This window comes from Neoaquamicrobium sediminum (assembly GCF_013240295.1).
Classification (GTDB): domain Bacteria; phylum Pseudomonadota; class Alphaproteobacteria; order Rhizobiales; family Rhizobiaceae; genus Aerobium; species Aerobium sediminum.
Map to the genome: position 1 here is coordinate 791,489 of NZ_JABETK010000002.1, position 455,631 is coordinate 1,247,119.

Annotated in this window: 396 protein-coding genes, 8 tRNA genes, 56 pseudogenes, 4 riboswitches and 1 other annotated feature (2 of these 465 only partly in view); of the genes and pseudogenes, 227 read left to right on the forward strand and 233 right to left on the reverse strand. The window is 63.8% G+C overall.

Annotated features, from left to right (window positions below):
* On the forward strand, positions 1–275 hold the 3' end of the coding sequence (locus tag HK436_RS15755) for a DNA-3-methyladenine glycosylase I (RefSeq protein WP_173191270.1). Its footprint begins 439 nt before the window's first position; 275 of the gene's 714 nt are visible here — the last part of the coding sequence; its start codon lies beyond the left edge, outside the window; it ends in the stop codon at positions 273–275.
* Between the two features lie 51 nt (positions 276–326).
* Positions 327–2,006 (forward strand): NAD+ synthase, encoded by a 1,680-nt coding sequence (locus HK436_RS15760; protein ID WP_173191272.1) that lies wholly within the window; start codon positions 327–329, stop codon positions 2,004–2,006.
* Between the two features lie 22 nt (positions 2,007–2,028).
* Here the strand turns inward: HK436_RS15760 and HK436_RS15765 are convergent, their stop codons facing one another.
* From HK436_RS15765 to HK436_RS15775, 3 genes are read right to left on the reverse strand one after another with little or no spacing between them, the layout of a single operon-like run.
* Positions 2,029–2,652 (reverse strand): ATP-dependent Clp protease proteolytic subunit, encoded by a 624-nt coding sequence (locus HK436_RS15765; RefSeq protein ID WP_173191274.1) that lies wholly within the window; start codon positions 2,650–2,652, stop codon positions 2,029–2,031.
* A 45-nt stretch (positions 2,653–2,697) separates the two neighbouring features.
* Entirely contained in the window at positions 2,698–3,072 is a 375-nt protein-coding gene (locus tag HK436_RS15770; RefSeq protein ID WP_173191277.1) for an SRPBCC family protein, read from the reverse strand.
* Positions 3,069–3,398 (reverse strand): ArsR/SmtB family transcription factor, encoded by a 330-nt coding sequence (locus HK436_RS15775; protein WP_312860615.1) that lies wholly within the window; start codon positions 3,396–3,398, stop codon positions 3,069–3,071. The genes HK436_RS15770 and HK436_RS15775 overlap by 4 nt, the downstream gene beginning before the upstream one ends.
* A 152-nt stretch (positions 3,399–3,550) precedes the next feature.
* On the opposite strand from HK436_RS15775, the gene HK436_RS15780 reads away from it, so the two are divergent.
* The 3 genes and pseudogenes from HK436_RS15780 (at position 3,551) to gltX (HK436_RS15790) (ending at position 8,364) form a co-directional block, all read left to right on the forward strand.
* The gene (locus HK436_RS15780) at positions 3,551–4,774 is read left to right on the forward strand and encodes an MFS transporter (RefSeq protein WP_173191281.1); all 1,224 of its coding nucleotides are present in this window, start codon (positions 3,551–3,553) and stop codon (positions 4,772–4,774) included.
* 433 nt (positions 4,775–5,207) lie between these two features.
* A pseudogene (locus HK436_RS15785) lies at positions 5,208–6,907 on the forward strand (ABC transporter ATP-binding protein).
* A gap of 84 nt (positions 6,908–6,991) precedes the next feature.
* A pseudogene (gene gltX, locus HK436_RS15790) lies at positions 6,992–8,364 on the forward strand (glutamate--tRNA ligase).
* On the opposite strand, the gene HK436_RS15795 reads toward gltX (HK436_RS15790), so the two are convergent.
* The 5 genes from HK436_RS15795 to HK436_RS15815 are packed head-to-tail and all read right to left on the reverse strand — an operon-like array spanning position 8,282 to position 13,433.
* The gene (locus tag HK436_RS15795) at positions 8,282–8,932 is read right to left on the reverse strand and encodes a DUF2865 domain-containing protein (RefSeq protein WP_173191283.1); all 651 of its coding nucleotides are present in this window, start codon (positions 8,930–8,932) and stop codon (positions 8,282–8,284) included. The pseudogene gltX (HK436_RS15790) and the gene HK436_RS15795 sit on opposite strands and share 83 nt — an antisense overlap.
* Positions 8,933–8,957: 25 nt before the next feature.
* Positions 8,958–9,395, reverse strand: coding sequence for a hypothetical protein (locus HK436_RS15800; RefSeq protein ID WP_173191285.1), 438 nt, complete (start codon positions 9,393–9,395; stop codon positions 8,958–8,960).
* 36 nt (positions 9,396–9,431) lie between these two features.
* A complete protein-coding gene (locus HK436_RS15805) occupies positions 9,432–11,744 on the reverse strand; it encodes an NADP-dependent malic enzyme (RefSeq protein ID WP_173191287.1) in 2,313 nt (770 codons plus the stop codon).
* Between the two features lie 27 nt (positions 11,745–11,771).
* Positions 11,772–12,614 carry a fumarylacetoacetate hydrolase family protein gene (locus HK436_RS15810; RefSeq protein WP_173191289.1) on the reverse strand — a complete coding sequence of 281 codons (843 nt, stop codon included), beginning with the start codon at positions 12,612–12,614 and terminating at the stop codon, positions 11,772–11,774.
* Between the two features lie 39 nt (positions 12,615–12,653).
* A complete protein-coding gene (locus tag HK436_RS15815; RefSeq protein WP_173191291.1) occupies positions 12,654–13,433 on the reverse strand; it encodes an SDR family oxidoreductase in 780 nt (259 codons plus the stop codon).
* 232 nt (positions 13,434–13,665) lie between these two features.
* On the opposite strand from HK436_RS15815, the gene HK436_RS15820 reads away from it, so the two are divergent.
* On the forward strand, positions 13,666–13,860 hold the full coding sequence (locus HK436_RS15820) for a hypothetical protein (RefSeq protein ID WP_173191293.1): 195 nt from the start codon (positions 13,666–13,668) through the stop codon (positions 13,858–13,860).
* Between the two features lie 159 nt (positions 13,861–14,019).
* Positions 14,020–15,122: pseudogene (locus HK436_RS15825) on the forward strand (MFS transporter).
* On the opposite strand, the gene dgcA reads toward HK436_RS15825, so the two are convergent.
* A complete protein-coding gene (gene dgcA / locus HK436_RS15830) occupies positions 15,111–16,094 on the reverse strand; it encodes an N-acetyl-D-Glu racemase DgcA (protein ID WP_173191295.1) in 984 nt (327 codons plus the stop codon). The pseudogene HK436_RS15825 and the gene dgcA overlap by 12 nt on opposite strands.
* 78 nt (positions 16,095–16,172) lie before the next feature.
* On the opposite strand from dgcA, the pseudogene HK436_RS15835 reads away from it, so the two are divergent.
* From HK436_RS15835 to HK436_RS33040, 5 genes and pseudogenes are all read left to right on the forward strand, one after another.
* A pseudogene (locus HK436_RS15835) lies at positions 16,173–17,359 on the forward strand (ABC transporter permease).
* 20 nt (positions 17,360–17,379) lie between these two features.
* Positions 17,380–18,204, forward strand: coding sequence for an ABC transporter ATP-binding protein (locus HK436_RS15840; protein WP_173193521.1), 825 nt, complete (start codon positions 17,380–17,382; stop codon positions 18,202–18,204).
* 10 nt (positions 18,205–18,214) lie between these two features.
* Positions 18,215–19,591 (forward strand): MlaD family protein, encoded by a 1,377-nt coding sequence (locus tag HK436_RS15845; protein ID WP_173191297.1) that lies wholly within the window; start codon positions 18,215–18,217, stop codon positions 19,589–19,591.
* Positions 19,592–19,669: 78 nt separating this feature from the next.
* Positions 19,670–20,110 (forward strand): ABC-type transport auxiliary lipoprotein family protein, encoded by a 441-nt coding sequence (locus HK436_RS15850; protein WP_312860617.1) that lies wholly within the window; start codon positions 19,670–19,672, stop codon positions 20,108–20,110.
* Complete coding sequence (locus HK436_RS33040) at positions 20,065–20,271, forward strand: ABC-type transport auxiliary lipoprotein family protein (protein ID WP_312860680.1); 207 nt, start codon at positions 20,065–20,067, stop codon at positions 20,269–20,271. The genes HK436_RS15850 and HK436_RS33040 overlap by 46 nt, the downstream gene beginning before the upstream one ends.
* 28 nt (positions 20,272–20,299) lie before the next feature.
* On the opposite strand, the gene HK436_RS15855 is transcribed toward HK436_RS33040, so the two are convergent.
* From HK436_RS15855 to HK436_RS15865, 3 genes are all read right to left on the reverse strand, one after another.
* Complete coding sequence (locus HK436_RS15855) at positions 20,300–21,358, reverse strand: D-alanine--D-alanine ligase family protein (protein WP_173191299.1); 1,059 nt, start codon at positions 21,356–21,358, stop codon at positions 20,300–20,302.
* A 134-nt stretch (positions 21,359–21,492) separates the two neighbouring features.
* Complete coding sequence (locus HK436_RS15860; RefSeq protein WP_173191301.1) at positions 21,493–21,825, reverse strand: hypothetical protein; 333 nt, start codon at positions 21,823–21,825, stop codon at positions 21,493–21,495.
* A gap of 154 nt (positions 21,826–21,979) precedes the next feature.
* Positions 21,980–27,493 (reverse strand): apolipoprotein A-IV repeat region-like domain-containing protein, encoded by a 5,514-nt coding sequence (locus HK436_RS15865; RefSeq protein WP_173191303.1) that lies wholly within the window; start codon positions 27,491–27,493, stop codon positions 21,980–21,982.
* Positions 27,494–27,791: 298 nt separating this feature from the next.
* On the opposite strand from HK436_RS15865, the gene HK436_RS31465 reads away from it, so the two are divergent.
* Together HK436_RS31465 and HK436_RS15875 are read left to right on the forward strand one after the other, a co-directional pair.
* The gene (locus tag HK436_RS31465) at positions 27,792–28,160 is read left to right on the forward strand and encodes an Hpt domain-containing protein (RefSeq protein WP_312860618.1); all 369 of its coding nucleotides are present in this window, start codon (positions 27,792–27,794) and stop codon (positions 28,158–28,160) included.
* 102 nt (positions 28,161–28,262) lie between these two features.
* Positions 28,263–28,583 carry a 2Fe-2S iron-sulfur cluster-binding protein gene (locus HK436_RS15875; RefSeq protein ID WP_173191305.1) on the forward strand — a complete coding sequence of 107 codons (321 nt, stop codon included), beginning with the start codon at positions 28,263–28,265 and terminating at the stop codon, positions 28,581–28,583.
* 13 nt (positions 28,584–28,596) lie between these two features.
* Here the strand turns inward: HK436_RS15875 and HK436_RS15880 are convergent, their stop codons facing one another.
* Positions 28,597–29,214, reverse strand: coding sequence for a DUF922 domain-containing Zn-dependent protease (locus HK436_RS15880; protein ID WP_173191306.1), 618 nt, complete (start codon positions 29,212–29,214; stop codon positions 28,597–28,599).
* Between the two features lie 187 nt (positions 29,215–29,401).
* Here HK436_RS15880 and folP point away from each other — a divergent pair.
* From folP to folK, 3 genes and pseudogenes are all read left to right on the forward strand, one after another.
* Positions 29,402–30,263 (forward strand): annotated as a pseudogene (gene folP, locus HK436_RS15885) (dihydropteroate synthase).
* 18 nt (positions 30,264–30,281) lie between these two features.
* On the forward strand, positions 30,282–30,647 hold the full coding sequence (gene folB / locus HK436_RS15890) for a dihydroneopterin aldolase (RefSeq protein ID WP_173191308.1): 366 nt from the start codon (positions 30,282–30,284) through the stop codon (positions 30,645–30,647).
* Between the two features lie 20 nt (positions 30,648–30,667).
* Complete coding sequence (gene folK / locus HK436_RS15895) at positions 30,668–31,195, forward strand: 2-amino-4-hydroxy-6-hydroxymethyldihydropteridine diphosphokinase (protein ID WP_312860681.1); 528 nt, start codon at positions 30,668–30,670, stop codon at positions 31,193–31,195.
* Positions 31,196–31,213: 18 nt separating this feature from the next.
* Here the strand turns inward: folK and HK436_RS15900 are convergent, their stop codons facing one another.
* The 5 genes and pseudogenes from HK436_RS15900 to HK436_RS15920 form a co-directional block, all read right to left on the reverse strand.
* On the reverse strand, positions 31,214–33,067 hold the full coding sequence (locus HK436_RS15900; RefSeq protein ID WP_173191312.1) for a monovalent cation:proton antiporter-2 (CPA2) family protein: 1,854 nt from the start codon (positions 33,065–33,067) through the stop codon (positions 31,214–31,216).
* A 127-nt stretch (positions 33,068–33,194) separates the two neighbouring features.
* Positions 33,195–33,737 (reverse strand): hypothetical protein, encoded by a 543-nt coding sequence (locus HK436_RS15905; RefSeq protein ID WP_173191314.1) that lies wholly within the window; start codon positions 33,735–33,737, stop codon positions 33,195–33,197.
* A gap of 118 nt (positions 33,738–33,855) precedes the next feature.
* Positions 33,856–34,928 (reverse strand): annotated as a pseudogene (locus HK436_RS15910) (YcjF family protein).
* Positions 34,925–36,385 (reverse strand): YcjX family GTP-binding protein, encoded by a 1,461-nt coding sequence (locus HK436_RS15915; protein ID WP_173191316.1) that lies wholly within the window; start codon positions 36,383–36,385, stop codon positions 34,925–34,927. The pseudogene HK436_RS15910 and the gene HK436_RS15915 overlap by 4 nt, the downstream one beginning before the upstream one ends.
* Before the next feature lie 98 nt (positions 36,386–36,483).
* A complete protein-coding gene (locus tag HK436_RS15920; RefSeq protein WP_173191318.1) occupies positions 36,484–36,987 on the reverse strand; it encodes a SixA phosphatase family protein in 504 nt (167 codons plus the stop codon).
* Positions 36,988–37,259: 272 nt separating this feature from the next.
* Here HK436_RS15920 and dksA point away from each other — a divergent pair, with 272 nt between their 5' ends.
* Positions 37,260–37,676, forward strand: a complete 417-nt coding sequence (dksA, locus tag HK436_RS15925) for an RNA polymerase-binding protein DksA (RefSeq protein ID WP_173191326.1) — start codon at positions 37,260–37,262, stop codon at positions 37,674–37,676.
* 88 nt (positions 37,677–37,764) lie between these two features.
* Here dksA and HK436_RS15930 read toward each other — a convergent pair whose 3' ends face one another.
* The gene (locus HK436_RS15930) at positions 37,765–38,553 is read right to left on the reverse strand and encodes a flagellar biosynthetic protein FliO (protein ID WP_173191328.1); all 789 of its coding nucleotides are present in this window, start codon (positions 38,551–38,553) and stop codon (positions 37,765–37,767) included.
* A 247-nt stretch (positions 38,554–38,800) separates the two neighbouring features.
* On the opposite strand from HK436_RS15930, the gene cckA reads away from it, so the two are divergent.
* The 3 genes from cckA (at position 38,801) to HK436_RS15945 (ending at position 42,824) form a co-directional block, all read left to right on the forward strand.
* On the forward strand, positions 38,801–41,392 hold the full coding sequence (cckA, locus tag HK436_RS15935) for a cell cycle histidine kinase CckA (RefSeq protein ID WP_173191330.1): 2,592 nt from the start codon (positions 38,801–38,803) through the stop codon (positions 41,390–41,392).
* Positions 41,393–41,442: 50 nt separating this feature from the next.
* Entirely contained in the window at positions 41,443–41,832 is a 390-nt protein-coding gene (locus tag HK436_RS15940) for a hypothetical protein (protein ID WP_173191332.1), read from the forward strand.
* A 218-nt stretch (positions 41,833–42,050) separates the two neighbouring features.
* Entirely contained in the window at positions 42,051–42,824 is a 774-nt protein-coding gene (locus tag HK436_RS15945; RefSeq protein WP_244649195.1) for a L,D-transpeptidase, read from the forward strand.
* 42 nt (positions 42,825–42,866) lie between these two features.
* Here HK436_RS15945 and HK436_RS15950 read toward each other — a convergent pair.
* Positions 42,867–44,168: pseudogene (locus HK436_RS15950) on the reverse strand (DNA polymerase IV); the annotation flags it as partial.
* Between the two features lie 79 nt (positions 44,169–44,247).
* Between HK436_RS15950 and HK436_RS15955 the strand changes: the two are divergent.
* Positions 44,248–44,850 carry a GNAT family N-acetyltransferase gene (locus tag HK436_RS15955; RefSeq protein ID WP_173191334.1) on the forward strand — a complete coding sequence of 201 codons (603 nt, stop codon included), beginning with the start codon at positions 44,248–44,250 and terminating at the stop codon, positions 44,848–44,850.
* Between the two features lie 23 nt (positions 44,851–44,873).
* Here the strand turns inward: HK436_RS15955 and HK436_RS15960 are convergent, their stop codons facing one another.
* Both HK436_RS15960 and HK436_RS15965 read right to left on the reverse strand, forming a co-directional pair.
* Positions 44,874–45,530, reverse strand: coding sequence for a hypothetical protein (locus tag HK436_RS15960; protein ID WP_173191336.1), 657 nt, complete (start codon positions 45,528–45,530; stop codon positions 44,874–44,876).
* A complete protein-coding gene (locus HK436_RS15965) occupies positions 45,527–45,811 on the reverse strand; it encodes a DUF3572 domain-containing protein (protein ID WP_173191338.1) in 285 nt (94 codons plus the stop codon). Before HK436_RS15965 ends, HK436_RS15960 begins: the two co-directional genes overlap by 4 nt.
* Before the next feature lie 194 nt (positions 45,812–46,005).
* On the opposite strand from HK436_RS15965, the gene HK436_RS15970 reads away from it, so the two are divergent.
* Positions 46,006–46,377 (forward strand): response regulator, encoded by a 372-nt coding sequence (locus HK436_RS15970; RefSeq protein WP_173191340.1) that lies wholly within the window; start codon positions 46,006–46,008, stop codon positions 46,375–46,377.
* On the forward strand, positions 46,377–47,753 hold the full coding sequence (locus HK436_RS15975) for a PleD family two-component system response regulator (RefSeq protein WP_173191342.1): 1,377 nt from the start codon (positions 46,377–46,379) through the stop codon (positions 47,751–47,753). Before HK436_RS15970 ends, HK436_RS15975 begins: the two co-directional genes overlap by 1 nt.
* 445 nt (positions 47,754–48,198) lie before the next feature.
* On the opposite strand, the gene rpmG is transcribed toward HK436_RS15975, so the two are convergent.
* The 9 genes and pseudogenes from rpmG to HK436_RS16020 all read right to left on the reverse strand — a co-directional run bounded on the left by rpmG (position 48,199) and on the right by HK436_RS16020 (position 59,235).
* Positions 48,199–48,366 carry a 50S ribosomal protein L33 gene (rpmG, locus tag HK436_RS15980; protein ID WP_173191344.1) on the reverse strand — a complete coding sequence of 56 codons (168 nt, stop codon included), beginning with the start codon at positions 48,364–48,366 and terminating at the stop codon, positions 48,199–48,201.
* Between the two features lie 102 nt (positions 48,367–48,468).
* Entirely contained in the window at positions 48,469–49,674 is a 1,206-nt protein-coding gene (locus tag HK436_RS15985; RefSeq protein ID WP_244648992.1) for an MFS transporter, read from the reverse strand.
* A 28-nt stretch (positions 49,675–49,702) separates the two neighbouring features.
* Positions 49,703–50,436, reverse strand: a pseudogene (locus HK436_RS15990) (NUDIX hydrolase).
* 25 nt (positions 50,437–50,461) lie between these two features.
* A complete protein-coding gene (locus HK436_RS15995; RefSeq protein ID WP_173193529.1) occupies positions 50,462–50,887 on the reverse strand; it encodes a DUF983 domain-containing protein in 426 nt (141 codons plus the stop codon).
* Positions 50,887–53,172 carry a ribonuclease R gene (gene rnr, locus HK436_RS16000; RefSeq protein ID WP_173191346.1) on the reverse strand — a complete coding sequence of 762 codons (2,286 nt, stop codon included), beginning with the start codon at positions 53,170–53,172 and terminating at the stop codon, positions 50,887–50,889. Before rnr ends, HK436_RS15995 begins: the two co-directional genes overlap by 1 nt.
* Before the next feature lie 6 nt (positions 53,173–53,178).
* A pseudogene (gene topA, locus HK436_RS16005) lies at positions 53,179–55,781 on the reverse strand (type I DNA topoisomerase).
* Positions 55,782–56,228: 447 nt separating this feature from the next.
* Positions 56,229–56,810, reverse strand: a pseudogene (locus HK436_RS16010) (DNA-processing protein DprA); the annotation flags it as partial.
* A 325-nt stretch (positions 56,811–57,135) separates the two neighbouring features.
* Positions 57,136–58,364, reverse strand: a protein-coding gene (locus HK436_RS16015; protein WP_173187516.1) for an IS3 family transposase whose coding sequence is annotated in 2 segments (ribosomal slippage) — positions 57,136–58,076 and positions 58,076–58,364 — 1,230 coding nt in all. Because the reading frame shifts where the segments join, the coding sequence is not laid out codon by codon here.
* Positions 57,967–58,083: a sequence feature (AL1L pseudoknot), on the reverse strand. It overlaps the preceding gene by 117 nt.
* A 676-nt stretch (positions 58,365–59,040) precedes the next feature.
* On the reverse strand, positions 59,041–59,235 hold the full coding sequence (locus tag HK436_RS16020; protein ID WP_173191350.1) for a hypothetical protein: 195 nt from the start codon (positions 59,233–59,235) through the stop codon (positions 59,041–59,043).
* A 353-nt stretch (positions 59,236–59,588) separates the two neighbouring features.
* Here HK436_RS16020 and HK436_RS31475 point away from each other — a divergent pair, with 353 nt between their 5' ends.
* Positions 59,589–61,742 (forward strand): tetratricopeptide repeat protein, encoded by a 2,154-nt coding sequence (locus HK436_RS31475; protein WP_173191352.1) that lies wholly within the window; start codon positions 59,589–59,591, stop codon positions 61,740–61,742.
* A 6-nt stretch (positions 61,743–61,748) separates the two neighbouring features.
* On the opposite strand, the pseudogene HK436_RS32440 reads toward HK436_RS31475, so the two are convergent.
* From HK436_RS32440 to HK436_RS16050, 5 genes and pseudogenes are all read right to left on the reverse strand, one after another.
* A pseudogene (locus tag HK436_RS32440) lies at positions 61,749–61,923 on the reverse strand (BRO-N domain-containing protein); the annotation flags it as partial.
* 178 nt (positions 61,924–62,101) lie between these two features.
* Positions 62,102–62,776 carry a hypothetical protein gene (locus tag HK436_RS16035; RefSeq protein ID WP_173191354.1) on the reverse strand — a complete coding sequence of 225 codons (675 nt, stop codon included), beginning with the start codon at positions 62,774–62,776 and terminating at the stop codon, positions 62,102–62,104.
* Between the two features lie 309 nt (positions 62,777–63,085).
* On the reverse strand, positions 63,086–63,565 hold the full coding sequence (locus tag HK436_RS16040; RefSeq protein WP_173191356.1) for a cell division protein ZapB: 480 nt from the start codon (positions 63,563–63,565) through the stop codon (positions 63,086–63,088).
* A gap of 5 nt (positions 63,566–63,570) precedes the next feature.
* On the reverse strand, positions 63,571–63,741 hold the full coding sequence (locus HK436_RS16045; RefSeq protein WP_173191358.1) for a hypothetical protein: 171 nt from the start codon (positions 63,739–63,741) through the stop codon (positions 63,571–63,573).
* A gap of 101 nt (positions 63,742–63,842) precedes the next feature.
* Positions 63,843–64,943 (reverse strand): hypothetical protein, encoded by a 1,101-nt coding sequence (locus HK436_RS16050; protein ID WP_173191360.1) that lies wholly within the window; start codon positions 64,941–64,943, stop codon positions 63,843–63,845.
* A gap of 47 nt (positions 64,944–64,990) precedes the next feature.
* Between HK436_RS16050 and HK436_RS16055 the strand changes: the two genes are divergently transcribed.
* A complete protein-coding gene (locus HK436_RS16055) occupies positions 64,991–65,443 on the forward strand; it encodes a hypothetical protein (RefSeq protein WP_173191362.1) in 453 nt (150 codons plus the stop codon).
* 424 nt (positions 65,444–65,867) lie between these two features.
* Here HK436_RS16055 and HK436_RS16060 read toward each other — a convergent pair whose 3' ends face one another.
* The 7 genes and pseudogenes from HK436_RS16060 to HK436_RS16090 form a co-directional block, all read right to left on the reverse strand.
* Positions 65,868–66,536 carry a helix-turn-helix domain-containing protein gene (locus HK436_RS16060; protein WP_173191364.1) on the reverse strand — a complete coding sequence of 223 codons (669 nt, stop codon included), beginning with the start codon at positions 66,534–66,536 and terminating at the stop codon, positions 65,868–65,870.
* Positions 66,537–66,717: 181 nt separating this feature from the next.
* Positions 66,718–66,996: a hypothetical protein gene (locus HK436_RS16065; protein WP_173191366.1), complete on the reverse strand. Its 279-nt coding sequence runs from the start codon at positions 66,994–66,996 to the stop codon at positions 66,718–66,720.
* Positions 66,997–67,801: 805 nt separating this feature from the next.
* A complete protein-coding gene (locus tag HK436_RS16070; protein ID WP_173191368.1) occupies positions 67,802–69,310 on the reverse strand; it encodes a recombinase family protein in 1,509 nt (502 codons plus the stop codon).
* 60 nt (positions 69,311–69,370) lie between these two features.
* Positions 69,371–69,919, reverse strand: a pseudogene (locus HK436_RS16075) (DNA-processing protein DprA); the annotation flags it as partial.
* Positions 69,916–70,506, reverse strand: coding sequence for a glycerol-3-phosphate 1-O-acyltransferase PlsY (gene plsY, locus HK436_RS16080; protein WP_173191372.1), 591 nt, complete (start codon positions 70,504–70,506; stop codon positions 69,916–69,918). The pseudogene HK436_RS16075 and the gene plsY, both read right to left, overlap by 4 nt.
* Before the next feature lie 26 nt (positions 70,507–70,532).
* On the reverse strand, positions 70,533–71,819 hold the full coding sequence (locus tag HK436_RS16085; protein WP_173191374.1) for a dihydroorotase: 1,287 nt from the start codon (positions 71,817–71,819) through the stop codon (positions 70,533–70,535).
* Positions 71,816–72,781 (reverse strand): aspartate carbamoyltransferase catalytic subunit, encoded by a 966-nt coding sequence (locus tag HK436_RS16090; RefSeq protein WP_173191375.1) that lies wholly within the window; start codon positions 72,779–72,781, stop codon positions 71,816–71,818. The genes HK436_RS16085 and HK436_RS16090 overlap by 4 nt, the downstream gene beginning before the upstream one ends.
* A gap of 142 nt (positions 72,782–72,923) precedes the next feature.
* Between HK436_RS16090 and HK436_RS16095 the strand changes: the two are divergent.
* A pseudogene (locus tag HK436_RS16095) lies at positions 72,924–74,553 on the forward strand (acyl-CoA dehydrogenase family protein).
* On the opposite strand, the gene HK436_RS33045 reads toward HK436_RS16095, so the two are convergent.
* On the reverse strand, positions 74,535–75,527 hold the full coding sequence (locus HK436_RS33045) for an AEC family transporter (protein ID WP_312860682.1): 993 nt from the start codon (positions 75,525–75,527) through the stop codon (positions 74,535–74,537). The pseudogene HK436_RS16095 and the gene HK436_RS33045 sit on opposite strands and share 19 nt — an antisense overlap.
* Positions 75,528–75,677: 150 nt before the next feature.
* Here HK436_RS33045 and HK436_RS16105 point away from each other — a divergent pair, with 150 nt between their 5' ends.
* Positions 75,678–76,169: a hypothetical protein gene (locus HK436_RS16105; RefSeq protein WP_173191377.1), complete on the forward strand. Its 492-nt coding sequence runs from the start codon at positions 75,678–75,680 to the stop codon at positions 76,167–76,169.
* The gene (locus HK436_RS16110; RefSeq protein WP_173191379.1) at positions 76,169–76,489 is read left to right on the forward strand and encodes a DUF6105 family protein; all 321 of its coding nucleotides are present in this window, start codon (positions 76,169–76,171) and stop codon (positions 76,487–76,489) included. Before HK436_RS16105 ends, HK436_RS16110 begins: the two co-directional genes overlap by 1 nt.
* Here the strand turns inward: HK436_RS16110 and ruvX are convergent.
* Positions 76,434–76,913, reverse strand: a complete 480-nt coding sequence (gene ruvX / locus HK436_RS16115) for a Holliday junction resolvase RuvX (protein WP_173191381.1) — start codon at positions 76,911–76,913, stop codon at positions 76,434–76,436. The two genes, HK436_RS16110 and ruvX, sit on opposite strands and share 56 nt — an antisense overlap.
* An 80-nt stretch (positions 76,914–76,993) precedes the next feature.
* On the opposite strand from ruvX, the gene HK436_RS16120 reads away from it, so the two are divergent.
* The 5 genes and pseudogenes from HK436_RS16120 (at position 76,994) to HK436_RS16140 (ending at position 80,878) form a co-directional block, all read left to right on the forward strand.
* On the forward strand, positions 76,994–77,701 hold the full coding sequence (locus HK436_RS16120; RefSeq protein WP_173191383.1) for a metal-dependent hydrolase: 708 nt from the start codon (positions 76,994–76,996) through the stop codon (positions 77,699–77,701).
* A 92-nt stretch (positions 77,702–77,793) separates the two neighbouring features.
* Positions 77,794–78,081 carry an Asp-tRNA(Asn)/Glu-tRNA(Gln) amidotransferase subunit GatC gene (gene gatC, locus HK436_RS16125; RefSeq protein ID WP_173191385.1) on the forward strand — a complete coding sequence of 96 codons (288 nt, stop codon included), beginning with the start codon at positions 77,794–77,796 and terminating at the stop codon, positions 78,079–78,081.
* A 6-nt stretch (positions 78,082–78,087) separates the two neighbouring features.
* Positions 78,088–78,576, forward strand: a complete 489-nt coding sequence (locus HK436_RS16130) for a GNAT family N-acetyltransferase (RefSeq protein WP_173191387.1) — start codon at positions 78,088–78,090, stop codon at positions 78,574–78,576.
* Positions 78,577–78,587: 11 nt separating this feature from the next.
* Positions 78,588–80,068: pseudogene (gene gatA / locus HK436_RS16135) on the forward strand (Asp-tRNA(Asn)/Glu-tRNA(Gln) amidotransferase subunit GatA).
* Positions 80,069–80,080: 12 nt separating this feature from the next.
* The gene (locus HK436_RS16140) at positions 80,081–80,878 is read left to right on the forward strand and encodes a YdcF family protein (protein ID WP_173191391.1); all 798 of its coding nucleotides are present in this window, start codon (positions 80,081–80,083) and stop codon (positions 80,876–80,878) included.
* On the opposite strand, the gene HK436_RS16145 is transcribed toward HK436_RS16140, so the two are convergent.
* Positions 80,875–81,579, reverse strand: coding sequence for a DUF599 domain-containing protein (locus HK436_RS16145; RefSeq protein WP_376769194.1), 705 nt, complete (start codon positions 81,577–81,579; stop codon positions 80,875–80,877). The two genes, HK436_RS16140 and HK436_RS16145, sit on opposite strands and share 4 nt — an antisense overlap.
* 284 nt (positions 81,580–81,863) lie before the next feature.
* On the opposite strand from HK436_RS16145, the gene HK436_RS32445 reads away from it, so the two are divergent.
* The 6 genes from HK436_RS32445 to HK436_RS16170 all read left to right on the forward strand — a co-directional run bounded on the left by HK436_RS32445 (position 81,864) and on the right by HK436_RS16170 (position 86,555).
* Positions 81,864–81,992 carry a hypothetical protein gene (locus tag HK436_RS32445; protein ID WP_280515712.1) on the forward strand — a complete coding sequence of 43 codons (129 nt, stop codon included), beginning with the start codon at positions 81,864–81,866 and terminating at the stop codon, positions 81,990–81,992.
* Between the two features lie 166 nt (positions 81,993–82,158).
* Complete coding sequence (locus HK436_RS16150; RefSeq protein WP_173191395.1) at positions 82,159–83,565, forward strand: L-serine ammonia-lyase; 1,407 nt, start codon at positions 82,159–82,161, stop codon at positions 83,563–83,565.
* A 59-nt stretch (positions 83,566–83,624) separates the two neighbouring features.
* Positions 83,625–84,059 carry a DUF1489 family protein gene (locus HK436_RS16155; protein ID WP_173191397.1) on the forward strand — a complete coding sequence of 145 codons (435 nt, stop codon included), beginning with the start codon at positions 83,625–83,627 and terminating at the stop codon, positions 84,057–84,059.
* Positions 84,060–84,155: 96 nt separating this feature from the next.
* Positions 84,156–85,061, forward strand: a complete 906-nt coding sequence (locus HK436_RS16160) for a division plane positioning ATPase MipZ (protein WP_173191399.1) — start codon at positions 84,156–84,158, stop codon at positions 85,059–85,061.
* A gap of 61 nt (positions 85,062–85,122) precedes the next feature.
* Positions 85,123–85,866, forward strand: coding sequence for a VWA domain-containing protein (locus HK436_RS16165; RefSeq protein WP_173191401.1), 744 nt, complete (start codon positions 85,123–85,125; stop codon positions 85,864–85,866).
* Positions 85,863–86,555, forward strand: a complete 693-nt coding sequence (locus HK436_RS16170; RefSeq protein ID WP_173191410.1) for a DnaJ domain-containing protein — start codon at positions 85,863–85,865, stop codon at positions 86,553–86,555. The genes HK436_RS16165 and HK436_RS16170 overlap by 4 nt, the downstream gene beginning before the upstream one ends.
* A 60-nt stretch (positions 86,556–86,615) precedes the next feature.
* Here HK436_RS16170 and HK436_RS16175 read toward each other — a convergent pair whose 3' ends face one another.
* Positions 86,616–88,022, reverse strand: coding sequence for a serine hydrolase (locus tag HK436_RS16175; RefSeq protein WP_194248541.1), 1,407 nt, complete (start codon positions 88,020–88,022; stop codon positions 86,616–86,618).
* A gap of 264 nt (positions 88,023–88,286) precedes the next feature.
* Between HK436_RS16175 and HK436_RS16180 the strand changes: the two genes are divergently transcribed.
* The 5 genes and pseudogenes from HK436_RS16180 (at position 88,287) to HK436_RS16200 (ending at position 92,927) form a co-directional block, all read left to right on the forward strand.
* The gene (locus HK436_RS16180; protein WP_173191412.1) at positions 88,287–88,616 is read left to right on the forward strand and encodes a phasin family protein; all 330 of its coding nucleotides are present in this window, start codon (positions 88,287–88,289) and stop codon (positions 88,614–88,616) included.
* Between the two features lie 249 nt (positions 88,617–88,865).
* A complete protein-coding gene (clpS, locus tag HK436_RS16185) occupies positions 88,866–89,216 on the forward strand; it encodes an ATP-dependent Clp protease adapter ClpS (RefSeq protein ID WP_376769168.1) in 351 nt (116 codons plus the stop codon).
* An 8-nt stretch (positions 89,217–89,224) separates the two neighbouring features.
* Positions 89,225–91,666 (forward strand): annotated as a pseudogene (clpA, locus tag HK436_RS16190) (ATP-dependent Clp protease ATP-binding subunit ClpA); the annotation flags it as partial.
* Between the two features lie 152 nt (positions 91,667–91,818).
* Positions 91,819–92,568, forward strand: a complete 750-nt coding sequence (locus HK436_RS16195) for an AzlC family ABC transporter permease (RefSeq protein ID WP_173191414.1) — start codon at positions 91,819–91,821, stop codon at positions 92,566–92,568.
* The gene (locus tag HK436_RS16200) at positions 92,565–92,927 is read left to right on the forward strand and encodes an AzlD domain-containing protein (protein WP_173191416.1); all 363 of its coding nucleotides are present in this window, start codon (positions 92,565–92,567) and stop codon (positions 92,925–92,927) included. Before HK436_RS16195 ends, HK436_RS16200 begins: the two co-directional genes overlap by 4 nt.
* On the opposite strand, the gene HK436_RS16205 is transcribed toward HK436_RS16200, so the two are convergent.
* Positions 92,928–93,362 (reverse strand): HIT family protein, encoded by a 435-nt coding sequence (locus tag HK436_RS16205; RefSeq protein ID WP_173193539.1) that lies wholly within the window; start codon positions 93,360–93,362, stop codon positions 92,928–92,930.
* 88 nt (positions 93,363–93,450) lie between these two features.
* On the opposite strand from HK436_RS16205, the gene HK436_RS16210 reads away from it, so the two are divergent.
* Positions 93,451–93,780, forward strand: coding sequence for a DMT family transporter (locus tag HK436_RS16210; RefSeq protein ID WP_173191418.1), 330 nt, complete (start codon positions 93,451–93,453; stop codon positions 93,778–93,780).
* Between the two features lie 5 nt (positions 93,781–93,785).
* Here the strand turns inward: HK436_RS16210 and HK436_RS16215 are convergent, their stop codons facing one another.
* From HK436_RS16215 to HK436_RS16225, 3 genes are all read right to left on the reverse strand, one after another.
* Positions 93,786–94,922 (reverse strand): GNAT family N-acetyltransferase, encoded by a 1,137-nt coding sequence (locus tag HK436_RS16215; RefSeq protein ID WP_376769195.1) that lies wholly within the window; start codon positions 94,920–94,922, stop codon positions 93,786–93,788.
* Between the two features lie 126 nt (positions 94,923–95,048).
* Entirely contained in the window at positions 95,049–95,759 is a 711-nt protein-coding gene (locus HK436_RS16220; protein ID WP_173191421.1) for a glycerophosphodiester phosphodiesterase, read from the reverse strand.
* A 14-nt stretch (positions 95,760–95,773) separates the two neighbouring features.
* Positions 95,774–96,235 carry a RidA family protein gene (locus HK436_RS16225; RefSeq protein ID WP_173191423.1) on the reverse strand — a complete coding sequence of 154 codons (462 nt, stop codon included), beginning with the start codon at positions 96,233–96,235 and terminating at the stop codon, positions 95,774–95,776.
* Between the two features lie 125 nt (positions 96,236–96,360).
* On the opposite strand from HK436_RS16225, the gene HK436_RS16230 reads away from it, so the two are divergent.
* The 15 genes and pseudogenes from HK436_RS16230 to lpxB all read left to right on the forward strand — a co-directional run bounded on the left by HK436_RS16230 (position 96,361) and on the right by lpxB (position 111,083).
* On the forward strand, positions 96,361–97,194 hold the full coding sequence (locus tag HK436_RS16230; RefSeq protein WP_173191425.1) for a cell envelope integrity EipB family protein: 834 nt from the start codon (positions 96,361–96,363) through the stop codon (positions 97,192–97,194).
* A gap of 18 nt (positions 97,195–97,212) precedes the next feature.
* Entirely contained in the window at positions 97,213–97,515 is a 303-nt protein-coding gene (locus HK436_RS16235; protein WP_173191427.1) for a DUF4031 domain-containing protein, read from the forward strand.
* A gap of 172 nt (positions 97,516–97,687) precedes the next feature.
* Positions 97,688–98,470 (forward strand): 30S ribosomal protein S2, encoded by a 783-nt coding sequence (gene rpsB, locus HK436_RS16240; RefSeq protein WP_173191429.1) that lies wholly within the window; start codon positions 97,688–97,690, stop codon positions 98,468–98,470.
* Between the two features lie 109 nt (positions 98,471–98,579).
* A complete protein-coding gene (gene tsf / locus HK436_RS16245) occupies positions 98,580–99,503 on the forward strand; it encodes a translation elongation factor Ts (RefSeq protein ID WP_173191431.1) in 924 nt (307 codons plus the stop codon).
* Between the two features lie 163 nt (positions 99,504–99,666).
* Entirely contained in the window at positions 99,667–100,410 is a 744-nt protein-coding gene (pyrH, locus tag HK436_RS16250; RefSeq protein WP_173193541.1) for a UMP kinase, read from the forward strand.
* Between the two features lie 60 nt (positions 100,411–100,470).
* Entirely contained in the window at positions 100,471–101,031 is a 561-nt protein-coding gene (frr, locus tag HK436_RS16255; protein ID WP_173191433.1) for a ribosome recycling factor, read from the forward strand.
* Positions 101,032–101,089: 58 nt separating this feature from the next.
* On the forward strand, positions 101,090–101,806 hold the full coding sequence (locus tag HK436_RS16260; RefSeq protein ID WP_173191435.1) for an isoprenyl transferase: 717 nt from the start codon (positions 101,090–101,092) through the stop codon (positions 101,804–101,806).
* The gene (locus HK436_RS16265; RefSeq protein ID WP_173191437.1) at positions 101,803–102,639 is read left to right on the forward strand and encodes a phosphatidate cytidylyltransferase; all 837 of its coding nucleotides are present in this window, start codon (positions 101,803–101,805) and stop codon (positions 102,637–102,639) included. Before HK436_RS16260 ends, HK436_RS16265 begins: the two co-directional genes overlap by 4 nt.
* 111 nt (positions 102,640–102,750) lie before the next feature.
* The gene (rseP, locus tag HK436_RS16270; protein ID WP_173191439.1) at positions 102,751–103,893 is read left to right on the forward strand and encodes an RIP metalloprotease RseP; all 1,143 of its coding nucleotides are present in this window, start codon (positions 102,751–102,753) and stop codon (positions 103,891–103,893) included.
* 219 nt (positions 103,894–104,112) lie between these two features.
* Positions 104,113–106,514: pseudogene (gene bamA, locus HK436_RS16275) on the forward strand (outer membrane protein assembly factor BamA).
* Between the two features lie 149 nt (positions 106,515–106,663).
* Positions 106,664–107,683, forward strand: a pseudogene (gene lpxD, locus HK436_RS16280) (UDP-3-O-(3-hydroxymyristoyl)glucosamine N-acyltransferase); the annotation flags it as partial.
* A gap of 30 nt (positions 107,684–107,713) precedes the next feature.
* Positions 107,714–108,187, forward strand: coding sequence for a 3-hydroxyacyl-ACP dehydratase FabZ (fabZ, locus tag HK436_RS31485; protein WP_173193543.1), 474 nt, complete (start codon positions 107,714–107,716; stop codon positions 108,185–108,187).
* A gap of 13 nt (positions 108,188–108,200) precedes the next feature.
* Positions 108,201–109,031, forward strand: coding sequence for an acyl-ACP--UDP-N-acetylglucosamine O-acyltransferase (lpxA, locus tag HK436_RS16290; protein ID WP_173191441.1), 831 nt, complete (start codon positions 108,201–108,203; stop codon positions 109,029–109,031).
* The gene (locus HK436_RS16295; RefSeq protein ID WP_244648999.1) at positions 109,015–109,911 is read left to right on the forward strand and encodes an LpxI family protein; all 897 of its coding nucleotides are present in this window, start codon (positions 109,015–109,017) and stop codon (positions 109,909–109,911) included. The genes lpxA and HK436_RS16295 overlap by 17 nt, the downstream gene beginning before the upstream one ends.
* Positions 109,908–111,083 (forward strand): lipid-A-disaccharide synthase, encoded by a 1,176-nt coding sequence (gene lpxB, locus HK436_RS16300; protein WP_173191445.1) that lies wholly within the window; start codon positions 109,908–109,910, stop codon positions 111,081–111,083. The genes HK436_RS16295 and lpxB overlap by 4 nt, the downstream gene beginning before the upstream one ends.
* 49 nt (positions 111,084–111,132) lie before the next feature.
* Here the strand turns inward: lpxB and gltA are convergent, their stop codons facing one another.
* Both gltA and gltX (HK436_RS16310) read right to left on the reverse strand, forming a co-directional pair.
* Complete coding sequence (gene gltA / locus HK436_RS16305) at positions 111,133–112,422, reverse strand: citrate synthase (protein WP_173191447.1); 1,290 nt, start codon at positions 112,420–112,422, stop codon at positions 111,133–111,135.
* A gap of 167 nt (positions 112,423–112,589) precedes the next feature.
* On the reverse strand, positions 112,590–114,011 hold the full coding sequence (gene gltX, locus HK436_RS16310) for a glutamate--tRNA ligase (RefSeq protein ID WP_173191449.1): 1,422 nt from the start codon (positions 114,009–114,011) through the stop codon (positions 112,590–112,592).
* Between the two features lie 117 nt (positions 114,012–114,128).
* Here gltX (HK436_RS16310) and HK436_RS16315 point away from each other — a divergent pair, with 117 nt between their 5' ends.
* Positions 114,129–116,561 carry a ComEC/Rec2 family competence protein gene (locus HK436_RS16315; protein WP_173191451.1) on the forward strand — a complete coding sequence of 811 codons (2,433 nt, stop codon included), beginning with the start codon at positions 114,129–114,131 and terminating at the stop codon, positions 116,559–116,561.
* A gap of 260 nt (positions 116,562–116,821) precedes the next feature.
* Here HK436_RS16315 and lexA read toward each other — a convergent pair.
* From lexA to HK436_RS16345, 6 genes and pseudogenes are all read right to left on the reverse strand, one after another.
* A pseudogene (lexA, locus tag HK436_RS16320) lies at positions 116,822–117,537 on the reverse strand (transcriptional repressor LexA).
* A 133-nt stretch (positions 117,538–117,670) separates the two neighbouring features.
* Complete coding sequence (locus HK436_RS16325; protein WP_173191453.1) at positions 117,671–118,882, reverse strand: molybdopterin molybdotransferase MoeA; 1,212 nt, start codon at positions 118,880–118,882, stop codon at positions 117,671–117,673.
* A 1-nt stretch (position 118,883) separates the two neighbouring features.
* The gene (moaC, locus tag HK436_RS16330; RefSeq protein WP_312860619.1) at positions 118,884–119,366 is read right to left on the reverse strand and encodes a cyclic pyranopterin monophosphate synthase MoaC; all 483 of its coding nucleotides are present in this window, start codon (positions 119,364–119,366) and stop codon (positions 118,884–118,886) included.
* 4 nt (positions 119,367–119,370) lie between these two features.
* Positions 119,371–120,185, reverse strand: a pseudogene (trpC, locus tag HK436_RS16335) (indole-3-glycerol phosphate synthase TrpC).
* Positions 120,182–121,204, reverse strand: coding sequence for an anthranilate phosphoribosyltransferase (gene trpD, locus HK436_RS16340; protein WP_173191457.1), 1,023 nt, complete (start codon positions 121,202–121,204; stop codon positions 120,182–120,184). Before trpD ends, trpC begins: the two are co-directional and overlap by 4 nt.
* 8 nt (positions 121,205–121,212) lie before the next feature.
* Entirely contained in the window at positions 121,213–123,099 is a 1,887-nt protein-coding gene (locus HK436_RS16345) for a peptidylprolyl isomerase (RefSeq protein ID WP_173191459.1), read from the reverse strand.
* 125 nt (positions 123,100–123,224) lie between these two features.
* Between HK436_RS16345 and tpiA the strand changes: the two genes are divergently transcribed.
* The 20 genes and pseudogenes from tpiA (at position 123,225) to HK436_RS16445 (ending at position 142,248) form a co-directional block, all read left to right on the forward strand.
* Entirely contained in the window at positions 123,225–123,989 is a 765-nt protein-coding gene (gene tpiA / locus HK436_RS16350; RefSeq protein WP_173191461.1) for a triose-phosphate isomerase, read from the forward strand.
* Between the two features lie 142 nt (positions 123,990–124,131).
* Entirely contained in the window at positions 124,132–124,503 is a 372-nt protein-coding gene (gene secG / locus HK436_RS16355; RefSeq protein ID WP_173191463.1) for a preprotein translocase subunit SecG, read from the forward strand.
* A gap of 127 nt (positions 124,504–124,630) precedes the next feature.
* On the forward strand, positions 124,631–126,259 hold the full coding sequence (pyrG, locus tag HK436_RS16360; RefSeq protein WP_173191465.1) for a CTP synthase: 1,629 nt from the start codon (positions 124,631–124,633) through the stop codon (positions 126,257–126,259).
* Between the two features lie 152 nt (positions 126,260–126,411).
* Positions 126,412–127,287, forward strand: coding sequence for an alpha/beta hydrolase (locus HK436_RS16365; RefSeq protein ID WP_173191467.1), 876 nt, complete (start codon positions 126,412–126,414; stop codon positions 127,285–127,287).
* Positions 127,288–127,390: 103 nt separating this feature from the next.
* Entirely contained in the window at positions 127,391–128,437 is a 1,047-nt protein-coding gene (locus tag HK436_RS16370) for an endonuclease/exonuclease/phosphatase family protein (RefSeq protein WP_173191469.1), read from the forward strand.
* 31 nt (positions 128,438–128,468) lie between these two features.
* Positions 128,469–129,308 (forward strand): VOC family protein, encoded by an 840-nt coding sequence (locus tag HK436_RS16375; protein ID WP_173191471.1) that lies wholly within the window; start codon positions 128,469–128,471, stop codon positions 129,306–129,308.
* Positions 129,305–130,138 (forward strand): 3-deoxy-8-phosphooctulonate synthase, encoded by an 834-nt coding sequence (gene kdsA, locus HK436_RS16380; protein WP_173191473.1) that lies wholly within the window; start codon positions 129,305–129,307, stop codon positions 130,136–130,138. Before HK436_RS16375 ends, kdsA begins: the two co-directional genes overlap by 4 nt.
* A 73-nt stretch (positions 130,139–130,211) precedes the next feature.
* Entirely contained in the window at positions 130,212–130,577 is a 366-nt protein-coding gene (locus HK436_RS16385) for a PRC-barrel domain-containing protein (RefSeq protein ID WP_173191475.1), read from the forward strand.
* Between the two features lie 101 nt (positions 130,578–130,678).
* Positions 130,679–131,671 (forward strand): isopenicillin N synthase family dioxygenase, encoded by a 993-nt coding sequence (locus HK436_RS16390; RefSeq protein WP_173191477.1) that lies wholly within the window; start codon positions 130,679–130,681, stop codon positions 131,669–131,671.
* An 84-nt stretch (positions 131,672–131,755) separates the two neighbouring features.
* Positions 131,756–133,029, forward strand: a pseudogene (eno, locus tag HK436_RS16395) (phosphopyruvate hydratase).
* An 88-nt stretch (positions 133,030–133,117) separates the two neighbouring features.
* On the forward strand, positions 133,118–133,441 hold the full coding sequence (locus HK436_RS16400; RefSeq protein ID WP_173191479.1) for an FtsB family cell division protein: 324 nt from the start codon (positions 133,118–133,120) through the stop codon (positions 133,439–133,441).
* Between the two features lie 170 nt (positions 133,442–133,611).
* Positions 133,612–134,655: a pyruvate dehydrogenase (acetyl-transferring) E1 component subunit alpha gene (pdhA, locus tag HK436_RS16405; protein WP_173191481.1), complete on the forward strand. Its 1,044-nt coding sequence runs from the start codon at positions 133,612–133,614 to the stop codon at positions 134,653–134,655.
* A 13-nt stretch (positions 134,656–134,668) separates the two neighbouring features.
* The gene (locus tag HK436_RS16410) at positions 134,669–136,087 is read left to right on the forward strand and encodes a pyruvate dehydrogenase complex E1 component subunit beta (protein ID WP_173191483.1); all 1,419 of its coding nucleotides are present in this window, start codon (positions 134,669–134,671) and stop codon (positions 136,085–136,087) included.
* A 13-nt stretch (positions 136,088–136,100) separates the two neighbouring features.
* Positions 136,101–137,464 (forward strand): annotated as a pseudogene (locus tag HK436_RS16415) (pyruvate dehydrogenase complex dihydrolipoamide acetyltransferase).
* Between the two features lie 36 nt (positions 137,465–137,500).
* A complete protein-coding gene (locus HK436_RS16420) occupies positions 137,501–138,049 on the forward strand; it encodes an HdeD family acid-resistance protein (RefSeq protein WP_173191485.1) in 549 nt (182 codons plus the stop codon).
* Between the two features lie 26 nt (positions 138,050–138,075).
* Positions 138,076–138,717 (forward strand): SGNH/GDSL hydrolase family protein, encoded by a 642-nt coding sequence (locus HK436_RS16425; protein WP_173191487.1) that lies wholly within the window; start codon positions 138,076–138,078, stop codon positions 138,715–138,717.
* Between the two features lie 15 nt (positions 138,718–138,732).
* Positions 138,733–140,171: pseudogene (gene lpdA, locus HK436_RS16430) on the forward strand (dihydrolipoyl dehydrogenase).
* A gap of 69 nt (positions 140,172–140,240) precedes the next feature.
* Positions 140,241–141,212, forward strand: coding sequence for a lipoyl synthase (lipA, locus tag HK436_RS16435; protein ID WP_173191489.1), 972 nt, complete (start codon positions 140,241–140,243; stop codon positions 141,210–141,212).
* A 190-nt stretch (positions 141,213–141,402) separates the two neighbouring features.
* Positions 141,403–141,765, forward strand: coding sequence for a P-loop NTPase family protein (locus HK436_RS16440; RefSeq protein ID WP_244649001.1), 363 nt, complete (start codon positions 141,403–141,405; stop codon positions 141,763–141,765).
* A 9-nt stretch (positions 141,766–141,774) separates the two neighbouring features.
* Positions 141,775–142,248 (forward strand): type II toxin-antitoxin system RatA family toxin, encoded by a 474-nt coding sequence (locus HK436_RS16445; protein ID WP_173191491.1) that lies wholly within the window; start codon positions 141,775–141,777, stop codon positions 142,246–142,248.
* On the opposite strand, the gene HK436_RS16450 is transcribed toward HK436_RS16445, so the two are convergent.
* Positions 142,245–142,736: a CinA family protein gene (locus tag HK436_RS16450; RefSeq protein WP_173191493.1), complete on the reverse strand. Its 492-nt coding sequence runs from the start codon at positions 142,734–142,736 to the stop codon at positions 142,245–142,247. The two genes, HK436_RS16445 and HK436_RS16450, sit on opposite strands and share 4 nt — an antisense overlap.
* On the reverse strand, positions 142,733–143,932 hold the full coding sequence (locus tag HK436_RS16455) for a bifunctional 2-C-methyl-D-erythritol 4-phosphate cytidylyltransferase/2-C-methyl-D-erythritol 2,4-cyclodiphosphate synthase (protein ID WP_173191495.1): 1,200 nt from the start codon (positions 143,930–143,932) through the stop codon (positions 142,733–142,735). Before HK436_RS16455 ends, HK436_RS16450 begins: the two co-directional genes overlap by 4 nt.
* Positions 143,933–144,098: 166 nt before the next feature.
* Between HK436_RS16455 and dusB the strand changes: the two genes are divergently transcribed.
* From dusB to hflX, 9 genes and pseudogenes are all read left to right on the forward strand, one after another.
* Entirely contained in the window at positions 144,099–145,124 is a 1,026-nt protein-coding gene (gene dusB, locus HK436_RS16460; protein WP_173191497.1) for a tRNA dihydrouridine synthase DusB, read from the forward strand.
* Positions 145,121–146,254: a two-component system sensor histidine kinase NtrB gene (locus tag HK436_RS16465; RefSeq protein WP_173191499.1), complete on the forward strand. Its 1,134-nt coding sequence runs from the start codon at positions 145,121–145,123 to the stop codon at positions 146,252–146,254. Before dusB ends, HK436_RS16465 begins: the two co-directional genes overlap by 4 nt.
* Entirely contained in the window at positions 146,251–147,705 is a 1,455-nt protein-coding gene (ntrC, locus tag HK436_RS16470) for a nitrogen regulation protein NR(I) (RefSeq protein WP_173191501.1), read from the forward strand. The genes HK436_RS16465 and ntrC overlap by 4 nt, the downstream gene beginning before the upstream one ends.
* A gap of 102 nt (positions 147,706–147,807) precedes the next feature.
* Positions 147,808–150,062: pseudogene (locus HK436_RS16475) on the forward strand (sensor histidine kinase NtrY-like).
* Positions 150,052–151,413 (forward strand): nitrogen assimilation response regulator NtrX, encoded by a 1,362-nt coding sequence (gene ntrX / locus HK436_RS16480; protein WP_173191503.1) that lies wholly within the window; start codon positions 150,052–150,054, stop codon positions 151,411–151,413. Before HK436_RS16475 ends, ntrX begins: the two are co-directional and overlap by 11 nt.
* 6 nt (positions 151,414–151,419) lie before the next feature.
* Positions 151,420–152,796, forward strand: coding sequence for a Trk system potassium transporter TrkA (gene trkA, locus HK436_RS16485; protein ID WP_173191505.1), 1,377 nt, complete (start codon positions 151,420–151,422; stop codon positions 152,794–152,796).
* 59 nt (positions 152,797–152,855) lie between these two features.
* Positions 152,856–153,720, forward strand: a pseudogene (locus HK436_RS16490) (D-amino-acid transaminase).
* Positions 153,721–153,863: 143 nt separating this feature from the next.
* Positions 153,864–154,112, forward strand: a complete 249-nt coding sequence (hfq, locus tag HK436_RS16495; protein WP_173193545.1) for an RNA chaperone Hfq — start codon at positions 153,864–153,866, stop codon at positions 154,110–154,112.
* Positions 154,113–155,507, forward strand: coding sequence for a GTPase HflX (gene hflX / locus HK436_RS16500; RefSeq protein ID WP_376769169.1), 1,395 nt, complete (start codon positions 154,113–154,115; stop codon positions 155,505–155,507).
* A 10-nt stretch (positions 155,508–155,517) separates the two neighbouring features.
* Here hflX and HK436_RS16505 read toward each other — a convergent pair whose 3' ends face one another.
* The 3 genes from HK436_RS16505 to mazG form a co-directional block, all read right to left on the reverse strand.
* Positions 155,518–156,378: a sigma-70 family RNA polymerase sigma factor gene (locus HK436_RS16505; RefSeq protein ID WP_173191507.1), complete on the reverse strand. Its 861-nt coding sequence runs from the start codon at positions 156,376–156,378 to the stop codon at positions 155,518–155,520.
* Positions 156,378–156,848: a carboxymuconolactone decarboxylase family protein gene (locus tag HK436_RS16510; RefSeq protein WP_173191509.1), complete on the reverse strand. Its 471-nt coding sequence runs from the start codon at positions 156,846–156,848 to the stop codon at positions 156,378–156,380. Before HK436_RS16510 ends, HK436_RS16505 begins: the two co-directional genes overlap by 1 nt.
* An 89-nt stretch (positions 156,849–156,937) precedes the next feature.
* Complete coding sequence (gene mazG / locus HK436_RS16515) at positions 156,938–157,762, reverse strand: nucleoside triphosphate pyrophosphohydrolase (RefSeq protein ID WP_173191510.1); 825 nt, start codon at positions 157,760–157,762, stop codon at positions 156,938–156,940.
* Between the two features lie 175 nt (positions 157,763–157,937).
* On the opposite strand from mazG, the pseudogene metH reads away from it, so the two are divergent.
* Positions 157,938–161,722, forward strand: a pseudogene (metH, locus tag HK436_RS16520) (methionine synthase).
* Between the two features lie 28 nt (positions 161,723–161,750).
* Here metH and HK436_RS16525 read toward each other — a convergent pair.
* The 5 genes from HK436_RS16525 to HK436_RS16545 are packed head-to-tail and all read right to left on the reverse strand — an operon-like array spanning position 161,751 to position 166,079.
* On the reverse strand, positions 161,751–162,236 hold the full coding sequence (locus tag HK436_RS16525; protein WP_173191513.1) for a hypothetical protein: 486 nt from the start codon (positions 162,234–162,236) through the stop codon (positions 161,751–161,753).
* Positions 162,237–162,263: 27 nt separating this feature from the next.
* Positions 162,264–163,313, reverse strand: coding sequence for a D-TA family PLP-dependent enzyme (locus tag HK436_RS16530; protein ID WP_173193549.1), 1,050 nt, complete (start codon positions 163,311–163,313; stop codon positions 162,264–162,266).
* Positions 163,314–163,326: 13 nt separating this feature from the next.
* On the reverse strand, positions 163,327–164,238 hold the full coding sequence (locus HK436_RS16535) for a MurR/RpiR family transcriptional regulator (protein ID WP_173191515.1): 912 nt from the start codon (positions 164,236–164,238) through the stop codon (positions 163,327–163,329).
* The gene (locus tag HK436_RS16540) at positions 164,238–165,311 is read right to left on the reverse strand and encodes an ABC transporter ATP-binding protein (RefSeq protein ID WP_173191517.1); all 1,074 of its coding nucleotides are present in this window, start codon (positions 165,309–165,311) and stop codon (positions 164,238–164,240) included. The genes HK436_RS16535 and HK436_RS16540 overlap by 1 nt, the downstream gene beginning before the upstream one ends.
* Before the next feature lie 12 nt (positions 165,312–165,323).
* Complete coding sequence (locus HK436_RS16545; RefSeq protein WP_173191518.1) at positions 165,324–166,079, reverse strand: SDR family NAD(P)-dependent oxidoreductase; 756 nt, start codon at positions 166,077–166,079, stop codon at positions 165,324–165,326.
* A gap of 252 nt (positions 166,080–166,331) precedes the next feature.
* On the opposite strand from HK436_RS16545, the gene HK436_RS16550 reads away from it, so the two are divergent.
* The 6 genes and pseudogenes from HK436_RS16550 (at position 166,332) to HK436_RS16575 (ending at position 171,772) form a co-directional block, all read left to right on the forward strand.
* Positions 166,332–167,564 carry an ABC transporter substrate-binding protein gene (locus HK436_RS16550; RefSeq protein WP_173191520.1) on the forward strand — a complete coding sequence of 411 codons (1,233 nt, stop codon included), beginning with the start codon at positions 166,332–166,334 and terminating at the stop codon, positions 167,562–167,564.
* 93 nt (positions 167,565–167,657) lie between these two features.
* Complete coding sequence (locus HK436_RS16555; protein WP_173191522.1) at positions 167,658–168,530, forward strand: carbohydrate ABC transporter permease; 873 nt, start codon at positions 167,658–167,660, stop codon at positions 168,528–168,530.
* Entirely contained in the window at positions 168,527–169,351 is an 825-nt protein-coding gene (locus HK436_RS16560; RefSeq protein ID WP_173191524.1) for a carbohydrate ABC transporter permease, read from the forward strand. The genes HK436_RS16555 and HK436_RS16560 overlap by 4 nt, the downstream gene beginning before the upstream one ends.
* A gap of 30 nt (positions 169,352–169,381) precedes the next feature.
* Positions 169,382–169,747: a RidA family protein gene (locus HK436_RS16565; RefSeq protein WP_173191526.1), complete on the forward strand. Its 366-nt coding sequence runs from the start codon at positions 169,382–169,384 to the stop codon at positions 169,745–169,747.
* Between the two features lie 31 nt (positions 169,748–169,778).
* Positions 169,779–171,244: pseudogene (locus HK436_RS16570) on the forward strand (M81 family metallopeptidase).
* 135 nt (positions 171,245–171,379) lie between these two features.
* Positions 171,380–171,772, forward strand: coding sequence for a GFA family protein (locus HK436_RS16575; RefSeq protein WP_173191528.1), 393 nt, complete (start codon positions 171,380–171,382; stop codon positions 171,770–171,772).
* 140 nt (positions 171,773–171,912) lie between these two features.
* Here HK436_RS16575 and HK436_RS16580 read toward each other — a convergent pair.
* From HK436_RS16580 to HK436_RS16610, 7 genes and pseudogenes are all read right to left on the reverse strand, one after another.
* A pseudogene (locus HK436_RS16580) lies at positions 171,913–172,728 on the reverse strand (MBL fold metallo-hydrolase).
* A 3-nt stretch (positions 172,729–172,731) separates the two neighbouring features.
* Entirely contained in the window at positions 172,732–173,511 is a 780-nt protein-coding gene (locus HK436_RS16585) for a TatD family hydrolase (protein WP_173191530.1), read from the reverse strand.
* Positions 173,512–173,521: 10 nt separating this feature from the next.
* Positions 173,522–175,072, reverse strand: a complete 1,551-nt coding sequence (gene metG / locus HK436_RS16590; RefSeq protein ID WP_173191532.1) for a methionine--tRNA ligase — start codon at positions 175,070–175,072, stop codon at positions 173,522–173,524.
* Between the two features lie 65 nt (positions 175,073–175,137).
* Positions 175,138–176,192, reverse strand: a pseudogene (locus HK436_RS16595) (DNA polymerase III subunit delta').
* Positions 176,189–176,850: pseudogene (gene tmk, locus HK436_RS16600) on the reverse strand (dTMP kinase). The pseudogenes HK436_RS16595 and tmk overlap by 4 nt, the downstream one beginning before the upstream one ends.
* A 114-nt stretch (positions 176,851–176,964) precedes the next feature.
* Positions 176,965–178,128, reverse strand: a complete 1,164-nt coding sequence (locus HK436_RS16605; RefSeq protein WP_173191534.1) for a D-alanyl-D-alanine carboxypeptidase family protein — start codon at positions 178,126–178,128, stop codon at positions 176,965–176,967.
* Positions 178,129–178,284: 156 nt separating this feature from the next.
* Positions 178,285–179,499, reverse strand: coding sequence for a septal ring lytic transglycosylase RlpA family protein (locus tag HK436_RS16610; RefSeq protein ID WP_376769170.1), 1,215 nt, complete (start codon positions 179,497–179,499; stop codon positions 178,285–178,287).
* A gap of 234 nt (positions 179,500–179,733) precedes the next feature.
* Here HK436_RS16610 and HK436_RS16615 point away from each other — a divergent pair.
* The 7 genes from HK436_RS16615 (at position 179,734) to HK436_RS16645 (ending at position 182,118) form a co-directional block, all read left to right on the forward strand.
* Positions 179,734–179,823: transfer RNA gene (locus tag HK436_RS16615), tRNA-Ser, on the forward strand.
* A gap of 89 nt (positions 179,824–179,912) precedes the next feature.
* A complete protein-coding gene (locus HK436_RS16620) occupies positions 179,913–180,116 on the forward strand; it encodes a hypothetical protein (RefSeq protein ID WP_173191536.1) in 204 nt (67 codons plus the stop codon).
* Positions 180,113–180,337 carry a hypothetical protein gene (locus HK436_RS16625; protein ID WP_173191538.1) on the forward strand — a complete coding sequence of 75 codons (225 nt, stop codon included), beginning with the start codon at positions 180,113–180,115 and terminating at the stop codon, positions 180,335–180,337. Before HK436_RS16620 ends, HK436_RS16625 begins: the two co-directional genes overlap by 4 nt.
* Entirely contained in the window at positions 180,334–180,636 is a 303-nt protein-coding gene (locus HK436_RS16630; RefSeq protein WP_173191540.1) for a hypothetical protein, read from the forward strand. The genes HK436_RS16625 and HK436_RS16630 overlap by 4 nt, the downstream gene beginning before the upstream one ends.
* A 2-nt stretch (positions 180,637–180,638) precedes the next feature.
* A complete protein-coding gene (locus HK436_RS16635) occupies positions 180,639–180,833 on the forward strand; it encodes a hypothetical protein (protein WP_173191542.1) in 195 nt (64 codons plus the stop codon).
* 84 nt (positions 180,834–180,917) lie between these two features.
* Positions 180,918–181,301, forward strand: a complete 384-nt coding sequence (locus tag HK436_RS16640; protein ID WP_173191550.1) for an HNH endonuclease — start codon at positions 180,918–180,920, stop codon at positions 181,299–181,301.
* A 640-nt stretch (positions 181,302–181,941) separates the two neighbouring features.
* A complete protein-coding gene (locus tag HK436_RS16645; RefSeq protein ID WP_173191552.1) occupies positions 181,942–182,118 on the forward strand; it encodes a hypothetical protein in 177 nt (58 codons plus the stop codon).
* 164 nt (positions 182,119–182,282) lie between these two features.
* On the opposite strand, the gene HK436_RS16650 is transcribed toward HK436_RS16645, so the two are convergent.
* The 13 genes from HK436_RS16650 to HK436_RS16715 all read right to left on the reverse strand — a co-directional run bounded on the left by HK436_RS16650 (position 182,283) and on the right by HK436_RS16715 (position 195,011).
* Entirely contained in the window at positions 182,283–184,736 is a 2,454-nt protein-coding gene (locus HK436_RS16650) for a glycosyl hydrolase family 28-related protein (protein ID WP_173191554.1), read from the reverse strand.
* A gap of 102 nt (positions 184,737–184,838) precedes the next feature.
* The gene (locus HK436_RS16655; protein WP_173191556.1) at positions 184,839–188,609 is read right to left on the reverse strand and encodes a hypothetical protein; all 3,771 of its coding nucleotides are present in this window, start codon (positions 188,607–188,609) and stop codon (positions 184,839–184,841) included.
* Positions 188,609–188,845 (reverse strand): hypothetical protein, encoded by a 237-nt coding sequence (locus HK436_RS16660; protein WP_173191558.1) that lies wholly within the window; start codon positions 188,843–188,845, stop codon positions 188,609–188,611. Before HK436_RS16660 ends, HK436_RS16655 begins: the two co-directional genes overlap by 1 nt.
* Entirely contained in the window at positions 188,842–189,015 is a 174-nt protein-coding gene (locus HK436_RS16665; protein WP_173191560.1) for a hypothetical protein, read from the reverse strand. Before HK436_RS16665 ends, HK436_RS16660 begins: the two co-directional genes overlap by 4 nt.
* Positions 189,015–189,197 (reverse strand): hypothetical protein, encoded by a 183-nt coding sequence (locus tag HK436_RS16670; RefSeq protein ID WP_173191562.1) that lies wholly within the window; start codon positions 189,195–189,197, stop codon positions 189,015–189,017. Before HK436_RS16670 ends, HK436_RS16665 begins: the two co-directional genes overlap by 1 nt.
* Complete coding sequence (locus HK436_RS16675; RefSeq protein WP_173191564.1) at positions 189,197–189,817, reverse strand: hypothetical protein; 621 nt, start codon at positions 189,815–189,817, stop codon at positions 189,197–189,199. The genes HK436_RS16670 and HK436_RS16675 overlap by 1 nt, the downstream gene beginning before the upstream one ends.
* Complete coding sequence (locus HK436_RS16680; RefSeq protein WP_173191566.1) at positions 189,814–190,545, reverse strand: hypothetical protein; 732 nt, start codon at positions 190,543–190,545, stop codon at positions 189,814–189,816. The genes HK436_RS16675 and HK436_RS16680 overlap by 4 nt, the downstream gene beginning before the upstream one ends.
* Positions 190,542–190,952, reverse strand: coding sequence for a hypothetical protein (locus tag HK436_RS16685; protein ID WP_173191568.1), 411 nt, complete (start codon positions 190,950–190,952; stop codon positions 190,542–190,544). Before HK436_RS16685 ends, HK436_RS16680 begins: the two co-directional genes overlap by 4 nt.
* Complete coding sequence (locus tag HK436_RS16690) at positions 190,949–191,131, reverse strand: hypothetical protein (protein WP_173191570.1); 183 nt, start codon at positions 191,129–191,131, stop codon at positions 190,949–190,951. The genes HK436_RS16685 and HK436_RS16690 overlap by 4 nt, the downstream gene beginning before the upstream one ends.
* A 37-nt stretch (positions 191,132–191,168) precedes the next feature.
* Entirely contained in the window at positions 191,169–191,429 is a 261-nt protein-coding gene (locus HK436_RS16695) for a hypothetical protein (protein WP_173191572.1), read from the reverse strand.
* Positions 191,430–191,869: 440 nt separating this feature from the next.
* Positions 191,870–192,550 carry a hypothetical protein gene (locus HK436_RS16700; RefSeq protein ID WP_173191574.1) on the reverse strand — a complete coding sequence of 227 codons (681 nt, stop codon included), beginning with the start codon at positions 192,548–192,550 and terminating at the stop codon, positions 191,870–191,872.
* Between the two features lie 335 nt (positions 192,551–192,885).
* Positions 192,886–193,104, reverse strand: a complete 219-nt coding sequence (locus HK436_RS16705) for an AlpA family transcriptional regulator (protein WP_173191576.1) — start codon at positions 193,102–193,104, stop codon at positions 192,886–192,888.
* A 668-nt stretch (positions 193,105–193,772) separates the two neighbouring features.
* Positions 193,773–195,011 carry a tyrosine-type recombinase/integrase gene (locus HK436_RS16715; protein ID WP_312860620.1) on the reverse strand — a complete coding sequence of 413 codons (1,239 nt, stop codon included), beginning with the start codon at positions 195,009–195,011 and terminating at the stop codon, positions 193,773–193,775.
* A 388-nt stretch (positions 195,012–195,399) separates the two neighbouring features.
* On the opposite strand from HK436_RS16715, the gene HK436_RS16720 reads away from it, so the two are divergent.
* Positions 195,400–196,371: an alpha/beta hydrolase family protein gene (locus HK436_RS16720; protein ID WP_173191580.1), complete on the forward strand. Its 972-nt coding sequence runs from the start codon at positions 195,400–195,402 to the stop codon at positions 196,369–196,371.
* A gap of 301 nt (positions 196,372–196,672) precedes the next feature.
* On the opposite strand, the gene HK436_RS16725 is transcribed toward HK436_RS16720, so the two are convergent.
* A tRNA-Leu gene (locus HK436_RS16725) sits at positions 196,673–196,757 on the reverse strand.
* A 174-nt stretch (positions 196,758–196,931) separates the two neighbouring features.
* Between HK436_RS16725 and lipB the strand changes: the two genes are divergently transcribed.
* Positions 196,932–197,669 (forward strand): lipoyl(octanoyl) transferase LipB, encoded by a 738-nt coding sequence (lipB, locus tag HK436_RS16730; protein WP_173191582.1) that lies wholly within the window; start codon positions 196,932–196,934, stop codon positions 197,667–197,669.
* 275 nt (positions 197,670–197,944) lie between these two features.
* Here lipB and HK436_RS16735 read toward each other — a convergent pair whose 3' ends face one another.
* Both HK436_RS16735 and HK436_RS16740 read right to left on the reverse strand, forming a co-directional pair.
* Positions 197,945–198,472 (reverse strand): gamma carbonic anhydrase family protein, encoded by a 528-nt coding sequence (locus HK436_RS16735; RefSeq protein ID WP_173191584.1) that lies wholly within the window; start codon positions 198,470–198,472, stop codon positions 197,945–197,947.
* Between the two features lie 24 nt (positions 198,473–198,496).
* On the reverse strand, positions 198,497–198,823 hold the full coding sequence (locus tag HK436_RS16740; RefSeq protein ID WP_173191586.1) for a DUF6949 family protein: 327 nt from the start codon (positions 198,821–198,823) through the stop codon (positions 198,497–198,499).
* A gap of 123 nt (positions 198,824–198,946) precedes the next feature.
* Here HK436_RS16740 and HK436_RS16745 point away from each other — a divergent pair, with 123 nt between their 5' ends.
* Positions 198,947–199,684, forward strand: coding sequence for a hypothetical protein (locus HK436_RS16745; RefSeq protein WP_376769171.1), 738 nt, complete (start codon positions 198,947–198,949; stop codon positions 199,682–199,684).
* A gap of 4 nt (positions 199,685–199,688) precedes the next feature.
* On the opposite strand, the gene HK436_RS16750 is transcribed toward HK436_RS16745, so the two are convergent.
* Positions 199,689–199,898, reverse strand: coding sequence for a DUF3126 family protein (locus HK436_RS16750; protein WP_173191588.1), 210 nt, complete (start codon positions 199,896–199,898; stop codon positions 199,689–199,691).
* 112 nt (positions 199,899–200,010) lie between these two features.
* Positions 200,011–200,832, reverse strand: a complete 822-nt coding sequence (cysE, locus tag HK436_RS16755; RefSeq protein ID WP_173191590.1) for a serine O-acetyltransferase — start codon at positions 200,830–200,832, stop codon at positions 200,011–200,013.
* A gap of 110 nt (positions 200,833–200,942) precedes the next feature.
* Between cysE and HK436_RS16760 the strand changes: the two genes are divergently transcribed.
* From HK436_RS16760 to HK436_RS16770, 3 genes are all read left to right on the forward strand, one after another.
* Positions 200,943–201,746 carry an enoyl-CoA hydratase/isomerase family protein gene (locus HK436_RS16760; protein ID WP_173191592.1) on the forward strand — a complete coding sequence of 268 codons (804 nt, stop codon included), beginning with the start codon at positions 200,943–200,945 and terminating at the stop codon, positions 201,744–201,746.
* 100 nt (positions 201,747–201,846) lie between these two features.
* Complete coding sequence (locus HK436_RS16765; RefSeq protein ID WP_173191594.1) at positions 201,847–203,037, forward strand: winged helix-turn-helix domain-containing protein; 1,191 nt, start codon at positions 201,847–201,849, stop codon at positions 203,035–203,037.
* Positions 203,034–203,609 (forward strand): putative glycolipid-binding domain-containing protein, encoded by a 576-nt coding sequence (locus HK436_RS16770; RefSeq protein ID WP_244649003.1) that lies wholly within the window; start codon positions 203,034–203,036, stop codon positions 203,607–203,609. The genes HK436_RS16765 and HK436_RS16770 overlap by 4 nt, the downstream gene beginning before the upstream one ends.
* A gap of 33 nt (positions 203,610–203,642) precedes the next feature.
* Here the strand turns inward: HK436_RS16770 and HK436_RS16775 are convergent, their stop codons facing one another.
* The 4 genes from HK436_RS16775 to HK436_RS16790 are packed head-to-tail and all read right to left on the reverse strand — an operon-like array spanning position 203,643 to position 206,441.
* Complete coding sequence (locus HK436_RS16775) at positions 203,643–204,509, reverse strand: alpha/beta fold hydrolase (RefSeq protein ID WP_173191598.1); 867 nt, start codon at positions 204,507–204,509, stop codon at positions 203,643–203,645.
* Complete coding sequence (locus HK436_RS16780; protein ID WP_173191600.1) at positions 204,506–205,276, reverse strand: alpha/beta fold hydrolase; 771 nt, start codon at positions 205,274–205,276, stop codon at positions 204,506–204,508. The genes HK436_RS16775 and HK436_RS16780 overlap by 4 nt, the downstream gene beginning before the upstream one ends.
* Positions 205,277–205,302: 26 nt before the next feature.
* Positions 205,303–205,809 (reverse strand): DUF192 domain-containing protein, encoded by a 507-nt coding sequence (locus tag HK436_RS16785; RefSeq protein WP_173191602.1) that lies wholly within the window; start codon positions 205,807–205,809, stop codon positions 205,303–205,305.
* Between the two features lie 38 nt (positions 205,810–205,847).
* Positions 205,848–206,441 (reverse strand): cold-shock protein, encoded by a 594-nt coding sequence (locus HK436_RS16790; RefSeq protein WP_173191604.1) that lies wholly within the window; start codon positions 206,439–206,441, stop codon positions 205,848–205,850.
* A gap of 221 nt (positions 206,442–206,662) precedes the next feature.
* Between HK436_RS16790 and gloA the strand changes: the two genes are divergently transcribed.
* A complete protein-coding gene (gene gloA, locus HK436_RS16795; protein WP_173191606.1) occupies positions 206,663–207,103 on the forward strand; it encodes a lactoylglutathione lyase in 441 nt (146 codons plus the stop codon).
* 60 nt (positions 207,104–207,163) lie between these two features.
* Here the strand turns inward: gloA and HK436_RS16800 are convergent, their stop codons facing one another.
* Positions 207,164–207,640 carry a hypothetical protein gene (locus HK436_RS16800; protein WP_173191608.1) on the reverse strand — a complete coding sequence of 159 codons (477 nt, stop codon included), beginning with the start codon at positions 207,638–207,640 and terminating at the stop codon, positions 207,164–207,166.
* A 210-nt stretch (positions 207,641–207,850) separates the two neighbouring features.
* Between HK436_RS16800 and HK436_RS34105 the strand changes: the two genes are divergently transcribed.
* Together HK436_RS34105 and HK436_RS16805 are read left to right on the forward strand one after the other, a co-directional pair.
* Positions 207,851–208,024 carry a DUF1127 domain-containing protein gene (locus HK436_RS34105; protein ID WP_512770955.1) on the forward strand — a complete coding sequence of 58 codons (174 nt, stop codon included), beginning with the start codon at positions 207,851–207,853 and terminating at the stop codon, positions 208,022–208,024.
* Positions 208,025–208,087: 63 nt separating this feature from the next.
* Entirely contained in the window at positions 208,088–209,098 is a 1,011-nt protein-coding gene (locus HK436_RS16805; protein WP_244649005.1) for a DUF1176 domain-containing protein, read from the forward strand.
* A 32-nt stretch (positions 209,099–209,130) separates the two neighbouring features.
* Here the strand turns inward: HK436_RS16805 and HK436_RS16810 are convergent, their stop codons facing one another.
* The 8 genes and pseudogenes from HK436_RS16810 to HK436_RS16845 all read right to left on the reverse strand — a co-directional run bounded on the left by HK436_RS16810 (position 209,131) and on the right by HK436_RS16845 (position 215,897).
* Positions 209,131–209,553 carry a DUF1330 domain-containing protein gene (locus HK436_RS16810; RefSeq protein WP_173191610.1) on the reverse strand — a complete coding sequence of 141 codons (423 nt, stop codon included), beginning with the start codon at positions 209,551–209,553 and terminating at the stop codon, positions 209,131–209,133.
* A gap of 33 nt (positions 209,554–209,586) precedes the next feature.
* Positions 209,587–210,483 carry an alpha/beta hydrolase family protein gene (locus tag HK436_RS16815; protein WP_244649006.1) on the reverse strand — a complete coding sequence of 299 codons (897 nt, stop codon included), beginning with the start codon at positions 210,481–210,483 and terminating at the stop codon, positions 209,587–209,589.
* A gap of 42 nt (positions 210,484–210,525) precedes the next feature.
* Positions 210,526–212,133 carry an NTP transferase domain-containing protein gene (locus tag HK436_RS16820; protein WP_173191612.1) on the reverse strand — a complete coding sequence of 536 codons (1,608 nt, stop codon included), beginning with the start codon at positions 212,131–212,133 and terminating at the stop codon, positions 210,526–210,528.
* Positions 212,130–212,840 (reverse strand): XdhC family protein, encoded by a 711-nt coding sequence (locus HK436_RS16825; protein ID WP_173191614.1) that lies wholly within the window; start codon positions 212,838–212,840, stop codon positions 212,130–212,132. The genes HK436_RS16820 and HK436_RS16825 overlap by 4 nt, the downstream gene beginning before the upstream one ends.
* A gap of 3 nt (positions 212,841–212,843) precedes the next feature.
* Positions 212,844–213,182 carry an XdhC family protein gene (locus tag HK436_RS16830; RefSeq protein WP_173191615.1) on the reverse strand — a complete coding sequence of 113 codons (339 nt, stop codon included), beginning with the start codon at positions 213,180–213,182 and terminating at the stop codon, positions 212,844–212,846.
* A gap of 36 nt (positions 213,183–213,218) precedes the next feature.
* A pseudogene (locus tag HK436_RS16835) lies at positions 213,219–214,452 on the reverse strand (vWA domain-containing protein).
* 6 nt (positions 214,453–214,458) lie between these two features.
* Positions 214,459–215,386: pseudogene (locus tag HK436_RS16840) on the reverse strand (AAA family ATPase).
* Between the two features lie 16 nt (positions 215,387–215,402).
* On the reverse strand, positions 215,403–215,897 hold the full coding sequence (locus HK436_RS16845; RefSeq protein ID WP_173191617.1) for a flavin reductase: 495 nt from the start codon (positions 215,895–215,897) through the stop codon (positions 215,403–215,405).
* 162 nt (positions 215,898–216,059) lie between these two features.
* Between HK436_RS16845 and HK436_RS16850 the strand changes: the two genes are divergently transcribed.
* From HK436_RS16850 to purB, 4 genes and pseudogenes are all read left to right on the forward strand, one after another.
* A complete protein-coding gene (locus HK436_RS16850) occupies positions 216,060–217,124 on the forward strand; it encodes a branched-chain amino acid ABC transporter substrate-binding protein (RefSeq protein ID WP_173191619.1) in 1,065 nt (354 codons plus the stop codon).
* Between the two features lie 4 nt (positions 217,125–217,128).
* Positions 217,129–218,132: pseudogene (locus HK436_RS16855) on the forward strand (P1 family peptidase); the annotation flags it as partial.
* 69 nt (positions 218,133–218,201) lie between these two features.
* A complete protein-coding gene (locus HK436_RS16860) occupies positions 218,202–218,927 on the forward strand; it encodes a DUF2259 domain-containing protein (RefSeq protein ID WP_173193557.1) in 726 nt (241 codons plus the stop codon).
* A gap of 77 nt (positions 218,928–219,004) precedes the next feature.
* Complete coding sequence (gene purB / locus HK436_RS16865; RefSeq protein ID WP_173191621.1) at positions 219,005–220,312, forward strand: adenylosuccinate lyase; 1,308 nt, start codon at positions 219,005–219,007, stop codon at positions 220,310–220,312.
* A 214-nt stretch (positions 220,313–220,526) separates the two neighbouring features.
* Here purB and HK436_RS16870 read toward each other — a convergent pair whose 3' ends face one another.
* Entirely contained in the window at positions 220,527–221,423 is an 897-nt protein-coding gene (locus tag HK436_RS16870; RefSeq protein ID WP_376769172.1) for a VOC family protein, read from the reverse strand.
* A gap of 143 nt (positions 221,424–221,566) precedes the next feature.
* On the opposite strand from HK436_RS16870, the gene HK436_RS16875 reads away from it, so the two are divergent.
* Positions 221,567–222,115 carry an RBBP9/YdeN family alpha/beta hydrolase gene (locus HK436_RS16875; RefSeq protein WP_173191623.1) on the forward strand — a complete coding sequence of 183 codons (549 nt, stop codon included), beginning with the start codon at positions 221,567–221,569 and terminating at the stop codon, positions 222,113–222,115.
* A 3-nt stretch (positions 222,116–222,118) separates the two neighbouring features.
* Here HK436_RS16875 and HK436_RS16880 read toward each other — a convergent pair whose 3' ends face one another.
* Positions 222,119–222,889 carry an HpcH/HpaI aldolase family protein gene (locus HK436_RS16880; RefSeq protein WP_173193561.1) on the reverse strand — a complete coding sequence of 257 codons (771 nt, stop codon included), beginning with the start codon at positions 222,887–222,889 and terminating at the stop codon, positions 222,119–222,121.
* 109 nt (positions 222,890–222,998) lie between these two features.
* Entirely contained in the window at positions 222,999–223,319 is a 321-nt protein-coding gene (locus HK436_RS16885; protein WP_173191625.1) for a DUF1476 domain-containing protein, read from the reverse strand.
* Between the two features lie 258 nt (positions 223,320–223,577).
* Here HK436_RS16885 and purC point away from each other — a divergent pair, with 258 nt between their 5' ends.
* Genes purC through HK436_RS16905 form a run of 4 tightly spaced genes read left to right on the forward strand, consistent with a single transcriptional unit; the run spans position 223,578 to position 225,697 of the window.
* The gene (gene purC / locus HK436_RS16890; RefSeq protein ID WP_173191627.1) at positions 223,578–224,369 is read left to right on the forward strand and encodes a phosphoribosylaminoimidazolesuccinocarboxamide synthase; all 792 of its coding nucleotides are present in this window, start codon (positions 223,578–223,580) and stop codon (positions 224,367–224,369) included.
* Between the two features lie 20 nt (positions 224,370–224,389).
* On the forward strand, positions 224,390–224,632 hold the full coding sequence (purS, locus tag HK436_RS16895; protein ID WP_173191629.1) for a phosphoribosylformylglycinamidine synthase subunit PurS: 243 nt from the start codon (positions 224,390–224,392) through the stop codon (positions 224,630–224,632).
* A 1-nt stretch (position 224,633) separates the two neighbouring features.
* Positions 224,634–225,302 (forward strand): phosphoribosylformylglycinamidine synthase subunit PurQ, encoded by a 669-nt coding sequence (gene purQ, locus HK436_RS16900; RefSeq protein WP_173191631.1) that lies wholly within the window; start codon positions 224,634–224,636, stop codon positions 225,300–225,302.
* Positions 225,303–225,331: 29 nt separating this feature from the next.
* Positions 225,332–225,697 (forward strand): hypothetical protein, encoded by a 366-nt coding sequence (locus HK436_RS16905; RefSeq protein WP_173193563.1) that lies wholly within the window; start codon positions 225,332–225,334, stop codon positions 225,695–225,697.
* Between the two features lie 4 nt (positions 225,698–225,701).
* Here HK436_RS16905 and HK436_RS31490 read toward each other — a convergent pair whose 3' ends face one another.
* Positions 225,702–225,947: a DUF1127 domain-containing protein gene (locus HK436_RS31490; protein ID WP_244649008.1), complete on the reverse strand. Its 246-nt coding sequence runs from the start codon at positions 225,945–225,947 to the stop codon at positions 225,702–225,704.
* Between the two features lie 90 nt (positions 225,948–226,037).
* On the opposite strand from HK436_RS31490, the gene HK436_RS16915 reads away from it, so the two are divergent.
* The 5 genes and pseudogenes from HK436_RS16915 to HK436_RS16935 all read left to right on the forward strand — a co-directional run bounded on the left by HK436_RS16915 (position 226,038) and on the right by HK436_RS16935 (position 231,795).
* On the forward strand, positions 226,038–227,441 hold the full coding sequence (locus HK436_RS16915) for an aminotransferase-like domain-containing protein (protein WP_173191633.1): 1,404 nt from the start codon (positions 226,038–226,040) through the stop codon (positions 227,439–227,441).
* Between the two features lie 137 nt (positions 227,442–227,578).
* The gene (gene purL, locus HK436_RS16920; protein WP_173191635.1) at positions 227,579–229,780 is read left to right on the forward strand and encodes a phosphoribosylformylglycinamidine synthase subunit PurL; all 2,202 of its coding nucleotides are present in this window, start codon (positions 227,579–227,581) and stop codon (positions 229,778–229,780) included.
* 14 nt (positions 229,781–229,794) lie between these two features.
* Positions 229,795–230,022, forward strand: a pseudogene (locus HK436_RS16925) (BolA/IbaG family iron-sulfur metabolism protein); the annotation flags it as partial.
* 92 nt (positions 230,023–230,114) lie between these two features.
* Entirely contained in the window at positions 230,115–230,450 is a 336-nt protein-coding gene (grxD, locus tag HK436_RS16930; protein ID WP_173191637.1) for a Grx4 family monothiol glutaredoxin, read from the forward strand.
* Between the two features lie 103 nt (positions 230,451–230,553).
* Entirely contained in the window at positions 230,554–231,795 is a 1,242-nt protein-coding gene (locus HK436_RS16935; protein WP_206680534.1) for a multidrug effflux MFS transporter, read from the forward strand.
* On the opposite strand, the gene ttcA is transcribed toward HK436_RS16935, so the two are convergent.
* Positions 231,792–232,646: a tRNA 2-thiocytidine(32) synthetase TtcA gene (gene ttcA, locus HK436_RS16940; protein ID WP_173191641.1), complete on the reverse strand. Its 855-nt coding sequence runs from the start codon at positions 232,644–232,646 to the stop codon at positions 231,792–231,794. The two genes, HK436_RS16935 and ttcA, sit on opposite strands and share 4 nt — an antisense overlap.
* A 135-nt stretch (positions 232,647–232,781) precedes the next feature.
* Between ttcA and HK436_RS16945 the strand changes: the two genes are divergently transcribed.
* Positions 232,782–233,807: a glycosyltransferase family 2 protein gene (locus tag HK436_RS16945; RefSeq protein WP_173191643.1), complete on the forward strand. Its 1,026-nt coding sequence runs from the start codon at positions 232,782–232,784 to the stop codon at positions 233,805–233,807.
* Here HK436_RS16945 and HK436_RS16950 read toward each other — a convergent pair.
* Positions 233,714–235,420, reverse strand: a complete 1,707-nt coding sequence (locus HK436_RS16950) for a glycosyltransferase family 39 protein (protein WP_173191645.1) — start codon at positions 235,418–235,420, stop codon at positions 233,714–233,716. The genes HK436_RS16945 and HK436_RS16950 overlap by 94 nt on opposite strands.
* A 25-nt stretch (positions 235,421–235,445) precedes the next feature.
* Positions 235,446–236,063: a 30S ribosomal protein S4 gene (rpsD, locus tag HK436_RS16955; protein WP_173191654.1), complete on the reverse strand. Its 618-nt coding sequence runs from the start codon at positions 236,061–236,063 to the stop codon at positions 235,446–235,448.
* Positions 236,064–236,328: 265 nt separating this feature from the next.
* Positions 236,329–236,473: riboswitch (FMN riboswitch) on the forward strand.
* An 82-nt stretch (positions 236,474–236,555) separates the two neighbouring features.
* Between rpsD and HK436_RS16960 the strand changes: the two genes are divergently transcribed.
* Positions 236,556–237,020, forward strand: a complete 465-nt coding sequence (locus HK436_RS16960; RefSeq protein WP_173191656.1) for a 6,7-dimethyl-8-ribityllumazine synthase — start codon at positions 236,556–236,558, stop codon at positions 237,018–237,020.
* On the opposite strand, the gene murI is transcribed toward HK436_RS16960, so the two are convergent.
* The 3 genes from murI to HK436_RS16975 all read right to left on the reverse strand — a co-directional run bounded on the left by murI (position 236,993) and on the right by HK436_RS16975 (position 239,611).
* Positions 236,993–237,805, reverse strand: coding sequence for a glutamate racemase (gene murI, locus HK436_RS16965; protein WP_173191658.1), 813 nt, complete (start codon positions 237,803–237,805; stop codon positions 236,993–236,995). The genes HK436_RS16960 and murI overlap by 28 nt on opposite strands.
* Positions 237,798–238,658, reverse strand: a complete 861-nt coding sequence (locus HK436_RS16970) for an RNA methyltransferase (protein ID WP_173191660.1) — start codon at positions 238,656–238,658, stop codon at positions 237,798–237,800. Before HK436_RS16970 ends, murI begins: the two co-directional genes overlap by 8 nt.
* Before the next feature lie 152 nt (positions 238,659–238,810).
* Complete coding sequence (locus tag HK436_RS16975) at positions 238,811–239,611, reverse strand: alpha/beta fold hydrolase (RefSeq protein WP_173191662.1); 801 nt, start codon at positions 239,609–239,611, stop codon at positions 238,811–238,813.
* Between the two features lie 143 nt (positions 239,612–239,754).
* Here HK436_RS16975 and HK436_RS16980 point away from each other — a divergent pair, with 143 nt between their 5' ends.
* From HK436_RS16980 to HK436_RS16990, 3 genes are all read left to right on the forward strand, one after another.
* Positions 239,755–240,969 carry an NADP-dependent isocitrate dehydrogenase gene (locus HK436_RS16980; protein ID WP_173191664.1) on the forward strand — a complete coding sequence of 405 codons (1,215 nt, stop codon included), beginning with the start codon at positions 239,755–239,757 and terminating at the stop codon, positions 240,967–240,969.
* Positions 240,970–241,271: 302 nt separating this feature from the next.
* Positions 241,272–241,622, forward strand: a complete 351-nt coding sequence (locus HK436_RS16985) for a hypothetical protein (protein ID WP_173191666.1) — start codon at positions 241,272–241,274, stop codon at positions 241,620–241,622.
* Positions 241,619–242,251 (forward strand): DedA family protein, encoded by a 633-nt coding sequence (locus HK436_RS16990; RefSeq protein ID WP_173191668.1) that lies wholly within the window; start codon positions 241,619–241,621, stop codon positions 242,249–242,251. The genes HK436_RS16985 and HK436_RS16990 overlap by 4 nt, the downstream gene beginning before the upstream one ends.
* A 15-nt stretch (positions 242,252–242,266) precedes the next feature.
* Here HK436_RS16990 and alaS read toward each other — a convergent pair whose 3' ends face one another.
* Both alaS and recA read right to left on the reverse strand, forming a co-directional pair.
* Entirely contained in the window at positions 242,267–244,930 is a 2,664-nt protein-coding gene (gene alaS, locus HK436_RS16995) for an alanine--tRNA ligase (RefSeq protein ID WP_173191670.1), read from the reverse strand.
* A 184-nt stretch (positions 244,931–245,114) separates the two neighbouring features.
* On the reverse strand, positions 245,115–246,212 hold the full coding sequence (recA, locus tag HK436_RS17000) for a recombinase RecA (RefSeq protein WP_173191672.1): 1,098 nt from the start codon (positions 246,210–246,212) through the stop codon (positions 245,115–245,117).
* Positions 246,213–246,503: 291 nt separating this feature from the next.
* Between recA and HK436_RS17005 the strand changes: the two genes are divergently transcribed.
* Entirely contained in the window at positions 246,504–247,445 is a 942-nt protein-coding gene (locus HK436_RS17005; protein WP_173191674.1) for a carbohydrate kinase family protein, read from the forward strand.
* Positions 247,446–247,468: 23 nt separating this feature from the next.
* Positions 247,469–248,377 carry a pseudouridine-5'-phosphate glycosidase gene (locus tag HK436_RS17010; protein ID WP_244649010.1) on the forward strand — a complete coding sequence of 303 codons (909 nt, stop codon included), beginning with the start codon at positions 247,469–247,471 and terminating at the stop codon, positions 248,375–248,377.
* A gap of 20 nt (positions 248,378–248,397) precedes the next feature.
* Here the strand turns inward: HK436_RS17010 and HK436_RS17015 are convergent, their stop codons facing one another.
* The 6 genes from HK436_RS17015 to HK436_RS17040 all read right to left on the reverse strand — a co-directional run bounded on the left by HK436_RS17015 (position 248,398) and on the right by HK436_RS17040 (position 253,111).
* Positions 248,398–249,042 carry a YiaD family glycine zipper/OmpA-like lipoprotein gene (locus HK436_RS17015; protein ID WP_173191678.1) on the reverse strand — a complete coding sequence of 215 codons (645 nt, stop codon included), beginning with the start codon at positions 249,040–249,042 and terminating at the stop codon, positions 248,398–248,400.
* 89 nt (positions 249,043–249,131) lie between these two features.
* Positions 249,132–249,587 (reverse strand): DMT family transporter, encoded by a 456-nt coding sequence (locus HK436_RS17020; RefSeq protein ID WP_173191680.1) that lies wholly within the window; start codon positions 249,585–249,587, stop codon positions 249,132–249,134.
* 2 nt (positions 249,588–249,589) lie between these two features.
* Entirely contained in the window at positions 249,590–250,126 is a 537-nt protein-coding gene (locus tag HK436_RS17025) for a GNAT family N-acetyltransferase (protein WP_173191682.1), read from the reverse strand.
* 9 nt (positions 250,127–250,135) lie between these two features.
* A complete protein-coding gene (locus HK436_RS17030; protein WP_173191684.1) occupies positions 250,136–250,690 on the reverse strand; it encodes a helix-turn-helix domain-containing protein in 555 nt (184 codons plus the stop codon).
* Between the two features lie 77 nt (positions 250,691–250,767).
* Positions 250,768–252,450: a cation:proton antiporter gene (locus HK436_RS17035; protein ID WP_206680535.1), complete on the reverse strand. Its 1,683-nt coding sequence runs from the start codon at positions 252,448–252,450 to the stop codon at positions 250,768–250,770.
* A 34-nt stretch (positions 252,451–252,484) separates the two neighbouring features.
* Complete coding sequence (locus HK436_RS17040; protein ID WP_173191688.1) at positions 252,485–253,111, reverse strand: class I SAM-dependent methyltransferase; 627 nt, start codon at positions 253,109–253,111, stop codon at positions 252,485–252,487.
* Positions 253,112–253,328: 217 nt separating this feature from the next.
* Here HK436_RS17040 and HK436_RS17045 point away from each other — a divergent pair, with 217 nt between their 5' ends.
* Positions 253,329–254,042, forward strand: coding sequence for a DNA helicase (locus HK436_RS17045; RefSeq protein WP_173191690.1), 714 nt, complete (start codon positions 253,329–253,331; stop codon positions 254,040–254,042).
* 10 nt (positions 254,043–254,052) lie between these two features.
* On the opposite strand, the gene HK436_RS17050 is transcribed toward HK436_RS17045, so the two are convergent.
* Positions 254,053–254,550 (reverse strand): anthrone oxygenase family protein, encoded by a 498-nt coding sequence (locus HK436_RS17050; protein WP_173191692.1) that lies wholly within the window; start codon positions 254,548–254,550, stop codon positions 254,053–254,055.
* A gap of 91 nt (positions 254,551–254,641) precedes the next feature.
* Here HK436_RS17050 and HK436_RS17055 point away from each other — a divergent pair, with 91 nt between their 5' ends.
* The gene (locus HK436_RS17055) at positions 254,642–255,241 is read left to right on the forward strand and encodes a TetR/AcrR family transcriptional regulator (protein WP_173191694.1); all 600 of its coding nucleotides are present in this window, start codon (positions 254,642–254,644) and stop codon (positions 255,239–255,241) included.
* A 136-nt stretch (positions 255,242–255,377) separates the two neighbouring features.
* Complete coding sequence (locus HK436_RS17060) at positions 255,378–256,631, forward strand: NAD(P)/FAD-dependent oxidoreductase (protein ID WP_173191696.1); 1,254 nt, start codon at positions 255,378–255,380, stop codon at positions 256,629–256,631.
* A gap of 10 nt (positions 256,632–256,641) precedes the next feature.
* Here HK436_RS17060 and HK436_RS17065 read toward each other — a convergent pair whose 3' ends face one another.
* The 4 genes and pseudogenes from HK436_RS17065 to HK436_RS17075 all read right to left on the reverse strand — a co-directional run bounded on the left by HK436_RS17065 (position 256,642) and on the right by HK436_RS17075 (position 260,602).
* Entirely contained in the window at positions 256,642–257,889 is a 1,248-nt protein-coding gene (locus tag HK436_RS17065) for a DegT/DnrJ/EryC1/StrS family aminotransferase (protein ID WP_173191698.1), read from the reverse strand.
* 24 nt (positions 257,890–257,913) lie between these two features.
* Complete coding sequence (locus HK436_RS33050; RefSeq protein ID WP_312860683.1) at positions 257,914–258,795, reverse strand: GMC family oxidoreductase; 882 nt, start codon at positions 258,793–258,795, stop codon at positions 257,914–257,916.
* A complete protein-coding gene (locus tag HK436_RS31500; RefSeq protein ID WP_244649012.1) occupies positions 258,678–259,571 on the reverse strand; it encodes an FAD-dependent oxidoreductase in 894 nt (297 codons plus the stop codon). Before HK436_RS31500 ends, HK436_RS33050 begins: the two co-directional genes overlap by 118 nt.
* A 174-nt stretch (positions 259,572–259,745) precedes the next feature.
* A pseudogene (locus HK436_RS17075) lies at positions 259,746–260,602 on the reverse strand (LysR substrate-binding domain-containing protein).
* 92 nt (positions 260,603–260,694) lie between these two features.
* Between HK436_RS17075 and HK436_RS17080 the strand changes: the two are divergent.
* Positions 260,695–261,708, forward strand: coding sequence for a PhzF family protein (locus HK436_RS17080; protein WP_244649014.1), 1,014 nt, complete (start codon positions 260,695–260,697; stop codon positions 261,706–261,708).
* Here the strand turns inward: HK436_RS17080 and dnaE are convergent.
* From dnaE to HK436_RS33600, 3 genes and pseudogenes are all read right to left on the reverse strand, one after another.
* Positions 261,705–265,239 (reverse strand): annotated as a pseudogene (dnaE, locus tag HK436_RS17085) (DNA polymerase III subunit alpha). The gene HK436_RS17080 and the pseudogene dnaE overlap by 4 nt on opposite strands.
* Before the next feature lie 124 nt (positions 265,240–265,363).
* Positions 265,364–265,762, reverse strand: a complete 399-nt coding sequence (locus HK436_RS17090) for an META domain-containing protein (RefSeq protein WP_173193565.1) — start codon at positions 265,760–265,762, stop codon at positions 265,364–265,366.
* A 64-nt stretch (positions 265,763–265,826) separates the two neighbouring features.
* Positions 265,827–266,015 (reverse strand): annotated as a pseudogene (locus tag HK436_RS33600) (YbaY family lipoprotein); the annotation flags it as partial.
* A 358-nt stretch (positions 266,016–266,373) separates the two neighbouring features.
* On the opposite strand from HK436_RS33600, the gene HK436_RS17100 reads away from it, so the two are divergent.
* The 14 genes and pseudogenes from HK436_RS17100 to HK436_RS17165 all read left to right on the forward strand — a co-directional run bounded on the left by HK436_RS17100 (position 266,374) and on the right by HK436_RS17165 (position 279,149).
* A complete protein-coding gene (locus HK436_RS17100; RefSeq protein ID WP_173191702.1) occupies positions 266,374–267,501 on the forward strand; it encodes an S-(hydroxymethyl)glutathione dehydrogenase/class III alcohol dehydrogenase in 1,128 nt (375 codons plus the stop codon).
* Positions 267,502–267,712: 211 nt separating this feature from the next.
* The gene (locus tag HK436_RS33605; protein WP_376769196.1) at positions 267,713–267,865 is read left to right on the forward strand and encodes a DUF1353 domain-containing protein; all 153 of its coding nucleotides are present in this window, start codon (positions 267,713–267,715) and stop codon (positions 267,863–267,865) included.
* Positions 267,814–268,362, forward strand: coding sequence for a DUF1353 domain-containing protein (locus tag HK436_RS17110; protein WP_244649016.1), 549 nt, complete (start codon positions 267,814–267,816; stop codon positions 268,360–268,362). The genes HK436_RS33605 and HK436_RS17110 overlap by 52 nt, the downstream gene beginning before the upstream one ends.
* A 104-nt stretch (positions 268,363–268,466) precedes the next feature.
* Positions 268,467–269,270: a hypothetical protein gene (locus HK436_RS17115; RefSeq protein ID WP_173191708.1), complete on the forward strand. Its 804-nt coding sequence runs from the start codon at positions 268,467–268,469 to the stop codon at positions 269,268–269,270.
* A 20-nt stretch (positions 269,271–269,290) separates the two neighbouring features.
* Positions 269,291–269,748 (forward strand): annotated as a pseudogene (locus tag HK436_RS17120) (YaiI/YqxD family protein).
* Between the two features lie 121 nt (positions 269,749–269,869).
* Positions 269,870–270,817 carry an ABC transporter substrate-binding protein gene (locus tag HK436_RS17125; protein ID WP_173191710.1) on the forward strand — a complete coding sequence of 316 codons (948 nt, stop codon included), beginning with the start codon at positions 269,870–269,872 and terminating at the stop codon, positions 270,815–270,817.
* A gap of 161 nt (positions 270,818–270,978) precedes the next feature.
* Positions 270,979–271,754: pseudogene (locus tag HK436_RS17130) on the forward strand (ABC transporter permease).
* Positions 271,751–272,533 carry an ABC transporter ATP-binding protein gene (locus HK436_RS17135; RefSeq protein WP_173191711.1) on the forward strand — a complete coding sequence of 261 codons (783 nt, stop codon included), beginning with the start codon at positions 271,751–271,753 and terminating at the stop codon, positions 272,531–272,533. The pseudogene HK436_RS17130 and the gene HK436_RS17135 overlap by 4 nt, the downstream one beginning before the upstream one ends.
* Before the next feature lie 40 nt (positions 272,534–272,573).
* Complete coding sequence (gene fghA / locus HK436_RS17140; protein WP_173193569.1) at positions 272,574–273,407, forward strand: S-formylglutathione hydrolase; 834 nt, start codon at positions 272,574–272,576, stop codon at positions 273,405–273,407.
* 96 nt (positions 273,408–273,503) lie between these two features.
* Positions 273,504–273,887, forward strand: a complete 384-nt coding sequence (locus HK436_RS17145) for a helix-turn-helix domain-containing protein (RefSeq protein ID WP_312860621.1) — start codon at positions 273,504–273,506, stop codon at positions 273,885–273,887.
* Between the two features lie 93 nt (positions 273,888–273,980).
* Positions 273,981–274,067, forward strand: a riboswitch (glycine riboswitch).
* Between the two features lie 147 nt (positions 274,068–274,214).
* Entirely contained in the window at positions 274,215–275,318 is a 1,104-nt protein-coding gene (gene gcvT, locus HK436_RS17150) for a glycine cleavage system aminomethyltransferase GcvT (protein ID WP_173191715.1), read from the forward strand.
* A 6-nt stretch (positions 275,319–275,324) separates the two neighbouring features.
* A complete protein-coding gene (gene gcvH, locus HK436_RS17155) occupies positions 275,325–275,693 on the forward strand; it encodes a glycine cleavage system protein GcvH (RefSeq protein WP_173191717.1) in 369 nt (122 codons plus the stop codon).
* A gap of 11 nt (positions 275,694–275,704) precedes the next feature.
* A pseudogene (gene gcvP / locus HK436_RS17160) lies at positions 275,705–278,505 on the forward strand (aminomethyl-transferring glycine dehydrogenase).
* A 110-nt stretch (positions 278,506–278,615) separates the two neighbouring features.
* A complete protein-coding gene (locus tag HK436_RS17165; protein WP_173191719.1) occupies positions 278,616–279,149 on the forward strand; it encodes a VOC family protein in 534 nt (177 codons plus the stop codon).
* 22 nt (positions 279,150–279,171) lie between these two features.
* Here the strand turns inward: HK436_RS17165 and HK436_RS17170 are convergent, their stop codons facing one another.
* Positions 279,172–279,402, reverse strand: coding sequence for a hypothetical protein (locus HK436_RS17170; protein ID WP_173191721.1), 231 nt, complete (start codon positions 279,400–279,402; stop codon positions 279,172–279,174).
* Positions 279,403–279,664: 262 nt separating this feature from the next.
* Between HK436_RS17170 and parE the strand changes: the two are divergent.
* Both parE and HK436_RS17180 read left to right on the forward strand, forming a co-directional pair.
* Positions 279,665–281,723 (forward strand): annotated as a pseudogene (parE, locus tag HK436_RS17175) (DNA topoisomerase IV subunit B).
* Between the two features lie 31 nt (positions 281,724–281,754).
* Positions 281,755–282,078 carry a BLUF domain-containing protein gene (locus tag HK436_RS17180; protein ID WP_173191723.1) on the forward strand — a complete coding sequence of 108 codons (324 nt, stop codon included), beginning with the start codon at positions 281,755–281,757 and terminating at the stop codon, positions 282,076–282,078.
* A 39-nt stretch (positions 282,079–282,117) separates the two neighbouring features.
* Here the strand turns inward: HK436_RS17180 and HK436_RS17185 are convergent, their stop codons facing one another.
* From HK436_RS17185 to HK436_RS17195, 3 genes are all read right to left on the reverse strand, one after another.
* The gene (locus HK436_RS17185; protein ID WP_173191725.1) at positions 282,118–283,497 is read right to left on the reverse strand and encodes a PepSY-associated TM helix domain-containing protein; all 1,380 of its coding nucleotides are present in this window, start codon (positions 283,495–283,497) and stop codon (positions 282,118–282,120) included.
* A 66-nt stretch (positions 283,498–283,563) separates the two neighbouring features.
* On the reverse strand, positions 283,564–283,962 hold the full coding sequence (locus HK436_RS17190; protein ID WP_173191727.1) for a hypothetical protein: 399 nt from the start codon (positions 283,960–283,962) through the stop codon (positions 283,564–283,566).
* Between the two features lie 76 nt (positions 283,963–284,038).
* On the reverse strand, positions 284,039–285,181 hold the full coding sequence (locus HK436_RS17195; protein ID WP_173191729.1) for a DUF2336 domain-containing protein: 1,143 nt from the start codon (positions 285,179–285,181) through the stop codon (positions 284,039–284,041).
* Between the two features lie 117 nt (positions 285,182–285,298).
* Here HK436_RS17195 and HK436_RS17200 point away from each other — a divergent pair, with 117 nt between their 5' ends.
* The 3 genes and pseudogenes from HK436_RS17200 to HK436_RS17210 all read left to right on the forward strand — a co-directional run bounded on the left by HK436_RS17200 (position 285,299) and on the right by HK436_RS17210 (position 287,857).
* On the forward strand, positions 285,299–285,751 hold the full coding sequence (locus HK436_RS17200) for a MaoC family dehydratase (protein WP_173191731.1): 453 nt from the start codon (positions 285,299–285,301) through the stop codon (positions 285,749–285,751).
* Positions 285,751–286,607 (forward strand): annotated as a pseudogene (locus HK436_RS17205) (HpcH/HpaI aldolase/citrate lyase family protein). Before HK436_RS17200 ends, HK436_RS17205 begins: the two are co-directional and overlap by 1 nt.
* Before the next feature lie 137 nt (positions 286,608–286,744).
* The gene (locus HK436_RS17210; protein WP_173191733.1) at positions 286,745–287,857 is read left to right on the forward strand and encodes a transporter substrate-binding domain-containing protein; all 1,113 of its coding nucleotides are present in this window, start codon (positions 286,745–286,747) and stop codon (positions 287,855–287,857) included.
* A gap of 3 nt (positions 287,858–287,860) precedes the next feature.
* On the opposite strand, the gene HK436_RS17215 is transcribed toward HK436_RS17210, so the two are convergent.
* Both HK436_RS17215 and HK436_RS17220 read right to left on the reverse strand, forming a co-directional pair.
* Entirely contained in the window at positions 287,861–288,466 is a 606-nt protein-coding gene (locus HK436_RS17215; RefSeq protein WP_173191735.1) for a flavin reductase family protein, read from the reverse strand.
* A gap of 2 nt (positions 288,467–288,468) precedes the next feature.
* Entirely contained in the window at positions 288,469–289,053 is a 585-nt protein-coding gene (locus tag HK436_RS17220) for a nitroreductase family protein (RefSeq protein WP_173191737.1), read from the reverse strand.
* 129 nt (positions 289,054–289,182) lie between these two features.
* On the opposite strand from HK436_RS17220, the gene HK436_RS17225 reads away from it, so the two are divergent.
* Complete coding sequence (locus HK436_RS17225) at positions 289,183–290,133, forward strand: RgsD C-terminal domain-containing protein (protein ID WP_173191738.1); 951 nt, start codon at positions 289,183–289,185, stop codon at positions 290,131–290,133.
* A gap of 39 nt (positions 290,134–290,172) precedes the next feature.
* On the opposite strand, the gene thrS is transcribed toward HK436_RS17225, so the two are convergent.
* From thrS to HK436_RS17245, 4 genes are all read right to left on the reverse strand, one after another.
* On the reverse strand, positions 290,173–292,170 hold the full coding sequence (thrS, locus tag HK436_RS17230; protein ID WP_173191740.1) for a threonine--tRNA ligase: 1,998 nt from the start codon (positions 292,168–292,170) through the stop codon (positions 290,173–290,175).
* A 182-nt stretch (positions 292,171–292,352) separates the two neighbouring features.
* Complete coding sequence (locus HK436_RS17235) at positions 292,353–292,538, reverse strand: YegP family protein (RefSeq protein ID WP_173191742.1); 186 nt, start codon at positions 292,536–292,538, stop codon at positions 292,353–292,355.
* 91 nt (positions 292,539–292,629) lie between these two features.
* The gene (yidD, locus tag HK436_RS17240) at positions 292,630–292,983 is read right to left on the reverse strand and encodes a membrane protein insertion efficiency factor YidD (RefSeq protein WP_173191744.1); all 354 of its coding nucleotides are present in this window, start codon (positions 292,981–292,983) and stop codon (positions 292,630–292,632) included.
* Positions 292,984–292,992: 9 nt separating this feature from the next.
* Positions 292,993–293,439, reverse strand: coding sequence for an iron-sulfur cluster assembly scaffold protein (locus HK436_RS17245; RefSeq protein ID WP_173191746.1), 447 nt, complete (start codon positions 293,437–293,439; stop codon positions 292,993–292,995).
* A 236-nt stretch (positions 293,440–293,675) separates the two neighbouring features.
* On the opposite strand from HK436_RS17245, the gene folE reads away from it, so the two are divergent.
* The 3 genes from folE to HK436_RS17260 all read left to right on the forward strand — a co-directional run bounded on the left by folE (position 293,676) and on the right by HK436_RS17260 (position 295,848).
* A complete protein-coding gene (gene folE / locus HK436_RS17250) occupies positions 293,676–294,329 on the forward strand; it encodes a GTP cyclohydrolase I FolE (protein WP_173191748.1) in 654 nt (217 codons plus the stop codon).
* 19 nt (positions 294,330–294,348) lie between these two features.
* Positions 294,349–294,798, forward strand: a complete 450-nt coding sequence (hisI, locus tag HK436_RS17255) for a phosphoribosyl-AMP cyclohydrolase (RefSeq protein ID WP_173191750.1) — start codon at positions 294,349–294,351, stop codon at positions 294,796–294,798.
* A gap of 84 nt (positions 294,799–294,882) precedes the next feature.
* Positions 294,883–295,848: a patatin family protein gene (locus HK436_RS17260; protein WP_173191752.1), complete on the forward strand. Its 966-nt coding sequence runs from the start codon at positions 294,883–294,885 to the stop codon at positions 295,846–295,848.
* A gap of 85 nt (positions 295,849–295,933) precedes the next feature.
* On the opposite strand, the pseudogene recJ reads toward HK436_RS17260, so the two are convergent.
* From recJ to HK436_RS17275, 3 genes and pseudogenes are all read right to left on the reverse strand, one after another.
* Positions 295,934–297,714, reverse strand: a pseudogene (recJ, locus tag HK436_RS17265) (single-stranded-DNA-specific exonuclease RecJ).
* A gap of 117 nt (positions 297,715–297,831) precedes the next feature.
* Positions 297,832–298,809: a class II fructose-bisphosphatase gene (glpX, locus tag HK436_RS17270; protein WP_173191754.1), complete on the reverse strand. Its 978-nt coding sequence runs from the start codon at positions 298,807–298,809 to the stop codon at positions 297,832–297,834.
* A gap of 172 nt (positions 298,810–298,981) precedes the next feature.
* Positions 298,982–299,476, reverse strand: coding sequence for a DUF2306 domain-containing protein (locus HK436_RS17275; RefSeq protein WP_173191756.1), 495 nt, complete (start codon positions 299,474–299,476; stop codon positions 298,982–298,984).
* Between the two features lie 113 nt (positions 299,477–299,589).
* Between HK436_RS17275 and HK436_RS33055 the strand changes: the two genes are divergently transcribed.
* A complete protein-coding gene (locus tag HK436_RS33055) occupies positions 299,590–300,360 on the forward strand; it encodes a LytTR family DNA-binding domain-containing protein (RefSeq protein ID WP_173191758.1) in 771 nt (256 codons plus the stop codon).
* A gap of 9 nt (positions 300,361–300,369) precedes the next feature.
* On the opposite strand, the gene HK436_RS17285 is transcribed toward HK436_RS33055, so the two are convergent.
* The 3 genes and pseudogenes from HK436_RS17285 to HK436_RS17295 all read right to left on the reverse strand — a co-directional run bounded on the left by HK436_RS17285 (position 300,370) and on the right by HK436_RS17295 (position 303,424).
* A complete protein-coding gene (locus HK436_RS17285; RefSeq protein ID WP_173191760.1) occupies positions 300,370–301,683 on the reverse strand; it encodes a homoserine dehydrogenase in 1,314 nt (437 codons plus the stop codon).
* Positions 301,684–301,732: 49 nt separating this feature from the next.
* A pseudogene (locus HK436_RS17290) lies at positions 301,733–302,949 on the reverse strand (LL-diaminopimelate aminotransferase).
* A gap of 70 nt (positions 302,950–303,019) precedes the next feature.
* Positions 303,020–303,424: a hypothetical protein gene (locus tag HK436_RS17295; RefSeq protein WP_173191762.1), complete on the reverse strand. Its 405-nt coding sequence runs from the start codon at positions 303,422–303,424 to the stop codon at positions 303,020–303,022.
* Positions 303,425–303,539: 115 nt separating this feature from the next.
* Here HK436_RS17295 and phaC point away from each other — a divergent pair.
* Positions 303,540–305,371, forward strand: a pseudogene (phaC, locus tag HK436_RS17300) (class I poly(R)-hydroxyalkanoic acid synthase).
* 366 nt (positions 305,372–305,737) lie between these two features.
* Here the strand turns inward: phaC and tig are convergent.
* From tig to HK436_RS17320, 4 genes are all read right to left on the reverse strand, one after another.
* Positions 305,738–307,222, reverse strand: a complete 1,485-nt coding sequence (gene tig / locus HK436_RS17305; RefSeq protein ID WP_173191764.1) for a trigger factor — start codon at positions 307,220–307,222, stop codon at positions 305,738–305,740.
* A gap of 84 nt (positions 307,223–307,306) precedes the next feature.
* Positions 307,307–307,391, reverse strand: a tRNA-Leu gene (locus HK436_RS17310).
* A 157-nt stretch (positions 307,392–307,548) separates the two neighbouring features.
* Positions 307,549–308,127, reverse strand: a complete 579-nt coding sequence (locus tag HK436_RS17315; RefSeq protein ID WP_173191766.1) for a GDYXXLXY domain-containing protein — start codon at positions 308,125–308,127, stop codon at positions 307,549–307,551.
* Positions 308,124–309,326 (reverse strand): DUF2157 domain-containing protein, encoded by a 1,203-nt coding sequence (locus HK436_RS17320; RefSeq protein ID WP_312860622.1) that lies wholly within the window; start codon positions 309,324–309,326, stop codon positions 308,124–308,126. Before HK436_RS17320 ends, HK436_RS17315 begins: the two co-directional genes overlap by 4 nt.
* Positions 309,327–309,480: 154 nt before the next feature.
* On the opposite strand from HK436_RS17320, the gene HK436_RS17325 reads away from it, so the two are divergent.
* The 3 genes and pseudogenes from HK436_RS17325 to HK436_RS17335 all read left to right on the forward strand — a co-directional run bounded on the left by HK436_RS17325 (position 309,481) and on the right by HK436_RS17335 (position 311,889).
* Entirely contained in the window at positions 309,481–309,621 is a 141-nt protein-coding gene (locus HK436_RS17325) for a DUF1127 domain-containing protein (RefSeq protein WP_173191768.1), read from the forward strand.
* A gap of 194 nt (positions 309,622–309,815) precedes the next feature.
* Positions 309,816–311,239, forward strand: a pseudogene (gene trmFO, locus HK436_RS17330) (methylenetetrahydrofolate--tRNA-(uracil(54)-C(5))-methyltransferase (FADH(2)-oxidizing) TrmFO).
* A 227-nt stretch (positions 311,240–311,466) separates the two neighbouring features.
* Positions 311,467–311,889 (forward strand): VOC family protein, encoded by a 423-nt coding sequence (locus HK436_RS17335; protein WP_173191770.1) that lies wholly within the window; start codon positions 311,467–311,469, stop codon positions 311,887–311,889.
* Positions 311,890–312,186: 297 nt separating this feature from the next.
* Here the strand turns inward: HK436_RS17335 and HK436_RS17340 are convergent, their stop codons facing one another.
* From HK436_RS17340 to yajC, 7 genes are all read right to left on the reverse strand, one after another.
* The gene (locus HK436_RS17340; protein WP_173191772.1) at positions 312,187–314,727 is read right to left on the reverse strand and encodes a membrane-bound PQQ-dependent dehydrogenase, glucose/quinate/shikimate family; all 2,541 of its coding nucleotides are present in this window, start codon (positions 314,725–314,727) and stop codon (positions 312,187–312,189) included.
* A gap of 131 nt (positions 314,728–314,858) precedes the next feature.
* Positions 314,859–315,818, reverse strand: a complete 960-nt coding sequence (locus HK436_RS17345) for a sterol desaturase family protein (RefSeq protein WP_173191773.1) — start codon at positions 315,816–315,818, stop codon at positions 314,859–314,861.
* Entirely contained in the window at positions 315,815–316,252 is a 438-nt protein-coding gene (locus HK436_RS17350) for a hypothetical protein (protein ID WP_173191775.1), read from the reverse strand. Before HK436_RS17350 ends, HK436_RS17345 begins: the two co-directional genes overlap by 4 nt.
* An 82-nt stretch (positions 316,253–316,334) precedes the next feature.
* The gene (locus HK436_RS17355; protein WP_312860684.1) at positions 316,335–317,168 is read right to left on the reverse strand and encodes a phytoene/squalene synthase family protein; all 834 of its coding nucleotides are present in this window, start codon (positions 317,166–317,168) and stop codon (positions 316,335–316,337) included.
* A 14-nt stretch (positions 317,169–317,182) separates the two neighbouring features.
* On the reverse strand, positions 317,183–317,572 hold the full coding sequence (locus HK436_RS17360) for an Mth938-like domain-containing protein (RefSeq protein ID WP_173191777.1): 390 nt from the start codon (positions 317,570–317,572) through the stop codon (positions 317,183–317,185).
* 10 nt (positions 317,573–317,582) lie between these two features.
* The gene (secDF, locus tag HK436_RS17365; RefSeq protein ID WP_173191779.1) at positions 317,583–320,141 is read right to left on the reverse strand and encodes a protein translocase subunit SecDF; all 2,559 of its coding nucleotides are present in this window, start codon (positions 320,139–320,141) and stop codon (positions 317,583–317,585) included.
* 52 nt (positions 320,142–320,193) lie between these two features.
* Positions 320,194–320,532 (reverse strand): preprotein translocase subunit YajC, encoded by a 339-nt coding sequence (gene yajC / locus HK436_RS17370; protein ID WP_173191781.1) that lies wholly within the window; start codon positions 320,530–320,532, stop codon positions 320,194–320,196.
* Between the two features lie 180 nt (positions 320,533–320,712).
* Between yajC and HK436_RS17375 the strand changes: the two genes are divergently transcribed.
* Positions 320,713–321,588: an ATP-binding protein gene (locus tag HK436_RS17375; RefSeq protein WP_173191782.1), complete on the forward strand. Its 876-nt coding sequence runs from the start codon at positions 320,713–320,715 to the stop codon at positions 321,586–321,588.
* 93 nt (positions 321,589–321,681) lie between these two features.
* Here the strand turns inward: HK436_RS17375 and HK436_RS17380 are convergent, their stop codons facing one another.
* From HK436_RS17380 to HK436_RS17445, 14 genes and pseudogenes are all read right to left on the reverse strand, one after another.
* Positions 321,682–323,304, reverse strand: coding sequence for a peptidoglycan DD-metalloendopeptidase family protein (locus tag HK436_RS17380; protein ID WP_173191784.1), 1,623 nt, complete (start codon positions 323,302–323,304; stop codon positions 321,682–321,684).
* 111 nt (positions 323,305–323,415) lie between these two features.
* Entirely contained in the window at positions 323,416–324,063 is a 648-nt protein-coding gene (locus HK436_RS17385) for a protein-L-isoaspartate(D-aspartate) O-methyltransferase (RefSeq protein WP_173191786.1), read from the reverse strand.
* Between the two features lie 5 nt (positions 324,064–324,068).
* Positions 324,069–324,836, reverse strand: coding sequence for a 5'/3'-nucleotidase SurE (surE, locus tag HK436_RS17390; RefSeq protein WP_173191788.1), 768 nt, complete (start codon positions 324,834–324,836; stop codon positions 324,069–324,071).
* 236 nt (positions 324,837–325,072) lie between these two features.
* The gene (gene serS, locus HK436_RS17395) at positions 325,073–326,374 is read right to left on the reverse strand and encodes a serine--tRNA ligase (protein WP_173191790.1); all 1,302 of its coding nucleotides are present in this window, start codon (positions 326,372–326,374) and stop codon (positions 325,073–325,075) included.
* Between the two features lie 99 nt (positions 326,375–326,473).
* Positions 326,474–327,316, reverse strand: a complete 843-nt coding sequence (tatC, locus tag HK436_RS17400; RefSeq protein WP_173191792.1) for a twin-arginine translocase subunit TatC — start codon at positions 327,314–327,316, stop codon at positions 326,474–326,476.
* Complete coding sequence (tatB, locus tag HK436_RS17405; RefSeq protein ID WP_173191794.1) at positions 327,313–327,918, reverse strand: Sec-independent protein translocase protein TatB; 606 nt, start codon at positions 327,916–327,918, stop codon at positions 327,313–327,315. Before tatB ends, tatC begins: the two co-directional genes overlap by 4 nt.
* Positions 327,919–327,965: 47 nt before the next feature.
* Complete coding sequence (locus tag HK436_RS17410; protein WP_173191796.1) at positions 327,966–328,190, reverse strand: twin-arginine translocase TatA/TatE family subunit; 225 nt, start codon at positions 328,188–328,190, stop codon at positions 327,966–327,968.
* Positions 328,191–328,249: 59 nt separating this feature from the next.
* Positions 328,250–329,343 (reverse strand): annotated as a pseudogene (locus HK436_RS17415) (ABC transporter ATP-binding protein).
* Positions 329,344–329,480: 137 nt separating this feature from the next.
* On the reverse strand, positions 329,481–330,215 hold the full coding sequence (scpB, locus tag HK436_RS17420) for an SMC-Scp complex subunit ScpB (RefSeq protein ID WP_173191798.1): 735 nt from the start codon (positions 330,213–330,215) through the stop codon (positions 329,481–329,483).
* Positions 330,208–331,020 (reverse strand): segregation and condensation protein A, encoded by an 813-nt coding sequence (locus HK436_RS17425; protein WP_173193573.1) that lies wholly within the window; start codon positions 331,018–331,020, stop codon positions 330,208–330,210. The genes scpB and HK436_RS17425 overlap by 8 nt, the downstream gene beginning before the upstream one ends.
* 41 nt (positions 331,021–331,061) lie before the next feature.
* A complete protein-coding gene (gene nagZ / locus HK436_RS17430) occupies positions 331,062–332,081 on the reverse strand; it encodes a beta-N-acetylhexosaminidase (protein ID WP_173191800.1) in 1,020 nt (339 codons plus the stop codon).
* 27 nt (positions 332,082–332,108) lie between these two features.
* On the reverse strand, positions 332,109–333,065 hold the full coding sequence (gene pip, locus HK436_RS17435) for a prolyl aminopeptidase (protein WP_173191802.1): 957 nt from the start codon (positions 333,063–333,065) through the stop codon (positions 332,109–332,111).
* 88 nt (positions 333,066–333,153) lie between these two features.
* On the reverse strand, positions 333,154–334,362 hold the full coding sequence (cml, locus tag HK436_RS17440; RefSeq protein ID WP_173191804.1) for a CmlA/FloR family chloramphenicol efflux MFS transporter: 1,209 nt from the start codon (positions 334,360–334,362) through the stop codon (positions 333,154–333,156).
* 331 nt (positions 334,363–334,693) lie between these two features.
* Complete coding sequence (locus HK436_RS17445; RefSeq protein WP_244649020.1) at positions 334,694–335,140, reverse strand: TetR family transcriptional regulator; 447 nt, start codon at positions 335,138–335,140, stop codon at positions 334,694–334,696.
* Between the two features lie 90 nt (positions 335,141–335,230).
* On the opposite strand from HK436_RS17445, the gene HK436_RS17450 reads away from it, so the two are divergent.
* A complete protein-coding gene (locus HK436_RS17450; protein WP_173191806.1) occupies positions 335,231–336,139 on the forward strand; it encodes an SDR family oxidoreductase in 909 nt (302 codons plus the stop codon).
* Positions 336,140–336,205: 66 nt separating this feature from the next.
* Here the strand turns inward: HK436_RS17450 and HK436_RS17455 are convergent, their stop codons facing one another.
* The 3 genes and pseudogenes from HK436_RS17455 to HK436_RS17465 all read right to left on the reverse strand — a co-directional run bounded on the left by HK436_RS17455 (position 336,206) and on the right by HK436_RS17465 (position 342,192).
* Positions 336,206–339,058, reverse strand: a complete 2,853-nt coding sequence (locus HK436_RS17455; RefSeq protein ID WP_173191808.1) for an SPOR domain-containing protein — start codon at positions 339,056–339,058, stop codon at positions 336,206–336,208.
* A gap of 56 nt (positions 339,059–339,114) precedes the next feature.
* Positions 339,115–340,917: an arginine--tRNA ligase gene (gene argS / locus HK436_RS17460; RefSeq protein WP_173191810.1), complete on the reverse strand. Its 1,803-nt coding sequence runs from the start codon at positions 340,915–340,917 to the stop codon at positions 339,115–339,117.
* A gap of 62 nt (positions 340,918–340,979) precedes the next feature.
* Positions 340,980–342,192 (reverse strand): annotated as a pseudogene (locus HK436_RS17465) (deoxyguanosinetriphosphate triphosphohydrolase).
* Between the two features lie 96 nt (positions 342,193–342,288).
* Between HK436_RS17465 and erpA the strand changes: the two are divergent.
* Together erpA and xth are read left to right on the forward strand one after the other, a co-directional pair.
* The gene (gene erpA / locus HK436_RS17470; protein ID WP_173191812.1) at positions 342,289–342,639 is read left to right on the forward strand and encodes an iron-sulfur cluster insertion protein ErpA; all 351 of its coding nucleotides are present in this window, start codon (positions 342,289–342,291) and stop codon (positions 342,637–342,639) included.
* A gap of 4 nt (positions 342,640–342,643) precedes the next feature.
* On the forward strand, positions 342,644–343,426 hold the full coding sequence (gene xth, locus HK436_RS17475; protein ID WP_173191814.1) for an exodeoxyribonuclease III: 783 nt from the start codon (positions 342,644–342,646) through the stop codon (positions 343,424–343,426).
* Between the two features lie 34 nt (positions 343,427–343,460).
* Here the strand turns inward: xth and HK436_RS17480 are convergent, their stop codons facing one another.
* The 11 genes and pseudogenes from HK436_RS17480 to HK436_RS17530 form a co-directional block, all read right to left on the reverse strand.
* Complete coding sequence (locus HK436_RS17480) at positions 343,461–344,270, reverse strand: tetratricopeptide repeat protein (protein ID WP_173191816.1); 810 nt, start codon at positions 344,268–344,270, stop codon at positions 343,461–343,463.
* 344 nt (positions 344,271–344,614) lie between these two features.
* A pseudogene (gene ilvD / locus HK436_RS17485) lies at positions 344,615–346,448 on the reverse strand (dihydroxy-acid dehydratase).
* 134 nt (positions 346,449–346,582) lie between these two features.
* Positions 346,583–347,557 (reverse strand): TerC family protein, encoded by a 975-nt coding sequence (locus HK436_RS17490; RefSeq protein WP_312860623.1) that lies wholly within the window; start codon positions 347,555–347,557, stop codon positions 346,583–346,585.
* A gap of 278 nt (positions 347,558–347,835) precedes the next feature.
* A complete protein-coding gene (locus HK436_RS17495; RefSeq protein ID WP_173191818.1) occupies positions 347,836–348,951 on the reverse strand; it encodes an OmpP1/FadL family transporter in 1,116 nt (371 codons plus the stop codon).
* Between the two features lie 294 nt (positions 348,952–349,245).
* Positions 349,246–352,146 (reverse strand): valine--tRNA ligase, encoded by a 2,901-nt coding sequence (locus tag HK436_RS17500; RefSeq protein ID WP_173191826.1) that lies wholly within the window; start codon positions 352,144–352,146, stop codon positions 349,246–349,248.
* Between the two features lie 150 nt (positions 352,147–352,296).
* Complete coding sequence (locus HK436_RS17505) at positions 352,297–352,932, reverse strand: PopZ family protein (protein ID WP_173191828.1); 636 nt, start codon at positions 352,930–352,932, stop codon at positions 352,297–352,299.
* 169 nt (positions 352,933–353,101) lie between these two features.
* Positions 353,102–354,484, reverse strand: a complete 1,383-nt coding sequence (locus HK436_RS17510) for a TolC family outer membrane protein (protein WP_312860624.1) — start codon at positions 354,482–354,484, stop codon at positions 353,102–353,104.
* 204 nt (positions 354,485–354,688) lie between these two features.
* Positions 354,689–355,363, reverse strand: a complete 675-nt coding sequence (locus HK436_RS17515; RefSeq protein ID WP_173191832.1) for a protein-L-isoaspartate O-methyltransferase family protein — start codon at positions 355,361–355,363, stop codon at positions 354,689–354,691.
* Between the two features lie 352 nt (positions 355,364–355,715).
* Positions 355,716–355,789 (reverse strand) — tRNA-Cys (locus HK436_RS17520).
* A 154-nt stretch (positions 355,790–355,943) separates the two neighbouring features.
* Entirely contained in the window at positions 355,944–356,432 is a 489-nt protein-coding gene (locus HK436_RS17525; RefSeq protein WP_173191834.1) for a CreA family protein, read from the reverse strand.
* A 23-nt stretch (positions 356,433–356,455) separates the two neighbouring features.
* On the reverse strand, positions 356,456–356,758 hold the full coding sequence (locus HK436_RS17530) for a PGPGW domain-containing protein (RefSeq protein ID WP_244649023.1): 303 nt from the start codon (positions 356,756–356,758) through the stop codon (positions 356,456–356,458).
* A 170-nt stretch (positions 356,759–356,928) separates the two neighbouring features.
* On the opposite strand from HK436_RS17530, the gene HK436_RS17535 reads away from it, so the two are divergent.
* From HK436_RS17535 to HK436_RS17555, 5 genes are all read left to right on the forward strand, one after another.
* Positions 356,929–357,003, forward strand: a tRNA-Asn gene (locus HK436_RS17535).
* A 374-nt stretch (positions 357,004–357,377) separates the two neighbouring features.
* Positions 357,378–358,634 (forward strand): SAM-dependent methyltransferase, encoded by a 1,257-nt coding sequence (locus HK436_RS17540; protein WP_173191836.1) that lies wholly within the window; start codon positions 357,378–357,380, stop codon positions 358,632–358,634.
* 124 nt (positions 358,635–358,758) lie between these two features.
* On the forward strand, positions 358,759–359,769 hold the full coding sequence (locus HK436_RS17545; protein ID WP_173191838.1) for a TRAP transporter substrate-binding protein: 1,011 nt from the start codon (positions 358,759–358,761) through the stop codon (positions 359,767–359,769).
* 96 nt (positions 359,770–359,865) lie between these two features.
* Entirely contained in the window at positions 359,866–360,417 is a 552-nt protein-coding gene (locus HK436_RS17550) for a TRAP transporter small permease subunit (RefSeq protein WP_312860625.1), read from the forward strand.
* Positions 360,410–361,726, forward strand: a complete 1,317-nt coding sequence (locus HK436_RS17555) for a TRAP transporter large permease (RefSeq protein WP_173191842.1) — start codon at positions 360,410–360,412, stop codon at positions 361,724–361,726. The genes HK436_RS17550 and HK436_RS17555 overlap by 8 nt, the downstream gene beginning before the upstream one ends.
* A gap of 21 nt (positions 361,727–361,747) precedes the next feature.
* On the opposite strand, the gene HK436_RS17560 is transcribed toward HK436_RS17555, so the two are convergent.
* The 3 genes from HK436_RS17560 to HK436_RS17570 form a co-directional block, all read right to left on the reverse strand.
* Positions 361,748–362,491, reverse strand: coding sequence for a sulfite exporter TauE/SafE family protein (locus tag HK436_RS17560; protein WP_173191844.1), 744 nt, complete (start codon positions 362,489–362,491; stop codon positions 361,748–361,750).
* 91 nt (positions 362,492–362,582) lie between these two features.
* Positions 362,583–364,559 carry a bifunctional 2',3'-cyclic-nucleotide 2'-phosphodiesterase/3'-nucleotidase gene (locus HK436_RS17565; RefSeq protein WP_173191846.1) on the reverse strand — a complete coding sequence of 659 codons (1,977 nt, stop codon included), beginning with the start codon at positions 364,557–364,559 and terminating at the stop codon, positions 362,583–362,585.
* Positions 364,560–364,698: 139 nt separating this feature from the next.
* Positions 364,699–365,172 carry an Lrp/AsnC family transcriptional regulator gene (locus HK436_RS17570; protein WP_173191847.1) on the reverse strand — a complete coding sequence of 158 codons (474 nt, stop codon included), beginning with the start codon at positions 365,170–365,172 and terminating at the stop codon, positions 364,699–364,701.
* Positions 365,173–365,323: 151 nt separating this feature from the next.
* Here HK436_RS17570 and ald point away from each other — a divergent pair, with 151 nt between their 5' ends.
* Positions 365,324–366,439 (forward strand): alanine dehydrogenase, encoded by a 1,116-nt coding sequence (gene ald, locus HK436_RS17575; RefSeq protein ID WP_173191849.1) that lies wholly within the window; start codon positions 365,324–365,326, stop codon positions 366,437–366,439.
* A 134-nt stretch (positions 366,440–366,573) separates the two neighbouring features.
* Here ald and HK436_RS17580 read toward each other — a convergent pair whose 3' ends face one another.
* From HK436_RS17580 to HK436_RS17605, 6 genes are all read right to left on the reverse strand, one after another.
* Entirely contained in the window at positions 366,574–367,047 is a 474-nt protein-coding gene (locus tag HK436_RS17580) for a DUF1203 domain-containing protein (RefSeq protein WP_173191851.1), read from the reverse strand.
* Between the two features lie 150 nt (positions 367,048–367,197).
* The gene (locus tag HK436_RS17585; RefSeq protein ID WP_173191853.1) at positions 367,198–367,764 is read right to left on the reverse strand and encodes an OmpA family protein; all 567 of its coding nucleotides are present in this window, start codon (positions 367,762–367,764) and stop codon (positions 367,198–367,200) included.
* A 143-nt stretch (positions 367,765–367,907) separates the two neighbouring features.
* The gene (locus HK436_RS17590; RefSeq protein WP_244649025.1) at positions 367,908–368,438 is read right to left on the reverse strand and encodes a GNAT family N-acetyltransferase; all 531 of its coding nucleotides are present in this window, start codon (positions 368,436–368,438) and stop codon (positions 367,908–367,910) included.
* 1 nt (position 368,439) lies between these two features.
* Complete coding sequence (sseA, locus tag HK436_RS17595; protein WP_173191855.1) at positions 368,440–369,291, reverse strand: 3-mercaptopyruvate sulfurtransferase; 852 nt, start codon at positions 369,289–369,291, stop codon at positions 368,440–368,442.
* Between the two features lie 11 nt (positions 369,292–369,302).
* The gene (locus tag HK436_RS17600) at positions 369,303–370,046 is read right to left on the reverse strand and encodes an alanyl-tRNA editing protein (RefSeq protein WP_173193579.1); all 744 of its coding nucleotides are present in this window, start codon (positions 370,044–370,046) and stop codon (positions 369,303–369,305) included.
* A gap of 188 nt (positions 370,047–370,234) precedes the next feature.
* Positions 370,235–371,269 carry a cysteine synthase A gene (locus tag HK436_RS17605; RefSeq protein WP_173191856.1) on the reverse strand — a complete coding sequence of 345 codons (1,035 nt, stop codon included), beginning with the start codon at positions 371,267–371,269 and terminating at the stop codon, positions 370,235–370,237.
* A 116-nt stretch (positions 371,270–371,385) separates the two neighbouring features.
* On the opposite strand from HK436_RS17605, the gene HK436_RS17610 reads away from it, so the two are divergent.
* The gene (locus HK436_RS17610; RefSeq protein WP_312860626.1) at positions 371,386–372,264 is read left to right on the forward strand and encodes an SDR family NAD(P)-dependent oxidoreductase; all 879 of its coding nucleotides are present in this window, start codon (positions 371,386–371,388) and stop codon (positions 372,262–372,264) included.
* 16 nt (positions 372,265–372,280) lie between these two features.
* Positions 372,281–373,255: an alpha/beta hydrolase gene (locus HK436_RS17615; RefSeq protein WP_173193581.1), complete on the forward strand. Its 975-nt coding sequence runs from the start codon at positions 372,281–372,283 to the stop codon at positions 373,253–373,255.
* On the opposite strand, the gene HK436_RS17620 is transcribed toward HK436_RS17615, so the two are convergent.
* From HK436_RS17620 to ilvA, 6 genes are all read right to left on the reverse strand, one after another.
* The gene (locus HK436_RS17620) at positions 373,245–374,456 is read right to left on the reverse strand and encodes an MFS transporter (protein WP_173191858.1); all 1,212 of its coding nucleotides are present in this window, start codon (positions 374,454–374,456) and stop codon (positions 373,245–373,247) included. The genes HK436_RS17615 and HK436_RS17620 overlap by 11 nt on opposite strands.
* Positions 374,384–375,958 carry a DEAD/DEAH box helicase gene (locus HK436_RS17625; RefSeq protein ID WP_173191860.1) on the reverse strand — a complete coding sequence of 525 codons (1,575 nt, stop codon included), beginning with the start codon at positions 375,956–375,958 and terminating at the stop codon, positions 374,384–374,386. The genes HK436_RS17620 and HK436_RS17625 overlap by 73 nt, the downstream gene beginning before the upstream one ends.
* A gap of 321 nt (positions 375,959–376,279) precedes the next feature.
* The gene (locus HK436_RS17630; RefSeq protein WP_173191862.1) at positions 376,280–376,600 is read right to left on the reverse strand and encodes a type II toxin-antitoxin system RelE/ParE family toxin; all 321 of its coding nucleotides are present in this window, start codon (positions 376,598–376,600) and stop codon (positions 376,280–376,282) included.
* The gene (locus HK436_RS17635; protein ID WP_173191864.1) at positions 376,601–376,846 is read right to left on the reverse strand and encodes a type II toxin-antitoxin system ParD family antitoxin; all 246 of its coding nucleotides are present in this window, start codon (positions 376,844–376,846) and stop codon (positions 376,601–376,603) included. It abuts the gene before it with no gap.
* Between the two features lie 67 nt (positions 376,847–376,913).
* Positions 376,914–377,453: a DUF1697 domain-containing protein gene (locus tag HK436_RS17640; RefSeq protein WP_173191866.1), complete on the reverse strand. Its 540-nt coding sequence runs from the start codon at positions 377,451–377,453 to the stop codon at positions 376,914–376,916.
* Positions 377,450–378,706, reverse strand: a complete 1,257-nt coding sequence (gene ilvA / locus HK436_RS17645; RefSeq protein ID WP_173191868.1) for a threonine ammonia-lyase IlvA — start codon at positions 378,704–378,706, stop codon at positions 377,450–377,452. Before ilvA ends, HK436_RS17640 begins: the two co-directional genes overlap by 4 nt.
* 46 nt (positions 378,707–378,752) lie before the next feature.
* Between ilvA and HK436_RS17650 the strand changes: the two are divergent.
* Positions 378,753–380,254 (forward strand): annotated as a pseudogene (locus tag HK436_RS17650) (TrkH family potassium uptake protein).
* Positions 380,255–380,333: 79 nt separating this feature from the next.
* Positions 380,334–381,503 (forward strand): alpha/beta hydrolase, encoded by a 1,170-nt coding sequence (locus tag HK436_RS17655; RefSeq protein ID WP_312860627.1) that lies wholly within the window; start codon positions 380,334–380,336, stop codon positions 381,501–381,503.
* A gap of 9 nt (positions 381,504–381,512) precedes the next feature.
* On the opposite strand, the gene ade is transcribed toward HK436_RS17655, so the two are convergent.
* The 5 genes from ade to HK436_RS17680 form a co-directional block, all read right to left on the reverse strand.
* Positions 381,513–383,330: an adenine deaminase gene (ade, locus tag HK436_RS17660; RefSeq protein ID WP_173191870.1), complete on the reverse strand. Its 1,818-nt coding sequence runs from the start codon at positions 383,328–383,330 to the stop codon at positions 381,513–381,515.
* A 70-nt stretch (positions 383,331–383,400) separates the two neighbouring features.
* A complete protein-coding gene (locus HK436_RS17665) occupies positions 383,401–385,020 on the reverse strand; it encodes a TRAP transporter large permease (RefSeq protein WP_173191872.1) in 1,620 nt (539 codons plus the stop codon).
* A 10-nt stretch (positions 385,021–385,030) separates the two neighbouring features.
* Positions 385,031–385,726 (reverse strand): TRAP transporter small permease, encoded by a 696-nt coding sequence (locus tag HK436_RS17670; RefSeq protein ID WP_173191874.1) that lies wholly within the window; start codon positions 385,724–385,726, stop codon positions 385,031–385,033.
* Positions 385,727–385,824: 98 nt separating this feature from the next.
* The gene (locus HK436_RS17675; protein ID WP_280515789.1) at positions 385,825–386,787 is read right to left on the reverse strand and encodes a DctP family TRAP transporter solute-binding subunit; all 963 of its coding nucleotides are present in this window, start codon (positions 386,785–386,787) and stop codon (positions 385,825–385,827) included.
* Positions 386,788–386,954: 167 nt separating this feature from the next.
* Positions 386,955–387,039, reverse strand: a tRNA-Leu gene (locus HK436_RS17680).
* Positions 387,040–387,313: 274 nt separating this feature from the next.
* On the opposite strand from HK436_RS17680, the gene HK436_RS17685 reads away from it, so the two are divergent.
* Positions 387,314–388,807, forward strand: a complete 1,494-nt coding sequence (locus tag HK436_RS17685; RefSeq protein ID WP_280515719.1) for a PAS domain-containing protein — start codon at positions 387,314–387,316, stop codon at positions 388,805–388,807.
* A gap of 21 nt (positions 388,808–388,828) precedes the next feature.
* Here HK436_RS17685 and HK436_RS17690 read toward each other — a convergent pair whose 3' ends face one another.
* Entirely contained in the window at positions 388,829–389,794 is a 966-nt protein-coding gene (locus HK436_RS17690; protein WP_173191876.1) for an alpha/beta fold hydrolase, read from the reverse strand.
* Positions 389,795–389,924: 130 nt separating this feature from the next.
* On the opposite strand from HK436_RS17690, the gene HK436_RS17695 reads away from it, so the two are divergent.
* Positions 389,925–390,668 (forward strand): competence/damage-inducible protein A, encoded by a 744-nt coding sequence (locus HK436_RS17695; RefSeq protein WP_173191878.1) that lies wholly within the window; start codon positions 389,925–389,927, stop codon positions 390,666–390,668.
* Between the two features lie 7 nt (positions 390,669–390,675).
* Here the strand turns inward: HK436_RS17695 and HK436_RS17700 are convergent, their stop codons facing one another.
* On the reverse strand, positions 390,676–391,533 hold the full coding sequence (locus HK436_RS17700) for a phosphatidylglycerol lysyltransferase domain-containing protein (protein WP_312860685.1): 858 nt from the start codon (positions 391,531–391,533) through the stop codon (positions 390,676–390,678).
* Positions 391,479–391,736, reverse strand: coding sequence for a hypothetical protein (locus HK436_RS33060; RefSeq protein WP_312860698.1), 258 nt, complete (start codon positions 391,734–391,736; stop codon positions 391,479–391,481). Before HK436_RS33060 ends, HK436_RS17700 begins: the two co-directional genes overlap by 55 nt.
* 242 nt (positions 391,737–391,978) lie before the next feature.
* Between HK436_RS33060 and HK436_RS17705 the strand changes: the two genes are divergently transcribed.
* On the forward strand, positions 391,979–392,818 hold the full coding sequence (locus HK436_RS17705; protein WP_173191881.1) for a universal stress protein: 840 nt from the start codon (positions 391,979–391,981) through the stop codon (positions 392,816–392,818).
* A gap of 163 nt (positions 392,819–392,981) precedes the next feature.
* Here HK436_RS17705 and HK436_RS17710 read toward each other — a convergent pair whose 3' ends face one another.
* Complete coding sequence (locus HK436_RS17710; RefSeq protein WP_244649027.1) at positions 392,982–393,623, reverse strand: LysE family translocator; 642 nt, start codon at positions 393,621–393,623, stop codon at positions 392,982–392,984.
* Positions 393,624–393,791: 168 nt separating this feature from the next.
* On the opposite strand from HK436_RS17710, the gene gpt reads away from it, so the two are divergent.
* The 10 genes from gpt (at position 393,792) to HK436_RS17750 (ending at position 406,702) form a co-directional block, all read left to right on the forward strand.
* Positions 393,792–394,289 carry a xanthine phosphoribosyltransferase gene (gene gpt / locus HK436_RS17715; protein WP_173191885.1) on the forward strand — a complete coding sequence of 166 codons (498 nt, stop codon included), beginning with the start codon at positions 393,792–393,794 and terminating at the stop codon, positions 394,287–394,289.
* Between the two features lie 158 nt (positions 394,290–394,447).
* Positions 394,448–394,942 (forward strand): NUDIX hydrolase, encoded by a 495-nt coding sequence (locus HK436_RS17720; protein WP_173191887.1) that lies wholly within the window; start codon positions 394,448–394,450, stop codon positions 394,940–394,942.
* Between the two features lie 109 nt (positions 394,943–395,051).
* Positions 395,052–396,626: an inorganic phosphate transporter gene (locus HK436_RS17725; protein WP_173191889.1), complete on the forward strand. Its 1,575-nt coding sequence runs from the start codon at positions 395,052–395,054 to the stop codon at positions 396,624–396,626.
* A 688-nt stretch (positions 396,627–397,314) separates the two neighbouring features.
* Entirely contained in the window at positions 397,315–398,523 is a 1,209-nt protein-coding gene (locus HK436_RS31510; protein ID WP_244649029.1) for a ribonucleotide reductase barrel domain-containing protein, read from the forward strand.
* Positions 398,463–399,506 carry a ribonucleotide reductase barrel domain-containing protein gene (locus HK436_RS31515; protein ID WP_244649224.1) on the forward strand — a complete coding sequence of 348 codons (1,044 nt, stop codon included), beginning with the start codon at positions 398,463–398,465 and terminating at the stop codon, positions 399,504–399,506. The genes HK436_RS31510 and HK436_RS31515 overlap by 61 nt, the downstream gene beginning before the upstream one ends.
* 178 nt (positions 399,507–399,684) lie before the next feature.
* A complete protein-coding gene (locus HK436_RS31520) occupies positions 399,685–401,130 on the forward strand; it encodes a ribonucleotide reductase barrel domain-containing protein (RefSeq protein ID WP_312860628.1) in 1,446 nt (481 codons plus the stop codon).
* A gap of 429 nt (positions 401,131–401,559) precedes the next feature.
* A protein-coding gene (locus tag HK436_RS17735; RefSeq protein WP_173191891.1) for an IS3 family transposase occupies positions 401,560–402,797 on the forward strand; the annotation gives its coding sequence in 2 pieces (ribosomal slippage) (positions 401,560–401,911 and positions 401,911–402,797; 1,239 coding nt in all).
* A 65-nt stretch (positions 402,798–402,862) separates the two neighbouring features.
* Complete coding sequence (locus tag HK436_RS17740; protein ID WP_206680536.1) at positions 402,863–404,719, forward strand: ATP-dependent nuclease; 1,857 nt, start codon at positions 402,863–402,865, stop codon at positions 404,717–404,719.
* 449 nt (positions 404,720–405,168) lie between these two features.
* Positions 405,169–405,942, forward strand: coding sequence for a hypothetical protein (locus HK436_RS17745; RefSeq protein ID WP_173191893.1), 774 nt, complete (start codon positions 405,169–405,171; stop codon positions 405,940–405,942).
* Between the two features lie 160 nt (positions 405,943–406,102).
* Positions 406,103–406,702, forward strand: a complete 600-nt coding sequence (locus HK436_RS17750) for a YdeI/OmpD-associated family protein (RefSeq protein ID WP_173191895.1) — start codon at positions 406,103–406,105, stop codon at positions 406,700–406,702.
* Positions 406,703–406,710: 8 nt separating this feature from the next.
* Here the strand turns inward: HK436_RS17750 and HK436_RS17755 are convergent, their stop codons facing one another.
* The gene (locus tag HK436_RS17755; RefSeq protein WP_173191897.1) at positions 406,711–407,118 is read right to left on the reverse strand and encodes a hypothetical protein; all 408 of its coding nucleotides are present in this window, start codon (positions 407,116–407,118) and stop codon (positions 406,711–406,713) included.
* Positions 407,119–407,214: 96 nt separating this feature from the next.
* Complete coding sequence (locus HK436_RS33065) at positions 407,215–407,901, reverse strand: BA14K family protein (protein ID WP_173191899.1); 687 nt, start codon at positions 407,899–407,901, stop codon at positions 407,215–407,217.
* A 201-nt stretch (positions 407,902–408,102) separates the two neighbouring features.
* On the opposite strand from HK436_RS33065, the gene HK436_RS17765 reads away from it, so the two are divergent.
* A complete protein-coding gene (locus HK436_RS17765; RefSeq protein ID WP_173191901.1) occupies positions 408,103–408,933 on the forward strand; it encodes a CREC-EF hand family protein in 831 nt (276 codons plus the stop codon).
* Positions 408,934–409,002: 69 nt separating this feature from the next.
* On the opposite strand, the gene HK436_RS17770 is transcribed toward HK436_RS17765, so the two are convergent.
* Positions 409,003–410,022 (reverse strand): glycoside hydrolase family 25 protein, encoded by a 1,020-nt coding sequence (locus tag HK436_RS17770; RefSeq protein WP_173191903.1) that lies wholly within the window; start codon positions 410,020–410,022, stop codon positions 409,003–409,005.
* Between the two features lie 106 nt (positions 410,023–410,128).
* Positions 410,129–411,170, reverse strand: a pseudogene (cobD, locus tag HK436_RS17775) (threonine-phosphate decarboxylase CobD).
* Between cobD and cbiB the strand changes: the two are divergent.
* On the forward strand, positions 411,169–412,134 hold the full coding sequence (gene cbiB / locus HK436_RS17780; RefSeq protein ID WP_173191905.1) for an adenosylcobinamide-phosphate synthase CbiB: 966 nt from the start codon (positions 411,169–411,171) through the stop codon (positions 412,132–412,134). The pseudogene cobD and the gene cbiB overlap by 2 nt on opposite strands.
* Here the strand turns inward: cbiB and cobO are convergent.
* Genes cobO through HK436_RS17800 form a run of 4 tightly spaced genes read right to left on the reverse strand, consistent with a single transcriptional unit; the run spans position 412,131 to position 414,179 of the window.
* Positions 412,131–412,745 carry a cob(I)yrinic acid a,c-diamide adenosyltransferase gene (gene cobO, locus HK436_RS17785; RefSeq protein WP_173191907.1) on the reverse strand — a complete coding sequence of 205 codons (615 nt, stop codon included), beginning with the start codon at positions 412,743–412,745 and terminating at the stop codon, positions 412,131–412,133. The two genes, cbiB and cobO, sit on opposite strands and share 4 nt — an antisense overlap.
* Positions 412,745–413,263, reverse strand: coding sequence for a bifunctional adenosylcobinamide kinase/adenosylcobinamide-phosphate guanylyltransferase (gene cobU, locus HK436_RS17790; RefSeq protein ID WP_173191909.1), 519 nt, complete (start codon positions 413,261–413,263; stop codon positions 412,745–412,747). Before cobU ends, cobO begins: the two co-directional genes overlap by 1 nt.
* Complete coding sequence (locus HK436_RS17795) at positions 413,256–413,987, reverse strand: CbtA family protein (protein WP_173191911.1); 732 nt, start codon at positions 413,985–413,987, stop codon at positions 413,256–413,258. The genes cobU and HK436_RS17795 overlap by 8 nt, the downstream gene beginning before the upstream one ends.
* Positions 413,988–414,002: 15 nt before the next feature.
* The gene (locus HK436_RS17800) at positions 414,003–414,179 is read right to left on the reverse strand and encodes a CbtB domain-containing protein (RefSeq protein ID WP_173191913.1); all 177 of its coding nucleotides are present in this window, start codon (positions 414,177–414,179) and stop codon (positions 414,003–414,005) included.
* A 31-nt stretch (positions 414,180–414,210) separates the two neighbouring features.
* A riboswitch (cobalamin riboswitch) is annotated at positions 414,211–414,407 on the reverse strand.
* Positions 414,408–414,467: 60 nt separating this feature from the next.
* A riboswitch (cobalamin riboswitch) is annotated at positions 414,468–414,668 on the forward strand.
* 37 nt (positions 414,669–414,705) lie between these two features.
* Between HK436_RS17800 and HK436_RS17805 the strand changes: the two genes are divergently transcribed.
* The 7 genes and pseudogenes from HK436_RS17805 (at position 414,706) to HK436_RS17835 (ending at position 422,835) form a co-directional block, all read left to right on the forward strand.
* Positions 414,706–415,146, forward strand: coding sequence for a DUF1636 family protein (locus tag HK436_RS17805; RefSeq protein ID WP_312860629.1), 441 nt, complete (start codon positions 414,706–414,708; stop codon positions 415,144–415,146).
* Positions 415,143–416,179, forward strand: a pseudogene (gene cobW / locus HK436_RS17810) (cobalamin biosynthesis protein CobW). Before HK436_RS17805 ends, cobW begins: the two are co-directional and overlap by 4 nt.
* 4 nt (positions 416,180–416,183) lie before the next feature.
* Positions 416,184–419,525: a cobaltochelatase subunit CobN gene (gene cobN, locus HK436_RS17815; RefSeq protein WP_173191915.1), complete on the forward strand. Its 3,342-nt coding sequence runs from the start codon at positions 416,184–416,186 to the stop codon at positions 419,523–419,525.
* On the forward strand, positions 419,522–420,709 hold the full coding sequence (gene cobG / locus HK436_RS17820; RefSeq protein ID WP_173191917.1) for a precorrin-3B synthase: 1,188 nt from the start codon (positions 419,522–419,524) through the stop codon (positions 420,707–420,709). Before cobN ends, cobG begins: the two co-directional genes overlap by 4 nt.
* On the forward strand, positions 420,706–421,341 hold the full coding sequence (locus tag HK436_RS17825) for a precorrin-8X methylmutase (protein ID WP_173191919.1): 636 nt from the start codon (positions 420,706–420,708) through the stop codon (positions 421,339–421,341). Before cobG ends, HK436_RS17825 begins: the two co-directional genes overlap by 4 nt.
* A pseudogene (locus tag HK436_RS17830) lies at positions 421,338–422,062 on the forward strand (precorrin-2 C(20)-methyltransferase). Before HK436_RS17825 ends, HK436_RS17830 begins: the two are co-directional and overlap by 4 nt.
* Positions 422,059–422,835, forward strand: coding sequence for a precorrin-3B C(17)-methyltransferase (locus tag HK436_RS17835; RefSeq protein WP_173191921.1), 777 nt, complete (start codon positions 422,059–422,061; stop codon positions 422,833–422,835). The pseudogene HK436_RS17830 and the gene HK436_RS17835 overlap by 4 nt, the downstream one beginning before the upstream one ends.
* On the opposite strand, the gene HK436_RS17840 is transcribed toward HK436_RS17835, so the two are convergent.
* A complete protein-coding gene (locus HK436_RS17840) occupies positions 422,802–423,572 on the reverse strand; it encodes a cobalt-precorrin-6A reductase (RefSeq protein ID WP_173191923.1) in 771 nt (256 codons plus the stop codon). The genes HK436_RS17835 and HK436_RS17840 overlap by 34 nt on opposite strands.
* Between HK436_RS17840 and cbiE the strand changes: the two are divergent.
* The 8 genes and pseudogenes from cbiE to cobF all read left to right on the forward strand — a co-directional run bounded on the left by cbiE (position 423,571) and on the right by cobF (position 430,592).
* A pseudogene (gene cbiE, locus HK436_RS17845) lies at positions 423,571–424,808 on the forward strand (precorrin-6y C5,15-methyltransferase (decarboxylating) subunit CbiE). The gene HK436_RS17840 and the pseudogene cbiE sit on opposite strands and share 2 nt — an antisense overlap.
* Positions 424,805–425,176 (forward strand): cobalamin biosynthesis protein, encoded by a 372-nt coding sequence (locus HK436_RS17850; protein WP_173193592.1) that lies wholly within the window; start codon positions 424,805–424,807, stop codon positions 425,174–425,176. The pseudogene cbiE and the gene HK436_RS17850 overlap by 4 nt, the downstream one beginning before the upstream one ends.
* A pseudogene (cobM, locus tag HK436_RS17855) lies at positions 425,173–425,936 on the forward strand (precorrin-4 C(11)-methyltransferase). The gene HK436_RS17850 and the pseudogene cobM overlap by 4 nt, the downstream one beginning before the upstream one ends.
* Positions 425,933–426,712, forward strand: a complete 780-nt coding sequence (gene cobA / locus HK436_RS17860; RefSeq protein WP_173191925.1) for a uroporphyrinogen-III C-methyltransferase — start codon at positions 425,933–425,935, stop codon at positions 426,710–426,712. Before cobM ends, cobA begins: the two are co-directional and overlap by 4 nt.
* The gene (locus tag HK436_RS17865; RefSeq protein ID WP_173191927.1) at positions 426,709–428,019 is read left to right on the forward strand and encodes a cobyrinic acid a,c-diamide synthase CobB; all 1,311 of its coding nucleotides are present in this window, start codon (positions 426,709–426,711) and stop codon (positions 428,017–428,019) included. Before cobA ends, HK436_RS17865 begins: the two co-directional genes overlap by 4 nt.
* Before the next feature lie 3 nt (positions 428,020–428,022).
* Positions 428,023–428,793 (forward strand): adenosylcobinamide-GDP ribazoletransferase, encoded by a 771-nt coding sequence (gene cobS, locus HK436_RS17870; protein ID WP_173191929.1) that lies wholly within the window; start codon positions 428,023–428,025, stop codon positions 428,791–428,793.
* A gap of 10 nt (positions 428,794–428,803) precedes the next feature.
* Positions 428,804–429,820 carry a nicotinate-nucleotide--dimethylbenzimidazole phosphoribosyltransferase gene (cobT, locus tag HK436_RS17875; RefSeq protein WP_173191930.1) on the forward strand — a complete coding sequence of 339 codons (1,017 nt, stop codon included), beginning with the start codon at positions 428,804–428,806 and terminating at the stop codon, positions 429,818–429,820.
* 4 nt (positions 429,821–429,824) lie between these two features.
* Positions 429,825–430,592, forward strand: coding sequence for a precorrin-6A synthase (deacetylating) (cobF, locus tag HK436_RS17880; RefSeq protein ID WP_173191932.1), 768 nt, complete (start codon positions 429,825–429,827; stop codon positions 430,590–430,592).
* 117 nt (positions 430,593–430,709) lie between these two features.
* On the opposite strand, the gene HK436_RS17885 is transcribed toward cobF, so the two are convergent.
* A tRNA-Asp gene (locus HK436_RS17885) sits at positions 430,710–430,786 on the reverse strand.
* A gap of 213 nt (positions 430,787–430,999) precedes the next feature.
* Here HK436_RS17885 and HK436_RS17890 point away from each other — a divergent pair.
* Positions 431,000–431,075, forward strand: a tRNA-Val gene (locus HK436_RS17890).
* 211 nt (positions 431,076–431,286) lie between these two features.
* Here HK436_RS17890 and hupB read toward each other — a convergent pair.
* Positions 431,287–431,559: a DNA-binding protein HupB gene (gene hupB / locus HK436_RS17895; RefSeq protein ID WP_173193594.1), complete on the reverse strand. Its 273-nt coding sequence runs from the start codon at positions 431,557–431,559 to the stop codon at positions 431,287–431,289.
* A 193-nt stretch (positions 431,560–431,752) separates the two neighbouring features.
* On the reverse strand, positions 431,753–434,158 hold the full coding sequence (gene lon / locus HK436_RS17900) for an endopeptidase La (protein WP_173191934.1): 2,406 nt from the start codon (positions 434,156–434,158) through the stop codon (positions 431,753–431,755).
* 247 nt (positions 434,159–434,405) lie between these two features.
* Here lon and HK436_RS17905 point away from each other — a divergent pair, with 247 nt between their 5' ends.
* Together HK436_RS17905 and HK436_RS17910 are read left to right on the forward strand one after the other, a co-directional pair.
* Positions 434,406–434,642: a DUF1289 domain-containing protein gene (locus HK436_RS17905; protein ID WP_173191937.1), complete on the forward strand. Its 237-nt coding sequence runs from the start codon at positions 434,406–434,408 to the stop codon at positions 434,640–434,642.
* Positions 434,639–435,349, forward strand: coding sequence for a TIGR02281 family clan AA aspartic protease (locus tag HK436_RS17910; protein WP_173191938.1), 711 nt, complete (start codon positions 434,639–434,641; stop codon positions 435,347–435,349). The genes HK436_RS17905 and HK436_RS17910 overlap by 4 nt, the downstream gene beginning before the upstream one ends.
* A 3-nt stretch (positions 435,350–435,352) precedes the next feature.
* On the opposite strand, the gene HK436_RS17915 is transcribed toward HK436_RS17910, so the two are convergent.
* From HK436_RS17915 to HK436_RS17925, 3 genes are all read right to left on the reverse strand, one after another.
* The gene (locus HK436_RS17915; RefSeq protein ID WP_173191940.1) at positions 435,353–436,183 is read right to left on the reverse strand and encodes a sulfite exporter TauE/SafE family protein; all 831 of its coding nucleotides are present in this window, start codon (positions 436,181–436,183) and stop codon (positions 435,353–435,355) included.
* 216 nt (positions 436,184–436,399) lie between these two features.
* Positions 436,400–437,398: a tRNA dihydrouridine(20/20a) synthase DusA gene (gene dusA, locus HK436_RS17920; RefSeq protein ID WP_173191941.1), complete on the reverse strand. Its 999-nt coding sequence runs from the start codon at positions 437,396–437,398 to the stop codon at positions 436,400–436,402.
* A 545-nt stretch (positions 437,399–437,943) separates the two neighbouring features.
* Complete coding sequence (locus tag HK436_RS17925) at positions 437,944–439,170, reverse strand: cytochrome P450 (RefSeq protein WP_173191943.1); 1,227 nt, start codon at positions 439,168–439,170, stop codon at positions 437,944–437,946.
* Positions 439,171–439,421: 251 nt separating this feature from the next.
* On the opposite strand from HK436_RS17925, the pseudogene HK436_RS17930 reads away from it, so the two are divergent.
* A pseudogene (locus tag HK436_RS17930) lies at positions 439,422–440,504 on the forward strand (sulfatase-like hydrolase/transferase); the annotation flags it as partial.
* Between the two features lie 101 nt (positions 440,505–440,605).
* Positions 440,606–441,061 (forward strand): alkaline phosphatase family protein, encoded by a 456-nt coding sequence (locus HK436_RS30605; protein ID WP_312860630.1) that lies wholly within the window; start codon positions 440,606–440,608, stop codon positions 441,059–441,061.
* Here HK436_RS30605 and HK436_RS17935 read toward each other — a convergent pair.
* On the reverse strand, positions 441,058–441,657 hold the full coding sequence (locus HK436_RS17935) for a nuclear transport factor 2 family protein (protein ID WP_173191945.1): 600 nt from the start codon (positions 441,655–441,657) through the stop codon (positions 441,058–441,060). The two genes, HK436_RS30605 and HK436_RS17935, sit on opposite strands and share 4 nt — an antisense overlap.
* A 172-nt stretch (positions 441,658–441,829) precedes the next feature.
* Here HK436_RS17935 and HK436_RS30610 point away from each other — a divergent pair, with 172 nt between their 5' ends.
* Positions 441,830–442,846, forward strand: coding sequence for an FAD-dependent monooxygenase (locus HK436_RS30610; RefSeq protein WP_206680538.1), 1,017 nt, complete (start codon positions 441,830–441,832; stop codon positions 442,844–442,846).
* Entirely contained in the window at positions 442,843–443,442 is a 600-nt protein-coding gene (locus HK436_RS30615; RefSeq protein ID WP_206680539.1) for a hypothetical protein, read from the forward strand. The genes HK436_RS30610 and HK436_RS30615 overlap by 4 nt, the downstream gene beginning before the upstream one ends.
* Here HK436_RS30615 and HK436_RS30620 read toward each other — a convergent pair.
* Entirely contained in the window at positions 443,361–443,762 is a 402-nt protein-coding gene (locus HK436_RS30620) for a hypothetical protein (protein ID WP_206680540.1), read from the reverse strand. The two genes, HK436_RS30615 and HK436_RS30620, sit on opposite strands and share 82 nt — an antisense overlap.
* 505 nt (positions 443,763–444,267) lie before the next feature.
* Here HK436_RS30620 and HK436_RS17950 point away from each other — a divergent pair.
* From HK436_RS17950 to HK436_RS17980, 8 genes are all read left to right on the forward strand, one after another.
* Positions 444,268–444,807 carry a TRAP transporter small permease gene (locus tag HK436_RS17950; RefSeq protein ID WP_206680541.1) on the forward strand — a complete coding sequence of 180 codons (540 nt, stop codon included), beginning with the start codon at positions 444,268–444,270 and terminating at the stop codon, positions 444,805–444,807.
* 30 nt (positions 444,808–444,837) lie between these two features.
* Positions 444,838–446,139, forward strand: coding sequence for a TRAP transporter large permease (locus tag HK436_RS17955; RefSeq protein WP_173191949.1), 1,302 nt, complete (start codon positions 444,838–444,840; stop codon positions 446,137–446,139).
* A gap of 100 nt (positions 446,140–446,239) precedes the next feature.
* A complete protein-coding gene (locus HK436_RS17960; protein WP_206680542.1) occupies positions 446,240–447,250 on the forward strand; it encodes a TRAP transporter substrate-binding protein in 1,011 nt (336 codons plus the stop codon).
* 61 nt (positions 447,251–447,311) lie between these two features.
* Entirely contained in the window at positions 447,312–448,292 is a 981-nt protein-coding gene (locus HK436_RS17965; RefSeq protein WP_173191951.1) for a VOC family protein, read from the forward strand.
* Between the two features lie 51 nt (positions 448,293–448,343).
* Complete coding sequence (locus HK436_RS17970) at positions 448,344–449,192, forward strand: fumarylacetoacetate hydrolase family protein (RefSeq protein WP_173191953.1); 849 nt, start codon at positions 448,344–448,346, stop codon at positions 449,190–449,192.
* A gap of 8 nt (positions 449,193–449,200) precedes the next feature.
* Complete coding sequence (locus tag HK436_RS17975) at positions 449,201–449,908, forward strand: alcohol dehydrogenase catalytic domain-containing protein (RefSeq protein ID WP_280515721.1); 708 nt, start codon at positions 449,201–449,203, stop codon at positions 449,906–449,908.
* Positions 449,842–450,189, forward strand: coding sequence for a zinc-binding dehydrogenase (locus HK436_RS32460; protein WP_280515722.1), 348 nt, complete (start codon positions 449,842–449,844; stop codon positions 450,187–450,189). The genes HK436_RS17975 and HK436_RS32460 overlap by 67 nt, the downstream gene beginning before the upstream one ends.
* 52 nt (positions 450,190–450,241) lie before the next feature.
* A complete protein-coding gene (locus tag HK436_RS17980) occupies positions 450,242–450,859 on the forward strand; it encodes a glutathione S-transferase family protein (RefSeq protein WP_244649031.1) in 618 nt (205 codons plus the stop codon).
* 113 nt (positions 450,860–450,972) lie between these two features.
* Here the strand turns inward: HK436_RS17980 and HK436_RS17985 are convergent, their stop codons facing one another.
* Positions 450,973–452,070: an NAD(P)/FAD-dependent oxidoreductase gene (locus tag HK436_RS17985; protein WP_173191955.1), complete on the reverse strand. Its 1,098-nt coding sequence runs from the start codon at positions 452,068–452,070 to the stop codon at positions 450,973–450,975.
* A gap of 18 nt (positions 452,071–452,088) precedes the next feature.
* Positions 452,089–453,120 (reverse strand): histone deacetylase family protein, encoded by a 1,032-nt coding sequence (locus HK436_RS17990; RefSeq protein WP_173191957.1) that lies wholly within the window; start codon positions 453,118–453,120, stop codon positions 452,089–452,091.
* A gap of 176 nt (positions 453,121–453,296) precedes the next feature.
* On the opposite strand from HK436_RS17990, the gene HK436_RS17995 reads away from it, so the two are divergent.
* Positions 453,297–454,106 carry an IclR family transcriptional regulator gene (locus HK436_RS17995; RefSeq protein WP_173191958.1) on the forward strand — a complete coding sequence of 270 codons (810 nt, stop codon included), beginning with the start codon at positions 453,297–453,299 and terminating at the stop codon, positions 454,104–454,106.
* Here the strand turns inward: HK436_RS17995 and HK436_RS33070 are convergent.
* Both HK436_RS33070 and HK436_RS18005 read right to left on the reverse strand, forming a co-directional pair.
* Positions 454,090–454,980: a DMT family transporter gene (locus HK436_RS33070; protein WP_173191960.1), complete on the reverse strand. Its 891-nt coding sequence runs from the start codon at positions 454,978–454,980 to the stop codon at positions 454,090–454,092. The two genes, HK436_RS17995 and HK436_RS33070, sit on opposite strands and share 17 nt — an antisense overlap.
* Position 454,981: 1 nt before the next feature.
* Positions 454,982–455,631, reverse strand: a pseudogene (locus HK436_RS18005) (FAD-dependent oxidoreductase); it runs 1,047 nt beyond the window's last position.

A 455,631-nucleotide genomic window follows, 5' to 3' on the forward strand; every position in this document is an offset into this window, starting at 1 on the left:
GCCGACTTGGTGGCAATACAGGGCAATACCTGCTGCGCTGGCTGGGTTGGGATACGTTCATCATCTCCAGCGACATGGCCGCTGCCATGCGCGATGCCGGGCTGGAGATCGCCGAAAGCCCGACTTCCAAGAAGGACCTCGCAGCCATTCAGGCGCAGATGAATGCCTGGGCTGCGGAAACCGGCCTGCCGCGCGCCCACATCTCGCGCACTCTTTCAATGTCGATCGGGCCCAATCGATCGGTGGAAGAGTTGCGCGGCTATGTCAGCGACTAGGCTGCCCCTGCGCCATTGCGATGCGGCAACCGCCGCGCTACAGGCTTTTGCATGAACAGCAAAGCTCCAGACATCATTCGCATCGCCGTTGCGCAGCTCAATCCGGTTGTCGGCGACGTTGCCGGCAACCTCGCCAAGGCCCGCGAGGCGAGGGCGGATGCAGCCCGCCATGGCGCGGACCTCGTCTTCTTTACCGAGCTCTTCATCGCCGGCTATCCGCCGGAGGACCTGGTTTTGAAGCCGGCCTTCGTGGCCGCCTGCGAACGTGCTGTCGCGGAATTCGCTCAGGATACTGCCGATGGCGGGCCGGGCGTCATCATCGGCACGCCGCTGCGTCGCGACAGCGGCCTGCACAACGCCGTCATGGTGCTGGACGGCGGCAAGGTCGTTGCCGAACGCTACAAGCTTGACCTGCCCAACTACGGCGAATTCGACGAGAAGCGGGTGTTCCAGGCCGGCCCTGACGTGCCCGGTCCGGTCAATTTCCGCGGTATCCGGCTCGGCATTCCGATCTGCGAGGACATCTGGGGCGATCTCGGCGTCTGCGAGACGCTGGCCGAAAGCGGCGCGGAGATGCTGCTGGTGCCGAACGGCTCGCCCTATTATCGCGGCAAGGTCGATATTCGCCATCAGGTCGTGCTGAAGCAGGTCATCGAGACCGGCCTGCCGCTGCTCTACGCGGCACAGCTCGGCGGGCAGGACGAACTCGTCTTCGACGGTGCAAGCTTCGCCTTCAACGCCGACAAGTCGCTGGCCTTCCAGATGAGCCAGTTCGAGGAAGCGGTCGTCGTCACGACCTGGAAGCGGGAAGCAGACGGTTGGCGCTGCACCGACGGCCCGATGTCGAAGATCCCGGAAAAGGAGGAGGCCGATTACCGCGCCTGCCTGCTGGGCTTCCGCGACTATGTGAACAAGAACGGCTTCAAGAACGTCGTGCTCGGCCTTTCGGGCGGCATCGACTCGGCGATCTGCGCGGCGATCGCCGTCGATGCGCTCGGCGAGGAGCGGGTGCGCTGCGTGATGATGCCGTATCGCTATACCTCGAAGGATTCGCTGAAAGACGCCGAGGATTGCGCGCGCGCACTCGGCACCCGCTACGACATCGTGCCGATCTTCGAGCCGGTCGATGGCTTCTCCAACGCGCTCGGGCAGATGTTCGAGGGCACCAAGGAGGGCATCACCGAGGAGAACCTGCAGAGCCGCGCGCGCGGCACGATCCTGATGGCGATCTCCAACAAGTTCGGTTCGATGGTCGTCACCACCGGCAACAAGTCTGAGATGTCGGTCGGCTACGCCACGCTTTACGGCGACATGAATGGCGGCTTCAACCCGATCAAGGACCTCTACAAGATGCAGGTCTATGCACTTGCCCGCTGGCGTAACGGCAACGTGCCGCCCGGCGCGCTTGGTCCCTCGGGCGAGGTGATCCCGCAGAACATCATCGACAAGGCGCCCTCGGCCGAGCTCCGGCCGGACCAGACCGACCAGGACTCGCTGCCGCCGTATCCCGTCCTGGACGACATTCTGGAATGCCTCGTCGAAGGCGAGATGGGGGTCGACGAGATCGTCGGGCGCGGACACGACCGCGAGACCGTGCATCGCATCGAACATCTGCTCTACATCGCCGAGTACAAGCGCAGGCAGGCCGCCCCGGGCGTGAAGATCACCAAGAAGAACTTCGGCCGCGACCGCCGTTATCCGATTACCAACCGGTTCAGGGATCGCAGCTGAGCATCACAGGGCGGCGCCGTCTTCAGCTTGCGCCATTGCCGTTCTCCACGATTTCCCGCTGATCGTAGACGTGGTCGACGAGCCCCCATTCCTTGGCTTCCTGCGCCGTGAAGAAAAAGTCGCGGTCGAGCACGCGTTCGACCTCGGCTTCGGTCTGGTTGCAATGCTGCGCATAGAGGCTCGTCATGCGGCGCTTGAGCTTCAGGATGTCCTCGGCATGGCGTTCGATGTCCGAGGCCTGGCCGCGAAACCCGCCGAGGGGCTGGTGGAGGACGACACTGGCGTTGGGCAGGGCGATGCGCCGGCCCGGCGCGCCCGATGCGAGCAGGAATGACGCCATCGATCCGGCTGTGCCCATGCAAAGCGTCGAAACCGGGCTCGTGATGAAACGCATCGTGTCGTAGATCGCAAAGCCGCTCGTCACCACGCCGCCCGGCGAGTTGATGTAGAATGAGATTTCCCGCTTGGGGTTCTCCGACTCCAGAAACAGAAGCTGCGCGCAGATCAACGAAGCGGATGCGTCGTTGACTTCGCCATTGAGGAACACGATCCGCTCGCGCAGCAACCGTGAGAAGATGTCGAAGGAGCGTTCGCCGCGCGGCGACTGCTCGACGACCATGGGGACGAGATTCATCGTTTCGCGCATCGCGCGATCCTCCTTGTTGGGATGTGAAAGGTTTTGAAGCTGCCGTCAGGCGGCCATGGCCGTTGGCGGACGGTTGGAGTTGACTGCCACCGGTATCGCGCGTTCGGCCACGCTATGCGTCAGGCGAAAACGGGTGCGGCCGTCGGGAGCGGGCGAGAGGTCGATGGTGACGACCGTATCGGGCTCGCTCGCGGTCGCGTCGTGCCATGCGTAGCGCACGCGGTTGCAGGGTTCCGCCTCGATGAGGGCGTAGCTGCGCTCGCCGGCGGCGTTTTCGCCAGTGCGATCGGTTTCCAGCCATTGCGCGGCAAGCTCCGGCACGGTGAGCGCCCGCCAGACCTTTTCAGGTGCGGCATCGAGCTCGCAGTCAACCATCACCTCCTCGGTGCTGTCTGGGTCGTCCGAAAAACCGTCGGTCATTGATCCATTTCCTTGAGGAGTGTCTTGAGCCTTTCGACGCGCGTCGGCCAGAAGGCGCGATAGCGGGCGAGCCAGTCGAAAAGCGGCGTGAGGCCATCAGGGTTGACGCTGTAGTTTACGTGACGGCCGGCGCGGATCTCGTTGACGAGGCCGGCACCACGCAAAACGGCGACGTGCTGCGAGATGGCGGGTTGCGAGATCGCCAAGCCCTCGCGCAGCTCGGTCGCGTTCTTCTCACCGGCAAGAAGTCGCTCGAAGACCGCGCGACGGGTCGGATCGGCAAGGGCGCGAAAGATGTCAGATCGTTCATGGATTGAGATAAGCACAGGCTTATCTTTCAGGCAAGCGTCGCTTTGGCCCCCAGGAGAGATGGTCAGTGCCATTGCGGGTCGGCGCGAGCCGGATAGAGTGCGCGGCATTCCAAACGCAGGGCCCCGCATGCCCCGGCGGGGTCGGCAAAAGAGCGGCTTTAGACCCCATGAATTTCCTTGCCTTTATCCGCAATAACGCGCGCTGGCTCGCCGGCGGCTTCCTGCTGACCTTCTTTTCGTCCTACGGGCAGACGTTTTTCATTTCTTTGTCGTCGGGCCATATCCGTACCGAGTACGGGCTGAGCCATGGCCAGTTCGGCACGGTCTATATGGTGGCGACGCTCGCCAGCGCCGCGACCCTGACCTATCTCGGCCAGATCGTGGACAAGCGCTCACCGCGCGCCGTGACCTTCATCATCGTTCCGATACTCGCCTTTGCCTGCGTGCTGATGGCATTCTCGCACCATATCGTGCTGCTGCTGCTCGCCATCTATCTGCTGCGCCTGTTCGGGCAGGGCATGATGAGCCAGAACGCGTTCACCGCCATCGGGCGCTGGTTCGTCGCGCAAAGGGGCAGGGCGACCTCGCTGACGGCGATCGGCGTCAATGCCGGCGAGGCATCCTTTCCGCTGCTGTTCGTGTTGGTGGCGGGCGCGCTGGGCTGGCGCAACGCCTGGCTTGCCGGCGCGGTCACACTGCTGGTGGTCGCGCTGCCGCTGATTTCCTGGCTGGTCGCGAAGGACCGCACGCCGCAGGCATCCGACCCCGCCGCACCTGTCGCTGCGGCGCGCGACTGGAGCCGTGCGGAGGTGCTGCGCGACCCGCTGTTCTACATGGCGATGGCCGGTGTGCTCGCACCGGGCTTCATCGGCACCACGGTTTTCTTCCACCAGATCTATCTCGTCGAGCTGCGCGGCTGGTCGCTGGAAGCCTTCGCAGCCTCCTTCGCGTTCATGGCGGCGACCGTGGTGGTGTTCTCGCTGGTGGCGGGCCAACTGGTCGACCGCTATTCGGCAAAGGCGATGCTGCCGACTTTCCTGATACCACTCGGTCTCGCGTGCCTTGTCCTGGGCTTCGTCGAAGCGCAATGGGCGGCTTTCGTATTCATGGGTCTGATGGGCATCAGCTACGGCTTCACCAACACGGTCTTCGGCGCGCTATGGCCGGAGATTTACGGCGTGCGCTACCTCGGTGCGATTCGGGCGGTGACAATGGCACTCGGCGTGTTTGCCACGGCGCTGGGGCCGGGCCTGACGGGCTACCTGATCGACGCGGGTGTTAGCTTTCCGGCCCAGGTCGTCGTGATGGGGGTCTACTGCTTCGCCGCTTGCGTGATGCTTGTCGGCGTGTCGCGCAGGCTGTTCGCGCGCGATTTGCCGGCTACCGCCTGACCCAACGGAATCCGCTCAACTGGACTTGGCAGGAACAACTTCCGCGATTATAAGCGCGATCCTTGCCATCCCTGAGGAGGTTCGAATGCCAGCATTCTCTTCTACGTCCCAGGGCAGCGCCATGATCGCGGGTCGCAGCGCCTAGGTTCGATTTCGAACCTGTACTGACCCCGGCCTTTCAAGGCGGCTGCCACCGGTTTCCGTTCCGCTCGTGCGGATCAGGGGACCGTGTCCGGCACCGTCACTCCGCGACGGCAAGACCGTCGCCGGCGCCGAACTTTTTCTGATTTCATATTCCGGGACCGGAGTGCTTCGCGGCCTCCGGCGATTGACATGACCTTTTCCCAAGTCGCGGCGCGGCAATGCCTTCCGTCGCGTATTCAAGTTCACCGGCGCCCACTGGCGCCACCAGCCGGTCAGGCTGACGTTGATCATCGTTGCCGTGCTGGCTTCGACGGCGGCCGACGTTCTGACGCCGCTCTATTCGGGTCGTCTCGTCGACGCGGTCGCGCGCGGCGCGGCAACCGACGAGCTTGCCTGGAACGCGGCGATCGCCGCGTTCTCGATGCTGATCGCGCTCTCAACGATGGCGATCGCGCTGCGCCACTTCGTGTTCCAGGCGATCGTCGGGCTGACGTTGCGGATGATGTCGGACATTTCCGCCGACGCGTTCGCACGTGTGCAGCGGTTTTCGACCGACTGGCACGCCAACAGCTTCGCCGGGTCGACCGTACGTAAGGTCACGCGCGGCATGTGGGCGCTGGACCTGCTGAACGACACGATCCTGGTGGCGCTGCTGCCTTCGACGGTGATGCTGCTGGGCTCGACGCTGCTGCTCGGCTGGTACTGGCCGATGATGGGTGTCATCGTGGGCACGGGGTCGCTGATCTACATCGCGATCACCGTTTCGCTGTCGCTGTGGTATGTCGCGCCCGCCGCAAGCCTTGCCAATGCGTGGGACACGCGGCTGGGCGGTGCGCTGGCCGATGCGGTCTCGTGCAACGCGGTGGTGAAGGCTTTCGGCGCCGAACAGCGCGAGGATGCGCGGCTGGCCAAGGTCGTCGACAAGTGGCGCCACCGGACCCATCGCACGTGGACGCGCGGAACCGTCAACGGAACGACGCAGGGCGTGACGATGCTGTTCCTGCGCGCGGCCGTCATCGGCTTCGCCATCGTGCTGTGGAGCGAGGGCAGGGCGAGCGCGGGCGATATCGCCTTCGTGCTGACCTCGTTCTTCGTGCTGCAGGGCTACCTGCGCGATGTCGGCATGCATGTGCGCAATGTTCAGCGTTCGGTCAACGATATGGAGGAGCTGGTCGACATCCACGCCCAGCCCGTCACCGTTGCCGACCTGCCTGGCGCGCCGCCGATCGTCATCGAGGAAGGCCGCATCGCCTTCGAGAACGTGACGTTCCACTATGGCGGGCATATCGAGCCGCTCTACCGCGATTTCTCGCTGGAGATCCGCGCGGGCGAGCGGGTCGGCCTCGTCGGCCATTCGGGTTCGGGCAAGACGACCTTCGTCAAGTTCATCCAGAGGCTGCATGACGTCACCGGTGGCCGGATCGTGATCGACGGGCAGGACATATCGGCGGTCCAGCAGGCATCTCTGCGTGCGCAGATCGCCATCGTCCAGCAGGAGCCGATCCTGTTCCACCGGTCGCTGGCGGAGAACATCGCCTATGCGCGGCCGGGTGCGAGCCAGGCGGAGATCGAGCGGGCGGCGAAGCTTGCCAGCGCGCACGATTTCATCGAACGGCTGCCGAAGGGCTATGCGACGCTCGTCGGCGAGCGCGGCATCAAGCTCTCGGGCGGCGAGCGCCAGCGCGTGGCGATTGCCCGTGCGTTCCTGGCCGACGCGCCGATCCTGATCCTGGACGAGGCCACGTCGAGCCTCGATCGGAATCGGAGGTGCTGATCCAGCAGGCGATGGAGCGACTAATGGTCGGCCGCACGACGCTCGTGATCGCCCACCGGCTTTCGACCGTGCGCGCACTCGACCGCCTGCTGGTGTTCGACAAGGGCGAGGTGATCGAGGAGGGCGACCACGTCTCGCTGATCCGGCTCGAGGGCGGCATCTACCGCCGCCTGTTCGAGCGTCAGGCGCTCGAACTGACGAAGGGCTTCGTCTAGACCATACCGTCTCCCGCCCGCGCAACCGGGCGGGAGACGGCGATGCGCCTTGCCAACGCCATGGGCTTCGGCTACCCGCAGGCGATGACAGTCACCGTTCGTTTCGCGCCGTCGCCGACCGGCCATATCCATATCGGCAATGCCCGGACCGCGCTGTTCAACTGGCTGTTCGCCAGGCAGCGCGGCGGCCGCTTCATCCTGCGCTTCGACGATACCGACACAGCGCGATCCCGGCAGGAATATGCCGACCAGATCCAGACGGACCTGCACTGGCTCGAATCCGCCCCGACGTGACGGCGCACCAGTCGGCACGCTTCGATACCTATGCGGCAGCCGTCGAAAGGCTGAAGGCCGCTGGGTTGCTCTATCCTTGCTGGGAGACTTCGGAGGAACTGGAGCGGCGGCGCAAGATCAGGCTCTCGCGTCGGCTGCCGCCGGTCTATGGCCGCGAGGCGCTGAAGCTCGATGAAGCCGACAGGAAGGCGTTCGAGGAAGAGGGCCGCAAGCCCCACTGGCGCTTCCTGCTGCCCAATTTCACGAACGATCCGTTTTCGCCGCAGCGCACTGAGGTGCATTGGGACGACGTGGTGCGCGGCCCGCAGACGGTCGACCTCGCGTCGATGTCAGATCCCGTGCTGGTGCGCGAGGATGGAACCTATCTTTACACCCTGCCGTCCGTCGTCGACGACATCGACCTCGGCGTCAGCCACGTCATCCGCGGCGACGACCATGTCACCAATACCGGGGCGCAGATCGCGCTGTTCCGGGCGCTTGGTGCGCAGCCGCCAGCATTCGGCCATCACAATCTGCTGACGACCTCTTCAGGTGAAGGGCTTTCCAAGCGCAGCGGGGCGCTGTCGATCAAGAGTCTCGCTGAAGACGGCATCGAGCCGATGGCGGTCGCCTCGCTCGCGGTTCTGATCGGCACGTCGGAAAGCGTGTCGGCGGCGCGCTCGATGGATGAGCTTGCCGAACGCTTCGACCCTGCGGCGACGTCCAAGTCGGCCGCGAAGTTCGATCCGGCCGAACTCGTGACGCTGAACAAGGTGCTGATCCATGCCATGCCGTTCGAGGAGGCCCGCGACAGGCTGGCGCAGCACGGCATCTCCGGCGCACTCGCCGAGCCGTTCTGGCTTGCGTTGCGCGGCAATCTCGAAAAGCTGTCTGATGCCGAGGTGTGGTGGAAGATCGTGCAGGAGGGACCGCAGGAGCGGCCTGAACCGACGCTGGAAGACGCCGAATTCCTCGCGATCGCCTTCGACAATCTGCCGCCGGAACCTTGGGACCGGATGACCTGGAAAATCTGGACCGACCGCCTGAAGGAAATAACTGGGCGCAAGGGCAGGGCGCTGTTCATGCCTTTGCGGCTGGCGCTTACCGGGCGGGAGCAGGGTCCGGAACTCGCAGATCTATTGCCTCTTCTGGGTCGGGAAGGAACCTTGGCCCGACGACCCTGACGGCACGGTCGTCGTCTTCGGTGCCGGCTGTCGAAGGCCTGGGCCGGCGCGGCGGGGTCGCCAGCCGTTTCAGCGCCGCGGCGTCCAACCCGCCCTCGCGTGAGGAAAGCGTCTCGGGATCCTCGGCCGCATCGGGCCTTTCCAAAGGCATGGGGATTGCCTGCTGCTGGGCGGGCTCCTGTTCCGGCAAACCGGAGCCATGATCGCCACCGATGATTTCGAAGCCGCGCCGGGCAGTTGCCGATGCCGACGATGATGTCGTGCAGGAACATCCGGGAGCGGTCGCGGTGTTGCGTTCGCGATAGCGGAACGCGTTCGGCATCTGGCTGTAGGGAGTGCCGGTCACCGCAGAAATCATATCCTTCGGCTCCTCGCCGGACGAGCGGTGATAGTGAAGCTCGACCTGTGTGCCGGGGCACATGGCTGCGCATGCGTTCTGGTCGCGCGCAAAGGCGGATTGTGGGACGGACCAAGAGACCGGGAAGAAATAGCCGTCGCAGGTGCGTACGCAGAGCGTGCGGAACTGGCCGGAGAGATTGCCGACGCGCAGGCCCGTGCGGTTGTCCACCGCGGCCTGATCCTGCGGCGCAGGGTCAGACTTCTTTGCGCGGCATCCATTGGCATCGAGCGCAGCGGTGATGCGGGCGCTCGCGCCGTGTATCGCCACCACCGCCCATGCGCTGGCGTGTCCGGTTCAGCTCGGCAAGGTTGCGCTCCATGCGATCGAGCGTGGCGTTGAGGTTGCCGCAGAACGAAACCGCGGCACCAGACATGAACCGTCCGCAGCCAGCCTGACGGCCCTGGTCGCGCGCCTGTCGTATCTGCTCCTGCTGGCGCGCTATGGCCGCGTCGTAGCGCCGCGCTTTTCCACCACCGCCGGATGAAAGACTGGAGAGCTGTCCTTCGAGCTGACGGCACACGCGCGTGCTCGCCTCTGCCGGCAGCAGCGCCAAGGCCAGCATGATCGCGGCAACGGCGAAAGCGCACCCAAAGATGCGCTTAAATCCGCCTGAAGCACCGCCCGTCATCATGGGCGGTACCTTACTGGAGGCGGGTTAACCTTCTGTTTAGGCTGTCGCCGTCTCCGCTTTGGAACTTGCCTCGACGATTGCCAACGCAGTCATGTTCACGACGCCGCGCGAAGTGACCGACGGCGTGAGGATGTGCGCCGGCCGTGCTGTGCCGAGCAATATCGGCCCGACATGCAGCGCATCCATCATCGTCTTCACCGTGGTAAGCGCGATATTGGCCGCATCGAGGCTCGGGAAGACCAGCAGATTGGCTTCGTCCTTCAGTGACGAATGCGGATAGACGCGCTGGCGCAGCACCGCCGAGAGGGCCGAATCGCCATGCATCTCTCCGTCTGCCTCGAGGTCAGGCGCGGTCTTTCTCAGGATAGCCGCCGCTTCGCGCATTTTCAGTGCGCTCGCTGAGTCGCGTGAGCCGAAATTCGAGTGGGACAGCAGCGCGGCCTTCGGTGTGAGCCCGAACCGGCGGATTTCTTCCGATGCAAGGATCGTCATCTCGGCGATCTCCTGCGCGGAGGGATCGACGGAGACGTAGGTGTCGGTGAAGAAGGTGACACCGCGCTGCGAGATCAGCATCGAGAGCGCCGACAGGTCGCGCACATCCGCCCGCCGGCCGATGATGAGGTCGACATTGCGCAGGTGACGCTCGAACCGGCCTTCAAGGCCGCAGATCATTGCGTCCGCCTCGTCGCGCATCATGGAAAGCGCGGCGATCACCGTATTGTTGGTGCGCACCATGGTGCGCGCCGCTTCCTGGGTCACGCCACGGCGACCGCCGAGTCGGATCAGCAGGTCGACATAGTCGCGGTAGCGCGGATCGTCTTCCGGATTGACGATCTCGAAATCGGTGCCGGGCCTGATCTTGAGGCCGTAACGCCGCAGGCGCACGTCGATGACATGCGGCCGGCCGATCAGGATCGGCTTGGCGATGCCTTCCTCCAACACCACTTGCGCGGCCCGCAGCACGCGCTCGTCCTCGCCATCGGCATAGACGACTCGCTTCGAGGTCGCGGCTCGCGCTGCCGAAAAGACCGGCTTCATGACGAGGCCGGACCGGAACACGAAGCGCGTCAGCCGGTCGATATAGACGGTCATGTCCTCGATGGGGCGGGTGGCGACGCCGGTCTTGCAGGCCGCTTCCGCGACGGCCGGCGCTATGCGCAGGATCAGGCGCGGATCGAACGGCGAGGGGATCAGGAAATCTGGCCCGAAGATCGGGGTCTCGCCGGAATAGGCGCGCGCCGCGACGTCTGACGGCTCCTCACGGGCAAGTCCTGCAATGGCGCGCACGGCGGCCATCTTCATTTCCTCGTTGATCGCGGTCGCGCCGACATCGAGCGCACCCCGGAAGATGTAGGGGAAGCACAGCACGTTGTTGACCTGGTTCGGGAAATCCGAACGGCCGGTGCAGATCATCGCGTCGGGTCGCGCCTCGCGCGCAACCTCCGGCATGATTTCGGGAACGGGGTTTGCCAGCGCCAGGATCAGCGGCTTTTCCGCCATCTCCTTCAGCAGTTCCGGCTTGAGCACACCCGCCGCCGAAAGCCCCAGGAACACGTCGGCGCCGCCGATCACATCGGCAAGCTCCCGCGCCGGCGTGTCCTTGACATACGGGTCCTTCCACCGGTCCATCTCGTCGACGCGACCCTTGTAGGCGACGCCGAACCGGTCCGTGACCCAGATGTTTTCGTGCTTCGCGCCCAGCGAGACCAGCAGGTTGAGGCAGGCAAGGGCGGCAGCGCCCGCGCCCGAGGTCACGATTTTTGCGTCCTCTATCGACTTGCCTGCCAGCTCCAGCCCGTTGAGCACGGCTGCGGCAACGATGATCGCCGTTCCATGCTGGTCGTCGTGGAAGACCGGGATCTTCATCCGCGCCTTGAGTTGCTCTTCCACCTCGAAGCATTCGGGCGCCTTGATGTCCTCGAGATTGACGCCGCCGAAGGTGGGTTCGAGCGCGGCCACGGTCTCGACCATGCGCTCGATCTCGGGCGCGTCCATTTCGATGTCGAACACGTCGATGCCGGCGAACTTCTTGAACAGCACCGCCTTGCCTTCCATCACCGGCTTGGAGGCGAGCGCGCCGATGTTGCCGAGACCCAGCACGGCGGTGCCGTTGGAAATCACCGCGACGAGGTTGGCGCGCGCCGTGTAGTGGGCGGCGGTCGACGGATCGTCGCGGATGGCGAGGCAGGGTGCGGCGACGCCAGGAGAATAGGCCAACGCAAGGTCGCGCTGGTTTCCCAGCGGCTTGGTGGCCTGAATCTCCAGCTTACCCGGTGCCGGATAGCGGTGGTAAAACAGGGCGCTTTCGTCGAGATCGGAAGGCGCTTTCGCGGGATCCGGCGCGTTCATGTTGGCATCGCCTCCTGTGTCGTCGCGTCAGCGCGCGACGACGGTCTGTTTCTGTTCGCCAAGCCCGGCAACGCCGAGATGCATGGTGTCGCCTGCCTTCAGGAAGCGCGGCGGCTTCATCCCGAGGCCGACGCCGGGAGGCGTGCCGGTGGTGATGACGTCGCCCGGCTCCAGCACCATGAACTGCGACAGGTAGGACACGATGTGCGCCACGCCGAAGATCATCGTCTTCGTGCTGCCGGTCTGGCAGCGCTCGCCGTTGACATCAAGGAACATGTCGAGGTTCTGTGGATCGGCGATCTCGTCGCGGGTGGCGATCCACGGTCCGAGCGGCCCGAATGTGGGCGCGCTCTTGCCCTTCATCCACTGTCCGCCGCGCTCGGCCTGGTATTCGCGCTCCGAAACGTCGTTGCAGAGCGCGTAGCCGAGAACGTAGTCGAGCGCGTCCTTTTCCTCGACATAGTCGGCGCGCTTGCCGATCACGATCGCAAGCTCGACCTCCCAGTCGAGTTTCTGGGAGCCGCGTGGCATCAGCACGTCGTCATTGGGGCCGCAGAGGCTGTTTGGCGCCTTGGAAAACACGATCGGCTCGGAAGGGATCGCAGCACCCGTTTCGGCGGCGTGGTCCGCGTAGTTGAGCCCAATCGCGATGAAGTGACCAATGCGGGAGACCGGCGAGCCGATACGGACGCCCTCGGGCGCGGCCGGCAGAGAGCCCAGATCGGCCGAGGCGAGCTTGTCGAGAAGTTCGGGCGAGAGGGTCTCGGGGCCGTAGTCGCCAACGATCGACGAAACGTCGCGGATGGTGCCGGCAGCATCGATGAGACCTGGCTTTTCGTTGCCCTTGTCGCCAAAACGAATGAGTTTCAATGGATTATCCTCTTCACTTCGATAAATAGGGAAAGTCGATCAGAAGGCGCTTGGATAGTTGCCGCCGTCAAGGATCAGGCTCTGGCCGGTGATGTAGCCGGCATGCACCGAGCACAGGAATGCGCAGGCCTGGCCGAATTCCTCCGGCGTGCCAAGCCGGCCGGCCGGAATGTCGGCGGCCTGGCGGCTGGCCTGTTCCTCGAAGCTGGTTCCGGCCTTCTTGGCGGCGAATTCGATGCTGCCGCGGATGCGGTCTGTGTCGAACTTGCCGGGCAGGATGTGGTTGATGGTGACGTTCTTCGCCGCGACGGTGCGGGCGACGCCGGCGAGAAACGCGGTCAGGCCCGCCCGCGCACCGGACGACAGGTCGAGCCCCGGGATCGGCTGGTAGACCGACAGCGACGTGATGTTGACGATGCGGCCGAACCCGCGCTCGGCCATGCCGTCGATGACGGCCTGGATAAGCTCGATCGGCGTGATCATGTTGTTGGTCACGCCGTCCATCATCGCCTGATGCGTCAACTCGCGGAAATCGCGAAAGGGCGGGCCGCCATTGTTGTTGACCAGGATGTCCGGGCTTGGGCAGGCCGCCAGCAGCGCCGCGCGCACCTTCTGGTCGGCGACGTCGCCGGCAATCTCGATCACGTCGACGCCGTACTTTTCCCTGATATCGCTGGCTGTTGCCGCCAGCACCGCGCTGTCGCGACCGTTGACGACGACGTCGCAGCCGGCTTCCGCCAGTGCCATCGCGCACCCGCGCCCCAGGCCGCGGCTGGACGCGCACACGATTGCCTTGTTTCCGCGAAGTCCAAGATCCATGCGCTCCTCCCATTCAATACGGCCGGCAACCGGGCCGGGCACCATTCCGTCTAGCCCCGCGCGGCATGATGCACAACCGTCATCATGCCATGCCATGAAGGGATCGGCCGATGCGCACGGGGTGCGTTTCGCGCCACGCCACACAAACGCCGGCAACGCGCCAAAGTACCGACCGCCTGCCATGCAGATATCCGCAGCCATGAAACACGATCATCCACGGAATCAGGGCTGCATGGAAATCGAGATGGACTGGTCGAACACTACCGGCTGCCGCACGCATGCTGCCGAAGCGGGCAGGGCACTTTTGCCGGCCGGCATGCGGCATGCGGTGAGGATGGGCACCGTCGATGTACCTTATCTCGGAACGCAACAGTCCAAGGCCAATGCGGCTGAACGCTACGCAAGACGCGCCGGGATTTTTCGCTGACTCAGTATCGGGGATGGAGCACGGGTGCTAACCTGCCTGCACTCCCAGCCGGATTCTTCTCCGCATATGTCGCTGCCGCCCCTTACGCCGGACCAGTCGGTCAAGCCGCCTCGCTTCGAATTGCGCCTGTCGCTGCTCTACGCGGCCATTTTCCTGCCGATGGGCATCCACCTGCCATATTTCCCGCTCTGGCTGGAACATGTCGGCTTCGGCGCAAGGGAGATCGGCATCGTGCTGGCCGCACCGATGTTCCTGCGGGTCGTCACCACCCTGTTGATCACGGCGTCGGCCGACCGCGCACGCGATCGGGCGAATGTGTTGCTGGTGCTTTCGGTTTCAACGCTCGTGCTGTCGTTCGGCTATTTCCTGCCGCCCGGCTATCTGTTGATCCTGGGTGTCTCACTGGCGCTGGCCGTCGTGTGGACCCCGCATGCGCCGATAGCCGATCGCTGGCGCTTTCGGGTGTGCGGCGCTTCGGCAGCGACTATTCGAGGATGCGCATCTGGGGTTCGACGGCGTTTCTGGTCGCGAACTTTGGTGGAGGCTTCCTGCTGTCGTTCACCGGCATCGGCGCCGTGCCTCTGTTGATTTCCGTCGGGATGGCGACGGTGGTCGCCGCCTCGCTGGTCGTGCCTCGGCTCGGCCGTCCGCGCAAGGCATCGCCACTGTCCGCCACCGAGTTGCAGGAGGGCGCGCCGTCTTTGCTGAGGCCGGCCTTTCTCTATTTCGTCGGCGGGTGCGGGCTGGTGGTGGCCAGCCACGGCTTTCTCTACGCGTTCAGCTCGATCTACTGGCAGTCGCTCGGCATCAGCGGCGGCGTCATCGGGCTCCTTTGGTCGTGGAGCGTCGTCGCGGAAGTCGGCATGTTCGCGATCTTCACGCGATTGTTCGGCCGCACCCCGGCATGGCGGCTGGTGGCTCTGGCAGGTTTGGCCGCTTTCTTGCGGTGGGTCGCGTTCCCGCTGATCTGGCCGGCGGGCTTGGGGATTGCCGGCTTCTTCGCGGTGCAGACGCTGCATGCGCTGTCGACCGGCCTGATCCTGATCGGCCTGCAGAAGATGATCGCCGAGACCGTGCCCGAGGATCGCACCGGCGCGGCGCAGGGCATCGCCTTCTTCGCCAACGGTGTCTCAATGGCGGCGGTGACGCTCGGGTCCGGCCAGCTCTATGCGGCGCTAGGCGTGAACGGCTTCTATGTGATGGCGGTCATCGCGCTGGCGGCAGTCGGTCTCGTGCTGCGCGGCAGCCGGCTAACCCCATAAAGCGGGCTCCGGCGGCGCTACTTGCGACCCATCATAGGCGAGAGGCGTTTCCCGGTCGCGCGCCAGCAGCAGCGGACCGTCCAGATCGACGAAGTCGGCATCTTGAGCCACCAGCAGTGCCGGCGCCATCGCCAGCGACGTGCCGACCATGCAGCCCACCATGACGCCGAAACCCAATTCACGCGCGCGGTCGCGCAACTCCAGCGCGGCGGTGAGACCACCGGTCTTATCCAGCTTGATGTTCACCGCGTCATAGAGGCCGAGAAGCTCTTCGAGGTTTTCGGCGGTGTGGACGCTCTCGTCGGCGCAGATCGGCACGGGATGTGGAATGCGGCGAAGGATCTCGTCCTGCCCGGCTGGCAGTGGCTGTTCGATCAGCGCTATGCGATGCCGCGCCGCCGTCAGCATATGCTTGACGATGTCGGTCTCGCTCCACCCCTCATTGGCGTCGAGAATGATCCGACTGCGCGGCGCGGCCTCCGCAACCGCTGCGATCCGCGAAGTGTCGTCGGAGGTTCCGACCTTGACCTTGAGCAGCGACCGATGCGCGTGTTCACGCGCCTGGGCCGCCATCGCATCCGGCTCGCCGAGCGAAATCGTGTAGGCCGTCGTCAGGGCTTCGGGAGCGGTTGCGCTGAGACGCTCATGCGCACGTTTGCCATCGGATTTTGCCTCGAGGTCCCACAGGGCGCAATCGATCGCGTTGCGCGCGGCTCCCGCTTTCATCTTCGCCTTGAGTTCCTCGCGCGACATGCCGTCCGCGATCGCGCCGCGCATTGCTTCGATCTGGCCGAGCACACTTTCGATCGTTTCGCCGTAACGTGCATAGGGAACGCATTCGCCGCGCCCGGCGTTATTCCCCTCGCGGATCGTGCAGGTCACGACCGCGGCTTCAGTCTTGGATCCGCGCGAGATGGTGAATGCGGCCGCCAGGGGGAATCGCTCGGCTTCGACAAAAAGGTCACGCTTCATGAAAGAACTCCGTTTGCAGCCGGTTAGGAACCGTCACGCAAAGTGACAGGGCCGGTTCGACCGATTATGACTGGCCCGATGTTGACCAAAGACGCGGACGAAGCAAGCGACAACCGGCGTGCCGGCGGCGACCAGCCGCCGCACATCGATGTGCGCGATGAGGCCGGGCGCGCCGTCTGGGCGCTGTCCGGTGTCTGGAACACGCGTTCCGTGCATCTGGTCGACGCGCAGATGCGCGAACTGGAAGCAGGCCCCGCGCGCGAGGGCGTTGTTCTCGATATTTCGGCTGTCAGCCGCATGGATACGGCAGGCGCCTGGCTGATCGAACGGCTGGCGGAAGCCCGGCGCGAGGCCGGGGCGGAGGTCGAGATCGTGGGGGCTTCGGCGGCAGCGCAAATTTTGCTTCCGGCGGTCCGCGAAGCACTGGAGCCGATCGGCGCGGCCAAGCCCGAGAAACGGCCGTTCTTCGTGATCCGGTGGCTGGAAGCCCTTGGCCGCGCGACCGAGGCTGCCTGGCTCGATTTCATGGCGGGCATGTATATCCTCGGGTCCACAATTCGCGGCGCACAGATGAAGCTCGGGCGCGGCCACGCCGTCAACCCGGCGGCGATCTTCAACCAGATCGACCGTATGGGCGTCGGCGCGATCCCCGTCGTGGTGCTGATTTCCTCGATCGTCGGCGCAATCGTTGCGCAGCAGGGCGCCTACCAGCTCAGGTGGTTCGGGGCCGAGATCTTCATCGTCGATCTGGTCGGCATCCTGGCCTTGCGCGAACTGGGCGTGCTTCTGACTGCCATCATGGTCGCAGGCCGCTCCGGCAGCGCGATCACCGCCGAGATCGGTTCGATGAAGATGCGCGAGGAAGTCGACGCGCTGAAGGTGATCGGCCTGAATCCGATCGGCGTACTGGTCTTTCCGCGCCTCGTCGCGCTGGTGATCGCGGTGCCATGCCTGACGATCATCGCCAACGCAGCCTCGTTGGGGGCGGGATGATCGTGGCCTGGATCTATTCCGAAATCCCGCCGCAGGCGTTCATCGACCGCTTGCGCGCGGGCATCGATCTCTCGACGATCTTCGCCGGCCTCATCAAGGCGCCGTTCATGGCGCTGATCATTGGCATCGTTGCGTCCATCGAGGGCATGAAGGTCGGCGGAAGTGCCGAGTCGCTCGGGCGTCACGTCACCTCGGCGGTGGTCAAGTCGATCTTCGTGGTGATCGTGCTCGATGGCCTGTTTGCCATGTTCTACGTGGCGATCGACTTTTGAGCGGGGCGGTGATGAGCGAGATGGACATCCATCAGGCCAATGGCCAGTCTGCGCCGCTTGCTGGCGAGCGGCGCGACGTCGTGCTCTCCGTGCGCGATGTGACCGTGGCTTTTGGGGACAATGTCGTCCTCGACAAGCTTTCGCTGGACGTCTACCGCGGCGAAATCCTCGGTTTTGTTGGTGCCTCAGGGACCGGTAAGTCGGTACTGCTGCGCACCGTGCTCGGACTGACACCGAAGCGGTCCGGCACCGTCTCGATTTTCGGGGTCGACCTGGACCACCTCGACGATCGTGCAAGAATGGTCGTCGACATGCGCCTCGGCGTGCTGTTCCAGCACGGGGCCCTGTTTTCAGCACTCACGGTCAAGGAAAACGTGCAGGTCCCGATGCGCGAATATCTCGACCTGCCGAAGAAGCTCATGGATGAGCTTGCGATGCTCAAGATCGAACTTGTGGGCCTGTCGCCGGACGCTGCCGACAAGTTTCCTTCGGAGCTGTCGGGCGGCATGATCAAACGTGCAGCGCTGGCGCGTGCGCTGGCGCTCGATCCCGACATCGTGTTTCTGGATGAGCCCACGTCGGGTCTCGATCCGATCGGTGCGGCGGATTTCGACGAGCTTGTCGCCAAGCTGCGCGACACGATGGGCCTGACCGTTTACATGGTCACCCATGATCTCGACAGCCTGTTCTCGGTGTGCGACCGAATCGCGGTGCTCGGCCAGAAAAAGGTGCTGGTTGACGGCACCATCGAGGACATGATGCAGGTGGAGGACCCTTGGGTGAAGTCGTACTTCCGGGGCAAGCGGGCACGGCAGATCGACCTTCAGGCCAGGCAGGGAGCGTAGGAAAGAACGTATGGAGACACGGGCCAACTACGTCATTGTCGGCATCTTCACGCTGGCTGCCGTGCTGGCGGCGTTCGGTTTCGTCTACTGGACATCCGGCGTCGGCGATCGCGGTGAGCTTGCGACGCTGCGCTTCCGCATTCCGGGGTCGGCTTCCGGCCTGACACGCGGCAGCGTCGTTTCGTTCAATGGCATCAAGGTTGGTGATGTCACCCGCGTCTATATCGACGTGTCCAATCCCTCGGTCGCCATCGCCGATGCGCAGGTCGACCGGCTGACGCCGATCACACGGTCCACGCAGGCCGATGTCGGCCTGGCCGGGCTCACCACCGGCCAGGCGAATATCGAGTTGCGCGGCGGCAATCCGGCCGAGCCGAACCTGCTCGATCTTGCCGAGGCGGAAGGTCGGATCGCGGAGATGACTGCCAATCCATCGGCCGTCAGCAACCTGCTTGAAAGCGCGCAGAACATCTTCCAGCGCGCTGATTCCGTGCTGAGCGATCTCGAGGGCCTTGCCTCTGAGGCGCGCGGGCCGATCGTGCAGACGCTGCGCAACGTGGAGGAGTTTTCTTCCGCCCTGAGCCGCAATGCCGACGGCATCGACGCCTTCCTCGAAAGCGTGACGGCCATGTCCCAGACATTGACGGGCGTTTCCGACAAGCTGGATTCGTCGCTGACAGCGGTCGACCAACTCATCAAGGCGGTCGATCGCGATCAGGTGTCCGAGACGGTTGCCAATATTCAGAGCTTCACCGAGCGGCTCGACGAGGCAAGCGCCGGCCTCGGCGAGATCATGGAGGGCGTGAACACCTCGGTTGCGTCGATTTCGAAATTCGCCAACTCGGCCAACGATACGCTGGCCAAGCTGGATCGCGTCGTAAGCGAGGTTGATCCCGCCGCAATCGGCACCGCGCTGACCAACTTCGAGCAGGCCAGCACAACGGTCAACACGGCGGTCAACGACGTGTCCAAGGTGACCGAGCGGATCGGCGAGCGCGCGGATGACATCGACGGCATCATCACCGACGCGCAGCAGCTTGCAGCCCGCCTGAATCAGGCCTCGGAACGCGTCGACAGTGTGCTTGCAAAGGTGGACGGCCTTCTTGGCTCTGGTGAGGCCGAAGGTCTGATGGCCGATGCTGGCGAAACGCTGAAGGCCTACCGCCAGGTCGCCGATACGCTCAATGCGCGCATGGGGACGATCACCGACGGGCTGGCTCGGTTCTCGGGTCAGGGGCTTCGTGACGTCGAGACGCTGGTGCGCGACGCCCGGCGCTCCATTACGCGGATCGAGCGCGCCGTGACTGATCTCGAGCGCAATCCGCAACGTATATTGAGCGGCGGCGAGGGCGAAGTTCGGCAGTATGACGGGCGGGCACGGCGTTGACATCGATGCCGCGCCCCAACAGAAATTATCGGCCTTTCAAGGGCATGGCGTATGCGTGCCGGTGGGACAGGGTAAGCGATGAAGCGTAGAAACCTGATTGTGTGGGCGATAGCTGCGATGCTCCTGCCCGGATGTGCCGCACTGCCCGGTGGCGGTCCCGCGCCTCTCGACACCTACGACCTGACGAGCGCTGGCGTTCAGGCCGATGGGCCGCGCCGGTCGCGCACCCAGATACTCATCGCCGAGCCCACGGCGCTCAAAGTGCTGGACGGCGAGAACGTCGTGATCAGGCCCTCGGCCGGTACGGTCGAGTTCCTGAAGGGTGCGCAGTGGGCGGACCGCCTGCCGCGCATCGTTCAGTCGCGCCTTGCCGAGACAATGCAGGCATCCGGCCGCTATGGAGGCGTGGGCAAGCCGGGCGAGGGGGGCTGGCGATCGACTATCAGATCGTCACCGAAATCCGCGCCTTCGAAATTCGCGTCGATGGATCGTCGCGTGCCGACATTCGCCTGTATGTGAAGGTGCTCAACGACCGCAATGGCGTGGTGCGCGCCGCCCGGACCTTCCAGGCGCAGGCGCCCGTGGGCGGTGCCGGAAACGACGCCTATGTCGGCGCGCTCGACAGAGCATTCGGGCAGGTTTCGGGGGAAATCGCTTCCTGGATCGCGTCGACCATCTAGCCGGTGCTCAAGGCTCGATGCCTGCGCGCTAGCTTGCCAGCTTCCGGGCGGCAAGCGCCGCCATCGCGGCCGGCAACGTCATGCGCCACGTGGCCTTCACGTAGGCGCGGAAGTCGAAGCACGGCAGCCCGGGACAGACCTCGAACTCCAGCAGGGTCAGCCGTCCGTCGGGACCGAGCCTGAAATCCAGCGAGAAAACGTCGCGCAGGCCAAGCCCGTTCACGAGCCGCGCTGCCGTTTCGGCCACGGCATTCGCTGCACGCGGATTGTTCGTGGCGAGATCCACGAGGGTGGGCTCCCGGTAAAACCCCGCCGATTTCGCCTGCGCGCCCGTGTCGCCGTAGAGGGCAAGGCTGTCGCTCATGGTCTGGAAGTCCTCGCCGGACTTGACCAGCCACGTCCCCAGACGTGCGAGATCACCGGTGCCGTCGACATCGAGCCAGCTTGCCCGGAGGTTTTCTCCCGGAACATAGGATTGCAGGACGGCATCATCGCCATAAGCCGCATAGATGCGCTCGGACAGGGCCAGCGCCTCCTTGATGGAATGGCAATGCGAATCCGCAAAAATGCCGATCTTGGCACCGAGCCGATTGGGCTTCACGAACCAGCTCGTCGCGCCTTCAATGGCGCTGCGTGGCGAGATGAACGTGCCGTTGCGAGCGAGCGCGGTCGGCGGTGTGGCGATGCCCAGCGCGTGCAGCACGGCTCCCGAGCGGAACTTGTCCTGACAGAGAGAGAACAGCGCATCCTCGCAGCCAACCCGCCGGAGCATGCCAAGGCGAGCGAGGCCGGGTGATACGCTGCCGCTGAAATAGGAGATGCCGTCCGTCAGCGTCCAGACCAGGGTCTGTTCGGGACGATAGCCTGAGAGATTGGCGGCGAATGCATCCAGTGTTGTCGCTTCGAACCGGAGATTTCGTTCCGCACACGCCTGCTCCAGCGCAGGAAATTCCGGCTCCATATCGATGGATTGCGCCAGATACGATGCAATCGCCTGTGCATGCTGCGACGGATGGCCTTCGGCGACGAGCCGGTTCAGACAATCCCCGGGCCGCTCATATACAAGCACCAGCGTGCAGTCGCCCATCAGCCGCTCCCTTGTCCCTGCGATAGCGCGCCGGACGCTTCGTCACCTTATGAGCCGAGGATATCGAGCCGCGTACAATACAAGCTTGCGCAAAATCGACTGTCTAGAGGCTGGAATGAGACAGATTCGGCATTTCAGCCTTTGCCGCAGGCGCGCCGTTGTATGGACCGGTTCATGGCTGTGATTTCGCCTATCGCGCGCGCCCTGGTGCGCTCCGCATCGCTGCGCCCGTCGGGCAGCACGATGCCGAAACCCGGCGTCGTCGATTCCTTTGGTGGCGTGCGCTCGATGTCTGGTGAAACGCCATGCTGCGCGGCCAGCGCGTTGCGTCTGCCCTGCAGGTCGGCGCAGGGTATCGTGTCGTACTGGATCGAGTTGAAGACCTCGGCCTCCTGCTGCACGGCCACGGAGTTCTGACAGGCGGTGCAGCCAAGAGCCACGGCAGTGAGGACGAGAATTATGCGCACGATTTCGCTCCGGTAACGATGAGCCCCGAGCCCACTATAATGCGGCGAAGTTGGCGATCGTAGGCCGTACCGTCATCTTTCCCGCACGGCAGCGGAAATAGATGAAGGCGGGACAAGCCCGCCTTCAGGAAGTGCATCGGTGGTTTCGCCAGGCCTACTTCAACCGGCCGCTTGCATGGGCCAGCATGGTATAGACCTTGCCGGTGTCGGACGTCAGGTAGGTCTGCGTCATCATGTTGTCGCGGTCGTTGCGGCCGACATCTTGCAGAAGCTTCTCGAAGTCACGGCAGTAGCGGTCGACGGCAGTGCGGAACTCCGCGTCCGACTGGTACTTGCGGCGGATTTCCTCGAAGGTCTGCTGGCCCTTGAGCGTGTAAAGCCGGCGCGTGAAGACGTTGCGCTCGCCACGGCGATACCGGTTCCAGAGCTCGATGGACGCTTCGTGGTCGATCGCGCGAGCGATGTCGACCGAAAGCGAGTTGAGCGACTCGACCAGATGCAGCGGAGACCGCTCGCCGGTGGGTGCGGGCGCGGCAGGCTCCTCGTCGCGCGAAGCGCCACGCAGCAGATCCTTTACCCATCCGCCCGACGGCGCCTCGGTCGCACGCTCCTTGACGGGGGCGTCGAGACCTCCGCGCAGCGGGGTGTCGGCAAGCGGAGCAGCCGGCTGGCTCAGGGGAGCGGCAGGCGGAGGCGGCAGCGAGGGACCGTTGCCGCGGGCAGGGGCCTTGCGGTCCGAAGCATCGAAGGCACGGCCGGACTTGGCGACGATGTCGGCCAATTCCTTCAGCGCATTGATCTGCTCGCTGACGGCACGACGCATCGCGGACGTCGACTGCTTGGTCTCCTCGGGCAGTTCCATCACGCCCTTCTTGACCTCGGCGCGGGTCTGCTCCAGCTCCCCGCGGATGCTGCCGACCGAGCGACGGATTTCCTCGGTCGCCTCGGCAAAGCGCTTGGCGGCGCCGTCGACGACCTCGGCGATGGACGAACGAATCTGCTCGGTCGAGGCGCGGGTGCGGGTCTCCGCCTTTTCCAGCGCGCGTCCGACCAGATCCTCGAACGACTGCATGACCCGTTCGATATCCTCCGACTTCTTGACGAGGCCGACGGCGAGCTTTTCGAGCGCCTCCTGGCGTCCGTCGAGCGTCGATGCGAGGCCGTCCTGTGCGGATCCGAGCATCTCGGAAGCCGAGCTGAGCACTTTCGCGTGATCGTCGAAGCGCGTCGCGATGGCCGCGATGTCCTTGAGCGTCGAAGTCGACAGATCGGTTAGGCGACCAGCATTGGAGTCGATGAGGCGTGCGGAACTGGCGAAGGACTGTGCCGCCCGCTCGGTGCTGCTTGCGAAGCGCTCGGTCGTGCCGAGGACCTTCTCGTCGAGGCTGACGAGGTTGTTCGCCGCCAGGTCGACCAACTCATGCAGCCGGTCGTTGGACGAGGTCAGCCGGTCGATGAGGCTGGTGACGTTGTCCGACAGGCTGTTGCTGGCAGCGTCCACGGCGGTGAGCGTCTCGGCCGTGCGCGTTGCGAGCGCGTTGACCAGAGCCGCGTTCTGCTGGCGCAGGCGTTCGGTTGCCTGCTCCGTGGCGATCTCCAGGCTCTTCTGAAGCTCGCCGCCGCTTTCGGCGAAACGCTGGACCAGCGGTGCCGCGCGCTCGTCGAGGATACGCGACAGCTCGGTCGAACGGGCAGCAAGCAGGGCGTTGAGCTCACGCGTGCGATCGTCGATTGCGGCAGTCGCCTCGTGGGTCGACTGCCCGATCTGCTCGTTGACCGAGGCAAAGCTGGCGGAGACGGCACTGGCGCGGGCGGCGAGGCCGGCCTCCACGTTGCCGATCTGCTCGTGCAGCTTGTCGCCAATCTGCGCCACACCGGCATTGAGGCGTTCCTCGGCGCGCGCGACATCGTCTTCGATGCGTGCGCCAAGCATTCCAGCGCCGGCGGCAAGACGGCGGTCGGCACCTTCGAGGCTCTCGACAATGGCGGACGCGCGTGCCTCAAGCTCCGCTGCCGTCTGCTGCGTACGCGACAGGATCGCGTCGTCAGCCCTGGCGAACACGTCGCTGAGCGCTGAGGCGTGCTGGGCGAGCCGCTTGTCGGCACCGTCGAACGATGCGGCGATCTCGGATGCGCGAGCCGTCAGCGACTGAGCCAGTGCGTCGACCTCGCTGCCAAGCTGCGAGCCGGAGAGGCTGATACGGTCCGCGAGGCGCTTGTCGATCTCCTCGAACGAAGCAGAAATCTCGGCTGTCCGGGAAGCCAGCGTATCCCCAATAGTGTCGACCTTGCTGCCAAGCTCGGCTCCGGAGACCGCGATGCGATCGGCCAGGCGCTGATCGGCATCGTCGAAAGCGATGCGGATCTCCGCCGCCCGTGCGGTGAACATGCCGGCCGCATGGTCCGCGTGGCCGCGCAGCTCTTCGCCTGTCGTGCGGGCACGCTCGGACAGACGGCGGTCTACATCGTCGAAGGCCTCGGTGACTTCACCCACGCGCGCCGACAGCGCCTGCGCCGTCTCTTCGGCGCGTGCGGCGATGCGCGCATCTGCTTCGGCGACGGCCTTCGCTGCTTCTTCGCCAAGGGATGCGGTGGCTTCCAGCACCTTGTCGCGGAGCGAGCCGGCGACAACTACGGCACTGCCTTCGAGTGCGCTGCGAACATTGTCGACGCCGACATTAAGCGCGCGCTCCATGGTCTGCGTACGCTCCTCGATGACACCGGCCTGACGGGCGAAGGTTTCCTCGATCCGGGAGAGGTCTTCGCCCAGTGCACCGCGAACCTGTTCCGCGCCCTGATGCAGGGCATCGGCGAGGGCACTCGTGCGGGCTTCGATGACACCGCTCTGCTTGTTGAAGGCGTGTTCGATGCGCTCGATGTCGTCGCCGAGGGCATTGCGAACCGCTTCGGCACCGCCCGACAACGTGTTTTCGAGCGCCTTGGTCCGCGCCTCGATGACGCCGGTCTGACGGGCGAATGTCTCGTCGATACGCGTCAGGTCCTCGCCGAGCGCGTTGCGCACGCTTTCGGAGCCACTGATGAGGGCATCGCGAAGCGCCTGGGTGTGGGCGCCGATGACACCGCCCTGGCGCGCGAACGTTTCCTCAATCTTGCCAAGGTCTTCGCCAAGCGCCTCGCGCAGGCTTTCGGAGCCGCCGGCAAGCGTTTCCCGAAGCGCCTGGGTGTGGCCCTCGATGACGCCGCCCTGGCGTGCGAAGGCTTCCTCGATCTTGCCGAGGTCGTCGCCAAGTGCGTTGCGGATGTTGTCCGCACCCGCATAGAGCGCGCTTTCGATCGTCTTGGTGCGGGTTTCGATGACGTTCTGCTGATGCGTGAAGGCTTCGTCGATCTTCGTGAGGTCGGCCTCCAGTGCGCCGCGCACGCGTTCGGCACCGGCCGACAGCGTGCCTTCGATCGCCTGTGCGCGTTCGTCGATGCGAGCGAGATCGGCATCGAGCGTGCCGCGCAGGCGCTCGGCGCCAGCGAAAAGCGCGCCTTCGATGGCCTGGGCACGTTCGTCGATCTGACCGACATGGCTTGCCAGTGCCTCGTCAATGCGGGTGACCTCGCTGCCAAGCGCACCGCGCATCTGGTCGACGCTGCGGCCGAGTGCAGCCTGGAGATCGAGCGTGCGTTCGCCGATCACATTGGTCTGCCGGTCGAATGCGTCCTCGACCTTCGCGATGTCGACCGAGATGGCTGTGGTAAGGTCCTTCTGCCGCGCTTCGAGCGCACGCAGATGCTCGCCGGCCACCGTATCGAGGCCGTCGCGGGCCTGCTTGATGCGGGTGAGATCGCTGTCGAGCATGTCTGCGATCTGCTGGCGCCCTTCGGCAAACTTCTCCACATGGCCGGTAACGGCGGCATCCACCGCCGCGCGGGCCTCGGTCAGCTTGCGCAGGTCGTCGTCCAGCGCCTTGACCATCATCTCACGACCTTCGGCCAGCTTTTCGACATGGCCGGTCATGGCGCCGTCGATGCTCTGGCGCGACTGCTCGATCCGCTGCAGGTCAGCTTCGAGCGCCTGGGCGATCATGTCGCGACCGCCGGCAAGGCGGGCCGCAAAATCGGAGGCGCGTCCTTCGAGCATGGTCGAGGTCGACATGACCAGTTCGGCCATTTCCGAACCGATGCGTGCTTTCGTCTCGTCGATGAGGCTGCTTACGCCGTTCTTGCCGTCGGTGAAGGTCTGCGCGATCTCGCGGGAACGCTCGACCAGCGTCTCGTTGATCTGGCGGGCGCGGGCTTCCAGCGCCGCGTTGAGCTTCTGCGTGCCTGTGTCGAGCGCCTCGGCGCGCGTCTGGAACTCGTGGATAAGTGCCTGACCGCGTTCCCGCAACGTCGCTTCAATGCCCTCGAGGCGGGCGTTCAGCTCATTGTTGAGCGAGGTCGTGGCTCCGCCCAGCAGCGAAACCATGCCGGTCGTGCGCTCGTCGAGCATCTGCGACAGCGAGCGGGTCACGTCGTCGGTGCTTTCCGTCAGGCGTGCGATGCGGGTGTCGAGCAGGCTCGCGAAGGCTTCGCCGGACGTGGTGATGCGATCGGAAATCGTTTCCAGGCGCTGGTCGATAGCGTCGTACATCGACGAGCCGCTTTCGTTGATGCGGTCTACGAGTTGGGCGCCGGAATCGGAAATGGTGTTGCTGAGCCGCGACGAGACGCCGAGAATGTTCTGGCGAATGACGTCGCTCGCCGAATCGAGCTCCTCTTTAAGTGTCTCGTGTGCGCCCGAGATCGACGCGCGAACGCGCTCGGCATGCGTGACGACCGCCTCGCGCTCGCTCCCGAGACCGTCGATGAGCGTGCGGATGCGGCTCTCATTGTCGGTATAGGCACGCTCCAGCTCGTTGACTTCCGTATGGACCAGCGTTTCGAGCTCGACTGCACGGGCAAGGGTGCGCTCGATGCCTTCACCCATTGCCTGAACTTCGCGACGCACTGCCTGGCCAACCATCATGACGCGGTCGGTGGCCAGATGCTCGGGCTCGGCAAGGCGGAATGCGACCTCGGTCATCGACTGGGCGGCCAGGCGCATTTCCTGCGCGCGGCGGATCATGACGGCAAAGCCCCAGAACAGGATGATGGGAACGATGATCGCCACGATGAGGCCGAGGATCTGCGGCGTCGCCATCAACTGCTGGATGGAGCGCACTTCCCAGATGGCCGGAGCAAACAGCATGTGGCCCATGACCATGCCGCCCGCGACCCATGCGAGCGAAAGCAGGGTGACCAGCCAATAGATGGCGCCGGGGCTCGACCGGCGCAGTTGCTGTTGCAGCGAACGGTAGTCTTTCTGTCGGTCGTCATTGGCGTGGGCGAATGCGGACGGCGTTGCTGCTGCCGGCGGGTCCAGCGGCCGCAGATCGGATGCGGCGGCGTTTGCCGCGGGCTTCGGGCCGGCCGGTGCTGGCTTGGTCGCGGCGACAGCGGGCTTTGCCGGCTGCTCGATTTTCTTCTCCGTCGCGGTCGCCTGGACCGCGCTGGCGCGCGAATCGCGCGCGAGGTCTTCAGCCGCCTTGGATATCTGGGCCTCGAACTCCGCCATCGAACCGGCTACATCCAGGCCGCCTGGCTCGTCATCGACGAACAGATCGATGTCCAGAGCGTCTTCGAGTTCCTTGGCCACTTCGCTGTCGAGAGTGGTCGTCGTCGTTGCTTTACGCGCCATGCCGCTACTACCCTGTACTCGTTTGGCGGGTCGCCTTACCGGCGCCTCGTTCCCGCTCTTTGGGCCTGATACGGGCCATAGCGTATCGTACTGGGACAGGCCGACAAAGGAAACTGCGTTTCGGCGCCATGTGTAAAACTTTAAACATAGGGTTAACGGCCGGGCACCAAACAGGTTTTCGCAATCGTTACCGCCATGCGGAAAGGGCGTATCCGCAGACAGCGCGTTAACCGCTTCTCTACCCCGAAACGGCACACTCGTTCCCCACCTGCAAACGGTCGGCAAGGGGATTGGGACGGTGAAGGATCTGGATAGTGCCGCGTTCGGCAAGCCCGGCGGCGAGACATGCGAACCGTCGAAGGCGAGACCGATAGATCTCGTTCACCTCTCGCGGCAGACGCTCGGAGACCGCGCGCTCGAGCAGGAGGTGCTGGGCATGTTCGTGGTGCAGCTCGCGGCTGCGCGCGAAAACCTCGCCGCTGCAAATGAGGCCGATCGACGGATGATCGCCCACACGCTTAAGGGTACGGCCCGGGGCTTGGGTGCATTCAAGCTCGGTGACTGCGCAGCCGCCATCGAAGATACACCGGAGAACGAGGCGCTGATCGCTCGTCTGTCCAAGGCTATCGACGAGGTTCGTGACTTCGTGGCTGCGATCAACAGATAGAGAGTGGGCGGCCGTGCGGATGCGCCACGGTTGACTTGAGGTGGCAGGTGAGTATCTGTCGCGCCGAAACTGGCCGACGGCCAGCGCGACCAAGGCAACTCAATGACGAAGATTACCTACATCGCCTTCGACGGCACGCGCTTCGAAGTGGACGCGGAGAATGGCTCCACGGTCATGGAAAATGCGATCCGCAACTCCGTTCCGGGCATCGAGGCCGAATGCGGTGGCGCCTGCGCCTGCGCGACATGCCACGTTTACGTGGACGAAGCCTGGACAGATGTCGTCGGTCCGCCCGAGGCCATGGAAGAGGATATGCTGGACTTCGCCTACGAGGTGCGGCCGACCTCGCGGCTTTCGTGCCAGATCCGCGTGCGCGACGAGATCGACGGCCTCGTCGTCAGCATTCCCGAACGTCAGGGCTAAACACGCCCGCCGTTCAGCTTGGCGGAATCTTTCCGGATTCGATGCGTTCCATACGGTAGTCCATGAGACGCATCAGGCGGCGCTCGAAATTGATGCCCTCGATCCTGTCGAAATCGTCCTGCGCCTTGTCGTGCGCTGCAAGCACGCGCGCGGTCGTTGCCGCTGCCTTCTCCTGAGCAACCTCGCAATTGGCCTCGTTTCGGATATTGAGCAGTTCCTGCTCCATCTGACGGGCGTGGTTGCGCGCGATGACCACGTGGCTCTCCTCGTGGCGGCGGATGTCGGCCGAAAGCGTGTCCCAGACGAAACGTGTTTCGCCGCTTGCCCGCTTGCGCCTGTTCCAGCGCGGCAGGATCATGTTCGCCTTTACCTGCACATTCGCCTCGACGACGTTGCAGCGGCCTTTGCTTTCACTGTAGCCGACGCGGGTCGTGAACTCCATGCGCGTTGCGCCAGGGTGCCGTGACCCGGCGCTTCCGACCTGCGGCCCACGCTTCTTTAGTTCGCCTTCGATTTCCTCAAGCGTCGTCCCGCCAATGGTGAAATAGGTGTAGGTTCGCGACATGCTCGCGCCATGCGAGGGCAGGCTGGCAAGCGCCACGATGCCGGCAGCGAGGACAAGCTTCTTCATGGCGTCTCCTTATCGAGCGGCACTGTGAGCCGGGCACGGCAGTCAAGGCAATCGACATTGTCGCACTGCTTTGTAACGAGCCCGTTATCGCAGCACTGCACCGCCGAGCGCAATGTTGGCGATAACAACATTGCATTTGCCGCTGCACGGCCTCAAAACGCGTCCGAGGCATTTCCCGGAAACGCAGATGTTCGAACGCTATATCTGGCCACTCGCTCACGGACGCTCCCTCGAACTGGGGCCAGAGGCAAGGATCATGGGCGTGCTGAACGTCACGCCGGACAGTTTTTCGGATGGCGGACGCTATGCACAGGCCGATGCCGCGCTGACCCAGGCGCGACGCATGGTGCACGAGGGCGCATCGATCATCGATGTCGGGGGAATCGACGCGCCCCGGAGGTGCCGCCGTGTCGCCGGCCGAAGAGCAGGCCCGTATCCTGCCGGTGATCGAAGCCCTTGCCGCCGAGGGCGATGCGCTGATTTCAGTCGACACTTACCGCGAGGAGACTGCCCGGCTTGCCGTGCAGGCCGGCGCGCACATCGTGAACGACGTCTGGGGCCTGCAGCGGGAACCCGGCATCGCGCGCGTGGCGGCAGCCACCGGGGCAGGGCTTGTAGTGATGCACACCGGGCGCGAGCGCACGAAGCTTGCCGACCCTATTGCGGATCAGGTTGCCTTTCTGTCGCGGTCGCTGGAGATCGCGCGTGACGCGGGCGTGGATGAACAACGCATCCTGCTCGACCCCGGTTACGGATTCGCCAAGGAGACACCAGAGGAGAATCTGGACTTGATGGCGCGGTTTTCCGAGTTGTCGTCACTCGGCCGGCCGTGGCTGGTCGGGACGTCGCGAAAGCGCTTCGTGGGCGCGGTGACCGGCCGCGAGCCTGATGAGCGCGGGCCGGGGACGGCTGCCACGAGCGTTATCCTGAGGCTGCAGGGTGCCGTCATTTTTCGGGTGCATGATGTCGCAATCAACAAGGACGCGTTGCGCTTTGCCGATGCTATGGTTGCGCGTGGCATGGCAGCAGGCAGGGGTGCCGCCGGCTGACGGCGCGGAGGAATGTCGATGTATACGATCCGGATGAAGAACTGCGCCTTTTTCGCTCGCCACGGCGTGCTGGACGAGGAAGAGACGCTGGGGCAGCGCTTCTATGTGGACGCGGTCCTGGACGTGGTGCCCGATAGTGCCCTTGAGAGCGATTCGATAGACGCGACAGTCGATTATGGCGTTGCCTTCATCGAAATTGAGAAGATCATCACCGGCAAGCGCCGCTTCCTGATCGAGGCGCTGGCGCTCGATGTGGCCAAGGCCCTTTGCCGCTCGTTCCCGCAGATCCGTCGGGCGGAAATCACCGTACGCAAGCCGAATGCACCGGTGCCGGGCGTGCTGGATTATGTCGAGGTCACGGTTGTCTGGCCCCAGCAGGGTTGAAACCCCGTCATTTCCGGATTGTGTCGCATGAACACGGTAACAGACCGTACCCGGGCCTATCTCGGGCTGGGGGAAATCTCGGAGATCCGGCGGCCGCCATGGCATCCGCGCTGCGCGCGCTCGATGCGAATGCGGCAGTGTCGGTCATGGCTGTCTCGTCGCTCTATCGCACCCCGCCATGGGGGAAGACGGATCAGCCGGACTTTATGAATGCCGTCGCCGCCGTTGATACGACACTGTCGCCTCGCGCACTTCTCGACCTGTGCCTTGAAACGGAGCGCGCGCTCAAGCGCGTGCGGGCCGAGCGATGGGGCCCGCGTGTGATTGACATGGATATTCTGCTGTTCGGCAGTGAGCGGATCAACGAAGAGGGGCTGCAGGTGCCGCACCCGCGTATGGGCGAGCGCGCGTTCGTATTGGCGCCTCTGGCGGAGATCGCGCCGGACGTGATCGTGGACGGCGAGCCCGCGGCCGGGCGGCTCGCTGGCGTGGACACGGCTGGCATCGATCGGTTGCCGGGCGGCAGCGACTGGTGGCGGCGCCTCTGAACCCCCTCAAGGCTGCAATCAGCCGGGCGCGGCTTCTTCTCCCGATGCCGCCGCGCGACGGATCGCTTCGGCAGCCTCCTCGTTGCCGGCGCTGCCACCGCGTTTTGGAGTTGCCAGCGGTGTCGGTGTCGGCTGATTGCCCTTCAGAAGCTGGTTGCCGGCATAGATTCCGCCGACAACCTGGATTTCCAGCCGTTCCGCATCCCGCCGGCGCACCTCGTCCATCAACTCGTCCGCTTCCTCGTCGGGTACGCCGAGCGTCTCTAGCGTTGCGCGACCGAAGGCAAAGGCCGAATGCAGGGTCTCGCGTATCTGGTAATCGACGCCGGCCTTGATCAGCTCGATTGCCGCGCCACGATCGAATGCGCGGGCCATGACGGTCGCCAGCGGGAACTCGGCCTTGATGTGTTCGACGATGCGCAAAGCCGCCTCGGGCTTTTCGACGCAGACGAGAATGGCCTTGGCATGGTCGGCGCCGGCGGCGTGCAGAATGTCGAGCCGCGTCCCGTCGCCGTAATAGACCTTGAAGCCGAATTCCGCAGCCGCCTGGATCATCTCGACGTCGTCGTCGATGATCGACACCTCCTCGCCACGCAGCAGCAGCGGTTGGCTGACGATCTGGCCGAAGCGGCCGAAACCGATCACGAGAACGCTGCCGCGCATATCGTGGGCGACTTCGACGCCGTCCATGGATTGTTCCGGCTCCGGCGTCAGGCGCTTGAGCGCCATCATCGCAAAGGGCGTCAACACCATCGAAACGATGACGGTCGAGGTGAAGACCGCATTGACCGAGGCGTCGATGAGCCCGACATTGGCAGCGGTTGCGTAAAGCACGAAGGCGAACTCGCCGCCCTGCGCCATGATGACGGCGCGCTCCAGAGCCTCTGCATGGCTGGTTTTGAGCAACCGCGCGACGGCGTAGATGCCGATCGCCTTGACGATCATGAAGGCGAGTACCGCCGTCGCGATCAGGCCCCAGTTCTGGGCGATGATACCGAGATCGAGCGCCATGCCGACGCCGAGAAAGAAAAGTCCCAGTAGAATGCCACGGAAGGGCTCGATATCCGCCTCGAGCTGATGGCGGAATGTCGATTCCGACAGGAGCACGCCGGCGAGAAAGGCGCCCATAGCCATGGAAAGCCCGCCAAGCTGCATGGCAAGCGCCGAGCCCAGCACCACCAGCAGCGCCGCCGCTGTCATCACCTCGCGGGCGCCGGCCTGCGCCAATACGCGAAACAGCGGATTGAGGAGGAAGCGCCCGACCAACACGAGGCCAGCGATCGAACCCAGGGCGATGGCGATCGAAACCCAGCGCGACCCGGCTTCCGCCTCGCCCGAGCCCGGCGCGATGAAGGCGACGAAGGCCAGCAGCGGCACGATGGCAAGGTCCTCCAGCAGCAGGATGGACACGATGCGCTGGCCCTTGGGGGTCGACATCTCACCGCGTTCGTTGAGCACCTGGAAAACGATCGCTGTCGAGGTCAGGACGAAGCCGACGCCGAAGACGAACGCAACGGCGGGATCATATCCGAGCAGAATGCCGACGCCTGTAAGCAGCAATCCGCATGTCGCGACCTGCAGCACGCCGAGCCCGAGGATTTCGCCGCGCAGGCTCCACAGGCGCGAAGGCTGCATCTCCAGGCCGATCACGAACAGGAACATGACAACGCCGAGTTCGGCGACGCTGATGATCGTCTCCGGGTCGCTGAACAGCCCGATGCCAAAGGGGCCGATCACGAGACCGGCCGCCAGATAGCCCAGAACCGAATCGAGACCGAAGCGCTTGAACAGCGGAACCGCCACGACCCCTGCGGCCAGCAAGGCCACGACCGGAACGAGATCGACGCCATGATGCGCTGCTTCAGCCGCCATGCCATGCCTCCTGATGTTTGCGCGGAACCGCTCCGCGCGCAGTATCAAGCGCTATTAGTAGGCGGATGACAGGCGTGAGGGAATAGGCAGTCGACTGCGGAAGGCGGCTGTGTGTTTGCCGCCAGATTCAGCGGTTGCTGACCGAACCAACCGAGCGGGTGTCGACCCGCTTCAGGTTCATGCCGATGACCGGAACCATTTCCTTGTCGACCTTGACCGAAACCGTGACGTGCATGGTGTCGTCGTCAGGCAGGCGCGCCAGCATTGCACCATTCAACTGGTTGCGGTTGAGTGTCAGCACGACCTTGCCGTTGCTTACATCGCCGCCGACGACATCGAGCCCTTCGCCAAGCGCACCATCCATGAAGGTGCCGCGATAGCCCTGCCGGCCCTTGTGCTCGATCTTGGCCGACATCTTCTGCGTGAACAGGCCGACGCGGCAGCCGCCGTCGAGCGACATGCCGAGCTTGCCTTCCGGGGTCGCGCCCTTGAAGTTGCAGTTGAAACGGGTGCCCTTGTATTTGCCGGCGACGATTTCGCCAGGCCCGGACCATTCACCCTGAACCTTGCTGAAGAAGCGCTTGTCCTTCTCGGATGCAAGCGCGGGCGCAGCCACCAGAGAGGCAGCCGCAAGCGGCAGGAATGCGGTCAGAAATGCGCGTGCGATCATGGGACACCCGGCTACGACTTGACTGGGAACAGCGAGGCAAACCATGGCGAAGAATGGTTAACGCTTCGTCTACCCGTCTTTGGGCGGAGAATGGTCGAAGGCGCTAAAAGACGCAAGGTCATTCGCTGCTTTTGGTTTCCGTCGCGTTCTTCCTGCGCACAAAAGTCGTCAGAGCCGCTAGAAAGTCGGTCATGCCCGGCCGTCGCGCGGCTGCAAAGGGCAGGGGGCGCACGGTTTCCATGGCCGCGACGCCGATCGCGCCGTCATCATGCCATTGACCACGCCTTCGCCGAGCTTGGCCGAAAGCCTCGCGGCCAGCCCCTGGCCGACGATCTGGTGGACAAATTCGTCACCCGCAGCGATCGCGCCGGTCACCGCGAGGTGAGCCAGCACGTCACGCGCCAGCCGGATGAAGCCCAGCGTGCCGGGACGCCCGCCGTAGAGTTCGGCCAGCCGCCGAATCAGGCGGCCTGCCTCGAAGAGGACATAGGCGATGTCGACCAGCGCGCGCGGGCTGACCGCGGTCACGACCGAGACACGCTTGGCAGCGTCGAGGATGAGCGTCTGCGCGCGTGCGTCGAGTGGCACCAGCAACTCTCGCTCAGCGAGGCGGACGAGGTCCGAACCGTCGATGACATCGTCTTCGAGTTCGGCAAGCGCGCGCCTGCCGGCGGCCGTTTCCGGCCTGCTGGAAACGAAGCGGGTCAGTTCGCCGACCACCTTGCGTGCCTCGCGGGCGTCGTTATTGGCAAGCGCGTCAGCTCCACGCCGCCGCAACGATTCCACCGAGTTAAGTCTGGCAAGCCCTACCAGTTCGCGCGCAAGGATCACGACCAGCGCGAGCACTGCGACCGTTGCAACGCCGGCGGCAAACCACCCGAGCCAGTCGGAACGCGAGAAGAGTTCGCGGATCAGGCTTTCGGTCCACAGGCCGAGAGCCATCGAAACCAGAATGCCAAGTGCGGCAACGAAGATCGCGCCGAGCCTGGAGCGCTTTCGGGGCGGCGAGGCGGGCGGTGGTTCCGCGATCGCAGCGTCCGGCTCGTCGAAAATGTCGATCTCGGCGGGCGTGACGACTGCCGCCTCCGGTTTCACGGCGCGGGGCGCGCGCGGCGCTTCGGCCTTGGGGCGCGGTTCGGGCTTGCTGACCGGTTCGATGCGGAAGGCCGCTGGGCGTCTGGGTTCCTTCATGCGAGCTGGTCACCGATGAGGAATTGCAGGGCGCGGTCGAGGCGGATGTGGGGCAGCGACAGGGTCAGCCCCTCTGCCGTTCTCTCCAGCTTCGGCGGACGGAAGCGCACGAACCGGATGGGGGCGTCTGCCGCGCCTCCGGAATCCTTCCATGCCGCATCAGCTTTTTCCGGCAAATCACCGGGAAATATGGCCGTTTCCGTTCCGCCATCGAAGGTGTCGCCATTGATTCGTTCGCCGGCAATCGGCGTTCCGATGATGACCGGCAGCGTATCGCGGCCCTGCTTGACCGTGCCTTCACGGGTGGCGCGCACGGCCGCCATGGCCAGCACTTCGACCTCCGCACCCGAAAAGCTCGCGCGCTCGATCGCCCGGTCTGCGAGGCGGCGCACGATGGCCTGGAGCCGGTCGTGGCTCTCATGATGGATATGGTCGGCCTTGGTGGCAGCGATCAGAATGCGGTCGATGGTTCGCGAAAACAGGCTGGTCAGCATGTTGCCGCGTCCCTGGCGGAAACAGGCAAGGATCTCGGTCAGCGCGCGCTCCAGATCGGCTACGGCTTCGGGTCCGGCATTGAGCGCCTGCATGGCGTCGATCAAAACGATCTGCCGGTCGAGCCGCGCGACATGCTCGCGGAAGAACGGTTTGACGACATGCGTCTTGTAGGCCTCGTAGCGGCGCTCCATCATCGCGCGCAGCGAGCCGGGCTTGGCCCGGTCACCGCCGAGTTCCGGCAGAGGCGAAAACGTCAGCGCCGGGGAGCCTTCAAGGTCGCCGGGCATCAGGAACCGGCCGGGCGGCAGGGTCGACAGCGCCCGCTCGTCTTCCTTGCAGGCCTTGAGGTAGGCGGCAAAGGCCTCGGCCAGCCGCCGCGCAGTCATCTCGTCGGCCGGTGCGTCGGGGTCGGCGGCGCCTGCAAGCGCCGCCCATTCGGCAGAAAGGTCCGCGCGCACCGGCAGCCGGGCGAGATCGCAGGCGTCGCGGGAGAAGTCGGCATAGTCCTTGCCGAGAAGCGGCAGGTCGAGCAGCCATTCGCCCGGATAGTCGACCACGTCCAGCGACAGCCGTCCGCGCGAGAAAAGCCGTCCCCAGCCGGATGCGGATTCATAGTCGATGGTCAGGCGCAGTTCGGATATCGCACGGGTGGAATCCGGCCAGATACGTTCATCGACGAGGGCTGCGACATGATCCTCGTACTGGAAGCGCGGCACGGCGTCGTCCGGCTGATGTTCGAGATAGGCCCGCGAGATGCGCCCACTTTTCTGCGCCTCGAAGAGGGGCAGGCGACCGCCGTGGACGAGATTGTGAACCAGCGCGGTAATGAAAACCGTCTTGCCCGCCCGCGACAGACCCGTCACACCCAGCCGCAACGACGGCGAAACCAGGCCCGCCGCCCGTCCGGTCAGCGTGTCGAGCGCGATGCGCGCCTCGTCGCCGATACTGGTCAGGGCAGCCAAAAGAAATATCTCGTGCTCATGGCAGCCGATATAGGTGCTGCAGGCCCCAATTGGAAAGAGCCATGGGAAATATCGCTGTTACGGGCGAGAGCTGACCGTCACAGATCGCGTGGAGCGACAAACTCCTCGAGGTAGCCATCTTCGGGCGCTATTGACGAAAGGGGCGTCGAAAAGCGGATGACCGCAAGTCCACAGGTCGGAAAGCCACCAGCTACGGTTGCCAACGCATCTTTTTCGCCGCCGCACGACAGCGCCATGGCCAGGTCCTCCATCATCGGATTATGGCCGACGACCAGCACAGAGCCGTCGCCGCCGGCACTGCGGATGATGTCGAGATAGCCCGTGGCGTCCGAACTGTAGAGCTCGTCCATGTAGCGTACATCGGTGACAGGCAGATGCCGCGCCGCCGCCTCCCAGGTTTCGCGCGCACGCTTGGCGCCGGAACACAGCACGCGGTCCGGCATGTAACCGGCAAGCAGCATCGAGGCGGCAATGTTGTCGGCGTCGGCTTTGCCGGAAAGTTCGAGCGCGCGATCATAGTCTCGCGAGCCGGGTTCCGCCCATTTTGCCTTGGCGTGGCGCAGAAGATAGAGCCGGGACATGGGGACCTCACCGTTCCGGCCCTGCCGGAATGGCGATACCGGGCCCACCACGCTGGATTTAGCGGCCCGGCCAGCATCGCGCAACTGGACGCCGGCAGGACGATTTCAACGCGATCCAGCCGAGGAACCGGCGCGTCACAAGCAATTGCAGCGCCGTCGAAGGCGGAACGAATCGCTTTGACAAATGCGTGAATGCCTTTGCCTTAGCGCTTGTGCGGCTCCTAGCCCGCGAATATATAGGCGCCCGGACTGAAGTTTTGGGATTGAGTCGAATGTCAACAACTGTTCAAGCCGATTACGTCCCCACCGAAGACGAACCGTTCATGAACGAGCGTCAGAAGGCGTATTTCCGGGCCAAGCTGGTTACCTGGAAGAACGACATACTGCGCGAAGCGCGTGAAACCCTCGAAATCCTGCAGCAGGAAAACGCCAACCTCCCCGATCTCGCCGACCGCGCGTCGTCCGAGACCGACCGCGCGATCGAGCTGCGTGCTCGTGATCGTCAGCGCAAGCTGATCTCCAAGATCGACGCGGCTCTGCAGCGGATCGACGAGGGTACCTATGGCTACTGCGAGGAGACTGGCGAGCCGATCGCGCTGCGGAGGCTGGATGCGAGGCCCATCGCTACGCTTTCAATCGAGGCGCAGGAACGTCACGAGCGCCGCGAAAAGGTCTATCGGGACGACTAAGGCAATTAACTCAGCGGCTTGAAGCCGCTTTTTTCGTCTCGCGTAAGCGTTGCCGGGCAAATTTCCGGCCCGCGAGGTGTTTGACGCTTTAGCGCTTGCTGGAGAGGTCGCCCAGCAGCCGGCTCATTTCGTCGTCGAGCGAGATTTCCGGGCTGACCGTGGCCTGACGGCGGTGGTCGCCATCCAGCGTGACCTGCAGCTCTTCCAGCAGCGCATCATCGATGTCGTCTACTTTTGTCGGCTCCGCCCGATGCGTTTCGGGGTCAGCGACAACCGGCCGAAGCGTTTGCACAGCCCGCGCGGGGGCGGGTGCAGGTGCTGGTTGCGGTGCCTGAGGTATCGGCGCGGCGGAAGCATTGGTTGCCGGAGAAACCGGGAAACGCGGCTCGGGCGTTGCTGCGGGCGCGGGCTCCGCTACCGGTACCCTTTGAGGGGCGGGCTGTTGCTGCTGGCGCGGTGGCGTTGCGCGAGCGGCGATTTCCGATCGGGGCGCATGCGGCCTCTCGACCACCGGTTGGGGTGGCGTGGCGGGTGGCTGCGCGACCACAGGCATGTCGTCAGCCGGTTTGCGCGCTGGCGGCAGGAGGCGAATGTTCTGCTCCACGACGACATCGCTCGGCCCGCCGATCAGGATCAGGTGCTCGACATCGTCGCGCCGCACCAGCACCAGACGACGGTGGCTGTCGACGGCGGTCGCATCCATGACGGCAAGGCGCGCTTTGCGATTGCGCCCGCCGGCGACGAATGTGCCGAATGTGAAACCGCGCACGATCCGGATCACGATCAGCAGAACCAGCAGGACGATCAGCGCGACCACGGTCCACATAAGCGCCGGTGCATAATCCGGCCCGGCCACACTCTCCAACCATGCCTGCATGTCGCGTTCCCTTTGCTGCCGCGTGCTCCGCCTGCGCCTATATCGCTGCAAACAGTAGACGGGGTGATTGGTTGCGGCAAGCGGCGCTGTATGCCCGACGGCCCGGTTTCCCGGTGAAACTTGAGCGAAACCTGCCGACCGGACGATGAAGCGTGGACCGCGCCGCCGCTGCCCTTGCAGTTTCCGACAGCCATGATGTATGCCGGACCGATCCTTGGGCCACGCGGGCATGGCAGGCAGGAAACGAATGGCGACACCCACTGGCGGCGAAACCCGCCCCGCACCGATCGTTGACCAGAGCGCACGCCCCGGCGCGATAACCCGCCTGCTCATCTTCATCGTGGTGCTGATCTTTTCAGCGCTGATCTTCACGATCTTCCGCGATCGGCTCGGCGACCCGTTTCTTCTGGGCCTGCTCGGCGTGCTGGCGATGATTGGAATCGGTTTCCTGTTTACGGCGGCGATTGGCTTCATCCACGTCGCGCCGCGCTCGACCGCCGACGAATTGTCCCGCGCGTTTGTCGACACGATGGGGCAGGGGCTGATCGTCGCCGACATCAAGGGCAGGGTGATCTACGCCAATCGCGCCTATGCCGATATGACGGGCGCGACCTCGGCGGCCGACGTGCGCACAATCGAGGGGCTCCTCTCCGACAGCCCCGAGGCCTCGCCAACCGTCTACAGGCTCGCAGCCGGGCTTCGCGACGGCATTGCAGGTGATGGCGAATTCCGGCTCAACGGTTCGGTGCGGCCCGGCGCCGAACCCGGCGCGCGCTGGTACCGCCTGCGCGCACGTACTTTCAAGGTTCCGGGCTACCGTCAGCCTCTGTCGGCGTGGCAGATCGCGGATATTTCAGCGGAGCGGGCCGAGCAGGAGCGCTTCTTCCTCGACCTGCAGAAGGCGATCGACCATCTCGACCATGCACCGGCAGGCTTCTTTGCCGCCGATGCCTCGGGGCGCGTCACCTATATCAACGCGACGCTCGCCGAGTGGCTGGGCATAGATCTCGCCAGCTTCACGCCAGGCGGGACCACGCTCTCGCAGATCGTGGCCGGCGATGGCATGGCGCTGATCAATTCGGTCAAGGCCGACCCCGGCTCGACCCGTAATGCGGTGATCGATCTCGATCTGTCGACCGTTTCGGGCGCCGCGGTGCCGGTCCGTTTCATGCACCGCGTGACCGCCAGCCGTGAAGGCGCTCCAGGCCCGTCGCGCACGATCGTGCTCAACCGCAACCAGGGCGAGGACGCCTCCGCGGACCTGCGCGCCTCCGAGGTGCGTTTCACGCGGTTCTTCAACTCGACGCCGATGGCGATCGCAGGTGTGGATGGCGACGGCAGGATCCTGCGCACCAACGCGCCTTTCCTATCGCTGTTCTCGACGGTCGTGGACCGGGACATGCTCGACCGGCGCATCAAGCTGGAAACGGTGATCCATCCGCGCGACCGCGCAGCCTTCGAGACCGCTCTCGCAAGCGCCCGCGCGCACCAGGCCGATATCGCGCCCATCGACACCGTGCTGCCGGAAAACGAGGACCGGCATATCCGTTTCTATGTGAGCGCCGTCGCCGATGCCGGCTCGGGCGAGGGCGCCGAGGAAGCGGCGATCGTCTACGCCGTCGAAACCACGGAACAGAAGGCGCTCGAGGCGCAGATGGCGCAGAGCCAGAAGATGCAGGCGGTAGGGCAGCTTGCCGGTGGCATCGCGCACGATTTCAACAACGTGCTGACTGCGATCATCATGGCGTCGGATCTGCTGCTGGCCAATCACCGGCCTTCGGACCAGTCCTTCCCCGACATCATGAACATCAAGCAGAACGCCAATCGTGCCGCCTCCCTGGTGCGGCAGCTTCTGGCGTTCTCGCGCAAGCAGACGATGCGTCCCGAGGTGCTGAACCTGACCGACGTGCTGGCCGATTTGCGCATGCTCCTGTCGCGTCTTGCCGGACCCGACATCAAGCTGACGATCGATCATGGTCGCGACCTCTGGCCTGTGAAGGCGGATATCGGCCAGTTCGAGCAGGTGATCGTGAACCTGACGGTAAACGCGCGCGACGCGATGCCGGATGGCGGCGATCTTGCCGTGCGGACGCGCAACGTGCTGGAAGCCGAATGCAGGTCTTTCGGCTATCGCGAGCTCGCGCCGGCCGACTATGTGCTGGTCGAGGTTGAAGACAGCGGAACCGGTATTCCGGCGGATGTGCTGGCCAAGGTGTTCGAGCCGTTCTTCACCACCAAGGAAGTCGGCAAGGGCACCGGTCTCGGCCTGTCGATGGTCTACGGCATCATCAAGCAGACCGGCGGCTTCATCTTCTGCTCGTCGGAACCGGGCGACGGCGCGACGTTCCGTATCTTCCTGCCGCGCCACGTGGCCGAGGCCCGACCGGAGCCGGGCACGCAGATCGAAGGCACGGCGGTCGAAACGGGACAGCCGGTCGCGGAAAAGGCCGCCTCCAGCCAGGACCTTTCGGGCACGGCCACGGTGCTCCTGGTCGAGGACGAAGACGCGGTGCGTATGGGCGGGGTACGAGCGCTGTCGTCGCGAGGCTATACGGTGCACGAGGCCTCGTCGGGCGTCGAGGCACTGGAAATCTTCGAAGAGCTGGAAGGCGCCGTCGACATTGTCGTGTCGGACGTCGTCATGCCCGAGATGGATGGACCGACGCTTCTCGGCGAACTCTTGAAGCGCCAGCCGGACATCAAGTTCATCTTTGTGTCGGGCTATGCCGAGGACGCCTTCGCCAAGAACCTGCCAAAGGAGGCAAAGTTCGGATTCCTGCCGAAACCGTTTACGCTCAAGCAGTTGGCGACCACCGTCAAGGACATGCTCGACTCCTGATGCATCGCAATTGAATCAAACTGACACGGCGTCATAAACCGCGTGGCGAGATGAATGCGCTAGACCTGCTGCCGGGACATTTCGGACGCAGCGGGGACGCAGATGATCGTCGGTGGATTTTCTTATGTCGGGACGCTCGCACGACCCGCCCACGCGATCGTGGCATCGCAGCCCCGGCCGAGCGGCAGGGCGATCAGTCGAAAGCCCAAACCATCGAAGCTGCAGGTGAGCCCACATATTTCCGCTCCATCTCGGCGATCAGCCCAGGATCGCTCGCGGGCGTCTACCAATCGATGCGGGCGCAGGAAGCGTCATCGGGCTTCGATGCCGGCGGCATTGAACCCGTCAGGGCCGAAGCTGCCGCAGCAATCCTCTCCGGCGCCGGAATTCCGGCCGCTATGACTGCTTATGGAGAGGTCATGGAGGCAGAAGGCGAGTGACGGGAAATGCTGTTGCTCTCATGCAACAGAAGCGGGCCGTCACTTTTCCGCCCTATCTCGCCCAACTGTTGGCCACGTTTGACACGCACTGACTGAACCTCGGCGCTTAATCGCGCGGCAACAACAAGCAACGTCTCAGGTTCCGTCTTATGTGTGTCAACAACGATCCGAAGGGTACCGCGCCCGGTCGCCTTTCCCGCCGCTTCTTCATTGCCTCGATGCCGCTTTTCCTGGCGGCATGCACCAAGACAGGGGCTGTGCTGGAGTCGGTCACGCCGGCAGGTCCCGATCCGTATTATGTCGCCATGTATGGCGCGAAGCCCGAAGAGCAGTTTCCGCTGCCCGCCACCGACATCCGCAAGGTGGAGGAACGCTTCTTCCGTCAGCAGGTCGACTATCATCGGTCGGAACCGGCGGGAACGATCGTCATCGATACGGCCAACCGCTTCCTTTACCTCGTGCAGGAAGGCGGCAAGGCGATGCGTTACGGCATCGGCGTCGGCAAGGCCGGCCTTGAGTTCGAGGGCACGGCACGCGTAGCCCGCAAGGCCCAGTGGCCGCGCTGGACTCCCACCCAAAGCATGATCGCGCGTGAACCCGATCGCTATGCGCAATATGCCGGCGGCATGGAGCCGGGGCTTACCAATCCGCTGGGCCCGCGCGCGCTCTACCTGTTCCAGGGCAACCAGGATACGCTTTATCGTATCCACGGCACCTCCGAGCCGTGGTCGATCGGCCTCGCCGTCTCGTCGGGCTGTATCCGCCTGTTCAACCAGGACATCATCGATCTCTACAACCGCATCCCCGTGGATACGGTCGTCGTCGTGCTTCAGAACGAGCCGTTGATGTATCCCCAGCGGCAGGTGCCGGAATGGGTGGCTAGGCAGATCAACCCTCGCCAGCCGGCCGTACAGCCTGCGAGTGAAGCCGCGTCTTTGCCGCAGGGACAAGCCGGCGCCGCGCAGCCGCGCCGTCCGGCAATGGACATCTGAGGCATCCGAAGAAGGCTTAGCTTTCGTCCGCGCGCGGTGGCCGGCCCCGGCTGCCGCGCCAAAGGTGTAGCCGGTTTCCACGGCCTTGCCGCCGAACTTGGCGCGCAGAGCGTCGATAGCGCCTTCGGCCATCGCACGCTTCCTCGATCCGACATCGACCAGATCGGGCGGGTCGGCCCGTCCGTCATCGCTCAAATCGCTGACGCCGATACCGATCAGCCTGTAGCGTGTGCCGTCGGCCTCCCGTCGCAGCAGGTCCAGCCCGGTCGAAAAGATGCGGTCGGCGAGCCGCGTCGCATCCGGTAGCTGTCGGTTGCGCGTCCTGATGCGGAAATCGGCGCTCTTCAGCTTGAGTACCACGGTGCGGCCGGCGATGCCGGATTTCTTCAGCCGCGCGGAGACCGTCTCCGACAGCGCCCGCAGGATCGGCACAAGGTCCTCGAAGGTCGCAAGATCCGTGTCGAACGTCGTTTCGGCCGACACGCTCTTCGCGTCATGGTCGGCATGGACCTGCCGGTCGTCCATACCCCGCGACAGCCGGTAGAGCCGCATCCCCATGCTGCCATAGCGGCGCATCAGCTCGTCCTGCTCCATCGTCTGGAGCTGACCGATGGTGCGGATGCCGTCCTGCGCAAGCGTGGCGGCGAAGGCTTTTCCCACACCCCAGATGAGCGTGACCGGCTGGGCTGCCAGGAACGAGACGGCTTCTGCCTCGCCGATAACGGAGAAACCCCGCGGCTTGGCGAAATCGGATGCGACCTTTGCCAGGAACTTGCAGTAGGACAGCCCGACAGAAACGGTGATGCCGATTTCCGCCTCGACCTGTCTGGCGAACGAGGCGAGTACTAAAGCGGGCGGGCGGCCGTGCAGTTTCTGCGTGCCCGCGAGATCGAGAAACGCCTCGTCTATGGAGATCGGCTCAACCAGCGGCGTCAGCGCCTGCATCATCGCGCGCACCTGCCGACCGACTGTGACGTATTTCTCGATGTCCGGCTTGATGACGATCGCGTCCGGACAGGCTTCCAGCGCCTTGAACATCGGCATCGCGGACCGCACGCCACGAATGCGGGCGATGTAGCACGCGGTGGAAACCACGCCACGCTTTCCGCCACCGATGATGACAGGCTTGTCGCGTAGCTCGGGACGGTCGCGCTTCTCTACGGCCGCGTAGAACGCATCGCAGTCGATATGCGCAAGCGACAGTGAATAGAGCTCGCCATGATGGACAACGCGCGGCGATCCGCAGGCTTCGCAGCGCCTGCGGGCAACCTTCTGCGGCGCGAGGCAATCGCGGCAGAAGCCGTGCTCGGGGTCGTTGACAGCGGCTGGCATCGATGCGAACATAACAAGAACAATCGCAATCTTAATCCATGTGCGGCGTCGCAACAAGGCGGTGGCGCGAAGGTATTTGCTGGAGGGGACGATGGCCGGATTGCAGGCAGGGGAACCGGAGATCGTGCCGCTGACACCGGAACACTGGCCGCTTTTCGAAGATCTCTTCGGTAAGCAGGGCGCGTGCTACGGGTGCTGGTGCACACATTTTCGGCTGCGTCCGGCAATCCGGCGCGAGAACGACCGCCAGCGCAACAAGGACTTCATCCATGCGCGTATCGAGGCAGGGCCGCCGCCGGGTCTTCTGGCTATCGACGGTGGTCAGGCCATAGGCTGGATGCAGATCGGCCCCCGTGCAGACGTTCCGGAGTGGAACAACGCCGGCAGGGTGTCAGCGCCCGTCGATCCGGGCGACGCCGCCGATTCCGCCGTGTGGGCGATCTCCTGTTTCTTCGTACGCACGAAAGCACGCGGGAAGGGACTGTCCCACCGGCTGGTTGCTGCCGGCATCGATTTCGCGACACGCTCCGGTGCGCGATGGCTCGAAGCATGCCCGATCGACCAGTCGCGCGATTCGCGCTCGATCGGACTGTTCGTCGGCTCGACGCGTGTCTTCGAGAAAGCAGGGTTTTCGGAAGTGGCGGTGCGCAAGCCCGGCCGTCCGCTGATGCGGATCGAACTCGCCGGAGTTTGAAGGGCTTGGGTGCCCGGCGACAATCAGAGGCCGAGCGCGTCTGCGATCCGTCCGCCGGCCTCCGGCCAGTCTTCCACGACAAGTATATTGTCGGTTACCGGCGGAAGCAGCGCACGCAGCGAGTTGTCGGCCATCAGATGGAACAGATGCGCATCGGGTACGAACTGCCGTGCCGAAACAAGGTTGTGCGGCATGTCGTCGACGAACGCCACCGGTCGCTCGCTCTCGCCACGCAGGCGCAGGATCGCCGGCCCCTTGGCCATCTCCGTGGTCAGAAGCGGGTAGGGCAGGCCCAGTTCGTCGAGGTGTTTTCGCCGCACGTCGCGATGGCGGTGGGGCATGGCGGTCAGGAGCACGATCTCCGCGTCGCGGGAGATCGTATCGAGCGCATCGGCAGCACCCTCGGTCAACGTTTGCCACAACGCCTGGCTGTCGAAGAAATTGCCAAGCAATTCGCTTACCTGGCGCTGCTCGGCAGCCACACCGGTTTCCAGATGGAAGACATTGCCGGTCAGCCGGAAGCTACCCATGTCCAACCGGTAGCCTTGTTCGCTCAGGTAACGCGGGAACGGTCTGATGAATTCGAGCAGCACATCATCGACATCCAGAACCAGAAGCGGTCGGTCGTCATGCGACAGTTCCTCGATCTGGCGCAGTGTTTCCGGATCGATACTGCTCATGTCGAGGCCTCGAAGTGGTCGTCGCCGAAGGGAAGGGCACGCAGGGCCGCCGATACACGTGTGGGCTCGGTGGCAGTCGCTTCACAGAATGCGGTAAGCGTAGGCTCGTGGGCCAGTATGAATTGCAGGACGCCCGCCAGAAAGCCGGGTTCGCCCGCGGCCTGGCGTATCTGCGATGCCTCGATGCCGGAAAGCGCGAGGAACCGGGGCAGCAAGGCCGGGTCTGCGGCGACGAAGCCAAGAGCGGAAATAGCCAGCGCCTCGGCCTGGCTTGCATCCATTCGCTCAAAACGGGAGACTGGTGGTCTGGACATGAAGCAGGCTGTAACGCAACCGGGCGGTTTGCTGCAAGCAGGCGCTGCAACTGGGTTTTCCTTTCGTCAATCAAATTGCGTTAGGCTATCCGTCAGAGTCGTTGTTTCATGCAGCGAACGAGGGCGGGCTGCGTTAATGAAGCCATGCGGGCAGGGCTGATATGTCGAAGAAGGTGATGATCGTCGAGGACAACGAGCTGAACATGAAGCTCTTCCGCGACCTCATCGAAGCAAGCGGATACGAGACGGTGCGCACCCGCAACGGGCTCGAGGCGCTGGATCTGGCGCGTGCGCACAAACCCGATCTCATCCTCATGGACATTCAGCTTCCCGAGGTTTCGGGACTGGAAGTGACCAAATGGCTGAAGGAAGATGACGAGTTGCATCGAATCCCGGTCATTGCCGTCACCGCTTTCGCGATGAAAGGCGATGAGGAGCGCATTCGCCAGGGCGGGTGCGAGGCTTACATTTCCAAGCCCATCAGCGTTGGCAAGTTCATCGAAACCATCAAATCCTATCTGGGCGACGCCTGATGACCGCGAGAATCCTTGTCGTCGATGACGTCCCGGCCAACGTGAAGCTCCTGGAAGCGCGTCTGCTGGCCGAGTACTTCGAGGTATTGGTCGCACACAATGGCGCCGAGGCGCTTGAAATCTGCGAAAACAGCAAGGTCGACGTCGTTCTTCTCGACGTGATGATGCCGGACATGGATGGCTTCGAGGTCTGTCGCAGGCTCAAGGCCGACCCGGCAACGCATCACGTTCCGGTTGTCATGGTGACCGCTCTGGATCAGGTGTCGGACCGTGTGCGCGGCCTGGAGGCCGGCGCCGACGATTTCCTGACGAAGCCGGTGAACGATCTGCAACTGATGACGCGGGTAAAGAGCCTCGTGAGGTTGAAGACCCTCACAGACGAATTGCGCCTACGCGCCGCGACGACCCGAAACATCGGCATCGAGGAGCTGCTGAGCCGCCGTGACATAGCCGCCGATGGCGAGGCGAACGTGCTGCTGGTGGAAACGCGTAAGACGGCTGGCGAGCGCATTGCCAGGATGCTGCGCGGCCGATGCACGCTGGCCATTGCAGACGATCCGCAGGCTGCCTTTTTCCAGGCCGCCGAGGGCGGCTTCGACTGCGTGATCATTTCGACGGACCTGGCGGGCTACGATCCGCTTCGGCTCTGCTCGCAGCTCCGTACGCTGGATCGCACGCGCTTCGTCCCGATCATGCTCCTCGCTGATGGAGGCGAGGAGGAGCGGCTGGTGCGCGCGCTCGAACTTGGCGTCAACGATTACCTTGTTCGCCCCATCGACCAGCACGAGCTGATCGCCAGGCTGGCAACGCAGGTCAAGCGCAGGCGCTACAACGATCACCTGCGGGCGAGCGTGGCCGAGACGATCGAGATGGCGGTGACGGATGGCCTGACCGGCCTGCACAACCGGCGCTATCTGGACAGCCACCTTGCGACGCTGTTCGACCGTGCGCGCAGCCGCCGCCGGCCGCTGTCGATGATGATCGCCGACATCGACCGCTTTAAGTCGATCAACGACACCTGGGGCCACGACGTCGGTGACGAGGTCTTGCGCGAATTCGCGAGCCGGCTTCGAAAGAACGTACGCGGCATCGATCTGGCCTGCCGAATGGGCGGTGAGGAATTCGTCATCGTCATGCCGGATACGGATGGCGTGGTCGCGGAGAAGGTGGCCGAACGGATACGAGCCCAGATAGAGCAGACCGCGTTCTCGATCGGTGCCGACGGAAAGACGATCCCCGTCACTGTCAGCGTCGGCGTCTCCGCAATGGCAACGACCGCTCCCGATACTGTCGAGGCGATGATGAAGCGTGCGGATGTGGCGCTCTACGAAGCCAAGAACGGCGGGCGCAATCGCGTGGTGGCTGCCGCGGCATAACTTGCCGGATAAAGAAGCCGGGAACGAATCGCTCGGTGATGGCTCCCAAAAATTTACCGTAATCAATAACAGTCTGCGGCGATAGTTAAGAAACTATTGCTTTCTTTGGCCTGTTGAGCGAGTGTCACCTTGGGTAAGGCGGACGGGCAGAGGGCTGTCCGCTTACGCCCAGCAAACACCCCATGATGCTCAGGTCCGCCGCATCTCCTGGGTCCGTGGGGTCGGCCGGCCGGCGCTGGCGACAAGTGGCCTCCTCGTACCGCTGCCAGCTGCCGACCGGCCCCCTTTTCTCAACAAAACTGCCTCGAGAAATACGACCGGCTCTCCAACGCTTCAGAGCCGTTGGATGCCCACACGTGCGCATACTTGTCTGTCGGATGACGGAAGTCGCAAACAAAAAAGCCGCCCGGAGGGCGGCCCTTTTCTGTCGTACGAAAGCGCGAGATTACTTGATCTTCGCTTCCTTGAAATCGACGTGCTTCTTGGCGATCGGGTCGTACTTACGCTTGGTCATCTTCTCCGTCATCGTCCGGCTGTTCTTGCTGGTGACGTAGAAGAAGCCGGTGTCGGCGGTCGACAGAAGCTTGATCTTGATGGTCGTAGCCTTGGCCATGTTACCTGTCCGCTATCCTAAGGGTGGGGTCGCCGCATCGATACGGGCGGCAGCCCGGTTGCGGAAAACTCGCGCGGACACATAAAGAACACTGGCGGAAAGTCAAGCCCGATCAGCCGAGGGCGCGCGAACCGCGAGCCTGAAAGCGGCAAGCGCGAGATAAAGCGAGAAGAACAGTGCGATCGACCACGCAAATCCGTCTGGCCCGGCGATGTCCATCCCGATGCCGATCGCCTGCGGGCCGATAAGCATACCGATGCCATAGCAGAGCACGAACGCCGCGTTGGCTGACGCAAGGTCGCGGCCTGAGAGACGCGCGCCCAGATGCGCAAGCCCGATCGTGTAGAGGCCGGCCACGACGCCGCCCCACAGAAACAGGATTGCGGCGCTGGCATGCCAGTTACCGGACACCGAGGGCAGGGCCAGCACGCCCACCAGACCCACCAGAGCGCAGATCACCAGCAGATGCCTGCGGTCGCGCATGCGGTCGCTGAGAAGCCCCAGCGGTATTTGCAGCACGACGTTGCCGAGACCCACCGCAGTCAGGAGCAGCGCGGCATCCGCCTCGGAATAGCCGATGCGCGACCCATAGACGGGAAACAGCGCAAAACCGCCGGTTTCAACCGCCCCGAAGACCAGCACGGCAGCTGTCGCCATCGGCACCATCCAGATATAGCGGGCAAAGCCACTGGCGACCTGGGTTGCCGGACCGGACAGTCGCGGGCTTTCCCGCCAGGCGCTTGCGACAGGCAGCGCTGCCAGCATCACCAGCGCGAAGGTTATGCCGAACGGCGCAAATCCGCTCGATCCGACGAGCGAGAAGAGGAATGGTCCGAATGCAAAACCGAGCGACAGCACCGTTGCATACAGTCCAAGCACGAGCCCGCGGCGGTGAGGCGGTGCCGATGTGGAAATCCAGAACTCCGACAGGATGAAAAGAACCGTCAGCGCGAAGTGCAGGACGGCCCGCAGCGGGAACCACATCCAGAAGGCCGGCGCAAAATAGAAGCCCACGAAAGCCAGCCCTCCGGCCACGATCATGCCCAGCATCGTCGGCACCACGCCGAAGCGGATAGCGAGCGGCGTCGCGAAGGGAGCTGCGAGAATCGAGGCGATACCGGCTACAGCCGTGTTTGCGCCGATCATCGTCGCCGAATAGCCGCGTGATTCGAGGATGACAGACAGCAGCGGCACACCGAGGCCGATGGCGATGCCGACGACGCTGATCGACGCGATCGCCGCGCCTATCGAGAGCCATCGCATAGCGACTTCGGGCTCATGCTGCGGAGCGGCCGGCGCAGTCGCCATCGGGGTCACCTGCGATTGTTAGGAGGGGTCAGAGGACGTCGCGGCAGAAGCGGTTGTGACGCATGTAGTAGAACGGCGCCGGGCAGCCGGGCGAAAGCTCGGGATCTTCCTTCAACTGCGTTTCGAGATCGCCCAGCACGGTGCGGGTGATCGCGGGAATGTCGGCTTCCTTGGCCTGGCTGATAGGCAGCCAGACGATTTCTTCCAGTTCGTTTGTCGGGCCGCCATCCGGCAGCTCGACCGCCACATCGTCCTTGAAGGCGGCCAGAAAACGCGTGTCGAAGCGACGGACGCGGCCGGGGGCGTGATGGCGCGTGCGATGAAACGAAGCCTGTCGAGCGACGGGCAGACACTGTTTTCCGCAAAACCCGCCCAGTCGGCCTTGCCCGTCTCGAATGCGCCTTTGCGGCCAATCAGAAGGCCGGCTTCCTCGTATGTCTCGCGCAGCGCCGACATGGCAATCGCGCGCGCCCGCGCAACTGTGGTACGGGCGTTGACAAGTTTGCTCTCGACATCGGGGTGAAGGCCGGCAGCCACGGGAATGCGGCTGTCGGCGGGATCGGTCCGGCCGCCAGGAAACACAAATTTGCCGGGCATGAAGGCGTGGCGCATATGGCGCCGGCCCATGAGCACGCGCACGTCACGCCCGTCCCGGTCGAGCAGGATCAGCGTCGCAGCATCACGCGGCCGCTTGGGGCCCGCGCCGAGCGCAAAATCCTTGTTCTCGACCTTGTCGACTTCAGCGCGCGTCATGCCTTCCATGGCCCGACCCTCTCTCACCACGTCTTCAGAGTTCCGGATGCGTTTCCAGCGCGTCTGGGCGGCCGGAGAAGCCGTGCATGCGCAGGGCCCATTGTAGCCCGACAACCGCGCCCTTGACGGGCTGAAGCAGCGCAATGGTGGAAATGAGCGTCAGCGGCGTCCAGATCGCCAGGTGCTGCCAGGTCGAAAGCTCGACCATGCGCTCGACGCCCATGAATGCACCAACGACGATATGGCCGACGATGAAGATCACCAGGTAGGCCGGCAGGTCGTCGGCGCGGTGATGATGATACTCTTCGCCACAGGCATCGCAGCGATCTGCAACTTTCAGGAAGCGACCGAAGAGACGGCCTTCACCGCAATGCGGGCAGCGGCCCATGAAACCGCGCGCCATAGCGCGCATGAGCTGGCGGTCGTTCGTCGCGGCGCGGCCAAAAACCTGCTGTTCCATCATCGTCTCCTTGCGCGGCCACGGCTCTGCGTGCGGCGCGATTGCGACTTGCCACGGCGCGCCTTGTGGAAGGACTGCTTCGAACCGGGCAGGGGCTTCGGCTCGCTCAGCATCTCGAAGCGCATCGAGCCTGCCAGCGGCGTCACTTCCACCAGTTTCACCTCCACCGAGTCGGCGAGCTGGTAGCCCTTGCCCGAGCGTTCACCGAAAAGCGCGCGCGCGGCCTCGTCAAACATATAGTAGTCGTCACCCAGTGACGACACCGGGATAAAGCCGTCGGCACCGTATTGCGGCAACTGGACAAATAGTCCCGCCTTTGTGACGCCGGAGATGCGACCGTGAAACGCCTCCTCGACGCGTGTGGCGAGATGGGCCGCAATCAGCCGGTCCACCGTTTCGCGTTCTGCCGCCATGGCGCGGCGTTCGGTTGCCGAAATCAGCGCTGAAATCTCCTCCAGACGCTCTTCCTCGCCCTTGGAAATGCCTTCCTTGCCAAGGCCCAGCGCACCGATCAGGGCGCGATGCACGATCAGGTCGGCATAGCGGCGGATCGGCGAAGTGAAGTGGGCATAACGGCGCAGATTGAGGCCGAAATGACCGATATTCTCCGGCGCGTAGACGGCCTGGCTCTGTGTGCGCAGCACCACTTCGTTGACCAAAGCTTCCTGATCGGAGCCCGACACCCGCGACAATATGCCGTTGAAGGAAGACGGCTTCATCTGCGCGCCGCGTGCCAGCGAGAGCCCGATCGTCTGCAGGAACTCGCGCAGCGATTCCTGCTTGGCGAGCGACGGCGCGTCGTGGATGCGATAGATGAGCGGCTGGCGCTTCGCTTCCAGCGTTTCCGCGGCCGCCACGTTCGCCTGGATCATGAATTCTTCGATCAGCTTGTGGGCATCCAGCCGGTCCGGCACGATCACGCGATCAACGGTTCCGTCTTCCTTGAGCAGGATCTTGCGCTCCGGCAGGTCGAGCTCCAGCGGCGCGCGCTCCTTGCGGCCACGCCGCAGGGCAGCATAGGCGTCCCAAAGCGGACGCAGCACCGTTTCCAGAAAAGGCGCCGTCTTGTCATCGGTTGTGCCGTCGATGGCGGCCTGCGCCTGCGTATAGGCGAGCTTCGCGACCGAGCGCATCATGATGCGGTGAAAACTGTGCCGGATCTTGCGCCCTTCGGCCGAAAACGTCATCCGCACGGCAAGGGCAGGGCGATCTTCGCCTTCCCGCAGGGAGCAGAGATCGTTTGAGATACGCTCGGGCAGCATCGGCACGACCCGGTCCGGAAAATAGACGGAGTTGCCACGCTTCAGCGCCTCGCGGTCGAGCGCCGAGCCAACCGTGATGTAGGCCGCGACATCGGCGATCGCGACGGTGACGATATACCCGCCCGGGTTCTTCTCGTCCGTGTCGGGCTCGGCGTGAACCGCGTCGTCGTGATCCTTGGCATCGGCGGGGTCGATGGTGAGAAGTGGCAGGGATCGGAAATCCTCGCGGCCCTGGAGCGTGGCCGGTCTGGCGGCTTCCGCCTCCTCCAGCACCTCGGGCGGGAAGATGTGCGGAATGTCGTGCGCGTGGATGGCGATCATGGAGACCGCCTTCTCGCTTTCCAGAGAGCCGAGCACGGTCAGTACCTTGGCCTTCGGCAGTCCGTAACGGCCGCTCGAAACCTGCTCTACCTCCACGAGGTCGCCGTTCTTTGCGTTGGCGGCATAATCGGGATCGACGATGAGCTCAGCCTGGCGCCGTTCGACCGGCTCGATACGGAACGTGCCGTCGCGCGCCGTACGGAAGACACCGAGAACGGCTTCGCGCCGCTTCTCGAACACCTTCATCACCCGGCCGGTGTAGGCCGGGCCGCTCGTTTCGTCGGACGGAAAAACCTTTGCTAGGACACGTTCGCCAACGCCCGGCACGCGCGCCTTGTCGGCGCGGCGTGGGCGGATCGAAACGGTCGGGGCCGCGCCGTTTTCCTCCGGCCACTCGGTCGGGCGTGCCAGAAGCAGGCCGTCGGCATCGCGCGAGAAGATGTCGAGCACAACCACATGCGGAAGCGCGCCGGGGCGGGTAAAGCGCTTGGCCCGCTTTTCCAGGAGACCCTCGTCCTGCAATTCGCCCAGCAGGTCCTTCAGCCAGACGCGATCCGGCCCCTTGAGACCAAAGGCGCGCGCAAGCTCACGCTTGCCGGCCTGATCGGGGTTTTCCTTGATGAAACGGAGGATGTCCTCACGCGAGGGGCGAAAGCTGCGCGAAGCGTCACCGCCCTTGCTGCCGGGAATGCGCTTCGCCAAGTCGCCTTATTCCTCTTTCTTCGCGGACTTCTTGGCCGCAGGCTTCTTCTTCGCTGCCGGCTTCTTCGCAGCCGTCTTCTTACCAGACGCCTTTTTCGTGCCGCCGCCCTTAGCCGCGATCAACTCCAGCGCCTCCTCGACAGTGACCGAGGTCGGTTCCTTGCCCTTGGGCAGCGTCGCGTTGACCTTGCCCCAGTTGACATAGGGGCCGTAGCGTCCGTCACGCACGGTGATCGGCCCGCCGTCGGGATGATCGCCGAGTTCCTTCAGCGCGGCCGGCGTCGCGCGGCCCTTGCCGTTGGCGAATTTCGACTTCTTCTCGGCAATGACCGTCACGGCGCGATTGAGGCCGATCGAGAACACGTCCTCGATCGATCGAGATTGGCATAGGTGCCGTCGTGCAGCACGAATGGTCCGTAGCGTCCGAGGCCCGCCGAGATCATCTTGCCGCTCTCCGGATGCTGGCCGACGTCACGCGGCAGTGAAAGCAGCGCCAGCGCCTTTTCATGATCCATCGTGTCCGGCGTCCAGCCCTTGGGCAGGCTGGAGCGCTTGGCCTCCTTGCCTTCGCCGCGCTGGACGTAGGGGCCGAAGCGGCCGTTCTTCAATACGATCTCTTCGTTGGTGTAGGGGTCCTTGCCGAGCAGCCGGTCGCCGCCATCACCACCCTCGCCATTACCGTTGGCTGCTTCGCCCAGCTGGCGCGTGTAGCCGCATTCCGGGTAGTTGGAGCAGCCGACGAAGGCGCCGAACTTGCCAAGCTTGAGCGACAGGTTGCCGTTGCCGCATTTCGGGCAGATGCGCGGATTGGAGCCGTCTTCGCGATCCGGGAACACCAGCGGTGCCAGTTCTTCGTTGAGCGCGTCCAGCACCTCTGTGACGCGCAGTTCCTTGATCTCGTCGACGTGACCGGAAAAGTCCTTCCAGAAGTCGCGCAACACGTCCTTCCAGGACAGCTTGCCGTCGGAAATCTCGTCCAGCTTCTCCTCGAGTGCGGCGGTGAAGTCGTACTCCACATAGCGCTCGAAGAAGTTTTCCAGAAAAGCCGTGACCAGCCGTCCCTTGGCCTGCGGCATGAGCCGGCGCTTTTCGATGGCCACGTAGTCGCGGTCTTCGAGCGTCTTCAGCGTGGCCGCATAGGTTGAAGGCCGGCCAATGCCGAGCTCTTCCATCTTCTTGATGAGAGAAGCCTCGGAATAGCGCGGCGGCGGTTCGGTCGTGTGCTGGGTCACCGTCACCGATTTGCGCGACAGCGTCTCGCCCGGCTTGATCTCGGGCAGGCGGCGCGCGTCCTCGTCCTCGGCGTCTTCGTCCTTCTGCTCGGTATAGGCCGCCAGGAACCCGTCGAAGCGGATCACCGAGCCGATGGCGCGCAGATTGGCCGTGCGAGAGCCGTTCGATGCCTCGATCTCGACTGTCGTGCGCTCGATCTCGGCTGGCTGCATCTGGCTGCCCATCGCCCGCTTCCAGATGATTTCATAAAGCCGCGCCTGGTCCGGCTCGAGATATTTGCGAACCTCGGCGGGCGAGCGACGGAAGTCGGTGGGGCGTACCGCCTCGTGCGCTTCCTGGGCGTTCTTGGCCTTCGTGGAATAAATCCGCGGCTTTTCGGGCAGGTATTTCTCGCCGTATTCCGCGCCAATCATGGAACGTGCGGCGTCGATGGCCTCAGGCGCCATCTGCACGCCGTCGGTACGCATGTAGGTGATGAGACCGGTGGTTTCACCGCCGATCTCGACGCCTTCATAGAGCCGCTGCGCCACCTGCATGGTGCGCGATGCCGAGAAGCCAAGCTGCGAGGATGCAGCCTGCTGCAGGGTGGAGGTGGTGAAGGGCGGCGCCGGGTTGCGCCGGGTCGGCTTGGCCTCGACGGAAAGCGCCTTGAACGCCGCACCTTCCAGCATGGCCTTGATGTCGGCTGCCTGTTCCGCGCTCTTGATGTCGAGCTTCTGCAGCTTCTTGCCTTCGAACGCGGTCAGGCGTGCCTCGAAGTCCTCCAGCCGGGGCGTCGCGAGCAGCGCGGCTATCTGCCAGTAGTCCTCGCGCACGAAGCGCTCGATCTCGGCCTCTCGGTCGCAGACGAGACGCAGCGCGACCGACTGGACGCGGCCGGCGGAACGTGCGCCCGGCAGCTTGCGCCACAGGACGGGCGACAGCGTAAAACCGACGAGATAATCGAGAGCCCGGCGCGCCAGATAGGCGTCGACCAGCGGCGCGTCGATCTCGCGTGGGTTTGCCATCGCGTCGAGCACCGATTTCTTGGTGATCGCGTTGAAGACGACGCGGCTGACCGGCTTGTCTTTCAGCGCCTTCTTTTGCCGAAGCACCTCAAGCACGTGCCAGGATATGGCCTCTCCTTCGCGATCCGGGTCGGTTGCGAGGATGAGACTGTCGGCCTCCTTCATAGCCTTGGCTATATCGCCAAGCCGCTTGGAAGAGGGGCCATCCACCTCCCACGACATCGAAAAGTCGTCGTCAGGCCGTACGGAACCGTCCTTGGCTGGGAGGTCCCGGACATGGCCGAACGAGGCCAGAACCTTGTAGTTCGAGCCGAGATATTTGTTGATTGTCTTGGCCTTTGCAGGCGATTCGACGACGACGACGTCCATGTGCTGGCGTATTTCCCCAAGGCGCAGATAGCTTCCGCGCCGCTCTAACAACTGAAAAAACAGCCCGTCACATGGCCGTGCTTTGCTGTCCGGTCAAGGCCCTTGGGGCATTTCACCAAATGGCTGGACCGAAATACAACCAGAAAATGCAACGCGACCAGTTGCAATTTTAGATAAATTGAATAGCCTCTAATTAACGCAAGGGTTGCTTTGACGAAATCATGCAACCGCGTAGCCACGGGCTGCGGCAGGCCCTGGCAAATGTGCGAAACGGGGTAGCAGATGCAACAGCAACTCAACCGACGACGTACCGATAGGCTGGACTATATGCAGTCCATGCTCGGCCAGATGCGAACGATGGCGCAGGCCGAACGCTGTGACATGCTGGCCTATCTGATAGAGATGGCCTACGTGGAAGTCAGCGACATCATCCGCGGCGATCGTCCCTTACGGGTCGGCGGCGAGCAGCGAAACCCAGCCACCGCCGTGCCTTTCGATCCTGCCCGCAAGGTCAAGTTCCAGTAGGATGAGAAACACCTGCGCCGGGTGAAGCCCCGTGTGATGAATGATCTCGTCTATCGGCGTCGGCACCGGTCCAAGAGCTTCCATGAGGCGCGCACGGTCGCTGTCGTCTGGCGGGGGCGTGGAGAAGTCTGGCGGCTCCTCGAGCGGGGACACCGGCGAGATGGACGGTGATCCGGCCAGCGGCGCCAGAACGTCCAGCACGTCGCGCGCCTCGGTGACGATCGACGCGCCGTCCTTGAGCAACCCGTTGGCCCCGGCCGCGCGCGGATCGAGCGGCGAACCGGGAACGGCGAAGACGATGCGGCCCATTTCGCCCGCCAGCCTGGCGGAGATGAGCGAGCCGGATCTCAACGCGGCTTCCACCACAACCAATCCGAGACCAAGACCCGCGACCAGCCTGTTCCGTCGCGGAAAGTCGCGGGCGCGCGGCTCCCAGCCGAAGGGCATTTCCGTTATCAGCAGTCCGCGCTCGGCGGCAAGGCCGACATTTTCCGGCGGGTAGGGTTTATTCTAATATTTATTGTAGGAAATGTGCATAACGCATGGCTCGAAAGGCATGGGCGAACGTCAATTGGAGGCGGGTGTAATTGCACATGGTGGCAGAGATTGCGCGGTATAGGATCGCCTCAGGTTCTCTCGGGGACACCGGGGGATTCAAGCAGGGAGCTATATCGAAATACCCGGAGAGATATTTCTCCAAAAAGGTCCGCAACCCTAAATCTGGTTCGGGGCATCACCTTCCAATTTCTTTGGAGGTGAACCTATGAAATGAATGCCCGTAACGGTGGGGTGAACCGCCCCGGGTTTGCCGGAGGCCGTTTCTTTTGAGTCACGCGGCCATGGCTGGTTCTTCCAGCATGGCGTAGTAGCGTTCCTCGGCTTCCGCCGGCGGGATGTTGCCGATGGGCTCCAGCAGCCGGCGATTGTTGAACCAGTCGACCCAGGTCAGCGTGGCGAACTCTACGGCCTCGAAGCTACGCCATGGCCCGCGCCGATGAATGACCTCGGCCTTGTAGAGGCCGTTGATCGTCTCGGCGAGAGCATTGTCGTAGGAATCGCCCACACTGCCGACGGAGGGTTCGATGCCGGCTTCGGCCAGTCGCTCGGTGTAGCGGATGCTGACATATTGAGACCCCCTGTCGGAATGGTGCACCAGGCCGCCGCGGTGGATGGGCCGCCGTTCGTGCAGGGCCTGTTCGAGAGCATCGAGGACAAAGCCCGCATGGGCGGTCCTGCTCACCCGCCAGCCGACGATGCGGCGGGCATAGGCATCGATGACGAAGGCCACGTAAACGAAGCCGGACCAGGTGCTGACGTAGGTGAAGTCCGACAGCCACAGCCTGTTCGGCGCGGGGGCATGGAAGACCCGGTTCACATGGTCGAGCGGGCACGGGGCGGCCTTGTCCTGCACCGTGGTGCGGATCGGCTTGCCGCGGATGACGCCCTGAAGGCCGAGGTCGGCCATCAGCCGCTCGACCGTGCAGCGCGCGACGGCGAAGCCTTCACGCAGCATCTGCCGCCAGACCTTGCGCGCGCCATAGACCTCGAAGTTCTCGGCGAAGACGCGCTCGATCTCAGGCCTCAGGACACCGTCCCGCTTCGCCCGCGCCGACAGCTTCTCCGGATCGACGCGCTTGGCGACGTGGTCGTGGTAGGTCGACGGGGCGATCGGCAGAACCTTGCAGATCGGCTCGACCCCATGGACCCCGCGGTGATCGTCTATGAACCCGATCATCGTTTGAACGGGCGGTCGAGCTCCGCCTGGGCAAAATAAGCGGAAGCCTTGCGCAGGATCTCGTTGGCCTGCCGAAGCTCCCGGTTCTCCCTCTCTAGCGCCTTCAGCTTTGCCGCCATGTCCGTCGGCACACCGGCGCGCTTGCCGGCGTCTACCTCGGACTTCTTCACCCACTCGTTCAGCGTCTGGCCCGTGCAGCCGATCTTGGACGCGATCGACATGACCGCAGCCCACCGGGAGGGATGTTCATGTTCGTGATCCAGCACCAGCCGCACGGCTCGCTGGCGCACTTCCGGGGAAAACTTGTTCGTCGTCTTGCTCATGATGGCTCCACCTTCTCAGGAGTTGGAGCCTCCGGCAAACCCGGAGCGGTTCAAACCCAAACAAATCCTTGAATATTAGTAGCGGATGTTCTTTCGCAACTGCAGCCTTGAGAAAAAGTTCACCTGCGTGAGCGGTGTTCAGGACGCATATGAAATCCCAATGCTCGTTTCCCGGATCAGCAAAGGTCGAATGCATATTCGCCTGCGCTAGGGCGCCTTTTGCCAAATCAAGAATTCGATGAGGAATTTCTTTCAGCAATTCGTTCATGATTCAATCTTTGCGAGGCGCTTCATCAGGCATTTTTTGCTTCCTCTAAACGAGTATTTTGAACTCGAGGTTACCATGGGAGGTATGATCTGGATCATTTGACTCGACGTTAAGAGGATGGCAGCAGGAAGCGCTGGAATGACGTGAAATGGCTGCTTTTGGAAGCCACGAGTTATCCGTTTATAGCGGTAACGGGATCAGTACCCAATTGGCGGCATTCGCCTCGCCCCCGAAATCGGATTTAGGTCCTCGTATGTGTCGACGAGCTGACCGCCGTGGGTAGCGCGATGCAGAATGGGCGGATCAGGTCGAACTTGCGTCCGCGGCAGATGTCTTGAGCAAGGGCGATCTGATGCGGCTATTTCCTGTCAATCGTGGCGGGAGATGGTATCGAACTGCTGCGCTTGGTCATGGCGCATCCCTGTGGTGCCAGCCGCGCGAATAGCCGACAGATACAGCCGTTAGCGTCAATTCGTATTCACGCAGGAGATCGACATAGGCGGCGAACACTGTGGGCAACGCCTCGCGCTCACTACCGCGCTTCTCCACCAACTCTGAAATCAAAGCTTCGCCGCTCTGCGGCAGCGTCTGCTCCGTAGCCATGAAGTCGTGTCCTTCTGCAATTCCCGGACCCGATGAAACATCCGACTGCGTGAGCCGTCAAGGCATTTGTTCCTATTTTGCTCCAATGTCGGAGCAGCAGCGACCGAGACGGGGGTGCGGCCCGACATGCTGAGTGAATCCGCTCAGAACGGCTCACTGGTCAAGGCGCGCTGTTCACCGGTGCGCTGGTATTAACTTAGCGCCGTCATCAGCTTAGTGGGCATATCCAAGCGGCACGCGGCGGGGGCGCTGGCGAGGGTAATAGATGACTTGTCCGCCCGCAAAATATTATTCAGATTAGGTAACGGGGGGGAGCTATGAAAATTTCTAGTTGTGCTGACAAGATAGTTGGGATGGTCGGGGCCGTCGCATGGGCAGCTCTCGCAACTGCGGCTGAGGGACCTGCGCTGGCCGTCGTTGCTGAACCAGCATCAGGGGCATTCATTCTCGCGTCGCAGCTCGGCGTACAACTTCAATCGAGCCGAAACGATGAGTGCGCTGCTGCGCTGCATCGCCTTGTAAAGCAAGCTGAACGGTCAATCCAACGGCAAATTGAAAACGCTGAATTCTCGGAGGCTGTCAGGCAAGTATTCCAAGATTTCAACGACACTTTTCCCCAGATTCGCCCATCGATCGGCGAACTTGTTGAACAGTGGCGTTTAGATCCAAAATCCATTGCTACTGGGATGATGAAAAAATTCTCACTGTATAGCGATGTGTATTCAACGAACCATGTCGCAAGGCAGGCAATCAATTCGGTTTTTGAAAGAGCAGTTTCTTCCTTCAAAGACGATCCAAATCTCTATCAAAAACTTGAGCCGTCGATCGCGAGGACGACACTGTCAGATTTAGGCTGGCTTCGCAGCGTCGTTGCCCAAATTCAAATCGAACAGCATCGACAGGGGCGTCAAACTGAGCAAATATTGCATCTACTTCACACGAAATTAGGTTTGAGTGAATGCGACGAATCCCCTGGCGCTGACTTAGAGCGAGTGGCTGACGCACTGCACTCGACCCCGACTGACTTAGTCGCGATTCTGTGGGAAGTCGCCCAGCGTGGTATCAGCGCGACCCAAATGGTCGAGGCTGTAACTGACGCAAGTAACCAACTAAAGCATTCCCGTGCTGAGTTGCGGGAGTTGAGTCGCCTCGCAATAGAGATCCCCGAAATCGAGTCACACATCGCCACCGCAAGAGCGGCGTTGGAAAACCGGCACCAGATCGACCTTGCCGCAGCGCAACGTGCCGTCCAGGCCGCCAAAGCAGAGTACGGGCAAGCGATATTGCGACGTCGACGCGCCGAGGCGGTGAATATGGCCCGCCTTAGTGAGGTTGAAGCGTCAATGGCCATGACCCGATCGGATTTTCTCAGCGCAGCGAGCTTGTTTGGCGAAGCGGCAGCGGCATTGCCCGAAACGGACGTTGCCATGATCTCCGATCAATACTTCAAGCAAGGTGAGGCTCTTTACCAACATGGCGCACGATTCGGTGTCTTGAAAAGTTATAAGCGCGCCGTCGACGCGTATACGAAGGCGCTCCACGTCTCCAAGGGCGATAGCATCCACGACTGGCCAATGACAAAGAACAACGTGGGCAACACTCTATCCAGGCTCGGTGAGCGCGAAGGTGGCGCAGCAGGTCGACAGAACCTCAAGCTTGCCGTCGATGCCTATTGTGACGCGCTCAAACTGTATACCAAGCAAACCATGCCGCATGAATGGGCGATGGTACAGAACAACCTCGGCAATGCCTATTCAAAACTCAGCGACCTCCAAGGGGGAGCGGTGCGACGCAAGAGCCTCGAATTGGCCGTAAGCGCTTACAAGCAGGCACTCACCGTCAATCGGAAAAAAACAAGACCGGGACAATGGGCGTCGGTCAAAAGCAACCTCGGCAACGCCTTTGTAAGACTCGGGAAGCGCAAAGGTAGGGAAGGACAGCAGAACCTAGAACTAGCGATCAGGGCTTATAGAGCCGCACTTGGCGTCGAAAGCACCGCTACGGTCTGGGCGATGATCAAGAACAATCTCGGCAACACTTACAAAAGGCTGGCGCAGCTCGACCGTAGCAAGGCCGGATTAAAAAAACTTGACCGCGCTATTGAGGCTTACACTGACGCTCTCGACGTGTACAATTACGAGGCGACGCCCGCCGATTGGGCGATGACCAAGAACAATCTCGGTACGGCTCTAGCCATGCTCGGCGAGCGCGGAGGGCTTAATGCAGAGGGGCACCTTAATTTGGCGGTTGAGGCCTTCAACGAGGCGCTCACCATCTACACCGAAGAGGACAGTGCCACCGATTGGGCGATGGTCAAGGCCAATCTTGGAAAGACATTTTACAGGCTTGGTACGCACTACGCCCCGAGGCACGAGAACCTGAAATTGGCCGTCAGTGCCTTCAGCGACGCGCTGACCGTCTACACTAAACAGAAAATGCCGGCCGATTGGGCGACGACGGATCGTCAACTGAGGAAGGCTTTGAAGGAACTTGAAGACCACAAATAGGCTATTGCCGGTCGAGACCTTCTCCTCCCCGACGATGTACCCGCCGTCCTTGCGGAGGCCGGAAGGACCACTCGGGTGACCCAGTCCTAGCGCCTACGGCGCGTTGAAAGGCCTTCGCCTCGGGCTTGTCGCTGCGCATGATGAGCTTGTAGAGACCGCTCTCGGAAATGCTCTTGAAACTCTGGTGACCCCCACGGGTCTGAATTTTTAAGACCCCCTACCTCATCTGGTTTCAACTGGCCCAACTGGTACGACCGCGAGCCCCTCGGATAGTCGAGCGCGTTGAAAACGTCCGACGCCACGAACCACGGGTCCCCGTCGATCATCACGACACGGATGCTGGCTGCGCTCCGCGCCTGTCAGCGTTGTTCTTCGGAAACGTTCCCGCCAAACCCGCGTAGGGAGAACCGGTACACCAAGAACGCAACGTAGCCGATTGGGACCATGGTCCATGGGCTGGTGAGGAACAAATATAGAAGCTCGCGCCAGCCCTTCGACGGAACCTTGTATTGCTCAAAACCGAGCGCATCACCGCATTCAATCTCGCCGCGATAGAATTGGGACAGGACAACCTCTAACGGTTCGCCGCCTTTCGATTCCCACCTCCTCAATTCTGCAGTCGCGATGGGTCCGTCAGAATCGCACTCAAGGTATACAAGCGTGTCTGACGTACGATACTGGTCCGCGACAAAATTATGAGCAATCAAGATCGATGCGTATAACAACCCACCTGCTGAAACCGCAGCTATCACAAAAGAAATAAATTTAATGACACCAGAAGTCGGCACCTGATCGGCGTCTGACGAATCTGTTCCGCTCATTGTTCCCCCAATCCTCTCCACTAGCGTAGAGTCTTCAAAAATAATGTTATTTTTCGTTGGGGCAATGTGAAATATGGGTGTCGGCAATTCCGCCACGCCGCTCCCAGCGGCTACATGCAGCGAGAGGAAGTCGACATGCAACAATTCAAGATCGTATTCTACAATGAGCGCTGTGAGACCATCGGGGAGGCCTTGACGGCCCAAGAGTCTCATTGGGACGCTTGTGCCTATGGCTGGGACCATGCACCTCAAGGCACCGATGATTTCCAAGTGACTGCCGTCTGAGACGGACACTACCGCTCCCCCTTAGCTGCGATCAAACAGCGCGGACCTCCGAATGGAAGCGCCCGGTGTGATAAAGCGGCGGGGTGAGATAAGGTCCCGTGCTTATGGGACGGGGAGCGGTAGCAATCGGCGAGCTGCCGGGGAGCAGCGCAAGGAGTACCAAGACACCATTTGATCACCTGAGGAGGAACGGTCTCCCTGCGCTGCCGCCGAGCAGCTCACCAAATTCAATAGGCCCTATTCGGCGGTCGCTTTGTCGGATGCCGCAACGGTCTCACCGCCGACATCATCATTGAACGTCGGCGCATCGTCGGCGGTTACCGGGACACTCGGACCCGAAAGCTCCGGGAAGAACTTTCCGAGTTCACCCTGAGACACCTTAGGTGCCCCAGCGGCCAGATTGCGGGCCGGTACTGCACCGGGCGTTGGGCTAGGAGACGCTGTCACCGGCGCGCCGTAGGTGATCCTGACGGTCCTGCGGTTGTCGATGGGGCGAACCACCCTGGCGATAGCCTCGAAATCCCGCACCCACTGGGCGTTGTCGTCGGACAACTGCTTGCGTTGGGCGATGAGGTCGGCAACCTGAGCCTCCAGCCGCTTCACCTCATCCTTGAGGCGCGCGATTTCGGCGTTGGTGTCGAGTGCTTCAAGCTTGGCGAGGAGTTCCTCGCGGGTTTCGACGGAGCTGGGAGTGGTCTTCTTCGTTGTACGGGCCATGTGTATCAGGCCTCCTCTGGGTTTTCTTCGGACGGCGTGATGCCGGTGGCGATGCTCTGGGAGGTCTCAAGGCGCTTGATGACGCGCTCAATCTCTCGGACGCTGGGGTTGTGGTAGGTGCCGAGTGCGGCAAGTGCGGTGGCTGCGTCACGCAGACCGGTGATGATCGTTTCCATTTTGGTTCTCGGGTTGTGGTTCTAGGAGACCAGCGCGATCACTGCGCAGAGCACGAGCGATGCGAGGTACAGGGAACAGGCGAGGTCAAGCATGGTGTCGCTTACTCTTCGTCTGCGTCGGGCAGCGAATGCCACCACATGTCGTAGGCGTCCCCCAGCTTCGCCGGGGAAAGCTTGCCGGTCACGAAGTCAGCGACCACACGACGGGCAAAGGGATCAGGAGTGCGGGACGCCGCATAGACGAGCGAAGACCAGCGGTCTCCACCGATGGCCTCGGAGGCGTAGTCCGCGACCTCGTCAACGGCTGTCTGGGCCACCTGTGCGGCCATGGCGTGGTCTAGGCCAGTGGCCTCAGCGATGCGGGCAATGGAGTCCTGAGGGTCCCCTGAGGCCACCAGATTGGACATGGCATCATTGAGGGTCGCCGGGTCGAAGCAGTCGGCAATGTCGTCAAACGTCTCGGAGAGCGGCGGCTCGCGTTCGGCCTCCACCTCCAGCTCCTCCTTGAGTGCCTCAAGTTCCTCGTCGGAGAGTTCGCCAAGGTCCTCGTCGGAGACCCATTCGTCAGGATCACCACCGGCTGGGACGGCACGGGGATCAAGGGCGGTAGGCGCTGGGGTTCCGTCTTCTCGGGTGGCCTGAGGAGCCCCGAGACCCAGCGAGGCGGCAACGTCCGCGTCCACGTAGGTGTTGAGACCGGGAACGAAGACGGTGCCCTCGGGTGCCGTGTCGGGAGCGTGGGCGATGCCATAGCCACCATTGGAGGGTTGCTCGGTCCAGCCGGAAGCCGGGTCCATGGGGTTCGGGAGGCTCATGGAGCCGTTGTCGTAGTCGTGCTGTGTCATGTCGTGTCTTTCGGTTCGCGCTGCTGTCAAAGCAGCTTGGCGGGCTCTCAGGGCCGCTTTCGCGTAATCGAGGATGGTCATGTCCTGGCCATCGACCGTTGAGACCGGCGAAGACCAGAAGTCCTTGCCGTAAATCTCGCGGGCATTTCGGATGGAGTCGCGCCCAAGGTGTCGCCGGGTTGCCCCTGAGACATCCTTGATGAGCGTGGTTGTGCGGCCCTTTGCGTCTGGACCGATTGTCTTGCGGAAGTCCCCCAGAAGGGCACCCGCACGGGTCTGGAGGAACCGCTCCCGGTTCTCCGATAGACCCCGGCACTGCGTGGCGAGCCGGTATTGCCGTAGTAGATGGCCATCCACCCAATGAGCGCCATGGCGTGGGTGACGGCCTCGGTATAGGACCGCCCATGCTTGTGCTGCCAGTTGGCGAGCAGCCCGTGGGCCTTGGCGATCTGGGGGAGGCCCCGGTGGATGTCGGAGGGACCGAGCATGAAGGACCGAGGGAGGACCTTGCGGGCATCGAGTGCCTTGAGGTCCCCAGCGATCTGCTTGGCGAGTCGTGGGTTGGTCTCAAGGTAGATCGCCATGGCCTTCTTGAGGATCACAAGTTCGTTGCGAGCCGGAAGCCGAGCCAAGGGATCGCCATGGCGGGATGCCTCGTCGCGGTGGGGACCACAGTAGCGGGAGACACCGGCGCGATTGCGGGAACAGCCGGGGCACTGGCAGGGCTGGGTTTCGTTGAGGGTCTGGCGGCGCTTAAGCTGGGCCGCGTTATTGGGGGCTTGGGCTCCTACGCGCCAGTCGCGTGGAGTGCCCCGCGTGACGGGAGATGCCATGAGGTTTCCATGGGGTGGTGGTAGTAGGCCGCAAGCAAGCGGCGCAAGCTGCCGCATGGCAGCGGGGGAGTAACTCGCGGAACGTAGGGGAGCCGTGAGCTGGGCCGGTCTGGCGACCGGTCTTTCGTCAAGCTTTGCCGGGCCTACGGAACGCGAGGCCTAGCAAGCTGGAGACGACAGAGGAGGAGACCAATCATGGAAGACAAAGAGGATGGTCCTCATTTCTGTCTTCCCCAACGCAGTCTGTCTTGGGTTGCTGGTGGTCTCGGTCGGGGGTCTCATGAACGGGCAAAGCCCGTCTCAACGATGAGGGTCCGACGGCGACACCAGATAGGGATTGATGGGTGGTGGTCTGTGAGCAGTACCAGCCAAGGGGCAACTCAAGTTCAACCTGAGTTCCTTATCTATGCACCAGCACGATTTTTTTTACTTAGCATCTGCTAATGTATTATGCGGCCACTGCCAGTTGCTTCATGTGATAGGAGACCGCCTGTTTTGAGTAGCCTGTGAGTTCGACAATCTCGGCCTGTCGTCGTCCTTGGTCGACCAGATGCTTGATGATCGCTCGGGCCTTGCGGGTCCGCTTGCGCTCCTTCAGCCGCTCGGTGATCTCCCGAGACAACCTGAGTTGCCCCTCGGGCGTCACAAGGATCATGTCGATATTCTTGCCGTCTCTCTTGATGGTGAGCGGGATGAGTATGTTGTCGCGAACGGCCACTTGGGTTGCCTCGGGGCGGTGCCGATAGTCCACCTTGCGGAGTTCGGGGGCCTGAACCATTGGCACTTGCTGGGGTGTGAGTACCTGATTGATCCAGCCGATCTCCTCCAGGACGACAGTCAGCTTGCGCGTCGTGATTTCGGTGTCGCGGTGAAGGCTCAGCCACTTGGCAGTCCGCGCTATCGTCAGACAGTTTCGGGCAACCTCACCCGTGAGCGGGTTGACGACTTCTCCCTTGGTACGATTGCGGAAACCGTCGATGTGAGACGTGTTGTGTTTTCGGTCGCGATTGTAGCGGTAGCTCTCTCCGATAACTTCGCTAGCGGTAAATGGCCGACCACCTCGGGCCTCTGATGCGCGGCGATGGTCGTTGAGCCATTCCCGATGGGGAACGGTCATGATGAAGTTTCCTTTCTGGGAGTCAGGGAGTCCGCTGGGAGCCCTTGGCGGTCTCTGCGGTGTAGTAGAGCGGAGAAAGGCCAACGGCTCTCCACGGGCCTGTATGGCGGCGTTTGAGTCTAAGAGTGCGCTGGGCTCGTTGACGGGTCTGCTAGGCCTTGCCAGTGCTATCCAGCGCGGATCAGTCCCGCTCAGCCCGTCCGGTATAGGTGCCCGCTCGGAACGCTGAGATGTCCTCGGGCGTCTGGCGGGTGGCGAAGTCCTTGGGGATGAAGGACCGGGCATCCTCGGGCCGGTGAGTATTGGTCGCGACCAGCGCCTTCACCCTATCGTAGTTCATGTAGAGCGTGTCAGACGGCTTCCACCAGAGGAGCCTGAAGGCCCAGAGGTTCTCCAGCATTTCCGCGAGGAGGTGCGTGTCAATCGTGTGGTAGAGTTGGACGCGACGGCGGGCTTCCAAGGATGCCCCCTCGGGCTCCATTGCTCCTCGGAATGCGAGATGGCGCATGGCAGCATTGACGCGAATGCGCTTGGGCTTGACTGTGCGCGCCTCATGGCCTCGTATGGCCGATTGAGCCGGGGTGCTACGAAAGACGGAAAGGAGGCCGCGAGGGATCGCGTACCGGACGCAGCGAAGCGTTCGGGTTCGGTAGATGGCATAAGGGTTCCTTGTGTGAGTGAACGGCAGTGAGCTGGGAGGGTTGTGGTATTTTTGCAACACATCACAGAACAGACCACCAAGAGAAAAACACAGAGCGGACGTGAGGGCGCAGCGGCGCAGTCGAGACGCAGCTTGCTCCTCTCTGTATGAGGACTTTAGGGATCGCTAATATCGGAAGAGCCTACTTAGCCGAGGCTTGGTATTCTCTTTATGAGGCCATAATTGAATGAGAATGATTACCTAGGCGGCGTTCGTATCTCTATATGGACACCTAATTGGCGGGGGACGGTCGTCGCTCGGCTGTCCATGGGTGCGCCCCGCAACTTCGACCACTCTGTATGGCAAGCCAATACCTCTGGGCGGTATAGGAGCCGCTTCGCTATCTCTGTATGAGGGGAAATCGCCGGTCGAATGCCAGCGCCCACCAAATTGCCTTGTGCGCTGCGCTTTGTATTCTCTGAATGGGGTGGCGATTGAATTGAAACAATTACCTGCGCCTATAGTCGGCGGTGATCTTGATATGTCCTGTATGACGACATATTCCCTGCGCCACCAGGAAACTCCTGAGGACGCAGAGACTTAAGGTAGTATTCTCCACCGTCACCTAAGGTGCCCCCGAGGCGTCAAAAACCATCTGATGAGCGTGGCCGGTCCTTAAGGTCACCACGGCGCGCCTCAGGTCCTTGCTGGCGCTCTCCAGTTCAATACGCTCCACAACGTTGGCAATGATGCGTTGCGCTTCCGCCCGGTCCTCTGTGGCGAGACGCTGCATTTCCTCAAGGTCCGCTGCGAAATCAACAGTTGTGGTAGCAGCCTGTTGGAACCTCGCGGCACTCTCCCGCAACTGGACAAGCTCGTTGCGTTTCCGTCGGGTCTCCTCGGAAATGGACTGCGCACTGTCGAGGAGAATAGAGCGGGTTGCGGCGTCTCCAGCTTCGGCCACACCCGCCAAGACATTCTTGTGGCGCTCCTCAAGGGCACTAATGGCTCCCTCAAGCTCAGCCGCGCGCTGGGTATCTACCGACACCGCTTCGCCAGCCGGTATAGGAACCGCGAGGAAGCCGATGCGGTCGATGAACTCCCGTTCGAAATCGTCGTACCTCCAATTCAAAGCGGTGCATTCCGTCCGCTTCAGTGCGCGGCCTTCGCAGATGAGATAGCGCCACGTCTTGCCGCCGCTTTTGGTGGTTGTAACAACCATCGGTGAGCCGCAATGGGCGCAACGGAGGAGGCGAGGGAACAGGTTTGTCGTGTTCCCGGCTTGCGGGTTCTGGTGTCGGACTCTCTGGCGGCTTTGGATTGCGAGCCATTGGGTGTCGCTGATGAGCGCTGGGAAGTATCCTTTAATCTCCTCGCCCTTGAGGACCAGTGACCCATAGGCAGCTTTGGATTTGAGCGTGTCTTGGACCATACTCTTTCCCCAAGTGCCTCCTCGGGGAGACGGAATGCCGTTCTCGTTTAGGTGATTGGTGACTGCCCACTGCCCGTGGCCCTCTGTGGCGAGCCGGAAGATCAAGCGGGCATCGTCGGCGCGCTCATTGAGGCCTTGTGTTTTCTGGTCGATCCAAAAGGGCACCTTAGAAATCTTGAGGCGCTCACCCTGCTTGGCGCGCTGGACTCTACCTGCCCACGACGCTCCGATACGCTTCGACAGCTTGTCGCTGTATTCGTGAGCGGCTTGCATTGCCATGAGTGACATCAGCAGGTTGGCGAAATTGTCGTCATACCCTTCTGCCGTATGCACCCGACCGTCAGTGAGGGTGACCAAGGTGAGGCCGGTGTCCAGCAAGTCGAGGAAGTAGCGGACAGCGCGGGTCGGCTTCACGCGGGTTATACGGTCGATGTTTTCGACAATGAGCACATAGTCGTTGGCAATCTTGCCCGCCTTAACGTCAGCTACGAATTGGCCAAGGCTTGCCTCAAGGTTCGCGCCTTTGAATGCGGATACACCATCGTCAACTAGCTGCTGATCAAGCGCGAGGCCGTATGTCGCGCAAAACTCTAACGCGTTCTCGGACTGACGGCGGAGGCTGTCACCCTGGGCCTGTCGGCCAGATGACCATCGGGCATATGAAATTGCGGTGCGGCCTTTGAGGTCACGAGGTTGCAGCATGTGTACGGCTCCAAATGTGCTTTCGGAAACCGTCCTACTTTCTTTGTGGAATGACCGTCAAGGCTTGTCGAGTCCGCCGGCGAGCACGGCGATGGTGCCGGTGCCAAGGCTGCCGGTATGGGCGGCGGCATCGATTCCGCGCGCCAGTCCGGACACGATCGCGTAGCCCTCGCGCCCGATCTCGCCGGAAAGCATGCGCGCCATCCGCACGCCCGCCGCGGAAGCGTTGCGTGCGCCGACGATGGAGATGGCAGGCATATGGCCAACCGCTGTGTCTCCCTTCACCGCGATGATCGGTGGCGGCAAGTCCATTCGGCGCAGCATCGGCGGATAGTCGGCCTCGCCGACCGCAACGAACCTGGCTCCGAATCTCTGTGCCGCCTCCAGTTCGGCTTCAGCTTCCCGTTCGGATGGAATGCGCGATTGTCGCTTCGCACCGCCGCGCGACGCAAGTTCCGGCAGCATGGCGATTGCCGCTTCGGCCGATCCGAAACGATTGATGAGATCGCGAAAGGAGGCCGGCCCGACATTCTCGGTGCGAATCAGGCGAAGCCAGTGGAGCCGCTGCCGGTCGGAAAGCCTGGGGCCAGCCGACGGCGCGCCGTTCATCCCTTGGCCCCGATCTTCGATTCCGTGCCGGCAAGCAATCTTGAAATGTTGGCGCGGTGCTTGATGAAGACCAGCACGCTCATGAGGGCAACGGCGCCGGCATAAGCGGGCAGGCCAAGCAGGTAGAACGCGATCGGCGAGACAACGGCGGCGACAAGGGCGGCAAGCGACGAATAGCGCGACAGGAAGGCCACCGCGAGCCATGCAACGGCGAAAGCCAGCGCGCCTTGCCAGGCAAAGGCGATCAGCACGCCGAGATAGGTCGCGACACCCTTGCCGCCCTTGAAGCCGAGCCATGCCGGAAAGAGGTGGCCGAGAAAGGCGCCGATGCCGGCGGCTATTCCGGGTTCCAGCCCCCAGCGCGCCGCAATAAGCACCGCAACCGTGCCCTTGAGCGCATCGAGGAGCAGGGTCAGCGCCGCCAGCTTCTTGTTGCCGGTACGAAGCACGTTGGTCGCGCCGATATTGCCGGAGCCGATCTTGCGCACGTCGCCCAGGCCGGCGGCGCGCGTGATCAGCAGCCCAAACGGAATCGACCCGAGCAGATAGCCGAATGCGAGCGCGATGATGACGGGCGTCAAGGCCAAGGTTCCCCTCTCGGCAAGATGTCAGTTCAAAGCCGATGGACTGTGCGGCCAGCAACGAGCGTTTGCAAGACCCTGCCTTGAAGGCGCGCGCCTTCGAAGCAGGTGTTCTTCGACCGCGACCGGATGTCCTGCTCGCGAACGAGCCACGGCTCGTCCAGATCGACCACGATCAGGTCGGCCGGTACGCCCGGCGCAAGCGTGCCGCCCGGCAGGCCGAAGCGTTTGGCGGGTGCAGTCGAAATCGCATCGACAAGGCGCATCAGCGGCACATCACCGTTGTGATGCAGCCTCAGCGCTGCCGCCAGCAGCGTCTCGAGCCCGATCGCGCCGGAAGCCGCATCCGCAAAGGGCAGGCGTTTGGTGTCGACGTCCTGCGGGTCGTGCGACGACACCAGAATGTCCACCGTGCCGTCGCGCAGCGCCTCGACCATGGCGAGCCGGTCTTCCTCGGCGCGCAGCGGCGGGGATAGCCGGAAGAAGGTGCGATATTCGCCGACGTCGTGCTCATTGAGCGACAGGCTGGCTATGGATGCGCCAGCCGTCACCGCCGCGCCGTCATCCTTGGCACGTGCGATCGCCGCCGCCGACATCGCCGTAGAAATCTTGGCTGCGTGATAGTTGCTGCGCGTCAGCCGTGCGAGCATGAGGTCGCGCTCGAGCGGGATCGCCTCGGCCTCGCGGGGAATGCCGGCGAGCCCAAGCCAGCTCGCAAACAGCCCTTCGTTCATCACGCCGGCGGCCGCCAGGTCGGGATCCTGCGTTTCGTGGTCGATGACCGCGCCGAAGTCGCGCGCATAGGTCAGCGCGCGGCGCATCACGAGCGAATTGGCGATTGTGTGCCGACCTTCGGTGAAGGCGACGGCGCCGGCCTCGCGCAGCAGGCCGAACTCGGTCATTTCCCGACCCTTGAGGCCGCGTGTGACGGCGGCGGCGGGAAAGACGTTGACGATCGCCGTGTCGCGGGCCGTGCGTAGAACGAACTCGACCAGCGCCACGTCGTCTATGACTGGATCGGTGTCCGGCATCATGACGATGGAGGTAACGCCGCCTGCCGCCGCTGCCACACTCGCGGAAGCTATGGTCTCGCGATGTTCGCCACCCGGCTCTCCGATGTGGACGCGTGCGTCGACGAGGCCGGGCAGGATCGCCTTGCCGGTACAATCGACGACCTCCGCGCCCTCGGGCGTGCCCTGATTAAGCGCCGAAGCGCCGGCCGCCTTGATAGTGTCGCCGTCGACGATGACGGTGCCGGGTTCGTCCAGACTGCGAGAGGGATCGACGATGCGGGCGTTGTGAAAGACCGTGACGCTCATGCCGCTTGCCCTTCCGGGTTGCGGCGTGGGTCGAGCAGCGCCTCCATCACTGCCATACGCACGGCGACGCCCATCTCCACCTGTTCCTGGATGACGCTCTGCGGTCCGTCGGCGATTTCGGAGGCGATCTCGACGCCTCGGTTCATCGGGCCGGGATGCATAACTAGAGCGTCTTCCTTTGCCGCTTTCAGCTTCTCTGCGTCGAGCCCGTAATAGCGGAAATATTCGCGCACCGACGGCACGAAGGCGCCTTCCATGCGCTCGCGCTGCAGCCGCAGCATCATCACGACATCCGCGCCGGCAAGACCTTCCTTCATCGTGGTGAAGACTTCGACGCCCATCTCGCCGATGCCTGCGGGCAGCAGCGTCGAGGGCGCGACGACGCGCACGCGCGCACCGAGAGCGTTGAGAAGAAGAATGTTGGAGCGTGCCACGCGCGAATGGCGAACGTCGCCGCAGATCGCCACGGTCAGCCGCGCGATCTTGCCGCGCGCCCGGCGGATCGTAAGCGCGTCGAGCAGCGCCTGCGTCGGGTGCTCGTGCGCGCCGTCGCCCGCATTGACCACGGAGCAGCCGACCTTTTGCGCCAGCAATGCCGCAGCGCCCGCCGAAGCGTGGCGGATGATGAGGATGTCCGGCCGCATGGCATTGAGCGTCATCGCCGTGTCGATGAGCGTTTCGCCCTTCTTCACTGACGACGAGGACACTGACATGTTCATCACATCGGCGCCGAGCCTCTTGCCGGCCAGTTCGAAAGACGACTGGGTGCGGGTCGAGGCTTCGTAGAAGAGGTTGATCTGGGTCCGTCCGCGCAGCGTCGACGTCTTCTTTTCCGACTGACGCGAAATCGCGACGGCTTCGTCGGCGCGATCGAGCAGTAATTCAATATCGGAAGGAGACAGGTCCTTGACGCCGAGCAGGTGGCGGTGCGGAAAAAGCGGGAAGGCGGCGCGCTCGGTCATATCAAAGCCGTGCTATAGGCAAGGGTGGGCGACGCCGCAAGCGCGCTTGCGCGCATCCACCGGAATTTCCTCGCAACCATAGGTACTTTGCCTGTAACTGTGAGCCATCCTTCTGGAATCGTCTCATCCCGGAGTTGACGACTTGACGCATGAGGTACTGAACCAAAGTCCGCCGCTGGCCGGGACGAGCGCGTGGCGCGCCGACCCGCTGCTGGTCCAGTTGGCGGAAACCTATTCGGAGCCGGTTCGGCGCGAGCTCGACCAGATTGGCCGTTATGTGCGTTCGGCCGAGGCGCAGGAGTTGGCGCGGCTCGCGAACACGGAAACGCCGAAGCTCAGGACGCACGACCGGCAGGGGCGGCGCATCGACCTCGTCGAGTTTCATCCGGCCTATCATGCGCTGATGCGCCGTTCGGTGGCCGTGGGACTGCATTCTTCGGTGTGGGAGAACAACCCGGCCGAGAGCGGCAAGCGCCATCAGGTGCGCGCGGCGCGATTCTACCTGACCGCGCAGCTCGAATGCGGGCATCTTTGCCCCATCACCATGACGAGCGCGTCGCTGGCCGCCTTGATGGCGAACACCAAGCTGTTCCGCGAGTGGGCGCCACGGGTGACGACGCGCAAATATGACCAGAGCCAGAAGCCGCCGGTGCAGAAGACCGGCCTGACGCTCGGCATGGGCATGACGGAGAAGCAGGGCGGCACCGATGTGCGCGCCAACACCACACGCGCCGAGCGCGCCGGTGGCGGCTTCTACCGGCTGACCGGCCACAAATGGTTCATGTCGGCGCCAATGTCGGACGCCTTCCTGATGCTGGCGCAGGCGAACGAGGGCCTTTCGTGCTTCCTCGTGCCGCGCATCCTCGGGGACGGATCCGATAACGGGCTGCACTTCCAGCGTCTCAAGGACAAGCTCGGAAATCGCTCCAACGCCTCTTCCGAGGTCGAGTTTTCAGGTGCGATTGCCGAAATGGTCGGCGAGCCCGGCGCCGGCATCAAGACCATCATGGACATGGTGACGCTGACGCGGCTGGACTGCGCCGTGGCCAATGCCGGGTTGATGCGGGCCGGACTTGCCGAGGCCGTCCATCACACGCGTCACCGCCATGCCTTCGGCACACCGCTGTTCGAGCAACCGCTGATGCAGCGCGTGCTGGCCGACATGGCGCTCGACGTGGCCGGCGCAACTGCGCTGTCGCTGCGGCTGGCGCGCGCCTTCGACGAGGCGGCCAACGATCCGGGTGAGGCGGCTTTCGCGCGCTCGATGACGCCTGTGGTCAAATACTGGGTCTGCAAGATCGCGCCGGCATTGCTCTATGAGGCGATGGAATGCCTGGGCGGCAACGGCTATGTCGAGGAAGCGCCGCTGGCGCGCTACTACCGCGAGGCGCCGGTCAACGCGATATGGGAAGGCTCGGGCAACGTCATGGCGCTCGACGTGCTGCGCGTCCTGCGCCGCGCGCCGCAGCTTTTCGACGAAGTGCTGGGTGGCATCGGCCGGGACCTCGGACCGGCTGGCAAGGGCACCGTGGGCGTGCTGCGCGCGGCCTTGCAGGTGGCTAGCTCCGATGAAGGTTCGGCCCGCATCCTGACCGAGCAGCTTGCCATTTCGGCGGCGGCTGCGGAGCTTCGCAGGCAGGGGGCAGGGCAGATTGCGGATGCGTTTGTGGAATCACGCCTCGCCGGCCAATGGCGCACAACCTACGGCATGCTGGACGCCCGCCACGACGCGCGTCGTCATCGTGGATACGCTCTATCCCGAGCTGAGCTGAGTGGCGATGGCGAGCGCTGCCGGCATCGTGAGCACCGCCAGCACCGTCTGAAGCGTCGTGACCGCGGCGTAGAACTCGGCGTCGCCGCCGAGCTGACGGGCGAGCATGTAGCCGTTCATGGCGGTTGGCACCGATCCGCACAGCACCAGATAGACGAGTTCCGGGCCGCGCACGCCGAGCCCGTAGCCGATCAGGCAAAGGATGGCCGGCAGCACTGCGAGCTTGAGCACGACCGGAAACCAGATCGCCGCCCTCAGCCGGAACATGTCGGCGGGCCGCAGGCCGGCGCCGACCGAGATCAGCCCCATGCCGATGGCGGCCGAGGCGATGAGCCCGATCGCGTCGTCAAGCGGGGCGTAGAGGCCGCCGGGGAGGAAGCGCAGAACGATGCCGGCCGCGACGCCGACGATGAGCGGGTTGGTCGCCGTCGCACGCATGACCTTTCCCCAGTCCGCATCCCGGCTCCCAAAGCGCGCGACGACGGCGACCGACATCACATTGAGGGGGATGATGATGACGGCCATGGCCAGCGCGACCACGGCGCTCGCGGCCGGCGGAAACAGTTTTTGTGCAACGGCAAGCGCAATGAAGCCGTTCCAGCGCAGCGCGCTCTGGAACATGGACGAGAATTCACCGGGGGTCGCAGCGCCGCTGGGCCGCCACAGCGGCCAGCTCCCCAGCACCAGCACTGCCATGATCGCGATCGTGGCCAGAAGCGCGATGAGCATCGCGTCGAGCCGCAATCCCGAGAAGTCCGCGTGAATGATCGTGGCGAACAGCAGGGTAGGGTACAGCACCCAGTAGCTGACCTGTTCCAGTCCGCGCCAGCCGTCGTCGCTGGTTATCGACGTGCGGCGCAGGAGATTGCCCAGCACGATGATGAGAAAGATGGGGAGGATGCTTTCGAAGATGGCGAGCATGGCAGGCAAGGCGGACCGGACAGGAGGGATCGACCCCGGCATAGGCAGCGTCATCCGCCCTGTAAAGCGTGGCAGCGGCACAAGCCTGATAGCCCAGCAGGGGACAAACGCTCCCTCAAGCTCGTACGTTAACCTTAACGAATGGTTTCAATTGCGGTTAACGCGGCCAGCGTCCAGTTTCGATTCTCGCCGAGCAGGGACCGCATGCAGAAGATTCTCATTACAAGTCTGGCAGCCTATTGGACGGTCGTCTTCGCGGTCGGTGCGTGCGGCGTGGCCGGGCTGTTGGCGGGCATTCATGCACCCGATCTGTTCGATACGGCCATGGCTGTAGCGCAGGCCCTGGTGGCGCTGCTGTTCCTGTGGACTGCGTTCGCCGCCCTGGGACACCGCGACGAGGGCGTGGACGACGTGGCAAGGCTGGCCCTGAGCGCGGCCGTTCTGGTGTCCGGCGCGGTTGCCGTGGAGCAGGCGGTCGTAGCGGGCTCTTCGACGCCCGGCGCGGCATCCACCATGCAGCTCGCAGCCCTTGCGGCCACTTATCTTGTGATCCGTGCCGAGGCAGCGGAACGCAAACCGCGGTCCGTGGATTATTCGAGCGCCGTTGCGCGCCGTCTCGCCGTTGGCGCCGCCCACGGCTCGATGCTGTCGCGACTGTCGCGGCAAGGACCCGAGATCGTGGAGAGCGACGGCTGATGCGCTACATTCTTCTTTTCTGGGCCGTGCCGATGGGGCTTTTCTGGGGCTGGTTCTACCTGTCGTACAACGACATCAATTTCGGCCTGACATTCCTCAGCCGGCCGGTGCATGACTTCGCGTTCGGCTTCTACGGGAATCTGCTGGGCATCGACCCGCAGACGATCCCGCCGCTGGTGGCGCGTGCCTGCGTCGTCGATACGGTGGTGATCTTCGCAATCTACGCCTTCCGCAGGCGCCGCGACATAATTGCCTGGTGGAACGCTAGCCGGCAGCCGACCGTAGCGCCCGAAGCCGGTCCAGTGCCCCCTGCAGAATGAAGGCCGCCGCCGCCGAATCGATCCGTTCGTCGCGCTTGCGCCGGGATACGTCCATTTCAAGTAGCGCCCGCTCCGCTGCCACCGTCGACAGCCTTTCGTCCCAGTAGACGAAGGGCAGTTCGGTGAGTTTCTCCATGTTGCGCACGAAGGCGCGGGTCGCCTGAACGCGCGGCCCCTCCGACCCGTCCATGTTGACTGGCAGGCCGATGATGACGGCGCTGACCGCCTCTTTCTGCAGCAGCACCAGCAGCGCCTGGGCATCCTGCGTGAACTTGCGGCGCGCGATCATGGGGCGCGGATGGGCAAACGATAGCCCCGCGTCGGAGACCGCCACCCCGATGGTCTTGGTGCCGAGGTCGAGGCCGGCGAGCCGTCCACCGGGCGCGATGAGGGCGGGAACCTCGCCGATATCCGCAACAGCCACGTGATTGCCTTCCTCTTTGACTTGCACAAGCGCGGTTCTATCCTTCACGGTATCGAAAAGCGAGTTGCAGAGGTGTTCTGATGAAGCTGACCTGGTACGGCCATGCCGCATTCCGCGTAGAGGCAGGCGGAGCCAATATCCTGATCGATCCGTTCCTGACCGATAACCCGTCATGGGATGGCGGCTGGGAGGGGCCGGCCGAGGGTGTCACCCACGTTCTCATCACGCATGGCCACAACGACCACCTGGGCGACGCGCTGCCGATTCTGAAGAAGACCGGCGCGATGCTCGTCTCCAGCTTCGAGATCTATGAGTATCTGGTTGGCCAGGGCGTGGACGAGAGCAAGGTCAACCCCGGCAACCACGGCGGGACCGTCGATTGCGGCGGGTTCACGACGACATTCGTCAATGCCATCCACTCCTCGTCGTTCAGTCGGGAAGGGGGCATCAACGTCTTTCTCGGCAATCCGACCGGCCTGGTCCTGCATTTCCCGGACGACAAGACGCTCTATCACATGGGCGATACCGACATCTTCTCGGACATGGCGCTGATCAACGAGCTGCATCAGCCGGCGGTCGGCATCGTGCCGATCGGCGACCGTTTCACGATGGGCGGCGCAGTGGCGGCGCTCGCCTGCCGACGTTTCTTCGACTTCGAGACGGTGATCCCGGCGCACTACGCTTCGTTCGGCATCATCGACCAGACGGCGGACAAGTTCATCGCCGGCATGGAAGGGGCCTCTGCCAAAGTGCTGACGCCGAAGATCGGCGAGGCTTTCGAGGTGTGACCGGCGCGGCAGCCGGCTTGCATGTTGCGCTGTGCCGGCTGCGCCGGTATAGCGCGGGCTTGTGATTTTCCTTCCAATCGCCGGAGCGCACCATGTCCGTCGACATCGACACCGTTAAGCGCGTGGCGCGTCTCGCCCGCATCGCCGTGACCGAAGAAGAAGCCGGCCGCATGACTGGCGAGCTCAACACGATCCTGGGGTTTGTCGAGCAACTCGGCGAGGTGGATGTGAGCGGCGTCGAGCCGATGACCTCCGTAATCCCGATGGAGATGAAGAAGCGGGAAGACCGCGTCACCGACGGCGGCAAGGCTGCCGACATCGTCGCCAACGCGCCCGCCACGGAAGAGAATTTCTTCCTCGTTCCCAAGGTTGTGGAGTAGCTTGCCATGGCCGTCGAGATCGCGGTCGAGACGCCGTTGCAGGACGATGTCCGCACGCTCGTCGCGGAGCTGAACGGCGCGCTCAGCGCGCAGGAACCCGAAAACCCCGAGGAATTCAACTTCCGCATGACGGCCGACGAAATGGCAGGGCCTGAAACAACCGTTTGGGTGGCGCGGCTGGACGGCGAGGCCGTCGGCTGCGGCGCACTGCTGCGCCATGCCGGCGGGTTTGGCGAGATCAAGCGCATGTATGTGCGGCCCGCCGCCCAGGGGCGGGGCGTTGCCGGCTTGATGCTGGTGGCGATCGAGGAACTGGCCGCAGCCGAGGGCCTGACGCATCTGGCGCTCGAGACCGGAGGCGAGGGCTATGGTGCCGCGCGGCGCGTCTATGAGCGCGCCGGTTACCGGCGCAGTGGTGCATTCGCCGACTACCCGGACAATCCCTATTCTACATTCTATCGCAAAGACCTGACCGCCGCGCCCGCGGCAGCCTGAACGGACGATTCATGACCGATCTGACGCACCTGACCATTGCAGAAGCCCGCGACCGCCTGCACGCCAAGGACATCTCGGCGATCGAGCTGACCGATGCCTATCTCGGCGCGATCGATGCCGCGAACGAGACGTTCAACGCCTATGTCGCCGTGACCCACGACAAGGCGCGCGAGATGGCAAAGGCGTCCGACGAGCGGCTGGCCGCCGGCAAAGGCGGCGCGCTGGAGGGTATTCCGCTCGGCATCAAGGACCTCTTTGCCACCGAAGGCGTCCACACGCAGGCTGCCAGCCACGTTCTGGACGGCTTCAAGCCGCGCTACGAATCGACGGTGACGGCCAATCTGTGGGCCGACGGCGCAGTCATGCTCGGCAAGCTCAACATGGACGAGTTCGCCATGGGCTCGTCGAACGAGACCTCCTACTACGGACCGGTCAAGAATCCCTGGCGGGCGAAGGGCTCCAACGTCGACCTCGTGCCGGGCGGATCTTCGGGCGGCTCTGCCGCGGCGGTCTCTGCCTTCCTCTGCGCGGGCGCGACCGCCACCGACACAGGCGGCTCTATCCGCCAGCCGGCGGCCTTCACCGGCACGGTCGGCATCAAGCCCACCTATGGCCGCTGCTCGCGCTGGGGTACGGTCGCCTTCGCCTCGTCGCTCGACCAGGCGGGGCCGATTACCCGCGACGTGCGCGATGCGGCGATCATGCTGAAATCAATGGCTTCCGTGGACGCGAAGGACACGACCTCGGTCGACCGGCCGGTGCCTGACTACGAGACCGCGCTTGGCCAGTCGGTCAAGGGCATGAAGATCGGCATCCCGAAGGAATACCGTGTCGACGGCATGCCGGAGGAGATCGAAGCGCTGTGGCAGAAGGGTATCGCCTGGCTGAAGGATGCCGGCGCGGAGATCGTCGACATCTCGCTGCCGCACACGAAATACGCCCTGCCGGCCTACTACATCGTTGCGCCCGCCGAGGCGTCGTCCAACCTCGCGCGCTACGACGGCGTGCGCTACGGGCTGCGCGTTCCCGGCAAGGACATCATCGACATGTATGAAAAGACCCGCGCCGCCGGCTTCGGCCGCGAGGTCAAGCGCCGCATCATGATCGGCACATACGTGCTGTCGGCGGGTTACTACGACGCCTACTACGTCCAGGCACAGAAGGTTCGGACGCTCATCAAGAAGGACTTCGAAGATGTCTTTCACGCGGGCGTGGACGCAATCCTGACGCCCGCGACGCCTTCTGCAGCCTTCGGCATCGCAGACCAGGAGATGGCAGCCGACCCCGTGAAGATGTACCTGAACGACATCTTCACCGTGACGGTCAACATGGCGGGCCTGCCGGGCATCGCGGTGCCGGCAGGTCTCGACGGCAAGGGCCTGCCGCTCGGTCTCCAGCTTATCGGACGGCCGTTCGAGGAAGAGACGCTCTTCCGCGCCTCCCACATAATCGAGCAGGCTGCCGGCCGATCGAACCGGAGAAGTGGTGGTAGTGCGTTGATTCGATGTTCTTCACGCTCTCCAAGCTCTTCTGGATCGTGGCCCAGCCGATCAACCTGATCGGCATACTGGTACTGCTGGGCATCGTCTGTGCTTTCTTCCGGTTGCGGCGGATCGGTTTGTTCTTCTCGATCTGCGGCCTGCTCGTGCTGGCGCTCGGCGGCTGGACGAGCACCGGCGCGCTGCTGCTGCATCCGCTGGAGGATCATTTCGCCAGACCGGATCCCGCGCCGCAGGATGTCGCCGGCATCATCGTCCTTGGTGGGGGCTTCGAAGGCGCGATCAACCTCGCGCGTGGCGGCTATGAGCTCAACGCCAGCGGCGACCGTTTCGTGGAAACGGCGGTTCTTGCAAGGCGCTACCCGCAGGCGCGGGTCGTCGTGACCGGCGGCACAGGCACGCTGATCCTCGAGGGAGAGGGAGACGGGGACACCGCCCCACGCCTGCTGACGTCGCTCGGCGTCGAAGCGGACCGGCTGGTGCTGGAGAACCGCTCGCGCAATACCTACGAGAACGCGCTTTTCACCCGCGAGATGGTCGAGCCGAAACCGGGAGAAACCTGGCTTCTGGTGACCTCGGCATTTCACATGCCGCGCTCGGTCGGTCTTTTCCAAAAGGCAGGGTTCGACGTGGTGCCGTGGCCGGCGGACTACCGCACGGCCGGCAACGAGCCCGTGGGCCTTGCGCGGGACAACGTATCCGATTCCCTGCAGAACCTGACGATCGCCATACGCGAATGGATCGGGCTCGTGGCCTACCGGCTCACCGGTCGTATAGACAGCATCTTCCCGGAGCGCTCCTAGCCGCCGCCTTCGAGCACGGCGCGTCGCGCGGCGGAGAAGAACTGCCGGCGGATCAGGACGCCCAAGATGAAGGTCGTGGTGGCGATGAACACCCACGGGCCGACAAACCAACCCAGATAGCCGATCGAGAAGAAGATCGCCCGCAGTCCGGCATTGAAGTGCTTGCCTGCGAGCATGTTCATCTGCGCGGCCCGGGCTACCGAAGCGTCGATCTCGGCATCGGTCTGGCCGTCTTCCCGCGCCACCGGCACAGCGCCGATCAGGATCGAGCAGTAGTTGAACAGCCTGTAGGACCAGCCGAACTTGAAGAAGGCGTAGCAGAGGACGGCGACCAGCCCGAGCACCTTGGCCTCGAACACCGGCCGCGCGTCTGCATCCGTGGCGGGCAGTTCGCCCAGCACGTCGAGCACGGCGTCAGTCGCGCCCAGAAGCGCAAAGCAGCCGCCGATGGCGAGCAGGCAGCTCGACGCGAAGAACGCCGTGCCCTGCTGAAGCCCGCCCATGATGCTGGTGTCGACCATGCGCATGTCGCGCCGCGCCATTGTGCGCATCCACGCCTCGCGTTGCCGGTTCATCGCCGAAGTCAGCGTTTCGCGCGAGACGATGCGGCCTTGCGTCGCGTGCGAGAACAGGGTCCAGCCGACAAGAAAGAAGGCGAGCGCGGCAATGTCGGGAGGGGAGCGGAACAGGGAATCGATCAGCATGCCGCTATCCTATCGCGAAAGGCCGTGCCGCAGGCCATCTTTTGCGCCTCAATTTGGCCGTCTATGTTGAAAAGCGATGAATATCTGTGGCCGCCTCAAGCCCTTGAAAAGGAATAGTTTTAATCGGTTTGCACCATTCGGGCAAAAGGCCTTGCCTTGCTTTCGCCGTTTTTGCATTGCGAATGGCGCGCCGAACGGCTATCTAGCGGCCAGACGGGTGGGATCGTCGCGGCGTTTCGAGAGCCGCATTTCGGGATGAAATCTACGGAAACAGGACAAAAATGGACGAAACCGTTCAGAAATCCTGCTGGGGCGTAACCGCCAAGGCAGTGATCGGCTTTGCCGGCATCATTCTACTGGCTTGGCTTTTCAGTGGTCCGGCGTCTGCGGCGATGATCGTCGCCGGCTAGACCCTCCCGGCAATCTCAGGGAATCTGAAGAGGCGCGGTTTCGACCGCGCCTTTTTCTTTGTTGGCCGGGAATGTCGCAGCCTGATCAGATGAGGTCCGCAGCCTGCTTGCTTCTCGTGCCGAAAGCCGCGAAACATCGGGGGCAATTCAGTCGGAGCGCTTCGCGATGTTCCTTTCCGTCTTCGATCTGTTCAAGATCGGTATTGGCCCTTCCTCGTCCCATACGATGGGGCCTATGACGGCGGCCGCGCGCTTCCTGTCGGAACTGTCCGGCAACGACTGGCCGCGACCGGCAGGCGTCACCGTGGCGCGACTTGCAGTCAGCCTCCACGGTTCGCTTGCCTTCACCGGCGTCGGACACGGAACGGATCGCGCGGTTATCCTGGGGCTGACCGGACTTACGCCGGTCACGGTCGATCCGGACAATGTCGACGTAACGCTCGCCGACGTTCAGGCGCAGAAGCGCGTCAGCCCGCCCGGCCATCCGACATATCGCTTCGACCCGGCGAACGATCTGGTGCTCGACAAGAAAACGCCGCTGCCCGGCCACGCGAACGGCATGGCGTTTTCAGCCTTTGACGCCGACGACCGGCTGCTCCTGCGCCGCATCTATTATTCGATCGGCGGCGGTTTCGTCGTCTCCGACGAGGAACTGCAGCGTATGAAGGCCGAGGGGCCGGTGCGGGGCAGCGGCGACAAGGGCGTTCCTTATCCCTTCGGGAAAGCGAAGGAGATGCTTGCGATGGCGGCACGCAGCGGTCTTTCGATCGCGGCGATGAAACGCGCCAATGAGGAACAGTTCGTCTCCCGTGAGGAGCTGAATGCCTCGCTCGACCGCATATGGGATGCGATGCGCAGCTGTATCGAGCGTGGCCTGTCGCAGGAAGGCATCATGCCCGGTGGGCTTAAGGTCAAGCGGCGCGCGCGCCAGCTTCACGACAAGCTGCAAGAAGAATGGAGCCGTAACCGACCGAACCCGCTTCTGGCCAATGACTGGCTCTCGATCTACGCCATGGCCGTCAACGAGGAGAACGCTGCGGGTGGCCGCGTGGTGACGGCACCGACCAATGGTGCCGCAGGCGTGGTGCCCGCCGTCATGCGCTACTGGCTGCATTTCCATGTCGAGGCCGATCAGGACTCGATCCGCGACTTCCTGCTGACGGCGGCGGCGATCGGCGGCATCATCAAGCACAACGCCTCGATTTCCGGCGCCGAGGTTGGCTGCCAGGGCGAGGTTGGGTCTGCGTCGGCCATGGCTGCGGCCGGGCTTTGCGCCGTCATGGGCGGCACGCCAGCCCAGGTCGAGAATGCCGCCGAAATCGCCCTGGAACATCATCTGGGCATGACCTGCGATCCCGTCGGCGGTCTGGTGCAGGTGCCCTGCATCGAGCGCAATGCGCTGGGCGCGGTCAAGGCGGTCACCGCCGCCTCGCTGGCGATCAAGGGCGACGGCACCCATTTCGTGCCGCTGGATGCCGCGGTCGAGACCATGCGGCAGACGGGCCTCGACATGAACGAGCGCTACAAGGAAACGAGCCTCGGCGGGCTGGCCGTCAACGTCGTCGAATGCTGAGCCTGTGGAAAGTGCAGACCGGCGCTGTAAGGCGCGCCGTTAAGCGCTAGATTAGGCGCATGGCTCTCAACCTCATCAAACTCTGCGTCGGCGCCGAAAGCGTCGAAGACCTCGAAGACTGGATCGCGCTGCGGCTCGAGGAGAAGCGGCGAGCCGGCCTTCCCGTTGAGCATTTCCATACCACCCGTATGGTGCCCAAGCGCGTCGACGAGCTGCTTGATGGCGGTTCGCTGTACTGGGTGATCAAGGGAGGCGTTCAATGTCGCCAGCGTCTGGTCGACATACGCCCCTTCACGGATGGAGAAGGCATAGGCCGCTGTCACCTCGTCTTCGACCCCCAGGTCGTGCGGACGCAGTGCAAGCCCCGCAGGCCCTTCCAGGGCTGGCGCTATCTTGTGCCGGCCGATACGCCGACCGATCTTGGCGGTGCGGACGCAGGCGAGGAACTGCCGCTGAACCTGCGTCGTGAGCTCTCCGAGCTGGGCCTGCTTTAACCGAACTTCGCAAGACCTGCAGTCGATGCCTCGCGACGGATTGTAACGCAACGGCAAACCGGCGATGCTGCGTGCGAAGTATGGAGTTGCGGTCACATGAACGCGTCCGGTGTATCAGCAAGCGTTTCCGCCGCGCCACGTCGCGCCCACGTCATCGTGTGCGGCAACGCGAAGGGCGGCACCGGCAAATCGACCTTCGCCATGCACGTGGCGGTGGCGCTGCTCCGCGCCGGCAACCGAGTCGCAACGATTGATCTCGACACCGCCCAGCAATCGCTGACACGTTACGTCGAAAACCGCAGGCGATGGGTTCGGGCGACTGGTATCGCAGTCGCATTGCCCGATCATCGGGACGTCCCGCATCACGCGCATGACGCGGCCAGCGAAGGCGCTGCCTTCGCTGCTCTTGCACATGCGCTCGCTGGCGTCGATGCCGCGTTCGATTTCGTCGTCATCGACATCGCTGCCGGTGACACGTTTCTCGGCAGGCTTGCGCATCGGCTTGCCGACACCCTGATCACCCCGCTCAACGATTCTCCGATCGATCTGAGAGCGCTTGGCAGCCTCCAACCATTGGCGCGCAGGCCGCTATCCGGTTCGGGTTACGCGCTGGCGGTCGCACAGGCACGCGAAGAGCGCCGACGTGCCGACGGCAAACTGTTCGACTGGATCGTCGCCTGCAATCGCGTGCCGGTGACTGCAGCGGGCGAAGCCAGGATCGCGCCGCGCTTGCGCGATATGGCGTCGACGCTCGGCTTTCGCTTCGCAGACGGTATCTCGCAGCGAGCGTTGTTCGACGAACTCTTTGCAGCGGGCCTCACGGCGTTTGACGAATACGACGGACGTTCGGCGTCCTCGCGGCCGAACCTCGCGCATCTGGCCGCGCGACAGGAGATGCGGCGGCTGATGGATCGAATGGATTTGCATCATACCAGGACTTCGTTACCAGTGGGCGAGCCCGGGACGAGCCCGACCGAAGCCGCGATCACGCCCGCGCTGTGACGCTTTCGCCCAACGCGCTTCAGGCCTTGCAAGCAGTCCGTCACGGCCACATGTTCTTGGCATGAGCAACGACAAGACGCCGGCACCCCGAAAGGCCGACCAGAAACCTGCCGCGGCGCGATCCGACAGCACCGCGATTGATGCGTTTGTGCGCCATGCGCGCGCTTTGGCGCAGCCCGCCGGGGCGAAAGATGGCGGGCGGCTGATTCTGGCGCTCGACGCGACGATGAGCCGGCAGCCGACCTGGGACCTCGCGTGCTCGTTGCAGGCCGAGATGTTCGACGCCGTATCCAGGGCAGGGGACCTCAACGTCCAGCTCGTTTATTTCCGTGGCTTTGGCGAGTGCCGCGCATCGAGGTTCGTGCGCGATACCAGCTCGTTGAAAGACCTGATGGTGAAGATCGACTGCCGGGGTGGACATACGCAGATTGGCAAGGTGCTTTCGCACACGCTGAAGGAGACGGAACGGACCAAGGTCAACGCGCTGGTCTATATCGGCGACGCGATGGAGGAAAATGTCGACGATCTGGCCGACAAGGCCGGCCGGCTCGGTCTGCACGGCGTTCCCGTGTTCGCCTTCCAGGAAGGGCACGATCCGGTCGCCGAAACCGCATTCAAGGAAGTCGCCCGGCTTTCAAAGGGGGCCTGGTTCCGCTTTGACCGAAACGCGGCTTCGACCCTTTCGAAGCTGCTTTCGGCGGTTGCCGTCTACGCAACAGGTGGGTTGAAGGCGCTAGAAGCCAGAGGCCGCGCGGAGGACCGCCTGATGATCGAGCATCTGAAGAAGTCCGGCGGACGGGGATGACGGTCCTTTTCTATCTCGCCGCGGCCGTTCTCGTGTTGACGCTGCTGGGCGCAGCCTTTTTGCGCATGGATGCGAGACGCATTGCCGGCAGCATGAGGCTTGTCGGACCCATCGCGGTCGGCGGGCTTGGTGTAGGCTTGCTGCTGCTCGGCGCGGGGCTTGGCGGGATGCTGATCTCCACAGCACTCGCATGGCATCTTTCGGGGCGCATGCGCCGGCAGGCCCGTCCAACGCCCGGAAAGCGATCCACGGTGCGCACCGCCGCGCTGGAGATGGAACTGGATCACGATTCCGGATCGCTTGAAGGGATCGTGCTTGTCGGGCGCTTCGAGGGGCGCGAGCTTGGCCAGCTCGAGCTCGATCAGTTGTTGCAGCTCGGCGGTGAACTCTCCGCCGACCCGGAAAGCATGCAGCTACTTGAGACCTATCTTGACGGCCGTTTTCCCGGCTGGCGTGACCACGCGCAGTCGGACATGGGCGGCGGGCAGGGTGGCACGCCAGCTTCTGGCCCCATGACTAAGCAGGAGGCCTACGAGATCCTTGGTCTTGAAGCTGGTGCCAGTGCGGCGGAGATCCGCAAGGCGCATCGCCGCCTGATGCAGCGCCTGCACCCCGACCTCGGCGGCACTTCTTTCCTTGCGGCGAGGATCAACGAGGCCAAGGAAGTTTTGCTGTCTGATCACAAATAATCCCCTTCGACGTAGTGCCGACCCGGGCAGCCCGCGGCGCGGGCTGGTCCGAAAGCCTGCTTACGACCCCACTGCGTAGCAATCGATCTTCTGCTTCTTGAGCGCGTTGCAGGCGTTCCATGCCTGGTTCTTCGAAGCGAACCCGCCGAAGCGCGCGCGATAGTAGACGGTGCCCTTGTTGTCGAATTCCTCGATGAAGGCGTTCGCGGTGTTGAGGATGCGGGGCGCTTCCTTGCCGGTGCGCACGAGCGCGGCAAACGCGTCGCTTTGCGACGGTGACGAAGCAACCTGCACCACCCAGCCGGAGGGCGCCGTGGACGAGGTCATAACGGGATCGATGTTGGCGTCGCCCTCGGCGGCGAAGCGGGCCTCAACGGCTGCTGCCGGTGTCGGTACCGGAGCAGACGGGATGGGAGCCGAAGGCGTCGGTGTCAGCGCGGCAACGGCTGCGGGCGTCGTCTCCTGTGCGTAGGCGACCAATGGTGCGCTGACTTCTTCCCGCGGCCGGAAGTCCGGCGTCGGAATGTTGCGGCTTGGCAGCGAGAAGGCGCTTGCGACCACCGCGCCGGCACCCGGCGTCGGGCGCTGGGAGGCAATGAGCGCGCCGCCCCCGTTGCGGGAGGCCTTGGGCATGTAGTCGCGCAGCAGCGCGGCCATGTGATCGTCGCGGCTGCGGCCGCTCTTTCCGCCCATGACCACGGCAACGACGCGTCGTCCATTGTCTTCCACCGACGTCACCAGGTTGAAGCCCGAGGCGCGGGTGTAACCGGTCTTGATGCCGTCGACGCCCTTGATCCGGCCGAACATCCGGTTGTGCGTGCTGATCGTCTGCTTGCCGTATTTGAAGGAGCGGGTGGAGAAATAGTCGTAATATTGCGGAAAATGCTCGCGCAGTGCGACACCCAGGATCGCCATGTCGCGCGCCGTCGTGTGCTGAGCGCTGTTGGGCAGGCCGTGCGCGTTGCGGAACTGGGTCGAGTTCATGCCGAGCTGGCGGGCCTTGGCCGTCATCATCCGCGCGAAGCCGGCCTCGGAGCCGCCGAGCATCTCGGCAACGGCCGTCGCGACATCATTGGCCGAACGCGTGACAAGCGCGCGGATGGCCGTGTCGACAGTGATCGAGCCGCCCGCCTTCACGCCCAGCTTCGTTGGCGGCTCAGCCGATGCATTCTTCGAGAAGGGGATGGCGGTCTTCGTCGAGATACGCCTCGCGTTCATCGCCTCGAAGATCATGTACACCGTCATCATCTTCGTCAGCGACGCAGGATAGCGCCGCTCGTCCGCATTGCGTGAGAACAGCACCTGACCGGTGCGCGCATCCATCACATAGGCCGCATAACGGGAATTGGCCGAAGCCGACCCTGCTCCTGCGACCGTGAACATTACGACCGCCAGCATGGCGACGAAAATGCTGCGAGTGTTCGAGATTTGCGAGATAAAGCCTGCCAACGCCTGACGCACAACCATAGCTACACTTCTACTGATACTGACTGATGCCCAAACCCGCCCCCGGGATTGTCAGCCACGATAGAGGCGAGCCCGTTACCAATCCGTTTATGGTAACCGGCCCGTTCACCAATTTTGTCAACTTCTAGGAAAGAAAGCGGCCTCGACAGCCAGCTGTTGATTGGACCCAGGGCGCCATATTGACTTTTGTGCACTGCAACATAAATAGAGTGCAACGCATTAGGGATGCGGGAAACCCCACCTCCAACGGAAGGTAGCATTCAGATGATTCAGTCGTTCGAAGACGCCAGCAAGGCTGGCAAGGAGTTCATGGACACCGGCCTCAAGAGCTTCGCCGCCATGTCGAAAAACGCGCAGGCGATTACCGTCGAGGCGACCGAGTACTCGAAGAAGGCATTCGAGAACGGCACCGCCGCTTTCGAGAAGCTGACGTCGGCCAAGTCGCTCGACAAGGCTGTCGAGATCCAGACCGACTACGCCAAGCAGGCTTACGAGGGCTTTGTCGCACAGGCCACCAAGATGGGTGAGCTCTATGCCGAGATGGCCAAGGACGCCTACAAGCCCTTCGAATCGGTCGTCGCCAAGGCGAAGTAATCCGCTTCGAAATCGTTGTCGCGCGGGCTTTTGCCCGCCGAAATGCCCGGTCGCGGCTTCGCGGCCGGGTTTTTTGTCGTTTCAGGGTTCGAAGTGCGCTACGCCGCACCCGAATTCGCGCGTCTGTGACGTGAGCCGTATTGTCAGCAAGAAAGAAGGCCTTAAAATTTCATGATGAGTGCCTACATGACGTGCCTTGAAGGAAGCGCGCGCAACTGGAAGGATGCGGAAACGAGTGGCGGGGTACCCATGCCGGAACTGGTGACGAGGATGCAAGGTGACGACGACCGGGCCAACGGTCCCGGACGCGGCACCGCGGTCATCACCCGTACCAAGCCGAAAACCAAGAAGCCGTCGCTCTACCGCGTGCTCATCCTCAACGACGACTACACCCCGATGGAATTCGTGGTCCATGTGCTGGAGCGTTTCTTCCAGAAGGATCGCGAGGCCGCGACCCGCATCATGTTGCATGTTCACAATCACGGTGTCGGTGAATGCGGGGTCTATACATATGAGGTGGCTGAGACCAAAGTGACTCAAGTCATGGATTTCGCCCGCCAGCACCAGCATCCGCTGCAATGCGTGATGGAAAAGAAATGAGGTTCTGAATGCCGGCTTTCTCGCAAGGCCTCGAACGGGCGCTGCATCAGGCGCTGACATTTGCAAACGAGCGTCACCACGAATATGCGACGCTCGAACACCTGCTGCTCGCGCTGCTTGACGACGGTGATGCCGCCGCCGTCATGCGTGCATGCAACGTCAATCTCGAAGAATTGAAGCAGACCGTCCTGTCCTACATCGACACCGAGCTCGACAATCTCGTCACCGGCTATGATGAAGACTCCAAGCCGACGGCAGGCTTCCAGCGCGTGATCCAGCGCGCGGTCATCCATGTCCAGTCATCCGGTCGCGAGGAAGTGTCCGGCGCCAACGTGCTCGTCGCGATCTTCGCCGAGCGCGAAAGCCACGCCGCCTATTTCCTCCAGGAACAGCAGATGACGCGTTACGACGCGGTCAACTACATCAGCCACGGCATCGCGAAGCGGCCGGGCTCGTCGGAGGCCCGCGCGCCGCGCGGGGCCGAGGATGAGCAGGGCGGCCAGCCCGGCGTGGGCGAGGGCGAGGACGGCGGCAAGAAGAAGCAGCAGGACGCCCTGACGGCCTACTGCGTGAACCTCAACGCCAAGGCCCGGCAGGGCAAGATCGATCCTCTGATCGGCCGCGAGTCGGAGATCAACCGGACGATCCAGGTGCTCTGCCGCCGCTCCAAGAACAATCCGCTCTATGTGGGTGACCCCGGCGTCGGCAAGACAGCGATCGCCGAAGGGCTCGCCAAGCGAATCGTCGAAGGCGACGTGCCGGAAGTGCTTCACGATGCCACCATCTTCGCGCTCGACATGGGCACGCTGCTGGCAGGCACGCGTTACCGCGGCGACTTCGAGGAGCGGCTGAAGCAGGTCGTGAAGGAGCTTGAAGATTACCCCGGGGCGGTCCTCTTCATCGACGAGATCCACACGGTGATCGGCGCCGGCGCGACGTCGGGCGGGGCGATGGACGCCTCCAACCTTCTCAAGCCGGCCCTGTCGTCGGGTGCGATCCGCTGCATCGGCTCGACCACCTACAAGGAGTTCCGCCAGTTCTTCGAGAAGGACAGGGCTCTTGTCCGCCGCTTCCAGAAGATCGACGTGAACGAGCCTTCGGTCGAGGACGCGATCTCGATCATGAAGGGGCTGAAGCCCTATTTCGAGAAATTCCACAAGGTGAAGTACACCAACGAGGCCATCAAGGCCGCGGTGGAGCTGTCGTCGCGCTACATCAGCGACCGCAAGTTGCCCGACAAGGCGATCGACGTGATCGACGAGACGGGTGCCTCGCAGATGCTGCTGCCCGAATCGCGCCGCAAGAAGACGATCTCGATCAAGGAGATCGAGGCTACCGTCGCGACGATGGCGCGCATTCCGCCCAAGACTGTCTCCGCCGATGACGAGAAGGTTCTCGCCAGCCTGGAGGAGGAGCTGAAGCGCGTCGTCTACGGGCAGGATACGGCAATCACGGCGCTGTCGTCGGCGATCAAGCTGGCGCGTGCCGGGCTGCGCGAACCGGAGAAGCCGATCGGCTCCTACCTGTTCTCTGGCCCCACCGGCGTCGGCAAGACCGAAGTCGCCAAGCAGCTCGCCGCCTCTCTCGGCGTCGAACTGCTGCGCTTCGACATGTCGGAATATATGGAGCGCCACACGGTCTCGCGGCTGATCGGCGCACCTCCCGGCTATGTCGGCTTCGACCAGGGCGGGCTCCTGACCGACGGCGTCGACCAGCATCCGCATTGCGTGCTGCTGCTGGATGAGATCGAGAAGGCGCATCCGGACCTGTTCAACATCCTATTGCAGGTGATGGACCACGGCAGGCTGACGGACCACAACGGAAAGCAGATCGATTTCCGCAACGTGATCCTCATCATGACGACCAATGCGGGCGCGGCCGACCTGGCCAAGGCTGCAATCGGCTTCGGCTCGTCCAAGCGCGACAGCGACGACATGGAGGCGATCAACCGGCTGTTCACGCCGGAGTTCCGCAACCGTCTCGACGCGATCATCCCGTTCGGCTCGCTGCCGGTGCCGGTGATCCACCAGGTGGTGCAGAAGTTCGTGATGCAGCTCGAGGCGCAGCTCGCCGAGCGCCGCGTCACCTTCGACCTAACGCCGGAGGCAATCGCCTGGCTTGCCGACAAGGGTTACGACGAGCGCATGGGAGCACGTCCGCTCTCCCGCGTCATCCAGGAGCACATCAAGAAGCCTCTGGCCGACGAGGTGCTTTTCGGCAGACTGAAGAAGGGCGGCACGGTGCGCGTCTCGGTGATCAAGACCGAGGCCGGCATCGAGGTTCTCAACCTCGAGGCGCTTGCCGACGAGACGCCGGTTAAGCCGAAGAAGGAAGACCCCGAGGAACGGCCCGTAAAGCGTAAGGCGGCCAAGAAGAAGGCACCGGCAAAGGCGACGGCATCTGCAGCCAAGCCGAAGAGCGAGCCGAAGGGCAAGCAGCCCCCAAGCGCAGCATCGTTCCCCAACTGCCGCGCAAGTAACGACCGATCCGTGACGGGCCGCAAAGCCCGTCACGGCCTCTCGCGCTGCGCCCGCGAAAGTTGCGGGATCGGCGACGAGCCATATCGCGCTGAATCGTTCCGTGTGATATGCGGCCACCAGATATGGCCGAAGACTTCCCGAATTCTCCCCGCAAGGCTTCCGATTACCGGCGCTGGTTCCTGAAAGGCGTCGTCGCATCGGCGTCGATACCGGCGCTGATTCTGATGAGTGCGTTCGTCGGCTTCGCGGGCCTTGCACGCGAGGCGGGCATCACGCTGCCGCAGGCGGTGTTCATGACCGGCATGGTCTGGGCGCTGCCGGCCAAGGTGGTGCTGATCGGCGCGATCATCTCGGGAAGCTCGCTGCCCGCGGCCGCCTTTGCGGTCGCGCTCTCCTCCGTGCGGCTGACGCCGATGGTTGTGTCCCTCGTTCCCGAAATGAAGACCGAACGGACGCGGCCGTGGGTGCTTTACCTGCTTTCGCATTTCGTGGCGGTAACGTCCTGGGTGCTTGCGATGGAGCATCTGCGGACCGTGCCGCGCGACATGCGCACGGTCTATTATGGCGGCCTCGGCGGGACACTCGTGGTCACCAACATGATCGTGGTGACGGTCATGTATGCGGTTGCGGGCAGCCTGCCGCCGGTGCTTTCGGCAGCGCTGCTGATGCTGACCCCGATCTATTTCCTGACGTCTCTGTGGGGCTCGGCGCGCGAAAGCGCCGGTCATTTCGCGATGATCTTCGGGCTCGTGCTCGGCCCCCTGTTCCACGTCGTCCTGCCCGGTTTCGATCTGCTGGCCGCTGGCGTCATCGGCGGGGCCGCTGCGTATCTGGTCCACAGGATGCGCAAGGGCAGGGGAGCAGCGACATGACTTTCGATGCTTTCGACGCCTGGTGGTGGCCTTACCTGTTCATCCTCGTTGGCGGCTGGCTGGCGACAGACGCATGGCGCTTTCTTGGTGTCTATCTGGGCGGACGGCTGCGGGACGATACCGATGCGCTGGTTCTCGTTCGCGCGCTGGCGACCGCCCTTGTCGCCGCCGTCATCGGGAACCTGATCGTATTCCCCAGCGGGGCGCTGGCAGCCGCGCCGCTGGCGCTGAGGCTGCTGGCTGCGGCTGCGGGTTTCGGCGCCTACCTGCTGGTGCGCAAGAGCGTGGTGGTGGGCATCCTGACGGCGGAGGCCGTGCTGATCGCCGGCCTCTATGCGATCGGGTTCAACGGCGGATAATCACGCCGAACCGAGCGCAGCCCTGATCTTTTCGGCATTGGCCGCCAGCACGGCCTGATCCTCCATCTGCCCGGTATGGGGCTTGAGGCTGACACCGTCGAAGCGCGGGATGATGTGGACGTGCAGGTGGAATACCACCTGTCCGCCGGCCGCTTCGTTGAACTGCTGCACAGTGACGCCATCTGCCGAAAACGCTTTCATGACGGCCCGGGCGAGTTTCTGGGTCGTGGCCATCACCCCGGCAAGGCTGTCTGCGTCCACGTCGAGGATGTTTCGCGACGGCTTTTTCGGGATCACGAGGCAATGGCCGTTTCCGCGCGGCATAATGTCCATGAAGGCAAAGGTGTCGGCGTCTTCGTAGACTTTGTGTGCCGGCATGTCGCCGCGCAGGATCTTGGCAAAGACGTTGTCGGGATCGTAGGCGGGCTGGATCATCGTTTCCTCGGTGATTGCAGAATGGTCGCCGCATGTTTCGGTGCTGGCCTCGTCTGCGTCAACCTCGGTCGATCGCACAGGTGCCGTCATGAACTACGTTTTTCTCTCGGTCGCGATCGTCTTCGAAGTCATTGCAACGACAGCGCTCAAACAGACCGAAGGCTTTACCCGGTTGCTGCCATCGCTGGTGACCGTCGGCGGCTATGCGCTCGCCTTCTATTTCCTGTCGCTGCCGCTCAGGGCGCTACCGGTGGGCATCATCTATGCAATCTGGTCCGGTGTCGACATCGTGCTGATTACCGCCATCGGATGGATCCGGTTCCGCCAGGTGCTGGATCCGGCCGCGATGATCGGTATCGCGCTCATCATCGCCGGCGTTCTTGTCATCAACCTGTTTTCGGACACGCTCGCCCACTGACCGGTTCAGGCTTTTTTGAACGGCGCGCGCTCTTCCAGGTAGCCGCCGATCATCTCGACCTCGCGGCGTTCGCGGTCGAGATAGTCCGCCACAGCATGGCGCAGCCCCGGATGGGCGATGTGGTGAGCGGAATGTGTCGTCACCGGACGGTAGCCGCGCGCCAGCTTGTGCTCGCCCTGCGCGCCGGCTTCCACGGTCTTGAGTCCCTTTGCGATCGCGAAGTCTATGGCCTGATGGTAGCAGACCTCGAAGTGCAGGAACGGATGATCCTCGATGCAGCCCCAGTTGCGTCCGTAGAGCGTCTCCGAGCCGATGAAATTGATCGCTCCGGCGACATAGCGCCCGTCCCGTCGCGCCATAACCAGGAGGATATCATCGGCCATGCGCTCGCCGACCAGCGAGAAAAAGTGCCGGTTGAGATAGGGGCGTCCCCATTTGCGCCCGCCGGTATCCATATAGAAGGCATAGAAGTCGTCCCATGCGCCCTCGGTCAGGTCGCTTCCCGTCAGCCAGTCGATCTCGATGCCGGACGCCAGGGCCTCCCGTCTTTCGCGCTTCAGCGCCTTGCGCTTGCGTGAGGCGAGCGTGTCAAGGAAGTCGCCATAGGAGCTATAGCCTTCATTGAAGAAGTGGAACTGCTGGTCGGTCCGGTGCAGGAAACCGGCCTGTTCGAGGACCTCAACATCGCGGGTATCGGCGAACGTGACGTGTACGGATGACGCGCCGATCCGCGCGCAAAGCGCTTTCAGACCTTCAGCAAGAGCCTGCCGGGCCGCTGAACCGTCACTATCGCGCGGGGTCAGTAATCGAGGTCCGGTCGCAGGCGTGAACGGCACCGAAACCTGCAGCTTCGGATAATACGCTCCGCCGGCCCGCTCGAAAGCATCGGCCCAGCCATGATCGAAGACGTACTCTCCCTGGCTGTGGTTCTTCAGATAGCAGGGAACGGCGCCGATGAGCGTGCCGTCCGGTGTCTCCAGCCTCAGGTGCTGCGCCAACCAGCCCGTGCGGCGGTCGGCACACCCGCTCTCCTCAAGAGAAAGCAGAAAATCATATGATATGAACGGGTTGTAGGGTGTTGTTGAATCGCCGCGCGTGGTCCCGGCGAGAGCGTCCCATTCACTGCGGGAGAACGCCGCCATGCTCGGCACGACGCGAATGACGAATTCGCCGCCGGATTGCGCTTCCTCGTCGCAACTATCGCTCATGGCTTCTTAGATACGACAGCCGTTGTGCGATGCAAGATGGCTGCGGCTCGATTTGGCGCCCTAGGCCTCAAAACCTTCGAACGTCATCTGATCCGCATGCGTGAACGTTACGTCACGCGCTTGATCGTTGCGCACGGTCCAGGTGATGACGGGCATGGCGAGCTTTTCCCGCACGAAGCTGACGAACGGATTGGGCAGGTCATGCACGCCGAAAGAGACGAACGAGATCGGGTGCGCCAGCATCGAGAAATGGGCTTCGAGATCGCGGATCGTTCGCCCGTGTGCCGTCAATCCGGCCGGGATGCCGGGTGCATCGCTCGCGAATTGGCGAATGAGCCAGTGGTCGAACGACATGATCGCGGCATGACCCCGATATGACGACAGCGTTTTCGCGACGGCGGCGACCAGCCCGTCATCCTTGCCCTCGGTGCCCTTCAACTCGATCACCACCGGCACGCGACCGTCAACCAGTTCCAGCATCTCGGCAAGCGTCGGCACATGGTCGGCCGTGCCGCCGATCTGCATCTGAGCGAGGCTCGCGACGGTCTGTTCGTAGACGAAGCCTTCGCGGCCGACGAGCCGGTTGAGGACAGCGTCGTGGAAAACGACCGGCAAACCATCGGAGGAAAGGTGCACGTCGCATTCGATCGCGTAGTTCCTCTCCGCCGCGGCATCGAACGCTGACAGGGTGTTTTCCCAACGCGCGTTATTGAGGTCGTGGTAGCCGCGATGGGCGATCGGACGGCTGGTGAGCCAGGCGATGTCGGTCATGGATGTCGTGATCGCTATTTGAGTTCGGCGATGGCTTCGATTTCCACCGCAGCGTTGAGCGGCAGCACCGCCACGCCAACGGCGGAGCGCGCATGCTTGCCGCGTTCGCCAAGCGCCTCGGCCAGAAAGTCCGACGCGCCGTTGGCAACCAGGTGCTGCTCCGTGAAGTCCGGGGCCGAGGCGACAAACACAGTGATCTTCACGATGCGTGCAATCTGCTCGAGATCGCCGGTCGCTGCCTGGATCTGCGCCAGAATATTGATGGCGCAAAGCCTCGCCGCCTTCTTGCCGGCCTCGGTGTCGAGGTCGCGACCGAGCAGGCCGGTTACCAGCTTGCCGGCTTCGAGCGGCAACTGGCCTGCCGTCATCAGCAGCTTGCCGCTTTGGGCATAAGGCACATAGTTGGCCGCAGGCGCAGCCGCTGCGGGCAAGGTCACGCCTAGCGCGTCGAGGCGTTTTTGGATTGTGTCCGACATGGTCTATTCCTTATGCTGCGGGGCAGGCGAGGGAACGGCTTCCGATAGCGCCCTGCTTCTGCCACGAATATTTCCTGTGGTGAATAGAAAGAATGCGGACCTCGCCGCGCTTCGGAGATTTGTTCATGCGCATTGTGCGCCTTGCCCTGCCTGCCTTCCTGTCCGCCATTCCGGCAACCGTGGTGCCCGCCCATGCGGGCGCCCTGATACCGCACCGTGCCGTCTACGACCTGACCCTCGACGAGGCATCCGACCGCTCGGGGATCACCGGCATCACCGGCCGCATGGTCTATGAGTTCAACGGGTCCGCCTGCGAGGGCTATACGGTCACGTTTCGCTTCGTCACGCAGATTGACACCGCGGATCTGTCGCGCGTGACCGACCAGCAGACGACCACCTACGAGGATGGCGATGGCGAGAGTTTCCGCTTCGTTACGCGCTCCTTCGTCGACGAGGCGCTGGACACGGAACTGCGCGGCACCGCGCGCCTGACGCCGGCGTCCAAGCCGGATGCGACCGTCGTTTCCATCGAGAAGCCGGAAACGCAGGAGATTCGCCTTGCGGCGACCCAGTTTCCGACGCAGCACCTTCTGGAACTGTTGAAAAAGGCGGAAAGCGGCGAGACATTCTACGAGACGACCCTTTTCGACGGCTCCGACAAGGCCGATCAAGTCATGACGACGACGGTCATCATCGGCCGCGAGGCCAAGGCGTCGGCGAACGACCCCGAGCAGAAGGCGCTGGCGCCGATGGCCGAGGAGCCGTTCTGGCCGGTGGACGTGGCGTATTTCGACATGAAGGAAGAGCAGGGCGAGGAGCTTCCTACCTACCGCATCAGCTTCAAGCTGTACGAGAACGGCGTGACGCGCGATCTGGTCATGGATTACGGCGATTTTTCCATGACCGGCCGGCTTGTCGACCTTGCGCTGTTCGACGAACCGCAATCCTGCACCGAATAACCGGCGGCAACCGCACGGATGGCAGTCTATGTCGACAATGCGATCTGGCCCTGGGCAGGCCGGCGCTGGTGCCATCTGCTTGCCGATGACGAGGCCGAGCTGCACCGATTCGCCGCCAGAATCGGCGTGCATCGCCATTCCTATCAGGGCCCGCCGAAGACGTCGGCGCCGCATTACGACCTGACGGGCTTCGAGCGCGACCGCGCCGTGCGCATGGGCGCGCTGCCGGTTGGCCGCGACGTGATCGTCGATGTGTTCCGCCGTGTCCGCCAGCCGAGGAAGGTATCCGGCGCGGCGGTCATTCAGGCTGCGGCGGAATGACCTGCCACACATCAGGTTGCGTTTTGCGCGCTTAGCCTCTATATGCGCGCACATTCCACACACGGGCTTTGGCCTCTGTCCGGGAGAAATCCGGCTGAGACCTCCGGTGGCGGAGCGGGAGCGATCCCATCCGTCAATGGTCCGTGGAGGCAAACCGGAAAAGGATAAGACAATGGCTCTGCCTGATTACAGCATGCGCCAGCTTCTCGAGGCTGGTGTTCACTTCGGCCACCAGACCCACCGCTGGAACCCGAAAATGGCGCCCTACATCTTCGGCGCCCGCAACAACATCCACATCATCGACCTCTCGCAGACGGTTCCGCTGCTGCACCAGGCGCTGAAGCTGGTTTCCGACACCGTGGCCCGTGGTGGCCGCGTGCTCTTCGTCGGCACCAAGCGCCAAGCTTCGGACATCGTCGCGGATGCGGCCTCCCGTTCGGCGCAGTACTACGTCAACTCGCGCTGGCTCGGCGGCATGCTGACCAACTGGAAGACGATCTCGAACTCGATCTCCCGTCTGCGCAAGCTCGACGAACTCCTCGCCGGCGACGCCCAGGGCTTCACCAAGAAGGAGCGTCTCAACCTGGAGCGCGAGCGCGAGAAGCTCGACAAGGCCCTCGGCGGCATCAAGGACATGGGCTCGACCCCAGACCTGATGTTCGTGATCGACACCAACAAGGAAGCGATCGCGATTCAGGAGGCCAAGCGCCTCGGTATCCCGGTCGTGGCGATCATCGATTCCAACTGCGATCCGGACAAGGTAGACTACCCGATCCCGGGCAACGACGACGCCGCCCGCGCGATCCAGCTCTATTGCGACCTGATCTCCAAGGCTGCCATTGACGGCATCGCCCGCCAGCAGGGCGCCATGGGCGTGGACGTCGGCGCTTCCGAAGAAGCTCCGACCGAGCCGACCCTGGACGAGACGCCCGCAGAGGAAAACAAGGGCGCGTGATCCTGCCGGCCGCTTCGGCGGTCTTGAAACCTGAACCTTCGGCAGGCGCACCTGGAAGAACCCACGGTGCGCCTTGCCTTTGAACGATACGGAAACTGAAGAGGCGACAATGAGCATTTCTGCTGCACAGGTCAAACAACTGCGCGACATGACCGGCGCGGGCATGATGGACTGCAAGGCGGCCCTGGCCGAAACCAATGGTGACATCGAGGCCGCCGTCGACTGGCTGCGCAAGAAGGGTATCTCCAAGGCTGACAAGAAGGCCGGACGTACGGCCGCAGAGGGCCTGATCGGCGTCGCGTCCGAGGGTACTTCGGCGGTCGTCGTTGAGGTCAATTCCGAGACGGACTTCGTTGCCCGCAACGACGCCTTCCAGGACATCGTGCGCAATGTCGCCCAGGTTGCCCTTGCAACCGACGGTTCCGTCGACGCCGTTGCCGCCGCGACCTATTCGGGCTCGCAGAAGTCGGTCTCCGACACGATCAAGGACGCGATCGGCACGATCGGCGAGAACATGAGCCTGCGCCGTTCCGCCAAGCTCTCCGTGTCCAACGGCGCGGTCGCCACCTATGTGCACAACGCCGTCGTCGAAAATCTCGGCAAGATGGGCGTGCTCGTGGCGGTGGAAACCACAGGCGATGCAGACGCTGCGCGTGCCTTCGGCCGCCAGGTTGCCATGCACGTGGCCGCTACCAACCCGCTGGCACTGACCGCCGAAGAAGTCGATGCGGGTGCGGTTGCTCGCGAGAAGGACATCTTCGCCGCCCAGGCGCGCGAATCCGGCAAGCCGGAGAACATCATCGAGAAGATGGTGGAAGGCCGCATGCGCAAGTTCTACGAGGAAGTCGTGCTGCTCAAGCAGGCTTTCGTGCTGAACCCCGATATGACGGTCGAGCAGGCCCTCAAGGCGGCCGAGAAGGACATCGGCGCGGAAGCCAGGATCTCCGGTTTCGTGCGCTTCGCGCTTGGCGAAGGCATCGAGAAGGAAGAGAGCGACTTCGCAGCCGAGGTCGCAGCGGCAGCCAAGGGGTGAGAAGCCGGTTCGCCAGAGGCGAGTTCGTAATGCCGGTGGCATGACGAAAGGCTTCGAACGCCGGGGAGCTGCTGTAGATAGCCGGACCCCGGCCGAAGATCATCGCAACTGCTCGAAGGGCGCCGCGTGACATCGCGGCGCCCTTCGTGTATCGCAGCTTCGCATCAGCCGACCAAGAGGACCCCATGCCCCCAAACCCGCCTTTCGCCGTGTCCTTCTCAAAGCCTCCGGCGAGGCGCTCATGGGTGAACAGGGCTTCGGTATCGACGTCTCCGTCGTCGATCGCATTGCCGCCGATATCAAGCAGGCGCGCGACATGGGCGTCGAGGTTGGCGTCGTGATCGGTGGCGGCAACATCTTTCGCGGCGTCGCAGTGGCCTCCAAGGGTGGCGACCGTGTGACCGGCGACCACATGGGCATGCTGGCCACCGTGATCAATTCCCTCGCGCTGCGGACGTCGCTGGTCAAAATCGGCGTCGAAGCGGTGGTTCTCTCGGCGATAGCCATGCCGGAGCTTTGCGAAAGCTTCTCTCAGCGCCAGGCAACAGCCTACATGAACCAGGGCAAGGTTGTGATCTTTGCCGGCGGAACGGGAAATCCGTTCTTCACGACCGATTCCGCAGCCGCGCTGCGCGCCGCCGAGATCGGCGCCGATGCGCTGTTCAAGGGCACCCAGGTGGACGGCGTCTATACGGCGGACCCGAAGAAGGATCCGGCCGCCAAGCGCTACGACCGCATCACCCATCAGGAAGTGTTGCGCAACGGCCTGTCGATCATGGATACGGCCGCAATTGCACTTGCACGCGAGAACAACATTCCGATAATCGTCTATTCGATTCATGAAGAAGGTGGTTTCGGTGCCATTTTGCGTGGCGAAGGCCGCTGCACAGTCGTCAGCGAAGCCTGACGGCGTCCGCCGAAGAACACCACAGAGAACGACCGGCGACGCCGGAAGCGGAGGGTTGAGATGAGCACCGGAATTGATTTCAAGGACCTGCAGCGACGCATGGAAGGTGCGATCAGTGCGTTCAAGCACGATCTGGCATCGCTGCGCACGGGCCGCGCTTCCGCGAACCTGCTCGACCCTATCCAGGTTCAGGCTTACGGCGCGCCCATGCCCATCAACCAGGTCGCGACGGTGACGGTGCCCGAACCGCGCATGATCTCGGTTTCGGTGTGGGACAAGCAGCTTGTCGGCGCCGTCGATCGCGCCATCCGCGAATCCAATCTTGGCTTCAATCCGATCGTCGACGGTACGAACCTTCGCATCCCGCTGCCGGAGCTCAACGAGCAGCGCCGCAAGGAGCTGGTCAAGATCGCGCACCAGTACGCGGAAAACGCGAAAGTGGCCGCCAGGCATGTTCGCCGCGACGGCATGGAAAATGCCAAGAAGGCGGAGAAGGACGGCGAGATCAGCCAGGACGACTCGCGCGTCCAGTCGGAACGTGTGCAGAAACTGACCGACGACACGATCACCTCGATCGACAGCCTTCTGTCCGAGAAGGAAGCGGAGATCATGCAGGTTTGACCGCGCCTGTGCCGGAGCGTCGCTCCGGCGCGCGGGACCCGCGGAAAGGAAACGGGATTTGAAGCCCGCCCATATCGCGATCATCATGGACGGCAACGGCCGCTGGGCCAAGGCACGCGGCCTGCCGCGCGCTGCCGGCCATCGCGCCGGCGTGGAAGCACTGCGCCGCACGGTGAGGGCCGCAGGCGACCTCGGCATCGAATGGCTCACCGTTTACGCGTTCTCTTCGGAGAACTGGTCGCGGCCCAAGGCCGAAGTCAGCGACCTTATGGGCCTTCTTAAGCTATTCATTCGCCGCGACCTTGCCGAAATCCACCAGGCAGGCGTGCGTGTGCGCATGATCGGCGAGCGGGCAAGCCTCGCCCCCGATATCAGGGCGCTCGTCGAAGAAGCCGAGACACTGACCGTCGCCAACCGGTCGATGAACCTCGTGATCGCCTTCAACTATGGTGCCCGCGACGAGATAGCCCGCGCGGCAGCGGCGGTCGCGGAATCTGTCCGCTCCGGCACCCTCGATCCGGCCGACATCACGCCGGAGGCATTCGGCCAGTTCCTCGACACGAAACTGATCCCTGACCCTGACCTGATCGTCCGCACGAGTGGAGAGCAGCGGCTGTCCAATTTTCTGCTTTGGCAGGCGGCTTATTCCGAACTGGTGTTCATGCCCTGCTACTGGCCGGACTTCGGCCTTGCCGAACTCGAACAGGCAATCGAGAGCTTTGCCGCGCGCGAGCGTCGGTTTGGCGGCGTGACCGCCCGCGACGTCGCCCTATGACAAAGGGCGCAGGCCGGAGCAATTTGCAGCAGCGCGTCTTGTCCGCCATCGTGCTCGTAGCGGTGGTGCTGGTCCTGACCTGGGCCGGTGGATTCTGGTATCGCATTCTCTGTGCAGGGATCGCCGGTGCGGTCCTCTATGAATGGACGGCAATGGCGTCGCCGCGAGATGCTACCGCACACCGCATCGTTCTGTGGGGCCTTCTTGCTGTCGTTCTTGTCATGCTGCTGGCTGGCGTGCCGGCGGCAACGCTGCTTATCGCCCTTGTGGTGGCAGTTATCGTCGGCGCAGCGCATGCGGCCTACGACCAGCGGCGGTTCTGGCCGGTTGCTGGCGTGGCGTATGCGGGGCTCTCCGCGATCTCGCTTGCCGCACTGCGTAGCGACGATGGGGCTGGGCTCGCCGCGACGCTTTTCCTTTTCGCCATTGTATGGGCGACCGACATTCTCGCCTATTTCGTCGGACGCGCGATCGGCGGCCCAAAGCTCGCGCCCTCGATTTCGCCGGGCAAGACCTGGAGCGGTGCTATCGGCGGAACGATTGCCGGTATCGTCGCCGGCGGTGCGGTCGCGCTCTATGCAGGCATAGTCTGGGGTGTGCTGGCGACGGCAGCTCTGGCCTTGATCCTTTCGATCGTCTCACAGATTGGCGACCTTTTCGAATCGTCGCTCAAGCGCCGGTTCGGCACCAAGGATTCGAGCGGACTCATCCCGGGTCACGGTGGTGTGATGGATCGTGTCGATGGGCTTGTCGCCGCTGCCTTCATGCTTTTCGTTATCGGTGCGGCTGCTTCCGGACTGGACGCGCCCGCAAATGCGCTGTTCGGTCGCTGACGCTCAAGCGTTTGCAGTAACGAAAAATCGCGTCAGTTTCGGACACGGATTCGCCGGTATTGTTGCGCTAAGAGACGACAGAGTTGCGTGCCAAAAGGGTAAGGGGACGTCTTGAACGAATTTCTGACCACATTCTTCAGCTTCGACAATATCGTCATCACGACCGTAATCCCCTTTCTGTTCGTTTTGACCGTGGTCGTGTTCGTCCATGAGATGGGTCACTACCTTGTCGGCCGTTGGTGCGGCATCGGGGTACGAGAGTTCTCGATAGGCTTCGGGCCGGAACTTCTGGGTTTCAACGACAGGCGTGGAACGCGCTGGAAGCTTTCCGCGATTCCACTGGGTGGATACGTCAAGTTCGTCGGTGATATGAGCGTCACCAGCGAACCGTCGAACCGCGAGGAAGACGACTCGCTGAGCGCCGAGGAACGCAAGGTGGCGTTCCATCTGCAGCCGGTCTGGAAACGTGCCGCGACCGTTTTTGCCGGCCCTCTGTTCAATTTCCTACTGGCGATCGCCGTGTTTACGGTGATGTTTTCGATGTATGGCCGTTATGTCGCCGAACCGACCGTTGCGGAGGTGCGGGCCGACAGCCCGGCCGATGTTGCGGGCTTCCAGCCAGGCGACCGGTTCGTCTCGGTTGACGGGCGACGTATCGACACGTTCGGCGATGTACAGCGCCTGGTCTCGGGCCGTGCCGGCGACTCCATCGTTTTCGTGATGCTTCGCGACGGCGCGGAAGTGACGCTGACGGCGACGCCGGAAGTCGTGGAACAGGAAGACGCGCTCGGCAATACCATCCGCGTCGGCGTCATCGGCGTTGTTAACAATGCCGAACTCGGCCAGCCGCGACATCTGACTTTCAATCCGGTCGAAGCGGTCGGAGAGGCAGTGAAGGAGACCGGGTTCATCATCGCCCGAACCGGCCAATTCCTGCAGCGCTTTGCGGTGGGGCGCGAAGACCGCTGCCAGCTCGGCGGACCGGTGAAGATCGCCGATATGGCGGGCAGGGCGGCCGCGCTCGGCTTCGAATGGCTGGTGCAGCTTGTTGCCTTGCTCTCCGTGGGCATCGGCTTTCTGAACCTGCTACCGATTCCGCCTCTCGACGGCGGGCATCTGGTGTTCTATGGGGTCGAGGCCGTCATGAGGCGCCCGGTGTCGGAACGGATCATGGAGATGGTCTACCGAATCGGCCTTGTGCTTGTGCTGGCCTTTATGGTGTTCGTGTTCTGGAACGACCTATTCGGTTGCTGAAATGTGAAGAAAATGCGTGACTTGGCGTTTCGGTTGACCGCTCGTTTACCATGGGGTCGAATTGGAGTGACGCGAAAGCCACGCTCGGGGATTTAGTAAACGCATGTTAACCCGAAGCCTTGCGTGTATGGAAAATACGGGTAATACGGTAGCAGAATTGACCGCGACGTCCGGGTTTCTCGCCGTGGGGACTACGAGAATAAAAGGTTTTAAAGCCCAATGAAGGCAGCTTCCAGTTTGTTGAGCGCCGCTTCGGCGGCCGCCCTTTCGGTCGGATTCATAGTATCCGGCGCCGGCGCGTTGCAGCTTGCATCGACGACGGTCGCGCAGGCCGCCGTCGTGAGCAGCATCGAGGTTCGCGGCAACCGCCGCGTGGATGCCGAAACCATCCGCAATAACACCGGCATTCGTCCCGGCCAGAATTTCAGCAACGCCGACGTCGATGAAGCGGTCAAGCGGCTGTTCTCGATGGGCATGTTCTCGGATGTGCGCATCAACCAGTCGGGCTCGACGCTGATCGTCAGCGTCGACGAGAACGCGATCGTCAACCAGGTTCTGTTCCAGGGTAACCGGCGTCTTAAGGACGCCGACCTCGGTCGTCAGATCCAGCTTCGTCCGCGCGGCGCTTATTCCAGCGCGATGATGGAAGCCGACGCCGAGACGATCCGTCAGGCATACGGCCGTACCGGCCGTGAAGACGCAACCGTTTCCCCGGAGGTCGTCGACCTCGGCCAGGGCCGCGTCAACGTCGTCTTCAATATTCAGGAAGGCGATCGCACGAAGATCGCTTCGGTCAGCTTCGAGGGTAACAACACCTTCTCCGACGGCCGCCTGCGCGAGGTGATTTCGCTCAAGCAGTCAAACGTCATGTCGTGGCTGACCCGCAACGACATCTATGACGAGGACCGGCTGCGTGCCGACGAGGAGGCGCTGCGCCGCTTCTACTACAATCGCGGCTTCGCTGACTTCCGTGTCATCTCGGCCTTTGGCGAGTTCGACGAGGCGGCGAATTCCTATCGCGTCAGCTTCACGGTGGACGAAGGCCAGCGTTATCGCTTCGGCTCCATCGAAGTGGAGAGCACCGTCGACGGCCTGGATGGTCAGGCACTGCGCAACCAGCTCGAATCCCGTAGCGGCGACTACTACAGCGCCAAGGCGGTCGAGGACTCGCTGGTCGGCCTTTCCGAGCGCGTTGCCGATCTCGGTTATGCGTTCGCGCAGGTAACCCCACGCGGCGACCGCAATTTCGAGAATCAGACGATCTCCGTCGTCTATACGATTGACCAGGGGCCGCGCGCCTACATCGAGCGTATCGAGATTCGCGGCAACCAGCGCACGCGCGACTATGTGATTCGTCGTGAATTTGACTTCAGCGAAGGCGACGCGTTCAACCAGGTTCTCATCCAGCGCGCAAAGCGCCGGCTGGAAAGGCTTGATTTCTTTGAGACGGTCAACATAGCAACCGCACCCGGTTCCGAGCCGGATCGCGTCATCCTGGTTGTCGACGTCATCGAGAAGTCGACCGGTGAGCTGTCCGTCGGTGGCGGCTACACGACCGGCAATTCGGCAACCTCCGGCTTCAGCGTCGAAGGCTCGATCGCAGAGCGCAACTTCCTTGGCGCGGCCAGTCGATCCGCCTCTCGATGGCGGGCGGCAGGAATTCTCGCGACTACACCGTCTCGTTTACGGAGCCGTATTTCCTCGGGCGTCGTATCAGCGCTGGCTTCGATATCTATCGCCAGACGCGCGAGTACAACCAGGGTTACGACAGCGAACTGACCGGCGGCACCGTGCGTTTCGGCCTGCCGATCACGCAGGCGCTCAGCACACAGTTTGCCTATAACCTGACGCAGGAAAAGTACGTCTACAGCGGCGTCTGCCTTGATGATAACGGCAATCCGATCCCGAACGATCCGCGATGCACTCTGTCGGATTACCTGAAGGACGCGATTGAAAACCAGAGCCCGTGGACCAAGTCCTCGGTCAGTGGCACGCTGCTGTTCAACACGATCGATGACATGCGCAATCCGCGCGAGGGTCTCTACCTCAACGGTACTGTCGAGGTTGCTGGTCTCGGTGGCGACGCGCAGTGGACCAAGTTGACCGCACGCGGCAGCTACTACCACCTTCTGTCAGAGGAGCTGGACCTTGTCGGTCTGCTTTCGGCGGGCGCCGGCCACATCGCCTCCTACGGCAACGACGGGCTGCGCGTGTTCGATCATTTCCAGAACAATGATCGTATGATCCGCGGCTTCAAGAGCAACGGTATCGGCCCTTATCAGACGACGCTCGATAGCAACGGCAACACCGTTTACAACCACCTTGGCGGTACCACCTACTTCAATGCATCCGCCGAAGTGCAGTTTCCGATGCCCTTTATCCCGACCGGCATCGGCCTGCGTGCTGCCGCCTTTGCTGACGCTGCGACCCTCTACGGCAACAAGCTGACCGGCCAGGGTGCTGTTCTCGGGAGCGAGATGGAGTGGCGCGCATCGGTGGGTGCGAGCTTGATCTGGGCGTCGCCCTTCGGTCCGCTGCGTGTCGACTACGCCGTGCCGGTCATGAAGGAAGAAGGCGACCAGATTCAGAACTTCAGCTTCGGTATCTCGACCCGTTTCTAGCGCGTCGTGCCGGCATTGTGGCGGCTTCGGCAGGTCCGTTGCGCAACGAACGATGATGAGCGCGGCCTGGATCCATGTGGAGCGGGCCGTGCCCTGAAAACGGGCAAGGCGCTTCCGGGCTGGCAACCGGCCCGGAAGAGAAGGTTTGCATGACCGATCCGGTATTCTTCGAACCGTCGCGCCGGTTTACAGCGGTTGAGATCGCGACGCTGACGGGCGCGGAACTCCGCACGCCCCAGCTGGCTCAGAACGAGGTGTCGAAGCTCGTCTCAGCCGGCGAAGGCGGTCCCGGTGCCCTGATATTCATCGACGGCAAGCGCAATGCGGCGAAACTCGAGGCCATCGAGGCTTCGGTCGTGCTCTGCACCGAAGACGTTGCCGGTTCCGTGCGCGACGGCAGTGCAATCGTCGTTTCGGCAAGGCCGCAATCCGATTTTGCTGCGATCGGCAGGATCATGTTTCCTGCCGCCGTGCGCCCTGCGCCGTTGACGGGCGAAACCGGCGTGTCGCCGGGTGCTCATGTTCATCCCGATGCGCTCATCGAGCCCGGCGCGATTATCGAGGCCGGCGCTGTCGTAGGTCCGCATGCTGCAATCGGCAGTGGAACAGTCATTGCGCCGACGGCGGTGATAGGATCTTCCTGCCAAGTCGGACGCGACAGTTTCGTGGGGCCGGGGGCATCGGTTCAGAACGCGCTGATCGGCAATCGTGTGATCATCCATGCCGGGGTGCGGATTGGACAGGATGGCTTCGGCTTTGCCGCGGGCCGATCCGGGCCGGAAAAGATCCCGCAGATCGGCCGGGTCATCATACAGGACGATGTCGAGATCGGCGCGAATACTACGGTCGACCGCGGCACGCTTTCCGACACAATCATCGGCGAAGGCTCCAAAATCGATAATCTCGTCCAGATCGCCCACAACGTCCGGATCGGTCGGTTCTGCCTGATCGCCGGTCTTTGCGGTTTGTCCGGCTCGGTACAGCTGGGCGATGGGGTAATGCTGGGCGGCAGTGTCGGCCTTGCCGACCACATCAGCATCGGCAGTGGCGCCGCCATCGCGGCGCGCAGCGGCGTGATGAACGACGTTCCGGCCGGCGCGCGCTGGGGTGGTGCACCTGCACAGCCGCTGAAGAGCCTGTTCAGAGAGATCGCGACGATCCGAAAACTCACAAACGACCAGACGGGAAAGGGACCGCGGATGAATGACACCGCAGCCGCCAACTCGCTCGACAGCCTCGACATACTTGGCCTGATGCGGCTGCTGCCGCATCGCTACCCGTTCCTGCTTGTCGATCGGATCGTGGAGATCGACGGAGACAATTCGGCGATCGGCATCAAGAACGTCACGGCGAACGAACCCCACTTTCAGGGGCACTTTCCCGAGCAGCCGGTGATGCCGGGGGTGCTTATCGTAGAAGCAATGGCACAGACGGCCGGCGCTATCTGCATTCGTTCCACAGGCGAGGACAAGCCCTCTCTCGTCTATTTCATGACCATCGACAACGCCAAGTTCCGCCGTCCGGTGGTGCCGGGCGATCGCCTGGAAATCCACGTCAAGAAGCTCAAGCAGCGCGGCAATATCTGGCGTTTCGCCTGCGAGGCAATCGTCGAGGGAACCAAGGTTGCCGAGGCCGAAATATCGGCGATGATGTCCCCCAAGCCGGCAAACTGAGCCGCCCAGGATCATGACCAGCGAAACATTCATCCACCAGACCGCCTTCGTGGAGCCAGGCGCGCAACTGGGCGCCGGTGTCCATGTCGGACCCTTCTGCCATGTGGGCGCAGAGGTCGTGCTCGGTGACAATGTACACCTTGCCGGCCATGTCTCGGTAACGGGCGCCACCACCGTCGGTGCGGGCACCCGCGCGCAGGCATTCGCCGCGCTGGGCGGGCCGCCGCAGGATTCCAAGCACAAGGGCGGCCGCACGACGCTGACCATCGGCGAGAACTGCGACATACGCGAATCCGTGACGATGAATGTCGGCACCGATAGCGGCCGCGGTGCCACGACCGTCGGCGCGAACGGCTTCTTCCTTGCGTACTCGCATGTGGCACATGATTGCATCGTCGGCGACAACGTCACACTGACACACGGCGCGACGCTCGGCGGCCATTGCGAGATCGGCGACTACGTCATTATCGGTGGCCTGACCGCAGTCCATCAGTTCGTCCGGGTGGGGCGCCGTGCGTTCCTTGGCGGCTGCTCCGCCGTCGTCGGGGACGTCATCCCCTACGGTATGGCTGTTGGCAACCGCGCGAAGCTGCGCGGCTTCAATGTCGTGGGCCTGAAGCGCTCGGGCATGGCGCGCAGCGACCTTGCAAACCTGCGTGCGGCCTATCGCATCCTGTTCTCGCCGGAAAAGCCCCTGCTCGAAAGTGCCGAGGACGTGCGGGCGCAGTTTGCCGGCTCGCCGGCGGTCATTGAGATCGTCGACTTCATCACGCAGCGCGGCAAGCGCCACTTCGCCGTACCGCCGCTCGATGGCGACGATGCCGCGGATGATGACCAGGGCTGACCAGCCGAACGCGCAGGCAAGCCGTGACGGCCGCATCGCCGTCATCGCCGGCGGCGGAGCACTGCCAGTCGCGGTTGTGCGGACGCTCCTTGATCACGGAGAAAAGCCTTTCGTTATCCTGATTGCCGGGGAAGTCGACGACGAGCAGTCTTTTGACGGTGCAGAGCAGGCCGTGCTCGCAGTTGAGGATTTCGGCCAGGCGTTGCCGCTTCTCAAGAAGCACGGCGTGAAACGCCTGGTCATGTCGGGCAACGTCGTCCGGCGCCCGAATTTGCGCCGGGTTCGGTGGAACCTGTCGACGTTGGCGCTGCTGCCCCGCGTCGCGGCCGGTCTGCTGCACGGAGACGACGGGCTCCTGCGCACAATCATCCAGATTGCGGAGGCCAATGACATCTCAGTGGTGGGCCCGCACGAGATAGTGCCTGACCTGCTTGCGCCCGAGGGCACATTGACGCGCGCGGCGCCTACGTCGCACGACCGCCGCGACCTGGATGCGGCCTCCGAAGCCGCCCTTGCCATCGGACGACTCGATATAGGCCAGGCGGCGATTGCGATAGGCGGCCGCGCCATCGCTCTCGAAGGCATAGAGGGCACGGACGGACTGCTTGAACGCACGGCGCAGATGCGCGGCCATGGAAGGCTGGCTGGCAAGAAGCGGGGTGTTCTCGTCAAGCACTGCAAGCCTCTTCAGGAGCGCCGCGCAGACCTGCCCGCCATAGGCCCGCAGACGGTGGAGGGCGCCCACAAGGCGGGTTTGGCGGGCATTGCCGTCGATGCCGGGCGCTCTTTCATCCTCGATTTCGACAAGACGATTGCCCGCGCCGACGAACTTGGCCTGTTCGTCGTCGGAATGCCCGCGAAACCGGAGGACGATCAATGACCCCGGCCAGGCCTTTGCGAATAGCAGTCGTTGCCGGCGAGGAATCCGGCGACCTGCTTGGCGCGGACCTTGTGAGGGCATTGGCAGCGCGTACCGGACATGAGGTGGAACTGGTTGGCGTCGGCGGCAGGCATCTACAGGCGCTCGGCCTGGACCCCTTGTTCGACAGCTCCGAGATCGCGTTGATGGGCGTGAGCGCTGTTGTCGCGAGCTTGCCTCGCCTTATGCGCCGCCTCAACGAAACAGCACAGGCTGTGGTGCGCGCCGCGCCCGATTGCCTCATGACCATCGACAGCCCCGATTTCTCCTTGCGCGTCGCGAAGAAGGTGAGGGCGGCGGACCCGTCGATCCCGATTGTCCACTATGTCTGCCCCAGCGTCTGGGCATGGCGGCCCGGACGGGCTCCAGCCATGCGGCCTTATATCGACGAGGTGCTGTGCCTGCTGCCGTTCGAGCCGAAGGCATTGGCCGATCTCGACGGGCCGCACGGCACCTATGTCGGTCATCGGCTGGTACGCCACCCAGGCATTGTCGCCGCAGCCGAGGCACAGGCGGCGCGGGCTCGCGCAACGGATCAACCGAAAAAGCTGCTGATCCTGCCCGGCTCGCGTCGTAGCGAGGTCAAGCGGCTTCTTGAGCCCTTCGGCGAGGCCGTGCGCATCCTTGCCGCGCGCGGCAATTTGTTCGATGTGACGATCCCGACAGTGCCTCATGTCGCGCCTCTGGTGGAAGCTGGCACGGCAGACTGGCCGGTGCGTCCGCGCGTCGTCCATGGGGACGAGGAGAAGTGGCAGGCGTTTGCCGTGGCCGATGCCGCAATTGCCGCATCCGGTACCGTGACGCTGGAGCTGGCGCTGTGCGGCGTGCCGTTCGTCTCGTGCTATCGCACCGATCCCGTCATCGGTTCGGTGATGGCCCGCATGATCACGGCATGGTCGGCTTCGCTGCCAAATCTGATTGCGGACTGGCCAGTCGTGCCGGAATATTACGACGGCCAGCTCCGGCCGGGGCGGCTCGCACGCTATACTGAGCAGCTCACCGCTGATACGGCAGCCCGCGCTGTCCAGATGGCCGGCTTCGCCGACATCCGAAAAGCCATGGAAACGGACAGGCCATCAGGCGAACTTGCAGCCGAAGCGCTGCTGGCGGTCCTCGAGAAGAAGCCAGGCTGAATGAAAAAGGGCGCCAACGGCGCCCTTCTTCTTGTCTCGAAAGTATCGATCAGCGCTTGGCGATCGGCACGTAGTCGCGCTCGCCATGGCCGGTGTAGAGCTGGCGAGGACGGCCGATCTTCTGGTGCGGATCCTCGATCATCTCCTTCCACTGGGCAATCCAGCCGACCGTACGGGCGACTGCGAAAAGCACGGTGAACATAGTGGTCGGGAAGCCGAGCGCCTTGAGCGTGATGCCGGAATAGAAGTCGATGTTAGGGTAGAGCTTCTTCTCGATGAAGTACTCGTCCGTCAGCGCGATCTTTTCCAGCTCCATCGCCACGTCGAGAAGCGGATCATCCTTGATGCCGAGTTCGCCCAGAACCTCATGCGTGGTCTTCTGCATGATCTTGGCGCGCGGATCGTAGTTCTTGTAGACGCGGTGGCCGAAGCCCATCAGGCGGAACGGGTCGTTCTTGTCCTTGGCGCGGTCGATGAACTCGGGGATGCGGTCGACGGAACCAATCTCCGCCAGCATGTTGAGCGCAGCCTCGTTGGCGCCACCGTGCGCCGGGCCCCACAGACAGGCAATGCCGGCAGCGATGCAGGCGAATGGATTGGCGCCGGAAGAGCCGGCGAGCCGAACCGTCGAGGTCGACGCGTTCTGCTCGTGGTCGGCATGCAGGATGAAGATGCGCTCCATGGCACGCGCCAGCACCGGATTGACCTTATAGTCCTCGCACGGCACGGCGAAGCACATGTGCAGGAAGTTGGCGGCGAAGTTCAGCTCGTTCTTCGGATAGATGAAGGGCTGGCCGACATGGTACTTGTACGCCATCGCGGCGATCGTCGGCATCTTCGCGATCATGCGGATCGAGGCGACCATGCGCTGGTGCGGGTCGGAGATGTCGGTGGAGTCGTGGTAGAACGCCGACATAGCGCCGACGACGCCGCACATGACTGCCATCGGATGCGCGTCGCGGCGGAAGCCGGTGAAGAACCGGGTCATCTGCTCATGCACCATCGTGTGGCGCGTCACGCGGTAGTCGAAATCGTCCTTCTGCGCCTTCGTCGGCAGCTCGCCGTAGAGAAGCAGGTAGCACACTTCCAGGAAGTCGCCGTGCTCCGCAAGCTGGTCGATCGGATAGCCGCGGTGCAGCAGCATGCCGGCATCGCCGTCGATATAGGTGATTTCCGATTCGCAGCTCGCGGTGGACGTGAAACCGGGATCGTAGGTGAACAGCCCGGTGTCCTTGTAGAGCGAGCTGATGTCGATGACCTCTGGTCCGACCGAGCCTTTTCGTACCTTGAATTCGCTGGCTTTGCCGTTCAATTCAAGCTTTGCAGTCGAACTGGTCATCCCTATCACCTCTCAATGTACGTTAGCCCGCCCTCGACGCCGATCAGCTATGACGCATAACAACCGTGCTCCGATTGCGCGCTCTTGCTATCCGATTTGCGGGAGCGTGCCAAGCTATCCCAAGGTCACATTGTTGCAACGCAAAAACGCGACTTCGCCACAATCGTTCAGACGCTTTGATCGCGCAGCCGGCCGAGGCTTTCCTCCCGGCCAAGCACGGCAAGCACGTCGAAAACGCCGGGTGATGTAGCCCTGCCGGTCAGGGCCGCGCGCAGCGGCTGCGCAACCTTGCCAAGCTTGAGGCCCGCCTTTTCCGCATAGGCGCGCACGACGGCTTCCGTTGTTTCTGCGGACCATTCGCCAAGCGCCTCAAAATCCGGCAGCAGCGCGGCGATCACCGAGCGCGCGTCGCCGTCGAGAATCTGCGCTGCCTTCTCATCCAGCGACAAGGGGCGCTGGACGAACAGATATTGCGCGCTGTCGGCCAGTTCGACGAGCGTCTTCGCGCGCTCCTTCAAGCCGGGCAGGGCGGCAAGCAGCATCGCCCGCTGCGCGGCGTCCGGCTCGCGCGGAATGGCGCCGGGCTCCTCGATATAGGGTAATGTCGCGATGAACTGCTCCAGAAGATCGGCGTCATCGCTCTGGCGCATATGCACGCCATTGAGGGCTTCCAGCTTCTGGTAGTCGAAGCGCGCGGCCCCCTTGTTGACGTCCTCGATCTCGAACCACTCGATCATCTGCGCGGTGGACATGACCTCGTCGTCGCCATGGCTCCAGCCGAGGCGCGCGAGATAGTTGCGCAGCGCTTCAGGCAGATAGCCCATCGCGCGATAGGCCTCGACACCCAGTGCGCCGTGGCGCTTGGAGAGCTTCGCCCCGTCCGGGCCGTGGATCAGCGGGATATGCGCCATCACCGGCACATCCCAGCCCATCGCGTTGTAGATGACCGTCTGGCGCGCAGCGTTGGTCAGGTGATCGTCGCCCCGAATGATATGGGTCACGCCCATGTCGTGATCGTCCACGATGACGGCGTGCATATAGGTCGGGTTGCCGTCAGACCGCAGGATGATGAAATCATCGAGATCCTTGTTGGGGAACTTGACGTCGCCCTGCACTCGGTCGCGCACGATCGTCTCGCCGTCTGTAGGCGCCTTGATGCGGATGGCGGGCCTCACGCCTGCCGGGGCCTCCGAGGGATCGCGGTCGCGCCAGCGTCCGTCATAGCGCGGCGGACGGCCCTCGGCGCGCGCCTTCTCGCGCATCTCCTCAAGCTCCGCCTGCGTGGCGTAGCACCGATAGGCCTTGCCGTTGCGCACGAGCTGTTCGGCCACCTCGCGATGACGCTGCGCGCGTTCGAACTGGGAGACGGGTTCCCCGTCCCAACCCAGACCGAGCCAGGAGAGGCCGTCGAGGATCGCCGCCGTTGCCGCATCGGTCGACCGCTCGCGGTCGGTATCCTCGATACGCAGCAGCATCTTGCCGCCGGTGTGTTTGGCGAACAGCCAGTTGAAAAGCGCGGTGCGCGCGCCGCCGATATGCAGGTAGCCGGTGGGTGACGGCGCAAAACGGGTGACGACCTTGTCGGACATTTGTTCTTCCCCGGAAACGGATGAGGGCGCGCAGCGGCTGCGCCTGTGGTGTTTTGATGGGGCTCATGTAGCATAGAGGCTTCGGCGTGCAAGCGATTACCGGGTGGGGAGCGCCGCATGGACGGGGAGACGGCGACGCGACAGGACGAGCGCCTTCAGTTCGGCGCGCGTGTCGTCGCGCCTGAAAATGCTGCCCCCGAAGTCCATCTTCCGCAAACCCTGCGGGCGCCGTCGCCACCCGTACCGACAAGCAGTCTCACTCCGCTTGCCAGGCTCGGTCCTGTGCTGCGCCGCAGCTTCGACAGCGAGCTTGAGCATGGCACCGCGTTCGTCTTCGTGCCGGTTTTCATCGCGCTAGGCGCGCTTTTCTACTTCTCGGCACCGGCCGAGCCAGGACTTGGCGGCCTGCTTCTGGCCACCGGTCTGCTCGCGGCGCTGTCACTCGCGCTCGCAAACCGGCCTGGACTACGGATGGCATTGCTCGCGGTGTTGATCACGCTCACAGGCGTTCTTGCCGCGAAATTCGAGACATGGCGGGCTGGCACGCAGATGCTCGGTTCCGAGATTTCGACGCGCCTGACCGGCCGCGTTGTGCGCATCGAACAGCAGGCATCAGGCCGCATCCGCCTGACGCTCGATGTCATCGCCACCGAGCGGCCGGTGCTTCGTTATGCGCCGGATCGCGTTCGTGCAACCGCCCGCGCGGTGCCAGAAACATTACGGCCTGGAGATGCCGTGCAAGGTCTTGTCCGGCTGATTCCTGCTTCCGGGCCAGTCCGCCCGCAAAGCTATGACTTTGCCTTCAACAGCTACTTCGACGGTATCGGCGCGGTCGGCTTTTTCCTCAGAAATCCGGAGCTCGTGGAAACGACAGACAAACCCGGGTTGATGACTGCTGCCGCCGCATGGGTCGAGGGCTGGCGTACGCGCATGGCGCAGGACATCGCGGCCAGCATCGGCGGCCCTGAGGGCGCGATCGCGGCCGCACTGATTACCGGTATCCGCGCAGGCATACCGGAAGAGATGAACGAGGCGCTCCGCGTAGTTGGGCTCTATCACGTCATCTCCATCTCCGGCCTGCATATGGCCTTGGTGGCCGGGACTGTGATGTTTGGATTGCGCACCGCCTTTGCGCTTGCACCGGGCTTTTCCTCGCGACAGCCGGCGAAGAAATATGCCGCCTTCGGCGCGCTCGCCGCCACGGCGGCCTACCTCGTCATTTCGGGCGCAGGCATTGCAGCGCAGCGCAGCTTCACCATGCTTGCGGTGATGCTGCTTGCCGTCATGGTCGACCGCGCGGCGCTCACGATGCGCAACCTTGCCATATCGGCCGTCATCATCCTGCTGATCGCCCCGCATGAGGTGATGGGGCCGAGCTTCCATATGTCGTTTGCTGCAACCGCCGCGCTCGTGGCGGCCTACGCGGCCTGGGCCTCGTACCGTGAAAGGCGGACGCCGCGCCGACAGGCCGCAAAGTACGGTCCCTTGCGGCTGGCCTTCACAACGGGCATGAAATACGTCTCGGGACTGTCGCTGACGTCAGTCGTAGCCGGCCTCGCGACGGCGCTTTTCACAGTATGGCATTTCCAGCAGGTCTCGCCGCTCGGCCTCGTCGCCAACCTTGCGGCGATGCCATTCGTTTCCGCGATCGTCATGCCGGCGGCGGTTTTCGCATGCCTGTTGATGCCCTTCGGCCTGGAAGGGCTGGCGCTGTATGCGATGGGGATGGGCATATCCGCGATGAATTCGATAGCCCTGTGGCTCGCGGAGCGATCGGCATTCGATGCCACCGGCGCGGTCCCGCTTTCGGCGGTGCTTGTACTGACGGCGGCATTGGCGATCCTGACCATGGCCGGCAGCGCACTACGCTGGGCAGCGCTTCCGCTGCTCGTCGCCGGCGCGTTGCTCATCGCGACACGCCAACTGCCTCACGTCTACGTCTCCGAGGACGCGCGGCTTGTTGCGGTCGATCTCGGCGACGGCAGACTCGCCGTAAACCGCCAACGACCAAGCACCTTCACCTTCCAGAACTGGCAGCGGGCTGCGAATGCGGGCGATGTTGCACGGCCTGTGGAAGGTGACACCGGGGTGCCGTCTGTCATACCTGCGGATGATCAGGGTGCATTGCCATTCCAGTGCCGGGAAGGGCTTTGCGTAGCACGCCACGGCAGCGGCGCCACAGTCGTTCACGCCGACGGCGAACGAACGGCTTCGACTGCGTGTTCTTATGCGAGCCTCATCGTCATCGACGACGCAACGGCGAACAGTCCCTGTCGCGGCAGCAGCGTCACCGTCATCACCAAGCGTGATCTGGCCCGCCGTGGGAGCGCCGAGATCGTTTTCGAGAAAGACATCGCCGACGAAACACGCGGAACCGAAGCAAGCAGTGGCACAGAAGCGGGTGTCAGGAATCGCACGTCCGCAAGACCGGCGTTACATCCGAAAATCCGTTTCGCGATCCGCGAACCCTACCGGCCCTGGCACGCGCACCGGCAGTATTCGCGCGAGGCGAGGGGACTTCCACCCTGGCAGAAATCGCAAGGTGAGTAACACCCCGCCGGCTGCCGCGATACCTTTGCAGCGGAAGCGCTGATCGGTGCGTCATTCGAGGCTCGCGGAGCCTGTCCTCGGGCTTGCCGAAGGCAAGACCCAGGGGCTCGCACCTCAGGATGAGGGAGGGTCTGCATAGCCCGGGAATCCTGCTGCCGGACGGGCTATTCCTTGACGTGCATCGAGCCCAATAGGTTTGATTCGATCAATCCGCCCCTCATGCTCATCCTCAGTCGAGCATGACCTTGTCTAAGGGCCGATCAATAACGCCGGATGAGCCCGACAAGCCTGCCCTGCACCTTCACGCGATCGGGGCCGAAGATGCGGGTTTCGTAGGCCGGGTTGGCGGCCTCCAGCGCGATCGAGGCGCCCTTGCGGCGGAACCGCTTGAGGGTTGCTTCCTCATCGTCGACGAGAGCCACCACGATGTCGCCGGGATTCGCGGTCTGGCCGTCGCGGATGATGACGGTGTCGCCGTCGAAGATGCCTGCCTCGATCATCGAGTCGCCCTTGACCTCGAGCGCATAGTGCTCGCCGCCCGAAAGCATTTCCGGCGGAACGCTGATCGAGTGCGTCTTGTGCTGGATCGCCTCGATCGGCACGCCGGCCGCGATCCGGCCCATCACCGGAATGGCAACGGCCGCACCGGCATCGTCGTCATTGCTGGCTGCCTGTATGCGAGACGGCTCCGGCGCACGGCCAAGACTGCCCTGAATGACGCTGGGCGAGAACTTTTGGCCGCATTGAGGCCCGGCGCGATCGAATCCGGCAGCCGCAGGACTTCCAGTGCACGCGCCCTGTTGGGCAGGCGTCGAATGAAGCCGCGCTCCTCGAGCGCAGTAATCAGGCGGTGGATACCGGACTTGGAAGCGAGGTCGAGCGCCTCCTTCATCTCGTCGAAGGAAGGGGGAATGCCAGTTTCCTTCAGCCTTTCATGGATGAAGAGAAGCAGTTCGTGTTGCTTGCGCGTCAGCATTCTGTTGCCCCTTTTGGGAATCAGTCCATAAACAAAACCAGAACAAACACTATCTGTTCCAGTTGTGTTCCGCAACGGCTTAAATTATCGTGAACTTGCGTGTCTGGCGTTGGACTTGTTGAGTAGGTCCGCCTCAGCGCAGCATCAGTACGCGGCAGGTATCTCCTGCCTCCGACGCGGCCACGTTCGGTTCGCGGATGATGAGCGCGTTGGCGTGCGCCAGGGTCGTCAGCATCGAGGAATCCTGCACGGCGAACGGCCTTGCAACGAGGCGCCCGTCCTCATGCGTCGCTGCCGCGCGGACATAATCCTGCCGGTGATCGTTGGCCTTCATGGCTTCGCCAAGGACGGCTTCCCTCATGTCGGCAACATGTGGGCGGCCGCCAAGCCTCGCGAGCAGCGGTTTCAGGAACAGATGCGCGCAGACGAGGCTTGAGACCGGATTTCCCGGCAGGCCGAGTACACGGGTCTCGGCTAGTCTGCCGAACATCAGCGGCTTGCCGGGGCGCATGGCGATCTTCCAGAAGTCGAGCGCCATGCCTTCGCGTTCCAGAACCTCGCGAACGAGGTCGTGGTCGCCGACGGAAGCGCCGCCGAGCGTCACGATCACATCCACGCCGGCCGCGATCGCTTCACGGACGCGCGCGGCGAGCACGTTGCGATCGTCAGGCGCGATGCCCAGGTCGAGCACCCGAGCACCTGCGTCGCGCGCCAGCGCCGCGACCCCGTAGCCGTTCGATGCGATGATCTGGTCGGGCCCGGGTTCCGAACCGGGTGGCAGCAACTCGCTGCCCGTGGCCAGGATCGCCACAATCGGTGCGCGCACCACCGAAAGGACCGGGTGGTTGCCGGCTGCTGCGAGCGACAGCGCTGCCGCGTCGAGCACCCGGCCTTTGGCCAAAAGGACGTCGCCGGCCCGGAAATCGAGCCCTGCAGCCCTTACGTGACGGCCAGGGGTGACCGCTTCGCTGGCGCGGATGGTTCGCCCGTCTTCGTCCTGCTCGGCATCTTCCTGCAGCAGAACCGCGTCCGCGCCTTCGGGGACAGGCGCGCCTGTGAAGATGCGTACGGCCTGGCCGGCGCCGACCGCGCCATCGAAGCGCTTGCCGGCTATCGATTGACCGATAACCTTCAAAGCAGTGGACGGGTCGGTGGTGTCCGCCGCGCGCACGGCATAACCATCCATCGCCGAAGCGGGGAAGGGCGGCTGCGTCCGCCGTGCCTCGACTGCAGCGGCCAGAACACGCCCCGCGGCCTCACCAATCGTGATATCTTCGTGAGGCAGGGCCGTCACATCGTCGAGCAGCCGGCGCAGCGCTTCGTCAACCGGCAGCAGGCCAGCCATGTCAGACGTCCTGCAGCCGGTAATCGCCGGACTTGCCGCCGGACTTTTCCACCACACGGATGTCGGAAATTATCATGGCACGGTCGGCTGCCTTGGCCATGTCGTAGATCGTCAGGCAGGCGACGGAAGCCGCCGTCAGCGCTTCCATCTCAACGCCGGTTTTGCCGGTAACGCGGGCGAGCGCCGTGACGCGCAGACCGGGCAGGTTCTCGTCGGGCTCGATCTCGACCGAAACCTTGGTGAGCAGGAGCGGGTGGCAGAGCGGAATCAGCTCGTGCGTCCGCTTGGCTGCCATGATGCCGGCAATGCGGGCCGTGCCGAGCACGTCCCCCTTCTTTGCATCGCCGGCGAGGATCGTGGCCAGCGTCGCGGGCTGCATCTTCACCGCGCCTTGCGCGATCGCAGTGCGCTGCGTCTCTTGCTTGCCGCCGACATCGACCATGTTGGCCTCGCCGGATGCACCGAGATGCGTAAGGCGGCTCACGGCGTCAGCCTGCGAGCCGTTGCGAGCTGAGCCCGAGCAGGGACCGCGTCGCGCCGGCAACATCGGCCTGCCGCATCAGACTTTCGCCGACGAGGAAGGTGGAGATGCCGGAGCGAGCCAGGCGCGCGCAGTCGGCATTGGTGAAGATGCCGCTCTCGCCGACGATGAGCTTGTGTTCGGGGATGCGCGCCGCCAGTCGCTCCGAGGTTTCGAGGCTTACCTCGAAGGTGCGCAGGTTGCGGTTGTTGATGCCAACCAGCGGCGAGGACAGGTGATTCAGCGCGCGATCCAGTTCCGCCTCGTCATGCACCTCGACGAGCACGTCCATGCCGATTGCATGGGCCTCATCCTCGAGTGCTTTCGCTTCATCGTCGGACAGGCTCGCCATGATGACGAGGATCGCGTCGGCCCCCAGCTCCGCGCCTCATGAACCTGATAGGTCTCGAACATGAAATCCTTGCGCAGCGCGGGCAGGGCAGTGGCGGCCCGCGCCTCGGTCAGGAATTCGGGCGCGCCCTGGAACGATGGCCGATCGGTCAGCACTGAGAGGCACGCAGCGCCCCCTTGCTCGTAGGCGCGCGCAAGAGCCGGCGGGTCGAAATCGGCACGGATGAGTCCCTTCGAGGGGCTCGCCTTCTTGATCTCGGCGATCAGCGCGAACTGGCCAGCTTCATGTTTTGCCTCGAGCGCCTTGCGAAAGCCGCGAGGCGGTGTCTGGTCGGCAGCCCGCGCCTTTACATCGGCAAGCGGAAGCGCGGCCTTGGCCGCAGCGATCTCCTCGCGCTTGTAGGCCTCGATCTTGCGCAGAATATCGGTCATGCCGCACCTGCCCGGTTGGAAACGTGCACCAGCAGTTCCAGCGCGGAGGCCGCCGACCCGTTATCGATGGAGCGGGTGGCAAGCTCCATGCCCTCGTCTAGCGTCCGGGCCTTGCCGGCCACGACAAGCGCACCTGCCGCATTCAGGAGGGAGATATCGCGATAAGCACCCTTGTCGCCGGCAAGCACGCCGCGAAGCGCCTTCGCGTTGTGCACGGCATCGGCGCCTTTCAGGTCTTCGGGCTTGACGCGTGCCAGGCCGACCTCCTCGGGCTGGATCTCGAACGTACGGATCTTGCCGTTTTCCAGCGCCGCAACCATCGTCGTGCCTGCCGTCGTCATTTCGTCCAGCCCGTCGCCGTGCACAACCCAGACCGCTTCCGAACCCTGTGCCTTGAGCACTTCGGCGATCGGCTCTACCCATTGCGGGGCAAACACACCGACGAGCTGGCGCTTGACGCCGGCAGGATTCGACAGAGGGCCGAGCAGGTTGAAGATCGTACGGGTGCCGAGTTCCACACGCGAGGCGCCGACATGGCGCATGGCCGAATGGTGGACCGGCGCGAACATGAAGCCGAGCCCGGCTTCCTCGATGCAGGCCGCGATGGTTTCGGCCCCGATCTCGATATTGACCCCAAGAGCGGCAAGCGCATCCGCCGCCCCCGACTTCGACGAGAGTGCGCGGTTGCCATGCTTGGCCACCGGCACCCCGGCGCCGGCAACGATGAAGGCGGCGCAGGTGGAGACGTTATAGGTGCCCGACGCATCGCCACCCGTGCCGACGATGTCGATGGCGTTGGCCGGCGCGCGGACGGGAAGCATCTTGGCCCGCATGGTGGCCACTGCGCCGGAAATCTCGTCCACCGTTTCACCGCGCGTACGAAGCGCCATCAGGAACCCGCCGATCTGACTCGGCGTCGCTTCACCGGACATCATGATGCTGAACGCCTCGCGCGCCTCCTCGAAGGACAGCGGCGTGCCGTTCGCGACCTTGGCTATGTGAGACTTGAAGTCGTTCATTGCGTCGCTCAGAAGCTCAGCGCCTGCTGCACGGCACCACGGTCGATCGTCACCGGATACTCGGTTTGAAGCCGTGCAACGAGCTGGTCCAGCAGATCGTCGGAGATCGCAGATGCGAAACGATCGCGGGCTTCGGCGGGCAGGGCGTCGGGACCGGCACCGGCCGGCACCAGCACATCCGTCACGCGAAACACGACCTGGGCGTCACCATCCTGAGCCGGCGCAAGGCCAGTTTCGCCCCGCGCTACGGAGAAGACGGCGGCCACGCCTGCATCGCCGAGCTCGGCGTCGTTGGCGTCACGCTTCAGACCACGCCGGACCTGCACCTCGAGCTCCAGTTCCTCCGCGACCTCGGTCAGGGCCTTGCCATCGGCAACCTGCTTCTCGATTTCCTCGGCGCGGGTGGCAAGCCTCGTTGCGACCTCGTTCTCCTTCCAGTCGGTAACGACCTGATCGCGAACTTCGTCAAGCGATCGGTCGCGGGCCTCCGTGACGTCGTCGACCTCGTAGAACAGATAACCCGACGATCCGGTGTTCAGCGGCGAATTCTCGACGCCGACTTCACTGTCGAATGCCTCCTGGAGCAGGGCGTTCGATTCGGGCAGGTCGGTCAGGATCGTGCCTTCGGGGTTGCGGCCGCTGCGGTCGACCGCCTCGACCGTAACGACCTCGAGCCGGTTGCGGGCGGCGGCTTCCGCCATGGTTTCGCCGCCGGCGCGCGCATCTTCATAGCCTTCGTAGACGTCGTCCAGAATGCGGGTTGCTTCGCCCAGCGCGATGTCGCTGCGAATCTGCTGTTCGACTTCGGCGAGCGGCTGAACCTTTGCCGGCTGAACTTCCGGAACTCTAACGAGCAGCGATCCGAACGCGCCGTCGACCACGTCGCTGACTTCGCCTTCGGCCAGTGCAAACGCGGCCTCGGCGATTGCCGGGTCGGCCACGTCGGCCTTCGCGAAAATGCCAAGCACGACGTCGCCCATCGTCTTGCCTTGCTCGGTCACGACCTCCTCGAAGGTCGCGCCGCCACGGATCTTGTCCAGCGCAGCCTGCGCGGCTTCCGCATCGGCAAAGACGAGCTGTTCGATCTTGCGCTGCTCCGGCGACGTGAAGCGGGTGGCGTTGTCCTCGTAATAGCGCTCGACCTCCTCTGCCTGGATAGCGGCCGGGTCGGCAATATCGGCAGGTTCCAGCTTGACGTAGGAGATGCGCCGGTATTCCGGCGCGGCGTAATTGGCCTTGTTCTCTTCGAAATACGCTTCGAGCACATCCCGCGCAGGCTCTTCGATAGGTTCGACCAGGGACCGCGACAGGACGATGTAGTCGACCGTGCGGTCCTCGCCCTGATAGAGTGACACGGCGCGCAGGAAAGCATCCGGCGCCGTCATGCCGTCCGAGACCGCTTCGATGATCTGCTGACGCACCGCAGCCTGCTCGCGGTTCTTCAGGTAGTCTTCCGGCCGCATGCCGATCTGGCGCAGCACGAAATCGAACTGGTTGCGGTCGAACCGACCGTCAGCCCCCTGGAAGGCGGGATCCTCGGCCGTCATTGCCGCCAGCCGATCACGCGAAAGCCCGAGCCGCATCTTGCGCGCCTGTTCGTCCAGCACGGCGCCGGCTGCAAGCTGCGAAAGCACGCGGTTGTCGACGCCGAACTGCTGCGCCTGTTCACGCGTCACCGGCACGCCGAATTGCTGCGACAGCAGCGAGAGCTGCCGATCGTAGGCGAGACGGTATTCGAGGATGGACACGCGCGTATCGCCGGCGGTCAGCACGTTGGAACCGAGCCCGCCGAAAATCTGTCCGGAAATGCCCCATACCGCGAAACTGAGCACCAGCATCACGAGAAGCAGCTTGGCGATCCAGGATCTGGCGGCGTTTCTGAGGGAATTGAGCATGTCTTCTTCCGGTTACCTGATGTGAGCCTCGGCAATACCGTCCTTCCCGGCCGGTGTCGATTGCTTTGTGCCCGGTTTTTGGTAGGAGAACCTAGCCTCGAGACCGAAGGAAGGGAACACGCGCGATGACACCAGGTATCCGCCCGCTGGTTGCCGGCAACTGGAAAATGAATGGCACGAGCGCATCGCTCAACGAGCTGGTCTCGATCGGCAACGGTTTCATGAAGGGGCTGGAAGCGGAAACCGAAGCGCTCATCTGCGTTCCCGCTACCCTGCTGTGGCGGGCGTCGGAAATTCTGCACCGCACGCCGGTAAAGTCTGGCGGACAGGATTGCCACGCAAAGGAGACGGGCGCGCATACCGGCGACATTTCGGCTGAAATGCTCAAGGATGCCGGTGCCTCCGCCGTAATCGTCGGTCACTCGGAGCGGCGCACGGACCACGGCGAAACCGACGCGGACGTGCGCGCCAAGGCCGAAGCTGCCTGGCGCGCTGGCATCGTCGCGATCATCTGCGTTGGAGAAACACAGGCCGAGCACGAGGCCGGACAGACCCTCGACGTGCTGTCGCGCCAGATCGCCGGCTCCGTGCCGCATGGAGCGACCCACGCGACCGCCGTCATCGCCTATGAGCCGGTCTGGGCCATAGGCACGGGATTGACGCCGTCAGTGGACGATGTCGCGCAGGCGCATGCTCACATCAGGGCCGAACTGACGAAACTCGTCGGCGAGGAGGCGGGCCGCATGCGCATTCTCTATGGCGGATCGGTCAAGCCCTCCAACGCTGGCGAGTTGCTGGCTGTGGCCAATGTCGACGGGGCACTGGTCGGCGGCGCCAGCCTCAAGGCCTCCCATTTTCTCGGCATCGCCGAGGCCTACCGGTCGTTTTAGGTGGGCAAACTTGCATATGCCGTCTTTTTTGCGGCGCCATTCCTTCCCATATGGGTTGGAATGCGCGGCAAAGGCGTGTAATGAGCCGCGTCCGCTGCGGCACAACTACAGTGCTGCGCGATAGAACAATCCGGATTGAATCATGCAGACAGTGCTCATCGTCATTCACCTGATGGTTGTCCTCGCCCTTGTCGGCGTGGTCCTCCTGCAGCGCTCCGAAGGTGGCGGGCTTGGCATCGGTGGCGGCTCCGGCTTCATGACGGCGCGCGGCGCGGCCAATACGCTGACCCGCGCGACGGCGATGCTGGCGACCGCGTTTTTCGCGACATCGCTGGCCCTGTCGCTGCTGGCGCGCTACGGTGATCAGCCGACCGACATCTTCGATCGCATGCCCACGACCGAGCAAAGCGCGCCTTCGGGCGAGGGCGGCGTTCTCGACCAGCTTGGCGGCGAGGACACACCTCCGGCGCAAGCCCCGGAACCCGCGCAGCCGCAGGTTCCGAGCGGGCAGTAAGCATCGCCACATAGGCGAAAAGACAGGGCCGGCGGGTGCCGGCCCTTTTGTTTGGGCGAAGAAAAACCAATGCCCAGGCAAATTTTGACTGGTGGAATCACTCCTATCGGGTTAAGCGACGACTCCCATGGCGCGATACGTTTTCATCACCGGCGGCGTGGTTTCCTCACTCGGTAAAGGCATCGCCGCAGCGGCTCTCGGAGCCCTGCTTCAGGCGCGTGGCTACCGTGTGCGGATCCGCAAGCTAGATCCCTACCTCAACGTCGATCCGGGCACGATGTCGCCCTATCAGCACGGCGAGGTCTTCGTCACAGACGACGGCGCCGAGACCGATCTGGATCTCGGCCATTACGAGCGCTTCACCGGACGGTCCGCCAACCAGCAGGACAACATCACCACCGGGCGCATCTACAAGAACATCATCGAGCGCGAGCGGCGCGGCGACTATCTCGGCGCGACCGTGCAGGTGATCCCCCACGTCACCGACGAGATCAAGAATTTCGTCCTCGACGGCAACGACGACTACGACTTCGTCCTGTGCGAGATCGGCGGCACGGTCGGCGACATCGAGGCGATGCCGTTTCTCGAGGCGATCCGCCAGCTCGGCAACGACCTCCCGCGTGGGCAGGCGGTCTATATCCACCTGACCCTGATGCCGTGGATTCCGGCCGCAGGCGAACTCAAGACCAAGCCGACCCAGCATTCGGTGAAGGAACTGCGTTCCATCGGCATCGCGCCGGACATCCTGCTGGTACGCGCCGATCGCGCTATCCCCAAGGAAGAACGCCGCAAGCTGTCGCTGTTCTGCAACGTCCGCAGATCGGCCGTCATCCAGGCGCTCGACGTGGCGCATATCTACGACGTGCCGATGGCCTATCATCGCGAAGGGCTCGACAGCGAGGTCCTGGCCGCCTTCGGCATCGACCCGGCCCCCAAGCCGCGCATGGCGCCATGGGAAGGCGTGGCAGAGCGCATCCACAACCCGGAAGGCGAGGTCACGATCGCCATCGTAGGCAAATATACCGGCCTCAAGGACGCGTATAAATCGCTGATCGAAGCGCTCTCGCATGGCGGCATGGCCAACCGGGTACGCGTGAAGCTCGACTGGATCGAGGCCGAGATCTTCGAGAAGGAGGACCCCGCGCCGTTCCTGGAGAAGGTACACGGCATCCTCGTGCCTGGCGGTTTCGGGGAGCGCGGCGCGGAAGGCAAGATTCTCGCGGCGAAGTTCGCCCGCGAACGCAAGGTTCCCTATTTCGGCATCTGCTTCGGCATGCAGATGGCCTGCATTGAGGCCGCCCGTTCGCTCGCCGGCATCGAAAAGGCCTCGTCCACCGAGTTCGGGGCGACGTCCGAGCCCGTGGTGGGCCTGATGACGGAATGGCTGAAGGGCAACATGCTCGAAAAGCGCGCGGCAAGCGGCGACCTAGGTGGCACCATGCGGCTGGGCGCTTACGCCGCGAAGCTGGGCGAGGGCACGAAGATCGCCGACATCTACGGCAATACGGATATTTCCGAGCGCCATCGCCACCGCTACGAGGTCAATGTCGACTATAAGGAGCGGCTGGAAGCGTGCGGGCTGGTCTTCGCCGGCATGTCGCCGGACGGCGTGCTGCCGGAAACGGTCGAATACCAGGATCATCCGTGGTTCATTGGCGTGCAGTATCACCCTGAGCTGAAGTCGCGTCCGCTGGAACCTCACCCGCTGTTTGCAAGCTTCATCGGCGCAGCCGTCGAGCAGAGCCGACTGGTCTGATCCGCCGATCTCGCGACCGCCGCGCACCTTGATGCCGGAAACGCGGCAGTAACTCGTTTTTGTTACAAACGATCTGGCGAAGCGGCTGCATGCGGCTATGCTGGATTTGCGGTGCCGCATCGGGCAGGCGACGCGGGGCAATGGGGTTTGGTTTGAGTATCGTTTTCGGCTTCGTTGCAAGCCATGGTCGTCTGATCCTGTCCGCGGCCGCAGCGCTTGGCGCGGTGTTGGCGACGCTCTCCACAATGCCCGAAATCCTGCTTTTTCGCGAGCGGCTGGCGCTCAGCATCTTCGAGCTTGAGAGTGACGTGGAACTCCAGCCCGTCGACCTTGCGACCCATGACGGCCTCATGCTGCGCTCCTGGTATCATCCGCCTCGCGCAGGCATGCCGGTGATTGTCTATTTTCCTGGTCGCGTTGGTGACGTCATCAGGAAACCCCGTCACCTCTTCAGCCTCGCGGAGGAAGGCTACGGGCTGATGCTCGCCGGGTATCGCGGATATGGCGGCAATCCCGGACGGCCCAGCGAGCACAACCTTTACAGAGACGCCACTCGACTTCTGGAAAAGGTCGCCGACAACCGGCTGGCCCCGAACGGCATCATTCTTTACGGCTACTCGATGGGAACCGGTATCGCGAGCTACATCGCGGCGCGCTCGAAGCCCGTGGGCGTAGTTCTGGAAGCGCCCTTCACATCGTTCCGCGACATCGTCGGCCACAATGCGCGCCAGATGCCCTTGTGGCTCGTCCGCTCGCGGTTCGACACGCGGTCGCGCTACTCGTCCATCGAGGCGCCGATCCTGCTGCTGGCCGGCGAACGCGATACCGTGACGCCAGCTTCCTTCGCGACCCTGCTCGCGGCAGCCAACGAGCACCTGTCGCAACTGCACATCTTTCCCGAAGCATCCCATGACGACATGTTCGAACATGGCGCGTGGGAGGCCGTATCGAGCTTTCTCGGCGGGCTTCAGGAACTGGCTGTCGTGCCCGCCGCGGCAATGGAAGGCTTCGAACCGCTTCTCGATTGACCGTCCAGCTGCTCGGCGAGGGCTCCTCATACCCATGTATCCGGGCGGTGGAGCGTCCGATAGGGCTGTGGTATCGTCACCGCGCGGAAACGGGTATCCGGCGATGGCCACCCCTCTCGACCTGTTGTTCAAGACCCCGGGCAACGCACCGCTCGATGGCAACGTGCCGGCCAGCGTCGTGGAGGAGATGCGCGCCTATTCGGCTTATCTCGACACCGTCGTGCCGCCGAAGCGCGATGTGGACCGCAATATCCTCATCGCCACCTGGAACATCGCGCATTTCCGCTCGCTGACGCGCAAATGGTCGGTGCCTGCCAGCTCGGACGACAGCCCCAAACGCGACTACCGCAGCCTGTGGGCAATCGCAGAGATCGTATCGCGTTTCGATGTCGTCGCTGTTCAGGAGGTGGGTGCGGGCTTCGAGGCGTTGCGGGCACTGATGGAGGTGCTCGGCTCCAAATGGAGCTTCCTGATGACCGACCGCAACGAGGGGCAGGCCGGCAACAACGAGCATATGGCGTTTCTGTTCGATTCGTCTCGGGTCTCGCTGTCGGGGCTGGCCGGCGAACTGGTCATCCCCGACGATGCCTCCAGGTACGGATTCACCGAAGGCAGCTTCAAGAGGCAGTTCGCCCGTAATCCCTATGCCGTTTCCTTCCGCACCCGCGACACGACCTTCATCCTGGTTACCGCCCATATCGACTACGGCAACGAGAACACGCGGCGCCTGCCGGAACTGCGCGCCATCGCCCGCTGGATGCAGGACTGGGCAGCGCGGGAGAACCGCTGGCATCACAACCTGATCGCGCTCGGGGATTTCAATCTCGAGCGCATCGGCAACAAGCTCTATGAGGCCTTCGTCGAGACCGGGCTCGAAGTGCCCTTTGTGCTGCAAAGCCACCCGCGCACGATCTATGCCCGCGCATCCGAGCCTGAGAAAGACAGCTACCATGACCAGATCGCGTGGTTCTCCAAGGGGAGGGCGAAGCTGATCGACCTGGAACTCGCGGATGGCGGGATCGTGGAGACCTGGGGCCGGCTTCTCGTGGACCTCGGCCTGACGAAGGCGAGTTTCTCGGTACGTATCTCCGATCACTTCCCGCTTTGGGTCGAATTCAGGCCGCCGCAGGATTCCTCAATATCCGCTTGAAAGCGATGGCGCCCTAAGGCACACCGCGACCATGACAGAAAACACCGCACGCGCGCTCGATCACCTCGTGTTGCCGACGGCAAATCTCGACTTGGCCCGCAAGCGGCTCGGAGCACTCGGCTTTACGGTGGCGCCGCAGGGTGTGCATCCGTTCGGCACCACCAACGCATGTGTCTATTTGGCCGACGGCACGTTTCTCGAACCGCTGGCGATCGAAGACTCGGCTAGCGTGGAAACGGCAGCAGAAGGGGGCAACAGCTTCATCCTGCGCGACAGGCTTTTCCGTGGAACATACGGCGATGAAGGCCTGTCGGCCGTGGTGTTTGCGACCAAAGATGCCGAGGCCGACCATGCGGCCTTTGTCGACGCTGGCATTTCGGCCGATCCGATGGTCGAGTTTTCCCGGCCGTCGCTCGATGCCGCGGGCAGGGCCGGCGTGGCGTCGTTCCGCCTTGCCTTTGCCTCGGATGGCTCTCCCGGCGCGTTTCTGTTCACCTGCGAACGCCGCAAGGTTCCCGCAATCGACCGGTCGACACTCGAACGCCACGCCAACGGTGCGACGAGGATTACCCAGATCGATGCGGTTGCGCCCGACGCCGACGCCTTCGCGCGGTTTTTGGCAAAGGCCGCCAATGCCAGTGTAACGGCTGACCGCAAGATTGCCCTCTCAAATGGGATGCTCGACGTTTCCGAAGCCTCGCAGGCCGCCGATCCGCGGTTCACCGCCGTAACCTTCGGCATTCGCGATCTTGCTGCGGTCTCCGCCCTGTTCAACGCGAACGGGATCGATTACGAAACCCGCGAAAATGCCATCCGCGTGCCGGCGACGGCCGGACAAGGCGTCGAATTCATCTTTGAGGAGACCCGATGACCGCTCCCGACACGACAGTGAGTGCGGGCGAAGTCCGCTTTTCCAACACCGCGCCGCTGGCGCTGATTGCAGGGCCGTGCCAGCTCGAATCACGCCAGCACGCTTTCGACATGGCCGGCGCGCTCAAGGAGATGTGTGCCAAGCTCGGCATCGGCCTCGTCTACAAGACCTCCTTCGACAAGGCCAACCGCACGTCGCTCTCCGGCAAGCGCGGAAGCGGCCTCGACGCGGCGCTGCCGATCTTCGCCGACCTGCGGCGAGATCTTGCCCTGCCGGTGCTGACCGACGTGCATACCGAAGAGCAATGCGCCACGGTCGCCGAGGCTGTCGATATTCTGCAGATACCCGCGTTTCTCTCGCGGCAGACCGATCTGCTGATTGCGGCGGCCAAGACCGGCAAGGTCGTCAACGTCAAGAAGGGGCAGTTCCTCGCTCCATGGGACATGAAGAACGTGGTCGCCAAGGTCACGGGTTCGGGCAATACGCAGGTGCTGGTCACCGAGCGCGGCGCGTCATTCGGCTACAATACGTTGGTCTCGGACATGCGCGCGCTGCCCATCATGGCCGAAACCGGCGCTCCGGTGATCTTCGACGCCACCCATTCCGTGCAGCAGCCGGGCGGGCAGGGCGGGTCCACTGGCGGCGACCGGCGCTTCGTGGAGACGCTGGCCCGTGCGGCGGTCGCGGTCGGTGTCGCGGGCGTTTTCATCGAGACCCACCAGGACCCCGACAACGCCCCTTCGGACGGCCCGAACATGGTGCCGCTGAAAGACATGCCGCGCCTGATCGAAAGGCTGATGGAATTCGACCGCGTCTCGAAAGCCAGATAGCGGGCTCCGGAACTTCGCCGCTCTGTCCACATTGAATGGGTACAGGGTGGCGAACACAAAGGAGCAAGCAAAAATGGTCACCGCATCAGGACACACCGAAGCAATTCAGGCGTCCCGCGTCATTGGCACCGAGGTGTACAACACCGAAGGCGAGCATATCGGCACGATCGAGGACGTGATGCTCGAAAAGACGAACAACAGCATCATGTTCGCCGTCATCGGTTTCGGCGGCTTCCTCGGCATCGGCGAGAAATATCACGCTGTCCCGTGGTCGGCGCTGGATTACGATCGCTCTCGTGGCGGCTATGTCGTTCCCTTCACGAAGGACCAGCTCAAAGCCGCGCCCGTGCATGACATCGCCGACCTGACGGGCGATGACGGTTATAAGGCGCGCGACGCCTCTTACAGCTACTATCAGGTTCCCCCATACTGGGTCTGATTGCACCAGGCAATTTACTGGCCCCGCGGTTCGCCGCGGGGCTTTTCGCATGAGGGGAGGGCTGTACGCTCCGCTGCGAGTCTGTAACGCAGGAGCCCTTCATGTCCGCAAAAAGCTTTCCGGTCTTCGACCTTTCCCGTTTCGAGACCGCGACCGGCGCCGACAGGGAAGCGCTTGGCGCGGAGGTCGATCGTATCTGCCGCGAAACCGGCTTTCTGGCGATCTCCGGCCACGGCGTCCCGCGGGAGGTCATCGATCGGGCCTGGAATGCGGCGCACGATTTCTTCGACCTGCCGGCACAGGAAAAGCATGAGGCGCGGGCACCTTATCCGGGCTATCCCTACGGCTATCTCGGACCTGAGCTCGAGGCACTGGCGAAATCGCGCGGAGAAGATACGCCTCCGGACCTCAAGGAGAGCTTCAATGGCGGGCCGCTGTCGGCGCCGGAAGGGCTCGACGACGAGCAGGCACTGGCCTTCTGTTATGCGGATACCATCTGGCCCACGGGACCGGCGGGCTTTCGTGATGCCTGGACCGCCTATTATCGCGCCATGGAAGATTTGGCCGCCCGCATCATGCAGGTCTTCGCGGTGGCGCTGCACCTTCCGGAAGACGCCTTTGCCGCGACGATCGACAAGCCGATCAGTGCGCTGCGCGCACTGAACTATCCCGAACAGGCAGTGCCACCGAAGCCCGGCCAGTTGCGTGCCGGCGCGCATACCGATTACGGCAGCCTGACGATCCTGTTGCCGCAGGCGGGCTCCGGCGGCCTGCAGATTCTCGATCCAGCCGGCGAATGGGTCGACGTTCCACCCGTGCCGGGCGCCTTCGTCATCAACATCGGCGACCTGATGGCACGCTGGACGAACGATCGTTGGGTCTCGACGCTGCATCGCGTGGTCAACCCGCAGCTCGCTGCCGGCGCATCGTCGCGCCGCCAGTCCTTCGCCTTCTTCCACCAGCCCAATTGGCATCAGGAGATCGCCTGCCTGCCGACCTGTCTGGCACCGGGCGAAAAGCCGAAATATGAACCGGTCCTGTCGGGGCCCTACCTGATGTCGAAATTCCAGGCGACGGTGAAACCCGCGGCCTGAAGCGCCCGCGCTGCCGATTGCCTCGCACCGGTCCTTTCGCTAAGAGGGCGACGACCCGCCATTCTCCAGCGAAGGGACCTCGCCATGACTGCAATCATCGACATCATCGGCCGCGAAATACTCGACAGCCGCGGCAATCCGACCGTCGAGGTCGATGTTGTGCTGGAGGACGGCTCGATGGGCCGCGCCGCCGTGCCTTCCGGCGCCTCGACCGGCGCGCACGAGGCGGTGGAACTCCGCGATGGCGGCTCGCGCTACCTCGGCAAGGGCGTCAAAAGCGCGGTCGATGCCGTCAATGGCGAGATATTCGAGGCGATCGGCGGGCTCGAGGCCGAAGACCAGATTCAGATCGACCGCACGATGATCGAACTGGACGGAACGCCCAACAAGGGCCGTCTGGGGGCAAACGCCATCCTCGGCGTGTCGCTCGCGGTCGCCAAGGCGGCGGCCGAAGCTTCCTCGCTGCCGCTTTACCGTTATGTCGGCGGCGCTGGCGCGCACGTACTGCCGGTGCCGATGATGAACATCATCAATGGCGGCGCCCATGCCGACAACCCTATCGATTTCCAGGAATTCATGATCATGCCGGTCGGCGCCGAGACTTTCCGTGAAGGCCTGCGCTGGGGCGCGGAAATCTTCCACACTCTCAAGAAGGGTCTGAAGGACGCCGGCCACAACACCAATGTCGGAGACGAAGGCGGTTTCGCGCCTAACATCAAGAACGCCCAGGCGGCGCTCGACTTCGTCCTCGCCTCCATCGAGAAGGCCGGCTACAAGCCCGGCGAGCAGGTTGCCATCGCGCTCGATTGCGCGGCTACCGAGTTCTTCAAGGACGGCGCCACGTCTACGAGGGCGAGAAGAAGACGCGCGATCCCAAGGCGCAGGCGAAATATCTCGCCAAGCTTGCCGCCGACTACCCGATCATCTCTATCGAGGACGGCATGGCCGAGGACGACTGGGATGGCTGGAAAATCCTCACCGACCTCTGCGGCAAGAATGTCCAGCTCGTCGGCGACGACCTCTTCGTCACCAACTCCGCCCGCCTCAAGGACGGCATCCGCATGGGCGTGGCCAATTCGATCCTCGTCAAGGTTAACCAGATCGGCTCGCTGACCGAGACGCTCGACGCGGTCGAGACAGCCCACAAGGCCGGCTACACCGCCGTCATGTCGCACCGCTCGGGCGAGACCGAGGATTCGACCATCGCCGATCTCGCGGTCGCGACCAATTGCGGGCAGATCAAGACCGGCTCGCTTGCCCGTTCCGACAGGCTGGCAAAATACAACCAGCTCCTGCGCATCGAGGAGGAGCTCGGCAAGAGCGCGCGTTACGCGGGCAAGAGCATCCTGAAGGGCTGAAAATTGAAAGGGGCGGCTACGATGGTAACCGCCCCTTAAGCATAATGGTGTCCAATGAGGCGGTTGTTTTGAGTATCGCGTCATTGCCATGTGGACACGTCAGCATAAGAAAAGGAACACGGGTGCGTTGATCGTTCCGGCGATCGCGGCGGTGTTCCTGTCCTACTTCGGGTTCCACGCCTTCAATGGCGAATACGGCATCTACTCCAAATACCGGCTGGAAGAACGCGTGGCCTCGCTCGAGAGCAACCTCGAAGCCGTCAAGACGCAACGCATTCGTCTTGAACGTCGCGTCCAGCTCCTGCATGATGGAACCCTCGAAAAGGACATGCTCGACGAGCATGCGCGCCGGGCCCTGAACCTGGCTCTTCCGGACGAGGTCGTGATCATGAGGCCGCTTCCGGTGGATTAACCGAAAGTCGGTTAATCGTGGGAATACCCTGCAAATAGAGATGTTTATGTGCATGTGAGCCATGCGTTTTTCCGCATGGCGGATCGCGATTTCGCGTGGTAGCCTTTCCTTAAATGAGGGAGGCTGGATGTCGCCCTCGGTCCGTAAAGAGACGAAACAGGGAGCGACCCATGGCGACAGCCGCCAGGAAGACGTCCGCAAAATCGAAAGCGGATGCCAAGACCCAGTCCGCGCGCAAAGCGCCGCCGCCAGCGAAATTCACCAAGGAAGACGAACTCAAGGCGTATCGCGACATGCTGCTGATACGGCGCTTTGAGGAAAAGGCCGGCCAGCTTTACGGAATGGGCTTCATCGGCGGTTTCTGCCACCTCTATATCGGGCAGGAAGCGGTCGTGACGGGCATGAAGATGGCCCTGATCGATGGCGACCAGATGATCACCGCCTATCGAGACCACGGCCACATGCTGGCGATGGAAATGTCGCCGCGTGGCGTGATGGCCGAGTTGACGGGCCGCCGGGGAGGCTACTCCAAGGGCAAGGGCGGCTCGATGCACATGTTCTCCAAGGAGAAGAACTTCTACGGCGGCCACGGCATCGTCGGCGCGCAGGTCTCGCTCGGCACCGGGCTTGCCTTCGCCAACAGGTATCGGGGCAACAACAACGTCTCGCTGACCTATTTCGGCGACGGCGCCGCCAACCAGGGCCAGGTCTACGAGAGCTTCAACATGGCCTCGCTGTGGAAGCTGCCCGTCATCTACATCATCGAGAACAACCGCTACGCAATGGGCACGTCGGTAAGCCGCTCATCGGCCGAAACGGACTTCTCCCATCGCGGCGCGTCGTTCCGCATACCGGGCATGCAGGTCGACGGCATGGATGTGCGCGCGGTCAAGAGTGCCGGCGAGATGGCTGTCGAGCACTGCCGCTCTGGTAACGGGCCGATCATCCTCGAGATGCAGACCTACCGCTATCGCGGCCATTCGATGTCCGACCCGGCCAAATACCGCTCCAAGGACGAAGTGCAGAAGATGCGCTCGGAGCACGACCCGATCGAACAGGTCAAGGCGCGGCTGCTGGAGGCCAAGTGGGCCACGGAGGACGACCTGAAGAAGATCGACAAGGAAGTGCGGGACATCGTCGCTGACGCTGCCGATTTCGCACAGACCGATCCCGAGCCGGATCCGTCCGAGCTCTACACCGATATTCTGCTCTAGAGGGAGGCGGACCATGCCGATTGAAATCCTCATGCCCGCTCTTTCTCCGACGATGGAAGAGGGCAATCTTTCGAAATGGGTCAAGAAAGAGGGCGACGCCGTTGCCCCCGGCGACGTCATCGCCGAAATCGAGACCGACAAGGCGACCATGGAAGTCGAGGCCGTTGACGAAGGCACGCTCGGCAAGATTCTCGTGGCCGAAGGCACCGAGGGCGTGAAGGTCAACACGCCGATTGCCGTGCTGCTGGGCGAAGGCGAGAGCGCCGGCGACATCGGTTCGGGCAAGGGCGCTGCCCCCGAGAAGGCTCCGGCAGGCGCAAACGACGCCGATGGAAAGCCGCGCGAGGAGCCGGCCGAAGCGACGAAATCGGATGCGGACGCAGCTCCGGTGCCGGCGGCGCCAAAGGCGGAAGTCGCTGCCGACCCCGACATTCCGGCCGGCACGGAGATGGTGCAGACCACCGTACGCGAAGCACTGCGCGACGCGATGGCCGAGGAAATGCGCCGCGACGAGGATGTCTTCGTCATGGGCGAGGAGGTTGCCGAATATCAGGGCGCCTACAAGATCACGCAGGGATTGCTGCAGGAATTCGGGGCCAGACGCGTCGTCGATACGCCGATCACCGAGCACGGCTTTGCGGGCGTCGGCGTGGGCGCGGCGATGGCCGGCCTGAAGCCGATCGTCGAATTCATGACCTTCAACTTCGCCATGCAGGCGATCGACCAGATCGTGAATTCGGCCGCCAAGACGCTCTACATGGCCGGCGGCCAGATGGGCGCGCCAATCGTCTTCCGCGGCCCCAACGGGGCGGCAGCCCGCGTGGCTGCCCAGCACTCGCAGTGCTATGCCGCCTGGTACGGGCACATTCCCGGCCTCAAGGTGGTGATGCCCTATACCGCGGCCGATGCGAAGGGGCTGCTCAAGGCTGCGATCCGCGACCCGAACCCGGTGATCTTCCTGGAAAACGAGATCCTCTACGGCCAGTCCTTCGACGTGCCGAAGATGGACGATTTCGTACTGCCCATCGGCAAGGCGCGCATCCACAAGGAAGGCAAGGACGTCACCCTCGTCTCCTTCGGCATCGGCATGACCTATGCGGTCAAGGCGGAAGCCGAACTGCGTGGCATGGGCCTAGATGTCGAGATCATCGACCTGCGCACCATCCGGCCGCTGGACTTCGACACGGTTATCGCATCGGTCAAGAAGACCAATCGCCTGGTCGTGGTCGAGGAAGGCTTCCCGCAATCCTCCGTTGGCGACCACATTGCCAGCCAGGTGATGCAGCGCGCCTTCGACCATCTCGACGCGCCGGTTATCACGATCGCCGGCAAGGACGTTCCGATGCCGTATGCGGCCAATCTCGAGAAGCTGGCGCTGCCCAGCGTCGCCGAGGTCGTCGAGGCGGTCAAAGCCGTCACCTACCGGAGCTGAGGGAGGCCGAGCGATGCCCATTGAAATCACCATGCCGGCCCTTTCGCCCACCATGGAGGAGGGCAACCTCGCCAAGTGGCTGGTCAAGGAGGGCGACAAGGTCGCGCCCGGCGATGTCATCGCCGAGATCGAGACCGACAAGGCGACCATGGAAGTTGAAGCCGTCGACGAGGGGACCGTTGCCAAGCTGGTCGTTCCGGCAGGCACTGAAGGCGTCAAGGTCAACGCACTGATCGCAGTGCTCGCCGAGGAAGGCGAGGATGCATCCGAGGCCGCCAAGTCGAGCGGTGGCGGTGCCGCGCCCAAGGAAGAGACGAAGCCGGCCGAAACGAAGGCCGAAGCTCCCGCCCGAAGCAGGACGCTGCGCCCGCCGCTGCTCCGGCGCAACAGCCGGCAGCGAAGCAGGCTGAGACGAAACCGGCCGGCGCAGACGGCCGCACTTTCGCTTCACCGCTGGCGCGCCGCATCGCCAAGGATGCAGGCATCGACGTTGCAGCGGTGGCCGGTTCCGGCCCAAAGGGCAGGGTGGTCAAGGCCGATGTCGAGGCAGCGATCGCAGGTGGAACCGCAACGGCCGCCAAGTCGCAGGCAGGTGCGCCCGCCTCCACTCCCGCAGCACCCAAGCCGATGTCTGACGATGCCGTGCTCAAGCTGTTCGAGGAAGGCTCGTACGAACTCGTACCGCACGACAACATGCGCAAGACCATCGCGCGCCGTCTGGTCGAGGCCAAGAGCACGATCCCGCATTTCTACCTGACGCTGGATTGCGAAATCGACGCACTGCTGGCGCTGCGCAAGCAGCTCAACGATGCCGCGCCGATGAAGAAGACCGAGAAGGGCGAGGCGCCTGCCTACAAGCTCTCGGTCAACGACATGGTCATCAAGGCCATGGCCGTCGCGCTGATGCAGGTGCCCGACGCCAATGCCTCGTGGACCGAGAGCGGCATGCTCAAGCACAAGCATGCCGATGTCGGTGTCGCCGTTTCGATCCCGGGCGGGCTCATCACGCCGATCGTGCGCAAGGCGGACGAGAAGACGCTGTCCGTCATCTCCAACGAGATGAAGGACATGGCCGTGCGCGCCCGCTCCCGCAAGCTGAAGCCCGAGGAATATCAGGGCGGAACGACGGCTGTGTCCAATCTCGGTATGTTCGGCATCAAGGACTTCTCCGCCGTCATCAACCCGCCGCATGCGACCATCCTCGCAGTCGGCGCGGGCGAGGAGCGTCCGATCGTCAGGAACGGCGAGATCAAGATCGCCAACGTGATGACGGTGACGCTCTCCACCGACCATCGTGCAGTGGATGGCGCGCTGGGCGCCGAACTGCTGGCCGCCTTCAAGCGTACCATCGAGAACCCGCTCGGCATGCTCGTTTAGAACCCGGGCATGGTGCCCGGCTAAGGAGGGACTGTCATGGCCACCGCAACGCAGGAAGCAAAGCTCAGGACTTCGTGGATATGGATGGCGGTGTTTGCCGTCATCTCCCTCATCGGCGGCGTGCTGGCGCTGCTGAACCCCTTCGCAGCCACGCTAGCAGCCACGCTGATGGCCGGCTGGGCCTTTGCCTTCCTGGGCGCGCTACAGATCATCCAGGCGTTTCAGGTGCAGGGCTGGGGCGGCTTCATCTGGGCACTGCTGTTCGGTATCCTGACGCTGGTGGTCGGCATATCGCTGATCTTCAACCCGCTTGCCGGCATGGTCTCGCTGACGTTGCTGGTGGCCGTGCTCTTCCTGGCACTGGGCGTGGTGAAACTCATGTACGCGTTTTCGCTGCGGCCGGTGGCCGGATGGGTCTGGGTGCTGCTTTCCGGCGTACTTTCGCTCGGGCTCGGCATTCTGATCCTCGCCGACTTCCCATGGGCGGCGGTGTCCGTGCTCGGCATCCTGCTGGGCGTCGAGCTGATCTCGAACGGGGTGCTGTTCCTGTTCGTGGCGCTCGGCCTGCGGTCGTTGAACCAGTAATCCGCAAACTCCAGCCGGAACCGTCCATGAAAACGATCCTCTGCTACGGCGATTCCATCACCTGGGGCAGCGACGCCGATACCGGCGGCCGGCATGCCTTCGAGGATCGTTGGCCAAACGTTCTGCAGAAAGCGCTTGGCCCGGCGGTTCACGTGGTGACGGACGGCCTGCGCGGACGCACGACGGCCTATGACGAGCATCTTGCGGCTTGCGACCGCAACGGGGTGCGCATCCTGCCCACCTCGCTTTACGCGCACGCACCGCTCGATCTCGTCATCGTCATGCTCGGCTCCAACGACATGAAGCCGGCGATCGCGGGCACCGCGCTCGCCGCCTTGCAGGGCATGCGCAGGCTGGTCGAGATCGTTCGCCTGAACGCGACGCGCGACGGCACCACCGAGCCGCCGGCCGTGCTGATCGTCGCCCCGCCACCGCTGTGCGAGACCGCCAATGCCGAATTCGCAGCGATGTTCGCGGGAGGCGTCGCGCAGTCGCGCATGCTCGCCAGCCTCTATGCCGACCTGGCCGACGACACCGGCTGCGGCTTCTTCGATGCCGGTTCCGTCGCCGAGACCACCCCGGTGGACGGTGTGCATCTGGATGCCGCCAACACACGCGCCATCGGCAAGGGCATCGAGCCGATGGTGCGGATGATGCTTGGAATCTGATTGAGGAGAATGCCAGTGGCCCAGAGCTACGACGTCATCATCATCGGGGCCGGCCCCGGCGGTTACATCGCAGCGGTGCGGGCGGCGCAGCTCGGCCTGAAGACGGCGATCGTCGAGCGCGAGCATCTGGCGGGCATCTGCTCCAACTGGGGCTGTATCCCCACAAAGGCGCTGCTGCGTTCGGCGGAGGTCATGCATCTCGCCAGCAACGCGAAGGATTTCGGCCTTTCGGTCGATGGTGTGAAGCCGGACCTCAAGGCAATCGTCGAGCGCTCCGCGGCATTGCCGCCCGCATGAATGGCGGCGTCGGAATCCTGATGAAGAAAAACAAGGTCGACGTGATCTGGGGCGAAGCGAAGCTGACCAAGCCCAACGAGATCGTCGTTTCCAAGACTAAAAAGAAGCCGATGGAACCGCAGGTGCCTGCGCCGAAGAACACGCTGGGCGAGGGCACCTACACCGCAAAGCACATCATCTTGGCCACCGGCGCACGGCCACGCGCGCTGCCCGGCATCAAACCGGACGGCAAGCTCATCTGGACCTATTTCGAGGCGATGGTTCCGGACAAGATGCCGAAATCGTTGCTGGTGATGGGCTCCGGCGCCATCGGCATCGAGTTTGCATCCTTCTACCGTACGATGGGCGTCGACGTGACTGTCGTCGAACTGATGCCGCAGATCATGCCGGTCGAGGACGCGGAAATCTCCAAATTCGCGCAGAAGCGGCTGGAGAAACAGGGGATGAAGTTCATCCTGGAAGCCAAGGTCACGAAGGTCGACAAGGGCGGCGACCAGGTCACCGCGCATGTCGAGAAGAAGGACGGGTCGGTGGAGAAGATCACCGCCGACCGGATGATCTCGGCCGTGGGCGTGCAGTGCAACACCGAAGGCCTCGGCCTCGAGGAACTGGGTGTGAAGCTGGAGCGGGGCGCGATCGCCATCGACGGTTATTGCCGCACCAGCGTGCCGGGCGTCTATGCGATCGGCGACGTTGCCGGCCCGCCGATGCTGGCCCACAAGGCCGAGCACGAGGCCGTCATCTGCGTCGAGAAGATCGCAGGCCTTAACGTTCACCCGATGGACAAGTCGTTGGTGCCGGGCTGCACCTATTGCCATCCGCAGGTGGCGTCGGTTGGCCTGACGGAAGCGAAGGCGAAGGACGCTGGCCACGACGTCCGCGTCGGCCGCTTTCCGTTCGTCGCAAACGGCAAGGCCGTCGCGCTGGGCGACGATCAGGGGCTCGTCAAGACGGTCTTCGACAAGAAGACCGGCCAGCTTCTCGGCGCGCACATGGTTGGCGCGGAAGTGACCGAGCTCATCCAGGGCTTCGTCGTCGCGATGAACCTCGAAACGACCGAGGAAGAACTGATGCACACGATCTTCCCGCACCCCACGCTTTCGGAAACGATGAAGGAAAGCGTGCTCGACGCTTATGGCCGCGCATTGAACATCTAGGATGGCCGGGGTGGTTTCATTCCGCCCCGCCAAGGCCTATATCAGCCGGACGACAAGGACTTTTCTCGTATGGTCAACGTTCTCGATCTCGTGGAAAAACCGCGCCCGCGCCACCCGGAGAAGGCTCACAGGCCCGATCAGGAGGTGCTGCGCAAGCCGGAGTGGATTCGCGTCAAGGCGCCTGTCTCGAAGGGCTATCTCGAAACACGCGAAATCGTGAAGTCCAACCGCCTCGTCACCGTGTGCGAGGAGGCGGGTTGCCCCAACATCGGCGAATGCTGGGACAAGAAGCACGCCACCTTCATGATCATGGGCGAGATCTGCACCCGGGCCTGCGCGTTCTGCAATGTGGCGACGGGCATCCCGACGCCTCTCGATCTGGAAGAGCCGGCCAATGTCGCAAAGGCCGTGCGCCAGATGGCGCTCTCGCACGTCGTCATCACTTCAGTCGACCGCGACGACCTCGCCGACGGCGGCGCGCAGCATTTCGCCGACGTCATTCACGCGATCCGCGATGCGTCACCGGACACGACCATCGAGATCCTCACGCCGGATTTCCTGCGCAAGGACGCCTCCGGCGCTCTGGAGACCGTGGTGGCCGCCAAGCCCGACGTATTCAACCACAACCTCGAGACCGTCCCGTCGAACTATCTGACGGTGCGGCCCGGCGCGCGCTACTTCCACTCGATCCGGCTGCTGCAGCGGGTCAAGGAGCTGGACCCGACGATCTTCACCAAGTCCGGCATCATGGTCGGGCTGGGCGAGGAGCGAAACGAAGTGCTCCAGCTCATGGACGACCTGCGGATCGCCGATGTCGATTTCATCACGATCGGCCAGTACCTCGCGCCGTCGCGCAAGCACCATCCGGTGAAGAAGTTCGTGACGCCGGACGAGTTCAAGTCCTACGAGACCGTCGCCTACACAAAGGGCTTCCTGATGGTCTCGTCGAGCCCGCTGACGCGCTCGTCCCACCATGCCGGCGATGATTTTGCACGGCTCCGCGCCGCCCGCGAAAAGAAGCTGGCTCTGGCCCGGGCGTGAATCTCGTCGACTGGCACGACACCCCGCTGAGCGATGCAAAGCGGGTGCTGGTGATCGGCTGTTCGGGCGCTGGCAAGTCGACATTTTCCGCTGCCCTGGCGCAGGCGCTTGGCCTGCCGCACATACCGATGGACCGGGATTTTTCTGGCTGCCGGCCTGGAAGCTGCGCGACAGGGCCGAGATCAAACGTATGATGGCCGAGGCTGCGGCGGGCGAACGCTGGATCATGGACGGCAACAGCGCCGGCACACTGGATATAAGGCTGCCTCGCACAGACCTCGTTGTCTGGTTTCGCCTGTCGCGATGGCTGTGCCTCTCCCGCGTGGTTCGCCGCTGGTGGCGTCATGCCGGCACGGTTCGGCCTGGAATGGCAGCCGGCTGCCCCGAAAAGATCGATCTGGAGTTCCTGCGCTACATCTGGAATTTCGAGAAAAACGAGACGCCGGAGATCACCGGGCAGATAGAAATGCACCGGCCAGACGTGCCGGTTGTGGTTCTGCGGCGTCCCGCCGACGCCGATGCCCTGCTTGCCCGGCTGAAAACACCGGTGTAGCCGTTTCTGATGCCTAGCTACGAAACAAAGAGAGTCGTTGCCCATACGCCGGAGCAGATGTTCGCGCTGGTAGCCGACGTCGAACGCTATCCCGAGTTCCTGCCGATGTGCGAGGCGCTGAGCGTCCGGTCGCGGCGGGAGCGCGATGGGGTGACGTTGCTCGTTGCCGACATGACCGTGGGCTACAAGGCGATCCGCGAGACCTTCACGAGCCAGGTCGTTTTGAAGCCTGCCGAGAACCGCATCGACGTCAAATATATCGACGGGCCGTTCAAATACCTCAACAATCGCTGGCTGTTCGAGGAAGCGGCCGGTGGCGGTACAGAGATCGGCTTCTTCATCGACTACGAGTTCAAGAGCCGGATACTGGGCGCGCTGATGGGCGCAATGTTCGACCGCGCCTTCCGCATGTTCGCCGAGGCATTCGAGAAGCGCGCAGACGAAGTCTACGGAACGGATCGCCAAGCCAAAGCTGGAAGCTAGTCTTTCGACAGGGCCGCAACTCCAAGTTGCAGCGCCGTGCGCACGGTTTCGTTGCGTATGAAGTCACGGCCGCGATTGTCGAAGATGCGCTTTTCGGCAAAAGGCTCGCGACCACTGACCGCAACGCCGAACCACACGAGCCCGACCGGCTTCTCCGCGCTGCCCCCGTCCGGGCCTGCAATACCGGTGACCGAAAGCGCGATGCCCGCGCGGCTGCGGGCAAGCGCGCCCGAAGCCATCTCCAGCGCTGTTTCGCGCGAAACGGCACCGTGGGCAGCGAGCGTTTCCTCTGCGACGCCGATCATCGCCATCTTGGCTTCGTTGGAATAGGTCACGAACCCGCAATCGACCATCGCGGACGAACCCGGAATATCGGTGAGATGCGCGATGATGAGCCCGCCCGTGCAGGATTCTGCCGTCGCGGCAAGAATGCCAGCATCCTTGCAGCTCTCGAGGAAGCGGCGGGCGAGGGGCGTCAGATCGCTCATTCCGGCAACCCTCCAGGGTAGATAACCGTGGCCGTGGCGATGGCCGCAATGCCTTCCTCGCGGCCGACAAAGCCCAGCCTCTCATTCGTCGTTGCCTTGACCGAGACGCGGTCGGCCGAAATGCGCAGCATCGACGAGAGAGCCTCCGTCATAGCCGCGCGATGCGGGCCGATCTTGGGCGCCTCGGCGATCACGGTTATGTCCGCGTTTGCAATTCGCCCGCCACGCTCGCGCACGATGCGCACGGCCTCTTCCACGAAAATGCGCGAGGCCGCCCCCTTCCACCGCATGTCGGATGGCGGGAAATGCGTGCCGATGTCACCGGCACCGCAGGTTGCCAGCAGCGCATCGGTCAGCGCGTGCAGGCCGACATCGGCATCGGAGTGTCCGGAAAGCTTGTGATGGTGGGCGATGTCGACGCCGCACAGCGTGACGTGGTCGCCTTCGCCGAAACAATGCACATCGTAGCCGTTGCCGGTGCGCACGTCGGGAAAGGCACCCAACGACGAAAGACGTGCATTTGCCATCTCGATATCCCTTGCCCATGTGAGTTTCACATTGTCCGGCGAGCCCTGAACGATGCGCACCGGGATGCCGGCCCATTCCGCAATAGCGGAGTCGTCGGTGAAGTCGTCGCGGTCGGCCCCAAAGGCGCTGTCATGAGCCGCAAGGATCGCCTCGAACGGGAAGCCTTGCGGCGTCTGCGCGGCATGCAGCCCCTCGCGCGGCACGGTCCTGTCGACCAGGCCTTTGGCGCCGGATTGCTTGAGGGTATCGGAAACGGGCAGGGCTGGCAGGCTGCCTCCGCCATGGTCGAGCCCTACAACCACGCGATCGATCAGGTCAGCATCGACAAAGGGCCGCACTGCATCGTGGATCAGGACCGCCGCAGGCTGGCGCTCCTTGAGCGCCAGAAGAGCAAGGCGTGTCGATGCCTGGCGCGTCTTGCCGCCGTGAACGACGATCACGTCCCCGGCAGCATCGCCCGCGGCTTCGGCAAACAGCGCATCGTCATCGGCATGGATGGCCACCGCGACGGCACCGATGGCGGGATGTGCAAGAAAGGCGTCGAGCGTGCGGCGGATCACCGGAACGCCGCCGATCCGCCGATATTGCTTGGGACCGTCAGCGGACTGGCCAGCGCGCTCGCCGCGCCCCGCCGCCACGATTACCACACCGATCCCGCCTGTTGTCATGATTTGCCCGGGTTTCCATTGAAGTCAGGGCAAGGCTTAGTTACCTGTGCGCGGATTCGCCAGCCAAATTCGCCCGCACGCGCCATCCCGCACGTTTTCGCAGTTGCACAACGCGCCAATTCTGGTTAGGCGTTGTGCAGAAAATAGGATTGCTTGGTTTTTGTGCATGAACCCTTCCACCAACATCGCGAAGCCCTTTCAAATCGGAGGCCTCACGGTTGGAAACCGCGTTTTCCTTGCGCCGATGTCTGGGATTACCGATGAGCCATTCCGCAAGCGTGCGACCATGCACGGGGCAGGGCTGGTCGTGTCCGAAATGGTGGCCAGCGGCGAGCTCGCCAAGGGCCGGCGCAACTCCGCGCTACGCATCCGCCGCCCCGACGTTCCGATCCATGTCGTGCAGCTCGCGGGCAGAGATGCCGAATGGATGGCCGAGGGGGCACGGATCGCGGCCGGTGAAGGTGCCGACATCATCGACATCAATATGGGTTGCCCGGCAAAGAAGGTTACCGGGGGCTATTGCGGCTCGGCGCTGATGCGCGACCCCGACCATGCTTTGTCGCTGATCGAGGCGGTGATCGGCGCAGTCGAGGTTCCGGTTACGGTCAAGATGCGCCTTGGCTGGGACGAGGATGCAATGAATGCTACCTCCATCGCCCGCCGGGCGGAGGATGCGGGCGTCGCCATGGTGACCGTTCATGGCCGCACGCGCTGCCAGTTTTACAAGGGCAGGGCCGACTGGCGCGCCATCGCGAGGGTCAAGCAGGCCGTGAGCATACCAATCGTGGCCAATGGCGACGTGCAGACCCTCGCAGATGCGACGGAGATGCTCGCCCAGTCGGGCGCCGACGCGGTGATGATTGGTCGCGGGCACTATGGCGCGCCCTGGCTTGCCGGCGCGATCGCAGCCGAGGCGGGTGATGGTGGCGGCGACGGCGTTCCGCATTCATCGAACGAACTTTGCGATTATATTATAAATCATTATAAGGACATGCTCACTTTGTACGGAACCGAGTCTGGCCTCCGTCAGGCCCGAAAGCATCTCGGCTGGTATCTCGACCGCCATGCTCCCGCCGTCTCGGATGAGCTTCGCCGCCTCGTCATGACGTCGACCGAGCCGGCAATGGTGATCGGTGGTCTGCGTCGCGTGTTTTCGGCTGCAGCCGAGGCCGATTTGAGGAATGCCGCATGACGTCGGGGCTTCCTGCAGGGATCGACCCCGCGGCGATCGTCCTCAACACGATCCGCCATCCCGTCATCATGGTCGCGCCCGACGGACGCATCCCGTTCGCCAACGCCGACGCCGAGGACTTCTTCCGCTCCAGCGCCGCGATGCTGGCGCGAGACGGGCTCGAGCGTTTCGTCCCGTTTGGCAGTCCGCTGTTGACGCTGGTTGAGCAGGTGCGCGAGCGGCGTGCACCGTTCAACGAATATCGCGTCGACATTTCCTCGCCGCGGCTAGGCACGGAGCGTATCGTCGATCTCTACGTGGCGCCGGTCCCGGAACTGCCCGGCCACGTGGTCGTCATGTTCCAGGAACGGTCGATGGCCGACAAGATCGACCGTCAGATGACTCACCGGGGCGCGGCGCGGTCCGTCACCGGGCTGGCGGCGATGCTGGCGCACGAGATCAAGAACCCGCTTTCGGGTATCCGGGGTGCAGCCCAGCTCCTGGAAACTGTTGTCTCGGACGAGGACCGCGCGCTCACCCGCCTCATCACCGACGAGACAGACCGCATCGTCTCGCTCGTCGACCGCATGGAGGTCTTTTCCGACGAGCGGCCGATAGACCGCTGGCCGGTCAACATTCATGTCGTGCTCGACCACGTGAAGGCGCTGGCGCGGAACGGTTTTGGCAAGCGCGTGCGCATCGTGGAGGACTATGATCCTTCGCTGCCGCCCGTCTATGCCAACCGCGACCAGCTCATCCAGGTCTTCATCAACCTGGTAAAGAACGCGGCCGAAGCCATCGGCGGCGATCCCGAGGGTGAAATCACGCTGTCTACGGCTTTCCGTCCAGGTATACGACTTTCCGTGCCCGGCACGCAGGATCGCGTCTCGCTCCCGCTGGAATTCTGCGTTCACGACAACGGGCCGGGCGTACCCGACGACATCCTGCCGATCCTCTTCGATCCGTTCATCACCACCAAGACAAATGGTTCCGGTCTCGGGCTGGCGCTGGTTGCCAAGATCGTGGGCGAGCATGGCGGGGTGATCGAATGCGACTCGTCCGCGCGCGGCACCACATTCCGCGTCCTCATGCCGGCCTGGAGGGAACCGCGGGCCATGGACGACACAGCCGAAGAAGGAAGCGCTGCATGACAACGCGCGGAAACATCCTCGTCGCTGACGACGACGCCGCGATCAGGACCGTTCTGAACCAGGCACTCTCGCGTGTGGGCCATGATGTACGCGTGACCTCCAATGCCTCCACGCTCTGGCGCTGGGTCGCAGCGGGCGAGGGCGATCTGGTGATCACCGATGTGGTGATGCCGGACGAAAATGCCTTCGACATGATCCCGCGCATCAAGAAGGCACGGCCGGACCTTCCCGTCATCGTCATGAGCGCGCAGAACACCTTCATGACGGCGATCCGCGCTTCCGAAACGGGTGCCTACGAGTACCTGCCGAAGCCATTCGATCTCACCGAGCTTCTGACAATCGTCAATCGCGCGCTGTCCGAGCCGCGCCGCCACGTGCCCGACATGCGCGGCGACGAGCAACCGGACCCGATGCCGCTCGTCGGTCGCTCGGCGGCGATGCAGGACATCTACCGCATGCTGGCGCGGATGATGCAAACCGACCTCACGGTCATGATCACCGGCGAGTCCGGAACCGGCAAGGAATTGGTCGCACGAGCGCTGCACGAATATGGCCGCCGCCGCAGCGGGCCGTTTGTCGCCATCAACATGGCTGCCATCCCGCGCGACCTGATCGAGTCGGAACTTTTCGGCCACGAGAAGGGTGCCTTCACAGGCGCGCAGAACCGCTCGACCGGCCGCTTCGAGCAGGCCGAGGGCGGCACGCTGTTCCTGGATGAAATCGGCGACATGCCGATGGAGGCACAGACTCGGCTGCTGCGCGTGCTTCAGCAGGGCGAATACACGACTGTCGGCGGGCGCACGCCGATCCGCACCGATGTCCGCATCGTAGCCGCCACCAACAAGGACCTGCGTACCCTCATCAATCAGGGCCTCTTCCGCGAGGATTTGTTCTATCGTCTCAACGTGGTGCCGCTGCGCCTGCCGGCACTGCGCGAGCGCGCGGAGGACGTGCCCGACCTCGTGCGCCATTTCTTCAAACTCGGCGAGAAGGAAGGGCTGCAGCCCAAGCGCATCTCCACAGCCGGCGTCGAGTTGATGAAGCGTTACCCCTGGCCGGGCAATGTGCGCGAGCTGGAAAATCTCGTCCGGCGGCTGGCCGCGCTCTATCCGCAGGACGAAATCACCGCCGAGATCATCGAGACCGAGCTGCGCACCGTTGAAGCCTCGCCTTCGATGCCTGCGGCTGCCATGCTGCCCGACGACATCACGATCGGCCAGGCGGTGGAGCTTCACCTTCAGCGCTATTTTGCCGGTTTCGGCACTGAGCTTCCGCCTCCCGGTCTCTACCAGCGCGTCCTCGCCGAAGTGGAATATCCGCTGGTGCTCGCGTCGATGACCGCGACACGTGGCAACCAGATCAAGGCAGCGGAATTGCTTGGCCTGAACCGCAATACGCTACGCAAGAAAATCCATGAGCTGGGCGTCAACGTCTATCGCGCCTCGAAATAGCCGATTACCCTCTTTCCACCTCCCGGACGCGATGTGTTTGTTGCACAATCGCCACAATGCGTTGCATAGATGCAACGCGTGATGGACGGCTAACCAGAGCTGATGGCGCTACAGACACCCGCAATGACACCACCGGCAATACCGGAAGCCGCCGTCGAAAGCCGGCGCTTGCTGGCTTTGCCGGGAATCGTCGCCATTGTGGGCGCCCTTGTTTCGGCCGGCCTGTCGTTCACGGTGCTGCTGGGCCTGACACCGATCACACCTGACGAATCGACGCCCGTGTGGCTCTCGGCGATCAACGGCGCCTTCGTGATTCTCCTTATCGCGCTGATCGCGCGCGAAGGCTACCGTATCGTCATGGCTCGCAGGCGCGGTAAGGCGGCATCACGCCTGCACGTACGTATCGTCGCAATGTTCTCGCTGGTCGCGGCCATTCCGGCGATCCTCGTCGCGATCGTCGCCTCGGTGACACTCGACATCGGTCTCGACCGCTGGTTCGAGATCCGCACGAAGGTCATCATCAGTTCTTCGATGTCGATCGCCGAAGCCTACGTGCTCGAAAACGCCCGCAATCTTCAGGACGCGACGCTTTCGACCGCCTATGTGCTGGACGCGAGCCGCACGCTCTACGGCCTCGACCGCACCGGGTTCCGTTCGCTGCTGTCGCAGCAGGCGCGAGGGCGGGGCCTTGATCACGCCGCACTCATCCGGGCCGACGGCTCGGTCATCATGCAAGCGGAGACGGATGCAGACTTCCAGATGCCCGCGCCGCCGATAGAGACGGTGCGCACGGCCGCTGATGGCCTGCCCGTGCTGATCGAGCCACGCGTTCGCAACATCATCGGCGCGATCGTGAAACTGCGGGAGATCGATGACGCCTATCTCTATACGATCCGCACGCTCGACGAGCAGGTTATCCGCGCCCGCCAGATCGTGCGCGCCAACACGGACGAATACCGGCAGCTTGAGAACAACCGGCTGCCGACGCAGCTTGCCTTCGCGCTCGCCTATCTCGGCCTGACGCTGATCATCGTCCTGTCGGCGATCTGGACCGGCATAGCGGTCGCAGACCGCATCGTGCGACCAATCCGCCAGCTTATTGGCGCGGCCGACGAGGTTTCGACCGGCAATCTCGATGTCGCGGTACCGGTACGGCGTTCGGACGGCGACGTCGCATCGCTTGCCGAAACCTTCAACGAGATGATCCGGCAGCTCAAATCGCAGCGCAACGAGCTGCTTTCCGCCAAGGACGTGATCGACGAGCGTCGACGCTTCACCGAGGCGGTGCTGTCGGGCGTTACCGCCGGCATCATCGGTGTCGGTCAGGATGGCACCATCTCCATGGTCAACCGCTCTGCCGAGGAAATGCTCACCATTCGATCCGGCAACGTGCTCGGCCGCAGCCTCACGGAAGTCCTTCCGCATGTCGGCGGCGTTTTCGAGATCGGCCGCACGCTCGGCCGCCCGGTGCATCGCGAGCAGGTGACGTTCTACCGTGGCGGCGCCGAGCGAACGTTCAACGTGCAGGTCACGACCGAGGAGGGCGGCGTGGAGCGCAGTGCCACCTCCTACGTCGTGACAGTCGACGACATCACCGATCTCGTTTCCGCGCAGCGCTCATCCGCCTGGGCCGATGTCGCGCGGCGCATCGCCCACGAGATCAAGAACCCGCTGACGCCGATCCAGCTTTCGGCCGAACGCATCCGCCGACGCTTCGGGAAATCCATCACCGAAGACCGCGAAATCTTCGACCAGTGCACCGAGACGATCATCCGCCAGGTTGGCGACATCGGCCGCATGGTCGACGAGTTCTCGGCTTTCGCGCGCATGCCGAAGCCGGACATGCAGGTGCTGGACCTGCGCGAGCCGCTGCGCGAGGCATCGTTCCTGGTGGAGGTCAGCCGAAGCGACATCACCTTCACGCGTGAGTTTGGTAACGAGCCGCTGATGGGAACCTTTGACAGCCGCCTTCTCAGCCAGGCCTTCGGCAACCTCATCAAGAACGCCGCCGAAGCCATCGAGGCCGTGGAGCGTGAAGGTGGTGAACCGGGTGCGATCCTGATTCGGGCACAGCGGTCCGGCAAGAACATCACCGTGGACGTGGTCGACAACGGCAAGGGCTTGCCTCGCGAGAATCGCCAGCGGCTGCTTGAGCCATATATGACCACTCGCGAGAAAGGGACGGGCCTCGGCCTCGCGATCGTCAAGAAGATCGTGGAAGACCATGGCGGGCGGCTCGAACTGCACGACGCCCCCGAAACCTTCCATGAAGGCCGGGGGCCATGATCCGCGTCGTTCTGCCTGCGGCAGGGGCGGCGGACGACAATACGAATGAAAAGGTTGAAAATGGCGTCTGACATTCTGATCGTTGACGATGAGGAAGACATTCGCGAACTGGTCGCCGGCATCCTCGACGACGAGGGCCACGAAACGCGAAAGGCCCACGATGCCGACAGCGCGCTGGCCGCGATCGCCGACCGGGTGCCGCGTCTCGTATTCCTAGACATCTGGCTGCAGGGATCGCGCCTGGACGGGCTGGCACTTCTCGACGAGATCAAGAAGCTGCACCCGAACCTGCCGGTCGTGATGATCTCAGGCCACGGAACCATCGAGACGGCGGTCTCCGCCATCCGTCGCGGTGCCTACGACTTCATCGAAAAGCCGTTCAAGGCGGATCGGTTGATCCTGATCGCCGAGCGTGCGCTGGAAACATCCAAGCTTCGCCGGGAACTGTCCGACCTGAAGAAGCGCAGCGGCGAAACCTTCGATCTCATCGGCATGTCGGCAGCCATGAGCCAGCTTCGCCAGACGATCGAACGCGTGGCGCCCACTAACAGCCGCGTCATGGTGATAGGCCCGTCGGGTTCGGGCAAGGAGCTGGCAGCGCGCGCCATCCATTCCCTCTCCGCCCGCAAGAGCGGCCCTTTCGTCACCGTGAGCGCCGCCTCGATCACGCCGGAGCGCATGGAGATGGAGCTCTTCGGCACAGAGGCCAATGGCGGCGAGCGCAAGGTCGGCGCATTGGAAGAGGCACATCGCGGCATCCTCTACATCGACGAGGTCGCCGACATGCCGCGCGAGACGCAGGGCAAGATCCTGCGCGTGCTGGTCGATCAGCAGTTCGAGCGCGTCGGCGGTTCGAAGCGCGTCAAGGTCGACGTGCGCATCATCTCTTCGACCGCGCAGGACATCGAGGCGATGATCCGGCAGGGACGGTTCCGCGAGGACCTCTACCACCGGCTTGCGGTGGTGCCGGTTCTCGTGCCGGCTCTCTCCGAGAGGCGCGAGGACATACCCTTCCTGGTCGACAGCTTCATGCGCCAGATCGCCAGCCAGGCCGGCATCCGTCCGCGTCGCATCGGCGACGACGCACTCGCCGTGCTTCAGGCGCACAACTGGCCGGGCAACGTTCGCCAGCTCAAGAACAACATCGAGCGCCTGATGATCCTGGCGCGCGGCGACGACGTCGACGCGCCGATCACGGCCGACCTGCTGCCGCAGGAGATCGGCGACGTGATGCCACGCGCACCCAACCAGTCGGACCAGCACATCATGGCGCTGCCGCTGCGCGAGGCCCGCGAACTTTTCGAGAAGGAATATCTGCTGGCGCAGATCAACCGCTTCGGCGGCAACATCTCGCGCACGGCAGAGTTCATCGGGATGGAGCGCTCAGCGCTGCATCGTAAGCTGAAATCCCTGGGGGTGTAATACGACATGCGTGTCGTCATTTGTGGAGCGGGGCAGGTCGGTTACGGCATTGCCGAGAAACTGGCCGCCGAGAAGAACGACGTATCGGTTATCGACCTTTCACCGGAGCTGATCCGAAACGTGCGCGATGCGCTGGACGTGCGCGGCTTCGTGGGTCATGGCGCACATCCGGACGTGCTGGAGGCGGCCGGCGCCAAGGACGCCGACATGATCATCGCCGTGACGTTTCATGACGAGGTCAACATGATTGCGTGCCAGGTCGCACACTCGCTGTTCGAGGTGCCGACCAAGATCGCGCGTATCCGTGCGCAGGCCTATCTCCAGCCGCACGCCATGGGCATGTTCTCACGCGACAACATGCCGATCGACGTCATCATCTCGCCTGAGCTGGAAGTCGGCGAGATGGTTCTGCGACGCATCGCTTTGCCGGGTGCGGCGGATGCGGTGGGCTTCGCCGACGACCGCATCATCATGGTGGCGCTGGAGTGTCTCGAGGATTGCCCGGTCGTCGACACGCCGCTCTCGCAGCTCAGCGAGCTGTTTCCGGATCTGCTGGCGACCGTGGTCGGCATTTCGCGCGGCGGGCGTCTGTTCGTCGCAAGCTCGCAGGACCAGCTAGCTGTCGGCGACATCGCCTATGTCGTTGCCTCGAAGCAGCAGGTCCGCCGAACCATGGGGCTTTTCGGCCACGACGAGGAAAAGGCCGCCCGGATAGTCATCGCCGGCGCGGGCAACATCGGCCTTCATGTGGCGCGTGCGATCGAAAACGGCGACACGCCTGCCAAGGTGAAGATCATCGAGGCTGGACGCGAACGTGCCGTCGCGGCCGCCGACAGCCTCCGCCGCACCATCGTGCTGCACGGCAGTGCGCTCGATCAGAAGCTGCTGATGGAAGCCGACATCGCGGAAGCGGATCTGCTTGTCGCGCTCACCAATGACGATCAGGTCAACATCCTTTCCGGCGTGATGGCCAAGCGGCTCGGCTGCCGCGCCAACCTGGTGCTCATCAACAATCCGACCTATCACGACTTCGCCGGCATGCTGGGCGTCGACGCCTACATCAATCCGCGCATGGCGACGATTTCGCGGATCCTGCAGCAGGTCCGGCGCGGCCGCATCCGGGCCGTGCACAGCGTTCAGCACGGCGCGGCCGAGATCATCGAGGCGGAGGCGCTCGAAACGTCGCCGCTGGTGGGCCGCCCGCTGCGCGAACTCGACCTACCGGAAGGCATCCGGCTCGGCGCAATCCTGCGGGACAATGCCGTCATCCGGCCGAACGGGTCCCTGCGCATCAAGCCGAAGGACCGCGTGGTGATCTTCGCCATGGCGTCGGCAGTGCGCCAGGTCGAGCAGATGTTCAGGGTCAGCCTTGAATTCTTCTGACGAACCTGTTCATTGACTGGCAGTTTCGAGACTGCCGCATCATTTCCTGGAGAGGGTCCATGCCACGCATTGCCTATGTCAACGGGCGCTACACGCCGCACGCCGATGCTTCGGTGCATGTCGAGGATCGCGGCTACCAGTTTGCCGACGGCGTCTATGAAGTCTGCGAGGTCGCGCGCGGCAACATCATGGACATGACACGGCATCTGGACCGGCTGGACCGCTCGTTGCGGGAGCTACGCATCGAATGGCCGATCGCGCGGCGCGCGCTCGAATTCGTGATGCGCGAGGTCGTGCGCCGCAATCATGTCGAGAATGGTCTGGTCTATCTGCAGGTGACCCGCGCGGGTCGCCCCGCGCGATCACTATTTCCCCGCGGCCGGTACCCAGCCCGCGCTCGTCGTCACCGCAAAGCGGTCGAGCCCGGCAGTCGCCGCGCGACGGGCGGCCGAAGGCGTCAAGGTCATCACCGTGCCGGAGAACCGGTGGGAGCGCGTCGACATCAAGACCGTCGGCCTCCTGCCCAATGTGCTCGCACGCCAGAAAGCCCGCGAAGCCGGCGCAGTGGAAGCCTGGTTCATCGACACCGATGGCACAGTCAAGGAAGGCGCTTCCACCAATGCGTGGATTGTCACTGCGGACGGCACGCTGGTCACACGCCCGGCCGAATTCGGCATCCTGCGCGGCATCACGCGCGCAACCGTCATGGACGTGGCAAAGAAGCTCGGCCTGAAGGTCGAGGAGCGAAGCTTCTCGGTTGATGAGGCAAAAGGCGCCAAGGAAGCTTTCATCACTGCGGCCACTACGGTGGTGATGCCGGTCGTCGATATCGACGGCGCGAGTGTCGCCAACGGGCACCCCGGATCGGTGACGCTTTCTCTGCGCGAAGCCTTTTTTGACATTGCGGAAAAGACCCCGGCCTGATAACCGCGACGGCGAAAGGGGCCGAATGAATCGTTCGCTCGCCGTTCCGGCGGGCCGACTTTGTTGTTGCGCGCTTGACAGGGCGCACCCAAATGGGCGCTATTAGTGGCATTCCGTTGGGGGATCGGCGAAAGACAAGAAAAATGGCGGAACGGACCCAAAACTTGCAGGACGTGTTCCTGAATTCAGTTCGCAAGAGCAAGAATCCACTCACAATCTTCCTTATCAATGGCGTCAAGCTGACAGGCGTCGTGACGTCGTTCGACAATTTCTGCGTCCTCCTGCGACGCGATGGCCATTCGCAGCTCGTGTACAAGCACGCAATCTCGACCATCATGCCCAGCCAGCCGGTGCAGATGTTCGACGGCGACGAAAACGGCCGGGAAGCCTGATTGACCCAGACCGAACGGGCAGGGGGCTCTCGGCGCCGCTCGACAGGAGTGGCAAAGGACCAGATGCCCCAGGAAAAGACTGCCCGCGCAATCATTATCGTGCCGGTTTTGACCCGGCTGCCGAAGGCATCGGGAGACGAGGCTGCAAGGGCACGCCCTCGCCAGCCACGGTCCGCACAGGCGCGCCTTGAAGAAGCCATAGGTCTTGCCGCGGCGATCGATCTGGACACCGTCCATTCCGAGATCGTCACGGTCAACGATCCACGGCCGGCAACCCTTCTCGGAACCGGCAAGCTGGATGAATTCGCCACCATCGTGAAGGACAATGAGGCGGAGCTGGTCTTTGTCGACCACCCGCTGACACCGGTGCAGCAGCGAAACCTCGAAAAGGCGCTGAACGCAAAGGTGCTGGATCGCACTGGCATCATCCTCGAAATCTTCGGCCGGCGCGCCAGGACACGCGAAGGTGCGCTGCAGGTGGACCTCGCTCACCTCAACTACCAGAAGGGCCGTCTGGTCCGAAGCTGGACGCACCTTGAGCGCCAGCGCGGCGGCGCGGGCTTCCTCGGCGGCCCCGGCGAAACCCAGATCGAAGCCGACCGTCGCATGCTGCAGGAAAAGATCATGCGGCTGAAGCGCGAGCTGGAGACGGTGCGGCGCACCCGCGACCTGCATCGCTCCAAGCGCCGCAAGGTGCCTTATCCGATCGTCGCCATCGTCGGCTACACCAACGCCGGCAAGTCGACGCTGTTCAATCGCATGACCGGGGCAGGGGTACTGGCCGAGGACATGCTGTTTGCGACGCTCGATCCGACCCTGCGCCGGGTACGGCTGCCGCATGGAACGCTCGTCATCCTGTCGGACACCGTCGGCTTCATCTCCGACCTGCCCACCCATCTCGTCGCTGCTTTCCGCGCCACGCTGGAGGAGGTGGTGGAGGCGGACCTGATCATCCACCTTCGCGACATCTCGGACCCCGATACGGCCGCACAGGCCGAGGACGTCGCCCGCATTCTGGGCGATCTCGGCGTCGACGCGTCCGATGAGCGGCGTGTGCTGGAAGTCTGGAACAAGGTCGATCTTCTGGACGAAACCGACCGGGAAAGGCTGTTGCAGGCTGATGGCGGAACCACGAAGCCCGTTGCGATCTCCGCGATTTCCGGTGAAGGCGTCGATCGCCTGAGCGCGCTGGTGGAAGAACGCATTGCGGGTGCCACGGCCACCGTCCGGGTGAAGCTGACGACCGCGCGCGCCGGCGAGATCGACTGGGTCTACCGCAATGGCGACGTGATCGGGCGCGAGAACCACGAAGACGGCAGCGTCGATCTCATCGTCAACGCGACCGCTGCCATTCGCAAGGAAATCGAGGAACGCTTCGGACGCGCGGCGGAATAGCCGGCTGCGCTCAGTTCAGATGCCTCAGCTTCTCCGGATTGCGCACGATGTAGATCGCGGTGACGCGACCATCCTCGATGTCGAGTGTCGTAGTCTGTATCTGTCCATCCGCCTCCAGTGATATGAAGCCCGGCAACCCGTTGATGAGACCGGCTCGAACAAGCTTGGAGCCGCCGTCCTTGAAGACCGCGACGAGGCTCTCGTGCACCTTCATGACCGCCTCGAAGCCGATGATAGGCTCCAGCGCGGCCGGCCGCTTGCCGCCACCGTCCGAATGAACACTCACACCGGCGGCCAGCATCGCGCCGAGCGCCGTCATGTCGCCGCTGCGGGAAGCGGCAAAGAACGCCTCTGCGATCTCCTTGCCCGTCTGCCTGTCGATCTCGAAGCGCGGCCGCGCTTCGCGCACATGGGCACGCGCTCTGACCGCAAGCTGACGGCAGGCGGCCTCATCCCGCTGTATCGTCTGCGCAACCTCGTCGAAGTCGAGGCCAAAGACGTCGTGCAACAGGAACGCTGCGCGCTCGAGCGGTGACAGCCGTTCCAGTGCGAGCATAAGAGGCAGCGTGACATCTTCCTGGACGTCTTCCTCCATGACCGGCTCCGGCAACCATGGCCCGATATAGGTCTCCCGCCTGTGACGCGCCGACTTGAGCTGGTCGAGACAAAGCCTGGTGACAGTGCGCCGCAGAAATGCGCCGGGTTCCCTGACCGCGCTCCGGTCGGCCGCGTGCCATCGGATGAATGCCTCCTGCACCACATCCTCGGCGTCGGCGACCGAGCCCAGCATGCGGTAGGCAACCCGCATCAGCATGGCACGCTGCGGGGAGAAACTCCCCGCAGCGTCGTCGCTTGGGCGCGCCTGCGGCATCAGGCGGCAGCCTGTGCGGCGGTCTTGGCCTCGGCCGGATCGAGCCAGAGGCCGAAGCCGACAGCAAGCCGGTTCCAGCCGTTGATGACGTTGATCATCAGGGTGAGCTTCACCTGCTCCTCCTCGCTGAAATGGGCCTGAAGCGTCTCGCGTGCGGCATGGTGTTCATGCCCCTCGCAAAGACGGGTCAGTGCGTCCGTCCAGGCCAGAGCGGCGCGCTCGCGGTCGGTGTAGCACGGTGCCTCACGCCACGCCGACAGCAGATAGATGCGCTGCTCGGTCTCGCCCTTCGCGCGCGCCTCGGCCGTATGCATGTTGAGGCAATTGGCGCAGCCATTGATCTGCGAGGCGCGGATCTTGACCAGTTCGATGAGGCTCGGCTCCATGCTTGAGGCGACGGCCATCGACGTTCCGGTCCAGGATTTCATCAGCGTCGGCGCGGCGGCAAAGAGATCGATTTGTGCAGTCATGGTTCGCTTCCTTCTGTTGGGTTCGAAACCATGACGAGATCGAAATCGCTGCAGTGACATCGCGACGAAATTTTCTCGACTTCAGTCGGCTATTCTGCTGCCTTGGCCTGCTGCCAGAGCGCTTCCATGTCGTCGAGCGAGGCATCGTCGAGCGTACGACCCTGCGCCTCAAGCGCCGCTTCGACATAGTGGAAGCGGTTGCGGAATTTGTCGTTGGTGCGCCGCAGCGCGTCTTCGGCGTCGAGTTTCAGATGACGGCCGAAATTGACGATCGCGAAGAGCACGTCGCCGAACTCGCCGGCGACTTCGTCTTCCGCGCCCTTTTCCATTGCCTCCCGCAATTCGCCGATCTCCTCCTCGATCTTGTCGAGGATCGGTTTGGCCTCTTTCCAGTCGAAGCCGACGCGTGCGGCTTTTTCCTGCAGTTTCAAGGCGCGCGTCAGGGCAGGGTGGACCAGCGGTATGCCGTCCAGAAAGCCCTTGCCGTGATCTTCCGGGTCGAGCCCACGCGCAAGGCGGGCAGCGCGCTTCTCCGCCTTTTCCTCGGCCTTGATGCGTTCCCACATGCCCTTTGCCATGCCGGCGCCGCGCGCCGCCTCGTCGCCAAAGACATGCGGATGGCGGCGGATCATCTTCTTCGTCACGGCATGAACCACATCGCCGAAGTCGAAGGCGCCTTCTTCTTCAGCCATGCGAGCATGGTAGACGACCTGCAGCAGCAGATCGCCCAGCTCGTCACGCAGGTCGTCGCGGTCATCACGCTGGATAGCGTCTGCGACCTCGTAGGCTTCCTCGATCGTATAGGGTGCGATCGACGCGAAATCCTGCTGGACGTCCCACGGACAGCCGGATTCGGGGTCGCGCAGCGCCGCCATGATCTCGATCAGGCGGGCAATGTCTTTGGAGGGCGTCATGGCGTCAGCTCGCGGGGTTGGGGCGTTGCAGCCACCGAGAGGTAGAACGCCGCAGCGGCCTTGTCCACGACCGACGCGACCAATTCATCGATCAGGCTCCGGCCCTGCATGTTGACATAAAGATGTCTTTATGTGACGACAGACTGTGTCGTCCAAGGAATAAGTAGTGTCGCAAATGCCTTCACCGATAGATGCCCTTTTCGGACCCGAAGCCCCGAAGCCGGATGGTTCGGAGATTTTCGCGGCGCTGGCGGCAGCCGCACGCAAGCGCATTCTCGTCCTCGATGGCGCGATGGGCACGCAGATTCAGGAGTTGGGCTTTCACGAGGATCATTTTCGCGGCGACCGCTTCACCGGCTGTGCCTGCCACCAGCAGGGCAACAACGACCTGCTGATCCTCACCCAGCCGAAGGCGATCGAGGAGATTCACTACCGCTACGCGAAGGCGGGCGCCGACATTGTCGAGACCAACACTTTTTCCTCCACGACCATCGCGCAAGCGGATTACGGCATGGAGGAGATGGTCTATGAGCTGAACCGCGATGGTGCCCGGCTTGCCAAGCGCGCCGTTTTGCGCGCCCAGCAGGAAGACGGCCGCCGCCGCTTCGTCGCCGGTGCATTGGGCCCAACGAACCGCACCGCCTCGATCTCGCCCGACGTCAACAATCCCGGCTATCGCGCAGTTTCCTTCGACGAGCTGCGCATCGCCTATGGCGAACAGCTACGCGGCCTGATCGACGGCGGCTCCGACATCATCCTGATCGAGACCATTTTCGACACACTCAACGCCAAGGCCGCGATCTTCGCGGCGGAGGAAGTGTTCGACGAGAAGGGCGTTCGCCTGCCGGTGATGATCTCCGGCACGATCACCGACCTTTCCGGCCGTACACTTTCCGGTCAGACGCCGACCGCCTTCTGGCATTCCATAAGGCACGCGAGACCGTTTTCCATTGGCCTTAACTGCGCGCTGGGCGCGGCCGCGATGCGGCCGCATCTGGCCGAGATTTCCGGCGTCGCGGACACTTTCACCTGTGCCTATCCCAACGCCGGCCTGCCCAACGCATTCGGCAAATACGACGAAAGCCCCGAATTCATGGCCGAACAGGTCGAGGAATTCGCCCGCGAAGGGCTCGTCAACATCGTCGGCGGCTGCTGTGGCTCGACGCCGGAGCACATCGCGGCAATCGCCGAGGCTGTGTCCCGCCACACGCCGCGCGGCCTGCCGACGGTGAAACCGCTGATGCAGCTTTCCGGCCTCGAGCCGTTCACGCTCACGGACGACATTCCCTTCGTCAACGTCGGCGAGCGCACAAACGTGACCGGCTCGGCGAAATTCCGCAAGCTGATTACCGCAGGAGACTACGCCACTGCGCTCGACGTTGCGCGCGACCAGGTGGAAAACGGCGCGCAGATCATCGACGTCAACATGGACGAGGGCCTGATCGATTCGAAGAAGGCGATGCAGGAATACCTCAACCTGATCGCCGCCGAACCGGACATCGCCCGCGTGCCGGTGATGATCGACAGTTCCAAATGGGAAGTGATCGAGGCCGGCCTGAAATGCGTGCAGGGCAAACCGGTCGTCAATTCGATCTCCATGAAAGAGGGCGAGGAGGCCTTTCTCCACCAGGCGAAGCTGTGCCGCATGTATGGCGCCGCCGTCGTCGTCATGGCTTTCGACGAGGCCGGACAGGCCGACACGAAGGAACGCAAGGTCGAGATATGCACGCGTGCTTACAAGCTGCTGACCGAGAAGGCCGGTTTCGCGCCGCAGGACATCATCTTCGACCCCAACATTTTCGCTGTTGCGACGGGCATCGAGGAACATGACAATTACGGTGTCGACTTCATCGAGGCGACCCGTGAGATCATTCGGACCCTGCCGCACGTCCACGTATCGGGCGGCGTGTCGAACCTGTCATTCTCCTTCCGCGGCAACGAGCCGGTGCGTGAGGCGATGCATGCCGTGTTCCTCTACCATGCCATCCAGGCCGGCATGGACATGGGCATCGTCAATGCGGGGCAGCTCGCCGTTTACGAATCGATCGATCCGGAGCTGCGCGAAGCCTGCGAGGACGTCGTCCTCAATCGCCGGCCGAAGGCAGGCAACACCGCGACCGAGCAGATGCTCGAGATTGCCGAGCGCTTCAAGGGTGCGGCCGGCAAGGAGGCGAGGGAAAAGGACCTCAGATGGCGCGAATGGCCGGTGGAGAAGCGGCTTGAACATGCGCTCGTCAACGGCATCACCGAATACATCGAGGCCGACACCGAGGAAGCCCGGCAGAACGCCGAGCGTCCGCTGCATGTCATCGAAGGACCGTTGATGGCCGGCATGAATGTCGTCGGCGACCTCTTCGGCGCTGGCAAGATGTTCCTGCCGCAGGTCGTGAAATCGGCGCGCGTGATGAAGCAGGCCGTGGCCGTGCTGCTCCCATACATGGAAGCGGAGAAGCTTGCCACCGGCGGCGGACAGCGCCAGAGCGCCGGCAAGGTTCTGATGGCGACCGTGAAGGGCGACGTCCACGACATCGGCAAGAACATCGTCGGCGTCGTTCTGGCGTGCAACAATTACGAGATCATCGATCTCGGCGTGATGGTACCGGCAACGAAGATTCTGGAGACCGCCCGAACAGAGGAGGTCGATATTATTGGCCTTTCCGGGTTGATCACGCCGTCGCTCGACGAGATGGCCCACGTCGCTGCCGAGATGGAACGCGAGGGCTTCGAGATCCCGCTGCTGATCGGCGGCGCCACGACCAGCCGCGTGCATACGGCGGTGAAGATCCATCCGCGCTACGAACGCGGGCAGGCGGTCTATGTCACCGATGCCAGCCGCGCCGTCGGCGTCGTCTCCAGCCTGCTGTCTTCGGAGCAGAAACCCGGCTATGTGGAAACGCTGCGCGCGGAGTATCGCAAGGTCGCCGACGCCCACCATCGTTCCGAGGCCGAGAAGCAGCGCCTGCCGCTGGCCCGCGCGCGCGCCAATGCCCATCGTATCGACTGGTCTGGATATGAGCCGACGAAGCCGGCCTTCCTCGGCACCCGAACCTTCGAGACCTGGGATCTGGCCGAGTTGGCGCGCTACATCGACTGGACGCCCTTCTTCCAGACCTGGGAGCTGAAGGGACGCTATCCGAAAATCCTTGAAGACGAGAAGCAGGGCGCGGCCGCGCGCCAGCTCTTCGCCGACGCGCAGGCGATGCTGGAAAAGATCATCGCGGAGAAGTGGTTCACCCCCGCGCCGTCATCGGCTTCTGGCCCGCAGGGGCGGTTGGCGACGACATCAGGCTGTTCACGGGTGAGGGCAGGGCGCAGGAGCTCGCCACCTTCTTCACCCTGCGCCAGCAGCTCGCCAAGCGCGACGGCAAGGCCAATTTGGCGCTTTCCGATTTCGTCGCGCCTGTCGACAGCGGCAAGCCCGATTATCTCGGTGGCTTCGTGGTGACGGCCGGCATCGAGGAAGTCGCCATCGCCGAACGCTTCGAGCGCGCCAACGACGACTACAATTCGATCCTGGTCAAGGCGCTTGCCGACCGCTTCGCGGAAGCCTTTGCCGAGCGTATGCACGAAAAGGTGCGCAAGGAGTTCTGGGGTTACGCCGCCGACGAGGCTTACGCGCCCGACGAACTGATCGGCGAACCATATGCCGGCATCCGCCCGGCCCCCGGTTACCCGGCGCAGCCGGATCACACCGAGAAGGCAACGCTGTTCCGCCTGCTCGACGCCGAACGGCAGGCAGGCGTCAGCCTCACGGAAAGCTACGCGATGTGGCCGGGTTCGTCGGTCTCGGGGCTCTATCTCGCCCATCCCGACAGCTACTATTTCGGCGTCGCCAAGGTCGAGCGCGACCAGGTCGCGGACTACGCCCAACGCAAGAACATGGATATCGCCGAAGTCGAGCGCTGGCTGGGGCCGATCCTCAACTATACGCCCGGCGCTTTCAAGGAGGCGGCGGAGTAGCGTGTTTGGGCGGACCGCGTTGCTGTGCTCAGCGCCCGAGCGGATGAGGCATGTAGCCGACGAAACCGGTGATCTTCCACCGGCCACCGAGCTTTGAGCAGAAATAAAGCGTCTGCCAGTTGAGCCGGTCTTCGGTGCCGTCGGCCTTGCGCACACTGCCGTTGAACTTCTTGTGCAGCACCGCGCGATCGCCATCGATATCCATGTCGCGCATGTTGGTCACGCGGAAAAGCGCGTCACGCAACGGCTCGGCGAACTCGGTCGCCGCGGTCTCCTTGGCCTGGCGCAGCCATTCGTCGCGATAGGTCGCGACATCGGGAAACTGCAGCCGCCAGGAATCGGCGTCATTCAGGAAATGCGCATGCATGCCGAAGAAGCGGTCGTCGGCGAAATCGTCGGCCACCATCGACCAGTCCTGCGCGAGAAAGGCGTCGATGTCGCGATGCACCAGCATCTCCCACAATGCGTGACGGTCGGCATCGCCCTGCGGGAAGGGGTTCTTGTCGTAGATCATGAGTCGGTCCGTTGGTTGGCGTAAAAATCAGGCGAGCTTGCCGCGTGCCGCGACTGGCACGGTTTCCAGCACGATCTCGCCGTCGGTAAGGTTGACCACGTCGAAGAGGTTCGAAACGACGCAGACGTGATTGGGGATGATGCGCACCTTCTCGCCGATCTCCGGCTTGATGGCGCAGGCTGACAAATCGACGATGCCATGCTCCTCATTGAGCGTTGTGATGACGGCGGCGGGATATTCGACGATGTGCCCGTGACCCGGCACAGGAGCCATATCGGCGGCGAGCGCTTTCGAGCCGGTGTCGAGGACGGCGCGGTTCTGCGTCGGGCGGCTCACCACGGTGGCAAGCACGGTCAGCGCGCAATCCGCAAGCGTGCCATGGCCGAAAGCGACCTGCATCCGGTCGGAATAGATGTAGGTGCCCGGCCGGTGCTCGGTCGCGCTCTTGACGGTTGCCGCCGCGTAGAAGTCGGGTGACCCGCCGTTCGACACCGTGTTCACCGCGATGCCGTTCTTCTCCAGCAGGGTCACCGCATCCTCGAGCCACCGTTCGACGGCTTCCAGCGCGCCGCGCGGCGGATAGGTCATCAGCCCTTCGAAGCGAAGGCCCGGTGCGGCCTCGATCCGGCGGGCAAGCGCCAGCGCCTCGTCGGCCGACTGGACACCGCACCGCCCGGCGCCGATGTCGCATTCGATCAGGACGGGCAGGGGGCGTGCGGGGTCGGTAAAGTGGTCCGCGTAGCCCGCGACCGTCACGGCGCTGTCGGCACTGACCGACATGTTCACGCGTTGATGCAGGGCCGCCAGCCGCTCAAGCTTCCCTTCACCCAGAATGTTGTAGGGGATGAAGATGTCGGTGATGCCGCCATCGGCCATCACCTCGGCTTCGCCCACCTTCTGGCAGGTGATGCCGATGGCACCAAGCTCACATTGCAGCCGGGCGAACGTCGGCAGCTTGTGCGTCTTGATGTGCGGGCGCAGTTTCAGCCCGTTCGCATCGGCATAGGTCTGCGCGCGCGCGAGATTGGCATCCACCTTCGTCCGGTCGATGACCACGGCGGGCGTTTCGAGGTCCATGATACGCAAAGTGTCAGTCTCCGATAGGCAGGTCAGGGTTGCGGATGTTCTGGCTTGCAAGGCTGTGGCGGACGCGCCGCAGCGATTCGAGCACCTTCGGCCCGATCGTCTGCGCCGTGGCCATGGCCAGTATGTCGACCGCCTCCAGAAGGGCATAACGGGTGGAGGACGGCTTGTAGAGGTTGCCGTCTTCCTTGAACGTCAGCGGCAACAGGGCGTCACCTGCCTTGGCGAGCGGCGTGTTGGGAGATGTCACGACGATCGCTTTCGCACCATACTGCCGCGCGATCGTCACCGCATCGCGGACCGATGCCGCCTGGCCTGAAACCGAAAAGCCGATGACGACCGCCTTCGGCTCGAGCACGGAAGCGCTCATACGCTGAAGCTGCGGGTCGGTATGCGCGGTCACATGGAGGCCGAGGCGGAACAGCCGGTTCTGCAATTCGACGGCCGCGAAGGATGACCCGCCGCCGGTGCCATAGACGAGGATCTGGCTGGCACGACAGATTTGCCGCGCCATGCCTTCGATGTCGACATCGGCAAGCCCCATGGACATGAGGTCAAGGGCGGCGTGCGCACCGGACGCCACCTTGGCGATCACCTGCGCGGACAGCGGCAGCTCCTCTGCCGGCACGCTCGGCTCGCGCAGATAGGCGCCGCCTATGGCCAGCGCCTGCGCCAGATGAAAACGCATCTCGCGTGTGCCTGGAAAGCCCAGCCCCCGAGCCAGCCTTGTGATCGTCGGTTCGCTGACGCCCGCCCGTTCCGCAATCTGCGCAATGGGTGCGTGCGCGGCGAATTGCGGGTCGGCAAGGATACTCTCCACGAGCCTGATTTCGGCGCCGCGCCCGCGTTCGAGCCGGTCCTGCAAACGGGCGATGATGTCGACCGTGCGTTCGGGGGCTGCGGGGGCGCGTGTGTCCATCAGTGGAAGTCTCCTCCGAGCCGCTGGCCACGTTGTGTATCGAAGAGATGGACGTGCTCGACGGGCACCGAGAGCCGAAGCTGCTCACCCGGTTTCGGCAGTTCGCGGTCGCGCAGCACAACCCGCACGTCTTCGCCTGCAATGGTCCCGAACACATGGATTTCCGGCCCTGTCGGCTCCACGACGCTGACAGACAGGGCCAAAGGCCCCTCAGGGTCACGGCGATAGGCTTCCGGTCGGATGCCAATCGTCACCTGGCGCTCGCCATGGCCACCGGCAATCGGCAGCTTGGTGCCATCGCCGAGGGTCGCGACCGGCGAACCGTTTTCCGAAGCGGTGCTGCCCTGCAGGAAACTCATTGCAGGCGAGCCGATGAAACCGGCAACGAAGGTGTTCGCGGGGTTGTCGTAGAGCTCCAGCGGCGTGCCGACCTGCTCGATATGGCCACTGTTCATCACAACGATGCGATCGGCCATTGTCATGGCTTCGATCTGGTCGTGGGTCACGTAGACGATCGTGGTGCCGAGCTTCTGGTGAAGCGCCTTGATCTCCGTGCGCATCTGGATGCGCAGCTTGGCGTCGAGATTGGAAAGCGGCTCGTCGAACAGGAACACTTTGGGATCGCGCACGATCGCGCGCCCCATCGCCACGCGTTGCCGCTGGCCGCCGGAGAGTTGCCCCGGCCGTCGGTCGAGATAGTCGCCGAGATTGAGGATTTCCGCGGCCCTGCGGATACGTGTTTCCGTCTCGGCCTTGGGCTCTCCGCGCACGCGGGGGCCGAAACTGATGTTCTCGCGCACCGTCATATGCGGAAACAGCGCGTAGGATTGGAATACCATAGACGTGTCGCGCTTCTGCGGCGGGACGTCGTTGGCCCGAACGCCCCCGATCACCAGATCGCCGCCGGTGATGGGCTCCAGCCCCGCAATCATGCGCAGCAGGGTGGACTTGCCGCAGCCCGACGGCCCCACGAGCACGACGAATTCGCCATCGTCGATCGACAGCGAAAGCTTTTCGATGACCGACATCGATCCATAGCTCTTGGAAATGTCCGTCAGTTTCAGATCGGCCATTGATCGTGCTCCTCAGACGGCGATTTGTTCCAGGAAGGGCAGGTTGCCCGCCGATATACCGGCATCGACCGGCAGGACCGTTCCCGTGATGCCGCTCGCCAGCGACGAGACCAGAAAGGCCGCCGCCCGCGCCACTTCCGCTGGCTCCACCATGCGCCCGAGCGGGTAGAGCTGCTTCACTTTGCCCAGAATGGCCGGATCGCGCTCGATGCGATGATCCCAGGCCATGGTTCGTACGGAGCCCGGAGCAATAGCGTTCGCGCGGATGCAGTTGCGGCCTTCCTCCGTCGCGATTGCCCGCATCCAGGCGAGCAGGCCCGCTTTGGCAGCCGCATAGGCGGGGTTTCCGTAGTGGGAAAGCGCATTAACCGAGGAGATGAAGACGAAGGCTCCGCCGCCATTGTTTCGCATCGCGGGCAGGAAAGCCTGGGACAAACGCGCCGCGCTGCGCAGGTTGAGGTTCAGCTCATGCGAAAGCGCATCGGCGCTGACATCGGCAAGGGTTTCGGCACGTGTCCAGCCGGCATTGGAGATGACGGCGTCGGGGGTACCGCCGGCGCAGATCTCTGCTGCCGCAGCCTCGATCGCCGCATCGTCCATCAGATCGAAATGACGCGCCTCGGCCACGCCCGGCAGTCCAAGGTCGGCCCCTTCGATGTCGCAGGCGACCACCGCAGCACCAAACCCCGCCAGCACCTCCACCATCGCGCTGCCGATGCCCCCGGCAGCGCCTGTAACCACAATTCTGTTCCCTGCAAGATCGATCATCGCACTCCCATTCGCCCCTGATCGCGGCGCTCACCATTCGCTGAGCCCGGTCGCGCCTAACTTGGCCGTTCACGGCCGTTTTCATGAGGTTTGCCGAAAACTCGTAATTTAGCAACACGAATGTGCGAATCTCCTTGCGTTTTCCAAATTTCTGTAAAAAAATTACATCAGAGGTTGTCGCTGGCGCCGCGGACGACCGTCGAAAGAGCATGCCGGCGCACAGGAACTCGAGAGAGGAACAGGGAGATAGCAATGAACAAGACCGCGCTCAGATCCGCAGTCGCGGGCGCAGCACTTCTGGCATTCACCGGATGGGCCGCCGCCGAGACGGTGCGCGTCACAGTCGCCGAATACAGCTCCAAGACAGGCCCCTATTTCGACGAGGCCGCCAAGGCGTTCGAGGAGGCCAACCCCGGCTCGGACATCCAGGTGGAGGTCGTGCCTTGGGACGTTCTGCTGCAGAAGCTGACGACCGACATCTCCGGCAACGCCAATGCCGATCTCTCGATCATCGGCACGCGCTGGCTCATCGACTTCGTCGACCAGGGCATTGCCGCGCCGCTTGACGAGTACATGACCGACGAATTCAAGGAGCGGTTCTTCCCGGTCTTCCTCGAGCCGTCGGTGATGCAGGAAAAGACCTACGGCCTGCCGATCGCGGCATCGGCCCGCGCCATGTATTACAACAAGGCGCTGTTCGAGCAGGCGGGCATCACCGAAGTACCGGATACCTGGGATGAGCTCGCCGAAGCCGCCAAGAAGATCAGCGCGCTGGGCGACGACATCGCCGGCTTCGGTCTGCAGGGCAAGGAGATCGAGACGGACGTCTATTTCTACTATGCCTTCTGGGCCTATGGCGGCGAACTGGTCGAGGAAGACGGCACGTCCGGCCTCGACACCGATGCCGGCTACAAGGCGGCCGAGATGTACAAATCCCTGATCGATGCGGGTTCGACCCAGCCGGGCGTTACTTCGTATAACCGCGAGGACGTCCAGAACCTGTTCAAGCAGGGCAAGGTCGGCATGATGATCACCGCGCCGTTCCTGTCCAACCAGATCAAGGAAGAGGCACCTGACCTGCAGTACGGCGTGGCTGCCATTCCGGCCGGTCCGGACGGCGACCGCGGCACCTACGGCGTGACCGACTCGATCATCATGTTCGAGAATTCGCAGAACAAGGAAACGGCCTGGAAGTTCCTCGACATGCTGTTCACCACCGAATGGCGCTCGAAGTTCACCTCGGGCGAGGGCTTCCTGCCGGTCAACCCGGAAGTGGCCGAGCAGCCGGCCTTTGCCGACAATGCGGACCTGAAGGAGTTCACCAACCTCCTGCCGGATGCGCGTTTCGCGCCGGTCATCGCTGGCTGGGAAGAGATTGCCTCCACCACGTCCGACGCGGTGCAGACCATCTATCTCGGCGACGGCGAGGCGAAGGCCACGCTCGACGCGGCGGCAGCCGAAATCAACGGTATCCTCGGCAACTGATCGCAAACCGACGACATCGGCGGGCGCGGAACTCCGCGCCTGCCAGCCCGAGCAATCCCGCCGTTTCAGCCGGCAAATCATGACGGGACACCGATGCGCTCGCCCTTGACCAACCCCTACGTGTTGATCCTGCCGGGGTTCCTGCTCGCCGCGTTCATCATCCTGTGGCCGCTCTTCCAGCTCGGCACGATCTCGGTCAACGACGTCAACCGTTTCGGTCAGCTACGCGGCTTCAACGGCTTCGACAACTACATGGCCGTGTTCCGGGACCCGGATTTCCTAGGCGCCCTGTGGCGCACCTTCATCTGGACGGGCGGCATCGTCGTTGGAGCGCTCGTCATTTCCGTGCCCGTGGCCATGATCCTCAACGAGGATTTCTACGGCCGCTCGCTGGCGCGGGTGATCATCATGCTGCCATGGGCGGTTTCGCTCACGATGACGGCCATCGTCTGGCGCTGGGCGCTCAACGGCGAAAGCGGCATGCTCAACTCGGGTCTCAGGAACCTGGGCCTCATCGACCAGAACATTCAGTGGCTGGCGCGCGCCTCGACCGCCTTTCCGGTGCAGATCATGATCGGCATCCTGGTGACGATCCCGTTTACGGTGACGATCTTCCTGGGCGGGCTGTCATCGATCTCCGACGACCTTTACGAGGCAGCCAAGCTCGAAGGCGCCTCTCGCTGGCAGACCTTCCGCGAGATCACGCTGCCGCTCATGCGCCCGTTCCTGAACATCGCGATCGTGCTCAACATGATCAACGTGTTCAATTCCTTTCCGATCATCTGGGCGACGACGCAGGGCGGTCCGGCCAATTCCACCGACATTCTCGTCACCTATCTGTACCAGCTCGGGTTCAGCCTCGGAAAGCTGGGCGAGGCATCGGCGCTGTCGATCATGATGTTCGGGCTGTTGCTCGCCTTCACCGTCGTCTACGTCTCGCTCGCCATGCGGAGGGAACGCGCATGAGTGCGAAGCTCAAGAAGTCGCTGCTTTTCTGGCTCCTGCTCTCGCCGCTGGTGGTGCTGATACTGTTCCCGTTCGCGGTCATGTTCATCACCGCGATCAAACCGGCAAACGAGGTGCTGTCGCCCACCTGGTGGCCGCGCGAAGAAGCCTGGAGAAACTTCATCGACATGTGGGCCGCCACCAATTTCGGCAACGCCCTTTGGAACTCGGTTTACGTGGCGGTGCTTTCCACGGTGCTGGCGCTGCTGGTCTCGATCCCGGCAGCCTACGCCATGAGCCGGTTCAGGTTCGCAGGGCAGGGTGCGTTCCGACAGTTCCTGCTCGTGTCGCAGATGCTGTCGCCGATCGTGCTCGTCATCGGCCTGTTCCGCCTCGTTGTCTGGCTGGGACTGCTCGACAACGTCAATTCGATCGTCTTCGTCTATGGCGCCTTCAACGTCGCCTTCACAGTCTGGATGCTGCAAAGCTACTTCTCCACCATCCCGAAGGATCTGGAGGAGGCGGCCTGGATTGAGGGCGCCAGCCCCGCGCGGGCACTCGCCATGGTCTTCCTGCCGCTGGCACTACCCGCAATGACGGTGACGGCGATCTTCTCCTTCATCAATGCCTGGAACGAGTTCGTCATCGCGCTCACCATGCTCAGGCGGCAGGAAAGCTACACGCTGCCGATCCAGATTTTCTCATTGGTGGCGGGACGCTACACGGTCGAATGGCATCACGTCATGGCCGCGACCTTCGTCGCTACCATACCCGTCGCCATCGTCTTTGCCTGGTTGCAGCGTTATCTGGTGCGTGGGCTGGCGATCGGCGCAGTCAAATAGGCCGGTTCAGGCCGACAAAGGAGCAGATATATGACCAAGCAGTGCTTCGGCACCTCTCACGTGCCGCTTTCTCCCGCCGTGCGCGCCGGCGATTTCGTCTTCGTGTCGGGGCAGGTACCGGTCGGGGCGGACGGCATCGTCGTCAAGGGCGGCATCACCGAGCAGACCGAACAGGTGCTCGCCAATGTGAAGGCTGCGCTGGCGCTCGCCGGCTGCGCGATGGAAGACGTGGTAAAGACGACGGTCTGGATCGAGGACGCGCGCGATTTCGGCGCCTTCAACGCCGTCTACGCAAAACACTTCCCGAAAGATCCTCCAGCCCGCACCACGGTTGAATCGCGCCTGATGATCGACATCAGGATCGAGGTCGAGGCCGTCGCCTACAAGCCGCTCTAAGCGCGGCGCCAAACTACCGGAACATCATTGCATGCGTGTCTTCACCGCGTCGCTCGCCACCGAGACCAACACCTTTTCGCCGATCCCGACCGACAGGCATGCGTTCGAGATGGCTTTCTATGCCGGGCCCGGCGCGCACCCCGACACACCGACGCTGTGCTCGGCGCCGATCCCGGTCCTGCGCCGCAGGGCGAGGGAGGAGGGGTTCACCCTGATCGAGGGCACCGCCACCTGGGCGGAACCTGGCGGCTATGTGCGGCTCGACGTCTACGAGGCCCTGCGTGACGAAATCCTAGACCAGTTGCGGGCAGCCATGCCTGTCGATTGCGTCGTGCTCGGACTGCACGGCGCCATGGTCGCGCGGGGACTGGACGATTGCGAGGGCGATCTGCTGGCGCGCGTCCGAGAGATCGTCGGCCCCGACGTCGTGGTGGCGGCCGAGCTCGACCCGCACAGCCACCTGACGTCGAAGCGCGTGGCGCGGCCGATATCCTAGCCGCCTTCCTCGAGTTTCCGCATACGGACTTCGTCGAACGCGCCGAGCATGTGGTGGACCTTGCTCTGCGCGCCACGCGCGGCGAAATCCGGCCCGTCATTTCCACCTTCGACTGCCGGATGATCGACGTGTTCCCGACCAGCCGCGAACCCACGCGCTCCTTCGTCGATCGCATGAAGGCGTTACAGGGCAGGGACGGGGTCCTCTCGGTGTCCCTGATCCACGGCTTTATGGCCGCCGATGTGCCGGAACTCGGCACGCGCATGCTGGTGGTGACCGACAACGCGCCTGAAACCGGCGCAGCGCTTGCCGAAAAACTCGGTCTCGAAGTTCGCGCCATGCGCGGCACGACGATCATGAACAGCCTCACGGTCGAACAGACGATCGAGCGCGCCAAACGGGCCGGCGGCAGCGGCAAGCCGCTGGTGATCGCCGACATGTGGGACAATCCCGGCGGCGGCACCGCCGGCGACAACACGGCGCTGCTGCACGCGCTTGCCGCCAGCGGGATCGACCGCATCGGCGTCGCCACGATCTGGGATCCGCAGGCGGTCGTCTTCGCGCACGGCGCAGGCGAGGGGACGGTGCTGGAGATGCGCATCGGCGGAAAGGCCAACGCCGCCAGCGGCCAGCCCTTCGACGGCCTGTTCGAAATCCGAAAGCTTGCACAGGAAGGATGGCAGACCTTCGGCACCAGCCGGGTGACCCTCGGCCCGGCTGCGCTCGTACGGCTCGCGGGCACCGAGATCGACATCATCCTCAACACCAACCGTACGCAGACCTTCGAGCCCGACATCTTCAGCAATCTCGGCGTCAATCCGCTCGAAAAGCAGGTGCTGCTGATAAAATCGACCAACCACTTCCATGCCGGCTTCGCACCAATAGCGGAAGAAATCGTCCATGCGGCCGTCGAGGGCTGCTATCCGAGCAACCCAAAGACCGCGGGCTACCGGAAACTCTCGCGACCGATATGGCCGATCAGCGAGGAGGCGTTCGAATAGCGCTGAGAGAGCGGGGCGCTATATCAGCACTTCCTCACGCAGTGCCGCAGCGCGGGCCGATGGTGGATGTGGTGATGATGGACGGCTGAGCAGCCTCGGTGTAGTTTTGGGCCGCTTGATGGTGGAGGCAGCAGCATGGACAGATTCAGCGGCGGCTGCCTGTGCGGCAGCGTCCGACTTGTGGCAACGGGACACCCGTACCGTGTCGGCATCTGCCACTGCCTCGACTGCCGCAAACATCACGGCGCGCTTTTTCACGCATCGGCGATCTTTCCCTCAGATGCAGTGATGATCGAAGGCAAAACACGCGACTATGCGGGGCGTCATTTCTGCCCGGAATGCGGTTCGTCGGTTTTCGGGCGTAGCGCCGACGAGATGGAGGTGAACTTGGGCTCACTCGACGCACCTGACCAGCTGGTCCCGACATACGAGTTGTGGATCGATCGTCGCGAGGCATGGTTGCCGCCGTTTCCCGTCACCAGACGATACGAACGTGATCGCGACGCTACGGGGCGCCGCGAGGAGTAGGTGGCTAGCAGAGAATCAATCAACGCCAGACGGCATCCATCCGGCGCCCAAACACCACAAGCAAAAGTCGCATAAGATGGATTATGGAACTTACGCCTATACGGCGAACTCATCTAATGCGACCTGAAAGCGTTTTATAATCAGAGGCTTTCAGCCGAAAGCTCGATCACCATGCCATCGTAAGCTGGCTCGACATGGTCAGGCGTTTCGGCACGCACGGCTTCGTAGTCCAGCGGTATGTGCATATGCGTCAGCACCGCGCGCTGCGGCTGGAGGCGCTCGATCCACTCGAGCGCCTGTACCAGCGACAGATGGCTGGGGTGCGGCCGGTATTGCAGCGCGTCGACCACCAGCACCTCGAGGCCTTCGAGCTGGGCCGCGGTTTCCGCGGGAAAGTCGCTGACGTCGGAACAATAAGCGAGGCCGCCGATGCGGAATCCGAGTGACAGGATGTCTCCATGTACCAATGTGAGCGGCAGAAACGTGATCGGGCCGCCGGCGCCGTCGATGGTGAACGGCACGTCGTGTGCGATTACGTGCGGCGTAACGATCGGCGGATAGGAACTACCGGGCGGCGTCTCGAAGCAATAGCCGAACGCATCGCGCAGCCTTTCGAGCGTTGGCTTGTCTGCGTGGATGTCGATGCGATGGCGCTGCACCAGGAAATAGCCGCGCAGATCGTCGATGCCGTGGATATGGTCGGCATGCGGGTGCGTATAGACGACAGCGTCGAGATGCGTCGCACCCATCCAGCATCTGCTCGCGGAAATCCGGCCCGGTGTCGATCGCGACGCGGGTTACTTCACCAGATTCTGAAATGCGCTCGACAAGCGCCGCTGCACGCCGTCGGCGGTTTTTGGGATTGAGGGATCGCAATCGCCCCAGTCACCGACGATGCGCGGCGTGCCTGGCGACGAGCCGCATCCGGTGATGACGAGGCGCAGGCGATCGGCCATGTCTTACGGCCGCGGCGTCTTGGAAAACAGGCGGAAGAAATTGTCCGTGGTGATTTCGGCGATCTCTTCCTCCGCAACCCCGATGGCCTTCGCCAGGACCGCTGCGGTCTCTTTGACATAGGCCGGTTCGTTGCGCTTGCCACGAAACGGCTGCGGCGCAAGGTAAGGCGCATCCGTTTCCACCAGAAGCCTGTCGCGCGGAACGTTTGCCGCGATCTCACGCAATTCTTGTGAACGCTTGAATGTAAGGATACCCGAGAACGATACGTAACCGCCGAGCGCGATGCCGGCTTCTGCCAGCCCGCGGCCGGATGAAAAGCAATGGAGAACGAAAGGGAAGGTCCCCTTCCCCATTTCGTCCTCCAGAATCGCCGCGACATCGGCATCGGCGTCTCGCGCATGGATCACCAGCGGCAGGCCGGTGATGCGCGCCGCCGCGATATGCGTGCGGAAACCCTTCGCCTGGGCGTCGCGCGGTGCCTTGTCGTAAAAGTAATCGAGCCCCGCTTCGCCGATGGCGACCACCTTCGGATGCTGCGCCAGCCGCACGAGCTCGTCGGCCGTCACGTCAAGCTCTTCCGCGGCATTGTGCGGATGCGTGCCGACCGAGCAATAGACTTGCTCGTAGGCCTCGGCGATCGCCAGCACCTGTGGGAACTTCTTCACGCGTGTCGAGATCGTCACCATCCGGCCGATGCCGGTTTCCAGCGCGCGCGACACGATCGCGTCGCGCTCTTCGGCGAAATCCGGAAAGTCCAGATGGCAGTGGCTGTCGACAAGCATCGGCGATCGCTCAGGCTGCGGTTTCCGGCTCGACATAGCGCGGGAAAACCGGCTGTGGCGCAGGCAATGCGTCGCCCGACGTCAGCGCGAACGCGTCCGCCAGATGCGCGAAGTCGCGCTGGTCCGCCGGCACGGCAAGCAGGTCCAGCAGCTTGGCTGCCGAACCCGGCACATAGGGCTGGCAGAGGATCGCCACGCGGCGCGCGGTTTCGGCCGTGGTCCACAGAACAGTTTCCATGCGCGCGGGATCCGTCTTGCGCAGCGCCCAGGGCTCCTGTCCCGCGAAATAGCGGTTGGCCTCCGCAACGACCGCGAACACCGCCGCCAGTGCCTGGTGGATCGCCTGCACGCCCATCGCCTTGCGTGCTGTTGCAAGCGCATCGTCGGCCATCGCCAGCATCGCGGTATCGACGTCCTGCAGCGCGCCTTTCTGCGGTACCACGCCGCCGCAGTTCTTGGCGATCATCGACAGCGAGCGCTGCGCCAGATTGCCAAGGTCGTTGGCAAGATCGGCGTTGGTACGGTTCACGATCGCGTCGTGGCTGTAATTGCCGTCCTGGCCGAACGGCACCTCGCGCAGCAGGAAGTAGCGCACCTGGTCGAGCCCGTAATGGTCGACGAGCGCAAATGGATCGATCACGTTGCCGACCGACTTGGACATCTTCTCACCGCGGTTGAATACGAAACCGTGGCCGAAGACGCGCTTCGGAAGCTCGATCCCGGCCGACATCAGGAACGCCGGCCAGTAGATCGTGTGAAAGCGCGTGATGTCCTTGCCGATGACATGAAGGTCGGCCGGCCAGAAGCGCCAAAGATCAGCGTTTTCATCGGGATAACCGACACCCGTAATGTAGTTTGTAAGCGCGTCGACCCACACGTACATGACGTGTTTCTCGTCGCCAGGCACCGGAATGCCCCAGTCGAAGGTCGTGCGCGAGATCGACAGGTCCTTCAGGCCCGATTTGACGAAGCTGACGATCTCGTTGCGGCGCTCGACCGGGCCGATGAAGTCGGGGCGCTCCTCGTAAAGCTTGAGCAGCCGGTCGCCATAAGCCGACAGGCGGAAGAAATAGCTCTCCTCCTCCACCCACTCGACGGGTGTTCCCTGCGGGCCGTAACGCACGCCGTCGTCTCGCAGCTCGACCTCGTCCTCGTCGTAATAGGCTTCGTCGCGCACCGAATACCAGCCGGCATAGCCGCCCTTGTAGATGTCGCCGTTATCCGCCATCGCCTTCCAGATCGCCTGGGAGGAGCGGTAATGGCGTTCTTCGGTGGTGCGGATGAAGTCGTCGTTGGATGCGCCGAGCGCTTCAGCCATGCGCTTGAACTCGGCCGCATTGCGGTCGGCCAGCTCGCGCGTCGACACGCCTTCCTTGCGCGCGGTCTGGTACATCTTGATGCCGTGCTCGTCGGTTCCCGTCAGGAAGAACACGTCCTTGCCGTCGTGACGCTGGAAACGCGCAAGCGCGTCGGTCGCGATCAGCTCATAGGCATGGCCGATATGCGGTTTGCCGTTCGGATAGGAAATGGCAGTCGTGATGTAATAGGTCTGGCTTGGCATGGGAGGTCCGGCGATCGGTTTCTGGCGGTCAGATAGCGCATCGCAAGGGCAATGGCTATCCCGGTTCAGGGATTGGCGGCCCGCCACATTCGCTGGAGCAGCCCGCTGACATGCTGCTTCTTGTCGAGATTGTAGGTCTCGGTCTCTGCAATGGCCTGCTCAGCCTCGCGCCACAGCTCCGCAAGGCCGTCTGCACGGGCGCTGTCGCCGGCCAGCGCCGCGCCCCTGGCCTGTTCTGCGATTGCTTCCAGTGCATGCTGGTTGAAGATGGAGAATTGGACGGCTGCATCGCGACCGCTGACCGCCTCGGCCACCCGCCACGCATCGGCAAAGGCGTAGGGACGCGAGCGCAGCACGCCGGACACCGCATCGGCAATGTCGAGCCCGCCATACTCGGTCAGCAGCAGCGCGTCGCGCACACTCCCCCTGCCCGGGCTGCCAGCGCCGCACGGCCCGCTTCATCATCCGGCACGGTGGTCTGCGACGCGTCCAGCACCTGCAACAGCGCTGCCGGCTCCAGCGGCTTGAACTTGATCGTCTGGCAGCGCGAGCGGATCGTTGGAAGCAGGCTACCCAGCGAATGCGCAATCAGGATGAAGAGCGTGCGCGGCGGCGGCTCCTCAAGATTCTTGAGCAAGGCATTGGCCGCATTGGTGTTCATGTCATCGGCAGGATCGACGATGGCGATGCGGTACGCGCCGTCATGCGCGGTCATCGACAGGAAGCGGTTGATCTTGCGAATCTCGTCGACGGTCACCACGGATTTGAAACCCTTGGTCTTGTCGTTGACGGGCCGCGTCAGGTGCAGCACCGCCGGATGCGACCCTTGCGCGATCTGGCGGAACAGCGGCGACGATGGGTCACGCTGCGAGAACCGCGGTGGCGCATCGGCGGCTACCGTGTTTGCCAGCAGGTGCTGGGCGAGATGGAACGCAAAGGTCGCCTTGCCGATACCGGGCGGTCCGGCAAGAAGCAGGGCATGGTGCAGCTTGCCCGCGCGGTAGGCGGAGGCGACCTGCACTATCGCCTCGTCATGGCCGACCAGCAGCGGGTTCTCCGCAGGCTCGGCGATGCCGGGAATGGTGTCGAACTGTTCCGGGGCGAGGCGCTCGAAGCTCATGCAGCGCCCTCCTCCGCCATCTCGCTACGCAATACGAGGGGGTGAACCGCCTCAGCGATTGCGGCGGCAACATCTTGCGGCGATTGCCCAGCGTCGATCACCACACAGCGCTCGGGCTCGGCCCTGGCGATGTCCAGGAACGCCTCGCGCCGCCGCCGGTGGACCTCCAGCGTTTCCTTTTCATAGCGGTCCGCGCCATCGCTTCCGCGCCGCACGGCGGCGCGTTGCAACCCCTCCTCCGCATCGAGGTCGAGAATGATCGTCAAGTCCGGCACCATGCCGTTGATTGCGACCTTCTCCAGAGCTCGCATGAAACCGGCGTCGAGATTGCCGGTCACCCCTGGTAGACGCGGCTCGAATCCATGAAGCGGTCGCACAGCACTACCGCACCGCGCGCCACCGCCGGGCGTATCGCCTGCTCGACATGGTCGGAACGCGCCGCTGCAAACAGCAACGCCTCCATGCCTGGGCCGAACGGTTCCGCCGCGCCAGACAAAAGCACGTGGCGTACGGCCTCTGCACCAGGCGAGCCACCTGGCTCGCGCGTCACCAGAACCTCCAGACCGGTGCCTCGCAACGCCTGTGCCAGCGTGACGATCTGGGTCGATTTCCCGGCCCCCTCCCCGCCCTCGAAGGTTATGAAGATACCGCGCGCCACGTCCGCCTTTCAGCCGTTGGTCTTGGATCGGCAACACACCGCCGACTCCGCCTTTGCGTCCTCACATAGGCCACGCACGCGGGAATATCCATTGGCCAGTGCCCGGAACGATACCTAGCGCAGCCAGCCGACCAGCAGCTCTTCGACAGCATCGAGCGCACGTTGGTGGAGAGCACCGGTCCCCACGCTCTCGGCGGCAAAGAGCGGTGTCTCCTGGCTCATCGTATCGCCGATCCAGACCTTGAGCATGCCGATTTGGGCGCCCTCTTCCACCGGTGCGACGACCGGCCCCTCATAGACGATCCGCGCGATCAGCCTGTCGCGATTTGTGATCGGCACGAAGATCGAGATGGGCCCGTCTGCACGCAGCGCCACTCCGCCCTTCTCGCCACCGAAGGTCTTGGCCTCGCCGACCACCTCACCGGCCTCGTAGAGATCGAGTTTTTCGAACGAGCGCATGCCCCAGTCGAGGATGCGTCGCGATTCCTCCGCGCGCTGGTTGTCGCTCTCCATGCCACTCAGTGCGGCGAAAAGCCGACGCCCGTCGCGACGCACGGAACCGACGATCGCATAGCCTGACTCTTCGGTAAAACCCGTTTTAAGACCGTCGGCGCCGATGTTCAGCCCCAGCAATGGATTGCGGTTGCGTTGGAGGATCTTGTTCCAGGTGAATTCGGTCTGGCTGTAGTAGCGGTAGAATTCGGGATATTCGCGCCAGATGTGCTGGGCCAGCAGAACGAGTTCGCGTGCCGTGACCACCTGGCCGTCGGCCGGCAAGCCGGTCGAGTTGCGAAACACGGACTTCTCCAGACCGATCTCGCGTGCCCGCTCCGTCATCAACTGGGCGAAATTTTCCTCCGAACCCGCCATGCCCTCGGCAATGATGATGCAGCCGTCATTGGCCGATTGCACGATCACGCCCTGGATCAGATCCTCCAGGCGGATAGACGAGCCAAGTTCGGCAAACATGGTGGACGTTCTGGACGGTGCGCCGCCGGTACGCCAGGCGTTCTCGGACACCAGAAATTCGTCATCGAGCGTCAGCCGACCGAGCTTGATGGCGTTGAACACCACTTCCATGGTCATGAGTTTGGCAAGGGAAGCGGGCGGGAACAGCGCGTCGGCGTCTTTGGCGTAAAGAACCGTGCCGGTGTCGGCATCGATCATGAATGCCTGTTTGGCCCTGGTCTCGAAGAGCTGTGCCTGTGCACCGGCACATGCGGCCAGAAGCAACGAAAGCCCCAGAACATAAACGCGAAAACGCGTGAGCCTCACCATTCAATAACCCCGAACCAGCCCTTGCAGCCCGAAACTAAAGCATGGGCCATTCCATGGGAACCGCTCTGCCAGCGTGAGATGCAGCCGTGTCGAGCGCCGACGGGCCGGCCACAATGCCGCTCATCATACTCTGCCCTGGAAGATGGCGCCTGCGCCCTACTCGCGTACCGTCATCGCGTCGCTGGCGCCTGCCGCCCATGCAGCCCTGAGCAGGCTGTCGGTTGAAACCCGGCCATCGGAGCGCAGGCTGAGGGCAAACCCGTCGCCGCTCCAGTCGGTTTCGATGGTAGCCTTGCCGGCTGCCTCGAGCGCACGCGCCATCGTTTCGGCTTCGGCCTGGCTGGCATACGTGCCGACCGCGACATATTCCGAGGGGGCGGGAGCCGCCGTATAGCGCTTGTTGAGCGCGGCCAGGAGCGCGGCATTGTCGGGCGCGCTGCCGGCGAAGTCGGCGACCACCTGGGCTGCGCGCTTCACGCGCTCGTCGGCATAGGCCAGCGCTTCGGTGGGCTGCCCGGTACCGAGACGCCTTGCGAGCCCGACGCCCGGCCGTTCCGGCGCGATAGGACCGAAATCAGGCAAGATAGGATCGCCAGGCGCAGCCGCCACGGGCGCCTGGGATGCCTGCTGACCCGGGAATACCGGCGCGGCCGCGGCAGAAACCGTAGGGGTCGGCCCATTCATGGCAATCATCACACCGGTGGGCAGGCCATCGGACGGGTCGGGCCCGACACCGCCCGGCTTGTAGGATGCCATCAGGAAAGCGTCATCCTGTCCGTCGAGTGGCGCGCGCCCGACATATTCGACCTCAACTTTCGCCACGCCCTTCTGCGTGTAGTCGAGCAATTCGGCGGCTCGGCGCGACAGGTCTATGATGCGGCCATGCGCGAACGGGCCGCGATCGTTGACGCGAACGATCACCGACGAGCCATTCGCCCTATTGGTAACGCGCGCATAGCTGGGAAGCGGCATCGTCGGATGTGCCGCTGTCAGGTGCGTCATGTCATAGACTTCGCCATTGGCAGTGAGCCGGCCGTGAAAAGCGTCCCCATACCAGGATGCCATGCCGGAATTGCGGTAGTCCGGGTCTTCCTTGGGATGATACCACTTGCCCTTGACCTTGTAGGGCTTGCCGACCTGTTCGCGCCCGCCGCCGCGCGGCAGTCCGGAGCGCTTCATCGACACTCTGGGGCTGGCCTTCACCCCGTATTCCGATTCAGCGAAATATTCCTTGGTCGAGGTGCGCTTTGCCGACGCCGTCTGCGGCCCGGACGTCGAGCACGCCGCAAGCATCATGGATGTGACGGTAATCGTGACGAGGCCAACGCCGCGCGCCGTATGCCCTGCGGGCGCAGATGCCTTGCTTGTCAACGTCCCGAACCCCTCATGCGAAACCACACCGCCTCCTCGAAACCCCGCCGGTGCGGTGGTTTACCGGATTACGATGCGTGATGACACCCTCGCGCAAATTGCGCATGCAATGCTTATTACCATGTTAACCGATTGTGACGGGATACGGGCAAGATTATGGCATTCGCTGATCAAACGACTCCAAACCGCTTGCCGCTTGAATTGGTCGGCCGCCTGACGCATACACGTCGCACCGGAGGGATGGCCGAGCGGTTTAAGGCACCGGTCTTGAAAACCGGCGAGGCAGCGATGTCTCCGTGGGTTCGAATCCCACTCCCTCCGCCAGCATACCCTAGTTTCCAAGGGCGAATGGGGCAAAACGCGTCGCAACGTACAAAGCGACGCACAACCCTGCAAACCGAAGGAGACTGACAATGACCACAGAAGCAGAGACTCGCCAGCGCTTGGATGCGCTCGCAGAGCAGTTCATCAAAGACGCTAAGGCAATTGATCCGAGCATCGTTGACGCATGGGGCGGATACGACCTCAGCGAGAGCCCGCATCAGCGCTTGCACCACATCTATCTAGGTCGGGCTGAGACGCCATTCGTGCGGCAGCGGAAAGGCGGTGCAGCATGAGCGCCCGCACCCCCAATGAGGACGCGTACTTCGATGCGCTCCATCGCAAGACATGTATCCTGGAATCGATGATCGAAGTCATCTTTGATCGGGTCTCCGACAGAATGGACGACAATCGTGATTTCGTCGTTGATAACTTGCTCGACGCAGCCCGTGAAATCACGCGCGAGCTTCCGCCAATGGTCCTTGAAGACCCTGAGCAATGGCAGGCGCGGCCATGAACGTCAGCGAACGCGAGGAAGACGCCCCCATCGGCGTCGAGATGCTGTCAGAGCCCGTCGTGGTGCAAGACACATTCGTGACCGGCATGGCCGACGTTGAGACCATCGACGCTGAGGGGACGCTTCGGCTGACGTTCTTCACCAAGCGGCGCTCCTCATACGGTGGCGACGACTTCACCATCGAGGCTCGACTGGTTGTCTCGTCCACGTTGGCCTTGACGATTGCCAAGACCATTGTGAGGCACTTCGGCTTGAAATGTCTCAACGCGGCATGCGGTGCGGTACGGAGGCTGAACTAGCGATGACAACGCTGATCCTCACCGCCGCTGCATCGTTCGCGTTCGGCCTGCTGCTGGGCGACAGGCGGGCTGTGAAGCAGTGCAACGACATTCTGGACGCCAACATGCGCGATCTGTTCGCAGCAATCGGAGAGGAACGTAACGCCCTCCCCTCGGATGCTGACACACAGGACGATGCTAGGCCGACAGTCCACTAAAGGCGCACCGGCTTCGTAGGCCAGCGCCCTGCCGCTCGCGCTTTCCTTCGGGCGCGGGCGGCTCACCAATCACCGGAGGTTCCCATGCCCGAGAACACGCCACGCAAGCGCATGTCATCGAAGCGCAGGCACCACATCTTTTCGGAACACTGCACCGGCCACAACGTCGCGCCGTGCTGCATCTGTGATGAGCCGATCCATCGCACCAAGGATCGGTGGATCATCGAGCATGTTCGCCCCCTCGCCCTGCTGGGCAAGGACACCAACACGAACTGCGCCCCGGCGCATTATCTATGCGGCATCGCTAAAACCGCCACAGAAGCCCGCACAGTGGCGAAAGCCAAAAGGCAGGCTGGGACAGCGGAAATCGGCCAGAGCGCACCACGGAGCCACCCTGAGTCAAAGCGCGGCTTTTGGAAGCCAAAGGACGCATTCTATGATTGGCAGCTCGGCAGATATGTGCGGTGATATAATCCGCTCTTCATTTTCACCTTCCAGACCAGCGGCGAAGCCATGAAACGGTACACACTATTTCTCGGCATTGTTCTCGTGTTGGCGAGCACTCAGGTGCGGGCGCAGTCGTTCGAAGACCATGCTGCGACCCTACAGAGACTGCCAGACATTGAACGGCTGTATGTTCTCAAAAGCGCAGAGAACGCCATCAATGCGAAGTTCAAATTGATTTCGAGGACCCGATCAATGCTGAGGACAGCTATCTGTGGGCAAAAAAGTCATAGCTGGGTGCTATGTAATGCTCTGGAGGTTGGCAACAGAGTCGGGCTCGGCGGCACTTGCCGAATCCTACCGCCACGTCGCAGATGTCTGGTCCATGAATATCAGGGGCGAACTGTCCACAGACGACGCAGCCAAGGAGCATGACCAACTCCATCGCGCGAGGCGGGTATTATTCGAGAGCGAACTCGCGAAGGTCAGAAATGCTCCAACTAGGGTGGATTTCGATGTGCTGAATGGCCTGTCTAGTGAAATCACCAGTGCGATCTACGGCAGCAGTGTCATCCGGGCGAGTAGAGACTAATTATCGAACGTCGCATGCGCACATCGCGAGATGGCCGCTCTCATTATTCAGCGCTATCAGGCCAGAGATTACATGGACCTGATCGACTGGAGCATCCTCGACCGACCAAACGCTGATGTATCATACGATGCTCCATCGGCCTTGCCGATGAACGGTCGCGGGGTCGACACAATGGCGACATTCCACAAGTTCGGCTCTTATGTGGCCCCGGCGGATGAGGTCCGGTTGCCGTTGGGCAGTCTTGTCTGAATTGAGGGGCCGTGGCTCGCACCCTGTGCCAGCGATGCTTTCGCGCCCATCTCCCACGCCGCCACGACCTCAGCAACGGTGAGGCCGCTTGATTCTGCGGCCTCCGCGAATGACCGGCCCACGCGTAGCAGGGCGATGGCCGTCTTTTCCTGGGTGGTCATGATCTAGACCCCTTCCACCTGGGCCGTGGTGGCATCGATCATCACGATCAGCTTCATCTCACGCGGACCGATTGTAACATTGGTTGCATTCGGGCAGCGCAACCCGGCACTGTGCGTCAGAGTGATGCTGTCCGTGGATGAGGCGTTCCGCAGGAAGAAGAACGGGCGGTTTGCCGTGTCAGCGGGAACTCTGAGAACGTTGATCGTCGCTGCCGCGCTAAGTGACATGAGGGTGTTGGTAACTGTCATGTCGTTCGAGACTACATTTCCAGCAACCCAACCACTTCCGGCGAACATCTCCGCAACGCGAAGGCTGTCGCCCTGGCGTGTGGTTTCATTGTTCACGTTGTATTTCGACGTGATGTCCGTCAACCCGGTCGTCTCGCGCACCCGGTAGAGCGTATCCGCCGCCGTGATCCGGTTTGGACCAAGATGGATTAGCGACGTGTCACTCGTATCAATTGGATCGTAGCGCACGCCAATCGTGGATGCTCCGGTCGGCATGGTGATCAGGTTGTGGTAGACTTGGATGTCCGAGCACCGCATGTTTGTGGAATGCTCGGTAATCAGAATGCCCGGCGCAGCCGCGATTGCCACGTTCGGGTTTTCATACCTGATGATGTTATCGTGGATTTTTGATCGCCGCCCGGACCCGGATGACGAGCCAAGCCGGATGCCGCCATCGCCGCAATCCAGAATCAGATTGTCGTGGATGTTCAGCTTCTCGTTGTATTTGAGATAGCCCGAGGAAATGTACATTCCGCTCAGCAAGATGCCGAAATTCGACCCTGTCATCTTGACCGCTCGGTAGGTGTCGAGGTTCGCCAGAGTGCGCGGAGCCGCCGTCGCCAGCGTCAGGACGTTCCCGGCAACATTTGTGATTTCAGCGAAGAACCAATCTTCATTGGTGCGCTGCGAGAACATCGCAACCCAATTACCGATGGCGAACCCCGTCGCGTCAGCCAGTGTAAGCGTCGTAGACCCGCTAACGGCGGTGCCCTTCGTAGAAACCTCGCTATCGATGTGAATGCCAGAGCCTATGACGGTGTTATCGTGGATATGAAGGTTGCTCGTTCCAAGAGACCCCCACATCCCAGATGAGCCGCAGCACATGACAGTGTTGTCATGGACCGAGCCTTGCGACGACCCCACCTGTGGCCCGATAGCCCAATTAGCCGCGCTAATCAGCGTGTTCTGATGCGCCGCAGGGACATTCAGCAGGGCAATTCCGGTTGCAACGGTAGTGCTCGCCACGCTGACGACGCGAATTACGCTATCGACGCCACTCGCACTCACATGGATCGTAGAATTGATGTCCTCGACCGTCCAGCCTTCAGCCTGATTGGACATCGTCAGGGTGAGCGTCGAGCCGTTCGTGTAAGCCGCACCACTGATGGTCAGGTCGCCTGAAGGCGTCAGGCTGATGCCGCCGAAGAATATTCCAAGGTTCTGGCTGGCGAAGAAATCATTACCGGCAACGTGAATTCGCTTGTTCTGGCGCGAGATAGAAACGCCATTGTCAGCCGAGAACCGAACAGTGTTGTTGGTGTATTTGATATTCTCGGCGTATAGGATACCCGCGTCTTTCGTCCGCTCAAAAACATTATCCTGAACGATCAGCGAACCCTTGATGTTCGATGACCAGAACGGAACGTTCGGGATGTTCCTGAATGTACATTTTTCGATTATGACATCAGCCGGGTCAGCATCGCCGTCGAAACGGATGTTAAACGCCTGGAGCATGCCATAGCTGGAATAGTCAGAGAGCGACGTATAAGGGAATGTCGCGCGGACAGCTTGGCCGTCAAAGTCGATCCCACTGATCGAGAACCCGGAAATTCGGGTTCCGGTCGTTGGGTTGCGGCTACACAGAATCGGGACAATGCCTTGGTTGGCCGTCCATCGGGTTCTGGTCCTGTGCTCTCCCGTGATAACGATGTTAGCGCCAGCGGGTGGATTAACCGCTGTGGCGAAGTGAAAGGTACCGGCAGGGAAGTGGACGGGACGACCAACGGTCAGTGCTGCCGCAGCAACCGACGACACCGACGACACGCCGGTAGGATCAGCTCCAAGCGAAAGCACGTTGATTATTGGGTCGGCAATCTCATACCATGTGCCGTTGCCGTTTTGCCCCTTGCCGGCATGGGAGGGCTCGGAAAGCACTTTCTTGTAGAGTGCACCGCCGCCATCACCTGCTGCAGCGTAGCCTGCCGTCTGATACCACTCGGGGTCGGATAGCGGCACATCAGCCTGTACGGCGGCAATGGTGGCTAGGTTTGAAAGGATCGGACGGTTGGTAAGATCGTCGTAATCTCCCGTTGTCGCGACCGTCGCCAGATCGCCGGGAGCGACAAACGGCCCCTTGTTTTCCATGCCCTTCCCGTCAGAACGCCAGCCGAGAACCTTGTCGGCTTCGTTGCGAGGGAATTGCCAAGTCAGTCGAGCAGCGTTGCTCATGTAGTAGGCTCCTTCTAAGGGACGGGCGCGTCATCACGACGGGCCAAAGACCTTGCCTAAGGGTCGGTTCGGCTAAGCGGCAGCGCCGCTATATCTTCGGGATCAGTCGAGACCCTCCTTGAGTTCAGGGACGACCATGCCGTCGATGAACCACCGCCAGTAGGGCAGGCTCGCATATGGCGTCAGACGCCGCGCCGCCGATATGTCACCGGGCGTCAATGCCGGTTTTTCGCCATTGACGGCGCGTCGGGCGTTCTCAAATCCCATGCTCAGGAGCCCGACCGTATCGCTTGCACCGCCAAACGAGGGGCCAAGGAAGCTGCCCACCGTGGACCGCACCGCGTACCGGCTTGCCGGCTGCCTCTGGTCCGCATCGGGGAACAGAGCCGCCGCGCCAGTGTAGAGACCGGGCGCGTTCGCCTTCTCCAGCGCGTTGTTGATTTCGAAGGCAACGGAGAAGATGCCGGAGCGATCCAGGCCCTCGGCAACCCACGTGCCCGGATTGTCAGACACGGGCCGGCCCGATTCCGTCTGCTTTAGCCAGTAGATGAACATGCCGATTGTCGACATGCCCACCATGCCGCCGACAAACCGCGCCTTGTCCTCCTGCAAACCACGGATCAAAACCCGCTGGTTCGATGCCAGAGCGAAGGACCGGAATTGCAGGAGGGAGCGCCCGAGCGGCGTATTAGCCAACAGGGGGACGTCGCCCACGCCCTTTGTGACGATGATGGAATCCACGTCCTTGTTGATGGCCGCGCGATACATACGGCGAAGCACGGCGGTGCCGGCATCGTCGCCCCATGCCTCACTATTCGCCACCCTTACGCCGTCGAGCGTTTCGCCATGCGTGGCAAACAGCTTGCCGAGCTGCTCTGCCCTTCCCTCACCTACGCCGAGAAAGCCCATATAAGCCTGCTCTCGCTTGGGCAGGGCATCGAAGCCTTTCGCCGCTGCCGTCTCTGCGTTTTGCAGGATGCGGTTTTGCGTCAGCACAGAGGCAATCGTTTTCTGAAAGTCGTTCCAGTGCAGCAGGCCTGTCATCCGAGAGAAGCCCGTCGCAGCGTTATCAAGGAAACGCTCGAACGGAGAGCGTACCGCGTAAGGGTCCGTCAGCTCCGCCAGCGTGGCGAGGCGGCTTGCCAAGGCGCGTTCCGAAATGGCACCGGCAATCTTTGCCTCTTTTGCCGAGAGCTTCACCGCATCGAGATTGCGGATCAGGGGGACAATTGCCCCCGACGTGTAATCCTTGAGGCCGTGAACCATGGCAGGTCGCACCGCGTCCGTGAGCGATGCGATCACCACACCACCAAGAGCCCGCATATAGTTGAAGGTGTTCGCCGCCCTGCCGACGCGCGCCCACGTCGTATGCTGGACTTCCGGCCTGTAATGACCGCGCAGTAGATCCCGCACGCCCTCAATATCGCGAATATCAGCCTTCTCGCGGGCCGTGAGCTTGTCCAGCGCCTTCTGGCGTTCATTGGCCGGCAGCTTCTCAGCAGCCGCACGCAGCCGCTTGTAATCGTCCTTTATCTCCGCAAATGCTCCCTCCATGTCGGGAGAGCCGAAGCGCTCGGTAAGTTCAATGTCGCTCGACATCAGCCGCGCATAGCGTCGGCCGACAAACTCAATGTCGCTGTCCAGGAACTTCTCGATCTTGGCGTCAGGAATGTTGAAGGTGCGTTCCTTCAACGGCCCCCGAGCGCCAATCTTTAGGTCCGTAGGCAATGCCCCGTCGTAGGTGCGGCCCGTCACCTTGTCGTAGATTTCTTCGACCAGCTCATTCAGGTAATCCTCGCGGTCGGCATCGTTCAGGAAGTCACCGAACCCGCGCCGTTCCGTCTCCTGCAACGAAGCATTCAGCCGTGCGATCCGTTCGCGGTCCAGATCATCAAGGACACGGTTCACACGCGCCGCCATGTCCTTCATTGCCTCGGAGGTCGCAAAGCGCGGCTGCTGGAAATCGACACCGGCACGCGACATGGCATCAAGCATGCGCTCGAAATCCGCCGCCGAGCGGGCAGCATCGACATCACCCACGCGAACCTGAAATTCGCCCCGAATGTCGGCATCGAGCGCATCGAGGAAATCGCGGATTGATGGGCGCTCCGACACCGTGTCACGCGCACCCGCTCGCACCGTGCCAGCGTCGTTCAAGAAACCTTCTTCCCAAGCTCGCAGCACAATGTCATCGAGACCGAGCCCGCCCTTCGGGTTCAGCTTTGCCTTGCGCGATTTGCGCAGCAGGCCGGGAACCTTGCGCAGCTCAGGCAGAACGGCAGCCAGTTCGCCATTCGGGTCATAGATGCCATCACGCTGCTTGCGCAGCCATTCCGAAAGCCGTTCGGGCTGTTGTGGACGCTCGCCGGCATTGAAACGACGGATGAACTGGACGATTTCCGCCTCTGGCAGATCGTCAGCGTCAATCTCGCCCGCCTCGACACGCTGCCGCATATCCTCCTGACGGCGCAGGATGCCCAGCTCCGTTTCGTTCTTTTCCCGCTGGAGCGTCAACACACGACGATCAACGCGACCACGAGAGCGGGCGATTTCCTCATCAAGCGCACCGGAGAGCCAGTCACGCACGATTTGCTTGAACTCGCCTTCATGCGCCTCAATGAGCGGGCGATTATAGACGCGGCTGAAATACGATTCCGCAGTGCCAACCTGCACGTCCTCGGACAGCAACCCAGCCGAGACCGCGCGATCCTTCAACGGTTCGATGACATGCTTGCGCCAGGCTGCGGCTGCCTTCTCGACACCGGGAAGATTGCTCTTGTCACCACGGCGCATTGCCATGCCGACAGCTTCCCGAAACTCGCGCTCAGTCAGCTTTAGCCCTGCCTTGCGCGCTTCGCTGTATGCCTTGCGCTGGACTTCAAGCGCCTGGACAACCGCGCCACGTGCGTATTCGTGCATGGCAGTCTCAGCCGCCATGTCGCCCGCCCCGCGCAGGTTCTTCTTGAGATAGACCGGCGTGTCCATCATCTGGGAGGCAATCGAGCGAACCGCCTTTGACGGGCTGGTCATGGTCCTTAGCTGCGGGTTCAACTGCGCCGTGGCGTTCGCCACTTTCGAAGCCGCACCGCCCGCGATCGACAGATCATCAAGCGTGGTTGTGGGAGCCGCAGCAGCACCCGCGCTTTGGGCTCGCGCCTCGTCGGCAATGTCGGTCAACTCCTTGTGCAGCACATCGGTTGCCGCGTCGAACTCCGGCGCCCGCGCTTCATCGAGAAGCTTCCCGGCCTTGCTCCAGGCCACATGGTTGAACGCCTTCGCAACGCCCATGCCTAGCACCCCGCCAAGAATGGCAGAGCCGCCAATGTTGAGCGCGCTTTCCTGAACCGTTCGCGTCTCCTGCGTGGTCTGTAGGCCCAGCTCTTGAATAGCCGTGGCCCCAGCAGCAGCCGTGCCGACAGAGAGCGCCGAGCGGCCAAGGGCATATCCGCCCCGCCCTGCCCTGACCAATGCGCCGCCAGGAAGCAGGATCGTAGGATCAATGAGGCTAGCGCCAATCGAGGTGCCAATACCGACCCACCCACCAGCGGCGAGCGTGTGACGGTCCTTTTCCTCCATGTCGATGCCGGCTTTTACCGCCTGCGCCGCTTCCGGGTTGAATACTTCTTCGAAGCGGTCGGCGTGTTGCTCGTAGCCTTCGATATCCGAGTACACATCATACTCATCATCCACTCGAAAGAAGTCATCAACCTGCCGACGCGGGGATGCCATGAACGAGCCGATTAGGTTCTCTTGCCGCCAGGCAGCCCCGGCAATCTCCGAGAAAGACGACGGCTCAGGCTGGCGCAGATGATCCAGAAGGCCGCGACGGTCCTCCTTTGCCATATCGAGAGGCTTTGAATAATCGAAGGGCATCAGAGGCGCGCCTCATCGCTATCGAACACGATGAACGTTCCGTGCCCCCGCGTTGCTGCCATGTGCTGCATCTTCTCAGCCATGCAAACGCAGTGAGCCAGTGCGCACGGGATGATGCCACCGCTGCCAAAGACGCCGGTTTGCCTGTTCTCGCAGACTTTCAGCTTGAACATGTCGCCGGCCATCGCGACGGCCTCGACCCGATCCAGACGCTTGTGAAAGGCTTGCGCGCTCATGACGTCCATTCCTCTACGAACTTGATCGTGACGACATGGCACATGATGCCATCCGGGCCGGGGCGCAGGATGCCGGTGTTCTTGTCCACGATAGCGCGAATCCTGCGCTTCGCCCCCTCACGGGCAGCCTCAAGCTTCGCAAGCCTGCGCTCCAGTGACTTCGCGGTCATCAGATGTTCCTCGACCAGTCGCCGGGAAGGACGATGAACTGCCCACGCCCGCGCGTTGCCGCAACATGCCCCTGACGAAGCAGCTCGATTTCCTCGGCGCTCTTGCCGGTATCGATGACAATCTGCCTCGTCACCGTCGAACCGGCTTCCAGCTTTTCCAGGCGCTTGGAATATTTGGACATCAGGCTGCCCTCCGCTTCGGTTCCTTGCCGGTGAAGAAGGCCGAGACAGCGGGCGTCATCTGTGCGAAGGTCTTCATGTGACCGGTGCTGTTGGAAGTCGCCTCAGGCTTGAGAACCCGGTACAGCCAGGAGCGCATCTTCGGTGAACCGTGGTTGCGCAGATTGCACACCCATTGCGCATACAGACCCGGAGCGTTCTTTGCCACGCTGGCAATATTGCTGTTCAGGTTCAGCTCGCGATATCGCTCCACAAGGTCGCTGCCCTGGCCTTCGAAGCGGGTGAACGCATCGACCAGCCGGGCCGTGAGTTCATCGATTTCGCCAGCGACATTGACCCACTCGGCGTGATCCTTCTGGAAATCCGAGTGAAGCTGTCGAAGCCGGTCCTGTGCTTCTCTCTCTGCCCGGTCCTGTGCAGCTCGTGCGGCCCGCATCTCAGCCGCCTCGATAGCCTTTAGGGCCATCTGCGCGTCTTCGGCTGCCGCTTCGGCCTTGGTGACCTTCTTGCGCAGAGCATCACTTGCCGAGCCACTAGCCAGCGCTTCGCCAAACTCTGCCCTTGCAGCCTCAAGGGCCGTCTCTGCCGCCTCTACTGCGGCCTGTGCTTCCTGAATGTTCATTCCGATGTCCTCTTGAAATAGCCTTTCCTTTCGGCTGTTGAGATGAGCGTGCCGACGACCTGCCAGTGATTGATGAGACCCGTCGTTTCGAGAAATTCGATTGCGCCGCTTTCCTCAGCAACTTGCAACGCGGCGGCGGCTGCCCTGCCCGCATCATCGCCGTACTGCTTGCGAAGGCCGGTCGCCGTGGACTGCTGGATACGTGTGATCTCGTCGGCACTCCACGAGAACGATTGCCCGTAGATCGACGCCAGCGCCTCACCTTCGACCCTCGACAGGCCAGCGTCGTGCATCCAGGTGCGGGCCTGCTGTTCAAGTTCCGGGTTCTGTTCGAGCTCAACACCGAGGGGTGCCTGAACCGTGCCCTTGAAGTGTGTGAAATCGAAGTCATCCGGCGAGGAAGCCGGGGCCATGTCGTCGGCTGGCTGGTTTCCGCCCACCAGATCGTCCCGCTCGTGAAGCTTGGTCAGCTCCGCCACGCGCACCGCATGATCCGGGTGCGTCTTGTCGTTCAGCACAGCATCATGCTTGCGGCGGTATTCCGCAGCCGTACCGTCAGGCGCGGCAATCTCTGCCGGCGAGGCAAAGCGCTTGTCGTAGAGCGATGACAGCTCAGCGAGACGCTGGCCATGCAACGGATGAACCGCGCTTTCCAACGCCTCGCTGTTAGCCGCCCGAAAATCTGCAATCGTGGCGTCTGTTACGGGTGTATCAATGTTGTCCGTCATGGCGCATCCCGATAGGTTTCGTAGGTGAGCGAAGGAACATGACGGAGGGCAACGAGAGCCGCGTCCATGTTCGCGATGAAAGCGCCGAGGGCTGCAATCGCAGCATCACCCGCGCCCGCGTTGTCGAGATCATGCTTGGCCGTCTGGCCTACGGAAAAGAGGTTCTCCCGCAGCGAGATTGCCGTCGCGCGTGCCTTGCCGATTTGGTCGCTCAGGACGCCATGCTGCGAAGCTGTTCCCGTCAGGCCGTGGACAACGACCCTCATTCGGTCCTTGGCATCGCGGATCGCATCATCCGTGGTTCGTCCCCAGCCGTGTTTCTTGCACAGCGACAGGTGTTCGGCAGACTGATCGAGGCCCCGAGATTTGTTGACGACGATTTGGCCCGCGTCGGTTTGCAGTGTCATCGCGCTGCCCTCGCTTCCAGATCAGCCAGACGGCGTTCAACATCGGAATCCATGTGACCGAGACGAATGGCGGTCAGCACATCGACAAGGCGCTTGCCTTCCATCGTGTCCAGTTCGCCCCGACGCATCTCGCGGTAGACGCGCTTCATCTCATCGATGACGCCGCCGACATCGTGCATTTTTCCAATTCTGATTTTGGCTTTGTCGCTCAACTGCTTAGGCCCTCAATTCCATGTATGGAGCATTGGCTTGGCACATGATCGCAGCGCGCGCCTGGGAGGCGTCCAGATCTATGCAAGCCGCGTCGAAATCGTTCAGGTTCTCAGCCATGGCAAGACGGGTGCGCTCGTCTCGAACCTTGCCGAGAGCATCGAGCATTTCCGTAACGTCGCTGCCGGTTTCCAGATAAGCCTCAATATCGAGGCGCAGGAACTCCGCGATTTGTGACAGGCGATCTAGGTTGGTTTGATAGCTCATGCTGCGTCCGAAAGGCTTCCCGTTATCTGTTCGCTCTAAAGATACAGATTCATGCTCTGTTCCGCTATGAATGGAGGCTAAAACGCCCTCGAAAGCGGCGATTTCCCGGTGTTTTTCGGGGCCGCTAGGCAACCCCCTCCACAGACCTCCACAATACTTCGAGCCGGTGCAGGTAAGGTGCTACGCAAGCGCTGGTCCTATCGCCGTCGCGGAATGCTTCAAGCGCTAGACCGTCGCGAGCCGCCACCATCCGCGCCGCAGGGACGGAGATGAACCACTGCGGCGCGCTCCAGCTATTCAGCCGCCGCAAGTGGCCAATGCGGTGCGACACACACCATCGTCGTAGGGTCTCGACCGACACGCAGAGAGATGCGGCAACCTCGGAAAGCGGCATAAGGTCTGTGACCACAAGCGGTATCGGTTGAGGCGGAGGCAGGTGCTTAGGCATTGCCGGCCCTCCGCATTTGTTCCGCATCCGAAACGGTAGCAACATCGCTCACCCCGGAGGCGATGGCGTAAGCGTTGACCACGCGCGTAGACGCTAACCTTGAAACGTTCCCCTCAAAGCCGCCGTTAGTATCGTTAGTGTCCACTGTAGTATTAGTCGGTCTGTCGTAGACCGGTTTAAAGCGGTCTATTGTGGACCGGATTTGGCGGTCTATTGTGGACCGGTTTGCGCCCGTCTTTTTACGTTCTTTCCCCTCGACAAGATGCTCAGGAACCGGTCTGCGGTAGACCGCTTTCCGGCTTGCTTCCAAGATCTCGTAAGCCCAGAACAGCTTGAGCTTATAGGCCCGCCCGCGCCCCTTTCGCTTGACCGAGATTGCATCCATCGTCATCTCCGACAGCTCGGAAATCTTGACGATCTCGATTGCTCCGGTCCCTTTCAGCGACCTCAACCCCGCCCGCACATGCCCGGTGTTCGACATGCCCGTTAGACTGGCTAGCGTGTCTTGCGTAGGCCACGCGAGGCACGTCGCGGCATCGGCCAGTTGCATAAGGGCGATGGCCACCCGCAAATCACGCGGGCGGCTCTGGTGCCTAGGATTGAGGGAGACAGCCGTCAGCCAGTCATATTTGGACAGGTCCGCCAGCGTCTTTTCCCATGGCAGGTTACCCATTGGCACCCGCCTTTCGCAGCCGCGCATGTTCCGCGCGATGGCAGGATCGGCACAGATGCTTGCCCGTCAGGGGCTCGTGGTAGCGGTCGGGGTAGTGGTGGAACTCGGTCTGTGGATCGCCACATGCCTCGCAGGGTTTGCGTTCAACAAGACCACGACGCAGAGCAGATTCGAACGCCCGATGAGCCCACCGAGCCAGCGGATTGCGCTTACCCCAGTCTTGTCGTTCGACCTTCTGTCCGCTAATGTCGGTGCTGGAATTGCGGGCCGCATTTCCATACTCCTGAGAGCCCGTCGCGCCAACGGCGGGCTTCTCTTTTCGGGAACCGCTCGCATTAGCGCCTCCCGTCCTGAGCGCCAGCGGGGCGATTGTCGCGCATCTCACGCCGGCTTTGAATCCAGGCGTCGATGTCAGACGATAGCCACCCGACCGCGCGCCCACCAATGGGTACAGGCTTAGGGAAGTCACCCAACTTCATGAAATGATAGAGCGTGCTGCGAGGAAGGCCTGTTGCGCTCTCGACTGCCTCACGGCGAAGAATTGTCTCGGTCATCTGCGTTCCTTTCGTTGGCGTCCAGCGGGAAGCGCTTGGACAATGAAAGGACGATGCCGCTCGATGCGGTTACATAGAACGGGTCCCTATGTAACTATTTGCGGGCCTGATAGTGCAAGGTGATTGCCTCGTCGAGGAGCCTGGAAGCCGCTTCTTCGCGGCTCATCCCCACACGGACGAGCCTATCGATATCCGCAGCCCATCCAGCAACCGCGCGGTCGAAGGCCGGCAACAGTCTCCTACTTCGACGCTGCTTCCTCCACCCTTCGAGGCTGGCACCGGGTCGGCTCGTGGCATGTGTGTTATTCCGTGGCAGAGGGCATCCCGCCGCTGTAAGCCGGCGTTCAGCTTCAATGAATGCAGCTTTCTTGTCAGGCATGTAGTCAACAAACACAGACGCAGCAGCCCAGAGTGGCAGATGTTGAATCGGCTGTCTTGGGGCGCTCTTAACGCGCTTAGCTTTAAGGTTGGCCGCAGGACGCCCCTCATTTAGATTGGCAAAATCCCCCAGCATGTCAGCAAGCATCCGAGTAACTGCGGGTGGAGCATTCAGCGTCCGGGCAAACTCGTTTAAACCCACCGCAACTTGGGCATATGCGATTAACGGGTTGCCATGCTCATAGCATTCGGCTGCCGCGTCGAGGGCGGTAGCCAGGCTCGTCATGCAGTCATGGTTCGGCATCAGACAACACCTCGTATCGGCACAACGTCTCCGCGCGGTGTAGACGCGCAATAATCGGCCCAATCGGCCATGAGCCGCCGCCGCTTTTCCAGCATGTCCCCCGGAGATAAGCAGCAACGGTCTGGTCGCTCACCACGTGCGCCAACGCCATTTCAAGCAACTCGTGCGGATACGCCGTAGTCTCAGCGGCCCAATCGCGGAATGTGGATCGGAACCCGTGCACAGTGAGGTCTTCGCGCTTCATCCGGCGCAGCGTCATCAGCAGCGCCATATTCGAAAGCCCCGACCTTTCCTTGCTGCCGATGAAAACAAAGTCGGAACCCTTTTCGACGGGCAGCGCATCGAGCAACGACACCGCAGCAGGAGCCAGCGGAACCCTGTGTTCGCGCCGCGCCTTCATTCGTTCGCCAGGAATGGTCCACATGGCGTTGTCGCGGTCTATTTCTTTCCACCGCGCGCCGATAATTTCCCCGGTTCGACCGGCTGTCAGAATGGCAAACTCCAGCGCCCGCGCTGCCACTCCGTCCACGGCTCTCAGCTTAATCATGAACTCGGGAAGCTCTGGGTATGCCAGAGCAGCGTGATGCTTCACCTGCTGAACCTTGGAGCGAGCGGGCAAGAGTTTGTCGAGATGACCGCGCCAGCGCGCCGGATTGTCGCCGAGGCGATAGCCGCGCGCCGTCGCCCAATCGAGAACACTTTCAATGCGTCCCCTTACCCGTGATGCCGTTTCCGGTTTCTCGGTCCAGATCGGTTCAAGCACCCGCAGCACCGCGCCGACGTCCACGCTCGACACCAACCAGTCGCCAAACACAGGATAGGCGTAGGTCTCTAGCGTGGCCTTCCACTGCGCAGCGTGTTTGAGATTCTTCCAGCCGGCCCTGTGAGCGGCAATGTAGAGGTTCGAGGCCTCTTTGAAGGTGAGCGCCTTTGCCTGTTGAAGCTGAGTTTGCCGGCGCTGTTCGTTGCGGACTTCGATAGGATCGCGACCGACAAGCAGGTGCGACTGACACTCTTGCGCCTGTTCGCGGGCTTGCTTGAGTGACAGCACGGCAACCGGGCCTAGCCCCATCTTGCGAGAGCGGCCATTCTGCATGAAGCGGAAGATCCAGCTTTTCGTGCCGGAAGGCGAAACCTGCAAGTAGAGCCCGAGGCCATCGGCATAGAGCCCCGGCTTCGATATCGCGTCGATGCCCCTGGCTGTCAGCTTGTTTATCGCCCGCATTCCATCGCCTCAACGTACAAATTGACGGACAACCAAAACATAGAACACACGGGAATCCGTTAGACCAATATGGACGAATACCCCTTGCGTTTCAAGGAAAATGGCTTAAGCTGTAGACAGCCTTGGAACGCTGTGGATTAGGCGGAAGCAGACACTCCCTCCGCCAACAGCCATTACTGCCATTTCACCATCCAAGGTGTCGCCGATCGCCGCGCTCGACGGTGCTTGTGCGTCGCCATGATCCACGGGAAAGCGGGACCACGTGATTTGCGACCAGGTGGCTTGCCAAAGGAGCTAACCGCCGCGTGAGACAACGCTCTCATTACCATATCGTCGTAAATACATGATACAGCAGCCAAATCTGTTGGTTTGCTCATGGGGGCGCGTGATGAAATTTGGTCTTTCTCTGGTTCTTATCCTGGCTGCGACACCTTCCATTGCAGAACCGGCGGCCGGAGTTGCCTATCTTCACGACACCTCGGTGGAAGAGCGCCCGCTCTCCATGTCGATCTGGTACCCATCCGACGAAAAAGCGGCCGCGACCATTGGCGGGAATCCCGTTTTCGAAGGGGTTTCGGCCACGCGTGATGCCCAGTTTTCGAAAGGCGCGCTGCCTCTGGTGGTGGTTTCACACGGAGGATTGCGATCCGCCACCGACTCCGGTGCCTGGCTCAGTTCTTCAATAGCGCAGGCGGGGTATGTTGTGGTCGAACTCAACGGCCCGCGTCCGGACGATGCGGCCATCGCGTTGAACGAAATATGGCAAAGACCGCAGGACATACACCGCGCCATTGATTTGCTGCAGGCCGACGCCACATGGGGCCCACGCATTGACGAAAGCAAAGTTTCCGTCGTGGGCTTTGCACTTGGCGCTACCGCTGCCCTCTCCGTTGCCGGAGCGAAAATGGATGTCGACGAATATATGCGCTCTTGCGCTACTGGCAGCGAATCTGAGGGGCCGGATTGTGGGTGGTATGCTGCACAGGGTGCAACCCTGTCGGAAACTAGTCAGGAAGGTCTGGCAGGGTTGGCACGAGATCCCCGCGTTACCTCGGTGATCGCCATAAACCCGGAATATCCGGCCGTATTGGGCAGTATTGCTGAGGACGTTGTCGCGCTGCGGATTTATCTCGGAACGCCCGAAGCGGCAGCCGGCGGCGACCAAGCCGATCGATCCGTCGTCATACCGGACGCGTTTATTTTTGATGCTTTCGCCGTCTGCACACCCGCCGGGCCGGATATTCTGGCCGCAGAGGATGGAGATTCATCCATCTGCGGCATTTCTGCCGAAACACGGGAGTCCATCCATTTGGAGGCCGCACAGGCGGTCATATCCTTCCTGAGGGACCACAGCGAATAGGCGGAGGCTGACGCCGCTGAAACGGGCAGAAGTGTGCTTGCCTGCGGCACTCTGCCCCCATGGGTTCGACAGCACCCTGTCGTGCGATCGACCATCGCTGAATTCAGCTACGGACCTAGTTTGCCCACGCAAATCGGTGAGATGCCGCCGTGCGGAGATAGCCGAATCCAACGGATTGCCGCTGATCCCCGGAGGGCGTCAGGAAAGCTTTACAAACGGTGATTTCGACTGATCAATTATATTCCGATGTGCCGGCCGACATCCGTCAAGCCTGCCGAGAATTCGGCCTCTCTAAGGAGAGTGGTGCGGTCGAGAAGACTCGAACTTCCACGGGTTGCCCCACAGCGACCTCAACGCTGCGCGTCTACCAATTCCGCCACGACCGCACGTCACGAAAGGGCCGGTCGGAACCGGCTCGGCGCATGTAGCAAATCGGTATGCGGGGCACAAGTGTGTCGACACCGATTTGCGTACAATTACGAAAGCCGGACAATGTTCTACGAAACTGGACCTTTTTCCGGCAATCCCCCATATCAAAGGGAGCCTCAGGACAGCCAGCCATGATCGAACGAAACCGGATGCAAGCCTTGTTCCTGCCCACCCTCGACGGCCCGCCCGTCGAGTGGCGAATCGAGCCGGGCCTGACGGACGACGAGACGGCCCTTGCGGTGATGGACGAGCGCGCCGCAGCTATCCGGGAGGCTGGCGCACCGGAGCTCGTCTGGCTGGTCGAGCATCCCCCGCTTTACACCGGCGGCACCAGTGCCGATCCGAAGGATCTGCTCGACAAGAACCGCTTCCCCGTCTTTGCGACCGGCCGTGGTGGTGAATACACCTATCACGGCCCAGGCCAACGGGTCGCCTATCTCATGCTCGACCTGAAACGCAGACGCGAGGACGTTCGCGCTTTTGTCGCGGCACTCGAAAGCTGGATCATCGGCTCCCTCGCACGCTTCAACGTGAAGGGAGAGCGGCGCGAAGATCGCGTCGGCGTGTGGGTCACGCGACCCGACCGCCCGCCCCTGCCCGACGGAAGCCCTGCCGAGGACAAGATCGCCGCCATTGGCATTCGCCTGCGCCGATGGGTCAGCCTGCACGGCATCGCCGTCAACGTCGAACCCGATCTGACGCATTTCGGCGGCATCGTCCCGTGCGGGATCGCGGGCTATGGTGTGACCAGCCTGGTCGACCTCGGCCTGCCGGTCACCATGGATGATTACGACGTTGCGCTGAAATCAGCCTTCGAAGAGGTTTTTGGCGCAACGGAAAATTCCCCGAGCCTCACATCGAGCCAATGAGCAGCGCCATGGCGGTGACGAAGGCGCTCATCGTGACGAGCGAAAGGACATCCTGAACGAACTCGGCCATTTCTCTCTCCTGTATTCGTTGTGTATCCCTTATGTTTCCATTTTGTTCTCATGTCAAGCGCAGACGTGACGATGCGTCAGCGCATCGCGACGCGTCCCCGGATAGACGCGCGACCGGCTTTTGCTCTCAATGTAGATGTAGACTGTAGGCGTTTCGAACCCGCGCGCCGGTCACTGTCGCCACGAGGCTGAAGGCGGCGCCCTTCTCAGACCTCGTTCAGTCCATTTCTGAAACGGCGCGCGTTGGCGACATAACTTTCCGCGGAAAGGCGCAGGCGCGCTGCCGCCTCGCCATCCAGCTCGCGCACGACCTTGGCAGGCGACCCGACGATCAGCGAATTGTCGGGAAAAACTTTGCCTTCGGTGATCAGCGCGCCGGCGCCGACCAGGCAGTTGCGCCCGATGCGCGCGCCGTTGAGTACGATCGCGCCCATGCCGACGAGGCTGTTGTCGCCGATCGTGCAGCCATGAAGGATCGCCCGGTGACCGATCGTGCAGCCCTGCCCCACCGTAAGCGGAAAGCCCATATCGGTGTGCAGGACGCAATGTTCCTGAACGTTGGATCCGTCGCCGATCTCGATCAGTTCGTTGTCGCCGCGCAGCACCGCGCCGAACCATATGCCCACGGCCCTGCCGAGCTTGACCTTGCCGATCAGCTTCGCATCCGGCGCGATCCAGATTGTCGGTTCGTCATCGATCTGTGGTGCGTGGCCATCAAGCGCGTATACGGGCATGTCTTTCCTCCGAACGGGTGGTGGTCACCCTAGGAGCCTCGACACGAGAAGCGCAAGCTCAACCGCAAGCACACCGAGAGCCATCGCCCAGATTCCAGCGCCGACCGCGCATAATGCCGCCGCGGTCCAGTCGATGGCGCCTGCCCGTCGTGCAGCAATCACCTCGTTGGTGAGCATGAACGGGCCTGCGGCCACCATCAGCGCCAGTGAGAACCCGAATCGTTCACGCCTGACGAAGGGCGGGTGAAACCCGAGCCGTCGCCCGGCCACGAGCTCGAAAATCGCCCCGGCAAGGCCGCACAACGTCAAACCGACGGCGAAAGCATAAGCCATGAGAGCAAGCGAGTGCATTGTTTACGCTCCGTTTACCATGCGGAGGCGATCTTCCCGACATGGCAATCGGCATCGCAGCAAGAAGCATGCCGGACATCCTGTCCCGGAAGGGGACGAGCATAATAGGAACAGGCGACGAACGTGCGCGCAGACATGCTGCAGGAATCGCAAGGCGCCGACGCCAGCCCCCTCCGCTCCCGCTTCATGGCACGCGTATTTGTGGCCTTTCTGGTTCTTGCCGCGCTTTCGGCCATCATCAGCGTGGCTGGCAAATGGTGGGGTCGGTCGATCGCCTTGGCCGGCCACAGCGACGACACCACCATTCGTGAGGTTGTGATCGGCAACAATGTCCTGGCCGTGCCAGCCAACATGATCCGTTTCGAGACGGCTCGCCGCAGCGGCGTCACCGCGCGCCTCAACCTGTACGCGCGCTGGCCGCAGATGGATGGCTACAGCAATGATGCGCGAGACGATTTCAACCACGCAGGCAACACGCGCAATATTCTGTTCCTGTCCTTCGACGAGCCCATCATGTCGCGCGACATGAGCGGCCGGTTCGAGCCGATCTATCGTGCCCTGATCGAAGGAGAAGGGCGCGCCGGACCGGGCGGCCTCACCGTCTATCGGTTTAGCGAGAAATCAGGTTATGTCGATGAAGTGCTCGTCGTCGGCGACGAGGACGGCTCTGCCCCCTTCGTCGCACGCTGCCTTTCGGGCCCGGCTGCGCGAGAGTCGCTCGCGCCTTGCGAGCGTGACATCCACATCGCCGACGGCCTGAACCTCACATACCGCATGCCGGCGGAATTGGCCGGATCATGGCGCGAGGTGGACGCTGCGGTGAAGAAGATGGCGGCCGGCCTGCTGCAGACCGGCCAATAGTGGCTCAGGCCAGATCGACGTCGAGAATCGCCATCGAGAAATTGTAGGAAAGATCGCCGTCGTCATCGTCCCGGAAGATGATGCCGAGAAACTCGTCGTCGAGGTACAGCTCGCAAGAATCGTCCTTGCGCGGACGCGCCTTCACCTGAAGCTGCGGGTTCTGGAACGTGCGCTTGAAATAGGCGTCGAGTTTCCTGATTTCTTCGGGTTTCAAACCTGCTCTCCAGTGGGCTCTCTGCTTGCGTTGCAGCGCTTCTGACACGCCGAACACGACCATGTAAAGCCCGCGCCGGAGCTTTCAAGATGCCTGAAGGGAAACGTTCCCGTCAGCTTTCGGCGGCCAGCAGCTGGTCCATCGCTCGCGAAGGCTCGTCGCAGCCGGCTTCCCCGACAATGCGTGCCGGCACGCCGGCCACGGTCTTGTTGTTGGGGATAGATGTCAGCAGCACAGAGCCCGCCGCCACCTTGGAACAATGGCCCACCTCGATATTGCCGAGAATCTTGGCCCCTGCGCCGATCAGCACGCCGTGGCGAATCTTCGGATGGCGGTCGCCGCCAGCCTTGCCGGTACCGCCAAGCGTTACGCCATGCAGCATGGAGACGTTGTCCTCCACAAGCGCCGTCTCTCCCACGACAAGGCCGGTGGCGTGGTCGATGAAGATGCCCTTGCCAAGCCGCGAAGCCGGATGAATATCGGTCTGGAAAATCGCCGATGACCGGCTCTGTAGATAGAGCGCGAAGTCCTTGCGGCCATTGTGCCAAAGCCAGTGCGCCAAACGGTGCGTCTGGATCGCATGGAAACCCTTGAAGTAGAGCACCGGCATCAGGAACCTGTCGCAGGCCGGGTCGCGGTCGTAATAGGCCTGGATGTCGACGCGAACCGTCGTGCTCCATTCCGGCGTCTCGCGCACCATCATCGCATAGGTCTGGCGGATCAGGTCGGCCCCGACATCGGGATGATCGAGCCGTTCCGACAGGCGATGGATGACGGCGCCCTCGAGGCTGTCGTGGTTGAGAATGGTCGAATAGAGAAACGCCGCCAAGAGCGGGTCGCGTTCAACCGCTTCCGTGGCCTCGCGCCGGACCGCCGACCAGATCGGATCGACAGGCTGGATCGCCTCGGATCGCGCCACGCTGCTGCTGCTCATCGGGACCTCCCGTGTCAAACGCCTTGCTTTGGGCCGGTGCGAACCATAATCCCTTTGCAGTGTCAAATGAACCGCATTTTCCTGAACGCGCGTTCAATGGGATTGGTCGCATGCCGGATCACGTAATCGCGCAAACCGAGTTTCTCAACGTGGCACGCGCCGAAAACGGCGTCGTGACCGTCACGATCGAGAGATCCGCCCGCAAGAACGCCATGTCGCAGGCGATGTGGCGGGCCATGACATCCCTGTTTGAGGGGCTGGCTGGCGATTCCACGATACGTGCCGTCATTCTCACCGGCGCCGGGAGCGACTTCTGTGCCGGGGCGGACATTACCGAGTTCGATACCGTTCGCGGCAGTGCGGAAAAGGCGCGCCAATACGAGGCCGAAAATTCCGCCACCTTCGCCGCCATCCGGCACTGTCCTGTTCCCACAATCGCGGCGATCAGGGGCATCTGCTTCGGTGGCGGGTTCGGCATGGCGGCTGCGTGCGACCTGCGGATCGCGTCCACCACCGCGCTGTTCAGCGTTCCGGCCGCACGGCTTGGCCTCGCTTATCCCGTCGACGCCATGGCCGACATCGTTCAAGCGCTCGGGCCGCAACTGGCCAAATATCTGACTTTCTCGGCTGCACGCCTCGACGCGCAAGCCGCACTGGACGCAGGGTTCCTGCTGGAGATCGTGGAACCTGGCGGCCTAGACCTGCGCGCGACCGAACTCGCGGCAACGATAGCGGCCAACGCACCGCTGTCCGTGAAGGCATCCAAGGCCTCGATCCGAGCAACGCTGACAGGCAGCGCAGCGGATGCGGCCGTTGCGAGTAAGCTTGGCGACGAGACATTTGAAAGCGCCGACTATGCCGAGGGCCGACTGGCCTTCCGTGAAAAGCGAAGAGCGCTTTTCCAGGGCCGTTGAACTCGGCGGGTGGTTCCTGCCAGCATGTTGTCAGCATCCCGACTTGCCCGAATGGCGGTTTTCGGGTGGATGAAGCGATGACCGCTCGTAAGCTCCAGCCATGACGATTCTCGTTTCCAACCGCCAGGCTCGCCGCCATCTTCTTGCCCTTTGCGGCCTCGATGGCAGCCGGACCGGCCCGATGCGCAAGGATGAACTGGCCGCGACCATCGCCGATCTGGGATTCGTACAGGTCGACAGCGTCAACGTGCTCGAGCGTGCGCATCACCACATCCTCTTCTCGCGCAGCCAGACCTACCGCCGCCGCGATCTGCAGACGCTGGTGGAAAAGGACGGCGCGCTGTTCGAGAACTGGACCCACGACGCGTCGATCATCCCCAGCGCCTTCTTCCCCTACTGGCGGCACCGCTTCGAGCGGGAGAAGCAGCGGCTGCGCACACGCTGGAAGGGCCATTTCGGTACTGAAGGCTTCGACGACGACCTCACACGCGTGCTTGCTCACATTGCCGACAACGGCCCGGCCATGGCGCGCGACTTCGAGGGCGACAAGCCTTCCTCCGGCTGGTGGGACTGGCATCCCTCCAAGGCCGCGCTCGAGTTCCTGTGGCGCACAGGCGACCTGGCTATCGCCCGCCGTGAGGGCTTCCAGAAGGTCTATGACCTGACGGAGCGGGTGATCCCCGACGATCACCGGCGCGACGAAGTCGAGCACGATGCCTTCGTCGACTGGGCATGCAGGCAGGCGCTCATGCGCCTCGGCTTTGCCACTCGGGGCGAGATCGCTGCGTTCTGGGCACTTCTGACGCCGGCTGAAGTCGACGAATGGATCGCCAGGAATCGCGACGAACTGGTGCCGGTACGTGTTGAGAGCGTCGGCAACGGCAAGCCCCGCGTCTGTTTCGCGCTGCCCGGCGCGGCAGAGGCTGCGATTGAGGCTAACGAAGTGCAGGATCGTGTACGCATCCTGAGCCCGTTCGACCCGCTGTTGCGCGACCGTGCGCGCGCAGAGCGGCTGTTCGGCTTCTTCTATCGCATCGAGATCTTCGTGCCCGAAGCCAAGCGGCAATATGGCTACTACGTCTACCCCGTGCTGCGAGGCGAGCAGGCGGTGGGCCGCATCGACGTCAAGGCCGATCGCGAGAGCGACGCGCTCGTCGTGCGGGCCTTCTGGCCGGAAGCCGGTGTGCGCAACTCCAAGGCGCTTGTCTCGAAGCTCGAGGCAGAGCTCGAACGCCTGCGACGGTTCGCCGGCGTCGGCCGTGTCGAGTTTATCGATGGATGGATGCGATGAGCACGCATGTCATCTTCTGGCGTCGGCTCGACGTGGAAGGCCATGACTGCTGCCGGCTTTCGCCGGTCGACGACGGCTGGTCGATCGAGGGTGTCGCCACCTTTCTCCACGAAAGCCAGCCAACCTGTCTGCGGTACCGGGTCTCCTGCGATACGGGATGGCGCACGCGCAGTGCGACCGTATCCGGATGGCTCGGCGACATGCCGATCGAGCTGGAGATCGGACGCTCGGCGAATGGCGCATGGCAGATCAACGGCGTTGATCAGGATGCACCGGCCGAACTTGTCGACCTCGACCTCGGCTTCACCCCGGCAACCAACATCCTGCCGATAAGGCGTCTCGTACTTTCGGTCGGGCAGGAAACGCCTGCCCCCGCCGCCTATCTCGCCTTCCCTGCGCTGCGCTTGGAACAACTCGACCAGACTTATCGCCGCATTGATAGCTTGCGTTACGCCTACACCGCACCGCGCTTCGACTATGAAGCAACGCTGGAGGTGGCTGACATCGGCTTCATCACCGCCTATCCCGGGCTTTGGGAAGCCATTGGTTCGCCGTCGGCTCAAGCGTCGTAGGTAACGGCGGCCACTGCGTCTTCGCTGCCTGCCTTAAGCCGCCGCGCGGTCGCTCAGGAAGTCCAGCACCGCGGCGCTGAAGACATCGTTCTTGTCACCGGCCACCATGTGCCCTGCCCCGCCGACGTCGACATAGCTGGCCGACGGTGCGGTCTCGACGAACTCCCTGGCATATTCTTCATGCACCAGCTCGGACTGCATGCCGCGCACCAGCAATACTGGGAGGTGCAGCTCTGGCAGGCCCTCGATCACTTCCTCCATGGTCTCGCGCGCATGCAGGTTGATGTTGCGCTCGCTTGTCATGAAGGCCGGATCCCAGTGCCAGCGATAGCGGCCGTCCGATCCTAGGCGCAGGTTCTTGCGCAAGCCGTCGAGCGAACGCGGGCGTTTGCGGTTGGGCAGATAGCCGGCGATTGCCTCGGCTGCTTCCTCGAGCGTCGCGAAGCCCTCTTCCATCCGCTCGCCCATGAAACCCTGGATCTTGGCAACACCTTCCGGGTCCATGCGCGGGGTGATGTCAACCAGCACGAGCAGATCGAGCAGCGGACCGTGCCGCGTCTCCGCGATCAGCATCGAAAGCCCGCCAAGCGAGGCGCCAACGGCCGCCGGCGTTGCGTGAAACCGCTCCTTCGTCTGGCGCACGAGCGCCACGGCATCGGCGCCGTAGTCGGCAAAGCTGTAATTGCCGCTCGGCACCCATTCGCTTTCGCCATGCCCCCGCAGATCAACCGCGATGGCGCGCATGCCGCTTTCGGCGACGCGCCTTGCCGTCGCATCCCACGCGCGGCGGGTCTGTCCGCCCCCATGCAGGAAGAGCACCGGCTGTCCATGTCCGTCCCAGAGGTCGGCGACAAGCCGATTGCCCTCCGCGCCTGCGAATTCGATCGGTGTTGGTGTCATGTAATCGGATGGTCCTTCAGGAATTCCAGCACCTTCGCTTTCCATGAGCGGTCGCCGACGGCCAGCATATGGTCGCGCCCTTCGATATCGAAAGCTTCGGCATCCGGCAGCAGCGCGGCGAGTTTCTGCGCAGAGCCGGCAATGTCGTCCTTGGTGCCGACGCCGATGAGCACGGGCTGGCGGATGCTGCCAAGCTCGTCCTCGGCGACGAGCTCGCGCGACGTCTCGATGCAGGCCGCAAGCGCTTCTCGATCGCTCTTTGTCTGGTCCGCGAAGGTGCGGAACATCCGGCCGCGCGGATGGCTGATCGCCTCTGGGTCGGGCGCGACAAGCGCCTCGGCGATCGGGTCCCAGTCGCCGACCCCGTCGACCATGCCGTAGCCCAGCCCGCCGAGGATCAGTGTTGCGACTTTCTCCGGGTGCGCCAGTGCGAGGAAGGTCGAGAGCCGCGCGCCCATCGAATAGCCGAACACATGCGCCTTGCCGATGCCGAGGTGATCGAGCAGCGCGGCCGCGTCCTCGGCCATGACATCGGGAGTGTAGTCGGCGGGATCGTAGCTCTTGGTCGAGCGACCATGGCCGCGATTGTCGAGCGCGATGGCGCGATAGCCCGCTTCCGTCAGCGTTTTCACCCAGCCGGGGGCAACCCAGTTGACGTGATGGCTGGACGCGAAGCCATGGATAAGGAGCACGGGCTCGCCGGAACCGCTCGCAGGCTCCCGGTCGATAAAGGCGATCTCGAAGCCGTCGTGTGAAAAGGTCTGCATGAACAGCAATATCTCCGCAGCGCGGCTTAACCTGCGCCCGCGACCCGGTCGATGAGCGGATGGCGTATACGCACGCCGTCGGAAATGCCGGTCTTTTGTGCCGTGCCGCGTTTCAGTTCAAGCACGAACCGAACCGGCGCGTCGGGACCAATGGAAGCAAGTGAGAACGGTTCGCCGGGCAGCACCGCCGCAACCAGTCCGTCATCACCGATGAACACGAGGTCCAGTGGCATCGGCGTGTTCTTCATCCAGAAAGACACGGGGCGCGTCTGCTCGAATACGAACAGCATGCCATGCATGTCGCCCATGCTGGTGCGGAACATCAGTCCGGCGGACCTTTTCAGGTCCGTGTCCGCCACCTCGATCGTGAAGCTTTGCTCGCCGCCTTCAGCCTCCGCCACAAGCGCGTCCGGGCTGGTCGGCAGCATCATCGGTTGCCCTTCGGCAACCGGAATCTCGCTCAACGCCTGCGGCGCGCCCATGGCAAGGGACGCGGCGATGAAAATCAGAAATATTCGGGCGAAACGCAACATGGACCATCCTGCCTGCCGGCGGCCGGAAGGAATTGGCATCAATGCGCGACCGGCAGGGTTCCCATATCGGGGTGAATTTCGGCGGCCATAAGGCCCTTGTCCCCCTTACCGAAGCGCACCAGCACCACCTGGCCGGGACGCAGCTCGGTCAATCCGTAGCGCCGCAGGGTCTCCATGTGGATGAAAATGTCCTCGGTGCCCTCGCCGCGCGTCAGGAAGCCGAACCCCTTGGTGCGGTTGAACCATTTCACCAGCGCCCGCTCGAGACCGCTCTCGGCCGTCACGCTGACATGCGTGCGCTCCAGCGGCTGTTCGGCCGGGTGCACCGCGTTGGTGTTGTCCATGGAGAGGACTTTAAAAGCCTGAAGGCCACGTTCGCCCCTGCGAACGAGGCAGACCACGCGCGCGCCTTCAAGCGCAGTCTGGAAACCGTCCTTGCGCAGGCAGGTCACATGGAGGAGCACATCGCCCATCCCCGCCTCGTCCGGCAGGATGAACCCGTAACCCTTGGCGACATCGAACCACTTGATCGCACCCGAAATTTCAGCGAGCGCTGCCTCATCTCCGTTATCCGGACCCAAGGTTTCGTCAATGGCCGCGTAGCGCCTCTCTGAAGAGGCCTTGTCCCCCATCCCGACACACCTTTCTTCAATTCAGCCAAGTGATTCTGATCGACAGGATAACACCGTGCAATCGTGGGTTAGCAAGAGCCGCTTAGCATTTTTCAACATTTCGCGGCTGACAATACTGTGGTTTGTCTTCGTTAAGCCCCACCTGTCAGGCTGACGGTTGCCCCCGGTGCCGGCCTGCTCCATATCATGCCTGCAAACACGACCCACCCACAGGAACAATCATGCGCTATCTGCACACCATGGTCCGCGTGAAGGACGTAGACGCTTCGCTCGATTTCTATTGCCGCAAGCTGGGCCTCAAAGAGGTTCGCCGCATCGAGAACGAACAGGGGCGATTCACGCTCATCTTCCTGGCGGCGCCGGAAGACGAACAGACCGGCATCGCCGACAAGGCGCCGCTGGTCGAACTCACCTATAACTGGGATACGGAAGACTATCAGGGCGGACGCAATTTCGGCCACCTGGCCTATGAGGTCGACGACATCTACGCCACCTGCCAGCACCTGATGGACAACGGCGTCACGATCAACCGTCCGCCTCGCGACGGAAACATGGCTTTCGTCAGGTCACCGGACGGCATCTCGATTGAACTGCTGCAGAAAGGCCCGGCCAAGCCGAAAGCCGAGCCCTGGGCATCGATGGAAAATACGGGAAGCTGGTAGGAAAAGGCCGGGGGCCGCATCCAACAGGGCGGCCCTCTGCCATCAGCGTATCGCAAAGCTTCAGCGCTTCCCGCGCTTGGCCTCGTCAATCAGCATGTTTGCAATCTGCATGCGCAGGGCGGCACGCTCGCGAAGTTCTTCTGGCATCCGGTCCGGGTGATAACGCAGGGCAAAGCTGCGTCTGGCACGGTCAAGTTCGTCCGGCTTGCTCTTCGGCCCGATCCCGAGTTCACGCGAGATCGAATCAGGGTCGAGGAAAAACAGATCCTCCAGCGCTGGTTGCAGGTTGGCAGGGCTTTGCGGCGCCTGCTTTTCCGTCTTGGTCTGGAACTGTTCAGCATTGTCGCCGTATTCGCGCATCGCACGATCCGGAAATAACGCAACGTTTTCAGCCTGAAGCCGCTCTATCTGGGCCAGCATGTCGACACGCAGCGACGGCGCAACGCCGCCCTCCGGCTCGTCGAACTCGGCATCGGCCGTAGCAGCGAGCAGCTGATCCAGCAGCGCACCAAAATCAAGTTTCGCATTTGCGCCCACCGAAGTCTCCCGTTCCCAGGCGTTTGCGTCCGTTACCCACGCTAAGCGCATCCGGTTAAAAAGGTTCCCTTAAATTGCCGCGGATTTTCGCGATCCACCATTTCCGCCAAGCAAACGCTCGCATGGCAGCCATGCGCATGCTGCACTGCACAATCCGAATGAAGGCGTCTATATTCAGACATCGGGAGGACAAACCGAAGGGAGCCTGACATGGGGTTCTTCACTGAGTTCTTCGTCCGTCCGCGCCCGGTAGAAGCCGAACGATATCGCGCAACGCTTGCCCTGCTCGAATCGATGAGCCCGGCGGATCGTGCTGATATCGGCATCAAGCCGGCTGATTTTCCGAGGGTCGCAAGGGAAGCGGCCAGAAGGCAGCTATCCTAGGCAGGAGTCTTCTTTTCCTCTCACGGGGGAAGCGTTACTCTCCGTCAACCACGGAGACCGACGATGTTTCGCCCAGCTCTTGCCTGCATCCTTGCCGCAACAGCGTTTCCGGCCGTCGCCCAGGATGCCGATTATGTCGACGACCGTTCCAGCCCGGCCGCGCTGATGCGCTCGCTCTACAACGCGATCAACAGGCGTGAATATGCCCGCGCGTGGAGCTACTTCGCCCAACCGCCAGCCGCCGATCTGGAAGCCTACGCCGCAGGCTATGCGGACACACAGAATGTGGAGCTGATCACCGGACTGGCGCGTGAGGAAGGCACGGCGGGTAGCTTCTACTACCAGCTTCCGGTTGCGATTCGCGCGCAAGCCGGCGACGGCTCAGCCCGGGTGTTCTCCGGTTGCTACACGATGCGCCTGCAGGACCCGTCGGTTGCCGGCGACGCATTCGAGCCGATGCACATCGAAAGCGCCACGCTCCGCCCGAGCGACGCGGAACTCGACGAGGCGCTGCCGCGTAAATGCGGCGACGGCGCGGAACTGCCTCCGCTCGATCCGGTCGCCGAGCGCGCAAAGGCGATATTCGATGCCGCAGCCGTCGACAAATGCGACATCGCCCCGGCATTCGACGCGGAAGACGCGAAACCGGACAGCTACACCCTGACCTTCCGATACGAATATGACGACGACGATCAGCCGGAACGCACGGCACGGCTGTTCCGGTTCCTGTGCTACCGCGGCGCCTACAACGAATCGCACCTCTACTACCTCTTTACCGAAGAAGACGGCGTCCAGCCGTTACATTTCGCCAAGCCGGCGTTCGACATTCACTATGTGGACGACGACCGGGAAGGCGCGGTGGACCACATTGCCCTCGAAGGATTCAGCGCGACTGCCGACCTCGTAAATTCAGCCTTTGACCCGGCGACGCTGACAATCACGGAATTTTCGAAATGGCGCGGCGTGGGCGATGCGGGCACGTCAGGCACCTGGCATTCAAGGCAGGAACCTTCAGGCTCGTTCACTACGCGGTGGACGGCTCCTATGACGGCGAGATCAATCCGGAAGTCATAGTCGACTACGAATCGGCTCCTTAGCCGGCGCGCTCACTCCCCGAAGCCCTGCCCCGTTTCGCGCGGGTTGAGCCGGATCAGGCGCAGATCGAGCACAGCCGCCTGCCGGTGGATCACCGCCTTCTGGTAGTCGGGGTCCTTGACCATCTCGACGAATGCCGCGCCGGACGGGTATTGGGCGATGAAGCAGCGGTCCCAACGCTCCTCCGCCGGACCGATCAGCATCAGCCGGAAATCGCCCGACCATGCGATACGGCCGCCAACACGGCGGAAGATCGGCCCGCTCTCGCGACCGTAGGCGGCGTAGGCTTCCGCCCCCGTCGCCGCGCGACCGTCTGGATACACAGCCTTGTCACGCAGCCGCACGAGGTTGAGCATGTGGATCGGCCCCTCCTCCGCCAGCCGACGAAACGCGCCGAACGTTTCCCGCGTCGGGTCGACATATCCTTCGCTCATGCGGATACTCCTCCACTTGCAGTCAAATGATCATCACCTCGATGCATCCATCCAGTTCAGCGTGCCGCGCCAGTCGGACATGCGGATAGGCGTGCCGTGGCTGCCGGTCTCGAAGCGTACGAAACGCGCCGGATAGCCGGGTGATTTCTGCAGGATCGACCGGAAAAATTGTTCCTGCTGTTCAACGGGGAAAACCCTGTCGTCTCCACCGTGACCGAAGAACACCGGCACCTTGCGCTTGAAGGCGCGGCTGGAAAGAAAGCCTTCGTCCCAGTGCGAGCCGAGCAGAAGCAGCCCGCCAAGGCGTGGCGCCACGCGCTCGTTGTCGGCAAGTCGCCAGCAGATACCCCCGCCCATCGAACCGCAGGCAACGAACACCGACGCCTGGGGCGAGTGCGCGGCATAAAGCGAGATCAGGCTCGCGACCTGGCGCGCACCCGTCGCCCCGAAATCCGAGAAGTCGGTCGTGAGGTAGAGGCCGCCGTTGCGCACGGCCAGATTCTTGATCCGGTTGAAATTGCCACCGAAAGTGAAGTCGTCCATGCCTTGGCGCCGGTTGCCGCCCTGCCCGTACAGATAGACCACGATGAACCGCGCGTTCTGCTGCCGCCCGACGGCCATGTGCGGCATGCGCGCGACCTCTGTGGTGGCAATTAGATCCTGCTGGTCCCGCCGAACAGAAAGGTCGACATAGCCCCCGTTGACCCGCCGCTCCGGTATCTCGTCACGTTGATTGATGTCGCGCTTGGAACGGTAGTCGACCGCCATGTAGCGGCCGTCGTCTGCCTGCCTGAGCACATGCGGATAGGCGAAAAGGTCGTCCTTGAAAGGTGCGAGCAACTCGGCCTGCGCGATGGACGTGGAAAGGAGCGCGCTGCAAAACGCGACCGCGAGCGTTTTCAGAATACCCGAAAGGAGCGATGGACTCATGAGTGCGACTCTAAGCGAAGAGTGACGCGCGAGGCCAGAGCATCAGTCGGCAGGTTCGCCACCTGCCAGCGCCAGCGCCTCCGGCGTGTCGATGTCGAGGCTCGCGGCAGCACCAATCTCGACGTCAATCACAGGCAGCTCGCTGCTTTCGACGATCTGCCGCGCACCGGTGTCGCCCTCGAGCGTCGCCACGGCAGCAAACAGCGACCGTGGCAGGATGACGGGATTGCCGCGCTTGCCGGCGTGGGTCGCGCGAATGATCGCATTGCCGTGCTCCCGAACGAAAGCCTTCAAGAGCATGTCGATGTGGGCCGAAGTCACCTCCGGCATGTCGCCAAGCGCGACCAACGCACCCGCGGCGTCTTGCGGAAGCGCCGCAATCCCGGTCTTGAGCGAGGACGCCAAACCGCTGGCGTAGCCGGCGTTGTCGACCATGCGCACATCGAAGCTGCCAAGGGCCGCGCGTACGCGATCTCCCTCGTGACCGGTGACGACAACAACGCTGCGGACCCCGGAATCTAAAAGCGCTTGAGCCGCATGCCGAACGAGCGGCTGGCCGGAAATCCGTGACAGCAGCTTGTTGGGGCCGCCCATGCGCTGCCCGCGTCCCGCCGCCAGCAGCACCGCATCCACCACAGCCTTGCGCGACGGCCGCGGCTCGCGCGGCTGAGGCCGCGTCTCGATCTCCATCAGAAGGCCGCCGACACCCATGCCGGCGATCTCGCGGTCTCCGATCGGTAGACCGGCCACGATGCGGTCCAGCACCCAGTCGAAACCGTTGAGCTTGGGGCTGCGTGCGCAGCCCGGTGCCCCGACGATCGGCCGCCCATCCAGTTCACCCAGCACCAGCAGGTTGCCCGGATCGACAGGCATGCCGACACGGCTGACAAAGCCGCCCGCGCCTCTTATCGCTGCCGGGATCACGTCATCAGGGTCCGATACCGCCGATGCCCCGAAGACGATGACCATGTCTGCCTCGCCTTTGAGAGCCGTGATCGCCTCCGCCACCTCTTTGTCCTCGTGCCGCGTACGCGTTTCACGCACGATGATGCTGCCGGAGCGTGCGAGCCGCTCCGCCGTCAGCCGTGCCGTCTTCTCGAGCACACTCGTTTTGACCGACGGCAATACGGTCTGTACAAGCCCCACGTACCGGGGCTCAAAGCCGTGCAGTCCGATGACACCCCCGCATCCTGCGATGTCGGCCGCGCGTTCGACCAGCGTTCTGGCCACCGCGAACGGGATGATCTTCACCGTCGCCAGCATCTGCCCGGCGCTCACAGGAGCAAATTCGGCAAGCGTGGCGAGCGTAATCGCCGGATCGACCGCGTTGATCGCATCGACGGCCGCGCGGTCGACAACGAACAATCCCGCCTTTTCGGCATGCAGGTTGACGCGGCCGGTCGCTGCGCGCCGCACTTCGATGCCCGGTGCGGCAAGGCCGTCGGCGATCTGCGTCGCAGCGGCATTTTCATCGAGGTCGCCGGGTTCCAGCACCGCAGCGATGACCTCGTTCAGCCCCGCCGCCTTCATGGCAGCGACATCGTCGGCGCCCAGCACGGTTGCCTTGCGCCAGCTCCGACCTTCCACAGCTACGGAATGGGCAAGGACCGCGCCTTCTGCTTCATCGATGCTGACCGGCCCAAATTTCATTCCGCAGCCGCAGTCTCGGCACGTTCGGTGCCGCGCGTGCGCAGGGCCTGCACGATCTGGGCCAGCACCGCGACCGCGATCTCTGCCGGGCTCGACGCAGCGATGTCCAGACCGATCGGCGCGCGTATGCGGTCGATCTGGGCCTGCGTGGCTCCCTGCGACAGCAGTCGCTCAACCCGCTTTGCGTGCGTCTTGCGGCTGCCTAGCGCACCGACATAGAAGCATCCGGCCTCAAGCGCTGAAAGCAGCGGAAAGTCGTCGATCTTGGGGTCGTGCGTCACCGCCGCCAGGGCCGTGAACGCATCAAGAGGCTTTCGTCCCAGCACATCCTGCGGCCACTCGGCATGCAGATCGACTTCCGGGAACCGTTCCGGTGTGGCAAACGCGGTACGCGGATCGATGATTTCGACATCGAAGCCGGCCAGACGCGCCATCGGCGCCAGCGCCTGGCTGATATGCACCGCCCCGACGATGACGATACGCGGTGGTGGCAGATGTGCATTCAGAAACAGTGTGCGCCCATCGACCTCGATCGCCTGCGAACGCCCCGTGCGAAAGGCTTGCCGCGTCGCCTCGCCAAGCCCGCCCGCGACAGTATCGCTCTCGCGCACTATACGGCTCGATCCATCTCCGAGATCAGTCACGAGAATTGCGGCCCTACGGGCGCGGCGCTCGGCGTTCAGCGTGTTGAGGACGGTCGGGTCCATGCTTCAGCCCAGACGCTCGACGAAGACCCTGATGCGGCCGCCGCAGGAAAGCCCTACCTGCCATGCCGTCTCGTCGGCAACGCCGAATTCCAGCATGCGCGGCGTTCCGGAAGAGATGATGTCGACCGCCTCCGCCACCACGGCACCCTCGACGCAGCCGCCAGACACCGATCCGTGGAAATTGCCGTCTGCGTCGATCACGAGGTGGCTGCCGGCCGGACGGGGCGCGGAGCCCCAGGTCTCGACGACGGTGGCGATCGCCACGTCCTTGCCTTCGTTCTTCCATTGCTCCGCGATCATCAGCGGATCGCGTGCTTCGTCGGGTGTCGCAACCTGTGTCATTGGAAGCCTCCAGCCGTAATATGGTCACGCAGGGGTCTACCTGCCAAGACCCAGCCATTGCCGAGGGTCTGCTTCGCGCGAGCGGGAGGCCGAAAGCGCTTGCACGAGATCGGACAACGCCTCCAGCGAATGGACGGGCCGGAACTCGTCGACATGCGGCAGCATCGCCCGCACGCCCCGCGCACGCGCCTCGAACCCGTCGAAACGTAGCAGCGGGTTGAGCCATATGAGCCGCCGGCAGGACCGCTTCAATCGCGCCATCTCCTGTTCGAGCAGGACGGTATCCTCGCGTTCCAGCCCATCGGTTATGAGAAGCACGATGGCGCCCTGCCAGCACACGCCGCGACCATTGATGGTTGAACGTCCGCAGCGTCTCGCCGATGCGCGTGCCGCCCGACCAGTCTTTCACAGACGCCGCGCACTCGGCCAGCGCCTCGTCGGGATCGCGCCGGCGTAACTGCCGCGTCAGGTTCGTCAGCCGCGTGCCGAAGACGAATGTGTGCACCCGGCTGCGGCTTTCGCTCAGCGCATGCAGGAAATGCAGGAAGATGCGGCTGTACTGGCTCATCGAGCCGGAAATATCGGCCAGCACGACCAACGGCGGGTGAATCTCGCGCACCGAGCGGAATTTCTGCGGGATCAGGTCGCCGCCGGTCCTCAGCGCCGCCTTCATCATGGCACGCGCATCATGGCGCGAACCGTGCGGGTCCGGCCGAAAACGCCGGGTCGCGACGCGGTCATGCGGCAGTTTCAGCCCGGCGATCACGCGTTTCGCTTCGGCAAGTTCACGCGCCGTCATCTGCGCGAAATCCTTCTGTCGCAGGATTTCGTTGCCGGAAACGGTGAAACGCGCGTCGATCTCGATCTCGGGGCGTTCCTGAATCGGCTGATTCTTGCGATGGCCCTCGAACATCGCGTCGGCAACCCGCGTTTCCGCAGCCCGGCTCTTCTCCCTTTCCCGGCTGTCGGGCGCCACAGGCGAAAACATCGCGATCATCTTCTCGATCAGCTCACGCGATTTCCAGAAAAGTCGGAACGCCTCGTCGAAGGTTGCGTGATCCTCGCGTCGATTCACCAGCACGGCATGCAGCGTCCAGTAGAAATCGTCACGCCCGCCTATCCCGGCGGCAAGCACCGCCTCGATGGCATCCTTGACAGCCGCCGGGCCGACGCGCATGCCAGCCTTGCGCAGGGCGCGTGCGAAATAGACGATGTTGTCGGCGATGCGCCCCTGTGGGTCGGTCGTCGCGGGTATAGTCGTCTCGGCCATCGGAGGCTATTCCGCCGCGGCCAGCTCGGCCTTCACTTCGTCGAGGATGCGGCGTCCCGCCCTGCCCGATGCGCGCGATGTCGTCCTGATATTTCAGCAGCACGCCGATCGTGTCCGAAACGGTTTCCGGATCGAGAGCGACCTTGTCGAGCTCGGTCAGAGCGCCGGCCCAGTCCAGCGTTTCGGCAACGCCTGGAGCCTTGAAAAGGTCGATCTGGCGAAGCTTCTGGACGAAGGAAACCACTTCGGCCGAAAGCCTCGCATTGGCATGCGGCACCTTGCGATGGACGATTTCCAGTTCGCGCGCCGCGTCCGGGTAATCGACCCAGTGGTAGAGGCAGCGCCGCTTCAGCGCGTCATGAATCTCGCGCGTGCGGTTTGTGGTGATGATGACCAGCGGCGGCTCCGCAGCGCGGATCGTGCCCAGTTCCGGAACTGTCACCTGCCAGTCGGACAGGATTTCCAGCAGGAACGCCTCGAAGGCCTCGTCGGTGCGGTCGAGCTCGTCTATCAGGAAAACCGGTGCCGCACCCTTGTCGCCCGTCAGCGCGTCGAGCACCGGACGGCGGATCAGGTATTTTTCGGAAAAGACGTTGCGCTCCATCGCCACGCGGCTCGTCTCGCCGGTTGCTTCCTCCATGCGGATTTCGATCATCTGCGCGGCGTAGTTCCATTCATAAACCGCAGACGAGACGTCGAGCCCTTCGTAGCACTGCAGGCGGATCAGCCTGCGACCCAACGCCGACGACAGCACCTTGGCGATCTCGGTCTTGCCGACACCCGCCTCGCCTTCGAGAAACAGCGGCCGCTGCATGCGCAGGCTCAGGAAAAGCACTGTGGCCAGAGCGCGGTCGGCGACATAATCCGCGCCGGCAAGCATCTCGACCGTCTCGTCGATCGATCCCGGCACCGGACGCGGCTTTGTATCGGCCATGGTCTCTCCGAATGCCCTATCCGAGAATACGGTAGGCGCGTTGGTGATAAATCAGCGGATCAAGGCTATCGCCGATCCGCACACCTGTCACCTTGCCGAACAGCACGCGATGCGTGGCGACCTTTGCCTCGACGAGCTGACAGTCGAACGTGGCGAGCGCGCCGGGCAAGACAGGCGCGCCCGAGGCTTCGGTTTCCCATCGGGCCAGGGCAAAGCGCTCTTCCTGCGACAGGCCGGTAAGGCCGGAGAACGCGTCGGCGAGCGCGCGTTGCTCCGTCGCCAGCGTGTTCAGTGCGAAAACGCCGTTCTGTGCAAAGCAGTCATTGTCCGTCTTGACGCGATTGAGGCACACCAGGATCGTCGGCGGATCGTCCGAGACGGAACATGCGGCGATCACCGTCACGCCGCGCCGCCCGTAAGGGCCGTCGGTCGTCACCACATGCACCGCACCCGCAAAACGGCTCATCGCCTCGCGATAGAGGCGTGGCTCGACAGCATTCTTCTTCAGCACCGCGTTTCCCGCATTTTCATCCTGACCGCATATAGGTTCCGGCGAGGATGCAGCCAAGCGCCGCACCGGCCCCCTGCCCCGCTCTAGCCTGTTGCGCCCTCACCCGCCAGCCTTTACCAAGTTGACGCACTTTCCACGAATTGACGGCGTCGGCAAAGCTTCATGCGTCATCCGGTCCAATCCCTGCTTCTGGCTTGCGCGTTAGCGCTTGCGGGCAGCGGCTATGCGGCGGCGGAGCGGATCGGGCTTGCCGCACCGCTCGAGGGACCGCTGGCGCTGCTGGGTCAGCAGGTGCGCGACGGCGCGCAGATCGCAGCGCGCCTGGGTGGCCAACAACTGATCGTTGAAGACGACGCCTGCGATGCACCCGGCGGAGAGCGCGCTGCCCGCGCCTTCATAGAGGCCGAAGTCCAGATCGCCGTCGGCTTTCTTTGCTCGGAAGCGCTGGAATCGGCATTGCCGCTGCTGCGCGACGCCGGCATTCCCGTCGTAACGTCCGGCGTGCGTAACAGCGGGATTACCGACCGGCGCACCCGCGAGGGCTGGCTCGTCTGGCGCGCGGCACCACGGGCCGATGCCGAACTCGCCGCCGTCTCGGACATTCTCGTTTCGCGCTGGCGTGACGAACTCTTTGCTATCGTAGACGATGGAACGATCTACGGGCGTGAGTTGGCCGAGTCGCTTCGGCTCGCCGTGGAACTGGCGGGCCTCAAGCCTGTATTCGTCGACACGTACCGTCCACAGTCGGACAATCAGGTCGGATTGGTGGGGCGGCTGCGCCGCGCAGGTGCCACTCATATCTTTGTCGGTGGTGAACGCGACGATGTCGCCATCATTCAACGTGATGCGGCAGGCCTTGACTACGAACCGACGATTGCCGGCGGCGACGCGTTGCGCACTGCCGGCGAGATTCCATTGGCCACCGGAACGCTCATGATTGGCCTGCCGGAATGGGCCGAAATGCTTGACGAGGAAGCGGTCGAGCGCTTCACGGAAGCAGGCATCGTACCTGAAGGTTACGTGGTTCCCTCCTACGTCTCCGTTGAGATCGCCACACAGGCTCTAGCCACTGCCGACGCCGACAGCAGGCCAGTCGCGGATGTCCTGTCTGCAGGCGGCTTCGATACCCTCATCGGCACGCTTTCCTTCGACGACAAGGGCGATCTGTCGGAGAACCTGTTCCAGCTCCTCCGTTACGACGGCGAGCGCTTCCTTCCCGTAGAGTAACTGCATGCCTTTCCGGACCGGACCGAAGAACCTCATCACGGATGTCGCCGGCTTGCGCGTCGGCAATGCGGCGGACGGGCGCCTCAAGAGCGGTGTAACCGTCGTCGTTCCCGACCGGCCTGCGGTCGCTGCCGTGCAGGTTCTGGGCGGCGCGCCGGGCACGCGCGAAACCGATGCGCTGGAGCCCCATAATTCGCTGAAGGAAATCCATGCGCTGGTCCTTTCAGGCGGCTCGGCCTTCGGGCTGGACGCGGCCTCAGGCGTGCAGGCCGCGCTTCGCGAGGACGGAGTGGGCGTCGAGGTGCGCGGCCAGCGGGTGCCCATCGTGCCGGCAGCCATCCTTTTCGACCTGATCAATGGCGGCGACAAGGATTGGGGCCGCTACCCGCCTTATCGCGACCTCGGCTACGCAGCGGCACGCAACGCATCCGTCGATTTTGAGCTCGGCAGCACGGGCGCCGGCTGCGGCGCGCTGTCCTCCGGCCTCAAGGGCGGGCTCGGTTCGGCCTCAACGATGCTCGCGAACGGGATCACGGTCGGTGCTCTGGTCGCGGCCAATCCCGTCGGGTCCGTCACAGTCGGCCATTCGGCGCATTTCTGGGCGGCGCCCTTCGAGATCGGCGACGAATTCGGCGGCCTCGGTCTACCATCACCCCTGCCGCCAGACGCAGCCGACATACGCTGGAAGTTCGACGCGGAACCCCAACCGGGCGGCAACACCACGATTGCGGTCATCGCCACCGATGCGGTCCTAACCAAGGCGGCAGCCAAAAGGCTCGCGATCGCCGCCCACGACGGTTTCGCGCGCGCCATCTGGCCTGCTCATACACCAGCCGACGGCGATCTCGTTTTCGCGCTTTCGACCGGCGCCAGCGGCATCGAGCTGGATGAACTCGGCGCAATGGAGCTTTCGCGGTGGCAGGCTCAACGATGGCACGCGCGATCGCGCGCGCTGTTCACGCCGCCACCCCTGCCGAAAACGATCTCTTTCCCGTCTGGAGCTCGCGCCGCGCTGAATGGCTTGCCGTCGGCGCATTTGCGGGCCATCCTCATCCTGAAACCCGATGGAGAGCCCCGATGAGACTGTTCGCAGCCATTGCCATCTTTGCCGCCACGCAGTTCTGTGCCGAATCGGCGCGCGCCGGGGACACAGCCGAACTCAACATTCTCGGCTTCACCGCAAATGGCGGCGTCTTCGCGTTCGAGGAGTTCGGTATCCAGGACGGCTCGGGCTTCCCTTATGCCAACCGGTTCTACATCGACACGGCAACGGACAGCTTCCTGCCCGGCACACCGATCCGCGTGCGCATCGATGACGAAACCGCGTCCCTAGACGATGCGCGTGCACAGGCGCGCTCTCAGGGCGAGGCGATCGCATCGCAGGCCGAGCTCGAGGCCAATCGTGGCCTCACCGCGGGTGCCAGCCCGGTCACGGAATTGTCCGGCGATCCTCACCGCATGGCGGTCAATCCGCGCGCTGTCTTCCCGGCAATCGATACGCCGCTCGAGTTGCGTCTCGAGGAATTCGCGCTTGAAGGTCCTGAACTCTGCGAATCCTTCGGCACCGTGATGGGCTACCGCCTGATCCGGGTCGGCGTCGCGCCTGGCGAAGCCGCATCGCTCTTGCATGAGGACACATCCATTCCTTCCAGCCGCAACTGCCCGCTCGGCTATAGCATCGGAGCGGTCCAGACATTCTTCCCCGAAGGCGGTGATCCGGTCTTCGCAGCGCTGATCGCGGTCCGCTCCGTCGGCTTCGAGGGACCGGATCACCGCTGGATAGCGGTGCCGGGCAAACTCTGAGCGAACTGCCGCGTTGAGGAATCCGCGCGGCTCTGTTAGGGAGCGCGCATCCTTCCCACGCAGTCAGGACGAGCCTCATGATCCCGCGCTATTCGCGACCCGAAATGGTTTCCATCTGGTCGCAGGAAACCAAGTTCAGGATCTGGTTCGAGATCGAGGCTTACGCCTGCGACGCGCTGGCCGAACTCGGTGTCATCCCGAAGGAAGCAGCTAGGACGATCTGGGAAAAAGGCGGCGCGGCGAAGTTCGACGTCGAGCGTATCGACGAGATCGAGCGCGAGACCAAGCATGACGTCATCGCCTTCCTGACCCACCTTGCCGAATTTGTCGGTCCGGATTCGCGTTTCATCCATCAGGGGATGACATCGTCCGACGTGCTCGACACCTGCCTCTCGGTGCAGCTTTCGCGCGCGGCCGACCTGCTGCTGGCCGATCTCGACGCGCTGCTGGCGGCGCTCAGGAAGCGCGCTTTCGAGCACAAGGACACCGTCACCATCGGCCGCAGCCACGGCATCCATGCCGAGCCGACGACCTTCGGCGTCAAGCTGGCGCAGGCCTACGCGGAGTTCGAGCGGTGCCGCGAGCGCCTCGTGCATGCCCGCGCTGAAATCGCCACCTGCGCCATTTCGGGTGCGGTCGGCACCTTCGCCAACATCGACCCGCGCGTCGAGGAACATGTCGCCGAAAAGCTCGGTCTGACGCCCGAGCCGGTGTCGACCCAGGTCATCCCCCGCGACCGCCACGCGATGTTCTTCGCCACGCTCGGCGTCATCGCCTCGTCGGTCGAGCGGCTGGCAACCGAAATCCGCCATCTGCAGCGGACGGAAGTGCTTGAAGCCGAAGAATATTTCTCGCCGGGCCAGAAGGGCTCGTCGGCCATGCCGCACAAGCGCAATCCGGTCCTGACCGAGAACTTGACCGGCCTCGCCCGTCTGGTGCGCGGGATGGCGCTGCCTGCGATGGAAAACGTTGCGCTCTGGCACGAGCGCGACATCTCGCATTCGTCGGTTGAGCGCATGATCGGGCCGGATGCCACGATTACCCTCGATTTCGCGCTGGCGCGGCTGACAGGCGTGGTCGAGAAGCTTCTTGTCTACCCGGACAACATGCTGAAAAACATGAACAAGTTCCGCGGGCTGATCCACTCCCAGCGGGTGCTGCTGGCGCTTACGCAGGCAGGCGTTTCACGCGAGGATTCCTACCGTCTCGTCCAGCGCAACGCGATGAAGGTGTGGGAGCAAGGGGCGGACTTCCTCGAGGAGCTGCTGGCCGACGTCGACGTTCGCGCCGCACTGCCGGAAGACGTCATTCGTGAGAAATTCGACCTCGGCTACCACACCAAGCACGTCGACACGATTTTCAAGCGCGTTTTCGGCGAAAGTTGAGGGCGCACCGCCGGCCTTCGAGGCTCGCTCAGCTCGCACCTCAGGATGAGGGATGTTGTGCATCAACCCCGCAAACTCGCGGGCTTGAGGGCGGTTCTGTCGAGGTATATCGAGCCCGCCACGTTGCGGTTCGACAAACCACCGTCCTCATCCTGAGGTGCGAGCGCAGCGAGCCTCGAAGGACGCACGACATATTCCTCTCGCAGCGGCAGAATCACCCGGCCGGCAGCACCCTGATTTCGTTGCCCCAAGGGTCGCGCGAAGCGGTTTCCGCCTTCGCATCCTTCGATAACAGCTCCACGAAGCCAAGCCCGGTTCGATCCATTCCACGCGGCCCAGCGCCCCTGCTCCGCCAGGAATTGGCCCCGATATGGTGATGATAGCCGCCTGAAGACAGGAACACCGCCTGCCCGCCAAGGCTTTGCATCGTGTCGAAGCCTTGCTCGTCCCTCCACCACTGTTCGGCGGCCTGCGCATCGCCGACGCGCAGGTGCACGTGGCCGACGACGGTTCCGTCAGGCGCAGCCTTCCATTCTGGCTCGTCGCTTGAAAGTTCGCCCATGAGATTGGCGACGTCGAGGGCATCGGTGGCCATCCGCACCGACGGGCCGTCGAAAATCCAGTTTTCGCGCGGCCGGTCGGCATAAATCTCGATGCCGTTGCCTTCGGGGTCGGTCAGGTAGATCGCCTCGCTCACCAAGTGGTCGGAGGCACCGTCCACCGGAATGCGTGTCTCGATGGCATGTCGGGTCCAGCGAGCCAGCTCCTTGCGTGTCGGCAGCAGGAAAGCGGTGTGAAACAGTCCGGCGGAACGCGGATCATCCTGACGCAGCGCCGACGATTCCTCGATTTCAAGCAATTCACGATCGCCGGCGCCAAGCGCGACGACATTGCCGGCACGGCGAAGCTCCGTGAGGCCGAGGACCGATTTGTAGTAATCGGCAACACGCGAGCCGTCGCGCGCCATCAGCCCGACCTTGCCGATGCTGACCGGCGTGGTTGCCGCAAAGGGAAGATTTTCCATCGCTGTCTCCGTGCGGGCGGGCAAGGCGCTTGCTGTGACCGCAAGCGCGGCGATGCCGCCCGTCATCTGGCGTCTCGTGAGTTTCATCCGTCAATGTCCCTTGAGACGTTGTTGGTCGCAGCAAAGATCGTGCACCGGCATGGGATGCGCAAGCATGCTTCGGGCGACACACGCCGTTCACTTACCGGCGACGGTTGCAACCGGCCGGCAGGCTCGCTACATGGCCGGCCATGAAGGTCAAGGACGCAGACATACTCATCATACCGGGCTACACCAATTCGGGGCCCGACCACTGGCAATCGCGCTGGGAACAGAAGCTGTCGACCGCCCGCCGCGTCGAGCAGGCCGAATGGTCTAAGCCGGTGCGCGACGACTGGGTGGCGACGACGGCCCGTGCCATCGACGAGGCCGATCGCCCAGTCGTGCTGGTCGCCCATTCGCTCGGCATCCCGACGGCAATCCATGCGCTTGCCGAAAGCGGCAAGGCGGTGGCCGGCGCGTTCTTCGTCGCCCCGCCCGATGTCGCCAACCCGGCGATCCGACCGAAGCACCTGATGACGTTCGGCCCCTACCCGCGCGATCCGCTGCCGTTTCCGTCTATCACCGTTGCCAGCCGCAACGACCCGTTCTGCAAATTCGAGGTTGCCGAGGACATTGCGGCCGCCTGGGGTTCGCTATTCATCGACGCCGGCGAAGCCGGTCACCTCAACGCGGAATCAGGCCACGGCCCGTGGCCGGAAGGCTCGCTTACTTTCGCGCATTTCATGTCCAGGCTCTGAGCGCTATTTGATCGATGCCTTTGCCGCGTCGATCAACGTGCTCGCGCCGAGCGCCATATAGCGCGCCTCGTTGCCCATCGCGATCAGCCTGAATCCCATTTCGAGATAACGGCCGACAAGCTGCGGATCGACGACGTAGATCGCCGCGTGCTTGCCGGCGGCGCGCGTGCGCCTGCCGATCTCGCCGATCGCCTGCATCATGTCTTCGAGGCCGGGGTTCATCGTTTCGCCATTGCTCCAGGCGATCGAAAAGTCGGACGGCCCCACAAGCACCCCGTCGATGCCCGGCACGGCCAGAATGTCGTCCAGGATGGCGAGTGCCTCGCGCGTCTCGATCATCGCAAGCGCAAGCGTGTCGGAATTGGCATTGGCCAGCCAGGCCGCCGAATCGGCAGTCTTTCCGCGCGACATCGCATAGGTCGGCCCCCAGGAGCGTTGGCCGACCGGGGGATATTTCATCGCCGCCGCGAAGAGCCTCGCATCCTCCAGAGAATTGACCATCGGCGCAATGACGGCTTCGGCCCCGAAATCGAGCGCGCGGCTGGCCATGTCGAACCGCCCCACGGGAATGCGCACAAGGCCCGGCTTGCCGGCCGCCGTGATCGGCAGCAGCGCACGCAGCACGCTGTCCTCATGGTGCCCGCCATGCTGCATGTCCAGCGTCACCGCATCGAATGGCCCGCCGGCCAGAGCCTCCACGGTGAAGGCGTCGGGAACGCCGGACCAGGCGGTGAATACGGTTTCGCCTGCTGACAGGCGCGATGCGAGCGACATGAATGAGAAATCCTCGTGGCGTGGGCCCCGATTGAACCAGATCGCCGACCACTGGGCAAAGAAAAACCGCCCGGCAGGCGGGCGGTTCTTCATGCATCGCAATCGTGGTTCAGGACTTGCGGACCTGTTCGACCGCCTGATCGAGCAATTCGTCCATGGTGCGGCGAATCTGGTGATCCGACTGGTCGACACCCGCGTCGTCGAAATCCTTGCGGACCTTGCGGAAAACGTCGTGATCGCCGGCTTCCTCGAAGTCCGAGTTGATCACTTCCTTGGCATAGGCCTCGGCGGCGTCACCCGTCTTGCCCAGCTTCTCGGCCGCCCATAGGCCCAGCATCTTGTTGCGGCGGGCCATGGCGCGAAACTTCAGTTCCTCGTCGTGGGCGAACTTGTTTTCGAATGCTTTCTCGCGGTCGTCCATGCTGGCCATGGGGCATCCTCCGGCTGGGCGTCGAATCCGGACGCCGAATTATGTTCCCGTTCCTCAAACCAAATGGCTGCCCGCGGTCAATACGCAGTTGGTCTTCGCCGCTGCGGCATTTGGCGTTGGATAGGTCGACAGCCGGGGAAATGCCGATTGAGGAAACCGTGTGATTGCGCTAGAGAGCCGCTATATTCCGCAAGCCCGAGCCACGCGGGCCTCGCAACAGGAGCCCTGCCCCGCACGGCTCGCAAGACAGAGATCGCCATGAACCGTCGCCGACGCATTTACGAAGGCAAGGCAAAGATCCTCTATGAAGGACCCGAGCCTGGCACCCTGATCCAGTTCTTCAAGGACGACGCCACCGCCTTCAACAAGAAGAAACACGAAGTGGTCGACGGCAAGGGCGTGCTCAACAACCGCATTTCCGAGCACATTTTCACCCACCTCAACCGCATCGGCATCCCGACTCACTTCATCAAGCGGCTCAACATGCGCGAGCAGTTGATCAAGGAAGTCGAGATCGTCCCGCTCGAGGTGGTGGTGCGCAACATCGCCGCCGGCTCCCTCGCCAAGCGGCTGGGCATCGAGGAAGGCACAGTTCTGCCGCGCTCGATCATCGAATTCTACTACAAGGCCGACGCGCTGGATGACCCCATGGTCTCCGAAGAGCACATCACGGCCTTCGGCTGGGCGAGCCCCCAGGAAATCGACGACATCATGGCACTCGCCATCCGCGTCAACGACTTCCTGTCCGGCCTCTTCCTCGGCGTCGGCATCCAGCTCGTCGACTTCAAGGTCGAGTTCGGCCGCCTCTACGAAGGCGACATGATGCGCATCATCCTGGCCGACGAGATTTCGCCCGATTCATGCCGTCTCTGGGATACCGCCACCAACGACAAGCTCGACAAGGACCGTTTCCGCCGCGACATGGGCGGCCTCGTCGAGGCTTATCAGGAAGTCGCCCGCCGTCTGGGCATCATGAACGAGAACGAACCGCCGCGCCCCACCGGGCCGGTGCTCGTCTCGTCCAAGCCTGACAAGGGCAGCGTCCACTAACCGCCGGGAAACGTGCAGATATGATCAAGGCCCGAGTGACCGTCACCCTCAAGAACGGCGTCCTCGACCCGCAGGGCAAGGCAATCGAGGGCGCGCTCGGCGCGCTCGATTTTTCCGGCGTCGCCTCAGTGCGCCAGGGCAAGGTCTTCGACCTCGAACTGGAAGGCGCCGACCGCTCCAAGGCCGAGTCCGACCTCAAGGCGATGTGCGAGAAGCTGCTCGCCAACACGGTGATCGAGAACTACCAGGTGGAGCTCGCTTAAGGTGAAAGCCGCCGTCGTTCTTCTCCCCGGCCTCAATCGCGACCGCGACATGATCGCGGCCTTGACCAAGATCGGCGGCAAGCCGCCCCGGACCGTCTGGCAGACCGACACCGAGATCCCGGATGTCGACCTGATCGTCATTCCTGGCGGCTTCTCCTTCGGCGATTACCTGCGCTGCGGCGCGATCGCCGCGCGCATGCCGTTCATGCGCGCCGTCGCCGAACAGGCGAAGCGCGGCGTCATGGTGATGGGCGTCTGCAACGGCTTCCAGATTCTGCTCGAAGCCGGCCTGCTGCCGGGTGCATTGATGCGCAATGCGTCCCTGAAATTCGTCTGCCGCGAAGTCAAGCTTCAGGTGGCAAACGCCAACACCGCCTTCACGAGCGGCTACGCACCGGGCCAGATCATCCGCTGCCCCGTCGCGCATCACGACGGCAACTATTTCGCCGATCCGGAAACGCTCGCCCGCATCGAAGGCGAAGGCCAGGTCGTGTTCCGCTATGCGGAGGGCACCAACCCGAACGGCTCGATCAACGACATTGCCGGCATCGTCAGCGCGACCGGCAACGTGCTGGGTCTGATGCCGCACCCCGAAAACCTGATCGAGGCCGCGCACGGCGGCAACGATGGGCGCGCGCTGTTCGAAAGCGTGCTGGGAGCCGCCGCGTGAAGTTGGCCGCCGGCGTCGCTGTTCTGACCATGCTCGCGCTGGCCGCCGGCTGCCAGTCGCAATCCAGCCAGCCAACTGCACCTGGTACGGGCAAAAGTGCCGCTCTTCGCAACATGGAGCAGGTGGCGATTGCGGCCCATCGTTGCTGGTTCGCCAGCGGCGATCCGACGTTCCGCGACTACAGCTTTGCAAACGAACTCAACTCGTTCAGCGGCAGGCCGCGCTTCCTGCTGGTTCCCAAGGGCAATTTCGGCGGCAAGCCGCTGCTGGTGGTTCAGGCGGAAGGTAGCGCCGGTGCTGTCACCACCTTCGGTCCGCTGCTTGAACAGCCGAACGGCTCGCGAATCGCGGGCGATGTGCGCCGCTGGTCCGGCGGCGACAGCGCCTGCGCCTGAAAACCTAATCCCAGATCGTCCGCCTGGCTTCCCTTGCCGCATCGGGTCGCGAAACGCCGATGTCCCTCAACTGCGCATCGGTCATCTCGAGCAACAGGCGACGGCTGCGCTGACGCTCGGCCCGAAAGCTGATCTCACGTATCGCGCGCCAGAAGGCGCCGGCGGCCCGGCGCAGATAGTCCTGCCTCCAGCGGCGCAGAGTGACGATCTCCGACACATTGTCATTCTGCATTGAATGAATTGTCTTCATTGTACCATTCCTCGGTCCAAGCCGCGTTTGATGGCCCGAAGCGGTATTTGGATTGACTCTTTAAGGGGTGCAATATACGAAATTGACACCATGACAAATTGGCTCCCCGACCTGTCGAACGGTTCCGGCCCGCTCTATGCACGGCTCGCCGACCGCATCGAGGCCGATATCGGCCAAGGCGTCCTGCCGTCTGGCGCCAAGCTGCCGCCGCAGCGCGACCTCGCCTACGATCTCGGGGTGACAATCGGAACCGTCGGTCGTGCCTACGGTCTGCTGCGCGAGCGCGGGCTCGTCAGCGGCGAGGTCGGGCGCGGCACATATGTTCTCGGCCATGGCGAACCCGATGCGGTTCCAATACCGATCTCCTTGGGTGGCACACGCAGCGCCGTTCCCGGCGAAGACAAGCTGCGCATGGACAGCACCGCAGCGCCCGAGGTGGGCCAGGCATCGATCATCGGCGAGCTTGGTCACCAGATCGTCCGTCAGTATCCTGATGCCATCGTGAACTATGTGCGGGCCCCTGCTCCCGATTGGCTCGACGCGGGAACCCGCTGGCTGGCCACGGGCGCGTGGCGGCCATCGCCGGATACGATCGTTCCTACGCTCGGTGGGCATGCGGCAATCCTGGCCGTCATCGCCACCGTGACGGCGCCGGGCGACCGGATTGCCTTCGACCAGCTCACCTATTCGTCGATCGCGCGCAGCGCCAACCTCATCGGCCGGCGCATCGTCTCCATCGGTGCTGATGGCGACGGCACAGACCCCGGCGATTTCGAAAGGCTCTGCGCGCAGCAGCACCCGAAGCTGGCCTTCCTGATTCCCGGTCTGCACAATCCGACCCTCACGGTCATGCCCGAAAGCCGACGGCGCGAGATCGTTGAGATCGCTCGCAAGCACAATGTCTGGCTGGTGGAAGACGCCATCTACGCGGCCCTGCTCGTCGATCAACCGGTCTCGATCGCCGAATTGGCCCCGGAGCGTACGTTCCACGTCGGCGGCCTGTCCAAGACGGTGGCGGCAGGCGTTCGTGCCGGCTGGGTCGCGTGCCCGCCCCATCTCGCTCCACGCGTGCAGGTCGCCTACAAGATGCTGACGGGCGGAAACCCGTTCCTGATGATCGAGCTAGCCGCGCGCCTCGTGCTCTCCGGTCAAGCCGATGCAATCCGCTCCCGCGTCGCGGCAGAGCTTCAGCTACGCGAAAAGCTCGCCCGCGAGCGCCTTGCCGGTCACGACTTTGCCTCCCACGGTCACGCGCCGTTCCTGTGGCTGAAGCTGGCGGAGCCATGGCTGTCCGGAACCTTCCGACAGGCTGCCGCCAACGAGGGTGTGCTGATCGACGACGAGGACGAATTCAAAAGTGGCCGCACCGAACAGGTTTACCATCGTGTGCGCGTCGGCTTTTCGTCGCTGCCGCGTGCCGACGCCGAGGATGGCTTCAATCGGCTGCGCTCGCTGCTCGACAATCCGATGGCGGGTTACGACAGCTACGGCTGAATGCCCCGCACCCAGACGCTGCAATTTCTGCGGTTTTCGACGTTTTTCGTCTCCAGATGGCTGTATCCTTGCAGCCGCACGCGCTATGGGGAGCCCTGAGACTCATCAGGCCTTCTCACCGGAACCGACCGCTGCCTATGACCATCCCCAACGACGTCAAGATCACGCCGGAACTCGTTGCCGCACACGGCCTCAAGCCGGACGAATATCAGCGCATCCTCGACCTGATCGGCCGCGAGCCGAGCTTCACGGAGCTGGGCATCTTCTCGGCGATGTGGAACGAGCACTGTTCCTACAAATCCTCGAAGAAGTGGCTGCGGACCTTGCCGACATCCGGGCCGCGCGTCATCCAAGGCCCGGGTGAAAATGCCGGCGTGGTCGACATCGGCGACGGACAGGCCGTGGTCTTCAAGATGGAGAGCCACAACCACCCCTCCTACATCGAGCCCTATCAGGGCGCGGCCACCGGCGTCGGCGGCATCCTGCGCGACGTGTTCACCATGGGCGCGCGCCCGGTCGCTGCTATGAACGCACTGCGCTTCGGCGAGCCTGACCATCCCAAGACCCGGCACCTCGTTTCCGGAGTGGTCGCCGGCGTCGGCGGCTACGGCAACTCGTTCGGCGTGCCGACCGTAGGCGGCGAAGTGCAGTTCGATGCCCGCTATAACGGCAACTGCCTCGTCAATGCCTTCGCCGCGGGCCTCGCCGACACAGACGCGATCTTCTATTCGAAGGCATCGGGCGTAGGGCTCCCCGTTGTCTATCTCGGCGCCAAGACCGGCCGCGACGGCGTCGGCGGCGCGACGATGGCTTCGGCCGAATTCGACGAATCCATCGAGGAAAAGCGCCCGACGGTGCAGGTGGGTGATCCGTTCACCGAAAAATGTCTGCTGGAAGCCTGCCTCGAGCTGATGGCCTCCGGCGCGGTCATCGCCATTCAGGACATGGGTGCGGCCGGGCTGACCTGCTCGGCTGTCGAGATGGGCGCCAAGGGCGACCTCGGCATCCGTCTCGATCTCGACAGGGTGCCGGTCCGCGAGGAGCGCATGTCGGCCTATGAGATGATGCTGTCGGAAAGCCAGGAGCGCATGCTCATGGTGCTGCGGCCGGAAAAGGAGCAGGAAGCCGAAGCGATCTTCCGTAAATGGGGTCTCGATTTCGCGATCGTCGGCGAGACCACCGACGATCTGCGCTTCCGTGTGTTCCATCAGGGCGAGGAAGTCGCCGACCTGCCAATCAAGGAACTGGGCGACGAAGCGCCCGAATACGATCGGCCGTGGGTGGAGCCGAAGGTCCCTGCCCCGCTTTCGGGCGGCGATCTGCCGAATATCGACATCGCCGATGCGCTTCTCTCGCTGCTCGGCTCGCCGAACCAGTCGTCGCGCCGCTGGGTGTGGGAACAGTACGACACGCTGATTCAGGGCAACTCGCTGCAGCTCCCGGGCGGCGATGCCGGTGTAGTGCGCGTCGAAGGACACGACACGAAGGCGCTCGCCTTCTCGTCCGACGTCAATCCGCGCTATTGCGAGGCCGATCCTTTCGAGGGCGGCAAGCAGGCCGTGGCCGAATGCTGGCGCAACCTCAGCGCCACCGGTGCGCTGCCGCTTGCGGCGACCGACAATCTCAATTTCGGCAATCCCGAGCGGCCCGAAATCATGGGGCAGCTTGTGCATGCCATCAAGGGCATCGGCGAAGCCTGCCGCGCGCTCGAATTCCCGATCGTTTCGGGCAACGTCTCGCTCTACAACGAGACCAGCGGACGCGGCATCCTGCCGACCCCGACCATAGGTGGTGTCGGTATGATCGACGACTGGTCGAAGATGGCGCGCATCGGCTTTGCCGCCGAAGGCGAAGCCATCGTGCTGGTCGGCGCGCCTGGACCGTGGGGCGGCCATCTCGGCCAGTCCGCGCTGCTGCGCGACGTTCTCGGGCGCCGCGAAGGCCCGCCGCCGCCTGTGGACCTGGCCCATGAAAAGCGGGCGGGCGACTTCGTTCGCGAGCTGATCCGCAGCGGCATCGCGACCGCGTCGCACGACTGTTCAGACGGCGGACTCGCCGTCTCGCTCGCCGAAATGGCGATGGCATCCGGCATCGGCGCAGAGATCACCGCGCCGGAAGGCAATGCGGTCGAAGTGTTCTTCGGCGAGGACCAGGGGCGTTACGTGCTCACCATGCCCGAAAGCGCCTTCGCGGCGCTCGCCGCCGAACCCGGCATCGCCTGTGTGCGGATCGGCACGACGGCCGGCGCATCCTTGAAGCTCGGCATGGCGCGTGCCATATCGGTAGCAGAACTGAAGACGGCGCACGAAGGCTGGTTTCCGGCTTTCATGGGGCAGTAAACGGGGTATTTGCAATGGCAATGGACGCGCACGAGATCGAACGGCTGATCAAGGAAGGCATTCCGGACGCCGTCGTCACGATCCGCGATCTTGCCGGCGACGGAGACCACTATGCCGCCGAAGTCGTCGCCGAAAGCTTCCGTGGCAAAAGCCGCGTGCAGCAGCACCAGATGGTCTACGAAGCGCTGAAAGGCAACATGGGTGGCGTTCTGCATGCCCTGGCCCGCAGACCAGCATACCCGACTGAACATTGCGCCCCGCACGCTTGTGCAATAGATAGGGGCAAGCCAAACATTCCGCCGGGCCTTGAACCCGGCCAGAAAGGACGAGCCAGATGAGCGAGATCGCCGGTTTCATCGACAACGAAGTCAAGAGCAACGACGTGGTACTCTTCATGAAGGGCACGCCAGGCTTCCCGCAGTGCGGCTTTTCGGGTCAGGTAGTGCAGATCCTCGATTACCTCGGTGTCGACTACAAGGGCGTCAACATTCTGACGTCTGACGAACTTCGCCAGGGCATCAAGGACTATTCCAACTGGCCGACGATCCCGCAGCTTTACGTGAAGGGCGAATTCGTTGGCGGCTGCGACATCATCCGCGAGATGTTCCAGGCCGGAGAGCTTCAGGGCTTCATGACCGAAAAGGGCGTCACCGTCCGCGGCGCAGCCTGACGCGCCACTAACATATCCGAATCCCGGTTTCCGGGGTTCCACGACGAGTATGCGCCGGCCCGCCGGCGCATTTCTTTTTCGATCATCGTCTGGAACAATTGCTATGGACCAAACAGCCTCGACGGCGCCAACGCCGGCGCTCGCCATCCCGCGCTGGGAACTTATCGCCATCGCCGCCGGGCTCATGGCTCTCAATGCGCTCGCCATCGATATCATGCTGCCGGGCCTGCAGGAGATCGGCGCCAGCCTGGGCGTCGCCGATGAAAACGCGCGCCAGTACGTCATCACCGCCTACATCACCGGTTTCGGCCTCGCCCAGCTTTTCTTCGGTCCGATCTCCGACCGCTTCGGGCGCCGCACACCGCTGCTTGTGGGCCTGTTCGTGTATGTCGGGGCGGCAGCAGTCTGCGTCTTCGTGCCCAGTTTCGCCGGCCTCTTGGCGATGCGTTTCATTCAGGGCCTGGGTGCTGCCTCGACCCGCGTCATCGCGATGTCGGTCGTTCGCGACGTCTATGGCGGTCGCGCCATGGCCGAAGTGATGTCGCTGGTTTTCATGGTGTTCATGATCGTGCCGGTGATCGCCCCGGGCATCGGTCAGGTCATCATGCTGTTTTCAGAATGGCACATGATCTTCGTATTCATGACGGTCATGTCGCTTGCGATCACGCTTTGGGTGCTCTTCAGGCTACCCGAGACCCTCCATGACGAATTCCGCCGGCCGTTTACGGCCAGGGTGATTGCCGACGGTTTCCGCATCGTGCTCACCAACCGCCCCGCGATCTGCTACACGATCGCACTCACCGCGATTTTCGGCGCGCTGTTCGGCTTCATCAATTCGTCCCAGCAGATCTATGTGGGGATTTACGACGTCGGCGCGATGTTCCCGGTCTATTTCGCCGCCGTTGCCGGGCTCATGGCAGTCTCGTCGTTCCTCAATTCGCGGCTGGTCGGCCGTTTCGGCATGCGGCGGCTTGCACACGGCGCCTTGCTGGGCTTCACGGCAGTGACGGCGTTTGCCTTCGTGCTGACCCTGTTCGGCTCGATGCCGTTGTGGGCCTTCGTGACGATTTTCGCGCTGGCTATGGTCCAGTTTTCGTGGATCGGCGCGAACTTCAACGCGTTGGCGATGGAGCCGCTGGGCCATGTCGCCGGCACGGCATCATCCGTCCAGGGCTTTCTGCAGACGGTCGGCGGTGGGCTGATCGGGGCGACGATCGGCCAGGCGTTCGACGGCACGGTCATGCCCATGGCGGCAGGCTATTTCTTTGCCGCCGCCTTCGCGCTCGTCATGGTGCTGATCGCAGAGAAGGGGCGGCTGTTCCAGTCCCAGAATCCGCCAGTTTAGCTGCTGCCGAGCGCAGCGAAATCGAACAACGTGCGGTCGAGCAGATGGCTTGGCCGCACATGGCCGAGCGCCCGGATCATCGTGTCCTTGCGCCCCGGCATCCGGCGTTCGATATCCTCCAGCATCGCTTTCATCGCGTTGCGCTGCAGCCCGTCCTGGCTGCCGCACAGGTCGCAGGGAATGATCGGGAACGCCATCGCCTCGGCGAATCGTGCCAGATCCGCCTCGGCGCAGTAGGCGAGCGGTCGCAGGACGGTGAGGTCTCCCTCGTCATTGACGAGCTTGGGCGGCATCGCTGCCAGCCGCCCGCCGTGAAAGAGGTTGAGGAAAAACGTCTCCAGAATGTCCTCGCGGTGGTGTCCCAGCACCAGCGCGGCGCAGCCCTCCTCGCGCGCAACACGGTAGAGATGTCCTCGTCGCAACCGCGAGCACAGCGAACAGTAGGTGCGGTTTTCCGGGATCTTGTCGGTGACGATGGAATACGTGTCCTGATACTCGATCCGGTGCTCGACCCCGATGGAGGTGAGGTAATCCGGCAGGATGTGCTTGGGAAAATTCGGCTGCCCCTGATCCAGATTGCAGGCCAGAAGCTCGACCGGCAGCAGCCCCCGCCATTTGAGATCGAGCAGGATCGCCAGCAGGCCATAGGAATCCTTGCCGCCCGAAAGCGCCACCAGCCAGCGTTCGCCCGGCTTCACCATCGAGAAATCTTCGAGAGCCTGTCGCGTATCGCGCAGCAGCCGCTTGCGCAGCTTGTTGAACTCGACCGACGATGGCGCGTTGCGGAACAAGGCGAAATCGGCCGTTCCGCCGTCGTCCGGTTCGTCTTGCTTCACTTTGAGCGTCTGCATCTCGCCTCGGGGCCTGTTTGCTGATTGGGCCACAAAGCACAGCCGTCCGCGCCGTGCAACGCGCGAGACGGTTGTTGCGGGGATAGCTGGCCGCTGTTAAGAGCCCCCGACGAAGCCTCTGGAAACAAATCCCGCATGGCCAAAGCACCGCAATCCCCCGCCCTGTCCGTCATCGTGCCGGTGCTCAATGAGGAAGACGCGATTCCCGCGTTCCTCCAGCGCACCGTGCCGATTCTGGAGGCGGTTTGTCGCGACAGGCTCGGCGGACGTCCTTATGAGATCGTCTTTATCGACGACGGCAGTTCGGACGACACCGCCCGCATCGCGATCGCGGCCGGCGAACGCAATCCGTCCATCAAGCTTATTCGCCTGTCCCGGAGCTTCGGTAAGGAGGCTGCTCTGGCGGCAGGGTTGAGCCATGTTGACGGCGATGCCGTGATCCCGATGGACGTGGACCTGCAGGATCCGCCCGAAGTCGTTCCTGCCATGGTGGAAGCCTGGCTCGAGGGTGCGGAGGTCGTCAACGGCGTACGCTCCAGCCGGCGCGAGGACACCTGGTTCAAGCGTTCGACCGCCAGGCTTTTCTACAGGCTCTACAACGCGGCTTCCGACATTCCCATCAAGCGCAATGTCGGCGACTTCCGGCTGCTCGACCGGGCTGTAGTCGATGCATTGAACACGCTCGCCGAAGGGTCCCGTTTCACGAAGGGGCTCTATTCCTGGGTCGGCTATCAAAATGTCGATGTCGAATATGAGCGCCCTGCCCGGCTGCATGGCGAAACCAAGTGGTCGTACCGCCGGCTGATCCGCTTCGCGCTCGACGGGCTGATCGCCTCGACCACCGCTCCACTGCGCATCTGGAGCGTTGCCGGGCTGCTGATCGGCCTCTGCGCCTTCATCTACGCAGGGTTTCTCGTCGTCCGCACGATGATCTGGGGTGCAGACACACCGGGCTACGCCTCGACCATGGTCGTCATACTGCTCCTCGGCGGCCTCAACCTTCTGTCGCTGGGCATCATGGGCGAATATGTCGGCCGTATCTCGCAGGAGGTGCGCGGCCGGCCGCTCTACGTCGTGCGCGACGTGCACGGCATCCCGTCTTCTGAAAAGCGCAGGCCGCGTGCAAGGGTCCGCAAATCGGAGAAACAGAGCGAACGATAGACGGCTGGCCGAGGCGATGTCGCAGGCTGACGGGTCGAGACCCTCAACCTTCCGAGGCAGGTGCCGGCGTCTCGGGGTAGCGAAAGAAAACGGTGTAACCCCAGCGCGACGGCCCTCCCGCACCTTCCACCGCGGGAATGGTCAGCTCGGCAGTTGAATCGACACGCCCCAGAAGCCCCCGCGGCGGCGGCATCGCAACCACTTGCGTCCGATGGCGCACGGCAGATGAAGGCGGCGCCCTGGCGCTCGATGTCTGCCTGCGTCACCCACGGCGATGTATCGAGGTTGCCCTCGACCGCGTAAGGCGTGTCGGAAGCGTAGAAAGACAGGCTGTTGGCCAGGAAATCGACCGGCGATGCTGCAATAGCAAGCCGTGAGCCCGTTTCCTCATGCCAGCGCTCCTGCACCATGCCGGCAAGCTCGGCAACCGGCTCCACGGTATTGGACGTCGCGCGCTCCAGCAGGTCGCCACGCAGCCATGGTGTCGCAGCCGCCATGGCTGCGCAGAAGACGATCACTGCAGCGGGCGCCGCATACCAGATATGAACGGCGTTGCCCGGCGCGACCGCAAGCGCGAGCAGTATCGGCACGGTGAAGAAGAACGGTATCACCCACAGCGAGGACAACTGCGCACTGAGCACAAGAGCGAAAACGATGGTCAGCACGAGCGAACCGGGGCCGATGAAAAGCAGCGCACGCCCCTGCACGGTCGCAGGCAGGCCGCGCCAGCCTTTCGGCATCGAGAGGATCGCCCGGCCGGGCCGTTTGCGCCAGTAGAGAAGCGCGACGATCACGCCAGGCAGCGAATAGAGCAGGAAGGCGATGAAGAAGTCCGCAGCACTGCCCACCGCGGATATGAAGGTTCCGTCGCCCTGCTCGGCGGCGTAGCTAACGGTCCGGAAGCCCGATTGAACCACCCACCATGCATGGGGCGCGACTACGAGCGCACCGACTGCCGTCGCTGCCCACGGCAGCGCCGTCTTCAGCAAGGGCCTCGTCTCGCGATCCCAGATCATGTGCGCGGCAAGCGCGGCAGCGAGCACCAGCGAGTGATATTTCGCCAGCATCGCCAGCCCGCAGAACAGCCCAGTCAGGCAGGCGTCCAGCAGTCGCTGCTGCTCGATCGTCCGCAAATAGAACAGGAATGCCAGCGTCCAGAAGGGCATCATGCCCGCATTGGCGTTGTAGTCCAGCGCGCGAAAACTGAGCGGCGGCATCACGAAAATCATAGCTACCGCGATGACCTGCTGCCATTCCGTCAGGAACCGTCGCGACACGAGCCACATCGCCCATGCCGTCACGGCCATGTTCACGGTCGAAAGAAGATAATAAGCCGCGTTGGTGCGCGGAAATATCTCGAACCAGAGCGCCGTGATCCAGCCGAAGAGCGGCGGATGCTTCTGGTATCCGAGCTGCCAGGTGATGCCCCAGGCAAAATTCTCGACCATGTCGCCGTGGCGGTCGAGATTGTACTGGGCGAAGTCGCGCTGGATTGTCCAGAAGCCGACATAAACGGCCAGCAGGATCAGCACCCACAACGACACACCGCCCGGAGGGCTCGAAAGCCCTCGGGCGCCGATGGCGGAGACCGGTTCGGTGCGTGGTTCCGCCATCGATTGTCCTTCGCTTGAGGGACGCTTAGCGGGAATAGAACTCGACGACGAGGTTGGGTTCCATCTGCACCGCGAACGGCACGTCGGCCAGGCCCGGCACGCGATTGAAGGTTGCGACCATCTTGTTGTGGTCGACCTCGATGTAGTCCGGCACGTCGCGCTCTGCGAGCTGAACCGACTCAAGCACGATGACGAGCTGCTTCGACTTCTCGCGAACCTCAATCACGTCGCCCGGCTTGCAGCGGTAGGAACCGATGTTCACCCGGCGGCCGTTGACGTTGACGTGGCCGTGGTTGACGAACTGGCGCGCGGCGAAGATCGTCGGCACGAACTTGGCGCGATAGACGACCGCGTCGAGGCGCGATTCGAGCAGGCCGATGAGGTTGTCCGGCGTATCGCCCTTGCGACGGTCGGCTTCCTCGTAGGTCTTGCGGAACTGCTTTTCGGAGATGTCGCCGTAATGACCCTTCAGCTTCTGCTTGGCGCGGAGCTGCAGGCCGAAGTCGGACATCTTGCCCTTGCGGCGCTGGCCGTGCTGGCCGGGGCCGTATTCACGACGGTTGACCGGGGACTTCGGGCGGCCCCAGATGTTCTCGCCCATGCGGCGATCGAGTTTATACTTGGCGGATTCGCGCTTGCTCATCGCATTTCCTCAAAAGTTGCGACCCGATGCTCACACATCGGATCAAGGAAACGCGCCCTCCTCTGGCCCCCTTTTTCGGAGCCTGACAGGGCATCCCACGCACGCTTTGCGAAGATGCCCACGGGACACGTCAGTGAACCGCCGGACATTGCTGCCCGGCGCTGGCGGTGGGATATGGCAAAGCCGGCTGTTTGTCAACGCGCCGCGCGCGTGGCGCAATCGAGCATTTCGCCATTGCAGTTCGCGGCTGGCGATCCTACACTTTTACCGTTCTCAGGGCGGGGTGGAAATCCCCACCGGCGGTATGCGGCGATTGCCGCGAGCCCGCGAGCGCCTTCCGCGAGGAAGGGTCAGCAGATCAGGTGAGATGCCTGGGCCGACGGTCATAGTCCGGATGAAAGAGAACGCACGGTCGAGGCTGGCGCAATGCGCATGGTCGCCGCCGTTCGTGATCGCCTTGGGTGACGTGTCTGTTTGCCAAAGGAGATCATTATGACACCCACCCGCTATGCCTTCATCAAAGCCAACTGGCACGCCGATATTGTCGAGCGTGCGCTGGAAGGTTTCTGCGAACTCGTTCCAGCCGACCAGGTGGACGTGTTCGACGTGCCCGGCGCCTTCGAAATGCCGCTGCTGGCACGAGACCTTGCCGCCAGCGGACGCTATTCGGCGGTCGCGGCGGCCGCTTTCGTTGTCGACGGCGGCATCTACCGCCACGAATTCGTTGCCCAGGCCGTGGTCGACGGGCTGATGCGCGCCGGCATGGACACCGGCATTCCGGTGCTCTCGGTGTCGCTGACCCCGCATCAGTATCAGGAGACCGATCACCATCGGGAGATCTATCGTGCGCACTTCGTCGAGAAGGGTCGCGAGGCGGCCCGGGCGGCCTTGATGATCGGCAGCACCCGCGCAGCGCTGGCCGCTCAGGGTCAGGCGGTGAAGGATGTCGCCGCCTGAAGCCCGAAGCCTCGCACCAGCTTCACGACCGAAGGTGCCGGAGACTGCGAGGTGAAGACGGCTATGTCCGGCTGCTCCGGCAATCCGTCCCGGCGCGGCCGGCCATCCCGACCGAGCAGCGACAGGGCGCGGCGGGCTATGGCCTCGGCCGGATCGATCCAGTCGACCGGCCACGGCGCCGTCTTGCGCATGCGATTGACGAGAAAGGGATAGTGCGTGCAGGCCAGCACGACGATATCCGTGCGCCTGCCGGCCTCCTCCATGAAGCAGGGGGCGATTTCGGCACGCACGGCCTCCTCGTCGACAAAACCCTCGCGCATATAAGTCTCGGCCAAGGCAGCGAGCCGGACGCTGCCGACCAGCCGGACATGGCATTTGGCTGCCCATTCATGGATGAGGTTGCGGGTGTACTGGCGCTTTACAGTGCCCGGCGTTGCGAGCACCGAGACCAGCCCGGAGCGGGTCCGCTCGGCTGCCGGCTTGATCGCCGGCACAGTGCCGACAAACGGCGTATCGGGGAATGCCGCCCGCAAGTCGGCAAGCACCAGCGTCGAAGCCGTGTTGCAGGCGATCACCGCGATTTCTGGATCGTGCTCGGCAATGAGTCGGGCAAACAGCTCGACGATGCGCGCCCGCAGGGCGTCCTCTTCCCAGTCGCCATAGGGAAACCCGGCATCGTCGGCGACATAGACGAAGCGGCGGTCCGGCATCAGCACCCGCGCCTCGCGCAGTACCGTCAATCCTCCGACGCCCGAATCGAACAGCAGGACCGGGCGCTCACTCACGGTCAGGCTCTCCGCTTTTGGCGCTGTCGGCGGCATGTGTCTTGGCGTCGGCAGTCGCCTTGCGCTCGGGATAGGCCGCACCGCGCGGCTCCTTCGGCGAGAAATAGTCGAGCGAGGAGATCACGCCCCTCAGTACCTTTATCTCGGCCTCTGCAAAGCCCGGGCGTGTCAGAACCGCGCGCAGATTGTCGACCATCTTCGGCTTCTTGGTCGGCGGACGGAAATAACCGCGCACCGACAGCGCCTCTTCCAGATGGTCGAAAAGCCCTTGAAGCGAAACCTTGGGCGCGGGGTTCATGCGCGGCCCCTCGAACGCGGTCTGCGTCTCGCTCTCCAGCCCGGATTTCATCCATTCATAGGACATCAGCAGCACCGCCTGCGCGATGTTGAGCGAGGCGAAGGCAGGGTTCACGGGAAAGGTCACGATCTCGTCGGCAAGGCCCACTTCGTCGTTGTAAAGTCCGAACCGCTCCCGCCCGAACAGGATGCCGGTCTTCTGGCCGCCCACGAAACGCTCGCGCAGGATCCGGCCGGCCTCCACCGGTCCGCGCACCGGCTTGAAGCCATCGCGCTCGCGGGCCGTGGTGGCGATCACATAGTTCAGGTCGGCAATTGCCTCCGGCAGCGCCGCAAACACGCTCACGCCGTCGATCACGTGGTCGGCCTTGGATGCGGCCGCTCGCGCCTTCTCGCTGGGCCAGCCATCGCGCGGATTGACGATGCGCAGCTCCGCGAGGCCAAAATTGGCCATGGCGCGCGCAACCATGCCGATATTCTCGCCGAGCTGCGGCTCGACGAGCACGATCGCCGGCCCTTCCTGGATCAACTGTTTCTCGCGCGCGGTGCCTGCCATTGTTCTCCCCGGCTTGAAAGCCTGCTCCAGTGGCACAGTTTGACGGAAAACGGAACGGGCTCAGCCAAGGATGAACCGCCGCATCGCGTCCGCCACCGTGTCCGGCTTCTCGTGCAGCACCCAATGGCTTGCGCCGGCAATCCGCTGAACGGTCAATCGCGGAGCAAAGCGATCGAGCCCTTCGAGACAGGCCGGAAGCAACGCCTGATCCGCCTCCCCCACAGCACCAGATGCGGCATCGGCACCGCGAATTGATCCTCCGGCATATCCATGATCATCGCGTGGCCGGTCGTCTCGCCGGGCGTCGGCACAACGAGGGGCGACGCGCGATACCAGTTCAGCATGCCGGTCAGCGCGCCCGGCTGTCGCCAGGCTTCGCGATAGGCCGCCTTCATCGCATCGTCGAAGAAATCGGCTGCGGAAAATCCCTCGACCATGCGGATCAGTCGCCGAAAATCGTCCTGCGACAAAAGCGCCTCCGCGTCTTCGGCGCGCAGCCGATGGATATACTGGCTGGCCTGCCGCTGGGCCTCGTCGTCGAGCAACGCGCGTTGAAAGCAGACCGGATGCACGCCATTGGCGATCACCAGATGCGAAACGCGGTCCGGATAGGCCATCGCATAGGCATAGGCGACCGATGCACCCCAGTCATGGCCGGCAAGCACGAAGGGGCGGCCCGGCGAAAGCCTGTCGGCGAGCGACGCGAGATCGCCGACCAGATGCTTCACGCGATAGCGCTCGACGCCTTCCGGCTTCGATGAAAGGTTGAAGCCGCGCTGATCGGGTGCCGCCACGCAAAAATCATCGGCCAGCGCAGCCATGACGTCGGCCCAGGCCGCCCAGTATTCGGGAAAGCCGTGCAGGCAGATCACCAGCGGCGCATCCGGTTCGCCCGCCATCGCCACGTTGAGCGAGACGGCACCGGCATCGTGTTGCAGGAAGCGGAATTCCATTCGTTTCCTCCACATGGCGCGCGGACCGCATTCGATCCGCCGCATGGCTTTGCCTTCCCGCCGCCCGATGTTATAGGGGCCGCATTTCCAGTTCGAAACCTGCGGGACGTTCCGTCCCCTCTCCCAGAAACGAGGCATTTCCTATGGCGAAGATCAAGGTGGAAAATCCGGTCGTCGAGCTCGACGGCGACGAGATGACCCGCATCATCTGGCAGTTCATCAAGGACAAGCTGATCCACCCCTATCTCGACCTTGATCTCGAATATTACGATCTGGGCATGGAAAACCGCGACGCCACCGACGACCAGGTGACGATCGACGCGGCCAACGCCATCAAGAAGCACGGCGTCGGCGTCAAGTGCGCCACCATCACGCCCGACGAGGCGCGCGTCGAGGAATTCGGCCTCAAGAAGATGTGGCGGTCGCCCAACGGCACGATCCGCAACATCCTCGGCGGCGTCATCTTCCGTGAGCCGATCATCTGCAAGAACGTACCGCGCCTCGTCCCCGGCTGGACCAAGCCGATCGTCGTCGGCCGTCACGCCTATGGCGACCAGTACCGCGCGACCGACTTCAAGTTCCCCGGCAAGGGCAAGCTGACGATGAAGTTCGTCGGAGAGGATGGCCAGGTCATCGAGCACGAAGTGTTCGAAGCGCCGGCAGCCGGCATCGCCATGGGCATGTACAACCTCGACGAATCGATCCGCGATTTCGCCCGCGCCTCGCTGAACTACGGCCTGCTGCGCGGCTGGCCGGTCTATCTGTCGACCAAGAACACCATCCTCAAGGTCTATGACGGCCGCTTCAAGGACATCTTCCAGGAGGTCTACGAGGAGGAGTTCGAGGCCGCCTTCAAGGAAAAGAAGATCTGGTACGAGCACCGCCTGATCGACGACATGGTGGCTGCAAGCCTCAAGTGGTCCGGCGGCTACATCTGGGCCTGCAAGAACTACGACGGCGACGTTCAGTCCGACACGGTCGCACAGGGCTTCGGCTCGCTCGGCCTGATGACCTCGGTGCTGATGACCCCGGACGGCAAGACGGTTGAGGCGGAAGCCGCCCACGGCACGGTGACCCGCCACTACCGCCAGCACCAAAAGGGCGAGGAGACCTCGACCAACTCGATCGCCTCGATCTTCGCCTGGACGCGTGGCCTCGCCCACCGCGCCAAGCTCGACGGCAACGAAGAGCTCAAGCGCTTCGCCGACACGCTGGAGACGGTCTGCATCCAGACGGTCGAATCCGGCTTCATGACGAAGGATCTCGCGCTGCTGATCGGCGCCGATCAACCGTGGCTGTCGACAACCGGCTTCCTCGACAAGATCGACGAGAACCTCCAGAAGGCGATGGCGTCGTAAGCGACGACCCACGATATTTGCGGAAAGGGCGGCCTCATGCCGCCCTTTTTGTTTCAGGCCGTGCAACTGCGGTTGGCTTGACTTGTGGCGGTTAGGACCGGCAGGCGGCTGTGTCGCTCAGCCGGTCTTGTGCGACAGGAAACGCCTGCCCTCCTTGCACATTCTACTCCGGTCGCGTGAGCCGAAGCACGGCACGGCTCATCACGTATCGCGCTTGCCGCGCTCCCTTCGCTGAAGATAATGGTAGGATGATCGCCGTGGCCTAAGCAACCTGCGGCGCGGAAACCATCAGGCAAAGCCCCATGAACTGGCGTGATACCGTTGGCCTGACATGGCGCCAGCACAGGGCGCTCGGCATCGCGTTCGTCATAGCCGGGGCGTTGACCCTTTTCTTCCTGGGCCGCACGATCGTCTTCTACACTTACTGGGCTACCCATCGAGAGGTGCCAATCGAAGACTGGATGACGGTCGGATACATCGCCCGCTCCTACGACATCGACCGCAGCCAGCTTCGCGGCATGCTTGGCCTTGAGGCGGACGAGCCGGACAGAAGAACCCTTGCTCGGATCGCCGATGATCGCGGGGTGCCGGTCACCACGCTGATCGATGAGATCGAAGCGGCTATAGCACGCGCGAAAGCCGAAGCGTCGTGATCGATCTGGTGACCGATCTGTATGTTTCCTACGGCCTCGTGGGCATGGCGATCACGCTGGCCGTCGCACAGTTCGGACTGCCACTGCCGACATCGATCGTGTTGATGAGCGTCGGCGCTCTGCTGGCCGCATCGGACCTCAGTGCCCTTGAGGTCTTCGGATGGGCAATCGGTGGCGCTGCCGCCGGCGACCAGGCTGGCTATCTCACCGGGCGACTACTCGGTGGCAGGCTCGAAAGGTTTGCCGGGCGCAGCGACTACATTGCATCTGGACTTTCCACCACCAGGCAGTTCTCCCGCCGATGGGGTCGCGCCAGCGTCTTCCTGAGTCGCTGGCTGGTCAGCCCGGCAGGGCCATGGATCAATCTAACCAGCGGAGCTGCCGGCATGCCATGGCCTGCCTTCACCCTATGGGGTCTCGGCGGCGAGGCGATCTGGGTGGCAGCGTACCTCACGCTGGGCTTTCTTTTCAGCAGCTACATCTCCGGAATCGCCGAAATGATCGCGAATGCTGGCTGGGCCATCGGTGCGCTTGTCGTGACAATTTTCATCGGCTGGCGGCTGTGGCACAGGATCGCCCCGGCAAGCACGGACCAGGGTCCAGAAAACTTGGACCCTGGCCCGGCATGACGGTGTAGGCGAGACTCAACCGGCCAGAGCAGCCTTGATCGCGGCGACGGCATCGGCAGCCTTCGAGCCGTCGGGGCCGCCGGCCTGCGCCATGTCGGGACGGCCGCCGCCGCCCTGCCCGCCGATCGCGGCGGAGGCCTGGCGTACCAGGTCGACAGCCGAGAACCGTCCGGTCAAATCGTCGGTGACGCCGACCACGACGCTGGCCTTGCCGTCATCCGAGGTGCCCACAAAGACCACGACGCCGGAGCCCAGCGACTTCTTGCCCTCGTCGGCGAGCGGCTTCAGGTCCCTGGGCGAAACGCCGGAAACGACGCGGCCGAGGAAACCGACGCCGCCCACACTTTCGCCCTCATTGCCGCCGCCTGCAGCGGACCCGCCGCCAAGCGCCAGCTTCTTGCGCGCCTCGGCCAGTTCCCGCTCCATCTTGCGACGTTCGTCGAGGACGGCTTCGAGACGCGAGACCACATCCGCCGGCGCGACCTTCAGCGCCGCAGCCGCTGCCTTGAGCCGCCGGTCCTGTTCGTCGAGGTGCAGGCGCGCGGCCTCGCCCGTCAGCGCTTCGATGCGGCGCACGCCCGATGCAACCGCGCCTTCCGACACCAGCCGCACGATGCCGATATCGCCGGTCGCCGAAACATGCGTTCCGCCGCAGAGCTCGACCGAATAGGGCTTGCTCGCCTTGTCGCCATGGAGTGCCGTGCCCATGCGCACGACCCGCACTTCGTCACCGTATTTCTCGCCAAACAGCGCCATGGCGCCTTCCGCGATCGCATCGTCGACAGCCATCAGCCGCGTCGTCACCGGCGCATTCTGCAGCACGATTTCGTTGGCGTAGGTCTCGATGCGCTCCAGCTCCGCGGCCGAAATTGGCTTGGGATGCGAGAAATCGAAGCGTAGCCTGTCGGGCGCGACGAGCGAGCCTTTCTGCGCCACATGGGTTCCCAGCACTTCGCGCAGCGCCTCGTGCACGAGATGGGTGGCCGAATGGTTGGCGCGGATCTTCGTGCGGCGCGCATGGTCGACCTTCATCTCGACCGACGCGCCCTTGGCGACGGTGCCAGAAACGACCCGCCCGGAATGAACGAAAACGCCGTCACCCTTCTTCTGGGTGTCGGTGATCTCGATCGAGAAGCCTTCGCCGGTCATCTTGCCGGTATCACCCACCTGGCCTCCGGATTCGCCATAGAACGGCGTCTGGTTGACGACGATGGCGACGTCCTCACCGGTCGCGACCGACGTCACCTCCTGCCCGTCCTTCACCAGTGCGGTTACGACGCCTTCCGCCGTTTCGGTATCGTAGCCGAGGAACTCGGTTGCCCCGACGCGGTCGCGCACGCCAAACCAGATCGTCTCGGTAGCCGCTTCGCCCGAACCGGCCCAGCTCGCGCGCGCCTCCGCCTTCTGGCGTTCCATCGCAGCATCGAAGCCAGCGGTATCGACCGCGATATCGCGCTGGCGCAGCGCGTCCTGCGTCAGGTCGAGCGGGAAACCATAGGTGTCGTAGAGCTTGAAGGCCGTCTCGCCGTCGAGCCGGTCGCCTGCGCCAAGCGTCTCCGTGGCATCGGCCAGAAGTCCGAGGCCGCGCGCCAGCGTCTTGCGGAAGCGCGTCTCTTCCAGCTTGAGCGTTTCGGTAATCAGCGCTTCGCCGCGCACTAACTCGGGATAGGCGCTGCCCATCTCGCGCACGAGCGCCGGCACCAGCTTGTACATCAACGGCTCCGACGCGCCCAGAAGCTGCGCGTGACGCATGGCGCGGCGCATGATGCGGCGAACGACATAGCCACGCCCCTCATTCGACGGCAGCACGCCGTCCGCTATGAGGAAGCAGGACGAACGCAGGTGATCGGCGATCACGCGGTACGATGCGACGTTGCCGGCCTCGGGCCGCTTGCCCAGCACCGATGCCGTGGCCTCGATCAGCCCCTTGAAAAGGTCCGTCTCGAAAACGCTATCGACCCCCTGAAGGATCGACGCCATGCGTTCCAGTCCCATGCCGGTGTCGATCGACGGGCGCGGCAGCGGCACCTGGACGCCGGGCTCCGGCTGGTCAAACTGCATGAAGACCAGGTTCCAGAACTCGAGGAAACGGTCGCCATCTTCTTCAGGCGATCCGGGCGGACCGCCCCAGATGTGTTCGCCGCGGTCGATGAAGATTTCCGAGCACGGGCCGCACGGGCCGGTATCCCCCATCGCCCAGAAATTGTCGCTGGTGGCGATACGAATGATGCGGTCGTCGGAAAAGCCGGCGATCTTCTTCCAGTGGTCGGCTGCTTCGTCGTCGGTGTGGTATACCGTGACCAGCAGCTTGTCTTTCGACAGCCCGAAATCCTTGGTGATCAGGTTCCAGGCAAGCTCGATGGCCTGTTCCTTGAAATAGTCGCCGAACGAGAAATTGCCGAGCATCTCGAAGAAGGTGAGATGCCGCGCGGTGTAGCCGACATTGTCGAGGTCGTTGTGCTTGCCGCCGGCGCGCACGCTCTTCTGCGCCGTCGTGGCGCGCGAATAAGGCCGAGACTCCAGCCCGGTGAAGACATTCTTGAACTGCACCATGCCGGCATTCGTGAACATCAGCGTCGGGTCGTTGCGCGGCACGAGCGGCGATGATGCCACCACCTCGTGTCCGTTCTTCCGGAAATAGTCGAGAAAGGTCGACCGGATGTCGTTGACGCCACTCATGCTCATGCCTTCGTGAAGGGGCCGCAACCCGCCGCGGCCTTGGATCGGATGTGGGTTTGGCTTTTAGCGCTGCCGAATCCGACTGTCCAGAAATCCCGCACCAACCAGCCACGACAACGAAACAACCGCCGGCAGGGTCTGCCGGCGGTTGCGGTAACAATAACAGGATGACGGCGTGTCCGGACTACATGCCGGAAGCCTCGTCGATTTCATTGCCGTCCTGGTCGCCCGGCCCGCCATTCTCCAGGAATTTTTCCGCGATCAGGCCGGCATTCTGGCGCAGCGCCAGCTCGATTTCGATCGCCGTATCGGGATTGTCGCGCAGGAACTGCTTGGCGTTCTCCCGGCCTTGACCCAGGCGCTGCGAATTGTAGGAGAACCAGGCGCCCGACTTCTCGACGATGCCGGCCTTGACGCCAAGGTCGATCAGCTCGCCGGTCTTCGACACGCCCTCTCCATACATGATGTCGAATTCGACCTGTTTGAAGGGCGGCGCCAGCTTGTTCTTGACCACCTTGACACGGGTCTGGTTGCCGACCACCTCGTCACGATCCTTCACCGCGCCGATGCGGCGGATATCGAGACGCACCGAGGCATAGAACTTGAGCGCGTTGCCGCCGGTCGTGGTCTCGGGCGAGCCGAACATGACACCGATCTTCATGCGGATCTGGTTGATGAAGATGACCATCGTGTTGGAGCGCGAGATCGAAGCGGTCAGCTTGCGCAGCGCCTGGCTCATTAGGCGAGCCTGCAGGCCGGGCAGCGAATCGCCCATCTCGCCCTCGATTTCGGCGCGCGGCGTCAGTGCTGCGACCGAGTCCACCACGAGCACGTCGATCGCGCCGGAGCGCACCAGCGTGTCGCAGATTTCCAGCGCCTGCTCGCCGGTGTCGGGCTGCGAGATCAGCAGGTTCTCGAGGTCCACGCCCAGCTTGCGCGCATAGACCGGGTCGAGTGCATGCTCGGCGTCGACGAAGGCGCAGATGCCGCCCTTCTTCTGCGCTTCGGCCACCGTGTGCAGCGCCATCGTCGTCTTACCGGAGCTTTCCGGCCCGTAAATCTCGATGATGCGCCCCTTGGGCAGTCCGCCCACGCCAAGCGCGATGTCGAGCCCCAGCGAGCCGGTCGACACCGTTTCGATCTCGACCACCTGCTCGTTCGCACCGAGCCGCATGATCGAACCCTTGCCGAACGCGCGCTCGATCTGCGAGAGCGCTGCATCCAGAGCCTTTGATTTGTCCACCGAACCGTCCTCAACAAGCCGCAATGAATTTTGAGCCATGATACCTTACCCCTTGGTCTTGAGCGAAGCCGGTCAGTCCGGTGTCCCTGAAATTTTTGTACCTTTTTTGTTCACGTTTGGCAAGGGGTATCAAATTATTGAAATGGAATGATTTTCTGAATACGTTCCATTTTTGTCCAATCCCGTTGCTCTCGGCAGACCCTTACATTCCCAAAGATATTTCGCTGCCGGTAGCGGGCTTCCTGCATGGTCCGATTCGCCCGATCCCGCTTGCCGGGATGACGCGCGCCTCCTAGTGTCGCGGCTCTTCGATCCAACATGTCTCCAATCATGAACCGCCCCAGACTCTTCGCCGCCGGAGCGGCTCACATCGACCGCCGCGGCCGTCTTGCCGGCGCCTACGTACCTGCGGCGTCCAATCCCGGGACCATGAGCGAGGAAGTCGGCGGCGGCGCCTTCAACGCCTTGCGCAATGCCGTCCGCCACGGCGTCGACGGTTCGATCCTGTCGCTGCGCGGCGGCGACGTGGCCGCAGACGCCGTCGCCCGTGCGATCGCCGACGTTTCGGTGGAGGATCTGTCGGCAGTCTTCCTCGACAGGACGACGCCGAGCTACACCGCATTGATCGATGCCGAAGGCGAACTGATCGCGGGCTTCGCCGACATGAGCCTCTACGATATCGGCTTTCCGAAACAGGTCCGCCGCAGCAAGGTGCGCCATGCGGTGTCAGGTGCGGATGCCGTCTTGTGCGAGGCCAACATGCCCGCAACAGCGGCCGAGGCGCTGGTCAATCACGCCGGCAGCCTACCGGTTTTTGCAATCGGCATATCACCGGCCAAGGTCGGGCGCCTCGCGGGCGTTCTGGCGCGGCTTTCGTGCCTGTTCATGAATGCCAACGAGGCGCGCACGCTTGCAGGTCTCGAGAGCGGCGCGAATATTGTCGAGGCGGCGCGGGTTCTGCGCGGCAAAGGACTCGCCCGTGGCGTGATCACATCCGGCGGCGCACCGCTGACGGCGTTCGACCCCGGCGGCATTTTCACCATCGCTCCCTCCCCTGCACGCTTCGTAGCCGACGTCACCGGAGCGGGAGATGCAATCGCCGGCGTGACGGTGGCCCACCTGATGCGCGGCCTCGGCTTCGCCGAAGCGCTTCGCCACGGCATGGCCGCTGCCCGGCTGACAGTCGAGGCATCGCAGGTGGTGGCGTATTATGACGACGAGGCATTCGAGGCGGCACTTGCGCTTGTCGGACACCCCGCACCCATGGCATGAGCGCCTCGAACAAGGAGACCCGCATGCCGACCCCCGAACATATCGATGTCGCCCCCGAGGTTGCCGCAGCGCTCGCCGGTGGTGGCGCCGTGGTGGCGCTTGAAAGCACCATCATCACCCACGGCATGCCCTGGCCGCAGAACAATGCCATGGCGGCGCGGGTGGAAGAGATCATCCGCGAGGAAGGCGCGACCCCGGCAACCATCGCGGTGGTGGACGGACGCCTGAAGATAGGCCTGTCGGCAACCGAACGCGAGGCGCTTGCCCAGACGCAGGGCGCGCTGAAGCTGTCGCGCGCCGATCTGGCCTTCGCGGTCGCCGAGGGGCGCACCGGCGGCACGACGGTCGCCGCGACCATGATCGCGGCGCACATGGCCGGGATTTCCGTGTTCGCCACAGGCGGCATCGGCGGCGTGCACAAGGGGGCCGAAAAGAGCTTCGACATTTCGGCCGATCTCGATGAGCTCTCGCGCACGCCCGTCATCGTGGTTTCCGCCGGCGCCAAGGCGATACTCGACATCGAAAAGACGCTGGAGGTGCTGGAGACGCGGGGCGTACCCGTGGTTGGTTTCGGCACAGACGTGATGCCGGCCTTCTGGTCGCGCACCTCGCCCTTTCCTGCACCGCTGCGGCTGGACAGTGCGGAAGCGATCGCGCGGTTCCAGCGCACGCGAGGCGAGCTCGGCATCTCCGGTGGCATGCTGATCGCCAATCCTGTGCCGGAGGAAGCCGAAATCCCCGCCGATGTCATGGCGGTCCACATTGCTGCGGCCCAGGCCGAGCTCGATAAAAAGGGCGTCACCGGCAAGGCAGTGACGCCCTATCTTCTGTCGCGGATGCTGGACCTGACGGACGGCGCGAGCCTTGCGACCAACATCGCACTGGTCGAGAACAACGCCCGCCTGGCCGCCCGGATCGCGAAGGCCCTGTAGCCGGGCCTCCGCGTCGCCGGTCAGGAAATCGGCACGAGGTGGATCTCGACGCGGCGGTTCTGCGCGCGTCCGTCCGGCGTGTCGTTGCCGGCGACCGGCTGAGACGCGCCGAAGCCGTTGATCGCGAAGCGACGTCCATCGACACCCTGCTGGCCCAGATAGGTCGCCACTGAGGAAGCACGGCGCTGCGACAGGCCGAGATTATGCTGCGCGCTGCCGGTGGAGTCCGTGTGGCCGTTGATGTCGACCAGCGTGCGATTGTACTTGTTGAGCACCAGGGCCACGGCGTTGAGCGTGTTGTAGAATGCCGGCGTCACCTGGTCCTGGTCGGTGGCGAAGGTGATGTTTGACGGCATGTTGAGCACGATGTTGTTGCCCTGCCGGGTAACCGACACGCCGGTGCCCTGCAGGTAGCCGCGCAGTTCCGCTTCCTGCTGGTCCATGTAGCCGCCGATCGCGCCGCCTGCCAGCGCGCCGATGCCCGCGCCGATCAGCGCGTTGCGGCGGTCGTCGCCGCCAGCCAGCGTGCCCAGTCCCGCGCCCGCCAGCGCGCCGAGCGCCGCGCCGCCTGCGGTACGTGAAACCTGCTGTTCGCCGGTATAGGGGTTGGTGGTGCAGCCGGCCAGAAACACACCGGCAGCCATGCCGATCATCATCTTCTTCATGTGAATACCCTCTCCTGAATGTCGCGATTCCGCGAATCCCGGCTCGTTCTAGCACAGATTAAGGCAAAATCCCGGCCTGCGGCCCTTGTTCAGTCGCGCGGCCCGCAGGCAATCATTACAAGGCCGGCGAGCAGCAGCATTGTCCCCGCCAATTCGCGCAAACCGACCCGCCGCAGCTCGATGCCGAAGGCGCCGACATGGTCGTAGGCGAGTGCCGCCAGCAACTGCCCGCACACGACCGCAGTGGCGAAGGCCGCAACGCCGATGCGCGGCACCGCGTAAAGCGTCAGCAGAAGCAGCCCGGTTCCAATAAGGCCGCCCGCCCACAGCCAGACGGGCATGCTCACGACTGCGCCCAGCCGGGGCACGCCGGTTCCTGCGAGCACACCGGCTGCCAGAAGCACGCAAAGGCCGACGGCAAAGGCGACGGTCGCGGCCTGTATCGGCCCGCCGGCGTGAAACGCGATACGCGTAAGAATTGGCCCCTGCGCGGAAAGCAGCGCGCCCGCGGCGAATGCCAGCAGCACCAGCCACGGATGCTGCATCCTCAGAGAGCCTTGTACATGATGGTCGTGCCGTCGAGCTTGTCGGCGGTAAAGGGATCGCGGCAGAAGTTCGGGATCACGCCGACCGTCTGATAGCCGAGCGAAGCGTACAGCGGCTCGGCGCGGTCGCCGGTGCGGGTGTCGAGCGTCAGCAGGCTGCGCCTGAGCAGGCGGGCGTGCGCTTCCAGCTTGGCCATCAAGGCGCGCGCAAGGCCGCGGCGGCGGAAGTCCGGGTGCACCAGCAGCTTGCGCACCTCGGCGCGGTGCGGCTGGTTCGGCGGCGTGTCGTGGTCGAGCTGGACACTGCCGGCAATCCGGCCTTCCGCTTCAGCCACGAGAAGCAGCGAGGAGCCCGCAGCAACACCCGGCAGAACCTTTCCGCGCCAGAATGCCTCGGCATCGTCTATCGAAAACGGCATGATGAAACTGATGCTCGCGCCATCATGCACGCAGGCCCGCAGCAGGGCGGAGAATTCACCGATGCGCCGTTCAAGCATGGCTGCATCGCAGGCAAGGATTTCGAATCGGTGGTCTGTCATTCGCCTGTCTCACACCATGAAGAGAACGTAACGCGCCCCGCTTTCTCGCGGAGTCACGAAGCTGCTTGCCCCGAAAAGCTGGTAGCGCAGGCAATCCCCGGGCGTGAGACTGTGGCTTCGCCCTTCGACGGTGACCTCGAGAGCCCCCTCCAGCAGGTAGAGGTGATGCTCCATGCCTTGCCGCGGCGGTCCGTCATAGTCGAGCCGGGTCGCAGGCTCGAGCTGACACTCAAGCGCCTCTCCCGTCAGATTGGTGGCTGGCGGCGAGACCGAGCGGCGGAGAAAGCCCGCCTCCGCGTCGTTCCAAACCGGCTGTTCCGCCTGCCGCACGACCGGCGCAAATCCCTCTTCCACCATCAGCATCAATCGTGAAAGCGTCATCCCGTAAGCCGAGCAGAGCCGTCCGAGCACGGCCGTGGTCGGGCTGGTCTCGCCATTTTCCAGGCGCGACAGTGTCGCACGGCTGACCTCGCTGCGCGCCGCCAGTTCATCAAGCGACCAGCCACGCTCGCCACGCAGCGCCTTCAGCCGCTGCGCAATCAATTGATCGACCGAATCCGCCATGTTCCGCGCATCTCTCATAAAGGAGAATATTTCCCGAATATGAGATGCAGTCAAGTGGCCGGGCTGTAGACGTACTGTTATGCCTCTGCGGTTGGAAGGTGCTGAACCAGTCGTTCCACTGCCTGGTCCGCGGCATCCTGAAACGGCTCCAGCACCAAGTCCGCGCCCGCAGCGATCAGTGCCGGCACTTCCTGCGCCTTGTGCGAAGTCAGCGCGATCCGCCCGCCATATCCACTGGCCCTCAGCGCGCCGACAAGCTGCAGTCGTGCATCGTCATGCGTAACACCGGTCTCATGGGCCGGCGTCGAAGACACCACGATATCGGTGTGTTCCAGCGGCAGCGACGCCAGGAACTCGGCATCGCTGGCATCCCCGAACTCGGCATCCATGCCCAAGGCCCGCGCCTGTCGCACGGCCTGCGGATTGAAGTCTATGCCCAGAACCTTCGCGCCTGTCGCAGCCAGCCGCGACCCTATCGCCGTGCCAAAGCGGCCGAGCCCGAAAAGGATGACGTCGTAGCGTGTACCGGTTGTCGAATCCGCTGCCTGATCGCGATGCGACGTCCGCCGCTCGAAAGGCCACAAGAACGGTTCGCAAAGTGCGTAGAGCCGGTGCGAATAGGTGATCATGTAGGTGGAAAGCGCGATGGTCACGATGCCGATCAGCGTGACGAGCCCCAGTATCGAGGCATCGAGATGGCCGAGTGACACCCCCATGGCAATAAAGATCAAGGAGAACTCGCTGATCTGCGCCACCGTCAGGCCAGCCAGAAATCCGGTGCGCTTGCGAAATCCCATCGCCCCCATGATCGCCAGGACGACGAGCGGGTTGCCGACAAGCACGAACAGCGAAAACAGGAACGCGGCCGGCAGGTCGGAACCGAGCTGCCCGATGTCGAGCCCCGTGCCCAGCGCGATGAAAAAGAACAGCAGAAGGAAATCCCGCAGCGGTGCCAGCCGGGCACCGATCGCGTCGCGAAACCGTGTCGAGGCGAGCGCGACGCCGGCCAGCAGCCCGCCGAGTTCCTTGCCGAAACCCGCCGCCTCCCCGATTGCCGCGAAGCATGCAGCTAACGCGATCGCGTAACAGATCAGCAGTTCGGGCGCGCTTGCCATGCGCTCGGTCAGAGGGTCTGCGATAAAACGGACGAAAACGAGCACGAAGGCCACCAGCACGACGCCGCTTGCCACCACGCGAAGGATCGCGCCTACACCGCCGGCCTCGCCGCCGCTGGCCGTCCCCACGCCGACGGCGGAAAGCACGATCATCGCGAGCACGACCACCAGGTCCTGCACGATCAGGAAGCCGAGCGCGACCTGTCCATGCAGCGAATCGATCTCGCGCTTGTCGGAAAGAAGCTTCACGATGATGATGGTGCTCGAAAACGTGAGCGCCACGGCAATGTAGAGGCTTTCCGTCGGCGAATAGCCGAGCGCCAGACCGATGGCAAAGCCGATCACGGAGGTGAACACCACCTGCCCCAGGCCTGTCGTCAGCGAGACGACGCCCAGCGAGCGGATCAGCTTCACGTCGAGCTTGATGCCGACCAGGAAAAGCAGCACCGCCACGCCGAGCTCGGCGAGCAGCTCGATTTCGGCATGCGAGCGTACGAGGTCGAATGCCGAAGGCCCTGCCGCAAGCCCGACAGCGATGAAGCTGACGATCAGCGGTTGGCGCAGCAGCACACCGACCAGCCCCACCGCCGCGGCAACGGCAAGCAACAGGGCGATTTCGCCGAAGGCGGAATACTCCATGGTCATGTCCATTTCTTTGCCCGTGGGCCGTTTGTCGCAACTAAGCCAAAGGCTGGGGCAGCTTTTCGAAGGTGCCGAACTGAAACTGCTGCACCGCGCCCCATGGCGTCGTGTGCTCATTCCTGCGTGTCGAGATCAGCGAGAACCCCTCGCCCAGCACAGCCCGAAGGCTCGCCGCGTCGTGACGCGCCACCGGCAGGCCGCTGCATTTTTCGGGACCGTCCGGCGCAAAAGTTCCGATCACGGCCCTGCCGCCCGTCTTCAAGGCGCGCGCCATCACCCGAACATAGGCTCGCTGATCTTCAGGATCCGTCAGGAAATGAAACGCCGCACGGTCATGCCAGAGGTCATAGGACCGCTTCGGCTGCCATTCTGTCACATCTCCAGCGACCCATTCGACATTCCCGGCGCCGGCCAGTCTCTTCTTCGCGGTGTCGAGCGCCGCTGCAGAAAGATCCAGAATGGTAATGTGCGCCTGCTTGCTCGCCACCGACGCGTCGACGAGGCGCGACGTGCCGCCGCCAATGTCGACGACAGCCATCTCGGGCCGCAGGCCGGCCTCGCCGAGCAAAGCCAGCGATAGCGCCGGGGCGTCTTCGTGCCAGCTTAGCTGGTTCTCTTCCTTGCTTGTGTAGACCCTCTGCCAATGCGCCTGTCGCTCGCTCATGGCCCCTCTCCTGTTACGCCTAGCTACCGCCCGAAATCGACTTTGCACAAGGCATCCTCGCTCGAATCGGCTATGTTGCCCACCAGGTGCCGCCCGCGCCTCCACCCTCCCGACGGGGAAGCATTTTTCATGCAGGGCGACGAACCCTCGAACCGACTGGTCGAGCACCCGCATAAGGAGGGATTGCAGGCATCGCTCGCATCAGGAGGTTTGTCCGATGATCCTTTCGGCACCGATTTATCGTCTCAAGCGCAATGCGCGGCTGCTGGCGCGCGATCAACGCATTCCACTTCACGCCGCCCTCGACAGGGTCGCTCATGGCGAAGGCTATTCAAGCTGGAGCCTGCTTGCCGCCCGTGCGGCCAGGCCGACGGCGGGATTATCCGCGCGGCTGAACGCCGGCGATCTCGTCCTGCTGGGCGCGCGCCCCGGTCAGGGCAAGACCCTGCTCGGCCTCGAGCTTGCCATTGAGGCCATGAAAGCGGCACGCCGCGCCTTCTTCTTCTCGCTCGAATACAACGAACGCGACGTAATCGACCGGTTTCGCGCATTGGGCACCAACCCGTCGCTCTATGCGGACCTCTTTGTGTTCGACGGCTCGGACGAGATTTGCGCCGACCACATCATCGCCAGGCTGGCAGACGCGCCGCGCGGCACCCTTGCGGTGATCGACTATCTGCAACTGCTGGATCAGAAACGCACCAACCCGGAACTGGCGGTGCAGGTAGCGGCATTGAAATCCTTCGCAGATCGGCGAGGCTTGACCATTGTCGTTCTTTCCCAGATCGACCGTGCCTACGACCCGGCAGAAAAACCTTTTCCCGACGCCGCTGACATCCGGCTACCGAACCCGCTCGACCTGACGCTGTTCGATCGGATGTGCTTCCTGAACGCCGGTCGCATCCACCTCGGGGAAACAGGCCGAAGCTGACCAACTCGTCTCATGCCCGGCCGCCTTGGACGAGCCCTATGGCAGCCAATGCCAGCGACAGGCCGGAAGCGGCTGTTCGAACCTGATTCCAGAACTGCCACCGTTCGGAATAGTCCTGCCAGATCGTCCGGGCGGCCTCGATGTCGCCCGGCACGGCAACCGCGGCGAGAGCCTCGTTCATCGGCACGTTGACGCTGATGGTCAGAAACAGCCCGAAGACGAGATAGACGAGCGATGCCGCAGCGAACCAGCCTGCCGGTGCTTTGCGCCCGCGCAGGAAAAACATGGCTGCGGTGACCGCAAGCACGATCGGCGTCAGAAAGAAGGCTGGAAAGAACACGGCATTGCGCACCGAGCCGTTCATCGCCTGCATGGCCGCAATCGCAACGCGCGGATCCGCCGAGTCCAACCCCCACATCGTGGAGCACACCCACGCGTAGAAGAGCCCGAAGATCGCGCCGCAGAACAGGATCGACACGACGGCAAGTGTGGTTTCGGTCCTCGACATGACAGCCTCTCCAAATCCGTAAAGTTATGTACGCCTTTATCGAGACGTATAGTCGTGTACGCTTATTGTCAATGAGACAGCGGGGATCTTGATGCGCGACGAAGCAAGGGCCGAGCGGCAGGCCGAGATCGAGGAGGCGGCATACCGGGTGGTGCGCGCGCGCGGCTATCGCGGCGCGTCGATGCTGGCCGTGGCCCGCGAAGCCAAGGCTTCCAACGAAACGCTCTATCGCTGGTATGGCGACAAGCGGGGTCTGTTTCGCGCCATGGTCGAAAGCAACGCCGAAGCAACACGAACGGAGCTGAAGCGGGCACTGGACCGTGGCGCCGATCCATTGGAAAGCCTGGAGACGATCGCGCCGATACTCCTCTCGATGCTCCTCGGCGAGCGCGCGATCTCGCTCAATCGGGCCGCGGCGACCGACGAAAGCGGCGAGTTGGGTGCGGCACTGGGCTCAGGCGGGCGCGACTCGGTCCTGCCCTTGATCGAGGAGTTGATGCGCCGGGGTCTGACGAACCGCTCGATCGTCGCGCCCTCTGCCCGCACGGCTGCGGAATGGTTCATAAGCCTGCTGATCGGCGACCAGCAGATCAGGCGCGTCATCCACGCCGTACCGGCGCCTTCGAAGGCTGTCGTAAGCGCGCGGTCGGAAGAAGCGCTGCAGGCATTTCGCAAACTCTGCAGCGGCTGATCGCTCGGCTTGTAGCGTTTCCGCCGACAGCCCTGTGCCGCATCACGCCATCGGACTGGTCAAAAATGCTGCAAGTGCTAAGTGGCTATCGCAACGGTACTGTGCGCAGCAGTTCGCATGAAGCGGAGACGGATGTATGAAACACAGGGTGGTCGTCGTCGGAGCCGGATTCGCCGGTCTGCAGCTTGTACAGGGTCTCAAGGGCGCGGGCTGCGACATCACCTTGATCGACCAGCGCAATCACCACCTGTTCCAGCCCCTGCTCTATCAGGTTGCCACGACGCTGCTGGCAACCTCCGAGATCGCGTGGCCGATCCGCCGGGTCATGCGGTCTCGCGAAGACGTCACCACCCTGCTTGCCACCGTCACCGGAGTCGACCGCCTTTCGCGCGAGGTGATCCTCGATGGCGGCACACGCATTCCCTTCGACACGCTGGTCGTCGCGACCGGCGCGCGTCACGCCTATTTCGGCAATGACCACTGGGAGGCTGACGCACCTGGCCTGAAGACGCTGGAAGATGCCACCACGATCCGCCGCCGGTTGCTGCTTGCCTTCGAGCGCGCCGAACTGACCGACAACGAGGCCGAGAGGCAAGCGCAGCTCACCTTCGCCGTCGTCGGAGCCGGCGCGACGGGCGTCGAGCTCGCCGGCATCATCGCCGAACTCGCGCACCGCATCCTGCCGCGCGAATTCCGGCATATCGATACGCATCGCGCCCGAGTGCTGCTGATCGAAGCCGGACCGCGTATCCTGCCGGCCTTCAGGGAGGATCTGGCAGACTATGCGACGCGCGCGCTCGAGCGGCGGGGCGTCGAGGTGCTGACCGGTGTCCCGGTGACCGACTGCACGGCCGAAGGCATCATGCTCGGCGACAAGCCCATTCCCTCACGTACCATCATCTGGGCAGCGGGCGTGCAGGCTTCTCCTGCCTCGCAATGGCTGGATGCCGAGGCCGATCGTGCGGGCCGCGTCAAGGTCACCGACACGCTCACACTGCCGGACGACCCGGCCATTTTCGTGCTCGGCGATACCGCCAATGTCAAGTCCGGCGGCAAGCAGGTGCCCGGCATAGCACCCGCCGCCAAACAGCAGGGCAAATACGCCGCCAGGCTGATCCGCAGCCGGCTCGACGGAAAGGCCGCACGCGCCCCGTTCCACTACCGGCATATGGGCGATCTTGCCACGATCGGCCAGAACGCCGCCATCATCGACTTCGGCCGCTTCCAGATGAATGGCTTGCTGGCATGGTGGGTGTGGGGCATCGCCCACATCTATTTCCTGATCGGCGGCCGATCGCGGCTGATGGTATCGATAAGCTGGCTATGGAGCTACTTGTCCGGTCAGAACTCCGCGCGGCTCATCACCCAGAAGGAGACGTTGCGGCGTTGAGGCGACGGGTTCAGACGAACGCGATTGCCGGCACGAAATGGCACGCCATTTTCGAGAGCATCGTGGCAAGTGCCTGCGCATAGTCGCGCGTTACCTTGGGATGCGTCGGCAGCGACACCATTGAGCGCACCAGCCTCGAAATGTTGCGCGAACGGCCGCTGACATTCCAAAACGCCTCGGTCTCATGGGCGTTCGGATACACAGAGAGCCCGATATGGTAGCCGCGCTCGATCATCTGCCGGTAAATCCGGTCCCGCCGCTCGGGAGCAACGAGTATCGGATAGAAGGTGAAACACGAGCCTGCGCGCACCGCGTCGCTGGCCTCGGGCGCCACCCTGCGGTCAGCGAAGAACCGGTCATAGACCGCCGCAATCATGCGCCGGTGTGCGAGCCGCTGCCCAACCGTATCCAGCTTGCGCACGAGTTCGCCCAGCACGCCCGGCCGCGGGCGGCTCAGAACGGTGTCCTCGATCGCTTCCGTTTCGCGCCGCACAAAGCATAGCGCTTCCTGCCCCGAGCCAACACGAGACTTGCGCCGGATCGCCGGGAAGGTGACTCCTGAAAAAATGCCAGGCCGCGTCGCCAGATCGTATTTCAGCACCGCCAGCATATGCTCCTTGTATTGGGCCGGCGTCAGTTCGGGGAAAGTAGCCAGTTCGTCGCTCATATAGGCCGCGATGTCCTCGCGCTCGGTCGCAAGCGCCCCGCCCCAGACATAGTTGAGCGACTTGAAGCCCGACATGCTGAAAATGCTCGCATCCGTGGTTGCGCCCATGCACCGCCCCTGATAGTCGCCTTCCAGCGCAATGGCGCAATCGTCGAACAGCATCACATCCCGTTGCCTGCAAAGCTCCTTTATGTCGCCGATGCGCTCCTGATTGACGTGGTAGTGCGTGATGAGGACGCAGCAGGTCTTGTCGTCGACGACCTCTGTCAGATGGTCGAAATCGACATTCGTCGAATCCGGCAACGTATCGCCGAAGACAGGCTCGCAACCTGCAAAGCGCACCATGTTGATGACATCGGGAATGGTATGCGGCAGCATCACCACCCGGCTGCGGTTGCCGGTACGCAGCCGCGCGAACCTGGCTGCAAGGTGAATGCCTGCACGGGCCCGCCCCAGCGGAACGACATCGACGCCACCGCCCAGGAAGTCAGCGAGCCGGCTCTTGAACGCTGCCTCGGCATCGGCCGGATTCTCCCACAAAGGGCGAAGATAACGCATCGGGTAGATAACCTGCTTGGGCGTCGCTGACATCTTTCTGATCTCGTATTTGAATCCTCATCCTGCCGCAAAAGCGTGTGTCGGCACTTCGGCGGCGACATATCGTGCAAGACGCACGGCGAGCGCGATGGCCGAAAAGGTCGGGTTTGCCTGACCGGAGGTCGGGAAGACCGCGCTGCCCGCAACGAAGAGATTTGACGATCCGAACACACGGCAGTCGCCATCCACAACGCCGGCGCGTTCGTTCGCACCCATCCGCGCCGTCCCGATCTGGTGAACGCCGTCGGGCGCCTGCGCCAGCACGCGCGCAGCCATGTCGTGTTCCTCACAGAGCCATTCCAACTGCCCGAGCCCGGTGCGCGCAGCCCAGTCGCGAAGGAGTTGGTGGGTCCGGATGATCGGCAGCACGTCCGCATCTGAGACCCGCATATCGATACGCGCGCGCGGCATGTCGAGCTCGTCGTGCTGATCTGACAGCGTAATCCGCGAGTCTGGATGCGGCAGGTGCTCGGCATGATAGTGGACGCCATAGCGCCGCCCCGAATTGCGGACATGAAGTCCCGGCAGCCGGGTATCGGCGAGAAAACGCCCGTGCACGAAGCGCGGCATGAAACGCAGCAGCTCCGGCAGCCCGGTGACCAGGTTGCCCAGATGCGGCGCGACCGCTGCGCGCGGCGTCGAGTTGCGTTCCCGCAGGTGCTCGCTGACAAGACGCCGGCCGACCGCAGGCATGCTGAGCGCGAGATAGGCCAGCGACAGCACCGCACTGCGGTGAGCCGCGTCGCGGAACGGTGGCATGAATGGCCAGAAGGAGATGTTCGTCAGATTCTCCCGGCGCTGGACGTCGTCCGAAGCGATAATGCGCCGGCGCGCGTAGCGGCCGTGCGCACCCCTGAAAAAATCGAAACCCGCATCGAGCGTACCACTGGAAAGCCGCATCTGCGCGATCTCGCCGGAGAGATGGCCCATGTAATGGCGCCCGAGCGGACCATCGAGCCCCCGAAACGGCCTGACGCGGTGCGCTGGACACCAAGCAGCAGTCGGGCGGTTTCAATGCCGCCGCAGGCAACGATGAAGACCTTCGCCTTTACGCTCGCGACCTCACCGGTTCTGCGACGCACGGTCACCGACGCTATGCGGCCGTCGGCGGCGAATTCCATACCCGTTACCGTTGCATCCAGATGCAGGGCGATACGGCGCGAACGCATGATTTCGGCTTCATGCGCGATGCGGAAGCTCGAGGGATCGGCAAAGCGGATCAGGTTCGAGCAACGGAACGCGCGATCCCCCACCGCAACGCCCGGCGGCTCGTCTTCGAAAACGGGCGGACCGCAATTGGCATAGCGACACGCATCGGCGAAATAGCGGGCGAAATCGCGATATTCGAGCGGCCAGGATGCATCGGTCAGGCCGGGCCGGCGCTCGAAGTCGATCGGATCGAGCGGCACGCAGCCGGCACCCCAAAGGTTCGACGTGCCGCCAAGACTGCGCTGGACGGCCACCATCATGTCAGCGTGCTTCGGCGTACCGACGATCTCGGCCCGCGAATGCCGGGAGGCCTCGACGCTGGCCATGTGCGCGCCGGACTCCAGCACGGTCACCGCCTGGCCCTGGCGCGCCAACTCAAGCGCCGTGACGATGCCGATCGGCCCCGAACCAATGATACAGATATTATGATCGCGGCCGGAAAGCCCGTCCTGCTTGTCTGCCAGCATCGCCAACCACCCCTGCCCGGTTGGCCCGTCCGGGATCGATCGTGTGGGAATCCTCTACTCGTCGCACGAATGTCCGCCGCACCGCCTCGCCTGTCGAGAGGTACGCAGGTCCGCAAATCGGAGGAAGAGCACGTCCTGACGGCAGGTCGCTACAGCCCGGTCGCCAGGCTTTTCTCAGGCGGCGTTGTGAGCCTGATCGCCTAACCATGAACAGAAGTCCCGCGGAGCAGGCCGGGAATCCCCCTCGCGCATCAGCGCGAAATACCATTCCGGTCCGCTCAACACGGTGGAAAACGGCGCTACGAGGCGACCCTCGGCGAGAAACGGTCGAAACAACGCTGGCGATAACAACGCAACACCCCTACCTTCCAGTGCTGCATGCGCGCTCAGCTCGAATATCTGGTAGTCGACGCCGACAAACCGCAAGTCCCGCGGCGGCCGGCTTTTCGCCTCGGAAAACCAATGCTCCCAGTCGGGATGGGGCAACAGTTCGAAGTGAGCCAGGTCCTCGGGCGTGGACAGTGTGCTTGTCCCAAGCAGCTCCGGCGCCACCATCGGGGTTACGTCTACTGGCATCAGCGGGTGTTCCACCAGCCCGGCCCAGCCGCCCCGCCCCGTCCTGATCGCCACGTCGAAGGTGTTCGGCTCGCGCACGTCCGAGGACACGTCGAGTTCGATGCTGGGCCTGCCAAGCGCGGCATAGCCGGAAAGACGCGGCGCGAGCCATCGCGACACGAATGTCGGCGGCGCGGTGACCCGGAGCGCTGGCGTTGCGGCCTGAAACGTGTCGAGTGCATCTGCAATGTCGTTCAGCGCCCCCGAACCCGGCTCGCCAGTGCCGTCGCGGCCGGCGTCGGAACGACGCGGCGACCCACGCGCATGAAGAGCGCCTGGCCTAGCTCCGTTTCGAGAGTGCGTATCCGCAGGCTCACAGCAGCCGGACTGAGGTACAAGCGATCGGCCGCGGCGGCAAAGCTGCCAGCAGCGACGCACATTTCCAGCACACGCAGGGACTCCAGGGATGGCCGAATGACAAGTTTCCCTTTCGGTTACGGCAAGCAATGCGCGTTTAGGAACAAAGGCTTTCTCAGGCAATGTCAGGCGAAAGAATAGGAGTTTCGCTTTGACCCTGCAATCGCATGCCGGCGCCTTGCCGGCCGGACTGATCGACGTTTTTGCCGATGCCCCGCTGACCGGCAACCCCTTGGCCGTTGTCGAAGACGCTGATGTGCTCACCGAGGCGCAGATGCGCCGGATAGCCGGAGAATTCAATCAGGCCGAAACGACCTTCGTGATGCGCAGTGACAGGGCGGATAGGAAACTCCGCTCGTTCACGGCGGCAGGCGCCGAGGTGGGCGGCGCCGGTCATAACGCGCTCGGCGCATGGCTCTGGCTGGCTGAAGAAGGCCGGCTTGGCGGCCTGGACACGCCCCGCACGTTTCATCAGGAAATTGCCGGCGAGGTTCTGCCTATTGTGCTGAAGAAGATCGACGGACGCATCTTCGGACGCATGCGGCAATCCCGGCTCAATCTCTTTTCACCGCTCGACGAGCCCGCTGCCTTGGCCTCCGCTCTCCAGCTTCAAGCAGAAGACATACTGGTCGAACCGCGACCGCGGGTGGCTGGCACAGGCGCCGCGCACCTGCTTGTCCGCGTGCGGGATCGCACGATCGTGGATCGCGCTAAGCCGTCAGCAGAAGCGCTTCTCGATGTCCTTGCCTCGGTCGGTGGCGAAGGCTGCTACATCTACGCATTCGATCCCGCGTCACCCGATCAAGCCTATGCGCGCTTCTTCAATCCGACGGTTGGTCTGTGGGAAGACGCAGCCACCGGCACGGCAGCCGGTCCTCTGGCGGCCTATCTCGCGCGCGAAGGGCTCATCGGCGAGACGATCGAAATCGAGCAAGGCACCAAGATGGGCCGCCGGAGCATACTTCGCCTCAGGCAGGCTCGTGCCGGACCCGGAACTCTCGGGAGCCGGAGTGGTGGTGATGCGCGGCGGCCTTTTCATCTAGCGGCCGCCAGTCCGGCGAGGTGCCGCCCCGAGGCATCGGTCTTTACGCAGGATAGGCCAAGTAGCCGCCTTGGATCGCCGGCATCTTCGTCACTCGGCTTGGACAGTGTTGATGTCACCTAGACCAGCTCCACCTCCACCACGCCCTGCACGGCCTTCATTGCTGACGCCAGTTGCGGGGTGATGCGGTAGCGGTCGGGGAGTGCGACCTCGATCTCGCCCTGCCCCTCGCCCTTGATGACGATGAAGGAGACCTGCCCCTCGCCGCTCGTGCCGAGCTGCGATGCGACGGTGCCGACCGGGGTCGCGTCGCGCAGGTAGATGCGCATTTCCTTCTGGTGGCGCACGGCCTCGTCCTCCAGCGCCTGCGCGGTCTGGATGCGCAGGTTGACGCCTTCGGGCCGGTCCTCCGCCGCAACGGTGATGACGACGGAACGGCCCGGCTCCAGCACGTCGCGGAACTGCGCCAGCGTTTCCGAAAACAGCACCGCCTCGAACTGGCCCGTCGTGTCGGAGAAGTTGACGACGCCCATCTTGTTGCCGGTGCGGGTCTTGCGCTCCTGCTTCGAGGTGATCGTGCCTGCAAGCCGGCCGGCCGTGGCCCCGCGCTTCACGGCCGCCTGGAACTCCGCCCAGTTCTGCACCCGCATCTTTTCAAGCAGAGCCTTGTATTCGTCGAGCGGGTGGGCAGAGAGATAGAACCCAACGGCCGCGAATTCGCGGTGCAGCCGGTCGGCCGGCAGCCACGGCTCGCAAGGCGGCAGCACCAGCTTTTCGGGCTGCGCGCCAAGGGCCGCGCCGAAGATGTCTGACTGGCCGGAAGCAGCATTTTCCTGCGCGCGCGACGCCATGCCCATCATCCGTTCAAGCCCGGCGAACAGCGAGGCGCGGTCGTGGCCGAAGCAGTCGAAGGCGCCGGCGGCGAATCAGGCTTTCGAAGACGCGCTTGCCGACGATGCGCGGGTCGATGCGCGAGCAGAAGTCTTCAAGCGATTCGAACTGCTTCTCCTTGCGCTTTTCCACGATGTGGTCGACGGCCGCCTCGCCGACACCCTTGATGGCGGCCAGCGCGTAGTAGATGCGGTTTTCGCCGACCTCGAACGGCCGGTGCGAAGTTCTCACCGACGGCGGCACCACCTCGATGCCGAGCCGCATCGCGTCGGCGCGGAAATCGGCCAGCTTGTCGGTGTTGTTCATGTCGAGCGTCATCGACGCTGCCAGGAACTCCACCGGATAATGCGCCTTCAGATATGCGGTCTGGTAGGAGACGATGGCGTAGGCGGCGGCGTGCGACTTGTTGAAGCCGTAGTCGGCGAACTTCGCCAGAAGGTCGAAGATGAAGTTCGCCTGCGGCTTGGCCACACCGCGCGAGGTCGCGCCCTCGACGAAGATGCCGCGCTGCTTTTCCATCTCGGCGCGGATCTTCTTGCCCATGGCGCGGCGCAAGAGGTCGGCCTGTCCGAGCGTGTAGCCGGCAAGCTCCTGCGCGATCTGCATCACCTGCTCCTGATAGACGATGACGCCCTGCGTCTCCTTCACCAGGTGGTCGATCTTGGGGTGGATCGAGGCGATCTCCTCCTCGCCGTGCTTGCGGGCGTTGTAGGTGGGGATGTTCTCCATCGGGCCGGGGCGGTAGAGCGCGACCAGCGCGATGATGTCCTCGATGCGGTCGGGCTTCATGCCGATCAGCGCTTTGCGCATGCCCGCCGATTCCACCTGGAACACGCCGACGACCTCGCCGCGCGACAGCATCGCGTAGGTGTCGGGGTCGTCATAGGGGATCGACGACAGGTCGATGTCGACACCGCGCCTGCGGATCAGCTTGACCGCGGTCTCCAGCACCGTCAGCGTCTTGAGGCCGAGGAAGTCGAACTTGACCAGCCCCGCCTGCTCCACCCATTTCATGTTGAACTGGGTGACCGGCATGTCGGAGCGCGGGTCGCGATACATCGGCACCAGCTCGGACAGCGGCCGGTCGCCGATGACGATGCCGGCGGCATGCGTCGAGGCGTGGCGATAGAGCCCTTCCAGCTTCATCGCCGTGTCGAGCAGGTTCTGCACGACCGGTTCCTTCTCCACCTCCTCGGCAAAGCGCGGCTCGGCCTCCACCGCATCCTTCAGCTTGACCGGGTTGGCGGGGTTGGCCGGCACCATCTTGCACAGCCGGTCGACCTGGCCGTAGGGCATCTGCAGCACACGGCCGACGTCGCGCAGTACGGCGCGGGCCTGCAGCGTTCCGAAGGTGATGATCTGGCCGACCTGGTCGCGGCCGTACTTCTCCTGCACGTAGCGGATCACCTCCTCGCGGCGATCCTGGCAGAAGTCGATGTCGAAGTCGGGCATCGACACGCGGTCGGGATTGAGGAAGCGCTCGAACAGCAGAGAGAAGCGCAGCGGATCCACGTCGGTGATCGTCAGCGCATAGGCAACCAGCGAGCCTGCGCCCGAACCACGGCCGGGGCCGACGGGAATCTCGTGCGCCTTGGCCCATTGGATGAAGTCGGCAACGATCAGGAAGTAACCCGGAAACTTCATCCGGGTGATGATGCCGATCTCGAATTCCAGCCGTTCGCGATAATCCGCTTCGGTGTAGCCTTCCGTCGGGCCATGCGCGGCAAGGCGCTTGTCCAGCCCCTCGCGCGCCTGGCGGGCCAGTTCTTCCGCCTCCGCCTCGATCGCTGCTTCGGCATCTGCCGCGTCCGCGCCGGTAAAGCGCGGCAGGATCGGCTTGCGCGTCTGCGTGTAATAGGAACACCGCATGGCGATCTCGACCGTGGATTCGATCGCCTCCGGCAGGTCGGCGAAAAGCGCCGTCATCTCTGCCTGGGACTTGAGATGATGGTCCGGCGTTAGCCGGCGGCGGTCGTCGACGGCAACCACAGAGCCCTCGGCGATCGCCAGCAGCGCGTCATGCGCTTCGTAATCGTCGGCGGCTGGAAAGAAAGCCTCGTTGGTGGCCACCAGCGGCAGGTCGTGGGCATATGCAAGATCGATGGAGGTTGCCTCGACGGCCTTGTCGTAGCCGCGGTAGCGCTGCAGCTCGACATAGAGACGGTCGCCAAAAGCGTTCTTCAGGAACAGAAGCCGCGCCTCGGCCTGCGCGCGGCTGTCGGCCTTGAGCATCGCACCCACCGGCCCGCGCGCGGCGCCCGTCAGGCAGATGATGCCGTCGGCAAGCGCCGGCAGCCAGTCCGCGTCGACATGCGGCGGCAGGCCCGCCGGCACGTCGAGATAGGCGCGGGACACCAGCCGCACGAGATTGGCATAGCCGGCTTCGGTCGCGGCGAGCAGCACAAGCGGCTCCACCGCCGGGCCCTGGCGCCGGTGACCGTTATGCCGTTGCCCCTCGCTGGAAGCATCGGCAAAGGCCACGTCGAGCTGGCAGCCGATGATCGGCTGCACACCGTCCTTCACCGCCTTCTGGGCGAATTCCAGCGCACCGAACAAATTGTTGGTGTCGGTCACGGCAATCGCAGGCGCCCGGTCCTTTACCGCGTGCCCGATGATCTTGCCCAGCGGCAGTGCCCCCTCCAGCAGCGAATAGGGCGAGTGAACCCGCAGGTGAACGAATGGCCGCGCGGTTTGGGTCGCCACTGCGCCGGCAACGCCTTGTGCTTCGCGTAGAATCGGATCGCGCGAGGGTCGTTCGGCCATTTTCATCCAATCGAAGACTCAAGGGAGGGCTGGTGCAATAGTCCCCAATTGCGCCAGCCACGTCGAGTCCCGATCGGCCACCCTGCCCCGTCCGTCAACATGCAATCGACGGCGGGAACCATGCCTACATGGCGGCAAGACGCACCAAGGTTTCACCGTCGGCGTCGAGCAGCAGCAGCTTCTGTTCGGCCGGTACCAGTCGGAAGGCTGCAACACGGCCGAGCGCATCGAAATACTTCTGTTCCTGGTTCATCAGCGCCTCGGGACAGGCCATCTGCGTCGCGACAACCGGGCTGAGGGTCAGCTTTTCGCCTTCGATGGAGGCAGTGCTGCCATAGCTGTTGCAGCCGCCGCGACCGGAAACCCGCCCGTCTTCGGCAATTTCGAGCGTCGTCTGCGCATTGTCGATGACGCCACCGCCAAGGATGTCCTCGGCCAGCCATCTGCCGACCGGCGAGATCCGCCGCTGCGCCGTCGTCCGGCTGCGCTGCGACGCGCTCGACGCGGATCTCCACCGGGCCAGCCTCGTCCCCGTCGCCCAGCACCGAGTGCCGGGTGGTGTTGATGAACATCAGCGTGTCGCCGTCAAGGATGCGCGCCTGCAACGCATAGCTGTGGCGCGGCTCGATCAAGGCGGGGTCGTAGCTGATCCGATAGGGAATCGGGCTCGCCGTCGCATCCCTGATCTCGGTGCGTCCGATCACCGTTGCGGGCGCATCGGCAAGCGAGACGTCGACGAGTTCGACTTCGACGCGCGCGCCGGCCGGCAGCATCATGCGCTCGCGATAGACGACGTTGCCTTCGATCGTGCGATCCTGCGCGTCGGGCGCATCGGCGCGGGCAACGACCGCACTCGCGGCAAAGGCGCCCCCGAAAGGGCCAGCAGAGTGCGGCGCGTGAATTGCGATTGCGACATGACGGTTCTCCTTGACTGATTGGCAGCGTCAAACCCCAACATTGTGGCAAAGATCGTTCCGACCGTACCGCAGCAGCCGCGTGACGACATCTGAAGGGCGTCGATGTGACAATTTGCCGGCCTGCCAGACGCGTTCCATTGGGCGACACCGCGCTTGATGCAGGCGGCATTTCCTGAAAAGTTGCCGCAAGACAAGAAACGCCAAGAGGAATCGCCCCATGAAGACACGCGCCGCCGTCGCAGTTGCCGCCGGAAAACCGCTGGAGATCATGGAGGTGGACCTCGAGGGCCCGCGCGAGGGCGAGGTGCTGATCGAAGTGAAGGCGACCGGCATCTGCCACACCGACGAGTTCACCCTGTCGGGCGCCGATCCCGAAGGCATATTCCCGGCCATCCTCGGCCATGAGGGTGCCGGCGTGGTCGTCGATGTCGGCCCCGGCGTGACCAGCGTGAAGAAGGGCGACCACGTCATCCCGCTCTACACGCCAGAATGCCGTTCCTGCCCGTCCTGCCTGTCGCGCAAGACCAATCTCTGCACCGCCATCCGCGCCACGCAGGGCCAGGGCCTGATGCCGGACGGCACCTCACGCTTCTCGATCGGCAAGGACAAGATTTTCCACTACATGGGCTGCTCGACCTTCGCCAACCACACCGTCCTGCCGGAGATCGCGGTGGCCAAGGTCAACCCCGACGCCCCGTTCGACAAGATCTGCTATATCGGCTGCGGCGTGACGACGGGCATCGGCGCGGTCATCAACACCGCAAAGGTGGAGATCGGCGCGACAGCGGCCGTCTTCGGGCTCGGCGGTATCGGCCTCAATGTCATCCAGGGCCTGCGCCTTGCCGGCGCCGACATGATCATCGGCGTCGACCTCAACAACGACAAGAAGGCCTGGGGCGAGAAGTTCGGCATGACGCATTTCGTCAATCCGACGGAGATCGACGGCGATGTTGTGGCCCATATCGTCAACATGACCAAACGTGGGGCCGACCATATCGGCGGTGCCGACTACACGTTCGACTGCACGGGCAACGTGAAGGTCATGCGCCAGGCCCTTGAATGCGCTCATCGGGGATGGGGTGAATCGATCGTGATCGGCGTTGCCGGCGCAGGCCAGGAAATCTCCACCCGGCCGTTCCAGCTCGTCACTGGCCGGGTGTGGAAGGGCACCGCCTTCGGCGGCGCGCGTGGCCGTACCGACGTGCCGAAAATCGTCGACTGGTACATGGACGGCAAGATCCAGATCGACCCGATGATTACCCACACCCTGAAGCTCGAGGACATCAACAAGGGTTTCGACCTGATGCATGCCGGCGAGAGCATCCGAAGCGTCGTGGTGTACTAGAAGCCGCCCGATGTACCGGTTGAGACAAATGTGATATCGATACGACCGAGGTGAAAGCAGAAGCACGCGGGAGGCAGAGGTGTGGCGTCCTGGTATTTTACTTGCAGCCGCTTCGACAGTTCTCAGCACGTTTCCTACACCGGCATCCGCGCAGTTCAGCGGAACGTTTGAGTTCCGCTGGCTCTCGGACCCGGCCAATCGCCATCGCCAGATGCAACTCGTCTCGGCCGTATCCTTCAGGGACAAGGCTGGTAGACTCTGGAGCGTACCCCGAGGCGCCAAGATCGACGGAGCCTCCATCCCCAGCGCGCTGTGGACCTTCGCCGGCTCCCCTTCGTCGGCAATTATCGCCGTGCCTCGGTGATCCACGACCACTATTGCGATCTTCGCACGGAACGCGCCGAAGACGTCCATCGCATGTTTCGGGATGCCATGGAGGCCGATGGCGTCACCAATCCCGAACGCTACAGCAAATATCTCGCCGTGCGGGCCTATACGGCATTTACCGGAGCCTGCGGCGCCCCGTCAAACGAACTCAACGAATTGAGCACCGAAGTCCCCGTGGCGGGCTTCGACACGTCCGACGAACTCATCGCGACGCTCGAATCCTTCACGCTGGAGGAAAGTCTCGGCACCTCCGTGCAAGGTCGCGTCGACGAGGTGCTGAGCATCGCCGAAATCGAGAATCCGGTGACCTATGCAACGCTCACCGAGTTCCGCAGGGTGCCGACGGCCGAAAACTACCAGCGGCTTGAGGATGCGGTGCGGATCGAAGCACCGACGGAAGAGGAAATCGAGGCGCTGGCCCTGCTGGCGAATGCGACCGTGCCCGAGGGCAGCATCGAGCTTCCGGACCGCTAGGCGGGCTGGACATGGCATGCATCGCCCCTCATAGGGGAACCGCAGCACGTCTCCGCGCATTTTGCGCTTGAAGGGCGTTTGCGACGAAGGGCGAGATCAACATCATGAAAACCCGCAACAAGGGCCTGCTTCTGCTGGCCGGCATTTCACTGCTGGCGCTTGCGGCATGCAGCGATGAACAGGAGACGGTGGTCCAGACCGAGGAACCGCCGGCTACCGTCGAGGCACCGGAGGCTGCGCCCAGCGAGGAGGAGCGCACCGATCGCGCGATGCGCCAGATCGGCGAAGGCGCCGACGCCATTCTTCAGGGCGCCGGAGAACTGGCGCGCGATGCCCGCGAACGGACCGAACGCCTGCTGGAAGATGCCGGACCGGCTCTCGACAGGGCCGGAGAAGTGGCGCGCGATATCGGCGCCTCGCTGGACGAGATCGGCAAGCAGGCGCTGCGCGACTTCGAGTCGGGCGTCGAGATGCTGCAACGCAGGATCGAGGAGTCCGACAGCACGGTCGAGAGCTCGCCCGGCGATCCGGCAGCGGTGCTTGCACCCCCGGACCAGTTGCGCGCCGACACCCGCGCCGCCGCGCGGGCCGGGCCGGCCGGCGTTGGCCCCGCCTATGTCGGCGTATGGGCGGGCGATGCGGCATCATGCGGCGCGATCGACGGGGAGCCGGTTGAAATGATGGCCGTCATCACTCCGACGACGATCCGCCGCTATGAAAGCGTGTGCAACTTCGAGGAAGCGGCGATGTCCGCCGGTTCGACAACGCTTGCAGCCTCCTGTATCGCGGAAGGCGATACCGAGGAGCGCCAGATCATGCTGACGATGCCGGACGACGACACGCTGGAGATAGGCCAGCCGGGCGGCGGCACCGCCGCAAGCCTCGTGCGCTGTCACCTGCCCGAATAGCCGACCAGCCAAGGGCGAGCATGCCGCAGATATTCGTCGATGCCGATGCCTGTCCGGTCAAGGACGAGGTGGTGAAGGTGGCCGCGCGCCACGAGCTCGTGGTGACCTTCGTCTCCAATGGCGGCCTGCGCCCTTCCCGCGATCCGATGATCCGCAACGTGGTGGTCTCAAGGGCGCGGACGCGGCCGATGATTGGATCGTGGACAACGCAGCGCACAACGACATAGCGATCACGGCGGACGTGCCGCTGGCCGCGCGCCTCGTGCCGCTCGGCGTCCATGTGCTGGGGCCGACCGGGCGCCCGTTCACGCCGGAATCGATCGGCATGGCGGTTGCCATGCGCGACCTGAAGCAGCATTTGCGCGAGACCGGCGAAATCAGGGGCTTCAACCCCGGATTCTCGGCGCGCGACCGCTCCGCCTTCCTGTCGGCGCTCGACCAGACGGTGCGGCGCGCAATCAAGGCGACCGAAGCTTAGGCAAAGCCGGCTGAACCCTGCTGGTCACGCCCGCCAGTTTCGATTGACAGTGTCCTGCGCGCCATGCTCCGATCCGGCACGGGGAGGAAAAAACGACAATAAGGGAACACTGGAGAGTCCGATGATACGAAGCGTTATTGCAGCGTCCCTGCTGCTGGGGACAGCGTTTGCCGCGAGCCCCTCATTTGCACAGACCCAGGTATCGATTGGCATCAGCGGCTGGACGGGCTTCGCGCCCCTGACGCTCGCCAAGGAAGCCGGTATCTTCGAGAAGAACGGCGTTTCCGCCGAGATCAAGAAGATACCGCAGAAGGACCGTCACCTGGCGATCGCGTCCGGCGACATCCAGTGCGCGGCCACCACGGTCGAAACCTTCATGATCTGGAACGCCAACGGCGTGCCGATCAAGCAGCTTTTCCAGCTCGATATGTCGCACGGCGCCGACGGCATGGCCGTGCGCAACGATGTCGAGTCCATCGCCGATCTGAAGGGCAAGACCGTCGCTGCTTCCGCGCCGGGAACATCTCCCTATTTCGTGCTGGCATGGATGCTCAACGAAAACGGTCTTTCGCTCGACGATGTCACAGTGGTCAACCTGGAGCCGTCGGCGGCGGCACAAGCATTCGTGGCCGGCCAGAACGATGCCGCGATGACGTATGAGCCCTACCTCTCCACCGTCCGAGACAATCCGGATGCGGGCAAGATCATCGCCACCACGCTCGACTATCCGATCGTCATGGACACGTTCGGCTGCACGCCGGATTTCATCGCCGAAAACCCCGAAGCGGTGAAGGCGATGGCCGCCAGCTATTATGAAGCGCTCGAGATGATCGAGAGCGACCAGGATGAAGCCTATCGCATCATGGGCGCCGACGTGAACCAGGACGCCGCGGCGTTCGGCAAGTCCGCCGCCTATCTGGAGTGGCAGGGCAAGGACGCGAACAAGGCCTTCATGTCGGGCGGCATCCAGGAATTCTACGACAAGGCCGGCCCGCTGCTGGAGAAGATCGGCATAATCCGCGAAATCCCGGCGACCGACACGTTGATCGATACGAGCTGGATGGACTGAGCGCTCTCGTATAGTTCCGCCCCATGCAGCCGCGCCGGCCTTCGCTGGCGCGGCATATCGCATTTCATCGACAACGAGACGATCGGTCCATGAGTTCTTCACCGATGACGGATTCACACACAGTCCGGCGCGGTCGCAGCGTCGGCTCACGTCCATACCACCTGCGCCCGCTCAAACCCGTGCCGCTTTCCACGCGCGCGTCATCCTGGGCGTCTCCTTCTTCGTGCTCTTCGTCGCGGGATGGTCGCTGGCGACCTATGGCGGCTATGTATCGCCTATCTTCCTGGCGAGCCCCACGCGCATGATCGAGGAAGGGTGGCTGCTGCTGACACGCTTCGGTTTCATGCACGACATCGGCATGACGATCTGGCGTGTCGTCGGCGGTTTCGTCCTGGCGGCGATCGTGGCCGTACCGCTCGGCATCGCCATGGGCGCTTGGAAAACGGTTGAAGCCTTCTTCGAGCCGTTCGTCTCCTTCGCGCGCTACCTCCCGGCGTCCGCCTTCATTCCGCTTCTGATCCTCTGGGCCGGCATCGGGGAGGCGCAGAAGCTTCTCGTCATCTTCATCGGGTCCGTATTCCAGATCATCCTGATGGTGGCGGTGACCGTCGGCCAGACCCGGCGCGACCTGGTGGAGGCCGCCTACACGCTCGGATCCAGCGATGCCAGCGTGGTCTGGCGGGTGCTGCTTCCGGCTTCCGCACCGCAGATCGCGGAGACGCTGCGCCTAGTCCTCGGCTGGGCCTGGACCTACGTCATCGTCGCCGAGCTGATCGGCTCATCGTCCGGCATCGGGCATATGATCGTCGACTCGCAGGCGCTGCTGAACACTGGCCAGATCATCTTCGGCATTATCGTCATCGGCCTGATCGGGCTGGTCTCGGACTTCCTGTTCAAGGCGGCGAACCGTCGGCTGTTTCCATGGAGCCTCGCATGAGCACCGCGGCAGTGAACATCGCCGGCGTGGAGCGCATCTTTCCCGCACAGGCAGGCGGCAGCCCCGTGACTGCGCTGACACCGATCGACATTCACGTGAAGGAGAACGACTTCGTCACCATCCTCGGGCCTTCCGGCTGCGGCAAGTCCACGCTGCTGCGGATCGTTGCCGGTCTGGACGAGCCGACCAACGGCCTCGTCGAAATCCGTGGCGACGTCGTGGTTGGGCCGGGCGCGGACCGGGGCATGGTGTTCCAGTCCTATACGCTCTTTCCGTGGCTGACGGTGGAGCGCAACATCGAGTTCGGCCTGCGCGAAAAAGGCATGCCGGCCGGCGAGCGGCGCGACATTGTCCGCGACTACATCGCCAAGATCGGCCTCACAGGCTTCGAGAACCACTATCCGAAGCAGCTATCGGGTGGCATGCAGCAGCGTGTGGCGATCGCGCGGGCGCTCGCCAACGACCCTGCAATCCTGCTCCTCGACGAACCGTTTGGTGCGCTCGACCACCAGACACGCGGCCTGATGCAGGAACTTCTCCTCAACATCTGGGAGGCCGACCGCAAGACCGTCCTTTTCGTCACCCACGACATCGAGGAAGCGATCTTCCTGGGCAGCCGCTGTCTCGTGATGAGCGCGCGGCCGGGACGCATTAAGGCCGACATTTCGATCCCCCTGCCCCATCCGCGTCATTACCGGATGAAGGCCGAGCCCGGTTTCCTCGACCTCAAGGTGCGGCTGACGGACGAAATCCGCGAGGAGGCGATGAAGGTCGCTTGACCATGTCGACAGCAGGCGTCACATCGGCTACCCCGTGTCCATGAAAACTCTATCGACCTCGCTCTCCCACGGCGGCGTTCAGGGCGTTTATTCTCACGCCTCCGAGACCTGCGCCTGTGACATGACCTTCGCCGTTTTCGTGCCGCAGCAGGCCGCGCAGGGCCCTCTGCCCGTGCTTTGGTATCTCTCGGGGCTCACCTGCACGCACCAGAACGTGATGGACAAGGGCGAATACCGGCAGCTCGCTGCCGAACTGGGTCTCATCGTCGTCTGTCCCGACACCAGCCCGCGCGGCGAAGCCGTGCCGTATGAAAAGGACAACTGGCAGTTCGGCGCCGGCGCCGGCTTTTACGTCGACGCGACCGAGGCGCCCTACGCGAAGAACTACCGGATGTATTCCTATGTCACGCAGGAATTGCCGGCGCTGATCGCGCGCGAATTTCCCGCCGACATGGAGCGCCAGGGCATTTTCGGCCATTCCATGGGCGGCCATGGCGCACTGACCATCGCTCTGAAACACCCTGACCGCTTCCGCTCTGCCTCCGCCTTCGCGCCAATCGTGCAGCCATCAACGGCCGGCTGGTCGAAACCCGCCTTCCAGAAATATCTCGGCGAAGACGAAACAGCGTGGCGCGCCTATGATGCCTGCGCTCTGGTCGAGGACGGCGCGCGTTTCCCGGAGTTCCTGATCGATCAAGGCAAGGCCGACGGTTTCCTGGACGAAGGACTTCGCCCCTGGCTTTTCGAGGATGCCTGCCGCGCCGCCGGTATTCCGCTTTCGCTCAACATGCGCGAAGGCTACGACCATTCCTATTTCTTCATTTCGACCTTCATGGATGACCACCTGCGCTGGCACGCACAGCGGCTTGTCTGACCTCCAAGGGTTGCGCCTGACCGACCGATCCCTATGCTAGCCGCGCAGCCTGCGTGTCATGCGGGCGCGATTTCACCACAACAAGGAGGTGGGTGGGTGCCCGACACCGCGACGATCTATTCCGACATTCCCGATACAGACACGCTCGGCGGCAGGCTATCGCGCGCCAGAGACGCAGTCGGGCTTTCCGCTGCGCAACTTGCCCGCCGCATCGGCGTGCAGTCATCGACCATCCAGGCGTGGGAAAGCGACCGCTCCCAGCCGCGCGCCAACCGGCTTTCCATGCTGGCAGGCGTCTTGAATGTCAGCCTCTCATGGCTGCTCTACGGCGTCGGCACCTCGCCTATCGAGGAAACCGGGGCCGAACTGGCCGAAAGCGTCGCCTTTCAACTCGATCGCCTCAAGCGCCTGCACCAGGAAACCGCCGAGGTTATCGGGCAGATCGAGCGTGATCTGGGCCGCATGGCCGCCTACGATTGACGGGCTCTATCGACTGATCGGGATAAGCGTTGCGAGCAGGTGACATCGCCTCTCGCATCGGCTAGAAACGACTCGTCCTGGGCAGCGATGCCCTGCCGGCTTGCGGGAGAGAGCAGCGAAAGCTGCCGCCGAAGGGGAAATCGCCCGAAATCTCTCAGGCAAAAGAACCGTAGGCCGGTCAAGACGCTCTGGAAAGTCGGGGGAAACCCCGCGCCGAAGGTGTAAGGGCGACCGACAGAGTTCCGGTCGTACCAAGTCTCTCAGGCTTCCGACAGAGGGGCGCGAACTGCCGCTTCAGCGGCTGGTTGGTGCTGTTCTGGAGGATGAATGACCGATACGGGCGAACTTTTTCAACTGCCGCTGAAAGACCTACACGAGGCCGCCGGTGCGCGCTTCGGCGGGTTTGCCGGCTGGTCGATGCCGATCACCTATCCGCTCGGCGTGCTCAAGGAGCACCTGCACACGCGGGAAAAGGCCGGCCTTTTCGACATTTCCCACATGAAGCTGTTCCTCGTGACAGGGTCACAGGCGGCCGCCGCGCTGGCGCGCGCATGCCCGCTCGATCCCGCTGCGCTGAACGAGGGCCAGTCGAAATACACCTTCTTCCTGAACGACGAGGCCGGCATCCTCGACGACCTCATCGTCACCCGTCTTGGGGCGGAGCGCTTCATGGTCGTCGCCAATGCTGGCAACGCGGCCGCGGACGAGAAGCATCTGAAGCAGGTAGCCGCCTCCTTCGACTGCACGGTCGAGCCGCTTGAGCGCGTCTTCCTGGCGTTGCAGGGGCCTGCAGCCGAAGGCGCACTCTCCAAGGCCGGCCTCGATCTTTCGGCACTGACCTTCATGCACGGGCTGGAGCCGCGTGAAGGCTGGTTTGCCAGCCGCTCCGGTTATACCGGCGAGGACGGATTTGAGATCGCCCTGCCCTGGGCCGAGGCGAAAGCCTTCGCCGAAGCTCTGCTTGCCGACGAAAACGTCGAATGGATCGGGCTCGCTGCCCGCGACAGTCTGCGCCTCGAAGCCGGGCTTTGCCTTCACGGACAGGACATCACATCGGAGACCACCCCGGTCGATGCCGGCCTGATGTGGGCGATCGCCAAGCCGCTGCGTGAAAACGGCAGTTTCATCGGCGCAGACGCCCTGCGCGCGGCACTTGCGGCAGGGCCACGGCGCAAGCGCGTCGGACTGAAGCCCGAAGGCCGTCAGCCGGTGCGCGCGGGCGCTGACCTGTTCGACGGCGACGGCAATCCGGCCGGCAGCGTGACCTCCGGCGGCTTCGGCCCTTCGGCAGGTTTCCCCGTCGCGATGGGCTACGTCCCCGCCGCCCTCGCGGCCCCTGGCAGCAGACTTTTCGCTGAGGTGCGCGGCAACCGCGTGCCGATCGAAATTCATCCCCTTCCCTTCACGCAGCATCGCTACCGCAAAGGATAGACCCCGATGGCAACCACCTATTTCACCGAAGATCATGAATGGCTGCGCGTCGAGGGCGGTGTCGCCACGGTGGGCATCACGGATTACGCGCAGGAGCAGCTCGGCGACCTCGTTTTCGTGGAACTGCCCGAGGTCGGTAAAGCCTTGTCCAAGGGGGACGCGGCCGTCGTGGTCGAATCCGTCAAGGCTGCCTCCGACGTCTACGCACCGGCCGACGGGGAGATCACGGAAGTCAACGACAAGCTTTCGTCCGACCCGGCGCTGGTCAATTCCTCAGCCGCCGGCGACGGCTGGCTCTGGAAGATGAAGCTTGCCGACGAAAGCCAGCTCGAGGGCCTGATGGATGAGGCCGGCTACAAGGCGATGATCGGCTGAAGGACGAAATCATGAACGAAAGACAAGCCATCTTCGCCGACCGTCACGTCGGCCCCGGCCCGCAGGACGTACGCGCCATGCTCGCCGCCCTCGGCGTTCCATCGGTCGAGACCCTCATCACCAAGGCGGTGCCGAAGTCGATCAGGCTCGACCGCCCTCTCGACCTGCCGGAGCCCGCAAGCGAAGCCGAGGCTCTCGCCGAGCTTGGCGAGAAGATGGGCCGCAACGTCGTGCTGAAAAGCTTCATCGGTGCGGGCTACCATGGCGTGAACGTGCCGCCGGTCATCCAGCGCAACCTGTTCGAGAACCCGGCCTGGTACACGGCATACACGCCCTACCAGTCCGAGATCAGCCAGGGCCGGCTGGAGATGCTGTTCAACTTCCAGACGCTGGTGAGCGAACTGACTGGCCTGCCGGTGGCCTCCGCCTCGCTGCTGGACGAGGCGACCGCCGTTGCCGAGGCCGTCGGCATCGCGTGGCGCCACCACCGCTCCAAACGCAACGACGTCGTTCTTGCCGGTGCGCTGCACGGGCAGATTCTCGACGTGGTCAGGACGCGCGCGGAACCGCTCGGCATCAACATCGGTGCCGACGAGATCGGCGCGGAGACGACAGCCGTCATCGTGCCGTGGCCTGATACGCATGGCGTCTATGGCGACCACAAGGATACGATTGCCAGGGCGAAGGAAGCCGGCGCCATCGTCATCTTCGTCGCCGATCCGCTGGCGCTGACGCTGACCGAGACGCCGGCCTCGCAGGGTGCAGACATCGCGGTCGGCTCCATGCAGCGCTACGGCGTGCCGATGGGTTATGGCGGCCGCACGCGGCCTATTGCGCGGTCTCCGACCAGCTTACCCGGCTGATGCCGGGCCGGCTCGTCGGCCAGTCGACCGACGCGCATGGCAGGCCCGGTTACCGCCTCGCGCTGCAAACGCGTGAACAACACATCCGCCGCGACAAGGCGACCTCCAACATCTGCACGGCGCAGGCGCTGCTTGCCAACATGGCCGTCGCCTACGCGATCTGGCACGGCCCCGAAGGGCTGCAGGCGATCGCGCGCCGGGTAAACGGGCTTGCCGCACGGCTCGCGACAGGCTTGTCTGCGGCGGGCGTCGAAATTGCAGGCACCGCGATCTTCGACACTGTAACGGTAACGGTTATAGGCAAGGCTCGCGACATTGCCGAAAAAGCGGAAAAGGCCGGGCTTCTGCTTCGCGTGATCGACGCCGACCGGATCGGGATCACCTTCGACGAGACCTCGAACGAAGCCGATCTTCAAACCATCGGCGGGCTCTTCGGCGCTTCGATTCCGGACGATGCCTCCGCCACTCTGCCGGGCAAAGCGCGCGACAAGGGCTTCCTCACCCAGCCGGTTTTCCACGAGAACCGGTCGGAAACGGAAATGATGCGCTTCCTGCGCCGGCTTGCCGACAAGGACCTCGCGCTGGACCGCGCGATGATCCCGCTGGGCTCCTGCACGATGAAGCTCAACGCGGCCGCCGAGATGATGCCGGTGAGCTGGCCGAACGTCGGCAATCTGCACCCCTTCGCGCCCGAAGCGCATGCGCAGGGCTATCGCGCGATGATCGACGAGCTGGAAGGCTGGCTTGCCGAAATCACAGGCTTTGCCGCCGTCTCGCTGCAGCCCAACGCCGGCAGCCAGGGTGAATATGCGGGCCTGCTCGCCATACGCCGCTATCACCGCGAGCGCGGGGATGCGGGTCGCACAGTCTGCCTCATCCCCTCCTCCGCGCATGGCACCAACCCGGCAAGTGCTGCCATGGCGGGCATGGACGTGGTGGTGGTGAAATGCACGGAAGACGGCGACATCGACGTCGACGACCTCAAGGCAAAGGCCGCGCAGTTCTCGGACCGGCTCGCCGCGCTGATGATCACCTACCCTTCCACGCACGGCGTATTCGAGGAAGGCGTTCGCGACATCTGCGCGCTCGTGCATGAGCATGGCGGGCAGGTCTATCTCGACGGGGCCAACCTCAACGCCATGGTCGGCCTTGCCCGGCCCGGCGATCTCGGTGCCGACGTCTGCCACATGAACCTGCACAAGACCTTCTGCATCCCGCATGGCGGCGGCGGCCCGGGCATCGGCCCGATCGGCGTCGCGGCCCATCTGGCGCCGTTCCTCCCGGGTCACGTGGCAGGCGGCACCGAGCAGGCGGTGGCCGCTGCCCCCTTCGGCTCGGCGTCGATCCTGCCGATCACCTGGATGTACATCCGGATGATGGGTGCTTCGGGCCTCAAGCGGGCAACCGAGACGGCCATCCTGTCGGCCAACTACGTCGCCGAGCGCCTGAAAGCCCACTATCCGGTGCTCTACAAGGGTCGTAACGGCCGTGTCGCGCACGAGTGCATCCTTGATACGCGCGTGCTGAAGGACAGCGCGGGCGTAACCGTGGAAGACATCGCCAAGCGATTGATCGACTACGGTTTCCACGCGCCGACCATGTCATGGCCGGTGGCAGGAACGCTGATGGTGGAGCCGACGGAAAGCGAGCCGAAGCGCGAGCTCGACCGCTTCTGCGACGCCATGATCGGCATCGCGTCGGAAGCCGGCAAGATCGCCGACGGCTCTTGGCCGAAGGATGACAACCCGCTCGTCAACGCGCCGCACACCGCGGCCGAGGCGATGGCCGACGAATGGGCCCATGCCTATTCGCGTTCCGTCGCGACCTTCCCGGCGGGCGAAGCGGATTTCGCCGCCAAGTACTGGCCGCCTGTCTCCCGCATCGACAATGTCGGCGGCGACCGCAACCTCGTCTGCGCCTGCCCGCCTGTGGAAGCATTGGCGAGCTGAGCGCAATTTCTCCCGCCGCTTGTCGGAATGACCGGCGGCGATACGTCCTCGGGTGGCAGGGGCGGCATGCCCCTGCCCTTCCAACCCATACGAGGATGAGGAGAAAACCCATGGAAACCCGCACCGCGCCGCGCTCCGTCGCCAAGGACAAGAACAGCCCTCTGCGCCAGATCACTCCTTGTCTCTGGTTCGACGACAAGGCGGAGGATGCAGCCAACTTCTACGTTTCGGTCTTCCCCAACTCACACATCAGGACGACCAGTCGCTACGGCGCCGAAGGCAAGGAGATCCACGGCAAGGAAGAAGGCACGGTGATGACCGTCGCTTTCACGCTCGATGGCCAGGATTTCGTCGGCCTCAATGGCGGGCCGCACTTCACCTTCGATGAGGCGGTCTCGTTCCAGATTCCGTGCGCAGACCAGGAAGAGGTTGATTATTACTGGGCCAGGCTCAGCGAAGGCGGCCAGGAAGGCCCCTGCGGCTGGGTGAAGGACAGGTTCGGCCTGTCCTGGCAGGTGGTGCCCAACGCTATGTTGGAAATGATGCAGGATACCGATTCCGCAAAGGTAGCGCGCGTCACAGCCGCGTTCCTGCAGATGAAGAAGTTCGACATCGCGCAACTGCGCGTGGCCTTCGAAGGCTGAGCCCCGGCGAAGCCGGTCGTCGCTAGACGATCGGCGCGCCCACGACCGGCGCGGCATGTGCCGGCATTGGCGATTGCGTGGGCGGGAGTTCGGCCTCCGCCCGCGCCAGACGTACCGCGCCGAATGCCAGCGCGAAAGCAGCCGCAAAGATCAGTGACCGACGGAGCCAACGCGGCAGTCCGCCCGCCTGCGTGGTGTCCACTGTGGCCGGTACCGCGCCGCTTCCAACCGTTGCCATAGTTCCGTGTTTCACAGCCTTTGCCCCTGCACTTTTGCCGTTTTTGTGTTACGGGCGAAGCTGGAGGCGAAAGCTGAACAAATTCGTCCCCTGAGGCGGCACAAAAGGGGCTTATTCGTCAGGCTGGTTAGGCTTCGGTAAGACCGATCCGTAAAATTGGAGCCATTCGACACGACCGCGGCCCCGGCCGCGAACGTATCAGGAACTCCCGTCGCCTTGACCGCCGAACCGTGGCAGTATCGGCAGTGATTCGCGGCACATCGAACGACAGGCATTCATGGACGACGCAAACGACCTCTTCGCCAACCTCGCCGACAGCCCTGCCCCGCAGCGCGCGCCTGCGCGCCCGGCAGACCCGCTGGTGCAGGCCGCCAAGGCAAAGCAGCCGCAGCAGAAGGATGGTAGCGAAGGTTACAGCGCGGCAGACATCGAGGTTCTGGAAGGGCTGGAGCCGGTGCGGCGCCGGCCGGGTATGTATATCGGCGGCACCGACGAGAAGGCGCTTCACCACCTCTTCGCCGAAGTGATCGACAACTCGATGGACGAGGCCGTCGCCGGCCATGCGACCTTCATCGAGGTCGAGCTGGACGCCGAAGGCTTCATCACTGTCACCGACAACGGCCGCGGCATTCCGGTCGACCCGCATCCGAAGTTCAAGGACAAGTCGGCGCTCGAAGTCATCATGACGACGCTGCACGCCGGCGGCAAGTTCGACTCCAAGGTCTACGAGACGTCGGGGGCCTGCACGGCGTCGGCGTCTCGGTCGTCAACGCGCTATCCGACGTGCTCGAAGTCGAGGTCGCGCGCGGCCGAAAGCTCTACCGTCAGCGCTTCTCGCGCGGCGTGCCGCAGGGACCGCTGGAAAACCTCGGCGACGTGCACAACCGGCGCGGCACGCGCACGCGCTTTCATCCCGACGCGGACATTTTCGGGAAGAACGCGAAGTTCGAGCCGGCGCGGCTTTACCGCATGGCCCGTTCCAAGGCCTATCTCTTCGGCGGCGTGGAAATCCGCTGGTCGTGCGACCCGGCTTTGATCCCCGAAAAGGACGAGACGCCGGCAAAGGCCGTCTTTCACTTTCCCGGCGGATTGAAGGATTATCTGGCCGCATCGCTCGGCTCCGACTTCCAGGTGACCCGCGAAATCTTCGCCGGCAAGAGCGAGAAGCAGGGCGGCCACGGCTCGATGGAGTGGGCGGTCACCTGGTATGGCGGCGACGGCTTCCTGAACTCCTACTGCAACACCATCCCGACACCGGAGGGCGGCACCCACGAGATGGGTTTCCGCAACGTGTTGACGCGCGGGCTGAAGGCCTATGCGGATCTGGTCGGCAACAAGCGCGCCTCTGTCGTCACCGGCGAGGACGTGATGATCTCGGCCGCCGGCATGCTGTCGGTGTTCATCCGCGAACCGGAATTCGTCGGCCAGACCAAGGACCGGCTGGCGACGGTGGAAGCCCAGCGCATCGTGGAGACTGCGATCCGCGACGCCTTCGACCACTGGCTCGCCGACAATCCGCAGGAAGCCTCCAAGCTGCTCGACTGGGTGATCGCGCGCGCAGATGAACGCGTACGCCGCCGCCAGGAGAAGGAAGTCAGCCGCAAGAGCGCGGTGCGCAAGCTGCGCGCCTGCCCGGCAAGCTGGCCGACTGCACGCAGGGTGCGGCGCAAGGCGCGGAACTCTTCATCGTCGAGGGCGACTCGGCCGGCGGTTCCGCCAAGCAGGCGCGCGACCGCGCCAGCCAGGCCGTGTTGCCTCTTCGGGGCAAGATCCTGAACGTAGCCAGCGCCGGCCACGACAAGCTTTCGGCCAACCAGCAGATCGCGGACATCATTCAGGCGCTGGGCTGCGGCACACGCTCGAAATACCGCGACGAGGACCTGCGCTACGACCGCATCATCATCATGACCGATGCCGACGTCGACGGCGCCCACATCGCCTCGCTGCTGATTACTTTCTTCTACCAGGAAATGCCGCAGCTCATCAAAGGCGGCCATCTCTACATGGCCGTGCCGCCGCTCTATCGCATCAGCCAGGGCGGCAAGACGATGTATGCGCGCGACGACGCCCACAAGGACGAGCTCGTCAAAAACGAATTCACAGGCCGCGGCAAGATCGAGATCGGCCGCTTCAAGGGCCTTGGCGAGATGATGGCCGGCCAGCTCAAGGAAACGACCATGGACCGGCGCAAGCGCACGCTGCTGCGGGTCGATGTGGACGAGACCGATCCGGAAGGGACGCGCGCGTCCGTAGATGCGTTGATGGGCACCAAGCCCGAAGCCCGGTTCCGCTTCATCCAGGAGCGTGCCGAGTTCGTCGAAGAGCTCGACATCTGAGCCGCCCCCTTTCGTAAATCAGGAAATCACCATGCCTCTGAGGATTGTCTACGTCTCCACGCTCGAGCAGCATGTGACCGAGGCCGAACTTGCCGCACTCGTCGAAAAGGCTGCCGCCTTCAACACGAGCCATGGCATCACCGGCATCCTCGCCGTCGAGGACAGGCGCGTGTGCCAGATTCTCGAAGGTCCGGACGCCGCCGTCGATGCGCTGTTCGCGTCCATCAAGCGCGATGACCGGCACGCCGGCATCGTAGAGCTCGTACGCCACGGCATCGACGCAACCACTTTCGATGACTGGGGCATGGTTCGTCGCGGCATGCTCGACATCGTCGTGGCCGCCTACGCGGCATAAGACGGGAGCGGCAAACCGCCGGTCCCGTCTCTCGCTTGGTCAAGCCCGCGCAGCGCTGTGGCCGTCTCGCCGGATACGCCGGATGATCAACCAGTCGACCAGGAGCATCACGATCAGCGATGCTCCGACCAGCGGAAATATCACGCCACCGAGGAAAAGGATCGCCAACAGACCGCGAAACACGCGCTGATCGGATGGCTCCGGTGGCACGCCGAGTGAGCCGGCCGGGCGCCGCTTCCACCACATGATCCCGGCCGCGACCGACATCAGCACGATCGCCGCACACACGACGAGCAGGAAGAGCTGGTTCGCGAGACCGAACTGCTGGCCCATGTGGACGTTGATGCCGAACTCCAGCCATTTGCCGAGCGGGCCGTAGTCGGCGTAGCTCATGTCGATCAGGGGTTCGCCGTTATATCGATCGAGATGGACGACCCGCTGCTGCGCGAGATCGTCGGGATAGACGGAGCCGGTAAACACGCCCGTCGGCGTCGTCGGGATATTGACGGCATAACCGCGATGCAGCCCGAGCCGGTCGAAAGTCGCGACCGCCTGATCGAGACCGATGCCGGCACCGGCGTCGGGAGCCGGGGATGATTCCGGCACACGAGCCTGCTCAAGCGACCAACTCGTCTGCCCCAGATGATGGAGATGTTCGTCCGACATCGGCACAGCCACGCGCACGCCTGCGGGGTAGCCGAAATTGTTCCCGTTCGCCCATTCGTTGACCTTGCCACCCCAGACATTGGACCACGGCATTCCGGTGATCGCGAGAAACACGATGAAGAACCCAACCAGGATCCCGGTAACTGCATGTGTATCGCGCCAGAACATCCGGTTGCCCGGCTTGCCCCGCACCGTGAGCACGCCGCCCCTGCCCTGCCTTCGCGGCCACCAGAGATAGATGCCGGTGCCGACCAGAAGGATCGCCCATCCGCCGGCAATCTCGATGACGCCGCGTGCGACAGGCCCGAAATAGCGCAGGCTGTGAAGATAGCGCACCGTCCACATGACGGTACCGCGATCGGCAAGCGAGCCGAGCACTTCGCCGCTATAGGGGTCGACATAAACGGCCAGCCGTTCGCCGCCGTCTGTATTGATGGTTATCTCGGCTGAGAGATCCGCGCGGGGCGGATCGGTATACTTGACCGCGGTGCCCGGATGGGCCGCCACAGCGGCGGCCACCATCGCCGATGGCGCAACGGATTCGACGCCCTGCTGAATTTCGACCTTCTTGAGATCTGCATGAAGGATGGCGTCGAGCTCATCGCGGAACAGATAGAGCGCGCCGGTAACGGCAAGCGTGATCATGAAGGGCAGGACCAGAAGGCCTGCGTAGAAATGCCAGCGCCAAACGGCGCGATACAGATCGGTGGACGAGCGCGCGGCCGTCCCCATCTCGCTTGATGAAAGTGTCATTGTGGTCTCCAGATGTGCGAAAACGCCGCTGCGTGCCCGATCTGGTCGCAGCGGCCGGTTCGTTCGTCACTGGGAGACGGCGGGAGGTCCGCGTGCTTCTGCGGTCAGTCCGGCCTCGGCCGAAGAGACGACGGTCGACCGAAGCGGAAAGGGTGCCGCAAGACAGAGGTCGCGCGCGTACGGGAAGGCCTCGGCGATGCCGGCCACGACCGGCCCCGTCGCACAAGCTACCTGGCAAAGGGTGGAACAACAGTCGCGGGCGAGGTTATTGAGAGGGTGGTCGGTGTCGCCTTCGACCGCCCCGTCCACCGAACAGATCACGAATGCCGGGCCGAATGAATCGGCTGCCATCGTGCTCTTTGCATAGACCGAGACGAGGCCTTGCAGCAGGATCAGATAGACGAGCAGGCCGGTGGCAAGCCACGCCACCAGACGATCGCGCCAGATTGTCCTGATACCCCTCATCAAGGCCGCATGACAGAAAACCGCGCCGGTGTCACTGCGACATCTGTTCAATCGGCGGCGTGGAGCATCCGTCTATTCAGGCTGCCGCGATCGCCAGTGCGTGAGAGCGCGCATTCTCGCGCAGAACCTCAAGGTGAATTGCCTTGATTAGGGCGGCCGTTTCGCGGTCGCGCTCACTCGGCCCCGACTGCCCTGGCGCGGCATTGACCTCGCCCAGCATCAGCCAGGTCACCTCCTGCGCCCCGGCGACGCGTTTTCCGGTGGCGACCTCTCGCCATACCTTGAGCGCGCGCAGGAAGACCGCGTGCAGCGTTTCGACAAGGCCGGCCGAGCGGAAGAGAGCCGTCACGGCGACATCCCGGCCGGAGGCCAGGATCGCCCGCACACGTTCCTCGGACTGGCCAGTCAGCGCCATCAGTACGGAACCGAAGAAATCCACCTTGCCATGCGCAATCGCGCGGATGAGAAAGCTGGCCGTGAGCTCGCCACGCAGACGCAGATGCTCGATGAGCGCGGCGTGCTCGCCACGCGCGGTCTTGTCGAGCAGTGTCAGCGAAGCGCGCTGGCACGCCTCGCGGGTAACGCGCTCGGCACGCGCCTGCCCCATTAGCGCAATCACCAGCGGCGACGTCTTCAATGCCTCGCCAAGTTTGACGAGCAGCATGTGCCTGCAGTCACCCGGCAGACGCCGGTCGTTCAAAAGTGTTTCGCGCAGCGCGGCCTGATGGCCATGGCGCTCCGCCATCCGGCGAAAAGACAGCGAAGCGATGTCCGCCCCGCCGTTGCGGGCAAGAACAACACAGGCCTCTAGTTCGCCCACTTCGGCTATCGCCGCCGCCAGGCTCATGGAAACCGACGCACGTCCCGCAATCAGGCTCTGGATCGGGCCGTCGGACGCCGCGACCCGGTCGATCAGATCCGCATCGGTAAGCAACGGCGAACGTACCAGAACCGGGGCCGCAACCTCCTTCTGGTCCGAAGCCAGCGCGGCGATGATCTGCGGCGGCGCGTAGCGGCTCATCGACAGCGCCTCGGCCAGCGCTGCGCGCACCTTGGGCGACGGATCGTCGAGCAGGAGCGTCAGCGCCGCCTCTGCCTCGCACCTGTCCTCAAAGGGAAGCTGATGATCGACAAAGGCACGCGCCAGCGCGGCTGCGGCCGCCTCTCGCTCTGCAACCCGCGCACTGCCGACCCATCTGAGAAACTGTCTGATGACCATTTACGCCTGCGCCCGACCTCGCTCAACTCCCGGTGGACGCTAGAGAAAAATGGTTTACGAACGGTTCACCATGCCTTTTAACCGACCGGAAACCATAGCCGCAGGGAGGGAATTTCCATGGCTGGGCTTTATCTGGAGGAGTTCGAGGTCGGGCAGGTCATCCGCCATGCATTGACCCGTTCGGTGACGGAGAGCGACAATGTGCTGTTCTCGGTCATGACCATGAACCCGCAGCCGCTCCACATCGATTTCGACTACGCGGCGAAGTCGGAATGGGGCAAGCCGCTCGTCAATTCGCTTTTCACGCTCGGCCTGATGATCGGCATCTCCGTTCACGACACCACGCTCGGCACGATCGTCGCCAATCTCGGGATGACGGATACATCGTTCCCGCATCCGGTTTTCCACGGCGACACGATCCGGGTCGAAACGGAAATCCGCTCGGTGCGGGAATCAAAGTCGAAGCCCGACCGGGGCGTCGTCGAGATGGAACACCGTGCCTACAACCAGCAGGGCGATCTCGTCGCCCGCTGCCTGCGGCAGACGATGGTGCAGAAGAGGCCTGCCTGATGCGTTCGCTGCTGTTCGTCCCCGGCGATCGGAGCGCAAGCTCGCAAAGGGCCTGTCATCCGGCGCGGATGTGCTGATCGTCGACTTGGAAGATTCCGTTTCAGCCGACAACAAGCAGGCCGCGCGCGAAACTGCGGCAGCATTTATCGCATCGGAAAGGCACGGGCCGTCGATCTATGTCCGCTTCAACGATCTTTCGACCGGCCTGATCGACGACGATCTTGCCGCCGTGATGAAGGCCGCGCCCACAGGCGTCATGCTGCCTAAATCGAACAGCGCCGACGATGTCGGGCGCCTCGCAGTTCGCCTGCGCGTTCACGAAGCCGAAAACGGGCTCGCCGATGGCGTGACGAAGATCATCCCGATCATAACCGAGACGCCGCTGGGCACATTGAACGCCGCGACCTACCGACAGGCCGGCGCGCGGCTCGCGGGCCTGACGTGGGGCGCGGAGGATTTGTCCGCTGAGATCGGCGCGGCCGACACGCGAGACGACGAAGGCGCCTATACCGACGTGTTCCGCTTCGCACGCGTCTCCACCATTCTGGCCGCGGGCGCGGCGGAAGTGGCGGCGATCGACACCGTGTTCCCCGATTTCCGCAACGAAGAAGCATTCCGGCGCGACTGCCTCGAAGGTATGCGCGATGGCTTCACCGGTCGCATGGCGATCCATCCTGCACAGGTTCCGATCATCAACGAGGTCTTCACCCCGTCGCAGGAGGCGGTCGCTCATGCCCGTGCCGTGGTCGCGGCCTTCGCGGCGGCGGGCAACCCGGGCGTCGTGGGCATAGACGGCAAGATGTACGACCGCCCTCACCTCAAGCGGGCGGAACGGCTTCTGGCACGGGCGCTCTGACGGGTGACGGCAATCTTCCTGCCGGAAGCCAGGCCCGGTCCATTCGAGCGCGCGGGTTTTATCCGCCCGAGGGTTGGCCCGCCGCAACCTGCCCGTTAGAAAGGCGCGCGAGTCAATCTGCCCCGGAGATATGCCTGATGAGGCATGAATGTCGCCGCCCGGCCCTCGTCACGCTTTTTTCAGCCCTGCTCGCATTGGCTTTCGCAAGCATTGCGGCAGCCCAACAGAGCGAACAATCCCAGCCGCAGACAGGCAGGCTCACCGTCGGCGTCTATGAGAGCCCGCCCTTCGTGATGAAGGATGGCGAGCGCTTCAAGGGGATGTCCATCGACCTTTGGGAGAGACTGGCTGCCGATCTCGACATCGAGGCCGATTACGTCGAACTCGACACCTTGCGCGAACTGGTATCCGCCACCGCGAACGGTCTGATCGACGTAGCCGTCACCAATCTGACGATCACCCGCGACCGCGCTGAAAGCATCGACTTCACCCATCCCTGGTTCGACGCCGGGCTCCGGATCATGGTCAACGAGGAGCGCACCGCCGGTTTCTGGGACGTTATCGCCGGACTTCAATCGTCTGGCCATTTGCGTGCCTATGGATGGATCGTCGCGACAATACTGGCCGCGACGGTTCTTCTGACCTTTTTCGACCGGCGCTTCGACAAGAACTTCCCGCAACGCTGGCGCGACGGCATCGCGGAAAGCTTCTACACGGTCATGTCGGTCGCCACCTCCGGCAAGCCGCCCTCGCGCAGCAACCTCTTCGGGTGGGTCGGGCGCATATGGCAGGGGCTGTGGCTGGTCTGTGGCGTCGCCGTTCTGGCCTATGTGACGTCGTCGGTCACGAGCGTGATGACGACGCTTTCACTGACGAACCAGATCAACTCGGTCGAGGATTTGCCCGGCCGTCCCGTCGCGGTTTTCTCCGGTTCGGTCGCCGAAACATATGCGCGCCGAGCCGGCATGGATGCGCGCACCTTCGCGCACCTCGGCGAGGCCGTGGACGCGCTAGTGCAGGGGCGTGTCGTGGCCGTCATCGCCGACGCTCCGGTGCTGGAATACTACGCGCACAGCAACCCCCAGCAGCCGGTCACCGTCGTCGGCCCCATCTTCGAGCCGGACAAATACGGCTTCGCCCTGCCACAAGGCAGCAACCTCACGAGACCGCTGACGGTAGAGTTGATCGGCGCTCACGAAAGCGGCGTAATCGAGGAAATCAGGGCGCGTTATTTCGGCGAAACGCCGTAGAGCTCACTCCTGCCAACGCGGCCGGCGCATCTGGAACGTTTCGGACACGGCGGTGTAATCCATGTAGCCGAGACGGGCCACGGTACCCGCCTTGACGATGTCGAACAACCCGTCAGTCAGCGCGGCATCGTCGATATGGACGCCGACAACCTCGCCGAAGACAATGACGTTACCGGCCGGGCGGCCGTCCAGCCCCTTCGGCTCAAGGATGTCGGTGACCTTGCACTCGAGTGCGGCGAGCGCTTCGCCGACGCGCGGCGGAGCCACCAGTGATGACGGCACCGGAGTGAGGCCCGCATAGTCGAACTCCGAAACGCCGCGCGGCGCATCGACGGCGCTGGCATTCATCTTTTCCGCCAGGTCGCGGCTGACAAGATTGGCAACGAATTCGCGGGTTTCGCCGGCAAAGCTGACACTGTCCTTCTGCCCTTCAGAGGAAAACATCACGAGATGCGGATGCGTGCCGAGCGCGTTGAAGAAGGAATAGGGCGCGAGATTGAGGGAGCCATCGGCTCCGAGCGACGAAATCCAGCCGATCGGCCTCGGCGCGACGATTGCCTTGAAAGGATCATGCGGCAGGCCATGGCCCTTCGACGGTTCGTAAAACATGCTCACGCCTCCCAGGGGCCGGACCATTCCGAATAAAGCGTGTCCACATCGGGGCGCGGCCGCTCGGGCGCGTCGCCCGAGAAGGTGCCGATATGCACGAAACCGACGACGCGCTCCTGCGGCGCGAGGCCGAGAATGCGCCGGCCTTCCTCGTCGTCGGAATACCAGTTGGTGATCCAGTTGGTGCCGTAACCGAGCGCGTTGGCCGCAATCACCAGGTTCATCGCCGCAGCGCCGCCCGACAGGAACATCTCCCATTGCGGGATTTTCGGGTTCTCTCGCGGCACCGATACGACCCCGATCACGAGCGGTGCCCGCGAGAAACGAGCCAGTTCCTGCTGGCGGCGGCCATCCGTCAGCGGTCCCTCGCGCTCCTCGGCCCGCGCGGCCAGCATCTCGCCGATGCGGTCCCGCGCGGCGCCGCGATAGAGTATGAAGCGCCATGGTGCCAGCCGGCCGTGGTCCGGCACCCGGGAGGCGATCGTCAGCATCGTCCTGATCTCTTCGTCGGACGGCGCAGGTTCGTTAAGCTCGGGGATCGGCGCGGATTTGCGCGTAAGCATGAAATCGATGATGGAGGAAGACAATCGGATGCTCCTGGAAACGGCTGCAGTGATGGGTACCGACGGGGAGCCGGATGCCTGGACCGGGTGCGGCCATGACGGCACGCAATTATGGCCTTGAAATTGCCATCGCCCTGGGCTTCAACGCAAGCCATGATAGGGGACGTTTCCAGACTGTTCACCAGAACGATTCTCGCCGGCGGCATTGCGCTTGTCGCGGTCTCCGCGGCGGCGCAGGACAATACGGACGTTCTCGATGGGCTGGAGGTTCCCGGCCTTTCAAGTTTCGCCCCGCCGACAACCCAAGGGCCGCTTGCCACTAGCGGCCAGGGAGAGGTGAAGCTTTCGGCTCATCTCACGGAGGGTGGGCCCGAGATCACACGCGGCCTCGTATGGCGCGTATTCCGCCCGCAGGCCGATAGCGAAGGCAAGCTGCCGCTCGTCGCCTCCTCGCAAGGCGGGTCCGGCGTGTTTTCGCTGGAGCCCGGCAGCTATCTCGTCCACGCATCCTTCGGACGCGCCGGCGCCACCAAGCGTATCACCGTCGCGCGCGATGCGGGGGTCGAATCGATCGTGCTCGATGCCGGCGGCCTCAAGCTCGACGCGGTTCTTTCCGGCGGCCTGCGCATCCCCGCCGGCAAGCTGAGGTTCTCGATCTATGACGAACAGCCCGACGCCACCGGCGAGCGTCCGCTGATTATCCCCGACGTCAAACCCAACACGGTCGTCAGGCTCAATTCCGGCACCTATCACGTGGTCTCGACCTACGGGAAGGTCAATGCCGTCATTCGCTCCGACATCCATGTCGAGGCAGGCCGGCTCACCGAAGCGACCGTCGAGCACAAGGCCGCCGAGCTGACCATGAAGCTTGTGCGCGAGGAAGGCGGCGAAGCCATCGCCGATACATCGTGGGCGGTGCTGACCGATTCGGGCGACATCGTGCGCGAAAGCGTCGGTGCTTTCGCCTCGATGGTTCTTGCCGAAGGCGAGTACGCGGTTGTCGCCAAGAACCGCGACAGGATCTACCAGCGCGAATTCAAGGTCGTGGCCGGTCACAACCAGGACGTCGAAGTGCTTGCCGTCGAAGACGACGGAGACGGCTAGAAAAAGAAGGCGGGCATTGCTGCCCGCCCCCATCAACTGTCAGGTGGCTGCCTCTGCAGCCAGCTTCTTGCGCTTCAGGTCCGGCGGCATCGCCTCCTCCACCAGCATGGCGGTTGCCGCGTCCAGCGTCATCGATTCCTGATCGCGCGAGCCGAGACGCCGCACATTGACGCTTGCCTCCTCCGCCTCGCGACGACCGCAGACGAGGATCACCGGAACCTTGGCCAGCGAGTGCTCGCGAACCTTATAGTTGATCTTCTCGTTGCGCAGGTCGGCCTCGGCGGAAAGCCCAGCGGCCTTCAGCTGCGCCACCACGCGCTGGGCATACTCGTCCGCATCCGAGGTGATGGTGGCGACGACGACCTGCAACGGCGCGAACCACAGCGGCATGTGCCCACCACAGCTTTCGATGACGATGCCCAGGAAACGCTCGAGCGAACCGGCGATTGCCCGGTGCACCATGACCGGCTGCTTCTTCTCTGAATCCGCGCCGATATAGAACGCCCCGAACCGCTCCGGCAGGTTGAAGTCGACCTGGGTCGTGCCGCACTGCCACTCGCGGCCGATGGCATCCTTGAGCGTATATTCGAACTTGGGTCCGTAGAACGTGCCCTCGCCTTCGTTGATGCCGGTCTTGATGCGGTTGTCCTCGCGGGCGATGCGCGCGAGCGACCGCCGCAGGATCTCCTCGGCGTGATCCCACATCGCATCGGTGCCGACACGCTTCTCGGGCCGGGTCGCCAGCTTCACCTCGATCTCCTCGAAGCCGAAATCCGCATAGACCGACATCATCAGGTCGTTGATCTTGAGGATTTCCGCCTCGAGCTGTTCCTCTGTGCAGAAGACGTGCGCGTCGTCCTGGGTAAACCCACGCACGCGCATCAGCCCGTGCAGTGCGCCCGAAGCCTCGTAGCGATGCACGTTGCCGAACTCGGCCAGCCGGATCGGCAGGTCGCGGTAGGACTTAAGGCCGTGCTTGAATATCTGCACGTGACCGGGGCAGTTCATCGGCTTCAGCGCGAAGATGCGCTGATCGGCTTCCGGATCGTTCGGGTGCGTAAAGGCATGCGCCGACTTCACCGCGAACATGTTCTCCTGATACCACCCCCAGTGGCCGGATGTCTCCCACAGGCTCTTGTCGAGAATCTGCGGCGCGTTGACCTCCTGATAGCCGTCACCGAGCCGGCGCCGCATGTAGGAAATCAGGTTCTGGAACATCTTCCAGCCCTTGGCGTGCCAGAAGACGACGCCGGGGCCCTCTTCCTGGAAATGGAACAGGTCCATCTCGCGTCCGAGCCGGCGATGGTCGCGCTTCTCGGCTTCTTCCAGCATGTGCAGATACTGGTCGAGCTGCGCCTGGTCGGCCCATGCCGTGCCGTAGATGCGGGTCAGCATCGGGTTGTTGGCGTCACCGCGCCAGTAGGCGCCCGCCACCTTCATCAACTTGAAGGCGCTGCCGATCTGGCCGGTCGAAGCCATATGAGGCCCGCGGCACAGGTCGAACCAGTCGCCCTGGAAGTAGATCTTGAGATCCTGGTCTTCGGGGATCGCGTCGATCAGCTCGACCTTGTAGGCCTCGCCCTTCTCCGAAAAGACCTTGCGCGCGCGATCGCGCTCCCACACTTCCTTGGTGAAGGGGCGGTTGCGCGCGACGATCTCGCGCATCTTCTTCTCGATGACGGGGAAATCGTCCGGCGTGAACGGCTCGTTGCGCGCGAAGTCGTAATAGAAGCCGTTCTCGATGACCGGGCCGATGGTCACCTGCGTCCCCGGCCACAGCTCCTGCACCGCCTCTGCCAGCACGTGCGCCGCATCGTGGCGGATAAGCTCGAGCGCGCGCGGATCGTCGCGCGTGACGATCTCGATGTTCCCGATGGTGACCGGGTCGGCTAGGTCGCGCAGCGTGCCGTCGATCGCAATCGCAACCGCCTTCTTGGCGAGCGACTTTGAGATCGACTCGGCAACGTCGCGGCCGGTGGTGCCGGCATCGAACTCGCGCACGGATTTGTCGGGGAATGTCAGGGAAACGGAAGCCATCGGTATTCTCCTATCCAGTCCTGCAAACGAGCGCAGGTGGTGTGGGTGATCAGCCGTGGCAGTCCGTGTCAGGCCAGCCGACGGCAGGCCCGCTACATAAGCGGCGCACCGGCGCAGGTAAAGACCCGCGATGCCGGCGCGCCTTGTTGTTGAGGCAGCCCGGTGTCGGGCGGCCGCGGGCGTCAGGCTTCCGCGCTGTTGTCCTCGACGGGCGCGCCGGGGCCATTCTTCTTGATCGAGTCGATCGCGTTCTGCGCACTTGCCTTGGACGTATAGCCCTCGGTCGAGAACATGATCTCGCTGTTGTATTTGAAGCGGACGCGGAACTCGCCCTTCTTGTCCTTGTAGATTTCGAACTTGTGAGCCATGCAGGCCTCCCCTCTCTCGCTACGTCAATTAACACGCGCAAATTGCCAGCGGCAGGCGGCGACGGCAAGCCACCGGACGCCTAAACCTTGATTACGGGGCCGTTTTTTCCATCTGCTTCCGGCTTATCGCCCAGTAACGCCACGGCAGGTACCAGACGTAACGCCTCTCCAGCCGCTCGGGCACGGGGTCCAGGCCATGCGTTCCGCCAGGCCCGCAGCGCACGAAGCGGAACAGTCCCATCCAGCCGCCCGCCCACAATCCGTGGCGCGCAATCGCCTCGTACGCATATTCCGAGCATGTGGGCAGGTGACGGCACGAATTGCCGATGAAGCCTGAAAGCGTGAGCTGGTAGAACCGGACAAACCCGGTCCCGATCAGGCGACCCGGCGTACGCCGCCACGGACCCGCATAGTTGCGGCCGGCTCGATGCCTGTGATCAGCCATGCAACCGCCTCAGGCGGCCTCGCCCGAACGCCGCTTCTCGATCTGGCCGATCGCGTCGACCACGGCGTCGAAAGTCAGCATCGTCGACGCATGGCGAGCCTTGTAGTCGCGCACCGGCTCCAGATATTTCAGGTCCTCGAAGCGGCCTTCCGGGGGCGCCCCGTTCTCCTTCAGCATCTTCAGCATGGTCTCGCGCACCGCGCGCAGCTCGGCGGCGGTAGCGCCCACCACATGCTGCGCCATGATCGAGGAGGACGCCTGTCCCAGCGCGCATGCCTTCACGTCGTGGGCGAAGTCGGTGACAGTGTCGCCGTCCATCGTCAGGTCGACCACCACTGTGGAGCCACACAGCTTGGAATGCGCCGTAGCTGTGGCATCGGGACGCTCCAGCCTGCCGATGCGCGCGATATTTCCCGCAAAACCGAGAATTTTCGCGTTATAGACGTCGTTTATCATGGTTTTCCAACCTGACGGCGCGGGGAGAGGATGGTTTGCCGCTTCCGCGTCTTCCATTCGTCGTATTGGCACATATATAATGGAGTGACCCTGCCGCCAACAAGTCGGATGAGCCCGACGGCTGCAGAAGGAATGCACGCCGCTTCCGGAACTTCGGACAGTCCGACTTTTCCGCGAAAGGCTGTGGTCCGTTCAACTCGTCCCTTCGTAGAAAGGGACTACGGGAGACGCCTTTCATGGATGCTATCGTCAAGAACTTTCCCCCTCGCCCCGAAACCTCCCAGCCGGACTACATGGACAAGCCGGTCACCGACCGCCCCTCGCAGGAAGAGGTAGAGGCCGCTGTTCGCACGCTGCTGCGCTGGACCGGCGACAACCCGGACCGCGAAGGCCTCGTCGATACGCCCAGGCGCGTGGCCAAGGCCTACCGCGAGATGTTCTCCGGCTATGACCAGTGCCCTGCCGACGAACTCGGCCGTACCTTCGAGGAGGTACAGGGCTATGACGATATGGTGCTGGTCCGGGACATCCAGTTCCATTCGCATTGCGAGCACCACATGGTGCCGATCATCGGCAAGGCGCATGTCGCCTATCTGCCCGACGGCAAGGTCGTCGGCCTGTCCAAGATCGCGCGCACGGTCGACATCTTCGCCCATCGCCTGCAGACGCAGGAAGCGATGACCGCGCAGGTCGCCGGCGTCATCCAGGATGTGCTGATGCCGCGCGGCGTTGCCGTGATGATCGAGGCCGAGCATATGTGCATGGCCATGCGCGGCATACGCAAGCAGGGTTCGACCACGCTGACCACCACCTTCACCGGCGCCTTCAAGGAGCAGCCGGAGGAGCAGGCACGCTTCATCATGATGGTTCGCAACGGCCTGACGGCCTGAGCGGCCGGAAAGTCTCATCATGGATTTCCCAGCCCCGTCGGCCGACAAGGCCGAACTTGAGGAAGGCGTCGCCTTCACGCCGCGCTTCGACAGCAACGGCCTCGTGGCGGCCGTCGTCACCGATTCTGGTGATGGCGCGCTGCTGATGGTCGCGTATATGAACGCTGAAGCGCTCGCCTTGACGCTGGAAACCGGCATTGCCCATTTCTGGTCGCGTTCGCGCGGCAGTCTGTGGAAGAAGGGCGAGACGTCGGGCAATGTCCAGCGGGTCGCGGAGATCAGAACCGACTGCGATCAGGACGTCGTCTGGCTGAAGGTGAAGGTCGGCGGCCACGATGCAACCTGTCACACGGGGCGGCGTTCCTGTTTCTACAGGACGGTGCAATTCGAGGATGGCAATGCAACGCTCGTCAGCGATGGCGATACGGCACGGTTCGACCCTAAGACGGTGTACGCCCACAAGGCGTAATCGTCCCGGCCTTCTACCGCTAAAAGATTCATCATTTCGATACGACCCGTTAGGTATAATCCGCGCGGGATAGGGAGAAGTGCGATGCTCGAATGGGCGTCTTTGCGTAGCAGGCACGAAGGTGGGAACGGCGGAGACCTCCCCGCGGCTCCCATTCCGCCGGAACCGAAGCCGATCAGAAAATCAGGCATCTCGCTGGCGCTCGGCGGCGGTGCGGCACGCGGCTGGGCACATATCGGCGTGCTCCGCGCGCTCGACGAAGCCGGCATCCAGATCGACATGATCGCCGGCACCTCCATCGGCGCACTGGTCGGCGGCTGCTATCTGGCCGGCAAGCTCGACGAACTCGAGGAGTTCGCCCGCTCCCTGACAAAGCGGCGCATCTTCGGCCTTCTCGATATCCATCTGGGCGGCAGCGGCCTCTTCGGCGGCATGAAGCTCACCGCGCGCATGCAGGAACACATGTCCGGCATCACATTTGCCGACCTGCCGAAACCCTTCGTGTGCGTGGCGGCAGAAATTCGCACTGGCCACGAGATCTGGCTGTCGAGCGGCTCGCTGATCACCGCTATGCGCGCATCCTACGCCCTGCCCGGCGTCTTTGAACCCGTTGCGTGCAACAAGCGCGTGCTGGTCGACGGCGCATTGGTCAATCCCGTCCCGGTGTCGGTCTGCCGCGCGCACGAGCAACCGCTCGTCGTCGCGGTAAACCTCCACTACGATCTCTTCGGCCGCGCGGCCGTCATCAAGCACAGCGCCGATGCGCCGGACGGCGACACTGACACCGCACTTGTGGTCGACAAAGGACCGAGCGAGCGGGAAGCGCGTCTTGGCATAACCGGCGTGATGGTCGAAGCCTTCAACATCATCCAGGACCGCATCTCGCGCGCACGCATGGCCGGCGACCCGCCGGACCTGGCGCTGCTGCCGAAGCTCGGTCATATCGGCCTGACGGAATTCCACCGCGCCGACGAGGCGATCCGCCTCGGCTACGAAGTGACCAAGGCCCAGCTCGGCGAACTGGAGCGGCTGCAGACAGTGCTGGGCTGACAGGCTGAGCGGGGCTGACGGGCTCGGCCAATTGCGGGAAGCCGGACCACATCATCCGAGCGCAAGTTGAAGGCAATCGCCGGGTTCACGCCAGCGCGGCGTCGAGCACCCTGAACTGAACCGAACGCGCACCATTCCACCAGTTCGACGAGATCGTTCCCGCCACATGCACGGTGCGGCCGCGATTGGCGTAGAGAAAATTGCCGAGATCGGTGGCGGCGGCGCGAAAGGCCATTGCCTGCATACGCGCCCCGGTCTGAGAACGCAGATCGACGCGGATGTGGTTGGTGCCAACCTGCCGCGCGTCGGCAATCGTATGGCGGGGCAACACCAGCACCGGCTGCGCATGCCCCGCGCCGAACGGTCCCGCACTCTCGATGGCGTCGAGAAGATCGAAATTGGCGCCGTCTGCCGACAAGGCCGCGTCGACCTCCAGCGCTTCGCCGTCACGCAGTTTGGCGACATCCTGCGCGGCCCATTCCTCGAAGAAGGCCCTCAGTTCGCCAAGGCGGGCGCGTTCGACGGTAATGCCCGCCGCCATAGCATGCCCGCCACCCTTGAGAAGCAGGCCGCGCTCGACGGCCGTCCGCACCATGCGGCCAAGGTCGAAGCCGGGGATCGAGCGGCCCGAGCCAGACCCGACGCCATTGGCGTTGAATGCGATGGCAAAGGCCGGCCGGCGCGCATGCTCCTTCAGACGTGCCGCAAGCAGGCCGACCACGCCCTGATGCCAGTCGTCGCTCGCTGTGACGATGACCGCCGGGCCGTTGCCTGAGGAAAGCTCGGCGTCGGCTTCCGCGCGCGCCTGCTCCAGCATCACCTGCTCAAGCGCCTGGCGCTCGCTGTTCAGCCTGTCCAACGTCTCGGCGATTGTACGGGCCTCGACGGGATCGTCACCGGCCAGCAATCGGCTGCCAAGTGCTGCATCGCCGATGCGCCCGCCCGCATTGATGCGCGGCCCGAGGATGAACGAAAGATGATAGGGATTGAGCGGCTCGCCGATGCCAGACACCCGCGACAGCGCAGACAGGCCTGCATTGCCCAGCCGCCGCATGGCCAGCAGGCCCTTGACCACGAACGCCCTGTTGACGCCGACGAGCGGCACCACGTCACAGACGGTGGCGAGCGCCACGAGGTCGAGCCAACCGAGTAGATCAGGCGGCGGCGCGCCGTGGCCGCGCTCTCGCAACAGGCCCACGACACGCACCAGCGTGACGAACACGACGCCCGCCGCGCAAAGATGCCCCTGGCCGGAAAGGTCGTCCTCGCGGTTTGGATTGACGATGGCGACCGCCGCAGGCAGCGCGCCGCCCACCTGGTGATGATCGAGCACGACCACGTCGCCCCCGCCTCGTTGGCGGCATCAATGGATGGCCCGCTGTTGGTGCCGCAATCGACGGTCACGATCAGCCGCGCGCCGCGCGAAACGAGTTCGCGCATGGCTTCCGGATTCGGCCCGTAACCCTCGAAAATGCGGTCGGGTATGTAGATTTCGGCATCGATCCCGTAATGGGCAAAGAAGCGCTTCATCAGCGCGGAGGATGCCGCGCCGTCCACATCGTAGTCGCCGAAGATCGCCACCTTCTCCCGGCGTGCCACGGCATCGGCAATGCGCGCGGCGGCCTTTTCCATGTCGGTCAACGAGCGCGGGTCCGGCAGGAGGTCGCGGATGGTCGGATCGAGAAAGCGCGCCGCTCCGTCCTGGTCGACCCCGCGCCCGGCCAGTACGCGCGCCACGATGTCGGGCACGCCGTGGCTCTGGGCGATCGCCATGGCGATGTTTTCTTGCCGCTGGTCGAGCCTGTGGGCCCACGCCAGCCCGGTCGCCGATTGGCGTACGTCGAGGAAAAAGCGCCGTTCCGTCATGTCCGCTCCGGATTCATGACATCAAATTAGGCGTTGAAGCGTCGGATTCCAAAGGGGAATCGGCCGAAACTGACAAAGCCGCCCGCTTGCGCGCGATCCGTTCCCGGACACCGACGGTCAGAACTTGTCCAGATCCTGATGCCGCGCCTTGATCTCGCGCACGGTGCCGGAGGATGAGCGCATCACGATCGTATGCGTCTGGATCGAATCGCGGCCGAACTTCACGCCAGCGAGCATGTTGCCGTCGGTCACGCCGGTCGCGGCGAAAAGCACGTCGCCGCGCGCCATCTCGTCCATCGCATAGACCTTGTTGGGGTCGGCGATGCCCATCTTCGCAGCGCGTGCGATCTTTTCCTCGGTGTTGAGCTGCAGCCGCCCCTGCATCTGGCCGCCGATGCAGCGCAGCGCCGCAGCAGCCAGCACGCCCTCCGGCGCGCCTCCGGTGCCGAGATAGATGTCGATGCCGGTCTCATCCGGATCGGTGGTGTGGATGACGCCGGCGACATCGCCGTCACCGATCAGCCGGATCGCCGCGCCAGTGGCGCGCACGGCTTCGATGAGTCGCGCGTGGCGCGGCCTGTCGAGAATGCACGCGGTGATCTCGCCCACAGGCACGCCCTTGGCCTTGGCGAGGTTCTCGATGTTTTCCTGGGCCGAAGCGTCGATGTCGACCACGCCGGCCGGATAGCCCGGCCCCACCGCGATCTTGTCCATATAAACGTCGGGTGCGTAGAGCAGGCTGCCCTTCTCCGCGATAGCGATAACGGCCAGTGAGTTGGGCAGGTTCTTGGCGCAGATCGTGGTGCCCTCGAGCGGATCGAGCGCGATGTCGACGCCCGGTCCCTCACCCGTTCCCACTTCCTCGCCGATGTAAAGCATCGGCGCCTCGTCGCGCTCGCCCTCGCCGATCACCACCGTGCCTTGGATCGGCAGCCTGTTGAGCTCCGAGCGCATGGCGTCCACGGCCACCTGGTCCGCAGCCTTCTCGTCACCACGTCCGCGCAGCCGTGCAGCAGCGACCGCGGCGCGCTCGGTGACGCGCACCAGTTCGAGGGTGAGGATACGGTCGAGACCGGGTGAAGCGGCTTTGGCCATCGTCATTTCCTGCGTGGGATCCTGTATGTACCCGATCGGGCGCACCCGTTCTGTCAAAGCGGAACGCGGGCCGCAAGGGCGTTTCAGCGCGGTTTGAAACATCAATCGATTGAATATTGATGACACTCCGCAACCGGCATCGAAATACACGGCCGACCACTCACAGGCCCGGTCACGCGGAAAGACGCCGCGCAAGGAAGCTGCGCCATGCGAGCCAGAGCACAACCGCCGCGATCGCCGCCGCCAGGCTCATTCCCATCCACGGATGAGGTCCGTCGAAGAACACCTCGTGCATGATCCGGCCCGGTAGGAAACTGAAACCGCCTGCAATGACCAGCGCACCAAGATAGAGGCTCTGCATCGTTCGTCGGTGTTCCAGGATGCGCTTGCGTCGCGCCGCGCGGATACCGCTATACAGGGACCACAAGGTGATAATCGAAAGCAGGTGGATTGGGCTCCACGGGCCGACGAGCCGTATTGTGTGAATGAAGAAGGACGTGATGGCCACGACAAGCATCAGCACGACCCAGATCTTTCCAGCCATGCGGTGGGCCCTGTCACCCTTCGCCCTGAAAAGAACCAGGCCGCCGAGCAGGAAAGCCAACACGGCAATGGCAACATGAATCTGTATGGCGAAGCTGGCGTTCTGAAGCGGTGCGAGGGTCATGGATCAGGTCCTTGTATTCGGTTCGTCGCAGGTTCGTCCCTGCGCCACGCTTGACCTGCCCGCCGCGACCGCGTTTCCTCAAATCGAACTTCGTCAAAGGCCGGATCTGCTTCGTGAGAGACAACGCACTGCAATTCACGATGCGCGAAATGCAGCGCGTCGCGGCGTCGCCATTGCCATGGGCGGCGCTGGCCGGCGCAGCACTCGTTCTGGGAATGGTCGGGCCGTTCGGCACCTACGAAAGCCTGCGCCTTCCCGCGAGGCTCGCCTATTGGGCGGCAATCGTCGTTTCGACCTACTTCCTGGGCTTCGCCGTCGTATCCCTGCTGGAAAAAGCCATCTTCGCGAAGCGGCCGGGTCCTGCCGGCTTCGCGCTGATCGGCGCAATGGCCGGGGTTCCGGTCGCCCTTTTCGTCTGGGTGCTGAACCGCCTCGTCTACGGCACGGACGTGGTATTCCTGCTGCCGCTGACCCTCTACGTCATGGCCATCGCCGCGGTGTCATCCGGCGTGATAGCCTTCTTCTCCGCGCGACTGGCGCACGCGCCGGCGCCTGCGCAACCCAGCGCCCAACGGCCAAAGCTGATCGAGAGGCTGCAGCCCCGGCTGCGCGGCAAGCTGCTCTATCTTTCCATGCAGGATCACTACGTGGAGGTCGTGACCGACAAGGGTTCCGAACTCATCCTCATGCGCATGTCGGACGCCGTCGACGAGACGGCGCCCGTCGAAGGCCTGCAAATCCACAGGTCCTATTGGGTAGCCAGCAACGCGGTCACCGGAACCACGCGTCGCGACGGTCGGCTCATTCTGCGCATGTCTGATGGCGCCGAATTGCCGGTCAGCCGCAACCGTATCGGCGCGGTAAAGGACGCGGGGCTCGCCTGAACCCTCGGCTCAGGCCGCCCGTTCGATGCGGATGACCTGCGGCTTGTCGACGAGGTGGCCGTCCTTGGTGACCGCGTCGACGGCCTTGCGCACGGCCGCTTCCGTAGTCTCGTGCGTGACAAGGATCACCGTTTTCTGGCTCTCGGTGTTCGCGCCGTTGGCGTGCTGGACGATCGATTCCAGCGAAATCTCGTTCTCCGCCATGCGCTTGGCGATGGCGGCGAAGACGCCGGTACGGTCATGCACCGTCAGGCGGATGAAATAGCCGCCCTCATGGGTGCGCATGCGCGCCTTCTTGTAAGGCGTCAGTTCCTTGACCGGCCGGCCGAACACCGGGCCATGCTGGAAACCGGGCCTCGCCTTGGCAATGTCGGCCACGTCGCCGACAACCGCCGACGCCGTCGCGTTACCGCCGGCGCCAGGACCGGACAGAAGCAGTTCGCCCAGAATGTCGGTCTCGATCGCCACTGCGTTGGTCACGCCGTGAACCTGCGCGATGACGGACGCCGTCGGCACCATCGTCGGGTGCACCCGCTGCTCGATGCCGCTCTCCGTGCGCTGCGCGACGCCCAGCAGCTTGATGCGATAGCCGAGTTCGCCCGCTGCGCGGATATCGGCCTGGGTAATATTGGAAATGCCTTCCATATAGATGTCGTCGGCCGAGATGCGGCTGCCGAAGGCAAGGCTGGTCAGGATCGCCAGCTTGTGCGCCGTATCGTGCCCCTCAATGTCGAAGGTCGGGTCTGCCTCCGCATAGCCCAGCCGCTGCGCGTCCTTGAGGCAGTCCTCGAACGAGATGCCTTCGGCTTCCATGCGCGTCAGGATGTAGTTGCACGTGCCGTTGAGAATGCCGAACACACGCGTGACCGCATTGCCGGCCATCGCTTCGCGCATGGTCTTGATGACCGGGATACCGCCAGCCACCGCCGCCTCGTAGTTGAGCAGCACGCCCTTCGCCTCGGCGATCTTGGCAAGCGCCAGGCCATGGCGGGCCAGCAACGCCTTGTTGGCCGTCACCACGTGGTGGCCGGCTTCCAGCGCCGCGGTCACGCAAGCCAGCGCAGGCCCCTCGTCGCCGCCGATCAGCTCGACGAAAACGTCAATGCCGTCCCAGGCGGCAAGCTCAGCGGGATCGTCGAACCATTGCGCGGCCGAAAGGTCGACACCGCGGTCCCGACCGCGCGTGCGTGCCGAAACACCGGTGACCTCAATCGGCCTGCCGCATTGCCGGGTCAGTTCGCTGGCCTTCTCGGCAAGGACGCGGGCCACGCTGGCACCGACGGTGCCCAACCCGGCAATTCCAACACGCAATGCTTCGCTCATGCCCCCGGCATCCTTCATATTCGGCAGTCAGTTCGGTCGGCTATCGCGATCAGCGCCTGGCGTTCAGCGCGACCACGTTGTCGGGCGCCTCCCCGGCAGAACCGAGAAAACGCTTGATGTTGCGGGCGGCCTGACGGATGCGGTGCTCGTTCTCGACCAGCGCGATGCGCACGAAATCGTCACCATGTTCGCCAAAGCCTATGCCGGGCGCGACCGCGACATCGGCCTTCTCGACCAGCAGCTTGGAGAATTCCAGCGAACCGAGGTGGCGGAACGATTCCGGGATCGGCGCCCAGGCAAACATCGTCGCTGCCGGCGCCGGGATTTGCCAGCCCGCACGCGCGAACGCATCCACCATCACGTCCCGACGACGATGGTAGACCCCCTCACCTCATCGACGTCCGAGCCGTCGCCGTTCAGCGCCGCCGTCGCGGCCACCTGGATAGGCGTGAACGCGCCATAGTCGAGATACGACTTCACCCGCGTCAGCGCCGCGATCAGCCGCTCGTTGCCGACCGCGAAGCCCATGCGCCAGCCGGGCATGGAAAAGGTCTTGGACATCGAGGTGAACTCGACTGCGACATCAAGAGCGCCCGGCACCTGCAGAATGGACGGCGGTGGCGCGCCGTCGAAATAGATCTCCGCATAGGCCAGGTCGGACAGAATGATGATGTCGTTCTTCTTCGCGTAGGCGACGACGTCCTTGTAGAAGTCGAGCGAGGCGACATGCGCGGTCGGGTTCGACGGGTAGTTCAGGATCAGCGCCAACGGCTTCGGGATCGAGTGCCGTACGGCGCGTTCCAGCGCGGGGATGAAATCGTTGTCCGGCTCGACCTTCATCGAACGGATAACGCCACCCGACATGATGAAGCCGAACGCATGGATCGGATAGGTCGGGTTCGGGCACAGAACGACATCACCCGGCGCGGTGATCGCCTGCGCCATGTTGGCGAAGCCTTCTTTGGAGCCGAGCGTGGCAACGATCTGCCGCTCGGGGTCGAGCTTCACCCCGAAACGGCGGGCATAATAGGCCGCCTGCGCGCGCCGCAGACCGGGAATGCCACGCGACGACGAGTAGCGGTGCGTACGCGGGTCACGCACCACGTCGCAAAGCTTGTCGACGATCGATTTCGGCGTCGGCAGGTCGGGATTGCCCATCCCAAGGTCGATGATGTCGGCACCATTGGCTCGTGCCGCGCCTTTGAGGCGATTGACCTGCTCGAACACGTAGGGCGGTAGCCGACGAACCTTGTGAAACTCTTCCATGGGGAGATCCCGTTGCATGGGGGCGTTAGGACGCGGCCTATACACCCGTTTGGGGAATCGGTCGATAGCGTCACTCGCCTTCGATTTCGCGCAGGGCCTCGGCTGCGTGGCTGCGCCCCAGCCGGCGAAGCTCGGCGCTGCTGTTCGGCGCGGAGCCCCGTCCCTGCGCCGCCACCTGCGCGCGCTTTTCGCGAAGTTCGCTCGCGGTTTCGGACCTCTGCCGCGACGTGATCTGGGATGCGGCGGGCTTGGGTATGATATTGAGATTGGGATAGGTGCCGGGCTGCGAAAAAGCAGGCCCCGTATCGGCGGGTGCCATGCCTGCGGCCGACTGCGTGTCGGCGGCGGCGGGTTGCGGCTGCAGCGCGGCCTCCGGCACCGCATCGGCGAAATTGGTTGTCGTGCAGCCGGCAAGCGCAATCGCCATAGCGGCGCCGCCGAATGCAAAAATGTCGAGGATACGCCGCGCTGTCATTCTTCCACCTTATGGCACTTATAGATGCTCGGGCCGACACGCACCAGCGGTATGCTGCCCTTGGGTCCCATGGTATTGTGTCAACAAAACGCTCCAGGGAGGACGGACGTATAGCATGGCCAAAAGCGACGATTCGGGCAGCGACCAGAAAAAACAACACTCTTCGGTCGATCAGTATCTGGTCAAGGACCCGGAACGCTTTGCCGTCAACCTTGCACGCGCCGTAGAAGAAGCCGGCAAGGCTGCCGCCGCATGGACCGGACCGCGCGAGAAGGGTGAAGTGCGCGACACCATGGCCGAGCCGATGACCGACATGGTCAAGACTTTCTCCAAGCTGACCGAATACTGGCTCTCCGATCCCGCCCGCGCGCTCGAGGCCCAGACGAGGCTCTTCTCCGGCTATATGGATGTCTGGTCGAACGCGATCCGGCGCATGAACGACACCGAAATCGAGGACGCCGTGAAGCCCGAGAAGGGCGACAAGCGCTTCCAGGACCCGGAATGGGGCCAGAACGCCTTCTTCGACTTCATCAAGCAGGCCTATCTGGTCACCTCTCGCTGGGCCGGCGACCTGGTGGAACACGCGAGGGGCTGGACGACCACACGCGCCACAAGGCGCAGTTCTACGTGAGGCAGATCACCCAGGCGATCTCGCCGTCCAACTTCCTGCTCACCAACCCGGAAATCTTCCGCGAGACGGTGGCGAGCAACGGCGAGAACCTGGTGCGCGGCATGAAGATGCTGGCCGAGGACATCGCCGCCGGCCATGGCGACCTCAAGCTCAGGCAGGCCGATAATTCCAGCTTCGAGGTCGGCAGGAATATCGCGACGACCCCCGGCAAGGTGATCGCGCGCAGCGACGTCGCCGAGATCATCCAGTACGAGCCGTCGACCGACAAGGTGCTCAAGCGCCCGCTGCTGATCTGTCCGCCCTGGATCAACAAGTTCTACATTCTCGACCTCAACCCGGAGAAATCCTTCATCCGCTGGGCGGTCGAACAGGGTCATTCGGTCTTCGTCATCTCCTGGGTCAACCCCGACCAGCGCCACGGGCGCAAGGACTGGGAGGCCTATATCCGCGAAGGCATCCAGTTCGGGCTGGACACGGTCGAGGAAGCGACCGGCGAGCGCGAGGTCAACGCGATTGGTTATTGCGTCGGCGGCACGCTGCTGGCGGCTGCCCTGGCGCTGATGGCGCGCGAGGGCGACGAGCGGATCAAATCCGTCACCTTCTTCACCACGCAGGTCGACTTCACCTATGCCGGCGACCTTAAGGTCTTCGTCGACGAGGAGCAGATCGCAGCGCTCGAGCGGTCGATGGAAGGCAAGGGTTTTCTGGACGGCACGAAGATGGCGACGGCCTTCAACATGCTGCGCGCCGGCGATCTCATCTGGCCCTATGTCGTCAACAACTACATGCGCGGCAAGGAGCCGATGCCGTTCGACCTGCTCTACTGGAACTCCGATTCCACGCGGATGAGCGCGGCAAACCACTCCTTCTACCTGCGCAACTGCTATCTCGAAAACAATCTGATCCAGGGAAAGATGAAGCTTGCCGGCCGCACCCTGTCGCTGGCCGATGTGACGATCCCCGTCTACAACCTCGCCGCGCGCGAGGATCACATCGCCCCGGCCCGCTCGGTGTTCCTCGGCTGCCGCTTCTTCGGCGGCGAGGTCGACTATGTGATGGCCGGCTCCGGCCACATCGCAGGCGTCGTAAACCCGCCCGCGGCGAAGAAGTACCAGCACTGGACCGGCGGCAAGCCGGAAGGCGACTTCGAAGGTTGGGTCGCCAACGCCACCGAGAATCCCGGCTCGTGGTGGCCGCACTGGCAAGCCTGGATCGAAAAGCAGGACGCCAGCACGAGCAAGGCGCGCAAGCCCGGCGGCACGAAGCTGAAACCGATCGCCGATGCACCGGGCGAATACGTCCGGGTGCGGGTGTAGGCGCTGCCCGTCGGCTATGGCTGCAGCCCCGTTCCTTGGAATGCGGCGACTTATTCACCATTCCGGCATGGATCCTCGGGTCAAGCCCGAGGATGACGAACCGGAAAAGTGACCTACCAAGTTCGTGTCCGCTGGCGATTGTCACGACTCTCAATGTCGTCATCCTCGGGCTTGACCCGAGGATCCATGCCGGAACAGCACATCTGGCACGGGGGCCACGGAAAAACACGTGACCTGACCATTCGACCAAACCTCATTTCGAGGTGGGTTGAGGCAAGCTGCAACGTCCTGCCTCGTTTTCATGCGGCCCTGAAACGAAAAAGGCCGCCCGGAGGCGGCCTTTTCATTGTCGGATGACAGCGCCGGTTATTCGGCGTCCTTGTCCTTGGCTGCAGCCTTCTTCTTGGGCGCGGCCTTCTTCTTTTCGGTCTCGCCGGCGTCGTCGCCAGCGTCCGCGGCCTTGGCCTTCGAAGCCTTCTTGGCCGGCTTCTTCTCGGACTTTGCAGTCTCTTCCTCGTCGTCAGCCAGAAGCTCTTCCTTGGAGACCTTCTTGTCGTCGACGGAGACGACGCCGAGCAGGTGGTCGACCACCTTCTCCTCGAACAGCGGCGCACGGATATTGGCGAGCGCCTGCGGGTTTTCGCGGTAGAAGTCGTAGACCTGCTGCTGCTGGCTCTGCGGAACGCGGCGGATTTGCTCGAACAGCGCGCGCTGCAGCTCGTCGTCGGAAACCTGCACGCTGGCCTTCTCACCGATGTCGGCAAGCACGAGGCCGAGGCGGACGCGACGTTCGGCAAGGCGCTGGTATTCGGCGCGCGCCTCGGTCTCGGTCGTCTCTTCGTCCTCGAAGGTGCGGCCGGCCTGCGCGAGATCGGCGTTCACCTGGGCCCAGATGTTGTTGAACTCGGCTTCGACCAGCTTGGACGGCGCCTCGAACTTGTAGGCCTCGTCGAGCGCGTCGAGAAGCTGGCGCTTCGCCTTCTGGCGGGTGACGGCGCCGAACTGGCTCTCGATCTGGCCGCGCACGATCTCACGCAGCTTGTCGGCGCTTTCGAGGCCGAGCTGCTTGGCGACGTCGTCGTTGATCTCCAGCTTGCCGGGAGCGGCGATCGCCTTCACCTTGATGTCGAACTTGGCTTCCTTGCCGGCCAGATGGGCGGCGGGATACTGCTCGGGGAACGTGACGGTGATCGTCGTCTCGTCGCCTTCCTTGACGCCGACGAGCTGCTCCTCGAAGCCGGGAATGAACTGGTTGGAGCCGAGCACGAGATCGGAATCCTCGGCCGCACCGCCCTCGAAGGCTTCTCCGTCGATCTTGCCGAGATAATCGAAGGTGACGCGGTCGCCATTCGCGGCCTTGCCCTTCTTCGGCTCGTAGCTGCGCGCCGAATCGGCGACGCGCTCGACCTGCTCGGTCACTTCCTCTTCCGGCACGTCATAGACGAGGCGGCTGATCTTGAGCGACGAAAGATCCTTTTCCTCGATCGGCGGCAGAACCTCGTAATCGAGCGAAAACTCGAAATCGGCATTGCCGGCCAGGATCTTCTCGGCTTCCTTCTCGTCCTCGGTCATGGTGACTTCTGGCTGCATGGCCGGCTTTTCGCCGCGCTCGTCGAGGATCGACCGGGAAGAATCCGACAATATCTCGTTGACGACTTCGGCCATGAAGGACTTGCCGTACATCTTGCGCAGGTGCTGCATGGGCACCTTGCCAGGCCGGAAGCCGTTGATCCGGACCTTGTCCTTCGCCGAGGAGAGCCGCTCCATGAGCCGTGCTTCCATGTCCTTGGCGGGCACGGTCACCTTGATCTGGCGCTTCAGCCCATTGTTCAGCGTTTCGGTTACCTGCATCTCAAAACCTTTGTCTTCATCGACGCCGCCGGAGCGGCATACTGCCGTCCTGACCGCTGCAAACTCTTGGCCGGGGAGTGGCTCTGGTGCGGGTGAAAGGACTTGAACCTTCACGACTTGCGTCACGGGAACCTAAATCCCGCGTGTCTACCAATTCCACCACACCCGCTTCACGGGCCCTTCCGCCCTTGAAAGCGCGTGGTTCTATATCACCGGGTGCGAAGGGTTCAAAGGAAAATTGCCGCAAAAGACGGCTATTTTTTGCCGGTTTCGGCCGGACCGCGCAGACAACCTTATCGGAGCCGGCAAAGCGCAGCGGCAAGGCGTCAATAAAGCGGCTCTGCGTAGAGCATCGTTTCGCCGTCATGCAGCGACTTGATCTGTGCGGCGCCGTCGCTTGCGACGGCCACTGTCATGGTGAAGGCGCGCTCGCGAAGATTGCCTTCGATCGCCCGCCCCTCACCTTCGGGAACGTAGAAGCGCTCTATGCCGTAGCTGACATTGATCACTGTCGCCTCGTCATACCAGGACGATGTGGCAATGCCCCTGATGTCGAGTTCGCCGTCGGCAGGCGCGGGCTCCGGCTTCTCGTCGTAGCGAGCACCGACCGCTTCCCATATGCCGTCCTCGCCGGGTTTCAACCGCACGAAGACGGTGCGGTCGCGGCCGTTGCGCTCATCCTGTAGGCGCGCGGCGAACAGCTCGGTAGGTACGGACGAGATATTGTAGCCGATGGTGACATAGTCGCCGCGCAGCAGGTCGCGCGGGTCGACCGGCTGGACCGACAGCAACACCTCTTGACCGTTGCGCAGGATCGACGCGCGGCCGGCGATCATCGAGGCGAGAAATCCGATCTGCAGCGCGGCAACCGCGCCGGCGGCGATAAAGAGCGTACGGCGGTTCACAGCCACTCTCCTTCAACGACCTGCGGGCCGGAAAGCCGCCGCTCCAGCCGCGTGATGACGAACGCGAGCGCCGAAAGCACCAGCCCGCCGACAACGAAGAAGCCAGCGGTACCGAGCATAGTGCCCAGCATCACGAGGTAGATAAAGCAGATCTGGAAGATGAAGGCCGCATAGGCAAGCCAGCGCAGGGTCCTGCTTTCGCGCCCGGCCAGCAGCAGAACGATAATGATACCCGCGAAAGCCACGATCGACACGGCCAGGAAACCCTGCTCGTCGATCAGTTCCACCTGCATGATGCCGACACCGGTGAGAAAACCGACCAGCGCCTGAACCGGCAGTGCCGAACCAAGACTCAGCATCCGCTCGGCCTGGGTCGGTTGCAGCCGGCCAAACGCAAACAGTGCAACGCTGAGCGCAATCAGCACGATTGGCACAACGAAGGTCTCGTCGCGCGCATAAAGAAAGGCTGCGAACAGGAACAGCGACAGAAGCACCAGATGCCGCGCCGGCGCGCTGCGTGTCCAGAACGACAGAAGATAAAGCACGGCCGCGACCGCCAGATAGGCAGATGGCAATTGCAGCGCCCAGTCGTCGACCGCGTGCATGACCATCCATGCCCCACCGAGAAGCACCGCGCCGATCGTCAGCGCGCCCGAACGCAGCACGGCAGCTGCAAGCGCCGTGCCCGCGCACCACACGAAGATCGCCTGCCTCTCGTCGCCGGACATATGGTACATCTGACCGATGAGCGCGATCGACGCGCCGAACGCGGCCGCAGCCACCACCCACGCCGCCTCGCCGAAGGCTTCGCGACCGCGCAGTTTCATTTCCGCACCGCCCAAATAGCCGGCAGCAATGACGATAAACAGCATCGCCACCCGTGCCAGCCGGGGAATCGCTTCCCAGTTCGCTGCAATGAAGATCAGGATCGCGGCGGCAAACAACGCCGCGGCCATCATCGACAGGATGGAGCCGAACGAGATGGTTCCACCGCCGTTTCGCTCCACGTCAAGCGAAAGTGCATCGGCTGTTGCGGCATCGATCATGCCGGCTTCCCGCCAGCGCGCGATGTCGCGTTTGACTTTGGTCGCATAGGACGCCATCGGCCACTCCTTAGCCGGCAGGATACGCGCCGCCGTATCGAGGCACAAGCAGCGCGAATTGTGCCCGAATTCCGGCAACATAGACAGATCGGCCACGCTTCCGCCGCATAGGCTTAAATCCATTAATGTTGCATTGCACAAAACGCATTGGTGCTATGCAGCATCGTCACTTCAAAAGCCGATCGGGCGCGACTATCTTCCAACCATCGCAAGAACAAATGAACTCGAAGAAACGCTTATAGGTGACAAAATGAACCTGGTCCGCAACTACCGCAACTGGCGCCGCTACCGTGAAACCGTCAACGAGCTGAGCCGCCTGTCCAACCGCGAACTCAACGACCTCGGCATTGCCCGCGGCGACATCCCGTTCGTCGCCCGCAAGTCGGTCTAAAAAGAATTCAGGAATTTCGCCAGGGTCTACCTCCTCCCAGACCCTGACGGATACGGCCCGAGACTACCTCCTCCCAGTCGAGGGCCACCATAAAGACACCCGCCGGACCTCCTCCCCCGGCGGGTGTTTTTTGCGCGCAGATAGGCAAGGGCCCGATCCTTGCATTCGCCGCGTCCCCGGACTAATTCCCCTTCATGACAATCGAACCCGTTCACGTCGTCGGCGGCGGCCTCGCCGGCTCAGAAGCTTCCTGGCAGATCGCGCAGGCGGGCGTGCCCGTCATCCTGCACGAGATGCGCCCGGTACGCGGCACCGACGCGCACAAGACGGAGGGGCTGGCCGAGCTCGTCTGCTCCAACTCCTTCCGCTCCGACGACGCCGAGACCAACGCAGTCGGCGTGTTGCACGCCGAGATGCGGCTTGCGAACTCGCTCATCATGGCTTCCGGCGACGCCAACCAGGTGCCGGCCGGCGGCGCGCTCGCAGTCGATCGCGACGGCTTCTCGGATGCCGTGACGGCAAAACTCGAAGCGCATCCGCTGATCACGATCGTGCGGGAGGAAGTTTCGGGCCTGCCTCCCGTCGAATGGGACAAGACCATCATTGCGACCGGCCCCTTGACCGCCCCGTCTCTCGCCGAAGCCATTGCCGCGGAAACCGGCGCGGATGCCCTCGCCTTCTTCGACGCCATCGCGCCGATCGTGCATTTCGACACGATCGATATGGACGTCGCCTGGTTCCAGTCGCGCTACGACAAGGTCGGCCCCGGCGGCACCGGCAAGGACTATGTCAACTGCCCGATGGACAAGGCGCAGTATGACGCCTTCATCGCCGCCCTGCTGGAAGGCGGCAAGACCGAATTCAAGGAATGGGAAGGCACGCCCTATTTCGATGGCTGCCTGCCGATCGAGGTGATGGCCGAGCGCGGTCCCGAAACCCTGCGCCATGGCCCGATGAAGCCGATGGGCCTCACCAACGCCCACAATCCGTCAGTCAAGGCTTACGCAGTCGTGCAGCTCCGGCAGGACAACGCGCTCGGCACGCTCTACAACATGGTCGGCTTCCAGACGAAGCTGAAGCACGGCGAGCAGGTGCGCATCTTCCGCACCATTCCGGGGCTCGAAAACGCCGAGTTCGCGCGTCTTGGCGGGTTGCACCGCAACACCTACATCAACTCCCCCACCCTGCTGGACGGCACGCTGCAGCTGAAGTCGCGCCCCGGCCTGCGTTTCGCGGGACAGATCACGGGCTGCGAAGGCTACGTGGAAAGCGCTGCCATCGGCTTGCTGGCCGGCCGCTTCGCCGCAGCCGAGCGTCTCGGGCGGCAACCTGCCCTTCCCCGGTCACCACCGCCTTCGGCGCGCTGCTCGGCCACATCACCGGCGGCCACATCAGTTCCGACGACGAACCGGGCAAGCGGTCGTTTCAGCCGATGAACGTCAATTTCGGCCTCTTTCCTCCGCTTGAGCCCGGTACCAAGCTCAGGCCTGACGACTTCGAGGGCCGGTTCCGCGGCAAGGACAAGTCGATCGCCAAGAAAAAGGCCATGTCGGCCCGCGCACTTGCGGATTGCCGCGCGTGGCTGGGCGCTTCGCCAAGAGCCGAAGCGGCCGAGTAAGCAGACGATCGACGAGGCAGCAACTGTCAGGAGCAGGCAGCTTGCAGCACTAACCGCCGTTGATGCGCCGCAGGCCGGCTGCTAGTTCCTGACTGTCGAAAAAGGAAAGGCCGGTGCGGTTAGCCCGGCCCCCGCGAAAGCGGGTCCTGGCCTTCGCCCTCGGGCGCCGAGTCCCAAGACCTTGAACGCCGATGCATGGTGCATCGGCGAAGGTAGGGACTTGAAACATGCAACAACAGATTTCCGTCATCACCATCGGCATCAAGGATCTTCCGAGATCGCGCCGTTTCTACGTCGACGGCTTCGGCTGGACACCCGTGTTCGAAAACGAGGAAATCATCTTCTACCAGATGAACGGCCTGGTCCTCGGCACCTTCGCGAAGGCATCATTGGAAACGGACATGAACCGCCCCGGTCTGCTGACGCCCGGCGCGTTCTCGCTGGCGCACAACGTGACGGAGCGCGAGGACGTCGTTCCGGTCATGGACAAGCTTCTGGAAGCCGGCGGCCGACTTCTGCGTAAGGCGGACGCACCGCCGCATGGCGGTTTCCGTGGCTATGTCGCGGACCCGGACGACCACGCCTGGGAAATCGCCTGGAACCCGGCATGGCGCATCGATGACCGCGGGCTCGTCGAGTTCGGCCTCTAGTCAAAGCATGTCTCCCGAAAGTGGAAACCGGGTTCGGGGAAAGACATGCGTGAAAACAAGAACCTAAAGCGTGTTGCGCGTTCGCGGATTCATATCGACGACGTCATCCTCGGGCTCGTCCCGAGGATCTGCCAACCTGTCAGAGCAGTAGATCCTCGGGACGAGCCCGAGGATGACGTCGCTGAGGTGTTCGATGCGAATCGACGCGGCGCAGGTATAGAGCTCCTATCTGAATACCATCGGCAGCGACGCGCTTTAGAGTGGCGGTGCATCGCGCGATGCGCCGCCACGATTTCTTTATTCGCCGGCCGCGTCTGGCAGTGCGAAGGCGATCACGTAATCGCCGCGCTCCGGCGAGGTCCGTGCACCGCCCGCCGAAACGACGACGTACTGCTTGCCCGTTTCAGGCGAGGTGTAGACCAGCGGCGTGGTCTGCGCGCCCACCGGCAGCCGGTGCTTCCACACCTCCTTGCCGGTCGCCAGATCGAACGCCCGGATATTGTAGTCGAGCGTGCCGGCATAGAAGATGAGCCCGGAGGCGGTTGTCACCGGGCCGCCGACGGTCGGCATGCCCGTTGGCATCGGCACACCCATCTTGATGCCGAACGGACCGTTGTCCTCGACCGTGCCGAGCGGCACCTGCCAGGCGATCTGCTGGGTTTTCAGGTCGATCGCAGTCAGCGTGCCGTAAGGCGGCTCCTGGCAGGGAACGCCGAGCGGTGACATGAAGGTGACCTTGGCCGCGCCATAAGGCGTGCCGAGCTGGCCGGAAAGCCCTTCATGCGAGCTGCGCGCGTCCGCACGGTCCGCCTCCTCTCGTGGAACGAGCTGGATGCGGTGCGGCGAGCGGGTGTCGTTGAACACCAGATAGCCGGTCGGCTCGTGGATCGACGAGCTGCCCCAGTTCATGCCACCGTAGAAACCCGGCCACTGCAGCGTCGGCTCGATCCCCGGAGGCGTGAAATCGCCGTCGTAGCGCATCTTGCGGAACTCGATGCGGCAGTAGAGCTGGTCGAAAGGCGTCGTGCCCCACATGCGCGCTTCCGTCAGCGGATCGGCCCCGATTGTCGGCATGCCGACCGAATAGGGCTGTGTTTCCGCTGTCCAGTCGCCTTCGACCGCACCCTGCGGCGCCGGCCGGTCCTCGACCTCGAACACGGGCTCGCCCGTCTCGCGGTCTAGCACGAAGATCTGGCCGCGCTTGGTCGTCTGGATCAGCGCCGCGCGCGTACCGCCCTGCCCGTCCGGAATGTCGTAGAGCGCGGGCTGCGACGGCACGTCATAGTCCCACAAATCATGGTTGACGGTGCGGAAATGCCAGCGCTCACGGCCGGTCTGGATGTCGAGCGCGACCACTGCGGCGGTGTACTCCTCCGCGCGCTCGGAGCGATGCGCGCCGTAGAAGTCGGGCGTCGCATTGCCGGTCGGCAGATAGACGAGGCCGAGGTCGGCGTCGAAGGCAGGCGTGCTCCACACGTTCGGCGTGCCGCGCGTGTAGGTCTCGCCCTCCGGCGGGAAGCGGGTGATGTCGGGATTGCCGAGATCCCAGGCCCAGACGAGCTCGCCCGTTTCCGCATCGAAGCCGCGTACCACGCCCGAAGGCAGGCCGACAGCGACGTTGTCGACGACCCAGCCGCCGATGACGATGATGCCGTTGGCGACCGTGGGCGCCGACGTCTGGAAATAGAAGCCGGGGCGCACCTCGCCCATGCCGACCTTGAGGTCGACCGTGCCGTTTTCGCCGAATTGCGGGCATAGCTCGCCGGTTTCGGCGTCGAGCTGGATCAGCCGGGCGTCGATCGTCGAGAGCACGATGCGGCGCTGGCAGATATCAGTCTGCTGGGCGACCTCGGTCTCCTCCGGCTCGGCCGGGGCGGGTACCGCCGCCTGTTCTTCACCTTCCGGTGCCGGCTGCTCGCCTTCGGCGAGTTCCTCGGCAGCATCTGCTTCGGCGGCTTCGGCTGCGGCCTCTTCCGCAGCCTCGGCATCGCGGATCGTCTGCAGGCCAGCCGAGATGTTGCCGGTCGATTCGTAGTAGCCGACGCTGCGGCAACGCTGCCAGAGCGGCGATTCGGCCTGCGGGTCGAAACTCCAGCGCTCCTCGCCGGTATCGGCGTCGAGCGCGTGGACAACGTTGCGCACGGTGCAGACATAGACGGTGTTGCCTACCTGCATCGGCGTATTCTGGTCTTCGGCGCCCGAACCGGTCTCGTTGACGGGGAAGTCGCCGTGGCGAAACTCCCAGGCCACCTCGAGCTCACCGACATTGGCCGGCGTGATCTGGTCCGAGGGCGAGTAGCGCGTGCCGGCCGGCGTGCGGCCGTAGTGCTGCCAGTTTTCCGGCACGTCCGCGCTCTCGGCCACGACTTCCGGCGCGCCCGTCGCGGCCACGTACGGAACCGGCTGGAAGGCGCGATAGCCGGTGGCTGCAAGCGCCAGAACCAGCAGAGCGGCAGCGACGTAGGATGGCGTGCGGCCCGGCCGCCCACCGCCGCGCTTCAGCGAGGGTGCTGCCAGGAAGATGAGGATGCCCAGCACGGCCGGCGCGACCAGGCGCGAAACCAGCGGCCAGAACTGGAGCCCGACCTCCCAGATCGCCCAGATAATCGTGCCGAGAAACACCAGCAGGAAGAGATAGAGGCCGAGAACATGGTTGCGCGCAAGGAACCACGCCGAAAGCAGCAGTCCGGCCCCGGCAATCGCGAAATACCAGGAGCCGCCGAGCGAGATGAGCTGAATGCCACCGATCAGTAGGTAGCCGCCACCGACAAGCATGACGAGGGAGATGATGAGGACGGGCCAGGCGGCCCATCGCGATTGGACTGTTGCGTCAGCCATCAGTCGACCTTTCAGTTTGGCGCGCGCAGGCGCGCACTGCATTCCCTCCCATGGGGCATGCAATTACGCCGCTCATCCGGTGATGTCTATCGCAGCGCCAGGTTGTGGACAGACAAGCGACCTTGCGTGGCTCAATCGGCTGACGAAGCGGAAACCGCCGCTGACGAAGGCAATCCCGGCTTCCCCGCCTCGGCAGGATTGCGGCGCACATAGGCCGCCTTCAGGCTTTCGGATGTATCGCGAGAGCCGTCATGGCTCCAGCCGGGCGGCTGGAAAAGATAACCAAGCCGCTGGCGGACCGTCAGACCGGGCGACAGCGCATCCCTGACCATGCCGATCCATTCGTGGAACGCCACCTTCAGCGGGTTGAAGGTGCCGATGTTCTTGACGATGCCATAGCGCGGGCGATCTTCCTCGAGTTCCTCGACAAAGGTGCCGAACATGCGGTCCCAGATGATGAGCGTCCCGGCATAGTTCGCGTCGAGGTAGCGCGGATTGGTGGCATGGTGCACGCGATGGTGCGACGGTGTGTTGAAAACCAGCTCGATCGGCTTCCACATCTTGCCGATCGTCTCGGTGTGGATCCAGAACTGCCAGACGAGATTGAAGCCGAACACGAAGGCGATGACGGCCGGGTGGAAACCCAGCAGCACCAGCGGCGCCTGCAGCACGAACATGCCGGTGAACAGACCGGTCCACGACTGCCGCAGCGCCGTCGACAAATTGTAGTGCTGGCTGGAGTGGTGGTTGACGTGTTCCGCCCACACCCAGCGCACGCGATGCGCGATGCGGTGATACCAGTAATAGCGCAGGTCATCGAGCAGGAAGGCGACAACGAACACCCAAACCGATAGGCCGAGGTCGAAGAACCGGAACTGCCACAGCCACAGCAATGCGGTGTAGGAGACGATGCCGAGCAGGAGGCCCGAAACGACATTACCGGTGCCCATCAGCAGGCTGGTCAGCGTGTCGCGCGTTTCGAACTCGCCACGCGCGCGCCCGGTGCGCACAAGCCACAGCTCGATGAGGATGGCGGCGACGAAAAAGGGTATCGCAAGCTGCGTGACGGCCGGAAACTGGTATTCGTTCATCGGTCCTTCTCCCAAAGCGCGGCCTTACGCAGCGCGGCGAACGCGGACTCAACCGCCCTCGCCTCCTCCACATCGTCGAAGGCCAGGACACCGCCTCGCCATGTGAAGTCGCGCAATCGCACCCTCACGATAGCGTCGTTCGCGCGCGGCGTGCCGACAAGATCGTCGGCGGTCACCAGTCGTGTTAGAAATTTACCGCCCAGCGCGTGGACGATCCCGATCCGGCCGCCATTCAGGCCGAGGATCGCAGCGCACCGATCCTTGGTCAGCCAGACGGACGCAGGAACGAGATCGGGAAAATCCTCTGCAAAGCGCTTTCGCGCCGCTTCTTGGCCGTCCAGTTGCGCCCGAGCGCTGCCGCCGGTCAGGTGCACGGCAATCACGACGGCCGCGATGCCGGCAACGACGATGATGACGAGCAGCGTCAGGCTCATCCTGTGCATTCCCTCCCGGAGCCCGGCTCCACGCAGAATGCTAGCTTGGCGAGCGACACGACGTCAAAGAGGGAATTACCACCTATCCCCAACCGCGCATCGCGCGGCGCAGCAGCGTCCAATGGCGGCGCAACGCCGAAATGTCCGCCGGCTGCGTGGCCGCTTCATCACCGAGCGCGGCCACCCGATCGAGATAGGCTGGCGCCAGCGTGGCAGGCAGGAAGGCCGGCCGCAGCGCGGATGGCATGCCCCTCGCCTCCGCTTCAAATTGCGCCGCATGCTCGCGGCCGAGCGCAACCATCGCCGCAATCGCGCGCGCGGTCCCAGCCCGGTCGCTGCCGGCGAGGAAATCCTCGCGGCTTGTTCCGGCTGCAGCCAGAACATCCGCAGGCAGGTAACATTGTCCGCGCGACCGATGCAGCGGCAGCAGCCGCAACAACCCGGCAATCCCCTGAGCGCAGCCGGCATGGCCGGCGGCCGAGGCGAAACCGGCAGCAGCCTCTGGCGCAAGCACCAACCCCGCAAGCTGAATGAGGGCCGAGGCCGTCTCGCCGCAATAACCTTCGAGGTCCGTGCGGCTGGGCATCGGATCGTCGTAAAGATCGAAGACGCGCGCTTCGAGATAGCGGTCGAAGGCATCCAGCGGCAGGCTGTGTCGGGCGATGACGTCCGAGAGCGCCGAGGCGAGCGGATGGCCGGCCGTCGCTTGCGCACCGCCTGCAAGCGCGTCGCGCCACCACTGGATGCGGATTTCGCCCGGCAGCGGCTCGTGGATACGGTCGCGGATGCCGGCGATCTCTGCATTGAAGCCGTAGATAACGGCCAGCGCAGCAGCGCTTGTCGGCAGGCGCGTAGAGCGTCGACAGGTAGCGATCGGGGTCGCCCTGCCTAAGCGCTGAAAGGTCCGCGTCGGTATTCTCGCCCGTCATCTCAATCGACGGCGATCAGCGCGGCTGCGACCCGCCTGTCTTCGGCAAGAAGAACATTGTAGGTCCGCACGGCCGATCCCGTAGACATCGGGTCCGCGTGGATGCCCGCCTCGCGCAGCATCGCTTTCAACGCGGCCGGCAATGGCCGCATCTCGATGCCGGTGCCGACGAGCAGGATGTCGATCTCCGCTGCCTGCTCGACGACGGCCTTGAAGTCGTCCTCGCCAAGACCCGACGCATCGGTCGGGTCCCACCCATGGATGCCGGACGGCAGGCACAGGATCGAGCCGCGATGCGACATCTCGGCAAAGCGGAAGCCGCCATTCCCATAGGCTTCGATCGACGCACGCCCGGGATAGTGGGCGTCGCGGATGATGATGCCGCTGTTCATTCCGTCCGGCTCAGGCCTTTGTGGGCGTAGCGGTGGCGTCTGCCTTGGGTGCTTCGGCCTCCGACCCGAAGATGTCCGGGCGCAGCTTGAACAGGATCAGCATCGGCCCCGCCACGAACACCGAGGAGTAGGTGCCGATGATGATGCCGAAGATCATGGCCAGCGTGAAGGAGGAGATGACCTCGCCGCCGAAGAGATACAGCGCGATCAGCGCCAGCAGCGTCGTCACGCCGGTCATGACCGTACGCGACAACGTCTGGTTCACCGTCAGGTCGATCAGCTCGGCGATCGGCATCTTCTTGTATTTTCGCAGATTCTCGCGGATTCGGTCGTACACGACAACCGTATCGTTGATCGAATAGCCGACCACCGTCAGAACCGCCGCGATACTGGTCAGGTTGAACTCCAGCCCCAGCACGACGTAGAAGCCCACAACCATGATGACGTCGTGGATCGTCGTCACGACGGCGCCGATGGCGAACTGCCATTCGAACCGCAGCCAGATATAGACCAGCATCGCGATCAGCGAGATGACGACCGCGATCGTACCGGCGCGCGCCAGCTCCTGCGAGACCGTCGGCCCCACCACCTCGACCCGGCGGAAGTCGTAGTCGTTTTGGAGCTCATCCTGGACGAGCTGGATTGCCGACTGTTCCGCCGTATCGCCGCCGCCCTGGGTGCCAATGCGGATCAGCAGTTCGCGCGGCGTGCCGAATTCCTGCACCTGGACTTCACCGAGGTTCAGCGTTTCCAGCCGCCCGCGAACGTCACTGACATCGGCCGCTTCGGCTTTCGCCTGAACTTCGATCATCGAACCGCCGCGGAAGTCGATGCCATAATTCATGCTGACGGTGAAGAAGAGCACGATCGCCAGCACCGACAGTATGGTCGATGCGGCAAAGCTGAAGTTCCGGAGGAACATGAACCGGAACTTGGTGACTTCCGGAATGAAGGAGATGAGCCCCTTCGGCAGGTCCTTGGGCTTGCGCGTGCGAATCCAGAAAGCGACCATCCAGCGGGTCACCACGAAGGCGGTGAAGACCGTGGTGATGATACCGATGCCTAGCGTCACGGCGAAGCCGCGCACCGGTCCGGTTCCGACATAGAACATGATCGCAGCGGCAATAAAGGTCGTCACGTTGGCATCGACGATCGTCGATACCGCCTGCCGGAACCCCGCATCCATGGATTGGATCAGGGAACGCCCGTTCGCCCGCTCCTCGCGCACGCGTTCGAAGATGATGATGTTGGCATCGACCGCCATACCCATCGTCAGCACGATGCCGGCGATACCGGGCATCGTCAGCGTCGCTCCGAGCGCCGACAGTATGGCGATGATCATCACCATGTTCGCAATCAGCGCGAGATTGGCGATGACGCCGAGCGTGCTGTAGCCGAACGTCATGAAGCCGAGCACCAGAACGGCCGCGATGATCGCCGCGATTTGGCCCGCCTCGATCGAGTCGGCGCCGAGGCTCGGTCCGACCGTACGCTCCTCGATGATGTTCAGGTCCACCGGCAGCGCACCGGCGCGCAGCAGCACCGCGAGGTCGTTAGCGGTCTGCACCGTGAAATTGCCGGAAATCTGCCCCGAGCCGCCGAGGATGGGCTCGCGAATCTGCGGCGCCGAGATCACCTGGTCATCCAGGATGATGGCGAACAGCCGGCCGACGTTCTGCTGTGTGGCCTGCCCGAAGCGCGTCGCACCCTGATTGTCGAAGCGGAACGACACGACCGGCTCATTGGTGCGCTGGTCGAAGCTCGTCTGCGCATCGACCAGGTTTTCACCCGACACGATCACCCGGCTCTCGATGATGTAGGGAACCGGCGGATCGTCGGTCGAATACATCACCTTGGTGCCCGCAGGCGGCCGCCCCTGCACGGCTTCTGCCGCGGGCATCGACTGGTCCACCATCTGGAAGGTCAGCTTGGCCGTCTGGCCGAGAATGTCCTTCAGGCGCTGCGGGTCGTCGAGACCGGGCACCTGCACCAAAATACGGTCGTTACCCTGCTGCTGGATGATGGGTTCGGTCGTGCCAAGCTCGTTGACGCGCCGGTTGACCACCTCGACCGACTGCGACAGCGCGGTCGACAGGCGGTAATCGATGCCTTCATCCGTGAGTGTGAACCGCAGGAGGCCGGGTTCCGGCTCCTCCAGCGCCAGCTCTGTCACGCTGCCCGCGCCGAAGAGGCCGGACGAAACCGGCTCTATCAGGCTCGCCACCGCCTGCTTGGCAGCATCGATCTGGTCCGCGTCGCGCACCCGCACCTGAACGCTGCGCCCGGCACTGGACAGCCCCGTATAGCCGATGCGCCCGTCGCGCAGCGCGATGCGCACATCGTCCCGCGCTGTCTCCAGCCGGTCGGCGATCATGTCGTCCCGGTCGATCTGCAGCAGGATATGCGAACCGCCCTGCAGGTCGAGGCCAAGCGTGAGCTGGCGCTTCGGCAGCCAGTCGGGCATCGAGGCAAGTGTCGACTGCGGGATCACGTTCGGCGCGGCGGCAACGAATGCGATGAGCACGGTCAGCCAGATCGCAATCGTCTTCCAGCGCGAGAAATAGAGCATCAGGTCACGTCCAGGTCAGACGGAAAAAGAACCGCTTCCGTCCCGAATACGGTTATTTCTTGGCGTTCTGGTTGGCGACGGGTTCGCCCTTAACGCGCACGTCGGCGATGGTGGAGCGCAGCGCCGTCACCTTGTTGCCGCCGCCCAGGTCGATCTCGAGCTCGTTGTCGTCGATCACCTTGGTCACCTTGCCGATGAGGCCGCCGCCAGTCACCACCGTATCGCCGCGCCGCACGGCCGCCAGCATTTCGCCGCGCCGCTTCATCTGCTGGCGCTGAGGCCTGATGATGAGGAAATACATGATGACGAAGATGAGGACGAACGGCAAAATGCTTATGAAAACATCGGGGCCGCCGCCCATCGCCTGGGCGTATGCCGGGGTAACGAACATGGTCAAACTCCTGAGACAAATGCGCGAAGGGACCGGCGAGCCGGCCCCCGTGAAGCTGGCCGGAATATAATCGCTGGCTGCGCCAATGCAACTGTAACCGCCCGGCCCTGCATGGCTTTTCCCCCATGACGCCCGTGCTAGGCGATGTCGATGACCGCATAGCATGAAAAGACAGCAGAAATGACCGATAAACTGCCTGAAACGCTTGAACAAAAGCTCGATCGCCTCATTGAAGCCGTTTCCCGGCTAAGCCCTCGCGAACCGGCCGCGACAGATCTGACGGTGGCCGATTGCTTCGTCTGGTCTGCCGAGCGCAGCCTGCTGGAACCCGTGCCGCATGTGAATCGCGTCGAGATCGAGCTGATCCGCGGCATCGACCGTGTGCGCGACATCCTGATCGACAACACGCGCCGTTTCGCCGACGGCCTGTCGGCCAACAATGCGCTTCTGTGGGGCGCGCGCGGCATGGGCAAGTCGTCGCTCGTCAAGGCGGCCCATGCGACGATCAACCGCGACCGCGCCGACGGCGAAGCACCGCTGAAGCTGATCGAAATCCACCGCGAGGACATCGACACGCTGCCGCGGCTGATGAGCATCCTCAAGGTTGCCCCGTTCCGCTTCATCCTGTTTTGCGATGACCTATCGTTCGACCACGACGATACGTCGTACAAGTCGCTGAAGGCAGCCCTGGAAGGCGGGGTCGAGGGCCGGCCCACCAACGTCATCTTTTATGCGACCTCGAACCGCCGCCACCTGCTGCCGCGCGACATGATCGAGAACGAGCGGTCGACGGCGATCAATCCGGCCGAGGCGGTCGAGGAAAAGGTCTCGCTCTCCGATCGTTTCGGCCTATGGCTCGGCTTCCACAAATGCTCGCAGGACGATTATCTGGCGATGATCGATGGCTATGTGCGCCACTACGGTCTCGATATCGATCCGGAAGAACTGCGCCGCGACGCGCTCGAATGGGCCACCACGCGCGGCAGCCGCTCGGGTCGTGTTGCCTGGCAGTTCACCCAGGACCTCGCAGGCCGGCTCGGCAAACGGCTCGACTAGCGGCGAGGCACCAAACAAACGCCCGCCTCGTAAGGCGGGCGTAAGCGAACGGTCCGGACTGGAGACGAAACGGACCGCGTCGTCTCGCGAGTTCTATTCGAGATAGCCGGCCGGATCGACCGGTGCGGAGTCCTTGCGCACCTCGAAGTGCAGCTTCGGTGTATCCGCTGAACCGCTCATGCCGGCCTTGGCGATCTCCTCGCCCCTGCGCACCTTCTGGCCGCGCTGGACGTTGATCTCGCTGGCATGGCCGTAAACGGTCACCAGGCCGTTTTCGTGACGCACCAGCACGGTATTGCCGAATTCTTTCAGCCCGTCGCCGGCATAGATGACGACGCCGTTCTCGGCGGCGCGCACCGATGTGCCCGTCGGCACCGCAATGTCGATGCCGTCGTTCTTCTTGCCACCCGAAGAACCGCCGAACCCTGAGATGACACGGCCCCGCGCCGGCCAGCGCATGCGCGAGATACCGGTGGCATCGGGCGCGCTTTCCGGGTTCAGCGAGGCCTGCTGGATGACTTTTTCCGCCGGCTGCGCCTGCTTGGGCGGCGTGTAGGCCGCCACCGGCTCGGGCGCGGATGGCTTGACGGTGCCGGTCGTGGTCTGGTCCGTACGCTGCGCGACCTGGACCGGAGCGCCGGCTGCCGGGATCGTCAACGTCTGGCCGATGCGGATCAGGCCGCTGGAGAGGCCGTTGGCCTGTTTCAGCGCCTCGGCACTAACACCGGTTCGCCGCGCGATCGCATTGAGCGTATCGCCGGACGCGACGGTATAGCTGCGGCCGTTCGCGGCGCCACGCTGCGTGTCGTTGGCCGCTGTCTGCGTACCCGGCTGCTCTTCCTTGAGCTTGGGCTGCTGCGGCAACACCGCCAGCCGCTCGGCTGGCGCCTTGCCGGGAACCGGGACGCGATCGTTCGGCACGTCGAAACGGCTTCCCGTCGAGGACCGGGCATCCGCCACATTGCTGTTGGCGTCTGGCGCGCTGACCGGCGCCTTCGCCGAATGGACATAGGTGGGGATGATGACCTGCTGGCCTGCGGCAAGCGCGTCGGCGCTCGAAAGCCCGTTCGCCTTGAGGATAGCATCGACGGGCACGCCGAAACGGCGCGAGAGGTTGTAGACCGTTTCGCCCTGGCGGACAGGCACCTGCGTGCCCCCTGCCCGTGACCAGCCACCCTCGTTGTCGCGCGACGCTATCTCGGGCTGGCGCGGAGCAGCCGGAACCGGCTGGGCAGCCTGCACGACCGGAGGCTGGACGGCTGGCGCAGCAGGCTGCGGCGCCGGTGCGGTGCTGCCGGTCGCGGTCGTGTCGAGGCTGGCGCGCTGGACGACCGGCTGCGGAGCGGGGGCTGCAGGAGCGGCATAAGTCGGCTGTTGCTGCTGCCAGGTGCTGTGCATCGGCGTGGCCGCGACCTGCGCGGCACCGCTGCGAACGTCACCGTCCGGACGCGGCGCCCTGCCGAAGCGATTCAGAATCCCGCTGCCGCGCCGTGCCGGCGCTATCGAGGCGGTCGTTGTCTGATCGAGCTGCGCCGTGTCGCCAGGATAGGGCTGATTGACCGGCGCGATCTGCTGCTGGCGAGCCGAACCCGTGAGGATCGAATCCTGAAAACGGCTGACGTCGGAGCTGCAGCCCGCAGCCGTGCCGCCGATGAGAAGCACCGCGGCGCCGCGCGCCAGGGTGCGCCGATATGTGCCTGAAACTCCGATACGCATCAAACCAACCCGCGCTACTCGATACCAAAGACAGGCTTGATTAAAGCGCGTTAATGTTACTGGTCGGTTAAACCGAATACGGCAAATTTCAGGTCGCGCGGTATTTGCAACTTAAAGTGCGGCGGCCACACCCGTCGCCATTGGCTGCAGCCGCACCTGGGCGACTTCCGTCCGCTCGAAGCGGCTGCCCAGCTTGGCGAGCTTTTCCATGACCTGCACGCCCTCGGCCGGGCCGATTGCGGCGACCATGATTCCGCCTGTCGAAAGCTGGTCGACAAAGCCGCGCGGCAGTTCCTCATAGGCAGCCCACGCGATGATGCGATCGAACGGCCCTTCGGCAGGCGCGCCGTTGGCCGCGTCGGCCTGCCGCGCCAGCACGTTGGAGATGCCCAGCGCCTCGTGGCGCTGACGGGCGAGCTGCACCAGCGTCTTGAACCGGTCGAGGGTGAGCACGCGCGCCGAAAGCCGCGCCATCACCGCGGCCGTGAAACCCGACCCGGTACCGATCTCGAGCACCCGGCAGCCGGGCTGCAGGTCGAGTGCTGCAAGCGCGCGCATCTGCAGGTCGATCCCCTCGATCGCCTCGCCGCATTCGATCGGCACCATGCGTTCGGACCACGCATCGGCCCGCCATTGCGCCGGCACGAAACTGGCGCGCGGAGTTGCCTCGAAAGCCGCGATCAGGCCCCGGTCGGTAAAGCCGGCAGCGCGCATGCGCAGCAGGAAGGCGGCAAACTTCTCGCGTTCCGCCTCGTCCATGCCCGTCACCCGGCCTTTGCCAATGCGTTGGTGATCTGGTCCTTCACGGCATAGGCCGTCAGGTCCATGTGCAGCGGCGTCACGGAAATCTGGTCGGCCCGAAGTGCCGCGAGATCGGTGCCGTCCCGCACCTCGCCCGGCTCACGCCCGAAACGCAGCCAGAAATACGGAAAGCCGCGACCGTCCTTGCGCTCGTCGAGCCAGAGCCCGTGAACGAGCTTGCCCTGGCTCGTGACGGTCACGCCCTTCACGTCGTCTGGCCCGCAATTGGGGAAATTCAGGTTGAGGAAGACGTTTTCGGGCAGAGACAGCCCCATCAGCTTCTTGAGCACCGCCGGCGCGTGATGCTCGGTCGTCTCCCACCGCACCGTCCGGCCTTCTTCCGTCACCGAATAGCCCTGGCTCAGCGCGATCGAGCGTATGCCGAGCAGCGTGCCCTCCATCGCGCCCGCGATCGTGCCGGAATAGGTGACGTCGTCGGCAACGTTGGAGCCGGAATTGACGCCCGACAGGATAAGGTCCGGCGGCTCCGGCATCAGCTTGCGCACGCCCATGATGACGCAGTCGGTCGGCGTGCCGCGCACCGCATAGTGCTTGTCGCGCACCTTGCGCATGCGCAGCGGCTCCGACAGCGACAGCGAATGTGCGAAGCCCGACTGGTCGGTCTCCGGCGCCACGACCCACACCTCGTCGGTGAACTGCCTTGCGATCCGCTCCAGCACCTGGAGCCCCTCGGCATGGATGCCGTCGTCATTCGTCAGAAGGATACGCATCAGTGGTTCTCTGGTTGCTGATTCAACGAGGAAGGTCGAGCTCCTTCGCGCCCCCTCTGTCCTGCCGGACATCTCCCCCACACGGGGGAGATCGGCTGTCGCCGACGCTATCGCCAACCGCCCGCGCTTCGGGTGGAGCGTCGGCAGCTTTGAAAGCTGATCTCCCCCTTGTGGGGGATGTCCGGCAGGACAGAGGGGGCAACGTAGGGCGCGAACATTTCAGCCATATCCCGTTGTCAGGCAGCCTCGATCTTCTCGATGCCACCCATATAGGGCCGCAATGCTTCCGGAATGCTAATCGAGCCATCCTCGTTCTGGTAATTTTCCATGACGGCGATCAGCGCGCGACCGACCGCGACGCCCGAACCGTTGAGCGTGTGCACGAATGCAGCCCCCTTGCCCTCGGTGGGACGGTAGCGGGCGTTCATACGCCGCGCCTGGAAATCGCCGCAGACCGAACAGGACGAAATCTCGCGATAGCTGTTCTGGCCGGGCAGCCACACCTCGATATCGTAGGTTTTCCGTGCGCCAAAACCCATGTCGCCGGTGCACAGCACCACGGTGCGGAACGGCAGGTCGAGGCGCTTCAACACCGTCTCGGCGCATTCCGTCATCCGCTCATGCTCGGCAATCGAGCTTTCCTGGTCCGTGATCGAGACCATCTCGACCTTGTAGAACTGGTGCTGGCGCAGCATGCCGCGCGTATCGCGCCCCGCCGAGCCGGCCTCTGAACGGAAGCACGGCGTCAGCGCGGTATAGCGCAACGGCAGCTTGTCCGTCGCCACGATCTCCTCACGCACGAGGTTGGTCAGCGAAACCTCGGCGGTCGGGATGAGCCCGAGCCGGCCGTCGCCATGCTTTACGAAAAACAGGTCGTCCTCGAACTTCGGCAACTGGTTGGTGCCGAACAGCACCTCGTCGCGGACCAGCAGCGGCGGCTGCACCTCGGTGTAGCCATGCTCGGTCACGTGCAGGTCGAGCATGAACTGGCCGAGGGCGCGTTCCAGCCGCGCGAGCTGACCCGAAAGCACCGTGAAGCGCGATCCGGAAAGCTTTGCCGCGCGTTCGAAATCCATCTGGCCGAGCGCCTCGCCGAGCTCGAAATGCTCCTTCGACGAGTTCGAGCGCTTCGGTTCGCCCACCCGGCGCACTTCGACATTGTCGGCCTCATCCTTGCCGACCGGCACGTCGTCGAGCGGCAGGTTGGGAATGACCGCGAGCGCGTCGGCGAGCGCCTTGTCGAGCTCGCGCTCGGTCGCCTCGCCCGACTGGATGAATTCCTTGATCCCGGCGACTTCTGCCTTGAGTTCTTCGGCTCGCGCCGAGTCTCCCGCCCGCATCGCGTTGCCGATCTCCTTGGAGGCGGCATTGCGGCGTTCCTGCTTCTCCTGCAGCGCCACGAGATGCGCCCGCCGCGCCTCGTCCCTGGCGATCAGATCCTCGACCACCGATCGCGCGGCCTCGCCGGACTGCCCACGCTTCTCCAGCGCCTGGGCAAGGGCCTGCGGGTTTTCGCGAATCCATCTGATGTCGAGCATGGTGTGGCAATGTCCTCGGTGAGCCATGAAAGGCGTCCGAGGGGGTAAACCGCAATGGATTCGAAGCAAGCGTCAAGCGGCGGGCAGCGCCCGCGCCGGTCACTCAGCCGGGTTCGGCTCGCCCGACTCGTCCTCGTTCGCCTTGCGCTTCGCCTCTTCCCGCGCCCTCGTCCTCTCGATGCGCTTCACCAGCCAGATCGAGATCTCGTAGAGAATGATCGTCGGCAGGGCGAGGCCGATCTGGCTGACCGGATCGGGCGGTGTCAGCACGGCCGCAACAACGAAGGCGATGACGATCGCCCATTTGCGCTTGTCGACCAGCGTCGCGGCCGAGATCAGTCCCACGCGCGCCATCAGCGTCGTGACCACCGGAAGCTGGAACACCAGCCCGAAGGCCAGGATCAGCGTCATGATCAGGCCGAGATATTCGGACACGCGCGGCAGCAGCGAGATCTGGATTTCCTGGTCGGGGCCTACCTGCTGCATCGACAGGAAGAACCACATCACCATCGGCGTGAAGAAGAAGTAGACGAGCGCCGCGCCGATCAGGAACAGGATCGGCGAGGCCACCAGGAACGGCAGGAACGCCATGCGCTCGTTGCGGTAGAGCCCCGGCGCCACGAACCTGTAGAGCTGCGTGGCTATCAGCGGGAAAGCGATGATCAGCCCGCCGAACATGCCGAGCTTGATCTGCGTGAAGAAGAATTCCTGCGGCGCGGTATAGATCAGGTCGACCTTGGACGCATCGAGCCCCGCCCATTCGGTCGCCCACTGGAAGGGCAGCACCAGCAGGTTGAACAGCCCCTTGGCGAAATAGAAGCAGATCAGGAAGGCGATGAAGAACCCGCCCAGCGACCACATGAGCCGCGAGCGCAGTTCGATGAGATGCTCGAGCAGCGGCGCCGAGGACTTGTCGATCTCGTCGTCTTCAGGGGTGGTCATGCTGCGTTTCCGCCGCTCTTGGGCTTGGTTGCCTTCTTCGGCGCTGCGGTCGCTTTCGCAGATGAAGCAGCAGGCTTCTTGGCCGCGGTCGTCTTGGCTGATGGTTTGGCTGCCGCCTGCTTGGGTGCCGTAACCTTTTTGGTGGCCGGCGCGGCTGCGCCGTTGGCCTTCGCAGGCGCCTTGGGCGACGGCTTCGTTGCGGCTGCCGCCTCGCCGGGCATTGCGGTCGCGCCCGTCTTGAGCGGCTCGGCGGCCTTCGCCTCGGCTGGTGCGGGCTCCGCCGCGGCTGGCTTGGTCGGCTTCATGGCCGCATCGAGGCCGGATCGCACGTCCTGCGCCGCCTTTTCCATCGGCGAGAGCGCCTTCCTGATCTCGTTCTTCGGATTGAGCGCGCGCATGTCGTCGGCGACCGACTTCAGGTCGTCGAGTTCAGCCTCCTTGAGGGCCTCGTCGAACTGTTTGCGGAAATCGCCGGCCATGACACGCAGCTTGGCCGTCGTCCGGCCAAAGGTGCGCAGCATCTTGGGCAAGTCCTTGGGCCCGACGACCACGATCAATACGACCGCGATCACCAGCATTTCGGGCCAGCCGATGTCAAACATCGTTCGTCAACTCCGCGACGGGAAGGGCTGCGGCGCGCGGTAGCGCGTCAGGACGTCTTGCCGGCCTTTTCCTTGGCGGACGCGACCGTCTCGTCGGAACGGTGCTCGACCGTCTTGGCGGAATCCGCCTCGTCGTCGTCGGACATGCCCTTCTTGAAGCTCTTGATGCCCTTGGCCATGTCGCCCATCAGTTCCGGAATCTTGCCACGGCCGAACAGCAGCAGCACCACGACCAGAACGATCAGCCAGTGCCAGATAGAGAAGGTACCCATTAATTCGCTCTCTTTTCGAATGTTTCCCTCAGCCGCCTCGCTGCGGCCTCAGGGTTGATTTATGCGCTTTCGCTCGTTCTTTCAAACACAAGCACATCGGCTTTCCTCACCGTGAGCCAAATTTCACGCTCCGGGCTGGACAAAGCGCCGCACCTGATCCGCGCCCGCAGGGGGCGATCGGCGCCGGGAACGGCAAGTTCAAGCAGTTCCACGACACCCAGAAACCGGCGCGACACGATCCGTGCCGGTATATCGCCATCCGTCGGCGAAACGTCGAAAGCAGACAGCCGGAACGCGACCGATGCCTCTGTGCCGTCGGCCAGTCCCGAAGCCTCGAACCGGCCCAGCGGCGTATCGACGGCACCGTCTGCCACCCTGCCCTCGAAGACGTTGATCTCCGAGAAGAAGCCGGCGGCAAATAGGCTGGCCGGCCGGTTGTAAAGCTCTTCGGCGGTGCCGAGCTGGACCAGTCGTCCATCCTTCAGGAGCGCGATGCGGTCGCCCATTCGCATCGCCTCTTCCGCATCATGCGTCACGACTATGGCGGTTGCGCGACTTTGGCGCAGGATCGCAAGCGTCTCGGCGCGCACGGAATCCTTCAGCCGTGAATCGAGGCCGGAAAACGGCTCGTCCATCAGGAGCACGGCCGGACGCGGGGCAATGGCGCGCGCCAGCGCCACGCGCTGCTGCTCGCCGCCGGAAAGCACGTGCGGATAGGCGTTCGCATAGTCCTGCAAGCCGACACGGCCGAGCGAAATCATCGCTTCCCGTTTCGCTTCGTCGCGCGACAGGGCCGTCAACCCGAACCGGACATTCTCCGGATCGTCAGATGCGGAAAGAGCGCGAAATCCTGGAAGACGAGGCCGATAGACCGCTGCTCCGGCGGCAGGAACACATTGGGACCGGCGATCTCCTGGTCGTTGAGATAGACGCTTCCACGCGTCTGCGCCTCTATCCCGGCGGCAATCCGCAGCAGCGTCGTCTTGCCCGAACCCGACGGCCCGAGCAGGCACAGCACCTCGCCGGGTTCCGCCGCAAGCGACACATCATGCAGCGTGGCAGCAGATGGCGAGAACGCGTGGCTGATCCGGTCGAACGCAAGGCGCGCGGCGAATGAAACGCCTGCCGTCACCCTTGTCGCCGCTACCGCCATCACCGATCTTCCCTCACCGCCAGCATCCCCTTAGCGTTTCGGGACGGCTGGCAGCAACTCGCACGAAAAAATGCCGCGCAACCGATCGGCTGCGCGGGAAAGCATGTAAGCCATGTTCCACCGGTTTGAAAGCGTTCTCAGTCGTCCGTCACGCGCGGCGTCAGCAGACCCAGCTCCTCGAGGTCTATATCCGTCAGCGGATCCTCGTCGTCGGTGAGCGCGTCAGGGTCGGCCGCGGGCTGCGGCACGGCGAAGTTCGACGGCATCCGGGCAGATAGCAGGCCCGCCCCCTTGAGCTCGTCCATGCCCGGCAGATCCCGGATTTCCTCCAGCCCGAAATGGTCGAGGAAACTTTCGGCTGTGCCGTAGGTGACCGGACGGCCAGGCGTGCGCCGCCGCCCGCGCATGCGCACCCAACCGGTTTCCAGCAACAGATCGAGCGTGCCCTTGGAAGTCTCGACGCCGCGGATTTCCTCGATTTCCGCGCGCGTCACCGGCTGGTGGTAGGCGATGATCGCGAGAACTTCGAGCGCGGCGCGAGAAAGCTTCTTCTGCTGCACCGCGTCGCGGCTCATCAGGAATGCGAGATCGCCCGCAGTCCGGAACGCCCATGCGTCCCCGACCTGCACGAGATTGACGCCGCGCCTTTCATATTGCCTGCGCACTTCTTCCATCACGGCCGGCACGTCGGTGCCTTCGGGCAGGCGCGCCGCAAGCGCCTTGTGCGACACCGGCTCGGCAGACGCGAAGACGATCGCTTCAGCCATGCGCACAGCCTCGGCGAGATGCAGACCGCCGGCCGGATTGTCCATGTCCGCCTCGTCTCCGGTCTCGGGCGCGAAGGGAATGACGTTGGCGCCTCTCTCAGTCATGGATCACCTCTCCGGGTGCCGGCTCGGCCGCAGCTTTGGCCCGCCCGCGCAGGAACAGCGGCGCGAAAGGCGCATCCTGCCGAACCTCGATAGCGCCCTCGCGCACCAGTTCGAGGCTGGCCGCAAACGAGCTGGCAATCGCCGTCGCCCGCTCTTCCGGCGTTGTCATGTAGCGGATCAGGAACGTGTCGAGCGCTGTCCAGTCGCGGATCTCGCCGACAAGGCGGGTCAGGATCTCGCGCGCTTCCTTGAGAGACCACACGCCACGCTTTGCAATGCGCACATTGGTGATCGCCTGCCGCTGGCGCTGCGCCGCGTAGGCCGTCAGCAGATCGTAGAGCGAGGCCGAATATTCGTTGCGCTTGTCGATGATCACCGTTTCCGGCATGCCGCGCGCGAAGACGTCGCGGCCGAGCCGGTTGCGGTTGACTAGGCGCGCCGCGGCATCGCGCATCGCCTCCAGTCGCTTGAGCCGGAACTGCAGCACCGCCGCAAGTTCCTCGCCGCTCTCGCCCTCGTCGCCCGGCTGCTTGGGGATCAGCAGCTTCGACTTCAGGAAAGCCAGCCACGCCGCCATCACCAGATAGTCGGCGGCAAGCTCCAGCCGCAGCCGCCGCGCGCTTTCGACGAAGGCGATGTACTGCTCGACCAGCGCCAGCACCGAAATGCGGGCAAGGTCCACCTTCTGGTTGCGCGCCAGATGCAGAAGCAGGTCGAGCGGGCCTTCGAAGCCGTCGACGTCGACCACAAGCGCCGGCTCGGAGACCCCACGGCTCTCCTCGCCATCGGCCCAGAGCCGTTCCATCGGCGTGGCCTTTTTGTCCGCGTTCGCGCTCAAATCGTTTCCTATGCCACCGCCTCGAACCAGGAGGCGAATTCCTCTCGGACGGCCGTCTCCGACGTGTTGTCCTGCGTGCCTAACCCCGTCAGCGCCCGGTCGGCACGCGCCAGCGCCTCGCCTGAAAGCGCAGGAACGCGCCCCACAACGGCGCGCATCTCGTCCATAACGCCATTGCAGTGAAGAACGACATCGCAGCCCGCTGCAACAATTCCATCCGTGCGCTGCGCGAAATCCCCAGAAAGCGCGTTCATGGAGACGTCATCGCTCATCAGAAGCCCCTCGAAGCCGATTTCCCCACGGATGATCTCTTCCACGACCTTGGCCGACGTGGTGGCCGGATTGTCGGGATCGATGGCGGTGTAGACGACGTGCGCGGTCATCGCCATCGGAGCGTCTCTCAGCGCCTTGAATGGGGCGAAGTCATGGGCGCGCAGTTCATCGAGCAAAGCATCCACGGTCGGCAGGTTGTGATGGCTGTCGGCGAAGGCGCGGCCATGGCCGGGCATGTGCTTGATGACCGGAAGCACGCCGCCGGCCTGCAAACCCGCCATTGCCTCGCGGCCCATCTCGGTGACGGTCTCCGGGTCCTTGCCGTAGGCGCGGCTGCCGATCACGTCGTGCGCACCCTCGACCGGAACATCCAGCACCGGCAGGCAGTCGGCGTTGAGACCGCATTTCAGAAGGTCGAACGCATGCAGGCGCGACATCAGCCATGCCGCCCGCAATCCGGCCTCGCGGTTGCTCCGGTAGAGCGCGCCGAGCGCCGAACCGGACGGATAGGCCGGCGCCAGCGGCGGACGCAGGCGCTGAACGCGCCCGCCTTCCTGGTCGACGAAGACCGGCGCATCCGGCCGGCCGACGCAGTCCCGCATCGCGGCGGTCAGGTCGCGCATCTGCTCGACCTCGGCGACGTTGCGGGCAAAGACGATGAACCCCCACGGCCGCTCGTCGCGGTAGAAGGCTTTCTCGTCGGCGGTGAGCGTCGTGCCCGACGCCCCAAGGATCATTGCTTTTGATTCGCTCATGCGCGGAATCATAGCCGCTCGCGGGCCTCAGCGCACCTTGGCGAAGACGTCGAGCGCATCGCGCAGGATCGCAAAGGACTCCGGTCCCCCGTGCCCTTCGCTCTCGACGATGTGCAGCCGGCTCGCCGGCCATGAACGGTGCAGCCGCCATGCGATTATCGCTGGCCCGCTGATGTCGCGGCGACCGTGGATCAGCATCGCCGGAATATGCGCGATGTCGGCAATGCGAGACACGATCTCGTCGCCATTTCGCAGAAACCCGTCATTTGCCCAGTAGTGTGTGACGAGCGTCGCGAAGGCGAGCCCCCGCGCCTCGTCAAAGCGGCTTTCAATCGGTGCCCAGTTAGGGTCGAGCGAGATGTGTACCGATTCCCAGGCATTCCAGGCGCGCGCTGCCGCTTGTCGTTCGTGCTGCTCGCCGGTCGCCAACCGTCGCGCATAGGCTTCCACGATCCTTTCGCCGGCCGTCCTTACCGATTCCGCCTCGAACCGCTGCCAGGCTTCCGGGAAAATCCGGCCCATGCCCTCGGTGAGCCAGTCGACTTCTTCGCGACTGGTGGTCGTCACCGCCACCAGCGCGAGTTCCGTCACCCGATCCGGGTGCGCCAGGGCATAGGCGAGCGAGAGCGTCGTGCCCCACGATACGCCTGAAACAAGCCACCGGACGACGCCGAGATGTGCCCTCACCGCTTCGATGTCCTCAATGAGTGCCTGCGTGGTATTTGCCTGCAGGCTTTCTGGCGCCTCGTTGACCGAGGGGCGGCTGCGGCCGCAACCGCGCTGGTCGATGCCGATCAGAAAATAACGTTCGAGATCGAAGTGGCTGCGGTAGCTGCCGGAACGAAGACCACTGCCGGGGCCGCCATGGAGATAGAGGGCGGGCTTGCCGCGAGGATTGCCCGACGCCTCCCAATAGATCTCGGCTCCATCTGGCATCCGCAGCAAGCCGGAATCAAACGGTTTTGTGGGAGGGCTTTTCGTCATGCCCGCTCGATAAAGCACTAGGCGCTACGGTCAATCGCCCAGCGGCACCAAAGCGGGCGGCAGCCGAAACGCCACCGCCCGCTTCGCGTCACCCTGCCTGCATCCGGGCGCGCCGCGTCATCCCGCCGACGGCAGCAAGCGTCACGATCGCCATCCCGGCCGCATATCCGACCAGCGGCCATGCCGTATCGCCATCGAGTATGAGCACGAATAGCGTGCCGACCACGCCGACGATCAGGCTCTGGATGCAGAAATGCAGCGCCACGGCCGTTCCCGCAACGTCGGAGAATTCCTGCAGCGCGCCGTTCGCCGTCACCGCGGTGGTAACGACGATGCCCACGGCCACGAGCCACATCGGCAGAATGAACACGACGAAGGACGGCTCCAGCCACAGCTGGCCGGCCAGCAGCATTGCCGCACCGACGAGCAACAGGATCATGCCGCGAGCCACGCTTCCCGGTATCCCCCAGCGGGCGACGAAGCTCTTGGCAAACCGGGCCGTCACGATCATCGCCAGCGCCACGGTGGCGAAGGCGAGGCTGAATTGCAGCTCGCTCATGCCTGCACCGGCCATCAATACACGCGGCGCCGTGGAGAAGAACACGAAGAACGTGCCCATCGCCGTGCCAAATGCGCAGGTATAGGCCCAGAAGGCAGGGCTGCGCAGGATCGGCAGGAAACCGCCCCCGCCTGCGCCCGCCCGCTGTATCGGACGCGTTTCGTGCCAGGTCGGCAATGCGATCGCCAGCATGGCAAGCGCCGGCACGCCCAACGCCACGAAGATGCCGCGCCAGCCGAAGCCGCCGGCGATCAATGCCCCGGCAATAGGCCCGAGCGCCGGAACGAACGCCAGCATCGCGTTCATCAGGCTATAGATGACGGTGCTTTCCAGCCGTTCCGCATAGACGTCGCGGATCGTCGCGAACAGCGCGACCAGCATCGCCGACGCGCCGATCGCCTGCACGAGCCTCAGCGCCAGGAACGGCCACGCCGTTTCCGCCCACGCCAGGGCGAAGGACGCGCCGGCAAACAGCAGCGCCCCGCACATCAGCACCGGACGTCGGCCGATCCGGTCCGATAGCGGCCCGAACAGCAGTTGCCCTACGCCGAGCACGATCATGTAGAGCGTCAGCGTGAGTTGAACCACGCCCGGCGTGGTGCCTAGGATGCCGGGCATCGACGGCACGACCGGCAGGTAGATGTCCATGCCCAGAGAAGCGAGCAGGTTGAAGGGAGCCAGCAGCGCAAGCGCCACCGGCAGGCTGTAGGTCCACAGCCGGGGTTGTTGGATAGGCATATCAGAAATCCGCACGAATGAATGAGATTCGGCGGCGATCTGCATCGCTAAAGGAAGGTTGGGATCGAACAGAACGCCGCAACAACAAGAAGGCTGTTGCGGCTTACCGGTCTGATTTTTTCGAACCCATGGCGACTACTCGGCTGTCGTGTCAGCGAATGAATGGCCGGCTCATACCAGCAGCCGTCAATGACCGCAAGGCAAGCGCCAAGGTCCAGCTAGCGCGCCAGCGTTCGCACGAACCGCTCCAGATGTTCTCGCACGAAAAGGTCGACCGCCCCGTCCGGTGAGAAACCCCACAGCAGCAGCGCGCCCTGCCACTGCGCGACCATCAGCCGTCCGACGCCCTCAGGCGCGCCGGGTGTCGCCGCGAAACACTGGTCCAGCGCCGCCACAAGTGTCTCGACCCACGCGGCGCGCGCGCGCGCAGCTCCGGATCGCGCAAATCCTCGCGCAATATCCGCAGGTTGTCGGCGTATGTATCGATGTCGCCGTAACTTCCGGACAGCTTTTGAAGCAGCAGCACCGCCCCTTGCGGGGAGCGCTCGGCCTCTTCCGCAACACGCCGCGTGCGTTCCTCCAGCCCCTGCCACGCGTGAACCAGGGCGGCATGCACCAGCATCTGCTTGGTACCGAACCGCTGGACCAGGCTCGCACCCGAAAGCCCGCTGCGTTCGGCCACCGATGCGAATGTCACGCCTTCAGCCCCACGCTCCTGCATCAGGGCATGAACATGGTTGAAAATCACCTCGTCGGGCATCTTCCGGGGTCTTGCCATGCTGCCTTCACATTAGTAAACGAATGTTTGTTTATAAATAATCGAACCGCGCGGAGCAACCCGCCGCGACTGATGAATGAGGAAGACACGATGAAACTGCAAGGCAAAGTCGCTTTGGTCGCCGGCGCCACCCGGGGTGCCGGACGCGGCATCGCAGCCGAACTCGGTGCGGCCGGCGCGACCGTCTACGTGACTGGACGCACCACGCGCACCCGGCAGTCCGAGTATCGCCGGCCCGAGACGATCGAGGAAACGGCCGAGCTGGTCGATACGCTGGGTGGCCACGGCATCGCCGTGCCGGTCGATCACCTGGAGTCGGACCAGGTGGCCGCGCTTGTGTCTCGCATCCGTGCCGAACACGGCCGTCTGGATGTGCTCGTCAACGATATCTGGGGCGGCGAACTGTTCGTGGAATGGGACACGCCCGTCTGGAAACACGACCTCGAGAAGGGCCTGCGCATGCTGCGTTTGGCGATCGACACGCACCTGATCACAGCGCACTACGCCCTGCCCCTGCTGATCGAACGGCCCGGCGGCTTGCTGGTCGAGGTTACCGACGGCACGGCCGACTACAACGCCGATCACTACCGGATTTCGCCCTTCTACGATCTCGCCAAGGTGGCGATCAACCGGCTGGGCTGGGCGCACGCGAAGGACCTCGCGCCGCACGGCGCAACCGCCGTTTCGCTCACGCCCGGCTGGCTGCGCTCGGAAATGATGCTGGAGCATTACGGGGTTTCGGAAGCGAACTGGCGTGACGCCACTGCGAAGGAGCCGGATTTCGCGATCTCCGAAACACCGCGCTATGTCGGCCGCGCCGTCGCGGCCCTCGCTGCCGATCCCGAGCGTGCCCGCTGGAACGGCCAGTCGCTCTCCAGCGGGCAACTCGCGCAGGTCTACGGCTTCACCGACCTTGATGGGTCGCAACCGGACGCATGGCGCTACATCACGGAAGTGCGCGAAGCCGGAAAGCCCTCGGATACGACCGGCTACAGGTAGAGCCCAGAAAAAACCGCCGCGCTTTGAGGCGCGGCGGCTTCATGTTTCGCGGCTGAGGATCACGCGTCAGCGCGATACGAAGCAGCTTCCGCCGGCCGCCTTGTAGCGGGTGCAGAGCTGGATCGCCTCGTCCCGCGTGTTGGCCGGAATGCGAACCCGGTAATAGGTGCCGAGGCCATCGATGTCGGCGCGCACGATGTTCACGCCCCTGCCCTCCAGCACGTTGCCGTAACGACGCGCAAGATCCTGGTAGGTAGCCTGCGCGCCCTCGGCGGTCGGCTGCGAGGCGATCTGCATCGACCACGCGCTGGCCCCTGCCGCGGGTGCTGCAGCGGCCGGCGCAGAGACTGGCGTTGCCGCGGGCGTCTGCGTTGCAGGCTGCTGAACCACCGGCTGCTGCGGTGCGGCCGCTGCGGTTTGCTGCGGTTCGCGGCGCTGCGAAGGCACGACCGAAACGGTAGCAGGTGTCTCGACCGACGGCCCTTCATCCTGGGCGTCTGCGCCTGCTGGCGCCAGCGGCTGCGCATCGCCAACGGTGGCGGCGGCCAGATTGGTCTGCTCGGGCTGCGCCGGCGTCGGATCCTCGCGCGGCACCATGGTGCCATCCGAGCGAACGACCATAGTGCGAACGCGGCGCGGCGCGACAGCCAGCACGTCGTTGCTGGCTCCAACGCCTTCTGCCTCGGCCACCGGTTCGATGCGATCGTCTGCCTTCGGTGCGGCTGCGGCAACGTTCTGCTCGCCCGCGGCGGTGTCGTTTCCTGCGGCCGTCGGCTCTTCGACAGCTTCGCCTATCGCGGACGGGAGCGCTGCCTGCTGCTCGCTGCGGGCCTCGATATTGACCGGTTCCTCGGAGGTGCTGATAAGCCGCTCTTGCTCCGGCGCCGCGTCTGAGGCACCGCCTGTGACGCGCTGATAGACCTCGTTGTCCTGGTTCGGCACGGTCGTACCGCCGGGATTTTCCGGCCGCACCTTCATCGGATCGTCGCCGGCGCGCACGATAGCCGGCTCATCGGAGCCACCGCCGAAAAGCGACATCGCGAAGACACCAACGCCGCCAACCACGGCCACGCCCGCAACGACCGCTGCAATCATAAGGTTGCGGTTGCGCGGATAGGTCCGGGCAACCGGCTCGTCCTCGTAGGAGGACATGGCGATCGCCTGTTCGAGATCGGTCTCGTAGTTGAAATCGTCGTCCGCGAACCCGTTATCCGTCTGCCACTGCCCTTCGCCGACAGCGTAGGCATCGGCCGATGGCTGCTGGTGATCATGGGAGGCTTGCGCAGCCGATGCCGAGGAGGCAGCCGTCGCGGCATAGGCAGCGGCTCCGGTGGCCGCGGCTGCAACACCCCACTCGGGTGCGCTCGACGGCTGGGCTGCCGGCGCGGGCTCGTCCATGGACATGTCGCCGAACGCCTGCGCGATCTCGCCCTCGAGATCGTCGTAGAGACCGTTCGAAGGCGCCGGTGCGCCGTAGTCGGGTTCCGGAATGTCGAGATCGTCGACCATGGCCTGAGCGGACTCGGCAACGTCGATGGTCTCGATATCCGGCGCGGCACTGGCCGCCGCCACCGCTGCCACTGGAGCAGCCGCGCTGAACGTCCGTTCAGGCTGCCATGTGGCAAGCGCCTCGACGCCGCTGGCCTCGGGCTGCTGCTGCATTTCCGGCTGGCTTTCGGGTTCCTTGATTTCGGGCTCTGAATCGAGACCGAATATCTCGGCGAAGGTATCTTCGAGCGGCGTGTCCGCCTCGGCCTCAAAAGGCGCTTCCTCGGCCTCGTAGGTCTCGGCTGTCAGCGTCTCGGCAGTCGGCGCTTCAGCAGGCTCGGCAACCGGCGCAGTCTCGCGCATCGCCGCAAAGTTCGAGCGGCCAAATGTGCTGACGGCAGGCTTCCAGTCGTCGACTGGCGCTACAGCCACGGGCGCAACGATCGGTTGCGGCTCCTCATGCGCCGCTTCAGGCTGCGCTGAGCCCTCGCCAAGCAATGCACTCAGCTCGTCTTCAAGGCTGAGTTCTGCGGCAACACTCTCTTCGGGTGCGGGTTCCGTCTCATCTGCGGGCGCGAAAAAGACCGGCCCGAATGACTCCTCGCTGGAAGTCGCTTCAGGCTCGCTTTCGGCAAACGGCTCGGGCTGCCAGTCGTCGGCGGCGGGGTCGATCGCGCGTGACGGCGCCATGGCAGGCTCGACGGCAGCGGCGAGCTCCTGCTCCAGCATGCCGAAATCCATATCAACCTCGGCCATGCCGTCGTCGCCCTGGGCGGACGCTGGCGAGGATTCCTCCGGCCCGAAATCGACAGGCTCTTCCGCATGCGGAGCTTCGACGGCGTTGTAAGCATCCCCCTCGTAGGTCTCTGCCTCGAAGGCCTCCGGCTCTTCGGAAGGAGCCTCGAACCGGGCGTCATCGCCAACCAGTTCGCGCTCGAGCGACATCTCGAAGTCGCCTTGCACGGGCTCCGGGCTGGTGGCGGCAACCGCCTCCGGCTCCAACGCCATCTCGACGGCATCGTCCTCGACCATCTCCGGCTCGGGATCGAAGGCGTGCACCTCGTCCTCGACAAAGGCTTCTGCCGCCATATCGAAATCGATGGAGGCGTCGGCGGCTTCGACCGGCTGGGACTCGCTATGGTGCTGCGCCGGCTGATACTCGTCCTCGGCCTCGGCAGCATGCTGCCACTCCGGCTCCGAGGCCTGCGCCTCGGGCTCTTCGCTTTTCGGCTCGTCGAACTCCCTGAAATCGAGATCGCCCATCAGCTCTTTTTCAAGATCGAGGTCGAGGTCGAAATCGTCCTGTGCAACGGGCTTGGCGGGCTCGGGCGCTCTTGGGGCCTGCCCCATGATGCGCGTCAATTCCGCGAAGGGATCGTTATCCGAAAATTCCGTAAAATCCGAGCGCCTGCTCTGGTTTGTGTCTGCCATGCTTTTTCCCGCACTCATACTGGGTCGGACGCCGGCGACGTCACTTGGGGTTGGCCCTACCAGCGCATTGTGGGTAAAAGGTGACAGAACGTTTGGTGAACCTTAGCGCATTTCGCGGGTGCTGCGGCACCCACCAACGCAAGGCCGGATGTCAAAACATCCGAAACGGCCTGCACCAGACCCAGTCTGGCATGCGTCAATTGTGGGTCGTTAACCTTAACAAACCGTAAGTCCGGGTTGTCGGTGCCGCGATTCCAGTGCGCGTGGAACACCTGCGCGAGATCGTAGAGGTAGAAAGCGAGCCGGTGCGGCTCCATGGCCTGGGCCGCGGCTTCGATCAGCCGTGGGTATTCCGTCAGCTTGCGGATGACGGCGATCTCCCCCTCGTCGACGAGAAGCCGCGCGGCCTCCTTCATCGAGGCGCGCTCGATCCAGCTATCGCCAAGCTGCTCCTTCGCCTGCCGGAACACCGAATGACAGCGCGCCGAAGCGTACTGGACGTAGAAGACCGGATTGTCCTTCGACTGCTCCGTCACCTTGGCGAAGTCGAAATCGAGCGGCTCGGAATTCTTGCGGTAGAGCATCATGAAGCGGATCGGGTCGCGGCCGACCTCGTCGACCACCTCGCGCAGCGTGACGAACTCGCCCGAGCGCTTGGACATGCGCACCGGCTCGCCGTCGCGGAACAGCTTTACGAGGTTGCACAGCAGGATCGTCACATCGACCGTGCCGCCCGAAAGGGCCTTGCCCAATGCCTCCATGCGCTTGACATAGCCGCCGTGGTCGGCGCCGAGAATAAATACGAGCTGTTCGAAACCGCGACCGATCTTGTCCTTCATGTAGGCGACGTCGGCCGCGAAATAGGTGTAGGCGCCGTCCGACTTGATCAGCGGCCGATCCATGTCGTCACCGACATCGGTCGAGCGGAATAGCGTCTGCTCGCGGTCTTCCCAGTCGTCGTTCTTCTCGCCCTTGGGCGGCGGCAGCTTGCCCTTGTAGACATGGCCGGACATCGTCAGGTCGTTGATCGCGGTGCGGATCGCCCCGCCATTGCCGGCATGCAGCGAGCGCTCGGAGAAGAACACCTCGTGATTGACGTTGAGCGCGGCAAGGTCCTCACGGATCATCGCCATCATCGCGTCGATCGTCCGGTCCTTGACGAGCGCGAGCGCCTCGGTCTGCGGCATCGACAAAAGCTTCGGGCCGAATTCGTCGGCCAGAGACTTGCCGACGGGCACCAGATAGTCGCCAGGGTAAAGCCCCGCCGGAATCTCGCCGATGTTTTCCCCCAGCGCCTCGCGGTAACGCAGCATCACCGAGTTGGCGAGCACGTCGATCTGCGCGCCGGCGTCGTTGATGTAATATTCCTTGGTGACGTCGTAGCCGGCAAATCCCAGGATATTGGCCAGCGCATCGCCCACCACCGCGCCGCGGCAATGGCCGACATGCATCGGCCCGGTCGGATTGGCCGACACATACTCGACATTGACCTTCTTGCCGCCGCCGAAGGTCGACCGGCCGTATTCGGTTGCCGCGTCGAGCACGTCGCCAAGCCGCGCCTGCCAGAACCCGTCGGCCAGCCGCAGATTGACGAAGCCGGGTCCTGCCACATCGGCGGCGGCCACGTCCGGGTCATCGCGAAGCGCGCCGGCGATCTGTTCGGCGAGCGCACGCGGGTTCTGACCGAGCCCCTTGGCCAGCACCATCGCCGCGTTCGTCGCCAGGTCGCCATGGCTGGGATCGCGCGGCGGCTCGACGGTGACGCGCGCAAGGTCGGGTCGCTCGCCCGCCGGGGTCTTCAGGTCGAGCGTTTCGATGGCCTTAGCGATGCGGGTCGCGAAATCCGCGAAGATGTTCATGATGACGACTCTGTCGGAATGTGGAAAGGAGCGGCCATAGCGGCCGCAAAGTCGCGCTTCGCCTAGCCCAAATCGGGAGTCCGGTCAAACAAGCGCCGGTGCTCCTTGATCGCATAAGTGTCCGTCATGCCGGCGATGAAGTCGGCGACGTCTCGCGCCTTGATCCGGTCTTCCGCCCTGTCCAGCCCCTCACGCCAGCCCTCCGGCATGTCGCGCGGGTTGGCGAAATAGTGGCCGAAGAGATTGCGCACGATCCGGTCCGCGCCCTCACGCACCGCCATCACGCTCGGGTGGCGGTAGAGATTGGCATAGAGGAACGTCTTCAGTTCCTTCTCTTTCGCCGCCATCTCGGCAGAGAAGGTGACGACCGGCCGCCCCGCATTGTGAATATCGGCGCTAGACGTCGGCGTCAGCGCATCGAGATCGCGCGCGCGGTGCCGATCACATCCTCAACCATGGCGGTTATCTGCCGGCGCATCAGTTCGTGGCCGGTTCGCACGTCATCGAGCCGAGGGTATTTGGCGCGCACGGCGGCGAGTATCCCGGCTGGCAGCGGAACCGCGTCAAGCATGCCGAGGCTGAGCAACCCCGCGCGCAGCCCGTCGTCGATGTCGTGCGTATTGTAGGCGATGTCGTCGGCAATCGCCGCCGCCTGCGCCTCCACGGACGCGAACCTGTCCAGCTCGAGATCGAACAGCTCGGAGAAGTTGACGATGGTTGCCGGCACCGGCCCGGCAAGCCCCCTGCCCTCGCCATCCGTCAGCGGCCCGTTGTGCTTGACCAGCCCTTCCAGCGTCTCCCAGCTCAGGTTCAGACCTTCGAACTCCGCATAGCGCCGCTCGATGCGGGTGACGATACGCAGCGACTGCGCATTGTGGTCGAAGCCCCCCACGGCTTCATCATCGCATCCAGCGCGTCCTCGCCAGTATGGCCGAAAGGCGTGTGACCGAAATCGTGCACCAGAGCGATGGCCTCGGCCAGATCCTCGTCCACGCACAGCGCCCGTGCAAGTGCCCGCGCGATCTGGGCGACCTCGATCGAATGCGTCAGTCGCGTACGATAATGGTCGCCCTCATGCGCGATAAAGACCTGCGTCTTGTGCTTCAGCCTGCGAAAGGCGGTGGAATGAATGATGCGGTCGCGGTCGCGCTGGAACGGCGTGCGCGTCGGGCTTTCCGGTTCATCGTAAAAGCGGCCGCGCGTCAAAGCCGGGTCGCATGCATACGCCGCACGCGGCCGGTAGCCGAAGCCGATCCCGTCGAAAGATGCTGACAATTCCGTCACCTGATGCCGAGCCCCGGTCGCCGGCTTGTTGACTTGCCCCTTGCGGCTTCATACCTATTGGGAGGATGCAAACGCAAGGTGACAGCCATGGGCGTCGACGCGAAGAGCGGCATGAAAAGCGTTGAAATGAGCGAGACGGCGGCGAAGCGGATCACGCAGATCCTCGCCAAGGAGCCCGACAAGATTGCGCTGCGGGTCTCCGTCGAAGGCGGCGGCTGTTCCGGCTTTTCCTACAAAATGGACCTCGTTGATTCGCGCAACGATGACGACATCGCCATTGAGCGCGACGGTGCGACCGTTCTGATCGACGACCTCTCGCTCGTCTATATGGGCGGCTCGGTCATCGACTTCGTCGACGACCTGATGGGCCAGTCCTTCCAGATCAGGAACCCCAACGCCGTCGCCTCCTGCGGCTGCGGCACATCGTTCTCGATCTGACGCGATGAAGATCGCCACCTGGAACATCAACGGCGTCAAGGCGCGCATCGACAATCTCGTGCACTGGCTGAACGACAGCCAGCCCGACATCACCTGCCTGCAGGAAATCAAGACCGTTGACGAGGGCTTTCCCCGCGCGGAGATCGAAGCGCTGGGCTATCACGTCGAGACACACGGCCAGAAAGGCTTCAACGGCGTCGCTATCCTCTCGAAGCTCCGCTTCGACGAGGTCAATCGCGGCCTTCCCGGTGACGATGAGGACGAGCAGGCGCGGTTCATCGAGGGCGTGTTCTCCACGCCGCACGGCGCCCTGCGCGTCGTCTCGCTCTATCTTCCCAACGGCAACCCCATCACCGAGGATCGCAAATACGGCTACAAGCTGCGCTGGATGGATCGGCTACATCGTTGGGCGCAGGAACGTCTGGAGCTTGAGGAAGCGCTGATTCTGGCCGGCGACTACAATGTGATTCCCCAGCCGATCGATGCCAGGCGACCGGAGGACTGGGTCAACGACGCTCTGTTCCAGCCCGAGACCCGCGGCGCGCTGCGCAAGCTGGAATATCTCGGATTTACGGAAGCCATCCGCGCCGTCACCGATGCCGGCGACACATTCACATTCTGGGATTATCAGGCCGGCGCCTGGCAAAAGAACAACGGCATCCGCATCGACCATCTTCTCCTGTCGCCGGAAGCGGCGAACCGGTTCGAGGCGGCTTCGATCGAGAAGCACGTGCGCGCCTGGGAAAAGCCGTCGGACCACGTCCCGGCAGTCGCCATTCTTCAGTAGATTGAAAGCAGGTCGAGGCCGGTATCGCCCGGCGTCAGTTGGTGCCCTTGGCCAGCATGTCCTGCGCCAGCGCGATAGCGGTGCGGCGGTCGGCCTCCCCGGCAATCGCAAAGGCCTCTTCTTGCATGCCGCGGATCCACTGCTTGTCGGTCGGCTGTGCCCGCTCCAGCGCGGCCGTCATCATGGCCAGCCCCTTCACCGCCTTCCCACTCTGGAAAAGCAGGTTGCCAAGCGTGGCCTGCGCGCCCGCATGGCCCTTCTCGGCGGCAAGCTGCAGCCAGCGCCCAGCCTGCTGGATGCTCGACTTCATGCCGCCCTCGCCGTTGAGGAACATCTTGCCGATTTCGAACTGCGCCTTGGGATTGCGGTAGTTGGCGGCCGCACGCATGTAATATTCCTGCGCCGCTGAGGCATTCGCATGCACCGGCGTACCGGGAATGCCGGTGCGCGCATAACCTGCCAGCGCCACGAGCGCGTCGGAGACATAGCTTTCGTCGGGCGAACCGGGCTCCACATCCTGCGCGGCGATCGCCTGGAAGAACTTGAACGCCTCGTAGTCGTTCTTCGTTACGCCGTCGCCTTCGGCATACATGCGGGCGAGCTTCCAGCGCGCGCCGAGCTGGCCGTTGTCCGCGGCGTATCGATAGGCTTCGACAGCCTGCTCCTTGTGGCCGCTCTGATAGGCGGTGAAGCCGAGGCGGAATACCGCCCACGGGCTGCGCTTTTCATCGGGGCTGCCGATAACCGACTGATCCAGCGCATGCGCCCGCGGTGCGGCAACACCCAGCGCGCCGGCCGCGACCGTACAAACAATGCCTGCCCTGACGACCGTACCTAGTGACATAATACCCTGTTGCTCCAGCCCCGCCCGGACCCGAATGTCACGCAGGAGACCGCGCTAGCCCATATGGGATGGCTGCTGGTCGGATACATCTGCGCTTTCATCGTCATCCTTGCCGCGGACGGCTGCGGCGTTGAATTTTCTTTTGTCCGGCAGCTCTGATGGCGCCGTTCTATGACGCCTGCGAGCTAGCTCTCGGTTTATGGCGGGAAGTGGGCAAATTTCCTTAAGGCCGGACCAGCCTATCCGGGGCGAAACAAGTGTTGCCGGAAAGCCACAACGAAAAACGCCAGTGGCAAGCCACTGGCGTTCGTTCAATTCCATCGCCGGATGCCCGGCAACGCGCCCTATTCCGGCAGGATGCGCACGGCGCCCTTGTCGGCGCTGGCGGCAAACGCGGCATAGGCTTTCAGCGCCGTCGTCACGTTGCGCTTGCGCGGGCCGGCGGGCTTCCAGCCCAGCCTGTCCTGCTCCGCGCGGCGGGCGGCAAGCTCGTCGTCTGAAAGACGCAGGCCGATCGTGCGATTGGGGATGTCGATATCGATGATGTCGCCGTTGCGAACCAGCCCGATCGCCCCGCCCTGCGCCGCTTCCGGCGAGGCATGGCCGATCGAGAGGCCCGACGTGCCGCCGGAGAAGCGTCCGTCCGTCAGCAGCGCGCATGTTTTACCGAGGCCCTTCGACTTCAGGTAGCTGGTCGGGTAGAGCATCTCCTGCATGCCCGGCCCGCCCTTCGGCCCCATAGCGGATGACGACGACGTCGCCCGCCTTGACCTCGTTGCCGAGAATGCCCTTCACGGCCGCATCCTGGCTTTCGTAGACGACCGCCGGGCCGGAGAACTTCAGGATCGACTCGTCGACGCCGGCGGTCTTCACCACGCAGCCGTCCAGCGCGATGTTGCCCTTGAGCACGGCAAGGCCGCCATCCTTCGAGAAGGGATGCTCGACCGAGCGGATGACGCCCTTTTCGCCGTCAGTGTCGAGTTCGTCCCAGCGGGCCTCCTGGCTGAACGCCGTCTGCGTCGGGATACCGCCTGGCGCGGCGCGGAAGAACGTCTTCACGGTTTCGCTGCTGGTACGGGTGATGTCCCAGCGATCGATGGCGTCGCCCAGCGTCGCCTCGTGAACCGTCGGGCTGTCGCGATGGATCAGCCCGCCGCGCTCCAGTTCGCCGAGAATGCGCATGATGCCGCCGGCCCGGTGCACATCTTCCATATGCACGTCGTTCTTCGCCGGCGCGACCTTGGACAGGCACGGCACGTTGCGCGACAGGCGGTCGATGTCTTCCATCGTAAAGTCGATGCCGCCCTCGTAGGCGGCTGCGAGAATATGCAGAACCGTGTTCGTCGAGCCGCCCATCGCGATGTCCAGCGACATGGCATTCTCGAACGCGCGCTTGTTGGCGACATTGCGCGGCAGCACGCTCTCGTCGTCCTGTTCGTAATAGCGCTGGGCCAGATCGACGATCAGATGGCCGGCCTCGACGAAAAGCCGGCGGCGGTCGGCATGGGTGGCTAGCGTGGAGCCGTTGCCCGGCAGCGACAATCCTAGTGCCTCGGTCAGGCAGTTCATGGAATTGGCCGTGAACATGCCGGAGCATGAACCGCAGGTCGGGCAGGCCGAGCGCTCAATGACCTTGACGTCTTCTTCACTGACGCTCTCGTCGGCCGCAGCAACCATGGCGTCGACCAGATCGAGCGCATGCGTCTTGCCGTTGAGAACGACCTTGCCGGCCTCCATCGGCCCGCCGGAAACGAAGACCGCGGGGATATTGAGGCGCATCGCGGCATTGAGCATGCCGGGCGTGATCTTGTCGCAATTGGAGATGCAGACCATGGCGTCGGCGCAATGCGCGTTGACCATGTACTCCACGCTGTCGGCGATGATCTCGCGCGACGGCAGCGAATAGAGCATGCCGTCATGCCCCATGGCGATACCGTCATCGACGGCGATTGTGTTGAATTCCTTGGCAACGCCCCCGGCCGCTTCGATCTCGCGCGCGACGAGCTGGCCGAGATCCTTCAGGTGCACGTGGCCCGGCACGAACTGCGTGAACGAGTTGACCACCGCGATGATCGGCTTGCCGAAGTCGCCATCCTTCATGCCGGTGGCGCGCCAAAGGCCGCGCGCGCCGGCCATGTTGCGGCCGTGGGTGGTGGTGCGTGAACGATAGGCGGGCATGGCGTTTCCAGTTCAGCGTTTCTTTGTTGGCCGATACTACCGGCAAACGGCCAAGATCAGCGACCGTACCGGCGGGTACTCCCCTCCGATACGGCCCTGGCATCATGCCGTCAATAGGCTTCGCCTGACGCCTGTCAGGCGCGGTCGGTCTCGCCGGCATGGGCGCGCCGTTCCATATCGGCGACCTGCTCCGGCGTGTGTTCCTCGCCGTCGGGCTCCTCCTTGATGAAGATCGACAGGAGTACGGAGCCGAGAATGAGCACGCCCACCACCCCGAGCGCCAGCTCCGAAGGCAGCTTGTACCAGTGCGCCACGATCATCTTGGCACCGACGAAGATCAGCACCAGCGAAAGACCATGCTTGAGGAAGCGGAACTCCCGCATCATGCCCGACAGCACGAAGAACAGCGCCCTCAGACCCATGATCGCGAACACATTGGACGAGAACACGATGAACGGATCGTTGGAGATCGCCAGCACCGCCGGGATCGAGTCGATCGCGAACACGAGGTCGGTGATCTCGACCGTCACCAGCACAAGGAACAGCGGCGTCATGAACAGGACGCCGTTGCGCCGGGTGAGGAACTTCGAACCTTCGTAGTCCTCGGTCACGCGCCCGGTGCTGCGCAGCCATTTGACGACCCGGCTGTTGCCGGGGTCGGCCATGTCTCCGTCCGAGGTCATCATCTTGTAGCCGGAGATGAGCAGCACGACGCCAAGGATCATGCCAACCCAGAAGAATTGGTCGACGAGCTTCACACCCGGCACGATTAGCGACAATCGCATCACGATGGCGCCCACGATGCCGTAGAAGAGAACGCGGTATTGCGCTTCCTGCGGCACCTTGAAGTAGGCGAAGATCAGGGCGATCACGAAGATGTTGTCGAGCGAAAGCGCCTGCTCGACGAGATAGCCCGTCAGGAACTCGGAACCGCGCTGCGGTCCCTCGAAGTAAAAGATGCTGGCTGCGAAAAGCATCGCCAGCGAGACATACCCGCCGACGGTGAACAAGGCTTCGCGGGTGGAGATTACGTGGTCCTTGCGGTGCAGGACGAACAGGTCGAAGAAAGGATCAAGGCGACGAACGCCAGGAATCCGGGCCAGAGCCACTCATGGTCAAACATGTTTTTGGAGTTTCGGTAGCGCTGCGTGGGCGCGTCGTCGATCGGTCCGACATCACAGGCGACGCCTCGCCTGCCAGAGGGGCCCGGCCCGGGTGACTGTGCGGAAAAATGGGCCTATCCCGGCAGAAATTCAAGGCCTTTCAGTCAATATCAGCCGAAAAAGCTGCTTGAGGTCCTTTTCCGGCAAACAAAAAAGCCCGGGGTGCCATGCCCCGGGCCTTTGAAATCGGTCGGCCTGCCGCCAGGCAGGCCGAAACGTGCTGCTTACCAGCTCAGCTTGTAGCCGACATTCAGCGCATAGGCCCAGCCGCTGTCCACCGCGCGGCCGGCATTGGCGCCGAACACTTCTTCGGCGGATGTCAGGTAGGAAACGCCGACGCCGCCGCGCAGCTCGCCGCCCCATGAGTCCTTCACCGAACCGCCCAGCGCAACGGTCCACGTGTCGCTCGACAGGTCCCAACCCGTGCTGACGCCCTGATCCCAGGTCAGGCTCGCCAGACCGGAAATACGGTCGTTGAAGGCATGTCCGACGCCTCCGGTAACCGTCCAGCCGTCCTTCCAGTTATAGACGTCGAGGCTATCGGCCGGCGGAAAATCGGGAACCGAGACCGCGAGCTGGTTCTGCACGCTCCAGTCCGTCCACTTGATCGAGCCGAATGCGAGCCAGCCCGGCGCGATACCGCTCTGAATTTTGAGTTCCAGGTTCTGCGGAAGATTGCCGGTACCGAAGGCGGCAGCATCGACACCCATCGCCGGCAGCGTGAAACGGCCATCGGCCCCGTAGGATGTGGAGGAGCGATAGAGAAGCTGCGTCCTGAAAGCGATCTCGGGGATGTCGTAGGCAACGCCGAGGCGATAGCCATAGTCGGTACCGTCCAGCGCGAGATTGGCGTTGGCCACGCCCGGAATGACCGAATTCACCCGCTCGTAGTCGAAGCGCTCCACGAAGGCGCCGCCGATGACGTAGAAATTGCCCCGCTCCATGCCGAACTTGGCGGCGCAGGTCAGGGCGAATTCATCGACCGTGAATTCTTCCCTCAGTTTGCCGGGAAGCAGGCGCCCTTCGTAATTCACGCTGCCGCCATAGGCCTGGGTGTAGGTGCCCGCGCAGCTCAGCGGGTCGAACAGCCGCACCTTGGCGGCGATAGACGGGATGAAATAGCTCTCCGTGTAGTCCTTGCCGATGAGGCCGGGATCACCGTCGCTGGTGATCTTCCGGCTGGGACTGACGAACGTCACCCCGGCGCGAAAATCGAACTGTCCCGGTTCGTACAGAATGTCCGTGTCCGCCGAGCCGCGCGAGAAGCCGCCAGCCTGCGCGCTTCCCGCTGCAAGCATCGCAGCAGCAAGCAGCGCCCCGCCTATTGCATGATGTCTCATGGAAATCCCTCCTCAATGCCGCTCCCTCGGCACAACCCTGCCGAGAATGCACGAGGAGAGCGCTTCATCAAAGGGGGTAGGCCACACCACCGGTTGGTCGATGACATGCCCTGGCCGCCGACACCGCTCCTGCGGAGCCCGTATCGCCGCAACAAACAACGGTCAATCCATTGATATTGCTAGATAAGTTACGGCGCGTCACATTACGGCAACAATAGGCCGTAAATGCGCTGCGGCCGCCACATTCCAACGTGGCGGCCCTTCTATCCATCAATTGAAAGCCGAATCGTTCGGCTACCCGGCCTCGCGCACCCGTGCCAGCGCGGTCTCCAGCTTGGTTTTCGCCTCGACCAGCTCCGCCTGCTTCTCGCGCTCCGCATCCACGACGTCCGGTGCTGCCTTGGCGACGAAGTTCGGGTTTGCGAGCTTCTTTTCGATGCGCGCGATCTCGTCGGCGTTCTTGGCGAGTTCCTTGGAAAGCCGCGCTTCCTCCGCCTTGAGGTCGATCAGGTCGCCGAGCGGCAGGCATGCGGTTGCCTCGCCGATCACGATCTGAGCCGCGCCCTTAGGCGCCGTTGCGTCGAACCCGACTTCACCGATGCGCGCCAACCGGCGGATCGCCGGGTCGTGCCGGGCAACGCGCTCGCGCGTCGTGGCGTTGGCGCCGACCATGACCAGCGGCGCAGTCGCGGCCGGCGGCACGTTCATTTCCGAACGCACGGAGCGGATGCCGGAGACGAGATCGACCAGCCAGTTGATCTCGGCGGCGGCTTCAGCATCCTCGAAATCGGGCGTCGGCCAGGCGGCGTGGCAGAGCAGCGTGTCGCGCTCGGTGCCGGCCGTCTGCGCCCACAGCTCCTCCGTCATGAACGGCATGATCGGGTGGAGCAACTTGTAGATCTCGTCGAGCACATAGGCCATGCAGGCACGGCTTTCGGCCTTGGCCGCCTCGTCCTCGCCGTTGAAGACCGGCTTCAGCAGCTCGACATACCAGTCGCAGAACAGGTTCCAGACGAACCGGTAAGCCGACGCGGAAGCGTCGTTGAAGCGATAGCCGGTGATCCCGTCCGTCACCGCGGTGGTCGTGCGGGTCAGTTCGGTGAGAATCCAGCGGTTTATCGTAAGCTTCGCGTCCTGGGGGCGGAAGTCCGGATTGCCGGCAACGCCATTCATCTCGGCGAAGCGCGTCGCGTTCCACAGCTTCGTGCCGAAGTTGCGGTAGCCGGCAATGCGTGCCGGGTCGAGCTTCACGTCCCTGCCCTGCGCGGCCATGATCGCCAGCGTGAAACGCAGCGCATCCGCGCCATATTCGTCGATGAGGTCGAGCGGGTCGATGACGTTGCCCTTGGACTTAGACATCTTTGCACCGTTCTTGTCGCGAACCAGCGCATGGACATAGACCGTGTGGAACGGCTCCTCGTCCATGAAATGCAGTCCCATCATCATCATCCGGGCCACCCAGAAGAAGATGATGTCGAAGCCGGTGACCAGAACGTCGGTCTGGTAGTAGGTGTCGAGTTCCTTCGTCTTTTTCGGCCAGCCGAGCGTCGAGAACGGCCACAGCGCCGACGAGAACCATGTGTCGAGCACATCCTCGTCGCGCGTCAGAATGTTGCCCGGCTCGAAATTCTCGAGCTGGTCCTTCACCCAGTCACGCCACGGCGTGTCGACGGCGAGATAATATTCGACGGCCTGGTCGAGCGCTTCCTTCTCGGTCTTGGCGACGAAGACGTGCCCGTCGGGTCCATACCACGCCGGAATGCGATGCCCCCACCAGAGCTGGCGCGAGATGCACCACGGCTCGATGTTCTCCATCCACTCGAAATAGGTCTTTTCCCAGTTCTTCGGCACGAAGTTGGTGCGTCCCTCCCGCACCGACGCGATCGCAGGCTGGGCCAGCGTCTTCGCATCCGCGAACCACTGGTCGGTCAGCATCGGCTCGATCACCACGCCCGAACGATCGCCGAAGGGCTGCATGATCTTCTTCGCCTCGACATAGGGAATGTCGTTGCCCTCGTCGTCCTTGACCGTGACCGCAAGCCCCTCCGCATTGATCGCCTCGACGATCCGTCGGCGCGCCTCGAAACGGTCGAGACCGCGATATTCGTCAGGAACGAGGTTGATCCCGTCGACCTCGTCTTCTGCGGGCAAGTCGCCGGATTTGGCGATTTCCAGAGCCCGCGCTGCGTACACCGCATAAGGCTCGCCGTCGGCCCGCATGCTCGCGCGCGTGTCCATCAGGCGATAGAGCGGAATGTGATTGCGGCGAGCGACCTGATAGTCGTTGAAGTCGTGCGCGCCGGTGATCTTCACCGCGCCCGAGCCGAAGGTCGGGTCCGGATATTCGTCGGTGATGATCGGGATCAGGCGGCGATGCTCTTTCGGGCCGACCGGAATCTCGCACAATTTGCCGACGATCGGCGCATAGCGTTCGTCGGACGGATGCACGGCCACCGCGCCGTCGCCGAGCATGGTTTCGGGCCGGGTCGTGGCGATGGAGATGTAGTTGCGTTCCTCCTGGAACAGCACGTTGCCGTCGGCATCCTTCTCCACATAGGTATAGGTCTCACCCCCGGCCAACGGGTATTTGAAGTGCCACATATGGCCGGCGGCTTCCTTGTTCTCGACCTCGAGGTCGGAGATCGCCGTTTCGAATGTCGGGTCCCAGTTGACCAGCCGCTTGCCGCGATAGATCAGCCCCTCGCGATAGAGCGATACGAACACCTCGATCACCGCCTCCGACAGCCCGTCGTCCATGGTGAAGCGCTCGCGGTCCCAGTCGCAGGACGCGCCCAGCCGCTTGAGCTGGTGCATGATCGAACCACCGGACTGTTCCTTCCAGCCCCAGACGCGGTCGATGAACTGCTCGCGCCCCATGTCGCGCCTTTTCAGCCCGCTTTCGGCGAGCTGGCGTTCGACCACCATCTGCGTCGCGATGCCGGCATGGTCCATGCCGGGCTGCCACAGCACGTTCTTGCCACGCATGCGCTCGAAGCGGATCAGGATGTCCTGAAGCGTATTGTTGAGCGCATGGCCCATATGCAGCGAGCCGGTGACGTTCGGCGGCGGGATCACGATGGTGAAGGCTTCCGCGCCCGGCTTCGAGCCCGCTCCGGCGGCGAATGCGTTCGCATCCTCCCACGCCTGGGCGATCCGGGGTTCGACGGACTTGGCGTCGTAGGTTTTTTCGAGCATCGAAGCGATCCAACGGATTTCGGGAAGAAGATGTGCGCCGGTGTAAACCGGAAGCCCCCGGCAAGTCAACTGCGCCGGAGGCCACGGGTTCCCGCCAACGAAAACGCCGCCCGGTGGGCGGCGTCGACAAAGTCAGTCGTGCGGAAAGCGTCAGCCGCCGCGCGCGACCCGCTCGATTTCCTCGCGCACCAGCTTTTCCACCAGCGTCGGCAGGTTGTTGTCCAGCCAGTCCTGAAGCATCGGGCGCAGCATTTCCTCCGCCATCTCGTCGAACGAACGGCGCCGGCTTGCGGCAAACACTTCCGAAAGCTCGCCGAATGCGGCAGCGACCTGCCGGCCGGCCTGATCGGAGATAATTGCAGGCTTGATCTGCACGCCCACCGGGTCTGCCTGCGCCTGCGCGTCGCCGAAGGTCGGTGAAAGATCCTCGTTGTCCAGCGTGACGTCGACGCTGTCGGCCTCGAATGCGGCTTCCGCCATGGTGGGCTCCTGCGGTTCGTGGACAGCGGCAGCTTCCGGCGCGGGATCTTCCTTCACCTCGACGCTGTCGACATAAGTCGATGGCGCTTCGATGCCTGCCATGTCCACCGGCTGCGCCACGGAGGCGACCGGTTCGTCAAGTTCGGCGCGGAAAGCCTCGACTTCGTCTCCCGCATTGTCGACAGCCTGCGCAACATCCTCCTCGCCGGGCTGCCGCGCGGTGTCGCTATCCTCGATGATCCTGCGAATGGACGCGAGAATCTCCTCCATGGAGGGTTCGCGCTGTGCACTTCCGGTCTGTGCCATAACTCAAATCGCCGCCTTCTTGATCCGATTGCCGGCCCCGCCCGCCTGCATGCCAGACAGCGACCGAATCGTTCCTAGGCTAGACGACACTGCGCCGCGAGAGATCCCCCTCGCGGCGCAGCGCAGCTTTCGCACAAGTTTGGGTCTTTTGCGTCGCCGGGAACGGGCCTCAGCGGCCGTCGGGCGTGCGCGTGCCGATCCACTTGTCCTTCACGGCATCGTAATGCTCGCGCGGATTGTAGTTTTCGACGGCGAGGCCGAGCCGGTCAGGCGAAAGCCTGCCCATCGCGGAAACGATGGCATAGCTGGCGGCCACCACGTCGCGCTCGGCAGAAGCAAGGTTGATCTGGGCGGTGATCACGTCAGCCTGCGCCTCGAGCACGTTGAGCGTCGTGCGCTGGCCGACGTCGCGTTCCTCGATCACGCCGGAGAGCGCGAGCTGGGCGGCGGACACCAGTTCGCGGTTGGCAGCCACCACCTCGCGCGCGGCGACATACTGCGTCCACGCTGCCGTGACCGCCCGGCGAACGCTGTCACGCGCCACGTCGACCTCGATGCGCGCCTGTCCCAGCGATTCCTTGGACTGGCGTACCTGCGCCGAAACACGCCCACCCTGATAGATTGGGATGGTCAGGTTGAGGCCGACCGATGCGGAATTGGTAGTTCCGTCGCCCACCGCGCCGCCACCGACGCCCGGCAGGTTGGTGTCGCGGAAGCTGCTCGATACGCCTGCCTGCGCGTTCACCTGCGGCAGCAGGGATCCCTCGGTGGCCTTCACCACAAAGGAGGCCGCGTCGACCAGATGCAGCGTCGCACGTATGGCTGGATGCTCGTTCAGCCCCGCGCCAATGGCAGTTTCGATGCCGTTCGGCAGCAGTTTGGATACCGGCCGCGCCCCCTCCAGCCGGCCCGGCCGGTCGCCGACGAAGTTGAGGTAGGCCGCTTCACTGACCTGCACCTGAGCGCGCGCAGCGCTCAACTGTGCAACGGCCGCAGCCTGCTGTGCCTGCGCCTGTGCAACGTCCGTGCGCGTGCCCTCACCCACCTCGAAACGCGAGGACGCTGCGCGAACCTGCTCGCTGAGGAAGTCCAGGTTGCGCTCGCGGAACACGGCGATCTGGCGATCGCGAAGCACGTCGAGATAGGCGGCCGCCGCATTGAAGAGAATGTCCTGCTCGCTGTTGCGCAGGCTTTCATTGGATGCACGCACTCGCGACTCGGCGGCGCGCACATTGTTCTGCGTCTGGAAGCCGTCGAACAGCGATTGCTGGATCTGCACGCCGAAGGAGCCCGCACGAACCTCGCCGCTGTTGTTGCTGCTGGTATAGGTGAGGCTGCCGGTCGCGCCGATCACCGGACGCCAGCCCGATTTGGCAATCGCAACACCCTCGTCCGTCACGCGCACGCCGGCACGCGCCGAATTCAGGCTTGAATTGTTCTGATAAGCCTTGGCCATCGCGCCATGAATCGTCTCGGCCAGAGACGGCACGACGAAGGACAGAACCCCCGACAGTGCAACCGCAGCAAAAAGGCCTTTGCGAACAACAGACACGAACCACCTCTTAAAGTCTCGACGGGACCTGCCTGAAGCACCCCAACCGAATTGATCCATCGCCGCTGTACGACGAGCAACATAACTATCGGACCTCGCATTCAAGCGATTCCGCTCGCTCCCGTGCTCGACGCTATACCACTTTCCCGCTCGAGGGCGTTACAGATAGGTAACAATTCAGGACTTTTTAAACTTCAGCGTCCTCTAAAACTCGAATGTGGGCACGCGCCGGAACTCCGCCAGAGGCTTGACGGCGGCGTTGAAACCGTGACGGCGCGATACCAGGCCGTCTTCCTTGACGTAGAGCGTCGCCCAGCCCGAATTGCCCTCGCCGACCACCGCAACGAGCCGTCCGCCCTCGTTGAGCTGCTCGAACAGCGCGGGAGAAACCTCATCGACCGCGCCGTTGATGAAAATGACGTCGTAGGGCGCCTGCGCGGCGTGGCCGTCTGTCAACGGTCCCTCGACCACGGAAACGTTCTCGCAGCCAAGGCTGGCAAGCACCTCATTGGCGCGCGCTGCAAGCTCCGAATCGCTTTCGACCGCCAACACGAAGCTGGCGAGCCTGGAAAGCACGGCGGTCGAGTAGCCGGTTCCGCAACCCACATCGAGCACGAGATCGCCCGCGCGCACGCCGGCAAGCTGCAACAGCCGCGCGAAGGGCGACGGCTCCATCAGGAAGCGGGCAGGCTTTCCTTCGCGCGCCGGAGCAACCTCCAGATCCTCGTCGATATAGGCAAGCGCACGCTTGGAGGCAGGCACGAAATCCTCACGCGGTAGCGTCAGCATCGCACTTAGAATGGCGACATTCGTCACATCGGTCGTGCGCACCTGGCCATCGACCATCTTGATCCGCTGTTCGTGGAAATCGGCCGTCATGTCTCAACCCGTCCGGCGCCGCGCCGGCGCTCTGCCCAATCGGATAGAACATCGCCTTCCCGGAAAGCCCGGCGTCCGCCAGAAGGCGCGACCCGACGATGTGCTACATGTTCCGCGCGGGTGTGGCAAAATTCGCCCGCACCGTCAATGAAGCACTTAGCGATCCGAATGCCGCACCTCAAGGGCGCCGAACACCCTTTGTTGGATAATGCCGGGCATCTTTTGAGATATAGGCGCCCGCCCTTTACCGCCCCATTCGCCGATGCGGCTGAAACGGCAACGCGCCTGTCGTCCCGCTGCGCAGGAATATATTAGCCGAGATGTAGGAAGAAACCGCCTTGAAGTCGCGAATTGGAGGCCTCGCCCGGAATCGAACCGGGGTGCAAGGATTTGCAGTCCTCTGCGTAACCACTCCGCCACGAGGCCTCGACGCATGCGCGTTTGCAGGCGCCTCAATAGGTTGAGGCGCAAACCGCGTCAAGCGCCGGCTGTCCGTTCTGAAAGAAATCCGCGGCACCATTCCGAATAAGGTTCACGGAACGCTTCGACACGACCGGCGCTATGCGGTCCGCCGTCTGCCCTATTCCGGCTTGCCGTTGATCCACTCCACCTTTTGCCCATACAGCGGCACCGTCGAGATCGACATCTTGGCGGAGCCGTCCTGCACCTGCCGCGAATGGGCCAGATAGATCAGCGTATCGTTGGCCTTGTCGTAGATGCGGTTTACCACCTGTTCCTTCCAGATCAGGCTGATGCCCTGCTTGAAGACCTCTTCGCCATCCTCGCCCAGCTCGATTTCGCCGATCGTGATCGGTCCCGTCTGGTTGCACGAAATTGCTGTGTCCGACGGATTCTCGAAGTAGTTGCCCTTGCGCAGCCGGTCGATGATGCCCCGGTCGAAATAGGAGACATGGCATGTCACGCCATCCACCTCGGGATCCTTGATCGCCTCGACAATGATGTCGTTGCCCGTCCAGTCGACGCCCACCTCGCCAACCTGCTCGGCCCATGCCGTGCCGCACACCGACATCGCAATCGCGACGCTGCCTAACCATTTGCTTGCCCGCATTCCTGCTCTCCTCGTTTCGCGCATCAGCGTCTGTCGGCCTTGTCTAGCGGCTGCCGCTCACGGGCGCGCCGCCTGCCCCGCTTTTCGGCCCACCAGACCTCCGAGCGGCGCCGCCACCGCCGGACAGTGGCAAATTCGTACGAAAGAATAACGAGGCCCACGGGGATCATCCAGAAGCCGAGCACGGGAAGGAAGCCGAAGCATCCGAGAAACACCAGCAGCCCGCCGATGACGATGCGCAGCAGACGTGACTGCGGCATGGTGATCTCGCGACCGAGCAACGTGATTGTGCGGGTCTTGCCCTCGTTTTCTTGCGGTTCATCCATCCAAAGCCACCTTTCCAGCCCTGCCGGCACGCTGTGTCCGCGACATATGAGGCGCACGTTTGGCCAAAGCCAGTTGGCAAATGACAAAAAGCCGAAAAAATCGCAGAATGGCGCTTTGCAAAGCGGAAAACTGTTTGCTATAGGCTGCCCCGTTCACATGAGCAGGCTATTCCCCGGTAGCTCAGTGGTAGAGCAACCGGCTGTTAACCGGTTGGTCGCTGGTTCGAATCCGGCCCGGGGAGCCATCTTTTCCAGGATTTTCAGCATCTGAGAGCGCGTCGGCCCGAGCCTTTTCGAGCCTGCCGGGGCGCCCCCGCCCGCGTTCCCCGGCAGACCCTTGCCTGACGTTCGCCCCATGGACCCCCGTCAGGGCCGGCATGTGCCGACATGGACGACGAAGCAAGCGACGTGCCCGCCGCCGTGTCCCAAAACGGGGCAGCATCGATGCGCCTGTGGCGAAACCCGCCAAATACCTTTTGCCGGCATGGCGGCAGCGGTTGGTCCAGCCTCTTGCAGAATTGCGCGAACGCATGACAAATTGCGGCCTGAAAACGTTTGCCTTTCGGGCGACATGCCGCAAGGCGGGCCCGTGCCGCTACGGATTACAGAGGACGCAACCATGTCGGCAGCAACTCCGGACGTTTCCGGCGAAACGTCTGCAATCAGGCTTGATGCCGCCAACTTCGCCGAGGTGACGCGCGGCATGCCGGTCCGTGCGCGCATGATGCTGTCGGTCGCGATGGGCCTGCCGCGCGGCGCGCTCACAGTGCGCACGCCCGAGGGTCTTGTGCTAGAGATGGGAGGCAAGACCCCCGGCCCGCATGGCGAGGTGATTCTGCACAACTGGAACCTGCCCGGCCGCGCCTTCACCGGCGCCACCATCGGCGTCGCCGAATCCTACATGGACGGCGACTGGGAAAGCCCGGACGTCACCACGCTGCTTGAGCTCTTCGTCATCAACGAGGAAGCCGGCGAGACGGTCGCCGGCGGCGCCAGCTGGCTGCTGACGGCCCTGCAGCGCGTCCGCCACTGGCTCAACCAGAACACGCGCACCGGCTCTCAGCGCAACATCTCGGCCCATTACGACCTGGGCAACGCCTTCTACAAGGAGTGGCTGGACCCTTCGATGACCTATTCGTCGGCGCTCTATTCGACAGGCGCCAACGATCTGGAAAGCGCGCAGGCGGCCAAGTACAGGGCACTGGCGCAGGATGCCGGCATCGGTCCCGGCGATCATGTGCTCGAGATCGGCTGCGGCTGGGGCGGCTTTGCCGAATTCGTCGCGCGCGAGATCGGTTGCCGCGTCACCGGCCTGACGATCAGCCGCGAGCAGCACGACTTCGCCAAGGCCCGGATCGCACGGGCCGGCCTGTCCGACCGCGTCGAGATCAAGTTCCAGGACTATCGCGACGAGACCGGCCGCTACGACCGCATCGCCTCCATCGAGATGTTTGAGGCGGTCGGCGAGAAATACTGGCCCGTCTTCTTCGGCAAGGTGAAGGACTGCCTCAAGGCCGGCGGCACGGCCGGCTTCCAGATCATCACCATCAAGGAGCATGCCTTCCAGCGGTATCGGGCACGGCCGGATTTCATCCAGCGCTACGTCTTTCCCGGCGGCATGCTGCCGACGCCGTCGATCCTCAAGGCGCTGGGCGCCGACCACGGCCTCACCTTCGCGCGCGAGCGCATCTTCCCGCAGGACTATGCCCGCACACTCGCCGAATGGCGCACGCGCTTCCGGGGATCGTGGGAAAAGATCGTGCCTCTCGGCTTCGACGACCGGTTCCGCAAGCTGTGGGAATTCTACCTGCATTATTGCGAGGCCGGCTTCCGGGCCGAATACATCGACGTGCGCCAGGTCATCTACAAGGCCTGAGAGCCGGCAGCAGGATCGCCTATTGATCTGCCGCAAGGCTTCGTGAAAGGATGTATACAGAGCGGGGAGGAAACGCGGCAGCCGCACGGGCGCCGGGTAACGCTCATGGAGGAGACAAGGCATCATGAAGCAACTTTTGGCTGCATCCGTTTTCGCGGGGCTCCTGGCGACGACGGCGTTCGCGCAGGACACCTACAATCTCAAGTTCCAGAGCAGTGACACGTCGGGCACCGCCGCCTTCGAAGTCCAGCAGGACTGGGCCAAGCACGTGGGCGAGCTTTCGGACGGGCGCATCACGGTGGAGATGCTGCCGGTCGGCTCGATCGTCGAATACAACGAAACGCTCGACGCCGTCGGCGCCGGCATTCTCGACGGCCATATCACCGACAGCTCCTATTTCACCGGCAAGGACGCTGCCTTCGCGCTGATCGGCAATCCGGTAGGTGCCTATTCGAGCCCCGAGGAACTGCGCGCCTTCTTCAATGACGGTGGCGGCACCGAGCTCTACAACGAAATCCTCGCGCCTTACGGCGTGCACTTCATCGGCCCCGCCGCCCAGACGGCCGAGGCGATCCCGTCCAAGGTGCCGATCGACAGTGTCGAGGACTTCAAGGGCGTGAAGATGCGCGCTCCGGAAGGCATGGTGCAGTCGGCCTTTGCCGCCGCGGGGGCCTCGCCCGTCAACCTGCCCCAGTCGGAGGTCTTCACGTCGCTCGACAAGGGCGTCATCAGCGCCGCCGACGCGACCACGCTCGCGACCAACGATTCCATGGGTCTGCACGACGTCGCCAAGCATCCCATCTGGCCGGGCTTCCATTCCCTGCCGCTCAACGAGGTGTCGATCACCAAGGCGACCTGGGACGGCATGCCGGACGACCTGAAGGAAGTCCTCACCCAGTCGGTCAAGGACTATGCGGAGGACCTGGCCACGCGCATCCGCGCACGCGACGAAGAGGTGGCTGAAAAGCTGCGCGCGCAGGGCGACGTGACCATCCACACCTGGTCGGAGGAGGAAAAGAAGAAGTTCCGCCAGATCGCCCAGGAGCAGTGGCAGCCTTACGGCGAGCGTTCGGAGAACGCGCAGAAGGTCTACGACAAGCTCACGACCTACCTGAAGTCCGCGGGACTTCTCTGACGCCTATCGGGCTTTGACTGACACGGCCGGGTGGCGGGCCCGGCCGGCAATGCGAGGAGAAACGGCATGGCTTCCGGGGACAATCCTCGCGAGGAGGTGCGGGACGAGGCGCAGGATACGCTTTCGCGGCTCCTGATTCCGTTGGCGCCCGTTTTCGCCGCGGCCTTCCTGCTCATCACCGCCTTCACCTTTTACGAAGTGGTGATGCGCTACGTCTTCAATGCCCCCACCATCTGGGTGCACGAAACGACGACAGCCCTCACCGCGCTTTGCTTCGCCTTTGGCGGAGCCTACTGCCTGGGCACCAACCGCCACATCCGCGTCGTGCTCATTTATGATTCGGTTTCTCCGCGCGTCAGGCGGCTCCTCGATGTCGCCATCAGTCTTGTCGGCGCTGCGGCCTGCGCCCTCATGGCATGGGCCGCGTGGAACTTTGCATACAAAGCCTTCTTCACGCCCACCGGCCAGATGCACCTGGAGACCAGCGGCAGCGCCTGGAACCCGCCGACGCCGGCAATCGTGAAAGCGGTGCTGTTCCTCATTCTCTGCGTCATGTGCATCCAGTTCCTGCTCCAGGCCATCGCCCATCTGCGGCGCAAGCCCACGGATGAAAACCGCAGCCCGGAGCAGGAGCTCGGCGATGTTTGACCTTCAGGCTCTCGGCATCGGCGGGGGCAGTCTCGCCATGTTCGGCACACTGCTGGTGCTGCTCCTCACCGGCATGCCGCTGGCATTCGTCACCATTCTGGTGGCGTTGATCTTCGCGCTCGGTTGGTTCGGCCCGATGGCAGTGCCGATCGTCACCACGCGCGTCTACTCCTTCATCATGCAGTACGTCTTCGTGTCGATCCCGATGTTCGTGCTGATGGCATCGATCCTCGACCGATCCGGCATCGCGCGCGACCTGTTCGACGCGATGCGGCTGGTGGGCGGGCGCATCCGCGGCGGCGTCGGCGTACAGACGCTGCTTGTTGCCGTCGTTCTGGCGGCAATGTCGGGCATCATCGGCGGCGAGATCGTGCTTCTCGGCCTGCTCGCCCTGCCGCAGATGCTGCGGCTCGGCTACGACCGGCGGCTGGCCATCGGCATCGTCTGCGCCGGCGGGGCGCTCGGCACGATGATCCCGCCATCCATCGTGCTCATCATCTACGGCCTGTCGGCCAGCGTTTCGATTGCCGAGCTCTTCACTGCCTCCTTCGTACCGGGCCTGCTCCTTGCCGCGCTCTATGCGACCTATGTGCTCGCCATCGGCTATTTCCGGCCGGAGATGGCGCCGATACCGACCCAGCAGGAGCAGATGTCGCTCGCGGAAAAGCTGAAGCTTCTGAAGGGTCTGTTCCTGCCGCTTCTGGTCGTGGTCTTCGTGCTCGGCTCGATCTATGGCGGCATCGCATCGGTCACCGAGGCCTCGGCCATCGGCGTCGTCGGCGTTATCCTGTCGACGGTGCTGCGCGGCGAATTCTCCATGAAGATGATGCTCGACGCATCCATGCAGACGCTGCGCACCTGCGGCATGATCGTCTGGATCGGTATCGGCGCAACAGCACTGATCGGCGTCTATAATCTCATGGGCGGCATCAACTTCATCAAGGAACTGCTTCTCGGTGTTTCCGAAACGCCGATCGTCATCATTCTGGTGATGATGCTAATCCTTGCCGTGCTCGGCATGTTCCTCGACTGGGTCGGCATTGCCCTGCTGACGATCCCGATCTTTGCGCCCATCGTGAAGGAGCTCGGCTACGATCCGGTGTGGTTCGGCGTGCTGTTCGCGCTCAACATGCAGATCTCGTTCCTGTCGCCGCCCTTCGGCCCGGCCGCCTTCTACCTGAAGAGCGTGGCGCCGCCCGACATCTCGCTCGGCACCATATTCAGGTCACTGCTACCCTTCATCGGGCTTCAGGCCGTGGCGCTGGTGCTGGTCCTGCTGTTCCCGTCACTGGCGCTCTGGTACCGCTGAGGGAAGAGCCGCGCGGCGGGGTCAGCCGGCAAGGTTGGGCAGCAGGTAGAGCCCCAGCGCCAGCAGCGCCGAGAACAGGACGACGCGGAACCGCGCTTCGGACAGATGGCCCCTCACCTTCTGCCCGATCACCATGCCGGCGATGGCCGGCAGCAGTGCGATGGCCGACTGCGCACCGAGCGTCGCGTTGAGCAGGCCGTTGCCGCCGAGCGCGACCGCTAGCGCCACGGTTGAAAGCACGAACAGAATGCCCATCGCCTGAACCAACGCATCGCGCGGCATGCCGGTCGCCTGCAGATACATCACACCCGGCACGACGAAAGATCCCGTCATGCCGGTCAGCACGCCGTTTGTCGCGCCGAAGAGGGAACCGACCCATGGCTGGCGCGCCGCCGGCACCGTGAAGCGCAACCCGGCAAGATTGAGCACGGCATAGACGACCAGGATCAGTCCCAGTAGGCCCGCCAGCACGTCTGTATCGAGACGCGAGAGGCTGAGAGCGCCGATCCAAACTGTCAGCGTCGCCAGCGTAAAGAACTGCCAGTTGCGCCGCAGGATCGAGAGTGCATTACCCCCGGCAAGCGCCTGCCAGAGATTGGTCGCAAACGACGGCACCAGCAGCAGCGCCATCGCCTGCGGCAGCCCGAGCACCGCTGTCAGAAGCGCCAGGCTGATCGTGGGAAGGCCAAGTCCGACCACGCCCTTGACGAAGCCGGCCAGAAGGAAAGTCGCGCAGATCGCGAGAAGGATGGAGGGATCGGTCATCGTGTCTCCGTCGGCTGCGGCGACATTGTATCCCCGCGCCGACGGAAGCAAGAGCCACAGCACCGACTGCCGCCGGTCCTCATTGGCGCGTTCAGAGTGTGATCCGATACTTGGCGAAACCGTCGGCGCCCTCGCCTGCGGCTTCGATCGCAACGCCGGTCACTTCGCCGATGAAGGCCTCGGCCTTCGGGCCGGTCTCGAACACCACCGTCGTGCCTTCCAGCGGCACGAAGTTCCAGTTCGCGTCGGCTTTCGGATTGATGGTGCCCTGCTCCACGATGTAGCGCACGATCACGTCGCGGTTGGTGTCTGGTGCCTCGAACACCACCTTGTCGGGGCCGATCTCGGGGAAGTTGCCGCCACCGCCGGCGCGGTAGTTGTTGGAGGCCACGACGAAACGTGCCTCCGGATCGATCGGCGCGCCGTCGAACTGCAAGTCCACGATGCGGCTCGCATCGGCGTTCTGCAACTCGCCCTTGGAGGTGTATTTCGCCGGCTGCGACAGGTCGATGCGGTAGGTCACGCCGTCGATCACATCGAAATTGTAGGACGGGAAATCCGGGTTGATGAGCGGCTGATCGGTGCCACCTGCCTCGATCTGGTTGAAGATGCCGGCCGACATTTCCAGCCACTCCTTCACCTGCGCACCGGTGATCACCACCGCCTGCACGGTGTTGGGATAGAGATAGAGGTCGGCGACATTGCGGATCGCCACGTCTCCGGGCGGCACGTCGGTGTAATAATCAGGCCCGCCGCGCCCGCCGGCCTTGAAGGGAGCGGCAGCCGAAAGCACCGGCAGCTCGGCATATTCCGTGTCCTTCAGCATGTCGGTGATGTACCAGACCTGCGCCTGGCTCACGACCTGCACCGACGGGTCGTCGGCCACCAGCGCGAAATAGGAATGCAGGTGCGCATCCGTCTTGCCGACCGGCGCACGCACGTAAGCGAGTGTCGCCTCGTGGTCGGCGCGCACCGCGTCCTCCACCGCCGCAACGCTTTCCACCAGCGCCTTCGTCTTGCCGTCGACGCGCTCCGAGATCGGCCGCGCCTCGCTGGTCGAGCTCACCACCCGCCAGCTATTGCCGTCGCGCTCCAGGAGCAGGTCGAGCAGGCCGAGATGCGAGCCCCAGAAGCCGCCCATCACGCCCGGCTTGCCGCCGATCGTGCCGGCCGCGTTGTCGACGCCTTCGACGCCGTCGAACTGCGGGCCGGGGAAAGCGAGATGGCTGTGGCCGGTCACAAGCGCGTCGATGCCATCGATGCCGGCAAGCTGGATCGAGGCGTTCTCGAGATTCTCCTCGTAGCCGACAGGCCCCATGCCGGAGTGCGACAGCGCAATGATGATTTCGGCGCCCTCCTCCTTCATCTGCGGCACCCAGGCCTGCGCCGCCTTGACGATGTCGCGGGTCGCCGCCTTGCCGACGAGGTGGCGCGAATCCCAGTTCATGATCTGCGGCGGCACGAAGCCGATCAGCCCCACCTTGACGGGATGCGACTGGCCCGCGCCGTCGGTCACCGTCTTGTCGAGGATCACATAAGGCTTGAGGAAGAGATCGTCCTCGCGCGCGTTGCCGGCAAGCTGGCCCTTGGTCACGTTGGCGCAGACCACCGGGAAATTGGCGCCCGCGATCGTGTTCATCATGAAATCGAGCCCGTAATTGAACTCGTGGTTGCCCAGCGTCGAGGCATCGTAGCCGAGCACATTCATGCCGGCGATGATCGGGTGGATGTCTCCCGCCTTCATGCCCCGCTCATAGGCGATGTAGTCGCCCATCGGGTTGCCCTGCAGGAAATCGCCATTGTCGACCAGCATCGCGTTGGTCGCCTCGGCGCGGATCGCTTCGATGATCGAGGCCGTGCGCGCAAGGCCCATCGTGTCGTTCGGGCGGTCGCCGTAATAGTCGTAGGGGAAGACGTGGACGTGCAGGTCCGTCGTTTCCATGATCCGCAGATGCGCCTGGTTGGCCTGCGCCCGCGCCGAGAACGGGTGCAGCATCACGACCGCGCCCGCGGCTGCGGAACCGGCCAGGAAAGTGCGGCGGGAAATGGCAGGTATCGTCGCGAACATTGTCGTTCTCCGTCTGGATGTTTGCTCTTGGCCATGGAGGGGCGCAACGAGTGTCGCGCCGTCGGAACCGCAAGTCCAGCAGCTTCGCGTGACGCGCCGATGAAATTTTGCCGGCTTATGAGGCCTTCGAACGCAGGTCTCACGCCATATCCGGCTTCATGCCGACATGGGTGCGATCGATCACCTCCCGTAGCGCGAAGGACGAGTTGATTTTGGTGACGTGCGGCATCGCCGTCAGCCATTCCTTGTGGATGCGCTCATAGTCCTCGAGATCGCGCGCGGCGATACGCAGGATGTAGTCGTATTCCCCCGACATGAGGTGGCACGACAGCACGTTCGGGCAGCGTTTCACCGCCGCCTCGAAATCCGCCAGCGTCTTTTCGAACTGTCCCGACAGCGAGATATGCACGATAGCCGTCATCCGGTGGCCGAGTGCGGCGTTGGAAAGGCGCGCATGATAGCCCCGTATCACGCCTTCCTTTTCCAGATTGTCGAGCCGGCGCGAACAGGCGGATTGCGACAGCCCCACAGCCTCCGCAAGCGCGGCATTGGAAATTCGGCCATCCTTCTGCAAAGCTTCAAGAATAGCGATATCGATCCTGTCTCGGGTCACAACCCGTGTTTCCTCCCGCAAGAACTCCATTTTACGCAAGAATATACGAAACCGACGGTCCCGAACACTCCTATTCGCAAACACGTTCCACGGCAGGCGTGTTAACAATTTCTCTCAGGGAACATAACGTCAAATGCGAGGAAGAGCGCCAATGCGCGTCGGCTGCCCCAAGGAAATCAAGAACCACGAATACCGCGTCGGCCTCACCCCCGGCTCGGTCCGCGAATATGTCACCCATGGCCACGACGTGCTCTTCGAGACCGGCGCGGGCGCCGGCATCGGCGCGGACGACGCAGCCTATATGGCCGCCGGCGCAAAAATCGCGAAGACGGCCGAGGAAGTGTTCGCCAAGTCGGACATGATCGTGAAGGTCAAGGAGCCGCAGCCCTCGGAATGGGTGCAGCTTCGCGAAGGCCAGATCCTCTACACCTATCTCCACCTGGCGCCCGATCCGGCGCAGACCAGCGGCCTCGTCGAGTCCGGCGTCACCGCGATCGCCTACGAGACCGTCACGGACGATCGTGGCGGCCTGCCGCTGCTTGCCCCCATGTCCGAGGTCGCCGGCCGGCTGGCGATCCAGGCCGGCGCGACGGCGTTGCAGAAGGCCAATGGCGGCCGTGGCGTTCTCCTGGGTGGTGTGCCGGGCGTGCTGCCCGGCAAGGTCACGGTCATCGGCGGCGGCGTGGTCGGTCTGAACGCGGCGAAGATGGCCGCCGGCCTCGGCGCCGACGTCACCATCATCGACCGTTCGATCCCGCGCCTGCGCCAGCTCGACGACATCTTCAACGGCCGCGTGCACACCCGCTATTCCACCGTCGAGGCGCTTGAGGAAGAGTGCTTCTCCGCCGACGTGATCGTCGGCGCGGTGCTGATCCCGGGCGCGGCGGCCCCCAAGCTCGTCTCGCGCGAAATGCTGTCGGGCATGAAAAAGGGTGCGGTGCTGGTCGATGTCGCCATCGATCAGGGCGGCTGCTTCGAGACCTCGCACGCCACCACCCATGCCGAGCCCACCTACGAGGTCGACGGCGTCATCCATTATTGCGTCGCCAACATGCCGGGCGCCGTGCCGGTCACCTCGGCCCACGCGCTCAACAATGCAACCCTCCACTATGGCCTGCAGCTCGCCAATCGCGGCCTGAAGGCGATCGTTGACGATCCGCACCTGCGCAACGGCCTCAACGTGCACAAGGGCCGCATCACCAACCAGGCCGTCGCCGAAGCGCTCGGCTACGAAATGGTCGAGCCGCGGGCGGTCATCGCGGCCTGAAGCATGTCTCCCGAAAGTGGGAACCGGTTTCGGGACAAAGACATGTCGTGAAGCCAACCGGGGTTTCCGCGCAAGTCCTCCCGCGCGGAGACGATGGCCCGCCGGTCTGCACCACCGGCGGGCCTTTTTCTTGGCTACGCCCGCTCGATCCTGAGCTGATAGCAGTTGTTCCGCGCCGATCGCATGTGGACATACGCGACCTCCGCGCGTTCGAAGATTTCGTGCGCGCGGCCGCAAATCTTGTGGGTCGCCACCACGCCGCCGGTGCCATAGACGATGCGGTCGTCGGCACTGTAGCCCCGCAGTATGTAGTCCGGCGTAGCCCTGAACATCGGCGACAGCACGTCGCCTTCCGGCGCGCGTTCGCATTCGGCGGCATGCAGAAAGACCGGCCCCGTCTCCGCGTAGGGCTGCAGGGTCGGAAAGGGCCTGTACGCGAATGTCAGATAGCCTTCACCCGCCGCGACATGGCGCAGGCAGTGGCGGCACGGAATGCCGGAACCGTCCGAGATTCTGCGCTCGGGCGGGTTTCCGTAAGCGTCGGGCGCGCCGCGCTGATAGGCGCGGGCCTGTTCGGTGGGCATGGCGACAAAGCGGATCAGGGCCATTTTGCGGGTCTCCGGCAGGGTTCGTGTCTGCCGCACCATCGAAAGATTGCATCGGCGTCGCCACCCGAAACATGAAGAAACCCGCCGGCGGGGAACCGGCGGGTCTGAAACCGTGCGCGAGGGGGAGAGCGCACGGCGGGGAAAGGTTCGTCAGCGCAGGAACGAGCCCACGTTGCGCAGGGTCACACGGCGGTTCTGCCACTCCTCGTAAGGGGTTTGCACCAGAAGGTATTCCTCGCCATAGCCCACCGTTTCCAGCGCGCTGGAGCGGATACCGAACTCGCGAACCAGCACGCGCTTCAGGGCTTCTGCACGACGCTCCGACAGTATCTGGTTGGAATAGGCCGAGCCGACCGCATCCGTATGACCTTCGATGAGGACACGGCTGCGCGGCCGCCGATCAAGCATGCGGTTCAACGCATTGGCGATCTGCTCGACCTTGCGGTACTGCGAATAGGGAATCTCGGCCGAGCCAAAGGCGAAGTTGATCGACTGGATATCGATCGAAGGTGCTGCGCGGCGCAAATCGGACCGGCGCTTGAACTCCTGCACCGTCACGCGCCGCTGCGGGTCGACCCTCGTTCGCGGCTCGGCCTCGAGCTGGCGCAGAATGCGCTCGGCCGAGGGCATTTCGGGGGCGGAAATCGATTGGGCGGACGTCACGGCGGGAAAGGCGATGGCGGCCGCCATGGCAGCTATGAATGTGCGACGGAACATTGTCGTCTCCTTCGGTTGCGCTGGGCGGCGCGTTGATCACGATCCGAATTTGACAAAACCGCACTGAAACGAAGCTGAACGGGCTGTTGTCCGCCGTTCATAATCCTTAATCGCAGACGCAGCGGGATGCTGTCACCAGACTGTCAGCCCCACGGCTCCACCGTCTCCTCCGACCAGGCGTAGGGCGAAAACCCTATCCGCTGGTAGAGCTGCAGCGCACGCGGGCTGTCGAGCGTGTTGGTGTGGATCACCAGTCGTTCCGGCTCATGCGCCCAGGCGGCAAATACGGCCTCCGACAGGAAGAACTTGGCAAGCCCCCTGCCCTGGAAATCCGGCGTAATACCGAAATAAAGCACTTCCGCCTCGCCGGGCAGCCGCGACAGGTCGAGCTCGAAGAAGCCGGCGGGCGAGCCCTCGACATAGAGCACCTGGATTTCCGTGTGCTCGGCATGGATCGCCGCGGAGAGATCGGCATCGGTCAAATCGCGCCGCAGCAGCCAGTGATGCGCCTTCCCCACCTGCTCGTAGAGATAACGGTAAAAGGCAAGCGGCATGTCCTTGGTGCGCAATACCGCAAGTCGCTGTCCCTGTGGCATCTGCACCCGATGCGCAGGTGGCGCGGTCATCTCAAGATGGGTGATACGCGCCGTCATAGGCGCCGAAGGCGAAGCCATCTCAATCCTTTCCGGTGACGACAGGCGTATCGTCGCGACCGCCCCACTCGGTCCATGATCCGTCGTACAGGCGGTTGTCCTCGTGGCCGACCGAGGCCAGCGCGAGCGAAATGACCGCAGCGGTCACGCCCGAGCCGCAGGACGTTACAACAGGCCTGGAAAGATCGAGGCCGGCCGCCTCCAGCACCGCCCTGAGCTCGTCGACGGGCAGCAACTTGCCGTCTTTTGAGAGCGACGGCGCCGGCACGTTCCTTGCACCCGGCATATGGCCAGAGCGCATCTTGGGCCGTGGTTCTGGGTCCGTGCCCGCAAACCGTCCCGCCGGTCGCGCATCGGCGATCTGCATCGAGCCGTCTTCGACGATCGAACGCATGTCGCCAAGCGAAGCAACGCGCGCGGCGTCGAAATCGACCTCGAAGAAGCCGGGGGCGATTTTCGTCGGCTCGCCCGTCACGGGCCGGCCATCCGCCTTCCAACGGTCGAAGCCGCCATCGAGCACGAAGACGTCCTTCGCGCCCATGATGCGGAACATCCACCATACGCGCGGCGCCGAAAACATGCCCGGCCCGTCATAGACGACGATGGTATCCTTCTCGTCGACGCCCATGGAGCTGGCGAACTGCGCGAACAGCCCCGGATGCGGCAGCGTATGCGGCAGGTCGCTCTGCGGCTCCACGACCTTGTCCTGGTCGAAGAAGATCGCGCCCGGAATGTGCGCCGCTTCGTACTCGGCGCGCCCGTCCCGTCCCTGCGCCGGCAGATACCAGGAGGCGTCCACGATGGAGAGGCCGGGCTGGCCGACCCGCTCCTGCAGCCAGTCGGCCGAGACCACGAAGGCACTGGTTTCGCTCATCACCGTCTCCGTCAGCTTGCCGGCATTGGACCGAAGCGAAGGCGGAACCGCCGGTTCTCGCGCCCCTTCTTCTCGATCTTGCCGATATGGATTTCGCCCACCTCCGCCGTGGAGGCGACATGGGTGCCACCGCAGGGCTGGCTGTCGATCGTGCCGCCCTCGCCGATGCCGACCAGCCGGATGCGGCCCGTGCCGGTTGGCGGTCGCACGTTCTTGGATTTCACCAGCGAGGGATTGGCTGCAAGTTCCTCATCGGTGATCCAGCGCGTGAACACAGGATGGTCGGCCCGCACCAGTTCCATCAGCCGCGCGGTCACGTCTTCCTTGGTCACGCTGGAATCGGGCAAGTCGAAATCGACGCGGCTGTCGTCCTCGCTCACGGAGGCGCCGGTGATCGGAAACGGGCAGACGACGGTCAGGAGATGGCAGGCCGTATGCATCCGCATCAGCTTCAGCCGCCGTTCCCAGTCGATTTCGCCTCTCAGGGTTTCACCGGGCTCCGGCAAGTCCGCGCCGGCAGCCGGCACATGGATGATCTCGTCCTTGGTTTCGCCGGTGATCGTCGCGGCAATCGCGATGGTCGAGCCGTCCGCGCGGCGTAGCAGACCCGTGTCGCCCGGCTGCCCGCCCGAGGTCGCATAGAATACGGTCCGGTCGAGCAGGATGCCGCCCCTGTCGTTGATACCCACGACACGCGCTTCCATGGTTTTCTGGTAGGAGTCTTCGCGGAAGAGAGCCTGCGTAGTCGTCGCCATCACGCCCGCTCCACAGGCGTCGCGTTGCGTGTGGGGAACCCGGTCGGGTATGTCGCGCTATCCATGTGTCCTCTCTCGGCCGCACCCGGGTCACACGGGACCCGGATTCGCGGCGACAGAGAACACCACGCACAGCAAGACTGCAACCGCCCCGATGGCGCGGCGGCTACGAGCGCAACGCGAAAAGATTAGGCCACGTCTTCGTATGGAACCGAAATCTGCGGCGTCGTTTCCATCCAGCCCGGCACCGGAAGCTTCTTTTCATGCAGGAACTGCGGGTTGAACAGCTTCGACTGATAGCGCATGCCGTAGTCGCAGAGCATGGTTACGATGGTGTGGCCCGGCCCCATATCCCGGGCGAGCCTGATTGCACCGGCAATGTTGATGCCGGTCGAGCCGCCCAGGCAAAGCCCCTCTTCCTGCACCAGGTCGAAAACGATGGGCAATGCCTCCTCGTCCGGAACCTGATACGAAAAGTCCGGCTCGAACCCTTCGAGATTGGCGGTGATGCGCCCCTGCCCTATGCCCTCGGTTATGGACGAGCCTTCCGATTTGAGCTCACCCGTCGTGTAATAGCTGTAGAGCGCCGCGCCCAGCGGGTCAGCCAGCGCGACCTTCACGGCGTTGCTGTTCTGGCGCAGTCCTGCCGCCACCCCGGCCAGCGTGCCGCCGGTGCCGACAGCGGAAACGAAACCGTCAATCTTTCCGTCCGTCTGCCGCCAGATTTCCTGCGCGGTGGTTTCGATATGCCCGTCGCGGTTGGCCACGTTGTCGAATTGATTGGCCCAGATCGCGCCGTTGGGCTCGGTCTTCGCCAGTTGTTCGGCCAGCCGCCCGGAAACCTTCACATAGTTGTTCGGGTTCTTGTAGGGCACGGCCGGCACCTCGATCAGTTCCGCGCCGAGCAGCCGCAGGGCGTCCTTCTTCTCCTGGCTCTGCGTCTCGGGGATGACGATCACGGTGCGGTAGCCGAGCGCCTTCGCCACCAAGGTCAGGCCGATACCCGTGTTGCCGGCAGTGCCTTCCACGATAACGCCGCCCGGCCGCAGCAGGCCCTTGCGCTCCGCATCCCGGATGATGAACAGCCCGGCCCGGTCCTTGATCGACTGTCCCGGGTTGAGAAATTCGGCCTTGCCGAGAATCTCACAACCGGTTTCTTCCGAGGCACGCTTGAGCCGGATCAGCGGCGTGTTGCCGATGATATCGATCACGGAACTGGTCATGAAACTTTCCTTGTCGTCATCTTTTGCGCGAGCCTAGAAACGTGGAAGGTTGCTTTCAAGGTTGGATTTTGCGCCAAACCTGCTTATTTCGGCATCCCGATACCCAATGTCGCCCGGTGGCCTTTCCAAGGGGCGCCGGCGTCGTTACCACATCCTGCCGCGAAACCAGCTTCGGACTTCTTCATGACGCTGTACAGAGCCGACCCAAAGGACGGCGTCGCCTGGATAACGGCGCCAGCACCGGTCTAGGCAGGCAGCTTGCGCTCGATCTCGCCCGTGAAGGGTTCGTGGTCGCCGCAATGGCGCGTGACGAGGAACGCCTACTGACGCTTGTCGAGGAAGCGGCAGGTGCGCGCGGCCGTATCGTTCCCTATTTCTGCGACGTGACCGACGAACGCGGCATGGAGCGCACGGTCGCGGCGATCGAAAAGGAACTCGGGCCGATCGTGCTCACCGTACTAAATGCCGGCATCTATTCGGCCACACATGGCGAACGGCTGGAAACCTACAATTTCACGACCACCTACGGGGTAAACCTGCTGGGCGTCATCTACGGGCTTGTGCCGGTGGCAGATCTGATGCGCGACCGCGGCCGCGGCCAGATCGCCATCATCGGCTCCGTCACCTCCTATTTCGGCCTGCCGGCGGCCGGTGCGTATGGCAGCTCGAAGGCCGCGCTCCACAGTCTGGCGCAGTCGCTTCGCTACGATTTCGACAAGCTCAACATCCGCCTGCAGATCGTCAACCCGGGCTTTATCGACACGCCACTCACGGCGAAGAACCGTTTCACGATGCCGGGGCTGCTCGCCGTCGAGGATGCGTCCCGGCGGCTTCTCCGCGGCTTGCGCAAGGGCGGCTTCGAGATCGCGTTCCCGCGCCGCATGGTCTGGCCGACCCGGATCATGCGGTTCTTGCCCGAGGCACTGCGCTATCGCATCATGCGTCGCATTACGGGTTGGGACGGAAGACGTTTCGGCACCAGATCCAAGCGTTGAAACGGGAGCGGAGGCGATTGTGAGAATGATCTTGCTCATCGTCGCCGTCGTGCTGGTCGCGCTGATCCTGCTGTTCCTGGCCGGCCCGCGCGTTGCCACCGACACGACGATCACATTCGACGAAACCGCGATCGGAGATGATCCCGTCGCCTGGCTTGCCGCGCGGGAGGCAGACGTCCCCAATCTCCGCGCCGAACTGGCGAAGGAAATCGTCTGGGCCGACCCCGTATCGAAGGCCCGCACGCCGCTGGCGATCGTCTACGTCCACGGTTTTTCGGCATCCAAAGCTGAGCTGCGCCCGGTGCCGGACCGCGTGGCCGCCGAGATCGGGGCGAACGTCTTTTACACACGGCTTGCCGGTCATGGCCGCGACGGCCCTGCAATGGCGGAAGCCTCGCTGAACGACTGGATCAACGATTACGCCGAGGCGATGGCCATAGGGCGGGCAATCGGCGACAGGGTCGTCGTCATAGCGACCTCCACCGGCGCGGCACTCGCCACCTGGGCGGCGACGCAGCCCGAACTGTCTCGCGATGTCGCCGGCTACGTCCTGATTTCACCCAACTACGGCGTGCAGGCCCCAGGCGCATGGCTGCTGACAATGCCCTGGGGCAGGCAGATCGCGGAAATGGTGATCGGCCCCGAACGCGGCTTCGAACCCGTCAACGAAGAGCACGCGCGATACTGGACCACCCGCTATCCGACCGCGGCGACGCTGCCGATGGCCGCCCTGACCAAACTTGCGCGGCAGTCGGTGGTCGAGCGGGCCCACGCGCCGGCGCTCTTCATTTTCTCCGATGCCGATGCCGTCGTGCGTCCCGAACTGACCCGAGACATAGCGGCCCGCTGGGGCAAGCCGCACGAAACGATGATCGTCGAGAGTTCCGACGATCCGTCCAACCACATAATTGCGGGCGACGCCATCTCGCCGTCGACGACCACGCTCTTCGCCGGGCGCATTAGCGAATGGATCTCAGAGCTCAGGCGCTGACTTGCGCTGCCGCCTTTTCCGGCTTGGCGTCGCGACAGGCCAGATAGATGACCAGCGACAGCGCCAGCGTGGCTGCGTAGAACCAGAACAGCGACTGATAGGCTGCCGCCGGCGCGTCAGCGGCCGTGTTCGCGGTAACAACGGCCCCGGTCGCGAACTGCATGATGCCCACCCCGCCTATCGAGAAGAAGTTGAGCATCGTCACGCCGCGCCCGGTCAGGTGCGGCGGCAGGAATGCGCGGCCGTGCGCCATCAGCAGGCCATAACTGCCGCCCGTCAATCCGATCAGCACGAGAAACACGGTCGTGGTGACGACGTCGGTCACCGGATAAAGAGCGATCACCACCAGCACCACGAGGCCGATCGCATTGCCGCCGACGGCAACCCATTTGCGGGTGCCGAACAGCGTATCGAGCGGGCCATAGACAAAGCTGCCGACGACCATCGCCAGCGCCATGAACAGCGTCACCTGCCCTATAGCCAGTGAATCGAGGCCGTAGACATCGGAAAGATAGGGCCCGGCCCAGAGGCCGCGTATGCCGGCGGCAGCGGCATAATTCAGCGCCACCAGCGGCAGGATCGGCCACAGCACTTTCAGGCTGAAGAGTTCCAGATAACCGGCAAAGCCGTTGTCAGCCGTCCCGTCGCCATGCCGCGCCGGATCGCGCACGAAGAACAGTACGGCTACGGCGGTCACCAGCGTCACCGCGCCGAGCCCCAGCATGACCGGTCGCCAGCCGAAGGCGTCGGCGGCGGCCGCCAGCGGCGAAGCGCCGATCACGTTGCCGAACGAACCGAACCCGACAAGCCAGGAAACCAGGATCGCCAGCCGTGCCGGCGAATAGGTGCGTGCGAAGATGAAGACGGAGGCCATCAGCACAGGCGCGCAGCCGATGCCGATCATCGTCATCGCGACGATGACCATCCAGGGTTGGGTCGCGCCCGCAAAAACCAGGGCGCCGCCGGCGCCGCCCAGCGCAAGCAGCGTGGCTGCGGTGCGCTTCGGCCCGTACCGGTCGAGCGCGACGCCGATGCCGAACTGCGACAGCGCGAAGGCCACGAACCAGGCACCGGACGCGACCGAAAGGTCGCCCTTCGTCGCGCCCAGCTCCGTTATCAGGGCCGGCGTCAGGACCGCGAGGAAGGAGCGGTAGAATTGCGAAAGGACGTAGGCGATCGCGAGCGCAGCCAATCCGGCCATGAGGCGTTTCCCGTGTTCTCTCGATACGGCCGGACGGCCGACAGGAAACGCCTTAGAGTATCGGGCCGGCCCGCGCAATTGGGCCAGCCCGAGCGCTGTTTAGGCCGCGCGTTCCGCGGGCGGCGTCCGCCATTGCTGCGGCGCTTTGCGCGGAACGGCTTCTTGCCGCCCGGCTTGCCGGCAAAAGCCTTGTTGCCGCCGGGCTTGCCGCCGAATTTTCTCGGCTTGCCCTGTCCGTTGCGCGGACGGCGCTCGCCCGTCTCGCCGGCGTCCCGGTCATCGTTGGCCGCCTGCGGACGCGGCGCGTTCTGCTCACCGCGCGGCCGAACCGGATCCGGCTGGTCGAGATGCGAGGCCGCCACCGGCAGCTTCATGCGGATGATACGCTCCACCTGGCGCAGCTTCGAGCTTTCGGTCGGATCGCACAGCGTGATCGCGATGCCGTCGGCGCCGTTGCGGCCTGTACGGCCGATGCGGTGGACGTAGCTCTCGGCCTCGTCAGGCAGGTCGAAGTTCACGACATGGCTTATGCCGGGCACGTCGATGCCGCGCGCGGCGATGTCGGTGGCGACCAGAATGCGCACCTTGCCCTCGCGGAAGCCGTTCAACGCCTTCTGGCGGGCGTTCTGCGACTTGTTGCCGTGGATCACGGCGGCCTCAAAGCCGTCGCGCTCGAGGTCCTTGGTCACGCGGTCCGCGCCATGCTTTGTGCGGGCAAAGATCAGTACCGACTTCATCGTCTCATCGGCGAGCATGTCGGAGAGAATCTTACGCTTCTGCTTGGTGCGCGCCATCACGAGGCTCTGCGTGATCTCGCCGGCGGTGGTGCCCTGCGGCGCCACTTCGACACGCACGGGATTCTTGAGAAGCCCGGCGGCAAGCTGTTCGATTTCATGCGGCATGGTTGCCGAGAACAGCGCCGTCTGGCGGTCGCGATGCGTCGCCTTGGCGATGCGCTTGACGTCGTGGATGAAGCCCATGTCGAGCATGCGGTCGGCTTCGTCGAGCACCAGGAAGCGAGTCTCGGCAAGGCTGATCTGGCCTTCGCGCACAAGGTCCGTCAGCCGGCCCGGCGTGGCGATGAGGATGTCGATGCCCGGCGCCATGCGCTTGATCTGCGAGAAGCGCGAAACGCCGCCCAGCACCAGCGCGGTCGAGACATGCAGGCCCTTCGACAGCGTACGGATCGTCTCTTCGATCTGAACCGCCAGCTCGCGCGTCGGCGCGAGGATCAGGGCGCGGCACGTGCGCGGCAGCCGCTTGGTGCCGAACCCGACGATCTTCGACAGGATCGGCAGGCTGAAAGCGGCGGTCTTGCCGGAGCCCGTCTGCGCGATACCGAGAATGTCGCGGCCTTCGAGCTGCGCCGGGATCGCCTGCACCTGGATCGGCTTCGGATCGGTGAAACCGGCCTTCTCGGTCGACTTCAGCAGCGCGCCGGTAATGCCCAGTGCAGCGAATCCGCCATTGGTTTCCACGGCGTTGTTGTTTTCGTTCGTCAAAATCTTCTTCTTTCAGGCGGCCGGAAGCTCATGGCGGCGGCCGCGCAATATCGCGGCAGGGCGCAACCTGCCGCAGCAAATCTGTAAAGGAACGACAAGACGGCGGGGCATGGCCCCGCGCGGCTGCGCTGTCGTGCCCGCGCGCTTCGTGCCCGCGGGGCTCATTCGCCGCTCGCCATGTCGGGTGACAGGAAAGGGAGAAATCAGACGCAACCAGTCCATTCAAGGAAAGCCGGCAGATCCGGCCCATGCGCCTCGTAGCCCGCATATGGGGCAGTTCGCCCTCGAAAGCAACCGATTTCTTGTGCAGCGCAGCAAGCCCTACGAGGAATCCGCCTCGTCCCCGGAGAACAAGGCATCGATATCGCGGTGACCGTGAATGATGTTCACCACCTCGAATGTATCGCCTTCATAGCGAAAGAAGATGACATGGCCCTTGTGAGCAAAGCTGCGGATGTCTGCTCTGAGTTCGGCGCGCGGCCGCCCGATCACACCGGGCAGGCTTGCCAGTTCGCCGCACTTCCCGCGCAGGTCGGCCACCAGCCGCAACCCGGCTGCGACGCTGCCGCTTTGATGCGCAACGAATTCGAGGATGTCGATGAGGTCCGCCTGCGCCGAACGCAGCCAGCGAAGCTTCGGCATTCAGCCGATCTTGCCTTCCAGTTCCTCGGCCTTGCCCTGAAGAGCGGCGTCGAGGTCAGCTTCGCTCACCTCACCGTGCGCCTCGATCGACCGATCAAGCATCGTACGGAGAGCGATTAGCCTGGCCTCACGTTCCTCGACCAGGCGCAGACCCTCGCGAACTACCTCGCTGGCCGAGCCGTAGCGGCCGCGCCGGACGATGTCGGCCACGAAGCCCTCCCAGCGGTCACCAATCGAAACGTTCATGCTCACACCATCCGATAACAAGGATTGCGCATAAAATGGCATCTCGTAGCAGCTACGGCAAGGTCGCTCACGCGCATTTGTCCGCAAGCTCTGCCAGCTTGAGCACGGTGTTCCAGTTGCGCGCCGTGTTCGGCACGCCGATGCCCTTGTCGAACCGCTCGGCAAGCTTGGAGGTGCCGAAACCCGCCGGCGTGTGGAGATAGGCAACGTTACCGACAACCTCGATACGGTCGCGGCCCTGCGCGATATCCTGCAGTGCCTTCAGTCTGGCGGGATCGGGCGCATCGGTCAGCCACGCCGCGTGCAGGAACTTCGGGGTCTCCGTAGCGTCGGGAAACGGGTTGTTTGCAATCACCGCATCCCATTCTTCGGCCGAAATCAGATAGATGTCCTTCTCGAATCCGAATTCGCGCTTGCAGATCGCGGCTATCTCCTTCGCCGCCGTCGCACGGGACTTACGCGTTTTCACCAGAGCGTTGCCGCTGTTGATGTAGGTCGCGACATTGCGAAAGCCGGCCTCCGCCAGCTTCTCCCGCAACGGTGCCGTCGGAAGCTGCGTCTTGCCGCCGACACCGCGGAAAAGGACGATGTAGACGGTGTCGCTCATATGATCAGCCCCGCCAGGACTTCGTTCTCGGTGATGTCCTGGAAAGCCCAGCCGCCTTCGGCGAAGCGCTTTCTCAACAGGTCGAAATTCTTCGCGTCCTTCGTTTCGATACCGATCAGCACCGAACCGAAATTGCGGGCCGACTTCTTCAGATATTCGAAGCGGGCGATGTCGTCGTCGGGACCGAGCAGTTCCAGGAAATCGCGCAGCGCGCCCGGCCGCTGCGGAAAGCGGAAGATGAAGTACTTCTTCAAGCCCTCGAAGCGCAGCGCCCGCTCCTTGACGTCGGGCAGCCGTTCGAAATCGAAATTCCCGCCGGAAACGACCAGCACGACCGCCCTGCCCTTGAGCTCCTTACGCGGAAAATCCTTGAGCACGTCGATGGCGAGCGCGCCCGCCGGCTCCAGCACGATGCCTTCGATATTGAGCATCTCGACCATCGTGGCGCAAAGCCGGTTCTCGGGCACAAGCCGCACCTGCGCCTCGTCGAACCCCTTGAGCAGCCGGAAATTCTCCTTGCCGATCTCGGCTACGGCCGCGCCATCGACGAAATTGTCCACCGTATCGAGTTTCACCCGGCGGCCGGCCGCAAGGCTCCGCTTCAGGCTGGGCGCGCCCAGCGGCTCGGCGAAAGCGAAGCGGGGTGCGGCCCCGCGCTCCGCGTAATAGCGCGTCACGCCGGCCGAGAGCCCGCCGCCACCGACCGGCAGCACCATCAGGGCTGGCTCGATGCCCTCCGGCATCTGCGCAGCGATCTCGTGCGCCACGGTCGCCTGCCCCTCGATGATGTCGCGATGGTCGAACGGCGGCACCATCAGCCCGCCGCTTGCCTCGGCAAAGTCGAGCGCGGCGCGATAGCATTCGTCGAAGAAGTCGCCGATGAGCCGTATCTCGACCATGCCGCCGCCGAACATGCGCGTCTTGTCGATCTTCTGCTGCGGCGTGGTCACCGGCATGAAGACGACGCCGCGCCGGCCGAGATGCCGGCACACATAGGCGAACCCTTGCGCATGGTTGCCGGCAGAGGCGCAAACGAACGCTTCCGGAGACAGGCCGGCAGCAACCGCCTTGTGGAAAAAGTTGAACGCCCCGCGGATCTTGTAGGAGCGAACCGGCGACAGGTCCTCGCGCTTGAGAAACACGCGCGCGCCCGTCTTGCGCGACAGGTAATCGTTCTCCTGAAGCGGCGTCGTATCGAAAAGCGCTCGCATCGCATCCGCCGCGCGGGCAACATCGCGTGTAAATCCGGCCATGGTGCGGCTCCGTGTGCTATGCGGGCCCTATTGCACAAACTGCCGGATGACGCCACTCTCCGGCCGCGCCCAGAGTCGAGGCTTCTTCCCCGTGCATTACTCTTCCATACGTGCCGCGCTTCATATTGCTTCGGTCTTTGCGATCTATCTTTCGCTCGCGATGCTGATTCCGGCGGCGGTCGATCTTTATTTCGGCAATGACGACTGGCGCACCTTCGCCTTCTCCGCGCTGTTCACCGGCGGGCTTTCGCTGGGCCTCGCGCTGGCCACCCAAGGTCGCCCCCGCCGATCTCGTCGCGTTTCGGCTTCCTGCTGGTCAACCTTCTGTGGCTCACCACCTGCGTTGTTGGCGCGGTCCCGCTGCTCGCCTCCTCGACCGACCTGAGCGTCGCCGACGCCTTCTTCGAAACCGTCTCGGGCATCACGACCACCGGCGGCACGGTTCTGGTCGGCCTCGACGACCTTCCGCCGGGCGTCCTATTGTGGCGTTCCATCCTGCAATGGATGGGCGGCCTCGGCGTGATCGCGCTCGGCCTGTTCGTGCTGCCGTTCCTGAATGTCGGCGGCTTCTCCTATTTCCGCATCGAATCGTCGGACATGGGTGACCGCCCGTTCGAACGCTTCTCTACCTACACGACGAGCCTGATCGCCATCTACTCGCTGCTGACGCTGATCTGCGGCCTGTGTTACGCGGCCGCCGGGATGAGCAGCTTCAACGCGCTCAACCACGCCCTGACCACCATCTCCACCGGCGGATTTTCTACCCATGACGCCTCGATGGGCCAATATGCCGGCAATCTGGCGATCCTCTGGATCGGCACCATTTTCATGTTCATTGGCGCGCTGCCGTTCTCGATCCTGATCCTGCTTGCGGTCGCCGGCCGGCTCGACGCGCTGCGCGACCCGCAAATCCGCGTCTTCGCTGGCTACGTCGTCGCCTTCGTCGTGGCGGTCGCGGTCTATCTGCGCGTTTCGACCGGCATGCCGTTCACGGTGGCGCTCAGCCACGCCGCCTTCAACTTCGTGTCAATCATCACAACTACCGGTTATGCCAGTCAGGACTATACGCTGTGGGGACCCTTCGCGGTTGGCTGCGCGTTCGCCGCGACCTTCCTGGGCGGCTGTTCCGGTTCGACCTCCGGCGGCGTCAAGGCATACCGTTTCCTCATTCTCTACAAGCTCCTCGTCAACGGTCTGCGCCGCTTCGTCTATCCCAACAGCGTCGCCAGCGTCCGCTACGGCGATCGCCCGGTGGACGACACGGTGCAGCGCGCGGTCGTGCTGTTCATCTCGGCCTTCGTCGTCATCTGGCTGATCATGACCATCCTGCTTGCCGCAACCGGCCTGGACCTGATGACCGCCCTGACGGGCGCGTTGACGTCGCTGACCAATGTCGGCCCCGGTCTCGGTGACCAGATTGGCCCGTCTGGCAACTTCGCCAACGTGCCGGATTCGGCCAAGTGGCTGCTGTCGCTCGCAATGCTGCTCGGCCGCCTGGAAATCCTGGCCGTGCTGGTGATCTTCACCCCCGCTTTCTGGAGCCGGTAACCGGAAGTTTTGCCACTGCGGATGGACGCGGGCGGCTTTAGCCGCTATCCGCAGACGGACGTTGGTACTGGAGTTTGCCGTGTCTGCTTTCCGGCGCACACTGATGGCGTTGTTTCCCGCCCTCGTTCTGGCGCTGTCGGGCTGCGCCGGCGGCCCATCGCGCAGCCTCACGAACGCGCTGGCGGCCGAACCCGACGCAATCGTTGCAACGCACAACATTCTGGTCGCGACGACCCGCGCCAAGGCAGACGATCCGTCCGAGGTCTATGGCGGCGGACGCGGCGACGAGCTGGGCTTTGCCCGCGTTAACGTGACGGTACCGCGCGTCCACACTTCAGGCAGGCTGGAGGGGCCCCGAAACGGTGCGCGGCGCGATGCATCCAAACACTTCGCCGCCAGCGAGATCGCCTTGTTCCCGAAGGAGCAGGATTTTGGCAATGCCCTGCGCGAGAACCTGGCACGCACCGACGGCCGCGCGCTGGTCTTCATCCATGGCTACCGCACTGCCTTCGACGGCTCGATCTATCGCGCCGCGCAGATCGTCCACGATTCCGGCTATGCCGGCACGCCGGTCCTGTTCTCATGGGCCTCGACCGGCCGCACCGTCGACTACATCTACGACAACAACTCCGCGACCGTCGCCCGCGACGGTCTGGAAAAGACGCTGCGCCTGCTCCGCGCCAGCGGCGCGAAACGCATCGACATCATCGCCCATTCGATGGGCAACTGGGTCACGATGGAAGCCCTGCGCCAGATCGCCATCGCCGATGACCAGACCGTGGCCGGCGCCCTAGGCGACGTGGTGCTCGCGTCGCCCGACATCGATGTCGACGTCTTCAAGACGCAGCTTCAGCGTATCGGCAAGCTGGACCGGCCTTTCCTGGTCATGGTGTCGCGCGACGATCGCGCATTGCTGGTATCGTCCATCCTTGCCGGCAGCCGTCCCCGCGTCGGCGACTACGACAAGGACGAGGACCTCGCGAGCCTCGGCGTGACCGTGATCGACGTGTCGGCGCTCGAGAGCGGTGATCGGCTCAATCACGCCCGCTTTGCCGACAATCCACTTCTGATCCAGCTACTCGGCCAGCGGCTCAACGAGGACGATAACCTCGGCGGCAATGGCGATCAGGTGACGCGCCGCCTCGAAACCCTCGCGCAGGGTCTCGGCCAGACGATCGGCTCGGCGGCCGAGATCATCATCACCACGCCCTTCGAGGTCATCAACGTCGCCGTCGGCGGTGCGCGCTAGAGCAGTCCTTTAGAGGAATAGGTCCACGGTCTCGAACTTCGTCACGTCGACGATGCCGACATCGGAAATCCGGAGTTCGGGGATCACCACCAGCGCCAGCAGCGAGTGCTGCATGTAGGCGTTGTTGAGCGAGCAGCCCATGTCGCGCATTGCGGCCGTCAGCTTTGCAGCCTTCTCCGCCACGGCCTCGGCGCGCTCGGCGGACATCAACCCGGCAATCGGCATCTCAACCAGCGCCAGTTCCCTGCCTTCGGAGATCAGCACCACGCCGCCGCCGACTTCGCCCAGCCGGTTCGCCGCCTGCGCCATGTCCGCCTTGTTGGTTCCAACCACGATCATGTGGTGGGAATCATGCGCCACCGTCGACGCCATCGCGCAATCCTTGACGTAACCGAAGCCGGAGACGAAGCCGTTGACCACGCCGCCCGTGCCCCGATGCCGCTCGACCAGCGCGATCTGGCAGACGTCGTTCTGCCGGTCCATCGCGACCAGCCCGTCCTCGACAGCCAGTTCCGCCTCCAGCGCCCGCGTGGGCGCCTGGTTCTCGATCACGCCGATCACCCGCGCCCGCACCTCGTTGGCGCCTGCGGGCGCTGCGATGTCGAAATCGGCAGCCGTCAGCGCCTTGCCGAGCTTCACGGTGCCCTTCGCGCTTGCCGGATAATCATACGCCGGAATATCAGCTTCCAGCCGCCCGTTGCGCGCAAGCCGCACCCCGCGCCCGTAAACCTCGTCGATCGTCAGTTCGGGCAGGTTCGAGACGATGAGGAAGTCGGCGAGCCTGCCCGGCGTGATCGAACCCAGCTCGCGCTCCAGGCGGAAGTGCTGGGCCGTGTTGATGGTCGCCATCTGGATCGCGGTCACCGGGCTGAGCCCCTGCGCAATGGCGTGGCGGACCACCCGGTCCATGTGCCCGTCGTGGACCAGCGTGCCGGAATGGCTGTCGTCGGTGCACAGGATGAAGTTGCGCGGGTCGAGCCCCAGCTCCGTCACCGCCTTGATCTGGCTGGCGACGTCGTACCATGCCGACCCCAGCCGCAGCATCGCCTTCATGCCCTGCCGCACGCGGGCAACCGCATCCTCGACGGCCGTGCCCTCGTGATCGTCCTCCGGACCGCCCGCGACATAGCCGTGGAAGGCAAGCCCGAGATCGCGCGAGGCATAATGGCCGCCAACCGTCTTGCCGGCCTTCACCGTCTCGGCAATTTCCGCCACCATCACCGGGTCGTTGTTGGCGACGCCGGGAAAATTCATCACCTCGCCGAGCCCGACGATATTCTCCCACGTCATCGCCTCGGCAACGTCTGCCGCGGTCAGTTGCGCGCCCGCGTTCTCCAGCCCCGGTGCGGACGGCACGCAGGACGGCATCTGCACGCCCACATTGATCGGCATCGCCAGCGCCTCGTCATGCATCAGCCGCACGCCCTCGAGACCGAGCACATTGGCGATCTCGTGCGGATCGATGAACATCGACGTGGTGCCGTGCGGGATGACGGCGCGGCAGAACTCGGTCACCGTCACCATCCCGCTTTCGACATGCATATGCGCGTCGCACAGGCCCGGCACCAGATAGCGGCCGCCTGCATCCACCACCTTGGTGCCCTCGCCGATCGCGTGCGAGGCATCCGGCCCGCAATAGGCGAAACGTCCCTCCACGATCGCTACGTCGGTGCCCGGCACCACCTCGCCGGAGTGCACGTTCACCCACCGCCCGTTCCTGACGACCAGATCGGCGGGCTTGCGCCCGGTCGCCACGTCGACGAGATGCGGCGCGACCTCGGTCCAGGGTTTGGGGCGGCCAAAGGCGGATTTCGTGGCTGCGGGCATAGAGTGGTGTCTCCTTTTGCCCGACTGTGCCAAGTCTCGCGCCAAACCGCCAGCCGCTTTCGTGTCGCTGTTACCGCGTGACGATCTCCGGTCCCATCAGCGTATAGGGCAGCCATGTGGATATGATCGGCACATAGGTAATGATGATCAGGAACAGGAACAGCACCGCCACGAACGGCAGCGCCGCCCGCACCACCTGGATCAGGCTCATGCCGGTTATGCCGGAGGTGACGAACAGGTTGAGCCCGATCGGCGGCGTGATCATCCCGATTTCCATGTTCACGACCATGATGATGCCGAGATGCACCGGATCGACGCCGAGCTCCATGGCGATCGGAAACACCACCGGCGCCACGATGAGCAGCAGGCCCGAGGGCTCCATGAACTGGCCGCCGAGCAGCAGCAGCAGGTTCACCGCGATCAGGAAGGTGAACCAGTTGAAGCCCGCGCCAAGCATCAGCTCGGTGATTGTCTGCGGAATCCGTTCCGACGACAGCACATGGGCGAACAGCAGCGCGTTGACGATGATGAACATCAGCATGATCGTCGTGCGCGCCGCATCGACCATCACCTTGCGGGTTTCGTCATTGAAGAAGGCGGGCAGGAAGTTGCGCGCCATCAGCGAGAGATTGCGGCCCCAGATCGGCAGGCCGCGCACGAGATAGGCTGGAATGTTGCCCGGATTGGACTGCGGATCGCGCCAGACGACATAGGCGATTGCCAGCACGAGCGAAAGAACCGCGCCGACAAGCGCCCGCCCCGAAAGCGTGACGCCCTCCCAGCCATCGGTGGCGAAGAAGGTCAGGATCATCCATACGAAGAAAAAGGCAAGCCCGTAGACTGTGCCCGAAAACCCGACGCGCGCGCCGTCGCTGTCGGTTTCGGCGATCCACCGTATGCCCTTCATCGGGCCCATGTCGCGATAGACGAACAGCGCCACGAAGAAGGCGTAGACCGCCGCGACCGACGCGGCTTCCGTCGGCGTGAAGACGCCGCCATAGATGCCGCCAAGGATGATGATGATCAGGAACAGCCCCCAGCCGGCCTGCTTGCCGCCCTCGAGGATTTCGTGAAAACCCTTCCACGGCTCCGCCGGCAGGTTGCGCCAGCGCGCTACCACATAGATCGCCACCATCAGCATCAGGCCGGCCAGCAGACCGGGCACCACGCCGGCCAGGAACATGCGGCCGACGGAGACGTCGGTCGCCGCCGAATAGACCACCATGACGATCGACGGCGGGATGAGGATGCCCAGCGTGCCGGCATTTGCGATGATGCCGGCAGCAAACTCCTTGCTGTAGCCCACCTGCCGCATGCCGGCGATGGCGATCGTGCCGATCGCCACGACGGTGGCCGGTGACGAACCTGACAGGGCTGCGAACATCATGCAGGCAAGCACAGACGCCATCGCGAGACCGCCACGGAAGTGCCCGACGCTAGCGATCGCGAAGCGGATGATGCGCCGCGCCACGCCGCCCGTCGACATGAAGGCAGAGGCCAGAATGAAGAACGGGATCGCAAGCAGCGTGTAGTTCTGCGACGCGGTGAAGAGCTGCAGCGCCACCGACGAGACCGAGTCGTTGGAAAAGAAGGTGATGATGATCAGCGACGACAGGCCGAGCGCGACGGCCACCGGCGCGCCGATGAAGAGCAGGAACAGGACGAGGATGAAGAGGATCGCGGATTCCATGCCTGATACCTCAGTCCACGGCCGTCTTGCGGGCTTCGGAAACCAGGTCCTCGGCCTCGTGGCTGGCAATCAGCATCTCGCGTTCCCCTCGCAGGATCGCCACGAAGCCCTGCACCGCGCGCAGCGCCAGCAGCGCCAGTCCGGCCGGCAGCATGATGTAGGCAATCCAGCGCTGCACCCGGTCCTGAAGGCCGAATGTCTCCTGCATCCAGAGCGGATATTTCAGGTCGTCGAGGCCGGTGCCTCTGTCGAACATGAAGGTCCAGTAGCCGATCGCGCCGGTCTGCCGCCAGTTGGTCGACACGTCGACGCCCAGCAGTGCCAGCCACCCGGCATAAAGCAGCACGAAGGCGTAGAGGAACACGCAGACCGCCGCAAACAGCGCGGCCAGGCGGAACAGGTTTGACGGCAAAAGCCTGACGAATGCGTCGACGCCCAGATGCACGCCGTGCTTGATGCCGTAGCTCATGCCGAACAGGATCATCCACGCGAACATGACGCGCGTGAACTCCAGCGCCCCGCTCCAGCCGGTATTGAAACCGTAGCGCGCGATCACCTGCGTGAAGGAAACGAAGGTGATGATCGCAAGCAGCGTGGCGAGGATGTTCTCCTCGATCCTGCTCACCAGTTCTGGGTAGCGCCGCTCGGCGGCGAACACGATGACCACCAGCGCCAGCAGCGCGAGCGTCGGCCACAGAAGCTCCACGTAATCCTCCCCTCTGAAGGGCCGGCGCGGTTATCGTTATATATTGCGTCCGGCCATGGTCGGCGCGCCCGCGGACGGGCGCGCCATGGTCATTTCTGTCAGGAACCGGACGCCACGGCCGCGTCGATCACGTCCTTGCCGATGTCGGCCTCGAACTGCTCCCACACCGGCTTCATGGTCGAAACCCATTCTGCACGCTGTTCCGGCGTTAGCTCGCGGATTTCACCACCAGCATCCACGATGTTCTGGCGGCAGGCGCCTTCCTTGTTGGCCACGTCGGCGTTGGCGGCCAGCGTCACCTCGTCGGCAATCTTCACGAACTGGTCGCGCACTTCGGGCTCCAGCCCCTGCAGCCATTCGGTCGAGGTCACAAGCAGATAGGCCAGCACCTGGTGGTTGGTCTCGGTGATGCCGTCCTGCACCTCGAAGAACTTCTGGGTGTAGATGTTGCACCACGAGTTTTCCTGACCGTCGACGACCCCGGTCTGCAGCGCGCCATAGACTTCCTTGAAGGCCAGCTTCTGTGCCGATCCGCCGATTGCCTGGATCATCGCGTCGGCGACGTCCGACGTCTGGATGCGGAACTTCAGGCCGTTGGCGTCGGAGGGCACCAGCAGCGGCTTGTTGGCCGAAAACTGCTTGAGGCCGGAGAGCCAGTAGCCGAGGCCGGTATAGCCTTCGTCTTCCATGACGGTGAGCAGCCCCTTGCCCGTATCGGACTGGTTGAAGCCGCTGACCGCATCGAGGCTGGAGAACAGGAACGGCAGGTCGAAGACGCGGTACTTGAGTGTGTAGGCCTCGAACTTCGACAGCGACGGCGCGGCGATCTGCACATCGCCGAGCAACAAGGCTTCCATCACCTTGTCGTCGTCGTAGAGCGTCGTGTTCGGATAGACCTCCATGCAGGCCGTTCCGTTCATCTCCTCATTCACGCGCTGCGCGAAAAGCACCGCCGCCTCGCCCTTGGGGTGGCCCTTCTCTGCCACCACGTGGCTGAATTTGATGACCATTTCGCCGTCGTCGCAATTGGCCAGCGCGCCGGACGCGCCAAACGCCGACATGCCGGCGGCTACGGTTGCGACGGCGAACATTTTCCAGTGCATGTTCATGCAGGTACCTCCCGGAGTGTTTTTATGGTTGCCGGGCAATACTTGCCGATTTCCCGGCAAGGCACAATGCGCAATCAAGGCGGTTCGAATCCCTCAGCCCGCGGGAAATTCCCCGGAAGTGGTGCGGGCGCCGGGGATCGAACCCGGATGACCGAAGTCGAGGGATTTTAAGTCCCTTGCGTCTACCAGTTCCGCCACGCCCGCACGCCTTGCTTCTGTTGGGTTTGCCGGCGTCAGTCAACCAGCAGCCGCGTAAAATTGCGTGTGAGTTTTGCCGGGCCCACCGAGTGTGGTCCCACCCTTCCCAATCGCGATGCAGCAAGCGGAACCGGAAAAACATGTCTCTGGGCTGAACCGATGATCGGTGGAAAGCGTTGAATGGTCGAGGCTTCGCCGTATGACGCCTCAGGCGGCTACGGTGAGCCAATCTGTGCGAAAATGCATGGTGTCCGGCACACCTGTTGCGTAATGAGTAGACATGGTCGTGGCGGAGAACGTGATGAACAGTCGGGAAGAAGGCAGGATTGAGAAGGAGTTGCATCAGGTAGCGGCGTCCACGGACCCGTTCGCGGCGGCGGTGCGCACCACCCGCATGCCGATGTTGATCACCGACCCGCATCGGCCCGACAATCCGATCGTCTTTTCGAATGACGCCTTCACCCGCCTGACGGGATACACACGCGAAGAGATTTTGGGGAAAAACTGCCGCTTTCTGCAGGGCGACGGAACCAATTTTGACGATGTCACCAAGGTCAGAAACGCCATCGCCCGCCGTGAAGCCATCGAGATAGATCTGCTCAACTATCGAAAGGATGGGCGCAGCTTCTGGAATCGCCTGCTGATTTCGCCCGTATTCGATGAAGAAGGTGCGCTGACATATTTCTTTGCGAGCCAGTTCGATGTCAGCCCGGAACGCAATCGGCTCGCCGAGTTGCACTCGTCGCACGAAGTGCTGGAAAATCAGATCGAGAAGCGCATTCTCGATCTGACGGCATCGGAGGACCGCCTACGGTTCATTTTGAATGCCGCCAAGATGGGCACCTGGACGCTCGATATCAACGAAAAGCGGCTCGTAAGCTCTTCTCGCTGCAAGGAAAACTTCGGCCGCAAGACTGATGAGCCGTTTACCTATGACGATTTCGAGAAAGCGGTCGATCCGCTGGATGTCGAGCAGTGGAAGGACGCGATTAGAGAAGCGGTGAAAAACCGCACTGAGCTGCGGGTGGAATACCGTATCCGTACGCCCGATGGCGATCGCAGATGGATTGAAGCTAGGGGGCAGATGATGTCGGTTGGCGATGGCGCGTCGCCCATCATGACGGGCATCACACAGGATATAACGGAGCGAAAGGAGGCCGAGGAGCATCGCAGGCTCCTCGCCCGCGAACTGAACCATCGCGTCAAGAACACCCTGGCAACGGTCCAGTCAGTATTTGCCCAGTCTCTAAGGTCCGCCAACGATCTGGAGGAAGCCAAGACCATCGCATTCGGGCGCATCCAGGCCCTTTCCACCGCGCAGGACATACTAACGCAGGAAGGCTGGAGTTCGGCCGACCTGCGCACCGTCGTCGCCGAGGCGCTGGAGCCCTTCAATGGAGCAGACGTCCGCTTCGGTGGTCCTCGCGTCGTTCTGACCGAGCAGGCGGTCTCCGCTTTTTCCCTCGCGCTGCATGAACTGGCCACCAATGCCTCCAAATATGGAGCGCTTTCAGTCGCCGGCGGCTCGGTCACGATACATTGGGAGATCGAACGAAACGGCCACCGGACCTTGAAATTCTTCTGGAGCGAGATGGGCGGCCCGGAGGTTCGCGAGCCCGAAGCGAGAGGGTTTGGGTCGAAACTCATTGAGGGTGTGCTGGCAACGACGCTCGGTGGACGGGCGCAGATGACTTTCCGCAGGTCGGGATTGTTGTTTGAAGTCGAAGCCGTCTTGCCGGATGACGCGGACGAGCCGGTCGGCGAAGACGCTTAGACACAGCAGCCGGTTTGACTTTCAGCTGGCGAAGGCACGTTCGGCGATGCGCCGGATGAAGGCGACCACCTGCGCGGTGATCGCATATTGGGGCATATGGCCGATGCCGTTTACGATCTCCAGGTCGAGCCCAGCGACCTTGCCCTGCATCGCCAGCCCCTGCCGCTCGTAGTTGAGCACCCTGTCCTCGGTGCCGAACAGGATGCCGACCGGCAAGGCGAGTTCGCCATAGCGCGTCTGCTGGCGTGGCAGGTCGTGATGAACTGCCACGAGGTCCGTGGAAGTCGCATAGAAGTGCCCCGGCCGCAGCCCGACCATCGCGCCGCCGGCAATCGCGTAGTCTTCCGGCGGCTGCTGTGGCCCGAACACGAACTCCAGCGTCTTCGGGGCGTTCTTGACGGCCAGTGGCAGCGCCACGGTGTTTGCTATGATGCGCCGGCGCAGCGGCGATGTGATCGCCAGAGCCCTGAACTCCTCCGGCGGCTCTTCCTCGTAATGCGTCAGCGGCGCGATGAGCGCGAGCCCGGAAATCGTGTCCGGATAGTCGAGCGCCACGGCAAGCGCGATGGCGCCGCCGAGCGAATGCCCGACGAGCAGCGGTTTCTCCAGCCCCAGCGTCTCTATGAAGCGCACCGTCTGGCGGGCCTGCTCTGCAAGCCTGCCGTCCAGCCCCTCCCCACGTGTCGAATAGCCCGAACCCGGCCTGTCAATGGCGATCAGCCGGTAGCCTTCGCCGAACTCTTCCATCAGCGGCCGCCGCAGGTGGTGCAGCGTGCCGCCAAGGCCGTGGATCATCAGGATCGGCCTTCCCTCGCCGCTCTCGACATAATGGATGCGGTTGCCGTCGACCGTGACGAACGATCCGTTGGCGGGCACGGCACGTTCCGCATTGCGCGCGAGGCGACGCGTGATCCAGAAGAAATAGGCAGCGACCATGACGACGGCTGCAAGGATGGCGACGACGATGCCGGCGATGGCTGAGAACATGGGAAAAGAGCACTCTCGGGGACTGTGAACTGGCGCACCCAGTCTAACCCCGGTCACCCCGATGGCAATCGGGATTGCCGCACGGCGCGCGCGGCGCTATGCCTGCCGCCAGTCTGTGAAGGAATGCTCCATGGCCGAAATCATAACCGCCGCGATGATCGTCATCGGCGACGAAATCCTCTCCGGTCGCACCAAGGACCGCAATATCGGCCATCTGGCGGACGTCATGAGCGCCATCGGCATCGACCTGAAGGAGGTGCGCATCGTCGCGGACGAGGAAGACGAAATCGTCGCCGCCGTCAACGCGCTGCGTGCCCGCTACACCTACGTATTCACCACCGGCGGCATCGGCCCCACCCACGACGACATCACCGCCGATTCCGTGTCGAAGGCCTTTGGCGTCCCTTGCGAATATGACGACCGCGCCTACGCCATGCTCGAAGCTCACTACGCCACGCGCGGCATCGAGTTCACCGAAGCCCGCATGCGCATGGCACGCATGCCGCGCGGGGCCGACCACATCGACAATCCCGTGTCGCTGGCGCCGGGTTTCCGTATGGGCAACGTCCATGTGATGGCCGGCGTGCCTGCGATCTTCCAGTCCATGCTCGACAATGTCGTGCCGACGCTGAAGACCGGACAGAAATTGTTGTCGGCGGCTATCCACTGCCCGTTCGGCGAAGGCGTCATCGGCGGCCCGCTGGGCGAGATCCAGAAGGCGCATCCGGAGACGATCATCGGCTCATACCCCAAATATCTCGATGGTGCGTTCTGGACCGAGCTCGTCGTGCGCGCGCGAACCCAGGAAGCGCTCGATGCCGCGGCCGCCGAGGTACGCGCCATGGTCGAGGCGCTAGGCCCCGCAAAGGCCTGACCGTGCTTCAGATCGCCTTGCACAGCCGCAGCAGGCTCACGAGGTGCAGGAAGGGCGAGCCGCATCCCCATGCGAAATAACGCGGAATCGTCCGCCCGTAGAGCCGGCGCCGCTGCTCCGCATGCCCCTGCACGTTGAACACCCGCCGGTTCACCGCCGCTGACCGGTATAGCTGCCCCATCGCCCAGCGGAACGCAGCACTCTCGGGAAAGCCACTCGGGCGCGGGTCGGCAAACGGCGCCAGGCTCAGCAGCACCACCTTGCGCCCCTCCCGCTTAAATATCTCCACCGCGTGCTTCGTGATGCCGATTTCCGCATGCGGGGTCACCCCCGGCAGCCGCCGCTTGAACACGGCCACATAGCCGATGACCTTGCCGCCGCTGAACACCGGGTCGAAATAGAGCAACGACACCGGCGCGCCCTCCGGCGACAGCAGCACGAAGCGGCGCATCAGCGGATCCGGCGTCGCCGGAAACGGCCGGTTCATGAACGCCATTTCTCGCCGGTGCACGATGCGGCTGCAGCGCCACTGCGCCGACAGGGCCGCGACGGCGTCGGCCGCTCCGGGCAAGTCGGCCGCTCCGGGCAACTCGTGTTCTTCGACGATGCTGTAGCCGTTCCGCCTCAACCAGTGCGCCGCGTAGCGCGCCTTTTCCTTCTTCGGTCCCGAAAAATCGTACCAGTCGAGATCGAGCGCCGTGTCGAAACCGATTCGCGCGACGCGATAGCCCCTGGCGGCCAGGATGGCCGCGGTCTCGTGGGAAATCTCCGCGAAACACGGCCGGCCAGCCTGCTCGATGAAGCGGTCTATTAGCTCGGGCCAGTGGTCGTGCCGGCCACGGGGTCGCCGAGCGCGATCCGCGATCCCATCTTGGCGCCATAGGCGATATAGCCGTGCCCGTCGCCGAAATGGCGCAGACCCTCCTGCACCGCCGTCGAATAGGCCTGCGAGAAATCGCCATGGCGCTGCACCAGCGCGAGGCGCGCAGCCTTGTCGGGGCCAGCCGCTTCGAGCGGCGCGGCCCGCGCGTCCATCATCGCGTCGAACGCGAGGCGAAGGCTCCTCATCTGCCGTTCCCCTGCTCGCGCGCCCGTCCCACGCACGAGTGGGATCATGTCGCCACAACATCGTCTGGCATGCAAGTGTCGCCCCTTTCGCCGAAGCGGCTGGAGGACTATTCTCCAGGGGAAAGTTGCGACGCGGAGTCTCCTGCGGTTTGATCCCGCGCAAGGCGGAACCGGAACCTGCGGCGCAGATTGTCTCCATGACGGTGCAGCCGCCTGCCCGCCACAACGCTTCGGAGGCCGACATGACCTACAAGACCATCCTCGCCGTGCTGCAATCCAAGGCCGATGCCGGCCGCGTGCTCGATTGCGCGCTCCCGCTTGCCGACCGCTTCTCCGCGCACCTGATCGGCGTCCATGCGGAGGCGATTCCGGTTCCTTACGTCACGCCTATGGGTTTTCCGGATACCGATTTCATCGCAGCCAGCGCAGAGCAGAACCAGCAGCGCAGCGAAGAAATCAAGACGCTGTTCGACACCCGCGCCGGCCGCGAAGGCGTTTCGTTCGAGTGGCAGGCGATGGAGAACGTGTCGGGCGACAGTGCGGTGAGCGCGCTCGTTGCCGCGCGCGCCAGCGACATCATCATCGTGCAGCAGGCCGACCCGGACGGTAATTCCGGTTCGCACGCCAATGTCGAGACCCTGCTGTTCGAGAGCGGCCGCCCGGTCCTGTTCGTGCCCTATGCAGTCTCCGTGAACTCAAATTTCAAGAAGGTGCTGGTCGCCTGGAACGGCACCCAGCAGGCCGCCCGCGCAACCTTCGACGCCCTGCCCTTCATTAAGCAGGCCGATGAGACTGAAATCCTCTTACTCGACGCAACGGATTCTGCACAGCAGGATGGCGCCATGGCCGGCGTCGACATCGCTGCGGCCCTTGCGCGCCACGGCGCCAACGTCACCTTCGCCAGCCAGGCGTCGGGCGGTGTCGGCGCCGGCGAGGCGATCGAGAACCGCATCGCCGAGACAGGCGCGGAACTGCTGGTGATGGGCGCCTACAGCCAGTCCTGGCTGAAGGAATTCTTTTTCGGCGGAGCGACCCGCACGTTGCTTGAGTCCATGCCCGTCGCCACGCTGATGTCCCGCTAGGGCATGTCTCCCGAAAGTGGGTACCGGTTTCGGGATCAAGACATGCACAAAAACAAAAACCTGAAGCGCGTCGCATGAGTCCGTTTGGACGCGACACGCGCTAGGGCAATTGCAGCAGGCTGAGCAGCGGGCCCCGCCTGTCGAAGCGCCCGCTGCTCCGGTTCTACTTCTTCTGGTTGCCCGCAAACGCAGCCGTCACCCCGAGCCCGATGAAGACGACACCGCTGACGTAGCGCTCGGCCTTCAGATAGCCCGGGCTCTGCTTGAGCCAGTTGCCGATAGACCCTGCGGCGAGCGCGTAGCAGCCGTCGGTCACCATGCCGATCAGCGTGAACAGCAGGCCGAGCACGGCAATCTGCATGCCGACATGGCCGCGTTCCACCTCGACGAATTGCGGCAGGAAGGCGAGGAAGAACAGCGCCGTCTTGGGGTTGAGCAGGTTGACGATGAACCCTTCCCGGAAGAGCCGCAGGTTGTCGCGCTTGGGAAGCGTGCCGTTCTCCGTGCTGACGGTCTCCGCGCGTCCGAAAATCTTGCGCAGGCCGATCCAGATCAGATAGGCCGCACCGGCATATTTGACGATGCTGAAGGCGAGCGCCGACGAGGCCAGGATTGCCGACAGGCCGATCGTCGCGGCAAACACATGCACAAGTGTCGCTGTGTGTATGCCGAGGATCGAGACGATGCCGGCCATCCGTCCCTGCTCGACCGAGCGCGCGAAGATGAACAGCACTGCCGGCCCCGGTACGATCAGCAGCACCAGTGCGGCAGTGAAGAACAGGCCGAGATTGGCGGCCCCAGGCATTACGATTTCCATGGCGGGTCCCTCAAAGATCAGGCACGCAGCAAGCCCCACATTCAAAGGCGCTGTCAATTACGCTTTTGCGTCTGTTGTCGAAGCCAGAGATCGCTTGCCAAGGGCGCGGCTTTCCGGCTAATCCCGGGTGCATTCCACGCGAGCCGGAGTGCGTTCATGTCCCTTCCCGAAAAGGCCTTTCCCGTTTCCTGGGACCAGTTTCACCGCGACGCGCGCGCGCTTGCCTGGCGGCTGGCCGGCATCAATGGCGATTGGAAGGCTATCGTGTGCATCACAAGGGGCGGCCTGGTGCCGGCGGCGGTGATTTCGCGCGAGCTCGGCGTTCGCCTGATCGAGACGGTCTGCATCGCCTCATATCATGACTACACCGAGCAGGGCGAACTGAGGGTCCTCAAGGAGATCACCCCTTCTCTGCTGGAAAACGAGGGCGCGGGCGTCCTCATCGTCGACGATCTGACGGATACCGGCAAGACCGCTGCGATCGTGCGTGCGATGATGCCAAAGGCGCATTTCGCCGCAATCTACGCCAAGCCCAAGGGCCGGCCGATGATCGACACCTTCGTCACCGAGGTCTCGCAGGATACGTGGATCTATTTCCCGTGGGATATGGGCTTCACCTACCAGAAGCCGATCGCCGAGAACCCTCGCGCCTGAACGAAACCTGTTCGAAGCTTGTGCGAAACTTGCCGCGCCGCCCTATTTCGGCGGCGTGAAGCTGCATTTTTATCCAACCTTCATATTTTCTCCTTTTCTTCTATATAATTGCAGGCAAACTTTTTGAGACGGCAAACGATCTCCCGGGGTTTCGGTCAATGATCATCAGCCACGGCACACGCAAGCAGTTGACGGAGAGCATTCGCCGCTTCTTCGGCGGCATGCCGTGTCGTGTGCAGGTGGCGGCCCTGCCATGGCGCCGGACCGAGGATGGCCGTTTCGAGGTCATGCTGGTTACGAGCCGCGGCACCGGCCGGTGGGTCCTGCCCAAGGGCTGGCCGGAAAAGCGCGAGGAACCTCAGGAAGCAGCCGCGCGCGAAGCCGCCGAGGAGGCAGGCGTTTCCGGCGCTATCTCTCGCCATGAGGTCGGCCGCTTCTATTACGGCAAGATGCTGCCGTCCGGCATGGAATGGCGCTGCGAGGTGCACGTCTTCCCGCTGGAAGTCGATCAGGTGGCCGACAAATGGCCGGAGCGCAAGAAGCGCACTCGCCGCTGGTTCCGGCCACAGGATGCCGCGAGACTCGTTCAGGAAAAGGATCTGGGCGAACTGATTGCGGATTTCGGCGTTAATCCACGAAAATCTGCCGCCTGACGGCGCATCGCGCGATACGGCGCTTGTGATGCACCACATCGTTGCCTAAGCGATCGGGGAACGCAAATGACCGTCGGCAGGCGGCCATGGCCGAGCCTTGGGAACGATTATGAGCAACAGCATCGCTGAAGCGCGCAAGGAAACGCTCGACAAGGATCTCGACAAGCTTGTGCATGTCGAGGAAGCCACGAGCTTCGTTGCCCGTGGCCTCGTCGCGCCCGGCCTTGGCCTGCTGTTTCTGGCGCTGACCGCGATCGTCGCATCCTTTTTCGTCATCGGCGAGCCGCGCGGCGTCATCATTATCGCTGCGGCGGCCATTGGCGGCTACATGGCGCTCAACATCGGCGCCAACGACGTTGCCAACAATGTCGCCCCGGCCGTCGGCGCGAAGGCCCTCAGCCTGGGCGGCGCGCTTGCCATCGCCGTGGTTTTCGAAAGTGCGGGCGCGCTGATTGCGGGCGGCGACGTGGTCGGCACGATTGCTGGCGGCATCGTCAATCCGTCAGCCATCGGCGATCCGGCCGTCTTCATCCGCCTGATGATGGCCGCCCTCATCTCCTCGGCCTTGTGGATCAATCTGGCAACGTGGATCGGCGCGCCGGTTTCCACGACCCACTCGGTGGTCGGCGGCGTGGTCGGGGCAGGCATAGCGGCTGCGGGTATTGCATCCGTTCAGTGGCCGATGTTGGGCAACATCGTCCTGAGCTGGCTCGTCTCGCCGCTGCTTGGCGGCATCATAGCCGCCGCGTTTCTTGCCTTCATCAAGACGGCGATCATCTATCAGGACGACAAGATCGCGGCCGCACGGCGCTGGGTGCCTCTGTTGATCGCTGTGATGGCCGGCGCCTTCGCCGCCTATCTCGCCACCAAGGGGCTTCGGCGCGTTATCAGCCTGTCGGGCCTGCATATTGCCTTGCTGGGCCTCGCAAGCTTCGCGCTGACCTGGGTGGTCTTCAACGTTACCGTTCGCCGTCAGTCCGAGACGATGGAGAACCGCAACCAGTCGCTGCGCAAGCTGTTTTACGTGCCGCTGATCTGCTCGGCGGCGCTTCTGTCCTTCGCTCACGGCGCCAACGATGTCGCCAATGCCGTTGGCCCGCTGGCAGCGATCGTGCACGCGGTCGAGGACAATGAATTCGGGTTCGCCGTTTCGATCCCGTTCTGGGTGATGCTGATCGGTGCCGCCGGCATCTCCTTCGGCCTTGTGCTGTTCGGCCCCAAGCTCATCCGCATGGTCGGCGACCAGATCACGAAGCTGAACCCCATGCGCGCCTTCTGCGTGGCTTTGTCGGCGGCGCTCACCGTTATCGTCGCCTCGTGGTTCGGCCTGCCGGTCAGCTCGACCCACATCGCCGTCGGCGCGGTCTTCGGCGTCGGCTTCTTCCGCGAATGGTACACCGCCAACTCGAAACGCCGCCGGGCCTACATGGAACGCAAGGTTGAGCGTCTGCGTGCCGAGCGCAACGGCGGGGTCGACGCCTCGGCCGGCCCCGACGATCAGGAATCGGAAGCCACGGACGATCTCGAGGATACCGGCCCGCCCGTCTCGCGCGAAGAGATCAATCGCCGCCGTCTGGTGCGCCGTGCCCACGTCACCACCATCGTAACCGCCTGGGTCACGACTGTGCCAGCCGCTGCACTTCTGGCTGCGGGCATTTTTCTGATTCTCGACGTCATCGCCTGATCCGGCGATCCGCAACCTCGGCCCTGGGGAAAAATCCCTTGCCGTAACGGCATGTGGAGTGGCCAAAATGCCGCTGAACCGCGCGGCAGCGGTGCTACGGGACGGCAAGCCGGCAAATCGCTTCTCCCCGCTATCCACATTCTCCCACACAAGATGTAGGGGTCATAAAACTTACAGAAACGAGTTCTTGACGGCACGGTGCGAGTCGCTTTTTATGGGCCATGCGCTCCTGTTGAGGGCGCGGCCGGAAAGTTTCGAGCCTGGCCGTTTTTTCCAGATTTGTTCCTGTTTTCGAGGGTTCGGCCGTTGTCGCGGCGGCCGACCGGCATGCGTTTCGCACGCTGCCGGACAAGCGACATGGGCGCTGTGCCGTGAGTGGTTAAATCATCTGTTAACGCTATATTTAGTGTTTGCACCCACACTCGGCACTAGATAATGTGAATTGTCGGGAACGCGTTTCACCGACGAGAATCACAGACAGGCGTCAGGAGACGGGGCCCGCCAAGGGGCGTTCGAAGGTTGCGGAAGCCGTTCGCGGCATCGTCGAACCGGAAGCGTTTCGCGGTAGGGGAGAGTCGTCATCAGCAGCGATGGCGGCAGGCGGCGGACTTGTGTCAGGAGATTGCGGCGCACGCGGTGCGTCGGCGGTCGAAAGGCACTATATTTAGACCATAGGGACCAGAAGAAGATGCGCATCGAACGTCGTTTCACCAAGGCTGGCCAGTCGGCCTATGCGGAGATCGAATTCCGCAAGGCTGTCAGCGAGATCAAGAACCCCGACGGCTCGGTGGTTTTCCGCCTCGCCGACATCGACGTTCCTGCGCAGTTCAGCCAGGTCGCCGCCGACATCCTGGCGCAGAAATATTTCCGCAAGGCCGGCGTGCCCGCGCGCCTTAAGAAGGTCGAGGAGAACGACGTCCCCTCCTTCCTGTGGCGCTCGGTCGCCGACGAGAAGGCGCTGGCCGACCTGCCCGAGGACGAGCGCTACGGCTCGGAGACCGATGCGCGCCAGGTCTTCTCCCGGCTCGCCGGCACCTGGACCTACTGGGGCTGGAAGGGTGGCTATTTCGCCTCCGAGGATGACGCGGCCGCCTTCATGGACGAGCTCGCCTACATGCTCGCCACCCAGCGCGTCGCACCCAACTCGCCGCAATGGTTCAATACCGGCCTGCACTGGGCCTACGGCATCGACGGTCCCGGCCAGGGCCACTATTACGTCGACCCCTTCACCGGCAAGCTCACCAAGTCCAAGTCGTCCTACGAGCATCCGCAGCCGCATGCCTGCTTCATCCAGTCCGTCGGCGATGACCTCGTCAACGAGGGCGGCATCATGGACCTGTGGGTGCGTGAGGCGCGCCTGTTCAAATACGGCTCCGGCACCGGCTCCAACTTCTCGCATCTGCGCGGCGAAGGCGAGAAGCTGTCGGGCGGCGGCAAGTCGTCGGGCCTGATGAGCTTCCTCAAGATCGGCGATCGCGCCGCCGGCGCCATCAAGTCGGGCGGCACCACGCGCCGCGCCGCCAAGATGGTCGTGGTCGACGCCGACCACCCCGACATCGAGGCCTATATCGACTGGAAGGTGAACGAGGAGCAGAAGGTCGCCGCCCTCGTCACCGGCTCCAAGATCGTGCGCCAGCACCTCACCGCCATCATGAAGGCCTGCGTCAACTGCGAGGCCGACAATGGCGACTGCTTCGACCCGGCGAAGAACCCGGCTCTCAAGCGCGAGATCAAGGCCGCCAAGAAGAACGCGGTGCCCGAGAACTACGTCAAGCGCGTCATCCAGTTCGCACGCCAGGGCTACACCCAGATCGAGTTCAACACCTACGACACCGACTGGGACTCCGAGGCCTACCTCACCGTCTCCGGCCAGAATCCAACAACTCCGTCTCGCTGAGCGACGACTTCCTGCGCGCCGTCGAGAATGACAGCGACTGGAACCTGATCCGCCGCATCGACGGCAAGGTCCACAAGACGCTGAAGGCGCGCGACCTGTGGGAGAAGATCGGCTACGCCGCATGGGCGTCCGCCGATCCGGGCCTGCACTTCAACACCACCATGAACGACTGGCACACCTGCGTGTCGGCCGGCGCGATCCGCGCGTCGAACCCGTGCTCGGAATACATGTTCCTCGACGACACGGCCTGCAACCTCGCCTCGATCAACCTTCTGACCTACCGCAACGCCGACGGCACCATCGACATCGCCGCCTACGAGCACACCGTGCGCCTGTGGACCATGGTGCTGGAAATCTCGGTGATGATGGCGCAGTTCCCGTCGTGGAAGATCGCCAAGCTCTCCTATGAGTACCGCACGCTGGGCCTCGGCTTCGCCAATATCGGCGGTCTGCTGATGACCTCCGGCATCCCCTACGATTCCGACGAGGGCCGCGGCATCTGCGCCGCGCTCACCGCGCTGATGACCGGCGTCGCCTATGCCACCTCGGCCGAGATGGCGAGCGAGCTCGGCGCCTTCCCCGAATACCCGGCCAACGCGCTGCACATGCTGCGCGTCATGCGCAACCACCGCCGCGCGGCTTACGGCGAGGCCGAGGGCTACGAGAAGCTCGCCGTCAACCCGGTGCCGCTCGTCGAGGACCACGTGCCGCAGAAGGAACTGGTCGAGCATGCCCGCGCGGCCTGGGACAAGGCGCTCGACCTCGGCGCCGAATATGGCTACCGCAACGCCCAGGCGACCGTGATCGCGCCCACCGGCACGATCGGCCTCGTCATGGACTGCGACACCACCGGCATCGAGCCCGATTTCGCGCTGGTGAAGTTCAAGAAGCTCGCCGGCGGCGGCTACTTCAAGATCATCAACCGCGCCGTGCCGGAGGCCCTGCGCACGCTCGGCTACGGCGAGGCGCAGATCGCCGATTGAGGCCTATGCCGTCGGCCACGGCAACCTCAACCAGGCGCCGGGCGTCAACCCGTCGACGCTGAAGGCCAAGGGTTTCGGCGACGAGCAGATCGCCGCCCTCAACGCCGCGCTGGGCTCTGCCTTCGACATCAAGTTCGTCTTCAACAAGTGGACGCTGGGCGAGGATTTCTGCCGCGACGTGCTCGGCTTCACCGATGCCCAGCTCAACGACTTCGCCTTCGAGATCCTGCCGGCACTCGGCTTCTCGAAGAAGGAGATCGAGGCCGCCAACATCCATGTCTGCGGCGCCATGACGCTCGAGGGCGCCCCGCACCTCAAGGACGAGCACCTGCCCGTCTTCGACTGCGCCAACCCCTGCGGCAAGATCGGCAAGCGCTATCTGTCGGTGGAGAGCCACATCCGCATGATGGCGGCCGCCCAGCCCTTCATCTCCGGCGCGATCTCCAAGACCATCAACATGGCCAACGAGGCGACCGTCGAGGACTGCAAGGAAGCCTACATGCTGTCCTGGAAGCTGGCGCTCAAGGCCAACGCGCTCTACCGCGACGGCTCCAAGCTTTCCCAGCCGCTCAACGCCTCGCTGATCGAGGACGAGGATGACGACCAGGACGAGCTGATCGAGGAGCTGGTCGCAGCGCCTGCCGCCGCAAGGGCGGTGCAGGTGACGGAGAAGATCATCGAGAAGATCGTCGAGCGCGAGGTGCGTTCGCTGCGCGAGAAGCTGCCGAACCGGCGCAAGGGCTACACGCAGAAGGCCGTGGTCGGCGGTCACAAGGTCTATCTGCGCACCGGCGAGTTCGACGACGGCCGCCTCGGCGAGATTTTCATCGACATGCACAAGGAAGGCGCCGCCTTCCGCGCGATGATGAACAACTTCGCCATCGCCATCTCGCTCGGCCTGCAATATGGCGTGCCGCTCGACGAATATGTCGAGGCCTTCACCTTCACCAAGTTCGAGCCGGCCGGCATGGTCCAGGGCAACGACGCGATCAAGAACGCGACGTCGATCCTCGACTACGTCTTCCGCGAGCTGGCGATCTCCTATATCGGCCGCAACGACCTCGCCCATGTCGACACGTCGGATTTCTCCAACACCGCCCTCGGCCGTGGCATCAACGAAGGCAAGGCGACGCCCTTCTCCAAGGGGCTGACCCGCGGCGCCTCCCCGGTCAAGCTGGTCTCCAGCGTTGCCGGCGGCGGCTCCGAGCCCAAGGGCCAGGCCGGTGGGCAGGCCCCTGCCCCGGTCCGCGCCGCCCCGGTCGCCGCGTCCGGCTCCAACGTGCGGGCGATCTCGTCCGCCTCGACGGTGACGGCGCTCAAGCCGCTCACATCAGAGCAGCGCGAGGAAGCCACCGCCTTCAAGCGCGACTATGAGGAGCGCGCGAAGGAACTGGCCGAGGAAATCGCCGTCGAGGAAGGCGCGACCGAAACCGAAGCCCTCTTCACCGACGCGGCCGCCAAGGAAGCCGGCGAAGCCAAGGCGCTCGCCGCCGAACGCCGCCAGAAATCGATGATGCAGGGCTACACCGGCAATTCCTGCTCGGAATGCCAGAACTTCACCATGGTGAGAAACGGCACCTGCGAAAAGTGCGACACCTGCGGAAGCACAAGTGGCTGCTCCTGATCCGCACACGAACGCAATGAGCTAACGCTTCGGGCCCGGTCGCAAGATCGGGCCCGAAGTGTGTTGGGGAGCGTTTAATGTTGTTTCGCGGCCCAAGCAGAGTGGCTGCTACGGGTGGAAAACGGAATGTCCGCTTCTAGGCGGCAGGTTTGGTAAAGAGGTCAGTGGACCTCGATATTTGGACCTCGAAAGTCGGCATAGTCTGTGTGTCAGTGAACGAAGCCCGGATCTGCGATCGATACCTATTGGCGTTTGGTATTTGTCATCTTACATTCTTGATATTGTGGGGGAGTGATTGCTTTGGACGAAAAGGAAATCGAGCGCGAAGCGTCCGTTGATGCTGTTTCGGCCACGCCGACCGTAACGGTAGAGTGAAGCGGCCCCCAAAATCCCCGGACAGGGACCCACCCTTATGTAAGAGTGAGTCTTATGACCGACATTTTGACTAACATCATTGAAGAGAGGCCGGTCCGTGCCGAGATTTTGAAGGGCCCGGAGCGGCGGCGTCGGCGGACACCAGCCGAGAAGATGCGGATTGTCGAGGAGTCCTATGCACCTGGCGTGACGGTGAGCCTTGTGGCGCGCCAGCACGGCATCGCGCCTAACCAGCTGTTCACGTGGCGGCGGCTCGCAGCCCAGGGTGCGCTGACGGCCGCCGGCGCTGGCGAGGAAGTGGTGCCGGCCTCCGAGTATCGAGCCTTGCAAGCCCAGGTACGTGAGCTCCAGCGCCTGCTCGGCAAGAAGACGCTGGAAAGCGAGATTCTCAAGGAGGCGCTCGAACAGGTGAACCCAAAAAAACAGATGCTGCGCACGGTGTCGTTGCCGAAGGACGGTTTGCGATGAGCGCGGTGGCCGAGACATTGGGTGTCGCGCGCTCGAACCTGGCCGAGCGGGCGGCCGGACGCCCCTCACAGCGCAGAGGCCGCCCGCCTCTTCCGGAAGCGGAACTGGTCGAGGCGATCAAGACCATCATCGCCACCATGCCGACCTACGGCTACCGCCGCGTCTGGGCGATTCTGCGCCGCAGCGCCGAGGCCGAAGGACATCCCGCTCCCAACCACAAACGGGTTTACCGGGTCATGCGTGTCCATGGCCTGCTCCTCGAACGCCATGCCGGCGGCATCGAGCGTCGCCATGACGGGCGCATCGCAGTCGAGCACTCCAATCTGCGCTGGTGTTCCGACGGCTTCGAGATCGGCTGCGATAACGGCGACAAGGTGCGCGTCGCCTTCGCCCTCGACTGTTGCGACCGCGAAGCCATGGGCCATGTCGCCACCACGCAAGGTATCAAGGGAGAGGATGTGCGCGATCTCATGGTCACCGCCGTCGAGCACCGCTTCGGCCTCGTCAATCGGCTGCCGCAGCCCATCGAATGGTTGAGTGATAACGGCTCGTGCTACATCGCCGGCGACACCCGCAGCTTCGCCAGCGAGATCGGCCTGCTGCCGATCACCACCCCTGTCGAAAGCCCGCAGTCGAATGGAATGGCCGAGGCCTTCGTGCGCACCTTCAAGCGTGACTACGTCCGCGTGAACCCCTGTCCCGACGCCGAAACCGTCATCGACGCCCTTCCAGACTGGTTCCGCCATTACAATACTCTTCACCCTCACAAGGCGCTCGGCTATCGTGCGCCCCGCGAGTTCATCGCAGCACGTTCAACCCGGTGATCCCTGTCCGGTCTCTTGGGGGCAACAACATAGAGCCGCCAACACTGGATGCTGCCGCGAACGAGGTGCAGGAACTCAAACAGGCAAACGACATCGTCAGTGCGGTCGCATTCGTGGCCGATATACCCGAAACCGGATATGACGCGGCGCTAGCTGAGAGCCAGCCATCGCTCACAGTGGTGGATACCAGATCTCGCCGCGCTCGCGTCTGGACGCGTCTCGAGTCGATCACCGTCCGCAACTTCAAGGCCACGCTGGAGGCTGTAATTCCTCTTGGGTTGGTGACTATTCTGGTCGGGCCCAACGGATCGGGGAAGTCGTCGGTTCTCCAGGCGGTGCATTGGGCTGCCCGAGCTGCCAGCTACGTCGCACCGAAGAACACGAAAGAGATGATTTCTTTCGAGCGACTGGACTACGTGCCTTCTAGCGAGCCATTACGTACTGCGCACAAGAGCGAGTTAAAGACGGATACGGCCTCGACGCCGGTTGAGGTCGTTTTCACTCATGTGTCAGCAGGAGAAGAAAAGGCGCAGGCCAGCATCAAAATTCGGGCTGCACGAAACCGTGGTGGCATCACGGCCTATATGGAAGGCGGCAACACCGTCACTCCCTACAAGCAGCGTTTTCAGTTCATCACCACTTACATTCCCGGACTGGCGGGACTGTCCGAGCGTGAGAGCATTCTTGCGCAGCCATCGCTTCGTCGACAGGCGGCGAGCGGTGACGCTGGGGGAGTGATGAGAAACATACTCCTCAATCTGCGTAGCCGCCGGTTGAACGATCCCGATGAGTCGGCTGGCATCGAGCGTCTTAAAAGGCTGAACCAATATGTCGCTAAGGTGCATCCAGGGATCACTGTCAACGTCTCCTTCGACGAACGTGAGGACTATCATATCTCGGCGACCTACTCGTCACCGGGCCTCGACAGCCAAGACCGGCCATTGGAAACTGCCGCCACCGGGCTGCTTCAGGTCATCCAAATCTTCGCTTACCTAATTTTGTTCGAACCGAAGATAATGCTCATCGATGAGCCCGATGCCCACCTCCACCCAGATAAGCAGGAACGCTTGATTGAAACATTGGAGTCGGCCGCTGCGGAAACCGACACCCAGATCATTCTGACGACGCATAGCCCACACATAGCGCGCGGCGCGAGTCCGGCAGCGAAGCTGGTCTGGATGAACGAGGGTAAGGTCGAGACCGATGATGGTGAAGCCATCCGTCGCTTACTTGGCTGGGGTGGGCTAGACAAGGCGGCGCTGTTCTTCGTCGAGGATGAAGACGACACAGCACTGAGGGCGATCCTCCGGCAGTGGCCCGCGCTGGCTAGGCAACTCGCCGTTTGTCGATGCTTTGGTATCGACAATCTTCCTAAGGACAAGCTGTTGAGCGGGCTGCTTGTCGATGGTGAGCTTAAAATCAAGGCCATCATTCACCGCGACGGCGACTTTATGACGAGCGCCGAAGCTGGAATGTGGGCGGATCGGTTCAAGACCGATGGCACCTTCCCATGGGTGACGGCCGCGAGCGACGTCGAGGCTTACTTTTGTGCGGCAGACTATCTCTCTGCTTTATACGGCGTCCCAGTCGAAACTGCAGAGGAATGGCGAAGCGTCGCCGCAGCGAGAATCTCGAGGGCGAAGGACACGTTTTTGGACAAGCGTAAGCTAGTCAACCGGGAGCTTTATCCCGACGGCGGTTCTCCTAACTCAGTGGCGCTTTGGAATGATGCCGGCGGTGCGACGCCTACGACTGTTAAGGGCAAGAAGTTGCTGGGCCAACTGAAAGTGGTAGTGAAAGAGTCTGGACAAGACGACAAGTTGCTAAACACCTATCGAATTCCTGCCGGGGTCGAGGTCGCGACAGACCTAAGGATTCTTTTAGAGGCGTGCCTCGGGTCAGCGGCGGAGCAGGGAAGCTGAGCGCAGATCCTATAGGGCATCGTCTGGTACGCAACCCGGCCCAAAAATTGCCAGTCGGCTAATAACTTTGGCTCTGTCCCCCATGGAACCTAGTAGATCCAAGTTTCGGGTGGCGGTCGGCGCTTCCTGAACGACCGAAATGGAAGCTTAAACGGTCATCGCGCCGCCCCTCATGCCACCATATGTCCCAAGCCCCACACCATTTAATCCATCTCCTCCTGGAAAGCCAGCTTATCCCTCCAGCATCGCCTTTCATCTCATCGGTTGCTCCCCCACACAGCGCAAGTACATCTTCCCAATATCCCGGGAGAACGACCTTTCCCACACCGCAACGACAGCGCTCCGGCACCGAAAGACCTCCCGAGGCCGGCGGTGCCGCACCCACGTCGGAAAACTTATCCACGCCCCTCCAGACCCGCACGATCCTGCCCGACCGAGCGGAGGGCACGATGGACTGGAATGCTGCGATCGAGACGAACCGCGAGGCGCTCAGGCGGGTGCTCGCCATGCTCGTCGCCATGGTGGGAAGCGGTCCGCTTGGCGGAACGAAAAGTCCCGAAACGGGCTTGTCGGGCGAACGAACGCCCGAGGCCATGGCCGGGGCTCGCCCCACTTTGCCCCGCTATCTCCACCGCGCGGTGCTTGCCCTGCTGCGCCCGGCGGAAGCGGCCGCGCGGCGGCTGGTCATCATCGTCGCGCGCGATCTCGCAGCACCGCCCTCCGCGCCACGCCTTGGAAGGCGGTCCGCCGCACGCGGCGGCGCAGCCGTTGCGGCACCCCGGCACACACGCCCGCTCTGCCTGCCGCTCTTCGATCCGCTGCCGCGCTGGAACCGGCGTCACCGCCCTGCTGCGGCCGGCATGCCCCGCATCTCGTTTCCCGGCTTCACCACGCCGCAGCCCATCCCGCATCCCCCGAACGATTTCGACAGGGTCGGCGCCACCCGCCTCGCCGCGCGGCTTGCAGCACTCGGCCGCGCCCTTGACGACCTGCCGCGACAGGCGACCCGTTTCGCGCGCTGGCGCGATGCCCGCGACGTGCGGCGCAGGCGCCTCGAAACCGGCGCGTCCCGCCGCATCGGCCGCGTCTCGGCACTGCGCCCCGGCCGCCCGCCCGGCCTGAAACCCGCCCGCCGCGACGGGTGGGCGCACGAGGTCCACGCGGTGCTGGACACAGTCCACGGCTTGGCGTTCTGGGCGCTGGAGCCGGCCGACACCTCATGACGCGCGGCAGCGGCACTCGATACCCGCCGGCACGATCACGACAGCGGCAAAACCTTGAACCGACCGGGCGCGCCCGCGCCCGGCGACGATGAAGCGCGCCGGCGATCATCCTGACAACCATGCCTTCCCCCTCGAACCGCAAGGCGATAGGTTGCGCCCCATGCCGCCCGTCCATGTCGACCCCGCCAAGATCCACGAATTTCCCGATGCCGACAGCTTCGATCGCTGGCTCGGCGAGAATCACGATCGTGCCGACGAGATCTGGATCAAGGTTCACAAGAAGGGTTCCGGCCTGCCGTCGATCACGCCGGTGGAGGCGATCGATGCCTGTCTCTGCTGGGGCTGGATCGACGGCATCCGCAAGGGGTTCGACGAGCGGAGCTTCCTCCAGCGCTACACGCCGCGCGGCCGCAAAAGCGTGTGGAGCCGGATCAATGTCGACAACGTCGCCCGCCTGGTCGCGGAGGGCCGCATGACCGAACACGGCCTCGCCCATGTCGAGGCGGCGAAGGCCGACGGGCGCTGGGACCGCGCCTATGCCGGCAGCCGCGAGATGACGATACCGGACGACCTGCAGGCGGCGATCGATGCCGAGCCCCGCGCGCGCGACATGCTGGCGACGCTGACGGCGCAGAACCGCTTCGCGCTCGCCTTCCGCACGCACAATATGAAGACGGAGGCCGGTCGCAGGCGCAAGATCGCCGAGCTGGTCGAGATGCTGAAACGTGGGGAGACGATCCATCCGCAGCGCCGCAGGTGAGGCTGGGCCTACCCCGCGCCGGCAAGGCAGGGGTCGAGCATCACCCGGCTCTCGTCCACCGGCGCATAGCCGCCGCCGAAGAGCACCACGTCGCCGGGCTGCATGTCGTTGGTGGAATAGGTCACGCACAGGACCCGCACGCCCGGCGCGTCGCACATGATGAGGTAGGCCAGCGTGCCGTCGGTCTCCACCGCCGAGAGCGCCCCGCGGATCGACATGGTGAGCCGCCCGTCATAGTCCGGCACGCGGTCGATCCAGTCGCCGATCGTCTCGCAGGTCGCCGGCTCGTCCGCATAGGCCTCGCCCTTGCGGAACGGCCCGGCCGGGTCGCAGCAGTCCTGCGCCGGCGCCGGCAGGGTCGAAGCAGCAAGCGCCGCCGCCAGCAATGAAGCGCGCAGCGCGCGAGCCGCCTTCATGATCGTTCAACCCTCTCCTCGATCCCGCCGTGCGAACTATCGCGGCCAGAATGGCGGAAGAAAGGCACGGGGGTCGGGGATCGTGTACGCTAGCTCCTACTGGCACTGTCGGCGCGGGCCGCCGCCATAGGGCTGGTAGCTGTTATCCTCCACCCGGTAGGAGCGATAGCGGCGGAAGCAGTCGTCGATATGGGCCGGCGACATGTCGACCAGGCCCAGCTCCCGCCACGGGTCGCTCGCCGCGGACCCCACGCCCTCATCGGCAACGTAGCCGGCCACGCTTACCGTCTGCGCGTCGCCCTGGGCGAATGTGAGCTCGTCGAGATGGGGCGAGACGCACTCGCGACGGCCACCACGATAGGGCTGATAGCTGTTATCGGCCTCGCGATAGGAGCGATAGCGCTCATGGCACCACGCGACATGTGCGTCCATCAGCCGATAGGCATCGTCGTCGGTGATCGGATCGTCGTCGCCCTGCAGGCTCGCCGTCGTGATCATGTCGGTGGATACGTCTCCTGCAGCCGGGGCAACCACATCATCCGTGTCGACCGCCTTCACATCGACCGCATCGGCGGGCACGACAGCCGCGATCCGCTCGAACCCCTGGGCGCCGCGCTCAACCTGCCGGGGGATGCTGCTCCAGACAGACGCGACATCCTCGCCCTTGGCATCGGGCCGGCCATCGGGCATCGGCATCATGACGAACATGGCGAGCGCGATGCCGCTGCCGAAAACTACCAGGGTCGCCAGGAACCCCGTCGCGATTGCCAGAAGTGATTTCACGATGCCTCTCCATTAGCTGGTGATCAATCAATGCAGCCGGACGAGGCCGGTTCCATGATTCGGTCACAATCCGCAGAGCGGCCGCGCACGCCCCTCGACGCCGGCTCTCCATTACGCAGAATTAATCTCCCCGAAAGCGCGCCGTAATGTTCGCCCCCGCATCATCGCTTCAAGGGACACATCAACGAGGAAGCCAACCCCATGAAAAAACTCATTATCATCGCGCTTGCCGCATCCGGCGCGGCCGTCGCCCAGGCGCAGGCTGAAACGGCCGAACCACGCGGCAGCCGGGGCGAGTTCCGCGCCGAGATGCGGGCGCTGATCGCCGGCGACGGCATGGACGTCGCAGCCCTCGCCAATCTCATGCATGAGCGCGCCACCGCCCGCTTCGAGGCGCTGGATGCCGACGGCGACGGCATCGTCACGAAGGACGACGTGCTGGCCGCCGCAGCAGAGCGCGCACAGAGCCGTTTCGAACGCATGGGGCCGAACGAGGACGGCATCGTCAAGCACGAAGGCCGGAAGGGCTGGCGCAAGCATGGCGAGCGCGGCGAGCGCCGGCAGCCGCTCAGCGAAGAGCAGCGCGCCGAGCGCATGCAGGAGCGGACAAGCGAACGCTTCGCACGCCTCGACACCGACGGCGACGGCATGATTTCGCCCGAGGAGTTCCAGGCTGGCGCCACGGGCCGGATGGAGCGTTTCGCCGAGCATCGCGAACGCCGGGCCGAGCGCCGCGCGGAGATGCCTGAGGAGATGCGCGAGATGCACGCGCAGTTCCGCACCCTGATGCGCGAGGGTATGAATCTGGATGCCTTCTCCGGCTTCGCCCGCGATCGCGCGTCCGCCCGCTTCGACGCGCTCGACGCCGACGGCAATGGCGAGCTGACGGCCGACGAGTTTACCGCCGGCGTGAGCGAACGCGCCGAGCGGGTCTTCGCCCGCATGGACCGCAACGAAGACGGCAAGGTGACCTCGGACGATCGCCCCAACCGCGCCGGCAAGCGTGGCGATGGCCACCGCAGCAAGGACTGATCGGGATCGACAACGAAAAACCGCCCGGCACTGCCGGGCGGTTTATGTGTTGTCAAAGGTCGGCGAAGATCAGTTTCGCGCCATCGCGGTGCCGTGGACGTTGCGCCCCAGCCAGCGATACCAGGTTGCGACGTCGCCGTTGAAGACGTTGAGGTCGATCTCGCCCTTGACGCCCTTGGACAGGCCGGTGCCGGAATATTGCCAGAAGGCCCATTCACGGCCGGGATAGCGCTTCGACGGGTGGGCCGCGACCGAGCGCAGCCAGAACGGATAGCCGTTGAACGCACCCTTGAGGTTGTCCTCATAGAAGTCGGGCGTCACGTAGATGATCGGCTTCTGGCCGTAGTGGCGCTCCAGCCGGTCCATGAAGACCTGCATCTTTTCGCGCACGAGCTGTGGCGAGAGCTTCTGCTTGCAGCTTGACTGGTGGTTCCATTCCACATCGATCACCGGCGGCAGCGCGCCTGCCTCTCTCGGCACGTTGCGGATGAACCAGTCAGCCTGCGAGGAGGCGGTGCGACACCAGTAGAAGAAGTGGTAGGCGCCGCGCTTGATTCCGGCTTCCGCCGCACCCTTCCAGTTCTTGGCAAACATCGGATCGAGATGGTCGCCGCCGTCTGTGGCCTTGATGAATGCGAAATTTGCGCCCTGGCTGCGCAGCCGCGCCCAGTCGATGTCGCCCTGCCAGCGCGAGACGTCGACGCCGTGCACCAGATGGTGCTGCGGCGTGATCTTGCCGAAGTCCATAGGCTTTGCGTCGCTGAAGCGCTGCGAAATCACCTTGGGGCGCGGGCCGGAGGCAGGCGGCGCTGCGGGCCTCGACTGCGGCGCCACCATTGCCACCTGCTGCATGGCCGGGGTGTCGATCGCATCCGATTCGTTCAGCGCGGCGATCGCCGCCGGAGATGCGTCAGGATAAGCCGCCGCAGTGGCGCCAATGGCGGTCTGAGGCGTCACGGGGCGCACGATCGAACTGGTCGTCTCGTTCGACGGCTTGATCGACTGCAGCGCATCGATGGTCGAGCCCGTGGAGCAGCCGGCCAGGACGAGAAGTGCCGCAAACAACGCGGTAGGTCGGAAAGGACGCATGAAAACTCGCACACAAAACTGGAGTTTGCAGACAAGGGCACGCGCCGCCCTGCCCGCCTCCAGTCACGCTTAACGAAAAATCACCAACAATCACTGAATCCGAGCTTTAACCATGTTTGGTCCGCTCGACGGCCGTTGCAAGCGCGTCGCCGAGGCGGCCGAACGCGGCCTCGTCTCCGGGCAGACCGAAGCGCAGGGCCTGCTCGTCGAAATCGAAGCTGCGTACCAGCACGCCCTGTCGGCCCAGTGCCGCGGTAACAGCCCCCGCACCGGGCACGCGCACGAAGCGGTAGAGATCGGTGCCGCCAGAAACGGCCAACCCGTGCCGGCCAAGCAACGCATCAAGCTGATCGGCGTCCATCCGGAGCCGTTCGCGCGTTGCCTCCTGCCAACCGGTATCGGCAAGCGCGCACAGCCCGATCTCAAGCGTCGGACCAGAGACCGCCCAAGGGCCGAGCCGGCGGCGCAGGTCCTCCGCAAGCTTCGGTTCTGCTAGTGCGAAACCGAGGCGGATGCCGGCAAGGCCGAAGAACTTCCCGAACGAGCGCAGAACGACGATGCCGCCCGCCTCGACCTCCGGCGCAAGGCTCTGATAGCGGGGGCCGACATCCATGAACGCCTCGTCGACAACCAGCAAACCGCGTTTGGTTCGAAGGTGCGCGGCCAGTCGAAGCAAGTCGTCTCGCAGGCAGACACGCCCGTCCGGATTGTTCGGGTTGACGACGATCGCGACGTCGGCTTCGAACAGGGCATCGAAATCCCGCGCTTCAACGACGGCGTGGCCAGCCAGCGCCGCCGCGCGCGTGTTCGGCATAAGTAGGCGACAGCACGGCCGCCCTGCCGGGCCGCACCAGTCCGGCTACCAGCGGCAGCAGGGCCTGCGTGCCCGGCGCCGCGGCGATGAACGCTGCGGACGGCGCTTCATAAGCCGCTGCCGCCACCGCCGCGAGTTCATTGGCGCGGCTTTCCTCGGGTAGACGTGCAAAGACGCTGGCGGGCAGCTCGAACAGCGGATAGGAGTGCGGGTTGATACCGGTGGACAGGTCGAGCCAGGGCTTCGGTGCACCGGGATAGAGCCGCTCGGCGCGCAACAGGCTGCCGCCATGTTCCACCGCCCCGGATGCCATATCAACGCCGCCTGCTGTCATGTTCGTCCTGATCGCTTTCCTTGCCCTGCTGATCGAAACCGGCGTCGGCTATCCCGACCGCCTGTTTCGCGCGATCGGACACCCGGTGACATGGATCGGTCGACTGATCTCATGGATGGATACGCGCTTCAATCGCGACGCTGACTCGCCGTCCACAGCCCGCATGGCGGGCATCATAACACTCCTCTTGCTGGTTGTGCTTTCGGTCGGGACAGGACTGGTGCTGCAATGGTTTCTTGCCGGCTGGATCGGCTTCTTGCTGCTTGCAGTGCTTGCCAGCAGCCTGCTGGCCCAGCGCAGCCTTGCGGCGCATGTGGAGGCAGTTGCCGACGCACTCGAGACCGGCGGGCTTGAAGCCGGCCGCGAAGCCGTCTCGCATATCGTCGGCCGCGACCCGCAGAGCCTCGATGAAGCCGGTGTCTCCCGTGCCGCAATCGAGAGCCTTGCGGAAAATTTCTCCGACGGCGTGGTCGCGCCGGCGTTCTGGTTGGCCCTTGCCGGGCTTCCCGGCGGCATTGCCTACAAGGCAATCAACACTGCCGACAGCATGATCGGCCACAGGACACCACGCCACCTTGCATTCGGCTGGGCCTCGGCGCGGCTCGACGATCTGGTCAACCTGCCGGCCTCGCGGCTTTGCGCAATGTTGATCTGCGCTGCAGCCGCGCTTGTGCCGGGCGCATCGCCGGCGGAAGCATGGCGCGCGGTCTGGCGCGATGCGCGATACCACAAGTCGCCCAATGCGGGCTGGCCGGAGGCTGCCATGGCGGGCGCGCTCGGCCTCGCACTGGCAGGCCCGCGCTCCTATGGCGGCGTGCTGGTCGATGACGTCTTCATGGGCGAAGGCGGCCGCCGCGAAGCCAACGCTGCCGATATCCGCCGCGCCCTGCGACTCTACCGGACAGCCGACGCGCTGCTGATCGGCCTCGCCGGCGTAGGCGCCGCAAGTGTGCTGGCTCTCTAGAATTCTATGCCCGCCTGCGCCTTCACGCCGGCGGCAAAGTGGTGCTTGACCTGCCCCATCTCGGTGACGAGGTCTGCCACCTCCACGAGTTCGGGCTTTGCGTTGCGTCCGGTGACGACGACATGCAGGTCCGGCCGGCGCGCCTTCAGGTTAGCCACGACACTGCCGAGGTCGAGGTAGTCGTAGCGCAGAGCGATGTTGAGCTCGTCGAGGATGACCAGGCCGAAACTCTCGTCGGCCATCATCTCCTGCGCCTTCGCCCATGCGCGCTCGGCCGCGGCCACGTCGCGGGCGAGATCCTGCGTTTCCCAGGTGAACCCCTCGCCCATGGCGTGCCAGACGAACAGATCGCCGAAGCGCTCGAGCGCCTGCGTCTCGCCTGTCTTCCACGCGCCCTTGATAAACTGCACGACACCGACCCGCCGACCGTGTCCCAGCATGCGCAAGGCAAGGCCAAACGCCGCGGTCGACTTGCCCTTGCCCGGGCCGGTATTGACGACCAAAAGACCCTTCTCGACCGTCTTGCCGGCGACCTCGGCGTCCTGGACGGCCTTTCGTTTCTCCATCTTGGCCTTATGGCGCTCGGCTTGCTTTTCGTCGATCTCGCGCATCACTTCACTTTCATCGGCAGGCCGGCGACCATAAAGACCACGCTATCAGCGCGCGCCGCGATCATCTGGTTGAGGCGACCTGCGGCATCGCGAAACCGGCGCGCAAGCGCGTTGTCCGGCACGATGCCGAGCCCGACCTCGTTTGCGACGACAACCCAGCGCCCATGCGGGCTGGCGAGGGCATCGGCCAGCCGCTGCGATTCGGCCTCGACGTCACGCTCGGCCAGCATCACATTCGTCAGCCACAGGGTCAGGCAATCCAGAAGAACCGGACGACCCGCGGGCAACGCTTCCAGCGCGCCGACGAGGTCCAGTGGCGCATCGACGGTGTGCCATCGCGAATCCCGGCGCGCACGGTGGTGAGCGATCCGGTCCGCCATCTCGCCGTCCAGCGCCTGCGCCGTCGCGATATAGCTCCAGGGCGCCGGCTCTCCTGACAGAAGGTCCTCGGCGTGGTGGCTCTTTCCGGAGCGCGCACCGCCGAGGACGAAAGTCAGCGTACCGGTCGGGTCAGGCAAGGCTGCTTTGCGGCTCGCCGAGCCCCTGCGCGAAACGCGGCCGCAGCACGCCAACTATGGCGCCGAGAGCCAGCCAGAAGATGAGGTTGGTCACGGTCACCGCCACAACAAAGCTGTGGTGGAGATTGGCCGGGACCAGCGTGTCGTGGCTCTCCGGCTGCGGAGCGCCGATGACGTGCGGCAGCACGATCAGCACGGCACCCAGGGCCGCCAGCGCCGCCGACCTCGTCAACGCGATAAGCGCGAGTCCACCGGCCGTGGCAATGACGACACCGATCCACCAAGCCTGCCGCGCGAAGAGATCGGCGGCAGGCATGCCCGGCAGTTCGGGCGGCAGGCCTAGTCCGGGTGCAAGCGTGAACACCGAGAAACCAGCGAACCCCCAGAATAGTCCCTGCCGCCAGCCGGCGATCCCACCAACCAGTTCGGATGCAACAACCAGCAGCAGGCTGAAGCCAATGCCGGTCACGATGGCTGCAAGGGCGGTGTAGAGGGTTCGTTCCAGCCCGTCGGCGGGCATCCAGGCCTCGTCGCCATGGCTGTGCCCGGCTGCACCGTGATCGTGTGATTCTTCAGCCGCAGCACCTTCTTCGCCCGCGCCTTCATAGGCTTCGGCTTGGAGAATGAGGGGAACCGTGAAGGCAACCTGCATGGCGGTCATCACGAAACCCGCGAACAGCCCCGAGAGCGCCGCGACGAACACGACGTTACGAAATATGGTCATGGCTTAACTCTCGTATCAGTGGCAGGGAAATGCCATCGAATGGCGGTAGTCGTGGCCGGCATTGTGCACCACCTCCATGTGGGAGAAGCCCACAAAGCCGGTGATGAAAAGGCCTAGAAAACCTGCGAGCGAGAGTTGCAAGAGGCGCGACTGCGAAGATGCCGCAGCAATTGCACCAGATGAAGTAGCCATGATTCGTCCTTTCCCCTCCACCCGAGGGAACGTGTTTCGATAGCCGGCGGCAGGTCTCCTGGCTTGCGGGTCACAGCCCCTCCCCGCCTTCCCGAAGCGCATGCTCCAGTGGCTTTTGGGGAAAGGCTCTCCGCTCACAGTTGCGGGGGCAGCCGCGGAATCGGGCGCTGTTGGCCCTCACCGCATTCCCTCTGGTCCCTTGCGGAAACCGACGACGCTTTCACCATAGCGCAATCATCGGCTGCCGCAACCTTCAATCGAGCCGCGTTGACAGCCTTACCTCGGGCGACCTAAATGGACGCCGACGGTCCTGTCGCCGCGAGGTGACAGGCTAAGAGGGAATACGGTGCGCTTTCGGGCAAATCCGTAGCTGTCCCCGCAACTGTAGACGGATAGTTCCTGTCGAATGCCACTGAAGCGGGTGCTTCGGGAAGGCGGCAGGAGCAGCGACCCGTGAGCCAGGAGACCTGCCGTCGCAGAACCAATCCTGACCGCCCGGCGGGTGTTCCCGGGCAAGGAGCGCAATGTGACGGACATAATTTCCGGCGATTTGAAACCGGACCTCGATGCCTCTTCGCAAGAAGGCGAGACCGCGTCCGCGGTCACCATAATCGTCTGCAGTTCCTGCCGCTATCCGGGCACGCCGGCCGAAACCTTTCCACGACCCGGATCGGCGCTGGCCGACGCCACCCGCGAGGCCGCGGCAGGCAGCACGGTCGACGTCAGGCAGGTCGCCTGCCTCGGCAACTGCAAGCGAGGCCTGAGCGCCGCCGTGCTGCGCGCCGGCTCGTGGAGCTACATCTTCGGCGAGCTGGATGCCGGCAGCGCCGCAGACCTCGTGACAGGTGCGGAGCTCTTTGCCGGCTCATCTGATGGTTTCATGCCTTTCCGCAATCGGCCCGAAGCGCTCAAGCGCGGCCTCATCGCCCGCGTCCCCACAGCAGCTAACCTTCAGGATCTCAAATGAACACGTCCGTCCAGCGCATACCCTGCACCGTCGTCACCGGCTTCCTCGGTGCCGGCAAGACCACGCTCATCCGCAACCTGATCGAGAATGCCGGCGGCAGGAAACTCGCCGTCATCGTCAACGAGTTCGGCGATGTCGGCATCGATGGCGAAATCCTGCGCGGCTGCGGCGTCGAGAACTGCTCCGAGGAGAACATCGTCGAACTGGCCAATGGCTGCATCTGTTGCACCGTCGCCGACGATTTCGTGCCCGCACTCGACAAGATCCTCTCGCGCGGCACGGAGGTCGACCACATCCTGATCGAGACGTCGGGCCTCGCCCTGCCCAAGCCGCTGGTGCAGGCGTTCCAGTGGCCAGCAGTGCGCAACCGCGTCACGGTTGATAGCGTGGTGGCAGTCGTCGACGGTCCGGCGCTTGCCGCAGGCGAGGTAACGGGCGACCGCGACGCGCTCGAACAGCAGCGGGCGGCAGACGATCGATCGACCACGACGATCCCGTGGAGGAGGTGTTCGAGGATCAGGTCGCCTGCGCAGACCTGATCGTGCTGTCCAAGAGCGACCTGCTGGACGATGCCGCCAGACGCCGCGCCGAAGCGGCGGTGGCCGAACATCTGCCGCGCGCGGTCAAGATCGTTGCCGTCGCCAACGGCCGTATCGATGCCGGTGCCGTGCTCGGCCTCGGCCTCGCCGTCGAAGACGACATCGAGAACCGCAAGACGCACCACGACGACGAGGAAGATCACGAGCACGACGATTTCGACTCCTTCGTCATCGAGCTTCCGGCGATCGCAAGCCCCGAGGAGCTTGCCCGCAAGGTGGCAAGCGCTGCTGAGGCTGAGAACGTCCTGCGCCTGAAGGGGTTCGCCCATGTCGAGGGCAAGCCGATGCGCCTGCTGGTACAGGCTGTGGGGCCGCGCGTCTCGCACCACTACGACCGCGCCTGGGAAGCCGGAGAAGAGAAGGCGACACGGCTCGTCGTGATCGGCCTGAAGGGGCTCGATCGGGCAGCCGTCGAGAAGCTTCTGGCCGCCTGAGACGATGCACATCCTCGCGACATCTTCGGCCTCTCTGGACGACCTGATCGATCCCGTCGATCTGGCCATGCAGCCGGCGGAGATGATCGCGCTGTCCTTCTCCGACAGCGACCTTGCTGCACTTTCACGGGCTTGGAAGGCCGCCGACGGCGCGTTGCCCTCGCTGCGGCTGGCGGCCTTGCGCGACTTGCGGCATCCGATGTCCGTCGACCTGTGGCTCGATGGCGCCGGCGGGAAGGCGAAGGTGGTGGTGGTGCGCCTGCTCGGCGGCCACGACTACTGGCGCTACGGCTGCGACAGGGTGGCGGAAACCGCGCGGCGAAACGGCATCGCACTTGCGCTGCTTCCGGGCGAATGCCGCGAGCGCGACGAGCGGCTGGCCGGGCTCTCGACTATTTCCGACGTCGAGTATGACGCCCTGCTGGCCTGTTTCCGCGAGGGAGGGTCGGACAATCTCGCATCGGCGCTGCGCCATATGGCGCGGCTGGCCGGCCACGCTGTCGAGGCGGCGACGGCGGCACCCATCGCGAAGGCTGGCTATTATCTGCCGGGCGACGGTGTCGTTACGCCCGAGCAGGTCGTTCCGGATGGCAGGCCCGTCGTGCCGCTGCTGTTCTATCGATCGATGCTGCTGGCGGACGACGTCGCGCCCATCGTTGCGCTGGCGAATGCGCTTGCGGGGCGCGGTATCTGTGCTCTGCCCATTTTCGTTGCGAGCCTACGCGACGACGCGGCGCGGGCTCTGCTCAAGGACGCGGTGAAGCGTTTCGCCCCGTCGCTACTGGTCACCGCGACGGCTTTCGCCACCGGTGCCGAACCCGGCGAGCAGAACATCTTCGACGAGATCGGCCTTCCGGTGTTTCAGGTAGCGATTGCCACGACGAGGCGAGATGCCTGGGCGGAAGGCCAGCGCGGTCTGGCGCCGCCAGACCTTGCGATGCATGTGGTCCTGCCGGAACTCGACGGGCGGCTTATGGCCGGCGCAATCTCCTTCAAGCAGGCGGCCGAACCAGACGCCCAACTGGCGTTGAGACCCACGGTCAACCGGCCGGAGCTTGACCGGGTCGCGCAGGTGGCCGCCCGCATCGAGGCATTCGTCACGCTGCAACGGACCCCGCCCGCCGAGCGCCGTGTGGCGATCCTCGTTCCCGACTACCCGGCGGCGGCCGGCCGTACAGGTTATGCCGTCGGCCTCGATGTGCCGCAAAGCGTGCTGGAGATGCTGCACAACCTGAAGAACGCCGGCTATGCGGTTGAGAAGATTCCCGCTTCAGCGCGCGAGCTGATGCGGCTGCTTAAGCGCGAAAGCGATGCACTTGCGCTTGATGTCTATCGGGGCGCACTTGCGAGCCTGCCTTCCGAATCCGCGCAGGCGCTACAGGAAACATGGGGTGATCCCGAACACGATGCGCCGAACGGCATGTTCGGCTTCCGCGCAGCCCGGTTCGGCAATGTCACCGTCGCGCTTGCACCTGATCGCGGCCGCTCCGCCGACAGGCGCGTCGATTATCACGATCCGGCTCTTCCGCCACGCCATGCCCTCCTTGCATTCGGCGTCTGGCTGCGCGAAGCGCTTGGCAGCCACGCATTGGTGCATGTGGGTGCGCATGGCACGCTCGAGTGGTTGCCGGGCAAGACGGTCGCGCTGTCGAACGGCTGCTTCCCCGAGATCGTTGCCGGCGCGCTGCCGGTCATCTACCCCTTTATCGTCAGCAATCCCGGCGAGGCCGCACAGGCCAAGCGGCGCATCGCGGCAGTCACGCTCGGGCACCTGACTCCTGCGCTGGTCGGCGCGGGACTGACACAAGAGCAGCAGATGCTTGAGCGGCTGGTCGACGAGTACGCACAGGCCGACGGGCTCGACCGGCGGCGGCGCGACCGGCTGGCCAAGCTCATCGTGGAAACCGCAGCCGAAACCGGCCTTGCCCGCGATGCTGGGGTTTCCACCGACAATCCCGACGAGGCATTGCTGCAGATCGATGCGTGGCTCTGCGACCTCAAGGACTTCGCGGTCAAGGACGGATTGCACATCTATGGCCGCAGCCCGGACGGGGAAGTCGACACGGTGCGCAAGGCCAGCGCCGAAGCGGAGCGAAAAGCGTTGTTCGCCGCACTCGACGGCCGACGCATTGCCGCCGGCCCCTCCGGTGCGCCGGCGCGCGGCCGCACCGATGTCTTCCCCACCGGCCGCAACCTGTTCACGGCCGATCCGCGCACGCTGCCGACGCCGACCGCCGCCGCGCTCGGCGAGGCGGCGGCAAAAGAGGTCGTGCACGGCTACATGCAGGACCATGGCGACTATCCGCGCGCGATGGTGATCGACCTGTGGGGCTCGGCCTCCCTGCGTACCGGCGGCGAGGAAATCGCGCAGGGGCTGGCGCTGATGGGCTGCCGCCCGCAATGGGACCATGCGACCGGGCGCGTCACCGGCATCGAGGTGCTGCCGCCTGCCGCTATCGGGCGCCCGCGCGTCGACTTGACCTGGCGTATTTCCGGCCTGTTCCGCGACATGTTCCCGACCCAGATCGCTCTGATCGACGCAGCGGTTGCCGCCGTCGCTGCGCGCGACGAGGCCGCTTCGGAGAACCCGCTGGTCGCTGGCCGCCGCTCTGGTGATGCGCGGCCCGTTCGAATCTTTGGGTCCGCACCCGGTACCTATGGCTCCGGCATCGAGGAGAAGCTCGCGAGCGGCGCATGGGACGAGCGTGCGGAACTCGGGCGCGCCTATCTCGACGCCGCCAGCCATGCCTATGGCGGCGTGGATGGCGAGGGCCTGGCCGTGCCCGGCGCGTTCGCTGAACGTATCGCCGGCGCCGACCTGCTCGTGCATGTCAGCGACGACCCCGGCCGCGACATTCTCGAAGGTTCGGCGGACGTCGCCTTCGTCGGAGGCTTCGCGGCGGCGGTCGCGGCGCTCGGCGGCAAGGCCGACATCGTCATGCTCGACGTCACCGATCCGGCGCGGCCGCGCGGCCACTCCATCGTTTCCGCAGTGACGCGTACCGTCCGCGCCCGCGCGCTCAATCCGCGCTTCATCGCTGGCCAGATGCGCCACGGCCCGCGCGGCGGCGCGGAATTTGCCGAGACTGTGGATCGTCTGGTGGGTTTTGCCGAAACGACGGAAGCGATCCCCGGCAACCTGCTGGAAGATGTGCACGACGCCTATCTCGGCGACCCGGTGGTGCGCGCCTTCCTGCTCGACCAGAACCCGGCAGCCGCCCGCGCCATCGCCGAGCGGTTCGCGGCGGCACGCCGGCGCGGGCTCTGGCATCCGCTGCGCAATTCGGTCGACGAGGATCTGGCCGCGCTCATCGCCGAGGCGCAGGCGCTGGAGGAGGCCGCATGAGCACCGACTTGCGCCGGGGCGCCTGCCCTTCCCTGTCCGCGCCGATGCAGACCGGCGACGGCCTGCTTGCGCGGCTCAACCCCGCCGACGGCGCGCTTACGGGCCACCAGCTTGCCGGTGTGGCGGATGCAGCCGAAGCGTTCGGAAACGGCCAGCTTGAAATCTCCGCCCGCGGCAACCTGCAGATCAGGGGACTGACACGCACTTCGGCGGGCGTCCTTGCAGATGCGGTCGCGGAGTTGGGCATCGCGGTCCACCCAGGCATCGAAGTACGGACGGGCGCGCTTGCCGGGCTCGACGCCGGGGAGATTGCAGACCCCCTCCGGATTGCCCAAGCGATCCGAAAACGGGCACTGCCGCTTGCCGACCGGCTTGCGCCCAAGCTGTCGGTGGTGATCGATGGCGGCGGCGCCCTGCCTCTCCATGTACTTGTTGCGGATGTGCGGCTCCGAGCCATCTCGGCACGCGAGTGGCTGGTGGAAGCAGGCCGCACGGTGGTCGGCACCGGTGGGCCGGACGCGGCTGTCGATGCGGCGATCTTCGTGCTCGACCATCTGTCGGAACGCGGCCCCGGCGCGCGCGGTCGCGACCTGGACGACGCCGCGATAAGCGCGGTTTCCGCCAGCCTGAAACCCACCCCGCAAAGAGCCCCGGCGCAAGCGACGCTGCCGGTCGGGCGCTTTCCATTGCGCGACGGCAGGATGGCACGCGGCATTGCGCTGGCTTTCGGCCAGATCGATGCGAGCAGCCTCAGAACCCTTGCACAAGCGGCGGAATCGGAAACGGTCTTCCGGCTTGCGCCCGGCCGTGGACTGCTGGTGCTGAACATGTCAGAGGCCGAAGAACGCACGCTGGTCGAGACCGCCACCCGGCTTGGTCTCGTGACCGAAGCGAGCGATCCCAGGCTGCGCATCGTGACCTGCGCCGGGGCGCCAGCGTGTGCCTCCGCTCATCTGGCTACCAAGGCGATCGCCGCTGCCCTGGCAATGGAGATACCGGATGGAAGCGGGATCGTTCATCTTTCCGGCTGTGCCAAGCAGTGCGCCAACCCGCGACGGGCGGCCGCGACCCTGATCGGCGGGGCGCAAGGCTACGAAATCGAAACGAAGGACGACGCCATGCGCGCGCGGCTTAAGCGCATCGCCGAAAGCCATGGCGCTGCGGCGCGGAGACGGAGTGCATGACGGCAGCGAACGACTACATACGCGATGGAACGGCGATCTACGAAAAATCCTTCGCCATCATCCGCGCAGAAGCCGACCTGTCGCGTTTCAGCGTCGCGGAATCGGATATCGCGGTTCGCATGATCCATGCCTGCGGGCTGGTTGAGGCAGCCGAAGCCTTTCATTTCTCGCCGGATTTCGTGTCTGCCGGGCGCAAAGCCCTGACGGACGGCGCGCCGATCCTGTGTGATGCCGAAATGGTGGCCCATGGCGTCACCCGTGCCCGCCTGCCGGCCAACAATGCCGTGATCTGTACGCTGCGCGATCCGCGCACCGCCGAGCTTGCCGCAAGCATGGGCAATACGCGCTCTGCCGCCGCACTTGAACTCTGGCGCGATCACCTCGCCGGCGCCGTCGTCGCGATCGGCAATGCGCCGACGGCACTGTTTCATCTACTCGACATGCTGTCGGCCGGCGCGCCGAAACCCGCTGCGATCATCGGCATGCCGGTCGGCTTCGTCGGTGCTGCCGAATCCAAGGACGCACTGGCCGAAGGCAGCCACGGCGTGCCGTTTGCCATCGTGCGCGGACGGCTGGGCGGCAGCGCGATGACGGCCGCTGCGATCAACGCACTCGCGAGGCCGGGACTGTGACGGGAAAACTGATTGGCGTCGGGACCGGCCCAGGCGATCCGGAACTGCTAACCTTGAAGGCGGTGCGCGCACTGGCGGAGGCCGACGTGATCGCCCATTTCGCCAAGCGCGGCAATTCCAGCAATGCGCGCCGCATCGTGGCGGGGCACTTGCGACTGGGCTGGTGGAACTGCCGCTACTCTACCCGGTCACCACCGAAATCGCGCGCAGCGACGACGCTTACGGCTCGGCGATCGGCACGTTCTACGAGGAAGCCGCAGCCTCGGTTGCCGCACATCTGGAAGCCGGCCGCAGCGTCGCCGTGCTGAGCGAGGGCGATCCTCTTTTCTACGGCTCCTACATGCACCTCCACGTGCGCCTTGCGAACCGTTTTCCGACCGAGGTGATTCCGGGCGTCACGGCCATGTCCGGCGCCTGGTCGGCGGTTGGCGCGCCCATCGCCCAGGGCGACGACGTCCTGTGCGTGCTGCCCGGCACCCTGCCTGACGATGAGCTCGCACGGCGCCTTTCGGCTTCCGAGGCGTGCGTCATCATGAAGGTCGGGCGCAACCTGCCGCGTATCCGTCGCGCGCTCGACATCGCCGGACGGCTCGACGAGGCAATCTATGTCGAGCGCGCCACGATGGCAGAAATGACGTTTGCCCGGCTGTCCGAACGGCCGGACGATGCGGCTCCCTACTTTTCCATCGTGCTCGTGCCGGGATGGAGCGGGCGACGATGAATGAGCAAACGACCACAGGCCGGCTGACCGTGGTAGGGCTTGGGCCGGGCAGTCCGCGCCAGCTCACGCCCGAAGCTCACGCGGCGATCGAAGCATCCAGCGACCTGTTCGGCTACGGTCCCTATCTCGACCGCATCGCGCTGCTGCCGGGCCAGACTGCACACCGCTCCGACAACCGGGAAGAAATTGCGCGTGCTTCGGCGGCACTCGAACTGGCGGCAAGCGGCCGCCAGGTAGCCGTGGTTTCCGGCGGCGATGCCGGCGTCTTTGCCATGGCAGCAGCCGTGTGCGAGGCCATCGAGGCAGGACCGGAAACCTGGCGGGAACTGGAAATTTCGATCGTGCCGGGCGTGACCGCGATGCTTGCCGTGGCAGCCAGTGTCGGCGCACCGCTCGGCCATGATTTCTGCGCGCTGTCGCTGTCCGACAACCTCAAGCCCTGGGAAACGATTGAACAGCGCCTGCGCGCGGCTGCTTCAGCCGGCTTCGTGATCGCGATCTACAATCCGGTCAGCCGCGCAAGACCTTGGCAGCTCGACAGGGCGTTCACGATCCTGCGAGAAGAGTTGCCCGAGACCGTGCCGGTTGTCTTCGGTCGCGCAGCCGGCAGGGCTGACGAGAAAATGACGTTGACCGATCTGGCGGGTGCCGAGGGCGCGCTCGCCGACATGGCGACCTGCGTCATTGTCGGCTCGCTCGAAACGAGAACGGTCCCGCGTAATGGATTGCCGCCCCTCGTTTATTCGCCGCGATCAACCGGCAGGCCAGCATGACTGCATATGCGCATGATGGCTTCGTCCACGGTCGCTGCGGCATCCCCAACCGGCGGCTGCGGCCTAGAGACCATGACGACCAGCAGGCCAAGCTGGCGCGCAGCCGCGATCTTGCCGTAGGTGGCCTCGCCGCCGCTGTTCTTGGCAACGACGATCTCGATGCCGTGCGCAAGCAAAAGCGCGTGTTCGTCGGCTTCCGCAAACGGTCCGCGATCGAGGATGTAATGCGCGCCGGCGATCCGCTCAGCCATGTCCACCGGCTCGACGCTTCGCACGATGTAGCGGTGTTGCGGACGGATAGCGAAGCGACCGGCTTCCTGCCGTCCGATGGCGAGAAACACCGTGCGCGGCGCTTCGCCGAGCAGAGCCGCCGCGTGGTCGATGTCGCAGGCCGCGACCCAGTCGTCGCCGGGCTGCGGCTCCCATGGCGCTCGCTCCAGCCGCACGAGCGGCACGGCGGCCGCACGCGACGCCTCAACGGCATTGGCGGTGATACGTGCGGCGAACGGGTGCGTAGCGTCGACGAGCACGTCGACCTGCCCTGCCAGCAGCCACTGCGCCAACCCCGGTGCGCCACCGAAGCCGCCGACGCGTACGTCTCCGGCCTGCGGCAGCGGGTTTTCCGTTCGCCCGGCGAGCGACAGTGTCACGCGCATGTCGCCGCGCGCAACGAGACGGCGGGCAAGCACGCGTGCCTCGCTGGTGCCGCCGAGGATGAGAACATGCGGGATGGCCATGACGCCATCTAGAGAAGACAGCGCCGCACGCGCAACCGCAAAACCCTGGCTGAGCATCGTCGGCATAGGCGAGGATGGCCTAGCCGGGCTCGGCGAGGCGGCGCGTGCTGCAATCGCTGAAGCTGCATTCGTGTTCGGTGGGGCGCGGCACATCGAACTGGCCGCACCGCTGATCGCCGGGGAAAAGCGGCAATGGCCCTCCCCGTTCGATGTTACCGCCGTGCTTGACCTAGTAGGCCAGAAAGTCTGTGTGATGGCTTCCGGCGACCCGTTTCACCACGGTGTCGGCGCAACGCTGGCGCGCGACCTGCATCCTTCGGAATATGCGGTCTTTCCCGCCCTTTCAGCCTTCAGCCTCGCTGCAGCACGGCTCGGCTGGCCGCTTCAGGACGTCGCGACCATTTCGCTGCACGGCAGACGGATCGAGTTCCTGCGCCCGCTGCTGCATCCCGCAACGCGCGTCCTCGCGTTGACTTCGGATGGTGCAGCACCGGCGGCAATTGCGCGAATGATAACGGAGCTGGGCTTCGGCGCCTCAAGCGTCTGCGTACTGGAAGCCATGGGCGGCCCGAACGAGCAGCGGACCGATATGAAGGCCAGCGAAACAGGCGATCGGCAATTCGGACCGCTCAATGTGCTCGGTATCGAGGTGGTCGCCGACGACCGCGCATCGGTCCTGCCGCTCGCCGGCATCGGCGACGACCTCTTCGAGCATGACGGCCAGATCACCAAACGCGAGATCCGCGCATTGACGCTCTCCGCCCTGGCTCCGCGCCGCGGGAGTTGCTGTGGGATGTCGGCGCCGGATCCGGTTCGATTGCGATAACGTGGATGCTGAAACATCCCTCCATGCGCGCAGTCGCCATCGAGCAGCACGCGGATCGCGCGCAACGCATTCGCCTCAATGCCGACACCCTCGGCGTGCTGGAGCTTTCGGTGATCGAGGGCTCCGCGCCTGCCGCCCTCGCCGACCTCACTGTCCCGGACGCGATCTTCATCGGCGGCGGCGGTGCCGACGATGGCGTGGCGGAAGCAGCCATCGAAGCGCTGAAGCCGGGTGGCCGGCTGGTGGCGAACGCCGTGACGGTGGAGACGGAGACTCTTCTTGCCGGTCTGCACGCGCGGCTGGGCGGCGACCTCATCCGCATCGCTCTGTCGCGGGCGGCCCCTGTCGGCACCATGACCGGCTGGCGCCCGGCGATGCCGGTGACGCAGTGGATATGGACGAAGCCATGATCGTCGCCGGCATGGGATGCAAAAAAGGCACGGAAGAAGCCGAGGTGCTTGCAGCGATCGACGCCGCACTCGCCGCTCATGGCCTGAGCCGGGCCGCCCTGGGCGCATTGGCGGTGCTACCGCAGAAACAGAATGAACCGGCAATCGGTGCGGCAGCGCGGACGCTCGGTGTCGGCCTGATCGTCTCAGCCGCCATCGGTAAGGAAACGCTTACGCAATCTTCGCATTCGCTGGCCGCGACCGGCACTGGCTCGGCATCCGAGGCGGCGGCACTCGCCGGGGCCGGCGAAGGCGCCTATCTGCTCGGGCCCCGCGTCATCGCCAGCGGCGCGACATGCGCGCTGGCCAGCACGGGGCTTCGCTCATGACCGTTCACTTCATCGGCGCGGGACCGGGCGCGGCAGACCTTATCACCGTTCGTGGGCGCGATCTGCTTGCTGCCTGCCCCGTCTGCCTCTATGCGGGCTCGGTGGTCCCGATCGAACTGCTCGCCTATTGCCCGGGAGGTGCCCGCATCGTCGACACCGCGCCGCTATCCCTCGACGAGATCGAGGCCGAGTACGTGGCAGCGCATGCCGCCGGGCACGACGTGGCGCGGCTGCATTCCGGCGACCTTTCGATCTGGAGCGCAGTGGCCGAGCAGATGCGCAGGCTCGACCGGCTTGGAATACCCTATACGCTCACACCCGGGGTTCCCGCCTTTGCAGCAGCGGCAGCCGCGCTCGGTCGCGAACTGACCATACCGGGGTGGCGCAGAGCCTTGTTCTGACGCGGGTGTCCGGCCGCGCCTCGGCCATGCCCGAAGGCGAGACGCTGGAGGCGTTCGGGCGCACGCAGGCGACGATCGCCATTCATCTGGCCATCCATGCGCTTGACAGGATCGTGGCGGAGCTGACCCCCGTCTATGGCGCTGACTGTCCGGTAGCCGTGGTGGCGCGCGCGACATGGCCGGAGGAACGCGTCATCACCGGCACGCTGGAAACAATCGAGGCAATGGTCGCCGACGACCCCATCGACCGCACGGCGATCGTTTTCGTTGGCCGTGGCCTAGCCGCTGAAGGTTTTCGCGAAAGCGCGCTCTACGACGCCGCCTACCAGCGCCGCTTCCGCGGACGGGAGGGTTTATGAGCCTCGCGACGGCCATCGAGCGGCTCAATTTCGCAGGCCGGTCTTTTGCGCCGGGCGACGTCTGGCTCGCAGGCGCAGGACCGGGCGGCGTCGGCTGCCTGACGCTGGAGGTTCTGCACGCACTTTCATGCGCCGATGCGATCGTTTACGACGCGCTTGTAGAACCGGCGATACTGGAGGCCGCGGACGGTGCGGAGCTGCACTTCGTCGGCAAGCGAGGCGGCCAGCCATCGACGCCGCAATCCGAAATCAACGCACTGCTGGTCTCGCTGGCCAGCTCGGGCAAGCGGGTGTTGCGCCTCAAGGGCGGCGACCCGAACCTCTTCGGCCGTGGCGGCGAGGAAGCGCTGGCGCTCGCCGAGGCCGGCATGGCGTTTCGCTTCCTGCCCGGCATAACGGCGGCCTTCGGGGCGCTTGCCGCCGCGTCCATCCCGGCCACGATGCGCGGCACCAACACAGCGATCATACTGGCGACTGGCCATCTCGCCGGCGAGGACGACGATCTCGACTGGGCGGCGCTGGGTGCGACCGGTCAGCCGATCGTCGTCTACATGGGCATGAGCCGGTTGGGGCGCATCGCCGACGCGCTGATGGCCGGCGGAACGGCGCCGGAAACACCCGTGGCAGCCATCGTATCCGCCACAACGGCCAGCGAGCGGATCGTCGTCGCCGAACTCGGCACGATTGCCGCGCGCGCGGCGGAGGCTGGTCTCGCCTCGCCTGGCCTGGTGATCATCGGCGACATTGTCGCCATGCGCGAAAGGCTTGGCCGATGAGCGCACGCGGTCTCATCGTGGGTGCTGCGCGCTCCGGTTCGGGCAAGACCAGCGTCGCGGTTGGCCTGATGCGCGCATTGCAGCGGCGCGGGTTGGTCGTGGCCGGCGCCAAATCCGGGCCTGACTATATCGATCCGGGTTTTCATGCAGCGGCGACGGGGCGGCCGGGCGTAAACCTGGATAGCTGGGCGATGGATCCGCCGCTGCTGGAGACGCTACTGGCGCGGCAGGTCAACGGAGCGGACATCCTTATCGCCGAAAGCGCCATGGGCCTTTTCGATGGCGTACGCGGTGACGACGGCCGCACCGGCTCCGCCGCCGATCTCGCAAGACGCTTCGGGCTGCCGGTGCTGCTCGTGCTTGACGTGTCGGGGCAGTCACAGACAGCGGCAGCGATCGCCCATGGCTTCACCAGCTTCGACCCGGCGGTACGCGTTGGAGGTGTGGTGCTCAACCAGGTGGCCAGCGAGCGGCACGAGACGCAGGCGCGCACGGCAATCGAAGAGCGTGGCATCCCGGTCGTCGGCGCGATCCGGCGCAACCCGGATATGGCCATGCCGGAGCGCCATCTGGGCCTAGTGCAGGCGCGCGAGCATCAAGCGCTGGAAGCCTTCATCGAACGCCTGGCCGATGTCATGGAGCAGTCCATCGACCTCGAAGCCGTCATCGCATGCGCCGGTCCCATCGCAGCGAGCGATATAGGCGCGCCGGCGCTGCCGCCGCCGGGTCAGAGGATCGCGATCGCCGACGATGCGGCGTTCAGTTTCGTCTACCCGCACCTTGCGCGCCAGTGGCGCTCTGCTGGCGCCGAGTTCGTGCCCTTTTCGCCATTGGCGGACGAGACACCGGACCTATCCTGCGATGTGTGCTGGCTGCCGGGCGGCTATCCCGAGCTTCACGCAGGCAGGCTCGCGGCTGCGGCGGGTTTCAAGACGGGACTGGCAGCCTTCGCCCGCAACCGCCCTGTCCATGGCGAATGCGGCGGCTACATGGTTCTCGGCGCAGCACTGGAGGACGCCGACGGCGTGATGCACGAAATGGCGGGCCTGCTCGGCCATGTCACCAGCTTCGCCAAACGCAAGATCAACCTGGGCTATCGCCGCGCCCATCTCATCGCCGACTGCCCGGTCGCGACAGCCGGCGCGGAGCTGCGCGGCCACGAATTCCATTACTCGCGCGTGATCGAAACCGGCAACGACGAGCCGCTGGCCGAACTGTTCGATGCTGCCGGCAACGCGCTCGGCGCCTCGGGCGGCAGGCGCGGCCTCGTCACCGGCGCATTCTTCCACGCTATCGCGGGCAACTGAGCGATGGCCTCATCCCTGCTCGACCCGAAAGCGCTCCTGGCCGACATCGCCTGCTGCGTCGGTTTTTACACCCGCCTGCCGATCCCTGATCCGGGAGAGCGCGATTTCGCCAGGGCGCAATGGGCCGCACCAGTTGCCGGAGTGGTGGTCGGGCTGGTGATCGGCGCCACGCTTTGGCTTTCGCACGCGCTGGGCGTGGTTGCACCGCTGGCCGCTGCATTGGCGCTTGCGGCAGGCGCCCTGCTGACGGGTGCGCTCCACGAAGATGGCCTGGCCGACGTCGCGGACGGGTTCGGCGGCGGACAGACGAGGGAGCGCAAGCTGGAAATCATGAAGGACAGCCGCGTCGGCAGCTACGGGGTGATCGCGCTGGTATTGTCCCTGCTCATGCGCTGGTCGGCGCTAGCCATGCTGGCGGCATCCGGCACTTTCACGATGATCGCCGTACTCGTCGGCGCGCATGCGGCTTCGCGAGCAGCGATTCCCGCCTTCATGGCCCGCGTGCAGCCTGCCCGGCTGGACGGATTGTCGGCCGGAGTCGGCCGCGTCGACAGCCAACCCGCCCTGTACGCCGCTGCAATCGGCTTCGCGCTGCTGCTGCCGGGCGGATTTGCATTCGCGCTTGTGTCTGCCCTGCTTGTGATTGCCCTCTCGCTTGGGCTTGAGCGGCTGGCGATGCGGCAGATCGGTGGCCAGACAGGCGACGTGCTCGGCACGCTTCAGCAATGCTGCGAGATCGCGGTGCTGGTAGCGGCAACAACCATGCTTATCTGACGGAGACCAAATGACAGAGCTTCCCGACAGGATCGACGCCATACGTTCCCTCGTGGACACCCTGCCCGGCGGCGACGAAGCCGCCGCGCAGGCTGCAGCCGAACGACAGGGTTTGCTCACGAAGCCCCCCGGCAGCCTTGGCCGGCTTGAGGAACTGGCGACGTTCATCGCTCGCTGGCGAGGACAAACGGTGCCGGTTCTCGATCCGGTATCCGTCCTCGTCTTCGCCGGTTCGCACGGCATGACGGCGCGCGGCGTCTCGGCCTTCCCGGCGGAAGTCACCGCGCAGATGGTCGCCAACTTCGCCGCAGGCGGAGCCGCGATCAATCAACTCGCGAAGCAGGCAGGCGCATCGCTGAAGGTGACGCCGCTGGAAATCGATAGGCCCACGGCTGACTTCACCAAGGCGCCGGCGATGAGCGACAACGAATTCGTCGCCGCGGTTTGTGCCGGCATGGCGGCAGTGCCGGCCGATGCCGGGTTGATCTGCGTGGGCGAAATGGGGATCGGCAACACGACAGCGGCCGCAGCGCTCGCAGCCGCCCTTTTCGGGGGCACCGGTAACGACTGGGTCGGACGCGGCACAGGCGTTGACGATGCGGGACTTGCCCGCAAGGCAGAGACGGTCGATGCCGCGATCGCCCTGCACGGCAAGGCACTTGCCGACCCGCTGGAGGCGTTGCGGCGTGTCGGCGGGCGGGAACTAGCGGCAATCTTCGGTGCAATGCTGGCCGCACGCCTAAACCGCATTCCCGTCCTTCTCGATGGCTTCGTGGCGACGGCCGCCGCCGCGCCCCTCGCCCGGCTTTCGCAGGACGGCCTTGCACATGCGCTGGCCGGCCATGTCTCAGCCGAGGCCCAGCACAAAAAGCTGCTGGCGCATCTGGAGCTCGCACCGCTGCTCGACCTTGGCATGCGCCTCGGCGAAGCGTCCGGCGCCTGTCTCGCCATCAACGTGCTTCGAGGGGCGCTGGCCTGCCACGCCGGCATGGCCACCTTTGCCGAAGCCGGCGTCTCGGAAGGCTGACGGTATGCGAACCCTGCTCGTCATCGGCATCGGCACCGGCAATCCCGAGCATATGACGATGCAGGCGATCGGCGCGCTGAACCGCGCCGACATCGTGCTGGTGCCGCGCAAGGACGAAGAGAAGGCCGAGCTCGCGGAGCTGCGGCTGGAGATATGCCGGCGCTACCTGACCGATCCGGACACGAGATTGATCGAGTTCGAGCTGCCCGCACGTGACGGCGCCATGCCATATCGAGAGGCTGTCGACGAGTGGCATCAAGCCATCGCGGACACCTACCGGACCCTGCTGGAGCGGCACACGGCAGTCGACGGGAAGGCCGCCTTTCTGGTGTGGGGCGACCCGGCGTTCTACGACAGCACGCTGCGCATCCTGGAGCGCTTGCGCAACGACCCGGCCTGCAGGATCGAGGTCATCCCCGGCATTTCGAGCATTCAGGCGCTGGCAGCGAGCCACGCAATCCCGGTGAACGAGGTCGCGGGCAGCGTCCACATCACCACCGGCAGGCGGCTGGCTGAACACGGCTTCCCGGATGACGCCGAGAGCGTTCTCGTCATGCTGGACGGCGGCCTGTCGTTCGGCAAACTCGAGATGGACCGCTTCGAAATCTGGTGGGGAGCCTATCTCGGCTCTAAAGACGAGATTGCCATTTCTGGACCGCTGGCCGAGGTGGCCGGAAAAATCAGGGCAACCCGCGCCGAGGCGCGTGAACGGCATGGCTGGATCATGGATACCTATCTGCTGCGGAAAAGGTCGGGCAACCTGTCGAGCTGACGTCGGTGTTCATTCAGTCTGAGTGACTGGTATCGTGGCCCGGAACACGTGCGACGCGCTTACCCGCCGGCACAATGTGCCGGCAAACGGAAATGGGCTGCAAATCTCTTGGGAAGATGGCGCGAGTGACGGGGCTCGAACCCGCGACCTCCGGCGTGACAGGCCGGCACTCTAACCGACTGAGCTACACCCGCGCAGCGACTTTCGCCGTCAGCGGCGTTTGTCGTGGGCGTGAATTAAGCGCTTCTCCCATTGGTGTCAAGCACACCGGCAACCGATTTTCGACAATCTTCAAAAGCATTTGGAGCGCCTGTGGATCGCGGCGCCCGCGACTGGCCAGCCATGCTGAAAGCGCCCTATTTTCGCTTGCGAAACCCGCTGGGAACGCTTACACGTCCGCCCCGGAAGGGCGATTAGCTCAGTTGGTAGAGCGCTTCGTTTACACCGAAGATGTCGGCAGTTCGAGCCTGTCATCGCCCACCACTTCCAAGCCTGCTGACCCTGTAGCGCATCCATAAGCTCAACCCTCGTCTTTGCGGGGTGATGGCTTCCAGGCGTATAAACCTGATGTGGCCGCGAGCGCGGCATCGACGTCTCGGCGCTCATACCTGCCGCCCACCTCGCGGACGACCTTGCGCGGGCAAAAGAAAAGCCGGGCAAGCCCGGCTTTTCAAAGTTCAGCCTTGGGACAGTCTCAGTTGACTGCGTCCTTCAGGCCCTTGCCGGCGGAGAACTTCGGCACGTTGCGGGCCGGAATCTGCACCTCGGCGCCGGTCTGCGGGTTGCGACCGGTGGAAGCCTCACGCTTGGAAACGGAAAAATTGCCAAAGCCAACGAGACGGACGTCGCCGCCCTTCTTCAGTTCCCCGGTGATGACAGAAAACACCGCGTCGACGGCGGACTGGGCGTCGCCCTTGGAGAGCTTTGCGGAGTCCGCGACGGCGGATACGAGTTCGTTCTTGTTCATTAAAAAAATTCCCTTCCCTGTGAAAGGCCGGCCATTCGACTCAACCGGCAGGATGCGGAGTGTAGGAAATCCCGCCTTGCCGACCAAGTATGAAAAGCGTTCCGGACCCCGGTTTTTCCCGGTTTTCTGCGGGTTTGAGACAAAAAGGCCAGGCAATCGCCTGGCCTTTTTGTCGATTTTGCGCTCGCGAGCGTTAGTGAGCGAGTGCAGCAGAGCCGGCTTCGGCCTTTGCGGCCGCCGGTTCGACGGGCTCGACCCACTCGATCGGCTCAGGCATGCGCACCAGCGCATGGCCTAGTACCTCTCCCACGCGCGAAACCGGCACGATTTCGAGCCCGCTCTTCACGTTTTCCGGGATATCCGCCAGATCCTTGGCGTTCTCCTCGGGGATCAGCACCTTCTTGATACCGCCTCGAAGCGCCGCCAGCAGCTTTTCCTTGAGGCCGCCAATGGGCAGGACCCTGCCACGCAAGGTGATCTCGCCAGTCATCGCGACATCCTTGCGCACCGGAATGCCCGTCAGCACCGAAACGATCGCCGTTGCCATCGCAGTGCCGGCAGACGGGCCGTCCTTCGGCGTAGCACCCTCCGGCACGTGGACGTGGATGTCGCGCTTGTCGAAGAGTGGCGGCTCGATGCCGAAATCGACCGCCCGCGAACGGACATAGGACGCCGCCGCCGAGATCGACTCCTTCATCACGTCACGCAGGTTGCCGGTGACGGTCATCTTGCCCTTGCCGGGCATCATGACACCCTCGATCGTCAGCAGTTCGCCGCCGACCTCGGTCCAGGCAAGTCCGGTGACCACTCCGACCTGGTCCTCGCCGTCGATCTCACCGTGGCGGAAGCGTGGCACGCCCAGATAATCGGCAAGGTTCTTCTCGGTCACCTTCACAGACTTCTTCTTGGTGCGCAGTATCTCGGTCACGGCCTTGCGGCCGAGCTTCATCAGCTCGCGTTCGAGATTACGCACGCCGGCTTCCCGCGTGTAGAGCTGGATGACCGCCCTGAGCGCCTCGTCGGTGATCGAGAACTCCTTCGGCTGAAGCGCGTGATCGCGGATAGCCTTGGGCAGAAGGTGCCGCTTGGCGATCTCGACCTTCTCGTCCTCGGTGTAGCCGGCGATACGGATGATCTCCATGCGGTCCATCAGCGGGGCCGGAATGTTGAGCGTGTTCGCAGTGGTCACGAACATCACGCTCGACAGATCGTATTCGACCTCGAGATAGTGATCCATGAAGGTCATGTTCTGCTCGGGATCGAGCACCTCGAGCAGCGCCGAAGACGGATCGCCGCGATAATCCTGCCCGAGCTTGTCGATCTCGTCGAGCAGGAACAGCGGGTTCGACTTCTTCGCCTTCTTCATCGACTGGATGACCTTGCCGGGCATCGAGCCGATATAGGTGCGCCGGTGGCCCCTGATCTCGGCCTCGTCGCGCACGCCGCCCAGCGCCATGCGAACATATTCGCGGCCCGTGGCCTTTGCGATCGACTTGGCGAGCGATGTCTTGCCGACGCCGGGAGGCCCGACGAGGCAGAGGATCGGCCCCTTCAGCTTCTTCTGCCGGCTCTGCACGGCGAGGTATTCGACGATGCGCTCCTTGACCTTGTCGAGGCCGAAATGATCGGCATCGAGCACTTCCTCGGCGAAGCTCAGGTCCTTCTTGACCCGCGACGGCTTCTGCCACGGTATCGAAAGGAGCCAGTCGAGGTAGTTGCGCACCACTGTTGCCTCGGCCGACATCGGCGACATCGTCCGCAGCTTCTTCAGCTCGGCGTCAGCCTTCTCGCGCGCCTCTTTCGACAGGCGGGTCTTCTTGATGCGCTCTTCCAGCTCGGAAGCCTCGTCGCGGCCGTCCTCGCCCTCGCCGAGTTCCTTCTGGATCGCCTTCATCTGCTCGTTGAGGTAGTACTCGCGCTGCGTCTTCTCCATCTGGCGCTTGACGCGCGAGCGGATGCGCTTTTCCACCTGGAGCACCGAAATCTCGGCTTCCATGAAGCCCATCGCCTTTTCGAGCCGCTCACGTACCGACAAGGTGGCGAGCATCTCCTGCTTCTCGCCGATCTTCACGGCAAGATGCGAGGCAACGGTGTCGGCAAGCTTGGAATAGTCGTCGATCTGGCTGGCGGCGCCAACCACCTCCGGCGATATCTTCTTGTTCAACTTGACGTAGTTTTCGAAATCGGAGACCACCGAGCGCGCCAGCGCCTCGATCTCGACTTCTTCCTCCTCGGGCTCCAGAAGCGTTTCCGCCTTGGCCTCGTGGAAATCCTCGCGATCGGTGAACGCGCTGATCTTCGCACGCGCGGTGCCCTCGACGAGCACCTTCACGGTGCCGTCCGGCAGCTTGAGAAGCTGAAGCACGTTCGCCAGCGTACCGACATCGTAGATCGCATCGGCTGCCGGGTCGTCGTCGGCTGCATTCATCTGGGTTGCAAGCAGTATCTGCTTGTCAGCCCCCATGACGTCTTCCAGCGCCCTGATCGACTTCTCGCGCCCGACAAACAGGGGCACGATCATGTGGGGAAACACGACGATGTCCCGCAGCGGGAGAACCGCGAACACGCCTGCGTCAGAGGACCGGGATGATTTGGTCATTGTCCAACCTTTCATTTCGCGGCCGCACATGGGCCGACCGCGATCTCATATTAGCGATCGCCGGGCCATCCGCCTACCGCCGAAGCTCTTTCGGCGCCTTTCAGCACGGATTTCCGAGCGACCGGGTCGATGCTTAGTTGGCGTTGCAGCAAGGAAAGATCAAGAGGCGCAAAAGGCGCAAGGGGACACACACTTGCATTGCTTTCGCGCCTGTCCCATGTGGAAACTGACGAGCCAAGGAAACTTTATGACGGCGATCGAATCTCCCTGCATCCTGGTCTGTTCCATCGACATGAAGACCGGTTACTGCTTCGGCTGCGGGCGCACGCGCGAGGAGATCGGGGCGTGGTTGACGATGACGCCCGAGACGAGGCGCGCCGTCATGGCTGCCCTGCCGGCCCGCCTCGAGACCGTCGAACGCAGGCCGCGCCGCGAAACCCGCCGGACCAGACTAGCCCGCGAAAGGGGTGAAACCACGCAATGAAGGGCGACAGGCTCCTTTGGATCGTCCTCGGCGTTTTGGCCGTCGGGCTCATCCTGCTCCTGGCTTCGGGTGACAGCGGTACCGTGTTCGGCTTCGAGGACGAAGCCTTTGCCCGTACGCTCTATCTCGGCGTGCTGGGCGCGGTGATCGCGGCCGGTATCGTCGGTTCCGGTATCCGCCTCAGCCACGCCGTGCGTACCGGCGCCATCTGGCTGCTGATCATCCTGCTGCTGATGGGTGGGTATCAGTACCGCTACGAGTTGCAGGACATCGCCAGCCGTGTAACGGCGGGGCTGATCCCCGGCAGCCCGTTATCGGTAAGCGATGCCGACGGACGCGCCGCCGTCATGCTGGACAGGCTTTCCAACGGCCATTTCGAGGTCCGCGCACAGATCGACGGCACACCGGTCATGACAATGGTTGACACCGGCGCGACCAGCACGGTCCTGACTTACGACGACGCGAGCCGCGCCGGCTATGAACCCGACACGCTTTCCTTCACCATCCCTATCATGACCGCCAATGGCGAGGCGCGCGCCGCGCGCGTGGTGGCGGACGAAATCCGCATCGGCGACATTGTCCGCAACCGCGTACCGGTGATGGTGGCCGAACGGGGGCGGCTCGACCGCAGCCTGCTCGGCATGAACTTTATCGGCACGCTGTCCGGCTTCGACATGCGCGGCGAAAGGCTGATCCTGCGCGATTGACGCTTAAAGCAGGCTCCAGAAGAAGCGCGCAGACACGAAGATGCAGAACAGGCCGAAGCCGACTTCGAGCTGACGCTTCGACAGCGCATGCGCGATCCGCACGCCGTACGGCGTGACCAGCAGCGCGATCGGAATGACAAGCGCCACAGCTATCCAGTTGATGTAGCCGGTCGACGCGATCGGCAGCAGAGGATTGCCCCAGCCGGCCCAGATGTAGCCTATGGTACCGGGAATGGCGATCAGTACGCCGACACCGGAAGACGTTGCCACGGCCTGATGCATCGGACGGCCGAACAGCGTCATGAAGGTGTTGTTCATCACCCCGCCCCCGATGCCCATCAACGTCGAGAAATAGCCGATCAGCATGCCGATGATGGCGCGCACCGGATTTCCCGGAATATCCGCCCCGACACGCCAGCTTTCGCGATTGAAGAGCAGGCGAAAGGCGACCAGTAGCGTGATGACGGCGAAAATGACGCGCAGGCCGCCGCTCGAGATGTAGGCCGCCGTGAGCGAGGCCAGGATGACGCCGATCGGCACGGGAATCAGGAAGCTCTTCAGCAGCGACATGTCGACCGCGCCCTTGGCGCGGTGCCCGGTGAAGGAGCGGATCGAGGTCGGGATGATAATGGCGAGCGACGAGCCGACGGAAAGGTGCATGCGCACGACTTCGTCGACGCCGAGCAGGCCGAAGACCTGATAGAATACCGGCACCAGCACGGCGCCGCCGCCGATGCCGAAAATGCCGGCCATGAGGCCGGAAACAACGCCGGATGCGGCGATGGCGAGTGCGAATGTGGCGAGTTCGCCCATCGGCAGGTCAAGTCCGGCCATCAGAATTCCCTCTCTCGATGCGGATGAACTGTCGAATGAAGCGAATTGGACATTCGATCTCCGGCTGACGATGGTCTCACCGACCGAATGTCAACCTCGAACGTCCGGGCGAAACCCTGAGGTTGCTGACAGTCCTGCGTTTCCGCTCCTCCCCAAAGGCCGATGCGAAGTGCGGAAACGGACCACTAGCCGCCTTGGACAACAAAGTAAATCGGGTCAGGCAGCCACCGCGGCTTCGTCCAGACGAACATGCGACAGCGCCTGGTATAGTACCTCCGGCCCCGCCCCTGGCCGCGTGGCATCGGTCGAAAGCACCTGCCGCCAACGCCGCGCGCCGGGCAGCCCGTGAAAGAGGCCCGTCATGTGGCGCGTGACATGCACCAGCCTGCCGCCCCGCTCAATATGGCGGGCTGCGTGCGCTGCCATCGCATCGATGATCGACGGCCAGTCCGCAGCAGAAACCGGATCGCCGTAGAAACGCGCATCGACCTCGGTGAGTAATCCGGGATTGTGGTAGGCGGCGCGACCGAGCATCGCTCCATCCACGCCCCGCTCCAGATGGGCCGAAACCTCGTCCAGCGTCTGAACACCGCCGTTTATGCCGATGAATCGATTCGGCAAACGCTCTTTCAGGCGATAGACGCGCGGATAGTCGAGCGGCGGGATGTCGCGATTTTCCTTAGGTGAAAGCCCCTCCAGCCACGCCTTTCGCGCATGCACCCACAGCGCGTCCGCCCCCGCTGCGAAGACCCCGTCGGCCAACTCGTCAAGCGCTTCTTCGACGTCCTGATCGTCCACCCCGATGCGACACTTGACCGTGACCGGAACCGCGACGGCACCTTTCATGGCTGCCACGCAGTCTGCCACGAGCGCCGGGGTCCGCATCAGGCAGGCGCCGAATGTGCCCGATTGCACGCGGTCGGACGGGCAGCCGACATTGAGGTTGATCTCGTCATAGCCGTAACCGGCTGCGATCCGCGCCGCCTCCGCCAGCTTGGCCGGATCGGACCCGCCGAGCTGTAGCGCGACGGGATGCTCCGCTGCGTCAAAGCCCAGCAGCCGCTCGCGGTCGCCGTGGATCACCGCATCGGCAACCACCATCTCCGTGTAAAGCAGAGCGCGCCGCGTGAGCTGGCGATGGAAGAACCGGCAATGCCGATCCGTCCAGTCCATCATGGGCGCAGCGGCTATCTTATGTTGTTGGTATTGCGGCATTTTTATACAATTCGATATGTAAGCACCGGTTCCTGTACGCCATTATACGCCTTCGAACGACCCGGAACGCCACACTTTTACGTCCAAGTGCATACAGAGCGCACATGACAAATGGCAACACACACCAAACTCCAATCTGGCAACTGGCGCGACCAAGTTAGGCACAAGGGCCGCTATATCAGCGAACGTTCTTGCGAAAGGACGATGCTCGCAGGTGGCACTCGAACGGAGGTCAAGATTGATCGTGGCGAGACACCGACGCGTTCGCCAATAGCGCACCTAAGCACCTTCGGCGATTTGGTTGATCTCCATATCGTGAATATGGCCGCAGTCGGCAAGCCTCCTCATCGCTCGAAAGCAGCAACTCTTGACCGCTCTTTGCTTGGTGTGCCTCGAAGCTGGCGCGTCGCAGAAATGGAGGGCGACGGGTCAATAGACAAGCAAGCGGCTGACAAGGATAACGCCGGTCCATACAGCTTCGCGAGCGTCGGTATTTTAGTCCGAGGCAACGGCGGGCACAGTGTCGCCTCGAGCAAACCTAGCGCTCATCCGACGGCACGGTCGCCACCCTTCTTCAGAAATCGCACCGGCAGTCGTTCATATCCCCTCAGAACGTTGTTCATCGCTAGAACAGGCTCTCCCACCTCGATACGCGCGACCCGCTCGACCATTGCCGTGAGGATGCAGCGCATTTCCAGTCTGGCCAGTTGCATACCGGCGCAGGCGTGGATGCCGTGGCCGAAACCGACATGGTCAATCAGGACGCGTCCTACGTCGAACGTCTCCGGGCGATCCCATTGCCGCTCGTCCCTGTTTGCCGAGGCATAGAGGATCAGCACCCGGTCGCCAGCCGGTATCGCGACGTCGCCGACGACCGTGTCGCCCGCGACCGTTCGGGTGAACCCGCGAATGGGCGATTCCAGCCGGACCGCCTCGTTGATCGCGTTAGGAACGAGCTTGGGTTCCTGCACCAGTCGTTCCCATTGGTCCGGGTTCGTGCCGAGCAGATAGAGCAGGTGGCCGGTCGCATAGATCGTCGTGTCGAGGCTGGGTCCGAGATAGTCGCGCATCAGCATCTGGACCTGTTCCGGCCTTATGAGGCCCTGGTCGGCAGCGTCATAGAGCATCTCCACCCAGCCGCCCGGCCGCACGTTTTCGCGCGTCGCATCGTTCACCGTGTAGGCGCGCATTTCCGTGATGACGGGAAAGGCGGCCTCCGCGCGTTCGTTGGCGCCGCCGAGCATGTCGAACACGGCGCTGGCCCAGCGCAGCATGTTTTCCCGACCGTGTTCGGGCATGCCGACCAGTTCCGACACGATCGACACGGGCAGGTACTGGGCAAGATCGGCCATTCCGTCGAAGCTGCCCCGCTCCACGAGGCGCTCGACCAGGGCGTCGGCGGTCTCCGTGATGCGGTCCTTGACGTCGTTGAGGGCGCGCAGGCTGAGCGGCGCGGCGACGATGCGACGAAGCTCCTCGTGGAGCGGCGGATCGGAAGCGAGCAGGTTGCCCGGAGCGATGCCGTTGGCCCTGTCGTTTCCGGCTACGCCCATGCCGGAACGAAACGTGTCGTGGTCTGAAAGACATGCGCGAACGTCGGCATGCCGCCCGATCGCCCACATGCCGTTGGCCGGCAGCCAGACCGCCGCGCCGAGTTCGCGAATGCGGGAGTAGTGCGGGTAAGGGTCGCGGATCACCGCGTCGGAATAGATGTCTACGTCGTAGGCGGGAACGTCGTCCCGAACGACGGATGGCGAGGTTGCTGCAGTCATTGGCTCCTCCGACGGTTCGTTCATTCAGGCCACGGGCAAGGTCAAAGGCAATTGCCCAGCCCGTCGTGTTCATGGAGCGGACAGTTGCGGCCGCGCGGTGTCGCGATGTGATGCCTGGCCTAGGCTGGTATCGTTCACCTTGCCGCGACGACGCATTCCCCGGATTGCGGTGAGCGACGAGTTTCGAATGGACGCCGGGTCGAGGAGCGCAAATGAAGCCGAAGCCGAAGCCGAAGAACATCCTGTTCGTCATGTTCGACCAGCTTCGCTGGGACTACCTGAGCTGCTACGGGCACCCGCACCTCAAGACGCCCAACATCGACCGGCTGGCTTCGCGCGGAGTGCGGTTCACGCGGGCTTACGTGCAATCGCCGATCTGTGGTCCCTCGCGGATGTCGACCTATACCGGGCGCTATGTCCACAGTCACGGCGCGTCATGGAACGGCATCCCGCTCAAGGTCGGTGAGATGACGATGGGCGACCATCTGCGGGCGGCCGGCATGGGCTGCTGGCTGGTGGGCAAGACCCATATGCGTGCGGACGCCGAAGGCATGCGTCGGCTTGGCCTCGATCCTGACAGCATCATCGGCGCCCGCGTGGCCGAGTGCGGTTTCGACGTGTTCGAGCGCGATGACGGGATGGTCGCCATCGGGCCTGACGGACCGCTCGAAAACCCCGATGATCATCGCTATTCGCATTATCTAAGAGAGCGGGGCTACGCGGGCGACAACCCCTGGCACGACCACGCAAACTCCGGCGTGGATGCCGCTGGGAATGTGCTATCCGGCTGGTTCATGAAAAACGCTGCCGAGGCAGCCAACATCGAGGAACCCGACAGCGAAACGCCTTATCTCACGCGCCGGGCGATGGAGTTCATCGAGCAGGCTTCCGCGCCGTGGCTATGTCATCTCAGCTACATCAAGCCGCACTGGCCATACATCGTGCCGGCCCCGTATCACACGATGTACGACACCTCGCACATCAAGCCTGCCGTGCGGACGAACGAGGAGTTCGACAACGCACATCCCGTGCTCAAGGCGTTCATGACGTCGCCCGTCGGCAAGGCATTCAGCCGCGACGAGGTGCGTGAAGCGGTGATCCCGGCCTATATGGGCCTCATCAAGCAGTGCGACGACCAGATCGGCCTGTTGCTGGAATGGCTGGATCAGACCGGACGGATGGACGACACCATGATCGTGCTCACCTCCGATCATGGCGATTTCCTCGGCGACCACTGGATGGGTGAAAAGACCTTCTTTCACGACACCTCGGTCAAGATCCCCCTCATCATCTTCGATCCATCAAGCGATGCGGATGCGACGCGAGGCACGGTGTGCGACGAGCTTGTCGAAAGCATCGACCTGTTGCCCACATTTCTTGAAATCGCGGGGGCGATCCGCAAGCCGTCGGCCACATCGTGGAAGGCAAGTCGCTGGTGCCCATCCTGCATGGCAGGGCGGAAGGCGCGCATCGTGACCGCGTCATCTGCGAATATGATTACGCTGCCACTCCCATCGCCGAGCGGCTGGGGGTCGGCGCGCGCGAGGCGGTCATCTTCATGGTCGCCGACAGGCGGTACAAGCTGATCCACTGCGAAGGCGGGTTCCGGCCGATCCTCTTCGACCTCGAGGCCGATCCGGACGAACTGCAAGACCTGGGCGACAGCGAGCAGCACGCCGCAATGATCGAGGAGATGTACGAACGCCTGTTCGCATGGACGCGCCGCATATCGCAACGGACGACGCGCAGCGAGGCTCAACTGCAGGAGATGCGCACCGCGATACGGCGTCGCGGCGTGGTGCTTGGCGCCTATGACGAGAACGACATGCCGCTGGAGTTGACGGTGCACTATCGCAACCGCAAGGCCGCGATCCGCAAGCCGGCCGGTTAGCCGTCCACGAGCCAGGCTTTCGCTTCGCCGAGTATGCGATCCGCCTCGGGCGAGCCGTCGACGACGATGTCGGGCCGCAAGGTGCGGCCGCCTTCGACGAGCCGGTAGCCGAGATAACGATAGGCTTCCGGGATGGACGAAAAGTCCGTCTCGTTCATGAAGCGATCGAATGCAGGAGACGGGACAACCGGATCGAGCCGGTCCTTCTCATAGATGGCGATGCGTTCGGCAATACGCCAGATGCCGTCCTGGTGGATCAGGCGATCGAGGAAGCGGGCGTAGCTCGTGTTGTCGACCGTGACGCCGGACAAGGTGGCGCGACCGAGAATCTGGACGCTCGTCTCGGCCAGAGCCCTGCCTTCCCCCACCTGCACGAAGGGTGTTCCGATCAGGTGCTTGCTGCGCGGCGAGATCTTCTTGTGGGTCGCACGGCAACGCGTGATGAAATCGTCATGAAGGCCGGCAAACCACGAGACGGAGATGATGCCGTCGCGCGCGAAGGTCTCCGCCAGTCGATCCCAATGGCCCTGGTCGCGCCATAGCCCCCAGGCCTGGATGAGCTGGATGATGAGCAATGTGTCTTCGGCGCGTGTCATGTAGGCCTCCTGCTTTTCCTTACGGCCCATTCTGTCGCTCGCAACGGCGGGCGCACCTTTGCGGCGCAAGCTGTCCGCGATGCGGACGGCGGAATGCGGAGCGTGGACGCGTTGCGGGGGCGCGCTTTAAGTCGCTCGAGTTAGGTCAGGAGAAGGTAGGAGAACGCTGGCAATGTCGACATACCCGGCCAAAGTTCCGGTGGTGATTGTCGGAGCAGGCCCCACGGGCCTGACCGCCGCAAATCTGCTTGCCGCCTATGGCGTCGAGGCCATCGTCCTCGACCGCGAGCCCGGCCCCATGAACCTGCCGCGTGCGATCGTGATCGACGACGAGGGCGCGCGCACCATGCAGGTGTTCGGTCTTGATCGTACCTATATCGCAAACACCACGCCGGCGATCGGCTCCAAGTATTTCGCTGACGACGGAACGTGTTTCGCCGAGACGGGCGCCGGTGTGCAGAGCTACGGCTTCCCCAAGCGCCAGTATATCTACCAACCCGAATTCGAAGCGGCCTTGCGGGACCGGCTCGAGGAGCAGGCGCCGGGCAGCCTGCGATTTTCATCCAACGTCGTGGACGTGGAAACCAGTTCCGACGGCGCGGTGGTGACCGTCGAGGCTGCGGACGGGAAGCGCCACCGAATTGCAACTCAGTGGGTGCTTGCCTGCGACGGCGGCCGCAGCCCGATCCGTGAACGCCTCGGCATCGCGCTCAGCGGCAACACCTATCGGCAGGACTGGATCGTCATCGACATGAGCGACGATCCCGACCGTTCGCTGTTCTCGAAATTCTTCTGCAGCAGCATCCGCCCCGCAGTCAGCGTGCCGGCACCCAATGGCGGCCGGCGTTACGAATTCATGGTGCTGCCGGGAGAGGATCGCGAAAAGGTTCTGACCCCGGATTTCCTGGCAGAACTGCTGAAGCCGTTCCGGCGCTACGACGAGCGCTACGTGCTGCGCAAGACCGTCTACACCTTCCATGCACGCATCGCCGAGCGCTTCCGGCATGAGCGCATCCTGCTGATGGGAGACGCCGCACACCTGACGCCACCGTTCGCGGGACAAGGCATGAATGCCGGCCTGCGCGACGCACATAATGTTGCCTGGAAGATCGCCGCGGCGGTCGGCGGCGCCGATGCGGCGATACTCGACACCTATGACGCCGAGCGCCGCGCCCCGCCTGGGACATGATCCTTCTCGCGGTGACGATGGGCAGCTTCGTCATGCCGTCGAGCAGCGAGGAACTGAAGTTCCGCGACTTGCTGCTGAAGGCGCTCGAACCGTTTCCGGGGGTGCGCGACTACCTGATCCAGATGCGCTTCAAGCCGAAGCCGCGCTACAATGCCGGCCTTTTCCTCGACCTCGACCAGCCGACATTCGAGGCGAGCCTGGTCGGCGAAATGGTCCCGCAGCCACGCATCGGCAGCGATGCACGGCTTCTCGATGACCATCTCGGTGAAGGTTTTGCACTGGTTGCCCAGGACGAGCCCGGCCGGCGCGCCATCGAGCAGCTCCAGCAGAGCCGACTGATGAGCCTTCCGCTCAGCAAGGTGCATTTCGATCCCAACGCCTGTTCAGGCACCGCGGACCACGCGCGCATAGCAAGACCGCTGCTGACGCACCGCGACCAGATCATGCTGATCCGTCCGGACCGCTATTGTGCGGCAGCCTTCGCGCCTGACCGGCTGCGAGCCGAGCTCGATCGCTACTCTTCGCTCTGTTCGGCGGCCACCCGGGCGAGATCGTCCGAGATGGACGCCGCGGTCGAGATGAGCGCATCCCTGTGAAGCCTTAGCGCCTCATCGAACTTCAAGGCCGTGCCGATCCAGATCATGGTGAGGCAGGCGATGGGCCGCTCGCCGCTGTAGATCGGCGCCGAGATGCTCATCGTGCGCGCATTGAAGCCCTTGATCCGGAAGCCGACGCCGAGTTCCGATGTGCGGGCAAGAATATAGTCCAGCGGCCCGTCGTCGTGGAAATCGACCGCGTCGCTGCCGAGCCGCTCCCTCAGGCCCTCGATGATCTGCGCACGTTCCTGGCCGGGCACGAAGGCGAGATGCGCCCGCCCGCCGGCAGTCTCGAGCACCGGCAGTTCACGCCCCACCATGCCGTGATCGACCGAGAACGGGCTGATGTTGTGGGTCGATCGCGAATGGCCATGCGGTAGTCGTGAAAGGTGACGAGGTCGAGCGGCCAGAGGATCTTGCGGCCGAGCTTCATCATTCTCGGCACGGCAACCTGCGCCACCCAGTCTTCGTCGCGGAATCCGGAGCTCAGCGACTTGGTCTGCAACGTCGGACGCCAGGCATCCTCCGACGGGCCGCGCACCACGAAACCCAGCCCCTCCAGTGTCTCGAGCAAACGGTAGGCGGTCGGCCGCGGATGCCGACGATGCGGGCGACTTCGGCTGCCCTCAGCCCGTTGTTGCAGTTGATTGCCTGGAGTACTTCCAGTCCACGTTGCAGGGAGCGAACTGCGCCGAAAGTCGAAATGGTGCCGGCCTCCTGATGTTCACGATACGGACAATCGCGGGGGCTACGTTGCAACGAGCCGCCTGCATGTCAAGAGTGTCCGCCTGTCCGTTCGGTTCTGGCCGCGGTGGGAGGAAACACTTGGAAAACATCGAAAGGCGCATCAAGGGCGTCGCGCGAGTCGTTGCGCTCATCGGCTTCTTCGGCCTGCTTCTGCTGGCGGCGATGACCACGGTCGACATCCTGTTGAGGTGGCTTTTCAACGCACCGCTCCACGGCGTCAACGACGTGAGTTCCGTCGTCATGGCCATCGTTATCGCCGCGTGCATCCCGGCAAACCTTGCAATGAAGCAGAACATATCGGTCGAGGTCCTCGGCTCGATCGGCGGTACGCGCACACGGCGCGTGCTCGACGTCGTGGCCAGCCTGTTCACGCTCGTGTTCATAATTCTGATGGCCTGGCGCTTTGTGCCTTACGCGGAAGGTCTGCGCGAGACCGGCGACCGGACCTGGGTGCTGGGCTGGCCCATCTGGCCGTGGTGGATGGCCGCATCCGTCTTGATGATCGCCGCCGCCATCGTTCAGGTTCTGGTCACGATCTCCGACATCGCCACTCTCATTCTGGGCGGGCCCGACGAGGCCGAGCCATCCGAGCCGACAGGCGGCGACGCCATCCTCTGACCTGATCGCCCTCCAGCGAAGGAATATCACTTGGATCCGCTACTGATTGCCCTGGTGGGCTTCCTCGCGATGATGGTGCTGATCGTCGTTCACGTGCCGATCGGCGTGGCGATGGCGCTTGTCGGCGTCACCGGCTTTGCCTCGATCGTGGGCTGGGGGCCTGCTGTCACCTTGATGGCAACCGAGCCGGCCTCGGCGATGGCCAATCTCGACCTCGCGGTGATCCCGCTGTTCATGCTGATGGGCAGCCTTGCCGCTGCCGCGGGCCTGGCGTCCGATGTCTACAACCTCGCCAATGCGCTGATCGGCCACCGGCGCGGCGGCCTGGCGTCGACCACGATCGTGGCGAGCGCCGGCTTCGGCGCCATATGCGGCTCGGGCGTTGCGACCACGGCAACGTTCGGGCGGGTTGCGATGCCCGAGATGCTCGAACGCGGATACCGGCCCGATCTTGCAGCAGGCTCGATCGCAGCCGGCGGTACGCTCGGCATCATCGTGCCGCCGTCGAGCATGATGATCCTCTATGCCGTGCTGACGGAGCAGTCGGTACTCGACCTCTTTTCGGCAGCGATTGTTCCGGCCGCCCTCGCCGTCATCTTCTACATGATCGCCATTCAGGTGAAATTGACGATGGACCCCGAAGCCGCACAGCGCGGCGAGCGCGCAACGATGCGCCAGCGGCTTCATGCCGCCGGTCAGGCCTGGGGTGTCATCGTCCTCTTCGTCGTGGTCATGGGCGGCATCTATTCTGGCATCTTCACCGTCCACGAGGCCGCCGCCGTCGGCGTCGTGTTCTCATTCCTGCTGCTGGTCGCCAAAAGCCGCTTCACATGGAATACGCTGATCGGCGTGCTGGCCGAGGCAAGTGCGGGGACGGCGATGATCTACATCATGGTCTTCGGCGCAACCATCTTCTCATATTTCATGGCGGTCTCCGGCGCGGCCGCCTTCATGGTCGGAGCGATTTCCGGGCTGCCTATCCCGCCTATCGCGATCCTCGTGGTGCTGCTGGTGCTTTATATCTTCCTCGGCGCGTTCTTCGATGAAGTCGCCGCGATGGTGATCACGCTGCCGCTTGTGATCCCGCTCATCCTGTCCTTCGGCTACGACCTTGTCTGGTGGGGCATCATCAACGTCGTCGTGATCGGGATCGGCATGATGACGCCGCCGATCGGCATCAACGTCATGGTGCTGAATTCGATGTATCGGTCGATCAGCCTGGGTACGATCTATCGCGGCATAATGCCCTTCCTGATCGCCGAGCTGGCCCGGCTGCTTCTGCTGACGCTGTTCCCGCAGCTGACTCTCTGGCTGCCCAGCGTGCTGCACTAGCGATGTCCGCTAAGTGGACAGTTCGAATGGATGCAATGCCATGCCGAGGGCCGCGCATTAGCGTCAATCCATCATGGAACGAACCAGCAGGGAGGATGCAATGACGTTCATGACCAGGCTGCTTGGCGCCGCTGCCGCGCTCGGTATCATCGCGGTTCCCGCATCGGCGGAGACGTTGCGTTTTTCAAGCTTCGAGCCACCCGTCGCGCATGTGACGAAAGAGATCCTTACGCCGTGGGCCGAGGATGTCTCCGCAGCGTCGGACGGCGAACTCACGATCCAGATGTTCGCGGGCGGGTCGCTCGGCCGAAATCCCGCCCAGCAGCTCCAGCTCGTCGAGGACGGCGTCGCGGATATCGCCTGGGTGATCCCGGGCTATTCGCCCGGTCGTTTCCAGGAGAGCACCGTGGCGGAGCTTCCGTTCCTCATTCCAAGCTCGACGGCAGGGTCGCCGGCGATGTGGAAGATGTACGAGGACGGCCACTTCAAGGGTGACTTCGACAAGCTGAAGATGCTTGGCATCTTCGTTTCCTATCCCAATTCGATCGCCTCGAGGAAAGAGGTGACGGTCCCCGAGGACATGAGCGGTCTCAAGATGCGGGCACCCGGGCCGACCATGCTGTCGGCGCTCGAGGCGCTCGGTTCGGTGCCGGTCGGCGGCATTACCGGTCCGACCGTCGCCGAAAGCATCAGCCGCGGCCTGATCGACGGAACGTTCACCCAGTGGGGCGCGATCGAGACGTTCCGGATGGGCGATGTCATCACGCATTTCAATACGGCACCGCTGGGCGCGACGCCGATGCTGGTCGTCATGAACAAGGCCAAGTACGACAGTCTGTCCGACAAGGCCAAGGCGGCGATCGACAAGTTCTCCGGCGCGGCATTCTCGGAACGCTTCGGCGCTTCCTTCGACGCCAATATCGCCGAAGCACGCGACGAACTGCTTGCAAAGGGCACCATTACCGTCGTCGAGCCCGATGAGGCGCAGCTCGAGCAATGGAAAGAAGCCGTTGCCATCGCCACGCAGCAATGGATCGAGCAGAACGAGAACGGCCAGGCGATCCACGACGCCTTCGTCAAGGCGGTTGCCGAGGCTCAAGGGACGAACTGACGGCCCCTCAACTCGATTGCCGCCGCCAGACGATGGCGGCGGCGCTCCAGGGATAGGAACAATGGCACTCGCATCGCTCGGATACATAGGCGTCCGCTCCTCGCGTACGGCTGATTGGCAGAGCTTCGCGACCGATCTTCTCGGCATGCAGCAGGTCGATGCCGGCGGCAAGGTTCGTGCCTTCCGCATGGACGACCGCAAGCAGCGCCTGATCGTGTCGGCGGAGGGCGACGAGGGCCTGGACTTCATGGGCTGGGAAATCGAAAGCGCTGAAGCTCTCGATGCACTCGCCAGCCGTCTCGAGAATGCTGGCGTTGCGGTACGCCTTGAAGCGGTTTCGCTGGCCGACCAGCGCCATGTGACGCGGCTGATCTCGTTCGCAGACCCGGAGGGCAATCGGCTCGAAGTGTTCTGCGGACCCGAGATCGCTTCGGAACCGTTCCTCGCCGGCAGGCCGATCTCCGGCTTCAAGACGGGATCGCTGGGAATGGGCCATGCGGTGCTTCACGCAAGGGACGTCGACGTCCTCCTTCCATTCTATCGCGATCTGCTGGGCTTCCAGGTCACCGACTACGGGCTCAAGCCTTTCAAGCTCTATTTCTTCCACCTCAACGGTCGGCACCATTCCTTCGCCATGGTCGGGACCGGCCGCAGGGGCATGCACCACTTCATGGTCGAACTGCTTTCGCTGGACGATGTCGGGCAGGGCTACGATCTTGCCCAGCAGGACGAAGGCCGGGTCGCCTATACGCTGGGCCGCCACTCGAACGACCACATGACGAGCTTCTACGCCAATTCGCCATCGGGCTTCTTCGTGGAATATGGCTGGGGTGCGCGGGTCATCGACCCGGCTACCTGGGAGCAACACGAAACGTTCGACGGACCAAGTTACTGGGGGCACGACCGCCTCTACATGCCCGAGGATTCACCCGACCGCGCGCGGTTGCGCGAGATGCGGCTCGATGCGGCCAGGCGCGGAATGCGCGCCGCCGATCCTGCCTCCAACTGCGCCTGGCTCGACAGCATCGTCAGCAACGAGTGACGAAGCACTAGACTTAACCCCGACACATCAACACCTGCCAGGAGACATGACATGCGTGTCTGTTCATACATCATGCCTAACGGAACCCGATCCTACGGCATCGCCGACGGCGAAACGCTGATCGACGCCGGAGAAGCGCTTCGCGGCCGTTATGCCGATCTGCGTGCCGTCATCGCAGCGGGAGCGCTTGCCGAGTTGGGCAAGGATGCGGGCGGCGAACGGATGACGCTTTCCGATGTGACACTCCTTTCGCCGATCCCCAACCCGGACAAGATCCTGTGCATCGGCCTCAACTACATGACCCACATCAAGGAGACGGGACGCGAGGCACCGAAGAAGCCTTCCATCTTCACACGCTATCCGTCGTCGGTCGTCGGTCATGGCGTCGATCTGGTGCGTCCGAAGGTTTCCGACTGGTTCGATTTCGAAGGCGAGCTTGCAGTCGTGATCGGAAAGCCGGGCCGTGCGATTTCTGCGGCGAACGCCTATGCCCATGTTGCCGGCTATAGCTGCTTCAACGACGGGTCGATACGTGACTTCCAGCGCCACACCACGCAGTTCTGGGCAGGCAAGAACTTCGATCGCAGCGGCTCCATGGGCCCCTGGCTGGTCACCGCCGACGCATTCGGCGATCCGGCCGCCCAGTCCATGGAGACCCGGCTCAACGGCGAGGTGATGCAGTCGACGCCTATCTCCGACCTGGCTTTCGACGTGCCGGCATTGATCGAATACATCTCCACGGTCATCGAACTGCTGCCCGGCGACATCATCGCCACCGGCACGCCAAGCGGCGTGGGCCTGTTCCGCGAACCCAAGCTGTTCATGAAGGCTGGCGATCGCGTCGAGGTCGAGATCAGCGGCATCGGCACGCTCGCCAACTCGATCGTCGACGAAGGCTAGGTAACGCCATGCGCGCCGTCCGTTTCGATACACCCGGAGGTCCGGACGTCCTGTATGTCGGAACCGCCGACATGCCGGTCGCGGGCCGTGGCGAGATCGTCATCAAGGTCAGCGCCGCGGGGGTCAATCGTCCGGATGTCTCGCAGCGTCTCGGCCGCTACCCGGTGCCGCCGGATGCCAGTCCGATCCTGGGGCTGGAGGTTGCGGGCGTGGTGGTCGAAGTCGGCGGCGGCGTGCAGGCCTTCAAGCGCGGCGACCGGGTCATGGCGCTCGTCCATGGCGGCGGCTATGCCGAATTCTGCCGGGCGGACGCGCGGCATGTCATGCCGATGCCGGATGGCCTTTCCTTCGTCGAGGCCGCCGGGTTCCCCGAGGTCGCCATGACCGTCGAATTCAACATGGTCATGCGCGCCGGCCTGAGCGCAGGAGAGACTGTCCTGATCCATGGGGGATCATCGGGGATCGGGACGTACGCGATCGCGAGGGCGAACAGCCTGGGCGCAACCCCCATTACGACTTCGCGCGGCGCCGACAAAGCCGCGTTCTGCCGGGGAATGGGAGCAGCGATGGCGATCGACTCGTCGGCCGGGGAATGGGTCGACGAGGTCATGGACTTTACGGGGGCCGCGGCGTCGATGTCATTCTCGACATGGTTGGCGGCGACTATGCCGACCGCAATCTGGCGTGCATGGCCGTGGACGGGCGCTATGCACTGATATCGCTGCAGGGCGGCGCGAAAGCGGCGGTCAATCTCGAACCGGTACTGCGCCGCCGCCTGACGCTGGTGGGCTCAACGTTGCGCCCGCTGCCTCCCGAGACGAAGGAGACCATCGCCGCGCGGCTTGTGCGCGACGTCTTGCCCATTCTTTCCGAAGGAAGGCTGCGCCCGCACATTCACGCCACCTTCGACATCGAAGACGTGGGCGAAGCGCATCGTACGCTGGAGCAGAACGATCACTTCGGAAAGCTCGTCCTCACCATGGGCGACATCCCGTAGCGCCATTCGCCCACGCATCCGCCCTTCCAGCCACACAGATCGGAGATACGCAATGCTGACCCTGTTTCATTCGCCGGGAAGCTGTTCGAATGGCATTCTCTATCTCCTCAATGAAATCGGGGCCGAGCATGACGTTTCCGTGGTCAACGTTCTCGCCGGCGACCAGAGGAAGGAGGCCTATCTGAGCCTGAACCCGAAGGGTAAGGTTCCGGCCCTGCGGCTCGATGATGGTGAGGTGCTGACCGAATTCCAGACGATCGCGTTCTGGCTCGCGCGTTCCTTCCCGCAGGCGGGCCTGTGGCCGGAGGACACAATGGAGCAGGCGCGCACGCTCGAACTCCTGGATTTCATCGTCGGCTCGGTACATATGCGCGGTCGCACATTCATCAGGATGCCGCACAAATTCGTGGACGACCCCGCATGTCACGCAGCGCTTCAAGCCCATGGCCGCCAGCAGGTCGCCAACGGGCTGGCGCAACTCGAGGCGACGCTTGGGGGCAAGCCGTTCCTGCTGGGACGTTTCGGCATAGCGGACGCCGCTGCACTCTACGTCCTCGACTGGGCCGTGCGCGATGACATCGAACTGAGCAGCGTGCTTGTCGCGTACCGGGAACGGCTGCACGCGCGGCCGGCCTTCGCTGCCTCTGCCGACAACTGGGGATCAACCTAATGTCGCCGTAAGTTCGCTTCTCAAGCGGCGTGGTGCTCGCGGCAACGCAATCGTGGATTGCGCGTGATAGTGAAGTCGAGGCCGGCAGCGAGATTCGCTACCGGCCGTCAGGATCAGACCATCACCCGGTTCGGCGACATCATTGCCGGATCGAGCGCCAGGCCCGGCTCGTCGCCAAGGATGAGCGCGGCGGCGATTGCCGACAGCGCGGGCGACGTCTGGATACCGTAGCCGCCCTGCCCCGCCAGCCAGAAGAACCCCTCGGCGTCGGCGTCGAAGCCCACCACCGGCGTCCTGTCGGGCGCGAAGGTTCGCAGCCCGGCCCAATTTGCATCTACCCGAACGACGTCCTCGCGAACCGCCTGCTGGTACCGGTCGAGGCCCTCCGCAAGTGTCATGTCATCCACGAAGGCGTCATGAGGCTCCACCGGGTCCTCATCGGCAGGCGAAATCAGCAACCGTCCCGCATCGGGCTTGAAGTACCAGCGGTCGGCGGAATTGGAGACGAGCGGCCAGCGCTCGCAATCGTAGCCGGCGGGACAGGCAATGACCGCCATCGAGCGCCGGTGGGGAACGAGCCCCTTGGGAGCAACGCCGCAGTTTCGGGCCACCACGTCGGCCCACGCGCCGGCGGCGTTGACGATCGTTTCGGCCTCGATTTCGCCCGCCGTGGTCTCCACCTTCCAGCGATTGCCGACCCTGTGCGCTTTCAGCAGCGCCGCATCGGTCATCACCCGCGCGCCGGCGCGGCGAGCCTTCTTCAGCCAGCCCTGGTGCAACGCGTTCACGTCGATGTCGCTCGCATCGTGCTCGTATCCAGCCGCGGCAATGCGTTCGGGCCTGAGCAGCGGCACCATCGCCGCAGCGTCGGCCGGCAGCATCGGGACGAGGCCCTCGGAAAGCGCAAGCAGCTCGTCGTGGTGAGGCCGGTCCTCCTCGTCGGCAACGAACAGGATCCCCCTTTGCGACAGGAGTGGCGATGGAAAGAACTCGTCGTCCGGCACATCGAACAGCGGCCGGCTGGCAGCGCTGAGCGCGCGAATGACCGCGTTGCCGTAGTTCTGGATGAAGATCGCAGCCGACCGTCCCGTGGAATGATGGCCGGGGCGCGACTCCTGCTCGATCAGCACAACATCACGACCGCTGATGGCGGCCGCCACACCGGCGCCGGCAATGCCGGCACCAATCACCAGAACGTCTGTGGAAATCATCGCCGACGAATACCCTTCTCAGATTGCCGCGGCGTGCCGGAAGCCCCGGAGGAACGCCGCAAGGTTGTCGCCGAGCGCATCGCACAGATAGCCCCCTTCCTGCACGATGGCAGTTGGCACCCCGATGCTGGCGCAGCGCTCGCCGATCATACGGAACCCGTCCGTCGAAACCGAAAGCCCGCCGAACGGATCGCCTTCGAACGCATCCAACCCGAGCGCGATGACGACGGCGCCCGGCGCGAACGCTGCAATGCGCGTCAATGCTACGTCGAGCTGATCGAGAAACACCTCGTCGCCGGAATGGCGCGGCAGCGGCAGGTTGAGGTTGTAGCCAAGCCCCGCCCCTTCCCCGCGTTCCGACGCATGCCCCCAGAAGAAGGGATAGAATCGCGCCGGATCGGCATGCAGCGAGACCGTCAAAACGTCAGCGCGTGCATAGAAAATGCCCTGCGTGCCGTTGCCGTGATGCAGGTCCACATCGAGGATGGCGACGCGCTCGTGCCGGCTGCGCAGGACCTGAGCGGCGATCGCGGAATTGTTGAGAAAGCAAAAGCCGCCGGCCATGTCCGCAAAAGCGTGATGGCCGGGCGGGCGGCACAGCGCATAGGCGGCCTTTTCACCGTCGAGCACCATCGCGGCGGCCTCGGCTGCCGTCTGCGCGCTCCAGTAGGCCGATTCCCAGGTATCAGCCGAGATCGGACAGGCGGTGTCGGCCATGTGGTATCCAGCCTGGCCGACGGCCGATGCAGGGTAGGAAAAGTCGCGGCGGTCGGGGTGGATGTTCGGCACAACCTCCTCCGAGGCATCGGGGATACGCCGCCAGCGGTCATAGATCGTCTCGAGGAAGCGGAGATATTCTGGCGAGTGAATCGCCGCCGCCGGCGCCAGCCCCCGGTCGCCAGGCGCAACGCGTTCAAGTCCTGCGTTTTCCGCGCCGGCAAGCAGCCGATTGACCCGCTCCGGCACCTCCGGGTTAGGCTTCTGCGCACCTGAGGAAAGGAAGTGCCTGGGATCGTGTCTGCGCTGGGTTTCGTGGAAAACACACTTCATGCTGTTCTGGCTTTCGATGGAGATGTTTGGGAATGGAGAGAAACGGGGGCGTCAGCAAGCAACACGATAGCCGCCCCCAACGTCAAGCATGACGGGCCGGGCATAGGCGAGCGTCCCGGTGTCGTTGTGCTTCCCGATCTTCTGGTTTACCTCCATCCAAACGGAATAAGAGGGCGATGGCTTCGACGGAGAAGAAGAACGGCTCGCGCGGCGTCCAGTCGATCGACACTGGCGGCGTGGTGCTCAACGCCCTGGCGCGCGCCCGGGGACCGCTGAAGCTGCGTGATCTGGCGCAGGAAACGGGAATGGCCGCCGCACAACTGCATCCCTACCTTGTTTCCTTCCGCAAGATGGGCATGGTCGAGCAGACAGAGGCCGGCCACTATCAACTCGGATCCTTCGCCCTGCATCTGGGCCTGACCCGGCTGCGCAACCAGAACGCCTACCGGGAAACCGTGCAGCGTGTCGCCGCTCTTGCGGACGACCTGCAACTCATGATCGCTATCACGGTCTGGGGCCTTCACGGCCCGACCATCGTCTATGTGCAGGAATCGTCCGCGCGCATCCATGCCAACGTCCAGGTCGGCAACATCTTCCTCATGACGGCGACCGCGACAGGCAAGGTCTTTGCCGCCTTCCTGCCCCGACCCGTCACCCAGCCCATGATCCGGCAGGAACGCTCCGACCGCACGTTGCTTGAACGCGGGCCGTTCGAATTCGACGAGGCCCGCTACTGGGAGGAAGTGGGCGTCGTCGCGGCCAACGGCCACGCGGTGACGCGCGACCTGCCGATCCCCGGTGTCAGCGCGGTTGCGGCTCCGGTGTTCGATCACACCGGGCAGATGCAGCTCGCGCTCACCGCCATCGGTCCGACGGCGATGATCGACCTGTCGGCGGATGGCCCGGCGGTCACCGGCCTACTCGGGTTCACCCGGCAGCTTTCGAATGAGCTCGGCTATCGCGAGGACGTCACCGCCGACGCATGAATTCGAGCGAAATGATCAGGCCGCCCGAGGCAAGGGCCATGCCCAGCCACTGAACGCCGCTCGGCGTCTGGCCGGCAAGCGGAATAGCCAGAAGGACGGCCATGGGTGGCAACAGCGCCGGAAACAGCGCTGCGGTTCCAGCACCAAGCCGCGTGACGCAGCCCGCAAAGGCGACGATTGCCAGCGCACCGCCGAAAAGCCCCTGATAGACGACCTGCTCGACCCACAGGCCTGCTGGCAGCAAAGTCACGCCGAACGCAAACAGATAGACCGGGAGGAAGCAGAGCGCCGCGCAGACGGAAACGACCGCAGTCGTCTCGATCGCCGGCAGCTTCCAGCGGCCGACCAGCCATGTGAAGACGCCCCATAGCGTGCCGGAGGCTACAAAGCACAGATCGCCCAGCCAGACGGGAACGCCAGTTGGCGCCGCGGCCGGCTGGTCCGCCGCGATGGCCATGAGCCCGAGAACGAGAAGAGCGATGCCGATGCGGCGCTGCATGGGTACCGCGCGACGGTCGACGACGGCTGCCAGCACGTTGGCTGTCAGCATCGTGACGCCGGGCGAAATCACCACTGCGTGCGCCAGCGGCGCGATGCCGTAGCCGGTGTTGATGAAGAAGGCGAATGGCGGACCGATGAGCAGGGTCAGTGCCGCCACGCGCCTGAACGGCAGGGCCGGACGCCACCCGGTTCTGAAAGCCAGCAAAGGCCCGAGAACCAGCGCCGCGACGCCAAAGCGCAGCATGGCAAGATCGGCGCTTGAAAAGCCGTCGGCGCGACCGATTGCCGTGCCGACATTGTAGAAAGACCAGAAGATGGTGGCGGCAAAACCCAGCGCCACCCCTTCCGCCCATTGGCGCCGGGCTTGCGACACGTCAGTCGTTCGCGCCGGAAATATGCCGCGCGGCTATGTAGCCGAACGTGACGGCAGGTCCCAGCGTGATGCCCCCACCGGGGTAGTTGCCGCCCATGATGCTCGCCGCGTCGTTGCCCACCGAATAAAGGCCCGGTATCGGCCGCCCGTCTTTGGCGAGCACCTGCGCATTCTCGTTGCAGCGAAGCCCGGCGAAGGTGCCGAGATCGCCAACGACCAGCTTGACCGCGTAGAAAGGCCCCTTCCGGATCGGCGCAACGCACGGATTGGGCTTGTGGTCGGGATCGCCGAGCGATCGGTTGTAGGACGTCGAGCCTTTGCCGAATTCCGGATCTTCCCCGTGCTCGGCATGCTTGTTGAAATTCTCGACGGTACGTCTCAGCCCAGCCGGGTCGGCACCGATACGTTCGGCAAGCTCTTCCAGCGTGCGGCCCTCATAGAGATAGCCCGACCGGACATGCTGGCGGAACGGCACCGGCGCCGGCTTCACGTAGCCTAGCCCGTATTTGCGCAGCATGATGGTCGGCAACGAAGAAGGCGCAGACCTCGCCATTCTCGTCGTTGCAGCGGGCCACCATCGCCTGGCAGAAATCGTGATAGGAATTCGCCTCGTTCACGAACCGCCGCCCCGAGCGAGTGACGGCGATCACG

What these genes read in the sequence shown, in the direction of transcription:
- HK436_RS15760 (WP_173191272.1), top strand. Translation starts at nt 327, where the DNA reads ATGAACAGCAAAGCTCCAGACATCATTCGCATCGCCGTTGCGCAGCTC.
- HK436_RS15765 (WP_173191274.1), bottom strand. Translation starts at nt 2,652, where the DNA reads ATGCGCGAAACGATGAATCTCGTCCCCATGGTCGTCGAGCAGTCGCCG.
- HK436_RS15770 (WP_173191277.1), bottom strand. Translation starts at nt 3,072, where the DNA reads ATGACCGACGGTTTTTCGGACGACCCAGACAGCACCGAGGAGGTGATG.
- HK436_RS15780 (WP_173191281.1), top strand. Translation starts at nt 3,551, where the DNA reads ATGAATTTCCTTGCCTTTATCCGCAATAACGCGCGCTGGCTCGCCGGC.
- HK436_RS15800 (WP_173191285.1), bottom strand. Translation starts at nt 9,395, where the DNA reads ATGATGACGGGCGGTGCTTCAGGCGGATTTAAGCGCATCTTTGGGTGC.
- HK436_RS15805 (WP_173191287.1), bottom strand. Translation starts at nt 11,744, where the DNA reads ATGAACGCGCCGGATCCCGCGAAAGCGCCTTCCGATCTCGACGAAAGC.
- HK436_RS15815 (WP_173191291.1), bottom strand. Translation starts at nt 13,433, where the DNA reads ATGGATCTTGGACTTCGCGGAAACAAGGCAATCGTGTGCGCGTCCAGC.
- HK436_RS15820 (WP_173191293.1), top strand. Translation starts at nt 13,666, where the DNA reads ATGGAAATCGAGATGGACTGGTCGAACACTACCGGCTGCCGCACGCAT.
- dgcA (WP_173191295.1), bottom strand. Translation starts at nt 16,094, where the DNA reads ATGAAGCGTGACCTTTTTGTCGAAGCCGAGCGATTCCCCCTGGCGGCC.
- HK436_RS15840 (WP_173193521.1), top strand. Translation starts at nt 17,380, where the DNA reads ATGGACATCCATCAGGCCAATGGCCAGTCTGCGCCGCTTGCTGGCGAG.
- HK436_RS15845 (WP_173191297.1), top strand. Translation starts at nt 18,215, where the DNA reads ATGGAGACACGGGCCAACTACGTCATTGTCGGCATCTTCACGCTGGCT.
- HK436_RS15850 (WP_312860617.1), top strand. Translation starts at nt 19,670, where the DNA reads ATGAAGCGTAGAAACCTGATTGTGTGGGCGATAGCTGCGATGCTCCTG.
- HK436_RS15855 (WP_173191299.1), bottom strand. Translation starts at nt 21,358, where the DNA reads ATGGGCGACTGCACGCTGGTGCTTGTATATGAGCGGCCCGGGGATTGT.
- HK436_RS15865 (WP_173191303.1), bottom strand. Translation starts at nt 27,493, where the DNA reads ATGGCGCGTAAAGCAACGACGACGACCACTCTCGACAGCGAAGTGGCC.
- HK436_RS15875 (WP_173191305.1), top strand. Translation starts at nt 28,263, where the DNA reads ATGACGAAGATTACCTACATCGCCTTCGACGGCACGCGCTTCGAAGTG.
- HK436_RS15880 (WP_173191306.1), bottom strand. Translation starts at nt 29,214, where the DNA reads ATGAAGAAGCTTGTCCTCGCTGCCGGCATCGTGGCGCTTGCCAGCCTG.
- folB (WP_173191308.1), top strand. Translation starts at nt 30,282, where the DNA reads ATGTATACGATCCGGATGAAGAACTGCGCCTTTTTCGCTCGCCACGGC.
- HK436_RS15900 (WP_173191312.1), bottom strand. Translation starts at nt 33,067, where the DNA reads ATGGCGGCTGAAGCAGCGCATCATGGCGTCGATCTCGTTCCGGTCGTG.
- HK436_RS15905 (WP_173191314.1), bottom strand. Translation starts at nt 33,737, where the DNA reads ATGATCGCACGCGCATTTCTGACCGCATTCCTGCCGCTTGCGGCTGCC.
- HK436_RS15920 (WP_173191318.1), bottom strand. Translation starts at nt 36,987, where the DNA reads ATGTCCCGGCTCTATCTTCTGCGCCACGCCAAGGCAAAATGGGCGGAA.
- dksA (WP_173191326.1), top strand. Translation starts at nt 37,260, where the DNA reads ATGTCAACAACTGTTCAAGCCGATTACGTCCCCACCGAAGACGAACCG.
- HK436_RS15930 (WP_173191328.1), bottom strand. Translation starts at nt 38,553, where the DNA reads ATGCAGGCATGGTTGGAGAGTGTGGCCGGGCCGGATTATGCACCGGCG.
- cckA (WP_173191330.1), top strand. Translation starts at nt 38,801, where the DNA reads ATGGCGACACCCACTGGCGGCGAAACCCGCCCCGCACCGATCGTTGAC.
- HK436_RS15940 (WP_173191332.1), top strand. Translation starts at nt 41,443, where the DNA reads ATGAATGCGCTAGACCTGCTGCCGGGACATTTCGGACGCAGCGGGGAC.
- HK436_RS15945 (WP_244649195.1), top strand. Translation starts at nt 42,051, where the DNA reads ATGCCGCTTTTCCTGGCGGCATGCACCAAGACAGGGGCTGTGCTGGAG.
- HK436_RS15955 (WP_173191334.1), top strand. Translation starts at nt 44,248, where the DNA reads ATGGCCGGATTGCAGGCAGGGGAACCGGAGATCGTGCCGCTGACACCG.
- HK436_RS15960 (WP_173191336.1), bottom strand. Translation starts at nt 45,530, where the DNA reads ATGAGCAGTATCGATCCGGAAACACTGCGCCAGATCGAGGAACTGTCG.
- HK436_RS15965 (WP_173191338.1), bottom strand. Translation starts at nt 45,811, where the DNA reads ATGGATGCAAGCCAGGCCGAGGCGCTGGCTATTTCCGCTCTTGGCTTC.
- HK436_RS15970 (WP_173191340.1), top strand. Translation starts at nt 46,006, where the DNA reads ATGTCGAAGAAGGTGATGATCGTCGAGGACAACGAGCTGAACATGAAG.
- HK436_RS15975 (WP_173191342.1), top strand. Translation starts at nt 46,377, where the DNA reads ATGACCGCGAGAATCCTTGTCGTCGATGACGTCCCGGCCAACGTGAAG.
- rpmG (WP_173191344.1), bottom strand. Translation starts at nt 48,366, where the DNA reads ATGGCCAAGGCTACGACCATCAAGATCAAGCTTCTGTCGACCGCCGAC.
- HK436_RS15985 (WP_244648992.1), bottom strand. Translation starts at nt 49,674, where the DNA reads ATGGCGACTGCGCCGGCCGCTCCGCAGCATGAGCCCGAAGTCGCTATG.
- HK436_RS15995 (WP_173193529.1), bottom strand. Translation starts at nt 50,887, where the DNA reads ATGGAACAGCAGGTTTTTGGCCGCGCCGCGACGAACGACCGCCAGCTC.
- HK436_RS16020 (WP_173191350.1), bottom strand. Translation starts at nt 59,235, where the DNA reads ATGGCTACGGAGCAGACGCTGCCGCAGAGCGGCGAAGCTTTGATTTCA.
- HK436_RS31475 (WP_173191352.1), top strand. Translation starts at nt 59,589, where the DNA reads ATGGTCGGGGCCGTCGCATGGGCAGCTCTCGCAACTGCGGCTGAGGGA.
- HK436_RS16035 (WP_173191354.1), bottom strand. Translation starts at nt 62,776, where the DNA reads ATGAGACTCTTGGGCCGTCAAGGCCTCCCCGATGGTCTCACAGCGCTC.
- HK436_RS16040 (WP_173191356.1), bottom strand. Translation starts at nt 63,565, where the DNA reads ATGGCCCGTACAACGAAGAAGACCACTCCCAGCTCCGTCGAAACCCGC.
- HK436_RS16045 (WP_173191358.1), bottom strand. Translation starts at nt 63,741, where the DNA reads ATGGAAACGATCATCACCGGTCTGCGTGACGCAGCCACCGCACTTGCC.
- HK436_RS16055 (WP_173191362.1), top strand. Translation starts at nt 64,991, where the DNA reads ATGCTTGTGCTGCCAGTTGGCGAGCAGCCCGTGGGCCTTGGCGATCTG.
- HK436_RS16060 (WP_173191364.1), bottom strand. Translation starts at nt 66,536, where the DNA reads ATGACCGTTCCCCATCGGGAATGGCTCAACGACCATCGCCGCGCATCA.
- HK436_RS16070 (WP_173191368.1), bottom strand. Translation starts at nt 69,310, where the DNA reads ATGCTGCAACCTCGTGACCTCAAAGGCCGCACCGCAATTTCATATGCC.
- HK436_RS16085 (WP_173191374.1), bottom strand. Translation starts at nt 71,819, where the DNA reads ATGAGCGTCACGGTCTTTCACAACGCCCGCATCGTCGATCCCTCTCGC.
- HK436_RS16090 (WP_173191375.1), bottom strand. Translation starts at nt 72,781, where the DNA reads ATGACCGAGCGCGCCGCCTTCCCGCTTTTTCCGCACCGCCACCTGCTC.
- HK436_RS33045 (WP_312860682.1), bottom strand. Translation starts at nt 75,527, where the DNA reads ATGACGCTGCCTATGCCGGGGTCGATCCCTCCTGTCCGGTCCGCCTTG.
- HK436_RS16105 (WP_173191377.1), top strand. Translation starts at nt 75,678, where the DNA reads ATGCAGAAGATTCTCATTACAAGTCTGGCAGCCTATTGGACGGTCGTC.
- HK436_RS16110 (WP_173191379.1), top strand. Translation starts at nt 76,169, where the DNA reads ATGCGCTACATTCTTCTTTTCTGGGCCGTGCCGATGGGGCTTTTCTGG.
- HK436_RS16120 (WP_173191383.1), top strand. Translation starts at nt 76,994, where the DNA reads ATGAAGCTGACCTGGTACGGCCATGCCGCATTCCGCGTAGAGGCAGGC.
- gatC (WP_173191385.1), top strand. Translation starts at nt 77,794, where the DNA reads ATGTCCGTCGACATCGACACCGTTAAGCGCGTGGCGCGTCTCGCCCGC.
- HK436_RS16130 (WP_173191387.1), top strand. Translation starts at nt 78,088, where the DNA reads ATGGCCGTCGAGATCGCGGTCGAGACGCCGTTGCAGGACGATGTCCGC.
- HK436_RS16140 (WP_173191391.1), top strand. Translation starts at nt 80,081, where the DNA reads ATGTTCTTCACGCTCTCCAAGCTCTTCTGGATCGTGGCCCAGCCGATC.
- HK436_RS32445 (WP_280515712.1), top strand. Translation starts at nt 81,864, where the DNA reads ATGGACGAAACCGTTCAGAAATCCTGCTGGGGCGTAACCGCCAAGGCA.
- HK436_RS16150 (WP_173191395.1), top strand. Translation starts at nt 82,159, where the DNA reads ATGTTCCTTTCCGTCTTCGATCTGTTCAAGATCGGTATTGGCCCTTCC.
- HK436_RS16155 (WP_173191397.1), top strand. Translation starts at nt 83,625, where the DNA reads ATGGCTCTCAACCTCATCAAACTCTGCGTCGGCGCCGAAAGCGTCGAA.
- HK436_RS16160 (WP_173191399.1), top strand. Translation starts at nt 84,156, where the DNA reads ATGAACGCGTCCGGTGTATCAGCAAGCGTTTCCGCCGCGCCACGTCGC.
- HK436_RS16165 (WP_173191401.1), top strand. Translation starts at nt 85,123, where the DNA reads ATGAGCAACGACAAGACGCCGGCACCCCGAAAGGCCGACCAGAAACCT.
- HK436_RS16170 (WP_173191410.1), top strand. Translation starts at nt 85,863, where the DNA reads ATGACGGTCCTTTTCTATCTCGCCGCGGCCGTTCTCGTGTTGACGCTG.
- HK436_RS16175 (WP_194248541.1), bottom strand. Translation starts at nt 88,022, where the DNA reads ATGGTTGTGCGTCAGGCGTTGGCAGGCTTTATCTCGCAAATCTCGAAC.
- HK436_RS16180 (WP_173191412.1), top strand. Translation starts at nt 88,287, where the DNA reads ATGATTCAGTCGTTCGAAGACGCCAGCAAGGCTGGCAAGGAGTTCATG.
- clpS (WP_376769168.1), top strand. Translation starts at nt 88,866, where the DNA reads ATGCCGGAACTGGTGACGAGGATGCAAGGTGACGACGACCGGGCCAAC.
- HK436_RS16195 (WP_173191414.1), top strand. Translation starts at nt 91,819, where the DNA reads ATGGCCGAAGACTTCCCGAATTCTCCCCGCAAGGCTTCCGATTACCGG.
- HK436_RS16200 (WP_173191416.1), top strand. Translation starts at nt 92,565, where the DNA reads ATGACTTTCGATGCTTTCGACGCCTGGTGGTGGCCTTACCTGTTCATC.
- HK436_RS16205 (WP_173193539.1), bottom strand. Translation starts at nt 93,362, where the DNA reads ATGATCCAGCCCGCCTACGATCCCGACAACGTCTTTGCCAAGATCCTG.
- HK436_RS16210 (WP_173191418.1), top strand. Translation starts at nt 93,451, where the DNA reads ATGAACTACGTTTTTCTCTCGGTCGCGATCGTCTTCGAAGTCATTGCA.
- HK436_RS16215 (WP_376769195.1), bottom strand. Translation starts at nt 94,922, where the DNA reads ATGGCGGCGTTCTCCCGCAGTGAATGGGACGCTCTCGCCGGGACCACG.
- HK436_RS16220 (WP_173191421.1), bottom strand. Translation starts at nt 95,759, where the DNA reads ATGACCGACATCGCCTGGCTCACCAGCCGTCCGATCGCCCATCGCGGC.
- HK436_RS16225 (WP_173191423.1), bottom strand. Translation starts at nt 96,235, where the DNA reads ATGTCGGACACAATCCAAAAACGCCTCGACGCGCTAGGCGTGACCTTG.
- HK436_RS16230 (WP_173191425.1), top strand. Translation starts at nt 96,361, where the DNA reads ATGCGCATTGTGCGCCTTGCCCTGCCTGCCTTCCTGTCCGCCATTCCG.
- HK436_RS16235 (WP_173191427.1), top strand. Translation starts at nt 97,213, where the DNA reads ATGGCAGTCTATGTCGACAATGCGATCTGGCCCTGGGCAGGCCGGCGC.
- rpsB (WP_173191429.1), top strand. Translation starts at nt 97,688, where the DNA reads ATGGCTCTGCCTGATTACAGCATGCGCCAGCTTCTCGAGGCTGGTGTT.
- tsf (WP_173191431.1), top strand. Translation starts at nt 98,580, where the DNA reads ATGAGCATTTCTGCTGCACAGGTCAAACAACTGCGCGACATGACCGGC.
- frr (WP_173191433.1), top strand. Translation starts at nt 100,471, where the DNA reads ATGAGCACCGGAATTGATTTCAAGGACCTGCAGCGACGCATGGAAGGT.
- HK436_RS16265 (WP_173191437.1), top strand. Translation starts at nt 101,803, where the DNA reads ATGACAAAGGGCGCAGGCCGGAGCAATTTGCAGCAGCGCGTCTTGTCC.
- fabZ (WP_173193543.1), top strand. Translation starts at nt 107,714, where the DNA reads ATGAATGACACCGCAGCCGCCAACTCGCTCGACAGCCTCGACATACTT.
- lpxA (WP_173191441.1), top strand. Translation starts at nt 108,201, where the DNA reads ATGACCAGCGAAACATTCATCCACCAGACCGCCTTCGTGGAGCCAGGC.
- HK436_RS16295 (WP_244648999.1), top strand. Translation starts at nt 109,015, where the DNA reads ATGATGACCAGGGCTGACCAGCCGAACGCGCAGGCAAGCCGTGACGGC.
- lpxB (WP_173191445.1), top strand. Translation starts at nt 109,908, where the DNA reads ATGACCCCGGCCAGGCCTTTGCGAATAGCAGTCGTTGCCGGCGAGGAA.
- gltA (WP_173191447.1), bottom strand. Translation starts at nt 112,422, where the DNA reads ATGACCAGTTCGACTGCAAAGCTTGAATTGAACGGCAAAGCCAGCGAA.
- gltX (WP_173191449.1), bottom strand. Translation starts at nt 114,011, where the DNA reads ATGTCCGACAAGGTCGTCACCCGTTTTGCGCCGTCACCCACCGGCTAC.
- HK436_RS16315 (WP_173191451.1), top strand. Translation starts at nt 114,129, where the DNA reads ATGGACGGGGAGACGGCGACGCGACAGGACGAGCGCCTTCAGTTCGGC.
- HK436_RS16325 (WP_173191453.1), bottom strand. Translation starts at nt 118,882, where the DNA reads ATGGCTGGCCTGCTGCCGGTTGACGAAGCGCTGCGCCGGCTGCTCGAC.
- trpD (WP_173191457.1), bottom strand. Translation starts at nt 121,204, where the DNA reads ATGAACGACTTCAAGTCTCACATAGCCAAGGTCGCGAACGGCACGCCG.
- HK436_RS16345 (WP_173191459.1), bottom strand. Translation starts at nt 123,099, where the DNA reads ATGCTCAATTCCCTCAGAAACGCCGCCAGATCCTGGATCGCCAAGCTG.
- tpiA (WP_173191461.1), top strand. Translation starts at nt 123,225, where the DNA reads ATGACACCAGGTATCCGCCCGCTGGTTGCCGGCAACTGGAAAATGAAT.
- secG (WP_173191463.1), top strand. Translation starts at nt 124,132, where the DNA reads ATGCAGACAGTGCTCATCGTCATTCACCTGATGGTTGTCCTCGCCCTT.
- pyrG (WP_173191465.1), top strand. Translation starts at nt 124,631, where the DNA reads ATGGCGCGATACGTTTTCATCACCGGCGGCGTGGTTTCCTCACTCGGT.
- HK436_RS16370 (WP_173191469.1), top strand. Translation starts at nt 127,391, where the DNA reads ATGGCCACCCCTCTCGACCTGTTGTTCAAGACCCCGGGCAACGCACCG.
- HK436_RS16375 (WP_173191471.1), top strand. Translation starts at nt 128,469, where the DNA reads ATGACAGAAAACACCGCACGCGCGCTCGATCACCTCGTGTTGCCGACG.
- kdsA (WP_173191473.1), top strand. Translation starts at nt 129,305, where the DNA reads ATGACCGCTCCCGACACGACAGTGAGTGCGGGCGAAGTCCGCTTTTCC.
- HK436_RS16385 (WP_173191475.1), top strand. Translation starts at nt 130,212, where the DNA reads ATGGTCACCGCATCAGGACACACCGAAGCAATTCAGGCGTCCCGCGTC.
- HK436_RS16390 (WP_173191477.1), top strand. Translation starts at nt 130,679, where the DNA reads ATGTCCGCAAAAAGCTTTCCGGTCTTCGACCTTTCCCGTTTCGAGACC.
- HK436_RS16400 (WP_173191479.1), top strand. Translation starts at nt 133,118, where the DNA reads ATGTGGACACGTCAGCATAAGAAAAGGAACACGGGTGCGTTGATCGTT.
- pdhA (WP_173191481.1), top strand. Translation starts at nt 133,612, where the DNA reads ATGGCGACAGCCGCCAGGAAGACGTCCGCAAAATCGAAAGCGGATGCC.
- HK436_RS16410 (WP_173191483.1), top strand. Translation starts at nt 134,669, where the DNA reads ATGCCGATTGAAATCCTCATGCCCGCTCTTTCTCCGACGATGGAAGAG.
- HK436_RS16420 (WP_173191485.1), top strand. Translation starts at nt 137,501, where the DNA reads ATGGCCACCGCAACGCAGGAAGCAAAGCTCAGGACTTCGTGGATATGG.
- HK436_RS16425 (WP_173191487.1), top strand. Translation starts at nt 138,076, where the DNA reads ATGAAAACGATCCTCTGCTACGGCGATTCCATCACCTGGGGCAGCGAC.
- lipA (WP_173191489.1), top strand. Translation starts at nt 140,241, where the DNA reads ATGGTCAACGTTCTCGATCTCGTGGAAAAACCGCGCCCGCGCCACCCG.
- HK436_RS16440 (WP_244649001.1), top strand. Translation starts at nt 141,403, where the DNA reads ATGATGGCCGAGGCTGCGGCGGGCGAACGCTGGATCATGGACGGCAAC.
- HK436_RS16445 (WP_173191491.1), top strand. Translation starts at nt 141,775, where the DNA reads ATGCCTAGCTACGAAACAAAGAGAGTCGTTGCCCATACGCCGGAGCAG.
- HK436_RS16450 (WP_173191493.1), bottom strand. Translation starts at nt 142,736, where the DNA reads ATGAGCGATCTGACGCCCCTCGCCCGCCGCTTCCTCGAGAGCTGCAAG.
- HK436_RS16455 (WP_173191495.1), bottom strand. Translation starts at nt 143,932, where the DNA reads ATGACAACAGGCGGGATCGGTGTGGTAATCGTGGCGGCGGGGCGCGGC.
- dusB (WP_173191497.1), top strand. Translation starts at nt 144,099, where the DNA reads ATGAACCCTTCCACCAACATCGCGAAGCCCTTTCAAATCGGAGGCCTC.
- HK436_RS16465 (WP_173191499.1), top strand. Translation starts at nt 145,121, where the DNA reads ATGACGTCGGGGCTTCCTGCAGGGATCGACCCCGCGGCGATCGTCCTC.
- ntrC (WP_173191501.1), top strand. Translation starts at nt 146,251, where the DNA reads ATGACAACGCGCGGAAACATCCTCGTCGCTGACGACGACGCCGCGATC.
- ntrX (WP_173191503.1), top strand. Translation starts at nt 150,052, where the DNA reads ATGGCGTCTGACATTCTGATCGTTGACGATGAGGAAGACATTCGCGAA.
- trkA (WP_173191505.1), top strand. Translation starts at nt 151,420, where the DNA reads ATGCGTGTCGTCATTTGTGGAGCGGGGCAGGTCGGTTACGGCATTGCC.
- hfq (WP_173193545.1), top strand. Translation starts at nt 153,864, where the DNA reads ATGGCGGAACGGACCCAAAACTTGCAGGACGTGTTCCTGAATTCAGTT.
- HK436_RS16505 (WP_173191507.1), bottom strand. Translation starts at nt 156,378, where the DNA reads ATGCCGCAGGCGCGCCCAAGCGACGACGCTGCGGGGAGTTTCTCCCCG.
- HK436_RS16510 (WP_173191509.1), bottom strand. Translation starts at nt 156,848, where the DNA reads ATGACTGCACAAATCGATCTCTTTGCCGCCGCGCCGACGCTGATGAAA.
- mazG (WP_173191510.1), bottom strand. Translation starts at nt 157,762, where the DNA reads ATGACGCCCTCCAAAGACATTGCCCGCCTGATCGAGATCATGGCGGCG.
- HK436_RS16525 (WP_173191513.1), bottom strand. Translation starts at nt 162,236, where the DNA reads ATGATCTACGACAAGAACCCCTTCCCGCAGGGCGATGCCGACCGTCAC.
- HK436_RS16530 (WP_173193549.1), bottom strand. Translation starts at nt 163,313, where the DNA reads ATGGACCTCGAAACGCCCGCCGTGGTCATCGACCGGACGAAGGTGGAT.
- HK436_RS16535 (WP_173191515.1), bottom strand. Translation starts at nt 164,238, where the DNA reads ATGGACACACGCGCCCCCGCAGCCCCCGAACGCACGGTCGACATCATC.
- HK436_RS16540 (WP_173191517.1), bottom strand. Translation starts at nt 165,311, where the DNA reads ATGGCCGATCTGAAACTGACGGACATTTCCAAGAGCTATGGATCGATG.
- HK436_RS16545 (WP_173191518.1), bottom strand. Translation starts at nt 166,079, where the DNA reads ATGATCGATCTTGCAGGGAACAGAATTGTGGTTACAGGCGCTGCCGGG.
- HK436_RS16550 (WP_173191520.1), top strand. Translation starts at nt 166,332, where the DNA reads ATGAACAAGACCGCGCTCAGATCCGCAGTCGCGGGCGCAGCACTTCTG.
- HK436_RS16555 (WP_173191522.1), top strand. Translation starts at nt 167,658, where the DNA reads ATGCGCTCGCCCTTGACCAACCCCTACGTGTTGATCCTGCCGGGGTTC.
- HK436_RS16560 (WP_173191524.1), top strand. Translation starts at nt 168,527, where the DNA reads ATGAGTGCGAAGCTCAAGAAGTCGCTGCTTTTCTGGCTCCTGCTCTCG.
- HK436_RS16565 (WP_173191526.1), top strand. Translation starts at nt 169,382, where the DNA reads ATGACCAAGCAGTGCTTCGGCACCTCTCACGTGCCGCTTTCTCCCGCC.
- HK436_RS16575 (WP_173191528.1), top strand. Translation starts at nt 171,380, where the DNA reads ATGGACAGATTCAGCGGCGGCTGCCTGTGCGGCAGCGTCCGACTTGTG.
- HK436_RS16585 (WP_173191530.1), bottom strand. Translation starts at nt 173,511, where the DNA reads ATGCTTGTCGACAGCCACTGCCATCTGGACTTTCCGGATTTCGCCGAA.
- metG (WP_173191532.1), bottom strand. Translation starts at nt 175,072, where the DNA reads ATGCCAAGCCAGACCTATTACATCACGACTGCCATTTCCTATCCGAAC.
- HK436_RS16605 (WP_173191534.1), bottom strand. Translation starts at nt 178,128, where the DNA reads ATGGTGAGGCTCACGCGTTTTCGCGTTTATGTTCTGGGGCTTTCGTTG.
- HK436_RS16620 (WP_173191536.1), top strand. Translation starts at nt 179,913, where the DNA reads ATGACCACAGAAGCAGAGACTCGCCAGCGCTTGGATGCGCTCGCAGAG.
- HK436_RS16625 (WP_173191538.1), top strand. Translation starts at nt 180,113, where the DNA reads ATGAGCGCCCGCACCCCCAATGAGGACGCGTACTTCGATGCGCTCCAT.
- HK436_RS16630 (WP_173191540.1), top strand. Translation starts at nt 180,334, where the DNA reads ATGAACGTCAGCGAACGCGAGGAAGACGCCCCCATCGGCGTCGAGATG.
- HK436_RS16635 (WP_173191542.1), top strand. Translation starts at nt 180,639, where the DNA reads ATGACAACGCTGATCCTCACCGCCGCTGCATCGTTCGCGTTCGGCCTG.
- HK436_RS16640 (WP_173191550.1), top strand. Translation starts at nt 180,918, where the DNA reads ATGCCCGAGAACACGCCACGCAAGCGCATGTCATCGAAGCGCAGGCAC.
- HK436_RS16645 (WP_173191552.1), top strand. Translation starts at nt 181,942, where the DNA reads ATGGACCTGATCGACTGGAGCATCCTCGACCGACCAAACGCTGATGTA.
- HK436_RS16650 (WP_173191554.1), bottom strand. Translation starts at nt 184,736, where the DNA reads ATGAGCAACGCTGCTCGACTGACTTGGCAATTCCCTCGCAACGAAGCC.
- HK436_RS16655 (WP_173191556.1), bottom strand. Translation starts at nt 188,609, where the DNA reads ATGCCCTTCGATTATTCAAAGCCTCTCGATATGGCAAAGGAGGACCGT.
- HK436_RS16660 (WP_173191558.1), bottom strand. Translation starts at nt 188,845, where the DNA reads ATGAGCGCGCAAGCCTTTCACAAGCGTCTGGATCGGGTCGAGGCCGTC.
- HK436_RS16665 (WP_173191560.1), bottom strand. Translation starts at nt 189,015, where the DNA reads ATGACCGCGAAGTCACTGGAGCGCAGGCTTGCGAAGCTTGAGGCTGCC.
- HK436_RS16670 (WP_173191562.1), bottom strand. Translation starts at nt 189,197, where the DNA reads ATGTCCAAATATTCCAAGCGCCTGGAAAAGCTGGAAGCCGGTTCGACG.
- HK436_RS16675 (WP_173191564.1), bottom strand. Translation starts at nt 189,817, where the DNA reads ATGAACATTCAGGAAGCACAGGCCGCAGTAGAGGCGGCAGAGACGGCC.
- HK436_RS16680 (WP_173191566.1), bottom strand. Translation starts at nt 190,545, where the DNA reads ATGACGGACAACATTGATACACCCGTAACAGACGCCACGATTGCAGAT.
- HK436_RS16685 (WP_173191568.1), bottom strand. Translation starts at nt 190,952, where the DNA reads ATGACACTGCAAACCGACGCGGGCCAAATCGTCGTCAACAAATCTCGG.
- HK436_RS16690 (WP_173191570.1), bottom strand. Translation starts at nt 191,131, where the DNA reads ATGCACGATGTCGGCGGCGTCATCGATGAGATGAAGCGCGTCTACCGC.
- HK436_RS16695 (WP_173191572.1), bottom strand. Translation starts at nt 191,429, where the DNA reads ATGAGCTATCAAACCAACCTAGATCGCCTGTCACAAATCGCGGAGTTC.
- HK436_RS16700 (WP_173191574.1), bottom strand. Translation starts at nt 192,550, where the DNA reads ATGGGTAACCTGCCATGGGAAAAGACGCTGGCGGACCTGTCCAAATAT.
- HK436_RS16705 (WP_173191576.1), bottom strand. Translation starts at nt 193,104, where the DNA reads ATGACCGAGACAATTCTTCGCCGTGAGGCAGTCGAGAGCGCAACAGGC.
- HK436_RS16715 (WP_312860620.1), bottom strand. Translation starts at nt 195,011, where the DNA reads ATGCGGGCGATAAACAAGCTGACAGCCAGGGGCATCGACGCGATATCG.
- HK436_RS16720 (WP_173191580.1), top strand. Translation starts at nt 195,400, where the DNA reads ATGAAATTTGGTCTTTCTCTGGTTCTTATCCTGGCTGCGACACCTTCC.
- lipB (WP_173191582.1), top strand. Translation starts at nt 196,932, where the DNA reads ATGATCGAACGAAACCGGATGCAAGCCTTGTTCCTGCCCACCCTCGAC.
- HK436_RS16735 (WP_173191584.1), bottom strand. Translation starts at nt 198,472, where the DNA reads ATGCCCGTATACGCGCTTGATGGCCACGCACCACAGATCGATGACGAA.
- HK436_RS16740 (WP_173191586.1), bottom strand. Translation starts at nt 198,823, where the DNA reads ATGCACTCGCTTGCTCTCATGGCTTATGCTTTCGCCGTCGGTTTGACG.
- cysE (WP_173191590.1), bottom strand. Translation starts at nt 200,832, where the DNA reads ATGAGCAGCAGCAGCGTGGCGCGATCCGAGGCGATCCAGCCTGTCGAT.
- HK436_RS16760 (WP_173191592.1), top strand. Translation starts at nt 200,943, where the DNA reads ATGCCGGATCACGTAATCGCGCAAACCGAGTTTCTCAACGTGGCACGC.
- HK436_RS16765 (WP_173191594.1), top strand. Translation starts at nt 201,847, where the DNA reads ATGACGATTCTCGTTTCCAACCGCCAGGCTCGCCGCCATCTTCTTGCC.
- HK436_RS16770 (WP_244649003.1), top strand. Translation starts at nt 203,034, where the DNA reads ATGAGCACGCATGTCATCTTCTGGCGTCGGCTCGACGTGGAAGGCCAT.
- HK436_RS16775 (WP_173191598.1), bottom strand. Translation starts at nt 204,509, where the DNA reads ATGACACCAACACCGATCGAATTCGCAGGCGCGGAGGGCAATCGGCTT.
- HK436_RS16780 (WP_173191600.1), bottom strand. Translation starts at nt 205,276, where the DNA reads ATGCAGACCTTTTCACACGACGGCTTCGAGATCGCCTTTATCGACCGG.
- HK436_RS16785 (WP_173191602.1), bottom strand. Translation starts at nt 205,809, where the DNA reads ATGTTGCGTTTCGCCCGAATATTTCTGATTTTCATCGCCGCGTCCCTT.
- HK436_RS16790 (WP_173191604.1), bottom strand. Translation starts at nt 206,441, where the DNA reads ATGGGGGACAAGGCCTCTTCAGAGAGGCGCTACGCGGCCATTGACGAA.
- gloA (WP_173191606.1), top strand. Translation starts at nt 206,663, where the DNA reads ATGCGCTATCTGCACACCATGGTCCGCGTGAAGGACGTAGACGCTTCG.
- HK436_RS34105 (WP_512770955.1), top strand. Translation starts at nt 207,851, where the DNA reads ATGGGGTTCTTCACTGAGTTCTTCGTCCGTCCGCGCCCGGTAGAAGCC.
- HK436_RS16805 (WP_244649005.1), top strand. Translation starts at nt 208,088, where the DNA reads ATGTTTCGCCCAGCTCTTGCCTGCATCCTTGCCGCAACAGCGTTTCCG.
- HK436_RS16810 (WP_173191610.1), bottom strand. Translation starts at nt 209,553, where the DNA reads ATGAGCGAAGGATATGTCGACCCGACGCGGGAAACGTTCGGCGCGTTT.
- HK436_RS16815 (WP_244649006.1), bottom strand. Translation starts at nt 210,483, where the DNA reads ATGAGTCCATCGCTCCTTTCGGGTATTCTGAAAACGCTCGCGGTCGCG.
- HK436_RS16820 (WP_173191612.1), bottom strand. Translation starts at nt 212,133, where the DNA reads ATGAAATTTGGGCCGGTCAGCATCGATGAAGCAGAAGGCGCGGTCCTT.
- HK436_RS16825 (WP_173191614.1), bottom strand. Translation starts at nt 212,840, where the DNA reads ATGGACCCGACCGTCCTCAACACGCTGAACGCCGAGCGCCGCGCCCGT.
- HK436_RS16830 (WP_173191615.1), bottom strand. Translation starts at nt 213,182, where the DNA reads ATGACACAGGTTGCGACACCCGACGAAGCACGCGATCCGCTGATGATC.
- HK436_RS16850 (WP_173191619.1), top strand. Translation starts at nt 216,060, where the DNA reads ATGCGTCATCCGGTCCAATCCCTGCTTCTGGCTTGCGCGTTAGCGCTT.
- HK436_RS16860 (WP_173193557.1), top strand. Translation starts at nt 218,202, where the DNA reads ATGAGACTGTTCGCAGCCATTGCCATCTTTGCCGCCACGCAGTTCTGT.
- purB (WP_173191621.1), top strand. Translation starts at nt 219,005, where the DNA reads ATGATCCCGCGCTATTCGCGACCCGAAATGGTTTCCATCTGGTCGCAG.
- HK436_RS16870 (WP_376769172.1), bottom strand. Translation starts at nt 221,423, where the DNA reads ATGAAACTCACGAGACGCCAGATGACGGGCGGCATCGCCGCGCTTGCG.
- HK436_RS16875 (WP_173191623.1), top strand. Translation starts at nt 221,567, where the DNA reads ATGAAGGTCAAGGACGCAGACATACTCATCATACCGGGCTACACCAAT.
- HK436_RS16880 (WP_173193561.1), bottom strand. Translation starts at nt 222,889, where the DNA reads ATGTCGCTCGCATCGCGCCTGTCAGCAGGCGAAACCGTATTCACCGCC.
- HK436_RS16885 (WP_173191625.1), bottom strand. Translation starts at nt 223,319, where the DNA reads ATGGCCAGCATGGACGACCGCGAGAAAGCATTCGAAAACAAGTTCGCC.
- purC (WP_173191627.1), top strand. Translation starts at nt 223,578, where the DNA reads ATGAACCGTCGCCGACGCATTTACGAAGGCAAGGCAAAGATCCTCTAT.
- purS (WP_173191629.1), top strand. Translation starts at nt 224,390, where the DNA reads ATGATCAAGGCCCGAGTGACCGTCACCCTCAAGAACGGCGTCCTCGAC.
- HK436_RS16905 (WP_173193563.1), top strand. Translation starts at nt 225,332, where the DNA reads ATGCTCGCGCTGGCCGCCGGCTGCCAGTCGCAATCCAGCCAGCCAACT.
- HK436_RS31490 (WP_244649008.1), bottom strand. Translation starts at nt 225,947, where the DNA reads ATGAAGACAATTCATTCAATGCAGAATGACAATGTGTCGGAGATCGTC.
- HK436_RS16915 (WP_173191633.1), top strand. Translation starts at nt 226,038, where the DNA reads ATGACAAATTGGCTCCCCGACCTGTCGAACGGTTCCGGCCCGCTCTAT.
- purL (WP_173191635.1), top strand. Translation starts at nt 227,579, where the DNA reads ATGACCATCCCCAACGACGTCAAGATCACGCCGGAACTCGTTGCCGCA.
- grxD (WP_173191637.1), top strand. Translation starts at nt 230,115, where the DNA reads ATGAGCGAGATCGCCGGTTTCATCGACAACGAAGTCAAGAGCAACGAC.
- HK436_RS16935 (WP_206680534.1), top strand. Translation starts at nt 230,554, where the DNA reads ATGGACCAAACAGCCTCGACGGCGCCAACGCCGGCGCTCGCCATCCCG.
- ttcA (WP_173191641.1), bottom strand. Translation starts at nt 232,646, where the DNA reads ATGCAGACGCTCAAAGTGAAGCAAGACGAACCGGACGACGGCGGAACG.
- HK436_RS16945 (WP_173191643.1), top strand. Translation starts at nt 232,782, where the DNA reads ATGGCCAAAGCACCGCAATCCCCCGCCCTGTCCGTCATCGTGCCGGTG.
- HK436_RS16950 (WP_173191645.1), bottom strand. Translation starts at nt 235,420, where the DNA reads ATGGCGGAACCACGCACCGAACCGGTCTCCGCCATCGGCGCCCGAGGG.
- rpsD (WP_173191654.1), bottom strand. Translation starts at nt 236,063, where the DNA reads ATGAGCAAGCGCGAATCCGCCAAGTATAAACTCGATCGCCGCATGGGC.
- HK436_RS16960 (WP_173191656.1), top strand. Translation starts at nt 236,556, where the DNA reads ATGACACCCACCCGCTATGCCTTCATCAAAGCCAACTGGCACGCCGAT.
- HK436_RS16970 (WP_173191660.1), bottom strand. Translation starts at nt 238,658, where the DNA reads ATGGCAGGCACCGCGCGCGAGAAACAGTTGATCCAGGAAGGGCCGGCG.
- HK436_RS16975 (WP_173191662.1), bottom strand. Translation starts at nt 239,611, where the DNA reads ATGGAATTCCGCTTCCTGCAACACGATGCCGGTGCCGTCTCGCTCAAC.
- HK436_RS16980 (WP_173191664.1), top strand. Translation starts at nt 239,755, where the DNA reads ATGGCGAAGATCAAGGTGGAAAATCCGGTCGTCGAGCTCGACGGCGAC.
- HK436_RS16985 (WP_173191666.1), top strand. Translation starts at nt 241,272, where the DNA reads ATGAACTGGCGTGATACCGTTGGCCTGACATGGCGCCAGCACAGGGCG.
- alaS (WP_173191670.1), bottom strand. Translation starts at nt 244,930, where the DNA reads ATGAGTGGCGTCAACGACATCCGGTCGACCTTTCTCGACTATTTCCGG.
- recA (WP_173191672.1), bottom strand. Translation starts at nt 246,212, where the DNA reads ATGGCTCAAAATTCATTGCGGCTTGTTGAGGACGGTTCGGTGGACAAA.
- HK436_RS17005 (WP_173191674.1), top strand. Translation starts at nt 246,504, where the DNA reads ATGAACCGCCCCAGACTCTTCGCCGCCGGAGCGGCTCACATCGACCGC.
- HK436_RS17010 (WP_244649010.1), top strand. Translation starts at nt 247,469, where the DNA reads ATGCCGACCCCCGAACATATCGATGTCGCCCCCGAGGTTGCCGCAGCG.
- HK436_RS17015 (WP_173191678.1), bottom strand. Translation starts at nt 249,042, where the DNA reads ATGAAGAAGATGATGATCGGCATGGCTGCCGGTGTGTTTCTGGCCGGC.
- HK436_RS17020 (WP_173191680.1), bottom strand. Translation starts at nt 249,587, where the DNA reads ATGCAGCATCCGTGGCTGGTGCTGCTGGCATTCGCCGCGGGCGCGCTG.
- HK436_RS17025 (WP_173191682.1), bottom strand. Translation starts at nt 250,126, where the DNA reads ATGACAGACCACCGATTCGAAATCCTTGCCTGCGATGCAGCCATGCTT.
- HK436_RS17030 (WP_173191684.1), bottom strand. Translation starts at nt 250,690, where the DNA reads ATGGCGGATTCGGTCGATCAATTGATTGCGCAGCGGCTGAAGGCGCTG.
- HK436_RS17035 (WP_206680535.1), bottom strand. Translation starts at nt 252,450, where the DNA reads ATGACCATGGAGTATTCCGCCTTCGGCGAAATCGCCCTGTTGCTTGCC.
- HK436_RS17040 (WP_173191688.1), bottom strand. Translation starts at nt 253,111, where the DNA reads ATGAGCGAGCGACAGGCGCATTGGCAGAGGGTCTACACAAGCAAGGAA.
- HK436_RS17045 (WP_173191690.1), top strand. Translation starts at nt 253,329, where the DNA reads ATGATCCTTTCGGCACCGATTTATCGTCTCAAGCGCAATGCGCGGCTG.
- HK436_RS17050 (WP_173191692.1), bottom strand. Translation starts at nt 254,550, where the DNA reads ATGTCGAGGACCGAAACCACACTTGCCGTCGTGTCGATCCTGTTCTGC.
- HK436_RS17055 (WP_173191694.1), top strand. Translation starts at nt 254,642, where the DNA reads ATGCGCGACGAAGCAAGGGCCGAGCGGCAGGCCGAGATCGAGGAGGCG.
- HK436_RS17060 (WP_173191696.1), top strand. Translation starts at nt 255,378, where the DNA reads ATGAAACACAGGGTGGTCGTCGTCGGAGCCGGATTCGCCGGTCTGCAG.
- HK436_RS17065 (WP_173191698.1), bottom strand. Translation starts at nt 257,889, where the DNA reads ATGTCAGCGACGCCCAAGCAGGTTATCTACCCGATGCGTTATCTTCGC.
- HK436_RS33050 (WP_312860683.1), bottom strand. Translation starts at nt 258,795, where the DNA reads ATGCGGCTTTCCAGTGGTACGCTCGATGCGGGTTTCGATTTTTTCAGG.
- HK436_RS31500 (WP_244649012.1), bottom strand. Translation starts at nt 259,571, where the DNA reads ATGCTGGCAGACAAGCAGGACGGGCTTTCCGGCCGCGATCATAATATC.
- HK436_RS17100 (WP_173191702.1), top strand. Translation starts at nt 266,374, where the DNA reads ATGAAGACACGCGCCGCCGTCGCAGTTGCCGCCGGAAAACCGCTGGAG.
- HK436_RS33605 (WP_376769196.1), top strand. Translation starts at nt 267,713, where the DNA reads ATGCAACTCGTCTCGGCCGTATCCTTCAGGGACAAGGCTGGTAGACTC.
- HK436_RS17115 (WP_173191708.1), top strand. Translation starts at nt 268,467, where the DNA reads ATGAAAACCCGCAACAAGGGCCTGCTTCTGCTGGCCGGCATTTCACTG.
- HK436_RS17125 (WP_173191710.1), top strand. Translation starts at nt 269,870, where the DNA reads ATGATACGAAGCGTTATTGCAGCGTCCCTGCTGCTGGGGACAGCGTTT.
- HK436_RS17135 (WP_173191711.1), top strand. Translation starts at nt 271,751, where the DNA reads ATGAGCACCGCGGCAGTGAACATCGCCGGCGTGGAGCGCATCTTTCCC.
- fghA (WP_173193569.1), top strand. Translation starts at nt 272,574, where the DNA reads ATGAAAACTCTATCGACCTCGCTCTCCCACGGCGGCGTTCAGGGCGTT.
- gcvT (WP_173191715.1), top strand. Translation starts at nt 274,215, where the DNA reads ATGACCGATACGGGCGAACTTTTTCAACTGCCGCTGAAAGACCTACAC.
- gcvH (WP_173191717.1), top strand. Translation starts at nt 275,325, where the DNA reads ATGGCAACCACCTATTTCACCGAAGATCATGAATGGCTGCGCGTCGAG.
- HK436_RS17165 (WP_173191719.1), top strand. Translation starts at nt 278,616, where the DNA reads ATGGAAACCCGCACCGCGCCGCGCTCCGTCGCCAAGGACAAGAACAGC.
- HK436_RS17180 (WP_173191723.1), top strand. Translation starts at nt 281,755, where the DNA reads ATGCCTCTGAGGATTGTCTACGTCTCCACGCTCGAGCAGCATGTGACC.
- HK436_RS17185 (WP_173191725.1), bottom strand. Translation starts at nt 283,497, where the DNA reads ATGACACTTTCATCAAGCGAGATGGGGACGGCCGCGCGCTCGTCCACC.
- HK436_RS17190 (WP_173191727.1), bottom strand. Translation starts at nt 283,962, where the DNA reads ATGAGGGGTATCAGGACAATCTGGCGCGATCGTCTGGTGGCGTGGCTT.
- HK436_RS17195 (WP_173191729.1), bottom strand. Translation starts at nt 285,181, where the DNA reads ATGGTCATCAGACAGTTTCTCAGATGGGTCGGCAGTGCGCGGGTTGCA.
- HK436_RS17200 (WP_173191731.1), top strand. Translation starts at nt 285,299, where the DNA reads ATGGCTGGGCTTTATCTGGAGGAGTTCGAGGTCGGGCAGGTCATCCGC.
- HK436_RS17210 (WP_173191733.1), top strand. Translation starts at nt 286,745, where the DNA reads ATGAGGCATGAATGTCGCCGCCCGGCCCTCGTCACGCTTTTTTCAGCC.
- HK436_RS17215 (WP_173191735.1), bottom strand. Translation starts at nt 288,466, where the DNA reads ATGTTTTACGAACCGTCGAAGGGCCATGGCCTGCCGCATGATCCTTTC.
- HK436_RS17225 (WP_173191738.1), top strand. Translation starts at nt 289,183, where the DNA reads ATGATAGGGGACGTTTCCAGACTGTTCACCAGAACGATTCTCGCCGGC.
- thrS (WP_173191740.1), bottom strand. Translation starts at nt 292,170, where the DNA reads ATGGCTTCCGTTTCCCTGACATTCCCCGACAAATCCGTGCGCGAGTTC.
- HK436_RS17235 (WP_173191742.1), bottom strand. Translation starts at nt 292,538, where the DNA reads ATGGCTCACAAGTTCGAAATCTACAAGGACAAGAAGGGCGAGTTCCGC.
- yidD (WP_173191744.1), bottom strand. Translation starts at nt 292,983, where the DNA reads ATGGCTGATCACAGGCATCGAGCCGGCCGCAACTATGCGGGTCCGTGG.
- HK436_RS17245 (WP_173191746.1), bottom strand. Translation starts at nt 293,439, where the DNA reads ATGATAAACGACGTCTATAACGCGAAAATTCTCGGTTTTGCGGGAAAT.
- folE (WP_173191748.1), top strand. Translation starts at nt 293,676, where the DNA reads ATGGATGCTATCGTCAAGAACTTTCCCCCTCGCCCCGAAACCTCCCAG.
- hisI (WP_173191750.1), top strand. Translation starts at nt 294,349, where the DNA reads ATGGATTTCCCAGCCCCGTCGGCCGACAAGGCCGAACTTGAGGAAGGC.
- HK436_RS17260 (WP_173191752.1), top strand. Translation starts at nt 294,883, where the DNA reads ATGCTCGAATGGGCGTCTTTGCGTAGCAGGCACGAAGGTGGGAACGGC.
- glpX (WP_173191754.1), bottom strand. Translation starts at nt 298,809, where the DNA reads ATGGCCAAAGCCGCTTCACCCGGTCTCGACCGTATCCTCACCCTCGAA.
- HK436_RS17275 (WP_173191756.1), bottom strand. Translation starts at nt 299,476, where the DNA reads ATGACCCTCGCACCGCTTCAGAACGCCAGCTTCGCCATACAGATTCAT.
- HK436_RS17285 (WP_173191760.1), bottom strand. Translation starts at nt 301,683, where the DNA reads ATGAGCGAAGCATTGCGTGTTGGAATTGCCGGGTTGGGCACCGTCGGT.
- HK436_RS17295 (WP_173191762.1), bottom strand. Translation starts at nt 303,424, where the DNA reads ATGACAGCGCGGCGTATCCTCGACATTTTTGCATTCGGCGGCGCCGCT.
- tig (WP_173191764.1), bottom strand. Translation starts at nt 307,222, where the DNA reads ATGCAGGTAACCGAAACGCTGAACAATGGGCTGAAGCGCCAGATCAAG.
- HK436_RS17325 (WP_173191768.1), top strand. Translation starts at nt 309,481, where the DNA reads ATGAACCTGGTCCGCAACTACCGCAACTGGCGCCGCTACCGTGAAACC.
- HK436_RS17335 (WP_173191770.1), top strand. Translation starts at nt 311,467, where the DNA reads ATGCAACAACAGATTTCCGTCATCACCATCGGCATCAAGGATCTTCCG.
- HK436_RS17340 (WP_173191772.1), bottom strand. Translation starts at nt 314,727, where the DNA reads ATGGCTGACGCAACAGTCCAATCGCGATGGGCCGCCTGGCCCGTCCTC.
- HK436_RS17345 (WP_173191773.1), bottom strand. Translation starts at nt 315,818, where the DNA reads ATGAACGAATACCAGTTTCCGGCCGTCACGCAGCTTGCGATACCCTTT.
- HK436_RS17350 (WP_173191775.1), bottom strand. Translation starts at nt 316,252, where the DNA reads ATGAGCCTGACGCTGCTCGTCATCATCGTCGTTGCCGGCATCGCGGCC.
- HK436_RS17360 (WP_173191777.1), bottom strand. Translation starts at nt 317,572, where the DNA reads ATGAACAGCGGCATCATCATCCGCGACGCCCACTATCCCGGGCGTGCG.
- secDF (WP_173191779.1), bottom strand. Translation starts at nt 320,141, where the DNA reads ATGCTCTATTTCTCGCGCTGGAAGACGATTGCGATCTGGCTGACCGTG.
- yajC (WP_173191781.1), bottom strand. Translation starts at nt 320,532, where the DNA reads ATGTTCGTTACCCCGGCATACGCCCAGGCGATGGGCGGCGGCCCCGAT.
- HK436_RS17375 (WP_173191782.1), top strand. Translation starts at nt 320,713, where the DNA reads ATGACCGATAAACTGCCTGAAACGCTTGAACAAAAGCTCGATCGCCTC.
- HK436_RS17380 (WP_173191784.1), bottom strand. Translation starts at nt 323,304, where the DNA reads ATGCGTATCGGAGTTTCAGGCACATATCGGCGCACCCTGGCGCGCGGC.
- HK436_RS17385 (WP_173191786.1), bottom strand. Translation starts at nt 324,063, where the DNA reads ATGGACGAGGCGGAACGCGAGAAGTTTGCCGCCTTCCTGCTGCGCATG.
- surE (WP_173191788.1), bottom strand. Translation starts at nt 324,836, where the DNA reads ATGCGTATCCTTCTGACGAATGACGACGGCATCCATGCCGAGGGGCTC.
- serS (WP_173191790.1), bottom strand. Translation starts at nt 326,374, where the DNA reads ATGCTCGACATCAGATGGATTCGCGAAAACCCGCAGGCCCTTGCCCAG.
- tatC (WP_173191792.1), bottom strand. Translation starts at nt 327,316, where the DNA reads ATGACCACCCCTGAAGACGACGAGATCGACAAGTCCTCGGCGCCGCTG.
- tatB (WP_173191794.1), bottom strand. Translation starts at nt 327,918, where the DNA reads ATGTTTGACATCGGCTGGCCCGAAATGCTGGTGATCGCGGTCGTATTG.
- HK436_RS17410 (WP_173191796.1), bottom strand. Translation starts at nt 328,190, where the DNA reads ATGGGTACCTTCTCTATCTGGCACTGGCTGATCGTTCTGGTCGTGGTG.
- scpB (WP_173191798.1), bottom strand. Translation starts at nt 330,215, where the DNA reads ATGACTGAGAGAGGCGCCAACGTCATTCCCTTCGCGCCCGAGACCGGA.
- HK436_RS17425 (WP_173193573.1), bottom strand. Translation starts at nt 331,020, where the DNA reads ATGGAACGGCTCTGGGCCGATGGCGAGGAGAGCCGTGGGGTCTCCGAG.
- nagZ (WP_173191800.1), bottom strand. Translation starts at nt 332,081, where the DNA reads ATGAGCGAATCAAAAGCAATGATCCTTGGGGCGTCGGGCACGACGCTC.
- pip (WP_173191802.1), bottom strand. Translation starts at nt 333,065, where the DNA reads ATGACGAAAAGCCCTCCCACAAAACCGTTTGATTCCGGCTTGCTGCGG.
- cml (WP_173191804.1), bottom strand. Translation starts at nt 334,362, where the DNA reads ATGCCTATCCAACAACCCCGGCTGTGGACCTACAGCCTGCCGGTGGCG.
- HK436_RS17445 (WP_244649020.1), bottom strand. Translation starts at nt 335,140, where the DNA reads ATGGCAAGACCCCGGAAGATGCCCGACGAGGTGATTTTCAACCATGTT.
- HK436_RS17450 (WP_173191806.1), top strand. Translation starts at nt 335,231, where the DNA reads ATGAAACTGCAAGGCAAAGTCGCTTTGGTCGCCGGCGCCACCCGGGGT.
- HK436_RS17455 (WP_173191808.1), bottom strand. Translation starts at nt 339,058, where the DNA reads ATGGCAGACACAAACCAGAGCAGGCGCTCGGATTTTACGGAATTTTCG.
- argS (WP_173191810.1), bottom strand. Translation starts at nt 340,917, where the DNA reads ATGAACATCTTCGCGGATTTCGCGACCCGCATCGCTAAGGCCATCGAA.
- erpA (WP_173191812.1), top strand. Translation starts at nt 342,289, where the DNA reads ATGGGCGTCGACGCGAAGAGCGGCATGAAAAGCGTTGAAATGAGCGAG.
- xth (WP_173191814.1), top strand. Translation starts at nt 342,644, where the DNA reads ATGAAGATCGCCACCTGGAACATCAACGGCGTCAAGGCGCGCATCGAC.
- HK436_RS17480 (WP_173191816.1), bottom strand. Translation starts at nt 344,270, where the DNA reads ATGTCACTAGGTACGGTCGTCAGGGCAGGCATTGTTTGTACGGTCGCG.
- HK436_RS17495 (WP_173191818.1), bottom strand. Translation starts at nt 348,951, where the DNA reads ATGAGACATCATGCAATAGGCGGGGCGCTGCTTGCTGCTGCGATGCTT.
- HK436_RS17500 (WP_173191826.1), bottom strand. Translation starts at nt 352,146, where the DNA reads ATGCTCGAAAAAACCTACGACGCCAAGTCCGTCGAACCCCGGATCGCC.
- HK436_RS17505 (WP_173191828.1), bottom strand. Translation starts at nt 352,932, where the DNA reads ATGGCACAGACCGGAAGTGCACAGCGCGAACCCTCCATGGAGGAGATT.
- HK436_RS17515 (WP_173191832.1), bottom strand. Translation starts at nt 355,363, where the DNA reads ATGACGGCCGATTTCCACGAACAGCGGATCAAGATGGTCGATGGCCAG.
- HK436_RS17525 (WP_173191834.1), bottom strand. Translation starts at nt 356,432, where the DNA reads ATGCGGGCAAGCAAATGGTTAGGCAGCGTCGCGATTGCGATGTCGGTG.
- HK436_RS17530 (WP_244649023.1), bottom strand. Translation starts at nt 356,758, where the DNA reads ATGGATGAACCGCAAGAAAACGAGGGCAAGACCCGCACAATCACGTTG.
- HK436_RS17540 (WP_173191836.1), top strand. Translation starts at nt 357,378, where the DNA reads ATGTCGGCAGCAACTCCGGACGTTTCCGGCGAAACGTCTGCAATCAGG.
- HK436_RS17545 (WP_173191838.1), top strand. Translation starts at nt 358,759, where the DNA reads ATGAAGCAACTTTTGGCTGCATCCGTTTTCGCGGGGCTCCTGGCGACG.
- HK436_RS17555 (WP_173191842.1), top strand. Translation starts at nt 360,410, where the DNA reads ATGTTTGACCTTCAGGCTCTCGGCATCGGCGGGGGCAGTCTCGCCATG.
- HK436_RS17560 (WP_173191844.1), bottom strand. Translation starts at nt 362,491, where the DNA reads ATGACCGATCCCTCCATCCTTCTCGCGATCTGCGCGACTTTCCTTCTG.
- HK436_RS17565 (WP_173191846.1), bottom strand. Translation starts at nt 364,559, where the DNA reads ATGTTCGCGACGATACCTGCCATTTCCCGCCGCACTTTCCTGGCCGGT.
- ald (WP_173191849.1), top strand. Translation starts at nt 365,324, where the DNA reads ATGCGCGTCGGCTGCCCCAAGGAAATCAAGAACCACGAATACCGCGTC.
- HK436_RS17580 (WP_173191851.1), bottom strand. Translation starts at nt 367,047, where the DNA reads ATGGCCCTGATCCGCTTTGTCGCCATGCCCACCGAACAGGCCCGCGCC.
- HK436_RS17585 (WP_173191853.1), bottom strand. Translation starts at nt 367,764, where the DNA reads ATGTTCCGTCGCACATTCATAGCTGCCATGGCGGCCGCCATCGCCTTT.
- HK436_RS17590 (WP_244649025.1), bottom strand. Translation starts at nt 368,438, where the DNA reads ATGGCTTCGCCTTCGGCGCCTATGACGGCGCGTATCACCCATCTTGAG.
- sseA (WP_173191855.1), bottom strand. Translation starts at nt 369,291, where the DNA reads ATGAGCGAAACCAGTGCCTTCGTGGTCTCGGCCGACTGGCTGCAGGAG.
- HK436_RS17600 (WP_173193579.1), bottom strand. Translation starts at nt 370,046, where the DNA reads ATGGCGACGACTACGCAGGCTCTCTTCCGCGAAGACTCCTACCAGAAA.
- HK436_RS17605 (WP_173191856.1), bottom strand. Translation starts at nt 371,269, where the DNA reads ATGACCAGTTCCGTGATCGATATCATCGGCAACACGCCGCTGATCCGG.
- HK436_RS17620 (WP_173191858.1), bottom strand. Translation starts at nt 374,456, where the DNA reads ATGGCCGGATTGGCTGCGCTCGCGATCGCCTACGTCCTTTCGCAATTC.
- HK436_RS17630 (WP_173191862.1), bottom strand. Translation starts at nt 376,600, where the DNA reads ATGCCGAAGCTTCGCTGGCTGCGTTCGGCGCAGGCGGACCTCATCGAC.
- HK436_RS17635 (WP_173191864.1), bottom strand. Translation starts at nt 376,846, where the DNA reads ATGAACGTTTCGATTGGTGACCGCTGGGAGGGCTTCGTGGCCGACATC.
- HK436_RS17640 (WP_173191866.1), bottom strand. Translation starts at nt 377,453, where the DNA reads ATGAGCGACACCGTCTACATCGTCCTTTTCCGCGGTGTCGGCGGCAAG.
- ilvA (WP_173191868.1), bottom strand. Translation starts at nt 378,706, where the DNA reads ATGGCCGGATTTACACGCGATGTTGCCCGCGCGGCGGATGCGATGCGA.
- ade (WP_173191870.1), bottom strand. Translation starts at nt 383,330, where the DNA reads ATGCCCGCAGCCACGAAATCCGCCTTTGGCCGCCCCAAACCCTGGACC.
- HK436_RS17665 (WP_173191872.1), bottom strand. Translation starts at nt 385,020, where the DNA reads ATGGAATCCGCGATCCTCTTCATCCTCGTCCTGTTCCTGCTCTTCATC.
- HK436_RS17675 (WP_280515789.1), bottom strand. Translation starts at nt 386,787, where the DNA reads ATGTCGGCGTTTGGCGCGTCCGGCGCGCTGGCCAATTGCGACGACGGC.
- HK436_RS17685 (WP_280515719.1), top strand. Translation starts at nt 387,314, where the DNA reads ATGGTCGTGGCGGAGAACGTGATGAACAGTCGGGAAGAAGGCAGGATT.
- HK436_RS17690 (WP_173191876.1), bottom strand. Translation starts at nt 389,794, where the DNA reads ATGTTCTCAGCCATCGCCGGCATCGTCGTCGCCATCCTTGCAGCCGTC.
- HK436_RS17695 (WP_173191878.1), top strand. Translation starts at nt 389,925, where the DNA reads ATGGCCGAAATCATAACCGCCGCGATGATCGTCATCGGCGACGAAATC.
- HK436_RS33060 (WP_312860698.1), bottom strand. Translation starts at nt 391,736, where the DNA reads ATGAGGAGCCTTCGCCTCGCGTTCGACGCGATGATGGACGCGCGGGCC.
- HK436_RS17705 (WP_173191881.1), top strand. Translation starts at nt 391,979, where the DNA reads ATGACCTACAAGACCATCCTCGCCGTGCTGCAATCCAAGGCCGATGCC.
- HK436_RS17710 (WP_244649027.1), bottom strand. Translation starts at nt 393,623, where the DNA reads ATGCCTGGGGCCGCCAATCTCGGCCTGTTCTTCACTGCCGCACTGGTG.
- gpt (WP_173191885.1), top strand. Translation starts at nt 393,792, where the DNA reads ATGTCCCTTCCCGAAAAGGCCTTTCCCGTTTCCTGGGACCAGTTTCAC.
- HK436_RS17720 (WP_173191887.1), top strand. Translation starts at nt 394,448, where the DNA reads ATGATCATCAGCCACGGCACACGCAAGCAGTTGACGGAGAGCATTCGC.
- HK436_RS17725 (WP_173191889.1), top strand. Translation starts at nt 395,052, where the DNA reads ATGAGCAACAGCATCGCTGAAGCGCGCAAGGAAACGCTCGACAAGGAT.
- HK436_RS31510 (WP_244649029.1), top strand. Translation starts at nt 397,315, where the DNA reads ATGCGCATCGAACGTCGTTTCACCAAGGCTGGCCAGTCGGCCTATGCG.
- HK436_RS17745 (WP_173191893.1), top strand. Translation starts at nt 405,169, where the DNA reads ATGGACTGGAATGCTGCGATCGAGACGAACCGCGAGGCGCTCAGGCGG.
- HK436_RS17750 (WP_173191895.1), top strand. Translation starts at nt 406,103, where the DNA reads ATGCCGCCCGTCCATGTCGACCCCGCCAAGATCCACGAATTTCCCGAT.
- HK436_RS17755 (WP_173191897.1), bottom strand. Translation starts at nt 407,118, where the DNA reads ATGAAGGCGGCTCGCGCGCTGCGCGCTTCATTGCTGGCGGCGGCGCTT.
- HK436_RS17765 (WP_173191901.1), top strand. Translation starts at nt 408,103, where the DNA reads ATGAAAAAACTCATTATCATCGCGCTTGCCGCATCCGGCGCGGCCGTC.
- HK436_RS17770 (WP_173191903.1), bottom strand. Translation starts at nt 410,022, where the DNA reads ATGCGTCCTTTCCGACCTACCGCGTTGTTTGCGGCACTTCTCGTCCTG.
- cbiB (WP_173191905.1), top strand. Translation starts at nt 411,169, where the DNA reads ATGTTCGTCCTGATCGCTTTCCTTGCCCTGCTGATCGAAACCGGCGTC.
- cobO (WP_173191907.1), bottom strand. Translation starts at nt 412,745, where the DNA reads ATGCGCGAGATCGACGAAAAGCAAGCCGAGCGCCATAAGGCCAAGATG.
- HK436_RS17795 (WP_173191911.1), bottom strand. Translation starts at nt 413,987, where the DNA reads ATGACCATATTTCGTAACGTCGTGTTCGTCGCGGCGCTCTCGGGGCTG.
- HK436_RS17800 (WP_173191913.1), bottom strand. Translation starts at nt 414,179, where the DNA reads ATGGCTACTTCATCTGGTGCAATTGCTGCGGCATCTTCGCAGTCGCGC.
- cobN (WP_173191915.1), top strand. Translation starts at nt 416,184, where the DNA reads ATGCACATCCTCGCGACATCTTCGGCCTCTCTGGACGACCTGATCGAT.
- cobG (WP_173191917.1), top strand. Translation starts at nt 419,522, where the DNA reads ATGAGCACCGACTTGCGCCGGGGCGCCTGCCCTTCCCTGTCCGCGCCG.
- HK436_RS17825 (WP_173191919.1), top strand. Translation starts at nt 420,706, where the DNA reads ATGACGGCAGCGAACGACTACATACGCGATGGAACGGCGATCTACGAA.
- HK436_RS17835 (WP_173191921.1), top strand. Translation starts at nt 422,059, where the DNA reads ATGAATGAGCAAACGACCACAGGCCGGCTGACCGTGGTAGGGCTTGGG.
- HK436_RS17840 (WP_173191923.1), bottom strand. Translation starts at nt 423,572, where the DNA reads ATGGCCATCCCGCATGTTCTCATCCTCGGCGGCACCAGCGAGGCACGC.
- HK436_RS17850 (WP_173193592.1), top strand. Translation starts at nt 424,805, where the DNA reads ATGATCGTCGCCGGCATGGGATGCAAAAAAGGCACGGAAGAAGCCGAG.
- cobA (WP_173191925.1), top strand. Translation starts at nt 425,933, where the DNA reads ATGAGCCTCGCGACGGCCATCGAGCGGCTCAATTTCGCAGGCCGGTCT.
- HK436_RS17865 (WP_173191927.1), top strand. Translation starts at nt 426,709, where the DNA reads ATGAGCGCACGCGGTCTCATCGTGGGTGCTGCGCGCTCCGGTTCGGGC.
- cobS (WP_173191929.1), top strand. Translation starts at nt 428,023, where the DNA reads ATGGCCTCATCCCTGCTCGACCCGAAAGCGCTCCTGGCCGACATCGCC.
- cobT (WP_173191930.1), top strand. Translation starts at nt 428,804, where the DNA reads ATGACAGAGCTTCCCGACAGGATCGACGCCATACGTTCCCTCGTGGAC.
- cobF (WP_173191932.1), top strand. Translation starts at nt 429,825, where the DNA reads ATGCGAACCCTGCTCGTCATCGGCATCGGCACCGGCAATCCCGAGCAT.
- hupB (WP_173193594.1), bottom strand. Translation starts at nt 431,559, where the DNA reads ATGAACAAGAACGAACTCGTATCCGCCGTCGCGGACTCCGCAAAGCTC.
- lon (WP_173191934.1), bottom strand. Translation starts at nt 434,158, where the DNA reads ATGACCAAATCATCCCGGTCCTCTGACGCAGGCGTGTTCGCGGTTCTC.
- HK436_RS17905 (WP_173191937.1), top strand. Translation starts at nt 434,406, where the DNA reads ATGACGGCGATCGAATCTCCCTGCATCCTGGTCTGTTCCATCGACATG.
- HK436_RS17910 (WP_173191938.1), top strand. Translation starts at nt 434,639, where the DNA reads ATGAAGGGCGACAGGCTCCTTTGGATCGTCCTCGGCGTTTTGGCCGTC.
- HK436_RS17915 (WP_173191940.1), bottom strand. Translation starts at nt 436,183, where the DNA reads ATGGCCGGACTTGACCTGCCGATGGGCGAACTCGCCACATTCGCACTC.
- dusA (WP_173191941.1), bottom strand. Translation starts at nt 437,398, where the DNA reads ATGCCGCAATACCAACAACATAAGATAGCCGCTGCGCCCATGATGGAC.
- HK436_RS17925 (WP_173191943.1), bottom strand. Translation starts at nt 439,170, where the DNA reads ATGACTGCAGCAACCTCGCCATCCGTCGTTCGGGACGACGTTCCCGCC.
- HK436_RS17935 (WP_173191945.1), bottom strand. Translation starts at nt 441,657, where the DNA reads ATGACACGCGCCGAAGACACATTGCTCATCATCCAGCTCATCCAGGCC.
- HK436_RS30610 (WP_206680538.1), top strand. Translation starts at nt 441,830, where the DNA reads ATGTCGACATACCCGGCCAAAGTTCCGGTGGTGATTGTCGGAGCAGGC.
- HK436_RS30615 (WP_206680539.1), top strand. Translation starts at nt 442,843, where the DNA reads ATGATCCTTCTCGCGGTGACGATGGGCAGCTTCGTCATGCCGTCGAGC.
- HK436_RS30620 (WP_206680540.1), bottom strand. Translation starts at nt 443,762, where the DNA reads ATGGTGGGGCGTGAACTGCCGGTGCTCGAGACTGCCGGCGGGCGGGCG.
- HK436_RS17960 (WP_206680542.1), top strand. Translation starts at nt 446,240, where the DNA reads ATGACGTTCATGACCAGGCTGCTTGGCGCCGCTGCCGCGCTCGGTATC.
- HK436_RS17965 (WP_173191951.1), top strand. Translation starts at nt 447,312, where the DNA reads ATGGCACTCGCATCGCTCGGATACATAGGCGTCCGCTCCTCGCGTACG.
- HK436_RS17970 (WP_173191953.1), top strand. Translation starts at nt 448,344, where the DNA reads ATGCGTGTCTGTTCATACATCATGCCTAACGGAACCCGATCCTACGGC.
- HK436_RS17975 (WP_280515721.1), top strand. Translation starts at nt 449,201, where the DNA reads ATGCGCGCCGTCCGTTTCGATACACCCGGAGGTCCGGACGTCCTGTAT.
- HK436_RS32460 (WP_280515722.1), top strand. Translation starts at nt 449,842, where the DNA reads ATGGTTGGCGGCGACTATGCCGACCGCAATCTGGCGTGCATGGCCGTG.
- HK436_RS17980 (WP_244649031.1), top strand. Translation starts at nt 450,242, where the DNA reads ATGCTGACCCTGTTTCATTCGCCGGGAAGCTGTTCGAATGGCATTCTC.
- HK436_RS17985 (WP_173191955.1), bottom strand. Translation starts at nt 452,070, where the DNA reads ATGATTTCCACAGACGTTCTGGTGATTGGTGCCGGCATTGCCGGCGCC.
- HK436_RS17990 (WP_173191957.1), bottom strand. Translation starts at nt 453,120, where the DNA reads ATGAAGTGTGTTTTCCACGAAACCCAGCGCAGACACGATCCCAGGCAC.
- HK436_RS17995 (WP_173191958.1), top strand. Translation starts at nt 453,297, where the DNA reads ATGGCTTCGACGGAGAAGAAGAACGGCTCGCGCGGCGTCCAGTCGATC.